Annotated in this window: 447 protein-coding genes, 4 tRNA genes, 1 pseudogene and 4 riboswitches (2 of these 456 running past the window's edge); of the genes and pseudogenes, 219 read left to right on the top strand and 233 right to left on the bottom strand. The window is 62.2% G+C overall.

What is annotated here, in order from left to right:
* The 5 genes from RE4_RS06085 to RE4_RS06065 form a co-directional block, all read right to left on the bottom strand.
* Positions 1-1,120 carry the 5' portion of a sensor histidine kinase gene (locus RE4_RS06085; protein WP_019744838.1) on the bottom strand. The gene continues 98 nt to the left of window position 1, outside the view, so 1,120 of the gene's 1,218 nt are visible here — the first part of the coding sequence; the start codon lies at positions 1,118-1,120; its stop codon lies beyond the left edge, outside the window.
* The gene (locus tag RE4_RS06080; protein ID WP_060938187.1) at positions 1,117-1,503 is read right to left on the bottom strand and encodes an MmcQ/YjbR family DNA-binding protein; all 387 of its coding nucleotides are present in this window, start codon (positions 1,501-1,503) and stop codon (positions 1,117-1,119) included. Before RE4_RS06080 ends, RE4_RS06085 begins: the two co-directional genes overlap by 4 nt.
* Positions 1,504-1,507: 4 nt before the next feature.
* Positions 1,508-2,725: a lipase family protein gene (locus RE4_RS06075; protein ID WP_060938186.1), complete on the bottom strand. Its 1,218-nt coding sequence runs from the start codon at positions 2,723-2,725 to the stop codon at positions 1,508-1,510.
* 15 nt (positions 2,726-2,740) lie between these two features.
* On the bottom strand, positions 2,741-4,384 hold the full coding sequence (locus RE4_RS06070; protein WP_060938185.1) for a Na+/H+ antiporter: 1,644 nt from the start codon (positions 4,382-4,384) through the stop codon (positions 2,741-2,743).
* Between the two features lie 106 nt (positions 4,385-4,490).
* A complete protein-coding gene (locus RE4_RS06065; RefSeq protein ID WP_003940164.1) occupies positions 4,491-4,682 on the bottom strand; it encodes an antitoxin in 192 nt (63 codons plus the stop codon).
* A gap of 180 nt (positions 4,683-4,862) precedes the next feature.
* Here RE4_RS06065 and RE4_RS06060 point away from each other — a divergent pair, with 180 nt between their 5' ends.
* The gene (locus tag RE4_RS06060) at positions 4,863-6,005 is read left to right on the top strand and encodes a GGDEF domain-containing protein (protein ID WP_060938184.1); all 1,143 of its coding nucleotides are present in this window, start codon (positions 4,863-4,865) and stop codon (positions 6,003-6,005) included.
* Between the two features lie 6 nt (positions 6,006-6,011).
* Here the strand turns inward: RE4_RS06060 and RE4_RS06055 are convergent, their stop codons facing one another.
* The 3 genes from RE4_RS06055 to RE4_RS06045 all read right to left on the bottom strand — a co-directional run bounded on the left by RE4_RS06055 (position 6,012) and on the right by RE4_RS06045 (position 10,502).
* Positions 6,012-8,516 (bottom strand): HAD-IC family P-type ATPase, encoded by a 2,505-nt coding sequence (locus tag RE4_RS06055; protein ID WP_019744843.1) that lies wholly within the window; start codon positions 8,514-8,516, stop codon positions 6,012-6,014.
* 76 nt (positions 8,517-8,592) lie between these two features.
* Positions 8,593-9,708 carry an MBL fold metallo-hydrolase gene (locus RE4_RS06050; protein ID WP_019744844.1) on the bottom strand — a complete coding sequence of 372 codons (1,116 nt, stop codon included), beginning with the start codon at positions 9,706-9,708 and terminating at the stop codon, positions 8,593-8,595.
* Between the two features lie 62 nt (positions 9,709-9,770).
* Entirely contained in the window at positions 9,771-10,502 is a 732-nt protein-coding gene (locus tag RE4_RS06045; RefSeq protein ID WP_060938183.1) for an enoyl-CoA hydratase, read from the bottom strand.
* A 112-nt stretch (positions 10,503-10,614) separates the two neighbouring features.
* Between RE4_RS06045 and RE4_RS06040 the strand changes: the two genes are divergently transcribed.
* A complete protein-coding gene (locus tag RE4_RS06040; protein ID WP_029255983.1) occupies positions 10,615-11,718 on the top strand; it encodes an NAD(P)-binding domain-containing protein in 1,104 nt (367 codons plus the stop codon).
* Positions 11,715-13,157, top strand: coding sequence for a phospholipase D-like domain-containing protein (locus RE4_RS06035; RefSeq protein ID WP_060938182.1), 1,443 nt, complete (start codon positions 11,715-11,717; stop codon positions 13,155-13,157). Before RE4_RS06040 ends, RE4_RS06035 begins: the two co-directional genes overlap by 4 nt.
* Before the next feature lie 4 nt (positions 13,158-13,161).
* On the opposite strand, the gene RE4_RS06030 is transcribed toward RE4_RS06035, so the two are convergent.
* On the bottom strand, positions 13,162-13,698 hold the full coding sequence (locus RE4_RS06030) for a DUF6630 family protein (RefSeq protein ID WP_232253318.1): 537 nt from the start codon (positions 13,696-13,698) through the stop codon (positions 13,162-13,164).
* 349 nt (positions 13,699-14,047) lie between these two features.
* On the opposite strand from RE4_RS06030, the gene RE4_RS06025 reads away from it, so the two are divergent.
* The 6 genes from RE4_RS06025 to RE4_RS06000 are packed head-to-tail and all read left to right on the top strand — an operon-like array spanning position 14,048 to position 19,686.
* Complete coding sequence (locus RE4_RS06025) at positions 14,048-16,894, top strand: ATP-binding protein (RefSeq protein WP_238076534.1); 2,847 nt, start codon at positions 14,048-14,050, stop codon at positions 16,892-16,894.
* The gene (locus RE4_RS06020) at positions 16,891-17,307 is read left to right on the top strand and encodes a roadblock/LC7 domain-containing protein (protein ID WP_003940329.1); all 417 of its coding nucleotides are present in this window, start codon (positions 16,891-16,893) and stop codon (positions 17,305-17,307) included. Before RE4_RS06025 ends, RE4_RS06020 begins: the two co-directional genes overlap by 4 nt.
* 5 nt (positions 17,308-17,312) lie before the next feature.
* A complete protein-coding gene (locus RE4_RS06015) occupies positions 17,313-17,687 on the top strand; it encodes a DUF742 domain-containing protein (protein ID WP_019744850.1) in 375 nt (124 codons plus the stop codon).
* On the top strand, positions 17,668-18,255 hold the full coding sequence (locus RE4_RS06010) for a GTP-binding protein (RefSeq protein ID WP_003940118.1): 588 nt from the start codon (positions 17,668-17,670) through the stop codon (positions 18,253-18,255). The genes RE4_RS06015 and RE4_RS06010 overlap by 20 nt, the downstream gene beginning before the upstream one ends.
* Before the next feature lie 40 nt (positions 18,256-18,295).
* Positions 18,296-19,090, top strand: coding sequence for an MHYT domain-containing protein (locus tag RE4_RS06005; RefSeq protein WP_019744851.1), 795 nt, complete (start codon positions 18,296-18,298; stop codon positions 19,088-19,090).
* Positions 19,091-19,143: 53 nt separating this feature from the next.
* Positions 19,144-19,686, top strand: a complete 543-nt coding sequence (locus RE4_RS06000) for a P-loop nucleotide/nucleoside kinase family protein (RefSeq protein WP_029255988.1) — start codon at positions 19,144-19,146, stop codon at positions 19,684-19,686.
* A 7-nt stretch (positions 19,687-19,693) separates the two neighbouring features.
* On the opposite strand, the gene RE4_RS05995 is transcribed toward RE4_RS06000, so the two are convergent.
* Together RE4_RS05995 and RE4_RS05990 are read right to left on the bottom strand one after the other, a co-directional pair.
* Positions 19,694-20,152 (bottom strand): GNAT family N-acetyltransferase, encoded by a 459-nt coding sequence (locus tag RE4_RS05995; protein ID WP_060938180.1) that lies wholly within the window; start codon positions 20,150-20,152, stop codon positions 19,694-19,696.
* Between the two features lie 56 nt (positions 20,153-20,208).
* Positions 20,209-20,835 carry a helix-turn-helix domain-containing protein gene (locus RE4_RS05990; protein ID WP_019744854.1) on the bottom strand — a complete coding sequence of 209 codons (627 nt, stop codon included), beginning with the start codon at positions 20,833-20,835 and terminating at the stop codon, positions 20,209-20,211.
* 33 nt (positions 20,836-20,868) lie between these two features.
* On the opposite strand from RE4_RS05990, the gene RE4_RS05985 reads away from it, so the two are divergent.
* A complete protein-coding gene (locus tag RE4_RS05985) occupies positions 20,869-21,897 on the top strand; it encodes an NAD(P)/FAD-dependent oxidoreductase (RefSeq protein ID WP_081098315.1) in 1,029 nt (342 codons plus the stop codon).
* Between the two features lie 9 nt (positions 21,898-21,906).
* Here the strand turns inward: RE4_RS05985 and RE4_RS05980 are convergent, their stop codons facing one another.
* The 3 genes from RE4_RS05980 to ctaD are packed head-to-tail and all read right to left on the bottom strand — an operon-like array spanning position 21,907 to position 24,652.
* Complete coding sequence (locus RE4_RS05980; protein WP_044479364.1) at positions 21,907-22,326, bottom strand: DUF5313 family protein; 420 nt, start codon at positions 22,324-22,326, stop codon at positions 21,907-21,909.
* A gap of 52 nt (positions 22,327-22,378) precedes the next feature.
* A complete protein-coding gene (locus RE4_RS05975; RefSeq protein ID WP_019744857.1) occupies positions 22,379-22,852 on the bottom strand; it encodes a MarR family winged helix-turn-helix transcriptional regulator in 474 nt (157 codons plus the stop codon).
* Positions 22,853-22,897: 45 nt separating this feature from the next.
* The gene (ctaD, locus tag RE4_RS05970; RefSeq protein ID WP_046379038.1) at positions 22,898-24,652 is read right to left on the bottom strand and encodes an aa3-type cytochrome oxidase subunit I; all 1,755 of its coding nucleotides are present in this window, start codon (positions 24,650-24,652) and stop codon (positions 22,898-22,900) included.
* A gap of 203 nt (positions 24,653-24,855) precedes the next feature.
* On the opposite strand from ctaD, the gene RE4_RS05965 reads away from it, so the two are divergent.
* A complete protein-coding gene (locus RE4_RS05965) occupies positions 24,856-26,007 on the top strand; it encodes an NADH:flavin oxidoreductase (RefSeq protein WP_020908734.1) in 1,152 nt (383 codons plus the stop codon).
* Between the two features lie 64 nt (positions 26,008-26,071).
* On the opposite strand, the gene RE4_RS05960 is transcribed toward RE4_RS05965, so the two are convergent.
* Positions 26,072-26,920, bottom strand: coding sequence for an aldo/keto reductase (locus RE4_RS05960; protein WP_060938178.1), 849 nt, complete (start codon positions 26,918-26,920; stop codon positions 26,072-26,074).
* Between the two features lie 130 nt (positions 26,921-27,050).
* Between RE4_RS05960 and RE4_RS05955 the strand changes: the two genes are divergently transcribed.
* The 3 genes from RE4_RS05955 (at position 27,051) to RE4_RS05945 (ending at position 30,351) form a co-directional block, all read left to right on the top strand.
* The gene (locus RE4_RS05955) at positions 27,051-27,647 is read left to right on the top strand and encodes a class I SAM-dependent methyltransferase (RefSeq protein WP_020908736.1); all 597 of its coding nucleotides are present in this window, start codon (positions 27,051-27,053) and stop codon (positions 27,645-27,647) included.
* An 89-nt stretch (positions 27,648-27,736) separates the two neighbouring features.
* Entirely contained in the window at positions 27,737-29,368 is a 1,632-nt protein-coding gene (locus RE4_RS05950; RefSeq protein ID WP_020908737.1) for an ABC-F family ATP-binding cassette domain-containing protein, read from the top strand.
* 143 nt (positions 29,369-29,511) lie between these two features.
* Positions 29,512-30,351, top strand: a complete 840-nt coding sequence (locus RE4_RS05945; RefSeq protein WP_020908738.1) for an aldo/keto reductase — start codon at positions 29,512-29,514, stop codon at positions 30,349-30,351.
* A 12-nt stretch (positions 30,352-30,363) separates the two neighbouring features.
* Here RE4_RS05945 and RE4_RS05940 read toward each other — a convergent pair whose 3' ends face one another.
* From RE4_RS05940 to RE4_RS05930, 3 genes are all read right to left on the bottom strand, one after another.
* Positions 30,364-30,939 carry a TetR/AcrR family transcriptional regulator gene (locus RE4_RS05940; protein ID WP_007733408.1) on the bottom strand — a complete coding sequence of 192 codons (576 nt, stop codon included), beginning with the start codon at positions 30,937-30,939 and terminating at the stop codon, positions 30,364-30,366.
* Positions 30,940-31,353: a VOC family protein gene (locus RE4_RS05935; RefSeq protein ID WP_029255991.1), complete on the bottom strand. Its 414-nt coding sequence runs from the start codon at positions 31,351-31,353 to the stop codon at positions 30,940-30,942.
* 74 nt (positions 31,354-31,427) lie between these two features.
* Positions 31,428-31,847, bottom strand: coding sequence for a hypothetical protein (locus RE4_RS05930; RefSeq protein WP_021345236.1), 420 nt, complete (start codon positions 31,845-31,847; stop codon positions 31,428-31,430).
* Between the two features lie 106 nt (positions 31,848-31,953).
* Between RE4_RS05930 and RE4_RS05925 the strand changes: the two genes are divergently transcribed.
* The 6 genes from RE4_RS05925 (at position 31,954) to RE4_RS05900 (ending at position 37,590) form a co-directional block, all read left to right on the top strand.
* Complete coding sequence (locus RE4_RS05925; RefSeq protein ID WP_042952669.1) at positions 31,954-32,304, top strand: helix-turn-helix transcriptional regulator; 351 nt, start codon at positions 31,954-31,956, stop codon at positions 32,302-32,304.
* Positions 32,297-32,842 (top strand): hypothetical protein, encoded by a 546-nt coding sequence (locus tag RE4_RS05920; RefSeq protein ID WP_020970450.1) that lies wholly within the window; start codon positions 32,297-32,299, stop codon positions 32,840-32,842. The genes RE4_RS05925 and RE4_RS05920 overlap by 8 nt, the downstream gene beginning before the upstream one ends.
* A 43-nt stretch (positions 32,843-32,885) precedes the next feature.
* Complete coding sequence (locus RE4_RS05915; RefSeq protein WP_019744869.1) at positions 32,886-33,782, top strand: ABC transporter ATP-binding protein; 897 nt, start codon at positions 32,886-32,888, stop codon at positions 33,780-33,782.
* Positions 33,779-34,972, top strand: a complete 1,194-nt coding sequence (locus tag RE4_RS05910; protein ID WP_060938177.1) for an ABC transporter permease — start codon at positions 33,779-33,781, stop codon at positions 34,970-34,972. Before RE4_RS05915 ends, RE4_RS05910 begins: the two co-directional genes overlap by 4 nt.
* Positions 34,973-35,065: 93 nt before the next feature.
* On the top strand, positions 35,066-36,553 hold the full coding sequence (locus RE4_RS05905; protein WP_060938176.1) for an acetyl-coenzyme A carboxylase carboxyl transferase subunits beta/alpha: 1,488 nt from the start codon (positions 35,066-35,068) through the stop codon (positions 36,551-36,553).
* Entirely contained in the window at positions 36,550-37,590 is a 1,041-nt protein-coding gene (locus RE4_RS05900) for a hypothetical protein (protein ID WP_060938175.1), read from the top strand. Before RE4_RS05905 ends, RE4_RS05900 begins: the two co-directional genes overlap by 4 nt.
* Before the next feature lie 20 nt (positions 37,591-37,610).
* Here the strand turns inward: RE4_RS05900 and RE4_RS05895 are convergent, their stop codons facing one another.
* Positions 37,611-38,882, bottom strand: a complete 1,272-nt coding sequence (locus RE4_RS05895) for an MFS transporter (protein ID WP_020908746.1) — start codon at positions 38,880-38,882, stop codon at positions 37,611-37,613.
* Positions 38,883-39,059: 177 nt separating this feature from the next.
* Here RE4_RS05895 and RE4_RS05890 point away from each other — a divergent pair, with 177 nt between their 5' ends.
* From RE4_RS05890 to RE4_RS05880, 3 genes are all read left to right on the top strand, one after another.
* Positions 39,060-40,976 carry a propionyl-CoA synthetase gene (locus tag RE4_RS05890; RefSeq protein ID WP_029255995.1) on the top strand — a complete coding sequence of 639 codons (1,917 nt, stop codon included), beginning with the start codon at positions 39,060-39,062 and terminating at the stop codon, positions 40,974-40,976.
* A gap of 93 nt (positions 40,977-41,069) precedes the next feature.
* On the top strand, positions 41,070-41,915 hold the full coding sequence (locus RE4_RS05885; protein ID WP_060938174.1) for a mycofactocin-coupled SDR family oxidoreductase: 846 nt from the start codon (positions 41,070-41,072) through the stop codon (positions 41,913-41,915).
* A 301-nt stretch (positions 41,916-42,216) separates the two neighbouring features.
* Complete coding sequence (locus tag RE4_RS05880; protein ID WP_238076537.1) at positions 42,217-42,726, top strand: hypothetical protein; 510 nt, start codon at positions 42,217-42,219, stop codon at positions 42,724-42,726.
* A gap of 5 nt (positions 42,727-42,731) precedes the next feature.
* Here RE4_RS05880 and RE4_RS05875 read toward each other — a convergent pair whose 3' ends face one another.
* Positions 42,732-43,118, bottom strand: coding sequence for a DUF1304 domain-containing protein (locus RE4_RS05875; RefSeq protein ID WP_046379045.1), 387 nt, complete (start codon positions 43,116-43,118; stop codon positions 42,732-42,734).
* Positions 43,119-43,205: 87 nt separating this feature from the next.
* Here RE4_RS05875 and RE4_RS05870 point away from each other — a divergent pair, with 87 nt between their 5' ends.
* A complete protein-coding gene (locus RE4_RS05870; RefSeq protein WP_060938173.1) occupies positions 43,206-43,799 on the top strand; it encodes a TetR/AcrR family transcriptional regulator in 594 nt (197 codons plus the stop codon).
* 12 nt (positions 43,800-43,811) lie between these two features.
* A complete protein-coding gene (locus RE4_RS31765; RefSeq protein WP_290283637.1) occupies positions 43,812-44,039 on the top strand; it encodes a GNAT family N-acetyltransferase in 228 nt (75 codons plus the stop codon).
* On the opposite strand, the gene RE4_RS05865 is transcribed toward RE4_RS31765, so the two are convergent.
* A complete protein-coding gene (locus tag RE4_RS05865; RefSeq protein WP_020970457.1) occupies positions 43,997-44,587 on the bottom strand; it encodes a TetR/AcrR family transcriptional regulator in 591 nt (196 codons plus the stop codon). The genes RE4_RS31765 and RE4_RS05865 overlap by 43 nt on opposite strands.
* Positions 44,588-44,699: 112 nt before the next feature.
* Here RE4_RS05865 and RE4_RS05860 point away from each other — a divergent pair, with 112 nt between their 5' ends.
* From RE4_RS05860 to RE4_RS05850, 3 genes are all read left to right on the top strand, one after another.
* Positions 44,700-45,938 carry an MFS transporter gene (locus RE4_RS05860; RefSeq protein WP_020908753.1) on the top strand — a complete coding sequence of 413 codons (1,239 nt, stop codon included), beginning with the start codon at positions 44,700-44,702 and terminating at the stop codon, positions 45,936-45,938.
* A 134-nt stretch (positions 45,939-46,072) separates the two neighbouring features.
* On the top strand, positions 46,073-46,519 hold the full coding sequence (locus tag RE4_RS05855) for a hypothetical protein (protein ID WP_021345247.1): 447 nt from the start codon (positions 46,073-46,075) through the stop codon (positions 46,517-46,519).
* 156 nt (positions 46,520-46,675) lie between these two features.
* Positions 46,676-47,044, top strand: a complete 369-nt coding sequence (locus tag RE4_RS05850; protein ID WP_020908755.1) for a VOC family protein — start codon at positions 46,676-46,678, stop codon at positions 47,042-47,044.
* A 4-nt stretch (positions 47,045-47,048) separates the two neighbouring features.
* On the opposite strand, the gene RE4_RS05845 is transcribed toward RE4_RS05850, so the two are convergent.
* Entirely contained in the window at positions 47,049-48,395 is a 1,347-nt protein-coding gene (locus RE4_RS05845) for a cryptochrome/photolyase family protein (RefSeq protein ID WP_031333757.1), read from the bottom strand.
* 10 nt (positions 48,396-48,405) lie between these two features.
* Entirely contained in the window at positions 48,406-48,993 is a 588-nt protein-coding gene (locus RE4_RS05840; protein ID WP_060938172.1) for a TetR/AcrR family transcriptional regulator, read from the bottom strand.
* Positions 48,994-49,069: 76 nt separating this feature from the next.
* Between RE4_RS05840 and RE4_RS05835 the strand changes: the two genes are divergently transcribed.
* Positions 49,070-49,447 (top strand): DUF952 domain-containing protein, encoded by a 378-nt coding sequence (locus RE4_RS05835; RefSeq protein WP_060938171.1) that lies wholly within the window; start codon positions 49,070-49,072, stop codon positions 49,445-49,447.
* On the opposite strand, the gene RE4_RS05830 is transcribed toward RE4_RS05835, so the two are convergent.
* On the bottom strand, positions 49,444-50,439 hold the full coding sequence (locus tag RE4_RS05830) for a hypothetical protein (protein ID WP_060938170.1): 996 nt from the start codon (positions 50,437-50,439) through the stop codon (positions 49,444-49,446). The genes RE4_RS05835 and RE4_RS05830 overlap by 4 nt on opposite strands.
* 89 nt (positions 50,440-50,528) lie before the next feature.
* Between RE4_RS05830 and RE4_RS05825 the strand changes: the two genes are divergently transcribed.
* From RE4_RS05825 to RE4_RS05815, 3 genes are read left to right on the top strand one after another with little or no spacing between them, the layout of a single operon-like run.
* Positions 50,529-51,104, top strand: coding sequence for a TetR/AcrR family transcriptional regulator (locus RE4_RS05825; protein ID WP_020970464.1), 576 nt, complete (start codon positions 50,529-50,531; stop codon positions 51,102-51,104).
* Positions 51,105-51,144: 40 nt separating this feature from the next.
* Positions 51,145-51,849, top strand: a complete 705-nt coding sequence (locus RE4_RS05820) for a response regulator transcription factor (protein ID WP_003939853.1) — start codon at positions 51,145-51,147, stop codon at positions 51,847-51,849.
* Positions 51,846-53,189 (top strand): sensor histidine kinase, encoded by a 1,344-nt coding sequence (locus tag RE4_RS05815; RefSeq protein WP_020908761.1) that lies wholly within the window; start codon positions 51,846-51,848, stop codon positions 53,187-53,189. Before RE4_RS05820 ends, RE4_RS05815 begins: the two co-directional genes overlap by 4 nt.
* Positions 53,190-53,194: 5 nt before the next feature.
* Here the strand turns inward: RE4_RS05815 and RE4_RS05810 are convergent, their stop codons facing one another.
* Positions 53,195-55,471, bottom strand: coding sequence for a SulP family inorganic anion transporter (locus RE4_RS05810; RefSeq protein WP_060938169.1), 2,277 nt, complete (start codon positions 55,469-55,471; stop codon positions 53,195-53,197).
* 318 nt (positions 55,472-55,789) lie between these two features.
* Here RE4_RS05810 and mgrA point away from each other — a divergent pair, with 318 nt between their 5' ends.
* Positions 55,790-56,821 (top strand): L-glyceraldehyde 3-phosphate reductase, encoded by a 1,032-nt coding sequence (gene mgrA, locus RE4_RS05805; RefSeq protein ID WP_060938275.1) that lies wholly within the window; start codon positions 55,790-55,792, stop codon positions 56,819-56,821.
* 13 nt (positions 56,822-56,834) lie between these two features.
* On the opposite strand, the gene ppk2 is transcribed toward mgrA, so the two are convergent.
* Positions 56,835-57,800 (bottom strand): polyphosphate kinase 2, encoded by a 966-nt coding sequence (gene ppk2, locus RE4_RS05800; protein ID WP_020970466.1) that lies wholly within the window; start codon positions 57,798-57,800, stop codon positions 56,835-56,837.
* A 211-nt stretch (positions 57,801-58,011) separates the two neighbouring features.
* On the opposite strand from ppk2, the gene RE4_RS05795 reads away from it, so the two are divergent.
* Positions 58,012-60,429, top strand: coding sequence for a lysylphosphatidylglycerol synthase transmembrane domain-containing protein (locus RE4_RS05795; protein WP_019744892.1), 2,418 nt, complete (start codon positions 58,012-58,014; stop codon positions 60,427-60,429).
* Positions 60,430-60,433: 4 nt separating this feature from the next.
* Here the strand turns inward: RE4_RS05795 and RE4_RS05790 are convergent, their stop codons facing one another.
* Together RE4_RS05790 and RE4_RS05785 are read right to left on the bottom strand one after the other, a co-directional pair.
* Positions 60,434-60,724, bottom strand: a complete 291-nt coding sequence (locus tag RE4_RS05790; protein WP_020970468.1) for a hypothetical protein — start codon at positions 60,722-60,724, stop codon at positions 60,434-60,436.
* Between the two features lie 21 nt (positions 60,725-60,745).
* Positions 60,746-60,889, bottom strand: coding sequence for a flavin reductase family protein (locus RE4_RS05785; RefSeq protein ID WP_060938168.1), 144 nt, complete (start codon positions 60,887-60,889; stop codon positions 60,746-60,748).
* Between the two features lie 122 nt (positions 60,890-61,011).
* Between RE4_RS05785 and RE4_RS05780 the strand changes: the two genes are divergently transcribed.
* On the top strand, positions 61,012-62,223 hold the full coding sequence (locus tag RE4_RS05780) for a low temperature requirement protein A (RefSeq protein WP_060938167.1): 1,212 nt from the start codon (positions 61,012-61,014) through the stop codon (positions 62,221-62,223).
* Positions 62,224-62,233: 10 nt separating this feature from the next.
* On the opposite strand, the gene RE4_RS05775 is transcribed toward RE4_RS05780, so the two are convergent.
* The 8 genes from RE4_RS05775 to RE4_RS05745 all read right to left on the bottom strand — a co-directional run bounded on the left by RE4_RS05775 (position 62,234) and on the right by RE4_RS05745 (position 69,814).
* A complete protein-coding gene (locus RE4_RS05775; protein WP_238076539.1) occupies positions 62,234-63,226 on the bottom strand; it encodes a helix-turn-helix domain-containing protein in 993 nt (330 codons plus the stop codon).
* Complete coding sequence (locus RE4_RS31535; protein WP_238076541.1) at positions 63,219-63,473, bottom strand: hypothetical protein; 255 nt, start codon at positions 63,471-63,473, stop codon at positions 63,219-63,221. Before RE4_RS31535 ends, RE4_RS05775 begins: the two co-directional genes overlap by 8 nt.
* Positions 63,474-63,578: 105 nt before the next feature.
* A complete protein-coding gene (gene lpdA / locus RE4_RS05770; RefSeq protein ID WP_060938166.1) occupies positions 63,579-64,976 on the bottom strand; it encodes a dihydrolipoyl dehydrogenase in 1,398 nt (465 codons plus the stop codon).
* Positions 64,977-64,982: 6 nt separating this feature from the next.
* Positions 64,983-66,500 carry a dihydrolipoamide acetyltransferase family protein gene (locus RE4_RS05765; RefSeq protein WP_060938165.1) on the bottom strand — a complete coding sequence of 506 codons (1,518 nt, stop codon included), beginning with the start codon at positions 66,498-66,500 and terminating at the stop codon, positions 64,983-64,985.
* 2 nt (positions 66,501-66,502) lie between these two features.
* Positions 66,503-67,552: an alpha-ketoacid dehydrogenase subunit beta gene (locus RE4_RS05760; RefSeq protein WP_060938164.1), complete on the bottom strand. Its 1,050-nt coding sequence runs from the start codon at positions 67,550-67,552 to the stop codon at positions 66,503-66,505.
* 10 nt (positions 67,553-67,562) lie between these two features.
* A complete protein-coding gene (locus RE4_RS05755; RefSeq protein WP_044479496.1) occupies positions 67,563-68,486 on the bottom strand; it encodes a thiamine pyrophosphate-dependent dehydrogenase E1 component subunit alpha in 924 nt (307 codons plus the stop codon).
* A 236-nt stretch (positions 68,487-68,722) separates the two neighbouring features.
* Positions 68,723-69,184 carry a hypothetical protein gene (locus RE4_RS05750; protein WP_060938163.1) on the bottom strand — a complete coding sequence of 154 codons (462 nt, stop codon included), beginning with the start codon at positions 69,182-69,184 and terminating at the stop codon, positions 68,723-68,725.
* Positions 69,185-69,247: 63 nt separating this feature from the next.
* On the bottom strand, positions 69,248-69,814 hold the full coding sequence (locus tag RE4_RS05745; protein WP_019744902.1) for a hypothetical protein: 567 nt from the start codon (positions 69,812-69,814) through the stop codon (positions 69,248-69,250).
* A 256-nt stretch (positions 69,815-70,070) separates the two neighbouring features.
* On the opposite strand from RE4_RS05745, the gene RE4_RS05740 reads away from it, so the two are divergent.
* From RE4_RS05740 to RE4_RS05725, 4 genes are read left to right on the top strand one after another with little or no spacing between them, the layout of a single operon-like run.
* Positions 70,071-70,727, top strand: coding sequence for a hypothetical protein (locus RE4_RS05740; RefSeq protein WP_238076545.1), 657 nt, complete (start codon positions 70,071-70,073; stop codon positions 70,725-70,727).
* Positions 70,720-71,283 carry a hypothetical protein gene (locus RE4_RS05735; RefSeq protein WP_060938161.1) on the top strand — a complete coding sequence of 188 codons (564 nt, stop codon included), beginning with the start codon at positions 70,720-70,722 and terminating at the stop codon, positions 71,281-71,283. The genes RE4_RS05740 and RE4_RS05735 overlap by 8 nt, the downstream gene beginning before the upstream one ends.
* 12 nt (positions 71,284-71,295) lie before the next feature.
* Positions 71,296-71,973 carry a response regulator gene (locus tag RE4_RS05730; protein ID WP_029256009.1) on the top strand — a complete coding sequence of 226 codons (678 nt, stop codon included), beginning with the start codon at positions 71,296-71,298 and terminating at the stop codon, positions 71,971-71,973.
* Positions 71,970-73,247: a sensor histidine kinase gene (locus RE4_RS05725; RefSeq protein ID WP_060938160.1), complete on the top strand. Its 1,278-nt coding sequence runs from the start codon at positions 71,970-71,972 to the stop codon at positions 73,245-73,247. The genes RE4_RS05730 and RE4_RS05725 overlap by 4 nt, the downstream gene beginning before the upstream one ends.
* Positions 73,248-73,311: 64 nt before the next feature.
* On the opposite strand, the gene RE4_RS05720 is transcribed toward RE4_RS05725, so the two are convergent.
* The 3 genes from RE4_RS05720 to RE4_RS05710 form a co-directional block, all read right to left on the bottom strand.
* Positions 73,312-75,027 (bottom strand): glycerol-3-phosphate dehydrogenase/oxidase, encoded by a 1,716-nt coding sequence (locus tag RE4_RS05720; protein ID WP_060938159.1) that lies wholly within the window; start codon positions 75,025-75,027, stop codon positions 73,312-73,314.
* A gap of 48 nt (positions 75,028-75,075) precedes the next feature.
* Positions 75,076-76,584: a glycerol kinase GlpK gene (gene glpK, locus RE4_RS05715; RefSeq protein ID WP_020970480.1), complete on the bottom strand. Its 1,509-nt coding sequence runs from the start codon at positions 76,582-76,584 to the stop codon at positions 75,076-75,078.
* 65 nt (positions 76,585-76,649) lie between these two features.
* A complete protein-coding gene (locus tag RE4_RS05710) occupies positions 76,650-77,480 on the bottom strand; it encodes an MIP/aquaporin family protein (protein ID WP_019744909.1) in 831 nt (276 codons plus the stop codon).
* A 239-nt stretch (positions 77,481-77,719) separates the two neighbouring features.
* On the opposite strand from RE4_RS05710, the gene RE4_RS05705 reads away from it, so the two are divergent.
* Positions 77,720-78,703, top strand: a complete 984-nt coding sequence (locus RE4_RS05705; RefSeq protein WP_007733475.1) for a sugar-binding transcriptional regulator — start codon at positions 77,720-77,722, stop codon at positions 78,701-78,703.
* Here the strand turns inward: RE4_RS05705 and RE4_RS05700 are convergent.
* The gene (locus tag RE4_RS05700; RefSeq protein WP_019744910.1) at positions 78,638-79,441 is read right to left on the bottom strand and encodes a TetR/AcrR family transcriptional regulator; all 804 of its coding nucleotides are present in this window, start codon (positions 79,439-79,441) and stop codon (positions 78,638-78,640) included. The two genes, RE4_RS05705 and RE4_RS05700, sit on opposite strands and share 66 nt — an antisense overlap.
* A 93-nt stretch (positions 79,442-79,534) precedes the next feature.
* Here RE4_RS05700 and RE4_RS05695 point away from each other — a divergent pair, with 93 nt between their 5' ends.
* Together RE4_RS05695 and RE4_RS05690 are read left to right on the top strand one after the other, a co-directional pair.
* Positions 79,535-80,488, top strand: a complete 954-nt coding sequence (locus tag RE4_RS05695; protein WP_060938158.1) for an ATP-binding cassette domain-containing protein — start codon at positions 79,535-79,537, stop codon at positions 80,486-80,488.
* Positions 80,485-81,246 carry an ABC transporter permease gene (locus RE4_RS05690; protein WP_019744912.1) on the top strand — a complete coding sequence of 254 codons (762 nt, stop codon included), beginning with the start codon at positions 80,485-80,487 and terminating at the stop codon, positions 81,244-81,246. The genes RE4_RS05695 and RE4_RS05690 overlap by 4 nt, the downstream gene beginning before the upstream one ends.
* Before the next feature lie 92 nt (positions 81,247-81,338).
* Here RE4_RS05690 and RE4_RS05685 read toward each other — a convergent pair whose 3' ends face one another.
* The 5 genes from RE4_RS05685 to pdxH form a co-directional block, all read right to left on the bottom strand.
* Positions 81,339-81,701, bottom strand: coding sequence for an FKBP-type peptidyl-prolyl cis-trans isomerase (locus tag RE4_RS05685; protein ID WP_019744913.1), 363 nt, complete (start codon positions 81,699-81,701; stop codon positions 81,339-81,341).
* A gap of 101 nt (positions 81,702-81,802) precedes the next feature.
* On the bottom strand, positions 81,803-83,101 hold the full coding sequence (locus RE4_RS05680; RefSeq protein WP_003940509.1) for a citrate synthase: 1,299 nt from the start codon (positions 83,099-83,101) through the stop codon (positions 81,803-81,805).
* Positions 83,102-83,459: 358 nt separating this feature from the next.
* Complete coding sequence (locus RE4_RS05675; RefSeq protein ID WP_020908787.1) at positions 83,460-84,407, bottom strand: aldose 1-epimerase family protein; 948 nt, start codon at positions 84,405-84,407, stop codon at positions 83,460-83,462.
* A gap of 41 nt (positions 84,408-84,448) precedes the next feature.
* A complete protein-coding gene (locus RE4_RS05670) occupies positions 84,449-85,714 on the bottom strand; it encodes an MFS transporter (RefSeq protein ID WP_019744915.1) in 1,266 nt (421 codons plus the stop codon).
* Entirely contained in the window at positions 85,711-86,424 is a 714-nt protein-coding gene (gene pdxH / locus RE4_RS05665; RefSeq protein ID WP_021332218.1) for a pyridoxamine 5'-phosphate oxidase, read from the bottom strand. Before pdxH ends, RE4_RS05670 begins: the two co-directional genes overlap by 4 nt.
* A gap of 245 nt (positions 86,425-86,669) precedes the next feature.
* Between pdxH and RE4_RS05660 the strand changes: the two genes are divergently transcribed.
* The 4 genes from RE4_RS05660 (at position 86,670) to RE4_RS05645 (ending at position 90,961) form a co-directional block, all read left to right on the top strand.
* A complete protein-coding gene (locus RE4_RS05660) occupies positions 86,670-87,797 on the top strand; it encodes a citrate synthase 2 (protein ID WP_003940025.1) in 1,128 nt (375 codons plus the stop codon).
* A 63-nt stretch (positions 87,798-87,860) separates the two neighbouring features.
* Positions 87,861-88,982 carry a phosphoserine transaminase gene (gene serC, locus RE4_RS05655; protein WP_007733484.1) on the top strand — a complete coding sequence of 374 codons (1,122 nt, stop codon included), beginning with the start codon at positions 87,861-87,863 and terminating at the stop codon, positions 88,980-88,982.
* Between the two features lie 199 nt (positions 88,983-89,181).
* Positions 89,182-90,123, top strand: coding sequence for a septation protein SepH (gene sepH, locus RE4_RS05650; protein WP_060938157.1), 942 nt, complete (start codon positions 89,182-89,184; stop codon positions 90,121-90,123).
* Between the two features lie 52 nt (positions 90,124-90,175).
* The gene (locus RE4_RS05645) at positions 90,176-90,961 is read left to right on the top strand and encodes a DUF6928 family protein (protein WP_020908789.1); all 786 of its coding nucleotides are present in this window, start codon (positions 90,176-90,178) and stop codon (positions 90,959-90,961) included.
* A gap of 20 nt (positions 90,962-90,981) precedes the next feature.
* On the opposite strand, the gene RE4_RS05640 is transcribed toward RE4_RS05645, so the two are convergent.
* The 3 genes from RE4_RS05640 to RE4_RS05630 are packed head-to-tail and all read right to left on the bottom strand — an operon-like array spanning position 90,982 to position 92,685.
* Positions 90,982-91,242, bottom strand: coding sequence for a DUF2537 domain-containing protein (locus tag RE4_RS05640; RefSeq protein WP_020908790.1), 261 nt, complete (start codon positions 91,240-91,242; stop codon positions 90,982-90,984).
* Positions 91,239-92,045, bottom strand: coding sequence for a TrmH family RNA methyltransferase (locus RE4_RS05635; protein WP_020970487.1), 807 nt, complete (start codon positions 92,043-92,045; stop codon positions 91,239-91,241). Before RE4_RS05635 ends, RE4_RS05640 begins: the two co-directional genes overlap by 4 nt.
* Before the next feature lie 49 nt (positions 92,046-92,094).
* Positions 92,095-92,685, bottom strand: a complete 591-nt coding sequence (locus tag RE4_RS05630; RefSeq protein WP_020908792.1) for a TetR/AcrR family transcriptional regulator — start codon at positions 92,683-92,685, stop codon at positions 92,095-92,097.
* 70 nt (positions 92,686-92,755) lie between these two features.
* Here RE4_RS05630 and RE4_RS05625 point away from each other — a divergent pair, with 70 nt between their 5' ends.
* Complete coding sequence (locus RE4_RS05625; protein WP_019744924.1) at positions 92,756-93,304, top strand: hypothetical protein; 549 nt, start codon at positions 92,756-92,758, stop codon at positions 93,302-93,304.
* Here the strand turns inward: RE4_RS05625 and RE4_RS05620 are convergent.
* The 3 genes from RE4_RS05620 to RE4_RS05610 form a co-directional block, all read right to left on the bottom strand.
* The gene (locus tag RE4_RS05620) at positions 93,288-94,595 is read right to left on the bottom strand and encodes an MFS transporter (RefSeq protein WP_031330881.1); all 1,308 of its coding nucleotides are present in this window, start codon (positions 94,593-94,595) and stop codon (positions 93,288-93,290) included. The genes RE4_RS05625 and RE4_RS05620 overlap by 17 nt on opposite strands.
* Before the next feature lie 129 nt (positions 94,596-94,724).
* The gene (locus RE4_RS05615; RefSeq protein ID WP_019744926.1) at positions 94,725-95,156 is read right to left on the bottom strand and encodes a MarR family winged helix-turn-helix transcriptional regulator; all 432 of its coding nucleotides are present in this window, start codon (positions 95,154-95,156) and stop codon (positions 94,725-94,727) included.
* Between the two features lie 65 nt (positions 95,157-95,221).
* Positions 95,222-96,676: an NCS2 family permease gene (locus RE4_RS05610; RefSeq protein ID WP_020970489.1), complete on the bottom strand. Its 1,455-nt coding sequence runs from the start codon at positions 96,674-96,676 to the stop codon at positions 95,222-95,224.
* Between the two features lie 102 nt (positions 96,677-96,778).
* Here RE4_RS05610 and RE4_RS05605 point away from each other — a divergent pair, with 102 nt between their 5' ends.
* Together RE4_RS05605 and RE4_RS05600 are read left to right on the top strand one after the other, a co-directional pair.
* Positions 96,779-97,036 carry a DUF2530 domain-containing protein gene (locus RE4_RS05605; RefSeq protein WP_020908795.1) on the top strand — a complete coding sequence of 86 codons (258 nt, stop codon included), beginning with the start codon at positions 96,779-96,781 and terminating at the stop codon, positions 97,034-97,036.
* Positions 97,037-97,171: 135 nt separating this feature from the next.
* On the top strand, positions 97,172-98,167 hold the full coding sequence (locus RE4_RS05600; protein WP_060938156.1) for an iron-siderophore ABC transporter substrate-binding protein: 996 nt from the start codon (positions 97,172-97,174) through the stop codon (positions 98,165-98,167).
* Here the strand turns inward: RE4_RS05600 and RE4_RS05595 are convergent.
* The 3 genes from RE4_RS05595 to RE4_RS05585 all read right to left on the bottom strand — a co-directional run bounded on the left by RE4_RS05595 (position 98,157) and on the right by RE4_RS05585 (position 102,277).
* Positions 98,157-98,708, bottom strand: coding sequence for a phosphatase PAP2 family protein (locus RE4_RS05595; protein ID WP_019744930.1), 552 nt, complete (start codon positions 98,706-98,708; stop codon positions 98,157-98,159). The genes RE4_RS05600 and RE4_RS05595 overlap by 11 nt on opposite strands.
* Positions 98,709-98,714: 6 nt before the next feature.
* The gene (locus tag RE4_RS05590) at positions 98,715-101,387 is read right to left on the bottom strand and encodes a sacsin N-terminal ATP-binding-like domain-containing protein (RefSeq protein ID WP_019744931.1); all 2,673 of its coding nucleotides are present in this window, start codon (positions 101,385-101,387) and stop codon (positions 98,715-98,717) included.
* Positions 101,388-101,455: 68 nt separating this feature from the next.
* Positions 101,456-102,277 carry a DUF3027 domain-containing protein gene (locus tag RE4_RS05585; protein WP_019744932.1) on the bottom strand — a complete coding sequence of 274 codons (822 nt, stop codon included), beginning with the start codon at positions 102,275-102,277 and terminating at the stop codon, positions 101,456-101,458.
* A gap of 38 nt (positions 102,278-102,315) precedes the next feature.
* Here RE4_RS05585 and RE4_RS05580 point away from each other — a divergent pair, with 38 nt between their 5' ends.
* The 3 genes from RE4_RS05580 to RE4_RS05570 all read left to right on the top strand — a co-directional run bounded on the left by RE4_RS05580 (position 102,316) and on the right by RE4_RS05570 (position 105,404).
* Entirely contained in the window at positions 102,316-103,146 is an 831-nt protein-coding gene (locus RE4_RS05580) for a glutaminyl-peptide cyclotransferase (protein WP_238076548.1), read from the top strand.
* Positions 103,147-103,215: 69 nt separating this feature from the next.
* Positions 103,216-104,910 carry an MFS transporter gene (locus RE4_RS05575; protein ID WP_174531757.1) on the top strand — a complete coding sequence of 565 codons (1,695 nt, stop codon included), beginning with the start codon at positions 103,216-103,218 and terminating at the stop codon, positions 104,908-104,910.
* Positions 104,910-105,404, top strand: coding sequence for a DUF2771 domain-containing protein (locus tag RE4_RS05570; RefSeq protein ID WP_019744935.1), 495 nt, complete (start codon positions 104,910-104,912; stop codon positions 105,402-105,404). Before RE4_RS05575 ends, RE4_RS05570 begins: the two co-directional genes overlap by 1 nt.
* An 88-nt stretch (positions 105,405-105,492) precedes the next feature.
* On the opposite strand, the gene RE4_RS05565 is transcribed toward RE4_RS05570, so the two are convergent.
* Positions 105,493-105,906, bottom strand: coding sequence for a cold-shock protein (locus tag RE4_RS05565; protein WP_007733502.1), 414 nt, complete (start codon positions 105,904-105,906; stop codon positions 105,493-105,495).
* A gap of 215 nt (positions 105,907-106,121) precedes the next feature.
* Between RE4_RS05565 and RE4_RS05560 the strand changes: the two genes are divergently transcribed.
* Positions 106,122-106,349 carry a hypothetical protein gene (locus tag RE4_RS05560; protein WP_003940194.1) on the top strand — a complete coding sequence of 76 codons (228 nt, stop codon included), beginning with the start codon at positions 106,122-106,124 and terminating at the stop codon, positions 106,347-106,349.
* 33 nt (positions 106,350-106,382) lie between these two features.
* Entirely contained in the window at positions 106,383-106,772 is a 390-nt protein-coding gene (locus tag RE4_RS05555; RefSeq protein ID WP_003939919.1) for a YccF domain-containing protein, read from the top strand.
* A gap of 121 nt (positions 106,773-106,893) precedes the next feature.
* Here RE4_RS05555 and RE4_RS05550 read toward each other — a convergent pair whose 3' ends face one another.
* Complete coding sequence (locus RE4_RS05550; RefSeq protein WP_060938153.1) at positions 106,894-108,291, bottom strand: YncE family protein; 1,398 nt, start codon at positions 108,289-108,291, stop codon at positions 106,894-106,896.
* 394 nt (positions 108,292-108,685) lie between these two features.
* A riboswitch (cyclic di-AMP (ydaO/yuaA leader) is annotated at positions 108,686-108,895 on the top strand.
* Positions 108,896-108,903: 8 nt separating this feature from the next.
* On the opposite strand from RE4_RS05550, the gene RE4_RS05545 reads away from it, so the two are divergent.
* Positions 108,904-109,467: a transglycosylase family protein gene (locus tag RE4_RS05545; RefSeq protein ID WP_019744938.1), complete on the top strand. Its 564-nt coding sequence runs from the start codon at positions 108,904-108,906 to the stop codon at positions 109,465-109,467.
* Positions 109,468-109,550: 83 nt separating this feature from the next.
* On the opposite strand, the gene RE4_RS31530 is transcribed toward RE4_RS05545, so the two are convergent.
* Positions 109,551-109,739: a hypothetical protein gene (locus RE4_RS31530; protein ID WP_019744939.1), complete on the bottom strand. Its 189-nt coding sequence runs from the start codon at positions 109,737-109,739 to the stop codon at positions 109,551-109,553.
* Between the two features lie 60 nt (positions 109,740-109,799).
* Between RE4_RS31530 and RE4_RS05535 the strand changes: the two genes are divergently transcribed.
* Positions 109,800-112,124: a helicase-associated domain-containing protein gene (locus RE4_RS05535; protein ID WP_020908802.1), complete on the top strand. Its 2,325-nt coding sequence runs from the start codon at positions 109,800-109,802 to the stop codon at positions 112,122-112,124.
* Between the two features lie 87 nt (positions 112,125-112,211).
* Positions 112,212-112,337 (top strand): hypothetical protein, encoded by a 126-nt coding sequence (locus tag RE4_RS31525; protein ID WP_019744941.1) that lies wholly within the window; start codon positions 112,212-112,214, stop codon positions 112,335-112,337.
* Positions 112,338-112,762: 425 nt separating this feature from the next.
* On the opposite strand, the gene RE4_RS05530 is transcribed toward RE4_RS31525, so the two are convergent.
* Both RE4_RS05530 and RE4_RS05525 read right to left on the bottom strand, forming a co-directional pair.
* On the bottom strand, positions 112,763-113,413 hold the full coding sequence (locus tag RE4_RS05530; protein ID WP_060938152.1) for a TetR/AcrR family transcriptional regulator: 651 nt from the start codon (positions 113,411-113,413) through the stop codon (positions 112,763-112,765).
* Positions 113,414-113,467: 54 nt separating this feature from the next.
* The gene (locus tag RE4_RS05525; RefSeq protein WP_060938151.1) at positions 113,468-113,779 is read right to left on the bottom strand and encodes a hypothetical protein; all 312 of its coding nucleotides are present in this window, start codon (positions 113,777-113,779) and stop codon (positions 113,468-113,470) included.
* Between the two features lie 216 nt (positions 113,780-113,995).
* Between RE4_RS05525 and RE4_RS05520 the strand changes: the two genes are divergently transcribed.
* From RE4_RS05520 to RE4_RS05500, 5 genes are all read left to right on the top strand, one after another.
* Positions 113,996-115,189 carry an LLM class flavin-dependent oxidoreductase gene (locus RE4_RS05520; RefSeq protein WP_037120507.1) on the top strand — a complete coding sequence of 398 codons (1,194 nt, stop codon included), beginning with the start codon at positions 113,996-113,998 and terminating at the stop codon, positions 115,187-115,189.
* Positions 115,186-116,265 (top strand): alcohol dehydrogenase catalytic domain-containing protein, encoded by a 1,080-nt coding sequence (locus RE4_RS05515; protein WP_060938150.1) that lies wholly within the window; start codon positions 115,186-115,188, stop codon positions 116,263-116,265. The genes RE4_RS05520 and RE4_RS05515 overlap by 4 nt, the downstream gene beginning before the upstream one ends.
* 180 nt (positions 116,266-116,445) lie before the next feature.
* Positions 116,446-118,104 carry a DNA repair helicase XPB gene (locus RE4_RS05510; protein ID WP_019744947.1) on the top strand — a complete coding sequence of 553 codons (1,659 nt, stop codon included), beginning with the start codon at positions 116,446-116,448 and terminating at the stop codon, positions 118,102-118,104.
* Between the two features lie 102 nt (positions 118,105-118,206).
* Complete coding sequence (locus RE4_RS05505) at positions 118,207-120,285, top strand: amidohydrolase family protein (protein WP_060938149.1); 2,079 nt, start codon at positions 118,207-118,209, stop codon at positions 120,283-120,285.
* A gap of 74 nt (positions 120,286-120,359) precedes the next feature.
* Complete coding sequence (locus RE4_RS05500) at positions 120,360-121,022, top strand: DUF3239 domain-containing protein (RefSeq protein ID WP_060938148.1); 663 nt, start codon at positions 120,360-120,362, stop codon at positions 121,020-121,022.
* A 9-nt stretch (positions 121,023-121,031) separates the two neighbouring features.
* On the opposite strand, the gene RE4_RS05495 is transcribed toward RE4_RS05500, so the two are convergent.
* Genes RE4_RS05495 through RE4_RS05470 form a run of 6 tightly spaced genes read right to left on the bottom strand, consistent with a single transcriptional unit; the run spans position 121,032 to position 127,401 of the window.
* Positions 121,032-122,018 (bottom strand): LLM class F420-dependent oxidoreductase, encoded by a 987-nt coding sequence (locus RE4_RS05495; protein WP_020970501.1) that lies wholly within the window; start codon positions 122,016-122,018, stop codon positions 121,032-121,034.
* Between the two features lie 13 nt (positions 122,019-122,031).
* On the bottom strand, positions 122,032-123,264 hold the full coding sequence (locus RE4_RS05490) for an MFS transporter (protein WP_020908811.1): 1,233 nt from the start codon (positions 123,262-123,264) through the stop codon (positions 122,032-122,034).
* Complete coding sequence (locus RE4_RS05485; protein ID WP_047889904.1) at positions 123,261-124,607, bottom strand: LLM class flavin-dependent oxidoreductase; 1,347 nt, start codon at positions 124,605-124,607, stop codon at positions 123,261-123,263. Before RE4_RS05485 ends, RE4_RS05490 begins: the two co-directional genes overlap by 4 nt.
* A 31-nt stretch (positions 124,608-124,638) precedes the next feature.
* Positions 124,639-125,511 carry an ABC transporter permease gene (locus tag RE4_RS05480; RefSeq protein ID WP_019744953.1) on the bottom strand — a complete coding sequence of 291 codons (873 nt, stop codon included), beginning with the start codon at positions 125,509-125,511 and terminating at the stop codon, positions 124,639-124,641.
* Positions 125,504-126,325, bottom strand: a complete 822-nt coding sequence (locus tag RE4_RS05475; protein ID WP_019744954.1) for an ABC transporter ATP-binding protein — start codon at positions 126,323-126,325, stop codon at positions 125,504-125,506. Before RE4_RS05475 ends, RE4_RS05480 begins: the two co-directional genes overlap by 8 nt.
* Entirely contained in the window at positions 126,322-127,401 is a 1,080-nt protein-coding gene (locus tag RE4_RS05470; RefSeq protein WP_019744955.1) for an ABC transporter substrate-binding protein, read from the bottom strand. Before RE4_RS05470 ends, RE4_RS05475 begins: the two co-directional genes overlap by 4 nt.
* A 277-nt stretch (positions 127,402-127,678) precedes the next feature.
* On the opposite strand from RE4_RS05470, the gene RE4_RS05465 reads away from it, so the two are divergent.
* Positions 127,679-128,641, top strand: a complete 963-nt coding sequence (locus tag RE4_RS05465; RefSeq protein ID WP_060938147.1) for a sigma-70 family RNA polymerase sigma factor — start codon at positions 127,679-127,681, stop codon at positions 128,639-128,641.
* Here the strand turns inward: RE4_RS05465 and RE4_RS05460 are convergent.
* Positions 128,617-130,338: an FUSC family protein gene (locus RE4_RS05460; RefSeq protein WP_047889903.1), complete on the bottom strand. Its 1,722-nt coding sequence runs from the start codon at positions 130,336-130,338 to the stop codon at positions 128,617-128,619. The genes RE4_RS05465 and RE4_RS05460 overlap by 25 nt on opposite strands.
* Positions 130,339-130,525: 187 nt before the next feature.
* Here RE4_RS05460 and RE4_RS05455 point away from each other — a divergent pair, with 187 nt between their 5' ends.
* Positions 130,526-131,704 (top strand): acyl-CoA dehydrogenase family protein, encoded by a 1,179-nt coding sequence (locus RE4_RS05455; protein WP_046380016.1) that lies wholly within the window; start codon positions 130,526-130,528, stop codon positions 131,702-131,704.
* A 4-nt stretch (positions 131,705-131,708) separates the two neighbouring features.
* Here RE4_RS05455 and RE4_RS05450 read toward each other — a convergent pair whose 3' ends face one another.
* Positions 131,709-132,335 (bottom strand): TetR/AcrR family transcriptional regulator, encoded by a 627-nt coding sequence (locus RE4_RS05450; protein ID WP_019744959.1) that lies wholly within the window; start codon positions 132,333-132,335, stop codon positions 131,709-131,711.
* Positions 132,332-132,988 (bottom strand): TetR/AcrR family transcriptional regulator, encoded by a 657-nt coding sequence (locus RE4_RS05445; RefSeq protein WP_020908817.1) that lies wholly within the window; start codon positions 132,986-132,988, stop codon positions 132,332-132,334. Before RE4_RS05445 ends, RE4_RS05450 begins: the two co-directional genes overlap by 4 nt.
* 183 nt (positions 132,989-133,171) lie before the next feature.
* Between RE4_RS05445 and RE4_RS05440 the strand changes: the two genes are divergently transcribed.
* From RE4_RS05440 to fadD11, 7 genes are read left to right on the top strand one after another with little or no spacing between them, the layout of a single operon-like run.
* Positions 133,172-134,728, top strand: a complete 1,557-nt coding sequence (locus tag RE4_RS05440; protein ID WP_047889902.1) for a flavin-containing monooxygenase — start codon at positions 133,172-133,174, stop codon at positions 134,726-134,728.
* Positions 134,728-135,660 (top strand): metal-dependent hydrolase, encoded by a 933-nt coding sequence (locus RE4_RS05435; RefSeq protein WP_029256039.1) that lies wholly within the window; start codon positions 134,728-134,730, stop codon positions 135,658-135,660. Before RE4_RS05440 ends, RE4_RS05435 begins: the two co-directional genes overlap by 1 nt.
* Positions 135,657-136,748 (top strand): PDR/VanB family oxidoreductase, encoded by a 1,092-nt coding sequence (locus tag RE4_RS05430; RefSeq protein WP_060938146.1) that lies wholly within the window; start codon positions 135,657-135,659, stop codon positions 136,746-136,748. The genes RE4_RS05435 and RE4_RS05430 overlap by 4 nt, the downstream gene beginning before the upstream one ends.
* Positions 136,745-137,245, top strand: a complete 501-nt coding sequence (locus tag RE4_RS05425; protein ID WP_060938145.1) for an SRPBCC family protein — start codon at positions 136,745-136,747, stop codon at positions 137,243-137,245. The genes RE4_RS05430 and RE4_RS05425 overlap by 4 nt, the downstream gene beginning before the upstream one ends.
* Positions 137,242-138,675 (top strand): aldehyde dehydrogenase family protein, encoded by a 1,434-nt coding sequence (locus RE4_RS05420; protein ID WP_060938144.1) that lies wholly within the window; start codon positions 137,242-137,244, stop codon positions 138,673-138,675. Before RE4_RS05425 ends, RE4_RS05420 begins: the two co-directional genes overlap by 4 nt.
* Before the next feature lie 4 nt (positions 138,676-138,679).
* Entirely contained in the window at positions 138,680-139,642 is a 963-nt protein-coding gene (locus RE4_RS05415; protein WP_060938143.1) for an SDR family oxidoreductase, read from the top strand.
* The gene (gene fadD11, locus RE4_RS05410) at positions 139,639-141,441 is read left to right on the top strand and encodes a fatty acid--CoA ligase FadD11 (RefSeq protein WP_060938142.1); all 1,803 of its coding nucleotides are present in this window, start codon (positions 139,639-139,641) and stop codon (positions 141,439-141,441) included. The genes RE4_RS05415 and fadD11 overlap by 4 nt, the downstream gene beginning before the upstream one ends.
* Here the strand turns inward: fadD11 and RE4_RS05405 are convergent.
* The 5 genes from RE4_RS05405 to RE4_RS05385 form a co-directional block, all read right to left on the bottom strand.
* Positions 141,417-142,502, bottom strand: coding sequence for a sulfate/molybdate ABC transporter ATP-binding protein (locus tag RE4_RS05405; RefSeq protein ID WP_021332192.1), 1,086 nt, complete (start codon positions 142,500-142,502; stop codon positions 141,417-141,419). The two genes, fadD11 and RE4_RS05405, sit on opposite strands and share 25 nt — an antisense overlap.
* Positions 142,499-143,308, bottom strand: a complete 810-nt coding sequence (locus tag RE4_RS05400; protein WP_020970514.1) for an ABC transporter permease — start codon at positions 143,306-143,308, stop codon at positions 142,499-142,501. Before RE4_RS05400 ends, RE4_RS05405 begins: the two co-directional genes overlap by 4 nt.
* Positions 143,305-144,114: a molybdate ABC transporter substrate-binding protein gene (modA, locus tag RE4_RS05395; protein WP_060938141.1), complete on the bottom strand. Its 810-nt coding sequence runs from the start codon at positions 144,112-144,114 to the stop codon at positions 143,305-143,307. The genes RE4_RS05400 and modA overlap by 4 nt, the downstream gene beginning before the upstream one ends.
* Before the next feature lie 24 nt (positions 144,115-144,138).
* Positions 144,139-144,534, bottom strand: a complete 396-nt coding sequence (locus tag RE4_RS05390; RefSeq protein ID WP_020908827.1) for a TOBE domain-containing protein — start codon at positions 144,532-144,534, stop codon at positions 144,139-144,141.
* 125 nt (positions 144,535-144,659) lie between these two features.
* On the bottom strand, positions 144,660-145,238 hold the full coding sequence (locus tag RE4_RS05385) for a carboxymuconolactone decarboxylase family protein (protein WP_020908828.1): 579 nt from the start codon (positions 145,236-145,238) through the stop codon (positions 144,660-144,662).
* A 135-nt stretch (positions 145,239-145,373) separates the two neighbouring features.
* On the opposite strand from RE4_RS05385, the gene RE4_RS05380 reads away from it, so the two are divergent.
* Positions 145,374-146,564 carry a pyridoxal phosphate-dependent aminotransferase gene (locus tag RE4_RS05380; RefSeq protein WP_046379083.1) on the top strand — a complete coding sequence of 397 codons (1,191 nt, stop codon included), beginning with the start codon at positions 145,374-145,376 and terminating at the stop codon, positions 146,562-146,564.
* The gene (locus RE4_RS05375) at positions 146,561-147,571 is read left to right on the top strand and encodes an AraC family transcriptional regulator (RefSeq protein ID WP_019744973.1); all 1,011 of its coding nucleotides are present in this window, start codon (positions 146,561-146,563) and stop codon (positions 147,569-147,571) included. Before RE4_RS05380 ends, RE4_RS05375 begins: the two co-directional genes overlap by 4 nt.
* Here the strand turns inward: RE4_RS05375 and RE4_RS05370 are convergent.
* Positions 147,568-147,993, bottom strand: a complete 426-nt coding sequence (locus RE4_RS05370) for a VOC family protein (protein WP_003940409.1) — start codon at positions 147,991-147,993, stop codon at positions 147,568-147,570. The genes RE4_RS05375 and RE4_RS05370 overlap by 4 nt on opposite strands.
* A gap of 57 nt (positions 147,994-148,050) precedes the next feature.
* A complete protein-coding gene (locus RE4_RS05365) occupies positions 148,051-148,491 on the bottom strand; it encodes an Lrp/AsnC family transcriptional regulator (RefSeq protein WP_020970517.1) in 441 nt (146 codons plus the stop codon).
* Between the two features lie 79 nt (positions 148,492-148,570).
* Between RE4_RS05365 and RE4_RS05360 the strand changes: the two genes are divergently transcribed.
* From RE4_RS05360 to nicT, 3 genes are all read left to right on the top strand, one after another.
* A complete protein-coding gene (locus RE4_RS05360; protein ID WP_020970518.1) occupies positions 148,571-149,308 on the top strand; it encodes an AzlC family ABC transporter permease in 738 nt (245 codons plus the stop codon).
* The gene (locus tag RE4_RS05355) at positions 149,301-149,630 is read left to right on the top strand and encodes a branched-chain amino acid transporter permease (RefSeq protein ID WP_003940007.1); all 330 of its coding nucleotides are present in this window, start codon (positions 149,301-149,303) and stop codon (positions 149,628-149,630) included. Before RE4_RS05360 ends, RE4_RS05355 begins: the two co-directional genes overlap by 8 nt.
* A gap of 140 nt (positions 149,631-149,770) precedes the next feature.
* Positions 149,771-150,916, top strand: coding sequence for a Nickel transporter NicT (nicT, locus tag RE4_RS05350; RefSeq protein ID WP_078377369.1), 1,146 nt, complete (start codon positions 149,771-149,773; stop codon positions 150,914-150,916).
* 22 nt (positions 150,917-150,938) lie between these two features.
* Here nicT and RE4_RS05345 read toward each other — a convergent pair whose 3' ends face one another.
* The 3 genes from RE4_RS05345 to RE4_RS05335 form a co-directional block, all read right to left on the bottom strand.
* Positions 150,939-151,307: a hypothetical protein gene (locus tag RE4_RS05345; protein ID WP_042952746.1), complete on the bottom strand. Its 369-nt coding sequence runs from the start codon at positions 151,305-151,307 to the stop codon at positions 150,939-150,941.
* A gap of 300 nt (positions 151,308-151,607) precedes the next feature.
* Positions 151,608-152,603: a type I glyceraldehyde-3-phosphate dehydrogenase gene (gene gap / locus RE4_RS05340; protein ID WP_047889893.1), complete on the bottom strand. Its 996-nt coding sequence runs from the start codon at positions 152,601-152,603 to the stop codon at positions 151,608-151,610.
* 22 nt (positions 152,604-152,625) lie between these two features.
* Positions 152,626-153,204, bottom strand: coding sequence for a TetR/AcrR family transcriptional regulator (locus RE4_RS05335; protein ID WP_053062076.1), 579 nt, complete (start codon positions 153,202-153,204; stop codon positions 152,626-152,628).
* A gap of 129 nt (positions 153,205-153,333) precedes the next feature.
* On the opposite strand from RE4_RS05335, the gene RE4_RS05330 reads away from it, so the two are divergent.
* Both RE4_RS05330 and RE4_RS05325 read left to right on the top strand, forming a co-directional pair.
* Positions 153,334-153,918, top strand: coding sequence for a hypothetical protein (locus RE4_RS05330; protein ID WP_053062078.1), 585 nt, complete (start codon positions 153,334-153,336; stop codon positions 153,916-153,918).
* A gap of 191 nt (positions 153,919-154,109) precedes the next feature.
* Positions 154,110-154,337: a hypothetical protein gene (locus RE4_RS05325; protein WP_020970523.1), complete on the top strand. Its 228-nt coding sequence runs from the start codon at positions 154,110-154,112 to the stop codon at positions 154,335-154,337.
* 94 nt (positions 154,338-154,431) lie between these two features.
* Here the strand turns inward: RE4_RS05325 and RE4_RS05320 are convergent, their stop codons facing one another.
* On the bottom strand, positions 154,432-154,848 hold the full coding sequence (locus tag RE4_RS05320) for a DUF7144 family membrane protein (protein WP_003940106.1): 417 nt from the start codon (positions 154,846-154,848) through the stop codon (positions 154,432-154,434).
* Between the two features lie 147 nt (positions 154,849-154,995).
* Here RE4_RS05320 and RE4_RS05315 point away from each other — a divergent pair, with 147 nt between their 5' ends.
* A complete protein-coding gene (locus RE4_RS05315; RefSeq protein WP_060938140.1) occupies positions 154,996-155,628 on the top strand; it encodes an alpha-ketoglutarate-dependent dioxygenase AlkB in 633 nt (210 codons plus the stop codon).
* Here the strand turns inward: RE4_RS05315 and RE4_RS05310 are convergent.
* On the bottom strand, positions 155,621-157,159 hold the full coding sequence (locus RE4_RS05310; protein ID WP_060938139.1) for a class I adenylate-forming enzyme family protein: 1,539 nt from the start codon (positions 157,157-157,159) through the stop codon (positions 155,621-155,623). The two genes, RE4_RS05315 and RE4_RS05310, sit on opposite strands and share 8 nt — an antisense overlap.
* Positions 157,156-157,983 (bottom strand): crotonase/enoyl-CoA hydratase family protein, encoded by an 828-nt coding sequence (locus tag RE4_RS05305; RefSeq protein ID WP_019744984.1) that lies wholly within the window; start codon positions 157,981-157,983, stop codon positions 157,156-157,158. The genes RE4_RS05310 and RE4_RS05305 overlap by 4 nt, the downstream gene beginning before the upstream one ends.
* A gap of 105 nt (positions 157,984-158,088) precedes the next feature.
* On the opposite strand from RE4_RS05305, the gene RE4_RS05300 reads away from it, so the two are divergent.
* Positions 158,089-158,862, top strand: coding sequence for a hypothetical protein (locus tag RE4_RS05300; RefSeq protein WP_019744985.1), 774 nt, complete (start codon positions 158,089-158,091; stop codon positions 158,860-158,862).
* A gap of 22 nt (positions 158,863-158,884) precedes the next feature.
* Here RE4_RS05300 and RE4_RS05295 read toward each other — a convergent pair whose 3' ends face one another.
* Positions 158,885-159,577 carry an SDR family NAD(P)-dependent oxidoreductase gene (locus RE4_RS05295; RefSeq protein ID WP_029256054.1) on the bottom strand — a complete coding sequence of 231 codons (693 nt, stop codon included), beginning with the start codon at positions 159,575-159,577 and terminating at the stop codon, positions 158,885-158,887.
* A 134-nt stretch (positions 159,578-159,711) separates the two neighbouring features.
* On the opposite strand from RE4_RS05295, the gene RE4_RS05290 reads away from it, so the two are divergent.
* The 8 genes from RE4_RS05290 to RE4_RS05255 all read left to right on the top strand — a co-directional run bounded on the left by RE4_RS05290 (position 159,712) and on the right by RE4_RS05255 (position 169,526).
* Complete coding sequence (locus RE4_RS05290) at positions 159,712-160,629, top strand: LysR family transcriptional regulator (RefSeq protein WP_060938273.1); 918 nt, start codon at positions 159,712-159,714, stop codon at positions 160,627-160,629.
* Positions 160,630-160,768: 139 nt separating this feature from the next.
* Positions 160,769-162,145, top strand: coding sequence for an MFS transporter (locus tag RE4_RS05285; protein WP_060938138.1), 1,377 nt, complete (start codon positions 160,769-160,771; stop codon positions 162,143-162,145).
* 63 nt (positions 162,146-162,208) lie between these two features.
* Positions 162,209-163,090 (top strand): shikimate dehydrogenase, encoded by an 882-nt coding sequence (locus RE4_RS05280; protein WP_041816159.1) that lies wholly within the window; start codon positions 162,209-162,211, stop codon positions 163,088-163,090.
* A gap of 44 nt (positions 163,091-163,134) precedes the next feature.
* Positions 163,135-165,087, top strand: a complete 1,953-nt coding sequence (locus RE4_RS05275) for an oxidoreductase (protein ID WP_060938272.1) — start codon at positions 163,135-163,137, stop codon at positions 165,085-165,087.
* A complete protein-coding gene (locus tag RE4_RS05270) occupies positions 165,084-165,908 on the top strand; it encodes an aldo/keto reductase (RefSeq protein ID WP_060938137.1) in 825 nt (274 codons plus the stop codon). Before RE4_RS05275 ends, RE4_RS05270 begins: the two co-directional genes overlap by 4 nt.
* Positions 165,908-167,002, top strand: coding sequence for a Gfo/Idh/MocA family protein (locus tag RE4_RS05265; RefSeq protein WP_060938136.1), 1,095 nt, complete (start codon positions 165,908-165,910; stop codon positions 167,000-167,002). Before RE4_RS05270 ends, RE4_RS05265 begins: the two co-directional genes overlap by 1 nt.
* Positions 166,999-168,726: an FAD-dependent oxidoreductase gene (locus tag RE4_RS05260; RefSeq protein ID WP_060938135.1), complete on the top strand. Its 1,728-nt coding sequence runs from the start codon at positions 166,999-167,001 to the stop codon at positions 168,724-168,726. Before RE4_RS05265 ends, RE4_RS05260 begins: the two co-directional genes overlap by 4 nt.
* Positions 168,723-169,526 (top strand): sugar phosphate isomerase/epimerase family protein, encoded by an 804-nt coding sequence (locus tag RE4_RS05255; RefSeq protein WP_060938134.1) that lies wholly within the window; start codon positions 168,723-168,725, stop codon positions 169,524-169,526. Before RE4_RS05260 ends, RE4_RS05255 begins: the two co-directional genes overlap by 4 nt.
* Before the next feature lie 54 nt (positions 169,527-169,580).
* Here the strand turns inward: RE4_RS05255 and RE4_RS05250 are convergent, their stop codons facing one another.
* A complete protein-coding gene (locus tag RE4_RS05250) occupies positions 169,581-170,669 on the bottom strand; it encodes a 3-deoxy-7-phosphoheptulonate synthase (RefSeq protein ID WP_047889885.1) in 1,089 nt (362 codons plus the stop codon).
* A gap of 373 nt (positions 170,670-171,042) precedes the next feature.
* On the opposite strand from RE4_RS05250, the gene RE4_RS05245 reads away from it, so the two are divergent.
* The gene (locus RE4_RS05245) at positions 171,043-172,092 is read left to right on the top strand and encodes an ABC transporter substrate-binding protein (RefSeq protein WP_060938271.1); all 1,050 of its coding nucleotides are present in this window, start codon (positions 171,043-171,045) and stop codon (positions 172,090-172,092) included.
* A gap of 58 nt (positions 172,093-172,150) precedes the next feature.
* Here the strand turns inward: RE4_RS05245 and RE4_RS05240 are convergent, their stop codons facing one another.
* Genes RE4_RS05240 through RE4_RS05230 form a run of 3 tightly spaced genes read right to left on the bottom strand, consistent with a single transcriptional unit; the run spans position 172,151 to position 175,235 of the window.
* Positions 172,151-173,251: a DNA alkylation repair protein gene (locus tag RE4_RS05240; RefSeq protein ID WP_060938270.1), complete on the bottom strand. Its 1,101-nt coding sequence runs from the start codon at positions 173,249-173,251 to the stop codon at positions 172,151-172,153.
* The gene (locus RE4_RS05235) at positions 173,251-173,568 is read right to left on the bottom strand and encodes a nuclear transport factor 2 family protein (RefSeq protein ID WP_060938133.1); all 318 of its coding nucleotides are present in this window, start codon (positions 173,566-173,568) and stop codon (positions 173,251-173,253) included. The genes RE4_RS05240 and RE4_RS05235 overlap by 1 nt, the downstream gene beginning before the upstream one ends.
* A complete protein-coding gene (locus RE4_RS05230; RefSeq protein WP_060938132.1) occupies positions 173,565-175,235 on the bottom strand; it encodes a PucR family transcriptional regulator in 1,671 nt (556 codons plus the stop codon). Before RE4_RS05230 ends, RE4_RS05235 begins: the two co-directional genes overlap by 4 nt.
* Positions 175,236-175,430: 195 nt before the next feature.
* Between RE4_RS05230 and pruA the strand changes: the two genes are divergently transcribed.
* Both pruA and RE4_RS05220 read left to right on the top strand, forming a co-directional pair.
* Complete coding sequence (gene pruA, locus RE4_RS05225; RefSeq protein WP_060938131.1) at positions 175,431-177,092, top strand: L-glutamate gamma-semialdehyde dehydrogenase; 1,662 nt, start codon at positions 175,431-175,433, stop codon at positions 177,090-177,092.
* Positions 177,092-178,057, top strand: a complete 966-nt coding sequence (locus tag RE4_RS05220) for a proline dehydrogenase family protein (protein WP_060938130.1) — start codon at positions 177,092-177,094, stop codon at positions 178,055-178,057. The genes pruA and RE4_RS05220 overlap by 1 nt, the downstream gene beginning before the upstream one ends.
* On the opposite strand, the gene RE4_RS05215 is transcribed toward RE4_RS05220, so the two are convergent.
* Positions 178,054-179,352, bottom strand: a complete 1,299-nt coding sequence (locus tag RE4_RS05215; RefSeq protein WP_060938129.1) for an NtaA/DmoA family FMN-dependent monooxygenase — start codon at positions 179,350-179,352, stop codon at positions 178,054-178,056. The genes RE4_RS05220 and RE4_RS05215 overlap by 4 nt on opposite strands.
* Positions 179,353-179,465: 113 nt before the next feature.
* Entirely contained in the window at positions 179,466-180,011 is a 546-nt protein-coding gene (locus RE4_RS05210; protein ID WP_060938128.1) for a CGNR zinc finger domain-containing protein, read from the bottom strand.
* 68 nt (positions 180,012-180,079) lie between these two features.
* On the opposite strand from RE4_RS05210, the gene RE4_RS05205 reads away from it, so the two are divergent.
* The 7 genes from RE4_RS05205 to metE all read left to right on the top strand — a co-directional run bounded on the left by RE4_RS05205 (position 180,080) and on the right by metE (position 187,962).
* Complete coding sequence (locus RE4_RS05205) at positions 180,080-181,027, top strand: EamA family transporter (protein WP_060938127.1); 948 nt, start codon at positions 180,080-180,082, stop codon at positions 181,025-181,027.
* A gap of 45 nt (positions 181,028-181,072) precedes the next feature.
* Positions 181,073-182,029, top strand: coding sequence for an ABC transporter ATP-binding protein (locus RE4_RS05200; protein WP_019745004.1), 957 nt, complete (start codon positions 181,073-181,075; stop codon positions 182,027-182,029).
* Complete coding sequence (locus tag RE4_RS05195; RefSeq protein WP_019745005.1) at positions 182,029-182,823, top strand: ABC transporter permease; 795 nt, start codon at positions 182,029-182,031, stop codon at positions 182,821-182,823. Before RE4_RS05200 ends, RE4_RS05195 begins: the two co-directional genes overlap by 1 nt.
* Positions 182,824-183,948: a sensor histidine kinase gene (locus RE4_RS05190; protein ID WP_021332163.1), complete on the top strand. Its 1,125-nt coding sequence runs from the start codon at positions 182,824-182,826 to the stop codon at positions 183,946-183,948.
* The gene (locus RE4_RS05185) at positions 183,945-184,574 is read left to right on the top strand and encodes a response regulator transcription factor (protein WP_019745007.1); all 630 of its coding nucleotides are present in this window, start codon (positions 183,945-183,947) and stop codon (positions 184,572-184,574) included. The genes RE4_RS05190 and RE4_RS05185 overlap by 4 nt, the downstream gene beginning before the upstream one ends.
* Before the next feature lie 220 nt (positions 184,575-184,794).
* Positions 184,795-185,232 (top strand): helix-turn-helix domain-containing protein, encoded by a 438-nt coding sequence (locus RE4_RS05180; RefSeq protein ID WP_019745008.1) that lies wholly within the window; start codon positions 184,795-184,797, stop codon positions 185,230-185,232.
* Positions 185,233-185,329: 97 nt separating this feature from the next.
* A riboswitch (cobalamin riboswitch) is annotated at positions 185,330-185,538 on the top strand.
* Positions 185,539-185,697: 159 nt separating this feature from the next.
* Positions 185,698-187,962 carry a 5-methyltetrahydropteroyltriglutamate--homocysteine S-methyltransferase gene (gene metE / locus RE4_RS05175; RefSeq protein ID WP_060938269.1) on the top strand — a complete coding sequence of 755 codons (2,265 nt, stop codon included), beginning with the start codon at positions 185,698-185,700 and terminating at the stop codon, positions 187,960-187,962.
* A gap of 59 nt (positions 187,963-188,021) precedes the next feature.
* Here the strand turns inward: metE and RE4_RS05170 are convergent, their stop codons facing one another.
* Together RE4_RS05170 and RE4_RS05165 are read right to left on the bottom strand one after the other, a co-directional pair.
* The gene (locus RE4_RS05170) at positions 188,022-189,620 is read right to left on the bottom strand and encodes an ABC transporter substrate-binding protein (protein WP_021345337.1); all 1,599 of its coding nucleotides are present in this window, start codon (positions 189,618-189,620) and stop codon (positions 188,022-188,024) included.
* 174 nt (positions 189,621-189,794) lie between these two features.
* Positions 189,795-190,409, bottom strand: a complete 615-nt coding sequence (locus RE4_RS05165; protein ID WP_021345338.1) for a TetR/AcrR family transcriptional regulator — start codon at positions 190,407-190,409, stop codon at positions 189,795-189,797.
* Positions 190,410-190,513: 104 nt separating this feature from the next.
* Here RE4_RS05165 and RE4_RS05160 point away from each other — a divergent pair, with 104 nt between their 5' ends.
* The 5 genes from RE4_RS05160 (at position 190,514) to RE4_RS05140 (ending at position 196,496) form a co-directional block, all read left to right on the top strand.
* Positions 190,514-191,065, top strand: a complete 552-nt coding sequence (locus RE4_RS05160) for a MarR family winged helix-turn-helix transcriptional regulator (RefSeq protein ID WP_019745012.1) — start codon at positions 190,514-190,516, stop codon at positions 191,063-191,065.
* A 109-nt stretch (positions 191,066-191,174) separates the two neighbouring features.
* Complete coding sequence (locus RE4_RS05155; RefSeq protein ID WP_020908862.1) at positions 191,175-192,374, top strand: homogentisate 1,2-dioxygenase; 1,200 nt, start codon at positions 191,175-191,177, stop codon at positions 192,372-192,374.
* The gene (locus RE4_RS05150; RefSeq protein WP_060938126.1) at positions 192,371-193,240 is read left to right on the top strand and encodes a hypothetical protein; all 870 of its coding nucleotides are present in this window, start codon (positions 192,371-192,373) and stop codon (positions 193,238-193,240) included. The genes RE4_RS05155 and RE4_RS05150 overlap by 4 nt, the downstream gene beginning before the upstream one ends.
* Positions 193,237-194,427 carry a fumarylacetoacetase gene (gene fahA / locus RE4_RS05145; RefSeq protein ID WP_060938125.1) on the top strand — a complete coding sequence of 397 codons (1,191 nt, stop codon included), beginning with the start codon at positions 193,237-193,239 and terminating at the stop codon, positions 194,425-194,427. The genes RE4_RS05150 and fahA overlap by 4 nt, the downstream gene beginning before the upstream one ends.
* Positions 194,428-194,505: 78 nt before the next feature.
* Positions 194,506-194,599: riboswitch (SAM riboswitch) on the top strand.
* 4 nt (positions 194,600-194,603) lie between these two features.
* Entirely contained in the window at positions 194,604-196,496 is a 1,893-nt protein-coding gene (locus RE4_RS05140; protein ID WP_238076553.1) for an FAD/NAD(P)-binding protein, read from the top strand.
* 52 nt (positions 196,497-196,548) lie between these two features.
* Here the strand turns inward: RE4_RS05140 and RE4_RS05135 are convergent, their stop codons facing one another.
* The 4 genes from RE4_RS05135 to RE4_RS05120 form a co-directional block, all read right to left on the bottom strand.
* On the bottom strand, positions 196,549-198,972 hold the full coding sequence (locus tag RE4_RS05135) for an ATP-dependent Clp protease ATP-binding subunit (RefSeq protein ID WP_060938123.1): 2,424 nt from the start codon (positions 198,970-198,972) through the stop codon (positions 196,549-196,551).
* A 114-nt stretch (positions 198,973-199,086) separates the two neighbouring features.
* Positions 199,087-199,602: an Rv2253 family sensor-like surface protein gene (locus RE4_RS05130; RefSeq protein ID WP_060938122.1), complete on the bottom strand. Its 516-nt coding sequence runs from the start codon at positions 199,600-199,602 to the stop codon at positions 199,087-199,089.
* Between the two features lie 12 nt (positions 199,603-199,614).
* Positions 199,615-200,814: an MFS transporter gene (locus tag RE4_RS05125; RefSeq protein ID WP_081098302.1), complete on the bottom strand. Its 1,200-nt coding sequence runs from the start codon at positions 200,812-200,814 to the stop codon at positions 199,615-199,617.
* Positions 200,811-201,713 carry an NAD(P)-dependent oxidoreductase gene (locus RE4_RS05120; protein WP_021345345.1) on the bottom strand — a complete coding sequence of 301 codons (903 nt, stop codon included), beginning with the start codon at positions 201,711-201,713 and terminating at the stop codon, positions 200,811-200,813. Before RE4_RS05120 ends, RE4_RS05125 begins: the two co-directional genes overlap by 4 nt.
* 102 nt (positions 201,714-201,815) lie before the next feature.
* Here RE4_RS05120 and RE4_RS05115 point away from each other — a divergent pair, with 102 nt between their 5' ends.
* Positions 201,816-202,400, top strand: coding sequence for a CGNR zinc finger domain-containing protein (locus RE4_RS05115; RefSeq protein WP_021332152.1), 585 nt, complete (start codon positions 201,816-201,818; stop codon positions 202,398-202,400).
* On the opposite strand, the gene RE4_RS05110 is transcribed toward RE4_RS05115, so the two are convergent.
* Positions 202,397-203,026: a TMEM175 family protein gene (locus RE4_RS05110; RefSeq protein WP_019745022.1), complete on the bottom strand. Its 630-nt coding sequence runs from the start codon at positions 203,024-203,026 to the stop codon at positions 202,397-202,399. The two genes, RE4_RS05115 and RE4_RS05110, sit on opposite strands and share 4 nt — an antisense overlap.
* Positions 203,027-203,242: 216 nt before the next feature.
* Here RE4_RS05110 and RE4_RS05105 point away from each other — a divergent pair, with 216 nt between their 5' ends.
* The 3 genes from RE4_RS05105 (at position 203,243) to RE4_RS05095 (ending at position 206,930) form a co-directional block, all read left to right on the top strand.
* The gene (locus RE4_RS05105; protein WP_019745023.1) at positions 203,243-204,493 is read left to right on the top strand and encodes an MFS transporter; all 1,251 of its coding nucleotides are present in this window, start codon (positions 203,243-203,245) and stop codon (positions 204,491-204,493) included.
* A gap of 16 nt (positions 204,494-204,509) precedes the next feature.
* The gene (locus RE4_RS05100; protein ID WP_060938121.1) at positions 204,510-206,177 is read left to right on the top strand and encodes an amidohydrolase; all 1,668 of its coding nucleotides are present in this window, start codon (positions 204,510-204,512) and stop codon (positions 206,175-206,177) included.
* 93 nt (positions 206,178-206,270) lie between these two features.
* Positions 206,271-206,930, top strand: a complete 660-nt coding sequence (locus RE4_RS05095; protein WP_060938120.1) for an LppP/LprE family lipoprotein — start codon at positions 206,271-206,273, stop codon at positions 206,928-206,930.
* Positions 206,931-207,024: 94 nt separating this feature from the next.
* On the opposite strand, the gene RE4_RS05090 is transcribed toward RE4_RS05095, so the two are convergent.
* Positions 207,025-210,480: an indolepyruvate ferredoxin oxidoreductase family protein gene (locus RE4_RS05090; RefSeq protein ID WP_020970559.1), complete on the bottom strand. Its 3,456-nt coding sequence runs from the start codon at positions 210,478-210,480 to the stop codon at positions 207,025-207,027.
* Positions 210,481-210,801: 321 nt separating this feature from the next.
* Between RE4_RS05090 and RE4_RS05085 the strand changes: the two genes are divergently transcribed.
* Complete coding sequence (locus RE4_RS05085) at positions 210,802-211,557, top strand: MerR family transcriptional regulator (protein WP_019745027.1); 756 nt, start codon at positions 210,802-210,804, stop codon at positions 211,555-211,557.
* Between the two features lie 6 nt (positions 211,558-211,563).
* On the opposite strand, the gene RE4_RS05080 is transcribed toward RE4_RS05085, so the two are convergent.
* Positions 211,564-214,083, bottom strand: a complete 2,520-nt coding sequence (locus RE4_RS05080) for a helix-turn-helix transcriptional regulator (protein WP_060938119.1) — start codon at positions 214,081-214,083, stop codon at positions 211,564-211,566.
* A gap of 364 nt (positions 214,084-214,447) precedes the next feature.
* Between RE4_RS05080 and RE4_RS05075 the strand changes: the two genes are divergently transcribed.
* Positions 214,448-215,449: a helix-turn-helix domain-containing protein gene (locus tag RE4_RS05075; protein ID WP_238076651.1), complete on the top strand. Its 1,002-nt coding sequence runs from the start codon at positions 214,448-214,450 to the stop codon at positions 215,447-215,449.
* Positions 215,450-215,499: 50 nt separating this feature from the next.
* Positions 215,500-215,934: a hypothetical protein gene (locus RE4_RS05070; RefSeq protein ID WP_060938117.1), complete on the top strand. Its 435-nt coding sequence runs from the start codon at positions 215,500-215,502 to the stop codon at positions 215,932-215,934.
* A 581-nt stretch (positions 215,935-216,515) separates the two neighbouring features.
* Here RE4_RS05070 and RE4_RS05065 read toward each other — a convergent pair.
* The 3 genes from RE4_RS05065 to sthA form a co-directional block, all read right to left on the bottom strand.
* Complete coding sequence (locus RE4_RS05065; protein ID WP_060938116.1) at positions 216,516-217,382, bottom strand: class I SAM-dependent methyltransferase; 867 nt, start codon at positions 217,380-217,382, stop codon at positions 216,516-216,518.
* An 88-nt stretch (positions 217,383-217,470) separates the two neighbouring features.
* On the bottom strand, positions 217,471-218,373 hold the full coding sequence (locus tag RE4_RS05060; protein ID WP_060938115.1) for a hypothetical protein: 903 nt from the start codon (positions 218,371-218,373) through the stop codon (positions 217,471-217,473).
* A gap of 151 nt (positions 218,374-218,524) precedes the next feature.
* Positions 218,525-219,937, bottom strand: coding sequence for a Si-specific NAD(P)(+) transhydrogenase (gene sthA, locus RE4_RS05055; protein WP_060938114.1), 1,413 nt, complete (start codon positions 219,935-219,937; stop codon positions 218,525-218,527).
* 471 nt (positions 219,938-220,408) lie between these two features.
* On the opposite strand from sthA, the gene RE4_RS05050 reads away from it, so the two are divergent.
* From RE4_RS05050 to RE4_RS05025, 6 genes are all read left to right on the top strand, one after another.
* The gene (locus tag RE4_RS05050) at positions 220,409-221,941 is read left to right on the top strand and encodes a condensation domain-containing protein (RefSeq protein WP_060938113.1); all 1,533 of its coding nucleotides are present in this window, start codon (positions 220,409-220,411) and stop codon (positions 221,939-221,941) included.
* On the top strand, positions 221,874-223,346 hold the full coding sequence (locus RE4_RS05045) for a condensation domain-containing protein (protein WP_060938112.1): 1,473 nt from the start codon (positions 221,874-221,876) through the stop codon (positions 223,344-223,346). The genes RE4_RS05050 and RE4_RS05045 overlap by 68 nt, the downstream gene beginning before the upstream one ends.
* A complete protein-coding gene (locus RE4_RS05040; RefSeq protein ID WP_060938111.1) occupies positions 223,346-224,728 on the top strand; it encodes a condensation domain-containing protein in 1,383 nt (460 codons plus the stop codon). The genes RE4_RS05045 and RE4_RS05040 overlap by 1 nt, the downstream gene beginning before the upstream one ends.
* 78 nt (positions 224,729-224,806) lie before the next feature.
* The gene (locus tag RE4_RS05035) at positions 224,807-225,268 is read left to right on the top strand and encodes a MarR family winged helix-turn-helix transcriptional regulator (RefSeq protein WP_003940568.1); all 462 of its coding nucleotides are present in this window, start codon (positions 224,807-224,809) and stop codon (positions 225,266-225,268) included.
* A complete protein-coding gene (locus tag RE4_RS05030; RefSeq protein WP_003939720.1) occupies positions 225,265-225,693 on the top strand; it encodes an organic hydroperoxide resistance protein in 429 nt (142 codons plus the stop codon). Before RE4_RS05035 ends, RE4_RS05030 begins: the two co-directional genes overlap by 4 nt.
* Entirely contained in the window at positions 225,690-226,697 is a 1,008-nt protein-coding gene (locus tag RE4_RS05025) for an NADP-dependent oxidoreductase (protein ID WP_060938110.1), read from the top strand. Before RE4_RS05030 ends, RE4_RS05025 begins: the two co-directional genes overlap by 4 nt.
* 78 nt (positions 226,698-226,775) lie before the next feature.
* Here the strand turns inward: RE4_RS05025 and RE4_RS05020 are convergent, their stop codons facing one another.
* From RE4_RS05020 to RE4_RS05005, 4 genes are all read right to left on the bottom strand, one after another.
* Positions 226,776-227,651 carry an oxidoreductase gene (locus RE4_RS05020; RefSeq protein ID WP_020970568.1) on the bottom strand — a complete coding sequence of 292 codons (876 nt, stop codon included), beginning with the start codon at positions 227,649-227,651 and terminating at the stop codon, positions 226,776-226,778.
* A gap of 51 nt (positions 227,652-227,702) precedes the next feature.
* Positions 227,703-228,659, bottom strand: coding sequence for a membrane protein insertase YidC (gene yidC / locus RE4_RS05015; protein ID WP_019745039.1), 957 nt, complete (start codon positions 228,657-228,659; stop codon positions 227,703-227,705).
* A 112-nt stretch (positions 228,660-228,771) separates the two neighbouring features.
* Positions 228,772-229,077, bottom strand: coding sequence for a DUF6412 domain-containing protein (locus tag RE4_RS05010; RefSeq protein WP_029536945.1), 306 nt, complete (start codon positions 229,075-229,077; stop codon positions 228,772-228,774).
* Between the two features lie 34 nt (positions 229,078-229,111).
* Positions 229,112-230,008: a LysR family transcriptional regulator gene (locus tag RE4_RS05005; RefSeq protein WP_060938109.1), complete on the bottom strand. Its 897-nt coding sequence runs from the start codon at positions 230,006-230,008 to the stop codon at positions 229,112-229,114.
* A gap of 203 nt (positions 230,009-230,211) precedes the next feature.
* Here RE4_RS05005 and RE4_RS05000 point away from each other — a divergent pair, with 203 nt between their 5' ends.
* Entirely contained in the window at positions 230,212-231,678 is a 1,467-nt protein-coding gene (locus tag RE4_RS05000; RefSeq protein ID WP_238076561.1) for an MFS transporter, read from the top strand.
* On the opposite strand, the gene RE4_RS04995 is transcribed toward RE4_RS05000, so the two are convergent.
* A complete protein-coding gene (locus tag RE4_RS04995; RefSeq protein ID WP_158630222.1) occupies positions 231,617-232,510 on the bottom strand; it encodes an alpha/beta fold hydrolase in 894 nt (297 codons plus the stop codon). The genes RE4_RS05000 and RE4_RS04995 overlap by 62 nt on opposite strands.
* A 299-nt stretch (positions 232,511-232,809) precedes the next feature.
* Here RE4_RS04995 and RE4_RS04990 point away from each other — a divergent pair, with 299 nt between their 5' ends.
* Together RE4_RS04990 and RE4_RS04985 are read left to right on the top strand one after the other, a co-directional pair.
* Positions 232,810-233,349, top strand: coding sequence for a C40 family peptidase (locus tag RE4_RS04990; protein WP_020970571.1), 540 nt, complete (start codon positions 232,810-232,812; stop codon positions 233,347-233,349).
* Positions 233,350-233,539: 190 nt separating this feature from the next.
* Positions 233,540-233,776 (top strand): PhlB family protein, encoded by a 237-nt coding sequence (locus tag RE4_RS04985; RefSeq protein WP_020970572.1) that lies wholly within the window; start codon positions 233,540-233,542, stop codon positions 233,774-233,776.
* On the opposite strand, the gene RE4_RS04980 is transcribed toward RE4_RS04985, so the two are convergent.
* Both RE4_RS04980 and RE4_RS04975 read right to left on the bottom strand, forming a co-directional pair.
* On the bottom strand, positions 233,751-236,111 hold the full coding sequence (locus RE4_RS04980) for an ATP-binding protein (protein ID WP_060938266.1): 2,361 nt from the start codon (positions 236,109-236,111) through the stop codon (positions 233,751-233,753). The two genes, RE4_RS04985 and RE4_RS04980, sit on opposite strands and share 26 nt — an antisense overlap.
* Positions 236,112-236,199: 88 nt before the next feature.
* Positions 236,200-238,533 (bottom strand): ATP-binding protein, encoded by a 2,334-nt coding sequence (locus tag RE4_RS04975; protein WP_060938107.1) that lies wholly within the window; start codon positions 238,531-238,533, stop codon positions 236,200-236,202.
* Between the two features lie 196 nt (positions 238,534-238,729).
* Between RE4_RS04975 and RE4_RS04970 the strand changes: the two genes are divergently transcribed.
* From RE4_RS04970 to RE4_RS04960, 3 genes are all read left to right on the top strand, one after another.
* Positions 238,730-239,455 (top strand): GntR family transcriptional regulator, encoded by a 726-nt coding sequence (locus RE4_RS04970; protein WP_020908886.1) that lies wholly within the window; start codon positions 238,730-238,732, stop codon positions 239,453-239,455.
* 107 nt (positions 239,456-239,562) lie between these two features.
* Entirely contained in the window at positions 239,563-241,137 is a 1,575-nt protein-coding gene (locus RE4_RS04965; RefSeq protein ID WP_060938106.1) for an NCS1 family nucleobase:cation symporter-1, read from the top strand.
* 5 nt (positions 241,138-241,142) lie between these two features.
* Positions 241,143-241,871 carry an aspartate/glutamate racemase family protein gene (locus tag RE4_RS04960; RefSeq protein WP_060938105.1) on the top strand — a complete coding sequence of 243 codons (729 nt, stop codon included), beginning with the start codon at positions 241,143-241,145 and terminating at the stop codon, positions 241,869-241,871.
* Here the strand turns inward: RE4_RS04960 and RE4_RS04955 are convergent.
* Positions 241,838-243,013: an MFS transporter gene (locus RE4_RS04955; protein WP_060938104.1), complete on the bottom strand. Its 1,176-nt coding sequence runs from the start codon at positions 243,011-243,013 to the stop codon at positions 241,838-241,840. The genes RE4_RS04960 and RE4_RS04955 overlap by 34 nt on opposite strands.
* Positions 243,014-243,112: 99 nt before the next feature.
* Positions 243,113-243,424: an ArsR/SmtB family transcription factor gene (locus tag RE4_RS04950; RefSeq protein WP_060938103.1), complete on the bottom strand. Its 312-nt coding sequence runs from the start codon at positions 243,422-243,424 to the stop codon at positions 243,113-243,115.
* Between the two features lie 339 nt (positions 243,425-243,763).
* On the opposite strand from RE4_RS04950, the gene RE4_RS04945 reads away from it, so the two are divergent.
* Both RE4_RS04945 and RE4_RS04940 read left to right on the top strand, forming a co-directional pair.
* A complete protein-coding gene (locus RE4_RS04945) occupies positions 243,764-245,014 on the top strand; it encodes an MCE family protein (protein ID WP_153211727.1) in 1,251 nt (416 codons plus the stop codon).
* 82 nt (positions 245,015-245,096) lie between these two features.
* A complete protein-coding gene (locus RE4_RS04940; protein ID WP_029256099.1) occupies positions 245,097-245,849 on the top strand; it encodes a class I SAM-dependent methyltransferase in 753 nt (250 codons plus the stop codon).
* Positions 245,850-245,856: 7 nt separating this feature from the next.
* On the opposite strand, the gene puuE is transcribed toward RE4_RS04940, so the two are convergent.
* The 4 genes from puuE to RE4_RS04920 form a co-directional block, all read right to left on the bottom strand.
* Entirely contained in the window at positions 245,857-246,786 is a 930-nt protein-coding gene (gene puuE / locus RE4_RS04935) for an allantoinase PuuE (protein WP_060938102.1), read from the bottom strand.
* A gap of 16 nt (positions 246,787-246,802) precedes the next feature.
* Positions 246,803-247,789, bottom strand: coding sequence for an allantoicase (alc, locus tag RE4_RS04930; protein ID WP_060938101.1), 987 nt, complete (start codon positions 247,787-247,789; stop codon positions 246,803-246,805).
* Positions 247,790-247,792: 3 nt separating this feature from the next.
* Complete coding sequence (locus RE4_RS04925; protein ID WP_060938100.1) at positions 247,793-249,037, bottom strand: DUF6986 family protein; 1,245 nt, start codon at positions 249,035-249,037, stop codon at positions 247,793-247,795.
* Between the two features lie 62 nt (positions 249,038-249,099).
* Positions 249,100-251,127, bottom strand: coding sequence for a CocE/NonD family hydrolase (locus RE4_RS04920; RefSeq protein WP_060938099.1), 2,028 nt, complete (start codon positions 251,125-251,127; stop codon positions 249,100-249,102).
* 140 nt (positions 251,128-251,267) lie between these two features.
* On the opposite strand from RE4_RS04920, the gene RE4_RS04915 reads away from it, so the two are divergent.
* From RE4_RS04915 to RE4_RS04905, 3 genes are all read left to right on the top strand, one after another.
* Positions 251,268-252,191 (top strand): pseudouridine synthase, encoded by a 924-nt coding sequence (locus tag RE4_RS04915; protein ID WP_081098300.1) that lies wholly within the window; start codon positions 251,268-251,270, stop codon positions 252,189-252,191.
* A gap of 75 nt (positions 252,192-252,266) precedes the next feature.
* A complete protein-coding gene (locus tag RE4_RS04910) occupies positions 252,267-253,802 on the top strand; it encodes a CYTH and CHAD domain-containing protein (protein ID WP_019745055.1) in 1,536 nt (511 codons plus the stop codon).
* Positions 253,803-253,850: 48 nt separating this feature from the next.
* Positions 253,851-254,741: a universal stress protein gene (locus tag RE4_RS04905; protein WP_020970585.1), complete on the top strand. Its 891-nt coding sequence runs from the start codon at positions 253,851-253,853 to the stop codon at positions 254,739-254,741.
* A 54-nt stretch (positions 254,742-254,795) separates the two neighbouring features.
* Here RE4_RS04905 and RE4_RS04900 read toward each other — a convergent pair whose 3' ends face one another.
* Entirely contained in the window at positions 254,796-255,536 is a 741-nt protein-coding gene (locus tag RE4_RS04900; RefSeq protein WP_019745057.1) for a VIT1/CCC1 transporter family protein, read from the bottom strand.
* A gap of 104 nt (positions 255,537-255,640) precedes the next feature.
* Here RE4_RS04900 and RE4_RS04895 point away from each other — a divergent pair, with 104 nt between their 5' ends.
* The gene (locus RE4_RS04895) at positions 255,641-256,426 is read left to right on the top strand and encodes an SDR family NAD(P)-dependent oxidoreductase (protein WP_020908898.1); all 786 of its coding nucleotides are present in this window, start codon (positions 255,641-255,643) and stop codon (positions 256,424-256,426) included.
* A gap of 3 nt (positions 256,427-256,429) precedes the next feature.
* Here the strand turns inward: RE4_RS04895 and RE4_RS04890 are convergent, their stop codons facing one another.
* The 10 genes from RE4_RS04890 to RE4_RS04845 all read right to left on the bottom strand — a co-directional run bounded on the left by RE4_RS04890 (position 256,430) and on the right by RE4_RS04845 (position 266,055).
* The gene (locus RE4_RS04890) at positions 256,430-257,062 is read right to left on the bottom strand and encodes a TetR family transcriptional regulator (RefSeq protein ID WP_019745059.1); all 633 of its coding nucleotides are present in this window, start codon (positions 257,060-257,062) and stop codon (positions 256,430-256,432) included.
* Positions 257,063-257,176: 114 nt separating this feature from the next.
* The gene (ftsW, locus tag RE4_RS04885; protein ID WP_020908900.1) at positions 257,177-258,553 is read right to left on the bottom strand and encodes a putative lipid II flippase FtsW; all 1,377 of its coding nucleotides are present in this window, start codon (positions 258,551-258,553) and stop codon (positions 257,177-257,179) included.
* Positions 258,554-258,777: 224 nt separating this feature from the next.
* Positions 258,778-260,139 carry an MFS transporter gene (locus tag RE4_RS04880; protein ID WP_164840885.1) on the bottom strand — a complete coding sequence of 454 codons (1,362 nt, stop codon included), beginning with the start codon at positions 260,137-260,139 and terminating at the stop codon, positions 258,778-258,780.
* A 69-nt stretch (positions 260,140-260,208) separates the two neighbouring features.
* Positions 260,209-261,603: an NtaA/DmoA family FMN-dependent monooxygenase gene (locus RE4_RS04875; protein ID WP_060938097.1), complete on the bottom strand. Its 1,395-nt coding sequence runs from the start codon at positions 261,601-261,603 to the stop codon at positions 260,209-260,211.
* 29 nt (positions 261,604-261,632) lie between these two features.
* Entirely contained in the window at positions 261,633-262,712 is a 1,080-nt protein-coding gene (locus tag RE4_RS04870; RefSeq protein ID WP_060938096.1) for an LLM class flavin-dependent oxidoreductase, read from the bottom strand.
* Positions 262,713-262,716: 4 nt separating this feature from the next.
* Positions 262,717-262,812, bottom strand: a riboswitch (SAM riboswitch).
* A 179-nt stretch (positions 262,813-262,991) separates the two neighbouring features.
* On the bottom strand, positions 262,992-264,620 hold the full coding sequence (locus RE4_RS04865) for an ABC transporter substrate-binding protein (protein ID WP_060938095.1): 1,629 nt from the start codon (positions 264,618-264,620) through the stop codon (positions 262,992-262,994).
* A 241-nt stretch (positions 264,621-264,861) separates the two neighbouring features.
* Positions 264,862-264,938, bottom strand: a tRNA-Phe gene (locus RE4_RS04860).
* Between the two features lie 70 nt (positions 264,939-265,008).
* A tRNA-Asp gene (locus tag RE4_RS04855) sits at positions 265,009-265,082 on the bottom strand.
* Between the two features lie 135 nt (positions 265,083-265,217).
* A tRNA-Glu gene (locus RE4_RS04850) sits at positions 265,218-265,290 on the bottom strand.
* Between the two features lie 111 nt (positions 265,291-265,401).
* A complete protein-coding gene (locus tag RE4_RS04845; RefSeq protein ID WP_060938094.1) occupies positions 265,402-266,055 on the bottom strand; it encodes a TetR family transcriptional regulator in 654 nt (217 codons plus the stop codon).
* Between the two features lie 405 nt (positions 266,056-266,460).
* On the opposite strand from RE4_RS04845, the gene RE4_RS04840 reads away from it, so the two are divergent.
* The 3 genes from RE4_RS04840 to RE4_RS04830 all read left to right on the top strand — a co-directional run bounded on the left by RE4_RS04840 (position 266,461) and on the right by RE4_RS04830 (position 268,425).
* The gene (locus RE4_RS04840; protein ID WP_060938093.1) at positions 266,461-266,952 is read left to right on the top strand and encodes a MarR family winged helix-turn-helix transcriptional regulator; all 492 of its coding nucleotides are present in this window, start codon (positions 266,461-266,463) and stop codon (positions 266,950-266,952) included.
* The gene (locus RE4_RS04835; RefSeq protein ID WP_060938092.1) at positions 266,949-268,340 is read left to right on the top strand and encodes an MFS transporter; all 1,392 of its coding nucleotides are present in this window, start codon (positions 266,949-266,951) and stop codon (positions 268,338-268,340) included. The genes RE4_RS04840 and RE4_RS04835 overlap by 4 nt, the downstream gene beginning before the upstream one ends.
* Before the next feature lie 12 nt (positions 268,341-268,352).
* Positions 268,353-268,425 (top strand) — tRNA-Lys (locus RE4_RS04830).
* Positions 268,426-268,545: 120 nt separating this feature from the next.
* Here the strand turns inward: RE4_RS04830 and RE4_RS04825 are convergent.
* Both RE4_RS04825 and RE4_RS30985 read right to left on the bottom strand, forming a co-directional pair.
* Positions 268,546-269,397: an alpha/beta fold hydrolase gene (locus RE4_RS04825; protein WP_047889850.1), complete on the bottom strand. Its 852-nt coding sequence runs from the start codon at positions 269,395-269,397 to the stop codon at positions 268,546-268,548.
* A 62-nt stretch (positions 269,398-269,459) separates the two neighbouring features.
* Positions 269,460-269,726, bottom strand: coding sequence for a hypothetical protein (locus RE4_RS30985; RefSeq protein WP_127160015.1), 267 nt, complete (start codon positions 269,724-269,726; stop codon positions 269,460-269,462).
* Positions 269,727-270,151: 425 nt separating this feature from the next.
* On the opposite strand from RE4_RS30985, the gene RE4_RS04820 reads away from it, so the two are divergent.
* Both RE4_RS04820 and RE4_RS04815 read left to right on the top strand, forming a co-directional pair.
* Positions 270,152-270,823 carry a hypothetical protein gene (locus RE4_RS04820; protein WP_046379179.1) on the top strand — a complete coding sequence of 224 codons (672 nt, stop codon included), beginning with the start codon at positions 270,152-270,154 and terminating at the stop codon, positions 270,821-270,823.
* The gene (locus RE4_RS04815) at positions 270,823-272,016 is read left to right on the top strand and encodes a PrsW family intramembrane metalloprotease (protein ID WP_060938091.1); all 1,194 of its coding nucleotides are present in this window, start codon (positions 270,823-270,825) and stop codon (positions 272,014-272,016) included. Before RE4_RS04820 ends, RE4_RS04815 begins: the two co-directional genes overlap by 1 nt.
* 94 nt (positions 272,017-272,110) lie before the next feature.
* Here the strand turns inward: RE4_RS04815 and RE4_RS04810 are convergent, their stop codons facing one another.
* Positions 272,111-272,653, bottom strand: coding sequence for a TetR/AcrR family transcriptional regulator (locus RE4_RS04810; protein WP_060938265.1), 543 nt, complete (start codon positions 272,651-272,653; stop codon positions 272,111-272,113).
* A 120-nt stretch (positions 272,654-272,773) separates the two neighbouring features.
* Between RE4_RS04810 and RE4_RS04805 the strand changes: the two genes are divergently transcribed.
* The 3 genes from RE4_RS04805 (at position 272,774) to RE4_RS04795 (ending at position 275,649) form a co-directional block, all read left to right on the top strand.
* Positions 272,774-273,247: a DUF4334 domain-containing protein gene (locus RE4_RS04805; RefSeq protein WP_019745072.1), complete on the top strand. Its 474-nt coding sequence runs from the start codon at positions 272,774-272,776 to the stop codon at positions 273,245-273,247.
* A 29-nt stretch (positions 273,248-273,276) separates the two neighbouring features.
* Positions 273,277-274,365 carry an NAD(P)-dependent alcohol dehydrogenase gene (locus RE4_RS04800; protein ID WP_060938264.1) on the top strand — a complete coding sequence of 363 codons (1,089 nt, stop codon included), beginning with the start codon at positions 273,277-273,279 and terminating at the stop codon, positions 274,363-274,365.
* An 84-nt stretch (positions 274,366-274,449) separates the two neighbouring features.
* Positions 274,450-275,649 (top strand): low temperature requirement protein A, encoded by a 1,200-nt coding sequence (locus tag RE4_RS04795; RefSeq protein ID WP_078377362.1) that lies wholly within the window; start codon positions 274,450-274,452, stop codon positions 275,647-275,649.
* A gap of 1 nt (position 275,650) precedes the next feature.
* Here the strand turns inward: RE4_RS04795 and RE4_RS04790 are convergent, their stop codons facing one another.
* Together RE4_RS04790 and RE4_RS04785 are read right to left on the bottom strand one after the other, a co-directional pair.
* Positions 275,651-276,235: a hypothetical protein gene (locus RE4_RS04790; RefSeq protein WP_019745075.1), complete on the bottom strand. Its 585-nt coding sequence runs from the start codon at positions 276,233-276,235 to the stop codon at positions 275,651-275,653.
* 45 nt (positions 276,236-276,280) lie between these two features.
* Positions 276,281-276,658, bottom strand: a complete 378-nt coding sequence (locus RE4_RS04785) for an MmcQ/YjbR family DNA-binding protein (RefSeq protein WP_007733864.1) — start codon at positions 276,656-276,658, stop codon at positions 276,281-276,283.
* 99 nt (positions 276,659-276,757) lie between these two features.
* Here RE4_RS04785 and RE4_RS04780 point away from each other — a divergent pair, with 99 nt between their 5' ends.
* Entirely contained in the window at positions 276,758-277,204 is a 447-nt protein-coding gene (locus tag RE4_RS04780; protein WP_020970602.1) for a hypothetical protein, read from the top strand.
* Positions 277,205-277,303: 99 nt separating this feature from the next.
* The gene (locus tag RE4_RS04775; protein ID WP_003940105.1) at positions 277,304-277,894 is read left to right on the top strand and encodes a DUF937 domain-containing protein; all 591 of its coding nucleotides are present in this window, start codon (positions 277,304-277,306) and stop codon (positions 277,892-277,894) included.
* A gap of 56 nt (positions 277,895-277,950) precedes the next feature.
* Here RE4_RS04775 and RE4_RS04770 read toward each other — a convergent pair whose 3' ends face one another.
* On the bottom strand, positions 277,951-279,168 hold the full coding sequence (locus tag RE4_RS04770; protein WP_060938089.1) for an MFS transporter: 1,218 nt from the start codon (positions 279,166-279,168) through the stop codon (positions 277,951-277,953).
* A 114-nt stretch (positions 279,169-279,282) separates the two neighbouring features.
* On the opposite strand from RE4_RS04770, the gene RE4_RS04765 reads away from it, so the two are divergent.
* The 5 genes from RE4_RS04765 (at position 279,283) to phoU (ending at position 285,422) form a co-directional block, all read left to right on the top strand.
* Positions 279,283-280,158 (top strand): LysR family transcriptional regulator, encoded by an 876-nt coding sequence (locus tag RE4_RS04765; protein WP_021332119.1) that lies wholly within the window; start codon positions 279,283-279,285, stop codon positions 280,156-280,158.
* Between the two features lie 131 nt (positions 280,159-280,289).
* Entirely contained in the window at positions 280,290-281,249 is a 960-nt protein-coding gene (locus RE4_RS04760) for an acyl-ACP desaturase (RefSeq protein WP_003940492.1), read from the top strand.
* An 81-nt stretch (positions 281,250-281,330) separates the two neighbouring features.
* Entirely contained in the window at positions 281,331-282,473 is a 1,143-nt protein-coding gene (dusB, locus tag RE4_RS04755) for a tRNA dihydrouridine synthase DusB (RefSeq protein ID WP_003939756.1), read from the top strand.
* A gap of 150 nt (positions 282,474-282,623) precedes the next feature.
* Positions 282,624-284,654, top strand: a complete 2,031-nt coding sequence (locus tag RE4_RS04750) for an LCP family protein (protein WP_060938088.1) — start codon at positions 282,624-282,626, stop codon at positions 284,652-284,654.
* Positions 284,655-284,726: 72 nt separating this feature from the next.
* Positions 284,727-285,422 carry a phosphate signaling complex protein PhoU gene (phoU, locus tag RE4_RS04745; RefSeq protein ID WP_003940130.1) on the top strand — a complete coding sequence of 232 codons (696 nt, stop codon included), beginning with the start codon at positions 284,727-284,729 and terminating at the stop codon, positions 285,420-285,422.
* Between the two features lie 58 nt (positions 285,423-285,480).
* Here the strand turns inward: phoU and RE4_RS04740 are convergent, their stop codons facing one another.
* The 13 genes and pseudogenes from RE4_RS04740 to RE4_RS04680 form a co-directional block, all read right to left on the bottom strand.
* The gene (locus RE4_RS04740) at positions 285,481-286,227 is read right to left on the bottom strand and encodes an SDR family oxidoreductase (RefSeq protein ID WP_020970607.1); all 747 of its coding nucleotides are present in this window, start codon (positions 286,225-286,227) and stop codon (positions 285,481-285,483) included.
* A 90-nt stretch (positions 286,228-286,317) separates the two neighbouring features.
* Positions 286,318-287,055 (bottom strand): urease accessory protein UreD, encoded by a 738-nt coding sequence (locus RE4_RS04735; protein WP_020970608.1) that lies wholly within the window; start codon positions 287,053-287,055, stop codon positions 286,318-286,320.
* A complete protein-coding gene (gene ureG, locus RE4_RS04730) occupies positions 287,055-287,798 on the bottom strand; it encodes an urease accessory protein UreG (RefSeq protein ID WP_020908922.1) in 744 nt (247 codons plus the stop codon). Before ureG ends, RE4_RS04735 begins: the two co-directional genes overlap by 1 nt.
* On the bottom strand, positions 287,791-288,480 hold the full coding sequence (locus RE4_RS04725; RefSeq protein WP_047889843.1) for an urease accessory protein UreF: 690 nt from the start codon (positions 288,478-288,480) through the stop codon (positions 287,791-287,793). Before RE4_RS04725 ends, ureG begins: the two co-directional genes overlap by 8 nt.
* Positions 288,481-288,484: 4 nt before the next feature.
* The gene (locus tag RE4_RS04720; protein ID WP_019745084.1) at positions 288,485-290,194 is read right to left on the bottom strand and encodes an urease subunit alpha; all 1,710 of its coding nucleotides are present in this window, start codon (positions 290,192-290,194) and stop codon (positions 288,485-288,487) included.
* Positions 290,195-290,370: 176 nt separating this feature from the next.
* A pseudogene (gene ureB, locus RE4_RS31520) lies at positions 290,371-290,661 on the bottom strand (urease subunit beta); the annotation flags it as partial.
* Positions 290,658-290,960 (bottom strand): urease subunit gamma, encoded by a 303-nt coding sequence (ureA, locus tag RE4_RS04710; RefSeq protein WP_003939800.1) that lies wholly within the window; start codon positions 290,958-290,960, stop codon positions 290,658-290,660. The gene ureA and the pseudogene ureB, both read right to left, overlap by 4 nt.
* Positions 290,961-291,241: 281 nt before the next feature.
* Positions 291,242-292,018: a phosphate ABC transporter ATP-binding protein PstB gene (gene pstB, locus RE4_RS04705; protein WP_019745087.1), complete on the bottom strand. Its 777-nt coding sequence runs from the start codon at positions 292,016-292,018 to the stop codon at positions 291,242-291,244.
* A 58-nt stretch (positions 292,019-292,076) separates the two neighbouring features.
* Positions 292,077-292,985, bottom strand: a complete 909-nt coding sequence (gene pstA / locus RE4_RS04700) for a phosphate ABC transporter permease PstA (protein WP_003940100.1) — start codon at positions 292,983-292,985, stop codon at positions 292,077-292,079.
* Between the two features lie 3 nt (positions 292,986-292,988).
* Complete coding sequence (gene pstC / locus RE4_RS04695) at positions 292,989-294,080, bottom strand: phosphate ABC transporter permease subunit PstC (RefSeq protein WP_007733846.1); 1,092 nt, start codon at positions 294,078-294,080, stop codon at positions 292,989-292,991.
* A gap of 62 nt (positions 294,081-294,142) precedes the next feature.
* Positions 294,143-295,261, bottom strand: a complete 1,119-nt coding sequence (gene pstS / locus RE4_RS04690; RefSeq protein WP_019745088.1) for a phosphate ABC transporter substrate-binding protein PstS — start codon at positions 295,259-295,261, stop codon at positions 294,143-294,145.
* 193 nt (positions 295,262-295,454) lie between these two features.
* Complete coding sequence (gene mshD, locus RE4_RS04685) at positions 295,455-296,354, bottom strand: mycothiol synthase (RefSeq protein WP_060938086.1); 900 nt, start codon at positions 296,352-296,354, stop codon at positions 295,455-295,457.
* 1 nt (position 296,355) lies between these two features.
* The gene (locus RE4_RS04680) at positions 296,356-297,108 is read right to left on the bottom strand and encodes a winged helix-turn-helix transcriptional regulator (RefSeq protein ID WP_003939728.1); all 753 of its coding nucleotides are present in this window, start codon (positions 297,106-297,108) and stop codon (positions 296,356-296,358) included.
* Positions 297,109-297,249: 141 nt separating this feature from the next.
* Between RE4_RS04680 and RE4_RS04675 the strand changes: the two genes are divergently transcribed.
* The 8 genes from RE4_RS04675 (at position 297,250) to RE4_RS04645 (ending at position 302,498) form a co-directional block, all read left to right on the top strand.
* The gene (locus tag RE4_RS04675; protein WP_003939847.1) at positions 297,250-298,029 is read left to right on the top strand and encodes an LmeA family phospholipid-binding protein; all 780 of its coding nucleotides are present in this window, start codon (positions 297,250-297,252) and stop codon (positions 298,027-298,029) included.
* The gene (locus RE4_RS04670) at positions 298,026-298,502 is read left to right on the top strand and encodes a thioredoxin family protein (RefSeq protein ID WP_020970612.1); all 477 of its coding nucleotides are present in this window, start codon (positions 298,026-298,028) and stop codon (positions 298,500-298,502) included. Before RE4_RS04675 ends, RE4_RS04670 begins: the two co-directional genes overlap by 4 nt.
* 10 nt (positions 298,503-298,512) lie before the next feature.
* Positions 298,513-298,599, top strand: coding sequence for a putative leader peptide (locus RE4_RS31830; protein ID WP_350318872.1), 87 nt, complete (start codon positions 298,513-298,515; stop codon positions 298,597-298,599).
* 130 nt (positions 298,600-298,729) lie between these two features.
* Complete coding sequence (locus RE4_RS04665) at positions 298,730-299,200, top strand: DUF4395 domain-containing protein (protein WP_020970613.1); 471 nt, start codon at positions 298,730-298,732, stop codon at positions 299,198-299,200.
* A 74-nt stretch (positions 299,201-299,274) separates the two neighbouring features.
* Positions 299,275-300,108 (top strand): sulfurtransferase, encoded by an 834-nt coding sequence (locus RE4_RS04660; RefSeq protein ID WP_020908929.1) that lies wholly within the window; start codon positions 299,275-299,277, stop codon positions 300,106-300,108.
* A 2-nt stretch (positions 300,109-300,110) separates the two neighbouring features.
* Positions 300,111-300,416, top strand: coding sequence for a DUF1416 domain-containing protein (locus RE4_RS04655; RefSeq protein ID WP_003939797.1), 306 nt, complete (start codon positions 300,111-300,113; stop codon positions 300,414-300,416).
* Between the two features lie 291 nt (positions 300,417-300,707).
* Positions 300,708-301,313: a heme-binding beta-barrel domain-containing protein gene (locus RE4_RS04650; RefSeq protein ID WP_170320401.1), complete on the top strand. Its 606-nt coding sequence runs from the start codon at positions 300,708-300,710 to the stop codon at positions 301,311-301,313.
* Between the two features lie 144 nt (positions 301,314-301,457).
* The gene (locus RE4_RS04645; protein ID WP_029256123.1) at positions 301,458-302,498 is read left to right on the top strand and encodes a type IV toxin-antitoxin system AbiEi family antitoxin domain-containing protein; all 1,041 of its coding nucleotides are present in this window, start codon (positions 301,458-301,460) and stop codon (positions 302,496-302,498) included.
* A gap of 233 nt (positions 302,499-302,731) precedes the next feature.
* On the opposite strand, the gene cydC is transcribed toward RE4_RS04645, so the two are convergent.
* From cydC to RE4_RS04620, 5 genes are all read right to left on the bottom strand, one after another.
* Positions 302,732-304,420: a thiol reductant ABC exporter subunit CydC gene (gene cydC, locus RE4_RS04640; RefSeq protein WP_060938085.1), complete on the bottom strand. Its 1,689-nt coding sequence runs from the start codon at positions 304,418-304,420 to the stop codon at positions 302,732-302,734.
* Entirely contained in the window at positions 304,410-306,098 is a 1,689-nt protein-coding gene (gene cydD, locus RE4_RS04635) for a thiol reductant ABC exporter subunit CydD (protein ID WP_021332108.1), read from the bottom strand. Before cydD ends, cydC begins: the two co-directional genes overlap by 11 nt.
* A gap of 58 nt (positions 306,099-306,156) precedes the next feature.
* Positions 306,157-307,200 (bottom strand): cytochrome d ubiquinol oxidase subunit II, encoded by a 1,044-nt coding sequence (gene cydB, locus RE4_RS04630; RefSeq protein ID WP_003939727.1) that lies wholly within the window; start codon positions 307,198-307,200, stop codon positions 306,157-306,159.
* 9 nt (positions 307,201-307,209) lie between these two features.
* Positions 307,210-308,709 (bottom strand): cytochrome ubiquinol oxidase subunit I, encoded by a 1,500-nt coding sequence (locus RE4_RS04625; RefSeq protein WP_020970618.1) that lies wholly within the window; start codon positions 308,707-308,709, stop codon positions 307,210-307,212.
* Positions 308,710-308,863: 154 nt separating this feature from the next.
* Positions 308,864-309,727: an aminodeoxychorismate lyase gene (locus RE4_RS04620; RefSeq protein ID WP_019745097.1), complete on the bottom strand. Its 864-nt coding sequence runs from the start codon at positions 309,725-309,727 to the stop codon at positions 308,864-308,866.
* A 79-nt stretch (positions 309,728-309,806) separates the two neighbouring features.
* Between RE4_RS04620 and ygfZ the strand changes: the two genes are divergently transcribed.
* From ygfZ to RE4_RS30590, 4 genes are all read left to right on the top strand, one after another.
* Entirely contained in the window at positions 309,807-310,928 is a 1,122-nt protein-coding gene (ygfZ, locus tag RE4_RS04615) for a CAF17-like 4Fe-4S cluster assembly/insertion protein YgfZ (RefSeq protein WP_029256128.1), read from the top strand.
* Positions 310,925-311,593, top strand: coding sequence for an MOSC domain-containing protein (locus tag RE4_RS04610; protein ID WP_060938084.1), 669 nt, complete (start codon positions 310,925-310,927; stop codon positions 311,591-311,593). Before ygfZ ends, RE4_RS04610 begins: the two co-directional genes overlap by 4 nt.
* Entirely contained in the window at positions 311,590-312,543 is a 954-nt protein-coding gene (locus RE4_RS04605) for an asparaginase (protein WP_060938083.1), read from the top strand. Before RE4_RS04610 ends, RE4_RS04605 begins: the two co-directional genes overlap by 4 nt.
* Before the next feature lie 202 nt (positions 312,544-312,745).
* The gene (locus RE4_RS30590) at positions 312,746-312,949 is read left to right on the top strand and encodes a DUF3073 domain-containing protein (RefSeq protein ID WP_003940337.1); all 204 of its coding nucleotides are present in this window, start codon (positions 312,746-312,748) and stop codon (positions 312,947-312,949) included.
* 150 nt (positions 312,950-313,099) lie between these two features.
* Here the strand turns inward: RE4_RS30590 and purM are convergent, their stop codons facing one another.
* From purM to purL, 9 genes are all read right to left on the bottom strand, one after another.
* On the bottom strand, positions 313,100-314,179 hold the full coding sequence (gene purM / locus RE4_RS04600; protein ID WP_003940225.1) for a phosphoribosylformylglycinamidine cyclo-ligase: 1,080 nt from the start codon (positions 314,177-314,179) through the stop codon (positions 313,100-313,102).
* 207 nt (positions 314,180-314,386) lie between these two features.
* On the bottom strand, positions 314,387-315,133 hold the full coding sequence (locus RE4_RS04595; RefSeq protein ID WP_019745100.1) for an AIM24 family protein: 747 nt from the start codon (positions 315,131-315,133) through the stop codon (positions 314,387-314,389).
* 13 nt (positions 315,134-315,146) lie between these two features.
* The gene (locus RE4_RS04590) at positions 315,147-315,824 is read right to left on the bottom strand and encodes an AIM24 family protein (RefSeq protein ID WP_003939918.1); all 678 of its coding nucleotides are present in this window, start codon (positions 315,822-315,824) and stop codon (positions 315,147-315,149) included.
* A gap of 3 nt (positions 315,825-315,827) precedes the next feature.
* Positions 315,828-316,436 (bottom strand): AIM24 family protein, encoded by a 609-nt coding sequence (locus RE4_RS04585; protein ID WP_003940441.1) that lies wholly within the window; start codon positions 316,434-316,436, stop codon positions 315,828-315,830.
* Between the two features lie 153 nt (positions 316,437-316,589).
* Positions 316,590-318,167 (bottom strand): amidophosphoribosyltransferase, encoded by a 1,578-nt coding sequence (gene purF, locus RE4_RS04580; protein ID WP_003940541.1) that lies wholly within the window; start codon positions 318,165-318,167, stop codon positions 316,590-316,592.
* Positions 318,168-318,293: 126 nt separating this feature from the next.
* Positions 318,294-318,683, bottom strand: a complete 390-nt coding sequence (locus tag RE4_RS04575; protein ID WP_003939745.1) for a sterol carrier family protein — start codon at positions 318,681-318,683, stop codon at positions 318,294-318,296.
* Positions 318,683-319,339 carry a CPBP family intramembrane glutamic endopeptidase gene (locus RE4_RS04570; RefSeq protein ID WP_060938082.1) on the bottom strand — a complete coding sequence of 219 codons (657 nt, stop codon included), beginning with the start codon at positions 319,337-319,339 and terminating at the stop codon, positions 318,683-318,685. Before RE4_RS04570 ends, RE4_RS04575 begins: the two co-directional genes overlap by 1 nt.
* Positions 319,336-321,120, bottom strand: a complete 1,785-nt coding sequence (locus RE4_RS04565) for an alpha/beta hydrolase (RefSeq protein WP_060938081.1) — start codon at positions 321,118-321,120, stop codon at positions 319,336-319,338. The genes RE4_RS04570 and RE4_RS04565 overlap by 4 nt, the downstream gene beginning before the upstream one ends.
* Positions 321,121-321,123: 3 nt before the next feature.
* On the bottom strand, positions 321,124-323,412 hold the full coding sequence (purL, locus tag RE4_RS04560) for a phosphoribosylformylglycinamidine synthase subunit PurL (protein WP_019745104.1): 2,289 nt from the start codon (positions 323,410-323,412) through the stop codon (positions 321,124-321,126).
* Between the two features lie 250 nt (positions 323,413-323,662).
* Here purL and RE4_RS04555 point away from each other — a divergent pair, with 250 nt between their 5' ends.
* Positions 323,663-324,640, top strand: a complete 978-nt coding sequence (locus RE4_RS04555) for a Dyp-type peroxidase (protein ID WP_021332102.1) — start codon at positions 323,663-323,665, stop codon at positions 324,638-324,640.
* Positions 324,641-324,651: 11 nt separating this feature from the next.
* On the opposite strand, the gene RE4_RS04550 is transcribed toward RE4_RS04555, so the two are convergent.
* Complete coding sequence (locus RE4_RS04550) at positions 324,652-325,944, bottom strand: M18 family aminopeptidase (RefSeq protein ID WP_060938263.1); 1,293 nt, start codon at positions 325,942-325,944, stop codon at positions 324,652-324,654.
* A gap of 88 nt (positions 325,945-326,032) precedes the next feature.
* Positions 326,033-326,386: a VOC family protein gene (locus RE4_RS04545; protein ID WP_020970627.1), complete on the bottom strand. Its 354-nt coding sequence runs from the start codon at positions 326,384-326,386 to the stop codon at positions 326,033-326,035.
* Between the two features lie 67 nt (positions 326,387-326,453).
* On the opposite strand from RE4_RS04545, the gene RE4_RS30980 reads away from it, so the two are divergent.
* Positions 326,454-326,627, top strand: a complete 174-nt coding sequence (locus tag RE4_RS30980) for a hypothetical protein (protein WP_155716977.1) — start codon at positions 326,454-326,456, stop codon at positions 326,625-326,627.
* A gap of 12 nt (positions 326,628-326,639) precedes the next feature.
* Here the strand turns inward: RE4_RS30980 and RE4_RS04540 are convergent, their stop codons facing one another.
* From RE4_RS04540 to RE4_RS04530, 3 genes are all read right to left on the bottom strand, one after another.
* Positions 326,640-327,236 (bottom strand): CatB-related O-acetyltransferase, encoded by a 597-nt coding sequence (locus RE4_RS04540; protein WP_070796070.1) that lies wholly within the window; start codon positions 327,234-327,236, stop codon positions 326,640-326,642.
* A gap of 126 nt (positions 327,237-327,362) precedes the next feature.
* Positions 327,363-328,592 (bottom strand): acyl-CoA dehydrogenase family protein, encoded by a 1,230-nt coding sequence (locus tag RE4_RS04535; protein ID WP_007733810.1) that lies wholly within the window; start codon positions 328,590-328,592, stop codon positions 327,363-327,365.
* Positions 328,593-328,683: 91 nt separating this feature from the next.
* On the bottom strand, positions 328,684-329,985 hold the full coding sequence (locus RE4_RS04530) for an alpha/beta hydrolase (RefSeq protein ID WP_020908943.1): 1,302 nt from the start codon (positions 329,983-329,985) through the stop codon (positions 328,684-328,686).
* A gap of 86 nt (positions 329,986-330,071) precedes the next feature.
* Between RE4_RS04530 and RE4_RS04525 the strand changes: the two genes are divergently transcribed.
* Positions 330,072-330,683: a phosphoribosylanthranilate isomerase gene (locus tag RE4_RS04525; RefSeq protein WP_042952822.1), complete on the top strand. Its 612-nt coding sequence runs from the start codon at positions 330,072-330,074 to the stop codon at positions 330,681-330,683.
* Here the strand turns inward: RE4_RS04525 and RE4_RS04520 are convergent.
* Positions 330,671-331,597 (bottom strand): hypothetical protein, encoded by a 927-nt coding sequence (locus RE4_RS04520; protein WP_060938080.1) that lies wholly within the window; start codon positions 331,595-331,597, stop codon positions 330,671-330,673. The two genes, RE4_RS04525 and RE4_RS04520, sit on opposite strands and share 13 nt — an antisense overlap.
* A gap of 213 nt (positions 331,598-331,810) precedes the next feature.
* Here RE4_RS04520 and RE4_RS04515 point away from each other — a divergent pair, with 213 nt between their 5' ends.
* Positions 331,811-332,584: an SDR family oxidoreductase gene (locus RE4_RS04515; protein ID WP_021332096.1), complete on the top strand. Its 774-nt coding sequence runs from the start codon at positions 331,811-331,813 to the stop codon at positions 332,582-332,584.
* Positions 332,585-332,616: 32 nt separating this feature from the next.
* Here RE4_RS04515 and RE4_RS04510 read toward each other — a convergent pair whose 3' ends face one another.
* Together RE4_RS04510 and RE4_RS04505 are read right to left on the bottom strand one after the other, a co-directional pair.
* Positions 332,617-333,048 (bottom strand): nuclear transport factor 2 family protein, encoded by a 432-nt coding sequence (locus tag RE4_RS04510; protein WP_046379194.1) that lies wholly within the window; start codon positions 333,046-333,048, stop codon positions 332,617-332,619.
* Positions 333,045-333,968, bottom strand: a complete 924-nt coding sequence (locus RE4_RS04505; protein WP_060938079.1) for an alpha/beta fold hydrolase — start codon at positions 333,966-333,968, stop codon at positions 333,045-333,047. Before RE4_RS04505 ends, RE4_RS04510 begins: the two co-directional genes overlap by 4 nt.
* Before the next feature lie 111 nt (positions 333,969-334,079).
* On the opposite strand from RE4_RS04505, the gene RE4_RS04500 reads away from it, so the two are divergent.
* Positions 334,080-335,081 (top strand): NADP-dependent oxidoreductase, encoded by a 1,002-nt coding sequence (locus RE4_RS04500; protein ID WP_003939765.1) that lies wholly within the window; start codon positions 334,080-334,082, stop codon positions 335,079-335,081.
* A gap of 54 nt (positions 335,082-335,135) precedes the next feature.
* On the opposite strand, the gene RE4_RS04495 is transcribed toward RE4_RS04500, so the two are convergent.
* Both RE4_RS04495 and RE4_RS04490 read right to left on the bottom strand, forming a co-directional pair.
* Positions 335,136-336,284, bottom strand: coding sequence for a CaiB/BaiF CoA transferase family protein (locus RE4_RS04495; protein WP_020908949.1), 1,149 nt, complete (start codon positions 336,282-336,284; stop codon positions 335,136-335,138).
* Complete coding sequence (locus RE4_RS04490) at positions 336,281-337,453, bottom strand: acyl-CoA dehydrogenase family protein (RefSeq protein ID WP_020908950.1); 1,173 nt, start codon at positions 337,451-337,453, stop codon at positions 336,281-336,283. Before RE4_RS04490 ends, RE4_RS04495 begins: the two co-directional genes overlap by 4 nt.
* A gap of 159 nt (positions 337,454-337,612) precedes the next feature.
* On the opposite strand from RE4_RS04490, the gene RE4_RS04485 reads away from it, so the two are divergent.
* Positions 337,613-338,683 (top strand): LacI family DNA-binding transcriptional regulator, encoded by a 1,071-nt coding sequence (locus RE4_RS04485; RefSeq protein ID WP_060938078.1) that lies wholly within the window; start codon positions 337,613-337,615, stop codon positions 338,681-338,683.
* A 4-nt stretch (positions 338,684-338,687) separates the two neighbouring features.
* Here RE4_RS04485 and RE4_RS04480 read toward each other — a convergent pair whose 3' ends face one another.
* From RE4_RS04480 to RE4_RS04470, 3 genes are read right to left on the bottom strand one after another with little or no spacing between them, the layout of a single operon-like run.
* Complete coding sequence (locus RE4_RS04480; protein ID WP_020908952.1) at positions 338,688-339,239, bottom strand: SRPBCC family protein; 552 nt, start codon at positions 339,237-339,239, stop codon at positions 338,688-338,690.
* 50 nt (positions 339,240-339,289) lie between these two features.
* Positions 339,290-339,937 (bottom strand): alpha/beta hydrolase family protein, encoded by a 648-nt coding sequence (locus RE4_RS04475; protein ID WP_060938077.1) that lies wholly within the window; start codon positions 339,935-339,937, stop codon positions 339,290-339,292.
* Positions 339,934-340,698 (bottom strand): MBL fold metallo-hydrolase, encoded by a 765-nt coding sequence (locus tag RE4_RS04470; RefSeq protein ID WP_060938076.1) that lies wholly within the window; start codon positions 340,696-340,698, stop codon positions 339,934-339,936. The genes RE4_RS04475 and RE4_RS04470 overlap by 4 nt, the downstream gene beginning before the upstream one ends.
* Before the next feature lie 19 nt (positions 340,699-340,717).
* Here RE4_RS04470 and RE4_RS04465 point away from each other — a divergent pair, with 19 nt between their 5' ends.
* Positions 340,718-341,842 carry an alpha/beta hydrolase gene (locus tag RE4_RS04465; RefSeq protein ID WP_238076565.1) on the top strand — a complete coding sequence of 375 codons (1,125 nt, stop codon included), beginning with the start codon at positions 340,718-340,720 and terminating at the stop codon, positions 341,840-341,842.
* Here RE4_RS04465 and RE4_RS04460 read toward each other — a convergent pair.
* Positions 341,778-342,368 (bottom strand): TetR/AcrR family transcriptional regulator, encoded by a 591-nt coding sequence (locus RE4_RS04460; RefSeq protein WP_060938075.1) that lies wholly within the window; start codon positions 342,366-342,368, stop codon positions 341,778-341,780. The two genes, RE4_RS04465 and RE4_RS04460, sit on opposite strands and share 65 nt — an antisense overlap.
* A gap of 129 nt (positions 342,369-342,497) precedes the next feature.
* Between RE4_RS04460 and RE4_RS04455 the strand changes: the two genes are divergently transcribed.
* From RE4_RS04455 to RE4_RS04430, 6 genes are all read left to right on the top strand, one after another.
* On the top strand, positions 342,498-343,493 hold the full coding sequence (locus RE4_RS04455) for a patatin-like phospholipase family protein (RefSeq protein ID WP_060938074.1): 996 nt from the start codon (positions 342,498-342,500) through the stop codon (positions 343,491-343,493).
* 13 nt (positions 343,494-343,506) lie between these two features.
* A complete protein-coding gene (locus tag RE4_RS04450) occupies positions 343,507-345,078 on the top strand; it encodes a flavin-containing monooxygenase (RefSeq protein WP_060938073.1) in 1,572 nt (523 codons plus the stop codon).
* The gene (locus RE4_RS04445) at positions 345,075-345,953 is read left to right on the top strand and encodes an SDR family oxidoreductase (protein WP_060938072.1); all 879 of its coding nucleotides are present in this window, start codon (positions 345,075-345,077) and stop codon (positions 345,951-345,953) included. The genes RE4_RS04450 and RE4_RS04445 overlap by 4 nt, the downstream gene beginning before the upstream one ends.
* Positions 345,954-345,972: 19 nt before the next feature.
* Positions 345,973-346,491 (top strand): GNAT family N-acetyltransferase, encoded by a 519-nt coding sequence (locus RE4_RS04440; protein WP_020908958.1) that lies wholly within the window; start codon positions 345,973-345,975, stop codon positions 346,489-346,491.
* Between the two features lie 90 nt (positions 346,492-346,581).
* Positions 346,582-346,992: a hypothetical protein gene (locus tag RE4_RS04435; RefSeq protein ID WP_020970646.1), complete on the top strand. Its 411-nt coding sequence runs from the start codon at positions 346,582-346,584 to the stop codon at positions 346,990-346,992.
* Positions 346,992-347,180, top strand: coding sequence for a helix-turn-helix transcriptional regulator (locus RE4_RS04430; RefSeq protein ID WP_019745129.1), 189 nt, complete (start codon positions 346,992-346,994; stop codon positions 347,178-347,180). Before RE4_RS04435 ends, RE4_RS04430 begins: the two co-directional genes overlap by 1 nt.
* Before the next feature lie 23 nt (positions 347,181-347,203).
* On the opposite strand, the gene RE4_RS04425 is transcribed toward RE4_RS04430, so the two are convergent.
* From RE4_RS04425 to RE4_RS04405, 5 genes are all read right to left on the bottom strand, one after another.
* A complete protein-coding gene (locus RE4_RS04425) occupies positions 347,204-347,431 on the bottom strand; it encodes a hypothetical protein (protein WP_021345436.1) in 228 nt (75 codons plus the stop codon).
* 81 nt (positions 347,432-347,512) lie between these two features.
* Positions 347,513-348,340, bottom strand: a complete 828-nt coding sequence (locus tag RE4_RS04420) for an ABC transporter ATP-binding protein (RefSeq protein ID WP_019745131.1) — start codon at positions 348,338-348,340, stop codon at positions 347,513-347,515.
* Positions 348,324-349,439 carry a taurine ABC transporter substrate-binding protein gene (locus RE4_RS04415; RefSeq protein ID WP_042952828.1) on the bottom strand — a complete coding sequence of 372 codons (1,116 nt, stop codon included), beginning with the start codon at positions 349,437-349,439 and terminating at the stop codon, positions 348,324-348,326. Before RE4_RS04415 ends, RE4_RS04420 begins: the two co-directional genes overlap by 17 nt.
* The gene (locus tag RE4_RS04410; RefSeq protein ID WP_021332086.1) at positions 349,436-350,293 is read right to left on the bottom strand and encodes an ABC transporter permease; all 858 of its coding nucleotides are present in this window, start codon (positions 350,291-350,293) and stop codon (positions 349,436-349,438) included. The genes RE4_RS04415 and RE4_RS04410 overlap by 4 nt, the downstream gene beginning before the upstream one ends.
* Positions 350,294-350,537: 244 nt before the next feature.
* Positions 350,538-351,449 (bottom strand): class I SAM-dependent methyltransferase, encoded by a 912-nt coding sequence (locus RE4_RS04405; RefSeq protein ID WP_060938071.1) that lies wholly within the window; start codon positions 351,447-351,449, stop codon positions 350,538-350,540.
* Positions 351,450-351,537: 88 nt separating this feature from the next.
* Between RE4_RS04405 and RE4_RS04400 the strand changes: the two genes are divergently transcribed.
* The 4 genes from RE4_RS04400 (at position 351,538) to RE4_RS04385 (ending at position 354,942) form a co-directional block, all read left to right on the top strand.
* The gene (locus RE4_RS04400; RefSeq protein ID WP_019745135.1) at positions 351,538-352,383 is read left to right on the top strand and encodes an LLM class F420-dependent oxidoreductase; all 846 of its coding nucleotides are present in this window, start codon (positions 351,538-351,540) and stop codon (positions 352,381-352,383) included.
* 105 nt (positions 352,384-352,488) lie between these two features.
* On the top strand, positions 352,489-353,061 hold the full coding sequence (locus tag RE4_RS04395) for a flavin reductase (protein WP_019745136.1): 573 nt from the start codon (positions 352,489-352,491) through the stop codon (positions 353,059-353,061).
* Complete coding sequence (locus RE4_RS04390; RefSeq protein ID WP_003940303.1) at positions 353,054-353,680, top strand: superoxide dismutase; 627 nt, start codon at positions 353,054-353,056, stop codon at positions 353,678-353,680. Before RE4_RS04395 ends, RE4_RS04390 begins: the two co-directional genes overlap by 8 nt.
* Before the next feature lie 170 nt (positions 353,681-353,850).
* The gene (locus RE4_RS04385; RefSeq protein WP_060938070.1) at positions 353,851-354,942 is read left to right on the top strand and encodes an alpha/beta fold hydrolase; all 1,092 of its coding nucleotides are present in this window, start codon (positions 353,851-353,853) and stop codon (positions 354,940-354,942) included.
* A gap of 1 nt (position 354,943) precedes the next feature.
* On the opposite strand, the gene RE4_RS04380 is transcribed toward RE4_RS04385, so the two are convergent.
* Complete coding sequence (locus RE4_RS04380) at positions 354,944-356,209, bottom strand: vWA domain-containing protein (RefSeq protein WP_060938069.1); 1,266 nt, start codon at positions 356,207-356,209, stop codon at positions 354,944-354,946.
* Between the two features lie 175 nt (positions 356,210-356,384).
* Between RE4_RS04380 and RE4_RS04375 the strand changes: the two genes are divergently transcribed.
* On the top strand, positions 356,385-357,347 hold the full coding sequence (locus tag RE4_RS04375; RefSeq protein WP_060938068.1) for a GGDEF domain-containing protein: 963 nt from the start codon (positions 356,385-356,387) through the stop codon (positions 357,345-357,347).
* 91 nt (positions 357,348-357,438) lie between these two features.
* On the opposite strand, the gene RE4_RS04370 is transcribed toward RE4_RS04375, so the two are convergent.
* Positions 357,439-358,743: an HNH endonuclease signature motif containing protein gene (locus tag RE4_RS04370; protein ID WP_060938067.1), complete on the bottom strand. Its 1,305-nt coding sequence runs from the start codon at positions 358,741-358,743 to the stop codon at positions 357,439-357,441.
* A 159-nt stretch (positions 358,744-358,902) separates the two neighbouring features.
* On the opposite strand from RE4_RS04370, the gene RE4_RS04365 reads away from it, so the two are divergent.
* From RE4_RS04365 to RE4_RS04345, 5 genes are all read left to right on the top strand, one after another.
* Positions 358,903-359,406, top strand: a complete 504-nt coding sequence (locus tag RE4_RS04365; protein WP_060938066.1) for a MarR family winged helix-turn-helix transcriptional regulator — start codon at positions 358,903-358,905, stop codon at positions 359,404-359,406.
* Positions 359,407-359,417: 11 nt separating this feature from the next.
* The gene (locus RE4_RS04360; protein ID WP_060938065.1) at positions 359,418-360,476 is read left to right on the top strand and encodes an LLM class flavin-dependent oxidoreductase; all 1,059 of its coding nucleotides are present in this window, start codon (positions 359,418-359,420) and stop codon (positions 360,474-360,476) included.
* Between the two features lie 8 nt (positions 360,477-360,484).
* Complete coding sequence (gene msuE, locus RE4_RS04355) at positions 360,485-361,051, top strand: FMN reductase (protein WP_019745144.1); 567 nt, start codon at positions 360,485-360,487, stop codon at positions 361,049-361,051.
* On the top strand, positions 361,048-361,575 hold the full coding sequence (locus RE4_RS04350) for a hemerythrin domain-containing protein (RefSeq protein WP_020970656.1): 528 nt from the start codon (positions 361,048-361,050) through the stop codon (positions 361,573-361,575). The genes msuE and RE4_RS04350 overlap by 4 nt, the downstream gene beginning before the upstream one ends.
* 72 nt (positions 361,576-361,647) lie before the next feature.
* Positions 361,648-361,980, top strand: a complete 333-nt coding sequence (locus tag RE4_RS04345; RefSeq protein ID WP_003940071.1) for a CD225/dispanin family protein — start codon at positions 361,648-361,650, stop codon at positions 361,978-361,980.
* A 46-nt stretch (positions 361,981-362,026) separates the two neighbouring features.
* Here the strand turns inward: RE4_RS04345 and RE4_RS04340 are convergent, their stop codons facing one another.
* The gene (locus tag RE4_RS04340; RefSeq protein WP_060938064.1) at positions 362,027-363,181 is read right to left on the bottom strand and encodes an alpha/beta hydrolase; all 1,155 of its coding nucleotides are present in this window, start codon (positions 363,179-363,181) and stop codon (positions 362,027-362,029) included.
* Positions 363,182-363,219: 38 nt separating this feature from the next.
* On the opposite strand from RE4_RS04340, the gene RE4_RS04335 reads away from it, so the two are divergent.
* The 3 genes from RE4_RS04335 to RE4_RS04325 all read left to right on the top strand — a co-directional run bounded on the left by RE4_RS04335 (position 363,220) and on the right by RE4_RS04325 (position 366,268).
* Positions 363,220-363,678: a DUF5990 family protein gene (locus tag RE4_RS04335; protein WP_029256154.1), complete on the top strand. Its 459-nt coding sequence runs from the start codon at positions 363,220-363,222 to the stop codon at positions 363,676-363,678.
* A 75-nt stretch (positions 363,679-363,753) separates the two neighbouring features.
* The gene (locus RE4_RS04330; protein WP_020970659.1) at positions 363,754-365,235 is read left to right on the top strand and encodes a flavin-containing monooxygenase; all 1,482 of its coding nucleotides are present in this window, start codon (positions 363,754-363,756) and stop codon (positions 365,233-365,235) included.
* Positions 365,236-365,554: 319 nt separating this feature from the next.
* A complete protein-coding gene (locus RE4_RS04325; RefSeq protein WP_238076571.1) occupies positions 365,555-366,268 on the top strand; it encodes an NAD(P)H-binding protein in 714 nt (237 codons plus the stop codon).
* Here RE4_RS04325 and RE4_RS04320 read toward each other — a convergent pair.
* Together RE4_RS04320 and RE4_RS04315 are read right to left on the bottom strand one after the other, a co-directional pair.
* Entirely contained in the window at positions 366,246-367,016 is a 771-nt protein-coding gene (locus tag RE4_RS04320) for an ABC transporter permease (RefSeq protein ID WP_020970661.1), read from the bottom strand. The two genes, RE4_RS04325 and RE4_RS04320, sit on opposite strands and share 23 nt — an antisense overlap.
* 50 nt (positions 367,017-367,066) lie before the next feature.
* Positions 367,067-367,504, bottom strand: a complete 438-nt coding sequence (locus tag RE4_RS04315) for a GtrA family protein (protein WP_020908979.1) — start codon at positions 367,502-367,504, stop codon at positions 367,067-367,069.
* Between the two features lie 141 nt (positions 367,505-367,645).
* On the opposite strand from RE4_RS04315, the gene RE4_RS04310 reads away from it, so the two are divergent.
* Entirely contained in the window at positions 367,646-368,353 is a 708-nt protein-coding gene (locus tag RE4_RS04310) for a TetR/AcrR family transcriptional regulator (protein WP_020970663.1), read from the top strand.
* 49 nt (positions 368,354-368,402) lie between these two features.
* On the opposite strand, the gene RE4_RS04305 is transcribed toward RE4_RS04310, so the two are convergent.
* Positions 368,403-369,899 carry an MFS transporter gene (locus RE4_RS04305; protein ID WP_003940566.1) on the bottom strand — a complete coding sequence of 499 codons (1,497 nt, stop codon included), beginning with the start codon at positions 369,897-369,899 and terminating at the stop codon, positions 368,403-368,405.
* A 99-nt stretch (positions 369,900-369,998) separates the two neighbouring features.
* Here RE4_RS04305 and RE4_RS04300 point away from each other — a divergent pair, with 99 nt between their 5' ends.
* On the top strand, positions 369,999-370,658 hold the full coding sequence (locus RE4_RS04300) for a TetR/AcrR family transcriptional regulator (protein ID WP_019745154.1): 660 nt from the start codon (positions 369,999-370,001) through the stop codon (positions 370,656-370,658).
* Positions 370,659-370,667: 9 nt separating this feature from the next.
* Here RE4_RS04300 and RE4_RS04295 read toward each other — a convergent pair whose 3' ends face one another.
* Entirely contained in the window at positions 370,668-370,871 is a 204-nt protein-coding gene (locus tag RE4_RS04295; protein WP_019745155.1) for a PspC domain-containing protein, read from the bottom strand.
* A 177-nt stretch (positions 370,872-371,048) separates the two neighbouring features.
* Positions 371,049-371,897, bottom strand: coding sequence for an alpha/beta fold hydrolase (locus RE4_RS04290; RefSeq protein ID WP_060938063.1), 849 nt, complete (start codon positions 371,895-371,897; stop codon positions 371,049-371,051).
* A 239-nt stretch (positions 371,898-372,136) separates the two neighbouring features.
* Here RE4_RS04290 and RE4_RS04285 point away from each other — a divergent pair, with 239 nt between their 5' ends.
* Entirely contained in the window at positions 372,137-372,553 is a 417-nt protein-coding gene (locus RE4_RS04285; protein WP_046379211.1) for a PPOX class F420-dependent oxidoreductase, read from the top strand.
* Position 372,554: 1 nt separating this feature from the next.
* Here RE4_RS04285 and RE4_RS04280 read toward each other — a convergent pair whose 3' ends face one another.
* The 8 genes from RE4_RS04280 to RE4_RS04245 are packed head-to-tail and all read right to left on the bottom strand — an operon-like array spanning position 372,555 to position 380,982.
* Complete coding sequence (locus RE4_RS04280) at positions 372,555-372,908, bottom strand: winged helix-turn-helix transcriptional regulator (RefSeq protein ID WP_046379212.1); 354 nt, start codon at positions 372,906-372,908, stop codon at positions 372,555-372,557.
* 9 nt (positions 372,909-372,917) lie between these two features.
* Positions 372,918-373,811, bottom strand: a complete 894-nt coding sequence (locus RE4_RS04275; protein ID WP_060938260.1) for an acyl-CoA thioesterase — start codon at positions 373,809-373,811, stop codon at positions 372,918-372,920.
* Positions 373,808-374,902, bottom strand: a complete 1,095-nt coding sequence (locus RE4_RS04270; RefSeq protein ID WP_060938062.1) for a CaiB/BaiF CoA transferase family protein — start codon at positions 374,900-374,902, stop codon at positions 373,808-373,810. The genes RE4_RS04275 and RE4_RS04270 overlap by 4 nt, the downstream gene beginning before the upstream one ends.
* A 51-nt stretch (positions 374,903-374,953) precedes the next feature.
* The gene (locus tag RE4_RS04265; protein ID WP_029256162.1) at positions 374,954-376,099 is read right to left on the bottom strand and encodes an acyl-CoA dehydrogenase family protein; all 1,146 of its coding nucleotides are present in this window, start codon (positions 376,097-376,099) and stop codon (positions 374,954-374,956) included.
* A 38-nt stretch (positions 376,100-376,137) separates the two neighbouring features.
* Positions 376,138-377,670 (bottom strand): acyl-CoA synthetase, encoded by a 1,533-nt coding sequence (locus tag RE4_RS04260; RefSeq protein ID WP_060938061.1) that lies wholly within the window; start codon positions 377,668-377,670, stop codon positions 376,138-376,140.
* Positions 377,671-377,716: 46 nt separating this feature from the next.
* Positions 377,717-378,508, bottom strand: coding sequence for an enoyl-CoA hydratase/isomerase family protein (locus tag RE4_RS04255; RefSeq protein WP_029256164.1), 792 nt, complete (start codon positions 378,506-378,508; stop codon positions 377,717-377,719).
* Positions 378,509-378,525: 17 nt separating this feature from the next.
* Positions 378,526-379,683 (bottom strand): acyl-CoA dehydrogenase family protein, encoded by a 1,158-nt coding sequence (locus tag RE4_RS04250; RefSeq protein ID WP_060938060.1) that lies wholly within the window; start codon positions 379,681-379,683, stop codon positions 378,526-378,528.
* A gap of 39 nt (positions 379,684-379,722) precedes the next feature.
* Positions 379,723-380,982: an MFS transporter gene (locus RE4_RS04245; protein WP_081098313.1), complete on the bottom strand. Its 1,260-nt coding sequence runs from the start codon at positions 380,980-380,982 to the stop codon at positions 379,723-379,725.
* Positions 380,983-381,425: 443 nt separating this feature from the next.
* On the opposite strand from RE4_RS04245, the gene RE4_RS04240 reads away from it, so the two are divergent.
* From RE4_RS04240 to RE4_RS04190, 11 genes are all read left to right on the top strand, one after another.
* Positions 381,426-382,610, top strand: coding sequence for a lipid-transfer protein (locus RE4_RS04240; protein ID WP_060938059.1), 1,185 nt, complete (start codon positions 381,426-381,428; stop codon positions 382,608-382,610).
* A 1-nt stretch (position 382,611) separates the two neighbouring features.
* Positions 382,612-383,067: a MaoC family dehydratase N-terminal domain-containing protein gene (locus tag RE4_RS04235; protein WP_060938058.1), complete on the top strand. Its 456-nt coding sequence runs from the start codon at positions 382,612-382,614 to the stop codon at positions 383,065-383,067.
* Entirely contained in the window at positions 383,064-383,444 is a 381-nt protein-coding gene (locus tag RE4_RS04230) for a MaoC/PaaZ C-terminal domain-containing protein (protein ID WP_060938057.1), read from the top strand. The genes RE4_RS04235 and RE4_RS04230 overlap by 4 nt, the downstream gene beginning before the upstream one ends.
* A gap of 29 nt (positions 383,445-383,473) precedes the next feature.
* Positions 383,474-384,277, top strand: a complete 804-nt coding sequence (locus tag RE4_RS04225; protein ID WP_020908993.1) for an SDR family NAD(P)-dependent oxidoreductase — start codon at positions 383,474-383,476, stop codon at positions 384,275-384,277.
* Positions 384,278-384,306: 29 nt separating this feature from the next.
* Positions 384,307-385,854, top strand: a complete 1,548-nt coding sequence (locus RE4_RS04220) for an acyl-CoA synthetase (protein ID WP_060938056.1) — start codon at positions 384,307-384,309, stop codon at positions 385,852-385,854.
* Between the two features lie 25 nt (positions 385,855-385,879).
* On the top strand, positions 385,880-387,085 hold the full coding sequence (locus RE4_RS04215) for a TetR/AcrR family transcriptional regulator (protein WP_060938055.1): 1,206 nt from the start codon (positions 385,880-385,882) through the stop codon (positions 387,083-387,085).
* Between the two features lie 122 nt (positions 387,086-387,207).
* Positions 387,208-387,828, top strand: coding sequence for a malonic semialdehyde reductase (locus RE4_RS04210; RefSeq protein WP_020908996.1), 621 nt, complete (start codon positions 387,208-387,210; stop codon positions 387,826-387,828).
* Positions 387,829-388,144: 316 nt separating this feature from the next.
* Positions 388,145-388,792 (top strand): ABC transporter permease, encoded by a 648-nt coding sequence (locus RE4_RS04205; protein ID WP_019745160.1) that lies wholly within the window; start codon positions 388,145-388,147, stop codon positions 388,790-388,792.
* On the top strand, positions 388,789-390,000 hold the full coding sequence (locus RE4_RS04200) for an ATP-binding cassette domain-containing protein (RefSeq protein WP_020908997.1): 1,212 nt from the start codon (positions 388,789-388,791) through the stop codon (positions 389,998-390,000). The genes RE4_RS04205 and RE4_RS04200 overlap by 4 nt, the downstream gene beginning before the upstream one ends.
* A gap of 2 nt (positions 390,001-390,002) precedes the next feature.
* Positions 390,003-390,821 carry an ABC transporter permease gene (locus RE4_RS04195; protein WP_003939758.1) on the top strand — a complete coding sequence of 273 codons (819 nt, stop codon included), beginning with the start codon at positions 390,003-390,005 and terminating at the stop codon, positions 390,819-390,821.
* A complete protein-coding gene (locus RE4_RS04190; protein ID WP_019745161.1) occupies positions 390,818-391,813 on the top strand; it encodes a glycine betaine ABC transporter substrate-binding protein in 996 nt (331 codons plus the stop codon). The genes RE4_RS04195 and RE4_RS04190 overlap by 4 nt, the downstream gene beginning before the upstream one ends.
* A 27-nt stretch (positions 391,814-391,840) precedes the next feature.
* On the opposite strand, the gene RE4_RS04185 is transcribed toward RE4_RS04190, so the two are convergent.
* From RE4_RS04185 to RE4_RS04165, 5 genes are all read right to left on the bottom strand, one after another.
* Entirely contained in the window at positions 391,841-392,617 is a 777-nt protein-coding gene (locus RE4_RS04185; RefSeq protein WP_060938259.1) for a trans-aconitate 2-methyltransferase, read from the bottom strand.
* Positions 392,618-392,661: 44 nt separating this feature from the next.
* Positions 392,662-393,708, bottom strand: coding sequence for a phosphatidylinositol-specific phospholipase C domain-containing protein (locus RE4_RS04180; RefSeq protein WP_060938054.1), 1,047 nt, complete (start codon positions 393,706-393,708; stop codon positions 392,662-392,664).
* A gap of 67 nt (positions 393,709-393,775) precedes the next feature.
* Positions 393,776-395,470, bottom strand: a complete 1,695-nt coding sequence (locus RE4_RS04175; RefSeq protein WP_060938053.1) for a class I adenylate-forming enzyme family protein — start codon at positions 395,468-395,470, stop codon at positions 393,776-393,778.
* Between the two features lie 42 nt (positions 395,471-395,512).
* Positions 395,513-396,394 (bottom strand): acyl-CoA thioesterase, encoded by an 882-nt coding sequence (locus tag RE4_RS04170; protein ID WP_060938052.1) that lies wholly within the window; start codon positions 396,392-396,394, stop codon positions 395,513-395,515.
* 10 nt (positions 396,395-396,404) lie between these two features.
* Positions 396,405-397,889: an MFS transporter gene (locus tag RE4_RS04165; protein WP_370671291.1), complete on the bottom strand. Its 1,485-nt coding sequence runs from the start codon at positions 397,887-397,889 to the stop codon at positions 396,405-396,407.
* A gap of 196 nt (positions 397,890-398,085) precedes the next feature.
* On the opposite strand from RE4_RS04165, the gene RE4_RS04160 reads away from it, so the two are divergent.
* The 11 genes from RE4_RS04160 to RE4_RS04110 all read left to right on the top strand — a co-directional run bounded on the left by RE4_RS04160 (position 398,086) and on the right by RE4_RS04110 (position 409,961).
* Positions 398,086-399,252, top strand: coding sequence for a thiolase family protein (locus RE4_RS04160; protein ID WP_060938051.1), 1,167 nt, complete (start codon positions 398,086-398,088; stop codon positions 399,250-399,252).
* A gap of 37 nt (positions 399,253-399,289) precedes the next feature.
* A complete protein-coding gene (locus RE4_RS04155; protein ID WP_020970683.1) occupies positions 399,290-400,822 on the top strand; it encodes an acyl-CoA synthetase in 1,533 nt (510 codons plus the stop codon).
* 164 nt (positions 400,823-400,986) lie between these two features.
* Positions 400,987-401,439, top strand: a complete 453-nt coding sequence (locus RE4_RS04150; RefSeq protein ID WP_020970684.1) for a MaoC family dehydratase N-terminal domain-containing protein — start codon at positions 400,987-400,989, stop codon at positions 401,437-401,439.
* A 37-nt stretch (positions 401,440-401,476) separates the two neighbouring features.
* On the top strand, positions 401,477-402,280 hold the full coding sequence (locus RE4_RS04145; RefSeq protein WP_060938050.1) for an SDR family NAD(P)-dependent oxidoreductase: 804 nt from the start codon (positions 401,477-401,479) through the stop codon (positions 402,278-402,280).
* A 30-nt stretch (positions 402,281-402,310) separates the two neighbouring features.
* Complete coding sequence (locus tag RE4_RS04140) at positions 402,311-403,438, top strand: CaiB/BaiF CoA transferase family protein (RefSeq protein ID WP_020970685.1); 1,128 nt, start codon at positions 402,311-402,313, stop codon at positions 403,436-403,438.
* 19 nt (positions 403,439-403,457) lie between these two features.
* A complete protein-coding gene (locus RE4_RS04135) occupies positions 403,458-404,261 on the top strand; it encodes an SDR family NAD(P)-dependent oxidoreductase (protein WP_060938049.1) in 804 nt (267 codons plus the stop codon).
* A 30-nt stretch (positions 404,262-404,291) separates the two neighbouring features.
* On the top strand, positions 404,292-405,479 hold the full coding sequence (locus RE4_RS04130) for a lipid-transfer protein (protein WP_060938258.1): 1,188 nt from the start codon (positions 404,292-404,294) through the stop codon (positions 405,477-405,479).
* Between the two features lies 1 nt (position 405,480).
* The gene (locus RE4_RS04125; RefSeq protein ID WP_060938048.1) at positions 405,481-405,861 is read left to right on the top strand and encodes a MaoC/PaaZ C-terminal domain-containing protein; all 381 of its coding nucleotides are present in this window, start codon (positions 405,481-405,483) and stop codon (positions 405,859-405,861) included.
* A 24-nt stretch (positions 405,862-405,885) separates the two neighbouring features.
* Positions 405,886-407,043 carry an acyl-CoA dehydrogenase family protein gene (locus RE4_RS04120; RefSeq protein ID WP_060938047.1) on the top strand — a complete coding sequence of 386 codons (1,158 nt, stop codon included), beginning with the start codon at positions 405,886-405,888 and terminating at the stop codon, positions 407,041-407,043.
* 49 nt (positions 407,044-407,092) lie between these two features.
* Positions 407,093-408,259 carry a thiolase family protein gene (locus RE4_RS04115; RefSeq protein WP_060938046.1) on the top strand — a complete coding sequence of 389 codons (1,167 nt, stop codon included), beginning with the start codon at positions 407,093-407,095 and terminating at the stop codon, positions 408,257-408,259.
* A 31-nt stretch (positions 408,260-408,290) separates the two neighbouring features.
* Entirely contained in the window at positions 408,291-409,961 is a 1,671-nt protein-coding gene (locus RE4_RS04110; RefSeq protein ID WP_060938257.1) for a class I adenylate-forming enzyme family protein, read from the top strand.
* A gap of 83 nt (positions 409,962-410,044) precedes the next feature.
* Here the strand turns inward: RE4_RS04110 and RE4_RS04105 are convergent, their stop codons facing one another.
* The 5 genes from RE4_RS04105 to RE4_RS04085 all read right to left on the bottom strand — a co-directional run bounded on the left by RE4_RS04105 (position 410,045) and on the right by RE4_RS04085 (position 414,938).
* Positions 410,045-410,692 carry a GntR family transcriptional regulator gene (locus tag RE4_RS04105; protein WP_019745179.1) on the bottom strand — a complete coding sequence of 216 codons (648 nt, stop codon included), beginning with the start codon at positions 410,690-410,692 and terminating at the stop codon, positions 410,045-410,047.
* A 28-nt stretch (positions 410,693-410,720) separates the two neighbouring features.
* Positions 410,721-411,488, bottom strand: a complete 768-nt coding sequence (locus RE4_RS04100; RefSeq protein ID WP_019745180.1) for an enoyl-CoA hydratase/isomerase family protein — start codon at positions 411,486-411,488, stop codon at positions 410,721-410,723.
* Positions 411,485-412,555: an acyl-CoA dehydrogenase family protein gene (locus RE4_RS04095; RefSeq protein WP_060938045.1), complete on the bottom strand. Its 1,071-nt coding sequence runs from the start codon at positions 412,553-412,555 to the stop codon at positions 411,485-411,487. Before RE4_RS04095 ends, RE4_RS04100 begins: the two co-directional genes overlap by 4 nt.
* Positions 412,552-413,679, bottom strand: a complete 1,128-nt coding sequence (locus RE4_RS04090) for an acyl-CoA dehydrogenase family protein (protein WP_060938044.1) — start codon at positions 413,677-413,679, stop codon at positions 412,552-412,554. The genes RE4_RS04095 and RE4_RS04090 overlap by 4 nt, the downstream gene beginning before the upstream one ends.
* Positions 413,680-413,789: 110 nt before the next feature.
* Complete coding sequence (locus RE4_RS04085; RefSeq protein ID WP_084324861.1) at positions 413,790-414,938, bottom strand: TetR/AcrR family transcriptional regulator; 1,149 nt, start codon at positions 414,936-414,938, stop codon at positions 413,790-413,792.
* Positions 414,939-415,157: 219 nt separating this feature from the next.
* On the opposite strand from RE4_RS04085, the gene RE4_RS04080 reads away from it, so the two are divergent.
* A complete protein-coding gene (locus RE4_RS04080; protein WP_060938042.1) occupies positions 415,158-416,315 on the top strand; it encodes an acyl-CoA dehydrogenase family protein in 1,158 nt (385 codons plus the stop codon).
* 64 nt (positions 416,316-416,379) lie between these two features.
* Here the strand turns inward: RE4_RS04080 and RE4_RS04075 are convergent, their stop codons facing one another.
* Positions 416,380-417,825, bottom strand: a complete 1,446-nt coding sequence (locus RE4_RS04075) for an aldehyde dehydrogenase (RefSeq protein ID WP_060938041.1) — start codon at positions 417,823-417,825, stop codon at positions 416,380-416,382.
* A gap of 184 nt (positions 417,826-418,009) precedes the next feature.
* Between RE4_RS04075 and RE4_RS04070 the strand changes: the two genes are divergently transcribed.
* Positions 418,010-418,963, top strand: coding sequence for a TauD/TfdA dioxygenase family protein (locus RE4_RS04070; RefSeq protein ID WP_081098297.1), 954 nt, complete (start codon positions 418,010-418,012; stop codon positions 418,961-418,963).
* Between the two features lie 10 nt (positions 418,964-418,973).
* Here RE4_RS04070 and RE4_RS04065 read toward each other — a convergent pair whose 3' ends face one another.
* A complete protein-coding gene (locus RE4_RS04065) occupies positions 418,974-419,528 on the bottom strand; it encodes a TetR/AcrR family transcriptional regulator (RefSeq protein WP_060938040.1) in 555 nt (184 codons plus the stop codon).
* Positions 419,529-419,713: 185 nt separating this feature from the next.
* On the opposite strand from RE4_RS04065, the gene RE4_RS04060 reads away from it, so the two are divergent.
* Positions 419,714-420,937 carry a cytochrome P450 gene (locus RE4_RS04060; protein ID WP_060938039.1) on the top strand — a complete coding sequence of 408 codons (1,224 nt, stop codon included), beginning with the start codon at positions 419,714-419,716 and terminating at the stop codon, positions 420,935-420,937.
* A 6-nt stretch (positions 420,938-420,943) separates the two neighbouring features.
* On the opposite strand, the gene RE4_RS04055 is transcribed toward RE4_RS04060, so the two are convergent.
* Entirely contained in the window at positions 420,944-422,329 is a 1,386-nt protein-coding gene (locus tag RE4_RS04055; protein WP_269138337.1) for a lipase family protein, read from the bottom strand.
* Entirely contained in the window at positions 422,329-423,612 is a 1,284-nt protein-coding gene (locus tag RE4_RS04050) for a hypothetical protein (protein ID WP_060938038.1), read from the bottom strand. Before RE4_RS04050 ends, RE4_RS04055 begins: the two co-directional genes overlap by 1 nt.
* A gap of 460 nt (positions 423,613-424,072) precedes the next feature.
* Between RE4_RS04050 and RE4_RS04045 the strand changes: the two genes are divergently transcribed.
* Positions 424,073-424,678: a hypothetical protein gene (locus RE4_RS04045; RefSeq protein ID WP_127160017.1), complete on the top strand. Its 606-nt coding sequence runs from the start codon at positions 424,073-424,075 to the stop codon at positions 424,676-424,678.
* A 98-nt stretch (positions 424,679-424,776) separates the two neighbouring features.
* Here the strand turns inward: RE4_RS04045 and RE4_RS04040 are convergent, their stop codons facing one another.
* The 8 genes from RE4_RS04040 to RE4_RS04005 form a co-directional block, all read right to left on the bottom strand.
* A complete protein-coding gene (locus tag RE4_RS04040; RefSeq protein WP_158630224.1) occupies positions 424,777-425,394 on the bottom strand; it encodes an alternate-type signal peptide domain-containing protein in 618 nt (205 codons plus the stop codon).
* Positions 425,395-425,435: 41 nt separating this feature from the next.
* Positions 425,436-427,127: a signal peptidase I gene (locus tag RE4_RS31445; protein ID WP_201799175.1), complete on the bottom strand. Its 1,692-nt coding sequence runs from the start codon at positions 427,125-427,127 to the stop codon at positions 425,436-425,438.
* A 7-nt stretch (positions 427,128-427,134) separates the two neighbouring features.
* Complete coding sequence (locus tag RE4_RS04030; protein WP_060938034.1) at positions 427,135-427,731, bottom strand: SipW-dependent-type signal peptide-containing protein; 597 nt, start codon at positions 427,729-427,731, stop codon at positions 427,135-427,137.
* Positions 427,724-428,359, bottom strand: a complete 636-nt coding sequence (locus RE4_RS04025; RefSeq protein WP_024488237.1) for a signal peptidase I — start codon at positions 428,357-428,359, stop codon at positions 427,724-427,726. The genes RE4_RS04030 and RE4_RS04025 overlap by 8 nt, the downstream gene beginning before the upstream one ends.
* Complete coding sequence (locus RE4_RS04020; RefSeq protein ID WP_029256184.1) at positions 428,356-428,910, bottom strand: hypothetical protein; 555 nt, start codon at positions 428,908-428,910, stop codon at positions 428,356-428,358. The genes RE4_RS04025 and RE4_RS04020 overlap by 4 nt, the downstream gene beginning before the upstream one ends.
* Before the next feature lie 3 nt (positions 428,911-428,913).
* Complete coding sequence (locus tag RE4_RS04015; protein ID WP_024488239.1) at positions 428,914-429,465, bottom strand: alternate-type signal peptide domain-containing protein; 552 nt, start codon at positions 429,463-429,465, stop codon at positions 428,914-428,916.
* Positions 429,466-429,980: 515 nt separating this feature from the next.
* On the bottom strand, positions 429,981-431,576 hold the full coding sequence (locus RE4_RS04010) for an amidohydrolase (RefSeq protein ID WP_060938033.1): 1,596 nt from the start codon (positions 431,574-431,576) through the stop codon (positions 429,981-429,983).
* Positions 431,573-432,532 (bottom strand): DMT family transporter, encoded by a 960-nt coding sequence (locus tag RE4_RS04005; protein WP_060938032.1) that lies wholly within the window; start codon positions 432,530-432,532, stop codon positions 431,573-431,575. Before RE4_RS04005 ends, RE4_RS04010 begins: the two co-directional genes overlap by 4 nt.
* Before the next feature lie 51 nt (positions 432,533-432,583).
* On the opposite strand from RE4_RS04005, the gene RE4_RS04000 reads away from it, so the two are divergent.
* Both RE4_RS04000 and RE4_RS03995 read left to right on the top strand, forming a co-directional pair.
* Entirely contained in the window at positions 432,584-433,141 is a 558-nt protein-coding gene (locus RE4_RS04000) for a TetR/AcrR family transcriptional regulator (protein ID WP_003940110.1), read from the top strand.
* A gap of 208 nt (positions 433,142-433,349) precedes the next feature.
* The gene (locus RE4_RS03995; RefSeq protein ID WP_060938031.1) at positions 433,350-434,990 is read left to right on the top strand and encodes an ABC-F family ATP-binding cassette domain-containing protein; all 1,641 of its coding nucleotides are present in this window, start codon (positions 433,350-433,352) and stop codon (positions 434,988-434,990) included.
* A gap of 68 nt (positions 434,991-435,058) precedes the next feature.
* Here RE4_RS03995 and RE4_RS03990 read toward each other — a convergent pair whose 3' ends face one another.
* The 6 genes from RE4_RS03990 to RE4_RS03965 all read right to left on the bottom strand — a co-directional run bounded on the left by RE4_RS03990 (position 435,059) and on the right by RE4_RS03965 (position 440,529).
* Positions 435,059-435,547, bottom strand: a complete 489-nt coding sequence (locus RE4_RS03990; RefSeq protein WP_021345464.1) for a nuclear transport factor 2 family protein — start codon at positions 435,545-435,547, stop codon at positions 435,059-435,061.
* Positions 435,548-435,574: 27 nt separating this feature from the next.
* Positions 435,575-436,888: an MFS transporter gene (locus tag RE4_RS03985; RefSeq protein ID WP_051296086.1), complete on the bottom strand. Its 1,314-nt coding sequence runs from the start codon at positions 436,886-436,888 to the stop codon at positions 435,575-435,577.
* Between the two features lie 76 nt (positions 436,889-436,964).
* Complete coding sequence (locus tag RE4_RS03980) at positions 436,965-438,422, bottom strand: FAD-dependent oxidoreductase (protein ID WP_060938030.1); 1,458 nt, start codon at positions 438,420-438,422, stop codon at positions 436,965-436,967.
* Positions 438,419-439,201: an SDR family NAD(P)-dependent oxidoreductase gene (locus tag RE4_RS03975; RefSeq protein ID WP_019745204.1), complete on the bottom strand. Its 783-nt coding sequence runs from the start codon at positions 439,199-439,201 to the stop codon at positions 438,419-438,421. The genes RE4_RS03980 and RE4_RS03975 overlap by 4 nt, the downstream gene beginning before the upstream one ends.
* Positions 439,194-440,030, bottom strand: coding sequence for an SDR family NAD(P)-dependent oxidoreductase (locus RE4_RS03970; RefSeq protein WP_007731420.1), 837 nt, complete (start codon positions 440,028-440,030; stop codon positions 439,194-439,196). The genes RE4_RS03975 and RE4_RS03970 overlap by 8 nt, the downstream gene beginning before the upstream one ends.
* Positions 440,031-440,079: 49 nt before the next feature.
* A complete protein-coding gene (locus RE4_RS03965; RefSeq protein ID WP_060938029.1) occupies positions 440,080-440,529 on the bottom strand; it encodes a nuclear transport factor 2 family protein in 450 nt (149 codons plus the stop codon).
* 138 nt (positions 440,530-440,667) lie between these two features.
* Here RE4_RS03965 and RE4_RS03960 point away from each other — a divergent pair, with 138 nt between their 5' ends.
* From RE4_RS03960 to RE4_RS03935, 6 genes are all read left to right on the top strand, one after another.
* The gene (locus RE4_RS03960) at positions 440,668-441,390 is read left to right on the top strand and encodes an IclR family transcriptional regulator (protein ID WP_060938028.1); all 723 of its coding nucleotides are present in this window, start codon (positions 440,668-440,670) and stop codon (positions 441,388-441,390) included.
* A gap of 131 nt (positions 441,391-441,521) precedes the next feature.
* Positions 441,522-442,487, top strand: coding sequence for a pirin family protein (locus RE4_RS03955; protein WP_020970712.1), 966 nt, complete (start codon positions 441,522-441,524; stop codon positions 442,485-442,487).
* Between the two features lies 1 nt (position 442,488).
* Entirely contained in the window at positions 442,489-443,235 is a 747-nt protein-coding gene (locus RE4_RS03950) for a pirin family protein (protein WP_060938027.1), read from the top strand.
* A gap of 114 nt (positions 443,236-443,349) precedes the next feature.
* Positions 443,350-444,132, top strand: a complete 783-nt coding sequence (locus RE4_RS03945; RefSeq protein WP_020970714.1) for a pirin family protein — start codon at positions 443,350-443,352, stop codon at positions 444,130-444,132.
* 44 nt (positions 444,133-444,176) lie between these two features.
* Positions 444,177-445,103 carry a PaaI family thioesterase gene (locus tag RE4_RS03940; RefSeq protein ID WP_060938026.1) on the top strand — a complete coding sequence of 309 codons (927 nt, stop codon included), beginning with the start codon at positions 444,177-444,179 and terminating at the stop codon, positions 445,101-445,103.
* A gap of 66 nt (positions 445,104-445,169) precedes the next feature.
* Complete coding sequence (locus tag RE4_RS03935) at positions 445,170-446,159, top strand: peptidase associated/transthyretin-like domain-containing protein (protein ID WP_060938025.1); 990 nt, start codon at positions 445,170-445,172, stop codon at positions 446,157-446,159.
* 13 nt (positions 446,160-446,172) lie between these two features.
* On the opposite strand, the gene RE4_RS03930 is transcribed toward RE4_RS03935, so the two are convergent.
* The 3 genes from RE4_RS03930 to RE4_RS03920 form a co-directional block, all read right to left on the bottom strand.
* Positions 446,173-448,533, bottom strand: a complete 2,361-nt coding sequence (locus RE4_RS03930; protein ID WP_060938024.1) for an ATP-binding cassette domain-containing protein — start codon at positions 448,531-448,533, stop codon at positions 446,173-446,175.
* 70 nt (positions 448,534-448,603) lie between these two features.
* A complete protein-coding gene (locus RE4_RS03925) occupies positions 448,604-449,014 on the bottom strand; it encodes a VOC family protein (protein ID WP_020909044.1) in 411 nt (136 codons plus the stop codon).
* A 5-nt stretch (positions 449,015-449,019) separates the two neighbouring features.
* On the bottom strand, positions 449,020-449,469 hold the full coding sequence (locus RE4_RS03920) for a helix-turn-helix transcriptional regulator (protein ID WP_019745214.1): 450 nt from the start codon (positions 449,467-449,469) through the stop codon (positions 449,020-449,022).
* Positions 449,470-449,582: 113 nt separating this feature from the next.
* Here RE4_RS03920 and RE4_RS03915 point away from each other — a divergent pair, with 113 nt between their 5' ends.
* Positions 449,583-451,541 (top strand): M13 family metallopeptidase, encoded by a 1,959-nt coding sequence (locus RE4_RS03915; RefSeq protein ID WP_019745215.1) that lies wholly within the window; start codon positions 449,583-449,585, stop codon positions 451,539-451,541.
* A gap of 68 nt (positions 451,542-451,609) precedes the next feature.
* On the opposite strand, the gene RE4_RS03910 is transcribed toward RE4_RS03915, so the two are convergent.
* The 10 genes from RE4_RS03910 to RE4_RS03865 form a co-directional block, all read right to left on the bottom strand.
* Positions 451,610-451,936 carry a YnfA family protein gene (locus RE4_RS03910; protein ID WP_060938023.1) on the bottom strand — a complete coding sequence of 109 codons (327 nt, stop codon included), beginning with the start codon at positions 451,934-451,936 and terminating at the stop codon, positions 451,610-451,612.
* Between the two features lie 16 nt (positions 451,937-451,952).
* Entirely contained in the window at positions 451,953-453,038 is a 1,086-nt protein-coding gene (locus RE4_RS03905) for an ABC transporter ATP-binding protein (RefSeq protein WP_060938022.1), read from the bottom strand.
* A gap of 15 nt (positions 453,039-453,053) precedes the next feature.
* Complete coding sequence (locus RE4_RS03900; protein ID WP_020909046.1) at positions 453,054-454,385, bottom strand: ABC transporter substrate-binding protein; 1,332 nt, start codon at positions 454,383-454,385, stop codon at positions 453,054-453,056.
* A gap of 38 nt (positions 454,386-454,423) precedes the next feature.
* On the bottom strand, positions 454,424-455,326 hold the full coding sequence (locus tag RE4_RS03895; RefSeq protein WP_003939837.1) for a carbohydrate ABC transporter permease: 903 nt from the start codon (positions 455,324-455,326) through the stop codon (positions 454,424-454,426).
* A complete protein-coding gene (locus tag RE4_RS03890) occupies positions 455,323-456,297 on the bottom strand; it encodes a carbohydrate ABC transporter permease (RefSeq protein WP_019745218.1) in 975 nt (324 codons plus the stop codon). The genes RE4_RS03895 and RE4_RS03890 overlap by 4 nt, the downstream gene beginning before the upstream one ends.
* A 74-nt stretch (positions 456,298-456,371) precedes the next feature.
* On the bottom strand, positions 456,372-457,295 hold the full coding sequence (locus tag RE4_RS03885; protein ID WP_019745219.1) for a L,D-transpeptidase: 924 nt from the start codon (positions 457,293-457,295) through the stop codon (positions 456,372-456,374).
* Between the two features lie 216 nt (positions 457,296-457,511).
* A complete protein-coding gene (locus RE4_RS03880; RefSeq protein WP_060938021.1) occupies positions 457,512-459,194 on the bottom strand; it encodes an FAD-dependent oxidoreductase in 1,683 nt (560 codons plus the stop codon).
* An 81-nt stretch (positions 459,195-459,275) separates the two neighbouring features.
* Positions 459,276-460,157, bottom strand: a complete 882-nt coding sequence (locus RE4_RS03875; RefSeq protein WP_060938020.1) for a hypothetical protein — start codon at positions 460,155-460,157, stop codon at positions 459,276-459,278.
* 10 nt (positions 460,158-460,167) lie between these two features.
* Complete coding sequence (locus tag RE4_RS03870) at positions 460,168-460,386, bottom strand: dodecin (RefSeq protein WP_003939815.1); 219 nt, start codon at positions 460,384-460,386, stop codon at positions 460,168-460,170.
* A 15-nt stretch (positions 460,387-460,401) separates the two neighbouring features.
* Positions 460,402-461,373, bottom strand: the 3' portion of a protein-coding gene (locus tag RE4_RS03865) for a serine hydrolase domain-containing protein (RefSeq protein WP_060938019.1). It continues 240 nt past the right edge of the window; only the last 972 of its 1,212 coding nucleotides appear in the window; its start codon lies off the right edge, out of view; its stop codon occupies positions 460,402-460,404.

The raw sequence follows: 461,373 nt of genomic DNA, 5'->3' as shown, positions 1-461,373 counted from the left end.
ACGCGGCACGAAGTCTGTCGTCGACGTTGGCCAAACCGACGTGAGCAGCTTCGCGTGCGCTGGGTCGTCCCGATCCCGACTCGATGGCGTCAAGTGAGCCGGAACGCAGTAGTTCAGGGTCCATCCCCACACCGTCGTCCTCGACGCTGATGATGCAGTCAGGTCCCTCGTCCGCGGCCACGATGCTCACGGTCCCGCCCTCCGGCTTACTCGAAATACCGTGACGAACCGCGTTCTCGACCAGCGGCTGGAGAGCCAGGAACGGAAGAACCACGTTGAGCACTTCGGGTGCGATCTGAAGGCGGACGTTCAGCGCCTCCCCGAATCGCGCGCGTTCGAGGGTCAGGTAACGATCGATGTTGCGTAGCTCGTCGGCAAGCAGGGTGAACTCACCCGCAGATCGGAACGAATACCGGGTGAAGTCCGCGAACTCGAGGATCAGTTCCCTGGCCCGCGCCGGGTCGGTTCGGACGAACGACGCGACCGTGTTGAGCGCGTTGTAGATGAAATGGGGACTGATCTGCGCGCGGAGGGCACGCACTTCGGCGCGATCCAACAGGGCTCTGGACGCGTCGAGGTCGGCGAGTTCGATCTGGCTGCAGGCGTATCGAGCCACCTCGGTGACCGCTCCGAGCATTCCCGGCCACGGGTCTTCGCTGGTGACGATTCCCAGCACGCCGACCACGCCGATGTCCTCGATCAGCAGGGGCTGAGCGATCAGCGCTCGCACATGGTGATCGCTCGGTCCGCGCACCAGGTCCGAGTGGGTGACGAGCACCCGGCGTTCGCCTTCGATCGCGCGAATGGCGGCGTCGTGGAATTGATCGGACAACGCTTCGTGACGGCCGTCCCACGCCAGCAGATTTCCCGACGCGTCTGCGAGGCCCAGACCGGAACCGCCGGTCAGCTCGCGTAGGTGAGGCGCCGCCTCGGCGGCCGAATTCTTGTCGAGTCCACGCCGAAGTGGCCGCGCGGCAAGTGAAGCCGTATGGAGCGCGGCATGGACGGCACGCTCGGTCGGGGTGGTCACCTCACGTCTGGTGCGCATCCACACCGCTGTCAGTGCCCCGGCCACTGCGAGAATCAGCACGCTGAGAAGCGCGACCACGGCCGGACTCAACGCGAATCCTCGTCCAGTTTCCGGATCAGTGTTTTCGGGGCCACCGTGCGGTACGCATCTTCGACGACGTCGGCTACGTCGTTCCAGAATTTCTCGTCCTCGCTCTCGTCGGCACTCGGAACGTCGAGGTACACACCGATCCATCCCCGGCCACCCACGTACGGGGGGACGAAGAACCTCGTCGGATCGCGACTGACCCAATCTGCCTGCGCCCCAGGTGGGGCCGCGGCCCAGATCGCGAGGCGATCGTCGTGGTGGTGATCTGCCATGGTGACGAACTGCGGCGCTTTGCGCACGAAAAACGACGATTCACCGTGGCTGACCCGCTCGGTTGCCTCTGGCAATGCCAGTGCCAGAGCGCGGATTCGTGCCGACGCCGTCATCGATTCACGACCCGCAGGTATTCGGTGCCGGAACACCTGCAAATCGATCCTTCACCCACGCAACAGCTCCCGGCACAGCGGCGCCGTCCGCGTGACCTTCGCCCGGTCGCGCCTGGAATTCGATGACGTCACCTTCGGCGCAGGCACGTTCGACGGCCGCCTCGGTCCATTCCGGACGGATGAGGTTGTCATTGGTACCGACGACTACGTACATCGGACCGCTCGCGCGTTGACGTGGGAGAGCAACGTCGCTGAGCCACGCGTGAATTCGGTCCGCGTCCTCAGCGGTAGCTGGCCTGGTGTCGGCGGGCGTCACCTTTCCGACAAGACCCAACTTCTCCGTCGCGCGAGAGGTCAGGCACGAGGTGAGCAGGTCGTAGTTCTGCTCGAATGCGCCGCGCACGTAGTCGGTTCGTTCGAGCTCCGGATGGGTGAGGGACAGCCCTTCGAGTACATAGGGCAGCAGCAGTTGCTGAGGCAGTGACAGATTCACCTCGGAATCACTCGAGATGATCGGCGAGATGTCCGCTGCCGGGGACAGGTTTGCTGCACCGACGAATTCGAGTCCGTCGCCATAGGCGTCGGCTTCCTCGGCCGCTGCCCAGGAAGCCTGCCCGCCTTGGGAAAGCCCCAGAGTTGCCCACCGAGTCGAGGTGTCCGGAACGACGTTGCGCGCCGCTCGAACCGCGTCGATGACGTTGAACGCCGCGGTGTCCGGTTGCAGGTAAGGATGCGGGTCCGGAGTGCCGAGGCCCTCGAAGTCGGAGACAGCGACCACGTATCCCGAGTCGAGAAACGGCGCGACCAGGCCGATCGTGCCGAAGAGGGTCGGCGAGGTCGACGGCGCGCAGTCGTCCGAAATACCCGTCGTGCCATGGCCGATGGAGACGATCGGCCAACCGCCCTCCGGCGGCGTTCCAGGCGGTGTGAACACGGTTCCCGATACCTGGGTCTCCCGGCCGTCGATACCGGAGGTGGAGCCGTACAGGATTTTCACCGCGCTCGCTCCGGACGCCGCCACTTCGGCTGTGCTGGTGAAGGGTTCACTGTCGAACACGACGCCGCGTTGCGCGCTGCTCTCGACCGGCGGGGTAGTCGTGGTTGCGTTGTCGGTGACAGAGACATCTGGCGAGGCATCCGATCCGCAGCCGACGCTCACGAGAAGCGCGCTCGCCACCACGACTCCCCAGCCTGCGCGTACCCTCGAACTCCGAACCGTCATACGCAGTGTTCCCCTCTATTTGCCCGCGCTGCCTGCTCGGCGACGCCTGACACGTTCCTCGGCTGCGGCCTCTTCGATGTCGAGTCCTTCCAATACGGTACGCAATACCTCGTCGTCGAGATCTCCGTCGTCGCGCGCGGCGATCAGTGCGACTCGCTGCGAGCGAAGGGATTGATGCCGGAATTTGTCGAAGAGCGCTCCCGCATTCCACAAGGCGGCCTCGCGATCGGCGTCCTCGTCGACCTCCTGGAGTTGAAGCCTCGCCTGCATCGAGCGGCGTACGCGCTCGACAATTGCCTGCAATTCCTTTCCGTCGATCCCCGACGGAGGGTGCGCAGCCGCGTCTGCCAACGCCTTCTCACCGGCTTTGCGAGAAATGTTGCGTGCCAACTCCATCTGTTCCTGAGTACGCAATTGTTCATAGGGATCCGCGACGTCGAGACGACGAATCAGGAACGGCAAGGTCGATCCCTGGATGAGCAGTGTCCCGACCGCGACGATGAACGCGATCGCCTGAATGACGCCGCGTCCGGGGAACGGCTCGCCGGACGAGAGCGCGAACGGGATACCGCCGGCCGCAGCAAGAGTGACGACACCACGCATTCCCGCCCACGAGACCACCAGATTCTGTTTCCACGTCAGTTGATTCTCGCGATCACGGCGCAGGGTTACACCGAATCGCACACGGGAGTAGCTCAGGAACAGCCACACCGGCCGAATCACGATGACCACGGCCAGGACTGCCAGACCGTACGCGAACACGTGAAGCACCGGAAGCCCGTCGGCGACAACATCGTCGATCACGAAGCTCAGTTGCAGCCCCATGTACGCGAAGACGAACATCTCGAGGAGCGTGTCCAGGCTCGACCACACCGAGCGCTCCTGCAGCCTGGTCATGATCGACGCGTCCGTCGAATAGTGTCCGATCACCAGACCAGCAACCACGACGGCCAGAACACCGGACGCGTGTAGTTCTTCAGCGGCCAGGTAGGCAGCGAACGGAAGGACCAGCCCCAAGCCGGTTTCGAGTGGAGAGTCGTACATGCGGGCGCGAACGAACTTGACGACAAACGCGAGCACCAAGCCGACGACAACGCCGCCGATTACTTCGTACGCGAAGAACAACAGGGGCGAATCCGTCGCAATTCGCGTTCCGGTCACGGCAGCGACCGCGACGGTGAAGAGGGTCAGCGCGGTCGCGTCGTTGACGAGCCCTTCGCCCGTGAGGATGGCGATGACTCGTTTCGGGAGCCCGAGTTTCTGACCGACCGCCACCGCGCTGACGGCATCGGTCGGCGCGATCACAGCTCCGAGCACGAGGGCGGCGCCGATAGTGAACTCGGGAACCATCCATTCGGCGAAGAAGGCAACCACGAACGCCGTCACCAGCACCATTCCGACGCCGAGACGCAGAATGGGCGCAAGGTTGCGTTTGAAGGTCGCGACCGAGAACTTGAGAGCGGCCGAGTAGAGAAGCGGCGGCAGGACCACACCGAGAATGACGTGGGGGTCCAGTTCGGGCCGCGGCATACCGGGGACGAAGGAGGCGACCGAGCCCACGGTCACCAGGACCAGCGGGGCCTGCAGGTTTCGTCGATTGGACAGCCCGGTGACTGCGATGGCGGCAATGACAACCAGCAGAATCCAGGTGAAGTTCACGCGTTCATTCTGCCCGCCGACCCTGGGAGTTCACCCAGCGGAGGCACAGAAGCCCGCAACCTTTTCGGTTACGGGCCCCTGAGCAACGGTATGGCCGAATCCGGTTTTACTGCTTTTCGGGAACAGCCTTCTTGGCGGCCTCGGCTGCCTTGTCGATCTGATCGCCGTACTTGTTGCCGGTCTTGTCGTCGGCGATGTCGGCCACCTTGTCGATCGCGTCGTGAACCTTGTCGGAGTTCTCCGCTGCGAGCTCCTGGCCCTTTTCGACCAATCCCTTGACGTTGTCCAAGAAACCCATGTCCGTGTCCTCTCCCGGTGCTGACGCACATCCTTCGGCGGAATCGTTCCTCCGCGCCCTTCGATTCTCACAGGTCGACGGCCTCTACGCCAGAAAGCAGGTCCGTGCGTTCGAGCCGCGCGCAACTCGAGGTAGCGTTAACCCGCCAATAGCTGATTGATCACCCATCGACATCGACAGGTGCCCGGATTGAATGCAGGACTGCGCGGGACGGGGGGCGACCCCCACCCCACGCGTGAACTGCTGTCCCGGTGGTGGTCGGATCGCACCGATTACACCTGGCTCCCCCGATTCCTCGACACTCGCGGGCTGACCGTTCCCGGACGCAAATTAGTCGCGGTGTGGTGTTTTCTCTTCGCGCTGATCGCGGCGACCATGCAGTTGAGCCGCTTCGGTTCCGATTCCGCCCTTGCACGGTCCATCCTCGCAGTCGGGACCATCAGCGGGGTCTATGCCGGTTGCCGTTGGGTGCGAAACGAATCGTGGCCCACCTGGCGCCAATCCGTGGCCTTTGTCGTCTGGGCCGACCTCTGGCTCGCCGTCACGCTCTTCTTCGCGGTTCGCACAGCGTTCGTCGGAACGCTGGGTTGCGTCCTGTTCATCATGATCGGCTTCTACACGGCGATAGTTCACAGTCCGCGTGTTGCCGTGACCCACATCGGCTGGGCTCTTGCTGTCTGCACGACGCTCGCTGCCATGGCGATGTCCGAGCCGGTCAACGACGACTGGGTGGTCGTGAATCTCTATCTGATGGTTGCCGGTGTGGTTTTCTCCACCGCGTGGATTCTGCAGATCGTCTGGCTGCGCCTGACCGACGACGCACGAAACGCTCACCGGGACTACCTCACCGCGACACTCAATCGCCGCGGACTCCAGGACGAGGCACAGCATCTGCTGCGCGGTGATCGAACGCAGGCTCTGATCGCACTGCTCATCGACGTCGACTCGTTCAAAATCCTCAACGACACGCACGGTCACGTAGCAGGTGACGACGGGTTGACCGCTGTCGCTGACCGCCTCATCGCTGCCGCCGGGCCCGAGGCAGTGGTGGCGCGAATCGGCGGCGACGAGTTCGTCGTCCTGCGCGGAGTCGATCGAGGAGATATCGAACAGGTCGCCACCGAGATACATTCGGCGGTCTCGTCCGACTCCGATCCCTATCCCGTATCCGCCAGTACCGGCGTCAGCGTCTACCTCTGTCCCGAGACGGACTTACCGGATCGGGCTGTCAACGAACTGATCGAGCACGCAGACAATGCGATGTACCGGGCCAAGAAGCGCGGCGGCGATCGCATTGCCTGGGTGCAGATGTTCAGGCGCTGAAACTACTTACTCACTGTGGGCGTGGTGATGCTCGCCGGGCAGGTCGTCGGGCGTCGCGAAAATCTTCCGCTTCTCCCCGTGCAGGCGTGCGCTGATCCACCACGAGAGTTCCACGAGCACAACGCCGATAGCGCCGAGGGTGATCGCGAGCGTCGTCGCAGCGACGTTGCTCGGATCAAGCTTGAAGAACTCACGAGTGAACGGCAGCGCGAACAGGATGAGGTACCCGGCAACCGAACCGCCGATCAGAACGAGCTTCCACCACACGTACGGCCGAGCAACGACGGCCAGGACCCACACGGCGATCATGATCAACGTGATGAGTGCACTGGTTCCGGCCTGGATCTTCTGGGTCTCCGTCTGGTCGGGGCCTTGGTAAGCCAACACGTAGGAGATGAACGTGGTGATGCCGATGATCAGGCCCGACGGCAACGCCAGACGCATCACGCGGGAGACGAAACCGGTTCGGGCGCGCTCGTTGTTGGGGGCGAGAGACAAGATGAAGGCCGGGATACCGATCGTGAACCACGCCGCGATCGTGACGTGGCGGGGCAGGAACGGGTACGGCAGCGGTTCGAAGTCGAAGACCTGGGACAGGACGCCGGTGATGCCGATCAGGAACGCAAGCACCACCGAGTAGACGGTCTTGGTCAGGAACAGATTCGACACACGCTCGATGTTGCCGATCACTCGGCGGCCTTCCGCGACGACGTACGGGAGCGTCGCGAACTTGTTGTCCAGCAGCACGATCTGGGCCACGGCTCGGGTCGCCGGACTGCCCGAACCCATCGAGACTCCGATGTCGGCGTCCTTGAGGGCGAGCACGTCGTTGACGCCGTCACCGGTCATCGCGACGGTATGTCCGCGAGACTGCAAGGCAGCGACCATTTCCCGCTTCTGATCCGGTCGTACTCGACCGAACGTCGTTGCTCCGTCGAGAGTGTCCGCCAGCTTTTCCTGATCGCTGGGAAGATCCCGCGCGTCGATGGGACGGTCACCACCCTCGAGCCCGAGGGAACCGGCAACGGCGCCGACGGAAACCGCGTTGTCGCCGGAAATGACCTTGACCGCGACCTTCTGGCTGGCGAAGTACTCCAACGTCTCCTGCGCGTCCGGACGCACCTTCTGCTCGAGTACGACCAGAGCCTCAGGGGTGACGGTGCCCGGCGCGTCGGCGTCGTCGACGGGAAGGTTGCTGCTGCCGAGCATGAGGACACGAAGCCCGCTCGAACCCACTTCTTCTGCCTTGCGGGCCATCTCCGAGTCTGGATCGAGCAGCACGTCCGGGGCACCGAGCACCCAGTTGCCGTGACTGCCGTACGACTGGCCACTCCACTTCTTCGCCGAGGAGAACGGCGCGAGCGCGGTGGCTTCGCCCCAGCCGGAATCGTCGGAGAGAGACTCGCGAATCGCCAGAACGCTCGCGTTGGGGCGAGGGTCGGACGCGGCCATCGCGCTCAACGCGGACTTGACTGCAGACTCCCCTGATCCACCCGGTGCGACGTCGACCTCGGACAGGCGCATGCCGTTCTCGGTCAGCGTTCCGGTCTTGTCCGCGCACACCACGTCGACACGGGCCAAGCCTTCGATCGCCGGCAACTCCTGAACGAGGCACTGGCGCTTGCCCAATCGGATGACCCCGACCGCAAAAGCAATGGACGTCATGAGCACAAGGCCTTCGGGAACCATCGGAACCAGCGCTGCCACCATGCCGTTGAGGGCGGGTCGGATCGGCAAGCCGATCGTGAAGAGCTGATTGAAGATGATCAGCGCTCCCGCCGGAATCATCAGATAGGTGATGAATTTCAGGATCTTGTCGATACCGCTGCGCAGTTCCGAATGCACGAGGGTGAACTTGCTCGCCTCTTCGGCCAGCTTGGCCGCGTATGCATCTCCACCGACCTTGGTGGCGCGGTACGCGCCGCTGCCTGCGGCAACGAAACTGCCCGACAGCACTTGCTGGCCGCTCGCCTTGTGAACCGGATCAGCCTCACCGGTGAGCAGCGATTCGTCGACCTCGAGTGCGGCAGAACTGACCACCTCACCGTCGACGACTATCTGGTCACCGGATCCGAGTTCGATAATGTCATCGAGCACAACATCTTTGGGCGCCATTGCCACGGCGACGCCGTCACGCCTGACCATGGGCTTGGCCTGACTCACGATGGCCAGAGCGTCGAGCGTGCGCTTGGCGCGGATCTCCTGGATGATGCCGATACCGCTGTTCGCGATGATCAACAACCCGAACATGCCGTCGATGATCGAGCCCGTCGCGAGCACGATCACCAACAACACGGTCAGGATCGCGTTGATGCGTGTGAAGACGTTGCCGCGGATGATGTCCTTGACCGAGCGGGACGCCCGGTCCGGTACATCGTTGGTTTGTCCCGACGCGATCCTTGCTGCAACCTGATCGGCGGTCAGACCGCGGGCGACGTCTACGTCGTCCGGCAATCGCTCAGGCGCTACCGCCACTGCTGTCTCTTCTGAACTGGTGTGCTCGTGAGCCATGGTCAAAGATTACGCACCCGGAGCAACTAATCAGGGTTCGACTCGACAGGCAACCACGTCCGCGGCACTTCTCCGCTCAGCCCAGTGGTATCCACCACTTCGACGGCGGTGTCGGTGACAACGCGTCGATCCTGCCGCCAGGCATCGGGACCGACACTGTTGTGCCCGCCTCTGCGGCCGACTCGTTGAGGCGAATGATCGGCTCCGACCACGAGTGAAACGCGAGGTTGAAGGTCGCCCAGTGGATCGGTACGAAGACACCGCGCGATCCGTCGCCCTTGTTGAGGTCGATGTGTGTCTGCACTGCCTCTTCCGGATTCATGTGAATGTCCGGCCAGCGCACGTCGTACGCGCCCACGGGGAGAAGCGTCAGATCGAAAGGCCCATAGGTTTCACCCAACTGTTCGAAACGTGATGTGTATCCGCTGTCTCCGCCGAAGAACACCCGGTGCTTCGGACCGGCGAATACCCACGACGCCCACTGCGTCGTGTTCCGGACGAGGCCACGACCGGAGAAGTGACGAGCCTCGGTGCACGTGAGAACCAGGTCGTCGATTTTTGTCGACTCGTCCCAGTCCAATTCCACGATCCGGTTCTCGGGCACCTTCCAGTGCCGCAGGTGAGCCCCGATACCGATCGGAACGACAAACGGAGCGGTCTGGGTGCGAGTCAGAATCTTGACCGTCGCCATGTCGAGGTGGTCGTAATGATCATGCGAGATGACTATCGCATCTACCGTCGGTAGATCAGCCAAGGCCACGGGAGTGGGATGCATACGTGCGGGACCTACTGTGGCCGAGGGTGATACGCGTTCGCTCCACACCGGATCGGCGAGAACGCGGTAACCGTCGACCTCGACGAGAACACTCGAATGGCCGTACCACGTCACGGCCGCGTCACCCGCTACCGACGGCGCCAGCGGAGTTGCCAACGGAATCGGCTGACGCGGCCGACCCGTCGACCCCCGTGTAGCCATCGACTTGAACATCCCGGCATCGGTGCCCGGAACCAGAGTGCTGCTGGGCTCCGAGTTGTGGAACTGGCGGTCCCGGTATCGCGGGGACATCGCCGCATACGGTTGCACTGTGTTTCGCGACGCCCCGATCTGCGTCGGGATTCCCCATGCGGCTCGCGCCACCCACCCTGTCGCCGCGGCAACAGCCGCAACTCCCAGAACCGTCGTCTTCTTCATTCAGACGAGCGTAGCCACTATCTGTCCCGCGTGCCTGGTGCCTGTTTTCCCTGCAACGAGCTTTACTTTCCCTTGAATACGGGAGGGCGGTTCTCGATGCGGGCGGCGCGGGCTTCCTGGACGTCCTCGCTGAGCCAGGCGGCGTGGAGGGCGTCGAGTTGCTCGGGAGACTGTTCCTCCATGGTGCCGTCGTCGTTGAGAACCATCTTCATGTGCCGCAACGACAGCGGTGCGAGATTGGCGATGCGGTGCGCCCATTCCTGAGCGTCGTCGAGGGTTCCGAGCTTGTTGGCGAGACCGCGCGTGAAAGCTTCCTCGGCGCCGATCTGTTCGATGCCGAGCAGAATGGTACGCGCCGGACCGCCGCCGACCAGCGACGCGAGCCGACGCATGGTCCACTTGTCCACCGAGACTCCGAGGGTGGCCGCGGGGATTCCGAAGCGAGCGGTCGGTGCCACGACGCGCAGATCCGACGCGATGGCCAGCTGGGTACCGGCGCCGACGGCCGGACCGTTGACAGCGGCAATGACGGGGATGGGCGCCGTGTCGATCGACCGGAGCATTTCGAACAAGCGGTCGGTGAAGCCCTCCATGTAGACGTCGCCGGACAGGTCCGCGCCTGCACAGAACGCCGATCCCTCACCGGTGATGACGACAACGTGCGCATGCTCGGCGACTGCCGCGTTCATCGCGTCCCGTATTGCGATGCAGAGTTCGGCGCTGAGCGCATTACGACGCTCGTGACGCTGCAACTCGATGGTCACGACGTTGCCGTCACGGGAGAACCCGATCATGTCCGCTCACTTTCGTTTCTGGAAGGCTCGACACACGGGAGTTCCGAGGCGCCGCTACCGTCCGCATACTTCTCTGCAGCTAAGTTCTGTACATCAGGAGGTTAGATTACCGATGAGTACAGACGACCTTGCCGCACAGCAACCACACCCGGTTGACGTGGTGGTGATCGGCGCGGGACAGGCCGGACTCTCCGCCGCGTATTACCTGCGCAAGTTCGGAATCGAACCCGAATCGGGGTTCGTGGTGCTCGATCATGCGTCCGGTCCGGGTGGAGCGTGGCAGTTCCGCTGGCCGAGCCTGACACTGAGCACCGTCAACGGTGTGCACGACCTCCCGGGGATGTCCTTTGCGGAAACCACCGGTACAGACGCCGAACAAGTGCCTGCATCGGTGGCGGTCCCCCATTACTTCGAACTGTACGAAAAGCAATTCGAACTTCCCGTCCACCGCCCGGTACACACACGGGTGGTGTGTCCGAGGGAAGAGCGACTGCGAATCGAAACCGACCAGGGGGTGTTCGCGGCGCGAGGCTTGATCAACGCGACGGGAACCTGGGAGCGCCCCTTCATCCCCCACTATCGCGGGGCCGAGTCCTTCCGTGGCCGACAGCTCCATACGAAGGACTATCGAACCGCTGCGGAGTTCGAAGGCAAACATGTTGTGGTGGTCGGCGGCGGTATCTCGGCCGTCCAACTGCTCGACGAGATCTCACGCGTCACGACCACTACCTGGGTGACGCGGCGCGAACCCGAGTTCCGCGACGAGCCGTTCACGCCGGACATCGGCCGCGATGCGGTTGCCATGGTCGAAGATCGTGTACGACGCGGCCTGCCACCGGGATCCGTTGTCTCGGTGACCGGCCTCCCCGTGACGCCTGCCATCCGGGCAGCGCGAGAGCGTGGTGTGATGAATCGACTGCCGATGTTCTCCGAAATTCTTCCGAACGGCGTGAAGTGGGCCGACGGTACCGTCGTCGACGCCGATGTCATCTTGTGGTGCACCGGTTTTCGTAGCTCACTCGATCACCTGGCGCCGTTGCACCTGCGCGGACCGGGTGGCGGAATCCCGATGACCGGGCGCCTCGCCACGCAGGTCGAAGCCGACCCTCGCGTGCACCTGGTGGGATACGGACCGTCGTCGTCGACGATCGGAGCCAACCGCGCCGGCCAAGCGGCAGCGCGCGAACTGACCGCGTACCTGGGAATCGGCGAATGAACAGAATACTGATTCCGGGCGAAACCTGCTGGCGCATCGAACCGGCGGACAATCTTGCCTGCATCGTCGACGCCGCTGACTACTTTCATCATGCGAAGTCCGCAATGCTGCAAGCGGAAAAGCGAATCATGTTGATCGGCTGGGACTTCGACACGCGCATCAAACTCGAACCAGGCAAGCAGACGCTCGACGGCCCCAACCGATTGGGAATGTTCCTCCGCTGGCTGGTCCGCGAGAAACCCGACCTCGAAATCCTCGTACTCAAATGGAACATCGGCGCGTTCACCGCAATTGGGCGCGGCATGACTCCCGTCTTCGTGTCCAACTGGCTGACCGACGAGCGCCTGCGGTTCGAGATCGACGGCGCCCATCCCGTGGGTGCGGCGCACCATCAGAAAATCATCGTCATCGACGACGCTCTGGCGTTCTGCGGCGGCATCGACATGACGGTGGACCGCTGGGACACCTCGGATCACGTCGACCGCAACGACTACCGGATCACACCGAGCGGAAGACGTTACGGCCCTTGGCATGACGCAACCACGGCGGTCGACGGCAATGCTGCCGCGGCCATCGGCGAATTAGCGCGGGCACGCTGGAAATCCGCAACCGGAGAGGACCTCCCACCGGTCCAGAGCACGGCGACGCCGTGGCCGGTCAATTTGGCTCCTACCTTGCGCGTCGTCGACGTGGCCATCGCCAGAACGCTGCCGGAACTCGGCGAACGCACAGAGGTACGCGAGATCGAGGCGCTCTATCTCGCGGCCATCGCCGGGGCAGAACACACGCTGTACATCGAAAGCCAGTACCTCGCCTCACGCACGCTGGCCGAGGCGATTGCCGCGCGTCTACGTGAGGCCGACGGGCCGGAGATCGTTCTGGTCATTCCGCGCAATGCCGATGGATGGCTCGAACAAAAGGCGATGGACGGGGCACGCCACGACCTGCTGCATTTGCTGTGGTCGGCCGATATCCACGACCGGTTCGGTGCGTTCTATCCCGTGACCTCTTCCGGTGCACCAATTTACGTGCATGCCAAGGTCCTCGTGATGGACGATCGCCTCCTGCGAATCGGGTCGTCGAACCTCAACAACCGTTCGATGGGCTTCGACACCGAGTGCGACATCGCCGTCGAATCCGACGACGACGCAGATGTCGAGTTGCGCGCCTCGATCATCGGATTGAGGCGCCGGCTACTCAGCGAGCACCTCGACGTCACCGAGGAAGAAGTCGACGACGCGTTGGGTGAGCAGTCACTGTTGTCGACGGTTCGCGCTCTCTCGACCTCCGACGCTCGCAGTCTGCGCGAATTCGACCGGAATACAGTCGACGGCGAAGACCACGTGCTCGCTGAAAATGCACTGATGGATCCCGAGCGCACGCCGCCCAGACTGAGCGATCGAATCGAAGGATTGCGCCGCCTGCTCGGCAAACGCTGAGACTCTAGAACACGCGCACGCAGTGCCCGGCTGCCAGCGCGAGTTCGACGAGTGTTGCACCGTGAACACTCGGGACGAGCGCGATGAGAAACGTATCGCTGTCGCTGTCGAGCCAGGCAAGTGAAACGCCCGTCTCGGTGATGTTGTCGCCGACTCGAGCGAGAAGCGATTCGAGTCCGGCAGCTCGATCGAAGGCCATGGCAAGACTCTGCGCCCACTCCCACGATCCTGCCGGCGCCGACTCGAGCGCTCGTAGCTGACCGAGAACCTCGGCAGCGTCCTCGTTCCAGTCCACCCAGACCAGGAGTTTTCGGTCGTGCAACGCGTCGACGAGAGCAAACCACGCCAATTCCGGGTGCGGCTTCTCGAGCGTCTGTGAGTACAGCTCGTTCTGTACTTCGACATACCGTTCCGGATACTCGATCGCGAGCGTCACCCGGTCGATGACAACAGCGCTGTCAGGGGCGAGCAGTTCGGCGATCGCGCGCAACGCGTCGCGAGCAGGTCCACCCACTATGTCTCCAAGGTTCGATTCGGTCATCGGTGCGGTTTCCACAGTCTGACATGCGAGTGCGCCTCGTTCGGACGTGTCCTCTATGTCAGGTCCTGAGGCAGATCCTCCGGAGATTCCCGCGCGCCGCATATCAACGAGTCGACGAGTTACCGAATCGAACAATCCGGCTATCCCATTCGCCGCACTTGTCCGTTTACCCTTTCACCTGGCCTTACAATCCGGATATAGTCATCGGCGATCCACGAAGCCAACTGGGATGTAGCGAGCCAGCGAACAGTCTGTTACCGTTCAGCTAACTACTCCTTCTGGTCAAACCGGATCGAAGGGGTTCGGGCAATGACCCACGGGGGGTTGACGTGAAGGGGCCATGTTCCGCATGAAACACGATTCACACACGACAACCTCTTGGTGGTCGATCGGCGAATGGCGCCTGGGATGGAAGGTCATCGCCGTTCTCGCATTGCCGATGATCGTCGCCGTCGTCCTCGGCGCACTTCGAGTTCAGACAGAACTCGAAGAAGCCGCACAGCTGAGTTCCTCGTCCGAGCGTGCCCTCGCAGTGCCCGCCGCGATCAACCTCGAATCCGCGCTGTACGAACTCGCCGAAGCCGCATCGGCACGCACTGACACCGGCCCGGCAACACAAGCAGTTTCGGACGCAATGGACCAACTGGTCGACGCCGCGCGCGCGTTCCAGTCCGACGACGACCTCAACGACCAAGTAACTTCGGCGCTCGCCGAGAGCCGTTCCATCACCGAGGAGATCGCCGCCGGCGCGGTGGCTCCCGCACGCTTGGTTTCGCGGGTCGGCGAAGTCTCGCGCGCACTCTCGAGCACCTTCACCAGCGTCGTCGAGCATTCTCAACGCCCTGTCCTGCGCGAACAAGGTGGTCGACTCTCCGCACTCTGGGAAGCGCGACGAGCGCTGGCCGAACAACGAATCCTCTTCGGCTCCGGTGATCCGGACCAGCAAGCTCGTACGTCGATGGTCAGTGCTGCCGGTGCCGAACTGGTCGCTCTGAACAACATTCTGGCCATCGACGGGAGTAACGACACCGTCCAGACCCTCAGCAACTCTGCTCAGAACCGGATCAACGCCCTCGGATCAACGCCGTCGACCTCTCCTCTGGGGAGTCGCGTCGGCGCCGATCTGAAATCCGGCAACGACCAGTACAACAGCCTGACCGACACCACCGTCACCGAGTTCGGCGACACCGTCACCGCCGAATCCAATGCAGCACGAACCGCAGCACTCCGTGACACTGCAATCGTGCTCGGCGCGGTTCTGCTGGCACTGGCCATCGCCCTCGTCATCAGCCGATCGCTCATCGATCCGATCCGCCGGTTGCGATTTGCCGCATTGCAGGCCGCACGACGCGGACTCCCCGACGCGATCGAACGAATTCGCGCAGGTGCCAGTACCGACGAACTCGACTTCGCCCGTGTCCCGATCCGCACCCACGAGGAAATCGGCGAGCTTGCGCGCGCGGTGGACGACATGCACGGTCAGGCCATCACGCTTGCCGGCGAGCAGGCCACCCTGCGGCGCCAGGTCAACGACATGTTCGAAACGCTGTCGAGGCGCAACAAGTCCCTCGTCGACCAGCAACTCGGTTTGATCGAACAGTTGGAGCAGGACGAAGACGACCCGCGTCGCCTCGAGAATCTGTTCCGGCTCGATCACATCGCCGCGAGAATGCGTCGAAACGGCGACAACTTGCTGGTCCTCGCCGGAACCGATGTACGCCGCGCCAGGACCGCCCCCGTCGCTCTCGGCGATACGCTTCGCGCCGCGGTATCAGGCGTCGAGGAGTATCGACGCGTCGAACTCGGGCAGATCCCGCCCGGAGTCGTCACCGGTCATGCTGCCCCGGACGTCGTTCACCTCATCGCTGAGCTGCTCGACAATTCTCTGCGGTACTCCCCACCGGAGACCACCGTCTCCATCAACGCTGCCCGCACTATCGACGGCTCCATGATCGTCGAGATCGCAGATCTCGGTATCGGCATGTCGCCTGCCGATATCCTCGATGCCAACGAGCGCCTCGCCGCCGGCGGCGAGATGAGCGCGGATACAGCGCGTCGCATGGGTTTGTTCGTCGTGAGCCGAATCAGCCGTCGCTACAACATCTCTGTGCGCCTGCGCCCGACGGCAACGTCATCGACGCACAGCGGCATCACCGCCACGGTGCTCCTACCGACGTCGATACTCGATTCGTCTCGGGGACCCGAGATCCGCACGCCGCGAACCGGACCCGTTCCCACGCTCGATCGGACTCCCCCTCCCACACCGCCCGCACCGTCATGGTCACAGCCCGTCCCGACCGACTCCGCACCCCCGCGGCCTGCGACCAGAAGTTTCGCTGATCTCCCGCGTCGAACGCCCGGTAACAGTACCGATCGGACCGAGACGTTCGCCCCGATCACACCACAATCCACTCCTACGGCAACAGCGCCTTCGGGATTGCCACGTCGCACTCCGGGCACAAGTGGAGTACCGGCAGTCAGCACTTCAACTCCGACCACTGCTGCACCCGCCACCTCGGTGTCGTCCTTCGCTCCTCTGCCCGATCCCGAAGGCACAAGCACATCGACGTCCCTTCCCGTTCGTACTCCGTCGCCGGAATTCACCTCGCCGGCACAGGGTCCCGAGATCCCGGTGGGTCCACAACCGTCGACAACCCCGCCGCCGCGGCACCGGCTCTCAGCCCCGACGCCGACAAATACTGCGGCATTCTTCTCCTCACGCACCCGTGACGGGCTCTCTGCTCGCGCATCGGCGAGGGCTGACGGCGCGGGCGACGGCAACTCGAACGGCGTACCCTCTGCTCCGACCACGATGCCGATTTTCGCCCGGATGGTGTCGGAGTGGCTCGTGGATCCGACGGCGGAGACTTCAGCGGCTTCCACCGGCAGTTCGTGGACCACCGACGCGGATCAAGGCTGGCTGGCCGCTCGGACCTCGTTCGAGATGCCGGTCACCAAGATCGCCGATTCCGGTCTGCCCATTCGAGATCGCGGAGCCCGCCTGGTTCCTGGTGCCGTCGGCGGTGGCGGTACGACACAGCGCCATGCATCCAATCCGGCGGACGTCCAACGTGGTTGGAGCAGTTACCAATCCGGAGTACAACGAGGGCGTCGGCGCGCCGCCGACCATCAGCCCGATGGCGGACAGTCTTTCGAATCGTCCACGATGTTGCACAACGATGAAGGAGAACAGTGAACACTGTCGGAGCCCAAGAGACTCCCCGCGCACTCGACTGGCTGGTTTCGGCTTTTGCCCGAGACGTGCCGGGTGTGAGTCACGCGATCATCGTCTCAGCCGACGGGTTGTTGACCGCCTCGAGCACACACCTTCCGCTCGATCGGGCGGATCAATTGGCCGCTGTCACTTCCGGACTCGCCAGCCTGTCCGCGGGGGCGTCACGCCTCTTCGACGGTGGGGCCGTCATGCAGTCCGTCGTCGAGATGGAGAACGGCTACCTGCTTCTCATGGGCGTCGGTAGCGGCGCTTACCTTGCCGCCCTCGCTGTCGCCGGATGCGACATCGGCCAGATCGGTTACGAAATGGCGACTCTCGTCGATCGCGTCGGGACCACGATGGACATTGCCCCGCGAACGTCGCAGGGTATTTGAGTTCGATGCCTCACCATCAATCCGAGTACGACGACGCCGAACCCAGCTTGGTCCGGCCGTACGCGCTCACCGAAGGTCGGACCCTGCCGTCCATCGACCTCCCGCTCGAAGCGATCATCGCGACGATCGAGGACGTGGTCTCGAACAATCTTGCACCGCAAGATATTCGTGCATCGATCGTCGCACTCTGCGAGCAGCGGATCTCGATTGCCGAGATCGCTGCCCACCTCGGTGTTCCGATCGGAGTCGTGCGGGTACTGGTTGCCGACCTCGTAGTAGCCGGATCACTGGAAATACATGCCACTCTGCGAAGCGACGCATCTCGAGTCGAGCGACGCGAACTGATCGAAAGGACCCTCAGTGGACTTCGGGCACTCTGACTCATCGTCTCGCGTGAAATCGACAAAAATCGTGATCGCCGGGGGTTTCGGTGTTGGCAAGACAACGCTTGTGGGGACCGTCTCCGAAATCGTCCCCCTTCGCACGGAGGCAATGGTCACCGACGCCAGCGACGGTATCGACAATCTCGGTTCCACTCCCGACAAGAGCACCACGACGGTCGCGATGGACTTCGGGCGCATCACTCTCGCCGACGACCTGGTCCTCTATCTGTTCGGAACCCCGGGACAGCGCCGCTTCTGGTTCATGTGGGACGACTTGATCACCGGTGCAATCGGTGCGGTCATTCTGGTCGACACGCGCCGCCTGGAAGACAGCTTCGCTGCAGTCGACTTCTTCGAGGCGCGAGGGCTCCCGTTCATTGTGGCGGTCAACCGTTTCGACGGCGCACCAATCCATTCGGCGAGCGATCTCCGGCAGGCATTGGCGCTACCCAACCGCGTTCCCATGATCGAGATCGACGCCCGAAACCGCGAATCGGCCAAACGCGCGCTGATCGCCGTCACCGAGTACTCCCTCGAACGACTTGCAGCTGAAGCAGTCGTCTAGATGAATCACCAGATGCGAATCGTCGCCGAAAGGAACTGGCATGTCGGATGAAATGCACCATTTCTCGATGGGAATCTGGCTGCTCGGGCTCGCCTACGTCGTGTCCGTGGTCGGGTCGGTAGTCGGCCTGGCGTGCACCAGGCATTCAGCGTCGGCGACGACAACCGCCACACGCATGCGATGGCTAGCCATGGCTGCCCTGTCGATCGGTGGTGTCGCCATCTGGCTGATGCACTTCATCGCCATGCTCGGCTTTGCAGTCCCCGGCAGTCCCATTCGATACAACCTCGGATGGACCGTGATCTCCGCGATCATCTCAGTAGGTGCTGTTTTTGTCGGTCTGCTGATCATCGGGACCGAATTCCGCTGGACGCGGCTTCTGATCGGCGGCGTGGTGACCGGTCTCGCCGTGAACATCATGCATTACACCGGCATGCGCGCCTTGCGCTTTCAGGGTGAGATCCACTACGACCTGCTCTTCGTTGCATTGTCGGTTCTCATCGCAGTCGTCGCCGGAACCGCTGCACTGTGGTTCACCATGGTGCTCGAGTCCACGATTCTGCGTTTTGTCGCCGGAATCATCATGGGCATCGCCGTCGTCGGTATGCACTACACCGGAATGGCCGCAGTCGAGGTTGTTCACGACGCGGCAGCCCCGGCGCCGCAGGGACTCGAAGTGTTCTCATTCCTCTTCCCTGTCTTCGTTCTCGGCCTGCTGGCGTTGGCAGTTCCGATTGTCGCCGTGCTGACAGCACCCAACCGTGCGACGGCACGGATGGAATCCGCCGCCGACGACCTGGCGTTCGAAGCACGAGAGTTCGCGACCTCGAACTGAGAGGAGTACGGGGCGAGTCGATGTGAATCGACGACGCCCCGTACATTGCGGGGATGGTGGATGCCGTACACAACCCCCAGCCGTCGGCCGACGCGGCACTGGTCGTGATCGGTGGTTTGCCGGCCACCGGCAAATCGACGATCGCGCGGGTGCTTGCTCAGCATCACAAGATCCCCTACGTGCGGATCGATACCATCGAACAGTCGCTGATCCGCAGCGGTATCGCTGATGTATCCGGGACCGCCGGATACATCACCGGGTACGCGCTCGCCGCCGAACAATTGCGACTGGGACTCTCGGTCGTGGTCGAATGCGTCAACCCAGTCGAGGCGACACGAAACGCCTGGTCCGCTACCGCACAACATAATTCGGCGCGCTTGCTCAGTGTCGAAGTCATCTGTTCGGATCCCGACGAGCATCGCAGACGCGCAGAACGGCGAGTCGTCGACATCCCGGATCTTGTACTACCTACGTGGCAGGAAATCCTGGATCGAGACTACGAGCCGTGGACCACGGAACGGCTCGTGCTCGACACCGCAATCATGAACTCCGAGAGCGCAGTACGACGAATAACTGCCAGAATGTTCACCGAATGAGAGCTGCTCACAGGGTGAGAACGAAGAATGCACTGTTCGGATCTTCGCGGTAGTTTCCGAACGGTGGAGACGGGACGAACCCGAATCTCGCATACAGTCGGCGTGCCGGATCGAAGAAGTCCTGTGTGCCGGTCTCCAATTCGAGTTGCCGGTAACCTCGTTGTCTCGACTCGTCCACGACGTGTTGAAGAAGTCGCGTACCCACGCCACGCCCTCGAGCTACCGATGAGGTTCGCATCGACTTGATCTCGCCACCGGTCGACGACCGTTCCTTGAGTGCAACACAACCGAGTAGCTCGTCACCTTCGCTCCACAGCGTCCACATGGTCACGGAGCTATCCGTCAGCCCGGTGATGTCCAGCGCGTGAACGCTGTCCGCGGGCGAGGTCGCATGCATGTCGGCGAGATGTTCGGTCAGTAGAGCACGGACCACATCCCGACTCAGGTCGTCAATTTCGATTCGCACGGATCCTCACTGTCCTCTTCCCTTCCGGCAGCATCGAATGAAAGTATGACTGGCCATCACTTCGGCGAAGGCTTGGCCCGTACGTGGATGCGTTCTCCTTGGGGGCCGAACAGACTCAGTACCTCGACCGGGCCGCCGCCGTCACTACCGAACCAATGCGGGTTTCGGGTGTCGAATTCAGCAGCTTCACCCGTACCCATCACGATGTCGTGATCGGCCAACACCAACCGCAACCTCCCCGACAAGACGTACAGCCATTCGTAGCCGTCGTGCACTTGCGGGTCGGGGTCCGTCTGGCTTGCCGGGATGGTCATCTTGAATGCCTGCAGCCCACCTGGTTGCCGAGTCAGCGGCAATACCGTTCGCCCACTGACGCTTCGAGGCGCACTCTGGATACGTGGATCGGCGACCTGTGGTGCCGCCACCAGTTGGTCCAACGGCACTTGGTGGGCAAGCGCGATCGGAAGCAGCAACTCCAGACTGGGTCGACGCTCCCCCGCTTCGAGCCTCGACAGGGTGCTCTTCGAAATACCGGTGGACTCGGACAGCGCTGTGAGCGTGACGTTCCTCTGTGTACGAATGCGTTTGAGGCGCGCGCCGATCTGCGAGATGGCGGCATCGATGTGCGGACCGTTGACATTCATGGTGCCGAGTCTGACGACGATTCCCAGAAATGGCAACATTAGTTGCTGACGAACCTCCTCCGCGAGCAATCTGTGCTCATGCGAACACACACTGAAACAGAGATCCTCGACGCCGTGATCGTCGGCGGTGGCGCCGCCGGACTCAGTGCAGCCCTGGTGTTGGGTCGTGCTCGGCGCTCGGTCGCCGTCATCGATTCCGGCAAACCGCGCAACACACCGGCAGCACACATGCACGGCTTCCTCTCACGAGACGGCATGGCGCCAGGTGAGTTGCTCGCCGTCGGACGCAGCGAATTACAGACGTACGGAGTCGAATTCAAACGCGACGACGTAGTCGACATCTCCTGGCGCGGTATCGAACCCGGCTTTGTCGTCGAACTGTCGGGAGGCACGACGCTCGAAACTCGCACTGTGCTGGTTGCCACCGGCCTACGGGATTCACTCCCGGAAATACCAGGAATCGAGGAGCTTTGGGGGCAAAGCGTGCTCCATTGCCCGTACTGCCATGCGTACGAGATCAGCGACCAACCGATCGGCGTTCTCGGCGGCGACGCTCGCGAGATGTCACTTCACCAGGCGTTTCTACTCCGACAGTGGTCGTCGGATGTGACGTTCTTCCCCGACAATATCTCGCTCACCCCCGACGAACGCGCGCGACTGGCTGCCCGAGGAGTGACGGTTGCCGACGGATCGGTATCTGGATTGGTCTGCGAGAAAAGCAAACTGAAAGCCGTCGAACTCGACAACGGCCAACTGGTTGCGCGCTCAGCACTGTTCGTTGCGCCGCGTTTCGTTCCGAACGACGCACATCTGACGCGACTCGGCTGCAAAGCCAGCCCCACGGGATTCGTGGCTGTCGATCATTCCGGCGCCACCAGTGTTCCCGGTATCTGGGGCGCCGGCAACGTCGTCGACCCTCGCGCACAGGTAATCAATGCTGCGGCTGCAGGTTCAACCGCGGCGATCGCAATCAACGGATACCTGGTAGAGCAGGACGTCGAATCGGCTCTTCGCTCGACCGACCCTGAAGGTGGTTTCTCGGCGGCCATGGAGCAGGGCGTCTGCGAGATGAACGGCGGCAGCGCCCTTCACGGCATCTGACCGAAGCGTCTAGGTCGCGGGGCCGCCGTGCAACTTCTCGTAGGCGGCCTTCTCGGCGTCGTGGCGCGAGACCTTCTTCGGGTTCTCGAGGTCGGAAGGCAAACCGTGACGCTCGAGGCGACGCGACCTGTTCTGAGCCATGTAGGAGACCGAATAGAACAGCGCCAGAAGCACTCCGAGCAGCACCATCGACGCCCGCAGGGCCCACGGCCCGGGGAAGAGCATGAAGGCCGCGAAGACGGGAATGAACGGCACCATGCTGCGGATCAGGTGACGTGGCACAGCCCAGTCACCGATCAGGTCGTTTCGCACCCAGTCCTGCATCGAATCGGGTAACTTGCGCCCCACTGAATAACCCAACCACTGAAGGGGATTCGGGCTCGTGCGTTGCTTTTTGGAAGTCACGGAAGTCACCTGTTCGGTACGCATCGGTCTTGACGCAGTCGTCACGTTTCTTTCAGATGTGGTCATCACATTTCTCTCATTGGTCCAAAGCGCCGGCGCGGAGCGCGGCCTCGTTGACCCGCGTCAGAACGTTGTGGAGTTCTTCGAGTTCGGCGAGGCTGACGCCGAGCTTCGCGACAACCGCCGGCGGGATCTTCTCCGCCTCGTCACGCAGTGCCACACCGGCTTCGGTGAGGTCGACGTCGAGTTGACGTTCGTCGGCGCGGCTACGGGTTCGCGTGATCAACCCGGACGCCTCGAGTCGCTTGAGGAGCGGCGAGAGTGTCGGCGAATCGAGCTGCAATGCCTGCCCGATTTCCTTGACCGCCATCGGCGACTTCCCCCACAGGGCAAGCATCACCAGATACTGGGGATGTGTGAGGCCCATCGGCTCGAGCAGTGGCCGGTAGACGGACAGGACTGCCCGGTTCGCGACCGCAAGTGCAAAACACACCTGCCGGTCGAGAGCCAGCGGATCGTCCATCTGCGTCTGCGGAGCCTTCGTCGTCATGAATCCGATGTTACCAGATTGATTAGTGCAGTAACTATTATCGCACTAATCAATCTGGCGACGATCGTCACTCTTCTCCAACGTCGACGTGGGTTGCCCGGTGAGGCCCACGTGCGCTTCCGCCCTCATTCGCTCCACCATGTGCGGGTAGTGCAGCTCGAACGCCGGACGCTCGCTACGGATGCGCGGCAACTCGGTGAAGTTGTGACGCGGCGGCGGGCAGGTTGTCGCCCACTCCAGCGAGTTTCCGTAACCCCACGGATCGTCGACGGTGACCACCTCGCCGTAGCGGTAACTCTTGAAAACGTTCCAGATGAACGGCAGTGTCGACGCGCCGAGCACGAAGGCGAAGATCGTGGACACCGAGTTCAGCACCGTGAATCCGTCCGAGGGCAGGTAGTCGGCGTAACGACGGGGCATACCTTCGCCACCGAGCCAGTGCTGGACGAGGAAAGTGCCGTGGAAGCCGACGAACGTGGTCCAGAAGTGCCACTTGCCGAGGCGCTCGTCCATCATGCGACCGGTCATCTTCGGGAACCAGAAGTAGATACCGGCGTACGTGGCGAACACGACCGTACCGAAGACCACGTAGTGGAAGTGGGCGACAACAAAATACGTGTCGGTGACGTGGAAGTCGATCGGCGGACTCGCGAGAATAACGCCCGACAGACCACCGAAGAGGAAGGTGATCAGGAAGCCGACCGAGAACAGCATCGGCGATTCGAAGGTCAACTGCCCCTTCCACATCGTGCCGATCCAGTTGAAGATCTTCACACCTGTCGGCACGGCGATCAGGAACGTCATGAACGAGAAGTAGGGCAGGAGAACAGCACCCGTCGCATACATGTGGTGAGCCCACACCGCGATGGACAGAGCTGAGATCGCCAGTGTCGCGTAAACCAAACCGGTGTATCCGAAGATCGGCTTACGGCTGAAGACCGGGAAGATCTCCGAAACGATGCCGAAGAACGGCAGCGCGATGATGTACACCTCGGGGTGACCGAAGAACCAGAACAGGTGCTGCCACAACAGAACTCCACCTGACGCTGGGTCGAAGATGTGTCCACCGAGATGGCGGTCGACGAACAGGCCCATGAATGCAGCGGTCAGCAGCGGGAACGCCATCAAGATCAGGATGCTGGTGATGAAGATATTCCAGGTGAAGATCGACATCCGGAACATCGTCATGCCTGGTGCGCGCAAACAGATCACCGTGGTGATCATGTTGACCGCACCGAGAATAGTGCCGAGACCGCCCACTGTCAGTCCGAAGACCCACAGGTCGGCTCCGACGCCGGGGCTGTGCACCGCACCCGACAGCGGGGTGTACGCAGTCCAACCGAAGTCGGCAGCGCCGCCCGGTGTGAGGAATCCGCCAAGTACGATCAAACCACCAAAAGTGAAGAGCCAGAAGCCGAATGCGTTCAAGCGCGGGAAGGCCACGTCCGGGGCACCGATTTGCAGCGGAAGTATGTAGTTCGCGAAGCCGAAAACGACGGGCGTCGCGTACAGCAGCAACATGATCGTGCCGTGCATGGTGAACAACTGGTTGAACTGCTCGTTCGAGAGGAACTGCATCCCGGGGACAGCCAGTTCCGCACGCATGAACAGGGCCATCAGGCCGCCGATCAAGAAGAACACGAAGGCCGTGATCATGTACATGATCCCGATCTTCTTGTGATCGGTGGTCTTGATCATGTCGAACATCCACGACCCCTTGGGATCACGACGCTTCGGGTACGGCCGCTCCGGAATCGGCTCCAGCTCTCCGGTCCGCTCGTCCGGCACCGTTGTTGTCATGCTCGCGCGTCCTCTTTCGTGCTCGATACCGCCCTCAAGAACTTTCCGCACGACCATATCGCATGTTAATAGTTAATGCACAAACTAAGTGTGGTCGACGTGGACATCAATCGAAAACCGAACGTACGCAACCTTTTGCAGATTTCGCTGAGATAAAGTCAGGCGACGGAATAGGTCAAGGGTCCGCCGCGTTGAACAAATCCGTGACTCTTCCCGACACATCGACAGCACCCGAGGCCCCCGCGTTGCGCGGCCTCTTCGAGCCTTTCGAGGTCAAATCACTCTCGTTGCGCAACCGTTTTGCGATGGCCCCGATGACTCGCGCCTTCTCTCCTGACGGGATCCCCGGCGCCGACGTGGCCGAGTACTACCGTCGTCGCGCAGCGGGCGGGGTCGGCCTGATCATCACGGAAGGCACCTATATCCCGGACCCGGCAGCCGGCCCGCACACCCGCGTACCGCGCATCTACGGTGATTCGAGCCTGGGCGGCTGGAAGTCGGTAGTCGACGCCGTGCACGCCGAGGGTGGATCGATCATTCCTCAGCTGTGGCACCTCGGAGTCGAGCGCGGCGAAAACTCGCGTCTGAACCCCGAGGTCGAGACCGTCAGCCCCTCCGGCCTGGCGCTGGACGGCACCCGTCTGGGACGAGAATTCACCACCTCGGATCTCGACACCTTGAAGCAGTCGTGGGTCGACGCCGCACTCAACGCGAAGAACACCGGTTTCGACGGTCTCGAGTTGCACGGAGCGCACGGTTACCTGCTCGACGAATTCCTGTGGGCCGGAACCAATGTCCGCACCGATGAATACGGCGGATCACTGGAAGCCCGCACCCGCTTCCCAGCCGAGGTCGTCGCCGCAATCCGAGAGGCTGTCGGAAACGAGTTCGCGATCGTCTACCGATTCTCACAGTGGAAGTCCGGCCACTACGACGCTCGTATCGCCCAGAGCCCGGCTGAACTCGGCCGCATCCTCACTCCCCTGGTCGACGCCGGCGTCGACGTTCTGCATCCGTCGACGAGGCGCCACTGGGAACCGGCGTTCGCTGAACTCGACGGTGAAGACGGCAAGCTCGGCCTCGCCGGCTGGACGAAGAAGCTGACCGGGTTGCCGACCATCACCGTCGGCTCGGTCGGACTCGACTCCGTGTTCACGACGGCATTCACCGGCGACGCCGCATCGGCTGTCACGGGGCTGGAGCGTCTCGAAGCTCAGTACGATAGGGGTGAATTCGACATGGTTGCCATCGGACGCGCGCTGCTCGCCGATCCCGAGTGGGTCGAGAAGCTCCGCACCGGACGCGCGGACGAGCACATCGCATTCACTGCAGAACATCGCACGCACCTGAACTGACCTCGCACGACAGAACGGCACTCCCGCGATTGCGGGAGTGCCGTTCGTGGGTCTACCGGAAGTTCTAGCTGCCGAGCGTGACCGGGTCGGGGCCGATGCGGCCGGCCGGGTCGTCGAGAGCACCGATCGCGTTGATCTGTTCCGGCGTCAGTTCGAATCCGAAGACATCGATGTTTGCGGCGATACGTTCGGGGGTCACCGACTTCGGAATCACCACGTTTCCGATCTGCAGGTGCCAGCGAATGATCACCTGAGCCGCGGTGACGCCATGAGCGTCGGCGATAGCGGTGATGACGGGGTCACCGAGAACAGTTCCCTGGCCGAGCGGGCTCCACGCTTCCGTCGCGATTCCCTTGCCGGTGTGGAAGGCGCGCAGTTCGGCTTGGTTGAACTTGGGGTGAAGCTCGATCTGGTTGAGGACCGGCACCTCACCGGTTTCACCGATGACACGCTCGAGGTTCTCGATGGTGAAGTTGGAGACGCCGATGGATCGAACCCGTCCGTCCGCCTTGAGCTTCTGGAATGCCTTGAAGGTCTCGACGTACAGGTCCTTGGACGGAACCGGCCAGTGGATCAGGTACAGATCGAGGTAGTCGAGACCCAACTTGTCGAGGCTGGCGTCGAAGGCGGCAAGCGTCGAGTCGTAGCCCTGATCGTCGTTCCACAGTTTTGTCGTGATGTACAGGTCTTCGCGGGCGATGCCGGATTCGGCGATCGCGCGGCCGACGCCCACCTCGTTGCCGTAGATCTTGGCGGTGTCGATACTGCGGTAACCGGCCTTCAGAGCGGTGGAGACGGCTTCCTGCGTCTCGTCGTCCGGAACCTGGAACACACCGAATCCCAGTGCGGGGATCGTCTTACCGTCGTTCAGAACAATGGTCGGTACAGAGGTCACATCGTTGGTCTCGGTCATATGTGGATCCAACGCACGGGCGCCAGGAGGCATTCCCCACCGAACCTCCTCTTCGCACCCTTGTCGCACCCGAAATGCCGGTCTACCTTGGAATACAAGTAATCGAATCGCCTCGAGAAAAGAGAGAGCGATGAATCTCGGATATCGCCTCGCCTACAAGGTCGGCGTCACTCCATGGGAGCACACCGGTCACGGCTTCGACGCTCAACTGTCCGGCCTTCTGGATGCGATTCCCCTCCCGGAAGGTGGCCGTGCACTCGATATCGGTTGCGGCACCGGACGCCATTCCATCGAGCTGGCGCAACGCGGGTGGCACGTCACCGGCGTCGACGCCGAACAGGAACCGCTGGACAAAGCGCGCATTCACGCGCGTGAAGCACACGTCGACGTCCGGTTCCTCCACGAGGACGCGGCAGACCTGCACATTGCTGTCGACGGCGGGCACATGCTGGTGCTCGACATCGGCTGTTTTCACGGGCTCACCGATCATCAACGACGCGACTACGGGAGGTCGGTCAACGCGATCACCGCACCCGGGGCGTCCATGGTGATGTTCGCATTCGGGCCAGGTCACCGTTGGCCGATGCCACATGGCGTCTCCGAGGAGGACGTCATGCGAGTATTCGACGGTTGGTCGATGGCCTCGAGTACGGCCGCCGACGTGAGTGAATCGCCACTTCCGGTCCGTGCGGCACATCCGTGCTGGTACCACCTGGTCCGTGACTGACTGCTGTGCGCCTTTATTAACCGCGGGCGGTTAATAAAGGCGCACAGCACCGATTAACACAGGCGCACAGCTCCGGGGATACTTCTCAGGTGACTGCAACACTGCGCATCAGCGGCCTCTCTGCCTCCCGGGGAGAACGCACTCTGTTCTCCGACCTCGATCTCACCATCGCGCCCGGCGACGTCATCGGCCTCGTCGGCGCGAACGGCGCCGGCAAGTCGACGCTTCTCACTGCACTGGCGGGAATCGGAACTGCCGACGTCGAAGGTTCGATCATCCTCAGCCCGCCAGACGCTGCGGTGGGCTATCTCGCGCAGGAACCCGACCGCATCGAAGGCGAGACCGTCCTCGAGTTCCTCGGCCGACGCACCGGCGTCGCGCACGCCGAGGCGGTCATGAACGCCGCGGCCGAAACCCTGGCTGAAGCGGAGGAGGATCTGTACTCTCCGGCTCTCGAACGCTGGCTCGCTCTCGGCGGCGCCGATCTGTTCGAGCGCGCTGAGAAGGTGGTCGAAGAACTCGGGCTCGGAGTTCCGCTCGAAGCTCACATGACGGCACTGTCCGGCGGTCAGGCCGCACGCGCCGGGCTCGCGTCGCTGTTGCTCTCGCGCTACGACATTCTCCTGTTGGACGAACCCACCAACGATCTCGACCTGCGGGGTCTCGAGCAGTTGGAGCGTTTTGTCGCCGAGACCCGAGCGGCGCTGGTTGTCGTGAGCCACGATCGCGAGTTCCTCTCGCGCACCGTCACGGGGATCGTGGAACTCGATCTGGCACAACAGGACATCGCCGTCTACGACGGCGGCTACGAGTCGTACCTCGCCGAACGAGAGATCGCCCGCCAGCACGCACGCGAGGCGTTCGAGGAATACGCAGGCACCCGCTCCGATCTCGAAGATCGCGCACAGATGCAGCGCAACTGGATGGAACACGGCGTCCGCAATGCGCGTCGTAAGGCCAAAGACAACGACAAGATCGGACGCGGATTGCGGACCGAGTCGACGGAGAAGCAAGCCGCGAAGGCACGCCAGACCCAACGTCGCATCGAGCGACTCGAAGTGGTCGAGGAACCGCGCAAGGAGTGGGAACTTCGCATGGAGATCGCGGCGGCTCCGCGGTCCGGATCCGTTGTCGCAACCACGAATGGTGCCAAGGTAACGCGCGGTCAGTTCACGTTCGGTCCGGTCACGACACAGATCGACTGGGGCGATCGAATCCTCGTCACGGGCGCGAACGGGGCAGGCAAGACCACCCTCCTGAACGTTTTGCTCGGCAAACTCGTCCCGGACGAGGGCATCGCATCCTTGGGTTCCGGTGTCGCGATCGGTGAGATCGATCAGGCGCGTGGATTGTTCGAAGGTGATCAACCAGTCGTCGAGGCCTTCGGCGCTCAGGTTCCGGACTGGCCCGATGCCGATGTCCGTACTTTGCTCGCCAAGTTCGGCCTGCGCGGACACCACGTACTCCGATCTGCCGCTTCCCTGTCCCCCGGCGAAAGAACAAGGGCTGCACTTGCTTTGCTCCAAGCTCGCGGCGTGAACCTACTGGTACTGGACGAGCCGACGAACCATCTCGACCTTCCGGCGATCGAACAGCTCGAGCAGGCGATGGAATCCTTCGAGGGAACCCTCCTCCTGGTCACTCACGATCGACGCATGCTGCAGTCCACCCGAAGTACGCGCCGGTGGCGAATGGAGAACGGACAACTCTTCGAGGAGTAGCCAACCGACTCTGCTTGCGCAGACAACCCGCGTGTGCAACTATTTATCAGGCGCACGCAATAGTTGCATGCGCGGCATAGGTGGTCACGGGCGACACGATCGCCCGTCGAACCGCCACACCCAGTCTTGAAAGGCGCTCTTCAATGTTGTCGATCCCCGACCGCACACTGACTCACGGAACCACCGGCGAACCGATCACCATCCCGCAACTCGGGTACGGCGTTTTCCAGGTACCGGACGCACAGACCGAAGAGGTCACTGCCACCGCTCTCGAGATCGGCTACCGCCACATCGACACGGCCGCAATCTACGGAAACGAAGCCGGTGTCGGCCGCGCCATCGCTAGTTCGGGTGTTCCGAGGTCAGAGCTTTTTGTCACCACCAAGTTGTGGAATGACGATCAGGGCCACGACCGAGCGCTCGCCGCGTTCGACACGAGCCTCGACAAGCTCGGCCTCGACTTCGTCGACCTGTATCTGATCCACTGGCCGGCACCGGCAAAGGGCCTGTTCGTGGAGACGTGGGCCGCTTTCGAGGAGATCCTCGCCTCCGGCCGTGCCCGTGCGATCGGCGTGTCCAACTTCCTGCCCGAGCACCTCGAACTGCTGGCCGAGCACAGCTCGATCACCCCGGCCGTCAACCAGATCGAATTGCACCCCAGACTGCAACAGCACGCGTCACGGGAATACGCGCGAAGTCGCGGCATCGAAATCGAGGCATGGAGCCCACTGGGACAGGGAACTATCCTCGACGACCCGACCATCGGGAAAATCGCTGCAGCACACGGAAAGAGCCCAGCGCAGATCATTCTGCGCTGGCATCTCGAACAGGGACACACCGTTCTGTCGAAGTCGGTGACACCTGCCCGCATGCGCGACAACGCCGCAATCTTCGACTTCGCACTCGATACCGACGAGTCAGCTGCCATCGCAGCGCTGAACACCGACAGCCGTGTCGGACCCGATCCAGTCGAATTGAACTGAATCGAAACGGCTTCAGGAATTTTCGTGGGGAGTCAACGTCAGCAGCACGGAATCGACGGACTGCTCGGCCAGGAGCGCGTCCAACGGTAAGTGACGGAACAACGCTCGGTAATAGATCGGCGACGCCAGGGCATCCAGGACGAAGTCCAGGTCGAAGTCGCTCCGAATGTCGCCGCGTAGCCGCGCCGATTCCAGCACTGCCGCAGTGGAATCGCGTCGTGGCTGAAAGAATGCCGACTGGAAATCCCGCGCCAATTCCGGGTCCGCCGCCAGATCCGCGACCAACGCGGGCAGGATCCGCCCAACTACCGTTTCACTCAGCCCCACAACCAATGTCGTGATGCCGGCGACCAGGTCTGCCCTGAGATCGCCGGTGTCCGGCGTTGGATCAGTGCCGATGTGCGCCACGACGACGTCGACCACCAGATGCCGCTTCGACGGCCATCTCCGGTAGATGGCGGGTCGGTGCACGCCGGCTCTCGTCGCCACCGAACCGATCGACAGCTCCGCATAACCGTTCTCCCCCAACAACTCCAGGGTTGCCGCCAGTACGGCGTCGTCGATCCGCTCGTCGCGGGCGCGCACCATCTACAGCACCGGTCGCGGCATGAGCACCAGACGCCAGCCGTCGGGATCTTCGAAAGTCATCCCCGCATTCTCCTCCCAATACGGATTCTCGGCGCCAACGGGTTCGTGCCCGGCTTCACCCAACCGCTGAACTACCTCGTACATCGCCGACTCGCCGGCGAAGTAGAGCACCAACAGGTTGTCCTGCGTCGGCGCCGGGCACGGGCTTCCGTCTTCGTGGGTCGTGAATTCGAGGTGATAGTTCGAATCCGGCAGCCCCAGCATGATTCCGTCGTACCCGGCATGACCGGAGAACCGGTAGAGCTCGGGCAATCCCAGACAGTCGCGATAGAACGCAATCACGTCGTCGAGCCTGTCAGTGGGTCGCGCTATGCGCACTTGCACTACTGCGAGGTCGTTCGGCCAAGTTGTCATTCCCAAACAGTACAGTACGTACCGTAATGTTTCGAGAAGATGGCCGCCAGCCTCCCGACGGCAGCTCGCTGCAACTACAAGCGATCATTCTCCGGAAACGCCGCTTTGGGCATGAACGTCGGCCTGGCGAACAGAACAGAGAGATTGGTGGGCTGCGACTCCACCGGGCGATCGGACCGATACAGCAAGGCCTGCTGCGGGGTACTCACCCATTCGCTGGCGAAAATCTCACCGATACGGCCCACCGGCACGTGCGATCCATCCTCGAGTCGAACGGTGACGTCTGCCCCGGCGTCCGACTGGCCGTACACGACCCACCACGATTCACCCTCAACGTCCCCTGGAGTGTGCTGACCGATACCGATGACGGCACCTTTTTCCATCGCATCGCGCCAGACCACTTCACGCCCTTGCGGTCCCACGCTGTAGCTACCGTCCTCGCGCACCTGCACGACGAGGCAGGACTTCTCGAGCACCAACTTTTCGACCACCATGCGACGCCCCTTCTGTTGCCTGAACCCTATCCGCCGACACCACCCAGAAACGGCATCTTCGCGGTTCATGTTGACAAACTGTTGGGTTTTTACAACACTTTGATGCATGAGCCCAGTCCGACGGGGAGACGCGCTCCCCATCTTCAATCGCATCGGAGTGCTTCGCGCCGAGCGGAAGATGAGTCGGGCCCAGCTTGCACAACTCGTCGACGTCAACCCGCAGACGGTGGGGGCGCTCGAACGCGGCGATCACTACCCCAGCCTGGATCTCGCGTTCAGGATCTGCTGGGTGTTCGACCTTCCGGTCGAAGCGGTGTTCTCCCGGACGGAGTTCGGGCCGCTGTCGACGGAGGTCTACCGAAATGCACCGTCGACGGAGGTCTACCGGAATGCACCGTCGACAGAGGTCTACCGATCTGACCGCACTACCGAGGGGAGCGAAAAGCCCAGTGCCTGAATCAAATCTGATCGACCGCTACCAGGCCCACCGCACTCGGCGGTTCCTGCAGAACGAGGAGACGTTCCGACATTGGCTCCCGAATTGGCGAACCCGTCGACGTCGGCGGATGCTCGTCATCGCCCTCGGAGTCCTGTTCGCCACGATGGTTGCCATCGGCATAGCGTGCCTGTTCAACCCACTGTTCGCGGTGGCATGGCCGGTCCTCACCCTGTTGTTCCTACCGACGTGGTCTTCACTTCAAATCGTGTCGGGCAGGCAAGGGGATGCGCCGCGGCATGCTCTGGACGAATGGGAGATCCAGCAACGCAACGACGCCCGTTCCGTCGGGTTGAGCGTGACTCAATCGTTGGTCTTCATTGTCGCCATTTTCCTCATTTTCACCTCGTCGGTGCAGTGGAATGTAGAGAGACTGCCTTACTCGGGAGGTTTATTGGCACTGACTGCAATGCTGATCGGCGCGTGCACGCCCGCGATGATTCTCTCGTGGACCAATCCAGACCCGGATCCGATTGATTCCGAAGAGTTCGACCTCTGACCCGTATTTCCGAAGCGCACCACTCGACCGATGGGAAGGACCCATGTCAGCCACCCTCACGATCGACGGCATCTCGAAACGCTACGGCGACGTCGTTGCACTCGACAACCTCAGTTTCGAAGTGCGACCAGGCGAGATCTTCGGATTCGTCGGCAGCAACGGCGCCGGCAAGACGACCACGATGCGCATTGCGCTGGGTGTGCTCGGAGCAGATTCGGGGGAAGTTCGCCTCGGCGGCAAACCCGTCGACCTCGACGTGCGTCGCACTATCGGATACATGCCGGAGGAACGCGGCCTCTACCCCAAGATGAAGGTGGGCGCGCAACTTTCCTATCTGGCCGAGCTACATGGACTCTCGAAAGCCGATGCGCATGCGGCGACAGAGCGCTGGACCGAACGTCTGGGTATCGCCGAACGCGTCAAGGACACCGTCGACTCCCTGTCCCTCGGTAATCAGCAACGTGTGCAGCTCGCGGCCGCGCTGGTTCACGATCCAGCGGTACTCGTTCTGGACGAACCGTTTTCGGGCCTTGACCCCGTAGCGGTCGATGTCATGAGTGACGTGTTGGTCGAGAAGGCTCGCACCGGTGTTCCCGTAATCTTCTCCAGCCATCAGCTGGATCTGGTGGAGCGCTTGTGCGATCGCGTGGGCATCATCAGCCGCGGCAGCATGCGAGAGATCGGAACCGTCGACGAACTACGAGGCAAGGGCGACGGCCGAATCGAAGTCTTCGCCCCTGACGCGCCGGTCGGCTGGGCACACCATCTGATCGGTGTCACCACACTGAGCCACCTCGACGGTCGAACGCTCCTGAGCGTCGACGGAACCGCCGACGATCAGCAGATCCTGCATGCAGCGTTGAAAACCGGACCGGTGCACGAGTTCACGCTACGACGTCCGTCACTGACCGATCTGTTCCGAGAGGTAGTAGCCGCATGAGCAACCAGTTGAGCGGAGGTCGAGCCATCGGGTTGGTCGCCCGACGCGAATTCATGACGCAGATCTCGAAGAAGAGTTTTGTGATCAGCAACGTCATCATCCTGGTCGCGATCGTCGGCGGCATCATCGCCTTCTCACTCTTCTCCGGCGGCGACGAGGACAAGTCGAAGATCGGCTTGGTCGGCAACCAATCACTCAGTGCCACGATGGTGTCCATCGGCGACACCCTCGGAAATCCGGTGACGGTGACGGAGGTTTCCGACGACGGAACCGCGCGTAACCAGGTCAAGGACGGCGACCTCGACGTGGCCGTGATCGCTGGATCGGGCGGCGGCGTCACTGTCGTGACCAAGAAGGAAGTGCCCACGAATCTGCGCGCCATCATCGAGAGTTCCGTTGCACAACAGGCACAATCGAATGCGCTCTCCGCCGCGGGGATCGATCCGGCTCAGCTCGCCGAAGCCACGTCCACCGCAGTGGTCACCATCGATGCCATCGATCCCCCGGATCCCGAACAGGGCCAACGCATAGCGATGTCGATCGCTGCTGTGGTGCTCCTGTACATGCAGATCCTGCTGTTCGGAACGTACGTGGCGATGGGCGTCGTCGAGGAGAAGTCCAGTCGCGTGGTCGAGCTGCTGCTCTCCACTCTTCGTCCGCTGCAGTTGTTATGGGGCAAGGTTCTCGGAATCGGTGCTGTCGGCCTGATGCAGATGGCTGCCTATGCCGTCGCGGGCGTCGCCACCGGACTGGCGACGGGCGTCCTGACCGTGACGGGCACCGCGATCGGCGTTCTGTTCGGCACTCTCGGGTGGTTCATTCTCGGCTTCCTCTTCTTCGCCGTGCTGTACGCCGCCGCCGGGTCCATGGTCTCGCGGCAGGAGGACGTCAACGCCACCGCGATGCCTCTCGCGCTGCTCGTCATGGCGATGGTCAGCGTGGCTTTCGTTTCGGTGAGCAATCCAGAAGGAACCCTGAGCAACGTGTTGAGTTGGATTCCGCCGTTCTCGGCAATCCTCATGCCCCTGCGCATTTCCGCCGGTGTTGCTTCTCCGTTCCAGATCGTGGGAACCATTCTGCTGATGCTGGTCGTGACTGCTGCGCTGTCGATGATCGCGGCAAAGATCTACCAGCGCTCCATCCTTCGTATCGGCAAGGTCGTTTCATGGAAAGAGGCGTTCGGACGCTGATTCTCCGGCGCACAACTGGCGCCACGCGATCCCGACGGCACCCCGTCCAGGTAGGTTCATCCTGGACGGGGTGCTGCTTACTTGGAGGACGTTGTGCGAATCTCGGCCGAAGAACTACTCACTGCGGTACTCGATTCCGAGAGCTTCGTCTCTTGGGACTCCCCGCCCGTCGACGTCGGACCTGGCCCGAAATACGCAGAAGACCTGGCGAAGGCCCGCGAGAAGAGCGGAGTTGACGAGTCCGTCGTCACCGGTGTCGGTACGGTTCGGGGCCGTCGAGTCGCGGTAATTGCCTGTGAATTCAGCTTTCTCGCCGGTTCCATCGGAGTCGCCGCGGCCGAGCGGATCGTGACCGCCGTCGAACGTGCTACGGCAGAACAACTCCCGCTGCTCGCCTCGCCCACCTCTGGCGGAACGCGGATGCAGGAGGGCACCGTCGCCTTCGTTCAGATGGTGAAGATCGCTGCGGCAGTGGCTGTTCACAAAGCGGCACACCTGCCCTACCTGGTATACCTGCGCAATCCCACCACCGGCGGGGTCTTTGCCTCGTGGGGATCCCTCGGCCACATCACCGTCGCGGAACCCGGTGCTCTGGTGGGATTCCTCGGACCCCGTGTCTACGAATCGCTGTACGGCGAAAAGTTTCCCGACGGTATCCAGACGTCCGAAAACTTGTATCGCAACGGCGTTATCGACGGCGTCGTACCCGTCGACCGCCTCCGTCTGCTGGTCAATCGAGCGTTGTGCGTGCTCACCGATCCCCCGGCCCCGGCGGCCACGGACCCGATTCCCTCACCCGAGATTCCCGATGTTCCCGCCTGGCAGTCGGTGATGCTCTCGCGCCGGGCCGATCGACCCGGCATCCGGCAGTTGCTGCGCCATGCCGCAACTGAACAGGTACCGCTCAGCGGCACCGGGCAGGGTGAAACCGACAAGACGATCTTGCTCTCGCTCGCCCGCTTCCGAGGCTTTCCGTGCATCCTGCTCGGCCAGGACCGCAGTGGCCAATCCGCGCTCACCACGATGGGACCGGCCGCGCTCAGGGAAGCGCGACGGGGCATGAAACTTGCCGAAGAACTACAACTCCCGCTTGTCCTCGTGATCGACACTTTGGGCGCGTCGCTGTCCAAAGAAGCTGAAGAACGTGGACTGGCCCCTGAGATCGCCCGTTGCATCGCCGACCTCGTGACGCTGAAGACCCCGACAGTGTCGGTGTTGCTCGGTCAGGGAACAGGCGGCGGGGCGCTCGCGCTGCTGCCCGCCGATCGGGTACTCGCGGCACAGAACGGGTGGCTCGCTCCCCTGCCGCCGGAAGGCGCAAGCGCGATCGTCCATCGCGACATCAGTCACGCACCGGAGATGGCGGCAGCGCAGGGCATTCGTTCGTTGGATCTGCTTCGAGACGGCGTGATCGACGCGATCATTCCCGAAACGCCTGACGCGGCCGACGAACCCGTGGAATTCTCCAAGAGGGTAGGGGCTGCGATAGCGCACGAACTCTTCATGCTTGCCGAAGAGTCGGACACCGATCGCCAGTCCTCCCGTATCGCGCGCTATCGAAACCTGGGAGTTCCGCAATGACGACGAAGGACCGGAATGCGCTGACGCTGCCGCACAGTTACGACCGCGCGGCACTCGCTCGTTTCGAATTGTTCCTGTTCGCGGGCATCGCCACCGTGTTGATCACCCGCGCTTATCTGGCGGCAACGGGCTATCCCCAGATCGGGGGCGGCGCCCTCCACATCGCACACGTTCTCTGGGGCGGATTGCTGATGGCCGTCGCCATCGTCGCGACCGCCATCACCGAAGGCTCTCGCACGCGTGACCTGGCCACGCTCGTCGGCGGAATCGGATTCGGTCTCTTCATCGACGAGGTCGGAAAATTCGTCACCGCCGACGTCGATTACTTCTACCAACCTGCCATCGCGATCATGTACGTCGTCTTCGTTCTCTTCTATCTTGCCGCGCGCGAGGTGGTGATTCGGCGCGGAATGAATGATCGTCATCGGCTCGCCATCGGGGCGCGAGCGCTCTCGGACCTCGCTCTCGGTCAGCTCGACGAGATCCAGTACAACCACGCCCTCCGTGTACTCGACGGCGTCGAAGACCGCAGCCTCACCGACCTCGTCGATTCGATCAAAGCCGGCCTGCATTCACAGACTCCGCCGACCGGCGGTATCGAATCGAAGATCACTCGTGGCCGCAACGCGTTCTTCCACCGCGCCGAGGAACTGCTCCGGCACCGTGTCGTCCGCCGACTGGTACTGACCCTGTTCGTACTGCAGGCTCTTCTGGCGATTGTCCAGGTGATCTACGCGTTGGTTTCCGAGAACGTCGTCGAGGCCGACGACGTCTCCGATTTGGTGGTCCAGATCTCCACCGTCGCAACCGGAGTTCTTGTGGTTCTGGGAGTGTGGTTCCTCTTCCGCGGCCCGTACCTGCGAGCCCTGAGACTCCTGCGGGCATCCCTCATCGTGAGCCTCCTGGTGACGCAGGTCTATCTGTTCACGCAGGACCAGTTCGGCGCGCTTTTCGGTTTCGCAGTGTCACTGTTCATGCTCGCGACACTTCGCATCGCGATTCGAAGCGAAGAGGCCGCCGCGGCTCTACCGCGGTAATTCTCTACCGCAGTAATTCTCTACCGCAGCGAGATCGCCGGCCGACTCGGTAGATCGCGGATCCCGCGGAGCGGGCCTAAGAGCAGGACCAATCCACACGGCGCGATCAGGCAGGCCATGATCCACATCGTCCCGCGCGGTCCCACCGCGTCGCCGAGGTAGCCTGCCGTCAGCGCACCGAGCGGAATGCTGCTGTGCAGCAGGAACATACTCGTTGCCACTACTCGTCCGAGGCGGTCCGGCGGACAGTAACTTTGACGGAAACTGCCGAGCACCACGTTGCACGACACGACACCCGCAACCATCACCATGCCGCCGATGCAGAACCAGAACAGGCCGGCACCGTACGTCGTCAGAGGCGCCAACAGGATGAACGGTCCCGTTACCAACTGACAGATGAGAACGCTTCGGGCAGTGCCGAATCTGCGGCCGAGCGGGCGCGCGATCATCGATCCGACAATTCCGCCCACCCCGGCAATCGCCAAGAGAAGCCCGAGTCCGAACTCCCCCACACCAACCGTCTTTTCCAAGAACACGATCTGAATCGTGGTGTACCCGGTGAGACCGAAATTGAGCAGAGTGCCGTAGACGACGATCGACCGCAGATACGGATCACCGGCGACGAATCGCAGTCCGAGCGCAATCTGCCGTCGCAACGGTTCCCGCTGATTCTGTCCGCGATGGACGGTCTCCTGCACACGAATCAGCCAGATGCATACGAAGCAGAAGGCGAACGTGAACGCGTCGACAACCAGACCGGCCGCAAGCCCGACAGTTGCAACCACCAGCCCACCGACGCTTGGGCCGATCACCCGAGTTGCGGCCTCGGCGCCCTGAATCTTCGAGTTCCCTTCGACAAGATCCGCTTCGGCGAGCACCGTGGGGAGATACGAGTGATAGGCCGCCTGGAAGAAGACCGTGGCTGTACCGGTGAGCAGCGCGACCAGGAGCAGGTGGCCGTATGTCATCGCCTCCAGGAAGCCGGCGATCGCGAGGCTCGCGAAGAGCAGCGCGCACGCAGCGTTCGCGATCATCATGATCGGACGCCGTGGCAGCCGGTCGATCCAGGCACCGGCAGGTAGTCCGACGATCAACCACGGCAACCACACTGCCGATGCCAGCACACCGATCTGGAAGCTACTCGCGTCCAGTTCGCGAAGCGCGACCAGCGGCAGTACGACGGTCGTGACACCGTTTCCGATACCGCTGACTGCGTCGCCGGTCCACAGCAGTCGGAAGTCACGCAGAGCGAGGACTCCCCAGAAGCCTGCGCGTTGCGCTGCACCTGTCACATCGATCCCCCTTTCCGTCCCTGGCTTATCCCACCCCTACGCGCCACTGGCCGACGGGACAGGCCCGCCCGGCGCAAAGGGACGGTACCCGCACCGCTACTGAGGCGCACCGCACTGACGGTGACCTAAGGTGTTTCAGGTCACCGGTAAGCGAAGTTCACGAGAGGACACACGTCGATGAGCTCTTCCGAGCAGGCGTCCCACACCACGTATGCCGACGCATATCGCGAGAGCATGGATCAGCCGGAGAAGTTCTGGCTCGACGCTGCGCGGGCCGTCGACTGGGATGTCGCCCCCACGAAGGCTCTCGACGATTCTGCCGCGCCGATCTATCGCTGGTTCCCGGATGCTTCGCTCAACACCAGCTTCAATGCCCTCGATCGGCACGTCCGCGACGGCCGCGGCGATCAGACCGCGCTGATCTTCGACTCCGCGATGGTCCCAGCCAAGACGACCTACACCTACGCCGAATTGCTCGAGCAGGTCTCACTCTTCGCCGGCGTCTTGAAAGATCAGGGTGTGGTGGCGGGCGACCGCGTGATCATCTACATGCCGATGATCCCCGAGGCCGCGATCGCGATGCTCGCGTGTGCGCGTATCGGCGCGGTGCATTCGGTGGTGTTCGGCGGCTTTGCGGCCAAGGAACTCGCAACCCGTATCGACGACGCCGGTCCAGTGGTGCTCGTGACGGCGTCCGGCGGCCTCGAACCCGGACGAACAATCGAGTACCTGCCGATGGTCGAGAAGGCTCTGCAACTGTCCGCCACGCCCGCGCACACCGTGATCGTGAAGAATCGCGAGCAGATTCCCGGCGCAGCTGCCGACTACAAGTCAAGTGCCGCAGCCTGGTTCGACTGGGACGAGCTGATCGCTGATGCAACTCCTGCCGACCCGGTGTCGGTCGCCGCGACGGATCCGCTCTACATTCTCTACACCTCGGGAACGACCGGTAAGCCCAAGGGCGTCGTCCGGGACAACGGTGGCCATGCCGTTGCCCTGACGTGGACGATGAAGAATCTCTACGACATCAGCCCCGGCCAGGTCTGGTGGACCGCCTCAGACGTCGGTTGGGTGGTCGGCCACTCCTACATCGTCTACGGGCCACTGCTCGCCGGAGCTACGACGGTCATGTACGAAGGCAAGCCCGTCGGGACCCCCGATGCAGGTGCATTCTGGCGCATCATTTCCGAATACAAAGTGTCGGCACTCTTCACCGCTCCGACAGCGATCCGCGCGGTCCGCAAGGCCGACCCGGATGCAAAAGAGCTTGCCAAGTACGACATCTCGTCGCTCGACACACTGTTCGCGGCCGGCGAGCGCTTGGATCCCGACACCTACGAGTGGGCTACTCGGATTCTCGATCGCCCGGTGGTCGATCACTGGTGGCAGACCGAAACCGGTTGGGCCATCTGCGCGAACCTGCGCGGCCTCGAACCGATGGAGATCAAAGCAGGCTCACCCACCGTCGCCTGCCCCGGATACCGCGTCGAAATCGTCGACGGCAAGGGCGAACTCGTGGGTCCGGGCACCGAGGGCAACATCGTGATCGGCCTGCCGCTTCCTCCCGGAACACTCGCCGGACTGTGGCGTGACGAGGACCGGTACGTGAAGTCCTACCTGTCGACTTTCGACGGCTATTACCTCACCGGCGACTCCGGATACATCGACGAGGACAACTACGTCTTCGTGCTCGGACGAAGTGACGACGTGATCAACGTTGCCGGACATCGCCTTTCGACCGGAAGCATGGAGGCCGTCGTCGCCGGCCACCCGGCTGTCGCCGAATGCGCGGTCATCGGCATTCACGACGAACTCAAGGGGCAACGCCCCAGCGGCTACGTCGTGCTCAAGTCCGGCGTCGACATCGATCCCGAAACACTCCGACAGGAACTGGTCGCCCGGGTGCGAGACCAGATCGGTGCCGTCGCCACGTTCCGGGACGTCACCGTCGTCGCTGCACTACCGAAGACTCGTTCCGGCAAGATCCTCCGCAAGACCATGCGGCAGATTGCCGACAACGAGGAGTACACGGTCCCGTCGACCATCGAGGACGCGAGCGTACTGGACGAGTTGTCCAAACTCCTTCGCGGATAAGGATTCAGAGAATTCCCCTGCCTGGCTCGCACCGAACGTAGCAGTATGAACACGTTCCAGTTTTCAACGACTCAGACGGGCAGGGGAAGTTCGATGGGCAATTTGGACGGTCAGGTCGCATTCATCACCGGAGCGGCGCGCGGTCAAGGGCGCGCACATGCCGTCAAGCTCGCGTCCGAGGGCGCGGACATCATCGCGGTGGATCTGTGCGCGCCGGTCGCAACGGCGGGGTACGACATGGCCACCGAAGCCGACCTCGACCAGACCGTCGCCCTGGTCGAAGCTCAGGGCCGGCGCATCGTCGCATCCGTCGCGGACACTCGCGACCTCGATGCCCTGAAATCAGCGGTCGACGCCGGAGTCGAGAAACTCGGCCGACTGGACATCGTGATCGCCAACGCGGGAATCGCGGCGTCGGCGAAATTGTCCTGGGACCTGAGCGCCGAAGAGTTCCGCGAGCTGATGGACATCAACGTCACCGGCGTTTGGTTGACGACCAAGGTGTCGATTCCGCACATCATGAACGGCAATCGAGGTGGATCCATCGTGTTGATCAGCTCGATGGCCGGGCTTCGAGGCGTGCCGGGTATCGCACACTATTCCGCGTCGAAGCACGCCGTTCGGGGGTTGGCGAAGTCTCTGGCCAACGAACTCGGCTGGGCGGACATTCGGGTCAACTCTGTACACCCGGGCAATGTGCGAACGACGATGATCGACCACGAACCGATGGTTCGTGCGTTCCGTCCAGACTTGGAGAATCCTGTCCTCGCCGATACCGCTCCGATCATGTCGAAGCTGAATCTGCTGCCCCACCCGTGGGTCGACCCCGAAGTGATTGCGGATGCGGTGTTCTATCTGGTGGGGCCGGCCGGGCGCGGGATCACCGGCATCGCGTTGCCGATCGATCTCGGCACCTCGGAAAAATTCGCCGGCGGCTGAAGGCCCGAACTGATGCAGAATTGCCTCTGCCGGATGGGTCTCGAGCACCATCCGGCAGAGGCAATTCCGGCTTGATCAAGCCTTCGTAGCAACAGAACAAGTAGTCGACAACCTCATAGGCGCTCCTCGTCTGGCGTGGGAAAAACCGTTGTGGGATGCGCAACAAACCCAAGACCCAGCGTAGAAGCATTTGGCCGCAAACGCGCGTCATTCGGCACTATTTTTTTGGATTCGGGCATACTGGACAACGCTCCCACCACGTATTATGGACCCGAGTTCACACTTACAGGGGGTAGGCACAGTGACGGTCAAATACGCCGCAATGGACCCGATTCACGGAAAAGTCGAGATCTCGTTCGATGTCGACACGGGGGTCGTCGACGTCCGAAACGGCAACTCACACGCTCTGTTGACGCGTCGAGTCGATGCCCCGCGCCGCGAAGGCACACCCATCGGAACGCGCGCCGCCGCCGACTTGTTCTTCACTGTCGGTGGCGACGAAGTCGAACTCACCGTCGGCAAAGGGTTTCTGTCCCGTCGCTCGTACTCTGTCTCGGCACTCGTCGACGGCGTGAGTTTGAACTTCGCCCCAGTCGACGACGCGAACAGTGCATTCACCCGCGACGGATTGCGGATCGGGCACTTCTCCAAGAACGAGGAATCCGATCCCAGACAGACCGACGCAGTCTGGTCGAGCACGCCGAGCACCGACGAACTTGTCATCGGATACGCCCTGGCCGAAGCCTTCGATTGTGGAGCACTCAACGGGGCTTTTGCGTTGATCGAATCACTGGTGCTCGGCGGCGGATAGAGCACTCAGAGCAGGTGGATTACCAGCAGAACAACGGCAATAACTGGGAAAAGCATCTGCACGACGGCTGCGCGGGCTTTGTCGGGAGACGAGAGAATCAGCACCAATCCCGCGGCAACCATCGATCCTGTGCCCGCCAGGACGAGGGCAATTCCGACCGACGCGGAGCCGGTCGCCGCAATCACGATGCCGACCGCCGACACGATCGCCAGGAAAAGGTTGTAAAAGCCCTGGTTGAAGGCGAGCGGCTGCGTGGTGATCGCCTCTTCCTCGGACTTCACGCCGAACGTGGCGCGGGTCTTCGGTGCCGTCCAGAGAATCGATTCGAGGACAAAAATGTATACGTGCACTGCTGCGGCCAGTCCCGCGAAGATGTAGCCGGCGACGTTCATCGGTGAACTCCTGTTGCTTCGAGTGAATTCTGTATCGTTCGGTCCAATATATACTGGACCGAACGATACAGAAAGAGCGAGGCTTTGATGGGCAGATCACAAGAATTCGACACAACAGCCGTGGTCGCTGCCGCTTTGGACGTTTTCTGGGCACGCGGATACGAAGGCGCCTCACTCGGAGACCTCGAATCCGCGACGGGGCTGAGTCGGTCAAGTCTCTACAACTCGTTCACCAACAAGCGCGGATTGTTCGACGCCGCAGTGCAGATGTACCTCGAACATGTCATCCGGCCACGTCTGCGCGGCCTCACGACAAATCCCGGGACAGACGCCGTCGACGACTACCTTTACTCGCTTGAGCACGCGATCGGCACCATGACCGCCGACTCGCCTCGGCGCGGTTGCCTACTTCTCAATACGGCTGCCGGACTCGGCGCGCACGACGATGCGGTGGCAGCCGTGATCCGCGCCTATCGGCAAGAACTTGCCGTTGCAATTCGCAGCGGGCTACAAGCCACATTTCCGACCGAGACAGACGCCACGCTCTCAGACCGCACTCGAATCCTTCTCTCCTGCACAGTAAGTGCACTGGTCCTCGCGCGAGTTGACACCGAAGAGGCGATCGCAACTCTGGAATCTGCGCGCCGCCTGAACACAGAGTGGCAGAGCCGGAACACGTAGGCCGTAACCGCACTGTCCGAGTGGGCATTCCGCGAAGTAGGGTTTCATCGACTGGAACTCGCACACTCGATCCACAACCCACGATCGTGCCGAGTCGCCACCAAAGCAGGGTTCAGCGAAGAAGGTGTTCGACGAGGCTCTGCCAGGCACGCCGACGGCTGGCACGACATGCACGTCCACGCCCGGCTACGCAGCGATCAGCCTTCGGCACCGACCCGCGCCGCGAGCGCAAGCGTCTGATCCACTAATTCCGCAACTCGCTGCGGCGCGACCGGTTCGAGGTCGAACAGAATTCGGTAGATGATCGGTGCCACCACGTGGTCCACTACCGAATCACCATCCACGTCAGCAGCTTCCGGCCAACGAGCTAGGATCACGTCGATCTGTGTCCGACAGAAAAAGGCGCACTTGAACTTCTTCGTGCCGTCCGGTGCGTGCGTCTGGTCGTCGCTCATCAGCACATCTCGCAGCGATGCGCGACCGACGGGTGCAGACATCTCCTCCAGATAGTCCTGCGCCCAGATCGTCAGATCCCCTCGGAGCGAACCCGTTTCACGCGGGTCGGCGTCCGGTCGCAATCTCTCGATCGAGACATCGGCAAAGACTTCGTTGATGTCGCCCCACCGCCGATAGATGGTCGACGGGGTCACACCCGCATCGGTTGCGATCATCGGCACCGTGATCTCTGCCCGATCACGCTGTTCCAACAACTTACGCGCCGACGCATGCACTGCCTGTTGGATGCGCGCACTGCGGCCACCGGGGCGCGGACCTGCGGACGGACTCATAAATCAATACTAACGCAAAGATGTTGCATTAGGCTACGGCCAGGCGTAGCGTCCCAAACGCAAAGTATTTGCGTTTGAAGTCTTCACCACCCGCACGGGAAGCGCTACGACAATGACAACGACCATTTCACCACCGACCGAGAGCACTTCACGCCCACGCTTGGGGCGAGGCGCCGCTTTCACACTCATCGCCGTCATCATCGCTACGTTCCTGGGCGCCTCCGCGACCCCGACACCGTTGTACGAGCACTATCAACAGTTGTGGGGATTCTCCTCGCTCGCGTCGACGCTCGTGTTCGGCATCTACGCTCTCGCATTGCTCGCCACGCTCTTGACCGCCGGATCCCTGTCCGATCACATCGGCAGGCGCCCGGTCCTGCTCGGAGCGCTCGCCTTGGAGGCGGTCTCGCTCGCCCTGTTCGCCTCGGCCGATGGTTTGACCATTCTGTTGATCGCCCGGGTCGTGCAGGGTGTTGCCACCGGCGCTGCAATCAGCGCTTTGGGTTCGGCGTTGATCGACCTCGAACGCACTCCGGGACGCGGATCGATCATCAACAGCGTTGCTCCGACGGTGGGGCTTGCCGTCGGAGCCGTGGGTTCGAGTCTCATCAGCGAGCACCTGCCCAGGCCAACCAGCACTGTCTACCTGGTCCTTCTCGTACTCGTCGTCCTCGAGATCCTCGGGGTTTGGGCCGCTCCCGAGACTTCGGGCGGACGCCCCGGAGCCTGGCAGTCGCTACGCCCCACCCTTGCTGTTCCTCGCGAGGCCCGAACCATGATTGCGCTCACCGCACCGTGCCTGATCGCGGTCTGGGCGCTGGGCGGTTTCTACCTCTCACTCGGACCGGCGCTGGCGCGCAACGCACTTGACGTTCACAGCTCGCTCATCGGTGCCATCATGGTCGCAACACTGACGGGATTCGGAGCCGCAGCGGTGCTCACCTTCCGCAAACTCGGCGGCCGAACCGTGATGCTGATCGGAACGACCGCCTTGGTGCTCGGGGTGGCCGTCACACTCATCGGTGCTGAAACATCCTCTGCAGTATTGATTCTGGTTGGTACGGCTGTTGCCGGGATCGGCTTCGGAGCAGGATTCCAGGGAACCATCCTGACTGTCATGCCGCTGGCCGAGAACCACGAACGCGCGGGGTTGTTGTCCACCGTCTACGTCATCGCATATCTGGCCAACAGCCTTCCGGCATTGCTGGCCGGCTACCTGGTCGGCAAGGTGGGGTTGGTGGATACGACGCGTGGCTACGGCGCACTCGTCATGGTTCTCGCGGCCGCCGCACTGATCGGACTGCTGGTCACCGGCGAGCGAAAGGTCGAAGCTGTTTCCGTGTCGGAGTAGGTGTCCCCCGATCGGTGGACACACCGTTCCTCCTGCACAGGGTCCCGGAAGTGGACATACGACATCGATCCGCTCCGACATAGTTGTCTTCGAGAGAGCCAACCGAACGCTCACCCGGACAAAGGACACCGACGATGACGAACCCACGCTACGTAGTTGCCGCAATCACAGCTCTGGCCGCCGGCGCCCTCACTTTGGGATTGAGCGGAATCGCCAGTGCCGGAACTCTTCCCACGACCGGCAACACCATCACGATGACGATCGGCAACGACACCGAACAGACAATTCATCTCGAAGGCGCCGACAACCCCTACGGACAGTGGATGCAGAGCCCACGCCAGTCGCTCGCGCCCCACGAGACCGAGATCGTCACGGCATACAACCAGGACCCGCGCGGCCTGACGGTCGACGTCGTCTATTCCACTCCCGGCGGCGGACAAGCCGTCTTCATGGCCAACGACTATCCGCAGTTCGACACCGACGGAACTCGCACCACCGACCCTGATCACTACTTCATCTCGAGCTACATCGACGGCTACTACCCGAACCTGAGCGTCGGGTACCACCTCAGTGCGGTGTGACTGCAGCAGTCGTCATAAGTAATCCATCTGCCTCTCAGACGCACTCGTTCTTGGACATTCGTCCGGCGCGAGGGAAGTGTTGAACACGGCCCCGCACGACCAGGCACACGCCCCGCTGCCGGTGGCCCGAACATCAACGGGAGAGGGAAAACCACAGTGCGACTACCCAACCAGTTTCTGATCTACGTCAGCGATGCCGCCTCCGCAGCAGCGTTCTACGGCGAATTGTTCGACGCGAAGCCTGAGGTCCTCAGCCCTCGGTACATGACCTTCGACCTCGGCGGCGGCGTGGTCCTTGCACTGTGGAGCGGCAAGTCCCGCGACCTCGATCCCGCGACTCCGCGCAATTTCGAAGTCGGCATATTGGTCGACGGCGGGAGCAATGAAATTCGGGCGATCTACGACGAGTGGGTGGCCAAGGGAATTGAGGTCGTCGAAGAGCCAAACGAAGATGTCTTCGGTCTGACATTCGTCATTTCAGATCTGGACGGAAACCGCCTCCGCGTAGCGCCCGCAGATCACTGAGCACTCAGCCCTTGATCTCGCCGTACCGGCGCAAGGCTTCCTCACGCTCATGCGCGTGATCGACGATCGGGTCCGGGTAGTCGACCGGGCGCATCGCCTTCAACGAGTGGACGGCCTTCCCGGGAACATCGCGGAGTTCGGGAACCCACCGACGGACGTATGTGCCGTCGGGATCGAACTTCTCTCCCTGCGTGATGGGGTTGAAGACGCGGAAGAAGGGCGAAGCATCTGTGCCCGACCCTGCAGTCCACTGCCACCCGTGCTGATTGGAGGCCAAGTCACCGTCCACCAGATGCGACATGAAGAACCGTGCGCCACGCCACCACGGAATGTGTAGGTCCTTCACCAGAAAAGACGCGACGATCATTCGCACCCGATTATGCATCCAGTTCTCGGCCGCGAGTTGCCGCATGCCGGCATCCACGATCGGGAAGCCGGTCTTGCCCTCACACCAGGCCGTGAAGGCGGCGTCTGCGTCCACTCCACCGTCGTGACGTAAACGGTCGAACTTGTCGTCGTAGTTTTTCCGCGCGCTGTCGGGGCGTTGAAACAGGATGTCTGCGTAGAAGTCTCGCCACGCCAACTGGCGACGGTAAGCCTGAGCGCCGTCGCCCAGTCGCTTGGAGAGATCTGCCAACATCGTTCGCGGATGGATCGTGCCGTACTTGAGCGGAATCGACATCCGGCTCGTGGTGTCGAGGTCAGGCCGATTTCGTTCGTCGTCGTACCGGTCAAGATCGTTCTCACAGTATTCTTTCCACTGTTCGAGGGCGCCGACCTCACCGACGAAATCGCTGACGGAGGCGGATGGCGCGGGGATACTCACCCGCCGCGGGCCACCCTCCTTGTCGCTCGGATCGAACCAACGGACCGTCTGCGCATCGGTCGACGCGGGGCCCCGCCAACCGTGTTCCATCCACTGACGGAAGTACGGCGTGAACACCTTGTACGGATCACCGTCCGCCTTGGTGACGCGTCCGGGCGCCACGGCATACGGAGATCCGGTGGCGATCAACTCCACCTGCTCCGCCACGGCCGCGTCGCGCCGTCGGCCGTAGGGTCCGTAGTCGGCACTGATGTGAACTTCTTCGGCGCCAACGGATTCCGCTACACGGGGCACCACGTCCGCCGGATCACCTCGAACAACCATCAGTTTTCCGTCGAGTTGATGATCGAGCGCCGTCAAGTTGGCGAACAGTTGATCCTGACGGGGTGAGCCTGCCGGTCCGAGCAGGTTCTCGTCGAGAACGAACAAACCCAACGTCTGCCCGCCGGCATCCGACGCTGCACTCAGGGTGGGAAGGTCACCTACCCTCAGATCACGTCGAAACCAGACCACAGAGTTACTCACCCAGTCGAGCCTACCGATCAGATCCCAGAACGCATCCCACCGCACGAGCTGCAAGTTGCGCAGCTCGTTCTGTTGTCGGTTCGGAAGCGAGCCCGAGCAGTCGCTGCCGGTGCTCCTCCCCGAGCAGCAACGTGTACAACTGATCCGCGCACAGCGCAGCCTTCTGGCCGTGCTGATCGATCAATATCTTCTCCAGAAAGGCAATCGACTTGGCCGGGCCGGATTCGTAGAACGCGGCGGCCAGTTCCGGGAACTGCACGGCCTCGCCGATCATCATGCGGTGCAGCGCAATCGAGTTGTCGCTGTGCAGGGCGATGACGATGTCCACTGCAGCGGCGAGCAGGTCCGACTGGTCGCCACCGGCGTTCTCGACATACGCGTGCTGACGCGAAACAGCAGCAGCAAAGACCGCGGATTTGTCGCCGAAATAGCTGTACACGGTGCGCTTGGCGACGCCGGCCGCTGTGGCAATGGCGTCGATGGTCGTTCGAGCGAACCCGACTTCTCGAAACGAGTCGACCGCAACGTCGAGAATCTCGTTGCGTCGATCAGCTCGCTCCGCGTCGCTGGTTCTCCCACGTCTGCGCGGTTGCTCCATCAAGTCCCCTACTACCGTGCCACTCAATTAATGCTACGTTGACGTTTCATTATTTCGAACACTACAGGAGCACTGCATGACCGGACAACGACTCGTCCACGTCGCCATCGCCGACGACTGGGAAGCATGCAAGCGTTTCGGTGAGTACGAGGTCTCGACGCGCGGAATCAGTTACGACGAGGCGGGATTCATTCGCGCAACCACCCCGGACGCGCTCGATTCGGTGCTCGATCTGGTGTTCGGCGACCTCACGTTGCCACTGATCGTCGCCGTCATCGACCAGGACGCTCTGACCTCCGCGGGCATCAACGTCGAATGGGAGGCGGGAAAGCCCCGAATCCTCCGACCTCTACCGATGGACGAGGACACCGTGGTCGTCGAACTGGTCGTGGAACGCGTTGACGGGGCCTGGCCGATTCCCGACCTGACCCCGTACGCAAGCCCCGCCGGCTAGACCAGCGCAGCCTCGGGTTCGACCACGGGGGTCGACGCCTTCTTCCGGCCGGCGGCGACGCACAGCGCGATCCCGACAGCAATCCAGCACACCAGCACCAGAAGTGGCGTGGCGGCGCCATGGCCGTCGAAGAACGCCATCGAACGGACGGATGCTCCTGCGGCGCCGGGTGGGAGCAGCTGCCCCAAAGCGCCCCAACCCGCGGGCAACCACGCGGCAGTTGTCGCCATACCCGAGAGTGGGTTTCCGATGAACATCATCGTGACGGCGCCCAACGCGAATCCCTTCATCCCGAGCAGGGATTCAAGTCCCAGAATGGGCAACGAGATGGCCGACATGCCCATGGTGAGTGCGAGCGCAGTGAGCAGGTAGTTTCCGTCAAGACTATTGGTGCCGAACTGCAGAATGGCAGTCAGTGCAAAACCCGCGACAACCGCGACGCCGGCAGCGCCCAACACTCGCTTGACAATGCTCCGCGGAAACAGTTGCACGAGAACAACAGCAGGCATGATTCCGCCGAACACCAAGGGCAAGGCCAATGCCGTGAGCCCAGCACCGGTCGGGTCGTCCGCAGTCAGCGGCACAACGTCTTCGACGGGCACCTTTGCCCCCGAGGCCTCCGAGAGGCCGTTGGCCACCCCGGTCAGGGTCTGGGCGATCGGGGTTCCGCCTGCAGTCGCGATCAACACGTGAGGACCGTTGGCATCAACGGCGATTCCGCCGACCACGTCGCGATTCCGAATCGCGTCACGCAGGGCGTCGGCGTCAGCGAATTCTCGAGTATCGAAGGCGCCTTGCTTACTCGCCTCGAGCGAGGTGCTGATCTGTTCGGTTGCCGGAGCTGGACCGGTGATGCCCAACTTCAGTTCGTGCGGGCCACTGTTGACCGAGGGCAGTACGAAGGCAAGCAGCATCAGCCCGATCACGGCGGACAAGCCCAACACCACAGCCACCAACTTCTTGCGGTCCCGTGCTTCAACTTCGGCGTTCATAACTACCTTCCCTAAGTGGAAGTTTTTCCTCCACTATTTGTGGAAGATATTCCTCCGGTTATGATGAACTGTCAATACCGGAGGTGAATGTGCGAGCCGATGCACGTGAACGCAGAAACGCAATAGTCGACGCCGCACGAGCGGTGTTCACCGAGCGCGGGCACGACGCGCCCCTCGACGCAGTCGCAGAACTCGCGAAAGTGGGCATCGCCACGCTGTATCGGAACTTTCCGACGCGCGAGGACCTCGTGACCGCCGTCGCCGTCGCAACACTGACCGATGTTCGCGAGGCTGCCGACATCGCACTCACGGCAATGTCCACCGATCCCACAAACGCGTGGCACACGCTGGTGGACCGCCTCGTGGAACTGCGCCTGGGTGCGCTCATTCCTGCACTGGTGGAACGCAGTTTCACCGAGCTGGCGCCCGAAGTTCTGGCGGTGCGTGAGGTGACGAAATCGAAGATGACCGCGACGATCGGCGCCGCTCAGAGCGCCGGACTGGTTCGCGCCGATCTGCAACCGCTCGAATTCGTCATGGCTCTGGCCAAACTGACGCGTCCGCAAATCGAATTGTCCGACGAGGCCATGCCGAACCTGGTCCCGCGGTTGGTCGCGGTGTTCATGGCCGGTCTGCGTCCGGACGGTACCGACTTGCCGGTCTGATCGGCGAAACCCGACGTACCAGGCAAGGCACAATGGGGCTGTGACCGAGATACCGAAAATCCTCGTAGTCGACGACGACGCAGACGTCCTGACCTCACTCGAACGCGGATTGCGGCTCTCGGGATTCACCGTACTGACGGCAGTGGACGGCGCCGACGCGCTCCGAGTGATCTCCGACAAGCGACCGGACGCGGTAGTCCTCGACATCAACATGCCGGTGCTCGACGGCACCGGTGTGGTGACGGCGCTTCGTGCCGCCGGCAACGAAATCCCGATCTGCGTGCTCAGCGCACGCAACTCGGTCGACGATCGCATCGCCGGGCTCGAATCCGGCGCAGACGACTACATGGTCAAACCGTTTGTCCTCGCCGAACTGGTTGCCCGGATCCGCGCAATGCTCCGTCGCAGCAACACTCCGGCCGGCGATCACTCCGAGGGAACGAACACCCTGCGGGTCGGCAACCTCGACATCGACCTCTCCGGCCGCCGGGTTCGCGTCGACGGCAAGGAAGTACCGCTCACCAAACGTGAATTCGAGCTACTCGAAGTGCTCGCTCACAATTCCGGCATCGTGCTTACTCGCGAACGTCTCCTCGAACTCGTGTGGGGCTACGACTTCGTCGCCGACACCAACGTCGTGGACGTCTTCATCGGCTACCTGCGTCGAAAGTTCGAATCCGGCGGTTCACCTCGTCTGCTGCATACCGTTCGCGGCGTCGGGTTCGTGCTTCGGGAGAACCCGTGAAGCGTCGCCGCTTCTCACTACGAACTCGCGTTGCCGCGGCCGCGGCACTGGGGGCGACGTTCATCGTCATCGCACTCGGCGTGGTCGTTGCACTGGCTATCGCACGAAACAATCTGGCGCAGTTGGACCGTCGCTTGGAGACGGCATCGACGGTCATCGTGGCCAATGCGGCAACAGCGGGACCTTTTCTTGGCGCATTCGGAGACGGCGGAGCGTTCTCCGTGACCATCCGCTCCGACACCGACGGAACCGTCAAATCCAGTACCCCGACGCGACTGCCCGAATTACCGGTCGGCTCGGCGACCGTCGACGTGGACGGTACGAAGTACCGGGCTTACACCGCCGAGGCCGACGGAATCAATGCTCTGGTCTCGCTGGCGGTTCCCTATGCCGAGGCGCGGGACATCACGGTCGACCAACAGCGTCAGGTTGCGTTCTTCGGCGTCGGAGCCGTAGCGGCCGCAGCCGCGTTGGGATGGTTGTTCGGTGGCCCGGCGGTGCGCCCACTCGTGGAATTGACCCGCCGGATCGCCAGGCGAGATCCCGATCTCGCCACCGAGGTTTCCGGCATCCGTGAAGCGGACGAGCTTGCCGCAGCAGCAGAATCGATGCTCAGCGACGTCGCCCGGGCACAGGCCGCGACCAACTCGGCCCTTGCTGCCGCTCGGGACTTTGCTTCCGCCTCGGCTCACGAACTCCGAACTCCGTTGACGGCGATGCGAACCGACATCGAAGTGTTGTCCATTCACGATCTCGACCACGAGCAGCGACGTGAGATCCTCACAGATCTGGCCCGCGCACAGGGCCGCGTCGAATCGACTCTCCGGGACCTGGAGCGACTGGCGAAGGGCGAGTTGTCGACGGCTGAGGACTTCAAGGACACCGATTTGACCGAGGTATGCGACATCGCGGCCGACGATGCACGACGCCACCACCCGAGCGTCGATGTCAGTGTCGTCACGGTGGATTCCCCACTCCCCTATTGCATCCGGGCCCTTCCCGGTGGAATCCGGTTGATCCTCGACAACGCGATCACCAATGCAGTCCGCCACGGCGGCGCGAGCACGGTGCGCATCACCCTCGCGCGCCCGGTCGATTCACCGGACACCGTCACGATCACGATCGACGACAACGGTTGCGGAATACCGGCCGAGGAACGCTCGAGCGTCTTCGAACGCTTCACTCGCGGATCGACGGCAGGCAAGACGGGTTCCGGTTTGGGCCTGGCGCTGGTGGCGCAGCAGGCGGCCCTGCACGGCGGACGCACGACATTTCACGACAGTCCGCTCGGCGGGGCTCGCCTGCTGGTCGAACTCAGGGATCAGCCCGGACCCGAATAGCGCCTTCAGGTCTCGATCAACTCGCCGATCCCTGACGCTGTCACTTCGATGACCCGAGCCGAGCCGATGTCGAAGAACAGTCCGGCGATACGCAGGCGACCATCCACACGGGCCTGACCCACCAGAGGATGGCGTTCGAGAGTCTGCAATTGGACTGCAACATTGACCATTCCGAGCTGATCGACCTCCGAGAAACCTGCCTCGGCCGCAGCACGCGCGACCGGATGGCCACTCGTGTACGCCTGCAGACTCGTCTCCGCATGCCGCAGCCATTCCCCGACAACTCCCGATTCCGACGAACTGTTCGTCAGGAGTGCTTGCATCGCTCCGCAGCCCGAATGTCCGCACACGATCACCGAACTGACACCCAACTCGTCGATCCCGAAGGCCAGTGCCGCTTCCACCGACGTATCGCGGCCGCCGGCAGGAACCAAGTTTCCGACGTTGCGCACAGTGAACAGGTCACCTGGGCCACTGCTCGTGATGATGTTCGGCACCACTCGCGAATCTGCGCAGGTAAGGAAAAGAGAGTCGGGATTCTGGCCGTCGCGCAACTGATCCATGTGCGGCCGTATCGCTTCGGCGCGATGGCGATGATAGTTGGACACCCCGTCGAGAATGGGTCGCAAGGCTGGCGGGCTGCTCAGATTCCTTCCCGAAGCCTGTGGTTGCCAACTACCCCACGGAGCGAGCAATCCGCGCAGGTCGGTGACTGCGGCGCCGCGCTTCGGCGGACCGGTGGTCGCGCTCTCCATACTCACCGAGCCAACTTCGTCGATGATCACCGAACCACCTGCCAACTCGTACTGCCTCGCCCACTCTTCGATGACGTCGAAGACGGCATGGTCGAGGAAGTCGACGGACAACTCGACGGTGACGTCCGACCGCGGCGGGATGCCGGCGAGTACCGAGGTGAGCTTGGGCAGCACCAGGAAGGTGCACGACCCTTCGACCAGCACCCGCCACTTCCCGGAATCCTTGTCACCCAACTCTTCTGCCGTGACCGACGCACGGATGACACGCCACACCAGGAGGGCGATCGCCAACGCCAATCCGATCAGCACGCCCTCGAGCAGGTTCAAGAACACGACGCCGACCACCGTGATGCCGTACACCCACAGATCACCGGTGCGTCGCGCCAACCGAATGTGCGCCAGCTTGACCAGTTGAATACCGATGACGATCAACAGTCCGGCAAGCGCAGACTTCGGAATCTGCTGCACCAACCCGGCCAGCGCGGCCGAGAACAGCAGGATCCACAGGCCGTGCATGATCGACGACGCACGGGATTTCGCCCCGGCTTCGACATTGGTGGCGCTGCGTACGATCACACCCGTGACGGGCAGGCCGCCGATCGCCCCGGACACCATGTTCGCAGTACCTTGGCCGAGCATCTCACGATCGAAGTTCGAGCGCGGGCCCGAGTGCATCTTGTCCACAGCCACAGCCGAGAGCAGACTCTCGACGCTGGCGATCAGTGCGATGGTCAGGATGCCGGTTGCGACGCCGAGCCACTGGCCGTCCGGCAGAGCGGGAAGTCCGATCGAGTCCAACAAAGATCCGTCGAGAGCAATACGTTCGACGTCGATCGGCAGCAGGAGCGAAGCGAGAGTTGCCAATACGATGCCGACCAATGCCGCAGGCACCTTCCGGACGCCCGCGGGGAGATAGCGCCACCCGAGAAGAGTGGCGATGACAACGAGTCCGATCATCAAGTCCTCGACGTGCAGGGCACCGATCTGTGCGGGCAACTGCCGTAGATTGTCCAGCGCCGAACTGGCCGAGCTTCCGCCTAGCAACACGTGAACCTGTTGTAGCGCAATGGTGATGCCGATACCGGCGAGCATCGCATGCACCACCACCGGCGCAATAGCCAGTGCCGCACGGGCAATTCGGCTGAGCCCGAACACAATCTGCAAAATTCCGGCGCCGACGGTGATCAGGCAGGTGACTTTCCACCCGAACTTGCCGATCAGTTCGGCGACCACCACGGTCAGACCGGCTGCGGGACCACTGACTTGCAGCGGTGAACCTCCCACCGCTCCGGCCACTACTCCGCCGACGATCGCGGCGATCAGACCTGCCATGATCGGCGCCCCGGAGGCGATCGCAATTCCCAAGGACAAGGGAAGCGCCACCAGGAAGACGACCAGCGACGCCGGCACGTCGTATCTGATCAGTTGCTCGAGATAATGCCGGCTTCCACCACCCGGCGGAGACGAATCCCCCACGACGGCTTCGTCTGCGGATGATTGTGCGTGCACTACGGACTGCGTCGACATAGATCTCCTCGCCGGACCCCGGATCCGGCTGCTGGGCAACATGTTCGAAGCGAATCGGCGATCGGTATCGCCGATCGACTGTGACCATGGTAACCGCGATTCCTTACTGTTCCCTTAGATGCGAACCCAGACGTGGTCGACGTCACCGCCGCCCGGCACTGTGACTCGAACCTGAACGTCGGTCCAGAAGAGCGATCGAATTGCTTTAACCCGCAAGCATTTTCGTACGGGTCGCCCGAGTGTTCAGCACAGCTGAATGCCGTCGGCGATAATGGTCGGGAGTAAATGCTCAACCACAACGATGTGAAGGCAGGCACCATGTCCGATCAGTACGTCGCCGCGCAGGACCGCTACGAAGCCATGCCCTACCGCCGAACCGGTCGGAGCGGTCTCAAACTCCCGGCGATCTCGCTCGGGCTCTGGCACAACTTCGGCGACGACGTACCGATCGAGAACCAGCGCGCAGTCCTGCGGCGGGCATTCGATCTCGGAATCACGCACTTCGATCTGGCCAACAACTACGGGCCGCCGTACGGAAGCGCCGAGACGAACTTCGGCAGGATCCTGCGTGAGGATTTCCCTTCGTACCGCGAGGAGTTGGTCATCTCGTCGAAGGCCGGGTGGGACATGTGGCCCGGTCCTTACGGGTTCGGCGGTTCCCGCAAGTACTTGCTGTCATCCCTCGACCAGTCGCTCGGCCGACTCGGAGTCGATTACGTCGACATCTTCTACAGCCATCGCCCCGACGCCGAGACTCCGATCGACGAGACCGCAGGCGCGCTGATCAGTGCCGTTCAGCAGGGCAAGGCGCTGTACGCGGGTATCAGTTCGTATTCGCCGGAGCGCACCCGTGAAATCGCCGCACTGCTCGCCGCTGCGGGGGTCCCTTTGTTGATCCACCAGCCGAGCTATTCGATGCTGAATCGGTGGATCGAGCAGGACCTGCTTTCGGCTGTCGACGATCTCGGAGTGGGCGTCATCGCGTTCTCGCCGCTCGCGCAAGGCATGCTCACCGACCGGTATCTGAACGGCGTCCCCGAGAATTCTCGCGCCGCCCAAGGTAAGTCACTCGATCCGTCGTGGTTGACCGACGACGCTCTCACCCACATCCGCGCGCTCAACGACATCGCGGCAGACCGCGGCCAGTCGCTGGCTCAGCTGGCACTGAGTTGGGCACTCCGCGATTCGCGGGTCACCTCGGTATTGATCGGTGCATCCAGCGTCGCCCAACTCGAAGCCAACGTCGGCGCGCTCGACAATCTCGAATTCAGCACAGCCGAACTGGCCTCCATAGATCAGCACGCAAAGGACAGCGGCATCAATCTGTGGGCAGAGGCCAGTTCGATCTGAGCGATCACCTGCGCTAGAGCTGAGGCAACTCCACGTTCACGTGCTCGCCCTCTTCGAATACGGCCGAAGCAGGCCCGACGATCAAGGGATCCGGAGTACCGACTGCCCGGTGATCCTTGTTGGGATAGTCGAAGCTGGCGAGCACGTGACGCATCGCTTCGAGGCGGGCGCGCTTCTTGTCGTTGCTCTTGATCACCGTCCAGGGCGCATCCCCGGTATCGGTGTAGAAGAACATCGCTTCCTTGGCCTGCGTGTAGTCGTCCCACTTGTCGAGCGAAGCCAGATCAGTCGGTGAGAGCTTCCACTGACGCACCGGGTCTGTTCGACGGGCTGCGAATCGCGCCAACTGCTCTTCCCGGCTGACCGAGAACCACAGCTTGTGCAGATGGATCCCGGAGTTGACGAGCATCCGCTCGAAGTCCGGGGTCTCTCTCATGAACTCGAGGTACTGAGTCGGCGTGCAGTAACCCATCACTCGTTCGACACCGGCGCGGTTGTACCAGGACCGGTCCATCATCACGATCTCGCCGCCGCTGGGTAGGTGTGCGACATACCTCTGGAAGTACCACTGCGTTCGCTCGATGTCTGTGGGCTTCTCGAGCGCGACGACCCGGGCACCACGAGGATTGAGATGCTCGGTGAACCTCTTGATCGACCCGCCCTTACCGGCAGCATCGCGACCTTCGAAGATAATGAGCACTTTCTGCCCGGTTTCCTTGACCCACAGCTGCAGCTTGAGCAACTCGATCTGCAGACGCCGCTTCTTCCGCTCGTACTCGCGGCGCGACATCTTCTTCTCGTACGGATAGCCCTGCTTCCAGGCATCCGCGAACTCTGAGGGCTCGAGTCCGCCGAGCTTGTGCTTGAGACTCGAGAGCTCGTCGATCTCGGCCGCATAGTCCTCGGTGACGGAAATTCTGGTCGACGGGGTCGGCAGGTCAGGAACCCGACCGTCCACACCGCTGGAGTCGGGGCTCATGAATACGCACTCCCTGTCGTCGAAATGAACGAACGTCCGGAAAGTGAATTTTACGCGCCGAAGCCCTCCGCCGCGGGGCCGAAGCGAATGTTGCTTGGCATCGAGGAGGTAACGACAGGTCCGGCTTCCCAGGCGCCGAACCCCCACGCGGTACCTTGATCGAGGTAACTGAGACGGTCGGTAACCCCCGAGAGAAGAGAGTTCTGGCGAGATGCGAGTAGACGGACGGGAGATCCCGGTAACGGGAAGCCTCCTGCCACCACTGCACCGCCGTACGAGCGACATCATGCGGGTCGCGATCGCTGCCGTGCTGCTCGGCGGCGTCATCGCGGGCTCTCTGATCACCCGAAGTCAGTGGGACGCCCTCGAAACGTCGGTGTCCAACATCGTCGGAGTGCTGTCGCCGAGCCTGTCCGACACTGTGTACCTCCTCTACGGCATCGCAATCCTGGCGCTACCGTTTGCCATTCTGATCGGGCTCATCGTGGGGCGCCGATGGAAGTTGCTGGCCGGATACGCCGCTGCCGGCCTGTGCGCCGGACTCGCGCTGTCGTTCACCGGTACAGGACTCGCCGCACCCAAGTGGCACCTCGACGTCCCCGACCGACTCGACGCCACGTTCCTGTCCCAATTTCTCGACGATCCGCGGTGGATTGCGATGCTCGCGGCGGTGCTCACCGTCTCGGGTCCGTGGCTACCGAAAAAGTGGCGACGAGCCTGGTGGACGCTGCTTCTGCTGTTTGCGCCCATTCACCTGATCGTCAGCTCGATCGTTCCCGCCCGATCGATGCTGGGTCTCGCCGTCGGCTATCTGATCGGCGCGGTGATCGTTCTTGCCGTCGGCACACCTGCCCTCGAAGTGCCGTTGGACTCTGCAGTACGCGTGCTCGCGCGGCGTGGTTACCGCGTCACCGCTTTCCGCGTCGTGAGTCCCTCGGGAATCGGCCCGCTGGTCATGTCCGCCGACATCGACAAGGCTCCGGACGACGAACCGTTCGACGAACTGATTGTCGAGTTGTACGGACAGAACCAGCGAAGCAGCGGAGCAATTCGACAGACGTTCCGCTGGATCTCGTTCCGGAACCGTGAAACTCCTCCCCCTTACGGATCGCTTCGGCGCGCCGTCGAACATCGCGCGCTGATGGGTATCGCGTTCGCCGACATCGGTCTGGCCAGTTCCAAAGCCGTCGCCATCTCGGTGCTCGATCGCGGATGGGAGATGTACGCCCGCCCGAGCCCCCGCGGTATCCCACTTGCCGTCGCCGTCGAAAACCAGGCGGACGAGGAAGAATCCTCCAAACTGATCGACGCGTTGTGGCAAACACTGCACACCATTCACGTACATCAGATGGCGCACGGTGACCTGCGCGCTTCCGAGATTCGCGTCGAGGGCGGAACGATCCTCTTCGGCGGCTACGCGTACTCCGAATTCGGCGCCACCGAAGTTCAGATGCAGTCCGACAACGCCCAACTTCTTTTTGCCACCGCATCACTGTTCGGCGTCGACGCAGCGGTGGACGCCGCGATTCGTGCGCAAGGCGCAGACACGATTCTCGCTGCCTCCGGCCGATTGACCACCTCGGCGTTGCCCAACCGAATTCGGCGGACCGCCGAGGATTCGGCAAAATTGATGACCGAGATCCGAGACGAGGTCGGCGCGAAGAACGGGATCGAAAAGGTCGCTCCCGCACAGGTCACCCGGTTCAGTCGCAATCAACTGATCCAGCTCGTTCTGCTCATCGGATTGGTCTACGTCGCCTATCCGTTCATCAGCCAGGTACCCGCATTCATCACGGAGTTGAAGACAGCCAACTGGTGGTGGGCACTGCTCGGCCTCGGCGTCTCCGCACTGACGTACGTCGGCGCGGCAGCGGCCCTGTGGGCCTGTGCGTCGTCGATGGTCAGTTACCGCAACCTCCTGATCATGCAGGTGGCCAACACCTTTGCCGCGACGACAACTCCGGCCGGAGTCGGCGGGCTCGCCCTGAGTGTGCGGTTCCTGCAGAAGGGCGGACTCGGTACCGTCCGTGCAACGGCCGCAGTCGCGCTTCAACAGACGGTTCAGGTGGTCACCCACGTCGGCTTGCTGATCTTCTTCTCGATCGTCGCCGGACGCGATACAAACCTCTCGCACTTCATCCCGGGATCCACTGTTCTGTATCTGGCGGGTGGCGTCGCGCTCGGAGTTCTCGGTGCATTCATGTTCATTCCGAAACTTCGTGGGTGGCTGCGCGACGATCTGCGTCCTCAGATCACCGAGGTGTTGGGTGAACTGAGCCAACTTGCACGAAACCCGACCCGATTCCTCATCATCGTGGGCGGCAGCGCTGCAACAACTCTCGGTGCCGCCCTGGCTCTGTGGGCAAGCGTCGAGGCATTCGGCGGCGGAACGACGTTCATCACCGTCACCATCGTGACGATGATCGGTGGAACCCTCGCCTCGGCAGCTCCGACACCGGGTGGCGTCGGAGCCGTCGAGGCCGCCCTCATCGGTGGCCTGTCCGCGTTCGGATTGCCGGCAAGCATCGCTGTGCCGTCGGTTCTGCTCTACCGAGTCCTGACCTGCTGGCTCCCGGTGTTCTGCGGCTGGCCGACCCTGCGCTGGCTGCAGAAGAACGACATGGTCTGAGCGTTCACTGCCGGCGAACGATGTGCGCCTGCAACGCTTCACCGTCGTCGTCGACCCAGCCCTTGCCCTGGGCGTAGTCGACCATCGCCGCCACTCCGTCGACGTCAGTGGCGCTCTCGCGAACACGGGCTACCGAGATGAATGCACTTCCACCGCTGACGTATCCGTAATTCCGAAGGCGCAAGAGCTCGTCCAGTTCGGAATCGGCGATGTCGCCGGTCACCTCGACGTGAAAGGCCTTCAGGTTGTCCACATCGCGGACGCTGACGCGGCCGTTGTCCACCAGTACATACATGGCTTTCCTTTCCTGGATCACTCACGACGGTGAGTGCGTACCGAATACACGCCGGTGATAGGTCAGTGGATTCGCCTCGCAGTGCCAGGCGTCGTCCACCGATCCTGTCACGATCTTGTGATCACCACCGTCCACGACGGCGTCCACGGTGCACGCGATCCAGATGGGAGCCTGCCCCTCCCTGACGGCATGCGCGTGAGCGCGGACAGCATAAGCACTACTTCAAAAAAACGGACAACTTCGCTGCCTACCAGCACTGTTGATGCCGATAACCGATACTGAGCTTTATGTCGGAACTCGGAAATGAACCAGACTCGAAGCAGAAGGCGGTGCTCGAGCGACACGCGTCATGGATCGAATTGTTCTTCGACCTGGTCGTGGTAGCCGGTATCGGTCAGCTGGCTCACCTGCTCCACGGTTCGCCGTCGTGGTCGGATGTCGCGCTCTACGCCTTGCTCTATCTCGCGTTCTGGACCGCATGGGCGACGTTCACGATGTACGGCAACGTTGCCGGCGACCGCGTCCGAATCCCGAGCATGCTGATCGCCATGTTCGGACTGGCAGTCATGATGGCGGCCGTGGCCGGCATCCACGACAACCATGCGCTGGCCTTCGCTGTCGCCTACGTGGCCGTACGTCTGCTCGCGAGTCGGGTGTGGCACAACGGCCAGATCGTCGTGGACTGGCCGATCGCCCAGATGTCTCTCGGTGTGATCCCGTGGATCGTCTCGTTCTGGTTCGAGGGTGAAACTCGGTTCTGGCTCTGGACTGCCGGTGTGACCATCGATCTGCTGATCATGTTCCTCGTCTCCGGCAGCGCGATCATGGAAGACGCGCAGGAAAAGCTCGACCGCATCATCAAGGTTCGCGGGTTCAAGGACGACCGGATGCCCGAACTCGAAGCCCTGCACTCCGATCGGGCTCATCTTGCCGAGCGGCTGGGCCTGTACGTCATCATCGTATTGGGCGAGGGTGTGATCCTCGTGATCTCTGCAGCCTCGAAGCTCACCTGGGACTCCACGGTGGTCAGCCTCGCAGTCGGATCGTTTGTCCTGCTCTCGGGTATGTGGGCACTCTCGCTTCTCTACGGCCACGCCGGTGTTCCGCACCTGCAGCCCGAGAAGTTTCCCGCTCGCATCGACATGGCACTGCACTGTTTCACCACCGGCGCTATCGCGGTTCTGGTCGCGGGCCTCGGAGCTGCCACCGAACACGGCGCGGAACACACACCCGCGAACCTACGGTGGTTGTTGTGCGGAAGCATCGCAGTCTATTTCGGAATCAGCACCGTGGCGGGGCTGTTTGCGCGATCGGACCGACGGTGGCTGCTCGGCTGGGCGCTCCCCTGCACCGCCGTCCCCATCGTCATGGGCATTGTCGGCACGCACATGAGCGCCACGTGGATCATCTGGGTGCTGGTGGCCACCGTGACCTGGCAGAACGGCTACGAGTATGCGCAGGTGCGGCGTTCGCGCCGCTCTGCTGTGCGCCTTTATTAACCCCCCGCGGTTAATAAAGGCGCACAGCAGGGACGGTCTTTACCCTCACCGCCGGGTCGAAGCGATAGGGCTGAGCCAGCACGATTCCAGCCAATCGCTTACGCAACCTCGACATCTCGGCCCGGACGGTCACCGTCTTACGCGGATCGCCGAACAACTCTGAGGCGAGCTGCGAGGCCGTGAGACCCTCGGGCGCCTGTGTCAGAGCCAGGAGGATCTGCGAATGACGCGGGCTGAGGTCGATGCTCCAACCTCCCAAGTCCGAGGAGTACCGCAGTTCCATCGCATTCGAATCTCGCAGGTCCAATTCGACTTCGGCACAGACATTTCCAGACGCCGGGTTCGTCTGAGGGCGAATGAGCCAGCCGCCCGGAAGTGGCTCGCACATACACAATCCGAGTGACGGGAGCCAATGCTCGCCGCTGCTCATCACTTTCGGCAGTGCGATGCGGTAGATCGGCGCCATCGAATCCACCGCAGCAACCCAGCCACTACGGTCCACAACCATTGTCGGCTGACTCGCGCGAGCCAGCGTCGACGCCGAGATCATCCGAAGCCGATCCAATCCGATTCGATGCTTCTCCCGCAGTGCGGATTCCGCCAGTCTGGCCACGCTGTCCACCAAAGCGAGAGTCGACGGGTGGACAGTGCCCGCTGCGCCGGCGACGTTGACGACGGCGAGCGCCCGGCGACTACGCGGATCCCGAACCGTCGCCCCGGAGCAAGTCCACGGATGCTGCGAGCGCGAGTAGTGCTCGGCCGAGAACACCTGCACTGCCGAACCTGATGCCAACGAAGTACCGATCCCGTTGGTACCGACAGCTTCCTCGGTCCACGACGCACCCTCGATCATCCCGAGGCGTTCGGCCCGATCCAGCATTCGACCGGGCCCGTGGCGCCAGAGGATGCGACCCTGTCGGTCCGCCACCACTATCAAATTCGCGTCGTCCGGGCCGACGAGCGGCGCCAGACCGCGTACCGCCTCGTCGAAGATCTCAGTCATTCCGGCCGCAACCCCGACTCTCTTCGATCTCCGAGGCACGAGTGGTCTTCGTGATCGAACACCGCTCCGGATCGAGACCGAGGGCGCGCAGACGCGACCACGAATCGGCGATCACGGAGCGCGGGCGCGCGGGCGGTTTGCGCCCGGACATCGTTGCTTCGTACACGGATTCGAGAACACGTGCGTACTGCGCCGGGTCTTCACCACTACCCAGGGCCGGTTCGAGTCGATTCGTTGCGCCGATCACACTCCAGTCCTATGTGATGGGGTCATCGAAAGCGAGCGTTGCACCCGGTTGCAGAGTTGTCCGCGTGCGTGAACGTAGGACGTCGTTCACGCACGCGGACTGTGCTCATGCGTTGAGGGGTCTCCCCAGCGCCGAGAGCACAGACTCGTGCATTGCCTCCGAGAGCGTCGGATGAGCAAACACGACCTCGGCGAGATCATCGCCGGTGGCTTCGAGGGATCGGGCGATACCGAAACCCTGGATCTGCTCGGTCACATCCGGACCGACCATGTGCGCGCCGAGCAGTTCCCCGGTATCGGCGTCGAAGATCGTCTTGACGAAGCCTTCGGCCTCGCCGATCGCCAATGCCTTGCCGTTCGCCTGCAGGTCGAAGTGTCCGACCCGCAGCGTGCGACCAGTACCGGCGCACTGCTTCTCCGTCAGACCCAGACTCGCCACCTGCGGGCGGGCATACGTGCATCCCGGAACGTAGTCGCGATCGAGCGGATGAACATCGGCCACGCCTGCCAGCTTTTCGACGCACAGGACAGCTTCGTGACTTGCCTTGTGCGCCAGACATGGAGCGCCCGCGACGTCACCGATTGCGTAGATCCCGAAGGCACTGGTACGGCACCACTGGTCGGTGACGATCGCACCACGCTCGATCTCGACGCCCAGAGCCTCCAACCCCAGATCCTCGACGTTGCCGGTGATCCCGGCAGCCACCAACACCCGGTCCACGGTCACCGCCTGGACACCGTCGCTCGTCTGCACGTTCACTTCGACGGCGTCGGCGCCGACGGTCACCGCCGACACCGAGGCTCCGGTGTGAATCGTGATGCCACGCTTCTCGAACTGCTTGCGCACGAACGCCGAAATCTCTTCGTCCTCGACCGGCATGATGTGTGGTGCCATCTCGACGATGGTCACCTCGGTGCCGAGATCGCGGTACAGGCTGGCGAATTCGACTCCGATCGCGCCGGACCCGATCACGAGCAGCGACTTCGGTAGTTCCTTCGGGACGAGTGCGTCGAAGTAGGTCCACACCCGATCACCGTCGGGGGCAACCCCGGGAATCGAACGCGGCCGGGCGCCGGTTGCAATGATCACGTGGTCGGCTCGATACGTCTGACCTTCCACGGACACGACGCCCTTGTCCACCAACTTCGCGGTGCCTGAGATGACGTCTACGCCGTTCTTCTTCATCAGGTAGGCAACACCGCCGGACAATTTCTCCGAAACCCCTCGGCTGAACGACACCAACTTCGAGATGTCGAACTGGACAGACGCCGAACTGAATCCGTATTTGTCGAGTTCACTCAAGGTATGCGCGACGTCCGCGCCGTGAAGCATCGCTTTGGTGGGGATACAACCCCAGTTGAGGCAGATTCCGCCGAGGCGATCACGTTCTACCAGCGCAACGTTCAACCCCAACTGGGCGGCCCGGATCGCCGCCACGTAACCACCGGGGCCACCACCGATGACAAGAACGTCGTACTTCTTCGACGTATTGCTTTCCACCACAGCCCCTTACACCAACATCAGCGCGGGAGAAGCGACAAAGCGCTGGAGCTCCCGAAGGAAGGTCGCACCCAAGGCTCCGTCGATCACCCGGTGATCGCACGAGAGGGTCACGGTCATCACGGTCCGGACGGAAACACTGTCGCCGACCACCACGGCCCGCTTCTCCCCCGCACCTACGGCCAGGATCGCTCCCTGGGGCGGGTTGATGATCGCGTCGAATGCCTTGATCCCGAACATGCCGAGGTTGGACACCGTGAACGTTCCGCCTTGGAATTCTTCGGGACGGAGTTTGCCGGTCTTCGCCTTGGTGGCCAACGAGAGCACCTCACCGGAGATGTCCGCCAACGACTTGGTGTTCGCACTACGCACGATGGGCGTAATCAGTCCGGTCGGAAGTGCAACTGCCACCGAGACATCCGCCGACGCGAATCGAAGAACCGATTCGTTCGCGGCATCGAATTGGACGTTCACGTCCGGCACCTTCATCAGCGCAGCCGCGCAGGCCTTCACGATGAAGTCGTTGACCGACAGCTTGACCGCCGGGACAGTCGAATTGATCTCCTTGCGCAGAGCGAGGAGCGCATCGAGCTCGAGATCCGCCGTGAGCCGGAAATGGGGAGCCTGCTGCTTGGACGCCTGCAACCTGCCGGCGATTGCCGATCGCATGGGCGTGAACGGAATTGTGTCGTACTCGGGTTCGACGGCAATGGTTCCCGTCTGAGCCGCCGCTTCTGGCAGGAGCTGCGCGGAACGAGCGGCGTCGTGCACGTCGGCGACGCAGACGCGTCCCCGCGAGCCTGTCGGACGACAATCGTGCAGGTTTACGCCCAGCGATCGGGCAGTTCTGCGTGCGACCGGGGTGGCAGGCACGGCACTGTCGTCGGCGGTTGATCGCAGCGGGAGGCCGGATCTCGTGGCCGGCGCTACTGTCGCAACAGTGCCACCGGCGTCACGAATCGCGTCGTCGATGTCTCGGACACTGATCCGCCCGAGTGGGCCGGTACCAACTACGGCGGCGAGATCGATTCCGAGCGCTTCGGCACGTCGGAGTGCTCGAGGACTCGCAAACACGTCGCTCTGCGTCGTGCCCTGCAGAACACTCGGTACGACGGTGGAACCGGTTGGTGCAGGTTTCGCTGCAACAACCACCTTCGCAGCGGGTGTAGCCGTAGGTGTCGCGGGAGCCTCCGGTTCGGCAACTGGTGAGGGTGCCGGCTCTTCCGCCGGCGCGGTTGCGCCGCGAGCGGCGAGGAACTGCTCGATCTCCGCATCCGTCGTGGACGCATCGGCGGACACACCGATCACGGCACCGACGGGCAGAGTCTGCCCCGGTATGCCGACGATCTTGCGGAGAACACCGTCGAACGGCGCCTCCAGTTCGTTGGTGATCTTGCTGGTCTCGATCTCACAGATCAACTGGCCCTTGGTGAACGAGTCACCTTCCTCGATGAGCCACGCGTTGACCAACCCCTCCTCCATGGAGAGCCCCCATTTGGGGATGTCGATAGCTTTGATGTCAGCCATGATCAGGCTCTCACCAGCTTGCGAACCGACTCTTCGATGCGCGCAACGTCAGGCAGCCAGGCAGTTTCGAGGGTCGGTGAGAACGGAACCGGAGTATGTGGCGGCGTGATCAGTTCGATCGGCGCTTTCAGGTAGTTGAATCCCTTGGTGGCGATCAGCGCGGCCACGTCGTGCCCGAAACCGCAGCGGGCGGCGGATTCGTCGACGATCACGACGCGTCCGGTCGATGCGACGGATTCGAGGATGCCGTCCTCGTCCAATGGTGAGACGGTACGAGGATCGACGACCTCGACCGAAATACCCTCGGCGGCCAGCTTGTCCGCTACGTCATTGGCGCGGTTCACCATTGCGGACAAAGCGATGATCGTGACGTCGTCGCCCTGCCTGGTGTAGTTGGCGACGCCGAACGGAATCGCGTACGGCTCGTCCGGCACCTCGCCCTTGAGGTCGTAGAGCACCTTGTGCTCACAGAACACAACAGGATCGTCGTCCCGGATAGCCTGGATGAGAAGGCCTTTGGCGTCGTAGGCGTTGGACGGCGCGACCACTTTCAGGCCAGGCACCGCGGCAAACACGTTGTACGGAGACTGAGAGTGCTGCGCAGCGGCGGAGAAACCGGCGCCGATCATGCCTCGCACCACCAGCGGAGTTCTGGCTTTGCCACCGAACATGTAGCGGAACTTGGCAGCCTGGTTGTAGAGCGCGTCGTAGGAGACTCCGAAGAAGTCCATGAACATCAGCTCGGCGACCGGCCTCAGCCCGGTCAGTGCGGCTCCGGCAGCCATTCCGATGATCGCGGATTCGGTGATCGGGGTATCGATTACACGCTCCGATCCGAACTCCGTCCACAATCCCTTGGTGACGCCCAGGACACCGCCGAATGCCTCGATCTTCTTCGTCTCCAGATCGGGATTGGTACCGGCATGCCCACCGCGTACGTCCTCACCGATCAGGACGACGCTCGGATCTCGTTGCATTTCTTGAGCGATGGCCTCTTTGACGGCCTCGCGGTAGGTCTTCTTCGACACGTTCTCGGCTTCCACGCTTGTCATCTCGGGCTCCTCAGTACGACACGTAGACATCGGTCAGCAGATTTTCGACTGGTGGGTACGCTGCGGCGCGCGCCTTCGCCACCGCCTCGTCCACCAGCACTCGCGACTGCTCGTCCACCGCGTCCAGATCAGCGGTGCTGACCTTCTTCGCATCCACACTGCTACGGAAATTCTTGAGCGGATCCTTGGTTTCCCGCAGTTGCGCAACCTGTTCCGCCGTGCGGTACAGCTGCGCGTCACCCTCGAAGTGGCCGTGCCAACGGAATGCGGCCGCCTCGATCGTGGTAGGGCCACCGCCGGTCCTGGCTCGCTCGGATGCTTCCGCCATCGCGTCGTAGACCGCGAAGAAGTCGGTGCCGTCCACCTTGACGGCAGGCATTCCGAAGGATGCAGCGCGGGCGGCGATGTCGGGTGCGCCCACCGCGTAGTCGGTTCCTGTTGCTTCACCGAATCCGTTGTTCTCGATCACGAAGACGATCGGAAGATCCAGCACCACAGCCATGTTCATCGCCTCGAAGACGGTTCCCTGGTTGGATCCACCGTCTCCCGTGAACGACGCTGCGATGACGCCGTTTCGAAGTGTCTTGCCACTCAGTGCAGCGCCGATCGCCAACGACGGGGCTCCGCCGACAATCGCATTGGCACCCAGCATTCCCACGGACAGGTCGGCGATGTGCATCGACCCACCCTTACCGCGGCACAAGCCGTCGTCCTTGCCGAAGATCTCGGCCATCATGCCGTTCAGATCGCAGCCCTTGGCGATGCAGTGCCCGTGACCGCGGTGAGTGGATCCGATGTAGTCGGCGTCGCTCAGGTTCTCGCACACTCCCACTGCGATGGCTTCCTGGCCCGAGTAGAGGTGAATGAAGCCGGGGATGTCACCGGTTGCATTCTCTTCGTGCAATCGATCCTCGAACGCGCGGATGCGCGACATCTTCTCGTACGCCTTCAGCAATGCATCCCGGTCCAGCCCTGAATGAGGCTTGGCCCCGGTCTTTTTCGATCCTGACGTTGCCGGCTTCTGCGCCGTCCGTTGAACCACCGTCACACTCCTCGTTCTCGATCACTCGTCGCCATGCAGTGTCGTGTAGGTCACGGGCGAAGAGAAAGAGTTGCGTGAGGTTGCCGGGAGTTGCGAAGGGTTGCAGCTGTTGACTTTCGAGCGTTGGCTCAGGCGCCGCTGAGGCTGCCGCGTCTGATCTTGGACAGCGCGCGGTGTTGGACGAGTTCGACGGCGCTCGTTGTTGTTCTCAGTGACAGCGCCGTCTCGCGCACGTCGAAACCGACAACGATGCGAGCTACCAAGACATTGCGTTCGACGGCCGACAGATCACCGAACGGCAGAGTGAGTCGACTGGATGCGGGTAGCGAATCGATTTCGCGACTGATCGCGTCGTACAGATGCGCGAGGAACGCTTCTCCGGCGCGTCGTCGTCGCTGGATATCGGCCAGGACGGAACGGCAGATTCCGACGGCAATACGGTCAGCGTCGACCGGTCGCAATTCGGCACGACAGCGCCGCGTCACCAAAGGCACGATGCGTTGAAGGAGTTCCGCAATCGCGTCACGATCCCCTCGGGACGCATCGTCGGCAACACCGTCGATCGAACGTCCACCTGCCCTGCTTGTCATTCCGATCTCCCCCTGGTTCCACCCTTGGTCGAATTCCCGACTACTGCTCAGGTTTCGAACTCGCTAGGGGCGTATCGGCTCGGGGCAGATCCCGGTTTGTTCCCCGATGATGTTGATCTCGGCGTTGGAACGAGGGTCAGCGCCGTAGTTGATCTGGTCAGTGCACTTCTCGGGGGGTTCGACGGCACCGGATGGGAGCGGGGCCGGGCATGAACCCATCTGCTCTCCGATGCTGTTGATCTCTGCATTCGAACGAGGATCGCCCGCATAGTTGATCTGATCGGTGCACTTGGTCGACCCGGTAGCCGGACCAGGGGCCGCAGGGGCAACTGCGCTGGCCGAGACCGGCGTCCAGGCCGGTGCTGCTCCACCCGCCGGGACTCCCGGGGTGGATTCGTCCGCGCTGCCGGCCGAATTCGAATTTTCGACTGTCTCCGACGTAGGTGCCACCGTGGTCAGCGGGGGTGTGGTCGCGGACGCCGCGACCACTGACGTAGCCGTCGAACCGTTTTCAGGTGCAGTGGTGTCTTCACTCGAACACGCGGTCATGGCGCACGCGCTTCCGATCGTCAGTACGGCAAGCAACACTCGCAGGCGCCGAGACTTGTTGGTCAGCAAAACATCAGGCATGTGGTCTCACGCTCCTCGATACAGAAATTCGGGTCCGTTCACCTCAAATGGCGAACATCGACGTGACTCACTCTAAAAGCCTGATTCCATCGGTTTCGTAACAGAATTCCGGCGGTCGCGTACCAACTCTCAACGGTCCCGACATTCATACGATTACGTAACGGTGGGTGGCGAAACGCCGATATCGAGATCACGTGTGATCCTATGAAAAGTGCGCATGCCGATGAGACAGTTCGCACCGGCCGGGGAGGGGAAAGTGTTGTATCGGAATGAGATCTGCGAGGGCCGAACAGGCCGCACTCGCAGGCTGTTCGGTACGGCACTCGCGACAGCGGCCGTCGGAGCGTCCGTGATCACCGGATGCGGGTCCACTCAGGGTGTTGTGATCGAAGGCGATGTCGCTTCCACCGGATTGTCCGTCACACAGCCCGCCGACCTGGCCAGACGGGTTGCCGAGAATTCGAGGTTGGGCCGTGCGCTTCTCGACGACCCAGGGGTGTCGGAGGGCGTGAAGACAGAACTCCGATCGTGCCCGGACTGGTATCCGATCTCTGTCGGATCCATCCTTCTCGATCCAGGCGCACCTCGTATCGTGCCGGAGACCGAACTGGTCGTCATGAATGTGTATCCGTGCCAACCGGCCCACCAACCCGGGACCGGAGTATCGATTTCGGTCAACCTCGCCGGCTACGTCTACCGCAGCGGCAAGGCCGGTTCGAGTGAAGACAATTCCGAACTGGGTGAGCGCCTGTTCTCCGTCGAAGAGCGCGGAAAGTTCATCGTCAGCGGTCAACGCGCCGCGAGTTTGTCTGTCCTGGAAACGGATCCGCGGCCACCGGAGTTCGAATGTTGCCCCCGTCCACCGCTTCGGACCGAGTTCCACTGGGATGGAACGGAGTTCATCCGTGATTGATCGCCGTCGCCGCGCGATGCTCGCCGGTGTTTGCCTGCCGGTCGCGTTTGCTCTCGCCTCCTGTTCCACCGAGCCTGAATCAGAACCCACTCCGAATATCGCAGCATCACTCGACCCCTCGGATCTCTCACAGGGCTTGAGCATCGATCCTGTTGCCCTCCTCAGAGCAGACCCGGAAGTGTCCGATGCGGTCAAGGACAGTCTCCGACTGTGCGGTGATGCGAACTTCCCCTTCGAAATCCGGTACTCCCACGTGACGGACGCCGTTTGGCAAGATGCCGTCGTCAATGTCTTCACCTGCGAGTCTGTCGGCATCTGGGGACGACCGGCCCCACCGGTCAGCTTCATGGTCGCCGGATTCGTCTACCAGATCGACGAATCGGGCGCTCACAAAGTCTTCGGAGTGCAAGACCCAGGACGCTACGTCGTCGGCTCAACCGGAGGATTGTCGGTCATGGTCGACCTGTGCAAAGACCCCGGCATTCCGGAGTTCTGTCAATCGTCGACTGCATACAAGTGGACCGGTGAAGGGTTTGAGAGTGTTCCGTTCCCATGAAAGCGAAGGCCGATGACCGATCCGTTGATTTTGCTGGTCGAAGACGACGCTGTCATCCGCGAAGCAACGCAATTGAATCTCGAACGCAACGGGTTTCGGGTGATCACCGCATCGGGTGGGTTGACCGGAATGGATTTGGCGGTCGACGCCAAGCCGGATATCGCCGTCCTCGACGTGATGCTTCCCGACCTGAACGGAATCAGCCTGTGCCGACGCATTCGTGAGGAACTGTCGGTGCCGGTCATCATGCTGTCCGCGCGCGACGACCCGGTCGACATCGTTCTCGGATTGGAAGCCGGTGCCGACGACTACGTCACCAAGCCCTTCGACAGCGGTGTCCTGGTGGCCCGTATCCGAAGTGTGCTCCGGCGGGTCGAATCCCATTCCGGTACGGAGAAAGACATCGTGACTCTCGGCGATCTGGAGATCGATCGCGAGTTGGTGACCGTCACGCGTTCGGGCGCCGAAGTGGCACTCACCCCCACTGAAATGAAGCTGCTCCTGGTCATGGTGAGTGTGCCGCGCAAAGTCTGGTCTCGCTCCGAACTGCTCTCGGACGTCTGGGATTACGACTGGGGCGGCGATACGCGCATCGTCGACGTTCACGTTCAGCGATTGCGCACGAAGATCGGCTCCGAACAGATCCGAACCGTCCGGGGGTTCGGCTACACGATGGACAACCATCGGTGAGATCGCGGGATCTCGCCGCCAAGCTCCCGTCCACCGGGAGGCGGTTGTCGTTTCAGTGGAAGATCGCGGCGGCCATCACGTTCGTGATTGCCGTCGCCTCGATCACGCTCAGTACCGTGATGCATCAAACCTTTTCACACAACCAAGAGGATGCAGCGCGGGCGGCAGCTGATCGCAATCTCCAACTGGTGCTGCAGGACGAAACGGGCAGCATGCGTGCGCTGTTCCGCGCCACCACAGATGGTCTCGACGTTCCGGAAGAGTTGCGTCAGGCCGTGGCGGGCGGCAAACGTGCCACCTACCTTGTCAACAGCGGGGACCAGCCATTTGTCTGGGCTGCTGCCGACGTCAACACTCAGGTGGTGGCGATTCGCGTCCCGTACACCGCGCAGCGGGAATCGATCGCCAGCGTCGATCGGACACTTCGCAATGCCACCATCGCAGTGATCGCAGCGGGTGCCGTCCTGGGTGTGCTGCTTGGACTCGCGATGTCGTATCGATTGCGCTCGGCCGCCCGTGCGGCTCGCAAAGTGTCCACCGGAGCGAACATCCGCGTCCGCTCGGTCACCTGGTCGCTTTTCGACGACGAGATCACCGAGCTGGCGGATGCGGTCGACGCAATGTCGGATGCGCTGCGGGGACAATTGGACGCCGAGAAGCGCGTGACAGCCAACATCGCGCATGACCTCAGAACACCCATCTCCGGACTGGTCGGCGCCGCAGAGCTTCTGCCGCCAGGTAGGCCTACCGAATTGGTGCGCGACGGCGTCCATAAACTCAGGAGGCTTGCCGAGGACGTCATCGAAGTGGCCCGCCTCGACACCACGTCCGAGCAGGCTGACATCCAATCGGTGGAACTGGCACCGGTGGTTCACCACGCGATTTCCACCACCGGGGTGGAGTGCGAAGTGAGAGTTCACGGGACACCTGTGTCGTACACCGACGCACGTCGGCTCGAGCGGATCATCGCCAACCTGATCTTGAATGCTCGAAATCACGGAAAGCCGCCGATCAATGTCGACGTCGACCACTCCCGCATCACGGTGCGGGATCGGGGCAGCGGCTTCACTGAAGAGTGGCTTCGTCAGGGGCCGAAGAGATTTCAGACCGATTGCGTCGAACGCGGCCCGAACTCGGGCCTGGGCCTCGGCTTGACGATCGTAGTCGGGCAAGCGGCGGTCATCGGCGCTCGTATCAACTTCTCGAACCATCCGAACGGCGGCGCTGTGGTGACGATCGACCTCCCCGAATGCCCGCCAGACGAGTTCGCTTGACACCGAGCCAGTTCGGCCGATCGGCCGGGACGCAGTGCCCCGGCCGATTGGTGGTGTCTCAGGTTCAAACCTGTCCGACAGTGACTCCGGTGCGAACGTCCGGTGCACCAAGGCGCGCCGCATCAGCGGTCAGGTCATCGGGCTGCTCCTGCGATTGCCGCTCGGCTGCAACACGCAACCGGTAGTGTTCGATCTCCTCGGCAATGTGCTCGGGAGTCCAACCCAGCACCGGCGCAACCAGTTCGGCTACTTCCGCGGCTGCCGCGTCGCCGCGGTCGGTCACCTCGATGGAGATGCGGGTACGACGGGTGAGGATGTCGTCGAGATGCTGCGCACCCTCGTGACTCGCGGCGTAGTGAATCTCCGCCCTGAGGTACTCAGGGGCGGAGTCCAACGGCTGCCCCAGTTCAGGCCTCGCCTCGATGAGTTCGAACAACTCGTCAGCCAAAGTGCCGTACCGCCCGAGTAGGTGCTCGATGGTCGAAACGTGGAGCCCGGTGCGCTCAGCGGTGAGATGCCGATTGTTGTGTGCGGCAAAATAACCGTCGGCACCCACCAGCTGGATACGCTCGGTGCAGGACTTCGGCACCTTCTGTTCGAGTCCGTGTACCGCGGAATCGACTGCGTCCTTGGCCATCACGCGGTAGGTCGTGTACTTGCCACCGGCGACCACCGTCAACCCTCGAACCGGACTCGACACCGCGTGCTCACGCGAGAGAGTGCTGGTCGAGTCCGATTCGCCGAACAACAACGGACGCAGTCCCGCGTACACACCGACAACGTCCTCGTGCGTCAACTCGTCCTGGAGCAGCTTGTTGACATGTCCGAGGATGTAGTCGATATCGCTTCGGCTCGCTGCCGGATGCGCGAGGTCGAGGTTCCAGTCGGTGTCCGTCGTACCGATGATCCAGTGGCTTCCCCACGGGATCACGAACAGCAGACTCTTCTCGGTCCGCGTGATGATTCCGGTAGAGGAGTTGATGCGGTTTCGCGGGACGACCAGGTGCACACCTTTCGAAGCGCGAACCTGGAATTGCCCTCGCCCACCGACCATTTCCTGGATCTCGTCGGTCCAGACCCCGGCGGCGTTGATGACCTGACGAGCACGGATCTCGAACGCGCGACCCGTTTCCAGATCCACTGCCTTCACTCCGACAACGCGGTCCTCCTCACGGAGAAAACCGATTACGCGGGTGCTGTTGACGCACAGTGCGCCGTATTCGGCTGCTGTGCGCGCCAGCATCATCGTGTGGCGGGCGTCATCTACCTGGCCCTCGTAGAACTTGACCGAACCCCTGATAGCAGAGCGCTTTCCGGAAGGGAACGACTCGAGAGTCTTCTTCTTTCCCACATGCTTGTGGTGTGAGGGAACCCCGCGGCCTGCGCCCATCACGTCGTAGACGCCGATGCCCAGACCGACGTACGGCCGGTCGATCAACTTCTCGAGCGGGTAGATGAACGGCACCGGCTTCGCGAGATGCGGGCACAGCGAGTTCAGAACCAGCGAACGCTCACGCAGTGCCTCGAACACGAGCGCAAAATTGAACTGCTCCAGGTAACGCAGTCCGCCGTGGAACAACTTGCTGGACCTGCTCGAGGTTCCGGACGCGAAGTCACGAGCCTCCACCAAGCCCACCTTCAGACCACGAGTTGCGGCATCGAGCGCGCTACCCGCGCCGACCACGCCACCGCCGATGACCAGGACGTCGAGTTCGGTTTCTTCCAACTTCTTCAGCGACTCCGCCCGCGAGGACGGACTCAATGCTTGTGCTGTGCTCATGAAAAGGGTTCCTTCACTTGAAAATAGGTAGAAATTCGGGCGCCGCTATCAGTCTGCGTCGACCCAGTCGAGTGTCCGAGTGACGGCTTTCTGCCAGCCTGCGTACAGCCGCTCACGCTCGGCCGAATCCATCGACGGCGTCCAGCTCTTGTCCTTCGCCCAGTTGCTGCGAATGTCGTCCTCGCTCTCCCAGTACCCGACCGCGAGACCAGCGGCGTACGCAGCGCCCAATGCCGTGGTCTCCGCAACGACAGGGCGGATCACCTCGACGTCGAGCAGATCGGCCTGGAATTGCATGAGGAGTTCGTTCGCGACCATTCCGCCGTCGACCTTGAGTACCTTCAAGTCGACGCCCGAGTCGAGGTTCATCGCCTCGATCACCTCACGGCTCTGGTACGCAGTCGCTTCGAGTACCGCCCGGGCAAGGTGCCCCTTGTTCACGAACCGGGTCAGACCGACGATGGCACCGCGGGCATCCGCGCGCCAGTGCGGTGCGAACAGACCCGAGAACGCAGGCACGAAGTACGCGCCACCGTTGTCGTCCACAGAGCGCGCATTGACCTCGATGTCGGCCGCGTTGTCGATCATGCCGAGGTTGTCCCGAAGCCACTGGACCAGCGAACCGGTCACGGCGATCGATCCTTCCAGCGCGTAAACCGTTGGCTGCTCACCGATCTTGTAGCAGACCGTAGTCAACAAACCGTTCTTGCTCATCACCTTTTCGGTGCCGGTGTTGAGGAGCACGAAGTTGCCGGTTCCGTAGGTGTTCTTCGCTTCTCCGGGTGAGAGGCAGGCCTGACCGAAAGTCGCTGCTTGCTGATCGCCGAGGATTCCGGCGATCGGCACACCGGACAACGTTCCACGTTCGCGTACGAATCCGAAAGTTTCGGACGAGCTGCGAATCTCGGGGAGCATCGATTCGGGGATGCCCATGTCGGCGCAGATCGCCGAATCCCAAGCGAGAGTGTCGAGATCCATCAACAGGGTGCGCGACGCATTGGTGGGGTCGGTTGCGTGCACTCCGCCGTCGACGCCGCCGGTCATGTTCCACAGCACCCAGGTGTCCATCGTGCCGAAGCACAACTCTCCTGCGTCGGCCTTCTCACGCGCCCCCTCGACGTTGTCGAGAATCCACTTGACCTTGGGACCCGAGAAGTACGTGGCCAAAGGCAATCCGGTGACTTCGGTGTACTTCTTCGGCCCGTCCTCGCCGGCGAGTGCAGTACAGATTCGATCGGTGCGTGTGTCCTGCCAGACAATTGCGTTGTAGACGGGTTTTCCGGTGGCGCGTTCCCACACCACCGCTGTCTCACGCTGATTGGTGATGCCGACGGACGCGATATCGGCCGCGGTCAGGTCTGCGTTTGCCAAAGCGCCCGCGGTGACGTTGCGGACGTTGTCCCAAATTTCGATCGGATCGTGTTCGACCCAGCCTGCCTGCGGAAAGATCTGTGTGTGCTCGTGCTGTTCGACAGCGACTACGTGCCCACTGTGATCGAAGATCATGCAACGTGTGGAGGTGGTTCCCTGGTCTATCGCGGCTACGAACTGCGTCATCGTGCTACCCCTTTGGTATCGAAAGAAAGTACGAGAGATTGACTGTCAGAGATAATGTTTCGCGGTCACGCCGGTATCGACGCCGGCTCTTCGGTCGCTTCCTCCGCCGACTCCTCGTCAGGCAGGAATCTTCCAACCAGCTTGTCGTAGAGGAACACTCCGATCGGAGCGCCGATCAGGGGTCCCACGATGGGCACCCAGAAATACAAGCTCCCGTACTGATCTCGCCAGGCGCTGCCGTAGCCGGTGATGAAGGACGCCAGTCGTGGCCCGAAGTCGCGCGCCGGGTTGATGGCGTACCCCGCGTTGGTCGCCCAGGCGAATCCGATTCCCACCACGATCAATCCGACGACAAACGGCGCGAGATTCGCGAGCGGCGGAGTTCCACGAGAATCGGTGACTGCAACGATGAGGAACAACAGGATGGCGGTGCCGATGATCTGATCGATCAGAGCCGAGCCGAGACTGACCGGAAGCGTTCCGTTTCCGGGCATCGTCGAGAAGATCGTCTGGGTGGCGGTTGTGTGTCCGGGATCGATCGCATTGAGCATGTCGTTGTAATTCCACCGGACTATCAACGCGGCGACAAAGGCTCCAGCGGTCTGCGCCAGGGTGTACGGCAGCACCTTGCGCCAGGAGAATCCCCGGAAGATCGCGAAGGCGAAGGTCACTGCGGGGTTCAGATGAGCACCCGTCACCCGGCCTGCGACATAGATGCCGAACATGACGCCGAGTCCCCAGGCCCACGCAATACTGTCGTGTCCGCCGAGACCCCCACCGCTCCCGCCGGACACAACCTGCGCCACAACTCCGACGCCGAACAAGATCAAGATCATCGTTCCGGCGAACTCGGCTGCCAACTCGCCTGGAAGCCCCAATCGCTTGGCTTTCTCCATCCCCACCCTCACTTCGTTGTGATGCATGTCATAGTTTGGATTGCTGCACCCGTAGCGTAAAGCCCATTGCACATTCACGCATAGCTCGTGCACATATGTGCAAATGCGTCATTTGCGCACCGTAACGCGGGTAACAGACACACTTCTGGGACTTTGCGTGATCGAGCGGCTCAACCTGGTTCTACTCGGATAAGATTCGGTTCAGTGCTCTTGCACGTACGTGCAGACAGGACGAACCCATGGAAACTCCCACTTCCGACTCCGCTACCTCCGATCCGGCGGACCCTCGCATCGCCGACGCCGTTCAGGCCGCACGCCTCTATTACTTCCAGGACCAGACCATGGCTGCCATCGGCCGCGACATGGGGGTGTCCCGATCCACCGTCTCCCGATTGATCACCTACGCGCGCACCTCAGGCCTCGTCGAGATCAAGATCAGCACCCCGCACGGCCAGGCTCCTCGCATCGAACGCGAGTTCTCGGAACGGTACGGAGTGCGTGCCCACGTGGTGACGGTGCCGGAACTGGTGGGCGATCTCGAGCGACTCGAGAAGGTCGCAACCTTTGCCGGACGCCTGCTCGCGTCGTTCTTCGACAGCGACATGGTGATGGGGATCGCCTGGGGAACCACTCTCAGTGAAGTCAGCAAGCACCTTGCCCCCAAACGCACGTACAACTCGTACGTCGTGCAACTCAACGGCGCCGCGAATACTCGCACCACCGGAATCTCGTACGCCAGCGACATCATCAGAACCATCGCCGACGCCTACGGCGCTCTCCCCCAAGGATTTCCGGTCCCCGCATTCTTCGACTACCCGGAGACCCGGGAGCAGTTGTGGCGCGAACGAAGTATCAAACGCGTACTGGACATGCAAAAGCGAATGGACCTGGCAGTCTTCAGCATCGGCGTACCGGGCGGCAACGTCCCGAGTCACGTCTACACCGCCGGATACCTCGAACCCGATGAAGCAGAAGCACTTCGACGCGACGGAGTAGTCGGCGACATCGCAACCGTGTTCTTCCGGTCAGACGGGAGCTACCGCGGAATCGAACTCAACGAGCGCGCGAGCGGCCCACGACTGGACCTTTTCGAGAAGGTCGCCAGGCGCGTGTGCATCGTCGCCGGAACAGCAAAACTGCCCGCGCTGGAGGGCGCACTACGGGGCGGGCTGATCACCGACCTGATCATCGACGACGTCAGTGCCACCGCGCTGGTGTCCTGACCGCTGCACCAGCTTCTCGATTCCGTCGAGCAGTAAGCCAAGCGAGAAACTGAAATCGAAGGCATCGTCGCCGGCGGCCTCACCCTCCGGGCTGCCGTCCTCGAAGCCACCCTCCTCGATTGCGGCACTCAGGTGGGGGAATTCCTCCCGATTGATGACACGAGCAATGAGAGCACCGTATGCGACGTCGTCATCTTCCGACTGCGCTGAACGAGTAGCCAGGTCGGCCGAGAATCGGGCGCGGCCGATGACGAACAACGACACGTTGGTCACCACCTGGAACTTCGACGCGGCACTCAGGGCGACACCGTCGAGGGCGCTCAGACCCGCGTCGAGCCACGCCATGTTGTTGGGCCCGGTCGGTGGAGCCGTGATGGGCAGCTTGAGCCACCACGGTCGACTCAGCATCGTGGCGTACTCCTGATTCGCCCACGCCTCGAGCTTGACGCGCCAGGTCACGCCGTCGGGAATCACCGGCGGTGGCCCGATCACCCGATCCGAAATCAGTTCGATCAGTTCGTCTTTGCTTGCCACGTAGCGGTAGAGCGACATGGTCGTGAACCCGAGCGCTTTGGCCACGCGGCCCATCGACAGAGCCGTGACACCTTCCGCGTCGGCCAACTCGATCGCGGTGTCGAGAATTTGCTCGAGACTGAGCCCCTTCTTGGGACCCCGCGTTCCCGGCTGGTCCAGTCCCCAGGCCAGTTCAACTGCTCTCGGTAGCGCTCCGCGATCCATAAGCTCCCACTCTTCACTCTTGCCATCATCCTAGAACTGTGTACGCTATAAACACGAGTTTATGACATACACAGTTCTTACTTGGAGGTCTCGATGTCAGGAACGATCCCCGCAATCTCGGTCCACGGACTCCGTAAGCGCTACGGCGATCAACAAGTACTGGGTGGACTCGACCTGTCGGTCCCGGCCGGTTCGGTGTATGCCCTCCTCGGCGCGAACGGCGCCGGAAAGACCACGGCCGTAAGAATTCTCACCACCCTCATCCCCTTCGACGGAGGCGAGGTCACGGTCGCGGGGCATTCACTGCCCGGAGATCCACAGAACGTTCGGCGGCGCATCAGCGTGACCGGGCAGTACGCGGCCGTCGACACCTTGCTGACCGGATTCGAGAATCTGACCCTCCTGGGCGAACTGAATCACCTGGGCCGGAAGAACTCCCGTCGCCGTGCCGAGGAATTGCTCGACCAGTTCGATTTGACGGACTTCGGCGACAAACGCGCCGGCGACTACTCGGGCGGCATGCTCAGACGACTCGACATCGCAATGAGCCTCGTCGCCCGACCGGACGTCGTCTTTCTCGACGAACCCACCACCGGCCTGGACCCGCGGAGCCGCCACGAAATGTGGTCGATCGTTCGAGGACTTACAGCGTCAGGCGTCACCATCTTCCTCACCACCCAATACCTCGACGAGGCAGACGAATTGGCCGATACAGTCGGCGTGCTGAGCGGCGGTCGCCTCGTCGCCGAGGGAACACCGGACGAACTCAAACGCCTTGTTGCCGGCGGCCATGTCGCTCTGCAATTCGAGAACCTGGCTCAACTCGAACTCGCCGCGGCATCACTGCCGCAGGCGCATTCGAATGCCGAGACCTTGACCCTGCACATCCCTTCCGACGGGGCGGTTCCGTCGATCAAAGCCATCCTCGACTCGATCGACGATCCGTCGATCACCGTCGAGAAGTTCTCCGTTCACACTCCGGATCTGGACGACGTGTTCTTCGCGCTCACCGGATCCGGCCAACCCGAGATTGCGAGCGTTCGATGACCTCCACCATTGCAATCGATTCCGCGGTGATGCTCCGCCGGAATCTCAAACACGTTCTGCGCAGTCCGGATTCGATGATCACCGCGATAGCCCTTCCGGTCATGCTCATGCTGCTGTTCGTCTACGTCTTCGGCGGCGCCATCAACACCGGTAGCGAGTACATCGACTACGTCGTGCCAGGAATCATCCTTCTGTGCGCCGGATTCGGCGCCTCGACCACCGCGGTCAGCGTCTCGAGCGACATGAAGGACGGGATCATAGACCGTTTCCGGACCTTGGCGATCTCTCCGTCGTCGGTCCTGACCGGTCATGTACTGGCCAGCGTCGTCCGCAACGTCCTGACTACGGCGATCGTGGTCGTCGTTGCGCTGATCATGGGATTTCGCCCGACCAGCGATCCGTTGCGCTGGCTCGGCGTCGCCGCTGTGATCGTCGCCTTCGTCTTTGCCATGTCGTACCTCTCGACAGCTTTGGGGCTCTTGGCCAAGAACCCGGAGGCTGCAAGCGGATTCACCTTCGCCATCATGTTCCTGCCCTACGTCAGCACTGCTTTCGTACCGGCTGAGACAATGCCGTCATGGCTGCAGGGATTTGCCCGGCACCAACCGGTAACCCCGATCATCGAGACGGTGCGCGGACTCCTGATGGGCACGCCGATCGGGAACAGCGCGGCCATCGCCCTCGCGTGGTGCCTGGGCATCGCCGCCGCGGGATTCGTGTGGTCGAACTGGCTCTACCGACGAAAGACCGCGAGCTGACTACGCAAGAAAGCCCCACACCTGACGGTGCGGGGCTGCTTGTGCTGTGCGCCTTTATTAACCGCGGGGGGTTAATAAAGGCGCACAGTGAATTACTTGGCTTCCAGCAGATCGATCACGAAGACCAAGGTCTTGCCGGAAAGCTGGTGCCCTGCACCGGCGGGGCCGTATGCCAGCTCCGGCGGAATGGTGAGCTGGCGACGTCCGCCGACCTTCATGCCCGGGATGCCGTCCTGCCAACCCTTGATCAGGCCACGAAGCGGGAACTGAATGGACTCGCCACGGCTCCAGGAAGAGTCGAACTCTTCACCGGACTCGAACTCGACACCGACGTAGTGAACGTCGACGGTGCCACCGGGAACGGCTTCGGCGCCTTCTCCGACAACCAGATCCTTGATGACCAGATCGGTCGGCGCGGGGCCTTCCTGGAACTCGATTACGGGCTTGCTACTCATGGGTCCTCCTCGTTGAGGCGAAATGTTGGGTACAGAAGACTAGCGGGTGGTGATATCGCTAGGTCACGCGTCAGCGGGACGTGATGTCGCTAGGTCACGCGTCAGCGGGACGTGATGTCTCTGTAGTCACGCTCGGTGTAGCCGGTGTAGATCTGGCGCGGGCGGCCGATCTTCGTAGCCGGATCCTCGTGCATTTCACGCCAGTGCGCAATCCAGCCGGGCAGACGGCCCATGGCGAACAGCACCGTGAACATGCGCGGCGGGAAGCCCATCGCGCGGTAGATGAGGCCGGTGTAGAAGTCGACATTCGGGTAGAGCTTGCGCTCGATGAAGTAGTCGTCCGTGAGGGCGGCCTCTTCGAGTTGCATTGCGATGTTGAGCAGTTCGTCGTCGCCGCCGAGCTTGGCGAGGATGGTGTGCGCGGTTTCGCGGACCAGCGCAGCGCGCGGATCGTAGTTGCGGTAGACGCGGTGCCCGAAGCCCATGAGCTTCACGCCGTCTTCCTTGTTCTTGACCTTGCGGACGAACTCGGCTGCGGTGCTGCCGCTGGCCTTGATCTCGTCGAGCATCTCGAGCACTGCCTGGTTCGCGCCGCCGTGCAGCGGGCCCCACAGTGCGTTGATGCCGGCAGAGACGGAGGTGAACAGGTTGGCGTCCGACGAGCCGACCATGCGCACGGTCGACGTGGAGCAGTTCTGCTCGTGGTCTGCGTGCAGGATCAGCAGCATGTCGAGTGCCTTGGCGACCTCGGGATCACCCTGGTACGGCTCGGCCGGGAAGCCGAACGTCATACGCATGAAGTTCTCGACCAGGTTCAACGAGTTGTCCGGGTACAGGAACGGCTGTCCGACGGACTTCTTGTACGCGTACGCAGCGATGGTCGGCAGCTTCGCAAGAAGACGGATGGTGGACAGTTCCACCTGCTCCGGATCCTCGGGATCGAGCGAATCCTGGTAGTACGCCGACAGTGCGTTCACTGCGGAAGAGAGAACCGGCATCGGGTGAGCGTTGCGCGGGAATCCGTCGAAGAACCGCTTGAGGTCCTCGTGGAGCAGGGTGTGTCGACGAATGCGGTCCGTGAAGGACTCGAGCTGGGCGTCGGTCGGCAGTTCGCCGTAGATCAGCAGGTAGCTGACCTCGATGAACGTCGACTTACCTGCCAACTGCTCGATGGGATATCCGCGGTAACGCAGGATTCCCTTCTCACCGTCGATGTAGGTGATTGCAGAACTGGTGGATGCAGTGTTCACAAAACCGGGGTCAAGGGTGGTGTACCCCGTTGTGGCCAGCAGCTTTCCCAGCTCGATGCCGTCATTGCCCTCTGTTGCCCTGGCAATGGACATCGTGTACTCACCACCGGGGTAAGTAAGCGTGGGCTTTGTGTCATTGTCAGCGGGCACGAAGGATCCCTCTCAAGCTCGAACCAACGAGTAACTACATGCGATCAACTAGAAACTAGTCGCACGGGAGAGATCGTGCCGAAGGAGGGTCGCTCCACGGCTATTTTTCGGGTACTCACGAACCCGACATACCCACCGAAACTGAAACACGTTCCAGGCTGGGTTTTCCCACTCGCGTGACCGGTACTCCAGTCTACGGAATCGCGCATTTACCCACACTGATCTGCAAATCTCGGCAGCAATCCGAGAATGGGACCAATGTCGGACCGTCCGGAGCACTGACACGAGGTACCGAAAACCGATTGTTATCGGCCGATGCCTACTCGGCGTTACACGATCCCACGGTATGAGAGCCGGATCACAGAGCCTTGATGCCCCAGCTACCCGTCCACGTCTGCCCCGGGTGAAGCACCAGGAGGTCGATGCCCGAATTGAAGGCGTCAGGCGGGCAGGTCATCGGTTCCAAAGCCAATGCGCGGCCGCGATCGGGATACCCCTTGTCGTTGGCGGGATCTGCGATGAAGGCCTGAATCCACGGGAACTCGCGGTTGGTCCACAGGGCAGTGCCCGTTCCATCCGGAGCCAGCAGCTCGTGTTGCGTCCGACCACTGCCGTCGACGACGTCCAATGCGCTGTACGGCGTGTCCAACTGAACCCCGTCGAGCAGTCTCGGTGTCCGGAAGTCGTAATCCGTACCGGCGACTGCCTGCGAATACGCGTTCGGCAGCATCCTCGCCGGATCGATCGGCAACCGCGTGCCTGCGGCCAGATGCAGCGCACATTCGTCGAGCGGAAAGTCGCCGGCGCGAATGAAAGTGTGCATTCCGAGCCCGAACGGAGACGAGGTCGCACCCTTGTTCGTGGCCGTATGCGTGACGGTCAACCCGTCGGCACCGACCTCATAGGCGATCGTCAGCTGCAACGGATACGGCCAACCCTTGTGCAGTCCGACGTCCACCGACAGTTCGACGCGCTCGTAGGTGTGGTCCACGAGGCTCCAATTGCGACGACGGACGAACCCGTGGCTCGCGTTCCCCAGCGCAGGTTCGGTGATCTCGAGTTGATGCTCGATGCCGTCGAACATGAAGTGCCCGTCGCGAATTCGGTTGGGCCACGGCGCGAGAACCAATCCGGCCGACAGCGGTGGCTTCGATCCGAGCGCCCAGGTCTCGGTCAGCGCGCGCTGACCGTTCGGACCTTCGTGGTCGAGAAGCCGCAACCCGGCACCGGCCGCGGCGATCTCGGCTCGATAGCCGCCACCACGGATCTCGAACCCTCCCCTACCCGTGCTGTGCGGCGCAGTCATACGTACCAGTTTCCACCACGAGCGACCGGTTAACCAGGACGTCAGACGGCGCGTCCCACCTTGTAGCGAACGAACGCCGGAAATGCGAGGGCAGAAAGGACAACACCGACAATCACCAGGAAGCCGCCGCCCGCTGCCGCGACACCGGTCCCGAACAGGAAGGCCGCACCGCCGTGCAGGACGTCACCGATACGCGGACCACCTGCCACGACCACGATGAACACGCCCTGCAGTCGTCCGCGCATGTCGTCGGTTGCCACTTGCTGAAGCATCGTGCTGCGGAATGCGGCCGAGACCATGTCGACGGCGCCGCCGAATGCCAGGAATGCAACCGCCACCCAGAGCAGAATCACACTGGAACCGGGACTCGCGAAGTACACCGCTACGCCGAAGCCGACCATGGACAGCCCCCACAGCGCGATGCAGACCAGCACGGCCCGCCCCTGGTACTGAACCCGTGGCAACCAACCCGAGAACACTCCGCCCAGAACGGCTCCCACCGACATCGCTGCGAACAGCAGTCCGAGCGCAAAACCGCCGCTGGCGGGGTCACCGAAGGATTCGTGTGCGATTTCCGGGAACAGTGCTCGCGACATCCCGAACACCATCGCGATGATGTCCACCACGAACGACGCGAGCAGAACCTTCTGCGTCGCGAGATACGTGAAACCGCCCAGAACCTCGCTGAGCCCGGCCCGCCGAGACGTGCCGGTCGGCGGAATCGCCGGGAGCTTCCACACTGCCCACAACGTGGCGATCAGAAAGATCGAGTCGAGCAGGTACAGCAGTTGCAGACCGGCCGACGGTATGAGGACACCCGCCAGTAGCGGGCCGGCTATCGCACCGAACTGCACGACAGTCATGTTCAGCGAGTTCGCGGCAGGTAACTGCCTGCCCGGAATCAACCGAGGGATGATCGCCGCTCGCGTCGGTTGGTTCACCGCGAAGAACGCCTGTTGAACCGAGAACAATCCGAGCACCAACCACACGTTGTTCACGTTCAGAGCAGCCTGGATCCAGAACAGCACCGACGTGACACCGAGTCCGATCGAGGTGATCATCAACAGCCGTCGTCGATCCATGACGTCGGCCAGTGCGCCGCCCCACAGACCGAAAACGACCAGCGGGACCAGACCGAAGATTCCCGTCAGACCGACGTAGGCCGAGCTTCGGGTGATCTCGTACACCTGTTGCGGTACGGCGACCACACTGAGCTGAGCGCCGATGACGGTGACGATGCCGGCCGTCCACAGCCGTCGATAGTCGCGATTCTCGAGCGGAGTCGTGTCCGCGAGTAACCGGCTCACGGCTGGAGACGGACGGCGGACCACTGTCCGTCGACCAGGCTCGTGCGAACTCGATTGTGCATACGGTTGGCGCGTCCTTGCCAGAACTCGACGGACTCGGGCCGAATCAGAATCCCGCCCCAGTTCGGTGGCACCGGAATCTCACCGTCCACGCCGAATCGGGCGGCGACCTCACGCAGTTGCTCGTCGAGATCGGCACGCGAGTCGATCGGACGAGACTGCGACGACGCCCACGCGCCGAGCTGCGATCCACGAGGCCTGGTTCGCCAATACTCCTGCGTCAGTTGAGCACTCACGCGCTCGGTGGTGCCGCGGACGATCACCTGCCTGGCAAGGGTCAGCCACGTGAAGTTGGCCGACGCGTACGGGTGGGCGGCGAGGTGACGAGCCTTGTCGGATCCGTAGTTGGTGAAGAAGAGGACACCGTCTTCGCTGAGCCCTTTACAGAGCACGGTGCGCGACGCCGGATGCCCACCGTCGTCCACCGTCGACAGAGTCATGGCGTTGGGCTCCGGCGCGTCAGCTTCGACGGCGTCCACGAGCCATTGACGCATGAGGGGCAGCCAACCGGTCTCGACGACCGAGGTATCCAATTCCGCACTCATGCGGTCCTCGACGGACTCCGATTCGCTGCCTGCTTGCGGATAGCCCACACGCATGGCCGCGAGCTCGTTGTCCACCGCCTGCGGGTCCTGACGTTCATTCGACACAGCCGAGAACGCTACTCCCGGGTACTCACTGGCCGACGGCTACGCGGCACGCGCTAAAGTTTGCCGTGGCTAGACCCGACCCGGACCGCGAGCCGCACCAGCGACAGCAACCGAATCGGGACGAGACGATTGCGCAGTACAAAACACGGTGCGTGCTCATCCCTGCGAGCACCGAGGCGCAGTCACTGAAGCTGAGGCAGTGCGACTGTAGACCTGGCGCACTCGAACGAGGAGAGTCCACGAGAATGGCAGCGAGCGCAGCAATACCGGACGATTTTGTGAGCGGACTCGAAGGCGTCGTCGCCTTCACCAGCGATATCGCAGAACCCGACAAGGACGGCGGCGCACTGCGCTACCGCGGTGTCGACATCGAAGACCTGGTCGGCCAGAGGGTCACCTTCGGCAACGTATGGGCCCTTCTCGTCGACGGCCGCTTCGGCCCCGGCCTCCCGCCGGCCGAGCCCTTCCCCCTCCCCATTCACACCGGCGACGTCCGTGTCGACGTCCAGGCCGGACTGGCGATGCTGGCTCCCATCTGGGGATACCAGCCGCTCCTCGACATCGATGACGAGACCGCCCGCGACCAGCTCGCCCGCGCATCCGTCATGGCACTGTCGTACGTCGCGCAGTCCGCTCGCGGCATCTACCAGCCTGCAGTCCCACAGAGCCGCATCGACGAGGCCAAGACGGTCACCGAGCGCTTCATGGTTCGATGGAAGGGTGAGCCTGATCCGGCACACGTCGAGGCAATCGACGCGTACTGGGTCTCGGCAGCCGAGCACGGCATGAACGCCTCCACCTTCACGGCCCGCGTCATCGCCTCCACCGGCGCCGACGTCGCTGCCTCGCTTTCCGGCGCCATCGGCGCGATGTCCGGCCCGCTGCACGGCGGCGCACCGGCCCGCGTTCTTCCGATGATCGAAGAGACCGAGAAGACCGGCGACGCCCGCGCACTGGTCAAGGGAATCCTCGACCGCAAGGAAAAGCTCATGGGCTTCGGACACCGCGTCTACCGCGCCGAAGATCCCCGTGCTCGCGTGCTTCGCGCTACCGCGAAGCGCCTCAACGCTCCCCGCTACGAAGCTGCCGCAGCTCTCGAGCAGGCTGCACTGGCAGAACTGCGTGAGCGTCGTCCCGATCGCGCGATCGAGACCAACGTCGAGTTCTGGGCCGCCGTCATCCTCGACTTCGCCGAGGTTCCCGCGCACATGATGCCTGCCATGTTCACCTGTGGCCGCACCGCCGGCTGGTGTGCACACATCCTCGAGCAGAAGCGTCTCGGTAAGCTGGTACGCCCGGCCGCCATCTACACCGGCCCGGCGCCCCGTACTCCGGAGTCGGTCGAGGGCTGGGACCAGATCAGCCACGCGTAGTACCCCGCTCGAATTCGCCAATCACGGTAGTACAGAACACAAGTGAAGGAACAGAAAGAAGCGATGACCTCCACACCGATCATCCCCGCCGACCTCAAGCCCGCCGACGGACGCTTCGGCTGCGGTCCTTCCAAGGTTCGCCCCGAGCAGCTGCAGTCCCTGGTCGAGGTGGGCGCTTCGGTGTTCGGCACCAGCCATCGCCAGAAGCCGGTCAAGAACGTTGTGGCCAGCATTCGTTCCGGCCTCGCCGATCTGTTCTCACTGCCCGAGGGCTACGAGGTCGTCCTCGGCAACGGCGGAACCACTGCGTTCTGGGATGCGGCCGCATTCGGCCTCATCCGCGAGAAGTCGCTGCACCTGACCAACGGCGAATTCAGCTCCAAGTTCGCTTCGGTCGCCAAGGCCAACCCGTTCATCGGTGACCCGATCGTCGTTTCCGCCGATCCGGGCAGCGCACCGGTGCCGGTCTCCGACCCGTCCGTCGATCTCATCGGCTGGGCGCACAACGAGACCTCCACCGGTGTGTCGATCCCCGTCTCGCGCCCCGCGGGTTCGGAGAACGCTCTGATCGCCATCGACGCCACCTCGGGCGCCGGTGGACTTCCGGTCAACGTCGCCGATTCCGACGTCTACTACTTCGCTCCGCAGAAGTGCTTCGCTGCAGACGGCGGACTGTGGATCGCGCTCATGAGCCCGGCCGCCCTCGAGCGCGTCGCGGAGATCAAGGATTCGGGACGCTGGACGCCTGACTTCCTCTCGCTGCCCATCGCCGTGGACAACAGCTCAAAGGATCAGACGTACAACACCCCGGCCCTGGCCACCCTGTTGCTCTTCGCCAACCAGATCGAGTGGATGAACAGCAACGGCGGCCTCGACTGGACCACCGCTCGCACCGCGGATTCGTCCTCGCGCCTGTACAACTGGGCCGAGGCCAGCGAGTTCGCAACGCCGTTCGTCGCTGATCCGGCACACCGCTCGCAGGTTGTCGGCACCATCGACTTCAACGACGACGTCGACGCTGCCGAGGTGGCAAAGATCCTGCGCGCCAACGGAATCGTCGATACCGAGCCGTACCGCAAGCTCGGCCGCAACCAGCTGCGCGTCGGCATGTTCCCGGCCATCGACCCCGATGACGTCACCGCTCTCACCAAGAGCATCGACTGGGTCGTTTCTCAGCTCGGCTGATTTTCATACTGCTTCACCGCTCGGCCCCCGACATGATGTCGGGGGCCGAGCGTCGTTTGCGCCAGGCCTTGTGAGCTACCACACCGGTGGTCGGATCCGAGGTCATCTCGCCCTGCGTGTCCTGCCGAGTCCATGGTCACGAATGAATTACAGTTGAGCGCGGCGCAAAGTCGCGAGCCGGCGCGATAAGGAGGTCAATGTGCGAGAGCTTCGAGTGATCGGACTTGAACCCGATGGATCGCATGTGGTGTGCGCAGATGCTGAAACCGGCCAGAAATTCCGGCTTCCCGCCGATGACAAACTTCGTGCAGCTTCCCGCGGAGACGTGGCTCGACTCGGCCAGATTGAGATCGAAATGGAAAGCCAACTCCGTCCCCGCGAAATTCAGGCGCGCATTCGTTCCGGTGCTTCCGTAGAGCAGGTCGCCGAAGAAGCGAAGATCCCCATCAGCAAGGTCGAGCGCTTTGCGTACCCCGTTCTGCTCGAGCGTTCCCGCGCCGCGGAAATGGCGCAGGGCGGACACCCGGTGCGCGACAACGGTCCGACAGTTCCCACCCTCTCCGAAATCGTGACCCACGCATTCCGCGCCCGCGGCCACAGCATCGACGAGGCCACCTGGGATGCCTGGCGCGACGAGGACAATCAGTGGGTCGCGCAGTTGCAGTGGCAGGCCGGCCGCACCACCAACGCCGCACACTGGCGCTACCAGCCCGACGCGCACGGCGGAACGATCGTCGCACTCGACGACGCGGCATTCGACTTGATCGATCCCGACTTCGGTCGCCCGCTCCGCGGCCTGGTACCGGTGGTCTCGAACGAGCCGCAGCAGCTTGAACTGTCCCGATTCGACGCCGAACCGGTGGCGGAGATCGAGCCGGAGCCCGCAGCAGTTTCCGAGCGGACTGCAGTTTCCGAGCGGACAGCAGTTTCCGAGCGGACGGTGGTGGCTGAACGAATCGTGGCGCCCGAGCCGATTGCTGTCGAGCCGGAAACCGTCGTCGACGAAGAGGTTCCCGAGCCTGCACCGGACGTGACCCCGAAAACCGCTCCGCAGCAGACGCAGACCAAGGACAAGCGCGGACGGCCTGCTCTTCCCTCGTGGGACGACGTACTCCTCGGGGTCCGCAGCAGCGGTCGCTGACCCGAAGGGAAGTATTCTTCTTTCGAGCGAGGCTGAGGAGAGAGGGCTGCCGGTGGCTGCACGGGTATCGACGATCTGGTTTCTGGGCGGCGCAGACGCTCGCACCGAATTGAGCAAGTACCCACAGCCGGATCAGACCGAGGCGCTGAAAATCGCCATGTCGCTGTACCCGGACAAGGAGTTCGAGTCTCTCGGTCCTCAGCCGCTGTCGATGGCCGCGACGGTGAGCCCCGGCTACGTCTTCGTCGGCGCGTACGGCCGAGTGAGCGTCGTCTGCAGCTCCGAACTCAGCACATTTGTCCCCTCGAAACTGCCTGATTCCTGGCACCTTTCGGCCGAGGGTGGCTCGACGCTGTTGATCAGCTCCGTCCCCGAAACCGCGCAGGGTTCGTTTGCACTGTGGGAGAACGGCGAGCTACGACGCTCGTTCAGTGCCATCCCGATCGACATCGTCGAAAATCTGGGGATCCCGCAGACGTGGGAACTGGAATTCTGGGCCGGCAACCATCCCCTGCGTTACCCGCCCGGGATCCTGCCCGATCCGCAGTCACTTCCGTTCCACCCGCAGCAGTTCGCGGAGTCCGCCAACCTCGAGTGGCTGGGATTCCGATACACCGGCGCGCCGCGAGAACACGAACTCGACACAACGCAGATTCTCCTGTGGGGCTTCAAGATTCACCGCCCCGGCGAGGCACCCAAACCTGCGCCCCCAGCTCCCGTACCGGTACCCGAGCAGGCGCCGACAGAGATACCCATGCCCGAAAACATGCCGCCGATCCACGACACACCCGTGGCCAAGCCGCGCGGTCGCCTCGCCCGGTACTTCGGGTTCAAGTAGCGCGAACAAGCATCACACAGTCACGCGGCTATCGCTGCGATCCACCCGAGCGGAACGCCGACTACCGCGCCGTAGACCACCCATCGCCACACGGGGACGGCTCGCCAGCGCCACACGGTCGGCGCAAGTCCGCCTACCGCAATGATATTGACGACAACCGCCAGGAGCACGTTCACGTTGCCGAGCGCGATGCAGAACGCCGCGACGGCGCTGGTCGAGAGCATCGCGGCGAATACCGACACCGCGATTCCGGTGAACCAGGGCGTGCGGTCCAGAGTCACCGGCCGGTCCTGACACGTTCGTAGAAGGCCATCGCCGCTGCGGTTGCGACGTTGAGCGAATCGGTACCAGGTGCCATCGGTATCTTGGCACGAATGTCGGTGGCCCGCATCGCATGTTCGGTCAGACCTGGCCCCTCGGCTCCCAGCAGTAGCGCCACCTTCTCCCCGGTCATCGCTTCGGCCAAAGTGACCGCTTCCGGATTCGGAGTCAAGGATATGAGCTGAAAACCGTTGCCACGCAGCTCATCCAAGTCGTGTGGCCACTTTGCCACATGCGCGAAGGGCACTCGCAGCACGTGCCCCATCGACACACGGACCGACCGCCGGTAGAGCGGGTCAGCACAACCCTTCCCGAACAGAACGGCGTCCACGCCGAGCCCTGCAGCGTTGCGGAACATCGAGCCGAGGTTCTCGTGATCGTTGACGCCTTCGAGGACCACGACGGTCTTTGCGTCCTTCAGCACGTCCGAGACCGCGAGTGGCGCCGGGCGGGCCGCTGCAGCGAGGACGCCACGGTTCAGGTGGAATCCGACGACCTCGGCCATCACTTCGGCGCTCGTACGGTAGAACGGCACGTCCACACCGTCGAGATCGTCAGCGAGCTCCAGGAGCCGTCGTTCGACGCCGAGAAGACTGATCGGCTGGAACCGCGACGTCAGCAGCCGCTGAGTGACGAACACTCCTTCGGCGATGACCAATCCCTTGCCCTCCGGCAGGTCGGGGCGCCGATCCGAGGAGTTGAGATCGCGAAAGTCATCCAACCGGGGGTCGGCGGGATCTGAGATGTCGATGACGTGAACCACGGGTCTATCGTGCCGTACGCACCGCGAGCCCCCCACCACTACTCCCGACCTAGCGCAGCAGCGTAGCGAAATGCGCGTCGAGCACCCGGCCGATCACCTGCGGATTGGTTCGCTCGGGATTGTCGACGCCGTGCGACGCGAGCCCGTCGGCGAGCGCATGCAACCTCATCGCCTCGATGTCGACCGAAGCGTCCGGCTGCAGGAATCCTGCATCATGTACGGCCTCGACAAATGTTCGATAGTGCTCGAACAGCGTCCGGTCCGTCTCGTCACGCACTGCGGTCAACGTCGAATCGGTCTGGGCGGCAGCAGCAAACGCCTCCCAGACCTGCATTTCTTCACGCCGATCTTCGTCGAGGGGAACGAACTGATCGGTGAACTGGCGGATCGCGCGGCGGATGTCGGGATCGAAGTCGATGCCGGCGATTCTCTTCTCCACTCGGACGGTCACGAGCGTCATCGCGAACAGCAAGAGTTCGGACTGCGTCGCGAAGAAGTGCCTTAGCGACCCCGTCGACATCTTCGCCTCGTCCGCGACGGCCCGGACGCTCGCGCTCGCCACACCATCGCGACGGATCACACGCCAGACAGCCTCGGCGATCTCTTCCCGTCGCTCATCGGGGCTGCTTCGTTTCACCACTTCACAAAACTAACACAGCTGTGCTAGTTTTCGACCACTAACACAGTCGTACTAGAAATGAGCTGATGTCATGATCGTCCATCTGATCATCGCGTGCGAAATCATGTTCTGGGTGTTCATCGCCGCCGGTCTCGCCGCCCGCTATCTGCTGCGCCGCAAGACGCTGGGTGCCGCACTGCTCATCTGCGCACCCCTGGTCGACGTCGTCCTGCTCGTCGCCACAGCCCTCGATCTTCGGGGCGGCGGCGAGGCGAACTTCACCCACGGGCTTGCTGCGGCCTACATCGGCTTCTCCGTTGCGTTCGGGCACAGTCTCATCTCCTGGGCCGACGCCAGGTTCGCCTACCGATTCGCCGGCGGCCCGGCTCCCGTCGCGCCACCCAAGTACGGGAGTGCGCGAGCACTGCGCGAATGGCGCGAGTTCGGCAAAGCCGCGATCGCCTGGGCCATCGCGTGCGGACTTCTCGGCGCGGCCATCTTCCTCGTCGACGACCCTGCACGTACGGGTGCCCTCGACGGATGGATCAGCAAGCTGACAGTGGTGCTGGGAATCTGGGGAGCAATCGCCCTGAGCTACACGGTGTTTCCCAAGCGCGAGAAGGTCACGGCGCGCGGCTAGCCTCGACTGCCTGTTCGGTCGCGTCGCACACGATCACCGGACGCAGGACGAACACCGGCAACCTGCCACCGTCTTCCGGCCTCGCAAGACGAAGTTTCAGCCCTTCGCTACGTAGCAGGTACACCCCGGCCGCTGTGCCCGAGACGAGCGAGATCACTCCGCCCACGATCAAAGGCGCACGGGGATCCACGGAGTCGGCGAGCCAACCAAGCAGCGGGCTTCCCAGCGGTGTGCCACCGAGGAAGCTGAGCATGTAGATGCCCATCACCCGCCCGCGCATCTCGGAGGGAACCGACATCTGCAGGATGTTCATCGCGGACGTCGTGAACGTCAACGTCAGTGCGCCCGTGGGAATCAACATCAGCGCCACCAACGCGTAGGTAGGCATCAATCCCACCGCGACCTCGAACACGCCGAAAGCCACGGCGGCACCGAGGAACGTCCGCAACCGCGGCGCTTCCTTGCGCCTTGCGGCATACGCAGCGCCTGCAAGGGTTCCCACAGCAAGCGTCGTGGACAGCAGTCCGTAACCGTCGGCTTCGAGACCGAACGTGTTGCGCGCCATCACCGCCAGGCTGATCGCGAAGTTCAGGCCGAACGTCGAGACCATGAAGACGGACACCATGATCACCCGAAGGTCCTTGCGACCCCACACATATCGGAACCCGTCGCGCACCTGCCCCTTGGTACGCGGCGCCGGTTCGGACGGGATCAGCTCCTTCTTGTTCATCAGGTACAGCGCGATGAGGACCCCACCGAACGTCGCGACGTTGAGCAGGAACACCCATCCAGTTCCGATCAGATTGATCAAAACACCCGAGATGGCCGGACCGACGATGCGGGCCGTGTTGAACGTCATCGAGTTGAGCGCGATGGCATTGGACAGGTGTTCCTTGCCCACCATCTCGATAGTGAACGACTGACGCACCGGTGCGTCGAGCGCCGAGACACAGCCGAGGGCAAAGGCGATCAGGAAGACGTGCCACAGCGCAACGAGCCCACCGACGTCCAACAGACCCAACACCAGTGCGCATACCGCACTCGCCCACTGCGTGAAGATCAGGATCCGACGCTTGTCGTACCGATCGGCCAGCACCCCACCCCACACCGACAGAAACAGCGTCGGACCGAACTGCAAGGCCATGACGATGCCCACCGCCAACGCGTTGCCGTCCGAGAGCGTCAGTACCAGCCAGTCCTGGGCAATACGTTGCATCCACGTGCCGACCAGAGAAACAATCTGTCCGGAAGCCCAAAGGCGGTAGTTGCGGTTGTGGAGCGCGGCAAACATGCCGGAATCGGGGTCTCGGGGCACCCCACCATCTTGCCCCTCGAGTAATTCGTTTGGGCAACGACCTCAATGTAGCGGAGCTACGCGACCTCTGCGTAGCGGAGCTACGCGACCGCATAACTCGCGGAACTACTCCGTCTTGTTGACCATCTCCGTGATGATCCCGACGGCACCGCGCAGCGTCGCGAGTTCTTCGCCACCCAGCCCGGCCAGCTGCTCGTTCATCCACGCCTCACGCGCATGGGTCTCGTCCGCGAGCAACGCCTGCCCGGCGTCGGAGAGATTCACGATGATCTGACGACCGTCCGTGGGATGCGGCGAGCGCTCGACCAGACCGAGCTCGGCGAGAGAAGCAACAACGCGCGTCATCGACGGCGGCTGAACTTTCTCACGTGCTGCGAGTACGCCAGGGGTCATCGGGCCGTACTGATCCAGGCTCGCCAAAGCGGACAGTTGCGTCAGCGATACCTGAGCGTCGACTCTGCGGCCGCGCAGATGCCTGGTGAGACGCACTACAGCCAGGGAAAGATCGCTGGCCAGCGCACGAGTTTCGGTGGTCACGCGTCAGACAATACGTCAAGAGCTGGCCGGTAGCTCACGTAATCGAATACCGGTCAACCCTGATTTCACGTAAGGGCGTCGGTAATGGGTCCGACAGTGAAGTAGGCCACAAAAAGTGCCGCCACGATCCAGAGCAACGGGTGGATCTTCTTGATACCACCGCTGGCAGCGTGCAGGACCACCCATGAAATGAAGCCGACGCCGATGCCGTTGGCGATCGAGTAGGTGAACGGCATGACGATCATGGTCAGGAACGCCGGGAGTGCCACCGAGAACTTGGTGAAATCGATGTCTCGGACCTGTCCGATCATCAGCGCACCGACGACGACAAGGGCAGGCGCAGCTGCCTCGATCGGCACGACGGAGTAGAGCGGCGTCAGGAACATCGCGACGAGGAAGAGCAGTCCGGTCACGACATTTGCCAGGCCCGTGCGGGCGCCTTCGGCGATACCCGACGCGGATTCCACGAACACGGTGTTCGACGACGCCGAAGCGCCACCGCCGACGATGGCACCGGCGCCTTCGACGACAAGCGCGCGACCGACGTTGGGGAGGTTTCCATCCTTGTCGGTCAGGCCGGCTTCCTTACCGAGACCCGTCATCGTGCCCATGGCGTCGAAGAAATTCGCGAGCACGAGGGTGAAGACAAGCAGGCTGGCGGCCAGAACACCGATGCGGGTGAACGCGCCGAAGATGCTGACGTCGCCGACCAGGCTCAGATCAGGCATACCACCGAGCATCTCCGGGATCGCGGGGATGCTGAGGTTCCAGCCCTTGGGGTTGGTTCCGAGCGAGGGTCCGACGTCGGCAACTGCCTCGATGATCGCAGCGAGGATCGTCGTGACAACGATGCCGATCAGCAGTCCACCACGAACCTTGCGCACGACCAGAACACCCATGAGCAGGACACCGAAGATGAACACCACGGTCGGCCACGAAGCGATCGAGCCGTTGATTCCGAGTCCGACGGGAACCGTCGTACCGGCGGCATCGGGGATGCGGCGGACGAATCCGGCGTCGACCAGTCCGATGAAGGCGATGAACATGCCGATACCGGCCGCGATCGCGGACTTCAATGCCGAGGGAATCGCATTGAACACCGCAGTTCGGAAACCGGTGAGTGCCAACAGAACGATGATCACACCGTCGATGACCACCAGGCCCATCGCCTCGGGCCAGGTGACCTGAGGTGCGATGGTGACGGCGAGCAGGCTGTTGATGCCGAGACCCGCGGCGATGGCAAACGGATAGTTGGCAACGAGACCGAAGACGATGCTCATCAGGCCGGCAACCAGAGCGGTGACCGCAGCCACCTGGTTGACCGGAAGGATGTTGCCGAGAACGTCGGTCTTCGCTGCAGCGTCGTCAGCCGAGAAACTGCCGAGGATCAGGGGGTTGAGGACCACGATGTAGGCCATCGCCACGAAGGTGACGACACCGCCGCGAACCTCTGTCGAGATCGTCGACCCTCGTTCGCTGATCTTGAAATAGGTGTCGAGGATCTTGCCGGGTGCCGCCATGTTTGTTCTTTCCCCATCGCTGTAGGTCGCCGTGTGCCGGCGCACATGAAGCCGGTCGCACTAGGGAGAGTAGGCCACCGGGGTACGGGTAGCGTTAATTTTGTGACGGAGACTCGCAACACAACAGGCGTGATCGGCAAATTGTCCGCACCCGCGCCGGCACTGATCATCGGCACCGCGTTGTGGGTGGTCGCCACGATCGTGGTCGCGGTGAGCGGCGATCGTTGGTCGGATGCACTCCCGATCTGTTACGCGGGTATCGGAGTCGGCTTCCTCGGCCTCGCTCTGTTCTCCATTCAACGACGCGCAGCTGTGCGCGGTGACAAGGGCGCACAACAGGGCGCCGGTCTGGTCGACTGAGCAGGTCGATTCACCCTGCCAGCATGGTAAGCCTACCCTGCACTCTAGTGTCGGTCTTAGCTTGTCAATGCTGAAAGGAACCACGTAACCGTGAAGATCTCCCACCGAAATCGTTGGAAAAGCCGAGGACGTTGGATGAGACTGACATCCGTTGCTCTGGTCGCCCTGGTCGGCACAGCACTCGTCTCCTGCAGTTCGAACGACGACGCAGCAAGTAGTTCGTCGAGTTCCGGTGGCGGCGCCTTCCCCGTCACGATCGATCACGCTTTCGGCAGCACCACGATCGATTCCGAACCACAACGGATCGTCACCGTCGGTTACAACGACGAGCAGGCTCTGCTGGCCTTGGGCATCAAGCCCGTCGGAATGGTCAATCAGTACCCGGGCGAGCCGGACGTCAACCGCACGTGGCCGTGGGTCACCGGCCCTTGGGGCGGAACCGAACCGACCGTCGTCGGCAGCAATCCCGAAACCACGATCAGCGTCGAAAAGATCGCTGCGCTCGAGCCCGACTTGATCCTCGCGCTCTACTCGAGCATCGACAAAGACCTGTACAGCACACTTTCCGCGATCGCCCCGACCGTCGCGAAGGATCCGGCCTACGGCGACTACGCAACTCCGTGGCAGATCACGACGAAGACCGCAGCGAAGGCAGTGGGTCGCGAAGCCGACGGCGCGAAGTTGGTCGCCGATATCGACAAGCAGTTCGCCGACGCCAGAAGCGCTCACCCGGAATTTGCAGACCAGACCGCGGTGATCATCAGCATCGACACGACCCCGGAGTTCTACGCCTTCTCCTCCGAGGACGCCCGCGGACGGGTCCTCGGCAGTCTCGGATTCAAACCTGCTCCCGCGGTCGAGGCATTGATGAACGGTGAGTTCTACGCGCCCATCTCCACCGAGCGACTAGATCTCCTCGACGTGGACCGTCTCGTTGTCATCGGCAATCCCGATGCCGCCCAGGCGGTCCGAAACAATCCGGGCTTCCAGCAACTCGACGTGGTCAAGAACAATCGCGTCGTCTACGTCAACGACGATCAGGCCCCGCAGGTCGGTGCGGCCCTGACCGCGAGTTCAGCACTGAGCTTGCCGTGGGCGACAAGCCAACTACTCGCCGAACTCACGAAGTAACCAGCGCCCGGCGCTTCCTGATCTGCGCAGTTCCCCAGATCCACACTCCGGCCCACACCATCCCGAACGCCCAACCTGCCAGCACATCGGTCATCCAATGGGCAGCCAGGTAGACGCGGGAGAATCCGACAGCGATCGTGTACAGGCCGAGGCTCGCGAGCATTGCCATCTTCGCGAGCCTCGGCAGAGCAAGCCGAAGAATCACTGCGGCAACCGAAGTCGCGAGTATCGCGCTCATCATCGCGTGGCCCGACGGGAACGAATACGAATCGATTTCGATCAAACGCTCCGGCAGGGGTGGACGGGTTCGCGTGAAGATGCGCTTCAATCCGCTCATCACGAGCAGACCGGTCAACATCGATCCGGCGATCAGCAGAGCGTCCGTTCGGAGCCCCCGAACCAGAAGCACGATCGTGAGCAGCGTCGCGATCAGCCACGACGCGAGGGTTCCGCCGCTGTCGGTGATGACGTCGACCACGTCCACGAGCCACGCCGTCCGCTGGCTCACTGCACTGTCGAGTACCCACTGATCAAAAGACATCTGCCCTCACATCCCTTGCGGCAGAGTCCACGTGCGCATCACGTGATGAACGCCGTCCGAGTCCACCCACCACGGCACGGTCACTGTCGCCTCCACCGCTCCTGTCAGTTCCACCGACAGTTCGTGATGGATCACTACCTCGCCGCCGGGAACCTCACGGCCGAGGGCTGCGAAGCCGAGAACTGCCTGTGGTTCGTTCGCCCACGTCGTCACAACGCCGGTGCTGCTCACTCGTCCGTGAACGGATGTGGACGCCGTAGCGACGTCGAGCAGATCTGCCAGTGCGTCAGCTGTCTCGAAACTGCCGAGCACCACTCGTTGTGCAGGCAGTGCCGCTCCCAGCCACGGTCGGTCGAGAACAAGGGCGTCGCCGGGATCGACCAGATCGCCGGAAAGGCCTCGCACGAACGGCGGCAGGTGCAGTTCCTCCAGGTCGAGAACCCGTCGCTGCGCTGCCTCACCCAGCAGTCGGTGCGTCCGCGCGACGACGGCGGAGGCCGGCATCCGTAGTGGGTCGGCAAGCCGATCGAGCAGCAGCTGAGCCAGTTCCGGATCGTCGACGGTATCGGATGCCAGTAATCCGGCGAAGAATCCGGCGTCGGGGTGTTCGGCAGCATCGAGTAATCCCTCGAAGGTGCGATCGCCTGGAGCGCGCAGCAAGCCAAGCACCTCACCGCCGAGTTCGGCATTCGAACGCAACCACCACGCCGTGTATCCACGACGGTCGGTGAGCAGCGCCCGCGTCGCCGGCGACTCGACCAGCAGCGACAGCGCCTGCGGCCAGCGGTCTTCGTCCACGAGATCGAGATCGCGCACGGCTTCGATGTATTCGGGGTCCTCGTCGAGGGTGTCCCACCATGCGTCTTCGGCGTCGAGATCGTGATCGGGGCCGGACGGCAATTCCTCACGGACCACCGTGAAACCCCACCCGACACCGACTACCCGTAGCGCCTGCTCCCCCACCCGCTGAACAAAATCAGCGTCGACGATGCCGAAGGGAGAATCCTCGACCAGGACGCTTGCAAGGGGAGCGCCCGGAAGCAGAAGTTGGTCGGCGGAACGCAATTCGCCCTCCGAATCAGGAAGCAGCACTTCACCGATCCACGACGGCAGCGCCCCTGGCGCCACGTGGGCCGCCAATCCGAGCACCACTTGCGCCAACTCCGTCGCTACCGAATCATCCTGATCCGCAGCATCTTCGATCAAGGCTCGCAGTGCCGGATCGGACAGCAGGTCGGTGGCACTCGCGGTCTGTGCTCCCAATCGAGACAGCAACGGGTGCGCTGCGACAGGATGAACCAACCTCGTCCACTGCACAGACGGTGCGTCTTCGCCCAATTCGACGCCGACGACGACGGTCCGCGGTCCGGTCACCGTTCGTCCATCGGAGAGCGGAACCGGCAGTGTTCCAAGCTCTTCCACCGCAAGAGTGTCGATCACCAAGGGCTCGAGAGCCGAATAGAGTCGATTCCACCACTTCGGTTCACGTTCCAAGCCGCTGAGCAGTTCCGCGATACGCGCGAGCCCGATGCGGTGCGTCGACACCGCCGCGAGCGCTCGCTCGTGCTTGGGGCCGGAGAGCTCGGGGACGACCAGGCCGCCGATGATGTCGGTGAGCAACTCGGCAAGATCGTCACTGAGCCCGGGCACCACGGATGCTCGCTGCGGCGCGCGGTCGGGTTCACCGACCACCGGAAGCCACTCGTTTTCCTGCAGCTCCTTCAGAAGTGCTTCGCGCAGAAGCGAATCGGTTTCGCTGCGGGCAAAGGCAGGAATCGGGACGAGTGCCGTTCGCTGCCGAGGAGGTAGTGCAGCAAGGAACTTCGCGTACCCCTCGGCAAGCGGAGCGATCGGTGCAGCGGGCATGAGGCGTCGCCGATCGGGTTGCATTGCAATGTCGGCAATGATGATCGCCGGGATCGACAGTTCCTCATCGGATCGGGTCGGCGCCCGCAGCACGTCGTCTGCGACCGGCTCGACGACCCCGTCGCGGACCGGCACCAACCACCGTGCGTTCGGCGCCGAGTACTGCCACCACGTGCGATCTCCGATGACCACCTCGACGAGACCGGAATCCAGCACTCGTTCCGATCGCCGAAAAGTCTTCTCACCCAAACGAATTGATCCGAGAGCCGGGAGTTCGAGCAGCAGATCGACTGCCTCACGTGTCATCTGCGAAAGCAGCGCCGCGGCATCGACGTCCGGCCGAAGCGTCAGCACCACCTCCGAATCGGCACCGTCGCTCGGCAATTCGCCAGACGGCCACACCAAACGAAGTACGGGGACACCGGTTTCCGGCACGGGGAGTTCGCGAGACTCGATCTCGCGCAGAGTTTGCGAGGCAGAGAATCGAATCGATCCCGTCGACGAGCGCAGTTCAACCTCGTCACCGACCGAGAGAACTGCCGAGAATCCGACTCCGAACCGCCCCGTCACGCCTTCGTCGGCGTCGACCTTGTTCGACGCACGCAGCGCCGTGAGTGCGTGAACGCCGGATTCGTCCAGCGGACGGCCGGTGTTCGCGACGGTCAGCGTCCGACCGTCCACGTCCACCCACAAAGAGCCCTCGACGCCCTCGCGTGCAGCTGCATCGGCAGCGTTCTGCGCCAGTTCGGTGAGCAGACGGTCGCGGTACCCGGCCTTCGCGAGGTCGGATTCCGCAGCCGCGTCTTCACGCAATCGCGTCGGAGATTCCGACCACGCGCGCAGCGTCGCCTCGCGGAGTGCGTCCGTGCCGAACGGATCTTCTACTCGGTGGATACCGAATCCTCAACTGCAACAACGCTCGACGGGCGAGCGGGCACCGCAATCAGCTCGACTGCTCCGTCGTCGAATGCGTCGAACTGCGGCGAGCCCGCACCGAGCGGCAAGCTGGTGTCCGAATGCGCGCCACAGCCGTAGGACACGCTGACCACCCGGCCGTCTGCGGAGAGTTCGTTGCCGCACACGCCGAACGCTGCGTGCAGCGAACCTGCGAGTGGAAGGAAGAATCCACACAGCCCACACGTCGACGGGGCAGCCTTGGCCATCTCCGACTCCGGGCCGAAGTCACCGTCGAACCAACGCTGCGCGGCATCGAGTCGGCCCTCGAGGCTCATGACCTGTTTGCGGCCTAGCCCGATTTCGAGAGCTACCTCGTCGACTTCCGGGTCACCGGTGGCGACGTAGCCGGGAACGAGCCGAGGATCCTCGGCCGGCGGGGCGAGTAGGTCACCGACGGAGAGATCGCCGGGACGAATCCGCTGATCCCATGGCAGCCATTCCGGCGCAACCAACGCGTCGGGACCCGGCAGCAGCGCCAACTCACTGACAGTTGCGCGGGTGTCCTCCGGTCCGGCAGCGACGACAACCGCCCACTGCCAACCGCGGTATCCGGGAATGTCTGCTGCAAATCGATGGGTGGCGGCAAATTCGTCCTCCGACGTCACGCCGAGGTATGCCCCCACACCGCCTTCATGCAGGTCGACGACTGCCGTTCGGGCAAGCTCGACCGCATCGGCCAGTACTGGGCGCGGCACTGCACGCTCTGGAGAAGTAGCAACACTCACTCCTCCAGTTTGCCGCACCACCGCAAGTCCGCAACGCACTGGGCTGCCATGCTGGGCAGATGAGTAGGTCACACGCCAATTCCGTGCGCACTTTTGCAGTGGTCGCCGTGATCGCGTCGGCCCTGGCGGGGTGCTCCGATTCCCCCGGTGCTCCCGACAACCTCACGTCCGAAACCGGCTCCGTCGAGATCGTTCGAGTGTCCGCGCACGATCCCGACGCGTTCACGCAGGGCCTCGAGATCGACGGAAACCGGTTGTACGAAAGCACCGGACGCGTCGGGCAGTCCTGGGTGCGCTCGAGCGAGATCTCCGACGAGCAGTCCCCCGCTTCGGGACCGGAAGTTGCGCGTGCAGATCTCGACCCGCCGTTGTTCGGTGAGGGCATCACGGTCGCCGGAGACACACTGTGGCAACTCACCTGGAAAGACGGCGTCGCCATCGCCCGTGACAAGGACACCTTGACCGAACGTGGGCGGTTCCCACTCGACACCGAGGGATGGGGAATCTGTTCGCTCGGGGATCGGCTGGTCTCCAGCGACGGTTCGGCCACGTTGACCTTTCGCGATCCCGAAACCTTTGCGCCGATCTCGACAGTCGACGTCACCAGATCTTCGGAGTCCGTCGGCAAGCTGAACGAATTGGAATGCGCCGAAGACGGCTCCGTCTACGCCAATGTCTGGACCACCGACACCGTCGTCCGAATCGACCCGTCGGACGGCGCCGTCACGAACGTGTACGACGCATCGGCGCTACGCGAAGAACTCGTCACGGATGGATCGACCAGCACCGTCGACGTTCTCAACGGCATCGCGCAGATTCCCGGTACCGATCGATTCCTGCTCACCGGCAAGTATTGGCCGCAGATGTTCGAAGTCCGTTTTGTTAACTGAGTCCGACATGACACAGGACTCGCAGGGGTGTGCGTGGTAGCCGCGCCGACACTAGGACAGAATTGAGTGGTGACCGGACCGCGCGAACCCTACGACCCCGAAACTCGGCGAATCCACGACGAGCCGGAGGGGCAACAGGTGCACCCCGGTTACGACAATTACCCACCCGCGGCCCGCCCGGACAACTACCCGCCTTCGGCTCGCCCCGCTGCGCGTCGCACGCCTTTGCCGCCGCTGCACCCGATCCCCGAATCACGGGGAGACTCGGATTCTGCGTCCGGTTCGAAGGCACCGGGTGCGGACGCCCCCAAGGCTCCCCCGATGCCCCGCAAGCTCACCGTCACCCGCGTCGCAGCGATGCGCAGCCGCGAACTGACGAACAAGGGCATCGCGACCTTCCAGCGCGCAGCGAAGGCCGACGGCGCGGACAAGTCCGGTCTGACCGCTCTCACCTACGCAGTGATGACGAACAACGCCACCGACGCCGCGATCTCCGTCGCCCTTGCGAACACGCTGTTCTTCTCGGCTGCGACGGGTGAGGACAAGACCAAGGTCGCGCTCTATCTCCTGATCACGATCGCACCGTTCGCGGTCATCGCACCGCTCATCGGTCCGATGCTCGACCGGTTGCAGCGCGGCCGCCGCATCGCACTCGCGTCGTCGTTCGGAATCCGGACGCTCCTCGCAGTGATCCTGGTCTTCAACTTCGACAGTTGGATCCTCTATCCGGCCGCGCTCGGCATGATGGTGCTCAGTAAATCGTTCTCGGTACTCAAGAGTGCGGTGACACCACGCGTCCTACCACCGGAAATAGACCTGGTGCGCGTCAATTCGCGTCTGACGGTCTTCGGGTTGATCGGCGGAACGATCGGCGCCGGCGCCGTCGCGGGTGCGCTCGCGCTCGCTTTCGGTTCCACCGGAGCCTTGTGGTTCGCCGTCGCCGTCACCGTCTTCGGCGCATATCTGAGCATGCGAATCCCGTCGTGGGTCGAAGTCACCGAGGGTGAGGTTCCCGCGACCATCACCTACCACCAAGACGAGGCGCACCACGCCGGCAGCGCCCCACCACAGCCGAACGCGAAACCGGCCAAGGTCCGACAGCCTCTCGGACGCGCCGTGATCATCGGACTCTGGGGCAACGGCACCATTCGCGTGCTCACCGGCTTCCTGACGCTCTACATCGCGTTCGTCGCCAAATCACGCACCGATCACGAGCCGCTCCAGCAGGCCATGATGCTCGGCCTGGTCGGCGCAGCGGCCGGTCTGGGAAACTTCGCCGGAAATGCCACGGGTGCGCGCCTCAAGCTCGGCCGGCCCGCACTGATCGTGCTCCGGTGCACTGCGTCGGTCTGGATCATCGCGGTGATCGCAGCGCTGACGGACAACCTGATGACCGCTGCGCTGGCCACACTCGTAGCCTCCGCAGCCAGCGCACTCGCCAAGGTCTCACTCGACGCGTCACTCCAGCACGACCTGCCCGAGGAATCGATCGCGTCCGGATTCGGCAGATCCGAGACGGTTCTGCAGTTGAGCTGGGTACTCGGCGGCGCATTGGGGGTTCTGCTTCCGACCGAATACTGGATCGGGTTCACTGTTGTATCGGTGTTCCTGACGATCGGGCTTCTGCAGACCTTCCTGAGCTACCGAGGAAGCAGCCTCCTGCCCGGCCTCGGCGGGAAGCGACCCGATCTGGCCGAACAAGAAGTGACCGAAGTGATTTACACCGGTAAATCCAACCGAGGACAAGGAAGTACTCCGCAGTGATGATGCGCTCGAGAACAAAGAAGATCGTGGCAGCGATCAGTGTCCTGATGGTGGTGGCACTAGTTGCTTACGTCTCCGTTCTTTTCGTGATCATCAAGAACATCAACGACGACCCCGAAAAGCTGCCGGTCATCACTGCGTACGCACACGGCAAGACGATCGAGACGAACCCTGCCGGGTTCTGCACCATCGATCTGTCCCAGTGCGCCCAGGTGGGCGACATCTATGCCCTCGACGTTCCCGCGGGCTACCCGCTGCAGCTGTCGTTGTCGACGGACGTCTCCGATGCGCAGTGGGCCCTGCTGGCGGTCTACGAGGATGCCGACGGCAACCAGACCGGCGAACCCCGAGTCTTCGAGCCCGGCGAGGCCCTGGCAGTGACGGTCGAATCTTCGAGCGATCCCGTCAAGCAACTCGTCGGCGTCGAAATCCACCTCGCCGTCGGTGAGGGAAGCGAACAGGGACTACTGATCTGGTCGATCAAGACCGCCTGATCCCCGGAAGAACGAAAATGCCCTGCACACCGATTGGTGTGCAGGGCATTTTGTTTCGAAGCCGTGTACGGCAGCTCGAATCGAGCGATCAGGTATCGAGCTCGCGAGCGACGGCTCGGACGACCTCGGAGATCCGCTGAGCGGTCTTGCGGTCCGGGTACTTGCCGTTGCGCAGATCCGGCTGGACCTTCGCCTCGAGCAACGTGATCATGTCCTCGACCATGCCGTGCAGCTGGTCAGGGGTGTGCTTACGCTCGACCGGCTCACGACGCGTCGCCGTAGCGCCCCGCAACGACGGCGCCGGCTCCAGCACCTTCAGGCTCAGCGCCTGCGGACCGCGGCGGCCCGCAGCCATGCCGAACTCGACGCGCTGGCCGGCCTTCAAGCCTTCGACGCCCTCGGGGAGAGCGGAAGCACGGACGTAGACGTCCTCGCCCTCTTCCTGCGACAGAAAGCCGAAACCCTTTTCGACGTCGTACCACTTCACCTTGCCGGTCGGCACCGCGTTCACCTGCTCATCACTCGACTGGGGCATCTGCCCCAATGTGCTCGGGAGGCTCTCGGAAGAGCCTCATGGCCTTGCTCGCATCGCTTCCGGTGGAAGAATGCAAAAGAACGCGCCCCACACTTGCTTCAGCGGGGCGCGCAGTCTGTTAACAGTCTACCTGTGACGAACCCGGGTCGGCACCCAGGTTTACAGGCACTATCCTCGTAGGTGTGGACCCTCAACCGAACCCGCGCACTTCCGGCACCGGAAACGGTCTGTTCCGTACGGCGATGGCACTGTTCATCGTCGGATTCCTGGCGATCGTGGCCATCTTCGCAGTCCACATCTTCAGCGACACCCCGCCCGGCCTGGCGTTGTACCTGGTGGCACTCGCGTGCCCGATCGGCTTCCTTCTGGCCATCGTCTACACGCTCAGATCCGGCCGACGCGTGCGCTGATCACCCCCGCCTTCAACCGAAAGGTCACTGACCATGAGAATCCTCCTGAACGTGATCTGGCTGGTGTTCGGCGGCTTCTGGCTGGCGTTGGGTTACTTCGCCGCAGGCATCATCTGCTGCATCCTCATCATCACGATTCCCTTCGGAATCGCGGCATTCCGCATCGGCATCTACGCACTGTGGCCGTTCGGTAAGACCGTCGTCGACAAGCCGACCGCTGGTGTCGGTTCGATGATCGGCAATGTCATCTGGGTGATCATCGCCGGTATCTGGTTGGCGATCGGACACATCGTCACCGCCGTCGCGATGGCGATCACGATCATCGGAATTCCGCTCGCGGTCGCGAACCTGAAGATGATTCCGATCTCGCTGATGCCGCTCGGCAAGGAGATCGTCGACGTGGACCGCGTCAATTACGCATAGCCGTGGACCGCGTCAATTACGCATAGCCGTGGACCGCGTCAATTACGCGTAAGCGGGCCCGGAGACAGAAGAACCCGACCACAGCAGGTGCTGTGGTCGGGTTCTCTCGTATCAGGTCGGATCAGCGGCCGAGGCTACCGAGTCCGGGGAGGTTACCGAGCGAACCGGTACCCGTTCCCGGGTTGCCCGGATCAACGGGGCCGACCGGACCCTCGGAGACCACGATGGTCACACTCGAAACCCGCGAAAGCACGCTCTTCGCAGTGATCTCGACGGTGACGCTCCCGACGGCCGTGGGGGTTCCCGAGATGGTGCCGTCCTGTGCGAGGGACAGTCCGCCGGGCAGAGTGCCGTTGGTGAGCGCAAAGGCTGCCCGGGTATCAGCGGCAGTGAGCTTCTGCGAATACGCCTTACCGACCTGAGCGGCAGGCAGTTCGACGGTCGCGGGTAGCGGGTACGCAGCAACGACGGTCACCTTGCCCCCGTTGGTCGTCGACGCGATGGCGCCGGTCGAGGTGTCGAGCGCGAGGTTTTTGACCTTCTCCAGTGCCGGAACCTTGGTATCGGTCAGAGCGGTGGTGGCGCGGGTCGTCAGATCGACCGACCACAGGTGTCCGTTCATGACGTCCGCGACATATGCAATGCCTGCAGCAGCGTCGACGACCACGCCGTTGGGAATCGCGGTCGGAGACAGCGTGGTCTTCGACAGAACCGCGCCGGCCGGGGTGATCGCCCACAGGTTGGTTGCCCGGGTGTCGGTCATGTAGATGTTGCCGGTGTTCGTGTCGACATCGACGTCGACCGGGTAGAGGTTGTCGGCACGCACGATCGACTTGAGTGCTCCGCCCTTGCGTACGTCCGCCTGCCACAGCGTGCGGCCGTAATTCTCGTCGAAGAAGTTGGTGTCCGCGATGTAGAGGAAGCCGCGGACAGTGTCGAAGGCGAGCTTGGTCGGCGTTGCCGACTTGTCGACCAGAATGCTCGACACGGCGTCGGCGGCGTTGGGGTCGACGACTCGGATGTTGCCGGACTTGTAGTCCGAGAAGTACGCGCGGTGTGTTGTGGGGTCGACGACGACATCGTTGATCTGCGGCCGCGAGCCGTCGGGGTTCTTCTCGCTCAGCGTGACCGTCTTTTCGACCTTGCCGGTCTTCGTGTCGACAATCGAGATCGCGCCGCCGTAGGAGGAGGACACATATGCGCGTCCGAGGTCCGAGTCCACGGCAAGTGCCGACGGGTAACCGACGACACCGTTGATGGTGCCGACGGACTTGCCGGTGTTCGTGTCGACGACGGATAACGAGCTGGTCGGTCCGCCGTACTGCGTGATGTATCCGCGGTGGGTTGCCGAGTCGACGACGATGTCGCCGGGCTGGGTTGCGGAATAGCTTCCGACAACACCGTGTGTCGGATCCTCGGGTGAGGCGTGTGCAGCGGGAGCAGTGACGGCCAGGCCGACAGCAGCAGCGGCGACGGCGAGTGACGCGGTGACCGCACGCCGACGGTATTGCAGTTTCATGAGGGGTGCCCTACTTCTTTGGAAGACTCTGCGAACCCTGCCCATTCGGGGCAAGTCAGGCAAACCTAACCTAAGTTTCAATCTCGATGTTGAGACACAGAACACATCTTCGGCCTGGATCGGCACACCTCTCACTCGGCCGGAATTCCATTTCCACATAACGTGTGACCTTGCTCACATTACGGATGGATAACGGAACGGACACAACCGGACATTCACTCAGTCACCCCCACCTACCTGGGAAGAGTCTCCTGCGCTTTGTGTGACGCGTTGTACGTCCTTCGCCACGCCGCGTTATCAAATGGTGACACGAGAGACTCGAGCCGTTACCGTCGTTTTCGGCCGGGAAACTCGGCCACCTCCGGCCCGCCGCGCCAAGCCTTGTCCCGCGGGTACCGGACTTCCGACAGAGCATTCCAGGGACGAGGACGGGGGACCCAAAGTCCTCTGTGAGAACAGAAAAGTTCTCCAGTGGACACCGGTTCGATCGCAAGACCGAATCTTGGGGTGAAGCCAGACCCTTTCCAGCCAGGAAAGGCGAGGCCGGGCGACCTCTCAGCCCGAACCCGACAGCTGACCTCGCAGGCGCGTGTGGAGAGGATTTCGACCATCATGAGCGGACGCCATCGCAAGCCCACCACCACCGGTCGCACTGTCGCCAAGGTCGCCGTCACCGGCGCCATCATGGGCGTAGCAGGAATTGCAGCCACCGGAACCGCAAGCGCTGCCCCCGACTCCGACTGGGATCGTCTCGCCCAGTGTGAGGCCGGCGGAAACTGGGCCATCAACACCGGCAACGGTTACCAGGGCGGACTGCAGTTCTCCCCCAGCACGTGGAACGCACACGGCGGCGGACAGTACGCAGCCACCGCAAACCAGGCCACTCGCGAGCAGCAGATCGTCGTTGCCGAGCGTGTTCTCGCAAACCAGGGTTGGGGCGCATGGCCGTCCTGCTCCTCCAGCCTCGGACTGAGCAGCGGCGCCACCGAGCGTTCCGCTCCGGCCACCACGGCTCCTCAGGCAGCTCCGGCTCCGGCACAGCAGGTCGCTCAGACCGTTGCACACCCGGTCGCTGACGCCATCGATCAGGCAATCGCGTTCGCCAAGGCCAACGGCATCCCGGTCGACCCGCAGATCCTCGCAGTCGCCGACACTGCAAAGACGTTCCTCAAGTAACACCGGTAAGACTGTCCGCTCGGACGCTCGAACATCAAGAAGGCCCGCACCGAATCGGTGCGGGCCTTCTTCGTGTCGAGTTGTTATCGGTTGATGACGGTGTGCGGGTGTACGTAAGGAAGTGACTCCACCGGAACCGGAAAGGTGGTGTCCTCGCCGAAGGGTGAAAGTCCACCTGCGCGGGTCGATGACAATTCGGTCACTGCGTGATCTCCGTCTGCAGTTTCCGGCCATCCTGGATCTACATAGTGTTGCTTCGAATTGTTGGCCACGAAGTCATTTTGACAGGACGCCGTTACGCCGTACAGACCAGGTCTCTAATCTGATACCTGATGACCGAAACACGTGGCACCCCGGCGGGCAGTTCCGCAGCCGAAAGTCTGACCGATTGGCTCTCGGCGCGCAGTGACGCCGAGTTGACGGAGCTGCTGCGTCTGCGCCCCGATCTGGCCGTACCGCCGCCGAGCACGATGGTGGTTCTCAGTGGTCGGGCGCAGCAACGCGCGTCGGTCAGCCGAGCGGCGGACGAACTCGACACCCTCGATTTCGGTCTTCTCGAATTGTTGGCACTGGCCGGCGCCGAGGAAACTCCGATGACGCGGGCGGAGCTCAACAGTGCAATCGCCGAACGCGCCCTGACCGGCAAGGGCAAGGTCACCAAGAAGGCCGTCGACAAGTCACTGTCGAAGATGCGTGAGTCCGCCCTCGTCTGGGGTGTCGATCCCATCAGCGTCGTCCCGGCAGTCATCGGGATGATTCCGTGGCGTGTGGGGCGAGCCCTCGAACCTGCCGAGGCGATGACCGAGACCGAGATCTCGGCAGCCCTCGACGCTCTGGACACCCGCGAGCGGGATCTCCTCGAGACTCTCGCCAACTCCAGCCCGATCGGTCGCACCCGCGACGCCGCCCCCGGAACGCCGCCTGAGCGCCCGGTTCAGCGACTGCTGGCGGCCGGCCTGCTGCGGTGGCTCGACGAGCAGACCGTCGAGCTTCCGGCGACGGTTCGTCAGGTCATCCGCGGCGAGCCGGTTTTCGATCCGACGACGCTGACCGCACCCGTCATCGGGGGCGACAAACTCAAACCCGCGGACGTGAACGCCGCAGCGGCCGGCGAGGCGCTCGAGTTGGTACGCCAATGCGAGAGCGTGATCGCTGTTCTGGGCGCAGCACCGGCCCCAGCACTGCGAGCCGGTGGACTCGGTGTTCGAGAACTACGACGCGTGGCCAAGACGGCCGATCTCGACGAAGCGCGAGTGAGCCTGCTCGTCGAATTGCTCTCGGCAGCCGGACTCATCGCCAGTGGAACGCCCGATCCGGCGCCGGTCTCGGACAACGCGGACGAATACTGGACGCCCACACTCGCCGTCGACGGCTGGCTCAACGCGTCCACAGCGCGTCGGTGGGAGGTGCTGGCGTCCGCCTGGGTCGACGTACCGCGAGTTCCGTGGATGATCGGGCTGAGGGATTCCACCGACAAGCCCATCGCGGCGCTGTCCGAGGAAGGCCGGGCCCCGGCGGCTCCGCGCGATCGCCAGGCCATTTTGGGGCTGCTCTCCGAACTCGACAGTGGCCAGACTGCATCGGCCGTCGAGGTAAGTCGACTACTGGCGTGGCGACGCCCGCGATGGAGCGGGCGCCTACGGACGTTCGCAATCGAGCGGACTCTGGACGAGGCCGCCGCCCTCGGGTTGGTGGCCCGCGGCGCGTTGTCGTCACCTGGACGAGCTTTGCTGCACGGCGGGGACGCCGAAGCCGAAATGCAGTCCGCCCTACCCGAGCCCATCGACTACATCCTGGTCCAGGCAGATCTGACTCTGGTTGCGCCCGGCCCGCTCGTACCGGACCTGCTCGAGCAGGTGAGCCTGGTCGCGGACATCGAGTCGGCAGGATCGGCGTCCATGTACCGCATCAGCGAGGACAGCGTGCGTCGTGCGCTCGACGCCGGTCTGACGGCCACCGAACTGCATGCGATGTTCGCCTCGAAATCGAAGACGCCTGTTCCCCAATCACTTTCGTATCTGATCGACGATGTCGCCCGTCGACACGGGCGACTGCGTGCCGGAGTGGCGGCGTCGTTCATTCGATGTGAGGACGCATCACTGCTGGCGGAGGTCCTCGCTTCGGCGGTGGCGGAGCCCCTGGCATTGCGCGCCTTGGCTCCCACAGTCGCGATTTCGCAGGCCCCACTGCGCGAGGTCCTGGCCGAGCTGCGCGCAGCCGGATTCGCGCCGGCAGGTGAGGACTCCTCGGGCACGTTGGTCGATCTCCGCCCACGCGGGGCGCGGGTACCGAACCGTCGCAGCCGACCGGCCTCGCGAATGCCCGCAAGCCCGTCGGCGGATCAATTGGCGTCGTTGGTCCGCACGATGCGAGCAGGCGACCGCGCTTCCGCCCCGGGCCGTGGTGGTGTCCGGACGGACGGTTCGAGGGAGAACAATGCCGCCACCATCGCGTTACTGGCCACAGCGGCCCGGGACAATTCGAGCGTCAACATCGGCTATGTCGACGCTCAGGGGGTAGCGACTCATCGCATCGTCGACCCCGTCAGCGTGGGCGGCGGACAGCTGGACGCCTTCGACCCGGCAAGTGGTGCCGTACGCCGTTTCACGTTGCACCGCATTACTTCCGTCAGCCCCGTCGACTCCGGAAAAAAGTAGCAGAAAAGAAGCAACTGGCTTTTTTCTGTAAATGAAGTATGGTCGAGGTCAGTTTGTGATTGCCACTTCGAAAAATGAGGAGCGACAATGGCTGACAAGGCGCCGGGAAAGAACATGAAGAAACCCGCTCAGTCGATCAAGGAACGCCGCGCAGAAAAGCGGGCGAAAACTACGGAGTCTTCCGAGTTCATTCGTAAGCGGAAGCGGAGCTGACAGCACAGTCCAGAGGAAGACGAGCTGACTGCGAAGCTGACCAATGCCTGCCTCCACCGACACCCTCGTGCACCTGCACGAAACATTCAACCTGTTCAAGTCACGTAGTCGAGGAACTGATGCACGCTCGCGCGGCTACGCAGCGGGCATGACCCTGGCATCACTGTGTGTCCTCGACGAACACGCTCGGCAATCCGGAATACTTCTTTCGGATTTACCGCAGAAAGAGAATCAACCATCGTGAAAAGAACAATCCACACCCTGGACCGTATTCAGACGAGACTCGAATCGGAGCTTGATTCCACTCCGGGTGATTCCGAAAAGAATATCGGTTATAGATCCGGAATTTCCGAAGCTATTACTCATGTAATGGAAATGCGGAAGTCAGTGGTCGCGCAGAAATAGGAGGCGCATCAGTTAGGCGCTCATCCCAATAACTGTCGCACTCCACCCACCAGAAAGACGACCTGGTCCTCGTAGAAGTCGGCAAGTCGCTCCGGCGCGAGCGGCTTGCTGCTTCCGCTCCAATCGTCCGCTCGGCTCAACGCCTGGAGGAAGCCCATCAAGGCAACCGCCCAGCGAGTCTCGAGCCTTTCGGGATCGGTAGCAGGAAAGGTACGACGGACCTGGTCGAGAAGATGATCACGAAGGTGCATCTCGGTCGCCTCGAGGGCTGGATGGCCCGGTCGTGACATCTGCGGCTGCGAAATCTGCGTGACGATTCTGATCCATCGCATTCCCCGCGTGCGATGGCGAAGAAGCAGTGTCTTGTATGGCGCCGTGACGGCCCGCACCAACGCTTCGACCGTCGGCGGCTCCTTGTCGGCGGCTAGGTCGTCCACGTTCGCGCTGATCTGATCTCGCACCGACGTTCCCATGTCCAACAGCACCGCGGCGACCAGATCCTCCTTGGTGCCGAAATGGTAGTGGACGGACGACGGTCCGAGACCGGCCGCCGCGTTGACCGCGCGCAGCGAAACTGCATCCAATCCCTCTGTCGCGAAAAGCCGTTCAGCAGTTTTGAGCAAACGCAGACGTGTCACGTCGCCTTGACGGTTCTGCCGGGAGTCGGTCATACGAACGAGCTTCGCACGGGCTCGCCGAACTTCTCCGAAGCGCTGACCGCGGAGTCAGAGTGATTCACGGTGTGCTCGCACCCTGTTGTCGCGATCGACCCAGCCGTGGGCGCGCGCGTAGTCCACCATCGCGGAGAACTTCTGCTTCCACTGCGCGTTTCCGACCTGGGCCGCGACGGCTTGTTCCAGGTGAGCAATGTCGAGCCAGACATGATCGTCCTCGAGTTCCCCCCACGGTTCCAATGCCCGACTCAGAGTCGCGGATTGATCGTCGCCGCCTACGACGACCGAGAGACTGGTGAAGTCGTCGACCCCGTTCAGTTCGACGGTCGAGGAGGTGGGGGTGATTGTGACGTCCAGTCGCATGACCTCTTCAACGCTCCTTCTCAAAATGCCTGGTTCAGTTGATCGACTTGAAACAACCTTAGACGACATGACTGCGCCAGATAGCATTGAGCTACAAGTGATTACAAACCTCCCACTGTGCGGGAGGCTCAACTTATTGGATCAGTTGATCCATGTTAGACATCTGCATCAGAGCGAGTGATCCAAATCACTCCCCTGTCGACAGGAGATGTCATCGTGTGGTCCGCATCGTCCATCCGCTTCGGAGCCTTCCTCGCCCCGTACCATCCGCTCGACGCCGATCCCGCCCTGCAACTCAGACGCGACATCGACCTCATGACACACCTGGACCACCTCGGATTCGAAGAAGCGTGGATGGGTGAGCATCATTCGACCGGCGCCGAGATCGTGCCGGCCCCGGACATGTTCATCGCGGCCGCCGCAGAGCGAACCGAGCGCATCCAGTTCGGCACAGGCGTGACGTCCCTGCCCTATCACCACCCGCTGATCACGGCCGACCGCATCACTCAGCTCGATCTGCAGACCCGCGGACGGCTCATCTTCGGCACCGGCCCGGGCAAGATCCCCCTCGATGCACACATGATGGGCATCAACCCGTCGGACCAGCGTCGTCGCCAGGGCGAAGCGCTCGAGGCCATTCTCGCGTTGCTCCGCGGCGAGGTCGTCAACATGGAAACCGACTGGTTCACGTTGCGTGACGCACGCGCACAGCTGCCCACATACCGTGCGGACGGCATCGAGACCGTGACAGCGTCGACGATTTCCCCCAACGGTTCGGTGCTCGCCGGCAAGAACGGGCTCTCCCTGCTGTCACTCGCGGCGAGTTCACCCAGCGGATTCGACGCACTGGATCGCAACTGGGATGTGTACGAGAAGGTCTCGGCCGAGCACGGCCACCACGCCGACCGGGCGACGTGGCGTGTGGTCAATCCGATGTTCATCGCCGAGACCCGAGCCGAGGCCGAGCGCGCCGTGAGCCGACGGATCGGATCGATGGCCTCCTACGTGAATCGACAGACCGGCCAGAACCCGGCCTGGGCAGATACACCTGCCGGAATCATCGACCAGTGGCGCAACGACACGCTCGGCGAGTTCGGTCAGGCGATCATCGGTACGCCCGAAGATGCGATTGCTCAGATCGAGCGTCTGATCGAGAAGACAGGAGGGTTCGGCACGTTCCTGATCCTTCACGTGGACATGGCGAGCTGGGAGGACACCAAACGCAGCTACGAATTGTTCGCCTCCGAGGTGGTCCCGCACTTCCGGAAGCGGAATGTCGGACGTCAGGCGAGCATGCAGTTCGCCGAGGACAACCGCGAATACCTGATCGGCGGGCTGGTCGGAGCGATCACCAAAGCCCATACCGACTACTACGGCCAACCGGCCGAGACGGGAGCCTTGCGCGCATGAGGGCTGTCCGATTCCACCAGGGAGAATTCGCCGTCGCCGAGATGGCCGACGCGCCGCCGTTGGCACCCCATCAGATCCGCATCGACGTCGTCGCCTGCGGAATCTGCGGCAGCGACCTGAGTATGTCGAAGGACCCGTGCCGATTCGTCGAGGTCGCACACAACGGTGGCTACCCGCTCGCCACCTTCGATCCAGACGCACCCGTGGTGCTGGGCCACGAGTACGCGGGTATCGTCTCCGAGACCGGTTCTGCAGTAGACGATTTCATGATCGGTGATCGGGTGTCCGGCATCGGCTTGGCCACCGACACGGCTACCGGGATCCCGACGATCATCGGTTACTCGAACGAATACCACGGCGCGTTTGGCGATCACATCGTTGTCGACGCATTCTGGGTCCGCAAGGTTCCCGACCATCTGTCACTCGAGCACGCCACACTGGCCGAACCTCTACACGTCGGCGAGATGCATCTCCAGCAGTCCGGCCTCACCTCGGCCGATTCAGCGCTCGTCGTCGGTTGCGGGACGATCGGACTGGGTGCCATCGTCGCTGCGAAAGCGAGAGGGGCACAGATCGTCATCGCGTCCGAACCCTCCCCCAAACGCCGCGAGCTCGCCAAGAAGATGGGCGCGGACATCGTCGTCGACCCCTTCGAACAGGATCCGATCGAACTGTGGAATCAGATGGTCGCCGAAGGCAACCCGCTCGTGGGCCAGGCCGCGAACGGCATCCTGATCGCCTACGAATGCAGCGGCCGGGCGGGGGTCATCGGCGAACTGATGCGCACCCTGCCGTTCAACTCGCGGATTCAGGTCCTGGCTGCGCCGTTCGGCGACGAGACCATCGTTCCCGTCATCGGGCAGTTCCGAAGGATCTCGATCAACTTCGGTCATGGCCCCTACGAGAACGCGTACGACATCACTCTTGCTCGGTTGGCCGCCGGCGAGATCGACGCCGAAGCGATCATTACCGGCCGTGTCGGGCTCGACGGAGTTTCGGACGCTTTTGCGGCTCTTCGCGCACCCGACGAGCACGTGAAGATCCTCGTCCTGCCCGCCGCAGGTCGTCCGGAATAGCGGTTGGTCCTGCTCTGTTGACGTAGGGGTGCCCGAACTCGGGCACCTCTACTTCTGGCTGTGCGAGCGTCGCCTGTTGGCGTATGCGCTCCGATACCAGGACAATGGCAGGGTTGGCGTCAGCCGACAACGCGGTGCAACGCTCTGTGGCTGCTGCGTTTGTTTCACTAGGAGGCTTCCGTGACCGACGGACCGTTGATCGTCCAATCCGACAAGACGCTGCTGTTGGAGGTCGACCACGAGCGCGCCGGCGATGCCAGGCAGGCAATCGCCCCCTTCGCGGAACTCGAACGCGCCCCCGAGCACGTCCACACGTATCGCATCACTCCCCTGGCCTTGTGGAATGCCCGTGCCGCCGGACACGACGCCGAGCAGGTTGTCGACGCTCTGGTTTCGTTCTCACGATTCGCAGTTCCGCAACCGCTGCTGGTCGACATCGTCGACACGATGGCCAGGTACGGACGCTTGCAGCTGGTCAAGAGCCCGGTGCACGGCCTCATCCTGGTCAGCCTCGACCGGGCAGTCCTCACCGAGGTGATGCGACACAAGAAGATCTCACCGATGCTCGGTGAGAAGGTCGACGACGACACCGTGATTGTCCACCCGAGCGAACGCGGCCGCCTCAAGCAGATGTTGCTCAAGGTGGGCTGGCCGGCCGAGGACCTCGCCGGCTATGTGGACGGCGAAGCGCACCCGATCGATCTCGCTTTCGAAGAGGGCCACTGGGAACTGCGCGACTACCAGCAGATGGCAGCGGATTCGTTCTGGGCCGGCGGCTCGGGCGTCGTCGTGCTGCCATGTGGCGCCGGCAAGACGATGGTGGGCGCAGCAGCCATGGCAAAGGCCAAAGCCACCACACTCATCCTCGTCACAAATACCGTCGCCGGTCGTCAGTGGAAGCGTGAGCTCATCGCCCGCACGTCGTTGACCGAGGAAGAAATCGGCGAATACTCCGGCGAGCGCAAGGAGATTCGGCCGGTCACGATCGCGACCTACCAGGTGATCACGCGTCGTACGAAGGGCGAGTACAAGCACCTCGAACTTTTCGACTCCCGAGACTGGGGACTGGTGATCTACGACGAGGTCCACTTGCTGCCCGCGCCCGTCTTCCGGATGACGGCAGACCTGCAGTCGCGCCGCCGTCTCGGCCTGACCGCAACGCTGGTTCGTGAGGACGGCCGCGAAGGCGACGTCTTCTCGCTCATCGGCCCCAAGCGCTACGACGCTCCGTGGAAGGACATCGAAGCGCAGGGCTGGATCGCGCCGGCTGACTGCGTCGAGGTGCGAGTGACGATGACGGACGCCGAGCGCATGTCCTATGCCGTCGCCGAGCCGGAGGAGCGCTACAAACTGTGCTCGACCGCGCACACCAAAATTGCTGTCGTGAAGTCGATTCTGGCCAAGCACCCGGATTCACCGACCTTGGTTATCGGTGCGTATCTCGATCAGCTCGACGAACTCGGCGAAGCCCTGAACGCCCCGGTGATCAAGGGATCCACCAAGAACAAGGAACGTGAGATCCTGTTCGATCAGTTCCGCAACGGTGAGATCCAGACGCTGGTGGTGAGCAAGGTCGCGAACTTCTCGATCGACCTTCCGGAGGCGTCTGTCGCCGTGCAGGTTTCGGGAACCTTCGGATCGAGGCAGGAAGAAGCTCAGCGGCTCGGACGACTGTTGCGCCCCAAGCACGACGGCGGTCAGGCCCACTTCTATTCGGTGGTTTCCCGCGACACTCTCGATGCGGAATATGCGGCACATCGTCAGCGATTCCTCGCCGAACAGGGCTACGCCTACCGGATCACCGACGCCGATGACCTGCTCGGACCTGCAATCGGCTGAGCATTTCTGCAACACGTTGCAGAATCAAATGGACATACGTCCAGTTATCTGTAGAGTGTCCCCTGTCACAGTCGTGTCCATCGGCCGGGGGTCACCAGCACCATGCGCTCAGTTCCACGTCTACGGGGTCGGCTCGCCGGAACCATCTCGCTGCTGACTGCCGCCGTCGTCGTCGCCACGACAGGCGTCAGCGCCGCGGCACCGAGTCCTGCTCCTACCGCGCAGAACTCGGTGTACGCACTTGCGAACGGTTGCTTCGCGCTGCGCACCGAGTCTGGTGATTTCGTCCGTCGTGACGGGTCGGCGTACCTCACCGACGTAACGAAAGCCGCAGACGCCGAACCGTTCCGGCTACATGCGGCCCAGTTGGGTCGTTTCATGCTGTACGGCCCGGACGGGTCGATGCTCTCGCACGACGGCGCGGACTCGGTACTCGCCACTTCCGAAGCAACTCCCTCCACCGACTGGACCGTGATGTCCACCGGTGAATCGTTCGTTCTGACCGCGACCTCGAACGGCCGTCAACTGATCTCGCGCGATTTGATGCTCACGATGTCCGATCCCGGTGACGTTCCCGAATCTGCGTTCACGCTGATCCCGCGCGACGGCTGCGCCGACTTCCCCGAAGCGGAGGTGGGCGCAAACGGCGTTCCAGGAGAAATCGGACCGAACGGTGAAGTCACCGGATTCATCGACACACACGTGCACATGAACGCTTCCGAGTTCATGGGCGGAAACCTGCACTGCGGCCGACCTTTCGACCCTCAGGGCGTCACCGCAGCGCTCGTCGACTGCCCGGACCATCAACCCGACGGGATACCGGCGCTCCTCGAAAACGTTCTATCGTACGGCAATCCCTTCGAAACTCACGACACCACCGGCTGGCCGAGTTTCGCCGACTGGCCGGCGCACGATTCACTGACGCACGAGCAGACGTACTACAAGTGGGTCGAGCGCGCCTGGCGTGGTGGTCTGCGAATCTTCACCAATCTCTTTGTCGCCAACCGTGTGCTGTGCGAGCTGTATCCGAGTAAACGAAATCCCTGTGACGAGATGGAGACCGTCCGGATCCAGGCGCAGCAGACACGCGAACTCCAGGACTACATCGACGCCCAGTACGGCGGTCCCGGCCGGGGTTGGTTCCGCATCGTGAGCTCCCCTGAACAGGCCAGGCAGGTGGCCGCCGACGGAAAGCTGGCCGTCACCCTCGGGGTGGAGGTGTCCGAACCCTTCGGTTGCTCTGTGCGCAACGGTATTCCGCAGTGCACCGAGGACGACATCGACCGCGGCCTGGACGAGTTGTACGACCTCGGTGTTCGGCAGATGATCGTCACGCACAAGTTCGACAACGCCCTCGGCGGTGCCCGTTTCGACGGCGGCGTCACCGGAGTGGCCGTCAATATCGGCAACTACCTGGGCACCGGGGAGTTCTGGCAGTCGGAACCATGCACCGGCGTTGCCGAGGACAATGTGCTGCCCACCAAGGTCGACGGCGCACAGAATCTTCTCGCGGTACTCCCACCCGGAGTGACGCTTCCGGTGTACCCCTCTGGTCCGCAATGCAATTCGCACGGCCTGACCGACCTCGGCGCATACACGATCCGAGGTTTGATGGACCGAGGGATGATCGTGGACATCGATCACATGAGCGTCAAGACCGCCGAAGCAGCCCTCGACATTCTCGAAGCAGCGAACTATTCCGGTGTTGTTTCCAGTCACAGCTGGAGCGACCCGAGCCTCTACAAGCGGATCTACGCGCTCGGCGGATTTGTCGCCCTGTACGCCGGGCAACTGGACGCATCGGACGACAAGCCCGAGGAGCGTGGGTTCATCGACCAGTGGCGCGACGCACGGGCAATGCGAAGCGAGAACTACTACTTCGGTTTCGGCTACGGCGCAGACACCAACGGCTTCGGGCCGCAAGCCGCACCGCGCGGTGACGCCGCCGAAAATCCGCTCCAATATCCGTACACCGCCTTCGACGGCACCGTCATGGACCAGCAGCGCGCCGGCACCAGGGTTTTCGACGTGAACACCGACGGTGTTGCCCAGTACGGGATGATTCCCGACTGGATCGCGGACATGCGTATTGCTGCGGGCGCCGACGGTGACACGATCATCGAGGACATGAGCCGTGGCGCCGAGGCTTACCTGCAGATGTGGGAGCGCGCGCGAAACTAGCTACGCTGGTGGACGGCTCCCGGGAGATCGGGGGCCGGTCCTAGATCGTCCGGCACCACCCGAAGGATTTTTTCGTGGCTGACTTCCAGTTCACCGTCGACAAGGCCCACGCCAAGTCGGTCAACGACACACTGGCCGACGTACGCCGCCTGCAGATTTCTGCGGTGATCTTCGCGATCGTCCTCGCCGCGGTCGGAGCCTGGCTGATCAGCATGGGTGAGGTGTGGTCCATCATCATCGGCGCGGTCCTCGCCATCGGTGCGGCCAGTTCACTGTGGGTCGCCTTGTGGGCACCTCGCAAGGTGGGAAGCGTCGAATCTCTGTATGCGGACAACCCACTGGTTCCCGCGATCGTCACCGAGGTTCACCCTCGAGCGGCGACCCTGACGGCACTGATCGACATCGCGAAGCCGGCGGCCGGAGCACCGAAGTACGCGCTCGTCAGCCGCAATGTTCGACTCAATCCGAAGTGGCGAGTCGGCGACCGCATTCCGTCGGTAGCACTGCGTTCGGATCGTTCCACCCGCAGCAAGGCTGACACGTGGCAGATGGTCAGCCCCATGCCGATCGAGTGGGGAACCAAGGACTCGGCAGTGCTGGCACGCGCGATCGCAACTGTCAGTGCGAGCGAGTGGAACTTCCTGCAGAGCCGGATCCCCGACTCCGAAGAAGTTCGCACCCACCCCGATCGCCGGGTTCTGATCAACCCGGCCGATCTTCCTGACTCCCTGCGCTAGCCCTAACGGTTACGCAAGCGCGGGCAGCACTTCCTTCTCGAACATCTCGATTCCCGACGTGTCGTACGCGGCCTCGGGGAAGTAGAAGATTCCGTACTCGAGTCCCTGCGCCTTGAGCGCCGACAGGTTCTCGATGATCTGCTCGGGTGTACCTACGGCAGGCATTCCGCGGAACGCATCGAGCGACGCATCGGCGGCAGCTTCGCCGACCAACGGCGTCAGTCTGTCCTTCAGTGTCTCCAACCGCTGAGCCACCTCGGCTTCCGTCGCGCCGATGGCCACGTTGTAGTTGGCCGAACGGACGATGGCGTCGAAATCGGTACCGACGGTGTCGCAGTGCTTCTTCAGGATCTCGGACTTGTGCGCGAAGCCGGCCGGGGTGCCGTCGAAGTTTGTGTACTGCGCGTACTTGGCCGCGATCTTGAGTGTGACCTTCTCGCCGCCACCGGCAACCCAGATGGGAATTCCGCCCTCTTGCAACGGAAGTGGACGGCACAGCGCTCCGTCGACCTGGTAGTACTTGCCGTCGAGCGTCGAGCTGCCGGTCGACCACGCCTGCTGCATGATCTGGATTCCTTCGTCGAGGCGGCCCAGACGCTCACCGGCAGAGGGGAAACCGTAGCCGTACGCGCGCCACTCCTGCTCGTACCAACCGCCGCCGATACCCATCTCGACGCGTCCACCCGTGATCAGGTCGGTGGTCGCGGCGACCTTGGCAAGGTACGCCGGGTTTCGGTAGCTCATGGCGGTACACATCTGGCCGAGTCGGATACGCGAGGTCGACGCACCGAGTGCGGCCATCAACGTCCACGCCTCGTGAGTCGCTTCTTCCGTCGGCTGGGGAACGGTGTGGAAGTGGTCGTAGACCCACACCGACTCCCACGGCCCTGCCTCCGCGCGCAGCGTGAAGTCTCGCATCACCTCCCACTGCTTCGCGGGGTCGATGCCGACCAGGTCCAGACGCCAGCCTTGAGGTACGAACAGTCCGAATCGCATGTAGCGAGCCTACCTACAGTTTCCCGGCGCGCGACCGGGGTGACACCCGCGGAGAATAGACCGGAATGAAGCGGAACATCATCGCCGCGCCGGCGAACGAAGTCGCGCCCAGTGCGGCAAATGCCCACCCGAGCGGGAACACCGCGGCGAGAAGACCGATCGCGAGCGGCCCACCGAACATGCCCGTGTCGTGCGTCAATCGCCATGCAGCGAGGAACTCGGCGCGCTCTTCGGGTGGGGCGATATCAGCACCGAGAGTCATGATCACGCCGTTGCCCAGTCCGTTGCCGATCCCCATCACGACAGCGACCACGGTCAATCCCACTGCACCCGTCGAGAACGGCAACATCAGGTACGACACACCGATCACCGTCAGCGAAGGCACCGCGACCAGCCTGCGGCCGTATCGGTCCATGATGTGTCCGGCCGGATACGAGCACAGCAGGTCCACGGCCGCACCGATACCGAAGATCACACTCACCTGGGCTGCATCCAACCCGAGGTGCAATGCCCACAATGGAAGAACGGCCTCACGCGAAGCGCGGGCGGCGCCCATCAGAAGGGAGCCTGTCCCGAGCGTGGACAGAGCGGCACGATGACGGCGAAGGATCTCCGGGAGGGTGACGTGCCCGTGATCGCTGTTGCCCGCCTGCACCTTTCGTGGCGGGTCGGGAACGCGGGCCATCAGCGCCCCGGCGAGGACGACGCCCACCAACTGGACGAGGAATCCTCCGCGCGCTCCCACCAGGAGAATCACGCCGGCACCGATGAGCGGTCCCAGGAAGAAACCCAACCGCCACATCGCGGCGAACGACGACATTGCTCGGGCCCGAAGACCGAGTGGCACGGTCTCGGCGAGGTAGCTCTGCCGCGCAAGGCCCCACACCGCATTCGCCAGTCCGGTCAACAGTGCGCCGATACCGAGCATCCACGGAGTCTGCGCAAGCAGACAGATCACCACTCCTGTTGCACCCAAAGAACTTCCGCCGATGATCGATCTACGCTCACCGAAACGCGACACTATCCGGCCGGCAGGGAGGTCACCGAGTACGGCACCCAAGCCACCGAGCGCTACGATCAGGCCGGCGACGGCGACCGATGCGCCCAGGTCGCGCGCGGTGACGGCCATGATGGGGGCAGCCGCACCCTGACCGATCCCGAAGATGGCCGCCGGCACGAAAACCGTTGTGACCAGTGGCTTGAGTCCGGCAATCGCCGGCTGTTCCTTGGGCAGTGTTTCCGTCACGCGCTCACTTCTGCCGCGTCAGCGGCCCGCGAGAACCGGTTCGCCGGACGATCGAGGCCGTAGTGGCCCCGCAGGGTCGATTCGGTGTACTCGGTTCGGAAGAGCCCACGCGCCTGCAGAATCGGCACGACCCGGTCGACGAACACCTCGAGCCCTCCGGGCAGATAGGGCGGCATGATGTTGAAGCCGTCCGCGGCGCCCTTGTCGAACCATTCGGTCAACTCGTCCGCGACCTGCTCCGGTGTCCCGGCAAATGTCCGATGCCCACGGCCACCGCCGAGTTTGCCGATCAATTCACGGACGGTGAGGTTTTCGCTCTCTGCAAGATCTTTGACGAGCTGGTATCGACTCTTGTTCCCTTGGATGCGATCGATGTCCGGCAACGGTGGCAGCGGGGCATCCAGAGAATGCTCGGTGAGATCGACACCCACCATGTTCGAGAGCTGGCGCAGCGAATACTCCGGAGAGATCAGGTCCGTGAATGACTGCTCCAGAGCCTTCGCTTCTTCTTCCGTATCCGCGATGAAGGGCACGATGCCCGGCAGCACCTTGATCTCGTCGGGACTACGCCCGTACTTGATCAGCCGCGCTTTGAGATCGTTGTAGAAATCCTGCCCCTGCTCGAGTGTTCGTTGAGCGGTGAACACGGCTTCGGCATACCTCGCCGCGAAATCCTTACCGCTCTCGGAGGAACCGGCCTGTACAAGCAGCGGACGTCCCTGTGGAGACCTCGGCGAATTGAGCGGGCCAGCCACCGTGAATCGTTGACCGTCATGGTCGATGCGATGGACACGATCAGGATCGGCGAAGATTCCGGTCTCTTCGTCCAGGACAACTGCCCCCTCTTCCCAGCTGTCCCAGAGTCCGAGCGTCACGTCGAGAAACTCCTCGGCGCGCTCGTAACGACCGCTGTGCGTCGGTACCGCATCGAGGCCGAAGTTCGCGGCCTCGTCGGCGCCGGCCGACGTCACGATGTTCCACCCGCCTCGTCCGCCACTGATGTGATCGAGGGAAGCGAACTTCCTTGCAAGAGTGTACGGATCGCTGTAACTGGTCGACGCGGTTGCAATCAACCCCACCTTCTCGGTGGCCGCAGCGATCGCCGACAGCAAGGTGACGGGTTCGAAGATCGCCTGAGTGTTGTATTTGACCCGCGGGCCGACTGCTAGACCGTCGGCGAAGAACACCGAGTCCAACCTTCCACGCTCGGCGATTCTCCCCAGTTCCTGGAAGTGCTTGACGTCCAGAAGGTTGGCCGCATTTGTGCGTGGGTGGCGCCACGCCGCCTCATGATGGCCGACGCCCATCAGGAAGGCGTTCAGATGAAATTGTCGTTCGGACATGAGTTCGCAGAATCTTTCCGTGAAAGTGTGGTCAGGTGGTGACGCGCCAGCGCGAGAGCCGACGTTCGATCAGGACCAGAATCGCGTTGATTGTCAGACCCAACAACGAGATCGCGACGATGCCCGCATACATGTTCGGGATCTGGAAGTTGAGTTGGGAAGCGGTGATCAGATACCCGAGACCGGCTTTGGCCCCGACCATTTCGGCGGCGATCAGCACGAGAATCGACGACGCGGCGGCCATGCGGATACCCGTGAAGATCGTGGGAACCGCGGCGGGCAGAACCACCTTCTGGAACAGCCGAATCGAGGAGAACCCCAGCGAGGCAGCGGACTTGATCAGCAGGGGGTCCACTGTCCGCACACCGGAGATCGTGTTGAGCAGAATCGGGAAGGTGCAGGCGTAGATCACCAGGGCGATCTTCGATTCCTCACCGATTCCGAGAATCAGCACGAAGACGGGAAGCAGAGCCAAGGCTGCTGTGTTGCGGAACAATTCGAGAATCGGGTTGAGGAAGTCGGAGACCGGGCGGTACCAGGCGATCGCGATTCCCAACGGAATCGCGATCGCAATGGCCACGAAGAATCCGGTCAGGGCACGCGTCAGACTGGCCGAAACATGCTCTTGCAATTGTCCGTTCTCGGCGAGAGTGAAGAATGCGGACACAACTTCGGTGAAAGGCGGGAGGAAGACCTTGTCCACCAGCCCGAGCCGAGGTGCCGCTTCCCAGATCCCGAGGAAGATCGCGATCGCAATCGACGGCTTGGCAATCCGCCAGGCGGTGGAACCAATGTAGCGCGCCGCCTTGCCGCCGGCCTGGCTCCGCTGCGCAATGTCAGGTGTTTTGTCGGGCAACGGTTTCGGGGTGGCGACCACCTCCGGCGTCGCCAATGCGCTAGACATGTGCAACCTCCTTGGCAGGATCGAGTTCGCCGGCCCGAGCGCGCTCGACTTCACCGTGCAGCAGCGTCCAGATCCGGTGCCGGAACACACGGAACTCCTCACCTGATCGCACGTCGTCGCCGGACCGGTCGATGTTGATGTCGACGATCGTCTTGACGCGCCCCGGCCTCGAAGTCAGTACTGCAACACGTTGCCCGAGGTAGATGGCCTCGTCGATTCCGTGGGTGATGAACAGGATGGTCTTGCCGGTGGCCTTCCAGATGCGCAGAAGCTCGTCCTGCAGCGACTCTCGCGTCTGTGCGTCCAGCGCTGCAAATGGTTCGTCCATCAGCAACACTTCGGGATCGAATGCCAAGCTGCGGGCGATCGCGACTCGCTGCTTCATTCCACCGGACAACTCGTGCGGATAGCGATCCGCGAAACCTTGCAGACCGACCAGTTCGAGGTAATGCTCGGCGAGCTCGCGCCGCTCGCTCTTCTTCACGCCCTTCGCTTCGAGTCCGAACTCGATATTGTGACGTGCAGTTCGCCATGGAAGTAGCGCGTATTGCTGGAAGACGATTCCCCGATCCAAGCCTGGGCCCGTGATCTGCTTGCCGTCCAGAAGGATTCGACCAGAAGTGGGCGAACTGAGTCCTCCGAGGAGGTCCAGCAGAGTCGACTTGCCGCAACCACTCGGCCCGACGAGGACCAGGAACTCCCCCGGCGCCACGTCGATGTTGATGTCCTCGACCGCGGTGAAAACTTCGTCGGTCCCACGAATGTCGAACTGTTTGGTGACGTGCTCGAGCCGTAGTTTCGGTTCTGTGCTCATTTTGCTGCCTCCAGTGCCTGTCCGTCAGCGCCGCTGTCGGGTGAATACGTTCCGTTGGCGTACGGGTTGAATTCGTTGGTGTAGATGTCCGACGGCTTCAACTTTCCTTCTTCGAGTTCACCGTTACGGGTGAGCCAGTCGATCCACGTGCTGATCTCGGTATCGGTGATCGTTCCGCCGGGACCGGCGACTCCTGGGCTCTTCCAGTAGCTGATGAGCTTGGTGTCCTCGTTGCGTCCGCGGCTGTTGATGATCGACGTCAGCTTCGCGATCACTTCTTCTCGTGGGTGCGTCTGGGTCCAGCGAATGGCCCGTGCTGTTCCCTGTACGAAATCGGCGACCGCCTCCTTGTTCTGCGCGATGTAGTCGTCACGGAACACCAACGTGCCGTAGGTGAACGAGCCGAACAGCGATTCGTCGGTGAACAGCTCGCGAAGACCACCGCGTTCGAGCGCTGAGTCACGGAAGACCGAGCCGAGGGTGGCGACATCGATCTGTCCCTGCCGCAGCGCCTGTTCCGTGTTGACCGGCGGAACGACGATCAATTCAACCTGCTTGATCTCGTCAGGCGTAAGTCCCTGCCGCGCAAGCCATTCACGGACGACGAACTCGTGGTGCGCACCGAGGGTGTTCATCCCGACCTTCTTGCCGATCAAGTCCTTCGCCGACTTGATCGGACTGTCGTCGAGTACGTAGTACCCGTTGAAGCTCTCCTTGTCGGAGCCGTAGTACCCGATGACCGAGGTGATCGGTGAACCGGCGGAAGCCAACTTCACCACCGCACCGTTGAACGCTCCACCGAACTCGGTTTGACCGGTCGCTGCGTTCTGAATGCTCTGAGGGCCGCTGGTCGTATCGCCGATCCAGTTGAGCTCCACGTCGTTGAAGTAGCCGAGGTCAGCGGCCAGTTCGGGGTAGATGACCTGTCCGGTGCTGCCCTCGTACCGCAGGACGGTCTTGCCGTCGGCGGTCTTGACGACTTCGTCGGAGGAGCCCGAGCAGGCAACGGCAAGGCTGGACAGAGTGACAAAGGCGACGGCCGCGGCTACCGAGCGCGCGAAACGAGGGCGAATCATGAAGTTGCTTCCTGTAGAAGATGATTGGTTCAGTTCTCGGCTACACCTGTCCGGAGCGCCGTGTGCGGCGCTCGGCACAGGCAGGTGTGGGGAATGTCAGTTCAACGACAACAGTTGAGCGACATGAGCGGGAAAGACCGAAACACGTGAGACTCCAATGAATGTGAAGACAGAATCGAGCCGTTAGCAGTGCCGAAACCATACGTCGGCACCCACTACCTGGGTCAACGGTTACATTCATGCCGGATTTAATGTGTGAGGTCCGTATCATGAGGGCATGCTTTCGCCGACGACTGCGCAGGACTTCGAGCAACACCGTGGCCACCTGACGTCGGTGGCCTACCGTCTCACCGGAAGTTTCAGCGACGCTCAGGATGCGGTGCAGGAGGCATGGATACGCTTGCAAGTCGCACAATCGAGACAAGGAAGCGACCTCGAGATCCGGGAGCTGCGCGGATGGCTCACCACTGTTGTCGGTCGGATCTGCCTCGATCATCTCAAATCGGCCGCAGTCAGAAGAGAAAGCTATGTCGGACAGTGGCTTCCGGAGCCGATCGTCACGCCCGTCGACGCCACCGCGGGCACACCCTCAGCGACACCCGATCCGCTGGAGTACGTCGTGACGCAGGAACAGAATCGTTTTGCGGCCCTCGTCGTCCTGGACACCCTTACTCCCGCTCAGCGCGTTGCCTTCGTCCTGCATGACGGCTTCGACGTGCCCTTCGCCGAGGTTGCGCGCATCCTCGACATCGAAGTAGCCACTGCCCGTCAGTTGGCCTCGCGGGCCCGTAAAGCCGCAGCGTCGGCGCCGGTCCCGGTCAGTAGCGAGGAGCATGCTGCCGCCGTCGAGCGATTGGTGACGGCTATCGCGAGTGGAGATCTGAACGCCGTGATCGATGCACTCGATCCCGATGCCGTCCTGATCGGTGACGCAGGCGGAACGACCCGCACGGCTGTCAACATTGTGCGCGGCAGCGATCGTGTGGCACGGTTCTACCTGGGATTGGCCCGCAAGTACGGACCGGCAGCGGTGTTCTCGATGTCACCGGTTCTCGTCAACGGACGGCTCGGCGGTGTATTCGCCGGCTCACCAGGGGATGACCAGTACCCGAAGTTCGCCGCTCGCGTTGCCGGCTTCACTGTCCGCGACGGAGTTGTGTGCGCAGCCTACGACATTGCGAATCCAGCCAAGTTCAGCGCTGTGCCGATGCTCGATCACACCGAACCCGAACGCAAGTAGCGAGACTCCCATTCCTCGAGGTGTGATCTGGACACCTGCGTTCCGAACCACAGTCGGTGCAGTACATCCGATCCCAGATGATGCAATTCGGTGTGCGTCCTCCACTGCTGCGACGCCCACTCGGGTTCGTTGTGGGCGGCGTCGATCCCGGCCATCGCGCTACCTCGCAGTTCGAAGTCCAGGTCCCGTCGAAGCTCCGAAAGCTCCGACCAATTCGCCTGTGGTGCATAGTGCCTCGCGCGAATTTCGGTCAGTAGCTTGAACAGGACGCTACTCGCCCGTTCGTCGACCCAGATCAGAGTGCGTCGATGCGCACCGCGCCCCACCGTCCACAGGACCACCAACGCCACGACGACGCCGATTGCCGTCTCGAGCATGCGGCTGAGGATCAGATGTTGGACGGTGCCGTGCGCACCACCGGCCGCGCCGAGGAGAATCGCGAGGGCGGTGATGAAGATGACGGCTATCCCGTAATTCCGCACCAGGAACAGCTCGATCCCGGCCATCAGGACGGCAAGTACCGCCACCAACCACAGACCGGTCGGACTCCAGGCGTAGATGGCACCCAACAGAATCAACCCGAGGACGGTTCCGCCGATGCGGTGAATTCCGCGATAGGTGCCCAGTATTCGATCCGGTCCTTGATGAAGGACCATCGCCGCGGCGATCACCGCCCAGTCCGGGCGATCGATGCCGAGCAGGACGGTGAGGGTTCCCGCGGCCATGCAGGCAATGGACAGCCGAAGTGCCGTGACCGACGCTCGGCTGGACGGATTGCAGGCGCGGAGGAACCGATATCGGATCGTCGGATCGGGCAGAGGCGGGTGAGCCCCGACCTCGTCGACGTCGAACGCGGGGTCCGCCATGAGCTCCGGATCGTGGTCGTCGGAGATCGCTCTGGCCATCGAGATCTGCGCTCGTTCGAGTTCACGGGTCAACGGGTGGTCTTTCCCGACGATTGCGCCGCGGTAAAGGCACTGCCACGCGTCGTGCAGCCGAAGTGCTGCAGCGTGGCGTTTGTCTCGCGTGAGTTCGGGTGGGGCGTACGCCGCCTGAGCGTCCGTGTACTCCGCAACGGCCGATACGGCTGCCTGTACAGCGCTGCGTTCGACAGCTCTCGGTGCCCACACGATTCCCGTCATCGAGACGACCACCGCGCTGATCCCACCGATTGCCGTCCACATCGCGACCTCGACCGGCGGCTGGCCGGGAGTGGCGATCACGGAGCTGATCTCGGTGGTGAGCAACAGAAAGAACGCGCCCGGAGGACCCAATCGAAGCGCGTCGACGGTGAAGGCGCAGGTCGACACCACGACGGCCATGATCAGCACGACAAAGACGAGCAGCACCGTCGGCGCTCCCTCGGCGATGGCTCGGTGGACGGGCTCACCCACTGATGCCCCGATGAAGGACAGGATCGTCAGCGCCGTCGCGGCGATACCGACTGCCTTCCACCTGCTCCGGTACGGACGACCCTCACCGTAGATCGATGCAAATGCACCGAGGCCGACCAGGAGCGAAGCAGACCCGAATCCGAGCAGTGTGGCGATGGCCGCCGGAATCGCCAGGGCGAGGGCGACGCGAACCGCTCCGGGGTACCTGTTTCCCACCGGCGGCAATCCGAACAGGACGCTGCGCGCCGGCCGCGGAGCCGGGAGGTTGGACTCGTGACCCGCTGATGTTTCTTCGGGGTCCACTGCCCATCCTTCGCGCCGGCCTGTTCGTGTCTGTGTCCTCCCATTCTTGCGGGCGGCCGACGTGGAATTCGAGGCGGGTCCGGAGGTCGATTCGACCACCCCGTTATTGACACTCTGTCAACAGTGTGGATGATAGGTGGAGTCGGATCCGCTCGCGGGTCGCACTTCATCGATCGGGAGAATCACGATGACGCAAGGATCTACCGCAACCCGAACCACCGAACGCCGGTCCCCGTGGATGGACGACGAATTGGAGGCCGTGGCCGACCTGGCAAGGAACTTCTTCGCCAAACACGTCACACCGCATCAGAAACGCTTCGCGTCCCAGGGTTTTCCCGACAAATCCGCATATCGGGAACTCGGGACGCTCGGGCTCGCCGGCATGTCGATCCCCACCGAGTACGGCGGCGGAGGAGGAACGTTTGCGCACGACGCCGTGCTGTTCCACGAGCAGGTCATGGCGGGTGATCATTCACTCCAACTCGGCGTGCACTCGGGAATCGTGCCGCACTACCTCAATGCCTACGCCGATCACGAGCACAAACTGCGCTGGCTACCGAAGCTGGTGAGTGGCGAGTGGGTGGGCGCAATCGCCATGACCGAGCCCGGCACCGGATCCGACTTGCAGAACATCACCACCCGCGCCGTCCGCGACGGTGACGACTATCTGATCAGCGGCGCAAAGACATTCATCTCGAACGGTCGCAATTGTGATCTGGTGATCATTGCCGCCAAGACCGATCCCAGCCTCGGAGCGCGTGGAGTGTCGCTCATCGTGGCCGAGGTCGATGACAACACACCGGGTTTCGAGCGCGGGCGAATACTCGAGAAGGTCGGACAGAAGGGCCAGGACACCACCGAGCTGTTCTTCGACCGCTTGCGGGTGCCTGCAACAAACCTGCTCGGGGACCGCGAAGGCACGGGGTTTGCCCAGCTGATGCAGCAACTACTGCCCGAACGATTGATCTGTGGGGTTGCAGCCACTGCGGCAATGGAGCGTGCCGTCGCCCTCACCGTCGAGTACACCAAATCCCGAAACATGTTCGGGCAAACGCTCTTCGATCTGCAGAACACCCGCTTCGAACTTGCCGAGTGTGCGTCCATCGCTCGTATCTCACGAACGTTCATCGACGACTGCATCGTCAAATACCTTGCCGGACAGCTCGATGCGACTACCGCCGCGATGGCCAAGTACTGGCTCACCGACCAGCAGTGCGCCGTGATCGACCGCTGCGTGCAACTACACGGCGGGTACGGCTACATACTCGAATATCCCATCGCTCAGATGTACGCCGACGCTCGTATTCAGCGAATCTACGCCGGATCGAACGAAGTCATGAAGGACCTCGTGGCGAGATCACTCTGAGCAATCAGGAATCCGCCTCGCACGCCGGCAGAACGTCACGCACGATGGCGAGCAAACTGTGTACCAGCAGAAGGTGCACCTGTTCGCGGTCGAGCGCTCCCGTCACCAACCACTGCTTACTGGCGGCCTTGGCCAATCCTCCGTACGCCACGATCATCGAATGAACAGCAGCCTCGCTGCCTTCACTCGGTCGAATCTCGAGCGCATCCATCATCCGTCGCGCAGCAACGTCGTCAGCGTCCTGCAGGATCCGGTCCATCTCGGGGTCACGGCGGAGGTCGTCGGACATGACAGTCGAGATCCACATGTCGCGATGACGCCAGGCGACGTCGAGCCACCGATCGATCACGGCGCCGATCCGCTTCTCCTGGCTCGCCGATCGCGGAATGCGGTCCACCGCCACTTCGGGAATGAAGACGAATCGCCGCACGACGTCGAGGTACAACTCCCGCTTGGAGCCGAAGTAATGATTGAGCAGCGGACGACCGACCCCGGCCGCCTTGGCCAACTCGGTCATCGAGACGTCGGCAAAAGACTTCTCCTCGAAAACCTTTGCCGCGCTGACAATGATCTGCTCACGCCGGTCTTCAGGACCGAGACGCTTTCCGCCTGTGGCCGACGCGGACGTCATTCTTTTCTCGCGGGCGTGCTGTTGACCGTCGCCTGCGCTTCGACCATGAGCGAAATGTGTTCCACCAAACGCTTTCGAGAGATCTTGGAGGACGGGGTGTGCGCCTGATAGATGAACGCGAGGGCACCGAACAGCCCCACCGAATTGAGTTCGGAGTTCGCGGAGTCGGTTGCCTCGCCGCCGTACATCAGCTCGAGCGACGCGGAGATCGGATTGGTGAACTCCGCCATCAATTCTCGCCCTCGATCCCACAGCGCAGGTTCCGCCTGGGATTCGACGAACATGATGCGTCCACGGCGCGGATCCTTGAATACGTAGGTGGTGAAGGCCTTCACCACGTGACGGATCAGGGCCGACGGTTCGGAAGGCGCCGCCTCGAGAGCGTCCAGAATAGTGTCGCGTGCCCCGAGAACGACCTCGTCGAGCACGGCGACCAGCAGTTCGTCACGATTGGCGAAGCTCTCGTAGAAGTACCGTTCGGTCAGCGCAGCCTCGCGGCAGGTCGCACGCATGGTCGCGGCGGCCGCACCCTCGGTGCCCATGATCTGCAACCCGGCTTCGATCAGCTGTGCCCGGCGCGCGGCGCGGCGATCTTCTGGTTCCTGCCCACGCCACCTGCGCGGGCCGGTGCGCCGAGCCTCGGTATCCGTCATGTCCCCATGTTCTCACTGACCGGCAGTGCTCTCGACCTCAGGTTATCGCGGCGACCTCGGCAAGCGAACTGACATCGCACGATGTCAATCAATTCAATTCTGACATCAATCGCTGTTGACATCACTTGATGTCAGACTTACTCTTCGTTCAGTTGTTCACGCACCAATCAGGAGGCGTCACACATGGTCGACATCGACCCAACCTCGGGGCCATCGGCCGGTGACGAGGAAACTCGAACTCGCCGAACACGAGTCGTCGTCATCGGAGCCGGTTTCGGCGGCATCGGAACGGCTGTCCGCTTGAAGCAGTCCGGGATCGACGACTTCGTCGTTCTGGAACGTGCCGCGGAGCCCGGGGGGACCTGGCAGGTCAATACCTACCCCGGTGCACAGTGCGACATCCCGTCGATTCTGTATTCGTTCTCGTTTGCGCCCAATCCGAACTGGACGCGGCTGTATCCGCTACAGCCCGAGATCTACGACTATCTCCGGGATTGCGTCCATCGCTTCGGACTGGCCGGTCATTTCCACTGCAACCAGGACGTGACAGAAGCTTCGTGGGACGAGCAAGCCCAGATCTGGCGGGTACACACTGCGGAAACCGTCTGGGAGGCACAGTTCCTGGTCGCGGCCACCGGCCCGTTCAGTGCCCCAGCCACACCCGACCTTCCCGGGCTCGAATCGTTTCGTGGTCAGATGTTCCACACCGCGGACTGGAACCACGACCACGACCTTCGCGGTGAGCGGATAGCCGTGGTCGGCACCGGCGCCTCTGCGGTGCAGATCATCCCCAGACTGCAACCGCTCGCGGACACGTTGACCGTGTTCCAACGGACACCGACGTGGATCCTGCCGCATCCGGATCAGCCGATGACCGGCTGGCCAAGCGCTCTCTTCGAGCGGGTGCCGCTCACCCAACGACTGGCACGCAAGGGACTCGACCTGCTTCAAGAAGCCCTGGTACCCGGATTCGTGTACAAGCCGTCACTTCTCAAAGGGCTGGCCGCACTCGGCCGAGCACACCTTCGCCGGCAGGTGCGGGACCCGGAGCTTCGCGCAAAGCTGCTCCCCCACTACGCATTCGGATGCAAGCGTCCGACGTTCTCGAACACCTACTATCCCGCGCTGGCGTCACCCAATGTGGAGGTGGTGACGGACGGAATCGTCGAGGTGCAGGAGCGCGGAGTTCTCACCGCGGACGGAACCTTCCGGGAAGTCGACACCATAGTCATGGGAACCGGCTTTCGGATGGGAGACAACCCGTCTTTCGACATCATCCGAGGCCAGGACGGCCGCAGCCTCGCGCAGACGTGGAACGGCAGTGCCGAGGCCTTCCTCGGCACCACTATCAGCGGTTTTCCGAACTTCTTCATGATCCTCGGACCCAATTCCGTGGTCTACACCTCGCAAGTCGTCACGATCGAAGCCCAGGTCGAGTACATCGTGAGCTGCATTCTTCAAATGGACGAGCGCGGCATCGGCAGCATCGACGTCCGCGCAGACGTGCAACGCGAGTTCGTACGCGCGACAGACCGCCGACTCGCCACCAGCGTGTGGAACGCCGGCGGGTGCAGTAGTTACTACCTCGTCGACGGCGGCCGCAACTACACATTCTATCCCGGATTCAACCGATCATTCCGCGCCAGGACCAAACGAGCCGACCTCGCTCACTACGCGCAGGTACAACCCGTCTCGTCTGCAGCACTCACCACTGCTCGAGAAACCGTGAGGAGCCGATAATGCTCGGCATCAACGCCTTCCGAGGCACACCCGTCGTCGCACCGTCCGGCGCTCGCCGCTACACCGACGAAGCACATGCGATCGCCGCCCGTGACGTCGATTTCGACTGGGACGGCGTACCACTGCATTACGTGCCGAACGAACCGATGGTCACCCACGTCATCAACTTCATGCATCTCGTGTTACCCGAGGGAGAGCGGGCCATGTCCGCAACGCTCGCCGAAGCACTCCCGCTCATCGAGGACACCCGCCTGCACGAAGAGGTGGTGGGATTCGTCGGCCAGGAAGCAACACACGCGTCGTCGCACAAAGGTGCACGCGAGCATCTTGCGGACCTCGGCATGGACATGAAACCGATGTCACGCCGGATGGACTGGCTCGTGGACAAGATATTGGGCGACAAAGGATTGACCGGAAAAGCCAAGCACGCCTGGCTCTGTGAACGTCTCGGCTTGTTTGCCGCCATGGAGCACTACACGGCAGTGGTCGGGGAATGGCTGCTCACCGATCCCGCCCTCGAAGATGCCGGCATGCACCCGATGATGCTCGACATGGTCAAGTGGCACGGCGCCGAGGAAGTCGAACACCGCAACGTAGCCTTCGACGCCTACATGTACGTGGACGGCAGCTACGCCAGACGCGTTCGCACGGCGCTGCTGGCCAGCTTCACATTGTTCGTGCTGTTCATCGCCTCGATGAACTACCTGTTCCGACAGGACCCGTCCACGACGAAGGGCCGACTGTGGCCTCTCCAACTGATAAGCGCCACCCGTCGTGGCCTGGTACCCAACATGAAATTCCTGATCACCGAGATTCCTCCGTATCTGCGGCCGAGCTTCCATCCTTCCCAGATCGGGGACATGGACGTCGCCATGCGTTACCTCGCTCGCTCGCCTGCTGCCAATCGTTCTTCCGAAGCGAGCGCAGGATGAACAAGACGACTGCCGACAGTCCCCACGACGCACCCGACTTCACACCGACCCGGTCGTTGAGGTTTGCCGCGCAAGCCACCGGCGCATACCGCCGAATCTTTGCAGCAAGTCCAGCAGCGCACATACTTTCGCGCCCCAGCCCGGTCCGCTACAGCGGGTTCGACATGACTCTGGACGTGAAGTCCGTCCGGTCAGAGTGCGACGACGTCCTGAGTGTCACCTTGACCCCGAGGGAAGGAATCACCCTTCCGTCGTGGATTCCCGGCGCCCACCTCGACATCTTTCTCCCCTCGGGAAGGCAACGACAGTATTCGCTGTGCGGCGACCCCGACGACTTGTCCTCGTATCGGATCGCCGTCCGGAGGATCGACGAGGGTGGGGGCGGCTCGCGCGAGATACACGAGTCGCTGAAACCCGGCATGGTTGTGGACGTTCGAGGGCCACGCAATGCATTTCCGTTTGTCGCTGCTCCGTCGTACCTCTTCGTTGCGGGCGGAATCGGGATCACTCCGCTCCTTCCCATGGTGCAACGTTGTCACCGCCGCGGAATCCCGTGGCGTTTGGATTATCTCGGACGAACTCGGACGGCCATGCCATTTCTCGACGAGATCGAGGAATACTCCAGCGGCCGGGTAACCATCCGACCGGACGACGAGTTGGGCCCGACGGATATCGAAACACTGGTCGCTGCTGCGGATCCCGGTGCCGCGGTGTACACGTGCGGACCGGCGCCGCTGATGAACATGGTGCGCGCGGCGACCTTCGCCGGCAATCCGACCGGATCGGTGCACAGCGAGAGGTTCTCCCCACTCCCGGTAGTCGACGGCAAGGAGTTCACGGTGCATCTGGCGCGCACCGGTCTCACCGTCGATGTGGGCGAGTCCGAAAGTGCTTTGGCTGCGATACGACGTGCACTTCCCGGAGTCGCGTATTCCTGCCAACAGGGCTTCTGCGGTACGTGCAAGGTTCGGGTGCTCTCGGGGAGCGTCGATCATCGAGACACCTTGCTCACCGAATCCGAACGTGCCGATTCGATGTTGACCTGTCGATCACGTTCCACCGGTGCATCTTTGGTGGTGGACCTGTGAGGGGAAAATTCTCTCTTGCGGCAGCCGACGCAGACTTCGTCCGATCCGCGCCGCTGGTGATCACTCACCGGATCGAATCCGAAGCGACGTGCGAAAGCTTGTGGCAGACGTTGACCTCGGACGGAGCGCTCACGTCGTGGGCGCGCGGGATCACCGGAGCCGACTGGACCTCGGCCAGACCATTCGGCATCGGGACTACCCGAACCGTGCGCGCCGGCGCTTTTGCTGCACTGAACGAGAGATTCTTCCGCTGGGACGAGGGGCACCGAATGACGTTCTACGTGGAGTCGGCGTCACTGCCGGGGTTCAAACGCTTCGCCGAAGATCTGGTGCTGGAACCGACTTCGACAGGCAGCCGCCTCACCTGGACATTCGCCGTACAAGCGCAGCCGTGGTTCGCCCCGATTCTGGCTCTGTCCCGACCGATCCTCGAACGCGTCACTCGCAGCTGGGCCGACGGCGCCGTCCACCACACACTTCAAGGAACTCCACAATGACGGCGACCGAGATCGACACGACCACACAGGCGTCCGACGACACGGTGACACAGGCAGTGCGCGACGCCCGAACTGCTTCCGAGTGGTGGGCAGAACTGACATTCGAGCAACGCGCTCGTCGACTGGATCGGTGGCGTGGAATCATCGCTCGTCGAGCATCCGAACTCGCCGACGTCGTGCACCGGGACATGGGCAAGCCGCACCCTGACGCGATGCTCGAAATCGCCATGGCACTCGAACATCTCGCGTGGGCGTCGAAGAATGCCCGAAAGGTATTGGGCAGGCGCAGCGTCCGCTCCAGTTTGTTGACGGTCAATCAGGCCGCCTCGGTGGAGTATCGACCTCTCGGGGTGATCGGTGTGATCGGTCCGTGGAACTATCCGGTCTTCACCCCGCTCGGTTCGCTCTCGTTCTCGCTGGCTGCAGGCAATGCCGTGGTCTACAAGCCGAGTGAGTTCGCCCCGGCAGTCGGGCAATGGTTGGTCCGAGCGTTTGCCGAGGTCGTCCCTGAACATCCTGTGCTGCAAGTTGTCACAGGCGACGGTTCGGTCGGCGCGGCACTGTGCCTGGCCGGTGTCGACAAGATCGGGTTCACCGGATCGACCGCGACGGGCAAGAAAGTCATGGCAGCGTGCGCCGAGACCCTCACACCGGTGTTGATGGAATGTGGCGGTAAGGACGCGCTCATCCTTGATGCCGACGGAAATGTTGGTGCCGCCGCGGATGCTGCGGTGTGGGGCGCATTGTCCAACTCCGGTCAAACCTGTCTGGGCGTCGAGCGTGTATACGTGCACGAACAGGTCTACGACGAGTTTATCGACAAGACAATCACTTTGGCTGCCCGAGTTCATGCCGGTCCGGGTGCCGAGGACAAGATCGGTCCGATCACCATGCCCGCGCAAGTGGCTGTAATCCGGCGCCACATCGACGACGCGATGTCGCGGGGTGGACGTGTCGTTCTCGGAGGGCTCGGCTCGATCTCCGGCCAGTACGTGCAACCGACCATCATGGTCGACGTCCCCGAAGACAGCCTCGCCGTCACGGAGGAAACTTTCGGCCCGACGATGACGATCACCAAGGTCGCCTCGATGGACGAGGCGGTGGAGTTGGTCAATGCGTCGCCATATGCATTGGGAGCAAGCGTGTTCGGCAAGCATGGAGTGGCTGTTGCCGATCGGCTCCGATCCGGAGGAGCGTCGGTGAACTCTTACGTGATGTATGCCGCGGTTCCCAACCTGCCACTGGGTGGGGTCGGAGCATCTGGTTTCGGACGCGTTCACGGCCCAGATGGTCTGAAGGAGTTCACCTACGCTCGTTCGACGACCCGGCAACGATTCCGTTCGCCCCTACCACTGACGACGTTTCGACGGACCGCCCGAATCGACTGGCTGGTCAAGGTTCTCATCCGCGCTCTACACGGAAGGCACTGAAGCAATGACGGGACGCATGTCCGCAATTGCGGGAACAGTCCGCGATCTGGGCATTCCACTGCCCGGACGCCGAATCGACTACGACGTCGCCGGAAAGGTCGTGCTGATCACCGGCGGAGGCGACGGTATCGGTTCCGCGCTGGCGCGCACTCTCCACCGGCGTGGGGCCACCGTGGCGCTGGTCGACGTCAACGAAAGTTCATTGGCAACGGCCGAGCGCTCATTCGAGTCACAGCGAGTCGTGACGGTGACGGCCGATGTCCGAGATCGGGACGGCATGACCGCAGCCGTGCAAACGATCATCGAGCGGCTGGGCAGAATCGACGTCGTGGTGGCCAACGCCGGAATCACCCCTCCCCCGGCAACATTGCGCCAGATCGATCCCGACGCATTCGATCGCGTGCTCGACGTCAATCTCACCGGCGTCTTCAACACAGTGCATCCGACCATCGACGAGGTGATCCGCAACAGTGGGCACGTCGTCGTCGTGTCATCGGCAGCGTCGTTCGCCCCCGGTTTGGGCGGCGCTTCGTACATGATCAGCAAGGCTGGGGTCGAAGCGCTCGGCCGGGCGCTGCGTCTCGAGGTTGCCGGCTACGGCGCCACTGCCGGCATCGCGTACTTCGGGATGGTGGATACACAACTTGCACGCGCCACACTCGACGACGACGAGATCGGGCGCAAACTCGACGCTCGACTACCCGGTCCCCTCCGTCATCGAATCTCCCCGGACCGTGCCGCCACGGTGATCGCAGACGCGATCGCGCGCCGCGCCGCCCGGACCCTTGCCCCCGCTGCCTGGGAACCCTGGGCGTGGGGACGCGGATTCATCAATGTCCTGGCCGACGGCTATCTGGCCAGGGACAAACAGGCACACGACCTGATCCGCGAACTCGAAGACAGAACCACCGCTGCGGCCCCGACGAATGCATCAGCCCTGACAAAGGCATCCAGGAGATCATCATGACCACGTTGTGTGCAGCCTTCCAGCGAGTGTCGGCGGTAGCGCCCGACTCGGTGGCCCTGCGAGACATCGGCGATGCGCGAACACTGACGTGGCGCGAGTACGCCGAACAGGTCCGCGAGGTTGCCGCGGGATTGGCCGGAATCGGCGTGGGACACGGCGATACGGTTGCCTTGATGATGAGTAACCGCATCGAGTTCTATCCGATCGACGTCGGTGCCCAACATCTCGGCGCGACGTCCTTCTCCATCTACAACACGTCGGCACCCGAAGCCATCCGTTACATCCTCGCCAATTCCGGTGCACGGGTTCTCGTCTGCGAAGACCGGTACGTGGATACGGTCCGCCGCTCGGGCGCCACACTCGAGACGATCGTCGTCGTCGACGCGCAATCGCATGTCCACCAGCCCGGCACCGTGACCCTGGAGCAGATGAAGAATTCTGCCGCATCGGATTTCGATTTCGAGGGCACCTGGCGTGCGGTGAAACCGAACGACGTCGCCACGTTGATCTACACCTCCGGCACGACCGGCAACCCCAAGGGCGTCGAGACGACTCATGCATGCCTGTTGTTCGAAACCAACGCCGTAAGCGCTGTACTCCCCGTCGAATTCGGTGACCGCATCACCTCGTACATGCCGTCGGCGCACATCGCCGATCGGCTCACCTGCCTGTACATGCAAATGGTGTTCGGCACCCAGATCACTGTCGTGCCGGATCCGAGCCAGGTAGCGGCCGCGCTTCCGGACTGTCGCCCCACGATCTGGGGCAGCGTCCCCCGTGTGTGGGAAAAGCTGAAAGTTGCAGTCGAATCGGCTGTCGCCAACGAACCGGACGACGCGCGGCGAGCGGCGTTGCAGTGGGCACTCGACGTCGGTCGCACTCGTCTCGCACACTTACGAGCCGGTGAAACAGTCCCCGCCGAACTGGAAGCGGACTACGCCCGAGCCGATACGATGGTCCTGTCCGCTCTGCGTGCGAAACTCGGCTTTGCCGAACTGAAGTGGGCCATCTCTGGCGCCGCACCAATTCCGCCGGACACGTTGGCATTCTTTGCGGCCCTGGGAGTTCCGATCTCGGAGATCTGGGGAATGTCCGAGCTGACATGCATCGCGAGCACCGCGCCGGCCGAGCCGACCAAGCTCGGAACGGTCGGAAAGTTACTCCCAGGCATGGAAATGCGCATCGAGGCGGACGGCGAGCTACTGGTTCGAGGCCCGTTGGTCATGAAGGGGTACCGCGGCGAACCGGCAAAAACGGCCGAAGCGATCAGTGCAGACGGGTGGCTCTCGACCGGAGATGTCGTCACCGCCGACGCGGACGGCTACCTCACGGTGATCGATCGCAAGAAGGAGTTGATCATCAACGCGTCGGGAAAGAACATGTCACCGGCCGCCATCGAGACGGCAGTGAAGACGTCGTCGTCGTTGATCGGTGAGGTCGTGACGATCGGAGACGGCCGAAAGTTCAACACAGCGTTGATCACTCTCAGCGCCGACGCCGCGGTCGGAGCGGCACGCTCACTGGGACTTGCGGCCGAGGCCGCGGTACTCGCCAAGGACGCTCGGATCGTCGACGTCGTTGCAACTGCTGTCGCCGAGGGAAACTCGCGTCTGTCGAGGGCCGAGCAGATCAAGCGGTTTCACGTACTCACCATGTTCTGGGAGCCAGGCGGCGACGAGCTGACACCGACGATGAAGCTCAGGCGCAAGCCGATAGCCGAGAAGTACGCGTCCGAAATTGCAGCCCTCTATGCGGATTCGGTCGTTGAGGACGTCTACGAGCCTGCACCCTGCGCATAGATCAGCGTCTCGGTGGCCTTGACCACAAACGTAGCGGCCGATCCCGGAACCAGATCGAGTTCGGCCGCTGCGCTCGCCGTGATGTCGGCAGACAAACCCGGCTGGCCGGCTTCGTCCTCCGCTCGCACTCGGACGACATCGCCTCGGTTTTCGATCTCCGCGATCGTGACCGCAAACGCATTTCGTGGGCTGCCGTGCGGCGGATCCAGGTAGACCGACACTGCTCGCGGCTCGAAGACCGCCACGGCGGCACTGCCGGCCGGTAGGTCGGTCTCCGTCTGGCCCGCGATATCCACCCCGACCGGACTTCTGAGCACTCCGTCTCCGGCCATCGTGCCGCTGCGCAAGTTGATTCCGGCGATGCGTGCTGCGAATGCACTACGCGGGCGGGTCAGAACTGTTCGTACGTCACCACGTTCGACGACCCGGCCACCGTCCATGACGACAACCGTGTCGGCCAGCGCAAGTGCGTCCAGAGCGTCGTGCGTGACGAGTACGGCAGTGCGATCGCCGGTCCTGAGCACTCGGCGCAGTAACGACCGCAGCGCGGGGGCGGAGGCGACATCGAGCGCGGACATCGGTTCGTCGAGTAGAAGCAGTTCGGGTTCAGCAGCCAATGCCCTCGCCACTGCAACCCGTTGCGCTTGGCCACCGGAGAGTTGTGAAGGCTTGCGGTCAGCCAAATCGCCGGCGTCGACTGCGTCCAGCCAATGGCGCGCGGACTCGGCGGAATCGCGACGCGACCGCCCTGCACTGCGCGGCGCGAACGCCACGTTCGCAGCCGCACTGAGATGGGGAAAGAGAAGTGCCTCTTGCGCGAGTAGGGCAGTGCCGCGCCGATGGGGTGCCAACACGACTCCCCTACGGGTATCGGTGAGAACGCGGGAATTGAGTTCGATCAACCCGCGCCGCGGATGATGCAGTCCGGCAACCGCCGCCAGTACCGTCGACTTGCCGGCGCCGTTCGGCCCGAGGATGGCGGTCACCTCGCCCGCCGCTACGTCGAACGTCGCAACGACGTCGCGCTCCGGAATCTCGATGTCGACGTGGAGGCCACTCACAACGAACCCGCCGATCCGCGTCCACGCACCGCAACCACGATGACCACCGCGACTACAACCAGCACCAGCGAAAGCGCCACCGCTGCATCCGGATCGGTCTCACGCTGGAGATAGATTTCCAGCGGCAGGGTACGCGTCACCCCTTGCAGACTTCCCGCGAAGGTCAGCGTCGCACCGAATTCCCCCAGCGCTCGAGCGAAAGCCAGAACTGCCCCTGACACCAGACCGGGAAGCACCAGCGGCAGAGTCACCCGGCGAAGCACGGTGGTCGGGCGGGCTCCGAGCGTCGAGGCAACGGCCTCGTATCTTGTACCCGCAGTGCGTAGTGCACCTTCGAGGCTGACGACGAGGAACGGTAGCGCAACAAACGTCTGCGCCAGGACCACCGCGGTTGTCGAGAATGCTATCTGGATGCCGAGCACTTCCAACTGCTCACCGATCAACCCTTTGCGCCCGAACGTGTACAGCAACGCGATACCGCCCACCACGGGCGGCAGAACCAGCGGGAGCAGAATCAACGATCGAAGAACGGACAGTCCCCGAAAATGACTGCGCGCCAATACCGCGGCCATCGGTACCCCGAACAGGATGCACAGCAGCGTGCTCATTGCCGCTGTCTTCAAACTCAGTTTCAACGCGGCAACCGACGATTCGGAAGTCACGAGTTCCCAGAACTGCGACCACTGCACGGTGGCCAGCATCGCCGCCAAGGGCGCGATGACAAACGCTCCGCCGATCAGCGCCGGAAGGTAAATCCATACCGGCAACCCGAGCGGAGCCCGGACTGCCGGTCTTAGGTGTGTCACGGGGCAGCGAATCCCGCGTCACTCAGAACTGCCAGGCCCTTGGGCCCCTTGACGAGATCGACGAACTTGGTTGCCGTTTCCGAATTCTTCGAATTCTTCAGCACCGCAATCCGGTACAGGTTGACCACCGTGGTGGCTTCCGGGAACGCGACCGTCTGCACCTTGTCACCCGCGGACTTCGCGTCGGTGACGTAAACGATGCCGGCATCGGCCTGCCCGGACGTCACCTTGTTGAGAACGTCGGTCACCGACGATTCCTCACTGACGGGCGAGAGGGTCTCACCTGTGGCCGTCTCGACCTTCTTCGTAGCCGCGCCACACGGGACCTGCGGAGCGCAGATCACCAGTTGTGTCCCCTCCTTTGCCAGATCGGCGAAGGACGCGATGCCCTTCGGATTGCCAGGCGGTACAACGATCGTCAAGGTATTGCTCGCGAAATCCGAGGGCGACCCCGCGACGACACCGGCATCGGTGGCCTTGGTCATGTTGGCGGCGTCAGCCGAGGCGAACACGTCAGCCGGTGCGCCCTGGGTGATCTGGGCGACGAGATCCGAGGACCCGGCAAAGCTGAATGTGACCGATGAACCGGGGTTCTCGGACTCGAACTCCTTGCCGAGTTCGGTGAAGCTGTTCTTGAGTGACGCCGCCGCGAAGACGGTGATGCTTCCCGTGGCACTGTCACTGGAAGTGGTCGTGGTCGGAGCGGCCGACGACGTCTCCGACGACGAATTGTCGGAGGAACTACAACCGGTCACCAGGGCAAGCGAAAAGGCACCTGCTGCAACAAGTCCGACTACACGCTTCACGAATTTCCTCCAGTATGTTCAGAACTACGGCGTTTCCACGATGACCGTGGTGGCCTTCACGATTGCGACTCCGATACTCCCGACCTCGAGTCCGAGCTCCCGAACCGCGTCGGTACTCATCAACGAGACGACAGTGAAGGGCCCACACTGCATTTCGACCTGGGCCATCACCTTGTCGGTGACGACCTTGGTGACGAGGCCGGCGAACCGGTTGCGGGCCGAACTCGCACCCGCGAGCGGATCGGCCGGTGCGGGTCCGGCGTTGGACCGGGCGAAGCCCGCCAACTCGGCACCGTCGATGACCTTGCGGCCGGAGTCGTCCGTCCTCGCGGTGAGAAGCCCACCGTCGACCCACCGTCGAACGGTGTCGTCACTGACACCGAGCAGACCGGCAGCTTCGCGGATTCGAATGTTGGGCACCAGGTGATCGTAGGTCGCAAGTGCGGACCTAACAAGCCGAAATACTCCGCAGATGCGTGAACTAGTCAATCATGATCACGTATCTGCGGAGCATTGTCGATAGTTGCCGTAGACGAGTCAGCGCATCATTCTTCGGCCCAGGGCACGCGGCAGGAGTCGGTGCTGAACCCTTGCTCGGTGATCCCCAACGCCGAATACATCCGGGCGCGCATGTTTTCGAGCCCGATCTGATAGGTCAGTTCCACGACGCCCGCTCGCCCGAACCTGCGCTCGAGATCCGCGACCTGCTCGTCCGTCACCCCGTTCTCCCCGTGCGGGTCACCGGTCATGGCATCGGCGTAGGCGATCGCGGCCCGCTCGTCCTCGCTGTACTTCGGTGAATCCCGGTAATTCGCGATCCCTTTCAGCTTGTCGATGTCCAAACCGTCCAGGCGCGAGAGCATCGTCCCGAAGTCGACACACCACGAGCAGCCGACAGTCCAGGCGACGCGATAGACGGCCAGTTCACGAATGTTCGACGGCAGCACCTTCGACGCCTTCTGCACGGCCATCTCGTGACGGGCAGCCGCGACGAACAATTTCCGATGGTTGGCCAGGACGGCAAAGGGCTCGGGGACTTCGTCGTACTGCCTGGCGGCGAATTTGTATGCCACTTTGATCAACGGACTGGCTTCTGACGGTGTCACTGCGGGAATGCGAGTCATGGCAAGCCTCCGTACGTTCTGGGGCACCGGATTCGATGCTCTCTACAGAGTTGGACGATGGCGGCGATTCAAACGTGACAAGCACCGCGTCCGAGCGGATGTGAGGATGCGGTGTCAGCCGACTAAGCTGCAAAGATGCCTTCGACGCCCCGCAACCGCACTGTCTCGCGTCTGCAGCCGTTCGCATCCACGATCTTCGCCGAGATGACAGCGTTGGCCACACTTCACGACGCGGTCAACCTCGGTCAGGGCTTTCCGGATACCGACGGTCCTGCGGCCATGCTCGAAGTAGCGCGCCGAGCCATCGCCGAGGGCGTCAATCAATACCCGCCCGGTCCGGGCATGCCCGTCTTGCGTCAGGCCATCGCGGAGGATCGGCGCGTCCGTTACGGACTCGACAGTGATCCCGACTCCGAAGTTCTGGTCACCGTCGGCGCCACCGAGGCGATCAGTGCTGCGATTCTCGGACTGGTCGAACCCGGCGAAGAAGTAGTGCTGATCGAGCCGTACTACGACTCCTACGCTGCATCCGTCGCATTGGCAGGCGCTGTGCGTCGCACAGTTCCGCTGGTTGCCGCGGGAGACGGATTCGCGGTCGATCTCGATGCATTGCGCGGCGCGATCACCGCCAAGACGAAGATGCTGATCGTCAACAGTCCTCACAACCCCACCGGCACCGTATTCACCGATCACGAACTTCGAGCGATCGCCGAACTCGCGTGCGAACGCGACCTGATCGTGTTGAGTGACGAGGTCTACGAGCACTTGGTCTTCGACGGCCTCACCCACACACCGATGGCGTCGCTCCCGGGCATGCGTGAGCGCACCGTCACTGTGTCCAGTGCCGCAAAGACTTTCAATGTCACCGGCTGGAAGACCGGCTGGGCGATCGGCCCCCGAGAACTCATCGACGGAGTCCGTGCCGCCAAGCAGTTCATGTCATTTGTTGCCGGTGCACCATTCCAACCGGCCGTTGCCTACGCGCTGACCAACGAACAGCCGTGGGTCGTCGAACTTCGACAGAGCTTGCAGGGCAAACGGGACGTACTCGGAAAAGCTCTGACCGAGGCCGGTTTCACGGTGCATTCCGGCGGCGGCACGTACTTCCTCCTTGCCGACATCAGACCGTTGGGTGAAACCGACGCGGGAGATTTCTGTCGCGCCCTACCCGAGCGTATCGGCGTCGCGGCCGTACCGGTCGACGTGTTCGCGGACAACCGCGACGATTGGAAGCACCTGGTGCGCTTCGCCTTCTGCAAGCAGGACCACATTCTTTCCGAAGCTGCACGCCGTCTCCACCTGCTCCAAGGAGCAGCGCACCCATGACAGCGCGGACCATCCCGACCGCATTCGTCCACCGCTACCTCGCGTTCTCGCCGGACAACGACGTCGATTTGTCTGGTGCACTGCGAGCTGCTGGGATCGACCTGGAGACATTGTCGGACGCTCGCGCGCGGCTGACCCCAACTCAGGTCACCACCTTCATTCAAACCACCTGGCAGATCACCGACGACGAATTGTTCGGCCTCGGATCCGCCCCGGTCCCCCGTGGCACTTTCCGATTGATCTGCCTGACGTTGATCCATTGCCCTGACCTCGGATCAGCGTTCGCTCGAATGTCCGACGTGATCCGTGCACTACCGGCTCTCGCCCCACTGGCGATCGAGAAGGGCGAGGAAAGCACGCGGGTGAGCTTCGCAGTCCGCGCTCGCGAAGGCGTCGCCGAACCTGATGTCGCAGAACGTGTCACAACCGATTTTGTCCTGATCTTGCTGCACCGATTTTCCGCGTGGTTGATCGGAAAGCGCGTCCGACTTCGGGCAGTCGAATTTCCGTACTCGGCACCGGATGCGCGGTTGGCGCAGGACTACGACTACATCTTCGGAGCGCCGGTCACCTTCGGCGCGCAGCGAGCGGCACTGGAGTTCGACAACTCGGCCATGCGCGCACCGATCATCCAAACCGAGGAGACGTTGGAGGAGTACCTCCGAGAATCTCCGATTCAGCTCATGTCCGAACGCGATTACGACAGCACTGCGTCGGCGCAGGTGCGACGGGTCCTGGAACTTGGGGTGAAGGGGCGAACCTCCACGGCCGAGGAGATCGCCGAGATGCTCTCGATCAGCGTTCCCCATCTGCGTCGACTGCTGCGGCGTGACGGAACATCACTGAATCAACTACGCGAGGAAGTGCTCCGCGACGTAGCCATCGCTGGTTTGCGGCGCGGAGAATCCGTCGAAGTACTCTCGGCGCGATTGGGGTTCTCCGAGCCCAGCGCGTTCCGTCGGGCCTTCAAACGATGGACCGGCGACACTCCGAGTTCGTACCGCTAGCTGACGCAGAACTCGTTTCCTTCGGGATCGGTCATCGTGATCCACACGCTCGGCCCCTGCGCTCCCCGGTGCAGGATCGTCGCCCCCACCGTCTCGAGGTGCGCTGCGACATCCTCGCGCTTGTCGCCCACTCGTATGTCGAAATGGAGCCGGTTCTTCACCGTCTTCGATTCCGGAACCAGTTGGAACAGAACGCGGGGACGTTCGGGATGCTCCGGATCGCTGATGGCTGCACCTTCGCGCCAGACGAGAACTCCCTCGAAGGTCGTGGTGTCAGATTCCTTGGCGTGACCAGCAGCGACGAGGCCCCTGATGAAGTCTTCGTCGCTGGGCTCCGCTGCCCACCCGAGTGCTGCGGCCCACCACTTCGCCTGTTCGTGCGGGTGTGCCGAATCTACTGTGACTTGAAATTCGTATCCCATGTTCCGACGTTAACGCCGACCACCGACACCTAGTGAAGGTTCAGCCGAGCCCGGGCATCAGTCGACACTCTTGATGGTCTTCATGGTGATCAGCGATGTCACCCGCGAGACAGCCGGAAGCCCGCTGAGCTTGGTGACCATGAAGTTCTCGTACGTCGCGAGATCTTTCACCGCGACCCGAATGAAGTAGTCGGGAATTCCGAACAACCGCCGACATTCGATCACTTCGTCGAAGGCGGCGACCTGGGATTCGAAGTCCTCGATGGTCGCCTGGTCGTTGACTCCGATCTCGGCGGTGACGATCACTTGAAATCCTCGGCCAAGCGCTTCCTGACTGACGATCGCGCGGTACCCGGTGATGATTCCGTCGGCTTCGAGCTTTTTCACGCGGCGCAGGCAAGGGGACGGTGTCAGACCCACCAGATCCGCCAATTCCGTGTTCGTCAGACTCGAGTCCTGACGGAGGTGAAACAAAATTGCGTCATCCATGGCATCCATCGCACTATTATTGCGCACTGTTCAATATGTGGGCATTCTGAGCAATCGATCACCTCGATCTTTGTTATAGATTTGCGTCGTGATCGAACCAGCATCGTCGACGGCCGCGCCTGCCGTCGAACTCTCGCCGCGAACCCCGGCGTGGCGGCATGCCTTCCAACTGTCGCTGCCGGTCGGATTCGGCCTGCTCCCACTCGGGATAGCCCTGGGCGTTCTTGTGGTCCAACAGGGCCTCAACCCTTGGTGGGCAGTCGCTTTCACCTCGCTGATCTACGCCGGATCGCTGGAGTTTCTCGCCGTCGGAATGGTCGCGGCCATGACACCACTGCCGTACGTCGCTCTGACCGCACTGCTGGTCAACTTTCGACATGTGTTCTACGCCTTGAGTTTTCCGCTGGAAAAGATTCGCAACCCCTTCGCCCGCTTCTACAGCATGTTCGCGCTGACCGACGAGGCCTATGCGATGTCGGTAACTGCCGATCCCAAGGCACTCACCGGACGCGTCATCGTCTACTCCCAGCTGTACCTCCACGGCTACTGGATCGGTGGCGCGATCCTGGGCGCGACGGCAGGACAGTGGATTCCAGATTCGATAGTCGGTCTCGACTTCGCTCTGACCGCACTGTTCGTCGTCCTCTCGATCGAGGCAATTCGCGCACAAAACGGATTCGCGGTGCCGGTCGCTGCGGTCACCTGCGCTCTGGTCGCCCGGCTCGCAGCCCCGGATCACATGCTGCCAATTGCAATGGGCGCCTTCGTGCTCTTCCTGATCGGCCGCTTTGTCTACGACTCACGAAAGGCGAAGATCGATGCCTGACACCTCGTACATCTTTGCGGCGGTCGCAGTCATGGCCGTGGTCACCTTCGCGCTGCGCGCAATCCCCTTCGCCGCGCTCATGCCGCTGCGCTCCTCCGCCCTGGTCGGCTACCTCGGCATCTACATGCCGGCCGGCGTCATGCTGATCCTCGTGATGTATTCACTCAAAGGGGTGTCGATCACCGCCCCGTCTCACGGCCTCCCCGAACTGATTGCAGTGTGTGCCACAATCGCCGCGCACCTGTGGCGAAAGAATGCCGTCCTGAGCATCGTTGTCGGAACGACGATCTACGTCGCGCTGGTCAATACCGTGTTTGCCTGAGCAATTCCCATCCGGGAGCAAAGCATCTTTACTCCCGGATGGGTGATTTGTAACCTCCAGGCGCTTATCTGAACAGTTGAACACTTATACGATTTCAGTAGGGTGGCCGCCGGCCGCGACTGAAAGATCGGTGAGGTTCGATGTCCACGACAATGACCACGACGGGCACCCGAATCGCCGGCGCTTGGCACAGTCTGGATCGAGGCCAGCGTCGAAGCATCATCGGAATGACCGTCACCGTCGTTGCACTCAACGTCGTCGGGTGGGCAGTTCTGCTCGGTCTGGTTGTCCCCGGCCACTACACGATCGAAGGCAGTGTCTTCGGCATCGGACTCGGTGTCACGGCGTACACGCTCGGCATGCGCCATGCTTTCGACGCCGATCACATCGCCGCCATCGACAACACCACTCGGAAGTTGGTGGCGGACGGCAAGAAACCGATGTCCGTCGGTTTCTGGTTTTCACTCGGACACTCCACCATCGTCTTTGTTCTCGTCGCACTTCTGGCGTTGGGTGTGCGGCAACTTGCCACCAGCCTTTCCGACGACAACTCCGATCTGGAAAAGTGGACCGGCTTGTTCGGCACCACCATTTCCGGAACGTTCCTGATCTTGATCGGCCTCCTGAATCTTTTCTCTCTCATCGGGATTCATCGGGTGTACACGAAGTACAAGGCCGGAACCTTCGACGAGGAACAACTCGAGAAGGAACTCGACAGCCGCGGCGCCCTCAACAAGATCCTGGGCCCGGTGATGAAGATGGTTCGCAAGCCCTGGCACATGTACCCGGTCGGCCTACTGTTCGGACTGGGATTCGACACCGTCACCGAAGTGGGACTGTTGGTGATCGCCGGCGGCGCGGCAGCGACAGGGCTCCCGTGGTATTCGATCCTCGTTCTACCGATACTCTTCTGCGCCGGGATGTCTCTGTTCGACTCGATCGACGGATCGTTCATGAACTTCGCTTACGGTTGGGCATTTGCCCAGCCGGTACGAAAGATCTACTACAACATGGTGATCACCGGACTCTCGGTGGCAGTGGCACTGCTGATCGGGACCCAGGAAATCATCTCGATCTTCACCGACAAACTCGACATCCACGACGGGATTCTCGGCGCCATCGGGAACTTGGATCTCGGCGCGATGGGCTTCATCATCGTCGGACTCTTCGTTGCCACCTGGATGATCGCCCTCCTCGTGTGGCGGTACGGCCGCATCGAAGAACGGTGGCAAGCGCAGTCCGGTGCAGCAGTAGCACGACGAGCGACAGCAGACGAAGCGATGTGAGTTCGACTCGGCCTACGCAGAATCATGGGCCACCCGAAAGCGAATAGCTGATGTACGTCTCGCCCCATTTCAGGTACGCGCTCGACGTCGCCTGGCCGCGGATCTGGTCGTTCTGCCACTGGTAGACAGCGCGCCACGGAAATACGGAACTCACTTGTTCCAAGGTGTACTGCTCACGGTGGCCTTGCGCGTATCGCTGTTCGAGGTCTTCACGAGTGCGCGGCGGGAAATTACTGATCAGATAGGTCCGGCCGAGAGACTCGATGCGTCCTGGCGGCGCAAAGACATCAGCGCTGCGATAAGTGAAGGCCGCATACAGGTAGGCCGCCACCACAATCGTTGCCAGCGCTACCGCGCCGATCTTGAATGCACGTCGAAGCAGGGTCGGCATGGCTCACAGTACAACGACTGCGTCCCGATCTGATGCGGGTCGGCGGCAGCTGCACCTCCCGATTTCCTCGAGCCCAGACCACCTTCCGACTAGTACGGTGAGATCACCGGCAACCGATCTACGGCAACGATGGCGGACTCGCTCGACAACCCAGCGCCCTCTGCCACAGGTGAGGGCACATCGCGGCCAATCATTGCGGGCACCACGCACCAGTGCGGTCCATACGAGGGTCCCCCATGGGAAATCAGTTTCCGTCGCACAGCCTCCACGACCGAAGCCTTCCGCCCCTGCGTCTGGTCGCTATGAGCCAACCCGCTGCGAAAGCTCGACGAGCCGGTTCGAGAATCCCCATTCGTTGTCGTACCAGGCGAAAACCTTCACTTGTTCGCCGACGACCTGTGTGAGGGGCGCATCGAAGATTGCCGAGTGGGGATTGCCGACTATGTCGGCAGAGACAAGTGGCGCCTCCGAATAGGCAAGGTAAGACGAGAGTTCGGGAGTCTGCGATGCGACGCGAAACGCTTCGTTGATCTCCACGACAGTCGCCGGTCGTGAGAGATGGGCAGTGAGGTCGGTGATAGAACCGACTGGCACGGGGACGCGCAGCGAGAGTCCGGTCAATTTTCCGTCCAGCTCTGGGATGATCCGCCCGATGGTGGCGGCGGCGCCGGAGGAAGTCGGGATCGTAGACAATGCCGCGGCGCGGGCGCGCCGGAGATCGCTGTGAGGAGCATCGTGGAGGCGCTGGTCGCTGGTGTAGGCGTGGATCGTCGTCATCAGTCCGGACTCGATGCCGAACGCCTCGTGCAGCACCTTAACCATCGGTGCGAGGCAGTTGGTCGTGCAGGATCCGTTCGAGAATACGTCCTCCGACATGTCGAGGACGTCGTCGTTTACTCCGAGTACAACTGCAGGGACATCACTGTCGGCGGGAGCCGAAATGATCACCTTTCGCGCTCCCGCTGTCAGGTGTTGGCGAGCGTTGACCGAGTCCGTGAATCGGCCGGTCGACTCTATGACGACATCGACGCGTTCGGCTCTCCAGGGGATGAGGGACGGCTCGCGCTCAGAGGTGACGCGAATGCGCTTTCCTGCAACGAGAATCGCGTCCCCGTCGACCTCGACGCCGTCCAGATGACCGGACACCGAGTCCCACTCCAGGAGCGAAGCGAGGGTTGCGGCGTCGGCGATGTCGTTGATCGCGACGATCTCGACATCCGCATCGCTGCGTAGCGCAGCCCGCAGGTAGCTGCGACCGATACGGCCGAAGCCGTTGATTCCGATACGAACGGACATTGATTTCTCTTTCTCGAGTTGGTCAGTGATCGGTGCTGAGAGCGGACTGGGCGGCGTCGAGCAGGGAAATGGCTCCACGAACCGCCGCGTCCATCGGGCCCTGTTCACCCTGCGCGCGGGCAAGTACATAGCCGCCCTGCAGGACGGCTGCCAGCGTTCGCGCGAGATCCGCCGGGACGATGCTCGTCGGAAGTTCTCCTGCAGCAATCGCGGCAGTGATCGCCCGCTCCCAATGGTTCAGCATGGTGTCGAAGGCATTCGCAACGACTGCGATCAGTTCTGCATCCGTGACCACTTCCGGGTCCTGGGTCATCCGACCCACCCGGCACCCCCGAGTACCCGGCCGCGGCAACGAAAGGTAGCGCTTCATCTGTTCGAGGGGCGAGCCTTCTCCACCCAACGGAGATGACTCGCCCGTCATTTCTCGGGTAACTGCAGACAGCGCCTCTACCGCGAGTTCGTGCTTTCCACTGAAATGGTGATACATGCTGCCCTGGCCAACCCCGGCACGTGTCATCACGTCGCGTGGGCTCGTCGCTGCATAGCCGCGCTCCCACAACAGCTCTGCCATCGCACCCGTCAGCTGGTCCTTTGAGTTCACCAATCGACTGTAACAACTAGTATGTACAACCTCAACGTAGGTTCGACCAACAGGCCGGCCGGGCGATTGTGCGGTGATCGACCAGAGCATCGTTGCCGTTCTGGACGTGGCATCTGCAAGACTCCTGAAATGAAGCACGTCGGGCGCGAGGCAGCGGCACTGCTCAACGGGGCCGGGATCGAACTCAGCGAGGGCCTGACCGACGCAGAGTTCGATTCCGTCCACGAACGCTTTGGATTTCACTTCAACCCAGACCACCGCAGCCTTCTTGCCACTGCGTTACCACTTGGCGACCGTTGGCCGAACTGGCGTAGCGCCGACGACCTCGAGTTGGGTACTTGGCTAGATACAGTCACCGAAGGTTTCATTTGGGATGCACTGCATCAACAACCACCGTTCTGGCCGGCATCGTGGGGCAGAATGCCCGCCTCACCCGAGGACGTCACCACAATCGTGCGTCAACAGATCGGAGCGTGGCCGCGCCTTGTCCCGATCTTCGGACACCGCTTCACGCCCGCCGCACCCTCCCCCTCGGGATCGCCGGTGATCTCCGTGTGGCAGACCGATATCGTCTACTACGGGGCAAACCTCCTCGAATATCTCGCCAATGAGTTCCCCCTCGGACAGGGCCGAAAGACACTCTCTCCCATTAGCGTCCGCGTACCGTTCTGGTCCCGATTCATCGAGGCGGCCAACCGCGCGGAATCGATCTGACCGGCCAAAGGTCCTGTTCTGCCTGCCAATAGTTTCGCAGACGAATTTCGCGGGTATTGATCACTTGCGGCGGCGATTTCCAGAGCGAGGGGTCAGCCGCGCAAGGTCTGCCCCCGGCTGTCACTCGCCGGGTGGCGGGCCGCCAAAACCAGCGGGCCGCCGAAAACAATCTGTGCCAGGCGATGATTTCGATGCAAACGACACGACTCGACACCATCCTGATTCTGATCGTCGGGACGGCAATCGGACTGAGCGTCTGGCTGGCCACGCAGGAACCATTCGCGTCGATCGGACTCGGAATCGCAACGGTGGTGATCTGCTGGATCTCTTGCTCGATGATCCACGGCTTCCCACACCGATCGACGAAGGACATGCGTCCGCGCGAGAACCAGGATCGCGAGTCACCGAAACGGCGCTGACGCCGCGTAGGGATGAGGCCAACCGTGGAGGCCCGGACACAGCGAAGTGAGTGGTTCACCTGTCGCAGGTGAACCACTCACTTCGGTCAGAGGATCACACCTCGTCAGGTCGCCAGGTCGCGACGGCCCAGATCACGGCGACGTCGAGGGCGATGATCACGATCGACCACAGCGGGTAGTACGGCATCCACAGGAAATTCGCCACGATCGAGAGCGCCGCGATCACGAAGGCCATGCCGCGGGCCCACGTCATGCCGACGAACAATCCCAGCGACACCGCGATGCCGATGATTCCGAGCACGATGTGGATCCAACCCCATGTCGTGACATCGAATTCGAAGGTGTAGTTGACTCCGACGATCAGCAGGTCGTTGTCTGCGAGAGCCGCGATGCCCTGGAGCAACGCGACGATTCCCGCGACGAAGAGCAGGCAGGCTGCCGCCACCGTGGTCCCGATGGCAAAGCCTTGTCGGACAGGATGGTTCGCATGAGATTGGTGCGGAGCAGTCATGACGTCCCCTTCTTCGGCGAAATAGCGTGAGAACAGTATTCAAAGGTTCACGCCGACGGACATCACCCAGCAAGGATGAACAGCCGTCCAGCACTGCAATCAAAATTCATGGGAACATATGTTCGATTTCGGTGTACGATGGAGCCTATGACCGCCACGATGCAACCGTCTCTGTTCGACAACGGTGACCTCGGCGTTTCTTTGGCCGATCTCGACGGCACGGTGCAGCGACGTATTCTCACCGCCGGCGCATGGGTCGACCATCGCCCGGCCTGGCTGACCGGATCGGAGGCCGTGTTCGACAATCTGCAGGGTACGGTGCCGTGGCGTTCCGAACGGCGTCAGATGTACGACCGCGTTGTCGACGTCCCTCGTCTGGTGTGTTTCTACGCAGAGAATCAACCACTGCCGGACGCGCTTCTCACCGAAGCCAAAGACGCGCTGAGCAGTCACTACTTCGACGAACTCGGTGAACCATTCGCCACGTCGGGTCTGTGTTTCTATCGCGACGGTTCCGACAGCGTTGCCTGGCACGGGGACGATACGGGACGAAGTCGCACCGAGGACACGATGGTGGCCATCCTGTCTCTCGGTGCGGCTCGCCCGCTCCTACTGCGCCCTCGTGGGGGCGGCGAATCCATCCGCTTCAATCTCGGACACGGAGATCTACTCGTCATGGGCGGATCCTGCCAACGCACGTGGGAACACTGTGTCCCGAAGAGTGCGCGGGCCCTCGGGCCGAGAATCAGCGTTCAATTCCGTACTCGCGGAGTTAGATAGCGTCGCGGAGTTCGTCTCGCAGCGCCTTCCGATTGAGCTTGCCGACGGCCGTCTTCGGTATGGATTCTGCGAAAACAACCCGACGCGGTTTCTTGTACGACGCCAGTCGTTCGCCGACGTGCGCGACCAATGATGCTTGCAGTGCGTCGTTTTCGACGGTCCCGTCCTCGAGTACCACCACAGCCGTGACCGCCTCCACCCACTTGGCGTCGGCGGTACCCACCACGGCGACCTCACGGACAGACGGATGCGTCAGGAGTGCATCCTCGACTTCACGGGGGTAGACGTTGTATCCGCCGCTGATGATCATGTCCGAAGCTCGGTCCTTCAAGAACAAGAATCCTTCGGCGTCGAACTGACCGATGTCACGGGTGTGAACCCAGCCGTCTTCGGTGAAGGTGTCCGCATTCAGTTCCGGTGCATTGAAGTATCCGGCGATCGCCGATGGCGAGCGGATCACGATTTCACCCGGTTCTCCCTGGGGCACTTCGTTTCCCTCGCCGTCGAGCAGCCTGATCTCGACGTCGATGGCGGGCTGACCACAGGACAGCAGGCGATCTTCCGTGTGATCTTCGGGCCGTAGGACTGCGATACACAGCGGTGCCTCGGTCTGCCCGTAGTACTGGAGAAAACGGTGTTGCCCCCACGCCTGCATTGCACGTTCGATGGTGGCCAGCGGCATCGGCGACGCACCGTAGATCACGGATTTCAGACTCGAGATGTCTGCGCTCGCAAAATCAGGGCGTTCGAGGAGCATCTGAATCATCGTCGGCACCAGATTGATTGCCGTAGCCCGATGCTCGGTTATCGAGTCCAAGAAGGTCGACGGGTCGAATCCGGGAAGGATGACGGTCTTGCCGCCACGCAGCCAGAACGGAAGCACGAAGACACCGCTGGCATGAATCAGTGATGCCGCGTGCAGCATCGTGTCGTCCTGAGTCGCCGGAAGCAGATTGAGCAGAACATTGCGGCAGATGCCGGCGTAGCTGCGCTGAGTGTGCTGCGCGGCCTTCAATGTTCCCGTGGTCCCGGAGGTGAACAGCGTCAGGATCACATCGTCGGGAGCTAACTCGACGTCCGGTGTGTCCGAAGGCATGCTCTGTGCTTGGTCGAGCAGCGAACGCCGCCGCGCCGAACCTGTTTCCAGCCCGATGAACGTACGTTCGGGGAACCTGGCGGACAGTTCAGCGGCGCGGTCGGCGAGGTCACTACCGAAGACGACGTGCGAGGTGTCGGTGTCCTCGAGCATTCTCGCGTGCTCGTCGAGCGAGAGACGCGAGTTGAGCGGAACCCTGTTGATGCCGGCTTTGACACAGGCAAAATCGACGAGGACGCTGGCAAGAGAGTTGTTGACCAGCAATGCAACCCGTGCACCACGCCCGATACCGAGGGCGATGAATGTGTGCGCCAATCGGCTGCTGAGTTCGTCCACTTCCGTGAACGTCATCGATCGATCGCCGAAAACGACGGCTGTTCGCGATCCGTGCTGTCGCGCACCACGGGCGATCAGGTCTCTGGTTATGGGCATCATGGTTCAGTTTCCTCGTTCGAATTCGGGTTGTTCTCGAACCGGCCGTGCCGGCCGGCGCCCGCGGCGAACGCAGCAGCGCCGCGCACACCTTCAGCGATGACAATGGGATTTCCCGCGACGCCCTCGGCCCGCAGTGCTTCGGCAAGTGGTAGATCAAAAGATCGGTAGGCCGACGCGCGATCCGCGAGCATGCAGAGTTGAGGGAAAGCGGACAACTGGTGCGCAAGCTCCTTGGCTGCCTGGAGTGACTGCCCCACTGGAACAACACGATTGGCCAGTCCGAAGGCCAGCGCCTCCGGAGCGTCGACCGGGCGACCGGTCAAGATCATGTCGAGCGCTCGCCCCTGCCCGACGATTCGCGGCAGTCGCACGGTCCCACCATCGATGAGAGGAACTCCCCAGCGCCGGCAGAAGACTCCGAACACGGAATCCTCCTCGCAGATCCTCAGGTCCGCGAGCAATGAAAGCTCGAGCCCTCCTGCAACCGCGTATCCGCTGACGGCGGCGATCAATGGCTTGGACAACACCAACCGACTCGGCCCCATCGGGCCGGTGCCGCCGCCTTCCGGATGCAACTCGTGCACGCGGGCGGGGTCGGAGACTGCGGTCAAATCCGCACCGGCACAAAATGTGCCGCCCGCGCCCCACAGAATCGCCACCTTCTGACTCTCGTCCGATTCGAACTCCAGGAAGGCATCACGCAACTGCGCCGCCATCGGCCCGTCCACCGCATTCTTGCGATCAGGGCGATTCATCACGATGACGGTGACGCCACCGTCACGCTCCACATAGACATCGCCACCTGGTCGATCGGAGTCGGTCACGATATTTCCTCACTGCTCGCGGATAAGGTTTCCCGGTACCCACCATGCCACTTGTAACAGAATTTGTCAGGAGTTGTTCAAAAGTTGTTACAAACTGATCGAGGAATGTCCGCAACCCGAGTTGTGCTGGACCTCGCAACGGCGAGTCCGGACACCGAGTTCAGCACTGCAGTGCTGACCCGGGCCGGCGAGATCGTCGGTGTCAGCGCATCGAGCGTTCGCGTGGCAACGGGCCGCCTGTGCCGCGAGAACAAACTGCGTCGCACCGCTCGTGGAACGTACGTCCTCAACCCGGACGGCATCCCCACCTACAGCGAGGTCGAGGGGTGGCGAACTCGTACCGATCGCATACGCCCCTGGGACGGCACGTGGATAGCCGTCGAGCACTCAGCGCTCAAACGAAGCGACCGCACTGCCGCCCGAAGACACGATCAGGCGCTGCGCCTGGCGGGCTACGAGGAGTGGAAGCCCACACTCGCCGTCCGCCCGAACAATCTGCTCGGCGGCACGGACAGCGCCCGCCGCACTCTCCGCCGACTCGGCGCCGCCCCCGAATCGGCTGTCATGGAAATCGCTCACCTTGCCCCCGAGGATGATTCGACAATCCGCACACTCTGGAACTCGGAAGCACTGTTGGTCGACATCGCCGAGGCCCGTGAAGCACTCACACAGGCGCAAACACGCCTGGCGACAATCAGTCGCGAGGAGGCTGCCCGTGAATCACTTGCCTTGGGCAGCGCGGTGATCGCGGTCATCGTGCGCAATCCGCTCCTTCCGGAAGAACTCGAACCGACGCAGCCACTACGTGAACTGATCTCGCACATGCTCGAGTACCAGGACGCATCTCGCGAACTGTGGCAGTCACTGCTCCAGTTCTGATCGACTTCTTCCAGAAGGTAATTCAGTACGTTGCGCGGCCACCGCTGGCGTCGTACACAGCACCCGTCGAGTAACTCACCGCCGACGACGACAGCCAGGAGATCAATTCGGCGATCTCGTCGGCCCGCCCCATCCGCGCCATCGGCGTCAAAGACTGCGAGCGGGCGAGGATGGCCGGATCGGTGCCGGCATTCATAGGACTTTCCACGGCCGCGGGAGCAATCGCGTTGACCAGCACACCGGCGGTGGCGACCTCTTTGCCGAGCGACTTCGTCAGCGCGACGACTGCCGCTTTGGACGCGGAATATGCACTCTGATTCGGGTTTCCGTCCTTGGCAGCAATACTCGCGAGATTGACGACCCGCCCCCACCCGGACGCAACCATCCCCGGCACGAACGCCCGGCACATCAGAAATGTCCCTTCGACGTTGATGCGGAACGTACGCCGCCAAGCCGCGAGGTCGACGTCGACGAGTGGCGCTGATGGTCCTACGATTCCCGCACTGTTGATCAAGATGTCGACTCTGCCGAGTCTGGTTCGAAGCGCATCGACTGCTGTCGGATCACTCACGTCGAGTTGTTCGTCCGCACCCTCGGCAAGATCTGCCGTTACCACCCGAACTCCCCTCTCCGTCAACAGCTTTGCACTGGCGGCGCCGATTCCGCTCGCACCGCCGGTAACGAGCGCGGTGACACCCTCTGGGTAACCCTGCATCGCATTCACTCCTGAGTTTCTGTGCGCTACGCACTCACTTTATGTTGCAAACAGGCATAATTGCCGTCACACTGTGTAGAAATTCTGAATATATGGCGTTTGTTGTCAACGTCAAATACCTGGAGGCCTTGCCGATGGAAACCCGCTGGTTGCACGCGTTTGTCGCGGTTGCGGAAGAACTTCACTTCGGGCGGGCCGCATCACGGCTCCAGATGGCCCAGTCGCCGCTCAGCCAGATGATCCGAAAGCTCGAAAAGGACATCGGCGTCAAGTTGTTCGAACGAAGCACTCGCAGCGTCGCACTCACGTCCGGCGGACATGCCTTTCTCCCCCACGCCTATCGCGTCATCGAGAACATGGAGACGGCACGACACGCTACGCGTGCGTCGTCGGGAGGCGTCTACGGACGAGTCACGATCGGGTTCACCGGAGTGCTCAACTATCAAGCACTTCCGCCGCTCACCCGCGCGTTGCGTCAGCGCTATCCGGAAGTCGAACTGACACTCCTCGGCCGGATCATGACGCGCGACGCGGTCATTCAACTCGAGAGCGGCGCCCTCGACCTCGCCTTCGTCGGACTACCGGTGGAATCCGCATCACTGTCTACCCGGCTGATCCGACGGGAGGCGTTCGGCGCCGTACTTCCGATCGACCATCCCCTTGCCGAGAGGGACGCGATCGATCTCCGCGAATTGGCCGACGACGGATTCGTGACCACCCCGCTCTCAGCCGGCTCCGCCCTCCAGGAAACCGCGATGCGCGCCTGCATGAACGCAGACTTCAGGCCTCGCGTGGTTCAGGAAATCACCGATCCGTACATGATCCTGATGCTCGTTGCCGCCGGCGTCGGTGTAGCGCTGATGACGTCCGGCATGGCTGCTATCACCCCACCTGGCAGTGTGTTCGTCCCACTCACCGGCGAGCCGACGTTCATGAATCACGGAATTGCCTGGTCACCCCGGCATATGACCGATGCACTCGCCGTCGCACTGGAGACGTCCGAGGAGATTCTGCCGACGCCGGAGATTGAGACCAAAAACATCATTATCTGAGACTCATTTAGTGTTGGACGCGCCATAGTCCTTCGTGGCACTGTCGTCTCAGCCGCCGAAAGGTGAGGGACGTCACCGATGCGTGGTGCATCACCAAACGTGCCGCCACGGCCGGCCCATCGGGACGAAAGGACTTCACATGGCACCACCGATCAACTCCACCGGTTCCACGCACTCCACCGAAGAGCATCCGAATTCGAATGCGCGCCGCGCCGCCGTTTCGGGCTTCCTCGGCAGCACCCTCGAGTACTACGACTTCTTCATCTACGGCTCCGCAGCCGCGCTCGTGTTCCCCAAGATCTTCTTTCCTGGCGGCGGCTCGACGGCAACGCTGCTCTCGATCAGCACCCTGGGCGTGGCCTACGTCGCCCGCCCACTCGGCGCAGTGCTGTGGGGACACCTCGGCGATCGGTACGGACGCAAGAACGCGCTTCTCGCCTGCCTGCTCCTCATGGGTGTTGCGACGGTCATCGTCGGTTGCCTGCCGACCTACGACCAGATCGGCATCGCCGCGCCGATCATTCTCGTCTTGCTTCGCCTTCTTCAAGGGCTCTCTGCCGGCGGTGAATCACCCGGCTCTTCGGCACTGACGCTCGAACACGCGCCGGATCACCGTCGTTCGTTCTTCACCTCGTTCACCATGAGCGGGATCATGTTCGGCATCGTCGTCTCCAGCCTGGTATTCATCCCAGTGGCGAGCCTGCCCGACGAAGACCTCTATTCGTGGGGTTGGCGAGTTCCCTTCTGGCTCAGCATCATCGTGACCGTCGTTGCGCTGTGGCTACGTCGCGCCCTGGATGAGCCCGAGGTATTCGAAGAACTCAAGGAACAGGACGAGACGGCCGGAATTCCCGTCGTCGAGATGTTCCGCTCGCACTGGCGCACCGTGATCCGTATCAGCATGAGCTCGACCTTCGCGATGATCAACACCATCGTCAACGTCTTCGCCCTGGCGTACGCCGTCGAATCCGGCTTCGAACGCTCCACGATGCTGTGGGCCATCGCGACCGCCAATTTTGTTGCCGTACTGACTCAGCCGCTGTTCGGCATTCTCTCGGATCGCCACGGGCGTAAGCCCATCTTCGTCGTCGGCGCCATCGGAGCCGGCTTGATGATCTTCGTGTTCTTCCATTCGATCGGAACCCAAAGCGTCCCCATGGTCTTCGCTTCGGGAATCGTCATGATCGGAATCTTCTACGCGATGCCCAACGGCACGTACCCGGCATACTTCCCGGAGCAGTTCCCCGCGAAGGTCCGATACACCGGAATGGCCGTCAGCCTCATGCTCGGACTCCTTGTCGCCGGCTTCACACCGGCTATCGCCCAGGCGATTTCGGCCGGAGACAAGAGCAACTGGACGCCGGTTGCATGGATGTGCCTGGGCTTCGCCGTCATCTCCGCCATCGCGGCAATGACCGGACCGGAAACGTACCGCACGCCCACAGCAGAACTGGGCCAACCGAAGCCGAGCCTGCCGATCAAGCAGGACTCAGAGCTCACCAGCAACAACGCTTGACCGGACCGGCCCCTCGCGCTGAATTGCCGCGAGGGGCCGTCCCCACTTATGCAGGAGAATGTCATGACTACCGAATACACACGCCACCGTATCGGCCTTGTCGGGTCGGGTATCGCCACCTCACTCTCGCCCGCGTTGCACGCACACGAAGCAGCAGCACTCGGACTCGACGACTACAGCTACGAACTGATCGATCTCGAGAACCTGAACATCTCGGTCGAGAAAACCGGTGAGGTGGTGCGTGGCGCCGTCGCGGGCGATTTCACCGGACTGAACATCACCCACCCGTGCAAGCAGGTTGTCGTGGACGCGCTCGACGAGCTGTCCGGCAACGCGCGGTTGCTCGGTGCCGTCAACACGGTTGTGGTCGACAACGGCCGTTTGATCGGCCACAACACTGACCACAGCGGATTCCTCACAGCACTGCAGCGCGGTTTGCCCGACGCCGCCTTGGACCGAGTGGTGCTTGCCGGGGCAGGAGGGGCGGGTTCCGCTGTGGCATACGCACTCGCCGCCGCCGGCACCACGGATCTTCGCATCGCAGATATTGATCCCGATCGCGCTGCCGATGTGTGTTCTCGCGTCGCCTCGGCCTTCCCTGGCACGCGCACAACGGCTTTGGCGATCGGTGAGATCTCCGTCAACCTGACGACGTGCGACGGCGTCGTCAATGCGTCTCCGATCGGCATGGTGGGTCATCCCGGAACTCCCTTCGACCCCGCTGCGCTCCACTCCGGCTTGTGGGTCGCGGACATCGTTTATCGACCGATGCGCACCGAATTGCTCGACGCTGCAGCTGCTCTCGGATGCGCGGTTCTCGACGGTGGGCAGATGCTGGTGGCTCAAGCCTCTGACACCTTCACACTCCTGACCGGTGTCGAAGCCGATACGGATCGCATGCGCAGCCATCTGAGCGAGCTGCTCTCCGAGACGGCATGCGCATGAGCACAACCGAACACCTACTTTCTCGCGAAGTACCAGGAGCACTGATGAAGGTGACTGCGCCTTTCGCCGAACCTCTCGACATGGGCAGCGTCCGCCTCCGGAACCGGTTCGTGTCCGCCCCGATGGAACGCAACTACTGCGAAGTCGACGGCACCATGACGGACGAGTACATCGCGTACCTCGCCCGCCGCGCCGAAGGTGGTGCTGCACTGATCTTCACCGAAGCGAGCTACGTGCGTGCCGACGGCAAGGGACGCATCCGGCAGATGGGCGTCGACGTCGACGAACGGATTCCCGGCATCAAGAAGATGGCCGACGCGATCCACGCACACGGCGCCCTCGTCGGAGTCGAACTCAACCACGGTGGACGTACGGCGCAAGGTTCTGTCAGCGGGTTTGTTCCCGTTGCCCCGACACCGATTCCGTGTTTGGTTGTCGGCGGCGAGATGCCAGAACAACTCGACGCCGACGACATCGAGCACATCATCGAATGTTTCGGTGAAGCCGCAGCGCGCTGCCAGCAGGCGGGCGTCGACGTCATCTCCCTGCACGGTGGCCACGGGTACTTGATCCACCAGTTCCTCTCCCCTGCTTACAATCACCGCGACGACGAGTGGGCCGACCCCACCTTGTTCGTCAACAAGGTCATCGCCTCCGTCCACGAGCATGCTCCGGGAATCACTCTGGGACTTCGATTCTCAGCCTTCGAAGGCATTGACGGCGGACTCGACGCCGAGACGACCCGCTCTCGCATCGACGCCATCGACACCGACCGACTCGATTTTCTCGACGTCTCGGCCGGCAACTACGAAGCGGGACAGTGGATCATCCAGCCCGGTGAATGGTCCCGCGGACTCCTCGCACCGTACTCCGAGCAGTACCAGCGCGACTTCGACATCCCGGTGGGTGTAGCCGGACGCATCACGTCGCCGGAGATCGCCGCGCAGATCATCGAATCCGGCCAGGCGAACTTCGTCAGCATGGCCCGTACGTTGCACGCCGACCCGGACTTTCCGAATCGCGCTATCGACGGTGGCCGGTACCGCCCCTGCATCGCCTGCAACTACTGCATCGACAGCCTGGCCGCCGGCCCCATTCCCTGTTCCGTCAACCCGTGGGTCGGACGTGAACTGGATCAGCCCACGAAGCCGGCTGATGCCACCGTACGCGTCGCCGTAATCGGTGCCGGTCCGTCCGGAATGGCCGCTGCCCGCGACCTCGCAATTGCCGGTCATCGCGTCGACCTGTACGACGAACGCCCCAGTCTCGGTGGCGACTTCGCTCTGGCATCGAAGCTGCACGAATATCCCGAATACGGGCGGATCGTGGACTGGTACCTCGCGGAACTGGCCGAACTCGGGGTGCAGTGCCACACTTCGACCAGAGCTGACGCAGCATTGCTCGCAAACAGTGACTTCGACGCGATCGTCCTTGCTGCCGGTGGGCACGGTCCCGTGACTGACCTCCCCGGAGCAGCAACCCGTACCGTCCGTGATGTCCGCGAGTTCCTCGCCTCCGGAGATCCTGCCCCCGAAGCAATCACCATTTTCGGCGCCGACCGCGAGGCTGCCGCTGTTGCCGACGATCTGCTCCAGAAGGGCACCCAGGTCGTCATGATCGGGCCGCAGGAAACCATCGCACACGACGTCGGCCGACGCGGCAAGATTGTGCTGCTGCCGCGCCTAGCCGCAAGTGAGAACTTCACGACCTACCTGAGCTCGATCGTCACGAAGGTCGACGCTAAGTCGGTCACGATCTCGACAGGCGGTGTACTGAGCGAAGTCGACGCCCCCGGCGAGCTGCTGATCTCACAGGGCGTCGAGCCGCGCTCGGAGCTTCTGACCGAACTCCGTTCACTGGCACCACGACTCGGGGTCCATACCGTCGGAGACGCGAGCGGTGACGGCGGATCCATCCATGCCGCACTCGTGACCGCAGCCGACGTTGCCGTCGCCATCACCGCCGCCGCTGCGGCCCGTCAGGAGGTTCACGCATGAGCGCACACACAGCCGCACCGGTGGCAACTGCGTTGCCACCCATCGGACTCGGAACCTGGCCACTGGTCGGTGCCGACGCCACGAAGTCGGTACTCTCCGGAATCGAGGCCGGGTACCGCCTCATCGACACCGCCGCGATCTACGGCAACGAGGACGCCGTCGGCGTAGCGTTGGCGGAGTCTGCTCTTCCGCGAGAAGAACTGTTTGTCACCACCAAACTTCGTGGAAACGACCAGGTTTCCGGTGACATCCGCGGAGCGCTCGAGCAGAGCCTGGAACGACTGGGACTGGATCAACTCGATCTGTTCCTGATCCACTGGCCGCTCCCGCGAATCGATCGTTACGTTGCGTCGTTCGAGGCGATGCTGGCCTGCCGCGACGCCGGACTGGTTCGGTACGTGGGTGTGTCGAACTTCCTGGAGCACCACGTGCGCCGCGTCGTCGCCGAAACCGGCGAAGCACCGGCAGTCAACCAGATTCAGATGGACCCGTCGCTCGCGCGAATTCCGGTGCGCCGCGCCAACGGCGAACTTGGCATCTTCACTCAGTCGTGGAGTCCGCTCGGCCGGGGTGACGTGCTCGACAACGACGTTGTGAGCGAGATCGCCGGTCGAATCGGTTGCACACCAGCTCAAGTGGTCCTCGCTTGGCACGTCGCGCAGGGTGTGGTTCCGGTCGCGCGATCAGCGAACCCGACGCGTCAGGCCGAGAACCTGGCAGCACTCGACGTGACCCTCTCCGGCGAAGACATCGAAGCACTGAACAGTCTCGACCGCGGCGAGTCTGCGGCGCGGGACGTCGAAGCAGAGGAACATTTCTGATGACATTGAAAGTCGGAATCGTCGGCTGCGGCAAGATCGCCGGCAACCATGCCCGAGCCCTGCAACAAGTCCCCGGCGTCGAGGTAATCGGCTGCTGCGATCCCGATCTCGGACGCGCCCAGGAGTTCGCGGCAGCGCACGGCATTCCCGCAGCCGTGAGTTCAGTGGAGCAACTTCTCGCCCTCGGACTCGACGCCTGCACCGTTTGCACGCCGCACCCGGTACATGAAGAGGTAGTCGTGGCCGCTGCCGAAGCGGGTGTACATGTGTTGTGCGAGAAGCCCATCGCGGTCGATGTTGCTGCCGCCGACCGCATGATCGAGGCCGCCGACCGCGCCGGTATCACCTTCGGCGTCCTCTTCCAACGCCGCTTCTGGCCGGCCGCGCGTCGTATCCGGGACGCCATCGACGACGGCCGGATCGGACTGCCCACGCTCGGCGAGGCGTCGGTGATCCTCCACCGCCCATCGAGTTACTACTCGGCCGACGCGTGGCGCGGACGCTGGGACACCGACGGCGGTGGCGTGCTCATGACGCAGGCGGTGCACCAGATCGACATGCTGGCCTGGTTCATGGGCGAGGCCGTCTCGGTCAGCGGCTTCATCCGCACCCACACCCACGGTGAGCACATCGAGACCGAAGACAGCGCGTCAGCTGTAATTTCCTTTGCCTCGGGCGGCACCGCCACCGTCACCGCGACTACCGGCGCCAATCACAACCTGGGCAACCGTGTCTCGGTGATCGGGCGCACCGGCGCCATCGCCAGCGTCCTCGAATTTCCTGAAGGGCACGAGGGTGTCAACGAAATCTGGACCGTGCCGGGCGAAGTCGAGTTCCAGTCGCCGTATTCCGCCGACATCGACGCCAATCTCGATGTGGGAGCGGTCAATGCGGCACTGACCGACTTCCACACCCTGCAGGTTCAGGACTTCGCCGACGCGGTCCTGACCGGGCGCGAACCCGCCGTCACCGGACGAGACGCCCGCGCGTCACTTGCCATCATCGCCGCAATCTACGAATCGTCACGAACCGGGAAGGTTGTCGAGTTGACATCGACACCGACCCTCGCAACAACTGCCAAGGAGCAGAAATGAGTAGCAGTACCCCCCTCACCTACGACGTAGTTGTCGTGGGCTCCGGCGCAGGCGGGCTTTCCACAGCAATTGCCGCAGCACATGGCGGCGCGTCGGTACTCGTTGTCGAGAAGGCCGACACCTGCGGCGGCGCAACGGCCTGGTCGGGCGGGTGGATGTGGACCCCACGCAACATGTTTGCCATCGCCGACGGGGTTGTCGAAGATCGTTCGGCGCCGCGGGCATATCTGGAGAACCGACTCGGAGACAACTTCGACGCCGCCAAAGTGGATGCTCTTCTCGACGGCGCACCGGAGATGGTCGAGTTCTTCGAACGCAAGACTGCACTGAAGTTCGTTCCCGGAGCCAAGATCGCCGACATTCACGGCGACACACCGGGAGCCGGCACGGGTCATCGTTCCGTCGGACCGAAACCGGTGAGCTTGCGAAAGCTCGGACCCGACGTCGCGGCGCTGCTCCGTCGACAGTTGTACGAGACGTCGTTCCTCGGCATGGGCATCATGGCCGGCCCCGACCTGCAGGCATTCCTGCACTCGACTCGATCGCCGAAAGCATTTGTGCACTGTGGCGTTCGCGTGACAAAGCACATGTTCGATCTCGCCACCAAGCGTCGTGGCCAGCAACTCGTCAACGGCACTGCGCTTGTCGGCATGATGCTTCGCTCAGCGCTCGATCTCAGCGTCGAGATTCGGGTGAAAACGTCGGCAACATCGCTGCAGACTGACGATGACGGTCGCGTTGTCGGTGTCCGCCTCGAAGGTCCGGATGGTGCGTACTCGGTAACTGCCACGCGCGGCGTCGTACTGGCCACCGGCGGCTTCGCCCAGGACATCGACCGCCGACGTGAACTGTTCCCCCGTACCCCCACCGGAAACGAGCACTGGTCACTCACTCCGAAGACAACCACCGGCGACGGCATCACCCTTGGCGAATCCGTGGGTGGTCGCCTCGACCGCACTCTTGCCTCCCCCGTCGCGTACTGCCCCGTCTCCATCGTTCGCTACCGCAACGGCAAGGAAGGGGTGTTCCCGCACATCCTCGACCGCGGAAAGCCCGGTGTCATCGGAGTTCTCGCGAACGGCAAGCGTTTTGTCAACGAGGCACTCGGCTACCACGACTACACCCTCGCGATGGTCGAGCAGGTTCCTGAGGGCGAAGAAGTGTGCTCGTGGTTGATCGCCGATCAGCAGTATGTGCGCTACCTCCCGCTGGGCATGGCCAAGCCCCTGCCGATCCCGATCCAGCCGTACCTGCGCTCGGGATACCTGACACGGGGTCGCACTGTTCGCGAACTGGCGGAGAAGATCGGCGTTGATCCGACGCAGTTGGAAAAGACAATCGAGGCATTCAATGTCGGGGCCGTGGCCGGTGAAGACCCCGAGTTCGGTCGCGGCACAACACCGTTCAACCGGGGATCCGGCGATACCGCCAACCCCTGGCCGAACCCGTCGCTCGCGCCCTTACAGAAGGGTCCGTACTACGCGGTGAAGGTGGTGCCGGGCAGTTTCGGTACCTTCGCCGGGCTTGTCACCGACTCGTCGTCGCAGGTTCTCGATGACAACGACCGCCCCATCGAGGGATTGCTCGCCGTCGGCGTCGATCAGGCCAGCGTGATGGGCGGGCACTACCCGTCCGGCGGCATCAACCTCGGCCCGGCGATGACGTTCGGTTACCTGGCAGGTCGGGAACTGGCCGGAGCCAAGACAGTTGGAGCGCACGCATGACACTCTCACTCGGGCTTGCAGCCCTCACGGTGCTGGACACTGCTCCGATGCAGCACGTCGACTTGGCCGAAAAGCACGGCTTCGACACCATCGGCATCCGCCTGATGCCCGCGGCACCGGGTACGACGGCCTACCCGCTGCACGAGGACAAGCAGGGGTTGAACGAATTGGTGCGTCGACTGGATGATTCACCCGTTGAGGTATTCGACCTCGAAATCATCCGCCTTGCAGCCGACTTCGACCCCGCCGACTACGTTCCGCTTCTCGAAGCGGGTGCACAGCTCGGAGCCAAAGCCGTTCTGGTGGGCGGCGACGACCGCGACCGCGCTCGGCTCACGAACTCCTATGCCCGCCTCGCTGAACTGTGCGCGAACTACGGCATCGTCGCCTCGCTCGAATTCATGCCGTGGACTGCGGTGCCCGATGCGCGTGCGGCCATCGAGATCGTCTCGGCGGCAGACGGTCCGGCTCGTAGTGTCCTGGTCGACGCACTCCACACCGACCGCTCGGCGACCACGCTGGAGGATCTTGCGTCCATCCCGCGCGAGTGGCTTCACTACGCCCAGATGTGCGACGGTTCGACCCCCGCTCCTACGGAGGACGCAGAACTGATCCGTCACGCCCGCGAAGAGCGTCTGGTGCCCGGCACCGGCGGCATCGCCCTGGCCGACATCTGGTCGACCCTGCCTGCCGGACTGCCGGTCAGCATCGAATTGCCCAACGAGCCGCTGCGTCAGGCAGTCGGCACCGACGCCTGGCTGGAGCGCCTGGTCGAGGCCACGCGAGCAGTGTTGGCCTAGCGGCCCTGTGCGCGTTTAGCGAGTCCAGGCACTCCCTAAACGCGCACGGGGGCGTCAGCCCCTCCGAGCCGCAACGGCCTGCGCCAGACGGTCCAACTGCGCTGCGGTGGTGGACCAGTCGATGCACGCGTCGGTGATCGACTGACCGTAGGTGAGCTCGTCCGCCTTACCCAAGGTCAGGTCCTGACGGCCGGCCTCGATGAAACTCTCCAACATGACGCCGGCGATTCCCTGCTCGCCCTCGGTCAGACGTCGGGCAATGTCGTCCAGCACGACGACCTGACGCTCGTGGTCCTTGCTGCTGTTACCGTGGCTCGCGTCGATGACCACGCGCTCGGGCAGGTTCGACTTACGCAGGCGAGCAAGGGTATCCGAGACGGTCTCGGCATCGTAGTTCGGTCCGTCGCTGCCGCCACGAAGAATCACATGGCAGTCCGGGTTGCCCGCGGTCCGAATCAAGGCAGCCTGGCCGTCGAGATCCGTTCCGGGGAACACATGGCTCGCCGCCGCAGCGCGGGTACCGTCGACGGCTACCTGCACATCACCTTCGGTGGAATTCTTGATGCCGACGGGCATGGACAGCGCGCTGCACAGCTGACGGTGAACCTGACTGGCGGCGGTCCGGGCGCCGATCGCACCGTAGCTGACCAGGTCGGCGATGTACTGCGGCATGATCGGATCAAGGAACTCGCAGCCGACAGGCAGGCCCAGACTCGACACGTCGAGAAGCAACTTGCGGCCGATGCCGAGCCCGGTGTTGATGTCGAACGTGCCGTCGAGGTGGGGGTCGTTGAGCAGGCCCTTCCACCCGAGAGTGGTGCGCGGCTTTTCGAAGTAGACGCGCATCACGATGTGCAGGTCGTCCCGCAGTTCTTCGGCCTTGGCAGCCAACCGACGGGCGTAGTCCATCGCAGCTTCCGGATCGTGTACCGAGCACGGTCCGACAACAACGATCAAACGGTCGTCGTCACCGTTGAGGATGTTGATCGTGTCGGCACGGCCGGTCCGCACGGTTGCGGCCGCGACCTCGTCCGGAGCGTGCTGAGCACGAACAGTCGCCGGTGACACGAGCGGACTGATACTCACAGTGCGCTGATCGTCGAGGCTGTCCGAAGCTGCGGTGGTGTCGATGGTGACAGTCATGGGGTTTTCGGTTTCCTGTTCTCAGGCCGACCCCAGAGATGAAGAGAAACTCCAGCGAGCCGGTCTGTAGTCCGGCTCTTGGGTGGAGGTTGTCAGCGCGTGGTTACGCCGGCAGGCCCACCCGGGGCCGGCCTGCTAAACCAGAAATAGACGCGCTGCATGACGGCCACGATACCTCGAGTTCGGATCAGATGGGCGCGCCCGTCCACAACAAGCCGAATCCGAGGGGCGAGTCCCGTGGCACGAGTCCGTGAAGAATGGCCAAATCCGCTGAGCGGTTGGCGCTTTCGAGTAAGGCTCCGGCTGCGAAGTTCGAATACGTTGGTTAGGCACCTGCCAATGCCCGGAACATCAGATGGAGCTGCGCCTTCTCATGCCTGTGATCGAATCGACCAAAACCTTCCACCCGACGGTGTCCCCTTCTGCGACCGAAACCCCCTTGCAGTCGACAAAAGATGTGGACGACGAATTCACCCGTCTGATCGATTCCTTGACACGACGCGGGTTCCTGACCGGTGCGGCGGCGCTCGGTGCACTGGGCGCACTGTCTGCATGTTCGAGCGAATCCAGCGGCACCGAAGCCTCGGACGAGTGGGTCGACATCGTCGTCGCGGACCAGACCTACCGCCTCCCGCGGGACCCCAAGCGTGTCGTGGTGCTCGAAGCCCGAGGCGCCCTCGATTTTGCACTACTGGCCGAGTACCCGATCGTCGCGACCAATTGGGATCCGAAGTCTCAGCTCATGCAACAGGTACCCGCCGGCGCAGCTCGCCTCGGTGGGACGAACAACGAACCGAATGCCGAATCGATACTGAGCTACGACCCCGATCTGTTGGTTGTCGGGAAAGGCTGGTGGGATTACTACCAGGACAGGGGCCTGCTCGGCACTGACATCGCCCCGGTGCTCGTCGTTGACGAGGGCACGACGGGCTCGTCCTGGAAACAGGCCATGACCGCGCAGCTCACGGCGCTCGATCGCCGCGAAGTCGCCGAACGCGTCATCGCCCGATACAACGGAGAACTTGCTCAAGCGCGGGCCAAGATCGGTGGTCTCCTCGAAGGCAAGTCGATTGCGATCGCCGGTGCAGACAGCGGTCAGATCTGGCTGCAGAACAACACGTTCGCCGTGTCGGTTGCACAGGACCTCGGCCTGAACGTCTTGACTGACGCCGCCCATGCCGCACCCGATCGGAAGGATTCGACTTTCTACAGCCTCGAGGAGCTCGCGATCTTCGACCAGGCCGACTTCGTACTGCTACAGAACCCCGACGCCGTCGAAGCCGAGTCGCCCACGTGGAGACGAGTCCGCGCTGTCCAGGACGGACATGTCGGACAACTGCGATACGACCTCAACAACGGCCTCGCGCTGACTGCGATGGCCCTGGCCGCTGATATCGCCGAACAGGTACAGGTCATGCGCTGACATCCGTGCGGGCATTGGATCGGTACTGGAGTGACCCCACCACACCTGGTGGGGTCACTCACGCCTCCAAGCGGAATTCGCCTCGCACCTGGCGTACACCGTTGATCTGCACTTCGACGGCATGGTCGCCGGCGTAGTACTTCCGGGTACTGATCGGTTTGAAGGAATGCCTCTTCGCGATGCGGGCCGGCACCCCAGGCTCGAGCGTTCGTGTTGTCAGTTTGAAGACCTTCGGCGTCGTGGTCCCGTTGGCCTTCACGTGGTGGACGATGTAATCGATCACGACGGTGACGGACTCGCTGCCGTTGTTCGTGACGGCGAAGTCGAAGGTGAGTTCTCCACCCGCATCGACTATTTCACGGTCGATGACGAACCCTTCGACCACGACGTCGCTGGGCGGCGAGAACCCCAGAAGAGACAGAGCATCTGGGTCGCCGGCCTTGATCAACGTCCGCAATGCATGTTTGACGATTTTCAGTGTGTTGGAATCCGGCGTCTGTAACCAACGCTTCGCAGTCGACACGGCGAGCGCTGCGTCAGCACGACTGAGATCGTTGAGATGGTTTGCGACCGAGCGTCGTACATATTCCGAATCATCCCGATACAGCTCGTCGAGAATGGCGATTGTCGACTCGGGACGCGCCGTCAATTTTTTCACTCGTCTTCCCCAGGGCAAACGAGTACGAGTGCCTTCGGTCGCCAAGCGCCGGACGTGTTCGTCTTCATGGCCGGTCCAGGTGAGTGCGATCGCCAGCGAACGGTCAAGGTTCGTTTCGAGAAATGTGCGAATTGCGAATTCGGCCGTCAGACGCGACGTCAGCTCGGCAAGCAGAGCCATTCCCTCGTCGAAGTCCGACTCGGAGCCACTTCGTGTCGCCGTGACGGCGACGGCTTCGGTCACCGGCCAGATCATCCAACCAGTGAAGGTCTCCTCTGAAAGCGCACGGCGGATGATCTCGGCGAAGGCCGGAAGATCCTGAGGCAGTTCGGCAGTCATCGCGTCCCGCACAACGCGGGTACGTTCGCCGAGACTCATACCGTCGAATTCGGATGTACTACCCCGAACGAGGGCGAGGCGTGTGTGACCGGAGGCTCGCTCGAGACAGCCTGCCAGATCGGCGACGACGGATTTCCCGAGCAGTTCGTCAGCGGTGGGCATCAGGGGCACACCGTGAGAGCGGAAATCCGATCACCGTCGAGAGTGAAATGGTGATGTAACTGGACGGGGCTTCCGGGAAAATCACCCTCGACCTTCACCGACACGACAACGGCCGAGCCTGGGGTGTTGACCGACTCGATCTTCTGGGTGAAGGTGAACGCCGTCGACACGGCGGACTTCCACGCCACGATTTCTTCGATCCCGACATACGTCCGGCCGTCGTCACGCACCACGGCGTCTTCGGTGAACACGTCACGGACGTCTCCGCCGTCGAAATACGCGCTCGCTGCGCCTGGCACCTTCGCTGAGTCGATCATTCGCGAAGAGTACTGCTGGGGTCCGACAGGTTCGGCGAACTCACTGCGCGAGCGGACGCCTCCAACTGAATCTCCATCAACAGCCTCGTCGAGGGCTCGGACAGGTCGGTATCTGTTATCTCCTCGACCCTTTTGATCCGATACCTGAGTGTGTTCGGGTGAATGCGAAGCTGCTCGGACGCGCGTCGGACATCGCCCGAATGCGCGAGGTAAACGGAGACGCTTTCACGCATGTTCGACCCGTTACGCCTGTCGTAGACGTCGAGCGCGTCGATTCTCGGATCGTGCAGTTGCTCGTCGGCCGCAATCGCGTCCATGATTTCGCCCAGCAGCACCGGAGTGCGCGAGTCCGCGAGGGTGGTCACACGAACATCCCCCGACGTTCCGTCCAAGACCCGATCCACTTCGGCGCGAGCCCTAGCCACCTCAGTGAGCGTCGAAACCGGCGACGAGACTGCGGCCCGTAAACCCGAGGGCGACACCTTGTCCAAACGCGCGACAACTTCACGGGTCCACGAGACTGTGGATTTCACGGATTGGGTTCGCGGAAACAGCACATAGATCCGGGCGCCGAATGCACTCACCAGCGATTCACGGTGAAAGGCACTGGCGTGCAGGCGCAACGACGACACGAGCTCACCCGAAGCCGACAACACGCTGCTCCCGACACTCGCCACGCCGATCACCATCGCGGGTCCGGACATCGGGATGGACAACGAGGCCGCCAGAGAAGGAACATCGACGCCGCCGCCGAGAACCCCAAGCAAGCGCTGAACCTGTATCGCCTCGTTACTCGGCGCGTCTCGGATGCGCGAAATCAGCCGAGCTGCAATGGCCGCGGCACCGCGGAGCACTCTCTCGGCATCGCCGGCGATAGGAAGCGGGCCTTCCTGAACCCAGATCGTGCCGAGCAGATCAGAACTGAAACCGCTCTCCCCCTTGATGTTCTCGGAAATTCTGCGAATCGGAACCACCAACCTTCGCCTGATCGCGAGGTCTTCGTGCGCGGGCACCTCGACCACGTCGTCGCTTCGCCGCAAGCTTTCGAAGACGCCCCACTCCTGCAGCTTCCGGAGGTATTCCCGAGGTCCTTCACGGCCGAGGATCGACTGCCGGCGGAGCTCGTCCGCAGCATCTCCTGATGCCGAATAAGCCATGACGTGGGAACGCTCGTCCTCAATGCTGACCATCCCCCGGGTGAGTGACGCGACGTTCTGCGCCAGCTCGAACAAGTCTGTGTCACTGCCGAATACAACGTCCTCCGAATCCTGACGGGATACCGAATGATCGAGCACGCCCCGGATCGTGGTGAACAATCGATCCCAACGAGCGTCCGGATGGACTGCCATCAAGGCGATCCCGGCGCGCTGTGCCGCCGCGCGCACCGACGTGTCCGAGGCCTCCTTCGACATGACGGCCCGAGGCGCTGATCCCTTCTGATCGACGCGGTTCAGCCAGGCTGCCAATTCGGCTGCGCCGATACCGACAGCGAGCCAGAGTTCAGAGGATTCGACGTCCGCGGTTCCGGGGCGTGTGAGGTCCCCGACCTCCGCGAACACCACGGAGTCGACGAAGACGTCATCACCTGACGGCGCGAAGACGAGCTCGACAAAGGCTCCGCCCAGCGCCCGAAGGACCGCGTCGAGCCTGACCTCACGGATAGCCACGTACCACCCACTTTCCGGACCGTTCCAACGCCTCAATTTCGAGAATAGTGCATTTTCCTGCGGAAACGGTTCAGCCGATCGAACAAACAGCGTCCGAGAAGTTTGGCCGATCAGCGGATTACTCGCCGACTCCTTTCGGCTTGACTGATGACGACACGACAACTGCCCCACCCATCAGTCTGCCGAAGGATCGTCATGGACGCCGTCACCAATGTCCCCCACCCCTCCAACGAGCCGGTCAACAATTACGGGCCGGGAAGCCCGGAACGATCACGCCTACGCACCAAACTGACCGAACTGGCCGAGGCACCCACCGACATCCGACAGGTCATCGGGGGCGTCCACCGAACTGCGGAGGGCAAGCGGGAGAACGTAGTTCAACCACACCGTCACAGCTCGGTCATCGGATCGTTTGCGGGCGCAACGCACTCGGATGTTCGTGATGCCATCGACGCCGCTACACTCGCCGCCCCGGCCTGGCGCGACCTCTCGTTCGACGATCGAGCTGCGGTCTTCCTCCGCGCCGCCGATCTACTCTCCGGCCCGTGGCGCGAAACCATCGCCGCCGCAACAATGCTCGGTCAGTCGAAGACCGCATATCAGGCCGAGATCGATGCCCCGTGCGAACTGATCGATTTCTGGCGTTTCAACGTCGCGTTCGCTCGTCAGATACTCGCCGACCAACCCGTTTCCGCTCCGGGAGTGTGGAATCGCGTCGAATATCGACCACTCGAAGGTTTTGTCTACGCGATCACTCCCTTCAATTTCACCGCCATCGCCGGAAATCTCCCTACCGCACCGGCCCTGATGGGCAACACCGTGATCTGGAAGCCGTCACCGACGCAGGCCGTCGCGGCATACCTCACGATGCAACTACTCGAAGCCGCCGGCCTCCCGCCCGGGGTAATCAATCTTGTTCTCGGCGACGGACCCACGGTGTCCGAAGTCGCGCTGGCCGACCCCCGCCTGGCGGGCATCCACTTCACCGGATCGACCGCAACGTTCCAGCGTTTGTGGCGTGAGGTCGGAGCCAACATCTCGAACTACCGGACGTATCCGCGTCTCGTCGGCGAAACCGGCGGCAAAGATTTTGTACTCGCACACAGTTCAGCAGACCCCGACGTACTCACGACGGCATTGATCCGCGGGGCCTTCGACTATCAGGGACAGAAATGCTCGGCCGCGTCACGGGCATTCGTCCCGAAATCGGTGTGGGCCAAGATGGGCGACACGTTCATCGACACAGTGTCGTCACTGAAGTACGGCGACGTCACGGACCTGACGAACTTCGGCGGCGCCGTCATCGACCAGCGTTCCTTCGACCGCAACGCCGCCGCGATCGTCCGAGCCAAGTCGACCGGCAGCCTCACCATCGCAGCAGGCGGCGACTACGACGACCGCGAAGGATTCTTCATCTCGCCGACGGTCCTGCTCGGTGACGACCCCAGTGACGAGGCCTTCAGCACCGAGTACTTCGGCCCCATACTCTCCCTGCACGTCTACGACGACTCCGCACCGAATGCCTACGCCGACATCCTCGCTCGTATCGACAGCGGATCCGCGTACGCCCTGACCGGTGCCGTGATCGCCACCGACCGTGCGGCCGTCGATCAAGCTCACCACGGTCTGCGGTTCGCCGCCGGAAACTTCTACGTCAACGACAAGCCGACGGGCGCGGTAGTCGGACAACAGCCCTTCGGCGGCGCTCGAGCTTCCGGTACCAACGACAAGGCCGGTTCACCGCAGAACCTGCTCCGTTGGGCGTCGACACGCACCGTCAAGGAAACCTTCGTTCCTCCCACCGATCATCGCTACCCCCACCAGGACGTCGATCCAGCCGAGAGCGAGAACCGTTGATGAGTGCCGTCTCGCTGAGCAACCCGCTGCGCCCGGTACTCCTCGCTGCGGCACGCTCGTCGCGGCTGGAGAAGACAGTCTCCGGGATGACCGTGACTCGCAAGCTGGTAGACAGGTTTGTCGCCGGGGACGCGGAACCCGCAGCGGTCTCTGCCGTACGCGACATCCTCACCAGTGGCCGGTTCGTGACGGTCGACTACCTCGGCGAGGACACTACCGATCCAGCTCAGGCAACAGCTACCGTCGACGCCTATCTCTCCCTTCTCCGCTCGTACGCAACGCTTTCCGAAGCGGCTGGGACGCAACACACCCTCGAGGTTTCGCTCAAGCTCTCCGCGTTAGGGCAGTCACTTCCCGGTGACGGCGAGAAGATCGCCCTGGCGAACGCTCACCGAATCGTCACAGCGGCAGACGAAGTGGGCGCGTGGGTCACCGTCGACGCGGAGGATCACACCACCACCGACTCGACACTGTCCATCGTCGAAGAGTTGCGCCGCGACTTCCCGACGCTCGGCACGGTCCTGCAGGCGTATCTGCACCGCACCGAGGCCGACTGCCGGCACTTCTCCGGATCAGGTTCACGAATTCGACTGTGCAAGGGTGCATACAAGGAACCGGCCGACGTTGCGTTCCAAAAGCCCGGCGAAGTCGACGCGTCGTACCTGCGTTGCCTGAAGGTCTTGATGGAAGGTGACGGGTACCCGATGGTCGCCTCCCACGATCCCACCATGATCGACGCCGCCCTCGAACTCGCCACATTGACCGAACGGACAGCCGAGGATTTCGAGTTTCAGATGCTCTACGGCATCCGCGACGGCGAACAACGCAGATTGGTAGCCGAAGGCAATCACCTGCGGGTCTACGTTCCCTACGGCAGCCAGTGGTACGGCTACTTCATGCGTCGCCTGGCGGAACGGCCGGCCAACCTCATGTTCTTCATGCGCTCACTCGCCTCCAACAACTAGGTGCTGGAAACCGGTGGCAGCGGTGGCAACTCGAGGTTCTCACGGAAGGTACCCCCGACGTAATCTGTTCCCACGATTCTGCGCTTGCGTAGTTCCGGCAGCAGTCCGTTCGTGACGAAATCGCGTGTACGCGGATCGGCAAGGTCACCGAGCGTGATGACGTCGAGTACGCCCGCGTCGTATCGTTCCTCGATCGCGTCCGCGAGCTGTTCCGGGGTGCCCGCCGCTGCCCAGTGGCCGGTGTCCTTGGACGCGATGATCAACTCACGCAGAGTCTTTCCTTGTGATGCGAGCTTGCCGAAGATCTCGACCCGGCCCCGTCGTCGATTCACCGACGACGGGTCCGGCAACAACGACTCCGGGATCGGCCGGTCCAGCGGCAATTCCGAGAAATCCACGTCACCGCCGAACATGTCGGCAAGCCTGGTGCGTCCGGCGTCGAAGTCCGTCGATTCCTCGGCTTCTCTGACCAATCGTTCGACTTCGGCTTCGGTAGCGCCGTACGTTGCGTGGAACGAGCTGAAAATCAGTGGCAGTTCGTCCCCACGCCCCAACTCTGCCGCCCTGGCGCGGATCGTCTTCGTGTAGGTGACCGCGTCCTCGAAGGTTGCGAGAGAAGTGAATACGACCTCGGCGAAGCGAGCACCCAGTTCGATACCTCCGGCAGATTGGCCTGCCTGGAATTGGACCGGACGACGCTGCGGCAGGGATGGAATGTTCAACGGCCCCTGCACGGTGAAGTACTTGCCTCGATGCTCGATGGGGACCACCCTCGACGGATCGAGCACCGCAGAGCCCTCTCCCCGGATCAAGGCGCCGGGCTTCCAGCTGTCGAAGAGCGCGTTGACCACCTCGAGCGATTCGGCCGCTCGGGCGTACCTCTCCTCCGGACTCGGCAGGTCCAAGTCGCTGTAGTTCCCTTCTCCGAGTGAGGAAGTGACGGCATTCCATGCGGCTCGACCATTGCTGACATGGTCCAGGGTGCCGAACAACCGTGCCAGGTTGAAAGGGTGATGAAACGTCGTCGTGACGGTGGCGATCAGCCCCACATGGGTGGTGACCGCACTCAGCGCGGCAAGGAAGATCAACGGCTCCTGCGCGCCGATCGCGCCCTGCGCACCGAAACTCAGCAGGTCGGCGGCAAACAGTCCGTCGATCTTGTTCGCCTCGGCCGTCTTTGCGACGTCGATCGCGGACGTTACCGTCGAAGTCGTCGGATCGATCGCGGCGTCGTAGATACTCACCGCCCCGCTGACACCGGTCACCGTCTTGAGTGGACGCCTACGATCGGCCACCGACCATCCTCCTGGCTTCGCGAAATCTGTTCCGAATTCACAACGCTAGACCGATCCTGGCTCCCGACAAGGTATTCACTCAGCCTGGTTCTATCCCTCCGCACACCGCTTGGTCACGCACCGGATTTACGGGCACGATAGGCGGCGACATGCGCCCTGTTCCCACAGTTTCCGGTGTCGCAGTATCGCTTCGAACGATTGCGCGACAAATCCACGAAGACCGCCTCGCAGTCCGGGGCCTCGCACCATCGCAACCTCGAGAATTCGTCGGTACGGATCAGATCGAGCACACCCATCGCCGCTTCTGCGGCCATCCGGTCCACCAGTGGCGAATCGTCAGCGGTGACGTGCAGATGCCAGCCGAGGTCGTCGTGCCTGGTGAGCCGCGGCCTCGCGCCCGATTCGAGTAGCAGTGTGTTCACCACCTCGACGGCGTCGTCCACTCCCGCGGCTTCCCAGAACTTTCGCAGTCGTGGACGCAGCGCACGAACCGCCGTCAATTCCTCCAGCGTGCCGTCCCGCCTGCCGGTCCAATGATCCGCGTCGAGAAACCGTGTCAGCTCCTCTTGATCCGGAAGCAGTTCAGCCCCGCCGCGGGCCGTGTTGACCAACGACGCGGCGAAGACGAGCGCCGATTCCGTGTCACCAGCAAAATGCACTTTGACTCCTGAGCTCTATCAACCTAATGTCAGCATCGTAATCGCTTTTACTCCTGACGGGTGACGACGTGAACTCTCGCAACGGCTTGATCTTCGCTCTGCTGTCCGCGGCAACGTTCGGCGTCTCGGGCCCGTTCGCGAAGTCTCTCATCGAATCGGGGTGGTCCCCCGGCGGCGCAGTGTTCGCGCGCGTTGCCGGCGGCGCACTGGTGATGATGGTGATCGCCGTAGCCACCCAATGGCCTCGCCTACGACAGGTGAGCGCCCACACGCGAACGGTACTGCTGTACGGGGTGTTCGCGATCTCGGGCGTTCAACTGTGCTTCTTCAATGCCGTGCAACATCTTTCGGTCGGCGTCGCATTGCTTCTCGAGTACCTTGCACCGATCATCGTCATCGGATGGGTGTGGATAACCAAGGGCGCGCGTCCGAGCGTGCAGACGCTTCTCGGTGCGGCGGTTGCCATGATCGGCGCCGCCGTGGTGATCGACGTCTTCGGATCGGCAGAGATCAGTGCCGTCGGAGTCGCCTGGGGACTGGCCGCCGCGGCATGCCTTGCAGTCTATTTCGTCATTTCCGAACGTGCGGACGGTGATCTCCATCCTGTTGTGCTCGCGGCATCGGGGCTCACGGTCAGTGCAATGGTCATCGGCGCGCTCGGACTCGTAGGCGTCCTCCCACTCCAGTTCTCGGCCTCGAACGCCGTCGTGGCAGACCATTCGGTGAACGTATGGCTGCCGGTGGTGGTCCTGGTCCTGGTCAGCACTGTCATTGCCTATCTCACCGGCATCGCCGCAATCACGCTGCTGGGGCCGACAATCGGATCTCTCGTAGCGCTGACCGAAGTGCTGTGCGCGGTCCTCGCCGCGTGGATCCTGGTCGGGGAATCCGTCACTGCACTCCAAGCTGTGGGTGGCGCAGCAATCATCGCGGGGTTGGTCCTCGCGCGCCTCGGCCAGGTTGCACCGAATCAGATACCGGCCGACCCGATGACAAATGTCATGGCAGAAGAATGACGGACGGACGAGGGATTACGACCTCGAAGCGAGCAGATTCTATGTATGACCTCAGCACAGGCACGGCATTCACCACAGGCACTGCACACACTCACTGAAGGATCGGCACACGACGCCGTCCGGTTGACCGGACTTCGCAAGAGTTTCGGAACCGTCGACGCCGTCAAGGGTATCGACCTGAGCATCCGCCCCGGCGAGATCGTCGCGTTCCTCGGCCCGAACGGCGCAGGCAAGACGACAACCATCGACATGATCCTCGGCCTGTCCCGGCCGACGTCGGGCGACGTGAGCGTCTTCGGAATGTCACCGCGATCGGCGATCGCCCGCGGACTCGTCTCCGCAGTCATGCAGACCGGCGGACTACTGAAAGAGCTGACGGTTGCCGAGACGGTGCAGCTGACCGCCAGCCTGTACGCCCAATCCCGTCCGGTCGACGAAGTGCTGGGGAGAGCCGGAATCCTCGACATCTCCGATCGCCTGGTCAGCAAATGCTCAGGCGGACAACAACAGCGGTTGCGATTTGCGATGGCGTTGCTGTCGAACCCGCAATTGCTCATTCTCGACGAGCCCACCACCGGAATGGACGTCGAAGGGCGTCGGGACTTTTGGTCCGCCATCCGCGCCGACGCAGATCACGGTCGCACTGTGCTTTTTGCGACGCACTACCTCGAAGAGGCCGATGTCTACGCCGACCGCATCATCCTGGTCAGGCAAGGCACCGTAGTCGCAGACGGGACCACCGCCGAGGTCAAGGCGATGGCGTCCGGACGCACCCTGCGCGCGACTGTTCCAGGCATCACCGACGAACTCCTGCGAGCCATACCGAACTCCGACGCCGTCGAGGTGCGCGGTGAGTCACTGCTCGTGCACTCGGGTGACACCGATGCCGTTGCACGGTTCCTGTTGACCAATACCCAGGCTCGCGATCTCGAAATCGTCTCGCGTGGCCTCGAAGACGCATTCATCGCACTCACGTCGAACAACTCCGAAGGACAGAAGTGATGACCACTGCAACCGAAGCGAACACCTACGGAGCCGAGCGAACCGTCGTACCTCTCGGCGGATTCAACACGACGCTACTGCGACTGGAATTTCGTCGCCTGACTCGCAATCGGCGCACGATGATCTTCACGCTCGTCATGCCGGTTGTCTTCTTCCTCGTCTTCGGTCTCGGTCAAGGCGACGACGACCACGGGATCGGACACGGCAATGTCGCCGCGTACATCATGATCAGCATGGCTCTCTACGGCGCGATGCTGGCCACCACCAGCGGCGGAGCGATGGTCTCGATCGAACGAGCGTCCGGATGGAGCCGACAACTTCGGCTGACTCCCCTGACCCCGGTCGCCTACATCGCCGTCAAACTGATCATGGCGATGCTGCTCGGTCTCGTCTCGATCCTTGTCGTCTACGTCGTCGGCGCGTTCACCTCGGCGCAGATGGACGGATCACTCTGGTTCACAACGGCATTGATCGCCTGGTTGGGATCGTCGATCTTCGCGGCCTTCGGCCTGTTCATGGGGTATCTACTCCCCAGTGAGAACGTCATGCAGCTGCTCGGACCGGGACTGGCTCTGCTCGCCTTCGGCGGCGGACTCTTCGTGCCGCTCACCGACGGTTCCGTTTGGGCGACCATCGCACAGTTCACCCCGATGTTCGGCATCAACGCCCTCGCCCACGCACCGTTGACGGGCAATAGCATTCACTGGACCTGGATCGTCAATATCCTGGTGTGGTTCGCCATCTTCGCCGGCGGAGCGATCTGGCGGTTCCAACGAGATACGGAGCGTGTGTAGTTGTCGCAAACGACTGACCGAGAAGATTCCGTCGCGCTCCCGCGGCGGAATCGTTTCGGCGTTCTCTTCGCGGCGGTCTGGATGGTATTTCTCGGCGGGCCGCTGATCGAGGGATGGAATCTGCGCGACGAACTGCGCGGCTGGACAGGGATTCTCGCGACGGTCGCCTTCGGTGCGCTCTATCTCTACACGTTCGCCACAACGCAGCAGCGGCGTCGAATGACAATGACTCGGCCGACGATTCGCGAAGCTGCACTGGCTTTGGCCGCCTTGACCGCGTTGGCCGCCGTGATGATCGTCAGCGTCGGGCCGACTGGTTTGGCAGCCGCACCGTATCTCGCGGTGACAGCGGTGACGCTGCTGCCGACCGTCGCGGGCGGCATTCTCGCCTTGGTGTTCGCGGCCTCCGTGGAGATAGTCAGCCTCTCGTCCGGGTGGGGGAACTACTCCGGACTCTCGCTCGGAGTCTGCGCGGCCGCATTCGCGACCTGGGGCATCATGTCCCTGATCAGCCGCAACTTCGCCATGCTCCATGAACGCGAAGAGCAGGAGCAGCGGGCAATCATGGAGGAGCGAACGAGGATGGCGCGCGATCTGCACGACATCCTCGGGCACTCGCTGACCGTCATCACGATCAAAGCCGAACTGGCCAATCGCCTACTCGATGTCGATATCGAACGTGCGCGCAACGAACTCGACGACCTCGAAAGACTTTCGCGTGACGCGTTGGCAGACGTGCGTTCAGCCGTCGAAGGATTTCGTGGGATTTCTCTTCCCGTCGAGATAGCCCGAGCACGAGAGGCATTGCGTGCGGCTGGTATCGAGGACGAGGTGCCGAGCAGTACCGACATGGTTCCCACGCGTCTTCGCGAACTCTTTGCATGGACGATCCGTGAGGGCGTCACCAACGTCGTTCGACACAGCGGTGCGACCCACTGCCGGATCACGGTCGACGAAAATAGTGCGTCGGTCGTCGACGACGGGCAAGGGGCCGGGTCGACGTCTTCCGGCAACGGTCTGATCGGATTACGCGAGCGCGCCGGAGCGTCGGGCGCACGAGTGATCATCACTCATCCCCAGCCGCAGGGGTTTGCACTTCAGGTAGTCGAACAGGAGACAGAGTGAACAGCCAGGGCGATCGAGCAACCATACGGCTGCTCTTGGCGGACGACCAGGCGCTCGTGCGAGGAGCGTTGGCCGCACTACTCGATCTGGAATCCGACCTCTCCGTGGTGGCCGAGGTCGGTCGCGGCGACGAGGTTGTGGCCGCTGTTCTCGAACACCGCCCAGATGTCGCGCTTCTGGACGTCGAGATGCCCGGCATGGACGGAATCGCCGCGACGGCGGCCCTTCGCGAGGCAGCACCCGACACCCGAGTCCTGATCGTCACCACGTTCGGACGTCCCGGATTTCTTCGCAAAGCCCTGCACGCCGGGGCCGGCGGGTTCGTCGTCAAGGACACACCCGCCAGGCAGTTGGCCGACGCAGTCAGGCGTGTCCACGCCGGACTGCGCGTCGTCGATCCCACCCTTGCGGCCGACAGCCTCGTCAGCGGCGAGTCGCCCCTGACGGAGCGTGAGACCCAAGTACTGCGCGCCGCTCACGACGGCGCACCCGTGGCAGCCATCGCAGGGGCGCTCTTCTTGTCCGCAGGGACAGTTCGAAATCATCTGTCATCCGCGATGGGCAAGACAGGTGCGTCGACGCGCGCGGAAGCCGTCAGAATCGCCGAGTCGAACGGCTGGCTCTGATCCGCGTGGCCGGAATCCGCTTCCCCGGCAAATAGTTCGCCGTTCGATTCTTGACGGCGATTTGTCCAGATCACTCAAAGTAGGGACCTTCTACCCTAGGGATTTTCCCTGCAAACAACCCCCTCCGCGAGAATCCAAAACAGCTAATCGTTCGATAACTGGCTATGATGCAGTTAATTGAATCGACGGAGCCTGTGCGTAACGGGGGAAGGGACGTCTCATGTCGAACCAGTTCAACGATCGCTTGAACTCGCTGTTCGAGACTGCCGACTTTCACGTCACCAACGCGATGGTCGTTCGCGGCATGACCGAGTTCGGCTGCCGCATCTCGACGCCGTACCTGTCCCAACTGCGCACCGGCGTCCGAACCAACCCGTCACCCGAAGTGGTTGCCGCCCTCGCCCACTTCTTCAACGTCCATCCGGACTACTTCTACGCCCCGTCCGATCAAACTCCGCCCGCGATCTCGGGCGGCGAGGCGGACCTCTCTCTCCTCGAGCAGCTGCACAACGTGCGCCTGCGAAACCTCACCTCTCGCGTCGTCGATCTATCGCCGTCTTCGCAGGATCTGCTTGTCGAAATGGCGGAGAATCTACGTTCCTCCGAGAATCTTCCGCGCGTACCACCGGACTCGAATTCCTACATGTCACGCGCGTAGCGCCCTTCGCCGACTCTCCTTGACTGCTCAGGGAGGGTTGGCCTTATGCTGGTCGATGCAGCTGGTTCGCCCGGCGCGGTCATGAGGAGCCCCGAAGACCGTTCCCGGCGTCGAAGCCCCGTCAGCGCAAGCTGTCGGAGTGAGAGGGAACCCGGTGAAAATCCGGGACTGTCCCGCAGCGGTAAGCAGGAACGACCGCCGTTTATGTGCACTGGGCATCCGCCTGGGAAGCGACGGCCAGTAGGTTCGATCCAACTCGATCGAGTGCCCGCGAGTCCGAAGACCTGCCGACTGTGTCGGGCACGCCGTGCCCGACGGTCCACCGCCTCGTGGAATGGGCGTGTAGATCTCCATCGGACCTCGTGTGCGGTGCGGGCAGTACTGTCCGCCGAAACTCGAGGTCTCGTGAGGTGTACCCGTCTGCCGGCAGTGGCCATCAATGCATTGGCAATCTGGAGAAACTCCGTGACAACAACATTCACTTCGACCGTGCTGGGCTCACCGCGCATCGGTCCTCATCGAGAACTCAAGCGGGCAACCGAAAGCTACTGGGCAGGGCGCATCGACGCCGACGCCCTGCAGGCTGTCGCCCGTGACCTCCGTCGGCAGGGCTTGGCCGACCTCCGTGACCTGGGCCTCGACTCCGTCCCGGTCAATACCTTCTCCTTCTACGACCAGATGCTCGACACCGCAGTTCTTCTCGGCGCGCTGCCCGACCGCGTCGCGTCGGTCGCCGATCCGTTGGACCGCTACTTTGCCGCTGCCCGTGGGACGGACACCATCGCGCCACTCGAAATGACGAAGTGGTTCGACACCAACTACCACTACCTGGTGCCGGAGATTTCACCGTCCACCACGTTCGCACTCGACCCGTCCAAAGTCTTGTCCGAACTGGCAGAAGCACTTTCCGACGGCATTGCAGCCCGCCCGGTCGTCATCGGACCGGTCACCTTCCTGCTGCTCTCGAAGGCTGTCGGCACAGACGAGCCGCTGCTCTCGCGGCTCGACGAACTACTCCCCCTCTACGCGGATCTACTCGGTCGGCTCGCGAAGGCCGGTGCGAGCTGGGTTCAGCTCGACGAACCCGCCCTCGTGGGCGATCGCACCGATGAGGAAATCGAAGCGGCACGCGCTGCGTACGAACAGCTTTCAGCGCTGTCCGAGCGGCCGTCGATCCTGTTGGCGTCGTACTTCGGTTCGCTGCGTGACGCGTTGCCCGCGCTTGCGTCCACCGGCGTCGAAGGATTTGCCGTCGACCTGGTGGCCGGTCAGGATTCGATCGGCTCCGTACCTGAACTCGCCCGCAAACTAATCGTCGCCGGAGTGGTCGACGGACGAAACATCTGGCGGTCCGATCTGGACTCGGCACTGAGCACTTTGGGTGCCTTGCTCGGCAGCGTCGACACGCTTGCCGTCTCCACGTCGTGCTCCCTGCTGCACGTTCCGTACACACTCGACGCTGAGTCCGATGTCGACAAGGCCCTGCGCTCGTGGCTCGCGTTCGGCACCGAGAAGGTCAAGGAAGTAGTAACTCTCGCAACCGCTCTCACACAGGGCCGAGAGTCGGTGGAGGACGAGTTCGCTCTGGCACGAGCGGCCGCGTCGACCCGCAAGGACGATCGCAGACTCAATGATGCGAGTGTTCGAGGCCGTCTGGACGCGGTGCTGAACTCGGCGACCGGTCGCGCGCCCGCCGCCGAACGTCGCGCTGCCCAGGACGAGCTGCTTTCTCTGCCGCCGCTGCCCACGACGACCATCGGTTCATACCCGCAAACCTCGAAGATCCGCATCGCTCGCGCAGCACTGCGCAAAGGTGAGATCGACGAAGCCGAGTACGTCAACCGTATGCGCGCCGAGATCGCCGAAGTTGTTGCGCTCCAGGAAAAGCTGGACCTGGACGTGCTTGTTCACGGTGAGCCGGAACGCAACGACATGGTCCAGTACTTCGCGGAGCAGTTGGACGGATTCTTCGCCACCGCCAACGGTTGGGTCCAGTCGTACGGCACCCGCTGCGTGCGTCCGCCGATTCTGTACGGCGACGTCTCGCGCGCGAAGCAGATGACCGTCGACTGGATCACGTACGCACAGTCCCTGACCGACAAGCCGGTCAAGGGCATGCTCACCGGACCCGTCACCATTCTGGCCTGGTCGTTCGTCCGCGACGACCAACCCCTCGCCGACTCGGCAAATCAAGTCGCACTGGCCATTCGAGACGAGACCGTCGATCTGCAGGCCGCCGGAATCGGCATCATCCAGGTCGACGAACCGGCTCTGCGAGAACTACTCCCACTGCGTGCCGAGGATCAGCGCGCCTACCTGGACTGGTCGGTCGGCGCCTTCCGGTTGGCCACCTCGGGCGTCGCGGATTCCACCGCGATCCACACGCACCTGTGCTACTCCGAGTTCGGAGCGGTGATCGGCGCCATCGCCGGCCTCGACGCGGACGTCACGTCCATCGAGGCGGCACGCTCACACATGGAGGTCCTCGACGATCTCAGTTCGGTCGGGTTCGATCTCGGCGTCGGCCCCGGAGTCTACGACATCCACTCGCCGCGGGTGCCGAGCGTCGACGAAATTGCCGAATCACTGCGTGAGGCACTCAAAGCTGTTCCGGTCGAGCGGTTGTGGGTCAACCCGGACTGCGGTTTGAAGACTCGCGGTTCCGTCGAGGTCGAGGCGTCACTGCGTAACCTCGTCGAAGCCGCGAAGGTGGTACGAGCGGAGCTTTAGGGGCAAAGCCCCGGTGCGCCTTTTTGGTAGTGGGCACTACCAAAAAGGCGCACGGGGGGTCAGCTCAACCACGTGTTGCCGAAGAGCAGAATCCCGTCCGCACTCGGCATCACTCCGTGCACGTTCTCGCGCCACGGGATGAAAACCTTGCCGGAGTTGACCACGGCCATCGGCGCCGTCTCGTTGACCACGGTTTGAATATCGTCGATGACGGCTCGCCGCTCATCCTCGCCCGACGCTGTTTGCAGCTTGCCGAGCAACTCGTCCATCCGAGCGTTCTTGTAGCCGAGAATGTTCGACGGCGATTCGCTGAACAGGTTGCCGTACATACGCACGAACGGTGACTCTTCCAGCACGTTGAACGCGAAGTAGGACACGTCGTAGTCATGCTTCGCGTACAGCATGGAAATCAGATCGTTGATGCTGGTTGCGTAGGTGATTTCGACCGTGAAACCCACTGCCTGCAAGAGCGACTGAAACGTCAGTGCGCTGCGCTGCGTCGCCGGATCGTTCATACCGACGTACGTCAGTTTTCCGTCGTAACCGTCGGCCTTCGCCTCGGCGAGATACTTCTTCGCCGCCTCGGGGTCGAAGCCGTTCCCGGCCACCGATCCGTGCCACTGCGACCACGACGCGAACATGTCGGTGCCGGGTTCGCCGAAGCCGCCCTGAACTCGCTCGTTGAACGTAGTCGGGTCCACCGCAGCGACAATCGCCTTACGCACGCGCTCGTCCTTCGCTGCCCGATCGTCGCGCTGATTGATTGCCAGAACGCCGGCCATGCTGGCCGAGTACACAAATCCTGGATCACCGGCTTCGAAAGCCTCGTGTATGAAATCGGGAGACTTCAGATAGGCGACCTGAATTCCGTCGGTGTGCAATCCCTCGAGTTTGCTCTTCTCGTTGACGATTGCCGGAAAGCGCAACTTCTCGAGGTACGGCGCCCCGTCCCAGTACGTCGGACGGGCAGCGAGCACCAATTCGTCCTGGGAGGCGAACTTCTCGACGGTGAACGGACCTGCCCCGATCGGGGTGAACGTGCCGGTAGCCATCGCCGAGGGCGCGACGATCATGCCGGGACCGGTGGTGAACATGATCGGGAACTCGTCCCACGGCTGCGCCAATGTGAAGACGACCGTACTCGGATCCGGTGAATTCATCTCGCGCACAGCGGTCTTCCACACCAGCGCGTGAGTTCCCTTCTTCTGCAGATAGTGATCGATGCTCCACAGGACTGCCGCACTGTCCATCGGAGTGCCGTCGCTGAAGGTGACGCCGTCGCGCAATTTCAGTGTCCACACCGTGTTGTCGCCGTTGGCCGACAAAGACTGCGCCAAGTGGGGAACGTATTCGCCCGCCGCCGTATCGAAGCGCATCAGAAGGTCGTAGATGGCTGCCATTTCGCTACCACCGGTAGCGCCGCCGTCCTGACGGTCAGCCGGATCGAGACTGCTGATCCCGTTGTAGGTGGCAAACGACACGGTGCCACCCGAGCGCGGCTCTCCCCCGTTGTTCTGGTCACCGACAACTCCGACCGTCACGTCCGATGCATCCGTGGTCGTACCTTGGCTGCTACCGGCGCACCCCGTCACCACCAGTGTCGCCGACGCCAGGACAACCATCCAGATTCGAGAGCGAGCTCGGTACGAGCGCTTCATTGCGACTCACTTTCACAGTTCACGGACACGTCGATCCTTGGATCGGACATCCCGGCAGTTTTGTAAGTGAATTCTAGGTAAGGACGCTTCCTGCGTCTTCGTTTTCACGAAGCTGAAGCGATGATTCGCATTCACAGCGACACAAACAAGAACTTAATTCTAGAGTGACACCGTTCAGCGAAGTACCAGTCCGATGACGTCTTCGACGTTCCGCTGGGCCTCTGCGAATCCGATCCGGCCACTGGTCCACAGTGCAAGGGCCGTCAACATCGTGCCGCCCATTGCCACGGCCGCAACCCGCGCCGTCTCGGCCGGAATACCGTCCATCAATTCGAACAGCATTCTCCGATGTGCAGCCGCGCGCTGATCCAACGACTCGATCACGAACTGATCCGAGGACGAATGGAGTTCGATCTCGAGTCGAGCGAAGTGAGGCCTACGCTCGAATGCCTTCATCTCGCGGCGATGAAGTGCCAGAACCCGTTCGTACGCGTTGCTCTCTTCGCCGCCCGTTTGCGACTCCTCAGGACGACGAGCGGATTCGAGCCCGCTCCACGCCGTCATCGCCGCAGCAAGAAGTTGCTGTTTGGTCGGAAAGTAGCGATAGAGAGTGCCTAGCGCCACGCCTGAACGCTCCGACACTTCTTTCATCTGGATTCGATCCGACGGCATCTCTGCAAGCATCTCGACCACCGCCGTGGTCAATCGTCGTCTCCGCTCGAGTTGCCCCACCGACATGAGGTCGGTATCCAGGGGAAACTCGTCGCTGCGCACAGTCACGCGCGTCACGATAGTTCAGAACCTCGACCGCAGTGCCAGGTTGCGAAGTTTCATCAGAACCCCGAAATCTAGTACATAGATTAATCACCTGCCGATCGCGCTAGGGTTAGTCCATGAATGACCGGACAACCGATGACCAGTCAACCGTCGGCGAACTCAATTTCTGGTCGTTCATCGAACTGGCCAACAAAAAGCTGGCCACCGAACACGGCTTTCGCGATCAGCTCGCCACCGAGGTTCTCCTGACGCTCAACCGAGCCTCCAACGTCGTCACGTACGATCTCGAGTCGTCGATCCACCGCCCTCGAGGCTGGTCATGGTCCTCCTTCCGACTGTTGTTCGTCACCTGGCTGGCCGGTCCGATCGAGCCGAAGGCTGCCGCCGAGCTCACCGGAATGAGTAGGGCAGCGGTCTCCAATCTGTCCAAGTCGCTGCTGGCAGACGGATTGATCGATCGTCGACCCACCGAGAACGACGGCCGTTCGGTCCAGCTGTACCTGACCGACAAAGGCCGAGAAGCCATGGTCGAAGCGTTTCGCGAGCAGAACGAACGCGAACACGCCTGGGTCAGCGTCCTGAGCGAGGCCGAACAGCGAATTCTTGTCATGCTCCTGGACAAACTGATCACCAACCGCAGCCAGTTCGACGTACGCGGACGTAACTGACATAGACCCGAACCCCCTTGGAGGGTTGCGCCCATCACATCATTTTAGTTAATGTATTTACTATCTGGTGGAGGTGAGCCAGGCAGAACAGCACAGAAGGAGCCCCGTCATGGCGTTCTATCGACAACTCGGCAACATCCCACCGAAGCGTCACACCCAACACCGTGACGAGTCCGGCAACCTCTACTACGAAGAGCTGATGGGGGAGGAAGGTTTCTCCTCGGATTCTTCGTTGCTCTACCACCGCGAGATCCCGTCGGCCATCGTCGACGCAACGGTCTGGGAACTGCGCGATCAGAGCACAACCCCCAACCATCCCCTCAAACCGCGCCATCTGAAACTCCACACACTGTTTCCCGAAAGCACCTGGAACGAGACCGACGTGGTAACCGGCCGTCGTCTCATCCTCGGAAATGCCGACGTGCGACTGTCCTACGTCGTTGCGGCGGCGCCATCTCCCCTGTACCGCAATGCAATCGGCGACGAGATGGTCTACATCGAATCTGGCGAGGCGACCGTCGAGACTGTCTTCGGCACACTCGAGGCCTGTGAAGGTGACTACGTCCTGATCCCGATGTCCACAACGCATCGATGGATACCCAAGGGTGACAAACCACTTCGTGCCTACGCCATCGAAGCGAACAGTCACATCGTCCCGCCCAAGCGCTATCTTTCCCGCTTCGGCCAGCTACTCGAGAACGCACCGTTCTGTGAACGAGACCTGCACGGACCGACCGCGCCCATGATCGCCGAAGGCACCGACATCGAGGTACTGGTCAAGCACCGCACGTCGGCGGGCATCGTCGGCACCCGAATGGTTTATCCCACGCACCCTTTCGATGTCGTCGGTTGGGACGGATGCTTGTACCCGTACACCTTTAACATCTCCGACTACGAGCCGATCACGGGCCGTGTTCACCAGCCGCCGCCCGCGCATCAGGCATTCGAGGGGAACAACTTCGTGATCTGCAACTTCGTGCCCCGCAAGGTCGACTACCACCCCCTGTCGATCCCCGTGCCGTACTACCACTCGAACGTCGACTCGGACGAGATCATGTTCTACTGCGGCGGAGACTACGAGGCACGCAAGGGTTCCGGCATCGGGCAGGGTTCGATATCGATTCATCCCGGCGGCCACGCCCACGGCCCACAACCCGGCGCATACGAGCGAAGCATCGGCGCCGAGTTCTTCGACGAGCTGGCCGTGATGGTCGATACGTTCCGGCCCCTCGAATTGGGTGAGGGAGCCTTGGCCTGTGAAGACGAAGCGTACGCCTGGAGTTGGGCAGGGCGGGGGCCTAAGCAATGACGATCATCTCCGCACTCCTGCGCGGCCTGTGCGACGACGCAGCACTCTTCCCACCCGGCAATGCTCCTCTCGCCGAGGCAGTTCCGGCCCACGCGGCCTACCAGCAGGCGGACTATGACGCACTGGTCGGGCCCTTCGTCTTTCCCGCGCCGCGATTGAGCGAACTGGCCGCGTACGTTTCAGCTGACAACCCGGTGACGCTGAGTCTGACTGTGCCGGCCGGTCCAGCCGATACGGCGGCGGCACTGTCGAACGCGCTCGCTATCCCCGGTGTCAGCGTCGCCGCCGTCGAAGTGGGAATTCCTGACGGGTTGGACGCCGAAGCCGCCTTCGAGGAACTCGCTCCCGTCCATGCCGCTCATCCCGACCTGGACATTTTTGTCGAGGTACCCCGCGGTGATCGACGCGTGGACTTTCTGACGGCGCTCGAAACCGCCGGGTATTCCGCGAAGTTTCGCACCGGAGGAATTGTCGCCGAAGCGTACCCGGACGAGGACGAGCTCGCCGACGCCGTGATATCCGTTGTCCGAGCGGGTATCCCGTTCAAGGCGACCGCGGGACTGCATCACGGCGTGCGCAATACCGATCCGGAGACAGGTTTCGAGCAGCACGGCTTCCTCAACATCATGGTGGCCGTCAACGCTGTGAGGCGGGGCGCCGACCGCTCGGAAGTTGTTGCTGCTCTGGCGCAACGCGATGGCGAATCGATCGCGCAAGCCCTGGCCGAACTGACCGCGGACGAGGCCGGCGAGGTGCGTCGCCGCTTCCTCTCGTTCGGGACCTGTAGCATTTCGGACCCTCTCACCGAGCTCGAAGGTCTCGGATTGATCGTCCGCTCCGACAAAACCGAAGGAACACTCGTATGACCGTCACGACCATCGACATTCCCGCCGACTCGTTGTTCGGGATCGACAATCTGCCATACGGCATCTTCTCCCCCGCCGGAGGATCACCGCGTGTTGGTGTTCGGGTCGCCGACTCGGTGGTCGATCTCGCAGCGACACTGGGAGATTCCGTCTTCGCCGAACCGACTCTGAATGCGTTCATGGCGCTGGGCCGGGATCAGTGGGTATCGGTGCGTAATCGGATCACGGATCTAGTGACCGGCGAAATAGACTCGGACGCAGTGTTTCCCGTCGACTCAGTCACAATGCACTTGCCGATCGCGGTGGCCGACTACGTGGATTTCTACGCGTCGGAAAATCATGCGACCAACCTCGGACGCCTGTTCCGCCCCGACGCTGCTCCCTTGATGCCGAACTGGAAGCACCTTCCGGTCGGATACCACGGGCGCTCGAGCACCATCGTCGTCTCCGGCACCGATATCGTTCGCCCCTGCGGACAGCGCAAGTCACCCGATCAGGAGAACCCGGATTTCGGACCGTCCCGCCGCCTCGACATCGAGGCCGAAATGGGCTTCATCGTCGGAACTCCCTCGAAGATGGGCAATTCCATCACCCCGGACGACTTTGCCGAGCACGTCTTCGGCGCCGTCGTCGTGAACGACTGGTCTGCCCGAGACATCCAGGCGTGGGAGTACGTGCCCCTCGGTCCGAACCTGGGGAAGAGTTTCGCGACCTCCATCTCACCGTGGGTCGTACCCTTGCTCGCTCTCGAAGCAGCCCGAATCGATACGCCGGTGCAGGACCCCGAACCGCTCTCTTACCTGCGCGGCGAGGAGAAGTGGGGGTTGGACATCGACCTGGCCGTCGAATGGAACGGTCACGTCGTCTCCCGGCCGCCCTACGCCCAGATGTACTGGTCGCCGGCGCAGATGCTCGCGCACACCACCATCAACGGCGCAGCAGCGAGCACCGGCGATCTCTTCGCGTCCGGAACCATTTCCGGACCGGACAAGGATCAGCGCGGCGCCTTCATCGAACTGACCTGGGGTGGCAAGGAACCCGTGACCGTGGGCTCCGAGACTCGAACCTTTCTCGAAGACGGCGACACCATCGCCATCTCGGCCACCGCTCCCGGCGTCGGGGGATCACGAATCGGCTTCGGGGATGTTCACGCTCGGATCCTGCCGGCAACGCAAACCGAAAGATAACGATTGACAACTGTTTGATTCACGCTGATCTGATGTCCGGAATTCCTTGCCTCACGATTCTCCGAAGATAAGCTGGACTAACCATCCAGAGCGATCGAGAGTCCTGGCTCCGTGACGTCGCAGCAACCCCCTCTGCTGAGGTGCGGGTGCTTTCTGCCAGGTCCGATGGAGGACTCGTGCCAGGCGATCGACCCCGTACCTCAGTGGGGACAGCAGCTGTCGTAGTGATCGTGGGCGGTGGCCCCCGCGGGACCGGCGTACTCGAGCGAATCCTCGCTCACGAATCGGTGAACGCCGATCCCGTACCGATCGACATTCACGTCGTGGACCCGTATCCGGCAGGCGCCGGCCGCATTTGGCGAGGCAGCCAGGCGCCGCTTCTGTGGATGAATTCGACAACCGCGGACGTCACGATGTTCACCGACGAGACCACCGCCGTGACCGGCCCAGTGCTGCCGGGTCCGACCCTCGCGGAATGGGTCGCCGAGCACTCGGCTGAACTTGCCGAATTCCCCGAAATCGCGGCAGAAGTCCCGATGATCACCCCGTCGTCGTTTGCATCGAGGTCACTGCAGAGCCGATACCTGAACTGGGTGTTCCAGACCGCGGTCGACTCCGCACCAGCGCACGTCGACGTTCGGGTTCATCGACGATCAGTGGTCGACATCGTGAACGTCGGCGAGATACAGACGGTTCATCTGGACGACGGAGTTGTCATCGAAGCGACGGCCGTCCTTCTCGCGCAAGGGCACCCCGATGCGTTGGCTGCCCCGCGTGAAACCGCGCTGACCAGCTTCGCGTCCGACCACGGGTTGACCTACGTAGGTCCGGGATACACCGCCGACCTCGACGCCGATGTCATTCCCGAACGCGAACCGGTTCTGATCGCCGGGCTCGGGCTGGCTTTCATCGACTGGATGGTTCTCCTCGCCGAGAGCCGCGGCGGCGTCTTCGAACGCGGTGAGGACGGCACCCTCACTTACACTCCCTCGGGTCGGGAACCTCTGTTGTACGCCGGATCTCGTCGAGGCGTGCCGTACCACTCCAAGATTTCGTACTCGATCGCCGACGCGCGGCCACCGCTACCCCGGTTCTTCACCGCTGATCTTGTGCCCGGCGACGGGCCGTTGGATTTCCGAAACGACATCTGGCCGCTGGCGTCGAAAGAATTGGCAGGCGCCCACTATCACGAACTGTTCGCGTCGCACCCGGATCGGACGGTGGGCACCTGGGAGGAGTTCGACGCCGAATTCGCCTCGCTGGCTTGGGGATCGCCTCGATTGCAGGAACTGGTCGAGAACGCAGTCCCGAAGCCGGAAGACCGTATCGATCTCGAGCGGCTGAACCGCCCACTCGGCGGTGAGCGCTACGACGGGCTTGCCGAGGTCCAGTCCCGGATCACCGAATACATCTCGGCAGATGTCGCGCGGAGGTCGGACCCGTATTTCAGCGCCGACGCGGCTGTCTTCTCAGCGCTGCTGTCGACGTACATGACCGTCGGAGAATTGTTGCGGCGCGGCAGAATCCCGGCCGAATCCGTCGCCAAGGACGTCGAGGGTTGGCTTCATTCGTTCTTCAGCTTCATCGCCAGTGGCCCGCCGCCCGAGCGTTTGGAACAGTTGGTCGCGCTCAACGAGGCCGGCATCGTCCAGTTCCTCGGGCCGGATTCGGTGTTCTCCACCGAAATCGACCCGGTAACGGGGGCTGGGATCTTTGTCGCTCGTAGTGCGTCGCACACCGACATCGTGGCCACGAACACCCTCGTCGAAGCACGCTTGCCGGTTGCGTCCATCAGCGCGAGCGGTGACTTGCTCCTGCGGACGCTTCACGGTCGGGGCGAGGCAGTCGAACTTCGTGCGACCGTGGACAGTTCGGCGAAGCTCGCCGTCGACGGTACTTCACGAATTCTCGACCAGGACAACACAGCTCATCCTCGCCGCTTCGCGGCCGGGCCGTGGGTTGCAGGCCACAACTGGTCGGCGGCTTTCCCTCGTCCCCGTACCAATGCGGGGTTTTTCCGGCACAACGACGCCCTGGCGGCGGAGATTTTGGGCGCTGCGCGCCTGTGAGCGGTTAGGGAGTCCAGGGACTCCCTAACCGCTCACGGGGGCTGTGCCCCTCCTAGCTGAACACCAACTCACCCTCGTCAACCGCGACGGTGATACTGCCGCCCTCTTCGAGGAGATCGTCGAGCAGCATGTCGGCGATCTTGTCGTCGACCACACGCTGAATCGAACGACGCAACGGGCGAGCCCCGAACTCGGGTTGATGCCCGTGCTCGGCAATCCAGTCCACTGCGTCGGCGGTGAACTCGATGTCGATGCCCTTGGACTGCAACCGCTTCCGGCTGTCGTCGAGCAACAGATCAGTGATCCGGTGCAGTTGCTCGGTGTCGAGCTTGCGGAAGATCACTATCTCGTCGATGCGGTTGAGGAACTCCGGCCGCATCGATTCGCGCAACCTGGCCATCACGCGGTCGCGCAGTGGCTTCTCCGCCGACTCTGCATCACCTGTGGTGAAGCCCAGTCCACCGGACTTGCTCGAAATGATGTCCGAGCCGAGATTGCTGGTCATGATCACGACGGTGTTCTTGAAGTCCACCGTTCGACCCTGACCGTCGGTCAGACGCCCATCGTCGAGCACCTGGAGCAAGGTGTTGAACACGTCCGGGTGTGCCTTTTCGATCTCGTCGAGCAGGATCACCGAGTACGGGTTACGACGCACCTGTTCCGTGAGCTGTCCGGCCTCGCCGTAGCCGACATATCCGGGAGGAGCACCGACCAATCGGCTTACCGTATGCCTCTCACCGAACTCACTCATGTCGAAGCGCAGCATCTTGTTCTCGTCACCGAAGAGTGTGGCAGCCAGAGCTTTTGCGAGCTCCGTCTTGCCGACACCGGTAGGTCCGAGGAACAGGAAGCTACCGACGGGACGATCCGGATCGCTCATACCGGTCCGGCTACGACGCACCGCACGCGCGATTGCGCGAACGGCGTCATCTTGCCCGATGACACGACCGTGCAGTTCCTCTTCCAGACGGCGCAGGCGATCTTTCTCTGCTTGAGTCATCTGGCTGGCCGGAATACCCGTGGCACGGGCGACAACCTGGGCGATCTGTTCAGCAGTCACATCCGGAGTTTCCTCGGAAGGAACCGAGGATCCTGCCTTCTCGAGACGCTTTGCGACGCCGTTGATCTCGTCACGCAGGGTCGACGCCTTCTCGTACAATTCATCGGCGACGGCTTTCTCCTTGTCGCTCTCGAGCTGCTCGAGACGTTGCTGCAGTGCAGCGGTGTCCACGGTGGCCGTCTTCAACCGAAGCCTGGCGCCGGCCTGGTCGATCAAGTCGATTGCCTTGTCCGGCAAGAACCTGTCGCCGATGTAACGTGCCGACAGCTCCACCGCAGCGGTGATCGCCTCGTCGGTGTAGTGCACCTTGTGGTGATCCTCGTACCGACTGCGCAGTCCGCTCAAGATCGCGATCGCGTCCTCGATCGACGGCTCCCCGACCTGTACGGGCTGGAAGCGCCGCTCGAGCGCGGGATCCTTCTCGATGTTCTTGCGGTATTCGTCGAGCGTGGTGGCGCCGACGATGTGCAGTTCACCGCGAGCGAGCTTGGGCTTGAGGATGTTTCCGGCATCCATCGCACCTTCGGCGCCGCCTCCGGCACCGGCGATGGTGTGCATCTCGTCGATGAAGACGATCAGCTCGTCCTTGTGTGCGGTGATCTCGTCGATCACCTTGGTCAGCCGTTCCTCGAAGTCTCCGCGGTAGCGAGTACCCGAGACCATGCTCGAGAGTTCGAGCTGGACTATCCTCTTGCCCACCAACGATTCCGGGACATCCCCGTCGACGATGCGCTGGGCGAGACCTTCGACGATGGCAGTCTTGCCGACGCCGGCCTCACCCACCAGGACGGGGTTGTTCTTGGTGCGGCGGGAGAGGATCTCGATGGTCTGTTCGATCTCGTCGGCGCGGCCGATCACCGGATCGATGCCGCCGTTGCGTGCGCGATCGGTGAGATCGACGCCGTACTTGTCGAGCGTCGGTGTGGTGGACTCGTCTTCGACTGGACCGGCTGCAGGATTCTGAACCGCTGCCTGCAGCTTCTCCGGCGTGATGCCGGCCGAAGCGAGCAGACGACCCGGAACATGATCGGGGTCACCAGCCAATGCGATGAAGAGGTGTTCGGGATCGATGTACGTCGATCCCAGGGCTCGGGCCAGTTGATGAGCCTCGAGTAGAGCGGTTTTCACGGCGCTGCTGAGCGCAGGAGCAGAGTAGGCCCCCTGCTCACGGCCTTGTGGCAGCCGCAGGTCGACGGCGTCGACCACGGATTTCGGGTCGGCTCCGGCGCGCTGCATGAGCGTGCGGACCGGATCCTGCTCCGCCATGACGCGGAGAACGTGCAGTGCATCGAGATCCGAATCACCGCGAGCAGCCGCTACACGTGCAGCGTCAGCCATGAGTTGCTGGGTGGCCCTGCTCATGAGCCGGGAAATATCGATGCGACCGGGACCCTCGGGCCCGAAGAATGCTGGCATTCCGAAGCCTCCTTGCAGAAAGTTGAGCGTTACTGACTCAATTAACGTGCATGGGGCTCGATCAATTCCCGCGGGCTCAGATTTGTTTCAACACCTTCGGGCCACAGATCGTTCTCAACTACCGAAGGATCCGGTAGATCGACCGACCGGGTACGCCTCGACTTGCATGATCACCGATCCCTCGCAGGGACCACTCGCGATGTCGGTACGCCACGAACCTTTCAGACTGCCATCGGGCTGAGGTGTGTAATACGCCTCGGAGTGCGCCGGTGCCCACACCTTGGGCACGCCTTCCCCCTGGTAGCAATCCCACTCCCAGTCATAGGGGTGCACCCAACTGGTTCCGTCCCAGGTGTATCGCGCAGGCTGCGGCAACGTCGGATTGGCGGGAGCCGGACCGCCGACCACTGTGGCGATACAGACTCCGCTCGAGCAATCCGTCTCGAACGTGTATGTATCGGAGAAATCCGGCTCCCACTGGCTGGCGGCCAGACTTGTGCCCGTCTTGGTCGCGGCGAAACGCTTGAGCGAGTAATCACCGGACCAGTTCGCATCCGCAGCCCCCGCGGGCATCGCTCCGGCGACAAACCACGTAGCAACGAGAGCAACCACCAACAATGACTTTCGCATGCGTGAAGTGAATCACAAGCTATGTCCGAATTGTCGGATACTGACCACAAGAACACCGACGACGATCAGCACCAGCGAAACCAACGGCAACGCTCCCGCACCCCTGTCCGCCAAGATCAGCCCGCCCACGACGCCGCCCGCTGCGATCGCCGCATTGAAGATCGTCACGAAAACCGATTGCGCAGTGTCCACAGCGTCGCCCGTCGTGTCGGCGAGCGCAGTCTGAAGGAGAGTGGGAGCGCCTCCGAATGCCACGCCCCATACCGCAACGCTGAGTGCGATCACTGCGAAGCTGTCACCGCCGACGCCCAACGCCGTCAAAGCTGCGGCAAAGACCACCAAGCTCAGCACGGTGAGACTTCGAAGGGCCCGGTCGACAAACACCCCGACCACACCGATGCCCACGAAGGCGAAAAGTCCGAACACGAACAAAACGATTCCCAACCGATCGCCGAAACCGATGCGATCCAGAAACGCCGCCAGATACGTGTACACGATGTTGTGCGCGAAGATCCACAAGAACGCGACAAACAGAATCGGTCGTACGCCCGGCAGGACCAGGACTTTCCGCACCGACAGCTGCCGATCCGCTTGTTGCCCGGGAAAGTCCGGCATCACCGTGAGTATCCACACGACCAGAAGTAGCGCAGCAACCGACATCACGGCGAAGACTACGCGCCAATCGGCCAGGGTCCCGAGCCACGCACCCATCGGAACGCCGATTGCCAGCGCGATCGGCTGTCCGACGGAGGCAACCGCAACGGCCCGCCCCTGCAGACGAGGGGGCGCCATCCTGCGTGCGTACCCAGCAAGCAACCCCCACACCACACCTGCTGCCATGCCCGCCAGAAACCGAACACCCAAGGTGAGAACAAGATTCGACGACAGCGCTGTCACCAGATTGAAGACACCGAATCCAACAGTCGCCGACACCAGGACAGCACGTCGTCGCAATCCTCGGGTCAATGCGATCAGTGGTACCGCCCCGACGACAGAGCCCAACGCGTATGCAGTGACCAATTGCCCGGCACCGGAGACAGATACGGACAGTCCTGACCCGATCTGCACCAGTAGTCCGCCCGGCATGGTTTCGGTTGTGATCGCTATGAAGCCTGCCATTGCGAGTGCCGACAACCCGGCCAGCGGTAGCGTCCGGACGGAATCGGTCTCCGCCAGTGCCGAAGTCGCAGTCCCGTCCGAGTTCGCGCTCACCTCGTCGGTGTTTCGGGACTGCCTTCACCCGACTGGCCGGAACGGACCAGTTCTGCAATCGACGCCCAGTCCATCTCGCCCTGACCGTTCGCCAGAGCCTGAGCGAGCACGCTTCGAAGTACGCCGCCGAACGGCAAATCGAGATCGACGCTGTCGGCGGCGTCGAGCGCAAGCCTCAAATCCTTGAGGCCCAGAGCGGTGGTGAATCCTGCAGGCTCGTACTGACGCGTCGCGACGAGGTTTCCGTAGCTGGAGTAGACCGGCCCCGGGAAGATCGTCGAGGTCAGCAGTTCTACGAGTTGGCTTCCGTCCACACCTGACCTCTCCCCCAATGTGATTGCCTCACCCAAGGATTGAATCGCGGCGAGGATGAGGTAGTTACCGATGATCTTGACGATGTTGGCCTGCTCCGGACGCTCACCTTGTGGCCACGTACGAGCCCCGATGACGTCGAGGAAGGGTTGCACTCGCTCGAGGAGGGAACTGTCGCCGCCGGCGATGATGTTCAACTGGCCGGCCTGAGCAACAGAAACGCGTCCGAATACCGGCGCCGCGATGTACCCGATGCCGTACTCGGCGTGCAGTGCGGCGGCGCGCTTGGCAAGGCCGACGCTGACGGTGGCCATGTTGACGTGCACGGTTCCAGTCGGAACGGATGCGAGTACGGCGGGATCCAGAATGGCCGCAAACACGGCCGAATCATCCGCCAACATCGACAGCACAACACCGGACTGGAATGCCTCGGCAACGGTTTTCGCGCCGGTCGCCCCTTCCGCGACCAATTCGGCTACCGCTTCAGGGCTGCGATTCCACACCGTCACGTCGAAGCCTGCACCCATCAGATTTCGAGCGATGGGACGACCCATCGCACCCAAACCGACCACGGAAACAGAAGTCATGGATTTCCCTCTCGAAAATGTTGAACCGTCTAAGACGGTTCAACACTCTCACACAGGTACAGTTGCTGTCGAACCGGTTGAGATGGTTCGCTACAAAGGAGGATGAAAGTGAACGAAGCAGGAGCTGATCAATCCGCTCGGGACGTGTTTCGACTCGACAACGACACGCTCGCCTTCCGCTTCACCGCCACCCTCACCAATCGGAACGGCTCGAGGTTCGAACGACTCACGAGCCCACAGCGACTCGAATTATGGTTACGCGCCAACGATCTGATGGACACCCCAGCAACCGCGACAGAAGACGACCTCCGCGGCGCGCAGGATTTACGTGAGGCCATTCATCGCATCGGAACCGCCGTATGCGAGGACCGCCGCGCCTCACGCGCCGATGTCGGGATCGTCAACACCGCATCCGAACTCGGTGATGCCCACCTCGTCCTCGAGAGTGGCCGGGCCCTCTGGAAATCAGCCGGAGACAATCCGATCCGCGACGCTTTGTCGATAGTGGCTGCCGACGCGATCGCGGTGCTCGGTGGACCCGACCACGACCGCGTCAAAGCCTGCCAGGGCGACGGGTGCACCGGCCTCTACGTCGACACCAGCCGCGGCAACAACCGACGCTGGTGCTCGATGAACATCTGCGGAAACAAAGCCAAGAAATCCGCGATGACCGCTCGCGCCGACTAGCTCATCTCACCTTCACCGCGACTCCATTTCGCCGCCACTCGGTTCCACAGCTTCTCGATCGGCGTCGACAGCAGGAGAAGAAACAGCGGGAAGTACGACGTCACCGGAACGAGCACACTGACGAGCAGCGCCACCACCATGATCAGGAAAGTGACGATTTCAGCGGTGAAATGCGGCTTCGCATTCTCTTCGCTCAACGAAGGGTTGCGAACCAGACCCCACGCGACCACCGCCAGGCACGCAGCACTGGCTGCCATTGTCCCGATGTAGAGAGCCCTGGTTCCGAGATCCTGCGACGGCGCTGCAACGAGCGCAGTCGGGAACGGCAAGAACACGATGGTCATCACCCACAACCCCAGCCCGCGCACAACCACCTTGTCTCCGTCGACCACGAAACGAAGCAGCCGATGCTGCGACCACCAGAGACGGAAGATCACCAGAAAGCTCAGGGCGAACGAATAGAACTGCGCCGCGTGATCGCGCAGGAGTTCCGACGTGGTGCCGTGGTGGTCACTGGTGAGTTCGACCAGCGGCAGGACGAGCAGCGTGATCGCAATGGCGACAATCGCGTCGACGAAAGTGACGTAGCGCTCGAAGTAGCGGGTGCGTTCCGCAATCTCAGCCATTGCGGAAGCATAAGCCTCACAACAAGAAACAGACCGGCGACGCCACTTTGCGGGAGGCGGTATCCCGAAACATACAATTAACGAATCAAATTCGTTATACCCCTTGACCGAGGCAGGGCCCATCCCCATACTTAACGAATCACATTCATTAAGTGACTCGCATCACGCCATCAGGGGTCGGTTCCGCCACCCCCTTCAGGACATGGGGTTGCCCTAGTGCCAATCAACGCTTCTGCGATTACGCAGTCCGACCGGGTTCCACTCACCGCCAACCGCGGTATTGCCGTCTTCAGCATCGGTGTCATGGGATTCATCACCGCGAACCTCATCCCCCTGATGATCGTGGCAATGGTCGAGGACCTCGGTGTCACCGAATCCGCCGCCGGTGCCGTCCTGACCGCATCGCTGCTGGTCTGCGCGTTCACCTGCCTCGCCACCACTCGTATCGCATCGGGTCGGCATCGTCATCTCCTCGGCCGCGTCAGCCTGATGGCAATGGCAGCCGCATTCGGCGTTGCGGCCATCGCACCGTCCACGATGATCGCGTGTACCGCGATCATCGTCGGCGGCATCGGCGCTGGTGGATCTGCATCCGTTGGTGGAGCGGCACTGGCCGCGCTCACGAACCCGGACCGGGCGTCAAGCATCAGCGGCCTCGTGAACCGTGTCGTCGTCACAGCCGTCCTCGCTCTCATACCCATCCTCGGCACACACATGACCAACGCATTCGGCATCGTCGCAGTCCTGGCACTGGCTACCGCAGCAACGGTCACCTGGTTGCCGTCATCCCCGGTGAAAGAGTCGCCGGAGACGGCGAAGTCCGCCAAGACGACCACCACTCTCCCCGCCGGGGTAAGCGCGAAACGACTCACTTTTGCCGGAACCGCATTTCTCGCGATGCTTGCAGTCTGGGCGATCAGCGAAGACTCACTGTGGGCAGTACTCGGCATCATGGGTTCCGAGCACGCCGGACTCTCGGATCAACAAATGAGTCTCGCGCTGAGCGCATCAACGGCGGGTGGCGTGCTCGCGGCTGTTACTTTGACCGCGTTGGGTTCTCGGGTCAGTCGGACAGTATCGATCTCCGTGCTACTGATACTCGGGGCAATCCTGAAGCTGTCTGCCAGCCTCACCACCGATCCCACGATCTACCTGGTACTGGTCATCGCCTGGAACACTGTCTACGCGGCCACGTTCATCGTCTTGGTTGCCATCTCGGCCGCGCTCGACGCCGCCGGCCGATGGTCGGCCCCACTATTGGGCACCTACCTCATCGGCTCCGCGTTCGCGCCGCTGTTCGGCACTTCGGTGACGGCCAGCCTCGGGTATCCGACCTTCGGAGTCATCATCTCCGGGATCAGCTTCGTTCTATTAGTCCCGTTCGCCTTGGTTTCCCGACTCTCCGCACGTACCGAGGGTGCGTATCGTCACCACAGCGCCGCCATCACTACTACCGTCATCGCGTAAGGATCACGTAGAAGTCATGAATGACAGCTTCACTCACTACCGCAACGGAAAGATCTTCACGGCTGCCGACGACGGATGGGCCGAATCGATAGTCGTCGAGAACCACAAGCTCAGATTCGTGGGCGAAACCGTCTATGCCGATATCCTGGCTCCCGACGCCGAGGTGATCGATCTCCAAGGCGCCGTCGTGCTACCCGGTTTCGTCGACGCCCATACACATTTGGTCATGATGGGATTCGCGCTGCAGAAGTTGGATCTGCGTGATGCCACCGATCTCGCCGACATTCAGTCCAGCATCAAGCAATTCGCGGAATCGAACCCGGATGCACCACGCCTGCTGGGTCGCAGTTGGTTGTTCTCCGCGCTGGATGGAGGGCACCCGACGCGAGAGATGATCGACGCCGTCGTGCCCGATCGCCCGGTGTACCTCGACGCCAACGACGTACATTCGGTCTGGGTGAACACTGCAGCACTGCGAGAACTCGGCATCGACGCGGACACGCCCGATCCGATCGGCGGTCGTATCGGCCGGGATCCGGACACCGGAGAAGCCACCGGAATGCTGTACGAGACCGCCATGATGCTCTACGTCTGGCCGAAACTGGCGGAGCTCGCATCCGACGAGGACCGGGACGCCGCCCTCGCGCTCGCGTTCCGCCACTATCTCGAGGACGGCGTGACCGGCGCGGTCGACATGGCTCTCGGCGCGGACGAATTAGCTTCGCTGGAAAGAGCATTGGATGCAGGAGACGGCACATTGCCGCTGCGCGTCGCGGCTCACTGGCTGATGACCCGCGAGGACAACGAGGCTGACAACGTCCGACAAGTTCACGACGTGATCGAACTCCACGAGCGCGTCCAAGGTCCGTGGCTCCGTATCGCCGGAATCAAGATCATCATCGACGGTGTGATCGACAGCTGCACTGCCGCAATGAAAGAGCCGTACTCTGACGGCACCAACGCCGAGCCCATCTGGGATCTCGAGTCCTTGATCCCCGTCGTGACAGCCGCTGACGCCGCAGGCCTGCAGATCGCGATGCACGCGATCGGCGACGAGGCGTCGGAGATCGGATTGACGGCACTCGAGTACGCGATCGCCGCCAACGGAGACATTCCCCGCAGGCACCGAATGGAACACTTGGAGTCCATCACCCGGGACAACATCGAAAGGCTTGCCCGCCTGGGAATCATCGCCTCGATGCAACCGGTTCACGCTGACCCTGCTATCCAAGAGAACTGGCAGGCGATGCTCGGCGACTATCGGGTGAATCGCGCGTACCCCTGGCCCGAATTCACCGAGGCCGGAGCGGTTCTGGCGTTGGGTTCGGACGCTCCGACGGCGCCCCACCCGCCGCTGCCGAACATGTTCATCGCCACCACCCGTCGATCCGCAATCGATCCGTCACTGGCACCCAACCTGCCGGGGTACGCACTCCCCCTCGCGGACGCGCTGGCTCACGCAACCCGCGACGCTGCCTACTCGTGCCGGTGGGAAGATGTGACCGGCCAACTGGTTCGGGGAAAAGCAGCCGATTTTGTCGTACTGAAACAAGATCCGTTCACCGAAGGGGTCGATTCTCTCCTGACCACGGAAATCGCGATGACCGTGGTGGCCGGATCCGTGCGATACGACTCCGCTCGAGCCACAAACACCGAAGCCGTCAACACGAAGCCCGATAGCTGATCGTTATCAGTTGTTCGATAACGCACGCATGCGGCCCGGCGACAGAACGAGGGAGGGACTTGAACACGTGAACCCACACTCTCTGGAGGACGCATGCGCAGGAAAGCTCCGATTTCGGCCGCCGTCGCTGTCTCGGCACTGGTGACGGCCACTGCCCTGATGGTCGCCGGTTGCGGGTCGACCGAAGGAACACCCGAGGCGGCGGCGAGTTCAACAGCGTCAAGCTCAACGGCGTCGGCGACCTCGACGGCAAACGAATCCGGGACGACGGTAACGAGTTCTCCCCCGCCGCAATCGGGCACCCCAGCAAGCGAATCCGTGCCGGCGACGACGCCTGCAGTCCCGGCTTCAGGTCCCTGTGTCGACGTCGACTCCCCGGTTGTCACGGACGCAATCGGTACCTTGGGAACCGACGTCAACGGCGGCAGCTGGATACCGAGATCCGCGAGCGAGGAGCAGATCGGTAATTGTCCTGACCTGCTCTGGGTTTCGGTCGATGGTGACGGCGTGGGCGATGCGACGTATCAGTCACACGTCCTGTTCTTCCACGACGGGACTTACCTGGGCACGGCTACCAGCAAGCCGTACTCGTACACACACGTCATCGACAGCAACAGGAATTCGGTGTCCGTCCAATACCGATGGTTGCTCGACGACGACGCATTCTGCTGCCCTCAAGGCGGACCGAATATCGTGAATTTCACGTGGAACGGCAGCGCTGTGGTCGCCGACGGCCAGTTCCCGCCCTCCTGAACCCGTTTCCGTACGATACAGCTCTGAATACAACTGTGCCCCAGCGACAACGGTCGCTGGGGCACAGTCTTCTTCGATCTACTCGCTGACGCTCCTACTCACCGACACCGAGTTCGCGCAGGCGAGTCTTGTACAGCTCGATGTTGCCGAGCTTGATGTCCTCGTAGCCGCGAACCACGTCCGGCAGCGCCGCGATCTCGACGGCGCGATCGTATCCGTCGGTTGCGAGCGTACGAGAGAGATCAGCGATCATGGCCTCGTACTCGGCGAGCAGTTCACGCTCGACCTTGCGGACGTGCATGTAGCCGAAGGGATCGAGCTTGGTACCGCGCAGCTTCTTGCCCTTGGCCAGAACCTTCAGTGCAACATGCGACTTGGGCCCGAGGCCGATCTTCTTCTTGCGGCCCATCACTCGGAGGATCGGGGGGTGGAGCTTGTAGGTCAGGTTCTCCCCGGCCGGCACCTGCGACTTGACGTCTTCGATGAAGGCAGGATCGACCAGCATGCGAGCAACTTCGTACTCGTCCTTGTACGCGGTGAACTTGAACAGGCCGCGGGCGACCGCTTCACTGAAATCGGTCCGCTCGGTTGCGGCACGTTCAGCAGTCCAGACTGCCTGAACCTGATCGATGTAGCGCTGGGCGATCTTGACGGACTGGAACTCGATGAGCTGTGCCGCACGCAGTTCGACCAGTCGCAGGGTTTCACCGGTGAAGGTGGTTCCGGCGAACATGTGAGCCGGTGCGACAACGGGTTCGCGGACGGACTTGGCCGGCGTGGTGACGGCCGAGAACGCTGCAGTGTCGGCAATTGCTGCACGGCCCCAACGGAATGCCGCGATGTTCGCGTCCACGGCAACGCCGTTGATGCCGATCGCTTCTTCGATGGCCTCGGCCGGCAGACGAAGTCCACCGCTCTGGTAGGCAGCACCGATCAGCAGGAAGTTGGCGGCTGCGGTGTTACCGAACAACTCCTGTGCCGCGGCGAGTGCGTCGAACGAGCGCAGGGTGCGCGACACCTTGTCGAGACGGGCGAGGAGTGACGTCTCCTCGGGGTAGCGAACAGCCTTGTCGTAGACCATGTCTCCGGTCGGCGTCTGCGACGTCGATGCGATGGAGACCGTCTTCTCGGCGTTGCCGTAGTCGAGGTTCTTGTTGTCCGTCGCGGTCAGCAGGTCGAAGGCGACGATGCAATCCGCGCTGCCCGGGGTGAGGCGGTTGGACGGCTCGAGCGCGCTGGAGCTGAAACGCAGGTGCGAGACAACCGGTCCGGCCTTCTGGCTCAGGCCGATCTGGTCAAGGCTCTCCACCTCGAGGCCGGCGCGCAGTGCCGCCGTTGCGAGCACCTGGTTGACGGTCACGATACCGGTGCCGCCGATGCCCGCGAGGAACACGTTCTGCGTGCTGGTGAGCGGTCCGAAATCGGGATCTGCGACAACGGGCGGGACGGGACGTGCGGCCTTGGGAGCCTTCTTGCCCGGCACCAGTTCGACGGTCACGAATGAGGGGCAATCGCCGTCCATGCAGGTGTAGTCCGTGTTGCAGGACGTCTGGTCGATCTTCGTCTTGCGACCGTACTCGGTGTCCACAGGCTGGACCGAGAGGCAGTTCGACTTCACACCACAGTCACCGCAGCCCTCGCACACTGCCTCGTTGATGACGACGCGAGTGTTGCGAGTGGGCAGCGTGCCACGCTTGCGCTGGCGACGAGCGTCGGCCGCACAGTGCTGGTCGTAGATCAGTACGGTGACGCCCTTGATCTCGCGAAGCTCCTTCTGAGCCTCGTCGAGGCGATCGCGGTGCCAGAGCTTGGTGCCCTTGGCCAGGGCGCGCTTGTTGTGGCGCGAAGGCTCGTCGGCGCAGATGATGATCTGCTTGACGCCCTCGGTGGTCAGCTTGTGGCTGAGTTGAGCAACGGAGAGGGCACCTTCTGCGTCCTGTGCACCGGTCATCGCCACTACTTCGTTGTAGAGCAACTTGTAGGTGATGTTCACGCCTGCGGCGATGCATGCCTGGACAGCCAACTGACCGGAGTGGAAGAAGGTGCCGTCGCCGATGTTCTGGAACAGGTGAGGCACGTCGGTGAACGGTGCCTGCCCGATCCACTGGCTGCCCTCGCCGCCCATCTGCGTCAGGCCGGTGACAGCGCTGTCCTCACGGCCGGACATGGTGACGAGTGTGTGGCAACCGATTCCGCCGCCGCCGATTGAACCCTCGGGGATAGCGGTGGAACGGTTGTGGGGGCACCCACTGCAGAAGTACGCGGTTCGCTTGGCGGAGAGCACGTTCAGTGACAGCGGTGCCGGGAGGGTGCGCTTGAGCTCGACGTGCGGCTTCAGTACGCGCCGCAACGGGGCGAGCAGCCGGCCTGCGGTCAGTTCACCACTGGCAGGCATGAGCAGACGGCCCTGGCCGTCACGCTTGCCGATGATGCGAGGAGCATCGTCGGTGCCGTACAGGACTTCCCGGATCTGAGCTTCGATGAACGCGGTCTTGTCCTCGACCACGACGATCTGCTCGAGACCTTCGGCGAACTCCCTGATCTTCTCGCCCACGACGGGGTAGCACATTCCGATGCGAAGGAGACGGATCCCGGCGCGGTGCAGCGCCGCATCATCGACGCCGAGGTCTGCCAGAGCTTGGCGGACGGAGTCGAAAGTTGTACCGGTGGCGGCGATACCGATCTTCGCACCCGAGGGGTTGACCTCGATCACATCGAGATTGTTGGCAGTTCCGTACGCGTGAACAAGATCCCATCGCGGGCCGTACAGATCGGCCTCGGCAATGACACTGTCCGGCGGCGCAGCCATCTGACGCTGCTTGTAGACGAAGGGCTTGCCCTCGAACTGAACTTCCGGAACCACGATGTCGAAGTCCGCGATGCTCCCGTCGATCGTCCAGGCACCGTCGGCGACGTCGGCGACGATCTTCAGCGCTACGACGCAACCGGACACCCGCGAGAGTGCAACGGCGTGCATACCCATCGTGATGATCTCTTCGGCATTGCGCGGAAAGAGAACCGGCACACCCATCGCGGCAAGCGAGCGCTCGCTGACGGCCGGAACCGTGGAGGACTTCGACGCCGGGTCGTCGCCCACCAGCAGGACGACGCCGCCCTTGGGGTTCACGCCGTACATGTTGGCGTGGCGAATGGTGTCGGTAGCGCGGTCGACGCCGGGGCCCTTGCCGTACCAGACGCCGGTCACGCCGTCGTGGGTCGCGGTTCCGGCCGGGAGATCCGTCTGGCTTCCCCATACCGCGGTGGCAGCGAGCTCCTCGTTGAAGCCGGGGATGAAGGTGATGTCGTGTTCCGCGAGAACCTTGGGCATGCCGTGGAGCATCTTGTCGACGCCGCCGAGGGGGCTGCCCTGGTAACCGGAGACAAAAGTGGCAATACGCTTACCCGCCCGGATGTCGCGAACGTGCTGCTCGACGAAACCGCGTGCGATTGCCTGAACACCGGTCAGCAACACCGGTCCCGATCCCGACCGGTACCGATCATCGAGGTCATAGGGCTTGGCCTGGGCTACGCCCGACACCAGTTCAGTCATCGTGGACCACCGTTCCGTCTGCAGTGCATTTCAACTACCGTGCATTTTCAACAACCGCGTAACTCGATCTGTTCAGATGATCGTGGTCGAGGTATGTGAAAGCGTCAACAGAGGCTTGTTCAACTATTCAAATTGGCAATTTGTGAGCCAAATCACGTGACCTAGGTCATCGAATCAATCAGTTGGAGACCCGTTCGTGGCGATACGGCGAAACGGACATAAAACGTTCCCGACAATGCACACCGAGAACTTTCTTGACATTGACGCAACGTCAACTTGCATGCTGAATGAGCACAACCGATCCGAGAGTAGGAACTCCACGTGAGCGAATGGTCCATCCAAGAACTCGCCAAATCCGCCGGTACCACCAGCAGAACGCTGCGCCATTACGGCGATCTCGGACTCCTGGAACCAAGCCGCATCGGCGCCAACGGCTACCGCTTCTACGACGAAGACGCCCTGGTGCGACTGCAACGCATCCTGCTGCTTCGGGAACTCGGACTCGGATTGCCGGCCATCGCCGAAGTCCTCACCGGTGAACGCGACACGGCCGCCGCGCTGCGTACGCACCTCGAACTCCTCGAGCAAGAGCGCACGCGGATCTCGAGACAGATCGAATCGGTCAACAGGACGTTGAACAAGACGAAGAAAGGTGAATCACTCATGCCGGAAGATGTTTTCGACGGGTTCGACCACACCCGATACAAGGACGAGGTCATCGAGCGTTGGGGCAAGGACGCCTATACCAGCGGCGACAACTGGTGGCGGTCGATGTCCGAGCAGGACCGGAAAGCACATCTGCAAGCTCAAGCTGACATCGCAGCGGCATTCGGAAAAGCACTGACAGCGGGCCTACCCGCGGAAAGCGACGACGTCCAGACGATTACCCAGAGACAGTTCGAGTGGATAAAAATCGGTTGGCAGGGAAGGACTCCCAGCGCCGACGCCTTCACCGGACTCGGCCAGATGTACGTCGACGATCCCCGCTTCACTGCAAACTACGACAAGTACGGAGAAGGCACCGCTTCGCTGGTCCGTGACGCGATGAAGATCTACTCCGAGCGCAATTTGCACTGACGTCGATCAGTCCTGCCCACTGCCGAGGAGGTTGTGTCGGTGCGCTGCCGCGACGGCCTCTTCGCGGGAATGCGCACCGAGTTTGCGATACAGGGCTCGCAGGTGACTCTTCAATGTGTTGTTGGATACGAACAACTTTCGCGCTATCTCGCCGATCGGAATGCCGAGACCCAGTTCCACGAGAACGTCCATCTCCCGCTTCGTCAATTGGACTTGAACGATAGCCGCCGGATACATCTGCGGCACTTCGGATTCGAGAAAGGTTGCGACGGCACTGCTCGGGCCCTCGGCCCGCTCTTCCAGTTGCCTGATCAGATCACGCGATATGGTCGCCAGCGCCGACAGGACACCTGAGGTTTCGAGCAGTCCGCGAGCCTCCTCCCACGGACTGGCGGCAGCGGGGATTCTCCCCAGTTCGCACAGCGCAGCGCATTCGATCAGCAGGGACTCGAGCCGAAACCTCGTGAGATACTGCTCGCTCCAGTCGATTTCGCGACACAATTCCAATGCCTGTGACGGAGCCCCCGTCAGGAGATGCGCACGAGCGACAGAAACCGTGACAACAGCAAACGTATGTGACGCAGCGACTGATTCCTCCAGCGCCTTGGTACCCTCCCCGGACGCCAACAGAAGATCGATACGCGCCGCGGCGAGAAGTGCGTCACCGAGTGATCGTTCACACGGATTCACGTGCCCGTGCGTTGCCACTGCGCGCTGGAGCGAAATCAGCCCCGAGAACGGATCCGATTGCAGCAGTGCGAATCTGGTGTAAGTGTAGGCCGCGAACGCCCACAGGTCGCCCGGCGGTGTGATCTCGGCGAGCGCGTCCATCGCGGCAGCGCCGGCATTCAGGTCCACGCGATCGCACGCCACCAGTGCCCGCGCGATCGCTCCCCCCATATGCGAGGGCGGTCCCAACCATCCCGAAACGTCCGGGTGTGTGCTTTCGAGGTGAAGCCAGTCTGTCGCGTGCGCGACGTCCCCGATCAGCGCGGAGTTGAGCGCGGCATTGCCAGCGGCGTGCCGCAGGACGAACTCCGGACCGTGTTCCATCGCACCCTGATAGGCGAGTCGCAATTCCACCGCGGCATCACCGAGGTCACCGGTCAGTTGATGCGAAACACCCCAGATCAGGCGCAGGGCGGGCAGTTGAGACCCCAACGCGCCCAACGACTCGTCACCGAGTCCGTACACGACGTGAGCCAACTTGCGCGTGATCTCGGTAGAGCGTTGGTACTTACCGGATGTTCTCAGCACAACCGATTGGACCGTCCCGACGTTCAACAAGCTGTGCGCATGCGAACTACCACCTATCGCACGCAATTCCGCCGGTTCCGTCGGCAACGAATCGCCGTTGACCAACTGCGGCCGCAGGCGTGATTCGAGCAGGTCACGGCCCACCAGAATCGAAGAGTTCGAACTGAGCACGTCGCCGGGTATGGATTGCAACGCAGTCCGGACCAATCCGGTGTGATCGACCAGAAGATCGGCCCAGTGACGCTCGAGTATGTCGAGCACCCTGGTCCAATGGCGTCCGTCCAAGGCGTAGTGAACGGCACCGGCTATATCCGAAGTCCCGAGAGCGTGATCGACGAGAACCTGGAAGGGATCGTCGAATCCATCCCCTTGTTCGGTCCGTATCTGCATGAATGCCAGTCGAACTGACGGCGCAAAGTACCAGGATGCTTTTCCCTCGAGACCGTCCCGAAAGATCAGACCGAAAGACTCGAGCAAGTCCAGTTTGCCCTCCACGTCAAGATCGTCGGACAAGACACGAGCGATCTCTGGTGTGACGGTGCGGGCGGCGGCGATCGTAGTCGCGAAGTCGAACAACTCGAGCGACTTGCCCGATCGAGGAGCGGTCCGACTGACGTACGCGTGGATCGCTTGGTCCACTCGCTGCTGAACGCGTTCGCGCCCACGACTCGGTTCACTCAGCCCCGCAACCGCACTCAGAGCAACCTTCATCAGCACAGGAACGCCGGCAACACGCTCGCAGATCGAATGGACGATGCCCGAGGGAAGGTGGATCCCTGCCTCCGCGAACAGAACTGTGGACTCGTCGAGCGTGTACCTGAGGTCGTTCGCGCACAGGTACTCGTCCACGCGGACGTCCTCGAGTAAGTCCGTCGCAGACCGATCCTGCAGCGTGACGATTACTTTCAATCCGGGAAGCCGCACGATCAGATCCACGATTCGGCGTCCCACCTCGTCACCCTCAACCAGGTCGATGCGGTTGAACACCAACACGAATGGAGTGGGCGACGAGTCGAGTAGTGATTCGATTGCCCCCACCGGATCCTCGCGCATTCGTGGCGGGGCCTCGAGTGATTCCAGAGAATCTTGAATCACTGCGAGCGCAGTGTTCCAGTACTCGAGGGGGGTCATCCGATTCGATGGCGCCGGCACCCAGACAACTGGTCTGATGGGCATGTGCCCGAGAGTCGTGAGCCACAACGCGGCGAGGTCCGTCTTCCCGAACCCACGCGGCGAATCGATGACCGTCAATCCCGCCGAGCGTTCCATCAACCCGAGCAGACGAGGACGAATCGCCGTGGCTCCACGCCCGGCGAGCCGTCTTTGCAGCGTGCCCCTTCCTCGAGGATTTCGCTTTGCTCGAGATAGCTGCGACCGATTCGAAGTGGATGTCATGATGGCCGACAAACGAGCAGTCGATCCCCGCCGAACTCGAGATTTCGTTCGAGCATCGAACTCCCAACCTGTCCACCCATAACGAACAACATAGACAGAATCACCGCGACACGCGAGCACTGGCCGTCTCACAAATACGCCCGATTTGTCTCATTATGTGGGCTCGGTCACTATTGACGTTTATTTGCGGGAGAGTGGCTGCGACCTGCGGGATCTGACATATCATGCCCGCGTGCCGATGAATTCCGCCCGCATTCGCGTGTCGACTCGATCGGTGGACCCTGCGGACGCCAACGACTTCTGGCGTGTCGTCACGCGTCCGTTCTTCGTCACCGAGCCGATAGGCGCCGACACGCCCCTCCAAGGCTCGATCTCCGCCCTGCCTATCGGGACCTCGCTGATCGGTGAAACGACCTTCAACGCGCAGAAGTACAACCGCAGCAAAGTTGTGATCGCCGAGAGCGGACTCGACGATCAGTACATGATCCAGGTCGTCCTCGGCGGACAGGTCAGTGGTGACGCCGACGGAGTGGATTTTGTCGCCCGCCCTGGGGACATCGCGTTCTTCGACCTCGGGCGAACCTGGACTGCTGACGTCGAAACCGAGGCGACCGGACGCACCATCACACTCCTGGCGCCGCGCTCCCTCGTCGAAGCGGAGTCGAAGGGTCGTTCTCTACACGGGACGGTACTGCGCGGAGTTCCTGCCGTCGTGCTCGCTCAGTGCATGCAATCGGTCGTACTCGCGCTACCGCATCTCGATCCCGATGCTGCGGCCGGCTACGAGGACGTCGTCGCTTCCCTCCTGCGTGTCAGTTTGGGTATCGCCGAACCTGATCTGTCGCCGCGGCCCGATCACTCGCTCCGCGATCGTGCGTACGCCTACATCGCCGAGCACCTCTCGGAGACCTGGCTCGGACCGACGAGCATGTGCGCAGCATTGTCGGTTTCCCGAGCACAGCTCTACCGCGCATTCGCATCCGACGGCGGAATCGCTCTTGTCATACGGCGCAAGCGTCTCGAACTCGTCTACCGCGAGTTGACCAGAGCCGAGATGCCGAACGAAACGATCGACGCGTTGGCCCTGCGATGTGGCTTCACCTCGAAATCCCAATTGGCGCGCGCGTTCAAAAACTTCTACGGGATGACTCCGAGCCAAGCTCGTACCGATGGCAGGCGCACGATCGGGGACCCGTCGATCGCACGGCTGCACAGTCGACTCGAGTTCTTCAGCCCCTGAATCCGAAATACTCCACAGCCTCGGGATCGCGCCTGTGTTCTAGTTGATCCATGAGCTGGGTCGACAAGGAACTGAGTCTGGCTGCGCTCACAGGCGCGGTCACAGGTGTTGCCGTGATGATCCCGATAATCGGCGATGGAGCCTGGTCCTGGGTAGGACTGTTCATACCCGCTTTCATCGGAGCGCTGGTCGGGCTGATTGTTGGCTCGAGCGCTGTTGCAGGCGGGCGCTGCGCCCTGAGAACAAGCCACACATGGCCGGCGCGCACAGTCTGCTGCTGGAAGCATCGGTTCGCTGCGTACTCGGCCTTGGCGGTGACATTGTTGGTAATCGGAGTGTTCATGGCGGCCGTCACCGCTTCAGGTGCCCCGGTGCGAGATGCCGCAGGGTTCCCGACGACCTTGATCGTACTGGCGGTCATCGCCGCAGTTACGTACGTGTTCTCCTACCTGCTCGCCCCCGCCCAGGCCTCCCAGACCCCGTAAGAACCTCTGCTTCATCACGATTCGGCCTCCGAACCGCGGTGGAGATCAATAACTCCTTGCCAGGCAGCGAGCTCAGATCACTTCAGCTGGAAATGAACCGGAGAACAAACTGCTCGATGCCTTCCGAAATGACTTTGGTCAGCGCAGTGAAGTCGTTCGACCAACGTTGAATATCCAAGCTGCTCATTACTTTCCTCCGGTCTACGACCCGGTGCCTGTGACCGCACAACGTATGCGAGGCATCGGTCGTGCATTAGAACTATCTGCGAAAATGCGGTTTCCGTTACCGCTGGACCGACCGAACAGCGACGCAGGTTCACTCGAACCTGATATTGCAAATTCGTCGAACGGTTGCATCAACGCCGAGCAGAGTTCGAGCGAAAAGCACTATCCACCAAAAGTATTAGCTTGAAAGAACTACGATTCACTCGATCCCTGGACACACGACACTCGACGCGCCGACTTGCGATAGGGGCGAGTTGGCAGGCAACAACCGGGACAAAGCCATCCGACGATCATGCACGAAATACGGCCACGCCACTGCAGGAATTATTCGAAGTCTCCCAAGGGATCGGCTCTGCTCACTCACTTCGCTGATTTCGCCTGGCGACGATGGCGAAGTTCAAAGGGATCCGCGGAGAGTGGCTCGGCAGAGTCCATCCGTTGGCGCATGGAACGAGTTCGGGGAAGGCCGGCCAGTCCATGTAGGGAAGTTCCGAAACTGATTCGATATGAAGACCCACATCCAGCAAGGAACCAATGACCTCGCCTAGGTCGTGGCGCCATTCGTGGTTGGCGGTGTGCGCTATCTGTCCGTCGGAGTTCCCGGTATAGGTCGCCGAGTCTTCGTACGATCGCATGCCGCCTCCGGAGAGGTAGTCGTCGGTAATCATCCACGGCTCGAATGCCATTGCGCCGAGGATCGGATGATCGTCCCGGATCTGAAACACCCCACCCGGCTCGAGGAGGTCGTGGATCGACTGGGCCCAGGTGGCGAGTTCCGGCAACCAGACGATTGTCCCGGCGCTGGTGACGATCGTGTCGAAACGTCGGTCGATCAGCGTCGAGGCGAATCGCGCATCACCTTCCACCCACGTGATCTCGCGGTCGTCGGCCTTCGCGATACGCGCTGCGTGGCGCAGAGAGTTGGGCGAAAGATCGAGCCCGTGCACCTCCACCGCACCAAGGCGCGCCCAGGAAATGGTGTCGATACCAATGTGACACTGCAAGTGTAGGAGCGAGCGATCCCGCACTCCCGACGCCGGCAGATGCGTAGACAGACTCGACAGATCGTTCTGCACGACTCTGGAAATGGCCGCTCTGTCGGCGAGAAACCCTCCGACGTCATACATTTCGGAGCGCACATGCACCTCGGCACGATCGTCCCAATTCGACCGGTTGCCGGCGATGGCTTCTGCCTCGTGCTTCGCTTGGCCCTCGTGCACCATTGACCCTCCGCCATCGACTTGAAGTGTCTTTTTAACACGTCTGTGTTCGTGTTCGCGTTCCAGTTTTCGAAGGGCTGTGGTTTTCGAATCAGACGGTCACTTCTTCGGCAGGTTTCCCCTCGTGGCTCGCCGCGCCGAAGACGGCTACGGCGACGGCGCCCGCGATCGCTCCGACGAATCCGACGATGGCGAGCCATTCCAGGCCCGGTCGCGACGCATCGCCGAGCACCACGACGCCGACGATTCCCGGAACGACCGTCTCGCCGACAACCAGTGCCGCTGTCGCTCCGTTGACGGATCCCAGTTGCAACGCCACCGTGTGCAGATAGAAACCGCCCAGGCCCGAGACGAGGATTGCCCAGCCGGCCGGATCGCGGAGCATCGTGCCGATTTCGAACGGATCGATTCCGTAGACCACGCGTACGGCAATGGCCAGACAGCCGAACAGCACACCCGAGATCAACCCGGCGACAACTGCTGCGCGTGAGCCCAACCATCGGATCAAACCGATACCGATCGACAAGATCAACGCCGAGCCCACCAGGACACCCCAGTGGACGACCTCGTTGGAACTCCCGCCGCCCGCGTGACCCGAAGACAAACCGAGCAGCAGGAGCGATCCGATCACCGCGGCGATCGCGAACCAGTCGCGACGATGCAACTGGATGCCCAGGACCACGGTCCCCAGCACTGCCGTGATGACGAGATTGGCACTGACCACTGTCTGCGACAAGAACAGTGGAATGAGCCGCGCGGAGATGGCACTACCGGCGAATCCGACCGCATCGAGCACGGTGCCCAGGATGAACGACGCCGTCAGCGCGGCGGCGAACGTCGAACGCAAGGTCGGGCCACCCGTCGCCGTCACGTGTCCGGCCTCGCCTCGCTGCTCGGCGGCCGCTGCCGACTTGCGCGCGCCGTACGCCTGCAACACCGACGCCACGCCGTATCCGACGCACGCCACGATCGCGGCAATCAGTCCGATCAGCATCGAAATTCCACACGAAGTTCATGGGCAATGGTCATAGAGATAGACCCTGCCCTATTTTCCCAGGCCTGACATCACCCTCAGGTATTCGAACAAGTGCTACCCGAGAAGTACACCGACCGACCCTGACCGGTACCTGGGGACACCCCGACCCCTAGTGGAATTGCTTGAGAGCCCTGATCTTGTTCATGACGTCGAGCGCCGCCACCTTGTACGCCTCGGACAGTGTCGGATAGTTGAAGACGGCGTCGACAAGGTATTCGACGGTCCCGCCGCACCCCATCACCGCTTGGCCGATATGCACGAGATCCGTTGCACCCGAGCCGAAGATATGAACGCCGAGCAGTTTCAGGTCATCCGTCGACACCAGGATCTTGAGCATCCCGTAGGTGTCGCCTGCGATCTGCCCGCGCGCGAGTTCACGGTATCGGGAAACCCCGACCTCGTACGGCACCGATTCCTTGGTCAGATCGACCTCGGTGGCGCCTACGTACGACACCTCGGGAATCGAGTAGATGCCGATCGGCTGCAGATCCATCAGCTTCGCGCCTGGTTCGTCGAAGGCGTGGTAGGCCGCGAGTCGACCTTGATCCATCGACGTCGCCGCCAACGCCGGGAAGCCGATGACGTCACCGACGGCGTAGATGTGTTCGACCTTGGTGCGGAAATTGTCGTCGACGTAGATGCGGCCACGTTCGTCGGCTTCGAGCCCGGCGTTCTCCAGCGCGAGTGGCGCTGTGAGGCCTTGCCGTCCCGCCGAGTACATCACGGTCTCGGCGGGAATCTGCTTGCCGCTGCGCAGCGTCGTAAGTGTTCCGTTCGCTCCGACGTCGACGGCCGTCACTTCTTCACCGAATCGGAAAGTGACCGCCAGATCGCGTAAATGGAACCGAAGCGATTCGATGACCTCGGGGTCACAGAAGTCCAGCATCGACGTTCTCTTCTCGACGACGGTGACCTTGGTGCCGAGTGCCGCGAACATCGACGCGTACTCGATACCGATCACTCCCGCGCCCACCACGACCATGGTGGTCGGGATGGAGGTCAGATCGAGGATTCCGTCGGAGTCGAGCACCCGGTGACTGTCGAAGGACACCCCCGCCGGGCGGGCAGGCAACGTTCCGGTCGCGATCACAACGAATTTTGCCGTGATCGTCATCTTGTCTCCGCGCGAGGCGTCCTCGACGAGGATGGTGTGCTCGTCGACGAACGAGCCGACCCCTACCAGCAATTCGACGCGGTTACGCAGGAGCTGAGATCGCACGACTTCGATTTCTTTGGTGATGACATGCTGGGTTCGCGCCAGCAGGTCGGCCGGAGTGGTGTTCTCCTTGACGCGGTAACTTGCGCCGTACAGTTCGCGTTGGTTCATCCCGGTGAGGTAGAGAACCGCCTCGCGCAACGTCTTCGACGGAATGGTGCCGGTGTTGACGCACACTCCCCCGAGCATGTTGCCCTTCTCGACCATCGCTACCCGTTTACCCAGCTTGGCCGCCGCGATGGCAGCCTTCTGACCACCCGGGCCGGAGCCGATCACAACCAGGTCGTATTCCATCGGATCAGTCATCGCTTACAAATACCGTCTGCATACGACCGGCAGATGCCGAGCATGTCAATACTCGGTGAACAATCCGCGCGCCGAACGGGCACGACGGCTGTACACGAACCCTGTTGCAATTAAAAGAGATACAGTCAAACCCTTACGAAAATTGCTACACACAAACATATTCCGACATTCGCATGCGCACATTCTTCGCCGTCTGACGGAGTTCACAACGGTCTGTTGAAATTTGTTTCACCCCAGAGTGATTGATCGATCAACTGACAGGTGACCAGGGCAGTAAACCGGATGTCCAGTATTCGAATTGTCCGAAATAACGAGCAGAATGTTCCTCGTCACATCCCGGACCGAAGCAGTTGCGCGGAGCCTCAGGTCGCGTTCTACTTGCCTTGACTAATCATCTGTCACTCTCGGTTACAAACATCCGCCCCGTTCACGATCCCCACCTTTCGCCATCTCGAGAGATCAGGTTTCCCAATGGAATTCACGGAACTTGCCGACTATCCCCTACCTCCTGGGACCGTCACCGAGTGGACTCCTGCCGCAGTGAATCCGCCCGAACTGTGGCCTGTCGACCAGCGTCCCGCCAGCTACATACACGAAGCACACTTGAAACATGCCGAGCAGGCGAAACGGCAGGCGCACCATCACAACGACGGATGCACTCCGTCGTGGCTGGGCACCTCGTTTCGCATCCACGACCGACTCGACCGAAGGATCTGGGCGGCCACTCTCGATCACTGGATCGATCGCCACGAAGTGCTCCGAACACGAGTCGCCATGGAGGGCGAAGCGATAGTCCGACGCACCGCGGGTCCCGGGGACGTCCGAATTCTGGGTAACGAAGTCGGACATCTTGCGTCCTCGATGTCCGTCTTCACGCATCTGCAGCAACTGCTCGACCGGTCGACCGATCCACTTGTGTGGCCTGCGTACCAGTTCGCGACGATTGAAGGTCCCAACCATTTCACCGTGGTCTTTGCCGCTGATCATGCTCTGCTGGACGGATATTCGGTGGCGTTGACCGCGCACGAACTGCAGACGATCTACCGTTCGTCGAGCGAGGGAAGCCCTCCCTCGCCGCCGGAGACCGGAAGCTACATCGACTTCGGCACCAGGGAACGAGATCTCGTGGGACACGCGGACTGCTCTCACCCGGCGGTGCAGACGTGGCGCGAGTTCTACGCGCAGGGCGAGGCTCCGCTCTTTCCAGCGCTGCCCGAACCGGTCGCCGGACGCCGAGTCCCTCAGCAGAGCCTGTCCGCCTGGCTTCTGAGCGCCCGGGGAGCCGAACGCCTGGCAGAAGCGAGCAAGCGCAGCAACCAAGGATTCCTGGCCGCGATACTCGCGTGCGCGGCCAAGGTGACCGGTGATCTCACCGGTGCAGACGAATTCCGCGTCGTGGTGCCGCAACACACCCGTTCGGAGCTTCGATGGGCCGCATCGCTGGGATGGTTCATCGGTGTTGTGCCGGTGAGGATTCCGATTGCCCCCGCAGCAAGCGTGAGCGATCTGGCCAAGGTTGCCGGCACGGAGATGCGACGCGTCCGCCCCGCAGCGGCCCTGCCGTATTCGAAAGTGTGCGAGCTGATCGACTCCCCCCAGCACCTGCCGTTCGTGCTCTCGTACATGGACGTTCGTCACGTTCCTGGTGCCGAGCAATGGACGAGCTGGCAGACCAGAGGCCTTCGTAGTCGCGATCATTCGGGAACCGACGTCTACATCTGGCTCACACGGACTCCCGAAGGGCTCAATCTGGCCATACGCCACCCAGGCAACGCGCGCACAAGCCGCCACATCCATCAGTTCGCGGGACTCCTACGCCGCGAAATGGAGGACTTTGCCTTCTCGACCGACACATGCTCACCTCCGACCAACACCGCTGTACCGATCAACACCGCTGTACCGATCAATACCGCTGCACCGATCGAGGAGAACTCTCATGGAAATGACACCCATCGATCTCTGGGCACCGAAAGCCGGGACGCTCACCGAGTTCAGGCCTACTGAGCAGTCCCTGACGGCAGCATCTCGAGCACCACTGAGCGACCAACCTCTCTCGTTCCTCCAAGAGGGACACATTCGTACCGCCGATCACAAGCGCGCACAAGGCGTCGACTGGTCACCGTGGATCGGATTCACGTTCACTCTGCCCGGTGATCTCGATCGGGAGGCACTGCGTCGGGCTGTCCAGGCGTTTGTCTCGCGGCACAACACACTTCACAGTTGGTTCGAGGTGAGACCATCCGAAGATCCTGGCGGCAGCGGGGTCATCGACCGTCACGTGGTGGATGAATCGACGATCGAACTCGCGCCGCACAGCGTCGGTTCCCTGAACACGACCGATGCGGTTCGCGAGCATGTCAGCCGAAGTTTCGCAGGCGACACCAGCCCACTGCAATGGCCTTCGTTCACCAGTGGCGCCGTCGAGCACGGCACCGGCGCCGGTTTCACCATCTACTACGGCGTCGATCACTCGCACACCGACGGCCTGTCGCTGATGTTGGGCGTCGAAGAACTTCGTGCGCTGTACATCGCCGAAAGCGCCGGCATCGACGCTCAACTTCCCTCTCCCGGTAGCTACGTCGAGTACAGCGGCGAAGAACGGGCAGCGGCGAAGAACCTCGACCTAGCCGCAGAACCTGTGCAGCAATGGATTTCGATTCTCGCCGCCAACGCCGGACAACTCCCGACGTTCCCCCTCGACCTCGGCGTCGCGCAGGGCGAACAGACCCGGTCGACCCGCACACATATCGACGTTCTCGACAGCGACGAGTCAGCCGCGTTCGCAGCGCTGTGCAAGTCCAATGGCGTCGGATTCTCCACGGGGATCTTCGCAGCCCTCGCCCTCACCGAGATCGAAGTTGCTGACAGAGCGAACTACTTCGCGCTCAACGCAGTCGGTACTCGTTCCGATCCGAGATACCTGTTTTCTCAAGGCTGGTTCATCAATCTCGTCCCGGTCTCGTTCACGCTGAGTGGTGTCACCACCTTCACCGATGCACTCCCCCTTGCTCACGCTGCTCGCGCAGCCGTGAAGGGACTCGCGGACGTGTCCATTCACTCGGTGATCGCCCAGGTGTCGAAGTTGACCGGATCCGACATCGGCGGAACCTCGGTCCCGCCGATGGTGTCGTACATCGACATGCGCCTGATTCCAGGTGCCGAGCACCACGACGAACTCGAAGCGCGCGCACTCGGTGGGCCAGGAACGACGGGTGATCTGTCGATGTGGATCAACCGGAAGGAAGACCGTACGTACGTGATGGTCAGTTTTCCCGATACCGAGCTAGCGCACATATCGGTGGATCGGTACCTTCGACACCTCCGCAACGTCCTGAGAACGGTCGCCGATACCGGTGACTACCGTGTCGTTCGTCAGGCGGATGCACGTCAGGAAGTGGAGACCGCCTGATGCACATCACCTTTCTCGACAGATTCGAGGCACGGCCGGGCCGCATCCTGCAGTGGACGCCGAGCGAAATCTCCACCGGATCGACGTATCCGGTTCCTCCGACCTCGAATCAGCAGCTGCATCTTGCCGGGACCCGCGGCGATACGACTTGGCTCGCTGCCACTTTCGACGTTCCCGGCCCGATCGACACGGACGCACTCCGGGCCAGCTTCGAGGAATGGACGTCCCGTCACGACGCCCTGTCGTGCTCGTTCTCCCAGGCCGAAGAAGCGGATGAATCCTCGGCGCTGTTCGTCGACGTCGCCGATGTCGCCGATCTGCGCCTCCGTGAGGAAACAGTGGCGGATGCGCGAACGCCGGAACAGGTGCGAGAACTCTTGGGCGAGCGCTTGGATCGATGGTGCAATCCTTTTGCGTTTCCCGCCTACTTTCTCGGGGCCATCACCCGCGAGGACCAGTCGACAGTGATCTGCGGATTCGACCATGCCATCTGCGACGGCTGGTCCATGAGCATCGCAATTACCGAGATCAGCACTCTGTATCGTGAATACACGCGGGCGGACCGTAATCCGATCGCGTCGGATCTCTTGCCCGAGCCCGGGAGTTTCCTCAACTACTGCTTCCGTGAATCGGCAACCGCGGATCCAGAGCCCGGCGACCACCGCATTGCGGGGTGGCGGTCTTTCCTTCGAGCTTGCGGGGGTGACACTCCCCATTTTCCCGTAGATCTGGGACTGCCCGCCGGGACCATGTCGCCCCAGGGCACAGACACCCGAATGCTCCTCGACGCCGACGAAGCAGAGCTGTTCGACCAGAACTGCGCCGATCATCGACACTCGTCGTTCGGTGCGATTCTTGCGTCGATCGGTTTGGCCACAACACAATTGACCGAAAAGCGAGACACACGCCTTCTGTTCCCTGTTCACACGCGTCGGGAACCGCGGCACAACCACACCTTCGGCTGGCTGGTGGCCAATGCACCCATCACCGTGACGAGCATGGATGATCTTCACAGCACTGCTCGGGCAGTCAATCTCGCTTTCCACGAGGCACTTTCACTGTCGTCCGTGTCGTCGAGACAAGTGTTGAGGAGCTTGGGGCCCGAGGTTTCGCCCACTCGCCGAGACATCTTCTCGGTGTCCTACGCCGACTACCGGACCATGCCCGGTGGATCTCGCCCCCGCGAATCACGGCCCGGCGACTCACAACCTGCGCCGATCAATCCGCAGCAACTCAGTCGCGTGTCGAGCGCCGACGACGTTCAGTTCTGGTTTTCGCGCACCAACGACGGGCTGGCAGTGCGCACCCGATTTCCGGCACCCGCGGCCCAGGCAGTGTTCACCTTCCTCGGGTGCGTATCCGAGATTCTGTCGACGCCGTAGCCAGACGGCTGTGCATCCGCGGATCTATTTGACACTTCTTTGTTGTGCACAACTTAACTGTGCGCTACAGTTGTTCTCGTGACCAACCCACTCGCTCTCGAACGCCAGGTCTGCTTCGCCCTCTATTCGGCGTCGCGGGCCACTACGGCCGCGTACCGGGCAATGCTCGACGACCTGGGAATCACGTATCCCCAGTACCTCGTCCTGTTGACACTCTGGGAACGAGACGGCCGGGGCGTGCGTGAGATCTGTGAGGCACTCGATCTCGATACCGGAACCCTGTCGCCGCTGCTCAAGAGGCTGGAGGGTCTGGGATTCATCGAACGCCGACGCCTCACCACGGACGAGCGTCGCGTCGAGATTCACCTGACCGAGGCGGGTTCCACCTTGCGCAGCAAGGCCGAGGACATCCCGGCCAAGCTCGCAGGCGCCACTGGTCTGAGTAACGACGAACTCACAGAACTTCGAGACGTTCTCACTCGTCTCGGTGAGTCACTTCAAGCATCCAATGCCCACTCCGACGGAAAGAAGAAGTCATGAACATCGTCTACACCGCAGAAGCACTTGCCACCGGCGAAGGCCGCAACGGTCACGCTCGCACTTCGGACGGACGCCTCGATCTCGGCCTCGCCATTCCCAAGGAAATGGGTGGCAGTGGCGAAGGCACCAACCCCGAGCAGCTCTTTGCCGCCGGATACGCAGCATGCTTCCACTCCGCTCTGCAGATGGTCGCCCGCGCCGAGAAGGCCAACGTGGCTGATTCCGCAGTCGGCGCGCGGGTCGGCATCGGCCCCAACGGTGCAGGAGGCTTCGGACTCGCTGTGACGCTGGAGGTTTCACTCCCCCATCTGCCCCATGATCAGGCCGTCGAGTTGACGGAGAAGGCGCACCAGGTGTGCCCGTACTCCAATGCAACTCGCGGCAACATCGAGGTCACCCTCGAAGTAAGTAAGGACGACGAATGAGCACCACCACTGTCAGCCGGGAAATCCGTCTCGCTTCACGCCCGAACGGTTGGCCCACCTCGGAGAACTTCGCCACCGCCGAAGTAGAACTCCCCGAACTCGAAGACGGCCAGATCCTGGTCCGCAACATCGCCATCTCCGTCGACCCGTACATGCGCGGCCGAATGAACGACGTGAAGTCCTACCTTCCGCCGTTCCAGGTCGGTGCGCCGCTCGACGGTGGTGCTGTCGGCGAGGTCGTCGAATCCAAGTCGGCTGATCGCGCTGTGGGCGACGTTGTCGTCCACGGCCTCGGCTGGCGTGAATACGCCATCCTCGACGGATCCGCAGTGACTCCGGCCGACACGTCCATCGCGCCGGCGACGGCCTACCTGGGTGCCCTCGGCATGACTGGCCTCACCGCGTATGCCGGCCTCACCGCGGTTGCGGAGTTCAAGGAAGGCGATACCGTGTTCGTCTCCGGCGCAGCCGGTGCCGTCGGATCGCTCGTCGGTCAGATCGCCAAGTTGCTCGGAGCGAAGCGAGTAATCGGTAGCGCCGGTTCACCGGCGAAGGTTGCCCGACTTCTCGAACTCGGATTCGATGCGGCATTCGACTACCACGACGGCCCGATCACCGAACTGCTCGCCGCTGCCGCCCCTGAGGGCATCGACGTGTACTTCGACAACGTCGGTGGCGAGCATCTCGAAGCCGCCATCGATGCCATGAACCAGGGTGGCCGGATTGCCCTGTGCGGAGCCATCGCTCAGTACAACACCACCGAGAAGCCCACCGCTCCCCACAACCTGGCACTAATGATCGGCAAGCAGCTCACACTGCGCGGATTCCTCGTAGGCGGCTACCGTCACCTCGGTGGCGAATTCCGCACCCACATGGCAGGGTGGCTCGCCGACAACAAGATTCAGTGGGACGAGACCATCGTCGAAGGCCTGGAGAATGCACCGCAAGCGTTCATCGACCTGATGCGCGGCGCGAACACCGGCAAGATGGTTGTCACGCTGTAACCCGAACAACATCTGGCTCGAACGAATATGAAGGTGGCCGCGAACTTCTCGAAGTTCGCGGCCACCTTCATATCTGAATCAGATCCCGAACGAGACTCCGGTCAACTTCTCCGACAGTGTCCATAAACCCGAGGCTGTCTTCGAATCGTGTGACTTCTTGTTCGACCCCACGACCTTCGGATAACCTCGCTGCTCGAACGGACCGTCCGGTCCGATGTAACTGCCGCCGAAGGCATCCGGCGCGGTTGCCGCCCACAGTTCGGGAAGGGCACCCATCTCCGCGGACTGCGCGAAGATCGAATTGCCGATTCCCATCAGCTTGTCCTGGATCGACTCGGTGTGACCCTGCAGGTTCGTCGACGCGTATCCCGGATGCGAAGCAAGCGCTTTGAGCGAAGATCCCGAGGCCGCAAGCCTGCGTTGAAGTTCGTACGTGAACAACAAATTGGCAAGCTTGGACTGCCCGTAGGCCAACCAGCGGTTGTACTTCCGACGCTCGAAATTGAGATCGTCCAGATCGACAGTTCCGAGCTGATGCAGGGCACTGGACATCGTCACGACACGGTCGGTGAGCTTGTCCTTCAGCAATCCGGTCAACGCGAAGTGCCCGAGATGGTTTGTGCCGATCTGCATTTCGAATCCATCGACAGTCCGGCGAAACGGAACCGCCATCACGCCGGCGTTGTTCACCAGGACGTCGACCTTCTCCGTTGCGTCGGCAAAGGCTCGTACCGACGACAGATCCGAGAGGTCCAATTTGCGGACAACCGCGTTGGGTCCGATCTCGGCGGCCACGGCATCGGCCTTCGTGGTGTCACGACAGGCGAGGACGACGTCGGCCCCGGCTTTGCCAAGCGCCCGTGCGACTACCTCACCCAGTCCGCTGTTCGCCCCCGTGACGACAAATGTGCGGCCGGTCTGATCGACTACGTCTTCTGCGGTCCATTTGGTCATGCATTCCAGCGTACGTGCCTTACCCGCCGGTAGGGAGGGGTCGCTTTTCTGTCATCGCTTGCGTTTGGCGCGGATCGGCTTTGCACCCGGCAGCGGCGGTGCTGCAGCCACCCTGGGCGACGGGGGCGCAGTCACTCCGGGTGTCGGCGACGATTCAGCTTCCTTCTGCTCCGCCGCGATCCGGCCGTAGACCAAATGCTGTTGTCCCAGCGTCCAGCAGTTGTTACTCACGAAATACAGCAGGATCGCCACGGGCGCGAAAGCACCGAAAGCGATCACACCCACCGGAAACACCCACAATGCGAGCTTGTTCATGATCGCTGTTTGAGGGTTGACGGTTCCGGTGACCACTTGGCGCGCGATGGACGCCCGCGACGTGAAATGTGTAGCGACGGCGGCGAAGATCATCAGCGGTACGGCAACCAGAATGATGGAGATACGGCTGACGTCGCCGAACGCTTCCAGTTGCGCTGCCGGACTCGAAATCATGGCGGACAACGGCGCGCCGAACAGTTTGGCGTCGAGAAACGACTGCACGTCCGAGGCACTGAAGAAGTAGTTGGCCGTATTCGCGTTGTCCGCCACCGACATCGGTTCGGTCGGGCTCAGAAACGGGACGTGCGATGCCGCTCCAGTCCGATTGAACGATCGCAGGACGTGATAAAGGCCGATGAACACCGGTGCCTGAACGAGCATCGGCAGACAGCCGAGCAACGGACTGTAGTTGTGTTCCTTCTGCAGCTTGGCCATCTCGACAGTGAGTTTCTGCCGGTCACCCGAATACTTCTTCTGCAACGCCTTGATCTGAGGTTGCAGCTTCTGCATCACCAGTTGGGTGCGGACCTGCTTGACGAAGGGTTTGAACAGCAAAGCCTTGAGCGTGAAGACCAGAAATACGACCGACAACGCCCATACGACGCCGTTGTCGGGTGATCCGGAGATCAGTGAAAAGACCTTGTGCCAGAACCAGAGGATTCCGGACACGGGGTAGTAGACAAAATCGAGCATGACGAATGAACCTCACCGAGAGGCACGCTCAGAGAGATGAGAGCGCGGGAATGGTCGTGGACGCAAGACGTCTGACCGACCTACGACGAGTTCACTCCCGCCGACGGCCGACCTACAAACCGATTCCCGGAGCTCGAGGCTGTGGACGGCCGGGCGCGTCCGGGCTGCTCTGCCTGCGGAAAGCGCCACGCAGGCAGCGTTCGTCATCAGAGGGGCCAGTGGCCGAAACCGTGCACAGCTGCAGAAGTTCGTACTTCGGCGACGTTGCGAGGGCTGCGACCACGAAGACGGCAATCGCAGTTCCCAGCACCGCGGCGCTACCCGACGATCCAAGCGGAGGCACGGCGAGAAGAGCGATGAACGGCAGCAGAATCAGCAACAGTGACCGTGTCACCGTTCCCGTGCTCCGCTGTTGCATGACTGCGAGAGTACAGAACATCTGCCGATTCCAGCTAGACGCTTGCCTCACGTACTTGTTCGCGCAGCCATTTGTGTGCTGGATCGTGGTCCAGCCGACCGTGCCACTGTTGGTGGATGGTGACGGCCGGTAGTTCGGTCGGCACCGCAAACCAAGCGACATCGAGGCGAGCGGCAAAGTATCGGGCAAGCCTTTCCGGCACCAGTGCAACGAGATCGCTGTCGGCCGCCATGAGCGCCGCCGCAACGGGCGAGGCAACCACCGCGATCACCCGCCGGCGCATTCCGACTGCGGACAACGCGTCGTCGATCGGTCCGTGTGTCCGGCCACGTCTGGATGTCGAGACATGTGGATGCTCACACAACTGCGCGAGTGTCGGCTGAGCCGTGCGGGCCAACGGCGACGACTTCGATACCAAGCCCACATGACCCTCTCGGTAGAGAATCTCACTGCACACATCAGAGGACGGCAACGGATCAGCGCCGATATCGAGATCGATCGAACCGTTCCGCAGCGAGTCGACGTCCTCGTTTCCCTCTCCGACACAACGGATTACAGCGTTCGGCGCTTCCGCCGCGAAACGCCGGACCAGAGCCGGGGTGAGGCTGGCCGCCGTGCCCTCGTTGATTCGGATCACGAAAGTCCGCTCGAGTTCTGCTGGTTCGAAGTTCTTGCGGTCGATCAACAGGCCTTGCGCCCCTTCCAGGAGCGATCGGACCTGAGGTGCTGCACGCAACGCAAACGGCGTCGGTACCAACCCACGCCCGGCACGAACAAAGATCGGGTCATCCATCGCACTCCGGAGACGCCCCAAAGCCCTACTGGTTGCCGGTATCGACAAGTTCAATCGCTCGGCCGCGCCGGTGACACTGCCCTCCGCTACCAGAGCGTCGAACACTCTCAAAAGATTGAGGTCCATATCCATCGCCATAGTTGCACCATACGCAACTATCTACTGCAATCTTTGCAGTAGACGCACGTTACCGAGATCCCTACTGTCGTTTCAGTAGCCGAATTGGCTGTCGATCAACAACTCCCGCAATAGAACAAATTTCCGCAAAGAGGTGCGTCTTGTCCACAAATACTTCGATACCGACGGAGGGTCGGGCGAACTCGGACGCGCGACAAGGATTGGTGCTCGCAACGTTGTGCGCGGTCACCGTCCTCGTTATTGCGTTCGTCGCGGCCATCAACCTGGCAGTTCCGCTCCTGACGTCCGGGTCTCTGCATCCTTCCTCGACGCAGCTTCTATGGATCGTCGATTCCTACGTCACGGTCTTCGCCTGTCTGGTGATCCCCTGCGGGGCACTCGGTGATCGCTTCGGACGCAAAGGGGTGCTGACCATCGGGTTGATCCTCTTCGCAGCAGGCGCCGCCGTGTCCGCGAGTTCCCCCACAGTGGCGGTGATGCTGATCGGCCGCTGCGTCACCGGAGTCGGAGCCGCCTGTGTTCTGTCGAACAGCCTCGCAATCCTCATGCACGCGACTCCCCCACAGAAGCGTCCTCGCGCAATTGCCATTTGGGCATCGTCGACCGGATTCGGCGGCGTGGCAGGGAATGTCGGTGGTGGCGCGCTTCTGCAGACCGGGTCCTGGCGCTGGTTGTTCGTCGCCGTCGTACCCATCGCGGTGGCAGGTGCTGCCGCAGTCGCCAACCTTGCTCCTCGCACCCCTCGAAATCACCGCGGTCTCGACCCCGTCGGAACCGTCTTGCTGACGGCGGCGACGTTCGGGTTGCTGGTCGGCGTCATCGAAGGACCCGAAAGTGGTTGGGGCAGCATCACGGTGATCTCAGCATTCGTCGCGTCGGCGGCGCTTTATGCGGCATGGATCATCGTCGAGCTCCGCGTCGAGCAACCCTTGCTGGATCCGCGGTTGTTCCGCCTTCCTCTGCTGCGCGCGGGATGCCTGGGAATGACCGTCGCGTTCTTCGGTCTGTTCGCACTGTTCTACGTCAACGCATCATTTCTGCAGTACGCCAAGGGATTCAGCGTTCTCACCACCGGCCTGGCGGTGATACCGCTGACCATTCCACTGCTGTTCGGTGCTCGCTTCGTGCCGCTGATCTCGGCTCGTCTGGGTTCCACCATCACCGTGGCGGCAGCGTTCGCGTTCATCGGGGTCGGCATGTTCGGGCTGTCGACCAGCACAGCCCACACTCCCTATTTCGCCTACGCGTTGTGGCTCGTCGTCATCGGCATCGGCGCGGCAGCCGCGCTCCCCGTATTGACTCACGACATCGCGGACTCGCTGCCCCTCGAACAGGCAGGCGTCGGTTCAGGACTGCAGGCGACGGCACGAGAATTCGGCAGCGCCTTGGGCGTCGCCGTCATCGGCACCATCTTGACCAGCCGTTTCATCAGCGCATTGCCCGACGCGATGCGCGACGGAGACGGCGCCGCGCCACGCACGGTCGCAGACGGACTCGAGATGGCCGACACTCCCCTCGCTCACGACGCCGTCCTGAGTGCCTTCACCACCGGCGCGGACAGCGCCGTGCGCGTCATCGCGGTCATCACCCTGATCGCCGGCTGCCTGGTCACTGCGCAATCCGCGTGGTCGAACAGAACGCGAACGAAGGAGACAGAACAGGTGCACTGACAGCTCGTCCGGCCAGTGATTCCGTCAGCACCTGGCCGAACAATTCCGCATCGTCGATAAGCCAATTGTGATTGCCAGGAACCTCGCGAACCTCGGGATCACCCAAGGCGGCGCAGACAGCATGAAAACTCGTTCGCGGAATCACATGATCATCAGCTCCCCACAACACGACAACAGGCATCGCGCGGACTGCGATCTCTTCGAGTGCATCGATGAGATCCGCAGTCCGCGCGAGGTTGCCCGTTTGCCACACTCCACGGGCGTTGCGAAGCGCGTTGAACGCGAACTCGTCGAGTCGAACCTGCGGGATTCTGCGAGCGTGTACCGACTCGACAGCCTCGACCATCGCCGACACACACCAGTTCCACCACGGACGTTCGCGAATCGGGCGCTTCTGACCACCAGCACTCGACCACACGCCACCACCAACCGAGTTCACCAGAACCAAGCGCGAGACTCGCGTGGGGAAGTCCCGCGCCACTGCTGTCGCTACACCGCCGCCGAACGAATGCCCGACGACGGTCACCGGACCGGTAACTCCGGCCGCGTCGAGAAACCGCGTCACCCACGCCGCATAACCTTCGAAGTTGCGATTGGCTCGGTCTAGTTCAGCCGTACCGCCAAGTCTCGGAAGCGCAGGCGCAATCACCCTGGATCCCCGGTGAACGACGGCAGCAAGCGCAGATCCATAGGCGCGAGGGGACAACCCCCAACCGTGCAGAAACAGCACTGTCTCGCCGTGCCCACCGACGCCGAAGTCGACAGGTCGAGAATCGACCACGGCGGTGCGCCACTCGATGAATGCATCGGTTCGACTTGCGGAGACAATCATGATCAAATCCCAGTTCAGGTGAGGTTTTTCTCCGGGTGAAGTATCGAACTCGATGTTGCCGCGCACGCACCGGCGCGGCGACGACCGTAGTACCTGCATCGGTACCTACTTCTTTCTTCTGCCACTTCGCGAGACGTCACGATTGCCGACACGCCACTCGAAAACAGGTATGCATCCCGTCCAACTGACCGGCGCGAACACGTCGAGGCGAAACCAGGCTGTGTGTCACAAGCCGAAGCCCGATCACGCCCAGCCGGATACCTGCTTCGGGACGCACCGACGCGAAGGCAACACGAGAAATGTCGCACCACCGATTCACCAGCCCCAGCACGACGAAGAACGCACTCGGAAGGGCGCTTGTCATCGGCGCTCTTTCACTGACAACCCTTGCCGTCAGTATCGACACCGCGAACGCTCAGGCCCCCTTGCTTCCGGACTGGAACACCGCCGGAGTTTCCGTCGTCACGAATCCGGCGAAAGTGTCAGCTTTCGATTCCTCGGATGGAGGCCGCGCATTGGCAGCCGCAGAGTCCAAGATCGGCGCACCGTACGTCTGGGGCGCGACCGGACCGGACTCGTTCGACTGCTCCGGCCTCGTTCAATGGGCCTATGCACAAGCGGGCGTTTCAATTCCGCGAACTACCTACGACCAGGCGGTCGGCGGAGCTCCGATTTCCCGGGACGATCTCCAGCCAGGTGACGTAGTCCTGTACTACGGCGGGGAACATGTGGGGATCTATGCCGGAGGCGGTGAGGTCCTTCACGCCCCGACGTCCGGGGAGTCGGTCAAACGCGCACCCGTGGACTCGATGCCATACTATCTCGCCCGGCGCTACTGACATGTATCACGTCAACTTGACAAAAAGTCTTGTATCGCAACGATATTCGGGCCGTTCATCACGATCCGAATGCTTGACACTCCCCCAATGCGCGGAATGTGATGCCATCCTCTCCCCCGCGAGCGCGGTCTGCACCAGGTGTCGCGGAGCGCGGTTGGACGTAACGCGGTGTTGCGGAGACGGCACTGTCGTGTCCTGGCGAACGGTTCACGGCGACCCCACGACCGTTCTCGCCATCGTCGAATTGGACGAGGGGCCGTGGCTGTACACGTTGCTCACGGAATCCCCGCGCGCGGATGCGTCCGGACCGCTGCGAGTATTGTTTCAACGGCGAGAACTAGGTAAGCGGTACCCGGTGTTCTGCCTGTGCGGCGACGATCGGGGAGAACTGCAATCGGACTTCAGCTCCGATCTGCTGAACCATTGACCTCGCGCGAGTCACGCTCCTGCGCAGTCGATACCACCCACGCCGCGATCTGCGCTCTGGAGGTGAAACCCAATTTCGTCAGCACGTGCTCCACGTGCCCCTGTGCTGTCCGCGGCGAAATGACGAGATGCTCTGCGACAGCGCGATTGGTCAGGCCCTGCGCAACCAGTTCCGCAACCTGCAGTTCACGACGAGTAAGTCGAATCGCCTCGGTCGACGATGTGTCCGGGACTCTGTGATGCTCGTCGAGCGCGTACGCGACAGCTTCACCCTCGGTCATCACAATTCCCCGGTGAAACTGCTTGTCGAAAGCACCCTTACCCAATGCCTTTTGAGCATCGTTTGCCGCCTTGTCATGGTGGGGTGACAAGATCGGAAGCCCCGCGAGCCGACTCCCGACCTTCTGCCAGTACATCGCCGCAGCGCCGAGTAGAACCGCCGATTGCTTCCAATCACGTTGCGCTGCAGCAATCCACGCCAACTGTTCGATACACCACGCCGAGTTCATTGAAGCGGCCGTGGCCCGCAGACTTCGCGCCAAATGGTCACGTGCGCGCTCGAGGTCACCTCGAAACCAGTCCACAAGCCCTAGATTGCTAAGCGCCGACGCCTGATACATCACTTCGTGCGGCGGTCCGGTGATGGCAAGGGACTCGTCGAAACACTCCACCGATCGCTCCAGCGCGCCGGTAAAGATGCAAGCGAGCCCGAGGGTAATCAAGCCGGCCACTTTGTGCTCCAGATTCTCAGCTGATTGGAAAAGCGATACGGCAGCCTCCAACTTCCTGGCGGCAGTGTCGAATTCGCCGTTGAACGTGTCGACATATCCGTCCGCCCATCCAGCCAAGCCTCGAGAGCGTACATCTCCCACGACCTCGGCAAGGCGCCAACTCTCCTCTACCTGTCCGCGCGCCCGGACGAGGTCACCCTGTATCCCATGCGCTACGGCGTCGATACACAGAATTTCCACGCGATAAGTGTCCGGCTCCCCATCGGAAGCTCTCAGGGTTCGATCCGCCCAGTGCCGCGCCGAAGCGATCCGACCGCCGAGAACCCAGAATCGGTACAGCGCCGCGACCATTCGCGTCGCTGATCGCGTCTGACCCGGCGTCGAGATCGAAAACTCCAGCGCGTCGTAGACGTTGTGCAGTTCACGACCCAGCCTTGCGATCCACGCAGCTTGCTGGTCGCTGATCCACTCGGCTTCCGCACGAACGACCAGCGCTTCGAACCAATCACGGTGGCGCCGTCGAAGTTCCACGTAGTCGTTCGAGAACTCGGCCTTCTCTCGTCCGTACTCCCGGAGTAGATCGAGAAGGTGGTATCTGACTGAGCCGTCGATCTCCTCACGAATGAGGATGGACTTCTCGACCAGCGCAGTGACGAGATCGAGCACTTCCGTCGAACTCGAATCCTGCCCGCAAACACCCTCGGCAGCATCGAGATCGAACCCACCCGAGAACACCGACAGCCTCGCCCACAACCGTTGTTCACGCGGTGAGCACAAGTCGTAACTCCAATCGATCGACAATCGCAGGGTCTGCTGACGACTGGGAACATCACGCCCACCGGAAGTCAAAAGGCTGTAACGATCAGAAAGCCGATACATGATCTGCTCCGCCGACATAGATCGCAGCCGAGCAGCAGCCAACTCGATCGGCAACGGCAATCCGTCCAGATCGTGGCAGATACGGGCAACGGCATTCCGGTTCCCTTCGGTCAACACGAAACCCGGCACCACAGTCGCAGCTCTTTCTGCGAACAACAAAACAGACTCGTACCGAGCCAGCCCATCGAAAGCGCGCGGCCCCCGCAGTTCCGGCGTAGTGAGAGAAGGAACCCGCATCACCACCTCACCGCCCACACCCAGAGACTCTCGCGACGTCGCCAGAATCTTCACACCAGCACACCGACGCAAGATCGCCCCGGCAAGCCTGGCAACCGAATCCACCAGGTGTTCACAGTTGTCGAACACCAACAGCAGACTCCGATCGGCGCAAAATTCGATCAAAGCGCGCAGCGGATCAGACGACGAAACCGGCCGCACCCCCAAAGTCACGGCGACATAATCCGCGAGCAGATCCGGATCCGACAACTCCCCCAACTCCACCAACCAGGTACCGTCGCTGAACACCCGCTGCAGCGCACCCGCAAGCCGAATCGCGAGACGTGTCTTGCCCACGCCCCCGACGCCGGTCAGCGTCAACAAACGGGACGACTCGAACAATCTTCTGGCATCGGCCAACTCACGCCGCCGACCGACAAAACTCGTCAACTCCAACGGCAAGTTACCGACAACCCGATGATCGGCTTCTGCACGCACAGCGGATGCCATCGACCGACTCGCTTTCTGCGATTCCACTCCAAAACCAACGCTACCCCCGCGAACTGCACCCGAGAAGCGCTCACCACTGCCCGCGATCTCAGCCTCGGGAGTCGGTCTCCTGCTCGGTCGACACGAACCACGCCGCGATCTGCGCTCTGGAGGTGAAACCCAATTTGGTCAGCACATGCTCCACATGACCCTGAGCCGTACGAAGCGAGATCACGAGATGTTCCGCGATAGCGCGATTGGTCAGGCCCCGCGCAACGAGTTCCGCAACTTGCTGCTCACGACGAGTCAGGTGAGGTGCCTCAGTTGACGATGAACCCGGAACACTGCGACGCTCGTCGAGCGCATACGCGACAGCTTCACTCTCGGACATCACAAATCCGTTGCGAAACGACTTGTCGAAAGCACTCTTACCCATAGCCCTACGAGCAGTCTCTGCCGCAGTGTCGTGATGCGGCGACAAACCCGGCAGGCCCGCCAGCCGACCCCCGACCTTCTGCCAATACATGGCTGCCGCGCCGAGCAGAACCGCGGAATTCTTCCAATCACGTTGCGCTGCAGCAATCCACGCCAGTGGTTCGATACACCACGCCGAGTTCATCGGGGCATCGAGAATTCTCAGACTTCGCGTCAAATAATCACGTGCGTCATCTAATTCACCTCGGAGCCAGCCCACGAGCCCGAGGGTTCCCAACGCAAAAGCCTGGAACATGACTTCGTTGGCGGGCACGGTGATCGCGAGAGTCTCTTCGTTGCACTCCACCGAGCGATCGAGGGCCCCGGAAAGAAAGTACGCGATCCCCAGGGTGTCCAGGCCGATCACCACATGCAGCAGATTTTCGTCCAATCGAAACAGCGTCAACGCGGATTCCAACTTGGCTGTAGCGGTATCGAAGTTGCCTCTGAACGTATCGACGTATCCGTCACCCCATGCCGCGAGACCGCGTGAGCGTACGTCCGCCAAGGCATTCGCCAGGTGCCAACTCTCGTCGACCAGCGCTTGTGCCCGTTCGAGTTCCCCCTGCATCGCGTGATTCACAGCGTCGATGGCCAAGACATCAACGCGGAACGGGTCGAGCTCCCGATCCTCTGTATTCAGAGCTCGATCCGTCCAATACCGTGCCTGCACAAGCAATCCACCAGAAAGCCAGAATCTGTACAACGCAGCGACCATTCGCGTCGCAGATCGCGCCTCTCCGGTAGTGGAAATCGAAAACTCCAGCGCGTCGTAGACGTTGTGCTGTTCACGACCCAGCCGTGCGATCCACGCCGCTTGCCGGTCACTGATCCACTCGGCTTCCGCACGAACAACCAGCGCTTCGAACCAATCACGGTGGCGCCGTTGAAGTTCCACGTAGTCGTTCGAGATCTCGGCCTTCTCTCGTCCGTACTCCCGCAGGAGGTCGAGCAGGTGATAGCGAACGGTGCCGTCGATCTCCTCACGAATGAGGATGGACTTCTCGACCAACGCAGTGACGAGATCGAGCACTTCCGTCGAACTCGAATCCTGCCCGCACACTCCCTCGGCAGCGTCCAGCTCGAACCCGCCGGAAAATACTGTCAGCCGACCCCACAGCTGCTGCTCCGGAGGCGAGCACAAGTCGTAACTCCAATCGATCGACAAGCGGAGAGTCTGCTGACGACTCGGTACGTCGCGTCCACCGGAAGTCAAAAGGCGGTAACGATCCGAGAGCCGATCCATGATCTGCTCCGCCGACATACCGCGCAGGCGAGCGGCCGCCAACTCGATCGGAAGCGGGAGTCCATCCAGGTCGTGACAGATATGAGCAACGGCGCGCTTGTTCTCCTCAGTGAGGGTGAAACCGGGGACGACTGAAGCCGCACGCTCGGTGAACAACGACACGGATTCGTACTGGGCAAGTCCCTCGAATTCGCGCGGCTGTTGCTGCGGTGTGGTGAGCGAGGGAACGCGCATCGTCACCTCACCGCCCATTCCCAACGATTCTCTGCTCGTCGCCAAGATCTTGACACCGGCACACCGCCGTAGGATCGCACCGGCAAACAGAGCGACGGCATCGACCAGATGTTCGCAGTTGTCGAGTACCAACAGCAGACTGCGATCGGAGCAGTAGTCGATCACAGTGTGCAGCGGGTCCGACGAGGACACCGGCCGCACCCCCAAAATCACGGCGACATAATCCTCGAGGAGTTCTGGATCCGTCTGCTCGCCCAACTCCACCAACCACGCGCCGTCTCGGAACACCCGCTGGAGCGCACTCGCAAGCCGGATCGCGAGCCGCGTCTTGCCGACACCTCCGATACCGGTGAGCGTCAATAAACGGGACGACTCGAACAATCTTCTGGCTTCGGCCAACTCACGCCGTCGGCCGACAAAACTCGTCAACTCCAAGGGCAAGTTGCCGACAACTCGCTGGTCGGCTTCTGATCGCACAACGGATGCCATCGACCGACTCGCTTTCTGCCAACCACTACAAATCAACGCTACCCCCGCGTTCGTCGCCCTGAGCAGCGCTCACATCTGCTTCGTCATCGCAGTCGAAATGTCGGCCCTCACGCATGCGATTCACGACGGCCATGCCGGTGTCACGCGCCCGAAACAACGGATTTCTACCCTGGCAGCGACGAGAAGGGAGACCGACATGCCACCGCGCCGTAGATCGGTACTACTGACGCAACTGGTAATCGACGCTCCCGGCAGTCCACAACAAACGATCCTCGACGAACTGCGCCGAGTGATTCTGTCGGGTTCGGCGCCTCCGGGTACCCCGATCCCTCTCGGCGACGTGGCTGATGTGTTCGGGGTCAGCCGAATACCAGTGCGGGAATCGCTGAAGACCCTGGTCGGAGAGTCGTTGGTCGACCACCGCCACCAATTCGGCTACACCGTTGCTCAGTTGACGCCGGCAGAACTGCGCGAGATGTACATCGTCCGCGAAACTCTCGAATCAGCTGCATTGGCCGTCGCCGTCGAGCAGGCCACCGAAGAGGATCACGAACACGCCGTCGAGGTGAATTCCCGTCTGGAGATCGCGTTGCGCTACGACGACTCTCAGTCCTATCACTGTGAGAGCCGAAACTTTCACCTCGCACTGACCCGACCGTCGCAAATGCTTCGACTTCTGCACATGTTCGAAGCTGCCTGGAACATCACCGAACCGGTACAGCCGATGGTCCATGTTGCCGGCGTCGATCGCCAGGTTCTGCACTCCGATCACACCGCGATGCTGGACGCATTCCTGCGTCGGGACGCAGCCGCTCTTCTGAGTGCTTCCGAAATCCATCATCGCCGACTCAACACCGTGATCGCGACTCTGCCGACAGACACCGGCCTACTGGCCGAGAAAGATATACCGATTGCGCAATAGCTGTGCAACACAGCGTCGATACCTTTCTCTCAACACAGTTTTCATCACTGACGCTGAGAGCTCGTGCACTGTCCGCTGATTTCCTGCACTGATGCACAGGAGCTGTCATGACCGACATTCTTCCGTCCCGAACGACCACTGCCCCAACTCCCCCAAAGGAAACCGGCTCGGCCGACCTCGTCGAAGCCGCGGGCCACCCGGTCGGCGGCGGACTGATCAAACCGGGCTACGACCCTCGCTTGACCAACGAGGATCTGGCGCCGCTTCGCAAGCAGACCTGGTCGTCGTACAACATCTTCGCCTTCTGGATGTCCGACGTACACAGCGTCGGCGGATATGTCACTGCCGGTAGTCTTTTCGCACTGGGATTGGCCAGCTGGCAAGTACTCGTCGCCCTGCTGGTCGGTATCACGATCGTTTACTTCTTCTGCAATCTCGTCGCCAAGCCCAGCCAAGTTACCGGCGTACCGTATCCGGTGATCTGCCGCAGCGTGTTCGGTGTCCTCGGCGCGAACATCCCGGCAATCATTCGTGGCCTGATTGCCGTGGCCTGGTACGGGATTCAAACCTTTCTCGCTTCGGCAGCCCTCGATGTCGTACTGATCAAACTCTTTCCGTCACTCGCACCGTATGCCGTCGTCGAAGATTACGGATTCGCCGGACTCTCCGCACTGGGCTGGGGAAGTTTCATGCTCCTGTGGGTACTTCAGGCCTGTGTCTTCTGGCGAGGCATGGAATCGATCCGCCGCTTCATCGACTTCTGCGGGCCGGCTGTGTATGTCGTGATGTTCATGCTGTGCGGGTACCTCATCTACCAGGCAGGCTGGAGCGCTGTCGATCTCACACTCGGCGACGTCAAGTACTCCGGTTTCGACGCCGTGCCGGTCATGCTCGGTGCGATCGCTCTGGTTGTCTCGTACTTCTCCGGACCGATGCTCAACTTCGGTGACTTCTCCCGCTACGGGAAGTCGTTCACTGCAGTCAAGAAGGGCAACTTCCTCGGTTTGCCGTTGAACTTCCTCGTATTCTCGGTGTTGGTCGTCGTCACGGCGTCGTTGACACTGCCGGTGTACGGCGAACTGATCACCGATCCCGTCGCAACAGTGGCACGAATCGACAGCACCTTCGCCATCGTCCTCGGCGCACTCACCTTCACCATCGCCACGATCGGCATCAACATCGTGGCCAACTTCATTTCCCCCGCCTTCGACTTCTCCAACGTGAGCCCGCAGAAGATCAGCTGGCGCGCCGGCGGGATGATCGCGGCGATCGGCTCGATCCTCATCACCCCGTGGAACCTCTACAACAATCCCGACGTCATCCACTACACGCTCGAAACCCTCGGAGCCTTCATCGGTCCGCTGTTCGGAATCCTGATTGCCGACTACTACCTCGTGCGCAAGCAGAAGGTGATCGTCGACGAACTGTTCAGCATGTCGCCGACCGGAACCTACTGGTACAGCAAGGGATACAATCCTGCTGCAGTGATCGCCACCGTGGTGGGAGCCGTCGTCGCAATGGTCCCGGTCCTGGGCAAGGACCTCACCGGGATGTACACCGCAGCGCAGTACAGCTGGTTCATCGGTTGCGGGCTCGGATTTGCCGTCTACTACCTACTCGCCACGCGCACTTCCCTGGCTGTCCGGAATGCTTCTTCTCCCGACACTGTGACGGTCGACTGATCGTCATGAGAATCAAGGTGATCAACCCCAACACCACGTGGGCGATGACCGCCAAGATCGAGGAATGTGCCCGGGCCGTCGCGGGCTCGGGCACATTCGTCGAGGCCGTCAGCCCTGCGATGGGTCCCGCGTCGATCGAAAGCCACTACGACGAAGCTCTCAGCATCCCCGGAATCCTGGCCGAGATCGCCGCCGGAGAAAAGAACGAAGTCGACGGCTACGTCATTGCTTGCTTCGGTGACCCAGGCCTGGATGCAGCCAGAGAGCTGGCCAAGGGCCCCGTCGTAGCTGTTGCCGAAGCGTCAATGAACTACGCAAGTTTCCTGGGACGCGGATTCAGCATCGTGACCACCCTCGGTCGAACCCGCGGCCGCGCAGCCGATCTGGTGGACCGGTACGGCATGCAGGCTCGGTGCCGGGGTATCCACTCCTGCGAGATTCCGGTTCTGGAACTCGATCGTGATCCCGACGCGCGAAAGGTGATCTTGGAAGCCTGTTTCGACGCATTGGAGCAAGACGACTCGGACGTCCTCGTGCTGGGTTGCGCCGGTATGGCGGACCTGTGCCAGGACTTGTCCGACGAACTCGGTGTCCCGGTAGTCGACGGCGTTGCCGCTGGGGTCACGATGGTTCAATCGTTGGTCACCCTCGGACTGTCGACCAGTGCGCGCGGCGAGTTCTCACGGCCACTGCCCAAAATCTACACCGGCACACTGACACCGTTCTCGCTGTGAACATGCCCGAGCGAGAGTCGAGCACCGATCGTCACCAGCGCAAGGACCGCGAACAATACTCCGGCCCAGACTAATTGGCGGGTTTCGAAATGCGCGAGAAACAGTCCACCGACCGCAGTTCCGAGCGTGATCCCCAAGTTGGAGAACGAGATGAAAAGGCTGTTGCCGAATTCAGGCGCGTCGACTGCGTCTCGCCCCATCCAACTCTGCGAAACCACCAGTCCACCGGAATGCACTACACCCCAAACCAACACGGCTACAACCATCGCACCGAAGTACGGGCCTGCCAGATAGAGCATCACGTAGACGACGATGTACAGCAAGGGAAAAGCCACAACCGTGCGCACCACACTCTTGGCGAGCACCGCCCCGAAGACGAAGTTGCCGAAGATCATCACGACACCGAAAGCCAAGAGCATCGCGCTGATCCACGATCCGCTCATGCCCGTCACTCCGCCGAGGTATTCGGCGAAGTATCCGTACACCGAGAACATGGCTGCGAAGACGAAGGTGACGGAAAGGATGGTCAACCACACGCGCGGCCGGCGAAGGATCCCGACCTGTGCGCCGTACGACAGGCGTTGTGTCACCGGAGCCGAGGGCAGAAGTACGACAATCCCGAGAAACGCGAGAACGTTGACCACGGCACCGAAAACGAAGGCAGTGGACACCGAGAAGTTCTCGGCCAGATACGACGTCAACGGAACACCGAATGCGAATCCTACTGTGACACCTGCAAATACTTTCGTCACAGCTGCAGTTGCTTCCTCCGGTGGCACCAGTCGAACCGCACTCGCGAGTGCGAGCGCGAAGAAGACCGGGTGAACCACGGCGGGAATGATCCGAAATGCAAACATCACCTCGAAACTCGACGTGCTCGCGTACACCATGTTGGAGACCGCAAAGACTGCAATCGCCACCAACAGAACGGTTTTCCTGTTGATTCCCGAGGTGATCAGCGTCGTGAACGGACCGGTCACCGCCACGACGAGCGCAAACACACCGACCAACCATCCGGCAGTGGACGCGGTGATACCGAACTTTTCGCTGACCTGAGGCAGAACCCCGATAATGCCCATCTCCGTAGTGATGATTCCGAATACACCCAACGCCAGAACCGGTATCAACAATTTCGACTTCACGACACACTCCTTACTACTACGCCACACAAGACAGATAGATATCTAGATATATAGATATGTTTGATTGAGCAAAACCGGCCGACGAGGGCAATCCGACCGCTACAGCTTTTCGCGAACGAATTCCCTGAACTCGCCGATCACGGTTTCGTTTCGTCGGTAGTACGTCCACTTCCCGATGCGCTCGGACTCGAGCAGACCCACATCTTTCATGCCCTGCAGGTACCCCGAGATCACCGACTGGGCAAGTCCCGATCGCCCCTGAATGTCACCGACACAGACTCCGATGTGAAACCCGAGATCCTGTTGCGTGTACGAGTCCTCGTCGAAATACTTCGCCGGATGCGCGAGCCACTCCAAGATCTGCAGACGAGTCGCGTTGGACAGCGCCTTGAAGATCGCCAAAGCATCCATGGACCGCACCCCTTCTCCTCGCCAACCGGAACGCATCTACTTTTATGGATATGTTTGGCGAAGTCAAGCCCGATTCGGACGCAAAGCTACGTACGTCACATCGACGCATTTGAAGTGAGCTGTGCCACTTACGTTTCGACGACCTGCGGAAATCTCAGCGCCGACTTTCTATCTGTGACGACTTGTTTATAGTTATCGCCAACAACGAATTGCCGGAAGTTTCCGGTTCGCCCGAGAATGCTCGCGGGTGAACACAATTCGCTCAACACCAGCCGTACCCGGCTAGTCATTCGGGAGTCGAACCATGAACACACCGCATCAGTTCAGGGCCGTCCCCACATGGTGATGTCGAAGCTCGCCAAGTGGCAGCTGGTCGCCCTCGTCGTGGTTGCACTCCTGGGTTTGATCTATGTCGGAGCGAAATACGTACGGCTGGACAATCTTCTGGGATTCGGCCAATACACGGTCAAAACCGAACTGGCGACGTCCGGTGGCATCTTCACCAACGCCGAAGTGACCTATCGCGGTGTACCCGTCGGACGCGTCGGCGACATGTCGCTCACGTCCGACGGAATCGAAGTCGACCTGTTGATCGACAGCAATGCTCCACAGATTCCCGCATCCGCGCGAGCCGTGGTGGCCAATCGCTCAGCCATCGGTGAACAGTACGTCGACCTTCAGCCCGATACCGACCAGGGCCCGTTCCTCGAAGACGGCTCGGTGATCGCCGTGGGCGACACCACCACGCCGATTCCCATCGAGAACGTCTTGACCAGCGCCAACGGTCTGGTGCACTCCGTTCCGGTCGACGCACTCCACACCGTCGCGAAGGAACTCGGCGCGGCATTCAACGGCAAGGGCGAAGATCTGCAAGTCCTTGCCGACTCGCTGTCGGGGATTTCCCAGTCGGGCCTCGACACCCTTCCCCAGACCCTCGGACTGATCCGCGACAGCCAGACGGTACTCACGACCCAGTCCGATCAATCGTCGGCGATCAAGCAGTTCAGCACCGACCTCGACGCACTGACTGCGCAATTGCGCACCAGCGACCCCGACATCCGACGCGTGATCGACAACGGCATACCGGCCAGCGAACAAGTCGGCTCTCTCGTCACCGAAGCCGGCCCCGCGCTCACGACCAACCTCTCCAACCTCTCCGCCGTTGCAGCGGCAGCCGCCCCGACACTGCCCTCGCTGCAGCCCTTCCTGCTCTTCCTGCCTGCCCTCGCCGGGGCGGCGCCCACCGTTGCACCGGGAGACGGCACGGTACATCTGGGCTTGGTACTCGAGACCAACAACCCGCTCTCGTGCACCGTCGGTTACGAAGGGACCATGGCGATCCTCGACGAGATGAAGCGCAAAGACCCGAACTTCGACGACACGACGCAGAACTTCCCGTTGAACACTGCCGCCAACTGCCAGGCACCTCAGGGCAGCGAAACGGGAGTTCGGAGCGCCAACCGCATCGCGTTCGCCGACCCGAACACCTCGCAACCGTGGGACAGCAAGCCCAAGGTGGACCCGGACAAGCTGAACCTGAACCCGATTGCCACTCAACTCGCACCGATGCTCGGTGCGACCCCGAAGTAGCCGTAAACAACTGGCACCGTCGACGCTCCGCGACGATGATGATGTGATGTCGCAAGGAACGCCTGAAGGCGAGTCACAGAGCATGTCACGAAGTTTCGAGGAACTTGTCGCCGAAGCCGAATCCGCCTCCGTCGACGGGTGGGACTTCTCGTGGCTCGACGGGCGCGCCACGGAGCAGCGTCCGTCGTGGGGGTATCAGAGGTTGATGGGTGAACGTCTCGGTGGAGCCGGCGCTGCGCTGGACATCCAGACCGGCGGCGGCGAAGTCCTCGCCGCTGCACCGACACTCCCGCCGGTGATGGCGGCAACCGAATCCTGGCCACCGAACGTAACCAAGGCCACCGCGCTTCTGCGTCCCCGAGGTGTGGTGGTGGTCGCGGATCCGGACGAGCCACCGCTACCGTTTGCCGATTCGGCTTTCGATCTGGTGACCAGTCGACACCCTGCGACGGTGTGGTGGGCCGAGATCGCTCGGGTACTCGAACCGGGAGGAACGTACTTCGCTCAACATGTCGGTCACGCCAGCGTGTTCGAACTCGTCGAGTTCTTCCTCGGTCCTCAGCCGCAGGCTCGTCGCGGACGGCACTACGAGGACGAAAGCGCCGACGCGATTTCGGCCGGGCTCACCGTCGTCGACCTTCGTTTCGAGCGTCTTCGCATGGAATTCTTCGATATCGGCGCCGTTGTCTACTTCTTACGCAAGGTGATCTGGATGGTTCCGGGATTCACCGTCGCGCAGTATCTGGACCGGCTCCGGGAACTCGATCAGCAGATCCGTCGAGACGGATCTTTTGTCGCGTACTCGAGTCGATTTCTGATCGAGGCGCGCAAATAGCCCCGCATTACGCGGGGTGAATGGTCTTCCAGTGCTCGGCGATGTCGATTCGCCGCGTGATCCAGACCTTTTCGTGTGACTGCACATGGTCCAGGAAACGCTCGAGGGCGGCAGCTCGGGCAGGGCGTCCGACTATGCGGCAGTGCAACCCGACGGAGAGCATCTTCGGTGATCCGGCCGTTCCCTCCGCATACAGCACGTCGAAGGCGTCACGTAGGTGCGCAAAGAACTGATCGCCGCTGGGAAATCCTGCTGGAGAGGCGAAACGCATGTCGTTGGTATCGAGCGTGTACGGAACGACGAGATGCTTCACCGACTCTGTGCCACGCGGAACGTCTACCCAGTACGGCAGATCGTCGGCGTACGAATCGGAGTCGTAGACGAAGCCGCCGTGCTCGACCACCAATTCGCGGGTGTTCGGTGAATCGCGTCCGGTATACCAACCGAGAGGCGCCGAACCCGTCAGATCTTGCAGAATCTGGACTGCCTCGGCCATGTCGGCGCGTTCACGCTCGATGTCCACGGATTGGTAAGACTTCCAACGTAATCCGTGACACGCGATCTCGTGACCCAACTCCTGAAAAGCACTGACTGCTTCCGGGTTACGCTGCATTGCCCGCGCCACCGCAAAGACCGTGAGAGGCAGGTTTCGCCGCTCGAAGGTCTGCAGGACACGCCACAACCCGGCCCGGGAGCCGTACTCGTACAGCGATTCCATGCTCATGTGTCGATTCGGAAATGCCTCCGCCGGAGTCATTTCCGACAGAAAAGTCTCCGAAGCCGCGTCCCCGTCGAGGACGTTGTTCTCGGCTCCCTCTTCGTAGTTGAGTACGAACTGAACCGCTATCCGCGCGTCGCCGGGCCAGTGCGGATGCGGCGGATGAGGGCCATACCCCACCATGTCCCGGGGATAGTCGTCGCGCGGATAGTCGCTCATGGCAACAACTTTACCGTCAGCGCCCGGAGATCACAGCGCGAGCAGCGTCGGTGAGTACGCCGAATACTCTCAGCCGCGCCAGGCCACCGTCCGGGAAGATGTCCAGACGAACATCGGTGACCGGAACTTCGGAATCGATCGGAAAGCGATGGCGCGTGTCCGGACGCAGCGTCGTACGCGGCAACAGTTCGAACCACTCCCCTTCCGGAGTTCGGCCGGTCAGAGCGCCCTCACCTGGACTGTTTCCGAGGAAGTACGAGGTGTCGATCTCGACGAAACTCAACACGCCTTCACCCGCGAGTTGTACTTGCACCCAGTCGTTTCCGTCGTCGCGGCGCCTGGCGGTCTCCCACCCGTCCCCCATCGAAGCAGCGCGTCCGGGGAACAGAATGTTCTGCGGTGAGCTGTAGAACATGTTGGAGCAATCGGTCACGCGGCCACCGTTTTCGAGTGCTGCAAGGTCCAACGGCCCGGCATCGAGGAAACGCGGGTCTGGCCGTGCTTCACCGTGAACACGGAATCTCGCAACGCCGCCGTCCGGATAAATGGTCAGCTTGACGTGCGTCCATCGATCCTCCGAAACCACCGAGAACGGATTCTCCGAGTCACCGTGCACGGTCGAGCGTTCGACGATGGTTGTCCACTCGCCGGATCCGGCCAGGTCGACGGGATCCGGATACCCGTCGACGGAGATTGCTTCCACCGAGATCTCGGGCGGGTAATTGCCCTTGAACCACGCGGTGTCGACCACGACGCCCCGCACCACTCCAGGAACACCGAGGCGCACGATCGCCTCGTCATGACCTGCCACACGGCGACGACGCGTCTCCCAACCGTCGTACACCTGCCCCTTGTGTCCGAACGTCGCCGGCTGGTATCCGGCTTTACCTGGTCGGATCAGGGCCTCGCGCTCGGCGAATGCCTCGTCGTTCGCCCAGATGACGGCTCCGCCGAGGGTGCGCAGTGCCAGGTCGGGCAGCAAGGTGAATTCGGTGGTGCTCATCGGTCAGTGTTCTCCTGTGATCGGTGTGGTGCGTCCTACGAGGTGGTGGAGTGCGTTGGTGTCCGCGCTCGGGGCGAGCCGGAGAACTTCGGATTCTGGATAAGCCCCCGCGTCGAGCCCACGCAGTACCACCGCTGCCAGCGCCTGGGCAGTTGCAGGTTCGTCCATCACGTCGCCACCTTGGCGCCCCAGGTACGACTGGATGCGCGGGGCAGCGGCGCCGAGCGCGTTGCGGTAGAAGCCGAACGTGGCGAGCCAGCGGGTGACCAGATGTCCGGGGTGCATGTCCCACCCCTGGTAGTAACCGCGTTCCAGGGACCGCGTGACGAGGCGGTGGTGCCGAGTGATCGCGTCGCGGATCGCCGTGGCGCTCCCGACGGGCGCGACCTGAGTTGACCCGTCGCACACCCAGACGCCGGTCTGCGCGGCAGCAACCAACATGAGAGCCTTTGCGTGGTCTGCCACCGGATGTTCGAGCGACTGATGACGCGATGCAATTCCGCAAGCCGCACTGTAATCGTAAGTGCCGTAATGCAAACCGGTCAGACGGCCGGCACCGCGATGGATGGCCTGAGCAACTGCCACAGTTCCGTCGGCAGCGATGACCGCCTGCGGGCTCTCGATCTGCAGCTCGAACCGAAGCGACCCGGTCTCGAGTCCGTGCGCCTTCTCCAGTTCTTCGCAGAGCACCACCGTCGCCGTGACCTGCTCCACCGCGCGCAGTTTGGGAACGGTGAAGACAAATCCGTCCGGCACTCCGCCGGCCGCGTCGAGCACAAGCTCGAGCGTCCTGATCGAGCGCCGACGCTCACCGGCCGGCAGCCCTTTGAACCTGATGCCACCCCAGTTCGGCCCGGCAGGATCAGCGCTCAACGCCGCAAGCGTCCGCCCGGCCGACGTCGCTGCTGCGTCTTCTTCTTCGTCGCTGCGGCGTCCGTACCCGTCCTCGAAATCGATCCGAAAGTCTTGGACCGGCTTGCGGCCGAGTTGAACTCGCACATCTGCGAGCGCATTCTCCGTGTCGAGATCGGCGAACACATGCGCATGGGAATCGAGAAGCGCGATCGCCTGCTCACCCCAGAGACGAGGGGTGTCGACGGTTGCATCCGCGGCACTGACGTAAATCGTGTGCACGGGCTGGATCTCGTCACGGTTTCCCGGGTACTGCGCCGCGAGCCGCTCGTCCACCGGATCCAGAAGTCCGTCCAGACGATCGTGGACGGCGGCGGAGAGTCGGGATTCTGTCATCGGACGATCTTCGCAGAACGTCCGCGAGCCCGCAGGTTCTCACGCCGCCGATCCAGTCCGGGTCAGCGACCCCCGACGAACGGAACGTTGACGAAGCTCGGCCGATCCGCAGCCAATTCGATGTGCTGCGGCTTCAGTTGGCTGTCGGCAAGCATCGGCCCGAGCGCCAGGTATCGCGGCACGCTGGCAGCGTAGACGTCGACGCGGAGCCGGTGACCGGGTTGTAGCACTGCGTCCGTCGGGAGCATGTTGATGTCGACGGCGGTGACCTCACCGGGAACCACCGGCTGACGCGTGTCGATCGTCAGATAGTGGTGCGGTTCACTGTAGTCACCGTTGGCCGAGCGAGTGCTCTTGGAATCGTCGACCGCCCGGAGCGACGCAGTCAGAGCGCCGTTCGTGATCGGTGTCGATGTTCCGTCCGGCGCTACGTCGTTGACCGTCGCTGCCCAGAATCCGTCCGTCGCGTCCAGGACTGTCTCGAGGTGGACGTTGATCGGGCCCGAGAGTGAGGTCGGCTCCGCGACTGCCTCACCGGTGAACGTCAGACCCTCCGCTTCCTGGAATCGGGAATCCTTGGAACACGACGCACCGAGCACCACGGAGATCCCGGCAGTGCCCTGAGTGCCGTCACCGGAGCAGAAGCCTCGCAGTCCGGGTGCGACTGTCAATCGCGCTGCGGCACTGGGCTGGTCACTGGTCAGTGAACCGTCGTAGGCCGCGTGTGCGGCAGTTCCGCTGGGCGCGGAGTTCAGATACATACGTTCGTACGTCGCGCCCGCTCGCGGGAACTGATCATCCGTGATCCATCCGCCACCTTGCTGGAACATCGTCACCGGACCGTATCGCTCGATTCCGTTGTCGATGCCCTTGAGCCACTTGTCGAACCACGCGCGTTCGAGTACGTCGAGGCGCGGCGGCGCACCGTCCTTGCCGAATCCTCCACCGGGAGTGACGTGATAGCCGTTGCCCATGATCAACTGCTTCTGCCCGGCCGGCAGATCGATTCCGTTGTAGATCCGCGGCTCGCTGTTGGCGAAGATGTCGTGCCAACCGCCGTAGACCATCGTCGGAACAGTGATGTTGCCGACGTCAGCGGATCGGTCCTGATAGAACTGACCGTCCTGTGCGACTTGCAGAGTCGACGGTGACACGTCCTCGATTCTCTGGGCCGTCATCGCTTGTACCAGTTCAGGAATCAGGGTGCCGGGATCCTCGAGGCGGCTCGCCAACCACAGTGGATCGAAGTTGCCTTGCAGGATGTCCTGAACGTTCGGAATGAGTTTGAGCCCGTTGACCGCGGTCAGCCACAACGGCATGAACCCGACTCCGAGTCCGCCACCGGTTCCGACGATGTCGCGTAGCAGATCGTTGCCTGGTTCGACCGGGAAGATTGCCTTCAACGCAGGCGGATTGTTACTCGCGGCCTGTACGGAGTTGATCGCGGAGTACGAGATTCCGGCCATCCCCACCTTGCCGTCGGACCACCCCTGCTTGCTCATCCAATCGATGACTTCGACCGAATCCTGTTGCTCGCGCTTGCCGAGCACGTCCCAATTACCTTGGGAGAAGCCGGTTCCACGAGCGTCGACCACTACCTGCGTGTATCCGTTCTGGACCAGATCACGGTTGACGCCGAGAACCCTGGCGCCTCCGCCGGCTATGACGCCCGTCAACTCCGAGACTCCGTCGAACGGCGCCGCGAGGTCGAGCGAGTTCGCCACGTCCATCAACGTCTCACCCACCTGCGGGATCGACAGAGCTGAATCCACCAACGTGTCCAGCAGTTTCGTGTACGGAGTTATGTTGAGAACCGAAGGCGCCTTCGATTCCACAGCGCGCCCGGACGCATCCGCCGGTCGGTACACATTTGCCTGCAGAACCGTGCCGTCACTCATCGTGATGGGTACGTCCCACTCGACGGAGACGCCCGGATACTGCGGCGCAGTCTCCGTGGCCGCGAGCCAGGTCTGTCCGTCCGACCCTCCCGTCGGATCCGCGGAAGCGACGGCGCTCGGCACCGTCAATCCCACGACGCACAGCCCCACCGCAATCGTTGTCGACCTTCGACGTAGTAGTCGTGTCCTCACGAAAACCCCAATTTTCTGTTGTGATGACCCAGCCCTGCCCCCACGACAGTGACCGGCGTCACGAACTTACCGGATAGTAACTTCCGTCCCATATGTCGTCAATAGGTCTCGATGCCGCCCGGACGGCTAGCTTTGAAGATGTGTCACGATCTCCCCTTCCCGTCCGCGACGGCCTGAACCCGAGTCGCATCCGTCAGCCAGACGACGGCATGTGGGCGACGACGCTCGACTACCTGCTCGAACGGTTTCCCCAGGACGCCGTCCGCCTACGGGAGAAAGTCGCAGCCGGGGAGGTCGTCGACGAGAAGGGCGTCGCGATCACCGAGACGAGCGGTTTCGCCCCCCGGCGTTTCGTCTACCTGTACCGCGACGCTCCGGTCGAAGCGCGGGTGCCGTTCGAGATCGACATCCTCTATCGGGACGAAAACATCCTGGTCGTGGACAAGCCGCACTTTCTCGCGAGCACGCCCCGCGGGCGATACATCGCCGAATCGGCCTTGGTGCGGTTGCGTCGGGATCTCGATCTGCCGGAGTTGAGTCCAGCGCATCGCCTCGACCGCGTCACGGCAGGACTGCTGCTGTTCACCGTGCATCAGGCGGCCCGGCGCGGCTATCAGACCATGTTCGCCGACCGCCGCGTCACCAAGGAATACGAGGCCATCGCGCGTTACGACGCGCAGGTGAGCACTCCCGCGATCGTGCGCAGTCGCATCGTGAAAGAAAGGGGCGTGCTCAAGGCCGCGGAGATCGAGGGCGAACCCAACAGCGAGTCGCGGATCGAACTGATCGAGACGCGAGACGGCTTCGCGCGGTACCGGTTGATTCCCCATACCGGCAAGACCCATCAACTTCGCCTGCACATGACCTCGCTCGGGCTCCCGATCCACGGCGACAACTTCTATCCCGACTTCTACGACGTTGCCGCAGAGGATTATTCGAACCCGCTGCGCCTGCTGTCGAAGGTTCTCGAGTTCGAGGATCCCACGACCGGCCGGCTGCAACGGTTCGAAAGTCGGCGGACCCTGTCCTGGCCGGACGAATCAGGCCGTGGCGACTCGCCGTAGGGACCCCGGACCCTTCCACTGCGCCTCCGATACCGGGAGGATGGAAGCGCAGACCGCACCGCAAGAGGAGACCAGATGAGCAAGACCGCCGTCGTACCCGAAGCCGTACGGGAGATCGAGCGCAAGTACGAGGCGCCGGCCGAGCAGGAAGTTCCCGCGCTGGGTGGACTTCCCGGTGTCGTCGGCGAACCGGTCCACGACTCGATACAGCTCTCTGCCACCTACTTCGACACCGCCGACTACCGGTTACTCGCCGAGAAGATCACGCTGCGCAAGCGTGAGGGCGGCGACGACGCGGGGTGGCACATGAAACTTCCCGCAGGCGAGGACACTAGAACCGAAATCCAGCTTCCCCCGGACGAGAGCACCGATGTGCCCTCGCCGCTGGCGAGTCTGATCCGGGCGGTCATCCGCGGCCACGATCTGGTGCCGGTCGCCCTGATCATCACCGATCGGGAGCGCACCAGACTCAACGGCGAAAACGGTGTTCTGCTTGCCGAAGTGGTCTCCGACACCGTCATCGCCTGCAAGGCAGACGGTTCCGGTGAGTCGACGTGGCAGGAAGTCGAGGTCGAACAAGGCGCAGGCGGGCAAGCCCTGGCCGATGCAATCGAGTCGGTTCTACTGGACGCGGGGCTCGAGCGTTCTGCGAGTCCGTCCAAACTCAAACGAGCACTGGGCACTTCGGTCACTCCATACGTCGGCCACGAGGTCACCACTGGCAAAGCGTCGAATCCGCGAATTCTGTTGCGTAATTACCTCATCGAACAACTGCGCGCACTGGTCGCCGCGGATCTCGGCACGCGCCGCGCCGACGACGAAGCCGTTCACGACTTCCGGGTCGCAGCACGTCGTATCCGCAGCGCTCTACAGTCGTACGCCGGTCACTCCCCCAAGACCGACGATCTCATCACGGATCTTCGGTGGATCGGTGGAAAGTTCGGTGACGCCCGCGACGTCGAGGTCCAGTGGGAGCGTCTCGTGGAACGACTCGGTGAAATCGACGAGATGCCCGAGCGAGAAGCAGTGCGCGCTCGAATCGACGAGTACTTCTCGGCCCGCGGTGAAACCGCACAGGAAACCGCCCTCGAAGCGCTCGATTCCGAGCGCTACACCACACTGCTCGATCGACTCGACGAGTACGTCGGCGACCTCGAATTCGACACTGCCGCCCACCGTGTAGGAAAGAAGGCGTCGGCGCGAGAGTTGGCTCATACCCTGCGCCATCTAGCTCACAAGGTCGGTAAGCGGGTCGATCACGTCTTCGATGCCGATACCCGCACCGAGCGTGACGAGCGAATGCACCGCGCACGCAAGGGCGCCAAGCGGATGAAGTACGCGATCGAGGTCATGGAACCGGTGTCGAAGAGCCGGGCCAAGCGTGCCTTGAAGCATTTCAGCCACTTCCAGGACGTTCTCGGCGAGCATCAGGATTCCGTTGTAGCCCAACATCATCTGCTCGAAATTGCTGCGGAGCAGGAGCACACCTCGCTCACCAGTTTCGGATTGGGCATGGCCTACCGACGAGAACTGGAAATCGCCGACGGGCAATCAACACTGCTCCGCAAGACGTGGAAGGAAGCCGTCAAATCAGCGTCGTCACTCTGGTGACCAGGCTGCAACCAGTCGACCGATCTCGATCATTTCAGAGGAGTAGACATGAACACACTTGCAGGACACCAGGACGTCGTCGCCGGTATCGACGGATCCGAGGCCTCGACGGCGGCGGCCCGGTGGGCAGCCTCGGTCGCGAACGCGGTGAACTCACGACTGATTCTGGTGCATGCCCTGCCGCAGGAGGGTCCGATTTACAGTCCCGCTGCAGTGATGTTGCAGTCGCAGTTCCTCAGCCAGATCCGCGAAGACGGCGAAGCGATCGTCGATGCCGCCGCCGCGGTGATTTCAGCTGAATTCCCGGAACTGACCATCGAATCCGAGATCGCACCGGGCCCGGCGTCGACGCACATCCTCGAATCCTCGGGTACCGCACGCCTGATCGTGATGGGGTCGACCGGATCCGGCGCACTGCGCTCGCGACTGCTCGGATCGACCGCACTGAAGGTGGCAAATCACGCAACCTGTCCGGTCACCGTCTGGCGTGGTTCGGCGGAGAATCCCGGTCCGGATCAACGTCCCGTCATCGTCGGAGTCGACGGAAGTGCGTTGAGCAAGAAGGCCGTCGAGTACGCGTTTCGTTATGCCGATCAGTTCGACGCGCCGCTTATCGCGGTCCACACCTGGCAGGGCTCGTCCACCTTCCGCGAAGGCGGAGCGGGAATCCTCATCGACTGGGAGGCCGTCGAGCAGGAGGAATCGGCACTGCTGGCAGAGAACCTGGCCGGCATGGCCGATCAGTACCCGGACGTGCCGGTCACCCGCATCAGTGAACCCGGCGCCGCCGCCCCCGTCATGCTCAAGTACGCCGACGACGCGCAGTTGATAGTTGTCGGAAGCCATGGCCGCAGTGCGATGGCCGCCGCCGTGATGGGCTCGACCAGCCAGAATCTGCTGCACCATGCGCCAGGGCCGGTCATGATCTGTCGCGCCTGAATTGCTGTGCGCCTTTATTAACCCCCCGCGGTTAATAAAGGCGCACAGCAGGGGTCAGGCGAGGCCCGTCCCCACCAGCTGACCTACTCCGTACGTCACAGCCATCGCGAGCGCGCCGCCGATCACCACTCTCAGCACCGCTCTGGTCTTGCGGGCTCCGCCGAGCGTCGCGCTGATCGTCCCCGTCAGTGCAAGTGCGATCAGCACTGCAAAGAAGGCGATGGGGACGCGGATACCCGTCGGCGGCAACAGAATTGCGACCAACGGGATCGCCGCACCGATCGTGAACGAGATTGCCGACGAAATCGCCGCATGCCATGGATTGGTGAGATCGTCCGGGTCGATACCCAATTCGACTTCGACGTGTGCCGCAAAAGCATCGTGCTCGGTCAATTCTTCGGCGACGCGGCGGGCCGTCTCCGGACTCAATCCCTTGTTCTCGTAGATCTCGGTCAGTTCCTGGAGTTCCGCCTCCGGTGTCTCGAGGAGTTCCTTCTTCTCCTTCTGCAGGAGTGCGCGTTCGGTGTCTCGCTGAGCGCTGACCGAGACGTACTCACCCAACGCCATGGACACAGCACCGGCAACCAGACCAGCGAAACCGGCCGTGAAGATCGCGGAGCGCTCGGTTGTGGCTGCCGCGACACCGACCACGAGGCCTGCGGTCGAGACGATTCCGTCGTTTGCCCCCAGAACACCTGCACGCAGCCAATTCAGGCGATTGTTCAAACTCGGTGCGTGAGGTTCCGATTCCCCACCGGGCGCCCCGTCGGTCAACTGCACACTGTCTCCGGACATGGCAACAGATTAGGACGATCAGTCCGGTTGCGATAGCAATCTGAGCCTGTCCTTCGCGTACTGATATATTCCCAGACAGAACCCAACCAAGCATTTGCTAGGTTATGAAACGGCACACCTCTGGAGGCATTGTGAGCGCAGCACGCACCGCTTTTGTCAGCGGCGGAACCGGTGGAATCGGGTCGGCGATCGCCCTGACTCTCGCCGAACGCGGGCACGACGTCGCCTTCACCTACCGAAACAACAAGGACGCTGCCGAGCAACTGAGCGAGCAGATTCGAGCGCATGGCGTGCTCGCCCACTCGTACTCTCTCGACTTGACCGACGAGTTGTCGATCAGCGTCGCCGTCCGCGATGCGGTCAGCGATCTGGGCGCATTGACGACCCTCGTCCACGCTGCGGGACCGCACGTCCCGATGACGCACCTCTCACGTGTGACTCCGGCGTTCTTCACCGAACAACTGAACCAGGAAGCCGCGGCGTTCTTCACGCTCGTCCACACCGCCCTGCCTGCGCTGCGTGCATCCTCGGGTTCGGTGGTAGCGGTAACAACCGCGGCAACGGATCGTTTTCCCGTGCGTGACGGACTCTCCGCAGGCACCAAAGGGGCTGTCGAACAACTTGTTCGCGGATTCGCCGCAGAGGAAGGACGCTACGGCGTTCGGTTCAACGCGGTAGGACCAGGCATGTTGACGGACGGAATGGCGGAGCGACTGATCAACTCCGCCGAACTCGACCAGAGCGCACTCGACGTGACAATGAGCCGAATTCCGTTGAAGCGCTTCGGATCAGCTGCCGACATCGCCGAAGCAGTATGTTTCCTCGCAAGCGACGCGGCCGGATTCATCAGCGGTCAAAAGCTCAACGTCGACGGCGGCTACACCGTCTGAGCGCTATCCACCCAACTTGCGAAAGACCAGTCGCACGGCAAGTTCGAGGTGCGCCATCACCTCGTCCGTCGTCATCCGGCCGGCAACCCACGAGACCAGACTCGACATCCAGACGTCGTCGATGACCTTCACCGCATCCATCTGCTGTTGCGAGACTTCCTCGACGCCGATCGCCTTCGCGAACATCTCGGTCACGACCCCACCGAGCGCGTTGAGTTCCGGAGTCGCCGACGCGTCCGCGAACATGTACGCCCGAACCAACGCTTCGTAACGGAGGTGATCGGTCTCGAGGACCTCCGTATTCTTGCGCAGCACAAACAGAATCCGGTCCGACGGAGTCTCCCCCGGGATTACAAAGTCTTGGAATCTGTCACGCAAACCCTCGAACATCCACAACAATGCGACGACAAGCATGTGGTTCTTGGACGGGAAATACCGGTAAACAGTGCCGATCGCGACGCCGGCGCGATCGGCCACCGATCGCATCTGCACCGCGTCGTAGCCGCCTTCGGAGGCGGATTCCATTGCGGCGTCGACAATCCGGCGAAAACGCGCTCGTTGCGACGGCGTCGTACGACGTCCGGTCACCGAGCTACGTTCGACCACCGACTGGTCTGCCTTGTCGCCACCTGCCATGTCCACAACCCTAATTAGACGTCGTTTTGCCGACTCCCAATGTAGCCGCCCAACGCAATCGTCGGGTGCATGACTGCCCGCTTCCGAGCTGGCCGCCAGTAGGGCTGGCCGAGATCAGGAAGCGCGCCGCGGCCGATCGGATCGGCCGCGTCTACGTGGATCTTCCGACCAGTCGCGCGACGGTGCGCGTCGGCCCGGCGCTTGAGTCCGGCGCCTGTCGGGTTGCGGCGCCCGTCGCTCCGGTCGGCGTTGACCAGTAGGGGCCGGCTGGGCGCGGCGAGCAGGCGGCCGACGTCGGTCAGTCTGTGGCTTCTTGGCAATGCCGAACCGAGGCTTGCCGAAGACCAGCGGAATCCAACCGCGACCGCTGCTCTCGGCCGAGGCGACAGCCTCGGGCTCACGGAAGGCTGCGTGCGCGATGAGCCCGAACATCAGCAAGGTGGTGATCATCGACGTTCCGCCCGCCGAGATGAGCGGTAGTTGCAGACCGGTCACCGGGATCAGGCCAACGACGTAGGCGATGTTGATGAACGCCTGCACGACGATCAACGTCGTTGCTGTCGCCGTCATGACCTTGAGGAACGGATCGGTCGACCGCTTCGCGATTCGCAGTCCGACGATCAGAACCGCGGCGAAGAGAGCAACGACGATCAGCGCACCGACCAGACCCAACTCTTCACCGATCACGGCAAAAATGAAGTCGTTGTGCGCCTGCGGGAGGTAACTCCATTTGGCGTCGGACTGCCCCAGACCGCGACCGAAGATGCCGCCGTTCGCCAAGGCGTACTTGGCCTGAGTGCTCTGGAAGTTCAAGCCTTGCGGGTCGAGATCAGGATTGAGGAAAGCCTTGATGCGATCCGAGCGGTAACCAGCAGTAAGCCCGAGCACGAGAAATGCGACTGCGGAACCGAGCGTGAGGCTGATGAACGTCTTCATCCGGAACAGCCCGAACCACAGCACCGACATGAAGATGATGCCGATGGTGATCGTGGTTCCGAGGTCCTTCTCCAACACCACCAGAACCAGAACCAGCAGCGTCGTACCGCCGATCACCGGCAGCGCACGGTTGACATCCATCCGCGCGTTCATGAACGACGCAACCGTCGCCGCGGACCAGATCGCCAGAGCAAGTTTGGCCAGCTCCGACGGCTGGAAGGAAATACCCGCGATCACAAACCAGCTGCGAGCACCCATCTGTTCCGAGCCGATACCTGGAATCAGCACCAGGACAAGCAGAACAAGACACAGGATCAGCAGCCATGGTGAGGCTCTACGCATCGTTTCGGTCGGCAACCGCACGACCGCCACGAACATCACCAAACCGATCGCTGCGAACATGCACTGCGGCCAGAAGCGGGCGTAGGACGTCCCGGACAGAACATAGGATTCGACGCCCGAAGACGACAGCACCATCAGCAGTCCGAACGCGACGATCAGCACGACCAGACCGACGATCATATGGAAATCGAACAGTGGCCGATTCGTCCACATCGCCGTTCGAGCGCGGAAGGGTGTCGATGTGCGGTCACGTTTGTCCGACGATCCACGGGGTGAGTTAACTGGCTCTCCACTCCCGCGACCGTTGGGCTTGTCTTCACTGCGACCGGTCACCACACAAGTATCGTCCCACGACTCCTAACCCATGGGTAACACAAGTCCCATGAGTCACACGGGCTCGGCCTCCCGAGGTCCATGGAGACCCACGAAATACCAGGTCACGTCCTTCGCCGGCGTCGGTCTGCCACCGCCCCCGCCAACGAGAGCGTCAACATGACCACGCAGACGGCAAGCGCGATCCCGAACGCACGTCCGTATCCGTCGGGCGACGATCCGAGTACACCGAGATACAACCCCGATACCGCGGCCAGCGAGATGGTCGCTGACAGGCGCTGAGACAGTTGAAGGAAACCCGCCGCAACACCGTTCGCGCCCGGCGGTGCATATTCGAGAGTCAGCACCCGATTGGGCGCGTCGACCAAACCGCTGGCAACTCCCGACAACACCGCCAGGACCACCAGCACCGGGATCAGATGTTCCCGCGGAATCAGATTGACCGCTGCGATGTACCCGAGGATGACAAGGATCTCGCCGACTATGGCAAAAACCACTGCACTTCGGCCGAACCTGGCAACCAGCCGCCATCCGAAAGCCGACGTCAATGCCATCGCGAGTGAGCTACCGGTCATGATCAACGCCGCACTCAGCGGGGCGAAGCCCAAACCTTCGATCAGGTAGAGGCTGAGCACCGCGTTGACGGCGAGGATGGATCCGAACCAGAAGAGTGCAACCGTCGTACCCAACCGGAAGCCCCGTGAGGCGATCAACGACGGAAGCAGTACCGGCGTCCCGCCGCGCTCGGCGTACCGACGTTCCCAGAACCAGAAGGCAACGGCAGCGCCGAACGCACCGATCAGGAAAGCCGCAGCCACAGTGACACTGGTTCGGGTCACGATGGGCCACAACAGGAGCCCGGTCGTAGTCGCCAGCAGACACAGCCCAACCGGATCGATCGATGCGCCTGATCGGGTAGTTCGATCACGGCGCAGAAAGCGAAACGCCAAGATCAGAGTGATCACGGCAAACGGCACGTTGAGAACGAGAAGCAACCGCCATCCGAAGTCGGCGTCGGAATACTTCAGCAGAACGCCACCGAGGATCGGTCCGGAAACGCCGGCCAGACCGCCCGCGGTGCTGTAAGCGCCTAACGCCTTCGCCCGAGCCTTTCCGGACACCCGGTCGGTGATGATGCCGAGCACCTGCGAACTGATGGTGCCTGCGCCGATCCCCTGCCCCAGGCGAGCCAACACGATCATCGACGGATCCGACGCACATGCTCCGAGGATTCCCATCACAGCGAAAATGCTCAGCCCCGCCAAGAACAAGCGTCGACGCCCGACGACGTCACCGAGTCGGCCCGCCGGCACAAGGGCCAAGCCGAAAGTCAGCGAATAGCTCGCAAGGATCCACTGCACCTCGGAGGTCGACGCGCCCAGCGACGCCCGGATCGACGGAACCCCGATTCCGAGCACCGCCGAATCGAGAAGGGTGGTGAAGCCCGCGGCTACGCAGACGATGATCTCCCAGCGGACGGCCGAATCGAGCTTGGTGGATTCGGCCGCCGCTGTGACCGTGTGGGACAGGACCCGTTACCCCGCAGCTTCAGACGCGGCCCGACGCGTGAGCGGCGGTCGCAACCCCAAGTGCTCTCGCAGCGTCGACGTGGAGTACTCGGTGCGGTACGCCCCACGCTCCTGCAGTTCCGGGATCAACCAGTCCACGATCTCGTCGAGGCCGGTCGGCACCAGGTACGGCGAGATGTTGAAGCCGTCCGAAGCTCCGTTGCGCACCCAATGGACCAACTGATCTGCCACCTGCCCCGGAGTGCCCGCAAAACCCGAACGCTGCGAGGTCTCGATGGCGACCTGACGTAGGGAAAGATTCTTTGCCTCGGCGAGAGCCCGCCATTCACGTGCAATCGCAATGGGGTCGTTGCCGTCTCGTGCGGAACCGCGCGTCTCGGACACCGGGCGGGCAACCGGATCTTCCTCCGGTAGTGGACCGTCCGGGTCTCGGTCGGAAAGGTCCTTCCCCCACACCAATCCGACAAGGGACAGTGCGGTTTGGCCGGTGAACTGACCTTCGAGGACCCACCGCGCCTTCTCTTCGACCTCGGACTCGTTCTCCGCCAACACGATCTGCGTGCTGGGCAGGATCTTGACGTCGTCCTCCGGTCGCCCGACGCTACGCAACCGAGCCCGAATGTCGTCGGCGAAGTCGAGCGCGCCGTCGAAATGCGTCCCGTGTCGCGAGAAGATGACGTCGGCGTGCGTCGCCGCGAAATCGCGTCCAGTCGGCGAATCGCCCGCTTGAAAGATGACCGGATGTCCCTGTCTGCTGCGGGGAAGCGTCGGCGTCACGGTGATGTCGAACTGCGAAGTCTGGCGGCGTACGTCGCTCACGGCTCCCGGAGTCGACCAGTTCTCGGACGTAGAAGAGTCCGAGATCGCGTCGTCGGCCCACGAATCCCACAGTGCCCGCGCGGTTTCGATGAACTGCCCGGCACGCTCGTAACGCAGGGCGTGGTCGAGGAAACCACCGCGACGGAAATTCTCTCCCGTCCAAGCGTTGTCGGTGGTCACCGCGTTCCAGCCGGCCCGTCCGTCGGAAAGTAGATCGAGGCCGGAGAGTCGACGGGCGAGGTCGGCCGGTTCGTTGTACGTGGTGTTCTGTGTCGCGACCAGCCCGATCTTGTCGGTGATACCGGCGAGGGCGGCCAACTGCGCAATGGCGTCGGGGCGGCCGGCGATATCCAGATCGAGAATCTTGCCGTTCTGCTCGCGAAGGCGAAGGCCCTCACCGAGGAAGAAGGCGTCGAACAGGCCTCGCTCGGCGGTGAGTACCAACCGCCGAAACGTCTCGAAGTCGATCTGGGATCCGCTCGAGGAATCGGACCAGATGGTGGTGTGGTTGACCCCTTGGAAGAAGACGCCGAAGTGAACGTGAGCGTCGGGTCGAGGTACGGCGGAGCGTGATGCAGTCATAGCCGAAATGTCCTTAGCGCGAAGTCAAGTCAGGAGGAGTGGACGAATCGATTTGCGGGCCGCTGCAGGCCGAGGTTGCCCCTCAGAGTCGATCCCGGAACCGGGCGTCGCGTCAACCCGGCCTTGGACAGCGCCGGAAGCACGAATTTGGCCAGCACCGGAAGGTCCTCGTCGATCACGAGAGGGTGAAAATGAACACCGTCGAGGTGCCGGCCCAGCTCTTCGACAACTGCGGCCGCTTCCCCCGGATCTGCAGCCAGGTGCAGTCGGCCAGTGACGACGGCATTCCCGTACGAGTTCAGCTCGATCAACCGCTGCGCCGCAGACAGATTCGGCGTATCGAATGCCACATCGACCTCGGCGACCACCAATGACGCGCCCTCATCGCGCGCCTTGGCAGCCGACTGTGCAATGACCTCCACCGAATCACCGGAAACGAGAACAACATCGGCCTGGTGTGGTTCGATGGCGCCGTAGCGGCCGAACACCACCAACTGGCCTTGCGGCGGCCGCGGAACGATTGACGGCCCCTTCACCGAGAAGGTGTCGCCCTCGAAATTGACGTAATGCAGACGATCACGCTCGAGGAAACGCCCACTGAGATAGTCACGGACGACGGCGTCGTCCTCCCACGAATCCCAGAGATCTGTCACGACGGTAACCGAATCCCGCTGCTCCTGCTGACGCGCCGACTCCGTCGTTACCGGAGCCCTCCCCCACGCCCTCGCCGCGGCATCGTCTTCGACCGGAACAGCAAGCCAGCCGCCACGCCCACGCGAGGAGTAGTCCAATGTCGCCAATTGCGAAGAGGTGTGGAACGGTTCGGCGTACGTGGTCCCGACGACGGGGACCAGTCCGATCGTGCTGGTCGTCGCCGCCACGTATGACGCCCTGGAGACGGCATCGATGCGGCCGACAATGTCACCACTCGGAGGGAGGATGGAATCGTCGAACGTCGCGAAGGTGAAGCCCGCATTCTCGGCAGCCGCGACGCGATCGCGCACAGCCTTACCCGTGAGCAACTGATCCGGGCGATGTGAGCTTCGGCGCCAGGCAGCGGGGTGAGTGCCCTCGCCGTCCAGTTCGATACCCACGGCAAATACAGTCATGTGTCCTCCATCGGTCCTGGCGGTAGCACCCACACTGCGCAAACGAAGCGGGTTGCTGCGGCATCATCGAGCCAGGTCTCTCAGCCACTCTGGATGGTGGATGCAATCTATGCGGGCGACGCTGAACAAGTCAAATCGCACTTTACGAATCATATTGACCTACAACATATTTCAATACAATCATCCTGATCGAAAGGGTTGCGCAACGCTAGCCGACGTAGACACCAAAGAGCCCCGCCCGACTCGCGTCGGACGGGGCTCTCGGTGTGCGCTGGAACGCTACTTCGCGCCCATCCATGCCTGATCGAACAGCATGATGCCGGTTGCAGTCGGAACCACACCGTGCACGTTCTTCTGCCAAGCCCAGAACGACGTGAGCCCGCCGATCGGCGCCGACGGAACCGTCTCGTTCCACAGCGTCTGAATCTTGCCGATGATCGCCAGGGTCGACGAATTATCCTTGGCTTGTTGTAGATCTGCGATCAGCTGATCCATCGCCGGGTTCGCATATCCAGCAGTATTCGCCATCGAGGTGCTGTTGGTCGTGGAGAACAATCCGAGATCGAGAATCGACTCGTACATTCCGATGCCCGCGTGCGCGAGGTCGAAATCGTGCTTGACGTAGACGTTCTGCACGATGTCGCCGGCGTTGTTGGCCAAGATCAAGTTCACCTCGAACCCGACGGCCTGCAACAGTGACTGCACGGCGAGGCCGATCGCGTGGTCCTTGGGCTCACTGAGCACGACGTAGTCGAGAGTGCCGTCGTATCCGTCTGCCTTCGCCTGATTCAGAAGCTCCTTGGCCTTTTCGGGGTCGTAGGCAATACCCGGTGTGTCCACATGCCATTGCGACGTCGGACCGAACAACTCCGAGCCAGGCAGTCCCTCACCGTTTTCCACGCGCTGATCGATCAATGTCGTGTCGAGCGCGTAGCCGATCGCCTGGCGGACGCGAACATCCGAGCCCGGTCGGCCTTCACGATTGTTGACAATCTCGGCACTACCGGCGTTGAGCACGTCGATGTAGCCGGGGTAACCAGCGGACTTGGCGGAATTGATCGCCGAAGTAAGGCCGCGAATGTAGGCAACATCGAGCTGACCGCTGTTCAATGATTCGAGATTGGCCTGCGGACCGTTGAGTGCAACCATCCGCAGTTTGTCCAGCTTGGGAGCACCGCCGTAGTAGGACGGGTTGGCCTTGAAGATTCGCTCGACGCTCGGTGTGAAGAGATCTTCGGTGAAGGGTCCGGCACCCACCGCGGTGAACTTGTCGCCTTGCTGCGAACTCGGGGCGACGATCATCCCGTGCCCGAGAGCGAGCATCGACGGAAAGCGCATCCACGGCGTCTTCAGCTTGAAGTCGACCGTCGTGGGACCGCTTGCCTGCGCCGATTCCACCGAAGCCAGCCACAACTCGGCGCCATTGCCCTTGCCCGCGTTGTACCGATCGATGCTTGCAATCACGGCGTTGGCGTCGAGCGCGGAACCGTCGCTGAACTTCACACCGTCGCGAAGTTTCAACGTCCACATGCTTCCGTCGTCGCTGGTATCGAGCGATTGAGCCAACTTGGGCTCGAACTCGCCGCTCGCAGTGTCGTAACTCATCAGGACGTCGTACACCGCAGCGAAGGCCTCACCGCCGGAACCGCCGCGCGCTGCCGTCTTGGTCGGGTCGAGTGAGGGAACGAGCACCTGCACGCCGTACGTCATGGTCCCGCCGGCGACCGCGTCGCCCGGGTCCGGTTGCTCGTTGACCATGCCGGTCACGACGTCCCCCGACGTGTTCGTCGTATCGGTCCCGCTGTCGTCACCGTTGCTCGCGCAGCCCACCAACAGAACCCCGGTACCGAGCAACGCGACGGCGACCCGGCTGACTTTCCCGATGCGCCAAGATCTCGAGTGCGACACGGAGATTCCACCTCACTTCCAGTAGACGCAGCCACGGATCGGCCGCAATCGGCTAATAGTGATGTCCTCCGTGGAGTGACGCCCAGCACGTTCCCGGTGACCGGAAACATTCACGGAGACAAAGGATGCGCACAACTGAGATGATCGGGCCGAGTGGTTGACGGCGACTGACATCCGAACACGAAAAAGCTCCAACCTTATGTTCGAAGAACATGAGATTGGAGCTTGTCGATAAGAATTATGGTGGCCAGGGCCGGGATCGAACCGGCGACCTTCCGCTTTTCAGGCGGACGCTCGTACCAACTGAGCTACCTGGCCGGACGGCACCCGAACCGAATGCCTATCGCATTGCTTTGTTCTCAACCAATTGGTTGAGAACAAAGCTTTGCGACCCTGACGGGACTCGAACCCGCGGCCTCCGCCGTGACAGGGCGGCGCGCTAACCAACTGCGCCACAGGGCCTTGCTTTTTCCTTGCTGTGAAACCGTACTACATCTTCGAGCCGCTCCCAAACCACTGTCCTGGCCTGGCATTTGTGCATCTCAAAGCGTGTCGTGCGGGTCAAACCATACTGCATCGTTTCGCTTTCGCAAAACGTACCCCCTACGGGATTCGAACCCGCGCTACCGCCTTGAAAGGGCGGCGTCCTAGGCCGCTAGACGAAGGGGGCCCGCCGGATCTCTCCGAACTAGTACCCCAACGGCGTTCCGTTGGGAGCTTGGATAGCTTATGGCACAGCGTTCGGAAATCACAAATCGCCTGGTCATGGGCGAAAAGTGGACTATTCCGCGTCGGGGAACTCCACTTGTGGCCAGCCGTCGCGATGAAACTTCTCCAACCACTCCGGTGTGGCCATGGCTTCGAGCACCACTTCGAGGGACTCCTCGAACCACACACCCAGATCCCCACTCGAGGCAATCAAGTCCGCCATGTACCGCTGGCCGGCAAGGCTTGCTGCCAGTACGCGCGTGAATTTGTCCGGGTCGGCGTCTTCTCGGAGCAAACCGTCGCCCTTGGCACGCAATGCCAACTCGTAGGCGGTCTTTCCCCAGACCTGCCCGCCACCCGATTGCACATCCTTGTAGAACTCGGGCTCGATGATCAGCCGAAATTCCGCCTGCACGATTACCTCGGCACGGAAGACCTCGGCAATGTCGAGCACGAGCCCGTGCAAAGCGACGAATGGATCGAGGTCTGTTCTCTTGGCCCAACGATCAGTGATTCCAGTGAAGGTTTCGATAGCCGAGGTCAGAACCGCTCGCGCCAACTCTTCCTTGGACTGGAAATGGAAATACATGGCGCCTTTGGTGGCGCGGGAGCCCTCGAGGATCGTGTTCACCGACGCAGCTGCATAGCCGCGCTTGGCGAATTCGACTGCAGCCGCTTCGACCAGGGCGGCGCGGGTACGCCGCGCACGCTCTTGTTGACGTGCCATTTACGGTGTTGTGCCTCTCGCAGAGTTGGTACGCAGAATCGCCGTGATCGGCGCCTGTCATCCCCCGAAACCTCACAATATCCCCTCCAACACACCCTACGTAAGGACTAGAGCGATACCCGCCAAAAGTACTAGAGGCAATCGGCTGTTCGGGGGACAACAACCGACTTTATGCCCAAAAGACACCAAGTGGTATGGTTTTGGCCGCTCGGGTGCGCCGCAGGGGGTGCGCATCCGAGCTTTTTCGTGTCCGAGATTCCGATAATCCGACCTCGCAGACGGAACTGCTTCGCCGACGGATGAACGGCAATCCCAAGGTTTTAAACAACTAATGCGATTGTTTATTCCCCAGTTTTTGTCGAAACCGTGCTGGCAGCATCGAAATAACACAGTTAGGCTGTCTAAATGAACGATGGCGAGGGTCGCAGCAAGGCTCGGGACGAGATCGACGTACTTTGGGACGATCTAGGTGCCTTCGTCCGGCGTCTTCGCACCAAACGCCACGACCACAAACTCACGCCGAGCCAGATCCAAGCTCTCGGCCACCTCGACCGACAAGGTCCGTTGACCGCAAAAGCGTTGGCGAAATTCGAGCGCGTCACACCGCAATCCATCGCCAAGACCGTGGCCGCGCTCGAGGAACAGGGCATGGTCACGCGAAGGGCGGATCCATCGGACGGCCGCGCGGCCCTGGTCACGATGACCGAACTAGGCACATCGACCCTTCACGAAGACCGAACGAAACGCACGCAGTGGCTGGCCGAGGTCATCGACGCCGAGTGCACCGAAGCCGAGCGTGACTTGCTGCTGATCGCCGGCCGCATCCTGCGCAGACTAGGCCAGGGCGCGTCCCCAGCATCGACATCGATATCAGAGGAGTCACTGATGAACCCGTGACCGCAGTCGCCGAAACGTCGACACCCCAAGCCTCCGTTCCCCTGAAACTGAGTCTTGCTCTCGGTTCGGGAACCGTTCTTCAGGCACTGAACTCGTCGATGATTGCGGTGGCAATCGTCCCGATCGCCACATACTTCGGTTCCAGTTCGGGCACAGCGTGGGTCATCTCGGCTCTCTACATCGCGACTGCAGTCACGGCACCGGCGGCGGGGCGACTCGGATCGATCCTCGGCGCCAAACGCGTCTATCTGGCGGGATTGGGTCTGATCGCTGCCGGATCGATCCTCGGCTCGCTCGCCCCGTCACTGGGTTGGCTTATCGCGGCGCGGATTCTGCTCGGAATCGGCACGGCGACACAGTATCCGAATGCGATGACCGTCATCCGCGAATACGCTGACCGTCACCGGGCTCAAACCCGTTCAGCTATAGCAACACTCACCATTTGCGCTCAATCGGTCGTCGCGCTGGGGCCTACTCTCGGCGGGTTGCTGGTCGGCACACTCGGTTGGCAGTCGATCATGTGGGTGAACCTCCCGCTTGTCGTCGTCACTGCCGTATGGGTCTTCTTCGCCGCTCCGAGCGACTCCGCCCTGCCCGACCGGGCCGGCGCCGCTGCGTTGTTCAAGTCTCTCGACCCACTCGGTATCACGCTGTTTCTGGCCCTGACGACGTCGACGATGCTTTTTCTCCTGTCTCTCGCCGAGCACGCGAAGTGGTATCTCGTCCCGTCGACCGCACTCTTCGCGTTCCTGTTCGTCTGGTGGGAACGTCGAACCGCCTCGGCGTTCATCGACGTCCGTGCCATCGCCCGAAACCGCGCACTGAGCATGACTCTCGGCCGGACCCTGCTGACTTACACAGCGTTCTACTGCATCTTCTTCGGACTCCCCCAGTGGCTACAGGTAGCCCGCGGAATGTCACCGATCAGCGCCGGGCTCTTCATGCTGCCCGTCGCTGCGGTCGGGATCTTCGCGACCATGTCCGCGTCCAGGGTGTACGGGAAATTCGGCGCACGAATCACCCTCCTGATCGGCACCGCCGCGTTGGCTGTCGGCGGGATTCTGATCGCCTTTGTCGAATCCAGTTCGACTCCCCTTGTGGCACTCCTGCTCATAGCGGCGATCCTGGGCATCCCCAACGGCTTCAACAACATGGGAAACCAGAACCTGATCAACTCGGTGACCACCTCCGCCGACGTCGGGACCGCGATCGGCCTTTACCGAACAATCCAGTACATCGGCGCCAACCTTGCGGCCGTCGTCATCGAGCTGACCATGCGCGGAACCATCGACGACGCGGGTCTGCATCGCACGGGCGGGACCATCGCCGTCATCGGAATCGCCCTTCTGGTGGGGGTGGTGTTTTCACGGACTCTGCGGTCCCGTTAGACTCTGCGCCGCGCCCCTATAGCTCAGTTGGTAGAGCTACGGACTTTTAATCCGCAGGTCGTAGGTTCGAGTCCTACTGGGGGCACAAACACAGACCCGGCGCCTCATTCAGAGGCGCCGGGTCTTGTGCGTTCATGCCACATCAATTCGTGCCACATCAATGCATCAGCAGGTCATCGCATCAGCAGGTCATCGCATCAGCAGGTCATCGAAGCAGGAACTCGAGGGTCACGCGCTCGAATGCCTCCTTGGCTTCGATCATCACCCAGTGCCCGCAGTTCGGGAATACATGCAGTTCGGCGTTCGGAATCAGTCGCATCGGAATCATCGGCATGTCCGGTGGACACTGCCTGTCGTCGAGCCCCCATGTCAGCAAGGTCGGGCATTGCACCTTGTGCATCATCGACCAGTACGGCGGCACATCCGAGTTGGACATCATCTGCTGCTGAGCGGCAAAGGCTTTGGATCCGTACATCGCGGTCAATGCCTGGTGCGAGGCCGGATCGTTGGCCGTTTCCCATCGTTCCTCGATCCGCGCCTCGGTGACGACAGTCTTGTCGTACACCATGCATTCGAGCCATCGAACCAACTTCTCACGGCTGGGAGCGTCGGCGAAGTCCTGCAGGAGACGGGTACCTTCACTTGGGTTCTGACTGAAGATGTTCGGGCCGACGCCACCGATGGTGACCAGCCTGCAGACACGCTCCGGGAACCTCATCGCGACGTTGACGCCGACTACCCCACCCATCGAATTGCCGATCATCGCAGCCGATTCGATTCCCAGCGCGTCCATGAATCGGATCACCGACGACGCTGCCGTGATCACCGGATGGCCGTCGACGGGATCGCTCACGCCGAAACCCGGGAACTCGAGGATGTAGCAGTGGAAATGCTTCGCGAATACCTCGAGGTTCCCCCGATAGTTCCGCCAACCACTCACACCGATCCCTGAACCGTGCAACAGGATCAACGGCGGACCATCGCCCGCCTCGTGATAACGCAAAGTCCCCTTGTCGGTAGCGACTTCGCGTTTGGTCCCCTCATAGGTCACGTCCATCACGCAAGATTAGAACGTGTTACAGATTCAGGACGGCTGATTGCGGAACTTCGCAACCACCGTCAGAAGCATCCCCCGCTACCTCGACGCCCACTGCGATTCTTGGACTTCTGCTCGCTCGGTTTCGACTTCCCCGGCCCAGCCTTCACACACCGGTTGGGGCGCCGCACTTGCTCGAAGTGTCCAGCGCTCACAACATGACCGGCCACACTCACCCGGACAGACGTGTCTGCGCGGGCGGTTCCGACTTCCGCCGAACCCAACGTCAACGCGAATGCAGCCACCAGCACCAGGGCTACCTTCTTCGAGATCTTCATTGGCACGGCCACTGAGACACGGTTCCACTCCAGATACTGAACAGGTGCGCGCGCCGAAGGAACACGCTGAGTGTCGACGATATTCAGTACGGGTGGCCGGCCGCGATCCTTTAGCTCACCAGTATCTGAACAGTCGACAACAAAAGTTTGGGCGGCACGTCAACATCCCGAGGGCGTCAACGAGCCAACGACCAAGCTACGCACCAATACTGAGAATCACGTAAACATCGTGCAGACGCCGGGGCCGGCGCCTGTCGAAACTCCCCCAAAGCGATGTCCAGGTTCACGTCCTGCCTGAATCGTTCTGTTTGGTACTTTTACCCCCTGAGGCGCACTCCTCAGATTCGCTGTCGACCCAGCACAAACGGCGTGCAGTACAAATTGGATACTGCGGCCCGCGAACGCCTTACCAAGCACTCACGAAAGCCCGGGCAAACATGACCGAAACGGAAACCACAGTGCGGGACGACCCGCCGCGGACGCCATTCGAACCCGAGGATCGCTGGGTTCCCGTCGACCGTAGATGGTTCGGCCTGGACCGAGCGACCATCATCCCGGCAGCGATAGTGCTGGCCGTTGCGATAGTCATGAGCATCCTCATCCCGGCCGTCAACAACTCTGTCGCCTACGACGACGAAGTCGTGGCCGGGGATGTCATGGAACTCAAAGACGGCATCACCTTCGTTCCCGCCGTCGGCTGGGGAATCACAGACGGGGTCCGCGAAACTGATGCTCCCGTCTCCGGTTCGTTCCCGCAGCGCGCAACTCTGGTGAACAGCGGTGCACTGTTCACCGTCTACACGGCACCCTTCGCCGGTGACGCGAACGCCCTACTCGAACAGATCAAGAAGACCTCGGACGCCCTGGCAACAGCAGAGTCTTTGCGCGTCAGCGGCGACTCTTCCTCGATCACCACGGCGAGCGGCATTCGTGGTGTCATCACCAGCTACTCGAACTCGACTGCCGACGGCGTGATCGCAGCATTTGTCGTCGACGGAAAAGGCATCGAAGTTGTCTCCACCGGGCCGAGCGATGTGGCTCCGACCATCACGGACGACATTGCTCACATGATCGTGAGCATCAGCCACCGAGCCGGAGAGGGTTCCTGATGAGCACTCCCACAACACAACCCGCAAACGATCTCCTCACCCGCGCCGGTGCGATCGAGAACTCCGGTTGGGGTAGGTCGTTCACGTTCTACCAGCCGCGCAACGCCGCTTTCTGGGTTTACCTCGCTTTGGTGGTGAGCGGCGCCTTCAAATTCTTCTCGCTGCTGTCGTCGTCCGCCGGCGCTTACGGAGAAGCCATCGCGCTTTCGCTGGTGCTGTTCGGTGTGTACGGCGCCATCTTCTGGTGGTTCACGCAGCACATCGACAGGTACGCGCGCCAACCGGTCAAACTGATCGTCGTTGCGTTCCTGTGGGGCAGCTTCGCCGCTACATGGGTGATGGCCGCAAACGCCAACGACGCCATCTTGTCCTTGTACGCCAAGACATTCGGACAGGCGTGGGCATCGGACTGGGGCCCCGGCCTGACAGCTCCGTTCACCGAAGAAATCGCCAAGGGCATCGGGTTGCTCCTGCTCATCGCACTGGCATCTCGATTGGTGCGCACCGCATTCGACGGATTCATCCTCGGCGCCTTCATCGGACTCGGCTTCCAGATCTTCGAAGACGTTCTGTACGCCTTGAACTCGGCCGCGTCGCAGTTCGGAGCCGATCCGGTCGGCGCTGCGATGCCGACGATCATCCTCCGCATGGTATTCGGAGTGGCCGCACACACTCTGTACAGTGCGATCTTCGGTGCCGGACTCGTCTATCTACTGGGACGACCGGCGGAACCGCGTCGTGTGGGGCGCGGACTCGCGCTGATGGCGACCGCGATGCTGCTCCACGGCCTGTGGGATTCCGCCGGTGCCTTGACACAAGGCAAGAATGCACTTCTCTTTCCGCTCTTCTTTGTCATGGTCGCCGCCGCATTGACCCTCGTGGTCCGCGTGTTTCGAATGACGGTTCCACGTGAACGCCAGTTCCTGAGCGACATCCTGACACCGGAAGTCGACCGTGGTGTCATCACGGACGAAGAATTCGTCGCTCTGTGCGGCGACCACAAGGCACGCAGGGCTTTCCGCAAATCTGCAGGCGGACACGCGGCCCGTAAACGCGCCGAATACGTCCTCGAAGCCGCGGCAGACCTCGCCGACGCTCTGGCAGACTCCCACGGAACCAACACCGGCCGAGTCGAATTCGCTCGATCCGAGGTAAGTCGTATCAGGAGTGGTCAGCCGTCGGTCAAGCTCTGACCCGCTCCGAACTGGAATTCAACGCCGCGTCCCCTCGTGCGAGAGCACAAGGGAACGCGGCGTTGGCCATTGATCACGTTGCACATCGGGTTCGTCACGTCGCGATCAACCGCTGAACCGCCCCGACCGCAGCCTCGCGACGCTGAGCGACGGGACGGGACGACTTGAGCGCGAACATCCGGGCAATGTCGGTGATCAACAGAATCAACTCCGCGGGATTCCACTCGGGGTCGATGTGTCCCTCGAGTTGGCCTTTGCGAATCTCGGCTGCCTTCGGCCGGAGCGTCTTGCTTCGTATGTCGTCCTCGCTCATGACGTCCGGTGCTTCGAGATCCGCCCATTGCTGCAATCGAGCGTTCTCGGGATGCGCTACGTAGTTGTCGAAGAGTCGACCTGCATACCCTGGCAGATCATCACCTCGTAGTGCTGTCTCCGCTGTGGTTTCGGACGTCCATTGCTCAGTGACGGCAGAAAACAACTCTTCCTTGCTCGCGAAGTACGCGTAGAGACGGTCCTTGCTGGCACGCGCTTGCGCGGCGATCCGATTGATCCGCGCGCCGGCCAGGCCGTACGTCGCAAATTCGTCCTTTGCGGCCGCCAGAATGCGGTCTCTCGTGGCTTCCCCTGCTGAGCGCATGTTCACAGCCTAGAACGAATCGACCGTTGCCGAACCATCCGGTTCGGCGTAGCGTGCAGAGTTGACGAACAATTTGGTTCGCGAACTTCGGCCAACTCACCCGCCGACGCAAGGAGAGACATGAATCTCGATGACGCTCGAACCGCATTCACCCGGCTCCGTGGATCGGAAAGTGGTGTTTCACCAGCAGAACTCGACGAAGTGTGGGCCGCGCTGGAAACCGTCGCCGCCGAAGAAATCCTCGGCGAATGGAAGGGTGACGACTTCGCCACCGGTCATCGTCTGCACGAAAAGCTGTTCGCGAGCCGCTGGTACGGCAAGACTTTCAATTCCGTCGAGGATGCAAAGCCATTGATCTGCCGAGACGAAGACGGCAACCTCTACTCCGACGTCAAGAGCGGCAATGGCGAGGCAAGTCTGTGGAACATCGAGTTTCGTGGCGAAGTCACGGCGACGATGGTCTACGACGGCGCGCCGATCTTCGACCATTTCAAGAAAGTCGACGATTCGACGCTCATGGGCATCATGAACGGAAAATCGGCGTTGGTTCTCGACGGCGGACAGCACTACTACTTCCTGCTCGAGCGAGCGTGATTCGCGCCGAACAGAATTCGACGTCCGCCATGCAGATGACAGCGGCGCTCTCACACGGCCCGCACTCCCCCTTCACACTCGACACCGTCGAGATCGACGAACCCCGCGCAGACGAGATCCTGGTTCGCATCGTCGCGACAGGCCTGTGCCACACGGATCTGTTCACGAAGACGGTGCTACCGGAAAAGCTCGGGCCCTGCGTGTTCGGACACGAAGGCGCCGGCGTCGTGCAAGCCGTTGGCTCGTCGATCGACAACATCGCGGCTGGTGATCACGTATTGCTGAGCTACCGCAGTTGCGGTGTATGCAGGCAATGTCTCAGCGGCCATCGGGCGTACTGCGAAAGCTCACACGGGCTCAACAGCTCTGGCGCACGCACCGACGGCTCGACGCCGGTCCGGCGAAACGGAACTCCGATACGGTCCGCATTCTTCGGCCAGTCCAGCTTCGCGGAATACGTCATCGCCTCTGCCGACAACACCGTCGTCGTCGATCCTGCGGTGGACCTGACCGTCGCGGCTCCGCTCGGCTGCGGGTTTCAAACCGGCGCGGGTGCCGTGCTGAATCTACTTCGCCCCGAGCCCGACTCGACGTTTGCCGTTTTCGGGGCAGGCAGCGTCGGACTCGCAGCGCTGCTGGCGGCGAGGGCTGCCGGCGTTTCCACCCTGGTCGCCGTGGACCCCGTTGCGCAGCGGCGCGAACTCGCCGAGGAATTCGGCGCCGTCACTGTCGATCCCTCGAATGAAGATGCGCTCGACGCGGTCCGCGCCGCCACCGACGGAGGTTCGACGCATTCCCTCGACACCACCGGAATCGGCTCCGTGATCAATCAAGCCGTCACATCACTTCGAGCACGGGGAACACTGGCAGTAGTCGGACTCGGAGCATCCACGGTCGAGGTGAACATGGCCGACATCATGCTGAGCGGAAAGACAATTCGAGGATGCATCGAAGGAGAGTCGGAAGTCTCGACGTTCATCCCCGAACTCGTCGAACTCTTCACTGGTGGCCGATTTCCGATCGACCGCTTGGTGACGCGCTACGCATTCGCCGACATCAACAAAGCCGTCGAAGATCAAGCGTCGGGGCGCGTCATCAAACCCGTTCTCGTGTGGTGAGGGGCGAAATGTCTCATTCGTCGACCCGACGGAATTCGACCTAGACTGCGCTCCTGCACTAGACGTCGGAGCAAGGTGGGGACGATGACAGAACACACCAGTACAGGCGCGGGCCACGGCCGGGCCGTTATGCCGATCATCCGGATGCGCGCACGCAGCCGCGACGAGAACCATCGCGCATCGACGCCACTCGAACTGTTCTTCGACCTGTGTTTCGTGGTTGCGGCCGCACAGGCCGGAGTTCAACTGGTGCATGCTGTTGCCGAGGGCCACTACGTCGACGGCATCGCCGGTTATATGTTCGTCTTCTTCGCGCTGTGGTGGGCGTGGGTGAACTTCACCTGGTTCGCGTCTGCCTACGACACGGACGACGTCCCCTACCGGGTCGCGACCTTCGTACAGATTTGTGGCGTGCTCGTCTTCGCCGCCGGAATCCCCGATGCGTTCGACGGAACCGACCGTACGACGGCCATCGTCGGCTACCTCATCATGCGAATTGCGCTCACCTGCCAATGGCTTCGAGCCGCCAGCGGTGAATCCGGTGCAGCGCGAACCACTGCTCTGCAATACGCCGCCGGGCTCGTGATCGTCCAGGCCGGCTGGATCGTGCTGCTCCTGATGCCGGCGTCGGCGTGGATACCCGGCTTCTTCGTTCTCATGATCGCCGAACTCGCGGTGCCGGCAATCGCCGAGCGCAACCACCAGACGCCGTGGCACCCGCAACACATCGCCGAACGCTACGGCCTCTTCACCATCATCATGCTCGGCGAAACCATTGCTGCCGCCACCATCGCGGTCCAATCCGGCATTCGTGATTTCGACGCGGCCGACCTACTGATTCCGATTGCTGTCGGCGGAGTTCTGATCGTGTTCTCCGCGTTGTGGATCTACTTCGCCGTCCCCATCCACGAGTACCTCGCAGACCAAGGCAATCGCGCCGTCTTGTTGTGGGGATACGGGCACTACTTCGTATTCGGATCCGCTGCGGCCATCGGCGCCGGCATCGAAGTAGCCGTCGAGGAAGCAGTTGGCGAGGCGCACATTTCGACGTTCGCAGCATCTGCCGCGGTCACGATCCCCGCCGCGATGTTCCTGATCTTCGTGTGGCTCATGCACTCACGACACTTCAAGCGTGACAGGATCGAGCAGGCTGTTCTACCGGTGAGCGCAATCCTGGTTCTCGCCTGCACATTTGCCGGACACTGGGCGGTCCCGCTCGCCGGACTGGTGGCGGCGGGAACCGTCGGAGTCGGTGTCGGCCTGAGTACTCGGTCGAAGAGCTGACTCAGATTTCCGGGGCTGGAGCCTCGCCCTTGCTCTGCGGCTCGTGTTGCTTGAGCTCACCGCGCATCTTGTCGAGATCCTTGCCACGCTTTTTGTACATATAGCCGAGCGCAACAAGACCCAGGAACAACGCAACGCCCAGGACTGCACCGACAACGGAGGCTCCGCGGAAACCGGGGCCGTCGACGTCGAGGATCCGCTCGCCCGCATGCGCTGCATTGTTGTTGCCGAGAACAACTGTCAGAGAGAGCAGATTCGGCAGCGCGAAGATCACACCCAACGCGAGAGCCGTGATCTGGATGATTCGAGCATGCTTGCGCTTGCGCACCTGCCAGACCGCTCGGAAGAAGATGAGCGGGACCAGGGTGCAGACGAGACCGAACAGCAGTCCCCACGCGATTCCGGCGCTGAAGCTGCCGTTCGCCAACGACGCAATTCGCTGCGCCCACCAACGCGGAAGGAAGGCGGCAAGGATGAAGTAAGCGATGACCAGGACCACCGCCATCACTGCGATCCCGATGGCCTTCTTCGCCCACGGCGGCATGCCCGGTTTTTCGGTGGCCGGTGAAGTTTCCGGTGTCGTCATGACAAATCCTCGTCTAGTCGGCGTCTGTACTGACGAATCTATCCGTTACGGGCGTTCCTCATCCGCATCGAGAACGATCCGGGCAAGCCGCTTCGGAGCAACGAGGGTGAACGAGGTGTAGATCCACTCCTCCAGTTGCGACCATTTCTCCTCGGAAACGTCGGTGCCGATGTCGAGCGCAACCCACCCGTGGCGACCGAGACCGTAGCCGGCAGCGCTTGCACCTGGTTCGGTGGCAACCACCGCTTCGGCTTCCTCCTTGCTCAACTTGACGGTCAAGGAGGTGGCTTCGACGTTGCAGAACACGAAGTTCTTGCCGCGGACCCGGAAGGTCGGGTGACCGTCCCACGCTTCGATGTCGACGCGCTCCGCCTCCGGCAGGGACAACGAGATCTCTTCGAGTCGACGCATGTTGTCGGGCATGGAGACGATTCTGCACGCTCGATACCGAGCTTGACACCCGCGACACCGCTAGGCTCGGCGACGACCGCGTTACCGAACTCCGAACACAGGGAGAGTGGCATGCGCACGTTAGTTCATCTGGTTCTGCTCATTTGTGGAATCGCCGTTGCCGTCGGCTCGTTCATGTACGTACTGGCCGGGGTCAAACCCAACAACGTTCGCCTCGAGGACCTGCGGGACGGTTTTCCGGCCGGGTGGGCAATCGAGCAACTCGGCGATCAGTCCGTGACCTTCTACCGTTCGATGGCGATACTTCTGCTCGCTGCAGCCGTATTGATTCTGATCGCCGCTTTGTTCGGTTCTCGTATTTCAGCGTGGATCGGAATCATCGTGGGATTGGGAACTCTGGGCACGTTCTACTACCGAGTGAACGATCAATTCGACAATGTCATCAGGGAAAACTACTCCACGATCCTGACAAATCAGACAGGATTCATCTTGACGGCCGGCGGACTGATTCTCGCTCTCCTAGCGTGTCTGGTCCCCCGCGAGAAGACCCGAGCCTGACCGCTCGGCAACCGGAGGGTTACCGTCGACGCCGACATTCACTAGTGTCTGCAACAGCCGGGTACTGACGAGTAGTACCCCAGAAGAGGTAGGGCATCAATGGCATCGCTTGACGACCTTCTATCCCAGATCCCCATCGACCAGATCGCGCAGCAACTCGGCGTGGACCAGGCAACTGCCGAATCGGCGGTCAAGACTGCACTTCCGACCCTCGTCGGTGGCCTCGGCGCCAACGCTCAGGATCCCGCAGGCGCAGCCTCACTCGAAAGTGCGCTGCAGTCGCACGCTGACACCAGCCTTCTCGACGACGGCGTCGACATCAGCAAAGTCGACACCGCTGACGGTCAGAAGATCGTCTCGAACATCTTCGGCGGCAACACCGATCAGGTCGCCAGCGCACTGGGCGGTGTCGGTGGCGGCGGTGGAAACGATCTGGTGAAGCAGTTGCTGCCGATCCTCGCTCCCATCGTCCTGGCCTACCTCGCCAAGCAGTTCACCGGTGGCGGTGCCGGCGCGCAGACTCAGGCCTCCGGTGGCGGCGGGCTCGGGGATCTCCTCGGCGGAATTCTCGGCGGCGGCGGCAATTCCGGCGGCGGCATCGGCGGCGCACTCGGCGGCATCCTGGGTGGATCCGGTGGCGGCGGCCTCGGAGACCTGCTCGGCGGCCTCCTCGGCGGCGGCAAGAAGTAAAACGCTAGACAGAACGCACTGCGGCGATCCCGTTCGGGGTCGCCGCAGTGCTCTGTTCAATCAACCGTCGAAGATCGAAACATCTTCAGCGACAATGCAAACGCAACCAACAGCAGCGCGCCCACAAAGGCACTGACCCCACCCCAACCGCCGCCCGCGTACGCGAGACCAGCGAGGGCGCCCGCCACGGACGAACCCGCGTAATAGGCAAACAGATACAACGCCGACGCCTCGGCCCGGTGATCGGTCGCGATCAGCCCCACCCAACCGCTGGCCACCGAATGTGCCGCGAAGAATCCTCCGGTGAAGAGCAGCATCCCCACGAGAGTCAACGCCAGATTGTCCGGAACGGTCAGTGCCAGCCCGATACCGATGACAACAACCGAGCCGAGCAGAACACTGCGCCTACCCAGCCGGTCCGAGGCCCCGCCGGCTACCGCTGAGGTGAAAGTTCCGGCGAGGTAGAAAAGAAAGACCAGGCCGACAAGTGCTTCGGGAAGTACGAAAGGTGCTGCCGTGAGCCGAAACCCGAGGAAGTTGTAGATCGAGACGAATCCGCCCATGAGGATGAACCCCAAGGCGAAAAGCGCGCGCAGCGACGGGTTCGCAAGGTGGCGTCGTAGATTCGACGCGATCGCACGCACCGACACCGGTTGCGGGCGAAAGAACTTCGACGCGGGGAGCTTCCGGATCATGTTGAGCGCGAACAACGCTGACAGCAAGGCCGCAGTCACCAATGCCCAGCGCCACGTACTGAAATCGACGACGGCCGACGGAACCAGCCGTCCGATCAGCCCACCGATCGTCGTGCCGGCGACGTACCTTCCCATCGCTGCACCGAGGTCCTTCCGATCGACCTCCTCGGCCAGATAGGCCATCGCCACCGCCGGGACCCCTGCCAGAGCCAAGCCTTGCGCCGCGCGTCCGATCAGCAGAACCTCGATCGTCGGACTGAGTGGCAGAAGCAAACCGATCACACAGGATGCCGACGCCGACGCGATCATCACCCGTGTGCGACCGAACCGCTCGGAGAGCGCACTGGCCGGAATGATCGCCAACGCCAACATGCCCGTCGTCGCCGAGACCGAAAGTGCAGACACCGCGGGCGAGACGTCGAAGCCTTCGGCGAACGCAGGCAGCAATGCCTGTGCCGCGTACATCGAGATGAATGTCGACAGCCCGGCCGCGAACAACGCAACGGTCACCGTGCGATACCCCGGTGTTCCGCGGCGAAGCGGCACCACTTCGGATTCGATCACATTCTCGACAGTCACCACATACCTCCAGGCATCGCTTACCTCCGGTAAGAATCCTCCCGCCGCGCTTCGACAAAAGAAAATGCATAAACTTGGAGTTCTATATGCGTCATAGGTATATAGATTGGGTTCGTGATGCTGACCGAAGACCTCGAATGGTTTGTCGTTCTCGCCGAAACCCAACAGGTGACCGCTACCGCGGATCTGACTCACCTGTCGCAGCCGACGCTCTCGCGCAAACTCGCACGCCTCGAACGACAGATCGGAGTGACGCTCTTCGACCGTCAGGGACGCCGGCTCGAACTGAACCGGTACGGCGAGATCCTCTACCGACACGCTCGCACCGCTCTTCACTCACTCGACGCGGCGCAGAGCGAAATCCAGTCGCTGGCGAGCCCCGAAAGCGGCACGGTCCGGCTCGACTTCCTCCACTCGTTCGGCACCTGGTTGGTGCCGCACATGCTGCGCGGATACCGCGTCGAGCATCCCGGAGTGCGATTCGAACTGCATCAGGACAGTGCGCAGTTCCTGGTCGACAGAATTGCCGCCGGCACGTCCGACCTGGCCGTCGTCTCGCCGCAGCCGCGTGATCCGCAGGTGGCATGGATGCAGATCGCCCAGCAGTCACTGGCATTGGCTGTTCCGGCTGATCATCGCTTTGCGAAGTTGCATTCGGTCGAGCTTGCGGACGCGGCCGACGAACCGTTCATCGGTATGCATCCGAACTTCGGGATGCGAAGAATTCTCGATGAACTGTGCGCGGCCGCAGGATTCACGCCGAATTTCGTCTTCGAGAGCAGCGAGCTGGCAACGGTCGGCGGACTGGTCTCCGCGTCCTTCGGTGTCTCGGTCATGCCGGTTCAGGATCCACCGATCTGGGCCGAAGGAGTCGTCTACGTACCGATCGAAGGAGCCCAGCGAAAAATAGGGCTGATCTGGTCGAAGAGCCGCGAGCTGTCCGATCCCGCCCGGACGTTCCGCGACTACGTCGAAAGAACGACTTGGTAGTGAAAGTGCCCCCGGATAACTACGGATCGGTAACATCCCTCGAGGGGAGCAATTTTCATGCCATTCTTTTCAAACCTACGGTGCCGTAGGCTGGGGCGAAGTCGCGCATTCACTCAACATGGAGGCAAGAAATGACGAGGATTCTGACGCAGCTGGAGCTGCTACAAGAGCTGCAGCCGGTTGCCGAGGAGAACGTCAACCGCCACATCTCCATGGCCAAGGAATGGCATCCACACGACTACGTTCCGTGGGACGAGGGTCGTAACTTCGCAGCCATGGGCGGCGAAGACTGGAGTCTCGAGCAGTCACAGCTCGGCGAGGTAGCTCGCGCCGCGATGATCACCAACCTGCTCACCGAGGACAACCTGCCCTCGTACCACCGCGAGATCGCCGAGAACTTTTCGCAGGACGGCGCCTGGGGAACGTGGGTCGGCCGGTGGACCGCCGAGGAGAACCGTCACGGCATCGTGATGCGTGACTACCTCGTCGTCACGCGCGCAGTCGACCCCGTCGAGCTCGAGCGCTTCCGCATGGAACACATGACAAACGGTTACAGCGCACCCATCGACGAGGGCGACGCCGGCCTGCTGCACTCGGTCGCCTACGTGACCTTCCAGGAACTCGCGACGCGCGTCAGCCACCGCAACACCGGCAAGGCTTGCGACGAGCCGATTGCCGACAAGATGCTTCAGCGCATCGCCGCTGATGAGAACCTGCACATGATCTTCTACCGCAACATCTGCGCCGCCGCGCTCGATCTTGCTCCCGATCAGGCTCTCAAGGCTGTGGCGAACATCGTCCAGAACTTCCAGATGCCGGGCGCCGGCATGCCTAACTTCCGTCGTAACGGCGCTCTCATGGCCAAGCACGGCATCTACGACCTTCGCCAGCACCTCGACGAGGTCGTCTGGCCCGTCTTGCGCAAGTGGAACATCTTCGAGCGCAACGATTTCAGTGCCGAAGGCGAGAACACGCGCGAAGAGTTGGCGGCCTTCCTCGAGACCCTTGCCGCCAACGCGACGAAGTTCGAGGAACAGCGCGATCGCATGCTCGCACGCGAAGCCGCCAAGCGCGAACAGCAGGCTTCTTAGTTTCACCAGCTATTCTGTGCCCGGTACCGGATTCGGTACCGGGCACTTCCAATTGTCACAAGTATTTGTTCAGAGGTAGACATGTCATCCCTACGTATCGGTTCACTCGAGCTGCACAGCCCCGTGGTCCTCGCCCCCATGGCGGGCGTCACCAACGTCGCCTTCCGCACGCTGTGCCGTGAACTCGAACTCGAACGTGCAGGCAGCACGTCCGGCCTCTACGTCTGCGAGATGGTCACGGCACGTGCGCTCGTCGAGCGCCAGCCGGCCACGATGCACATGACCACGTTCGGCCCGACCGAAACGCCCCGGTCGCTGCAGTTGTACACAGTCGACCCGGATACGACCTACGCCGCGGCCAAGATGATCGTCGACGAGAACATGGCCGATCACATCGACATGAACTTCGGCTGCCCCGTCCCGAAGGTGACCCGCAAGGGCGGTGGCTCCGCGCTGCCGTACAAGCGTCGGCTGTTCGGACAGATCGTCGCGGCTGCTGTGCGCGCCACCGAGGGCACCGATATTCCGGTCACCGTGAAGATGCGCGTCGGCATCGACCCCGAACATCACACGCACCTCGACGCCGGCCGGATCGCCGCAGCTGAAGGCGCTGCTGCCGTCGCACTTCACGCACGTACCGCGTCGCAGCGCTACTCCGGCACTGCTGACTGGAACGAGATCACGCGTCTCAAGGAACACGTCACCGACGTTCCGATCCTCGGCAACGGTGACATCTTCGATGCTTCGGATGCTGCCCGGATGATGAACGAGACCGGCTGCGACGGCGTCGTCGTCGGACGTGGCTGCCTCGGACGGCCATGGCTGTTCGCGGAACTCAGCGCAGCTCTCAACGGACAACAGATCGCCACGCCGCCGACGCTCGGCGAAGTCACCAAGATCATCGCCCGTCACGCCCAGCTGCTCGCCGCACACCACGGTGAGATGAAGGGCTTGCGCGAACTTCGCAAGCACGTCTCCTGGTACATGCGTGGGTTCCCGGTCGGATCGGATCTGCGGGTCTCGATGGCGTTGGTCAGCACGTTGTCCGAACTGGACGACCTGCTCGGACAGCTCGATCACGACGTCCCGTTCCCCAAGGACGCCGAAGGTCCGCGGGGTCGCCAAGGCTCGCCCGGTCAGGTAGCACTTCCGGAAGGTTGGCTCGACGATCCCGAGGACGATCTTGTGCCGGTGGGGGCTGACATGATGCACTCCGGTGGCTAGCGAGAACACGCCGTCGGATTACTCTCATCACTTTCTGAGTGAAGCACTCAGGATTCACCAGTAATATGGCTCCAGCTTCGTCGACAGCCGGTTGACGCCGGCATCTGAATGACGAGTTACTGACAGTCGACGACGGGACAGGTTGCATCGGTGGGTGATGATCACGATTCGGGCCCACCTCCGCCCGAGAGCCGCGCCCCCTGGGAACGTCCGCTCGCAGACAAGCGGTTCCGCAACGCCCGCCCGGACCAACCGGCAGCTCCCCAGCGTCCTGCCACACCCCAGCGACCAGCACCGCAACCACCCAGTCCCCCGGAGCGTCGCAGCAGTGGACGGACCGGCCGCCGGGATTCGCCTCCGACCGACGACTCTGTTTCGGTCGCCGAGTTGGTCCGTCGGGTAGGCGACAAGAAGCCGCCACCTGCCCCGGCTGCACCGCCCAAGGCAGCGCCGACCAAATCCGTGCCACCCAGGACTCCACCTCCATCAGCGTCCGCGCCGCCCCCGGCCCGGCCGATTCCCGCGCGTCCGACCGTCCCGCCTGCCGCTGCGGACTGGATCACCGAAGAACATCCCGTCACCTCCGCAGTGCCGCGGGTAGTCGGTGACACCGGCGCTACCCGTCTGGCGCAAAGCAAGATTCGCCGCCGCCATCGCGCAAAAGTGATCGGCCGATCGGCAGTAGCGTTCCTGGCCGTCATGTCTCTCGCGTTGACCGGCGTCGTCTGGGGTTATCTGCGGTCAGTCGAAGGCGGTTTCGATCAGATTGCGGCACTCGACACCGAGTCCGACGACATCATCGACGCCGGGGGCCAGCTCGGCGACGAGACGTACTTGATCATCGGCACCGATACCCGCGCCGGCGCGAGCGGTGAGATCGGCGCCGGAACCGTCGAAGACGCCGAAGGCGCGCGCGCCGACACGGTCATGCTGGTGAACATTCCCGCCGACCGAAGCCGCGTCGTCGCCGTCTCCTTCCCGCGTGACCTCGACGTCGAACGTCCGATCTGCCAGGGCTGGGACAACGACGCCGGCAAGTACACCAGCGAAACCTTCCCGGCCGCCAGTGGCGACAAGCTCAATGCGACGTACGCACTCGGTGGTCCCAAGTGCCTGGTCAAGGTCATCCAGAAGATGTCCGGCCTGAAAATCGGGCACTTCGTCGGAATGGACTTCGCCGGTTTCGAGCGCATGGTCGACACCGTCGGCGGCGTGAACGTCTGCTCCCCCGGACCGATCGAGGACGGCATCCTCGGAACCGTCCTCGCATCCGGCGGAACGCAGATGCTCGACGGCCGTACCGCCCTCAACTATGTGCGTGCGCGCCACGTCGAAGCCGAGGGTAACGGCGACTACGGACGCATCACCCGTCAGCAGAAGTTCCTGTCGGCGCTGCTCCGCTCGGCCCTGTCCAACCAGGTCCTCCTGAATCCGAGCAAGCTCAACGGATTCATCAACGCCTTCACCAGCGACACGTTCGTCGAGAACATCGACACGAAGTCGCTGGTCACCCTCGGCCGTTCGCTGCAGAACGTCGACGCGGGCGCGGTGACGTTCTTGACGGTCCCCACGGACGGCACCAACGACTGGGGCAACGAGATTCCTCGCACCGACGAGATCAAGTCCCTCTTCCAGGCGATCATCGACGACGAACCGCTTCCGGGTGAAGAGCGCGAGGACACCACACCGTCGTCGACCAGTTCCACGACAACCCCTCCTACGTCCAGCACGCCGCCCGCCGCCACTTCCGTCGAAGCGATGAGTGCGTACAACATCTCGGTCGACGTCTCCAACGCGTCGGGAATCGCCGGGCAGGCCGCGACGATCGCCGACAGCCTCGCTGCCTACGGTTTCCAGATCTCCACGGTCGGCAACTTCAGCGCAGCCACCGGCCTGGCGAATGCTCAAGCCTCGACCACCGTCGTGCGTTACGCAGCAGGTTACGAGGCTGAAGCGGTCACTGTCGCGTCGTCGATTCCCGGTGCGGTTCTCGTTCTCGCTCCGAGCATGGGAGACATGATCGAGGTCGTCGTCGGAAGCAATTTCGCCGGCACCGTCGTCGCCCCCGCGGACCCGGGGACCATCCTGGCGGCAAATCCGACATCGGTCGACACCAGCACCTCGACGGCTCTGCCCGCCGACATCGCCAGCGTCAACGCAGGCGACACCACCTGCGACTGACACGCGTTCATTCACCTTGCGTTCACCTGGTGCTTGTGACTTGGTCTTTCACGGCACGTAGGCTCTGACCTCATGCGCGTGGCTTACAACGAACAGATGACCGAGCTTGCAGACACGCTCGGCGAGATGGCAGGACTGGCAGGTGCCGCTATGGAGCGCGCCACCCAGTCCCTGCTCCAGGCAGACCTGTCCCTGGCAGAACAAGTAATCGGCGAACACGACAAGATCACCGAACTCAGCACCATTTGCGAGGAGCGCGCGTTTGCGCTGCTCGCCCTGCAGGCTCCCGTTGCCGGAGATCTGCGCTCGGTGGTCAGTGGAATCCAGATCGTCGCCGACATCGACCGCATGGGTGCACTCGCCCTGCACGTCGCGAAGATCGCGCGCCGCCGACATCCCAACCACGTGCTTCCCGAAGAGGTCAACGGCTACTTCGCCGAGATGGGACGCATCGCTGTCTCCATCGGTGCGGCCGCCAAGGTCGTCCTCGAGACCCGCGACCCCGAGCGCGCTGCCCGCCTGCGCGAAGAAGACGAAGCGATGGACGACCTCCACCGCCACCTCTTCACCGTCCTCATGGACCGCGAGTGGAAGCACGGCGTTGCCGCCGCAGTCGACGTCACGCTGCTCGGCCGCTTCTACGAGCGGTTCGCCGACCACGCCGTCGAGGTCGGCCGACGCGTCATCTTCCTGGTGACCGGCAAGCTGCCCGAAGAGCCGGAAACCACCGAGAAGGTCGACAACCTCACCTCGTACCCGGATCTCTGAACCCAACAGTCCACGTGAGTAAAAGGCGGCCGCGCACTTGCACGGCCGCCTTTCCTATTCAGTTCTCGTGTAACCAGGTCTTCAACGTGGGTCCTGCAGTTGTGGATCCCGGCCCGGGCAGCAGCGCCCCACCCTTCATCGCCTTACCCGCTCCCGGCATCGAGATCGGGATCAGCCACTTGCGTCGGCCACGGTATTTCAAAATCTCACGCGTCATGGCCGGGATCTCGAGGACCTCAGGCCCGGCGAGATCTGGAGCCCTCCCGGTCGGACCGTTCTGAGCGCACGTCACCAGAGCCTCGGCGACGGTCTTCGCCGCTATCGGTTGGGAGCGCATCCGGGGAACCATCGCGACCGGCCCCAGTCCGAAGAGCGCGATGGTCTTCTCGCCGAACTCGAACCACTGAGTGGATCGCAGGATCGTGAAGGGAATGCCCGACGCTTCCACCGCGCGTTCCTGCGCGGCCTTTCCCTGGTAGTACCCGAAGGACTTCAACTGCGGATCGTCGCAGTTCACGATCGAGAGCAGCACGTGATGCTTCACGCCTGCTCTGGCTTCGGCCGCGGCGATGTTCTTCGCTGCCGTCTCGAAGAACTCGATCGCCTTCTTGGCACTGTTGGTGACGTGATCACTCACGTCGATGACAACGTCGGCACCGACAAATGCTTCGTCCAACCCCGCACCCGTAGAGATGTCGACTCCCGTCGATCGAGCGGCGGCGACGACGTCATGGCCCCCGATTTTCGCCTGCTCGACGACCAGCTTTCCCATCTGGCCGGTTCCGCCCAGAACAACAATCTGCATGATGCCTCCGTCAAACCCGTGCGCCCGGCTCTCTTCGGCCTGGTCACATACTGGACGACGCAGCCTCCCGAAGTGTGACGGTCGGGCGAATCAGTCGCTGTACTTCTGCGAAACCCGCCCACGCCACTGCGACCAGATCGGATCCAACGCTGCGCTCGCCTCGTGTGCGTGATCGGCCACGGCCCGTGCCAGCATCCCTGCTCCCGCCAGCGGCGTCACGTGCCCTTCGACCACGTCGGAAGTCTTGATCCCCAACAGCATGGTCGTACCGAGCACGCGATGGCCACCGAGAATTCCCGGCAGCGAACGGCCCGGCACGCTACGCAGGTCGAGTGTTTCCACGAGCAGCGCGTCACCGTCGACGGTAATGCGCTGATCCGAGCGAAGGGCACCGCCGGTTTCGCCGGTCCGGCCGAACACGATCATCTCGTCGAGCAGCGCAACCGCATCGGATTCCAGTGAAATATCCACGCGCCTGGTCACATCCGCGCCGCCCGCGACGACAAACGGTGCCGCGCGCCAGATCAGCGCCGCACCGGCGCCGACGCTCGCCGAAGCCGACCACGACGCCCGGCCGCCACGCGCGTTGTACGCGACGGTCCCCGACGGCTCGATCACCTCGAGGCACGTACCCGGAGCGACTACGAATTCGATACGCAGGTCGTCGCCTGCCAGCAGCGTTGCACTGTGCCCTACCAAGGCAATTCGCACGGTGAGCCCGCGAGCGTCGACGAACCGCGGGGCCAGGAAGTCGCCCGAGATCAGCTCTCGCGCAACAGCGGTGTCACCCACTCTCTCGACGACGACCCGCGTAGCTCCGGTGCGCATCAGTGAGCGTGAGAGTGGCTGTGCCCGTGACCGTGTCCGTGGTCTTCTTCATCGGCATGGAAGTGCGGCGCCATCGGGCCCGGATCCTGCGGGGTGTGACTACCCGCGCGGTGAGCTGCGATGACCTGGCGAAGCCACGCACTGAGCTGGTCGATCGTCGCGTGATCCTTCTGGCTGAGCGCGAGCACGGGAAGTCCGTCTCGCGCGGCCGTGGCATCGGCAACCATCTGGACCGCGTCGACGTCGACGTACGGGGCCAGGTCGATCTTGTTGACCACCAACAGATCTGCCCGCTCGATTCCGGGACCACCCTTGCGTGCGACGTCTCCGCCGCCCGCGACGTCGATGCAGAAGATCTGGGCGTCGACCAGTGCCGGGCTGAACGTGGCGGTCAGGTTGTCACCGCCGCTTTCCACGATCACCATGTCGAGGGGATGGAACTGACGCTCGAGGTCTTCGACCGCAATGAGGTTCGGCGTCACGTCGTCACGGATGGCCGTGTGCGGGCACGCGCCGGTCTCGACTGCGACGATGCGCTCGATCGGAAGTACGTTGGCCGCGCGCAACAGTCGCGCGTCCTCGTCGGTGTAGATGTCGTTGGTGACCACCGCGATCTCGTACTCCGACGCGAGCTCGCGGCAGATGGTGGCGATGAGGGTACTTTTGCCTGTGCCGACGGGGCCGGCAACGCCGAGCCTCAAACCTCTTGCAGCAGTGGTGGTGTTGTTCAGGTTGTCAAGCACGGAAAATCCTCCTGGATCGAGCGTGGTGTTCGAGTGACCATTGTTCGACCAACGGTCCTGTTGTTGCGGGTATATCTGTGACGCCCTCGACTGCTACGGCAGCCGCGGCGACGGTTTCGATGGTCGGGGCTGCTCGGAGCAACCATTCGACCGGTTCTGCCGGATCCACCGGCAGTAGCTTCAGTGCCGCCGACGCCACCGTTTGAGCGTCGTCGTACAAACAAGATCTGGCTGCCTGTAGGTCGTCCATCCCGGAGATCGCCGTGAAGACTCCCAACGCGAGCGGACGCATCGGATGCCCAGGCAGCGCCATGAGCATCTGGACCGCGGGGTGCTGCGGCCACAATCGCGACGCCAGCCTGGCCAGTCCACGTCCGAGCTGAATAGACGCCTCACGCAGCGGTGCGCTGGGCGTCCGAGCGAGCAGTTCCCTCGAGATGTCCTCGAGTTCGCCTGCACCACCGGCACTTACGGCCCAGCGGCGCGTGACCACCGTTGCAGCGGCCTCGACAAGTCCCACTGTTTCGAGTCGACCGCGAATGAAGTCGGGGACCTGACTCTGTAGGAGTCCGCCCGCCAGAGCCGGTTCCAACCCCGACGAGTGAGCGTGACCGCCGGTAGGCAGACGCCCGTCTGCCAAGAGCATCGATGCTATCTCGGCAGACGCCATCTCGATTGACATGGTTTCAGAACAGCATGTAGCGCTGAGCCATCGGCACTACGTCAACGGGGTTGGGCGCGATCAGGTCGCCGTTGACCTTGATGGCAAACGTCTCCGGATCGACGTCGATGGACGGCAGTGCCGTGTTGTTCGGCATATCCGCCTTGGTGAGGTGCCGCGTCGGACGAACACCGGTAAGGGTGCGCGTGAGACCGAGACGACCGGCCAGACCGTCCTCGATCGCCATCGGCGAGACGAACGTCGTGGACAGGTGCGGGGCTGATCCCGGAGTTGCCGCGATGGCCGGCCGAACGAACACCGGCTGCGGGGTCGGGATAGCAGCGTTCGGATCACCCAGCGGCGCAGCAACTATCGCCCCACCCTTGATCACGGCAGAAGGACGGACACCGAAGAACGCGGGATCCCACAGCACCAGGTCCGCCATCTTCCCGGCCTCGACCGATCCGATCTCGTGATCGATACCGTGAGCCACCGCGGGGCAGATCGTGTACTTGGCGACGTAACGGCGCGCACGCTCGTTGTCGGCCGGCATGCTGGTGCCCAGCTTGCCGTACTGGGCCTTCATGACGTGGGCGACCTGCCACGTCCGCAGGGTCACCTCTCCGATACGGCCCATCGCCTGGGCGTCGGACGAGGTGATGGAGATGGCACCTATGTCGTGCAGAAAGTCTTCCGCTGCAATAGTTGTCGGCCGGATCCGGGACTCGGCAAAGGCAAGATCCTCCGGAACCCGGGGATTGAGCGCATGACACACGATGAGCATGTCGAGGTGCTCGGCAACCGTGTTTACGGTGTGCGGCAACGTCGGATTGGTCGATGCCGGAAGAACGTTCGGCTCACCTGCCGTCACGATGATGTCCGGAGCGTGCCCGCCGCCGGCGCCTTCCGCATGGAACACGTGGATCCCGCGTCCGGCGATCGCGTCCAAAGTGTGCTGTACGTAGCCGGTTTCGTTGAGGCTGTCGGCGTGCAGCGCCACCTGGAGCCCGAACTCGTCGGCTGCTCGCAGAGCTGCGTCGATTGCCGCCGGAGTGGAACCCCAGTCCTCGTGGACCTTGAATCCACCTGCGCCGGCGAGAGCTTCCTGACGCATGGCCTCATGGCTGACGGTGCTGCCCTTGCCGAGGAGAAGAACGTTGAGCGGGATGTGGTCGAGGGCCCGGTGCATCATCGTCAGCGACCAGGCGCCGGGCGTGACGGTGGTTGCCTTGCTTCCCTCGGTTGGGCCCGTTCCGCCGCCCGCCACCGTCGTCGTACCGGTCGCGAGCGCTTCCATCATCTCGATTTCACTGAGGAAGTGCACGTGAGTGTCGATCGCACCCGCGGTGAGGATCTTCCCCTCGCCGGCGATCACGTCGGTGCTCGGCCCGATGAGCAACTTGGGGTGTACGCCATCCATGATGTCGGGGTTACCGGACTTGCCGATCGCAACGATGCGTCCGTCGCGAATTCCGACGTCTGCCCGGACGATTCCCCAGTGATCGAGGATCACCGTGTTGGTGATGACGACGTCGAGAGCGCCCTGATCGCGAGTGGTCAGGCCCTGGCCCATCGACTCGCGGATGCTCTTGCCGCCGCCGAAGACCATCTCGTCGCCGGTCGCGGTGTAGTCGTGCTCGATCTCGATCCACAGATCTGTGTCGGCCAAACGGATCTGGTCGCCAGCGGTCGGGCCGTACAAGGAGGCGTAACCGCGTCGATCGATCCTGCTCATTCGGCTGTCCTCTCAACTGGCGTCGCGGCGTCATCCGGTGAATCCGCTTCGACTGGAACATCACTCACACGAACGTTCACCGAGGACGCTCGCAAAGGTTCTTCGACCTCGACACCGGGCGTGCCGAACGGCATCACGGTCTTGGGCTCACGCGCATGCGTCGGTAGGTCTTCGTCCGGCGCGATCTGCAGGCCCGGAACCCTTTTGAGTCCGCCGAGCGCGATCAGTGTCACCGTCCTGCTTACCCCGGGTTCGAACCGAACCGACGTTCCCGAGGGGATGTCGAGCCGGAAGCCGTCTGCCGCTTCGCGATCGAAGGTCAGCGCCGGGTTGGCCGCTGGAAGGTGGAGATGTGAACCGATCTGAATGGGGCGGTCGCCGTCGTTGACGACGACCATCGTGATCTTTTCCGCGTCAGTACCGAACTCGAGCGGTTCGGTGGACACACGTACCTCACCGGGGATCATCGAATGGGCTCCGTCACGGTGACCAGCTTGCGACCGTCCGGGAAAGTGGCCTCCACCTGGACATTTGCAATCATCTCGGGTACCCCTTCCATCACGTCGTCGCGGGTGAGCACTTGCCGACCGGCGTTCATCAGTTCCGCAACCGTCATTCCGTCACGCGCACGCTCGAGAATCCAACACGAGATCAGGGCCATCGCTTCGGGGTAGTTCAGCAGTACCCCGCGCTCGCGGCGGTCGCGGGCGACCATGCCCGCAACGCTCAGGAGGAGCTTTTCGGTATCTGAAGGGGTGAGGTGCACTGACAAGCCCTTCCGGTTGTGAAACGACATCGATCGACAGCGTGCTGTCGGGCCGAGATTAGCATTGCCCGAAGCGTCGTCAGTATCCACGAGATTCACATCGGCGGCTACTTCAGCGCCCACTCGGCGCACTTGCGCTGCTCATCGAATTATTCGGGCGCCCAACGACGCTCAGCTCTGCGCCCCGGAGTGGGAACTATCACCACAACCAAAAAGTTTCACCCCCGTCTCCTGTTGGAAACGGGGGTGAAACATCATCGTGCAGTGTGCAATCCCAGGGGCTATCCGAAGCGGCCGGAGATATAGTCCTCGGTGGCCTTCTGCGTCGGGTTCGAGAAGATCTTCTCGGTGTCGTCGATCTCGACGAGCTGCCCGGGCTTACCGGTTGCCTCGAGGTTGAAGAATGCCGTCTGGTCACTCACACGCGCAGCCTGCTGCATGTTGTGCGTGACGATGACGATCGTGAAGTCCTTCTTCAGCTCGGTGATCAGGTCCTCGATCGCGAGAGTCGAGATCGGGTCGAGCGCGGAGCACGGCTCGTCCATGAGCAGAACGTCGGGCGAGACCGCGATGGCACGCGCGATGCACAGACGCTGCTGCTGACCGCCTGAGAGGCCGCCACCGGGCTTGTCGAGGCGATCCTTGACCTCGGTCCACAGGTTGGCACCGCGCAGCGAACGCTCGGCCACCTCGTCGAGCTTCTTCTTGCTGCGCTCGCCCTGCAACTTCAAGCCCGCGACGACGTTGTCCTTGATGGACATGGTCGGGAAGGGGTTGGGTCGCTGGAACACCATGCCGATGGTCTTGCGGACGCCGACAGGATCGACGTTCGAGCCGTAGATGTCCTCGCCGTCGAGCAGGACCGAACCCTCGACGCGCGCACCGGGAATCACTTCGTGCATGCGGTTGAGTGAACGGAGAACGGTGGACTTGCCGCAACCGGACGGGCCGATGAAGGCGGTGACGCTCCGGGGCGGGACGGACAGGCCCACATCGGCGACGGCGTGGAACTTGCCGTAGTAGATGTTGACGTCCTTGAGATCCAGACGCTTGGCCATTACCGGCTCCCTACTGAGTTGTTGACGCTGTTGAGTACGAACATGTTCCGAGGCCGCATCACTTGCTTCTGACCTGTGAGAAGTGACCGATCAGCTTCGCGACGATGTTGAGGATCGCGATCAGCAGGATCAGGGTCAGTGCTGCGCCCCAGATGCGGTTGGTGCCGGCGTCGGTGGGGTTGTTCATCTCGGCGACCATGACGGAAGGCAGAGTGCCCATTTCGCCGTTGAACAGGTCGAAGTTGATGAACGGCGCGTAGCCGACGAGGATCAGCAGCGGCGCGGTCTCACCGAGCACGCGGGCCAGAGCCAGCATGACGCCGGTGATGATGCCGGGAAGCGCCGTCGGCAGAACGATTTTCGAGATGGTCTTCCACTTCGGCACACCGAGCGCGTACGACGCCTCGCGCAGATCCATCGGGACGATGCGCAGCATTTCCTCGGTGGAGCGGATGACGACCGGGACCATGAGAAGGACCAGAGCCAGCGACACGGCGAACGCGGACTTGGGGAAGCCGAAGGTCGCGATCCACAGTGCGTAGATGAACAGCGCGGCCACGATCGACGGAACACCGCTGAGGATGTCGACCATGAACGTGGTGAGCTTGCCCAGCTTCGACTTCCGGTCGGCGTACTCCACCAGGTAGATCGCGACGAAGATACCGAGCGGGATGGAGAAGACCGCGCACACGATGCCTTGCAGCAGGGTGCCGATCAATGCGTGATAGATACCGCCGCCGTCGGCCGACGCCGTCAATCCGCTCAGTGAGTTGGTGAACCACGTGGGCGACGTCAGAGCGGGCAGGCCCTTTGCGATGACCGTGAAGAGCACCCAGACCAACGGGATGAGCGCGATGACGACTGCCAGGCTCACCAGGATGGTCGCGATGACGTCCTTGGCACGACGACGGGCGCCGACGCCTTGGAAAGTGGGGGCCTTGACCGGCCGGTCCAGAGTGGAGGTCATGGGTCAGTCCTTCTTTCCGGCGATCACTGCGCGGGCAGCCGCGTTGACGACGAAGGTCAGTACGAACAGCACCAGTCCGGCCGCGATGTACGCGCCTGCCTGGATGTCGTTGTTGAACTCCGCGTAGCCGAGGGCGATCTTGGAGGCGATGGTCGAGCCGCCGTCGAACAGCGACCAGCCGAAGGCCTGAGAGGTGGTGCGCAGGATCAGGTACAGCGCCATCGTCTCGCCGAGTGCGCGTCCGAGACCGAGCATCGAGCCGCTGATGTAGCCGGACTTACCGAACGGGATGACCGTGGTGCGCACAACTTCCCAGCGCGTGGCGCCGAGAGCGAGTGCTGCTTCGATCTGTGAGCGCGGGGTCTGGATGAACACCTCGCGGGTCACTGCGGTGATGACCGGAAGGATCATCACGGCGAGGACGATGCCTGCGGTGAAGATGGTGCCGCCACCGGTGATCGATCCGCTGCCGTCGGCGAAGAGCGGGAACCAGCCGAGTGTGTCGTTGAGCCACACCGCGACCGGGGTGATCGCCGGAGCGAACACGAGAAGTCCCCACAGGCCGTAGACGATGGACGGCACGGCCGCGAGAAGGTCGATCGTGTACGACAGTGGCCGCGTGAGCCACTTGGGTGAGTACGAAGTCAGGAAGATCGCGATACCCAGTGCGATCGGCATCGCGAGCACCAGTGCGAACAGCGAGACCAACACCGTGACCTGGAAAAGATCGAGGACACCGAACGCCATCGCGTTGATGTTCTGCGTGACCCATTCACGGCTGGTCAGGAAGTTGACCTGGTTCCGGCTCAAAGCAGGAACAGCACGCCAGATCAGGAACGCGCCGATCGCTGCGATGACAACCGTGATGAAGATTGCCGAACCGGATGCGAGCGAGCTGAAGATGCGGTCACCCGGACGGGTCACCGTCTTGCTGTTGCCGCTTCCCGGACCGTCACCCTTCGGAGGATGCTCGGTTTCTGGAGCCTTGGTGGAAGTAATCGTGTCCTCCGTGGTGCCGTTCGGACCGCCCACCCCGGCCCCGCTGGTTGCGGGGCCGGGAGAACGAGATGTCGAGGTGATGGGCGCGTCACTCATGTGCGCTCACTTCCTTCACGTCTGAATGTAGATCCATGAGCTTGTCCGCACGAGTCTCTAGGTCAGCTGATTGCCGTGATGGACGCGTTGAGGCGATCCTGGACGTTGGCCGGCAGCGGGACGTAACCCTGCTCGGCCAGGTTGGCCTGACCCTCGTTGGCCGCGCTCGTCAGGAACGACTTCACTGCTGCGGTGGTGTCCGCGTCGTAGCCCTTGGAGCAGACGATCGAGTACGTGGCGAGAACCAGCGGGTATGCGCCGGCTTCGTTGGTCTTGAAGATCGACGCGAGGTCGAGCGTCAGGTCGCCGGTTGCGTCGGACTTGAACTTCGCGCCTGCGATCGACTTTGCGGCCGAGTCGTTGGTCAGTGCGACTGCCTCGGAGCCGGTGTTGATTTCTGCAACCGAGAGCTTGTTCTGATCGGCGAACGACTTCTCGACGTAGGTGATCGAACCCGGTGCCGTGGCAACTGCCTGTGCAACGCCCGCCGAACCCTTGGCGCCCTCACCGACGCCACCGGTGAAGTCGGACCCTGCGCCCGACGTCCAAGCACCGTTCGATGCCGCGTCGAGGTACTTCTGGAAGTTGTCGGTGGTGCCCGAGGAATCGGAGCGGATCACGGTGGTGATCTTCTCGTCGGGAAGCGAAGCACCGGAGTTGAGCGCGGCGATTGCCGGATCGTTCCACTTGGTGATGCCACCGTTGAAGATCTTCGCGAGAACTTCTGCGTTGAGAACGAGCTTGTCGACGCCGTCGAGGTTGTATGCAACTGCGATCGGGCCGAAGACGAGGGGAAGGTTCCAGGCTTCGCCGCCGACGCAACGCTCCTTGGCCTTGTCGGCCTGCTCGTCCTTGATGGCCGAGTCGGAGCCGGCGAAGTCGATCTGGCCGGCGATGAACTGCGTGCGACCGTCGCCCGAACCGCTGGGGTTGTAGGCGACGTTGACGGTCTTGCCCTTTTCCTGGCACACGGAGATGTAGGTGGCGACGAACTGGTCCATGGCATTCTTCTGTGCCGAGGAACCAGCGGCAGAGAGGTTGCTCTTGCCTTCGCACGTTGCGTTCGATGCGGACGCGTCCACACCCGTCGACGACGAGTTGTTGTCGCTGCCACATGCGGCCAAGGTCATGGCGCCCACGGCCACTACACCGAGCAGGGCACCACTGCGCTTGAGATTCACCAAGATCCTCCGGAAATCGCTACCGCCACGCCCACGATCGGGCGGCGACATGAGATGCAAAATGATTGAAATCTGCATCAGGCAACACGGCGCTGCCCACAGAGAAAAGTAGGCGGGCGCGGTGTCCGGTTGGACCACACATGGTTAACAGAGAATGAACAGACTGGACATTTCTGCGTGTTCGACTGTGACGTCAGAGCGCGCGAGCGTAAGCCATGTCCACGTGGAACCGATCGAAGCCGAGTCGCTCGTACGTGTGGAGGGCGGCAGTGTTGTCACCTTCGACGTACAGAAGGACCGTTCCGAGGCCGCGATCTCGCAGGTAATGCATGCCTGCGAGCGTCAGCACTCGGCCGAGACCACGTCCCTGCGCCGCGGGATCGATACCCACGACGTACACCTCCCCCAACTCCGGATCGTCACCTTCGGGTGCGTGCACCTTGGTCCAGTGAAAGCCGAGAAGAGTATCGGGATCGGTGTCCGCGAACGCCATGAACAGACCGGCCGGGTCGAACCAGCCTTCGGCCGTTCTCTCGTCGATCTCCGCCTGGGTCCAGCCACCCTGCTCGGGATGCCAGGAGAAGGCCGCATTGTTGACGCGAAGGATCTCGGAATCGTCTTCGGGCCCACGGTACGTCCGCATCGTTATACCTTCGGGCACAACGATTTCCGGAAGCTGCGGAGCATCGAGCGGTCGACGCAGCTGGAGGAGTTCACGAACGCTGACCAAATCGAGACTCTTGGCGAATTCCACTGCGGCGTCGATGTTTCCGTGCGCCCAGACTCGCGTGCCCGGCCGACCTTCGTCGAATACCGCTGCGGCAAGCCTGGTTCCGATACCGCGGCGCCGCGCCTGCGGGTCGACCACCAACTCGGCCATGTCGGGATGCTCGTCCGAACCGGCTTGCAGCTGTGCATAACCGACGACCGTATCGCCGTCGAGTTCGACAAAGTGTCGTGCTGCGCCGCGCCCGGCAACGGCATGGCGCCCCTGTTCCGACACGGGCGCCTTGCCGTCGAACTCGGTTGCGCGATCGAGAAGCGCGGAAACCTGCTCGGCGGATCCGGCCGGCAGTGAATCTGTCCAACCCACGTCAGACCACCGATCCGTCGGCCGCGTCGTAGTCGACGTCTTCGTCGTCCTCGAACTGAACGGGAGCAGCTGCGCCACCCTTGGCCCTGGTTGGACGCACTGCCTTGTATCCGACATTTCGGACTGTACCGATCAAGGACTCGTATTCGGTGCCGAGTTTCGCCCGCAGACGACGCACGTGGACGTCGACCGTCCTGGTGCCGCCGAAGAAGTCGTAGCCCCACACTTCCTGCAACAGCTGTGCCCGGGTGAATACCCGACCGGCATGCTGCGCGAGGTACTTGAGCAGCTCGAATTCCTTGTAAGTCAAATCAAGGGGCCGTCCACGCAGTCGTGCCGTGTACGTCCCCTCGTCGATAACCAGTTCGCCCAGCGTGATCTTTCCCGACGCTTCCGGACTGGCAACACCGCCGCTGCGGGCGACCAACAACCGCAATCGGGCGTCCACCTCAGCCGGACCGGTACCGGGAAGCAGGATGTCGTCCAACCCCCAGTCGGCGTTGACGGCAACGAGTCCGCCTTCGGTGAGGACGGCGACCACAGGTACTGCGGATCCTGTGCTTCCGAGCAATCGACACAACCCGCGTGCGGCAGCTAGATCAGTGCGCGCATCCACCAATGCCACGTCCGCGGAACTTGCCTCGAGTAGCGAGGAAACCTCTGTGGGGGCAGGCCGAACCGAGTGCGCCAGCAACGCCAACGCCGGTAGTACAGCTTCCGGGTTGGGGTCGGAGGTGAGGAGGAGCAGTTCCACACGGCCTCCTATCTAGTAGCCCGCGCAACCCGTGAGGGCAACGCTCGAGTAGTTCGACGCTTTTGGTCGGTCCCTACATTAGCGTGCCTGGTACCGGGGCCGTCGCATCGAACCCCGACCGGAGTCCGTCACAATGGTGCGGTGCGCAAACTGATCATCGGCATCGTCTTTCTCCTCGGCCTCGGACTGGTGGCCGATTTCGGCGCTGCCGCGTACGCCGAGTACCGGGTTTCCCGCGAGCTCCGAACCGGCGCATCACTCGAGTCGGATCCTGAGGTCACCTTCAACGGGTTCCCCTTCCTCACCCAAGCACTCGGCGGGAAATACAAGGACGTCTACGTCAGAGCTACCGGCGTCCAGAGCGACGTGGTCGGCGAAGTGACCGTCGAAGCCGACCTGCGCGGGGTCACCGTTCCCTTCTCCGACATCGTGAACGGCAATGTCACCCAGCTCCCCGTCGACAAACTCGACGGCCGGATGGGAATCAACGCCACCGACCTCGGAAAGCTGCTCAACATCCCTGACCTGCAGGTATCTTCGCCGCCGGCCAATAAGTCGGATGGCACCGGGGGCAGCGGTGGAACGGGCGCGAGCACCGCGGGGGCCGTCGTGCTGACCGGAACGGTTGCCGTCGGTCCGGTCGAGACTGCAGTGAGCGTCCAGGCCAACCTGGTTCTGGAAGGTGGGCAGGTCAAGATCGTCGCAAGCAACCTGTACTTCGGTCCGGAGGGCAAAGCCGATTTCTCGATCCCCGCAGCACTCGAACCCGTGGTCCTCGGATTGTTCAGCTACACGATCGATCCGCAGGCACTCCCCTACGGAATTCAGCCGAGCCTGGTCTACGCGGAAGGCGGAAGAATCGTGATCGAAGGCAGCGCCGAAAACACGACGATCGATCTCGCAGAGCTGCAGAACCGATGACCGGGATCACAATTCTGCTGGTCGCGCTTGTCGCCGTCGTCGCGGTCGGGCTCTTTCTCAAGTCACGCAACGGGAAGGTCCGAGTCACCACGCCTGCCGCAGCCGGCGCCGCTGACAGTCGCCTCGAACTGCTGAGTTCTGCCGGAGTCTCTTCGCCGAACGGCGGACCCGTCGTACTGCATTTCTCCGCCGACTGGTGCGGACCGTGCGCGGCAGTACGCCGCGTCGTCGGCCAGGTTGTGGTTTCGATGGCGGACGCTCCCCGTCCGCCGGTGGAGATCGAGCTCGACATCGACAAAGAACCGGCTCTGGCACGCGAAATGAGCGTCCTGTCGCTGCCCACCACGTTCATCCTCGACGGTGGCCTGGAGGAACAGTTCCGAGTGTCCGGTGTGCCGTCCGCAGCCGATCTGAAAGCTGCGCTCGTACCACTATCCGGACCCCACGAGCCAAAATCCGAGAATTCGGGGTAAACTCGCCGACGTGCAAACCCGCCACGAGCTGATGCTCACCCGACGCCGCGCAGTAGACCTGTGCCGCCTCGGGGGCTGTTGCTGTACCTGTTGCTGATCACCACATCCGTCAGATCTCTCTGACCTTCGAGCTTTCGCTCACGTGATCAATCCACCGAGTGGGACTTTTGCGTCCCCTTTTCTCGGTCCAGGCAAGCACCATGCAATCCAGCGCAGGAGCACTCCCGATGTCCACAACCACAGCCCAGCTCGAGCAAGTCGACGTCCGCGGACCTCGGTTCGCCGCGTGGGTCACCACCGGCGTTCTCGTTCTCACGCTCATCCTCTCGACCTTCTCTCTGCCCGCCGCCACCGTCGTTCTCGCATTGCAGGCGATCGTCTTCGCAGTCGGAGCGGTACTCGGCCCCAAGCGCAGCCCGTACGGCCAGATCTTCGGCAAGCTCGTCGCCCCGCGACTCTCGCCGGTCAGCGAACGCGAACCCGTGGCGCCGTTGCGCTTCGCTCAGTTCGTCGGCTTCGTCTTCGCGTTGGCAGGCACGGTCGGTTTCCTGGCCGGGTCGACGATCGTCGGCACCGTTGCCACCGGCTTCGCCCTGTTCGCGGCCCTGCTCAACGCCGCGTTCGGCATCTGCCTCGGCTGCCAGATCTACCCACTCGTCGCCAGGCTGCGAAATACCGGCCGCGCGACCACCGCGTGAAAACGCTTGCCACACAACCCCGCTGAACCCCTGCTAGATATCGACCGATGCAAGACCACATCGAAAGGAACACCATGGCTCGCTCCGACGTCCTAGTCTCCGCTGACTGGGCTGAGCAGAACCTCAACACCCCCAAGACCGTTTTTGTCGAGGTGGACGAGGACACCAGCGCATACGACGGCGGCCACATCGAGGGTGCAGTCAAGCTCGACTGGCGCAAGGACCTCCAGGACGGCGTCCGACGCGACTTCCTGAACCAGGAGCAGTTCTCGGACCTGCTCTCCGCCAAGGGTATTGCGAACGACGACACCGTCGTTCTCTACGGTGGCAACAACAACTGGTTCGCCGCTTACGCGTACTGGTACTTCAAGCTGTACGGCCACCAGGACATCAAGCTGATCGACGGCGGCCGCAAGAAGTGGGAACTCGACGGACGCCCGCTCTCCAAGGACGCAGTCAACCGCGAAGCCACGCAGTACAAGGCCGAGACCCCCGACTTCTCGATCCGCGCATTCCGCGACGAGGTCATCGACGCCATCGGCAGCAAGAACCTCGTCGACGTTCGTAGCCCTGACGAGTTCTCCGGCAAGATCCTCGCTCCCGCCCACCTTCCGCAGGAGCAGGCGCAGCAGCGTGGCCACGTCCCCGGAGCCATCAACATTCCGTGGAGCACCACCGCCAACGAGGACGGCACCTTCAAGTCGGACGACGACCTCACCAAGCTGTACGCGGAGAAGGGCTTCGACGACACCAAGGAAACGATCGCCTACTGCCGCATCGGCGAGCGCTCGAGCCACACCTGGTTCGTACTGCAGGAGATCCTCGGCAAGAACAACGTCAAGAACTACGACGGCAGCTGGGTCGAATACGGCTCACTCGTCGGCGCACCGATCGAATTGGGAGCCTGATCATGTGTGGAGCACCTACCCAGGGGCAGACCCTGCCTGCCGGCGTCGACGTCGAGAAGGAAACGGTCATCACCGGCCGCGTTCTCGCCGCTGACGGCCAGCCCATCGGCGGCGCATTCGTGCGCCTGCTCGACGGCTCCGGAGAGTTCACGGCCGAGGTCGTGGCATCGGGAACCGGCGATTTCCGCTTCTTCGCCGCTCCGGGCGAGTGGACCGTGCGTGCACTGTCCAGCTCGGGCAACGGCACATCCACTGTCGCTCCCGAGGGCTCGGGCGTGCACAACGTGGACGTGACCGTCAGCAAGTAATTCCTGCTTTTCCAGGCGGCCCCGCACCCCTTCGGTGCGGGGCCTTCTGCATTCCGGCTCCCGATTTTTCCGGTCGGTCGCCGCGGTCTAAGATGTACCCGTGGTCATTTTCTTCGAGGTACTCCTCGCACTCGCATCCGTCATGATCGCTTGGTTCTCCGTGTACGTCGTGTACCGCTTGGTCACCGACGAGTCGTGAGTCAGGCTCCGGATTCAGGGTCCGACGCGACCGCTGACGATTCCGCCGCTGCAGGTGCCGTAAGGCGCGGCAGCGGGGACGAAGCTGTCGCCATCGCCGTCGAGCGCTCCAAGTCGACGGCGTCGCTCAACATTCCGACCCTGCCGGACCTTCCGTTGCCAGAGGACACCGCAAACCTGCGCCTCGGCCCGGACATCAATCCCGAACTCCTCGCACTGCTCCCCCTCGTCGGTGTCTGGCGCGGCGAAGGCGAAGGGCACGACGAGACCGGCGACTACGCCTTCGGTCAGCAGATCGTCATCTCTCACGACGGCGGCCCCTACCTCAATTGGGAGTCCAGATCTTGGCGTCTCGACGCCGAGGGCAAGTACGTGAGCCCTGATCTGCGCGAGAGCGGGTACTGGCGCATGGGCGGCGACGGCATCCCGGGCAGCGTCAACCAGGAAGTCGTCGAGCTCCTGCTCAGCCACAGCTCCGGTGTCGTCGAAATGTACTACGGCCGTGCGCTTACCCAGGCGTCGTGGGAACTTGCCACCGACGTGGTGATCCGCAGCCAGTCCGGTGCACTGTACGGCGGCGCGAAGCGCCTGTACGGCATCGTCGAAGGCGGCGACCTCGCGTACGTCGAAGAGCGGATCATGTCTGACGGTGGCCTGGAACCGCGCCTCTCGGCGCGGCTGACCCGCTACATCGGCTAGTTCTGCTGTGCGCCTTTATTAACCCCCGGCGGTTAATAAAGGCGCACAGCAGATCCATCCACAGGCACCGACAAATTCCACAGGCGGGCTCTGGAGCGGCAGTTTCGACCGATTCCTGTCGGACCGCGATCTCACGGTATTCGCATGAACTGCGACTACATCGATCCTGATCTCCGAAGACTCTTCGACTTCCAGCACGGGCTCGCGACCAATAAACAGCTGCGCCCTTTCGGCTATTCACCGCGGCGCATCCAACATCTGGTCGAATCGGGTCAATGGACTTCCGTCCTCCACGGCGTTCAATCCAGCACCAACGGCCCACTCAACCGAGCAATGATTCTCGAGGCCGCCCTTCTCTTCGGCGGCGGAGAGACCTACCTGAGTCACCGGACTGCAGCTGAAGAGTGGGGGCTCACGCACATCGAGTCCGAACTGCCGGTCCACATCACGGTCCGATACGGCAGATCCTCACGCTGTCAGAGGCCGACGGTCAGACCCGAACGCTCCCCGGCGCGCCCCGTTCCGTTGGGGTGGTCCACTGCCCATCCCGGAGTGATCGTTCATCGTTCACGCGCTCAGGCCCACATCGGCGTTGCCACTCAGCCTGCTCGTACTTCGCTGGCCGACACCGCAATTGACCTGGCGGTTGCAGAGCCGTCGGCTCGCGACGCCGCTCGTTCTCTGGTCCGCTCCGCCACGGCGTGCAAGGTGTCCCGGATGGAACTACGCACCCGAATGGAGTGCCGCCGGCCGAGGCGATATGTCAAAGCGCTGTCCTCGACATTGGACCTCTTGGATCGCGGCGTCCAGTCGGTACTCGAACATCGCTACGCAATCGAAGTCGAGCGAGCACACGGTTTGCCGGAAGCACGACGGCAATCGCCGGTCATCGTCGATGGGAGAACTCTCTACGAGGACGTCGACTACCGCAATTGCGGTGTCGCACTGATCGTTCGACTCGACGGTTTTGCCTTCCACTCTTCTCGGGCGACTGCACTGCGGGATCGGCGGCGAGGTAACGCATCCGAACTGTCAGGCAACGCCACACTGGTCTTCGGTTGGGAGGAGGTGGAGGGGGCCTCGTGCCGAACTGCAGCCGAGGTCAGAGCGATCCTCGAGCGCGGTGGTTGGTGGGGGCCTAATCCTTGTCCACGCTGTGCGCCTTTATTAACCGCCGGGGGTTAATAAAGGCGCACGGCACGAAGCGACCCCCGAGCCACACCCACGCTTTCGCGCGGATCCCGGTCGGACTGATCGGGGGCTCGGGGGTCGGGTGGCTGCCTGGGATTCGCCGGCCGCTCACGCGGTAAGTGAATTCCATCAGCGATTGCGGCTAGCTGGCAGCCACCTCACGCGTCCGTCTGTACTTCAATTTCAGACCACCTCCTTCCTTGTGTAAAGGAGAAAGTACGCCCACTTCACGACGACGGCAACGTATTTTCCACAGAAACTTTTCCGACGCATATCACCTGGTCAGCTGCTGTGCCGTCCGGAAGTTGGTGGGTGACGACAACAACGGTTCGCGAAGAATCGACCAGCGTTGCGTCGCGAGCGAGCAACTCGAGGAGCAACTGAGCGCCGGCCTCCGCGTCCATGTGCTCGGTCGGCTCGTCGAGCAGCAGCACCTCCGCAGGCGAGACGATCGCGCGTGCCAACAGCAACCGACGACGCTCACCGCCCGAAACCGCTCGCATGCCGCCGACCAGGTAGGTGTCGAGCCCTTCCGGCAGTTCCGACAACCAGTCGCCGAGACCGACTGCGGCAAGTGCCTTCTCCGCGTCCTCGGCGGTGAGGTCACCCCGCGCAACGCGCAGGTTCTCGAGTACCGACGTCTCGAAGAGGTGCGCATCTTCGGCGAAGTACCCCACGTGCCTGCGCAGGTCGGCCGGATCGATATCCGAAATATCCACTTCGCCAACGCGAACTGTTCCCGCGACGGGCGGCAGCAACCCCGCCATCGTCATCAGTGCGGTGGTCTTTCCGGATCCGCTCTCCCCGACGACGGCAACGCGGGCACCGCGAGGAAGATCCACGGAGAGCGGTTCGGTCTCTTTTCCCCCGGGCCAACCCGCCTGCAATGCATGCACGCTGAGAATCCCGTTCTCCGGCCACGCACGATTTCCTTCGACGTGTTCCGCGTCGGCTCGATCGAGTACCGCCATGATGCGAGCCGACGCCAGCCGCGCCTTGGTCAATGCAACTGCCGCGCTGGGCAGTATCGCGGTTCCCTCGAAAGCCGACAGCGGAAGCAGTACAAGGATTCCCATGGACATCGGTGACATGTCGGTGGTTCCGTACAGCGTAATTCCGATCAGCAGGGCACCGAGGACGCTCACGCCGATTGCCAGGGGCGTCGCAGCGGCGGCAAAGGCACTCGGTACCGCCGCGCGATCGGTTGCATCGACCACCTCGTTCTCGGCGGACACAGCCTCGCTCACCGCCTGATCCAAGCGACCTGATACTCGAAGCTCAGCGGAATGGTCGAGCGCGGTCACCGCTGACGCACTGAATCGCGCTGCGGCAGCTGAACTGTCGGCCTCCGCAAGTCGAGCAGCTCGCGCCGACAGCCAGGGCGCCGCAATCCCGGACACCGCCAGCGCAACAGCCAGAATGAGTGCGGCCGGAATCGAGATGAACAACAGGATTCCCACCGCGGCGAAGGCGAGGACAACCGAAACAGCAATCGGGATCAGCGCTTTGACGACGACGTCGCCCAGCGCGTCCACGTCGGAGCCCGTACGGGAGAGCAGGTCACCGCGTCGTAGTCCGGCGGCGGCCGCGGGATCTCCCGCTGCCAACTGCTGGTAGATCCTCGACCGCGCTGCGGTGGTGCCGCGCAATGCGACGTCGTGCGTCGTCAATCGCTCGAGATAGCGGAAGACGCCACGCGAGATTCCCAGTGCACGCACGGCAACCACAGCGACGCTGAGATCGAGAACGGGAGGCATCTCCCATGCGCGCGTGATCAACCATGCGGACAGCGCGGCCAAGGCGAGTGCGCTACCGAGTGTTGCCACACCGGCGGCCACCGCAGTCAGTATGCGTCGTGGTCGAAGTTCCAGTAGCCGAAGAGCACGCAGAAGCGGATCGTGAGCGTCACTTCTCATGAGCGCGCACCTCGACGATCCGGTCAGCTGCGGCGAGCACACTTGGACGGTGGCCGATCACGACAACAGTGTCGCCGAGCTCCGCCCGTGCTCTCAGAGAAGCCAACACTGTCCCTTCAGAATCGGAATCGAGGTGAGCGGTGGGTTCGTCCAGGACAAGAACTGCGCGGTCGGAGGCGAGCACGCGTGTCAGCGCCAGTCGTTGTCGCTGCCCCAGCGACAAACCTGTGCCGCCGACGCCGATAACGGTCTCGACACCCGCAGGCAGCTCGGCCAATACCGCGTCGAATCCCGTCGCAGCAGCGGCGCGAGCCAATGCTTGCGCATCGACGACCCCGGTGAGATCGAGATTTTCACGAACGGTGCCGGGTAGGAGGACCGGATGTTGGGGAAGCCATGCCAACTGACTCCACCACGCGTGCTCGTCCAGGTCTCGGACATCGACGCCGGCGACCGTCACGCGGCCACTGCTCGGTTCGATCAGTCCGAGGAGCGCGTGCACTGCCGTCGACTTGCCGCAGCCGTTGGGACCGGTGAGCACGGTGATCGCCCCTGGTGACGCCACGGCGGAAAGTTGAGACGGTGCGACTCCCCCACGAGAGGTCACGCCGAGTCCGTCGAAGACGATGTCGGCGCCGCAAGCGACCACCGTCGTGCTACCACCCTCCGGTGCCGCAGAATCCGCCTCGATCACCTCGAATGCCTTGTCGGCTGCTGCCATTCCGTCCTCGGCGGCGTGGAACTGGGTTCCCACCATCCGAAGTGGCAGATACACCTCGGGCGCGAGGATCAACGCGACTATCCCCGGCTCGAGTGACATGTCCCCGTACACGAGTCGCAAGCCGATGCTCACGGCCACCAATGCGACGCAGAGTGTTGCGAGCAGTTCAAGCACCATCGAGGACAGGAATGCGACGCGGAGGGCAGACATGGTCGTTCGCCGATGGGCGTCACCAAGTTCACGGACTCGCTCGGCAGGGCCTTGCTGACGACCGAGCGCTCGCAGCGTCGGCAGTCCGGCAAGTAGATCGAGCAGCTGCGAAGACAGCGTGGTCATCGCTGCCAACGTCTTCTCCGATTTTCCCTTTGTCAGCAAGCCGATCAGAATCATGAAGATCGGGATCAGCGGCAGCGTCACGAAAATGATGACCGCAGACGTCATGTCCTGCACCGCAATGACTATCAGGGTGATAGGCGTCAGTGTCACCGACAGGACCAGAGCCGGAAGGTATCCCGTCAGGTACGGGCCGAGGCCGTCGACACCGCGGGTGACCACGGTCGCGATCTCGTCACGCCGAGGATCCAGATCGCGTGGACTCATCGCCGTCGCCGACGTCAGCACGCCGTTCTTGATCTCGGCAACGACGCGAGTCGACGCCCGGTGTGCGTATCTGGTCTGCAGCCAGGTCCCCAGAACCCTGACCGCCACAGCTGCGGCCAGAACAACCAATTCGGTTGTCCACGAAGAAACATCCACAGTTCGAGTGGTGATCACTCCGGCCAGGACTCGGCCGATCATGAGCGCCGCGACGATGACCATCACGACGTTCACCATCGACAGAGCGACCGTCAGGATCAGATAGCCGCGCGCAGAGGCGGAATGGCGCCACAGTCGCGGGTCGATCGGCCCCCGGCGACGCTCCCGAGTGGTGGGAGCGTCGCCTACTTCGATAGTCACGTGAATTCGACCGTCAGTTCTTTCGTCATTCGAATGTTCCGTGATTCAAGGTTGGTGACTACCACGTCTTCTCCTTGAATCGCAGACCGATCGACGCCGGAATCTGCTTCGAGGAGATGCGCTGTCGGAACACCCAGTACGTCCAACCCTGGTAGATGATCACCACCGGCGTCATGAATGCCGCGGCCCACGTCATCACCTTGAGCGTGTACGGACTCGACGACGCGTTCTCGATGGTCAGGCTGTACGCCGGATCGAGCGTCGACGGCATGACGTTCGGGAACAGCGAGGCGAACAGCAGCACGACGGTGGCGATGACGGCCACACAGGTGAGAACGAAGGCCCAGCCTTCGCGCTCGGCCCGCGTCAGGAAGACGACGCCGATCAGTGCAGCAGCAGCAGCGGCTACCAGAATCCACGTCCATCCCTTGCCGTAGGCGAGCTGCGTCCACAGGACGAATCCGCCGGCGACGGGAATAGCCGGAATTGCGAGTCGTGCAGCAATTTTCACTGCGTCTTCACGAACCTCGTCGGCACTCTTGAGCGCCAGGAACACAGCGCCGTGGAGAGCGAACACCAGCGCAGTGGTCAGACCGCCGAGCAGTGCGTACGGGTTGAGCAGATCGAAGAATCCCGACTCGACCTGCTTGTCGGCGTTGATCGCCACGCCCCGAACGATGTTCGCGAAAGCCACGCCCCAGAGAACTGCCGGGACCCAGGAGCCGAAGATGATGCCCCAGTCGCAGCGCTGACGCCATTTGTCGTCGTCGATCTTGCTTCGCCATTCGATGGCACAGATTCGAACGATCAAGGCCACCAGGATGATCAGCAGCGGTAGATAGAACCCGGAGAACAATGTCGCGTACCACTCCGGGAATGCCGCGAACATCGCGCCACCGGCGGTGATCAGCCACACCTCGTTGCCGTCCCACACCGGGCCGATCGTGTTGAGCGCCACCCGTCGACGCGTATCTGCCGGGAGGTCACTGCCTCTGCCGACGATCGGCATAAGCATTCCGACACCGAAGTCGAATCCTTCGAGGACGAAGTAACCGATGAACAGTACTGCGACGAGCACGAACCATACTTCTTGAAGTCCCATGATCGCCTCCTAGTACGCGAACGACAGTTGTTTGGGCTTGTCCGGATCTTCCGGCTCGTCATGATCCGTATCGCCCGGTGGATGCATGTCGTGCTCCAACGGACCTTCCTTCGCGTACCGCACGATCAGCTTGAACCAGACGACACCCAGCGCTCCGTACAGGAGGGTGAAGGTGATCAGCGAAGCCCAGACGGTAGCCGACGCGTGGTCCGAAACACCTTGGTCGACAGTCAGTCTGATCATGTCTACGCCGGTCGGATTGGGATGCACCACCCAGGGCTGACGGCCCATCTCGGTGAAGATCCAGCCCGCGCTGTTCGCCATGAACGGAGTGGGAATCGCGACGAGACTGAGGATTCCGAACCACTTCTGGTCCGGGACCCGCCCCTTACGTGTGACCCACAGTCCCGCGAGAGCCAGTGCTGCCGAACCGGCGGCGAGGCCGATCATGGCGCGGAAAGACCAGTACGTGACAAAGAGATTCGGTCGGTAGTTGCCCGGTCCGAAGTCCTGCTCTGCCTGCTCCTGCAGTTGGTTCACGCCTTGCAGTTCGACGCCGGTGAACTTGCCCTCGGCCAACCACGGTAGAACGAACGGCACCTTCAGAACGTGCGTCACGCTGTCACAGTTGTTGTGTGTACCGATGGTGAGAATCGAGAAATCCGGATCCATCTCGGTGTCGCACAGCGATTCTGCCGACGCCATCTTCATGGGTTGCTGCTGGAACATGAGCTTGCCTTGGACGTCACCGGTGTAGATGATGCCGATCCCGGCCACGATCATGACGAGCAAGGCGAATCGTGTTGCCGGGCGGTACATCGTTCGCGCGTCGGTTTCGAGACGCTCGGCCTCGGCGGCCTCAGCCTGCTTGGCGCGGCGCATGTTCCGCACCATCCACCAACCACTGATGCCGGCAACAAACGTCGCCGCCGTCAGGAAGGCGCCGGCAACCGCGTGCGGGAAGGCAGCAAGAGCGGTGTTGTTGGTCAACAGCTCCCAGATACTGGTGAGCTCGGCACGACCCGTCTCAGGGTTGTACGTCGCACCGACCGGATGCTGCATGAACGAGTTGGCCGCGATGATGAAGAACGCCGACGCGTTGACGCCGATCGCCACGAGCCAAATGCACGCCAGGTGTACAAGTTTGGGAAGCCTGCCCCAACCGAAGATCCACAGTCCGATGAAGACGGACTCCATGAAGAAGGCGACCAGGCCTTCCAACGCGAGTGGAGCTCCGAACACGTCACCGACGAATCGCGAGTACTCGCTCCAGTTCATGCCGAACTGGAACTCCTGCACGATGCCAGTGGCTACACCGAGTGCGAAGTTGATGAGAAAGAGCTTGCCGAAAAACTTGGTGAGCCGATACCAGTGGTCCTTTTTGGTGACCACCCACATCGTCTGCATGATCGCGATCATCGGTGCAAGTCCGATGGTCAGCGGAACAAGGATGAAGTGGTAGACGGTAGTGATACCGAACTGCCACCTGGAGACGTCCAAAGTATCCATTGGCTACTCCGAGAGTAGGGCCCTGGGACAGGCTTCGGGGTTCGAGACGCGGGCAGTCGCTCGGCCCCTGCGGACACGGTACTGCTGTCCGGTTTGGACCGCAGGACTTTGCTACTACCAAATGTAGTAGAGACCTGTCGCGATTCCTATTCGCCTATCGCCCTGCTGAATCCGAATCAATTGCACGTTCAACCAATTCCGCGAATTCCTCGGAGACCTTCGGCTCTGGCAATGCGAGCCCGTCGAGTGTATGGACGCGTGCGGCCAGCGTGACGCTCGAAACCATCCACACTCCGTCGGCCGCAATCAAATCCGCAGGTCGGAGGGTTTCGTATCGGCAATCGAAGCGAGCACTGCCGGCAACGTCGAACAGAGCACGCTGCGTCGTACCCATCAAAATGCCCTGTGCGGGAGGCGGTGTGATCAAAGTCCTGTCCCGAACAATCACCACCGTCGAGCGTGGCCCCTCCAACACATTGCCCTCGGAACTGACGAAGATCACATCGTCGGCACCCAAATTCGCCGCATATCGGAGCGCTGCCATGTTGGTTGCGTAGGACAACGTCTTCGCGCCCAGTAGCTGCCAGGGTGCCCGGGCAGAGAGATCGACCGAGAAACCTCGCTCGAGAGTCATCACCGACAGCCCCGATTCGCGGACCTGTCTGACCCGATCAGCCACCGGACCGACCATCACGAAGGCTGTCGGCTTGTCACCGCTCTCACGGCCGCGGGTCAGAACAAGACGAAGAGCGCCTTCCTTCTCTGTCCCCCACTCCTCGGCAGCCATCTCGATCGCCAGACGCCAGTCATCGAGAACGGGGGCGGGCAGACCCAGTGCCCGCGCGCTCAGAACCAGTCGACTCAGATGTCCCTCGACCACCCGCGCCCTACCGTCGCGCACCAACAGCGTCTCGAAGACTCCGTCGCCGCGCACCACCGCCAGGTCGTCGGCGTGCAGAAACGGTGCGTCAGCATCGAGCACCTCATGGTCGAGAGTCACCAATACGCGATCAGGCATGCCATCAACCCTAACGATCCGCCAAGCCGCCGGGGCCGCCCTGTAACCGCGATCCCGCCCACACTCCTAGACTGGTCTTGTGGTCGACAACGCTCTTGTGCCCAACAGCCCACTTCTGACTTCCCCCGGCGCGGTCACCGCACCGGACGGTTCGGCCGACATCGGTGTCGCATGGCACTACGGCGATCCCCTCGGTGAACAGCGAACCGCGCAGCGCGCAGCAGTGGTGGTCGACCGCAGTCACAGATTCGTGATCGCCATTCCCGGCGACGAACGCCTCACGTGGCTGCACACGATTTCGAGCCAGCACATCGCCGCGCTCCCCGACGGCAAGAGTGCCGAGAACCTGAGCCTGGATGTCAACGGACGCGTCGAGCACCACTTCGTGCAGACGGACCTGGCCGGTGTCACCTGGATCGACACCGAAGCCGACCGCGGACCCGACCTCCTCTCCTTCTTGAAGAAGATGGTGTTCTGGTCCAAGGCCGAGCCTCGGGACGGCAACGAGCTCGCGGTATTGAGCCTGGTCGGTCCCGAATCCCCGGCTGTCCTCTCCGCGATCGGCGTGCAGACACCAGCCGATGCCTACGACGCTCTCGCGCTGGCCGACGGCGGGTTCGTCCGCCGCATGCCGTGGCCCACCGAGGACTCTTTCGATCTGCTCGTCCCACGTGAGCAACTGGCGGCGTGGTGGACCAAGCTGACCGATGCCGGTGCCAAGCCCGCCGGAAGTTGGGCCTTCGAGGCGCTCCGCGTCGAAGCGAGGAGGCCTCGCCTCGGACTGGACACCGACGAGCGGACGATCCCGCACGAGGTCCACTGGATCGGCGGGCCGGCCGAACACGGCGCCGTCCACCTCGACAAGGGCTGCTACCGCGGTCAGGAAACCGTCGCCCGGGTTCACAATCTCGGCAAGCCCCCGCGCCATCTCGTCATGTTGCACCTCGACGGCAGCGCCGAAGCGGTCCCGGAACCGGGTGATCCGATCACGGCGGGCGGACGGGCAGTCGGACGTGTCGGGACCGTCGTCAATCATCACGAACTCGGCCCGATCGCGCTCGCTCTGATCAAGCGCAACATTCCGGTCGACACCGAACTGATGGCCGGCCCCAGCGCTGCGTCCATCGATCCGGATTCGATCGTCGCGGACGACGCACCCCAGGCCGGACGTGAGGCTGTCAACCGATTGCGCGGAAAGTGACGGGCATGGTCGACGCGGTCTGCGTCGTCCACACCGAACGTGACAGTGGCGTCAGGCGAGTCCCCCGGACCGCGATCGACAAGCGTCCCGTCGACGGCCGCGTAGCGGTCGGCCGACTCGGCCTGGGTGGCGACTACGTCTGCGACACCGAGTTCCACGGCGGCGCCTTCCAAGCTGTCTACGCGTATCAGCGCGACGAAGCGCAGCGTTGGTCGGACGAGTTGGGCCGACCGCTCGGCCCCGGATGGTTCGGCGAGAATCTCCACATCAGCGGCATGCTTGTTACTGACGCCGTGATCGGCGAGCGCTGGCACATCACCGGAGCCGAGGCGTCGGACGTTCTCGAACTCGAGGTAACCGCTCCCCGCGTCCCGTGCGGCACGTTCGGCATCTGGGCCGAGGAAAAGGGCTGGGTCAAGAGATTCACCGAACGGACCGACGTGGGCGCTTACCTTCGCGTCAACCGGACCGGCACGATCGCCGCGGGCGACTCGGTGACCCGAGTCCACGTCCCGGAGCACGGGGTGACGGTTCGAGAGGTCTTCGCCGGAACCGACCCCGAGCGACTTCGACGGCTCCTCGCAGAACACACCGATCTTGCACCGAACGTCACCGCGCGCGTCCAGAGGTTCATCGAACAAGCAGAAGCGCAGGTGCACTCGTGAGTATCGAATTGGTGGAAGTGGTCCGCTCCGGATTCCGCGAATGCGTGCATCGCGGATCGGCCGTCATTCTCGGCGCCGACGGCGAGGTCGTCGTCGGACTCGGGGAAATTCACACACCCATCTACCCGCGCTCGGCGAATAAGCCGCTGCAAGCCGTCGCAGCGCTCCGTAACGGCTTTGCACCCACCAGTCCGGAAGAGTTGGCCGTCGCGTCGTCCTCACACGCGGGCGAGGCCGATCACATCGAATTGGTCGCCGCGCTTCTCGCTCGCTACCAACTCGGTGTCGACCAGTTGCAGTGCCCCTCCGATCTGCCGGGCAACGAACTGGCCCGAGCCGAACTGATCGCAGCGGGCGAGCTTCCCAGTCCGATCTACATGACCTGCTCGGGCAAGCACTCCGCGATGCTCGCGACGTGCGTCGTGAACGACTGGCCGCTCGAGACGTACATGGAGCCGACCCATCCCCTCCAACTCGCGATCCAGGAGACGATCTTCGATCTCAGCGGCGAGGAAGAGCAGGAACTCGGCATCGACGGTTGTGGTCTCCCGATCGTCCCGCTTTCGCTCGCGAACCTGGCTCGGGCATTCGGACGCCTGCCCTCGGCTGAGCCGGACTCCCCCGAACGGGCTGTGGCCGACGCGGTCCGCGAAAACCCCTTCCTCGTCTCGGGCACGGGCCGCAACGATCAGCGCCTGATGTCCGCCGTGCCGGGTCTGTTCTCCAAGACCGGATACGACGGCATCTACGCCGGAGCGCTTCCAGACGGTTCCGCTTTCGCCCTCAAGATCGACGACGGCCACGAGCGGGCGCTCCTGCCATTGGCGGCAGCTCTGCTCAAGCGAATGAACACCGAGTGGACCGAGGAATTGGCGGCTCTCGCATCCGCTCCGGTCTTCGGCGGCGACGCCCGAGTAGGGACGATTCGCGCAATTCCCGGAAACTTCTGAGCAGTTCTCACAAAGTTCTGACGAGTTCTTTCAGCATCCTGGCAGCTCGCGGCCATAGTGAGAGCAATCAGACACGGCGGTGAGGCGTTCGTGGAAGCGGAAGCGACTTTTCCACGCTAGAGTGTGTGTCAGGAAACTTACACACTCAAACGGGGCCGCCAAATTCCCCAGGCCGCCCCGCGAAAGCGCGAGGGGGTCAGCCATGGGCCGCGGCCGGGCTAAGGCAAAGCAGACCAAGGTTGCACGCGAATTGAAGTACAGCGTACCGACCACGGATTTCGACAGCCTGCAAAGAGAGCTCGCAGGTGGATCGACCAACTCGCATCGGAGCAGTGTCCGATCGGACCAGACTTCCGATAGGGAAGGGCATGCGCGAGAGGACGACTACGACGACTGGCGGCGTTGACCGCGCACTGCCACCGCGCAGACTGTGAAATGAGGAAGAGCTGATCGCTCTTCCTCATTTTTGCGTTCCATTTTCTGCCCCGCGCCTGCTTGTACGGACACACAAAACTGCCCCACCGGATCTCTCCGATGGGGCAGCTGACGTTGCGGCCTAGAAGCGCGGGTGGTCTCCGGCCAGGAACGCACGCTCTGCAGCGGCGTCCGACGCCTTCTTGACGCTACCGAGCGTCCAGCAGTCGATGTGGCGTGCAGTCAGGACGGCAAGTGCGCGGTCGACGTCCTCGGGCGCCACGACGGCAACCATGCCGACGCCCATGTTGAAGGTCTGCTCCATCTCGGCGCGCTCGACGCGTCCGCGCTGCGCGATCATCGCGAACACCGGAGCGGGGCTCCAGGTTCCGCGATCGAGTTCGGCGACCAAGCCCTTGGGCATGACGCGTGCAAGGTTGTTGGCGAGGCCGCCACCGGTGACGTGGCAGAAGGTGCGCACGTCGGTCTCGGCAGCGAGTGCCAGGCAGTCCTTGGCGTAGATCTTCGTGGGCTCGAGCAGTTCCTCACCGAGCGTGCGGCCGAACTCGTCGACGTGTGCGCTCAGGTTCATGCGGTCGATCTCGAGCAGGACCTTGCGGGCCAGGGAGTAACCGTTGGAGTGAAGTCCCGACGAGCCCATGGCGATGACGACGTCGCCGGGGCGAACGCGGTCCGGTCCGAGCAGCTTCTCGGCCTCCACGACACCGACGCCGGTGGCGGAGAGGTCGTAGTCACCGTCGGCCATGATGCCGGGGTGCTCGGCGGTCTCGCCTCCGAGGAGAGCGCAACCGGCCTGGATGCAGCCCTCGGCGATGCCGCTGACCAATTCCGCGACGCGCTCGGGGATGACCCGGCCGACAGCGATGTAGTCCTGAAGGAACAGCGGCTCGGCGCCACAGACGACGAGGTCGTCGACAACCATGGCGACGAGGTCGAGTCCGACCGTGTCGTGCTTGTCCATCGCCTGCGCGACAGCGAGCTTGGTTCCGACGCCGTCGGTCGATGCGGCGAGCAGCGGCTCCTTGTAGTCACCCTTGAGGGAGAACAAGCCGGCGAAACCACCGAGGCCACCCATGACCTCGGGGCGGCTGGCCTTCTTGGCCAGAGGGGCGAAGAGTTCCACCGCCCGGTCGCCTGCGGCGATATCGACTCCTGCTGCCGCGTAGGAGGCGCCTGCGGTGCGGTGACTGTCCTCGGTCATCGGGTTACTACTCCAGCCTTGTATTTCTCGCGAGCACGTATTGCTCGTGCACAGGTAAGTGGTCTTGCAATGTGAAGTGTTTGCAATCCTCGTGACGCGAGATGGATCGTTCGACTCGAGACCCAGAGCGCGCACACAAATACCGACGATTACGCCCATACGCTACCGGACCGGCCCCCTCGGTGAGACCTCGCGTACCCCGAGACGTCAGTTCTGCAGCCGCGCACCGATCGAGGAGTGCAGCGCTCGCAGACTGTTCTGCCCGAGTGCAACGGTCTCGGATTCGATGTGTTTGAGGAGGTGCCCGTCGTGGACGACCTTCTCGCTCGACTGGATCAGCACCGTGCCGGCTCCGGTGAAATCGAACTGGCGTTCTTCACCGGTATTCGCGCCGAACATGCTTCCCCGAACCGCGCCCAGGAAGCTCTGCATCCAGTCCGCATCGAAGTGATGGGACGGCGACGGGCAGTCGGCCCAACCCACCAACGCCTGCGGGTCGATGCGCAGCGGCGGCTCCGCGAACATGACCGGGCCGTTGGACGACGCCAGGAACTTGCCCGTTCCCAGCAGCGTCAAAAAGCCTGGGACGATGGACTGTTTGAGGTCCAGGCTCGTCTCGAAGGCGAGGAGATTGGCCGCGCGAATCGTGAGGTTGCCGTCGTCGAGGTCGTAGGAATTGATGTTGAATCCGCGGTCGCCGAGGATCAACTTGCCCTGCCCCTGGGCGAGCACCCAGTCGTCCGCGTAGAGCGGCGAAGAGAACCTGGCCGCGACGATCGCCGTCATGCTCGTGCGCCCGAGCGGCTCGAAGTTGATGTTTCCGTAGTACGCGATCATCGCGCCCTTGGACGTGAACCACGGTTGTCCGGCCATCTCGACGCAGAAGGCGTAGTCGTTGCCCGGGACGTTGTCGTTGGCGGGCAGAGTTGCCGGATTGTGAATTTCGATACCCATGCTCTTTGCCCTCTCAGAACTTCTGCTCGGACGCCTGGACCCAGACGGTGCCGGCGCCGGTCATCTTCAGCTGGATGGACTCCCCCGAGCCCTTGCCGACGGCCTCGCGCCAGCCGACGTTCGCGGAGATGTCGACGTTGATCTGACCGATGTGGCACACGTATGCCTGCGGGTCGACGACGACCTGAGGATTGTTCGGACCGACCTGCAACGGAATCGCGCCCCCGTGCGAGAGAACCGCGACGCTTCCCTGTCCGTGCAACTGCGTCGTGAACAGCCCTTGACCGGTCATCGCTCCGCGTACCGCTCCGCGCACACCGCCCTGCGACGTGAGAGCGACTATCGAACTCTGGAGGTAACCGTCGTGTGCGAGGAGTCGGTCGGCTTCGACCGTGAGCATCGACGAACCGTCGAGGTGGATGACCTCGACATACAAACCGGCGTGCCCGTAGAAGACCTCACCGTTTCCCTCGGCCGCCATCATGCGTGCATGCTCGCCGGACATCATGCGGCCGGCCATCCCGGCGATACCGCCCATGTTCGGCATGGCGCCTGGCCCACCGCCCATGCTGTGCGGGATGAAGCGGACGTCACCGGTGTAGTAGAGCATCGACCCGGTGCGGGCGAGCACGTTCTGGCCAGGCGCGAGGGTCGACTTGACGACCTTGCTGTTCACCAATTCCAACGGCATGGTTCAGCGCTCCTCGGGCTGGATGTAGACGACTCCGGATCCGTCGAATCGCAGCGAGAACGCTTCACCGCTGCCACCGCCGATCGCGGAGCGCCAGGTGACGTCGGTGACGAAGCTCTGGTTGAGCTGGCCGCGGTGAGCGACGAATGCGTCGGGATCGGCAACCAGCGGATACTGCGGGCTGACTTCGAGCGCGATGATCGGTCCGCCCTTCGACAGCACGGCCACCAGACCGGTGCCGCTGACGACCGTCGTGAACAAGCCCTGTCCGGAACCTGCGCCGCGGAGGCCGGCAAATTTCACATCGGTTCGCAGCTGTCCGACCAGTGCGAGCAACTGTGACGCTTCCACGTGCAGAGCGTCGTTGTTGAGTTCGATGATCGTGATGTCCTGGGCGTCGACCGCGAAGTAGACGGTGCCTTGTCCGCTGACTTCCATCAGGGACAGTGATTCACCTGCCGCCTTCTGTTTCAGCGCGGCACGTAACCCACCGCCACCGCCCATACCGGCGTTCTTGAAGGTGATCGCACCCTCGTACGCCACCATCGAACCGTTGATCGCTTTGATGGTGTCCCCCACCAGGTCTGCGACCAGTACCCGGTGCCCATCCATTCTCAGTTGCGCCACGGAGGGCACTATGCCAGATGCTCACGACGTATGCCGTGTCGTCGAACGGAAAGTCGTGGAACAGAAAATCTGCCGCCCACATGTTGTGGACGGCAGATTCTCGGCTATCGTTTTTCGGCGCTTTGCAGCTTTCGGTGTTCAGGGGCGGCTGAGCGCGCTCGCGTTGTCGTTGTCGCGAGTGGCCGTCGAACCTGCGGTGCTCTCGAGCATCCCCTCGAGGACGTTCTTGCCGATCGACGTTTCCTTGGGAAGCGCGATCGGGTAGGTCCCGTCGAAGCATGCGGCGCACAGACGGCTGGCCGGCTGCTCGGTCGCGGCGATCATGCCTTCGGTGGAGATGTATCCGAGCGTGTCCGCTCCGATGGAACGACGCACACCGTCGAGCATTTCCTCGAACGTCGCATCCTGTCCGCCTGCTCCGTTGGCGATCAATTCGGCCGGTGAGGCGAAGTCGATGCCGTAGAAGCAGGGCCACTTGACCGGCGGCGAGGCGATACGGACGTGAATTTCGAGGGCGCCGGCTTCGCGGAGCATCCGGATGAGCGCACGCTGAGTGTTACCGCGGACGATCGAATCGTCCACCACCACAAGCCGCTTGCCGCGGATGACTTCCTTGAGCGGGTTGAGCTTGAGCCTGATACCGAGCTGACGGATCGTCTGCGACGGCTGGATGAAGGTACGGCCGACGTAAGCGTTCTTCATCAAACCCTGGCCGTAAGGAATGCCCGAACCCTGGGCGTACCCGACGGCTGCGGGGGTGCCGGACTCGGGAACGGGGATGACCAGATCGCCTTCGGCGGGGTGCTCGCTGGCGAGCAGACGGCCGATCTCGACGCGGGTCGAGTGGACCGAACGGCCACCGATGACGCTGTCGGGACGCGCGAGGTAGACGTACTCGAAGACACAACCCTTGGGAGTCGGGTTCGCGAAACGCGAGGAGCGGACGCCGTCTGCGTCGATCGCGAGTAGCTCACCGGGCTCGATGTCGCGAACGAACGACGCGCCGACGATGTCGAGGGCTGCGGTCTCGCTGGCGACTACCCAACCGCGGTCGAGTCGACCGAGGCAGAGCGGGCGGATGCCGTGCGGATCGCGCGCTGCGTACAGCGTGTGCTCGTCCATGAAGGTGAGGCAGAACGCGCCCTCCAACGTGGGAAGCAATTCCATCGCGGCCTGTTCGATGGTGCTGTCGCCGGCAGCGTGTGCCAGGAGACCACCGATGAGGTCGGAGTCGGAAGTCGCGGCATTGGGGCGCTTGTCGTTGACCAGGCCGGCTGCACGGGTGCGGCTCGCGAGTTCAGCGGTGTTGACCAGGTTGCCGTTGTGGCCGAGCGCGATGCCGGTACCGGCAGTGGTCGTACGGAAGATGGGCTGCGCGTTCTCCCACGTCGTGGAACCGGTGGTGGAGTAACGGCAATGTCCGACGGCGACATGTCCTGGCATCGCTGCGAGAGTCTGCTCGTCGAATACCTGGCTGACCAGGCCGAGATCCTTGAACACCAACACCTGGGAGCCGTCGGCTACCGCAATGCCGGCAGCTTCTTGACCACGGTGCTGAAGTGCGTACAGGCCGTAATAAGTGAGCTTCGCCACATCCTCTCCCGGCGCCCAGACGCCGAATACACCGCATTCTTCGCGGGGCTCGTTCTCGTCCTCGTCGGACGGGTTCGAAGCGAGGAGATTTGGACTGTTGACCGACAGATCGGCACGAGTCACCGGGCGCTCCCTTTGTGGGCAGGGGTTGGGGGGCATCCACAGTCTACGGCCATTTTGGGACACACTTCCCCTGAGGGCAGCCTTGGGCCTCAGATCACGCCGAAGCGAACCGGATGGTCTCTGTCACTACGCCAACCGGAGCAGTGGGAGCCAGTGCGCAATTTCGGGGGCGCGGCTACCTGATGCGTCGACTCGTCCGTCACCTGCGGCCTCGGAGAACTCGAGCAATCCGGTGACCATCTGCAACCACGTGCGAGCGTCCGTCTCGACGACGTTGGGCGGGGTTCCGCGCGTATGACGTGGACCTTCGATGCATTGCACGGCGACAAACGGCGGCACCCGCACCTCGACGCTCGATCCGGGGGCGATCTGTTCGAGTGTGCGCGCACTCATCTTCACTGCGGCGCCGAGTTCGGCGCGAGAAGGCTTCGGAAGTTCCGGATCGCGAAGCCACGGGCCGACAGCCAGGACTGCGGCACGGAATTCGGCGGGGTCGACGGCGCGGCGGGGCGGCATCAGTTCACTCCTTGTCTTCGAGTAGCGATACGAACGGCAAGTGCGCCACCGGCATTGGTCGCGAGGTGCAGCAATGCCGGTGCGAGGACGCTGCCACCCCTGCGATGCAGCCACTCGAACAGCAGTGCCGACGCGCCGGTGAATGCCACTGCAGCGGGAACGTTGTCGCCGGCACCGCGGGCGGGGGCGACGTGCCACAACCCGAAAGTCAGTGCATGAACAGCCTGCGCGGTGGGACGGTTCAGCTCACGATTCCAGACTGCGGACATCGCGCTACGGAACAACAGTTCCTCGGAAAGCACCGTGCCGAAGGGGATGTGCAAGATGATCCATTCGAGGAAGTCCTCACGGCCGTCTGCTCGCTCGTCGGCAGCGAGTGTCGCACGCAAGGACGGGACAACCAGAGCGGCGCTGTAGCCGGTGAGGACCGCCCCGGCCGCGGCTCCGCCGAACTGGGCACCACCACGAATTCCGGTGTGTGCCAATCCGAGTTCCTCGCGGGTGTAACCACGTGCGAGTAAGACTCCGATGGCCGACAGACCGGCCGCGGTGTTGACCACGGCGCGAGCGCGAGGCGAAAGACCGAATGCCGGAAGCACGACGTTGCTCCAGGTGATCGCGGCGGAGGAGAGCGCGATCGAGGCGACTCCCTTCACTTCTCGGGGCCCTCGGATTTCACGGCGACAACCAACGCCGACCGCACCCGCTCGGTTTCTACGGCCGTCCATCCCTCGGGCTGGGCGACGCTGATCCAGGCGTCCAGAACGGAGGTTCCGTAATTGTGACCGTGACCGTCCGGAACTCCCGCGGCGTTACCGAGGTCTGCGGACACCTGCCAGAACGTCACGACCGGGAACCATTTCATCGACGGTGAGCGGTCGAATCCCGGTACTTCCTTGAGCCACTCGGGCCGGTTGAACATGAGGTCGGGTGACCACCACACCACCGGATCGGAAGGATGCTGGACAAACAGAACTCGCGGCTGCGGCCACGTCATACCGTCGGTCGGAATGTCTTCGGGGCGATCCGCGAACCGGACTCCGGCCAGACCGTCCGCGTACACGGGCGCCACTTCGGGAGTGCCGGGATCGCGCCTCTTCTCGATCGAACGCCACAACTGCGTCGCGTTCGGTGGACCTACCCACAGAATTCCGTCGGCGGTATCGCGCGCCGCTTGCAGTGTGTCGAATGCCCCCGCGCCGGCCATGACGCCGAGGCTCTCGCCGTAGACCATGAACTTCGGTCTGGTGGCTTCTGGTTCCTGAAGCCATCTTTCGTGTACCCGCTCGATCAAAAGGCGACCGGCAGCTTGCGCCTTCTCCTGGTCTGCGAGGAACGAGATCCAACTCGGCAGGTACGAGTACTGGCTGGCGACAAGAGCAGTGTCGCCGCCGTGTACAAGCTCGATTGCCTGTGCCGCAGTGGGATTGACCCACCCTGTACCTGTCGTCGGAATGACCACGAGGACCTTGCGTTGGAAGGCGCCGGTTCGCTCCAGTTCCTTGATGACCAGATCCATACGCTCTTCGGGATCTTCGGCGCTTTCGAGTCCGGCATACACGCGAATCGGATCCATCGCTTGGTTACCGGTTGCCGCTTCGAGTTCCTGAGCGTCCAGTCCACGCGAGACGAAGTTGCGCCCCTCGAACCCCAATGTGTCCCAGGGAGCAGCAGATTCGGGGCTGCCCGATTTCATGGGATCCTGCGGTTCGGCGACGCCGTCGCGAGTGGTCGAGTTCTGCAGACTGAAGATCGAGTTGGTCGCGGCATAGATTCCGCGGACGAGGACGCCGTCAACCAACATGAAGAACAGGACGGTGACAACCAGGACGCCGACACCATTGGCCACAGACCGCGACCAGTGGAACCGCCGCATCAGCTGTCGGGCAATCAGTTTCACCAGATCGTGGAGGACCCGCCAGATCGAGATGAGCAGGCCGCCGATGAAGAGGCTCAATCCGAGGGTTCGGATGTAGCCGGAGGTGGTCGTGCCTTCGGCGTCGGTCAGCGCCGCAATTTCGCGTTGCCACCCGGCGGCGTAGACCAGCATGATGATCGCCGCGACGATGGATGCGACCGGTACGAAGACCTTGATCGCGGAAGGCACCGGCTCGGGCAGGGGCCACCACCGTCGACCGCTGAGCAGGTATCGCTCCACAGCCCAACCGATCGCGGTGCCGACGCCGTAGCCGATGGCCGAGTTGATGCCGCCGATCAGACCCTGGAAGAGCCAATCGCGCGGCAGCAACGACGGCGTCAGAGACCAGCAGAAGAAGAACGCGGCAAACGCGATGCCGGTGAAGTCGAGTTTGAGGAGCCCCCACGCCCACTCGGTGAAGCGGTTGTCGAACTTCTCGAGAGATGCGGGAACAGCCAGCCGCAGGTGGTGTTCCTGCGGCTGGCTGTCAGAAGAAGTCAGTTCTCCGGAATCGACCATCTATCACCCGAACAGTGCGGGCAGCGTTCCCTCGAAGGCCTCACGGAGCTTGGCCATCGTGACGGAGAAGTGTCCCTGGACCTCGACGGAGTCGCTGCCCTCGTCGACGACCCCGATACGCGTCCACGGCAAGCCGCGAGCGGTGCACATACCGGTGAAGCGGGTCTCCTCGGTGCGAGGAACCGCAACCAGGACGCGTCCGGACGATTCCGAGAACAGGGTCACGAACGGATCTGCGCCCTCGGGAATCAGGATGCGGCAACCGGTTTCGCCGGCCAGCGCGGCTTCGACGACAGCCTGGGCCAGTCCACCCTCGGAGAGGTCGTGAGCTGCGGTGACCAGTCCGTCACGCGAGGAGGCGAGCAGGATGTCCGCAAGCAGCTGCTCACGGGCGAGGTCGACCTTCGGCGGCACGCCACCGAGGTGACCGTGCTCGACCTGCGACCAGATGGAGCCGTCGAACTCGTCGTGGGTGTCGCCGAGCAGGATCAGCGTCTCGCCAGGCTCGAGTCCGAGGCCCGTCGGGATACGGCGGTGAACGTCGTCGATCACACCGAGGACGGCAACCACCGGCGTCGGCAGGATGGCCGTGGATCCGGTCTGGTTGTAGAAGCTGACGTTGCCGCCGGTGACGGGGATGCCGAGGGTGGCGCAACCGTCGGCGAGGCCGCGAACGGCCTGCTGGAACTGCCACATGACACCCGGGTCCTCGGGAGAACCGAAGTTCAGGCAGTTGGAGACGGCCTTGGGCGTTGCGCCCGTGACTGCCACGTTGCGGAAAGCCTCGGCCAATGCGAGCTGCGCACCGGTGTACGGATCGAGCGCGGTGTAGCGGCCCGAAGCGTCGGTGGACAGAGCGATTCCGCGTCCGGTCTTCTCGTCGATGCGGATGACACCGCCGTCGGCGTTCTCGGCCAGGACGGTGTTACCGCGGACGTAGCGGTCGTACTGCTCGGTGATCCACTTGCGGCTGCACAGGGCAGGCGAGGCGATCATCTTCAGCAGGGTCGCTTCGAGCTCGGCGTCGGTTTCGGGACGCTTCAGTCCGGCGGTCGTGTTCGCGATCAACGCGTCCTGGCTTGCCGGGCGCTCGACGGGACGGTTGTAGACCGGGCCTTCGTGAGCGACGGTGCGCGGGGGAACGTCGACGACGGTCTCGCCGTGCCAGGAGATGGTGAGGTGCTCACCGTCGGTGACCTCGCCGATGTCGGTGGCCAGGACGTCCCACTTCTTGCAGACCTCCATGAACGCATCGACGTTCTCGGGCGTGACCACGGCGCACATGCGCTCCTGCGATTCGCTCGAGAGCACCTCGGCGGGGGTCATGCCGGTGGCGCGCATCGGAACCTTCTCGAGGTTGATGTGCATGCCGCCGTCACCGGCTGCAGCCAGCTCGGAGGTGGCGCAGGACAGCCCGGCGCCGCCGAGGTCCTGGATGCCGACAACGAGGCCGGCCTTGTAGAGGTCGAGACAGCACTCGATGAGCACCTTCTCGGTGAAGGGGTCGCCAACCTGAACCGCAGGGAGCTTCTTACGTCCGCCGGTGTCTCCACCCTCGTCGTCGAACGTCGCCGACGCGAGGACCGAGACGCCGCCGATGCCGTCGAGACCGGTGCGTGCGCCGAACAGGATGATCTTGTTGCCTGCACCCGAAGCGAAGGCCAGATGCAGATCCTCGACGCGCATGACGCCGGCTGCCAGTGCGTTGACCAGCGGGTTGCCTGCGTAGGACTCGTCGAAGACCGTCTCGCCGCCGATGTTGGGGAGGCCGAGGGAGTTTCCGTATCCACCGACACCACGCACGACACCGTCGACGACGCGACGGGTATCGGGGGCGTCGGCAGCACCGAACCGAAGCTGATCCATGACGGCGATCGGACGAGCACCCATGGCCATGATGTCGCGGACGATGCCACCGACACCGGTTGCCGCACCCTGGTAGGGCTCGACGTACGACGGGTGGTTGTGGCTCTCGACCTTGAACGTGACTGCCCAGCCGTCACCGATGTCGACGACGCCGGCGTTCTCGCCGATTCCGGCCAGCATGTTGGCGCGCATCTCGTCGGTGGTGGTCTTGCCGAAGTATCCGAGGTGGACCTTCGAGGACTTGTACGAGCAGTGCTCGCTCCACATCACCGAGTACATCGCCAGTTCGGCGTCCGTGGGACGGCGGCCCAGGATCTCCTTGATGCGTGCGTATTCGTCGTCCTTGAGACCGAGCTCCTTGAACGGCTGAGCGGCATCGGGATCAGCCGATGCGTGCGTGACGGTATCGACCTGGTGAGCAGACACTGGAGAGTGGTCCCTTCCCTACGGGAGTCAAGAGGCAAGCCGGCGCGGAGCGGGACACCACGAATGTGCCCAACGAAAGAACGTGCCGGGGGACAGTCTATCGGTGTGGGCCGACGACTTCCGCAGACGGCAGCACCCGCAACACCTCCGGGCCTGCGAAGTATCGCCCGTCACACCTGCCCCGGTTTGGGTAATCCGGTCGGTTTTCTTAAGGTCAGGCCGGTTCATTCTTTCCCTCGAAAGGTCTCGCATGCCCCAGGATGTTCGTCAAGCCGACCTCACGGCACAGTCCCAGTCGGTGACCACTCCCCTCACTCCGGCTGCAATTTTCCTGGTCGCGACCGTGAATCCGGGTGGCGAGAACACCACACGAGAACTGCTCGCCGATGTCGCCGGTCTGCAGCGGGCTGTGGGGCTGCGCGTCCCTGGATCGGGTTTGGACGTCGTGACGAGCATCGGTTCGCTGGCCTGGGATCGACTGTTCGCCGGTCAGCGCCCTGCGCTGCTGCACCCGTTCACCGCTTTGCAGGGTGACGTTCACTCGGCGCCGTCGACTCCCGGTGATCTGCTCTTCCACATCCGCGCGATGAGTATGGACGCGTGTTTCGAGGTGGCTCGGCAGATCACGAAGCGACTGCACGGCGCGGCCACGGTGGTCGACGAGGTTCACGGCTTCCAGTACTTCGAGAACCGCGACCTCATCGGCTTCGTCGACGGCACCGAGAATCCGGTCGGCCGCGACGCCGTCGCCGCAGTGACGGTCGGCGACGAGGATCCTGCGTTCACCGGCGGCAGCTACGTCCATATCCAGCGCTACATCCACAAGATGCGCGATTGGGAAGCAATCACCGTCGACGAGCAGGAGCGTGTGATCGGGCGCAGCAAGCTCGAGGACATCGAGATGACGTCCGACGTGAAGCCGGCCAACTCGCACGTCGCGCTCAACGCGATCAAGGACGAGAACGGCAAGGCTCTCGAGATCCTGCGTGCCAACATGCCGTACGGGCGCCTCGGTGACGACGAGATCGGCACCTTTTTCATCGGCTACTGCCGCACGCCTGCGATCACCGAACGGATGCTGGAGAACATGTTTCTCGGCGACCCCCGCGGCAACTACGACCGACTACTCGACTTCTCGACGGCTGTGACGGGCTCGATGTTCTTCACACCGAGCGCCGACTTCTTCGAGGGTCTCCCGGCCGCACCCGCCGGGCTCTCAGCACTTTGACTACGCGACCTCTAACTTCGAGGCGTGAGGAAGGCACCGAGCGCGTCGGCATACATGCGGACGTCTGCCGCGCCCATCAACTCGCGGGCCGAGTGCATCGCGAGCTGGGGTGCGCCGACGTCGACGGTGGACAGTCCGGTCCGTGATGCCGTGATGGGTCCGATGGTGGAGCCGCACGGCAGATCGGCGCGGTGGACGTAGCGCTGCATCGGCACTCCCGCCTGATCGCACGCGAGCGCGAATTCGCCTGCACCAGCCGCATCGGTGGCGTATCGCAGGTTCTGGTTCACCTTGAGTACAGGCCCACCGTTGATCTCGATCCGATGAGCGGGCTCGTGGCGGTCCGGGTAGTTGGGGTGCGTCGCGTGAGCCATGTCGCCCGACGCGCACACCGAGCCCGCCATCGCCTGCAGGAATTCTTCGCGGCCACCACCGCGCCCCAACACGATCCGTTCGAGCACGGTGTTCAGCAGATCTGAGAAAGCTCCACGGTCGGACATGCTGCCGACCTCTTCATGATCGAAGAGTGCGAGCACCGGGACCTGCTGACCGGGTGACTCGACTGCGGCCAGAAGTGCTTGTGTCCCTGCATAACACGTGCCCTGATTGTCCAGCCGAGGGGCGCTGACCAATTCCTTGTCCACCCCCACGACTGCGCTGGGCGCAAGATCGTGTGTCATCAATTCCCAGCCGAGAACCGACGACGCGGCTACACCCGCACGCTCGGCGACAAATCCGATGAACGACTTGGGTTTCGAACCCACGCCCCAGATTCCGTTGACGTGCCGCTGCGGATCCAGCGTCACGCCCTTGCGATCTTCGGACAGGTGGATAGCCAGCTGCGGAACACGCAGAATCGGGTCGTCGATGCGAACCAGCTTCTGCTCCACCGTGTTTCCCACCCGGACACTCAATCGTCCGGAGATACCGAGATCGCGGTCGAGCCAGGAGTTCAGCCACGCACCGCCATACGGTTCGAGGCCCACCATCTGCCACCCGGCCGAAGTGAGGTCGGGATGCTGTTTGACCCGCAGGTTCGGGCTGTCGGTATGACCTCCGACAATCCGGAACGGAGCGGTACTTCCCACGCCCTCGGTGCTCCAGGCAATCAGCGAACCACCGCGCACGAGGAAGTACCGTCCGGGCTCGGCGGGCCACGACTGCGTTTCGTGGACTTCGACGAACCCACCGGCCGTCAGCTCGGTCGCCACCGTCGCGCACACATGGAACGGCGACGGTGACGAATCGACGAAGCTGCACAGGCCGACTGCGTCGGCCCCGGTCCGAGAAGTCTGAGAAGTCATGCCCCTCATCATGCCCGAATCGGTGTCCGCGAAATCAGTGGGCACGAAATCAGTGGGCGCGAATCGGGTGAGCTCAGAACCTGTCAGCTCAGGCGTGAGGACCGGACACGCAGAACTGGTTCCCATCAGGATCGAGGAGCGTCACCCAACGGAAACCGTCCATGTTCTCGCGGTGGTGCTCGGTTGCTCCGGCCTCGACGAGCCGCGCCACCTCGGCGTCGAGATCCGGACTCCCCAAATCGAGATGGATGCGATTCTTGCCGGCAGTGGGGTCCGGGACCTTCTGGAATGCGAAGTTGGTGGCGCTGTCAGGGACCGCGACGATGTAGAACCAACCGTCGTTCTCCTCGACGATGTTTCCGCCCAACTGCGCCGCCCACCACGTTGCGAGCGGACCAGGATCGAGACTGTCGAAAGTGATCATGCCGAGTGTGAGAGTCATGCGCACAAGCTAATGCAAGCCACCGACAAAGAGTCTCGATCTCGGGCTGAGATGAGACGATCCTCGAATGGGATTCACAACGCTGCGCGACCGTGTTGCAGAACCACTCTTCGCAGTTTTCATCGCGACCGGATTACTCCTGAGCGTCCTGATCACCTTCACCGCAACAGGTCTTGCCGTCGGCCTTCTCGCGGCCGCCCTGCTTTATGTCCGGAACTACTCGCTCACACGAACGAACTAGCGGGCGCGGAGATCACTCGACCGCTTCGAGTTCCGCGACGCTCCCGTCCGAGATCACTCGGACGTGGCGGGTGATCTTCTCGATCGGCCAGTCCCACCACGCAATTCGCACCAACTTCTCGATGTCTTCAGCGCTGAAGCGGCGCTTGATCTCCATTGCCGGGTTGCCGCCGACAATTGCGTAGTCCGGGACGTCGCGCGTTACGACGGCGCCGGTGGACACGATCGACCCGTGGCCGATCCGGACACCGGGCATGACTGTCACGTTCCCGCCGAACCACACGTCGTTCCCCACGACGGTGTCACCGCGCGACGGCAAATCCTGCACCAAATCCATGTGCCGGGCCCAATCGCCGCCCATGATCGGGAACGGGTAGGTGGAGACACCGTTCATACGATGGTTCGCGCCGTTCATGATGAAGGTGACACCGGTGGCCAGGGCGCAGAACTTTCCGATCACCAGTTTGTCGGGACCGTAGTGATGCAACACGTTTCGAGTCTCGAACTCTTCGGCGAACTCCGGATCGTCGTAGTAGGTGTACTCCCCTACCTCGATCAACGGGTTGTCGATCAACGGCTTCAGCAACACCACTCGTGGTTGCCCGGCCATCGGATGAACATTTGTGGGATCTGGCGCGTTCACTGCTTACTCCGATCCGTCGGCGCGGTGTCGCCGACCGCAGCAAGACTATCCGGTTCCTGCTGCGGTCGACCGACCAGCGAAAACGTTCCGGTGTCAGCCCAGGAGGCCCTTGGCGATATGGGTGACCTGAATTTCGTTGCTGCCCGCATAGATCATGAGCGACTTGGCATCACGCGCCAACTGCTCCACTCGGTACTCGGCCATGTAGCCGTTTCCACCGAACAGCTGCACGGCTTCCATCGCGACCTCGGTCGCTGCGCGCGACGAGTACAGCTTCATCGCCGACGCCTCCGCCAGGCTCACTTTGTCTCCGGCCGCGGTGCGTTCGATCGCGTTGAAGACCATGTTCTGCACGTTGATTCGAGCGACCTCCATCTCGGCGAGCTTGAGCTGGATGAGCTGGAACTGCCCGATCTCACGTCCCCACAGTTTGCGGGACTTCGCGTATTCGATGCTCAGACGGTGACATTCGTTGATGATGCCCAGTGAGAGCGACGCGATGCCGATGCGTTCGGCGGCAAAGCTCTCCTTGGCGCTGGACTTTCCGTCGGACTTTCCGCTGTCCTCGGTTTCGCCGAGCAGACGATCCTTGGTGATGCGGACGTTGTCGAAGAACAGCTCACCCGTCGGCGAGGAGTTCATTCCCATCTTCTTGAACGGCGGGCTCTGCGTGAGCCCCTCCATGCCCTTGTCGAGGATGAAGGCGAGCACCTTGCGGTCACGACGATCAACCGACGCGTCCCCCTCGTCGAGCTTTGCGTAGACGATCATCACGTCGGCGTACGGACCGTTGGTGATGAAGGTCTTGTTGCCGTTGAGGATGTAGTCGTCACCGTCGCGGCGTACGTAGGACTTCATACCGCCGAAGGCATCCGAGCCGGAGTCCGGTTCGGTAATCGCCCATGCACCGACGGTTTCGAATGTCACCAAGCCGGGGAGCCAGCGTTCCTTCTGCGCGAGTGTGCCGCGGCTGCGGATAGTTCCGGCGGCCAATCCGAGGCTGACGCCCAACGACGCGACAAGACCGAGGCTGACGCCGGCCAATTCGCTGTTGAGCACAACGCCCATGCTGCCTGCGCCACTGAAGGCGCTCGACTTCTCACCGTCACCGGACGGAGCATCGCCGCGCTCGCGTGCGAGCGACTTCTCGAGGCCCTCGCGTGCCATGTCGGCCAGACCGAAGGTCGAGTACAGCTTGCGAATGATGTCGAACGGCGGCAGCGCACCACTTTCGAGCTCGTCGACGTGAGGTCGCACCTCTTTGTCGATAAAGCCCCGCAAGGCGTCGCGGAACATCAGGTCGGTGTCGGACCACTCGTACATGTGCCTGAACTCCAGTCGGTGAACGATCGAGAGACTGCCGAACGGCAGCCACACACCGAATATAGAACACGTTCCAAAACCGGAACAGGATTCAGCTGATCAGACCCATTCGCTGCGAGATCCACGTCAGCTCCTGCTCGACGCCGGCCGACCACACCGAAAAGCTGTGACCACCGGGAAGCTCGAGATATCTGGCGTCCATTCCGGCCGCTTTGGCCGCTTCGTACACCTTTTGCTGGCCGGGCTTGAACTCGTTGTCATCTGTTCCGACCACAAACACTCCGCCCGAGTTCGGGAACTTCCGGGTCGCCAGCAGGTCCATCGGATTCACCTTCACGAATGCCGCCTCGTCGCCGCCGAATATCTCGTCGACAGTTCGCTGTCGGTCACCGAGCGAGGGCTCCAACTGACCGGAGAGATCGAGGAACGTCGGATACACGTCGGGGTAGTTGGTAGCCATCTGCAGCGAGCAGGTACCGCCGTAAGAGAGTCCGCCGATGGCCCACGCCCTCGGGTTCGTGTCGATCTGGAACGCATTCGCCACTGCAGCGGGCAAATCCTTTGCCAGGTACGTGCCGACCTTGCCCTGCGACGAGTCGGTGCACAGCGGATTGGCCATCTGCGAGCCTGTTCCATCGGCTATCACGACGACCGGCGCCAACCCCTCGTGATCCCGGGCAAAAGCATCCATTGTCGCGGTGAGCTTTCCGCCCTGGAGCCAGTCCTCGGGCTTGCCAGGCTGACCGGCCATGAGCACCAGGACGGGCAGTAGTGGACGCGGATTGGTGAAGTACGACGGCGGCAGATACACCTGGGCGTCACGTGCGGAGAATCCCGAAATCGTTCCGGGAACAGGCAAAGTCGTGACTCGTCCGCGAATCGGCATGCCTTCCGGCGCTTTCCACACCGTGTCGGTGGGATCGCCGGTGACAACAGGATCCGTCGGACCGGGAACTTCGCTGAGTGAAATGCGGTCGAAATCATCGTGTCCGAAGGCAATTCCCACTGTCGGGTAGGCAGCAAAGACCAGATTGATCTGCGTCGCGGCGGTGACGATGACCAGAACGGTCGCAACGACGGACACCACCGCCTTCGCGATCGTTCCGCCCGCCTTGATTCGCGGCCCGAGAAGTAGCACCGCGTAGATACCGATTCCGATCCACACGTAGATCGACATCTCGATGGGATCCGGGAACGGCACGATCACCTTTTCGACGGTGATCCAGACGGCGATCATGATCACCAGTGCGATCAGCCCCGCGATCGGTACCGCTCTGCGGTAGTACCAGCGAACGCTCGAACCGAGCAGCCACACACCACCCAGGACCCCGAGCACAGTCAGGATCACCGGCAGTGGTCCCGAGATCAAACTGATTCGGTAGAGCCAGTCCACGTCAAGCCTCTCGCACGTAGAAATGTCGCACGCACGAGGCTAGACGACCACGCTGATACGGCGACGACGCTAGTACTGTGTATCAGGTGACATTCATCAAGGTCTGTGGGCTGCGGGACGCTGACACGGTCGACCTCGCGGTGGGCCTGGGCGTCGACGCCATCGGTTTCGTCTTCGCCGAGAGCGTCCGCAAAGTCGACCCCGCACTCGCAGTCGATCTTCTTGCACGAATCCCCGAACACATCCGGGCAATCGGAGTATTTCTCGGGAACCCGATCGATCAGGTCCTCGAGATCGCCGAGATCACCGGTCTTCGTACCGTGCAGATTCACGATCTGGTCGACGCCGAGCAAGTGCAGCGGCTGCACGACGCCGGCCTCACTGTCATCCGCGCTGTTGTCTCCAGCAACGTCCGCGACGGTTACAACCTCGACCTCGGCGAGGACGAACTTCTGATCGACGGCGCCGACGCCGGATCCGGCGTGCCGTGGGACTGGGCACAACAGCAATCGCGCCCCCAAGGCCAGTGGATCCTGGCGGGCGGACTGTCCCCGGAGAACGTCCGTGACGCTCTTGATGCCACCGGTGCCTGGGGCGTCGATGTCTCCAGCGGCGTCGAGTCTTCCCGCGGCGTCAAGGACCACGCTTTGATCGAGAAGTTCGTCAGCGCTGTCCGGCAGACCGATCACTCGAAATAGGACGCATAGTCACTGAAGGCGATTTGACCGGTGGGACTCGCCTTCACGGCGTCGGCAACGGCAGGCGGAATGGGAGCCCAGTGCGCAGGCATGGCCGCCGCCAGTGACGGCTTCAAGATGTAGAGCAGTGCGAAGTTCACTATCCAGAGCGGCGGCGCCATCGACATGCCGACTTCCGAACTCACATCGCCTTTGGTGTTGGTCACCAGCTGTGCTTCTCCCGAAATCTGTTGCGCTGCAAATCCGTAGACTGCCTGCACCGTGTATGCCGACTGATAGAGCGCAATCAGAGTGTGCGTCGCACCGTTGTTGCGCAACCAGGTGCCCACAAAACCGCCAGGGGCGATCAGCGTATTCACCTGTCGCGTCGGCGCATCCGCGTTGGCCGGACTCTCCAGCAATCCGTCGGGATTCACGTACAACCCGTAACTGGCCAGAACCGACGGCGTAGTGCCGGAATAGAGGGGCCGCCCGTTCGTATTGGTGAGAATCCGAGCGCATTCGTCGATCACCTCGGCATCCTCGAGATTGCCACCGATCCCACCGCCGGTCATGAGGTCGCGATACTGCTCCTCGGTCAAAGCGTCGGCTGGCTCGAGTCCGATCTGCGCGGCAATCTCTTCCGCAGTCTGCTGACCGAGTGGCTGGTTGAGTTGATCCGGAGTAGTCATCTGCGTGGGCGCGACGCTCTCGTAGACCGGTGCCCCGGCAAAAGGGATCACGAACCCGGTATCGACATTCTCTGCAACCGGTTGCGCGCCGGCCATCTGAGTGGTGGCAAACGAAAGTACGCACACCCCAACCAAAGCCAGAACCGAGACGGTCCCGCGATGAGACCTTGCTCGTAGAGATTCTTGTCCACGTCTACAGCCCTCGCCTGAGAAAGCCTTGCCTGCAATTCCATTGCCGCGCATAGGTCAACCTCCCGGGACACAGTCCGGCGAATCAACTCGAGCTTGCATCTCAGTCAAACGCTGTGACCAGCGCCGTGTCAAGACACTGGTCAGGTCGAGGCACCTACGGCGACAGCTCGCTCGATACAGTCGACAGCTCGCCCGCTACAGTGATGCTTCCAACTGAAGTGACCTCACCCCATTTGAATTGCAGGACATCTCTGGAGGCGAGCAGTGTCTGACAGGCGCGGGACCGTGTTGATCACCGGCGTCGGCCGGAGCAAGTCGATCGGAGCAGCCCTCGCATTGGGTCTCGCCGAGGATGGTTGGGATCTGACGATCGGCTACTGGGCGCCTTATGACGAACGCGTCGGGTTCGTCCGCGGAGCGCACGATCCGCAGGACGTTGCCGAGAAGTGTCGCGCACTCGGGAGCCGTGTCGACCTGGTTCCCGGAGATCTGGCCTCGCCGGATGCGGCCGCACAGCTCGTTGACGCTGCCGCATCGCGGAATGACCTTCGTGGGCTGGTGCTCTCGCATTGCGAAAGCGTCGACAGCTCGATCCTCGATACCACCGTCGAGAGCTGGGAACGACATTTCGCCGTCAACGCCCGCGCCTCTTGGCTGCTGATCAAAGCGTTCGCTGAACGCCTTCCGGAGCAGCGCGACGTCAGTCAGGTGACTGGGCGGATCATCGCACTCACCAGCGACCATGCGGCCCACAATCTTCCGTACGGGGCCAGCAAGGGCGCTCTCGACCGCATCGTCATCGCCGCCGCACTCGAACTTGGATCACGCGGCGTGAGGGCAAACGTCATCAACCCAGGACCGATCGACACAGGGTGGATGACACCGGAGATCAGACAGGCCGCAACCCTCCAGACCCCTGCCGGCCGGCTGGGTACTCCCGGCGACACTGCAGACCTCGTTCGATTTCTGATGTCCGACGCCGGAGGCTGGATAACAGGACAACTCCTTCACTCCAACGGTGGATTCCGCACCAGCTGAGCAGGCAGACTGGGCCCGCGCCCGGACTCAGGTCAGGCCTTGTAGGTCGGTAGCGTCTGCCCGAGCCTGCGGCCCATCTCGGCAGCCAATGCGGCGAGCCCGCTGGCCGGACGCACCATGACCTCGAAATCGACGATCTTGCCGTCCTCGTCGAATTCGACCATGTCGATTCCCTTGAGGCTCTTGTCTCCGATGTTCGCACTGAATTCGAGAACGACCTGCCGACCGTTGGCTCCGGCGAACTGACGGTGGTACTCGAAATTCTCGAACACCTGGATCACCGTATTGAGAATGAGCACAACGGCATCCGCGGACTGGTACGGCTTGAATCCGGTGGGCGATCGGAACTGCGCGTCGGGCGCGACAATGGTCGGTAGTGCCGACAGGTCACCGGTTTCGATCATGGTGTGCCACAACTGCAGTGCAGCTTCAACTTTCGGTTCGAGCGTCAATTCCGTGCTCATGCTTCTACCCTTTCCTCGATGTTACCTGCCGCTTCATTTACCGGCACTTGACTTGCGACTGCCCACGCACTCAACACAGTTCGCACCCCGGTCACGAGTTGCAACGGCTGATCGATCATGACGTGATGGCCGGCTTCGGGAATCTCCGCCACGATGGCCTCCGGTCCGAACAGTCCGCGCATGTGCTCCATGAGTCGATCGGACACGATACCGTTCTCAGCTCGGAAATAGGCTACGCGGCAACGCGGTTCACTGTCGAGAACATCTTCGGCGCCAACTCGGAGAAAGAAGTTCGGATCGAATTTCCATGACCAACCGCCATCGACTTCCTCCATGGACGTGGCTGCCACATGGTCACGCACCGCAGGCAGTCCCGAATCCTGGGGCGGAACGAAGCGGAACCGACCCATCGCGTCTTCCCTGGTGGGGTAAACCTTCTTGGGGCCGAACGCATTCTGGCGTCGAGCTGCCTCCTCTTCGGGCGTCCGCGCCTTGAGTGGCGAATCGATGATGACAACGCCGTCCAACAGTTCGCCGTGCAGATGCGAGGCCACGAAGGAAACAATCCCACCCATACTGTGCCCCACCAGAATCGGCTTGCCGTCGATTCCCCCGGCCTCGGCCGCCGCCAGCACCTCGCGAGCCCACTGGGATATCGCGTAGGCATCGCGAGTGTCACTGTCGCCGTGGCCCGTCAAGTCGAGAGCGACGACGCGGCGCCCCTCGGCGAACTGCGGCGCGATGTGATCCCACCAGCGACTGTGGGCTGCGCCGCCGTGGATCAGCACAATTCCCGGCCCCGCCGACCCCCAAGCCCGAAAGTGCACCGAAGCGCCCTCGACCTCCACCGACCCCGTCTCGACCGGCGCTTCCAGCGCCCGAGTGAACCAACCAGGCGCGTCTTCGACGACATTGCTCATCGATCGAACATACATAGTCGTCAATCGGTTCATCCAACTCTTCCCAGTTCGTGATCCATCACCTATATTGAATCCGGCCTCAAGTTCAATTCGTTTCGCCGAAGGGGAGAGATGACCAACCGCCAAGTACGCCTCGCCGCCCGCCCGACAGGACTTCCCGACGCTTCCACCTGGGAATATGTCGACGCCGAGATCCCGTCCGCCGGGCCGGGTGAGTTTGTCGTCAAGGTCGAATACCTCTCCCTCGACCCCGCGATGCGCGGTTGGCTCAACGACGTCAAGTCGTACGTTCCGCCGGTCAAGCTCGGTTCCGTCATGCGCGCCCACGGCGTCGGACGCATCACCGAATCCCAACACCCCGATTACCAGGTCGGGGACATCGTGGCGGGATCGTTCGGCGCTTCCGAGTACGGCGTGTCCGACGGAACAGATGTGACCCGGGTCGACGAATCGATCGCTCCCCTACCGACCTGGCTCGGAGCTCTCGGATTCCCCGGCGTCACCGCATATTTCGGACTGCTCGACGTCGGAAAGCTGAAAGACGGTGACACCGTCGTCGTATCCGGTGCCGCGGGCGCGGTCGGCAGCCTGGTCGGTCAGATCGCAAAGCTCCACGGATGCAAGGTCATCGGCATCGCCGGCGGTCCGGAGAAGTGCGCGTGGCTCACCGAGGACCTCGGCTTCGATGTCGCCATCGACTACAAGAACGAATCCGTCTACAAGGCGCTCAAGTCCAACGCTCCCGACGGTATCGACGTGTACTTCGACAACGTCGGCGGAGAAATTCTCGACGCTGCTCTCTCCCGTTTGCGCCTGGGCGCTCGGGTGGTCATCTGCGGCGCCATCGCGGGTTACAACGCCACCGAGCCTCAGCCAGGCCCCGCGCACTACCTGTCCCTTCTCGTCAATCGGGCCACGATGGCCGGCTTCGTGGTCTTCGACTACCTCGATCGCTACGCAGAAGCGCAGGAGCAGATCGGAAAGTGGATCAAGAGTGGCGAATTGACTGCCCGCGAGCACGTCGTCGACGGGGGTATCGACGCGTTCGGCGACAGCCTCAACCTTCTCTTCGCCGGTGCGAACACCGGAAAGCTGGTCCTGAAGGTCAGCTGAGTCACCCACACACGCAGATCGGCCACCGGTATTCCGGTGGCCGATTCGCTTGGGTCAACTGACTCCCGACGGAGTGGGAACGCTGTCCTCCCCCAACCGCGGCGGGGCCGACCGATAGGTTGCCGGCGTGCCGCTCATCCGAATCGGATTGGCTACCTGCCGGGTCGGTGCATCGCGACGCGGGTCGTCGATGGACACCACCGGATCGAGATTCAGTCGCTCCGCCAGCGCTATCGCGTCGGCGATGTCGTTGAGAGGTCCACACGGGACACCTCGCTCGGTCAGCGCCTCGAACCACGAGTCTGCAGTGCCCTTGGCCAACGCAGCAGTGACGGCATCGAACAACTCTTCTCGATGCGCGACCCGATCCCGGTTCGAGATGAACCGCACATCCGCGGCAAGTTCGGGAACTCCGAGAACCTCTGTCAACGAACCGAATTGCCGGTCATTGCCGACAGCGAGGACCAGCGGACGGTCCGCGGTGTCGAATACCTCATATGGTGCGATGCTCGGATGCCGATTGCCCATTGCCTGAGGCACCACGCCCGCGGCAACATAGCCGGACGACTGGTTGGCGAGCGCGGAGAGCAACGAGGACAACAGATTGACCTCGACGTGCTGTCCTTCGCCCGTTCGATCGCGATGGCGCAGCGCTGCAAGGATTCCCACGCTGGCGTGTAGGCCCGTGATGACGTCGACCACCGCGACGCCGACCTTGGTGGGAGTCTTGGAATCGGGGCCGGTGATACTCATCAATCCGCCCACCGCCTGGATCAACAGGTCGTATCCCGGCAAAGAGTTGTTGCCACCGAAGCCGCTGATCGAGCAGTAAACCGCACGCGGATTCATTTCTCGCACAGAGTCGTAACCCAATCCCAGCCGGTCCATCGTTCCCGGCAGGAAGTTCTGAACCACTACATCCGCGCCGCGAACCAACTCACGCGCACTCTCCAGATCCTCCTGCTCGCGCAGATCCAGAGTGACCGACTTCTTGTTGCGGTTCACCGACAGGAAGTAACTCGACTCGTCCCCGACCCATGGCGGACCCCAACTACGAGTGTCGTCGCCGACACCCGGACGTTCGATCTTGACTACCTCCGCGCCGAGGTCGGCGAGAATCATCGTGGCGTACGGGCCGGCGAGGACGCGACCGAAATCAGCGATCACCAGCCCGTCGAGTGCTCCGACAGCGTCGACCGTCACCGGAACGCTTCTTCACCGGTGAGAGCGCGACCGATCACGAGCTGGTGAACCTCGGAGGTGCCCTCGTAGGTGAGAACGGATTCGAGGTTGTTGGCGTGCCGAATCACGGGGTACTCGAGCGTAATGCCGTTGGCGCCCAAAATGGTGCGGCATTCACGGGCGATCTTGATGGCCTCGCGGACATTGTTGAGCTTGCCGGTACTGACCTGCTCGGGGCGAACCGTCCCGGCGTCCTTGAGGCGTCCGAGGTGGATGGCGAGCAACTGCCCCTTGCCCAATTCGACTGCCATGTCGGCGATCTTGGCCTGGGTGATCTGGTACGCGGCGAGCGACTTGTCGAAGACCTTGCGATCACGCGCGTAGGAAATCGCGGTCTCGAGGCAGTCACGTGCGGCGCCCATCGCGCCGAAGATGATGCCGAAGCGTGCCTCGTTGAGGCAGCCGAGCGGGCCGGAAAGTCCGCGTGCCTTGGGCAGCATCGCCGAGGCAGGAAGACGCACGTCCTCGAGCACCAGTTCCGAGGTGACCGACGCACGCAGCGACATCTTGTTCTTGATCTCGGGGGCGGAGAATCCCGGAGTGTCGGCGGGAACGACAAATCCGCGCACGCCGTCGTCCGTTCGCGCCCAGACCACGGCGACGTCCGCGATGGAGCCGTTGGTGATCCACATCTTGGTTCCGTTGAGGACCCAGTCGTCGCCGTCGCGCTTGGCGTTGGTTCGCATACCGCCGGGGTTGGATCCGAAATCGGGTTCCGTGAGGCCGAAACAACCGATGGCTTCACCCGCCGCCATCCGCGGGAGCCATTCTTCCTTCTGCTCTTCACTTCCGTTGTGGTGGATCGCGAACATGGCGAGCGAGCCCTGGACCGAGACGAGGCTGCGAATGCCCGAATCGACAGCTTCGAGTTCCTGGCAGGCCAACCCGTACGCCGTGGCACTCATTCCGGCACAGCCGTAGCCCTCGAGATGCATGCCCAGAACGCCGAGCGCGCCCAGTTCCTTGGCCAGCTCACGCGCCGGCAGTGCTGCCGCTTCGAACCATTCACCTATGTGCGGGCGAATGCGATCGTCGACCATCTTGCGGACCGTGTCGCGGATCGCGATCTCCTCGGCGTCCAGCAGGGTGTCGATGGCAAAAAGCTCGGACAGGGACTGCGGCGTGGTCACGGGGCCTCCAGTGTTCTCGGGCGCAATCCATTGCGAGAACGATTGCGCAATCGTTTGCATCGCCTAGAGTAGAGCCCGGTTGCACACCCGTCAATCCCCGGACGGCCAACCGACTCAGAACCAGCTCAGAACCGACGCACACCAGGAGCCCCGACGCAGATGACGCCCGATCCGTCGAACCGCAGCAACGGCCGTCCGCCAACGCTGCGCGAAATCGCCGACCAGGCCGGGGTCCACATCTCGACGGCGTCGCGGGTCCTCCGTCAGCCCGAGCCCGCCGACGGTTGGTCCGACTCCGCACTCCGAGTTCGTCAGGTTGCCGAGGAACTCGGTTACCAACCGAACCTGTGGGCGGCCAGCCTGCGTACCCGCAAGACCACCACCATCGGCGTCGTGATGCCGAGGCTGACGGACGTCGTGGTGGCCACGATGTTCCAAGGCATCGAGGAAGCCGCCACCGCAGCCGGGTACTCCGTCCTGCTCTCCAGCCCACCCGACGATCTGGACGCGCAGCGCAAAGCGGTCGAGTTCCTGGTCAGCCGACAGGTCGACGGTCTCATGCTGAGCAGCATCCACCTGCCGGGTACCGATTTCGTCGACTTGCTCCCCCTGCGCTCACTCCCGATCCTGCTGCTGAACCGGCACATCGACTCGGCGACGTCGTCTCCGAACCGAGGTCTTCCCTTTGTCAGCGGCGACGACCGACTCGGCGGCTACCTCGCGGGGAAGCATCTACTGGACTGCGGCTATCGCGATCTCGGAGTGATCGCGGGGCCGGATCACGCCAGCACGTCGCGGGAACGCGTCGCGGGTTTCCGCGATGCCCTGACCGAAGCCGGTCTGGAACTGCCGCCGAACCGAATAGTGGCGTCCGAGTTCGAAGTTCAAGGGGGTGTCGATGCGGCGGCGACATTGCTCGGTGGAGATTCACGCCCCGACGCCGTCTTCACGGTGAGCGACACCATCGCGATCGGAGTACTCGGTGTGGCCCGTGATCTCGGGTTGAGCATTCCCGACGATCTTGCGCTGGTCGGCTACAACGACATCCCGGTTGTCTCGCAACTGCCGGTGCCCCTGACAACGGTGAGGTCTCCCGCCCGAAAGATCGGCGCGACCGGGCTCGAGCACCTACTCGCACTGATCTCCGGCAAGAACGTCGAATCCGTGAAACTTCCCGTCGAACTGATCGTGCGAGCCTCCACCAGAAAGCCTGCCAGTCGAAAACTCTGAGCAGCTACCAAACCTGAGATTCGTCGATGCCCAACTGTCGCGCGTAACCGGAGTTGAGTGCGTCCCAACCGTACTCGCGCGCCCGTTCGCCCACGATCGGTCCGAAGGGCTCGCCTGCCAGAAGGGCATCGAGTACGTCGAAGCACAAATGCCACCCGGCAGCGAGTGCCGACGCCATCCCCTCGGCGCGCGACCTCTGCGTAAGTACGACGCGGGTGCCGCCCTCGACCGAGGTCAAGTCCCACACCAATTCGTCCGGGCCCCACTCGTGTTCGAGCCGCCGAGTGGTCTCCACAACGTGAACATTGACCGGCAGCGACATTTCGGGGGCTCCGTCCTCGGTGAGCATGGTGATCACGGCGTCACCGGTACGGCTCAGATTCCGATCGGCGGTGTACGGCGTCCATTGCGCCAACATCTCCGGGTCGGTGATCGCCTCCCACACCTTCTCGACGGGATACGGCAGCACCCGAGGGAAGCTGACGACTGTGTCGTCCCCGTCGACGCTCACCGTGACGTCGGACAGGGCACTGGGCTGATACGGCTGGGCACTCATGATCCGATCTCACCAGGAACCACCGACACGGGCAACTGCCCGCTCGGCGTTCAGAACACGAACAAAGCCGATGCGGCCGCGACTGTCGCCTCCACCACCGGAAACTTCACCACGGACAAGTCGTGTCGCGCTCCTTCGAACTCCACCAGACGTGTCGCGGCGGGAACCAGGTCGAGTGCTGCCTGTATCTCCTCCGTCGTCGCGAACTCGTCCTTCGATCCGTGGACGACAACGGTCGGTGTGTTCAGGTCGGGCAGGTGTTCGGTTCTGAGCTTCTCGGGCTTCTTCGGTGGATGCAGTGGATAGGACAGCAGGACCAGGCCGTCGACAAGTCCCGGGTTCTCCGCTGCCATCATCGACGCCTGCCGACCGCCGTACGAATGTCCGCCGAGCAGAACGGGTCCGGGCACCGAGTAGTCCGAGCGAACAGCGGCAATCACCTCGGCAATGCCCGCACGATCCTCCGCAGCACGCGACGGATGCGGCGGCCCCGAAGCTCGACGCACCCGAAACGCGAGATCGAAGCGCAGAACTTGCACTCCTGCTGCAGCAAAGCCGTCGGCGACAGCACGCAACAGCACAGTGTCGCAATTACTTCCGGCGCCGTGGGTCAATGCCAGGGTTGCGACGGGCACTGACTCGGGGCGGTGCAGGAAACCGTGCACCGCGCCTTCGTCGACCGCTTCGACAGTACTCATGGACGCATCCTTGTCCGGCCCGCTCGGGCCTGTTCGACTGCGGCAGCCAAGCTGCCTTCGTAGACCGGCCCGTGTCCGGGAAACAGCGCGCCGGCGGGCGCAGCGGCGATATTGTCCAACGCCTGGTCCGTCGCTCCACGGTCATGGTTGAAGGGGCACACCAGAAATTGTGGTCCGGCGACACTCGAGGTCGCGTGCCCGGTCACCAGAGCGTCACCCGACGCGATGACTCCTGCGTCGGGAACAAGGTAAGCGCTGTGGCCGTCGGTATGCCCGTGGGTAGGAATCGGCACGATCCGACCGGGAACGTCCAGCGCACCATCTGGCGCAAAGGCCTGTGCTCGAGGCAGTTCCGCGCCTTTCAACGCGCCTGCTCCGATCACGTCGCGTAGCCACTTCGGAGCGCCTCGCCGCCACAACAGCAACGGAACTTTGGCCGGCGACAACTGCTGCAGGTACTCCCGCTTCGCGTGGGGCACTTCCAACGGATCCATCAGGACCGGAACCTCGAGCCGAGTCACGATGTCCGCGATTCCACCGATGTGATCGACATGCGCGTGAGTGACGAGGATTGCCCGAACATCCCCGAGCTGGTGACCGATCTGCTCGATCGAGCGTTCGACGTCGGCGCCGTTGGCCGGGTATCCGCCGTCGATCAACGTCAGATCGGCCCCCTCTTCGACCAGGACCCAATTGGCGTGACCGCACCGAACCAGATGTGTGTTCTCGATCTGCGTGATCGACAGTGCCGCAGTAGTCATGCTTGGTAGTGTGCGCCACGTGTCGGAATCCGTGAAGCAGGCCAGCAGCCGCAGCATTCGAGATCGCGCCGAAGCGTCCTTGGTAGCAGCCGCATTCGCGCTGCCCAGCGCGGTGAAACGTCGAATCACCGGGCCACCCGTCGTCATCGAGGGCAACACGCTCGACGCCGACGCACACCTGCTGCTCACGCTCGCGAAGACGCGGCCACTCCCCTCGCATTCCACCGACCCCCAGTCACTCGCCGCTGCTCGCGCCAATCTCACCCGAACCGCGATCATGATGGGTGGAAGGCCCGCGCAGGTCCGCACCGAAGAGATCTCCGTTTCGGGTGCCGACGGCCCGCTCCGCGCCCGGCTCTACGTTCCGACTGCCGACACCGGCGCTCTGCTCGTCTACTTCCACGGCGGCGGCTGGGTACAGGGCGGCATCGAATCCCACGACGCTCCGTGTCGCCTGTTGGCCGAGACCTCCGGCGCACGGGTCATCTCGGTCGACTACCGGCTTTCACCCGAATTCGCTTTCCCCACACCGGTAGACGACGCCTATGCCGCGTACCAGGATATTGTCGACCGCGCCGAAGAGTTCGGGGCAGACCCGACGCGCATCGCTGTCGGAGGAGACAGTGCGGGCGGGCACCTGTCCGCGACGGTGGCGTTGCGTGCCCGCGACGACGGCAAGACCCCACCGGCAGCACAACTGTTGATCTACCCCGCGACCGACTTTCACGAGAAGGCTCCCTCGAGAACGACGTTCGGTGAAGGCTTCTTCCTGACCGAGGCCAATATGAACTTCTACGAGTCCAGCTTCCTCGGCAAGGATGCCGATCGACTCGACCCGTTGGTGTCGCCGCTACGCGCCCCCGACGTGGCCGGACTGCCACCAGCCATCGTGATCACGGCGGGATTCGATCCACTCCGAGACGAAGGCGAAGCGTACGCAGCACGATTGCGAGACAACGGTGTTCACGTCACGGATAGACGCTATCCCGGCTTCATCCACGGCTTCGTCAACATTCTGGGGCCCAGTGCCGGATCCCGTGCAGCGGTCGCCGAGATCGGCGGCATGCTCCGCGCACTCCTCAGCCGCCCGACAGAATCTCCCGCACCGTATCCACCAGCGGATCGACGGGAAGCTCTGGGCTGATTGCGCGCTGTAGCCCCAAACCGATTCCGACGCTGAGCATTCGCAGCGCGGCTGCGTCCGGATCCAGCGTCGGCGTCACCCCGTTGGATTCCGTGAGGTGTTGGACCAATCCGGCGATCAGTCCCCGCACCTGGTCTGCACCCGCCGCGATCTTCTCCCGAATGTCCTCGCTGTGCCGCGATCTCACCGAGAACTCGACCTCGAGCAGCGTCCACCTCTGGTCCCCGATTGTTCGCTCGGCCCACCGCGCGAATTCAGCCACCGCATCGCCGAGGGTCGATTTCGCCCCGAGTTGCGCAGTGATCTCACCGACCTTGGTCAGCCTGATCCGGCCGAGAACTTCGGCACACAATTCATCCTTGTTCTTGAAATTCGAGTACACCGCCCCCTTGGAGTACCCGGCGTCCTCGGCGATCTGATCGAGAGAGGCCGCGGCGTATCCGCGATCGAGAAAGTGCTCGACGGCCGTCGCCAACAGGGTCTCGCGGGTCAACGCCTGCGCTTCCTGCCTGGTCAATCGCGCCATCGGAACCTCCCAGTGGTCCTCGGTATCGAGATTCCCACGGTAGCCGAATACCGCGAACGGTTGTCGAGTGGAGTACTGAAACCAATTTTGGGGTACCAACGTTATTCGGATACTGATAGTCTCCGAACCATGACTTCAGATGTGACCGGTACCACCGTGCGCCAAAACAGCGCACCGAGACGCGGCTTGGCCATCGGCTGCGGCGGCACTCTCGGTTTTGCCTGGACTGTTGCCGCGCTCGCCTCGGTCCGGGATGCGCTCGACTGGGATCCACGGGAAGCCACAGCCATCATCGGAACCTCCGCCGGCGCCGAGTTCGTGACGATGCTCGGCAGCGGAGTCGGTGTCGACGAGTTGGTTGCCATGCAACTCGGCAACGCCGCCGCACGCCCCGAGCTCCTCACCCACATCGCGTCGGCGCCCGGAAAGATCCCACCACTTCCGAGACTGGGCGTCGGCAATCCACGGCTCCTCACGCGTCGAGACCTTCCGGTTCTGAGCCGGATGAGCGGCATTGCACCGGTTGGTGGCGGCGACCCGTCCTGGCTCACTACGCTCGCCGAATCACTTGCTCCGGGCGATTCGTGGCTCCCACATCCGAACGCGTACATGGTATCCATGGACTACAGAACGGGGCGACGGGTCGCATTCGGGGCACAGGGGGCTCCGAAAGTGACCGTCGGTGAAGCACTCCGAGCGTCATGGGCGATTCCCGGCTGGTTTCCACCCGTGACGATCGACGGCGTCAGGTACATCGACGGCGGCGCCGCATCCACGGCTTCGGTAGATCTTCTGCTCCCCCTCCAATTGGACGAGCTGGTTGTACTGGCGCCCATGGCTTCTCGAACCCTGAGGCCGGCGCGCGGCGCCGCCCGTATCGAACGCGGTGCCCTGCGCAATGCCATGTCCAAGGGGCTCGACCAGGAGATCGAACTGGTCCGCTCCGCGGGTACCAGAGTCATGCGAATCGATGCCACCGACGACGACCTTGCCGTGATGGGCGCCAACTTCATGGACGGCCGCCGACGGCTCGCCACCTTCGAATCATCGCTGCGTACAACACGTGCGAGCGTCAAGCGCGAACTCGATGTGCACCCGTTCCAGCCCACTCGTTCCCACCAGTGAAAGCGCAGACTCAGTGAACAACGAATCTGACCACTTCGAGGTCGTCATCATCGGCGGTGGAATTTCCGGAATCGGCGCGGCTATCCACCTGCAGCGTCTCGGAATCGACAACTTCGCACTCCTCGAGAAGGCCGACTCCCTCGGTGGAACCTGGCGCGCCAACACCTATCCCGGGTGCGCCTGCGACGTTCCATCCGGTCTGTACTCGTACTCCTTTGCCGCCAATCCGGATTGGACGCGCTTGTTCGCGGAGCAACCGGAGATCCGCGAATACATCGAGACCACGGCGGGCACGCACGGAGTCGACAAACACGTTCGCTTCGGGGTCGAAATGCTCTCCGCGCGATGGGATGCGTCGCAATCACTGTGGAAGATAACAACTTCCAGCGGCGAACTGACTGCTCGCTTCGTGATAGCCGCTGCCGGCCCGTGGAACGAACCCCTGACACCGGCGATACCCGGACTGGAAGCGTTCGAGGGAGAGGTGTTTCATTCCTCGCAGTGGAATCACGACTACGACCTGACCGGAAAACGCGTCGCCGTCGTAGGAACCGGAGCGTCGGCAGTCCAGTTCGTTCCGCGCATCGTCTCCCAGGTCTCCGCCCTTCACCTCTACCAGCGAACCGCTCAATGGGTTCTTCCCAAACCCGATCACTACGTACCGCGGATCGAAAGGTCCGTCATGCGATTCGTGCCGGGAGCACAGAAAGCCTTGCGCAGCATCGAATACGGAATCATGGAAGCGCTCGGATTGGGATTCCGTAATCCGTGGATTCTGCGAATCGTGCAGAAACTCGGGTCAGCCCAATTGCGCCTGCAGGTACGCGATCCGAAGCTGCGCAAGGCATTGACTCCCGACTACACCCTCGGTTGCAAGCGACTGCTCATGTCGAACTCGTACTATCCGGCCCTCGGCAAACCCAACGTCAGCGTCCATGCCAACGCCGTCGAGCAGATCCGCGGTAACACCATGATCGGCGCCGACGGAGTGGAGGCGGAGGTGGACGCCATCATCTTCGGAACGGGCTTCCACATCCTCGACATGCCCATCGCATCCAAGGTATTCGACGGAGAAGGTCGATCACTCGACGATCATTGGCAGGGAAGCCCGCAGGCGTACTTCGGCTCCGCCGTCAGTGGATTCCCCAACGCGTTCATTCTGCTGGGCCCGAGCCTCGGCACCGGGCACACGTCGGCATTCATGATCTTGGAAGCCCAACTGAACTATGTGGCGCAGGCAATCGGCCACGCCCGTCGTCACGGCTGGCAGACCATCGACGTGCGAGAGGAAGTTCAGGCAGCCTTCAACTCTCAGGTTCAGGAGGCATTGGGGACCACGGTCTACAACGCCGGTGGTTGCGAAAGCTATTTCTTCGACGTCAACGGCCGCAACAGTTTCAACTGGCCGTGGTCGTCCGGTGCCATGCGTCGACGGCTACGGGACTTCGATCCGTATGCCTACAACCACACATCGAACCCTGAGTCAGACAACACGCCCCCCGAACCCACGCCATCCGAACCCACGCCATCCGAACCCACGCCATCCGAGCCCACCACCAGTCCGGAACCGGAGTACACCGCATGAGCCTCTTCGGCACCACCTACCCGCCGATCGATCTCGACGGAGCGGTCGTCGTCATCTCGGGCGGTGGCCGCGGAATCGGCCGGGCGACAGCCAAGTTGTTCGCTGCTCGCGGTGCACTCGTATGCGTCGGCGATCTCGACGAGGAGACTGCCGTCGACACAGCGGGGTCCATCGGCCCACGTGCCCGCGGTTACCTGCTGGACGTCACGTCGCGCGATTCCTGGGATGTGTTCGCCTCCAAGGTGATCGGCGAATTCGGCCACATCGACATTCTCGTCAACAACGCGGGAGTGATGCCGCTCGGCAGCTTCCTCGACGAGTCCGACGCCACCAGTCGAGTCACCCTCGACGTCAACATCTGGGGGCCTATTCACGGGATGCGCACCGTGTTACCCGGCATGGTGGATCGACGACGCGGACACGTCGTCAACATCGCATCGATGGCAGGCAAACTTCCGGTACCCGGGATGGCTGTGTACAACGCCAGCAAGTTCGGCGCAGTGGGTCTTTCGGCTTCTGCCCGTGTCGAATTCGCAGATTCCGGGGTCAGCGTCAGCGCGATCCTGCCCAGCGCGGTGCGGACCGGCCTCTCGTCAGGCGTGCCTCTCGGAAAGGGAATGCCGACGGTTGAGCCCGAGGTAGTGGCCAAGGCCGTCGTCGACACGGTCGCGCATCGGCGAGCCGAAACTGCAGTTCCCCGTTACCTTGCGGGCTGGGATCTCGTCGACGCACTGGTCCCCGAATGGATCATCAACATCGGCCGCCGGGTGATCGATGATCGCCGCGCACTGACATCGGTAGATCCGAACGGGCGTGCGGACTACGAAAAGCGAGTGGCACGTCAGGCCGAAAACGGAGAGCACAATCCGAAGTGAACCGGGTAGTTTCGTGGCCATGTACATCCGCCGCGAAACTTCTTCCGACCGTGACGCCATCTATTCACTGCTCGGGGCGGCGTTTGCCGACCAGGCACCGCCCGGCGAGACTCCCTACGAGATCGAACTGACACGCCAACTCTTCGCCTCGGACGACTACTTACCGAAGTTGTCGCTGGTCGCCGTAGCCGGCGGTGAGATCGTCGGCTTCGTGATCGGGACACGCGGATGGGTCGGTCCCGTGGAGGCTGTTGGCCTCGGCCCGCTGGCTGTCACCCCGGGTAACCAGCGCAGCGGGGTTGGTTCGGCACTGATGCACGCGGTGGTCGGCGCGTGCGACGCCCTGGACGTGCCGCTGATCGCACTCTTGGGCAGCACCGAGTACTACCCGCGGTTCGGATTCGTCACCAGCACGGACGTCGGAGTGGAGTCTCCGGAAGCTGAGTGGGGCGCTCACTTTCAGATCAGAACGCTCACCACACATCGCGCTGATCAGACGGGGAAGTTTTCATACGCAGCGCCTTTCGGAATCGCGTGACCCGGAGCGCGATGTAAGAGTTCTTTGACATACGGCGTGCGTGAATCTACGCTCAACCCTGTCAAAGAACTCTTACATCCGGGAGGCTTCATGAGCACCACGGCACGGTGGAGCCTGGTTATCGGCATCGGCGTCGCAGTAACGCTGACCCTCGGCTTTTTCGCAGCACTGACCGCCGGCGACCAGAAGACGTTGACCTTCGTCGTCTTCGCAATCGTCATGGCGCCGGCTTGCATCGGATCGGTATGGGCCCTTTTCCCATCGGAAAAGAACAAGGCTCCCGCCTATCCCGAGGACACCGTCGAAACAGAATGGAGTCGCAAGGCCGGATTCGGCGCGTTCACAGACTTGATCACTGCCATGGGAATCGCGCTGATCGCGCACAATGTCTTCGGCGCTCCCGAACTGCCGCTCCTGATCTTCACTGCCCTCGGCCTGGTCGACTTCGGAATTCGGTACTGGGCGGTGTCGAGGGACCGCGCCCCCACGATCGAGATCTGATGCGCAACAACCTTCAAGAACTTCGTACGGCAGCCGGATTGTCACAGCAAGCGTGCGCCGACGCACTCGGAATCACGCGCCAAACCGTCATCTCGATCGAGAAGGGCCACTTCGACCCGCGTCTGTCGCTGGCGTTCCGAATCGCCGAGTACTTCGACAAACGCGTCGACGACGTCTTCTCCAGCTGACGCCGTCTCGGGCTGACAGAAGGTCAGTCGAACAGGGTAGGCGACCCGTTTTCGTCTTTCCCGTCGTCGACCGCCGTCGTCTTCTTGCCCGAGCCCTTGCGGACGACGGTCAACGTCGTCGTTCGACGCGACAACCTGTGCCCGTCACTGTGTTCGAGCAACGCCATGCCCTGGCGAACTTCGACTACCGTCCACGGACCCGCATGGCCGGCTGCCTGCACGAGGTCACCGGACTCCACCTCAGTTGCCATGACCACTCCTTGTTCGTCGTGTCCTGCACGTTCTCCTTCCTATTATCGACGCGGCCACCTGGTAGTCGACGCGCAGGGTACCTACGCTGCAGCAGCAACCTTGACCGCATGGCCGACTTCGGCTCGGAATGCCGCGTATTCGGGTGAGCCTCGGAGATCGTCGGGATCGACGCCGGTTCGTGGCAGATCGATTTTCAGGTCCAGTGCGACCTTGCCGGGCCGGCTTGTCAGAACTACGACGCGGGAGCCGAGAAAGGCCGCCTCGTCGGCACTGTGAGTGACGAAGACACTTGTTCGCCCCGATTCGGCACTGACACTGCGGAGGTCCTCCTGTAGACGCTCGCGAGTGAGGGCGTCCAATGCGGCAAAGGGCTCGTCCAACAACAGCAACGATGTTTCGGCCGCCAGGGCCCGGGCAATTGCTACCCGCTGCTGCTGCCCGCCGGAGATTTCCCAGATACGCCGGTCCGCAGTGCCGCCCAGACCGACGCGGTCGAGAAGCTCGTCGCGCCTTCGCCCGCGTTCGCTCTTCGTCACCCCGGCATATTTGAGTGCCAGATCGATGTTGCCGCCCACCGATTTCCACGGAAACAATCGTGGTTGCTGAAACACCACGCCGGCACTCGACCCGGGAATCGGGTCGGATCCTGATACCTGAACTGTTCCGCTGGAAGGATTTTCGAAACCTGCAATCAGCCGCAGCAATGTGCTCTTGCCGCAACCCGACGCTCCGACGAGGACCAGAAACTCACCAGGGGCGACGTCGATCGATACCGGCCCGAGTGCCGTGACGGACTCTCGACCGTGGCCGTACTTGTGCGAGACGGTGTCGATTCGGATCGCGCCCGGGCGGTCGGCAGCGAATCCTCCCGCGGCCTGCTGTGCGGTCTCGCTACTGGTCAAGGACATCGGGAAGCCCCTTCACATAGAGAGCATTCTGAAAGACCGCCAGATCAGGCACACTGTCGATCTGCTTCTGCTCGGCCAGGAATTGCGCTGCACTCTGCAGGTTCACTGCCAGATTCCCGGGAGCGCCTTCGGCGCCCAGCCATTCCGGCGAGGAGATCTGCTCGGGAGTGAGGAACACTCCCTGCTTCAGCTGCGCTGCCGCGTCGTCCTTCGAGGCGCCCAATTGCGCGGCAACAGCTTCCGCTGCCGCGTCCGGGTCCGTGGCGATCGTCGTGAGCGCGCGGGCCTGAACCTGGCGCCAGGTATCGACGATCTCGGGGTGATCCTTGGCAAACGCGGTCGACACCACACCAAGATCGAGTGTCGGCTTTCCAGCCGTCGCGAGCTCGCGACTGGCGATCAACTGTGTTCCGTCCTTACGGAGCTCGTCGAGCGTGGGCAACCAGGTGTAGACGGCATCGATGTCACCGCGCTGCCAGGCAGCGAGGGATGCTTGCGGCTGGAGATCCACCAACTGGACGTCGTCAGCACTGAGTCCGGCCTGGTTCAGTGCTGCCAGCAGACTGTAGTGCGCGGTCGAGGCGAATGCCGTGGCCACTTTCTTGCCACGCAGATCTGCGACGGTCTTGATTCCGGTTGCGTTGCGCGCCACCAAGGCTTCGTTGTCGCCGGCCACGTCGAGAACAAACGCGACCTGGTACGGAATGTTCAGCGGTGCCGAGAGGCCACGAGCAACCGGACTCGAACCGATTGCGCCGAAATCGATTTCACCGGCAATGAAGGCGGTGTTGATGTCGGCTCCCGAATCGAACTTCGTCCACTTCACGTTGTACTCGGGCAATGCGTCTTCGAGCCAGCGATTGTTCTTGACTATCAAGTCGCCGCTCGGGAACGACTGGTAGGCGATACGGATCGTTTCCTTGGACGAATCCTGGCCCGAATGATCCACCGAGCACGCACCGAGAACAAGGGCAAGAACGCCGATCAGCACCGTGAACGCCGTCCGGGAAGCCCTTCCCTCGTTGCGGTTCGGATTGCTGTTGCGCTTCAGATTGCCGCTGGGCTCGGAAATGCTGCCATATTTCTTATTGTCGGTCATACTTTTCCCCTCCAGGGAACGGCGCGGCGCTCAGCAGCCCGCAACAGTCCGTCGATGATCAAACCGGAGAATCCGATGGCGAAGATCCCCACCAGCACTACCGGAGTGTTGTTGTAATTGCTTGCATCCTTGACCATTCCGCCGATTCCGGGGATGCCGTTGAACAATTCGGCCGCGACAACTGACGAGTACGCCATACCCACCGACAAGCGAATGCCCGTGAAAGTTTCAGGCAGCGCCGACGGGACAACCACGTCTCGGATCACTTGTGCCCGTGAGGCTCCCAGCGCCCTGGCAGCTTCGACCAGCCCGACGGGTGCCGCGACAACAGCAGCTGTGGTGGCCACTGCTGCCGGCGGTAGCGCAGCCAACGCCAGAAGCGTGATCTTCGGCGCCTCGTCGATTCCCAGCCAGATCACCAGCAGGAAGAAGTACGCCAAGGGCGGCAGTGCCCGCAGGAAGGTCAACCACGGTTCGAGCAGGCTCCGCAGCCATGTCACCGATCCCATTGCCAAACCTAGGATCACGCCCAATCCGACGCCGATGATCACACCGACCAGCACCCGTCGCAGCGTCATGTAGAGGTGCTCCCAGAGCAAATACCCCTGGTAGCCACGCACTCCGTCGTGCGTGGTCATCGTGTTGACGAAGGCATGCCAGACCGTGCTCGGAAAGGGCACGAAGGTCTCACTCCAGGTGCCGCTCGCCGCGGCGACCTGCCACAAGGCCAAGAATGCGATCACTGAGAGCACCGGCAGTCCGACAGTGGTCACACTCGAAGTCCACGGCCGACGCGGTTCACGGTTCGGTTCCGCGACTGGTGTTGGTTCTATTGCTTCGACAGGAGTCGACATCGCTGTTCTTCCTCGACGTACGGAAAATTCCGGCACACATGCAGCAACGAGCGCACATGCAGGGGCGAAGGCGCACAGAGCGGCGCCGTTCTCACTCAGGAGAGTCGGAAGGAATCAACAGCAACAGCAGTTGGCACCAAGACGGCACAGGTCGACGGCGATGCGTCGTGTCAGTGGCGTCGTGGGCATGGGGGTAATTACTACCTGTGTCTGCAATTACCCGCAAATGCGGGGGAAATAGGCGTCAGTCGGCCAAGCGAACAGACAGCGAATACATCAGCGGTATCTCTGGTCGTCCGGCCGGGACTCCCCAACGCTTGCCACCGAGTTCTGCCATCTCCTCGAATCCTTGCCAACCGTTGGCGTACGGGTACTCGTCGAAGGACTCGAGCGTCAATCCGGCACGCCGCAGGGCGCCGAGCACCTCGGCGATGGACCAGTTGAATTCACATGAAGGGAAGGGATTTTCGAAGTTCTCGACTCCGTCTCCCCGAGCGCCCGGCAAGACGAGATCGGCTGAATCTGCCACGTAGTCGCCGACGCCACCGGGTTCGGTCACGGGAGTCCCGCCTCCGTACGGGTATGTCAGCGACCACTTCTCGTCGAAACACATGGCAAACGGATGAAACTCCACCAGAACGAATCGACCGTTCGGCGCCAGAACACCGGCAATCCCCTCGGCCCACTCGTCGAGATCGGGTAACCAGATCACCGTTCCGTACGAAGAGAAGACTCGATCGAACTTCCTCCCGGTAGCGCCGGCATCTCGGAGCCACGCAGATACATCCGCTCGCTCGAAATCGGCGGCAATGCCGGATTCCGCAGACAACGTTCGCGCGAAGTCGATCGCAGAATCCGAGATGTCGACGCCGGTCACCGCGGCACCGAGAGCAGCCAAACTCAGCGAATCCTGACCGGAATTGCACTGCAGATGAAGAATCGAGGAGCCGTCGATCTCGCCGAGCAGCGCCACTTCTTCCGGAAACAAGGTCGACCCGCCGTTGCGAAAGAACTGTGCTTGGTCACCTTTGTGACTGTTGTGAGCGACGGTCGCCGCATTCCACGACAACCGATTCATCTCCACTGCGTCCATCTCTACTGCATCCACCTCTCGGCCCACAACAACTCCGCCCGAGTTCACCACGCCCCCGGTCACGTCGGCAATCGATTTACTGGGCTGGAAACCTATCCGAACGAAGATGCAACAGGTTACAGTTTTTCGACGGACCATCGAAGGAGAACCAGTGCGCTACGGACTCAGCCTGTTCACCAGTGATCGCGGCATCCGCCCTGCCGATGCAGCAAAGGCTGCGGAGGCGAATGGATTCGACGCCTTCTACGTTCCGGAGCACACTCACATCCCCGTATCGAGGGATTCCGATCACCCCGGAACCCAGTCGGCAGAATTGCCCGACGACCGTTACATGCGCACACTCGACCCCTGGGTTGCCCTCGGCACCGCCGCGTCGGTCACGAGCACCATCCGATTGGGCACCTCGGTGGCCCTCCCCCTCGAACACGATCCGATCACTCTCGCGAAAACCATCGCATCGCTGGACCATCTTTCCGACGGACGCGTGGTTTTCGGCGTCGGATTCGGCTGGAATGCAGAGGAACTCGCCGACCACGGCGTACCGCCCAACAAACGCCGGACCGCACTCCGGGAGTATCTCGAAGCCATGGGTGAACTGTGGTCGAAGGAAGAAGCTTCGTACGACGGCCAATTCGTGAAGTACGGGCCTAGTTGGGCCTGGCCCAAGCCCGTTCAGAAGCCCCGTCCTCCCATCATGTTGGGCGGCGGCGGCAACGAGAAGACTTTCAAGTGGATCGCAAAGTCTGCCGACGGGTGGATCACCACACCGATCGAGCAGGAGATCGACGGAAACGTGGAACTGCTCCGAAAGATCTGGGCCGAAGCAGGTAGAGTCGGCGAGCCTGAAATAACCGTCCTGGCAGGCAAACCCGATCCGGAGAAGCTCGCCCACTGGGCAGATATCGGTGTCACGGAGGCGATGTTCGGCACTCCGGACAAGAGCCCCGAAGAGGTGGTCGGATACATGGAACGTCTGGCAGCCAAGCTCGGACGGTGAGGTCCGCCACAGCACCTTGACCTCAACTGCACTCGAGGTTTTAACGTCGGTATTGCACAAGACAGTGCAACGACAGCAAAACCCGAGTCAGAAGAGGTGCTAAGTGTGACGACAAAATTAGTTGGCACCCAACCTGTTTCGGATGTCGCTGTTGATTCGGCGCCGTCCATCCGAAGCGCATTCGTCGAGGCATTCCGAAATCATCCCGCCGGCGTCTCGATCATCACCGCCACGGGCAATGACGGCCCGGCCGGCATCACGTCGTCTTCGGTGATCTCGATCAGCGCCGATCCGGCAGTTCTGGCGTTCTCACTGCAGTCGTTGCGTGGTTCTGCGAGCGTCATTGCTTCCGCAAGCAGTTTTGTTGTTCACCTGGCAAATTCGGCGAACGAGCGACTGGCGGCCACGTTCGCGACCCGCGGCGCTGTGCGCTTCGGAGACGACATGCGCTGGTCGTTTCTGTCGACGGGTGAACCATTCCTGCACGGCACGGGCCACGCCTTGCGGGCGGTTCCCTTGAATGCCACGACGTGTGGCTCCGCAGTGATTGTCACCGCGCGCGTCGTCGACGTCATCGATCCGCAGCACGTGTCAGCGCCGCTCGTCTATCACGATCGAACCTATCGAAATCTCTCGTCTCACAACATTTCCTCAAAGGAAGGCATGTCACATGACTGAATACGTTCTCCCCGAGCTGGACTACGACTACGCCGCACTCGAACCGCACATCTCCGGCGAGATCATGGAACTGCACCACAGCAAGCACCACGCCACGTACGTGGCGGGCGCCAACAGCGCAATCGAGCAGTTGGCTGCTGCACGCGAAGACGGCACGATCACTGCGAAGGCGCCGCTGCTCAGTAAGAACCTCGCCTTCCACCTCGGCGGCCACACCAATCACTCGATATTCTGGAAGAACCTCTCCCCCAACGGCGGTGAGCGACCAGAAGGCGAGTTGGCAGCCGCGATCGACGAGCACTTCGGTACCTTCGACGCATTCGTCAACCACTTCTCCGCTGTAGCAACGACTTTGCAGGGGTCCGGCTGGGCGGTACTGGCCTACGACACGGTCGGGCAGCGCCTGGTCATCGAGCAGCTCACCGACCAGCAGGGCAACATCAGCATCGGTATCGTTCCGTTGCTCATGCTCGACATGTGGGAGCACGCCTTCTACCTGCAGTACAAGAACGTCAAGGCGGACTACGTGAAGGCCTACTGGAACGTCATCAACTGGGAAGACGTTGCACAGCGATACGCGACGGCCACAGCCTCGACCGGCTTGATCGTCCCCGCCTGATCGTCCCCACCCGATCACTGCCAGATCACCCCGATCAGCCCAGCTCGGCACGGTGGCTCCGTTGCCGAGCTGGGTTTTTGCACCCCCGAGATCGATGTATGTGAAGGCAGGTAACATACACCGAGCGCGGCTGACTCGGCCGTCCGCCGATTCGACTCCGAGGGGAACCAGTGCTCGATATCAGTGGTTTGATCGCGACGTGGCGTCCGACGCTGGACACCGCAGCGCGCAATGCATGGGGACTCTCGTTCGGCGACGGTGTCGAGAAGGCCGAACGCACGCCGTCGGTACTGATCAGCGAAGGTCCACACCGCGATCTGTATCGCTTCGGCGCATTGTGGACGCCCAGAGGCAATCCGGTCCTCCTCGTACCTCCCCTCGCGGTTTCAGCCGACTGCTACGACCTTCGTGCAGGCCAGAGCCTCGCCGCACACCTACTGGATGGCGCAAACACGCCCTACCTCCTCGACTACGGGACCATGCGGTACTCCGACCGCGGTATGGGTTTCGAGGCCTGGGTCGACGACATCATCCCGGAAGCGATCCGAACGATCTCGGACCTACATGACGGCGCACCTGTTTCGCTGATCGGGTGGAGCCTCGGCGGGACCATGTCTCTGCTCACGGGCTCCGCTCACTCCGACCTTCCGATCGCATCGATCACGGCAATCGGCACGCCAATCGATTACACGAAGATTCCCGCTATCAGCCCGTTGAGGCTGATCGGCAAATACACGGGCGATACCCCGCTCACCTCCGCGACCAATCTGGTCGGCGGACTACCTGCTCCACTCGTTCAGGCGAGTTACAAGGTGACGGCGTTGCAGCGCGAAGTCCTCAAGCCATGGTTCATCGTCCGCAATCTTCACAACACCGAGACCCTGGCTCGTATGGAATCGATAGACAAGTTCATGGCAGCCATGCCTGGATACCCGGGCAAGGCATTTCAGCAGATCTGCGAACAACTCATGCTCGGCAACAATCTCTACAACGACGCTGTCACGCTTGCCGGGCGCGAGATCAAACTGTCAGCTCTGAGCGTTCCCGTTCTCGCGATCGGCGGCACCACCGACGTGATTGCACCCATCGCTTCGGTGGAAGCGATCACGTCGGTCCTCACCGGAGCGCCGTCGGTCCGGTTCGAGAAGGCGCCGGGAAGTCACCTCGGGCTCGTTGCCGGCCCCACCGCGAGAGACTCCACCTGGGCGCACATCGACGAATTCTTGAAAGAGAATGCACCGCAGTTGGTTTCGACCAGCTAAATCACGGCGTCGTGATGCCCGCGGCTACAGCTGCCTTGTGCCAATCCGGGAATTCACTCAGCAAACGGGTGTACAACTGGGCGTCGTCGACGGTGTCGATGTCGTCCAGCGCGAAGAATCCGGCATTGTCGACCACCCTGCCGTCGAGGTCGTCGAGCTTCTCCAGCACTCCGTAGTTGGCCTTGCCGATTCCGACGAACTGCCAAAAGGCCGGGAGCCCAGACGCTTCGCGCATCAATTTCGTGATTTCCTTGCGCTCGCTGAAGCCTCCGTCGGTGAAGAACAGGACGAGCGTCGGCGCCGAACCACGTGTCAGGCCGGAGAGAATCTCAGTCATGATCGGCACTTCACGATTTGCGGCGCCGATCTTGTCATAGTTGAATCCGCCGTGCGAGCCGCGCAAGTGCAGGTAGGTATCCGACCACTCTTCCGCGTCATGAACAGAGATCTCGGGAAGCTTGACGAAGCTGACTGCATACAAGTACGGCTCCAGCTTGCCGTCGTCATCGAGCTGGATCGCAACGGGAACCATGCGTTCGACAACACGATGCACCACTCTGGTGCGGTACTGCTTGGCCATACTTCCGGTTTTGTCGATCACCAGGACCACTCGCGCCCGAATTCCGTTGCCACCCTTGGTCAGCAGGACCTTGGCCACTTCGCGCTTTCGGAGGTCCAGCTTTTCCCGCTTCACCATCGAGAGTTTGGCTTCGTCGGGCACGGTCCGAATGCCATCTGCCGATTCAGCCGAGTCGGGTCGGCTCTGCGGTTCCTCGTCGACCGAGACTCCGAATGCAGTGACCAGATCTGCCAATCCGCTGTCCCAACCCGCCGAAACGTTCCGAACCTTCCAGTCCGTGCCGCGGCGATAGATCTCGACGAGGACCGCTGCCCTCTCACTCGTCAAACCCAAAGCCTGAGCCACGATAGCGGTGGAACCAGCCTGCTCCACCACGACACCAAGGCCCCCGACAGCAGAAAGGGTTCCGTTTGCCGCCGCATCAAGCGCCACGGCAACACTCAGCTGGTGGATGTCGGCGGGCAACCTCGCAATGTCGATTTCGATGACGCCGCCGGACTCCAAGCGCACCGCACCTTCGGGCGACACCGGCTGATTGAAGAAGACAAAATCTGCGTCGTTCCGCACCTGGTTCCGTTCGTCGAGCTGGAACACCATCAGGTCCACCGTGCCCGGGGCGCTACCGTTCACCGCCACCTTCAGCGAAGTTCCGTCAACGACTGTGTTCGCTCCACGCGCCAGCTCCATGCCTGAAGATTAGCGGGCCACCAAAGAATCAACGGCCCCGCGGTCGGAAGAATCACAGCACACTTTCAGCAATCGCCAGGATTCTCGAGGCAGACTGTTCGTGGAAGATTTGTCGCACGCGGGACCAAGAGCCTGAACATCGACAGAATCTTAGGGTCGATCAGGAGGTCACCAAATGCCGCACGGCCAGGCGCGCACCATCCCGATGTTGCCACTCCTGCCACCACTGACGAATTTCGACGACGCCAGTCGCTCGATCGTGTCCTACCTCGACGAATATCTTCCGCTGGCACTGTGGTCGATCACGCGGTTCGACGGGTCGAATCAAATCTTTCTCACCGTCTCACCCAACCCACTTCACATCGAAGTCGGCGAGACCCGGACTTGGCAAAACACCATGTGCAGCGAGGTAGTCCTCGGAAATGCGCCGCCAGCCTCATCGAATCGCGCACTCGTACCTGCACTTTCCCGAGATGACAGGTGGGAAGGCATAGGCGCATACGTCAGCATCCCAATCCTTCACAACGACGGCAGTCTCTTCGGCACTCTGTGTGGCGCCGACCCGATTACGGGCGACTCCGTACTCGAGGACAACCTGGCCCTCCTCACTCTCCTGTGCCGACTCCTCGGAACGATTCTCGATGTCGACTATCAGCGCGCGCAGTCAGTGCGACTGGCCGAAACTGCGCAACTCGATGCCGAGACCGACCCGTTGACAGGTCTTCTCAATCGGCGCGGGTGGAACCGCATCCTCGAGGCCGAGCAAACCCGGTACCGCCAATTCGCCGATCCGGGATCTATCATCATCGTCGATCTGGACGGCATGAAGACCATCAACGACGAACTCGGTCACGCCGCGGGTGACGAATATGTTCAACGGGCCGGCAAGATCTTGGCAGCATGCGCGCACCCTGGTGCGGTGGTTTCACGGTTGGGCGGAGACGAGTTCGGAATCGCTCTGCCCGATACACAGCCGCGCGCCGTCGACTACCTGGTCGAGTGTTTGGAGAAGGCGTTCCGGAATGCCGACGTCCGTTGTTCGATCGGCCGAGCCGACTTTTCCATGTTCCAAAGCCTTTCCGAGACTTGGGATACGGCCGATGCCGAGATGTACCGCCACAAGCGCTCGAAGCACTGATTCGACTCCCCCACGGCCTGCTGGCACCGCATCGGAGGATCCCTTCGATGCGGTGCTGGCCCGTGTTCTGTTGTGCCCGAGGAGTACTACCTCAGGTTTTGAAGGTGGTGTTCGCGGGCCGTGGGTGCTGGCCGGGGTCGATCGAGGGCGGCGGGATGAACCACGGTTTGTTGTCGACGCCGATGCGGATCACCCATTTCCCGACGAACCCGGATTTTCGGTGCATCAGCCGGTGATGTGAACGGCACAGCAGGACAAGGTTGTTCATCACCGTCGGGCCGCCGTTCGCCCAGTGCCGAATATGGTGCGCATCCGTCCAGGCCGGTACACACGTGCAGCCGGGGAAGGAGCAGCCTTTGTCGCGGGCGATCAACGCCACTCGCTGTTCGGCGGACACCAACCGTTTCCCGGGTTTCGCGTCGAGTGGCGCCCCGCGATCGTCGAGCAGAACAGTCGAGAGGAAACAATCGCACCCGAGAAGCCTGGTCTGCGACACCGACAGTGGCCCCAGCCAGGGCATGTGCCCGACATCGAGATCCGACACAGCCACTCCACCACCATCGGGCGAGGGTGCGGCGGCGCAGTCCCGGTGCTCCGCAAGATCACGGGCGTTGATGTGCACGTTCACATGCGGACGCTGCCCACCATCGACACCGGTCTTCGCGCAGTCCAGATACCGGCGGATCAGTTCGGTGAACCCATCCGCCGTGCGTTTCGCCGCCGAGCGAGAATCCGGGGTTCCATCCGCAGCGGGGGTGGGCATCGTCAGATTCGACAACGCCGACAACAACATTTCCCCGGTGAGAGCATCGAAATCGCCGCGCACCACCACCCGACCGTTCAACGTCGACGCGATCCGCAATTCATTCCGATCCACATCTTCGGCGGGCGGAATCTCATCCGATTCGAACACTCGCTCCAAGGTCGCGATCACGTTCCGCACCTTCGTCGTTGTCGCCTCCACGCCCGACGCGGCAGCCAACAACAAATCGATACAGCGAGGGAGCGCTTCGTCCGGCATTCCCTTCGGCGGTGACTCGCAGAACGCCACGATCAACACGGCATGCTCGAACGAGCAGTCCCCGCCATCGAACCGGGCCGCCACCGCCGGAAAAGGCCGCAGCGCCGCACCCAGGTCGGCGATCTTCTTCCCGTCCCGAACCTGCAGCATCGTGTTGGCCGCCAACCAGCAACCCACCCCGCGGCTCGCAATCACCTGATCATCAGGACGCATCGAGAGTTCGTCCCCCACCGCCACACGAACAGCCTCGAGACGAAGAATCTCCGCACTCGCCTCAATAGCAGCAGCACGCAACTCAGAAGCAGACAACTGCCACAGACGTCCGCGCAACCCCACCGCAGAACCAGACACCACATCCGACAACAGCACGCTCATTGAATCCCCCGATCCCCTACACACAAGAATACTCGAACACGTGTTCGAGTCAATGCTTTGCTACCAGCACAAATGAGAGCGGGGAATAGTTCGATCGATCCAGGCGTATTATTTGAGTAAGCAATACTTGCGAGCGCAAATAAATGGAGGCTGTCACCGATGACTACCGATGAACGTCGACGTGGTTCCGTCTGGCGCGACCTAGTGGTCAGCCACAGCGTCATCCTCGGCAAGATGGAGGCGGACCTTCGAACCACCACCGGGCTCACCCTTGGCCAGTACGACGTTCTGCTCCGACTGCACGAAGCGCCGGGAAACACGATCCGAATGGGCGATCTGGCCGAACTGGTCCTGGTCACCACCAGTGGCGTGACGCGCGTCGTCGATCGATTGGTCGAGGCAGGACTGGCAGAGCGCGTTCGCCCGGACAACGATCGACGCGTCGTGACGGTATCGATGACGCCTGCGGGCAAGAAGACGCTTCGAAAAGCGTCCGCCATACACACGCGAGGGATCGCCGAATACTTCTCCGATCTCATTGAAACCGAGGAGCTTCCGGTACTCGAACGCTTCTTCTCCCGACTTGCCGCACATCACACGAATCAAGGCGGCGCATGCGATGCGCACGCAGAACAACTTTCCATCACCCCCACGAACAGATAGCGAGAAACAACATGGCTTTCGAATTGGGCGTCTACCATTTCGGTGAACTCACCCCAGATCCCACTACCGGCGCGATGATGAATCCCGGTGTCCACCTTCGCCATTTGGTCGAGCAGGCAACCGTTGCCGATCAGGTTGGACTCGATGTCTTCGGCGTCGGCGAGCACCATCGCACCGACTTCGCAGTCTCAGCCCCTGCAGTTGTGCTCGCGGCAATGGCTCAGGCTACCGACAAGATCAAGCTGTCCAGCGCCGTATCTGTACTCAGTTCCGACGATCCCGTACGTGTGTTCCAACAGTTCGCGACAGTTGACCTGCTTTCCGAAGGCCGTGCCGAGATCATTGCCGGCCGAGGTTCGTACACGGAGTCATTTCCGCTTTTCGGGTACGACCTGTCTCAGTACAACGAACTCTTCGCCGAAAAGCTCGATCTACTACTGAAACTGCGCGACGAGAACCCGATCAACTGGGAAGGACAACTTCGCCCACCACTGATCGACGGTGACGTGACGCCCCGCCCGGACCGTCAGATTCCGGTGTGGATCGCAGTCGGAGGTACTCCGGCCTCTGTCGTCCGTGCCGCGAAACTGGGCCTGCCCCTCTCACTGGCCATCATCGGTGGAAGTTACCAACAGTTCGAACCGTTCGTCGATCTGTACCGCAGGGCTGCAGCGGAGTTCGGACACGATCCGAAGAAGCTGGCTGTCTCGATTGCTTCGCCAGGATTTGTCGATACCTCGAAGCAAACAGCACTCGACACGTCGTACCCGTACTTCCAGGCCGGGTGGATGCAGAATCATCATCAGCGGGGAAACGGAGTTCCCATGCCGCGCAGGGCATATGAGGCGCAGGCAACCACCGCGGGTGCGTTCTTCCTCGGCGGCCCGCAGGAAATCATCGACAAGACGATGGCGCAGTACGAACTGTTCCATCATGACCGCATCATGATCCAGATGGGGTTCGGCAATGTGCCACAGAAGGACATGCTGCGTGCGATCGAGATCCTCGGCACCGAAGTAGCGCCCGTTGTGCGTAAGGAAATCGAATCACTGAAATCGTCCCAAAAATAGGAGTTTCGATGAGCACACCGCTCAAAATTGTTGCCGTTGTCGGCAACCTCCAAAAACCCTCCAAGACTCGTGCCCTCGTCGACCTGATCGTCGAAACCTTGGGAGACTTCGAGCAGATCGACACACGAGTTTTCGAGATCGTGGATCTGATTCCAGGTCTTGCATCTGCTCTGGATCGCGATCACGTCGACTCAGTGACCGCCGAAGCGCTGGCAGCAGTCGAGTCTGCCGATATCGTCATCGCGGCGTCACCGGTGTTCCGCGGCTCGTACACGGGAATGTTCAAGCATTTCTTCGATCTCGTGGACCAGTACGCGCTTGCCAACACTCCGGTGATTCTTGCTGCGACAGGTGGCAGCGACCGCCACGCTCTCGTGTTGGATCATGCCCTGCGTCCACTGTTCGCATTCTTCCAAGCGCTGACCGCTCCGGTCGGGATCTATCTCAGCTCAGGTGATTTCGACGGAACGACTATCCTCAACCCTGAGGTATTCGAGCGTATCGAGATGGCAGCGAAGGACGTCCTGCCGGTAGCGAGGATGCTCGCGGAGCGGGATCGAGTTGCGCTGACGTGAACGCCCCTCATTCGCACAACACGGCAACAGTTGCCGGTCTGAGGATGATCGAACAGCTACGTCAGGTTCACGAACCTCTGCGAGCCGATATCGAGGTACTCGAGAATGCCCTGCAACTGTTGTCGGACGAAACCGCCGATCTGACTCGGATACCCGAAATGATCGACAATCTGACGATCGCGGATTTCGTCTGGCAACTACGGGTCAACTGCGACTTCTACTGCAACACGCTGACTCTGCACCACACCATCGAAGATCAACGTATGTTCCCCGTAATGACCAGGAACTTTCCCGAGTTGGCCCCTGCGGTCGAACGACTGCAGGCAGAACACAAGCTTGTCGGGGAGATCGTGTCGGAAGCCAAGCGTGCGTCACTCGCGCTGAGCACCGAATCCTCCACGGTCAATCGGGCACACGCCGCAATCTCCGAATTGGCGGATCATATGCAGTCGCACCTCGATTTCGAGGAGGCCACACTCTTTCCGTACTTCCGACGGATGGATCGCGACTGGCATTACGGCTGATCGTGCACACTCAGTGATTCTTCAGCTCCATCGCAGTAGCGTCGAAAGGGCCACCTCATGTCAGGAGCCCCCATGACCAACCCGGATCAACCCACCGTCCAGCAATCCGTTCCTCAGCACCCGATTCGACCGCCCGTCAATGCGGGTTGGGCAGTGGTCTCGCTGCTGTTCTTCTGGCCGCTCTCCTTCTCCGCTTTCACGCACGCCTTCAACGTGTATCCGCTGTGGGCCGACGGCGATGTGGCCGGGTCGCGGTACGCGTCCGATCGAGTGAAACGACTCGGTCAGATCTCGCTGTGGATCGCAGGCGGGCTACTACTCCTGGTCTGCATCCTGTACGCGATTGCGGCAATCGTGTGGTTCGCCAACGGTGGCCACGATTACGGGCCGCGACGTATGCGCTGAACAACCACCCTGAAACAACAAACTGCAACAACAACACCGCCGAACATCACCTCATCAATCGATCGATGAATTCCATGGTCTGGTCCATCGAAGCGACCGTCGTTTGGCCGTGGCTGATTCCGCTGAGTTCTTGATACTCGAACTGCGTTCCTCGCGAACGCATGTCGACCAGTTGCGCCCAGGTAAGGGCGACAGGAACCGTTGTGTCCGACACGCTCTGCACCACACGCAGTGACCGGTCGTAGCCGTCGACCGGCACCTGCATCATCTCGCGAAACAGATCGTGGAAGCGTGGCGTCCACACCGACCGAGAAAACAACGAGCTCAACTGGATTCGTTCGGCGCGAATGTGGCGGCCGAGATCTCCGGCGCACAGTGTCCGAGCCTTTTCCATCCACTCGATCCCCTGCGGCGAGAGAACCTCCCGAATGTTCTCTTCGGGTCGTTGATCGTCGATCCCGGCCAGAACGTACAGCGCGTATCCCACCAACCCCGTGATGCCGATGTCGGGAAACAGCGGTCCGCCCAACGGAAACAAACCTTCCATATGGGTGGGGCCGGCAACAACGACCGAGCCGCGGAAATCCAATTCCGGTGCACGAGTGGTGGCCTCGTGTCCCGCGAAGTACGCCGCATGACCGCCTTCGGACAAACCCGCAACCATCCACCGGGGACTCAGCACACTGCCGTACAACTCGTGCGCTGCCCGCACGATGTCGACCGCATTCGCGCCGGCGGCATGTCCGTCGAGATAGGCCAGCACCCCGTCGGTACCAAGTCCCGAGTAGTCGGTAGCGACTACCGCGTATCCCTGCTCCAACCAGCGTTCGATCGGTTCGATCTCGCCCGGACCGAATCCGGTCGACGAGGGTGCACACTGATCCGCACTGCCCAAAGTTCCGTGGGCATACGAGATGACGGGCCAACCGCCCGCCGGTGGGGCACCTTCCGGCAGAAACACGGACCCTGACGACTCTCCCCATCTGTCAGCGGTACGCAGAGTTCGATACACGACCCTCTGCGTCTCACCGGCGCCGACCGGAAACACTGCGGCCGAGAGTTCGCCATAGGACTCCAGCGCGCCCGCGACTTCCGGTTCGTCCGTCGTCGCCGCGGCAGCACCTGACCCCCAGCCGAGACTCGACAACAGGATGCTCGCCACCACGGCCGCAACAAAGGTTCTACCCGAACGACTCACCACGCCAACCCCTCCCGACCTGTGCGGAGCATGATGTCGATATGCAGATCATCATCACCGGTCACAGCCTGCCCGGACGTGAGTGTTCCGAAACCGCAACCTTCGAAGGGCGCAGCAACATCCACGTCGGCGTTCAGCGCCGAGGCAAGCCACACGAAGTCCTCGACCTCGTACCAGGAGATACCGAGACAGTGCGATGGGAACTGACAGCGAGCCAGGAGCGAAAGTCCGGTGCCTGGGACATTCTCGGTCCACACATCCAGGGTCCACCTCGCGGACGCTTCATCTACCTGTCCTGGGTGACGGTATCCGATGACCAGACGTTCGAGATGTTTCGGCGCGCAAAGCTGATGCTCGACGCGATCCCCGAGCACATCGTCGAGCAGGCCGACGCTTCCGGTGTGCTCCACGGAGACCTCGGGCTCACCGACGCCGCAGGTAAACCACTGTGCGCGGCAATCCGACCACCAACGATCACATGGTCCTCCTCGCCTTACTGAGCATCGTTCAGTAGTGTGGTGATCGAGCACTAACTCTGCCGGTGGCCCCACATAGTCGATACGGAGTCCGAACTGATGAGCACCGAACACCTCGATGTCCTGATCGTCGGCGCCGGCTTGTCCGGCATCGGTGCTGCTTATCGACTCCAGACCGAGCTTCCAGGAAAGTCGTACGCAATCCTCGAGGCCCGAGCGAACAGCGGCGGAACCTGGGACCTCTTCAAGTATCCCGGCATCCGATCGGATTCCGACATGTTCACGCTCGGCTACCCGTTTCGCCCGTGGACAGATGCCAAAGCAATCGCCGACGGTGATTCGATCCTGCGGTACGTGCGCGACACCGCGCGAGAGAACGGGATCGACAAGAAGATTCGGTACAACCGGAAGGTGACGGCCGCATCATGGTCGTCAGCGACCTCGACCTGGACAGTCACGGTCACGACCGGCGACGAAGACGAAACATTGACCTGTAACTTCCTCTATCTCTGCAGCGGGTACTACAGCTACGACGGCGGATACACCCCCGACTTCCCCGGACGTGAATCGTTTGCCGGTGAGGTAGTGCACCCCCAGTTCTGGCCCGAAGAACTCGATTACTCCGACAAGAAGGTCGTTGTGATCGGAAGCGGCGCCACCGCAGTCACTTTGGTCCCCACGATGTCACGGGACGCAAGCCACGTCACGATGCTCCAGCGATCACCGACGTACATTCTGGCGCTGCCGTCCAGCGACAAATTATCGGACACCATTCGCGCGGTACTGCCGAATCAACTCGCGCACAGCATCGCTCGATGGAAGAGCGTCGTAGTGAACCTGAGTTTCTACCAACTGTGCCGACGCAGTCCGGCGCGTGCAAAGAGGATGCTGAACCTCGCGATCAGTCGTCAACTCCCGAAAGACATCCCCCTCGATCCTCACTTCACACCCTCCTACGATCCCTGGGACCAGCGCTTGTGCGTCGTACCCGACGGCGATTTGTTCAAAGCCCTCCGATCCGGCAAGGCCTCGATCGAGACCGATCACATCGACACCTTCACCGAGACCGGGATCCTTCTCGCGTCAGGTCGCGAACTCGAAGCTGACATCATCGTCACTGCAACAGGATTGAAGATGGAGGCGTGCGGCGGGATGTCCATCGAAGTGGACGGCGAACCCGTCACCCTCGGTGATCGTTACGTCTACAAGGGCATGATGATCAGCGACGTACCGAACTTCGCGATGTGCGTCGGCTACACCAACGCCTCGTGGACTCTGCGAGCAGACCTCACGTCGATGTACGTGTGCCGACTGCTGACGGAGATGGACAAGCGCGACTATTCGAAGTGCGTGCCGCACGCGACCGAAGAAATGGACCAGCGGCCGATCCTGGATCTGGCGTCGGGGTACGTCATGCGTGCCGTGGAACAGTTCCCGAAGCAGGGATCGAAGTCACCGTGGAACATGCGTCAGAACTACATCCTTGACCGTCTTCACTCCACGTTCGGGAGCATCAACGACCACATGACGTTCTCGAAGGCACCAGCTCGACATTCGACGCCGGTACCGAGCAAGAGTTGAGCGGACCACGAACAACCAGGTAGAGCAGTCTGGCGAAGCCACCAATCGATCCGACGACAAAGAACACGCCAGAACCTGCGACCACGGCACAGAGCGCACCGAGAACGATGATCGTCGACGCCTCTACCATTCGACCGGCTGACTCCGATCCCAGAACGTGTATTTCATCAACTCCTTCGTTCATAAAACTATTTTCAGCCAACCGTCCAGCCGGTTTGTAGGGACTTTAGTCACGAGTCGGGTCAAAATGGACTCATAATTGCAGGTCAAGCGTTCAGTTGGCCACTCCGGTCGGATGAACTGCAGACCGTTCCGTAGTGTGCGCATCACAGAAAGTGGAACCAACGCCGGGGGGAACATCATGAAGGTCGTCGTTTTCGGGGCAACAGGAATGGTCGGCAACAGCGTCCTGAGGGAATGCCTCGACGATCCACGAATCGACGAAGTCGTGACCGTCGGCCGCAATCCGTCCGGTACAACCGCCCCGAAGATCGTCGACATCGTTCACCGCGACATGCTCGACTTCTCGGCGATCGAAGCCGATCTGACCGGCGCGGATGCCTGCTTCTTCTGCCTCGGTGTCTCCTCTGCCGGCATGAACGAAGCCGACTACACCCGCATCACGCGTGACATCACGCTTGCCGCCGCCACGACACTGTCGGGTGTGAACCCTCAGATGGTGTTCGTCTACGTGTCCGGCGAAAGCGCCGACTCCACCGAAACCAGCAAGACCATGTGGAAGCGAGTACGTGGCGCGACCGAGAATGCGCTACTCGCACTCCCTCTCACGACCTACATCCTCCGGCCGGGATTCATCCGTCCGCGCCCGGGATCGCCGTCGAAGACCTGGTGGTACAAGGCCTTCTATCAAATCTCCGTGCCTCTCTACCCACTCTTGCGCAAGGTTTGGCCCAGCAGCGTGACCACCAGTGAAAACATCGGCAGGGCAATGATCACCCTCGCGGCAAACACACCCGAGCTTCCCGACCGCGTCCTTCGCAGCGACAAGATCAACGAACTCGCGCAGGCCTGACAGTCTTACCTCGAAAGACGAAGCCGCGGGCGACGAGTTCCAACGCCACGGCGACCGAGCAGGTTTGCGCCAACAGCAGCCCTGCCAGCACAAGAATTTGCACGGCACCGGCTTGAACGGCCGACCCCGTCGCGAGCAAAACGCCGACAAAAGCGCCGGGCAATGTCACGAGGCCGACGGTGCGCGTCTGGTCGACTCCCGGTAGCAGGGCGTCGGAGGCAGCGGTGCGGGCTACTTCCCACCGTGCATCGCGCTGGGAAAATCCAAGGCTCAGTGCGGCTTCGACTTCCCCGTACCGGTCGTCGACGGCGTCGAGTCCGCGTTTGGCTGCCATCGATGTTGCAGTCATCGCGCCGCCCAGAACAATTCCGCCGATCGGCACCAGAGCGATGCCTTCCAGCGGAACCACTCCGGACAGCAGCATCAGTGGCAGAACCACACCGATTCCCGACGCCAAGGCGATGGTCAGCCACGCTCCGGACGTTCCTGCGCCGCAGCGTCGTGCCGCGGTGAACGACGCCGCAGCGAACATGCCGACGAGCACGAGGAGCGCTGACCAGATGTGAGCCAAGGCTGCGGCGAGGATCAACGAAATCGCAGCCAACTGAAGAGCGCCACGAGCGAGTGCGCCGGGGACTACCCGAACGCTACCGAGAGAGGTGAATCGGTAGACGAGCGTGGCGACAAGAGCCATGACGATGCAGAGGACAGCCAGACGGATGCCGGAGTCGGCTATCGAAAGGCTCATAGGTCACAGTGTTCCCTACGAGCCGAGTCCGATTCGAATTCGAGAACCGCTCAGAAAACCCAACCGCGAAGAGCGACGAATCGCAGGCCACCGACAATTCCACTCACTGCGATCACAAGCCCGGCTTGAAGAAGTCCGTCGGCTCCGGGGAGAAGGAAGCCGAGCGCACTGATGGCGGCCGAACTGGCGATCAACCCGACCAGAGCGAGTCCACCGCCTTCCCACTGCGCGGTGAACCAGTTGACGCGATCCGCGGCATGGAAGGTGAGCCGGCGATGCAGTTCGTTGGCCAGAATGGTGCTCAAGACTGCACCAACGGCGTTGGCGACCAGCGCTCCGTCACCGCGCAGCGCCAGAAAAGCGGCAAAGTACAAGATGTTGCTGGCTCCGCCGACGAGGGCAAAACGAACGAGCTGAGCAAAGGCGCCGTCGCCGGCAAGAGCACGAAGCCTCGTTGCCGCGAAACCTGCACTCCGCGTACCCACCATCGAGATCGGATTGCTCCCGACCCAGATGTCAGACGTGCTCATATCGGCTTCTCTCATACGGACAATCGGAACCACACGTTCCGCTTAGTAATATAGCACTAACGGAATCGATCATTCCGCTTAGTGCCGTAGACTGTGAGGATGCCGACAACACACCCCGACGCTTCTCATGCGGGGACCTCGGCCGACTGCTCACAGCCGCGCCTTCGGTCCGACGCCAAGGCCAACCTCGAGCGCATCCTCAACTCCGCTCGCGAGGTGTTCGCTGCCCAAGGACTCGACGCCACGCTGGCGGACGTCGCCAAGCACGCCGGCGTCGGCGTCGGCACCGTCTATCGCCGGTTCGCCAGCAAGGACGAGCTGATCCAGGCCCTGTTCGACACACGGTGCTCCGAGATCGAAACGATTGCCGCCACCGCCCGGGAGATGCCAGACGCCTGGGAAGGTCTTGTCTACTTTCTCGACGTGATCTCCCTGCGCATGGCAGACAACCGCGGATTCGGCGATCTCCTGATGGACGGGCGCTTCGCGTCCGACACTTTCGCTCGCGCGCGCGCCGGGATCGCTCAGCACACCGCGGCACTTGTCAATCGTGCCAAAGAACAGGGCACCCTGCGGAGCGACTTCGAAGTCAACGACATTCCGCTTCTCATGCAGGTCGTCAAGATGGCCCAGAAGTTCGGCGGCGACGAGGCCCCACAGGCTTACCGCCGCGCACTCGGGTTCATGATCGACGGACTCTGCGCGTCCCGCACCGGCCATCGCGAGTTGCCCGTCCCGGCGCTTTCCTCCGAACAACTCGATCACGTCCTTCATCGGTTTCAGGCATCGCCCGATAAGAACTGCTGACTCGATTTCGGGGTCGACGCCGCAATGGCGTCGACCCCGAAATTTGCTGTCAGTGAGCGATTACCGGTTCACCTTCCGGCGAATCCGGAAGCAGTCCACTCCGAAGAACCAGTCCGGTCAAGACCGCACCGACCGCGAATATGCCTGCGGCCCAATAGAACGTCGTGGTGTAACTCTCGACGGCAGCCTGTGCCTGGGTCAGCGGATTCATCTCGCGGCCCACCAGGTAGTTGGTGGAAGCCGAGGCTGCAATCGTGCTGAGCAGTGCAGTTCCGATCGAGCCGCCCACCTGCTGCATCGTGTTGACCGTGGCAGATGCAACGCCGGCATCTTCGTGATGCACGCCTGAAGTTGCTCCCTGCATCGACGGGGCGAAAATGCTGCCCATGCCGAGTCCGGTGACAACGAGCCCCGGCAGAATGTGGACTGCATAGGTGCTGTCCACGGAAATCTGGGCCAGCAGCGTCATTCCGATCGCCGCGATGACCATTCCGCTCACGATCAGCACTCGCGGACCGACACGCGGTAGCAAAACCGCTGTCGAAAGCGTTGCCGCTGTCACGATTCCGAACACCATCGGCATGAATGCGAGGCCGGTCATGATCGGGCTGTACCCGAGGATCAGCTGCATGTAGTACGTCAGGAACAGGAAGACTGCGAACATGCCTGCGCCGGAAAGGAAGATCGCCAGGTACGAGCCAGCCCGGATTCGGTCGAGGACCACCCGCAGCGGAAGGAGCGGGTGCTCGGACTTGGTCTGCCAGTAGATGAACGCCGCCATGAACACGACGCCGGCAACGAGCCACGAGATGGTGGGAGTTGCACTCCACCCGTCCGATTCGGCCTTCGAGAATCCGAAGACGATGCTGAACAAGCTGATCGATACCAGGATCGTTCCCGGGATGTCGAGTTTGGGTCGCGAGTCACTGGTGTGCGGCGCGAGCAACAGGACTGCTCCGACCAGGGCGATCGCCGCGAAGAAGAGATTCACGAAGAGGCACCAGCGCCAGTCGACCCACTCGGTGAGTGCGCCGCCGAGCAGCAGTCCGATGGCGCCACCGCCGCCGGCAACGGCACCGAAGATACCGAAAGCCTTGGCACGCTCACCTGGATCCGTGAATGTCACGGACAGCAGCGACAGGGCTGCCGGGGCAAGGAGCGCACCGAATACGCCCTGGCCGGCACGAGCGGCAACAAGCATTTCGAAGTTGACGGCTGCGCCACCGATGGCGGAAGCCACTGCGAAGCCGATCAGGCCGACGATGAAAGTTCGCCTGCGCCCGAACAAGTCGCTCAATCGACCGCCGAGTAGCAGCAAGCTGCCGAACGCCAATGCGTATGCCGTGATGATCCACTGGCGGTCCGAATCACCGAACTCCAGTGAGCGCTGCGCAGCAGGCAGCGCGATGTTGACGATGGTGGCATCCAAGACCACCATCAGCTGCGCAATTCCCAGAACCGCGAGAACCAGCCACCGCTTTGCGTGGTTGTCCCCTGAAGGCGCTGAGGACTGCTCGAATTCAGTCCGTTCAGCAATGTCTGACATAGTCCCTCGCCCAACCTATGCGGAGATGGCTTCTCCGGTTAGCAAAAACGCTACACGAAAACGGAGAGGCTGTCTCCACTTGGCGGGTAGAGTGGGGACATGAGTACCGCAATGGAGCGCCCCCTTCGCGCCGATGCTGCACGTAATCGGCAGTTGATCATCGACGCCGCACGTGAATTGTTCGCCGAAGAAGGGATCGACGTCACACTCGACGACGTCGCCCGGCGCGCGGGTGTCGGCGTCGGAACGGTCTATCGGCGGTTCGCCAGCAAGGAAGAATTGATCGACGGAGTCTTCCAACAGAACTTCGCCGACATGGCGGCGGCCGCGGACGCGTCACTCGCCAATCCGGATCCGTGGGACGGACTTGTCACCTTTGCCGAATTCGCCTGCAGCCGTATGTCGGTCAACCGCGGGCTCAAAGACGTCCTGAACGGAACCGACGAGGGATGCGAGCAAGTCGCATGCCAACGATCCATCATCGAACCGTCGGTCGAGAGGATCTTCTACCGGGCCCAGGAGGCCGGGATGCTGCGCCCCGACGCCGTACCGACGGACCTGTTCGGCCTCATCTTCATGGTGGGCGCAGTCACCGAATTTGCTCAGCCCGTCAACCCGACCGTGTGGCGTCGATACCTCTCGGTGATGCTCGACGGTCTACGCACGGAGGGGTTGCACCGTGACGCACTCCCCCTTCCTCCACTGAGTTCGGAGGAATTGCACGAGGCCAAGCAATGCCTGAAAGACCGCCGCCGTTGAGCGGTTCGGTCAGATCTGCTCACGAGGAATGAAAATCCACATCACGATGTAGATCAGAAACTGCGGGCCGGGCAGCAGGCACGAGAGCACGAACAGCAAGCGGACAGTCGACGACTTCCAACCGAAGTATCGAGCGATTCCGGCGCACACCCCACCGAACATTGCTCCCGAGCGGGCGCGGGTGAGCTTGCGGGTCTTCATCGGGGAGGTCATGTGCTGTTTCCTTTCAACGGAACTCGCGGTTCATCCGCGTCGACCTCCACTATCCGCTGCCGATCCACCTGTGCGCATCAGGCCATGGACCCATCTTTTCCGACGCGGTGTGTCCTCAGGTACGAGTCCGTCCCCGCGTCTGACTCAGGGTTCTCCCCCACACCCCAGCCTCGTACCTCAGCAGGGAAACATGCGTCGAAGCCGTTTCGGAGCCGCAAAAGGTTGCCAGTTGTCGACGTCCTGCGCCAGACGATCGGCAACGGTCCACAACGCCGACGGGTTGTGGGTCAACCCCATGTGACTGCCTTGCACCGCAATGCTTTCCGACAGGCCTGCCGAGGTTTCACAGCACGCTTGCCATGGAACGATACCGTCGTGCCTGGAGTAGACCGACGTGGCAGGAACGGAAATAGGCGATCCCTGTTCGGATTCGATGCCGTCGACCGGAGGCAGTATCGCGTGATTACCGGACAAACGAGCGTAGAGAGATCCGACTCTCGTCTGCTCCAGACTGGTGAGACCGAAAGGACTTCCGAGTGTCACTACCTGACGTACCGAATCCGGCAGATCCCTCGCCAGCTTTCGAGCGTAGATACCGCCCAAACTCCAGCCGATCACCGACACCTTCTGCTCGTATCGATCAGCTACCTCGGCCAATGCGGCAGGCAATCCGTCGACCACCGTCGCCGTCGGACCGGTGTTCAGACCCAGATTCCAACCGTGAACCCGGTATCCGAGAAAGCTCAGGTACATCCTCAAGGCGAGAGTCGACACGTCCGAAGTCAGCAATCCGGGGAGAACGAGGACCGGATGCCCGTCCCCACGCGGCGATCGAAGCAACCAAGGAGCCGCGAGAAGCAGTGAAGCGATGTCGACCAGTCCGCGCGTCGGCTCGCTCAGACACATCGCCAAGGATGGTGGCCCCGGAACGAGTGGGTCGACTTCACGAATCAGCGTCGATCGCTGCGCCCAATCGAATTCGGTCTCCGCGAAATCGATCGCCGAGACTTCCGCAACTACGGACACCTGAACTCCTGTCGGCCGGTGCCCTTGCCGGGGCGCGTGGTGGGGCGGTTCCGCGAGCTGTGTGCTCAACCCGCGGAACCTTGTCCTCATCCACCACCGGTAGCGAACCAGGACCCGTTCTGCCCACAGATTCGTGACCAAAGGCCTCTCGACCACACGAACACTGTGTGATCCAGAACACTAGTTTTGATTACGTTGCATCTACGTTGCGTACGTGTTTCGTCCCCGAAGGAGAACAGATGGCATTCACGGAAGAAGAAATCGCATACATGCAGTCGCAGCCACTGGCGCGCGTAGCGACGCTCTCACCGCACGGGCAACCAGACGTCGTGCCATTGGCCTTCGAATACGACGGGGCCCACTTCTGGATCGGCGGGGGCGGCCAGAGTGTCCTGAAAACCAAGAAGTTCCGCAATATCGGGTCAGGACAACTCGAAGTAGCCCTCGTCATCGACGACATGCCGTCATTCGAGCCGTTTGTCGCGCGCGGGATCAGGATCTACGGAATCGCTGAACAGCCGATCGAAAGGGTAGGAATGGTCGGTCCCGGAATCTATTCACGCATCACGCCGACAGTCTCGTGGAGTTGGAACTTGGCGGGAGAACCGGCAGGTGACACCTGGTACGAATCTCACAAGACTGTTCACACGCAATAGGTCAGTTCGGGCAACTCTCGGGTGGCAGGTTTTCGGCGGCCCACGTTGTCAGTTCGCTGAGAGCGGGGAGCAGCGCCTGCCCCGACGCCGTGAGTTCGTACTCCACAGCGATGGGCGGGCCGGCGTCGACGGTCCGCGTGACCAGGCCCGCACCAGCCAGTTCGGTCAATCGGTCCGAGAGCACGGAGTCGCTGATCTTGCCCACTGCACGCTTGAGTTCCGCAAATCCCGCCGGACCACCGAGGAGCGTCGCCAGGATCACACCGTTCCAGCGTTTGCCGAGAAAGCTGAAAGCGCGAGCCAACGCCGCGTCACAGACGCGTGGTTGGTGCTCGGCTTCACTCTTCCCAGACATTGCTTCATCCTAGGCCCGAGGCCACGGTGGCCCGTCAACTCGCCGCAAGAGCGACTCCTGGGCGACGGTTGCAGCCAAGACGCCGTCGCGTGTCCAGAAGTGGCCCGTCGAGAATCCCCGACCGTCAGTGGCGGAGTTGCTTTCCTGAGCGAAGAGCATCCATTCGTCGGCCCGGAAAGGTCGGTGAAACCAGATCGCGTGATCGAGTGACGCCATCAGCACTCGCGAAGGTCCGACCATCAACGACCGGTGGGGCTGGATGTCGAGTGAGGCCGTCGATGCCAAGGACAAGTCCGAAGCGTAGGTGAGGACCCCGGCATGGAACAGCGGTTCGTCGGGAAAGGCGTGATTCGGTTTGAACCACACCGACTGTGCGACCGACCCCCGCTCGCGCTCACCCTCGTCCGCAACGAATCTCATGTCCATCGCACGATGTGTCTTGTTGTCGCGGAACTCGTCGGCGCGTGCACTCGCCCAGCGCTCGTATGGATCGGGAAGGTCCTCCGGAGCAGGTACGACGGGCATCTCCCCCTGTCGATCGGTGCTGTCCTCCGGAAGTTTGAAGGACACGGAGAGTGTGAAGATCGGCGTGCCCAGTTGCAGGGCAGTGACCTGACGGGACCAGTACGTACGTCCGTCACGAAGACGACCGACTTCGTAGGTGATGGGCTGCCGCGGATCGCCTGAGCTGAGGAAGTATCCGTGAAGGGAATGCACCACCGCAGTCGCAGGCACTGTCCGACCAGCGGCGGTCAAGCCCTGTGCCGCGAGATGCCCGCCGAAGATGCGCCCGGGAGAGCCAGCGTGGCAGTACCCATGGAATCTGTCGGGTCCGACGTCGTCCAGGCTCAGCAACGTGTGTAGATCGAAGGACTCGAGTTCTCGAGATTCGGTGAGCGTCACGTCCACAACGTCCCTGCGTCAACGGCTTCAGCGGCAGGGGCCGACGGCAGACCCGGATCGGAGCGGGAAAATCGCGGCGCCGGACGATGCTGAGTGACCCCGTCCAGTTCCACGAGCGAACCACGCTGGGCAACATGGGGATTGGATGAGGCTTCCGCAAACGTCAGAACCGGTGTCGTGCATGCATCGGTGCCGTCGAAGATCGCCGCCCACTCGTCGCGTGTCTTGGACGCGAACACATCGGCAAACACTTTCTTCGTGTGCGGCCATGCACTCTTGTCGTTCTGGCTCGGCAACGTCGCGGGATCAAGTCCCAAACCGGCCAGAAGTAGTGCATAGAACTGTGGTTCGACGGCACCGACTGCCATGTATCTGCCGTCGGATGTCTCGTAAGTGTCGTAGTACGGGGCGCCGGTGTCGAGCATGTTCACACCGCGTTCGTCAGACCAGCGTCCGAGACCGCGGAAACTCCACATCATGTGTGACAGCGCCAGCGTCCCGTCGACCATGGCGGCATCGACAACCTGACCCTGCCCGGACTTCTGTCGCTCGAAGAGCGCGGCAAGTATTCCGAACAACAGAAACATCGAGCCACCACCGAAGTCTCCCACCATGTTGAGCGGCGGAACCGGACGCTCACCGGCACGACCTATCGCGTGCAGGACGCCGGTCAGCGAGATGTAGTTGATGTCGTGTCCGGCAGCCTGCGAAAGCGGCCCCTCCTGACCCCATCCTGTCATCCGGCCGTACACCAGGGCCGGATTCCGTTCCAGCGCAACATCCGGGCCGAGACCGAGCCGCTCGGTGACCCCGGGACGGAAACCCTCGATGAGCACGTCCGCACGCTCGATCAATCCCAGAACGATGTCGACGCCGGCAGGGTCCTTGAGGTCCACCTCGCAGATACGACGCCCACGCTGGGTCTGATCCCGTGGCTGACCGGGACCGGGGATCCGACCGGCGCGCTGAACACGGACGACGTCAGCGCCGAGATCAGCGAGCAACGTCGCTGCGTGGGGACCTGGACCGATTCCGGCAAGCTCTACGACGCGAAGTCCGGCGAGCGGTCCGCGGCCTGTGGTGGTACCCATGATTGTCCCTCGGTTTTCTCTCGTCTCGAAATATTTGTGTAAGTACGGGTTTCAGCCGAGCAATGACGGCAGCGCCCGGGCGAGGTTGCGTTCGTGAATCTGGGAGGCGCCCTCGTAGATTCGCAAGGCACGCACATCCCGCCACATACGCGGTACCGGGTGATTGCCGACGATGCCGACCCCGCCGAGCACCTGCACCGCCCGGTCCCCGACCACCGACGCCATCTCGGTGCAGTACAGCTTTGCCGCGGCAATCCGATGACGCGGCGGCGTTCCGCGGTCGAACTCACGGGCGCAGTCGAGGATCATCGCTCGTCCGGCCTCGAGTTCCGCATAGCTGCGTCCGAGCATCGCCTGCACGGCACCGAACTCGGCCAAAGGTTGGTCGAACTGCTCACGAGAACCCGCGTATTTCATTGCCTCCGCGAGCATCCGAGTCGCCTGACCGACTGCGGTCGCGGCAACGTGGGTGCGAGCCTGGTTGATTCCGCGCATCGCGTGAATCATCCCCAAACCTGTTGCACCGCCGATCAACCGGTCGGCGCTCACCACAACGTCACGCAAGCTGATCTCGGCGACTGGGCCTTCGGCATGACCGTTCATCAATTCAGGCACCCGGGTCTCTACCCCCGGCGATTCCCGATCTACGAGGAAGGATGAAATCTCGCCGTCCGCGGTGCGGGCGAACACCACCAGAACATCAGCCCACGCTCCGTTGGTGATGAAGCGCTTCTCACCGTTGATGACGTAGCCGTCCGGGGTGTTGGTAGCGGTGGCGCGCACGGCGGAGGCGTCACTACCCGCCTGCTCCTCGGTGAGAGCAAACGCCATGACGCACTCCCCCGCCGCCATCGCCGGTAGATACTGTTCACGCTGAGCGTCGGTGCCGTATTCGAGGAGGATCTGCGAAGCCAGTCCGATACTGGTCGAGAATCGGGAACGGTACACCGCCGATGACCGGGTGAACTCGAAAGTCAGCAGCACCTGCTGTTCGACGGTCCACCCCAATCCGCCGACGCTCCTCGGAAGCGTGATGCCGAATAGTCCGACCTCGGCCATCCTTGTCACGAGGTCAGCGGGAACCTCACCAGCAGAGACCATTTCGTTCTCACGAGGAATGAGCTCATTGTCGGTGAAGTCGCGGATCACCTGCCGGTAGGCGTCGAAATCGAGGTCGCGAATCTGTGGGTCGATCACGGTTCTACTCCTGGAAGCATGTTGGGAAGATGGCTGTGTCACCGGTAGGTCTCACGCAGAGTGCGCTTGAGGATCTTCCCTACCGGCGACAGCGGGAGTGCGTCGACGAAATCGACCGACCGCGGCGCCTTGTACCGAGCTATACGCTCACCGACAAAATCTCGGAGTTCATCACCGCTCGAATTGTTTTCAGGTGTGCGCACCACCACTGCATGGACGCGTTCTCCCCATTTGTCGTCGGGTACTCCGATGACCGCGCAACTGCTCACACCGGGATGCTGGGACAGGGCGGCTTCGACTTCGGCACTGTAGACGTTCTCGCCGCCCGAGATGATCATGTCCTTGAGTCGGTCTACGAGAAACACGTAGCCATGCTCGTCCATGAAGCCGAGGTCACCGGTATGCATCCATCCACTGCGCACCGCGTGCGCCGTCTCCGCCTCGTTGTTCCAGTAACCCATCATGACGTTCGAGCCCCGCACGACGACCTCACCGATATCGCCGCGCGGAAGCTCTGTGCCGGTTGCGTCGACAATCCGCACCTCGGTGTGTGGCGCAGCACGTCCCACTGATCGAAGTCGTTCCGGGTGATCAGGATTGCGGTGGTCGTCGTCGCGGAGAAGTGTTGCTGCCGGGGCCAACTCGGTCATTCCGTAGCCCTGGCGCAGTCGAAGATCAGGTGATCGTTCGATCAAGCGCCGAACCAGTGATTCGGGCATCGGCGATGCGCCGTAGGTGATCGAGGTGAGACTGTCGATCGGCAGACCTGTCCGATCAGCGTATTCGAGCATCGCTTGCACCATTGTCGGCACGAGCAGAGATTGTGTAACTTCCTTCTCTGCAATGGTTTCGACGAGTTTCTCGACGGTGAAGTCCCCCATCAAAACGTGCACGGATCCGGTAACCGAGGCCTGGACCAAACCGGCGAAGGCTGCGAGGTGGAACAGGGGCGCCACGTGCAGGGAGCGACCTGGCAGATTCGGCTCACCACTACCGGCAAGGACTCCGAGCACCGATGTCAGGATCTGGCCTGCGCTCAGCATGACACCTTTGGGGCGGCCTGTAGTTCCGCCGGTGTACATGAGCAGCGCCAATGCATCGGGATCTGCATGAGTATCGGGAATCGGACCGTGCAGCGTCAAAGCAGAGTCGTAGTCGACCGTATCGCCGGGCAGATCCGCCGCACCGAATACGATCACGGTCTCCAGTACAGCGCACCGTTCACGCAGTTCCAGCGCAGCGGCCAGGCGCGGTCCGTCCACGAGAAGCACTGTGATTCCGGCGTCTTCGATGTGAAATGCCATCTCGTCGGGACTCCAGCGGTTGTTCACCGGGGACGCGACCATCGACGCCCAGGCACAGGCGAAGGAGTATTCGACATACTCGAGACAGTTCGTGGCCAGTATCCCTACCCGGTCACCTCGGTCGAGCCCGTACGACGTGAACATACCGGCCAATCGCGCAACGCGACTCTCCAGTTGAGCGAACGTCAACTGGCGCTGCCCGTCAACGACGGCGATCGCGTCGGGTTCACGCTGGACCGACCGATGTAAACCCTGAGTCAAGTACATTCTCGTTCACTCTCCTGATCCCGATAACAATGTGTTCCAGTTCTTTTCAGCGGCCCGTGAAGTGCGGTACTCGTTTCTCGAGGAATGCCGAGCGCGCTTCCTCCACGTCTTCGGAATACGCGCACGTGATCAGCCGGTCGGCTTCGTCCATCAAGAATTCGGACAGCGGCCGCGACATCGCCGAATCGAGGTTCAGCTTTGCACCACGCACTGCCAACGGTGCCGAAACAGAGAGCCGCTGAACAATTTCCGTAGTCCTCGCTTCCAGCGATTCTTCGGCGAAAGCCTCGTGAATCATTCCGAATGAGGCAGCGCGATCAGCTTTGATTCGTTCGGACAGCAGCATCAATTCCCGCGCCTTCGATGTGCCCGCTGCGCGGGTCAGCAACCACGCCATTCCCATGTCACCGGACATTCCAGCCCCCAGGAAGGCCGTGTTGAACATCGCATCGGCTCCGGCATAGCGAAGATCGCACGCCAGAGCGAGACTCAAGCCGGCGCCCGCACAGCCACCGCGAATCACCGCCACCGTAGGCTTGGGATGCTGCACCAAAGTTGGTATCACCCGTGAAACATCAAGCAAGCGAGTGCGATCCTCTTGCTGTGAATCACCCCGCACTACACGGCTCGACCGATCACCGGACTGATCGCGACCGACCGAAAAGTTCCCTCCAGCGCCCGTGAGCACGACGACTCTCACGGCCTCGTCACCGGCGGCCGACGTAAGCGCGTTCTGCAGCTCGGTGAGCAGCGTGTACGTAATCGCGTTGCGTCGATCCGGTCGGTTCAGAGTCATCGTGGCGACACCGTCATCGACGTCGTAGAGAAGCTCTGCCATGGTTTCCCTCGATTCGTTCAGAACCCGGCCGCTTTGGCGATGATCGTCTTCATCACTTCGTTGGTTCCGCCGTAGATGCGCGACACACGGGTGTCCGCGTACAGACGCGCAATGGGGTATTCCAGCATGTAGCCGTAGCCCCCGTGCAGCTGCAAGCACTTGTCGATGACCTCAGCGGCGGTCTCGGTGCAGAACAGTTTCGCCTTGGCTGCGTCGGCAACACTGAGGTCACCCGTCTCGTGCAATTCCAGAGCCCGGTCGACCATGCACTGAGCAGCCTCCACCTTGGCGATGCACTCGGCGATGACGAACTTGGTGTTCTGGAACTCCGCCACCGCCTGGCCGAACACCTTGCGGTCACGCACGTAGGCAGAAGCGAACTCGATGGCTCCGACGGCCGCCGCAGTCTGGGTGACTGCGATCATCAGTCGCTCTTGCGGAAGGTTGTTGGCCAGGTAGCCGAAGGCAGCGCCCTCCTCACCGAGTAGATCCTCGGCCGGCACCCGTACGTCGGTGAAGGAAAGCTCTGCCGTATCCGAAGTGCGCATCCCGATCTTCTCGAGCTTGCGACCGACCTCGTAGCCTTCACTCGACGTGTCCACTGCGAGGATGCTCAACCCGGCGCGACGGTTCTCTGTCGTCGGCGGTGACGTACGGCAGATCACGAGAACCCGATCGGCCTGAACGCCGCCGGTGATGAATGTCTTTGCGCCGTTGAGAACATAGTGAGTGCCGTCCTCGGACCGTTTGGCCGTGGTCTTGATGCCCGCCAGGTCCGAGCCGGTGCCCGGTTCGGTCATCGCGATGGCAGTCATCATGTCGCCACTGATGAAATCGGGCAGCCAACGTTGCTTCTGCTCTTCGGTTCCGTAGGTCAGGATGTATGGCAGGACCAGGCCGGTGTGTACACCGAATGCGCCAAAGCTGACTGCCGCACGAGCCGTCTCTTCGGTCAGGGCAGCCTGGAACTTGAAGCTTGTTTCACCCGCTCCGCCGTACTGCACGGGAACCGTCATTCCGAGAACGCCGAGCTTGCCGAGCTGGCGATAGAAGTCGCGGGGCACCATGCCCTCGCGCTCCCAATCGGAGAAGTTGGGCACTACCTCGGCTTCGATGAAGCTACGGATGACCTTGCGGAAATCCTCGTGCTCTTCGTTGAATACTGTGCGCTGCATTGTTTCTCCTGGATATTGTGAAATGAAAGTGAGTAGTGCTCAGCCGAGGATTCGCACCCGATCGCGGGTGGCGTTGACGGCGCAGAGCGCGATGACGGCACCGATGACAGTCGCGATTCCGAAGATCTGGAATGCGGTGGCGTATCCCTCGGCCGGGGTTGCGGCGCTGTCGACGATGACGCCGGTGAGGTAGGGAGCGATCAGACCGCCGGTGGCCATCAGAGCCATGAAAACACCCAGTACCGAGGCCATCTGCTGCGGCGGGCAGATTTCGGAGATCGCTGCGTTGAACTGCGGAATGATGACCGTCCCGATGCCGTAACCCACTGATACCACGAGCACCGCAACGATCGGAGTCTTGATGAACGGCATGCTGACGAGGGCAAGCCCACAGATCAGCAGGGCAATTCCGGGAACGATACCGCGCAGGATCCGAGAGCTGGCACCCCGCGCCATCAGCCTGTCACTGATCGACGTGCACAGGAACATGAAGAACAGTCCCGCGATGCTGGGAATGCCGAACATGGTTCCCGCCTGAACCCGCGAGTATCCAAGTCCCACTTCGAAGTACGACGGCAGCCACGTGAGCACCACCGTGATGAGAGCGTACATGGTGAACACCGCGGCAAGCGCACCGAGGAATGTCGGCGTGAAGAAGATCTTCGTCAGCGGCACCTTGGCGACAACCACCGAGTCTGTGGCCGTTGTGGTCTCCCGCTCGGACTTCCTGACCGGCCGCTGCATGTACGGCCCCTCTTTCCAGGTGAACAACCACAGGACGCACCAGACCACGCCGACCCCGGCAAGGATGATGAACGTTGCTCGCCACCCCCAACTGGCTACAGCCAAGGCCATCAGCGGCGCGATCGCAATCTTCGCGATAGAGGCACCGGAAGCCAGGAAAGCTCCTGGCAGACCACGCTTTTCCGCAGGATGCCACGAGTAGACACCCGTGTGAACCAGCGCACCCGCTGGTCCCTCGAAGAATCCGAGCATCATGCGCGTGAACAGAAGCATGCCGAAACCGGCAACCACGACGAGCGGAATCATCGACGCTGCCCACCCCAGTGAGAGCAGAACCAGCAACCACCGCAGCGACATCCACTTGTGCAGTACCCCGGCAAAGAAGCCACCGACGGTGAAGGCCAGGAAGAATGCACTGCCGACCAGTCCGATCTGTGCAGAGGTCAGCCCGAATTCCTTGGCCAGCGGCTGTGCAACCAGGCCGAAGACTGCCTTGTCAGCCCAGTTGACGACGACAAGGAGAACGAGAACTCCGGTGAGCCCCCATGCCCGCACTCGGGATTCCCCTACTTCTCGCGGTGGTGCGGCGGTGGGAAGAGCCGGCTTGCTCAACGTCATTCTCATCGATCCTCTCAGGCAAGTGCGACAACTGCGCCACGGAGTGAGCGCAATGCGAAACAGAAGCTGGGTGAACTGATCTCAGCACCGAAGTACTGGATGCGGGACTCGGAGACCGGTCCGGTGCGAACCCGATGTGGTCGATTCGTGGTCGATTCAACCGCCGGGCACCTACTCTGTGACGCACGCCACCTTGCCGCCCAGAAAGTAAATCATCAATCGACACTCCGACGCAATAGCCTCGTGAAATTGTCCACCTTCGTCGACAATCTGCTGGATATCGCGACGAAAGTCCCTCGTAAATACGCATTGTGACCCAGTAGACAAAACTCGAATCGTGGTGTTAAGTAAATCTTCATCCGATCATTTAGGAGACAATCGTGACCAGAAAAGTCCATGTTGCCGGAGTGGGAATGATCCCGTTCACCAAGCCTGGCAAGAGTGAGAACTACAACGTCATGGGAGAGACGGCCGCCCGTGCCGCCCTCGACGACGCCGGTATCGACTACTCGCTGGTCCAGCAGGCCTATGCCGGCTACGTTTACGGCGATTCCACTGCCGGACAGGCCGCCGTCTATGGTCTCGGGCTCACCGGAATCCCGGTCATCAACGTCAACAACAACTGCGCCACAGGCTCGTCGGCCCTTTTCCTCGCACGCCAAGCCGTCGCGAGTGGCGCCGTCGAATGCGCATTGGCTGTCGGCTTCGAGCAGATGAAACCCGGTGCGCTCAAGCGAGTTTGGGACGACCGCCCTGCCCCGATGTACCGTTTCGACGATCTGATGACCGAGATCCAAGGCGTCCACGACGCACCGCGCGCAGCCCAGATGTTCGGTGGCGCAGGACTTTCGCACATGGAGAAGTACGGCACCAAGCCCGAGACCTTCGCAAAGATCTCGGTCAAGGCACGTAAGCACGCGGCCAACAATCCCAACGCGGTCTTCCGTGATCTTCTCACCGAAGAGCAGGTGCTGGAGTCACCGCACATCTTCGGCCCGCTCACTCGTTACCAATGCTGCCCGCCCACCTGTGGCGCCGCTGCCGCTGTCGTCTGCAGCGAAGAGTTCGCCCGCAAGCACGGGCTGGCGGCTGACGTAGTGATCGAGGCACAGGCCCTGACCACCGATACACCAAGCACTTTCGAGGACCGCAACATGATGAAGGTCGTCGGCTACGACATGACGGCTGCCGCAGCTGCGCAGGTTTACGAAGCCGCAGGCATCGGACCTGAGGACGTTCAGGTCGTGGAACTGCACGACTGCTTCTCCGCCAACGAACTCATCACGTACGAAGGTCTTGGCCTCACGCCCGAAGGTACTGCCGAGAAGTTCATCCTGGACGGCGACAACACCTACGGCGGACGAGTAGTCACCAACCCGTCGGGAGGCCTGCTGTCCAAGGGCCACCCCCTCGGCGCCACCGGTCTTGCCCAGTGCGCCGAACTGGTCTGGCAACTGCGCGGTCAGGCCGGCAAGCGGCAGGTCGAAGGAGCACGAATCGGACTGCAGCACAACCTCGGACTCGGCGGTGCGTGTGTGGTCAGCATCTTCAAGAAGGTGGGCTGACATGGCGCTCGATCCGTCCGTCGTCGGAACGATCATCCCGGGCCACGAGGCACTGGTCGAGCGCGGACGCCTGCGCTTCTTCGCCCAGGCCATCGGTGAGACCAACCCGATCTACGGAGACGTCGAGGCCGCCAAGGCTGCGGGGCATCGTGACCTGGTGGTACCGCCGACATTCCTGTTTTGCCTCGACATGGAAAAACCGGACCCGTTTGCCCTGGTCCGATCGCTGAAAATCGACATGAGGTACGTCCTGCACGGCGAGCAGTCCTTCGAATATCACGCACTCGCCTATGCCGGCGACACACTTGCCTACAACGGCAAGGTCACGGACGTGTACTCGAAGAAGAACGGCGCCTTGGACTTCCTTGTCCGGACCGCCGAGGTCACCCGCGACGGCGAGTTGATCGCCCGCCTCACCAACACCCTGGTCGTTCGAACCCCTAAGGCGCAGAAATGAAAACAGGAGACGTTCTTCCCTCCCTGGAATTGCCCGAGATCAGTCGCGCCACTCTCGCGCTCTACGCCGGCGCTTCGGGTGACCACAACCCGATGCACATCGATCTCGACGTCGCTCGCTCCGGCGGAATGGACGACGTGTTCGCACACGGCATGCTCTCGATGGCCTACCTCGGTCGATTGCTGACCAATTACGTTCCGCAGGAACGCATCCGCACCTACAGTGTTCGCTTTGCCTCCATCACACCGCTGCACGCCAAGCCGACGTGCACCGGGACCGTCACCAAGGTCGAGGACGGCCTGGCCCATCTCGATATTGCCGTCACTCTCTCCGACGGCACCGTCACCCTGCGCGGCGACGCCGTCGTAGCCGCTTGAAAACTCTCTCTACCGAAAGGAACCCCGACATGGGCAAGCTCGACAACAGGACAGCACTCGTCACCGGATCCGGCCGTGGTATCGGCCGCGCCATCGCCATGAAGTTCGCCGCGGAAGGCGCGAGCGTCGTAGTCAACGATCTTGATCCGGGCCCGGCCAAGGAGACGGTCGAGGAGATCATCGCGGCCGGTGGCAAGGCAGTGGCGTGCGTCGGTTCGGTCACCGAAGAAGGTTTTGCGGATCGATTCGTCAACACCGCAATCGATACCTTCGGCGGCCTCGACATCATCGTCAACAATGCCGGGTTCACCTGGGACAACGTCATCCAGAAGATGACCGACGAACAGTGGGACACGATTCTCGATCTGCATCTGAAGGCACCGTTCCAGATCCTGCGCGCCGCTCAGCCCTACATCAAGGCCAATCCCACCGACTACCACCGCAAGGTTGTCAACATCTCCTCCAATGCCGGAGTGGTGGGCAATGCCGGACAGTCCAACTACGCAGCCGCCAAGGCCGGCATCATCGGCTTGAGCAAGACCCTTGCGCGTGAGTGGGGTCGTTACAAGGTCAACGTCAATGCCGTTGCATACGGTCTGATCAACACCCGCCTGACGGAAGCGTCGGCGGACGGTAACTCGACCATCGACGTCGAGGGTCGCGAAATCAAAGTCGGCGTCAACCCACAGCTCCTGGCGGCAGCCGAGCGGACCATCCCACTGGGCCGCGCCGGACGTCCGGACGAAGCGGCCGGCGCGGTATTTGCGCTCTGCCTGCCCGAAACCGACTACGTCAGCGGCCAATGCCTGGTGTGCGACGGCGGCAGTCGCTGACCTCACGTTTCCCGAAAGGAGCGGTCCCCATGTACTTGACTCAGTCTCTGCAACGATCAATGCAGCAACGCCCTGACCAACCCATGACCGTGTGTGGGGACCGTATCCGCACCTGCGCCGAGGTCGGCGGGAGAGTAACCCGTCTTGCGGGCGCTTTCCGTGACCTCGGTGTGCAGGTAGGCGATCGCGTCGCGATACTGTCGCTCAACTCCGATCGCTATCACGAGTACTTTTTTGCCACCTGGTGGATGGGAGGCGCTGTCAATCCGCTCAACACCAGATGGAGCGCTGCCGAGATCGCTTTTGCGCTGGACGATTCCGATACACGAGTGCTGGTCGTCGACGACACCTTTCTGCCGCTACTCGACGAGGTACGGGTGTTGTTCCCACAGCTCGCCGTAGTGATACATGCCGGCGAACTGCCGACGCCGGCCGGCGCTCTCGACTACGAGAATCTGATCGCCTCGAGCGAACCCACACCGGACCTGCGACTCGGCGGCGACCACTTGGCCGGAATCTTCTATACCGGCGGAACCAGCGGTCACCCCAAGGGGGTCATGCTCACCCACGCCAACCTCGTGACGTCGAGCCTCGGCGCAGTGGCCAGTAATCGAACGCCTGGTACCGACGGCCTGGCTCTGATCACCGCCCCGATGTTTCACCTTGCATCGCTGGCAAATTGGATCGGTCGTAACACTGTCGGGGCGACGTTGGTGATTCAGCCAAGTTTCGAACCGGCCACCGCACTGCGCTTGATCGAGCAGCACAAAGTTACGTCGATGCTGTTGGTACCCACGATGATTCAAATGCTGATTCGTCATCCGGACCGGACGAACCGGGACCTGTCCAGCATCCTGGCCGTGCAGTACGGTGCTTCCCCGATCTCCGAAACCTTGCTTCGGCAAGCGCAACAGGCTTTTCCGCAGGCAGCCTTCATGCAGGGGTACGGCATGACCGAGGCCGGACCCGGACTCACCAGCCTGAGCGCAGAAGATCACGTCGACGCGATCCGCCTGAAATCTGCCGGTCGGCCGATGGGACACGTCGAGATTCAGGTGGTCGACGAGAACGGAAACGAGCTTCCTCGCGGTGAGGTCGGCGAAATCATCGCCCGCGGCGGCAACATCATGTGCGGCTACTGGAATCGGCCGGAAGAAACACGATCGGCATTGCGCGACGGTTGGCTGTACACCGGCGACGGAGGCTACATGGACGAAGCCGGGTATCTCTTCGTCGTGGATCGGCTCAAGGACATGATCATCTCGGGTGGCGAGAACGTCTATTCGACGGAGGTCGAAAACGCGCTGGCCACACATCCGGACGTGATCAGCTGCGCTGTGATCGGCGTACCAGACGATCAGTACGGCGAGCGAGTCCACGCGGTCCTGGTCGTGCGTCCCGGGGTGTCTCTGACGTGCGAAGAAGTCCGCGCACACTCGAAGACGCTGATTGCCGGCTACAAGTCTCCGCGAAGTATCACCATCGTCGAGCAAATGCCCGTGTCCCCGGCTGGCAAGATACTCAAGAGAGAACTCCGCAGGCAGTTCTCCGACTTTGCAACCAGCACCATCACCTGACCACGCCACCGACCTCGAGGGCCCCATGACGATCGATACATCGGACGGCACACCTGCGGCCTCGCCGGACCGGCCGGCCACGCCGAAAACGACCCCGAAGAAGACGCTGCGCCCACGCAACCGCAAGGCGCAGATCATCACCGTGGCTCGTGAACAGTTCGGCCGCTCGGGGTACCACAACGTCAGCATGGAAGGCATCGCGTCTGCGGTGGGCATCACCGCAGGCGCGCTGTACCGCCACTTCCCGAACAAGCAGGAACTCCTCGCGCAGGCGATGCTCGACGGCTCGTCTTCGATCCTCGCGATCCTCGACGAGGTCGATCGAACCGATTCCAAGGTGGTCTTCACGGCACTGGTTCGTTACGGACTCGACAACAACTTCCGTAGTCTTCTCTTCGATCAGGAGGCCCGTAACCTGACCCCTGAGCGCAGAACGGAGGCGCGTGCCGGAGTTCGGGAAGTCACGAGCCGGGTCGCAGTCGCCCTTCGACACGAGCGTCCCGACCTGTCGGTTCCCGATTCCGTCGTTCTGGGGTGGGCACTCACCAGTATCGCGTTCAGCCCCGCTCGACACCGCACGACGCTTCCTCGAAAGCGCTTCGAGGCTCTGTTAGCCAGGTTGTTCGATGTCGTTCGTACCGCTCCGGTCCTTCCCGAGGAGCCGGCGGCACAGCCGCAGCCGACTTCGAACTTCAGCCACACTTCGCGTCGCGAAAGTTTGATGGGCGCCGCAATCACGCTGTTCGATCAACGCGGCTACCGATCCGTGACAATGGACGACATCGGCAGCGCCGCCGGTGTTCCGAGTTCGAGCATCTACACCCATTTCGGAAGTAAAGCCGAAGTGCTGCAAGCAATTCTGGCCCGCGGGAACGAAACACTCCGGCTCGGCCTGGTCCAGGCTTTGAGGAACGCAGACTCACGGGAAGACGCGATTGCCCGCGTCGTACATTCGTACACCAATTCGGTGATCTCACCTGACAGCGCGATTGCCATTCTCATCGAAGAAACAGCGAACTTGCCCGAAGAAGCGCAGGCCTCGACGCACATTGCACAACGCGAGTACATCGACGAGTGGGTACACCTGCTCGGTAACGAAACCTCGGATGCACGGGCGACGGTGTTGGCAACCATCAGCATGATCAACGACCTCACGCGCGTCCGACTCGAATCACGACAGTGCGCGATCGAGGATCTGGCGGTGAGGATTCTCGCCACCCAGACGGTCTGACTCGTCACTCCCCAGCGCTGAACCCTACGACTGGTGCTACCGTATCCAAGTACTTTCTTTTTACTAGCAACTAGCTTTACCGGGTAACGCTCGGATGAGCTACAACGGAAACGGAACCACCGATGTCACTCGACGCAGCCACCCCATTTACCGCACAGCAGCTCGACGCAGCCGGCCGTGAACTGCTCTTCACAGCAGCCCGCACGGCAAACTCCTTCTCCAACGAACCGGTCACCGACGACGAACTGACTGCGATCTGGGAGCTCGCGAAGTGGGCACCGACCGCGGCCAACACCAATCCACTGCGCGTGCTGTTCGTGCGTACGGAGGAGGGCAAAGCGCGCCTCGTCGAGCACATGTCCGACGGCAACAAGGCCAAGACCGCATCGGCGCCTGCTGTCGCGGTTCTTGCCGTTGACACCAAGTTCTACGAGCATATTCCGGCACTGTTCCCCATCCGTCCGGAGATGAAGGATTACTTCGAGTCCGACGACGCTGCCGCCACATCGAGCAGCAAGTTCAACGCCGCACTGCAGGCTGGTTACGTGATCCTCGCGATTCGGGCGCAGGGCCTGGTCGCCGGCCCGATGGCCGGCTTCGACGCCGACGGCATCGACGGCGAGTTCTTCGCGGACGGACGCTTCAAGACCACCCTGGTGGTCAACATCGGCCATCCCGGCGAGAACCCGTGGTTCGACCGTCTGCCGCGGCTGTCCAATGAGGATGCGCTCAGCTGGGCCTGAGGCCGACTCGTACAGTTCCCACAATGCGGGAGGGTTCTCCGGAGCCCTCCCGCATTGCTGTCTCGAGCGTTTGCTGTCTCCAGCACGTTTCAACTCCGCACGCAGTGGGTACCTACCCGCGTCCCGCAAAATCTCACGTCCAGAACAACATCCGACACGCTGCAATCGGAATTAGTTGCAGTATCTCAGTTTTTGGACGACAGTCGAGGGAAACCCCTCGGCCTACGGAGGCTGCGGGGAAAGCCCTTGTGCGCCGGTCGGTGTCGAGGGAAGACGTTCGAGCGAGCAGAAGTCCGAAGAAAGTGGGTTCGGAAATATGGGCGCCCTATGGGATTTTGTCGTTGCACGACGACAACAATTGATGACCGACTCGTACCTACATGTTTCAGCAGTTATCCAGTCCGTGATCATCGCGACGATTGCCGCCGTGATCATCGGCATACTCGTCTACCGGAGCCCGGCGGGATCCTCCATCGCTACGGCATTGGCCAGCACGATCTTGACGGTTCCTTCATTCGCCCTCCTCGGACTGCTCATTCCGATTCTCGGTCTCGGCGTCGCTCCCACGATCACCGCGTTGATCTTGTATGCCCTGCTCCCGATCATTCGGAACACGATCATCGGTCTGGATGCGGTCAACCCGGCGATCACGGACGCAGCCCGCGGTGTCGGAATGAATCGCATGCATGTTCTGAGTCGAATCGAGCTGCCGATTGCGTGGCCGTCGATCCTCACCGGCATGCGGGTCAGCACACAGATGCTCATGGGCATCCTCGCCATCGCGGCGTACGCCAAGGGTCCTGGTCTGGGAAACCTGATCTTCTCCGGACTCTCGCGTGTCGGTAGCCCGAACGCTGTTCCTCAAGCGCTGGTCGGCACCGTACTGATCGTCATTCTGGCTCTGATTCTCGACGGAATCTACGTCGTCATCGGTCGTCTCACTACTTCGAAGGGGCTGCAATGACTGAAACCATTCCGTCTGACGTATCTGCAGATCAGAAGGTATCCGGGGTCGAGATTGTTCTCGAATCCGTGACGAAGCGTTACCCAGGCCAGAAAGCTGCAGCGGTGGACAATGTTTCACTGACTGTTCCGGCCGGTGAGATCGTGGTCTTCGTCGGACCTTCGGGTTGCGGCAAGACGACGACGATGCGCATGATCAACCGTCTGATCGAACCCACCTCGGGCAAGATCACCATCGACGGCAAGGACGCGCTGTCCATCGACCCGGACAAGCTTCGCCGCGGCATCGGCTACTCGATCCAGCAGGCAGGATTGTTCCCGCACTTCACCATTGCGAAGAACGTCGCGACGGTGCCCGGCCTCATCGGTTGGGACAAGAAACGTATCGCAGCTCGCACCGACGAGATGCTCGACCTCGTCGGCCTCGATCCCGATACCTATCGCGACCGCTACCCTCGCCAGTTGTCCGGTGGCCAGCAACAGCGTGTGGGCGTGGCGCGGGCGCTGGCTGCCGATCCCCCTGTCTTGTTGATGGACGAGCCTTTCGGTGCCGTCGACCCGATCACCCGCGGCCTGCTGCAGGACGAACTGATGCGTCTGCAGTCGGAGTTGGGTAAGACCATCGTCTTCGTCACTCACGATTTCAACGAGGCAGTCAAACTCGGTGACCGTATTGCCGTGCTGGGCAATCAGTCCAGCATCATGCAGTACGACACTCCGGAGGCGATTCTCGCCAATCCCGCAAACGACATGGTCGCGGGATTTGTCGGGGCGGACGCCTCGCTCAAGCAGCTGACCCTGACACGCGTGCGCCAGATCAAACTCAAGCAGTGCCTCACCGCCCGCGAAACCGATTCGGTCGATGATTTGAGAACCGCACTCGCAGCGCGTAAGTGGAAGTGGGCCTTGATTCTCGATCAGCGTGGACGGCCGCTTCGCTGGGTCTCGCCCGGCCACCTCGCCCATGCGTCGACGCTTCGAGGTGTCGGTAACGAGATCGGCGAAGCCGTGTCCATCCAGTCCACCCTGCAGGATGCCTTGGAGGCTCTTCTCGCCGAAAGCAATGCGTCCACCGTCGTCACCGGACGGCGTGGCGAGTATGTCGGTCTCATCACCATCGACACACTGGTCAGCCATCTCTCCGAGATGCGCGAGGAGCATGCGCACGACCACGACGAAGAGCCAGACACCGAGAACGTCGAGGGTTGAACATGACTGCCACGACAGAGGAGCGCGTCTCCGCGCCTGAGATGGAACCGGATGCCCCCGATCTGGGTGCGGCCGAGAACGCCGCCACGCGCCGTGCGGAACGGATGCGACTGTATGTGCAACCGGTCATCGTCCTTATCCTGGTTGCGGGCGTGTTGATCTGGGCATTCAGCCGAGATCTCAACGCGACGCAGAAGGCGAGCATCAATCTCGACAACATCGTCACACTGACCTGGCAGCACGTACTGATCACGGCCGCCGTGGTCATCATCGTCGTCGCCATCGCGGTTCCACTCGGAACCCTGCTGACCAGGCCGAAATTCACCCGATTGGCACCGTTCTTCGTGGGAATAGCCAACATCGGAGCCGCAGCGCCTGCCATCGGCCTGCTCGTGCTGTTCTATCTCGCAACAAGAACGACGGGCTTCTGGATAGGCGTGTTTCCCATCGCGTTCTATTCGCTGCTCCCGGTGCTGCGCAACACCATCCTCGGCTACCAGCAAGTGGACAAGACCTTGATCGATGCCGGGCGCGGGCAGGGAATGTCTTCGCTCACGGTCCTGCGTCAACTCGAATTCCCGATGGCCGTCCCGTACATCCTTGCAGGACTGCGCACTTCGCTCGTTCTGGCAGTCGGCACCGCGACGCTGTGCTTCCTGGTCAGTGCCGGCGGACTCGGCATTCTGATCGACACCGGATACAAGCTCCGCGACAACGTCACCCTCGTGGTCGGTGCCGTACTGGCGGTGTCGTTGGCCTTGCTGATCGACTGGCTCGGCGCGCTCGCCGAAACTTATCTCGGGCCCAAGGGATTACGATGACCAAGACTTCGATCACCAGAACGTGGGGCTGGAAAGTCGCGGTTGCCACGATCGGCCTCACACTTGTCGCTTCGTGTGGCCTCGAGTCCGGTGGCGCACTGCCCCTGGCTGTCGGCCCCGGCAGCATCGAGCCGGTTCCTGAGCTCGAGGGTGTGAAGATGACCGTCGGCTCCAAGGACTTCACCGAGCAGATCGTGCTCGGATACGTCATCGAATTCGCGATGGCCGCTGCGGGCGCAGATGTTCGAGATCTCACGAACATCCAGGGCTCGAACAGCACCCGTGACGCACAGTTGAACGGGCAGATCGACCTTGCGTACGAGTACACCGGGACCGGCTGGATCAACTACCTCGGCAACGAGACTCCGCTTCCCGATTCGCAGGCGCAGTTCGAGGCCGTCCGTGATGCGGACCTTGCTGCGAACGACATGGTGTGGACCGATCCGGCGCCGATGAACAATACGTATGCATTGGCGATGAGCAAGGAGACCGCTGAGAAGACCGGCGTCAAGACGGTTTCCGACTACGCGAAGTTGGTCGAATCCGATCCCGGCGCCGCGGTGACGTGCGTCGAGACCGAGTTCAACGTCCGCCAGGACGGATACCCCGGCCTGGCAGCGAAATACGGTTTCGACGCCTCGCGTGCCCAGCGCCAGATCCTGCAGACCGGCATCATCTACCAGGCGACAGCCGACAGCGATCAGTGCAAGTTCGGCGAGGTGTTCACCACCGACGGTCGCATCATCGCACTCGATCTCGTTCTGCTCGAAGACGATCTGCAGTTCTTCCCGAAATACAATCCGGCGTTGGTCATGAAAAAGGACTTCGCGGAAGCACATCCGGAGGTTGCCGAAGTCATGGCGCCGATCTCGGAGAAACTGACCAACGAGGTGATGACCGAGCTCAACCGGCAGGTCGACGTCGACGGCAAGGAGCCGGCGGACGTGGCTCGCGACTGGCTGGTCTCGGAAGGTTTTGTCACCGCTGAGTGATCGGCGGACCGCAGCACAGCCGAGTAGTTACCGCTTGCGTCCCACGCAGAACACCCGCCGGAACGGAAACAGCGTTCCGGCGGCTGTTGCGGGATACGCCTCCCGCAGCAGATCCGAATACTGGCGCTCGAACTCCGGAGCGTCGGCCTCGCCGAGAACGTCCAGCACCGGCCGAAGTCCAGTCCCCCGAACCCATCCGAGCACCGGATCGGCACCGGCCAGCACGTGTACGTACGTCGTTTCCCAGGCGTCGACGTCGAATCCGTGCTCCTGCAGACGCTGCGCGTACGCAACCGGACTGTCGACGCCTTCCGGGCCGCGTAGGACGCCGCCCAGTCGCTCGCTCCATTCCGCGGACTCCGCGAGGCTTCGCATGAGCGCATGTGACGGTGCATCGAAGTTTCCCGGAACCTGCCACGCCAGCCACGACCCGGATGCCAGGGTGTCCGCCCACTGGTCGATCAGCTCACGGTGGCTCGGAACCCACTGCAATGCAGCGTTACTGACGACCACGTCGTAACCCGTGACATCGAAGGACATGATGTCCCCCAACTCGACGGTGACGTTTCCCGGTAGGTCTGTCGGGGCCTGCGCCACCATTTCGGGAGACGAATCGAAACCGGATACCGAGGCGTCCGGCCATCGTTCCCCCAGCATCGCGGTCAAGCTACCTGATCCGCAACCGAGGTCGGCTACCCGCGTCGGGTCTTCGGTCGCCACCCGTGACACCAGGTCCACGAACGGGCGTGACCGCTCACCCGAATAGCGGCCGTAGACTTCGGGATTCCACGTGACAGTGCGCATGAACCCATCCTGCACCCTGTTCCTGAGAATTGCCGCCCTCTAGATCACCGACGCGGCACCACGGTGGACAATACGTTCGGCAACCTCGACCAGTCCGCGGTGATGTAACTTGCGTGATCACCCGCCAACCGGTCGAGACGCTCGCTCGCCTCGGCTTCGGTGGCATGCGCACCGTCGATCTGTGGAGCGACCTTGTGCGCGTCGGTCATGACGAGCAGGTAGCCACGATCGTGGTACCACTGCGGATCCACAACGCCCGAGGTGTAATCGAGGGCGTCGCCGTCGAAGATCACGAACCACGGGCGGATGCCCGGGTCGGCGTAACGGTCGATTCGTGGGTCTCCCGGTGACGCCCGGTGAACAGCGGGAAAGGCGGCGCCGAGTTGGACGAGTCCGGCAGCGGACAGATCTCGCAAGTGCGTCGCGTACTGCCGGTCGGTCCACTCCGTGTCGAGCGGGTTTCCCTCCTCGATCGTTCCCGGAATCAGCTCGAACAGAAATTTGCCGCTCATCTCGGACATGGTCGGCCATCCACGGTCGGTGACGGCGGCATCCGGGGTCGAGTAGGACTCACCCATCAGATCGGATGGAGTGAAGACCGCGTCGCCGAGAGTCCCGAGGATCAAGGCGTCGAGATCGGCAGGTCCGCGTCCGTAGCCGGTGGTGAAGCCGTCCTTGAGTTCCAACTTGATCATCACCGGAGGATGCTCGGGGTCGGCTTCGTGCCACGCCCGCATATCTGCCAGGCATCCGCGCAGTCCCTGATCTCGCAGACCACTTCGCAACCCGGATGCGTCCTGCGCACCGACGCAGTTGCTGTCACTCGCCACCGGATTCATGTGCGAGACACGCCAGTCCGGACCACCGCCGTTGGTCCACAGATCCAATTCGAGCAGCGAGGCCCCGGAGTCCAAAGCGTCGGCGAAGTACGGAAACGTCGCCTTCTCGTAGGAGTTGTGGACGCCGACGGACGTGGTCTCGGAGAACGAGCGAGCTCGGTCCGCAGTCGCCTCGGCACCGGCAGTGGGAGCCGAGACGACCGAGACGATGGCCGTGAATGCACTCACACCGGCTACCAGAATTCCACGCATGTTCGACACTCTCGCAGAAATCACGCCGTCGCAGGACGGAATCGGAAGAGGCAACTGGACGAACGTCCTAGGCTGTGTCGACGGTAAGACTGTTCCGCAATACGTCCTTCTGTATTTTTCCCGTTGCGGTGACAGGCAGCCGGTCGACGAATCTGATCGAACGAACCTTCTGATACGGAGCCACCTTCGCGGCCACGTAGTCCGTCAATTCCCGTTCCAGCAATTGCAGGTCCGATGCAGATTCGGACGCGAAGTCGCGGTTCAATTGAACGAAGGCCGTCACACGCTCGCCGACCACCGGCACCTTTTCGCCGACGACGGCTGCCTGCGCAACGGCAGCATGCGAACACAGAATCTCTTCGAGCGGCTGCGGATACACGTTGTAGCCCTTGTAGATGATCATGTCCTTCGATCGCCCGACCAGAAACAGGTGCCCCGCATCGTCCAGCCGCCCCATGTCGCCGGTCGCGAGCCAACCATCGCGAAACTGAACCGCGGTCAGCTCCGGCTGGCTCTGGTATCCGTCGGTGATCTGGGGCCCGCGGGCCCAGACCTCACCGACCTCGCCGGGCCCGAGGACTGCCGAATTCTCGTCTCGGATCTCGAGTTCGGTGTCGAAGATTGCGACACCGACACTGTCCGGCGGCGTCGCGACATCACTGTTCAAAGGCGCACCGGTCAGGCCCATCGTCGCTTCGCTCAGGCCGTATCCCTCCGTGACCCAGGCGTTGCCGAAGATCGTTTGAAGGCGCCGCAGCGATGTCGTGTCGAACGGGGCTGCGCCGGAGTTGATCGCACGCACGGAGGACAAGTCGTGCGCTCCGATCCTGCTGCTCGCCAACAATGCGTAGTACATCGCAGGCGAACCGGTGATGTGCGTGACGCCGAGGCGCTCGATGTCTGCCAACATCCGGTCCGGATCGAAGCGGCCGGTGAAGACAACGGTCGAACCGAGCAGCGTACTGACGTTCTGTCCGACCAAGCCCAGACCGTGGAAGAGGGGCGCCACTGCGATGTTGACGCCTTCGCCAGGCACCAGCGCGTGAGGACCGCGATCGACGGTCGACTGCATGCGAAGCCCACCGAATTCGTCGAGTTCGGTGAGAAGTCCCGATCGCCAGGACGCCATCTGGATGACATTCGAAACCAGGTTACGGTTAAGTACGCGAACAGCTTTGGAGCGTCCGGTCGTACCACCGGTCAGCTGCAGATGGGCGACGAGCTCCGGATCGACGCGGTACGACACCAACGGCTGCGCTTGCAGTAGATCGCCGAATGCACGAACGCCCTCTGGCAGAACCGTTTCGGTCGCCGGCGCCGAGGGTGTCGCGGATACGCACACCACTGCGTCGACGCACTGCGCGTCCGCTGCCAGAACGATGCCGACGGTTTCGGGGTGCGAGATGACCACCCGGGCCTTCACATCGTCCAACTGATCGCGGAGACCGGCGGGCGGGAGAGTCGGATTGACCGGCGCCACAGCAGCACCCGCACACAACGCACCGTAGTACGCCACGACATACCACAGGTTGTTCACCATATGGAGCGCCACGACGTGCCCCGGTTGCACTCCGAGTGCACGCAATCCCCCGGCCGCTCGTTGTGCACGATCATGCAACTCGGCGAAGGTGAGTGCAAGGTCGCCGTCTTGCAACGCGATTCGATCAGGGTAGGCGCACGCAGCTCCCGCGAGAACTGCGTCGATTCCCGTCGTCGGATAGTCGAGGCACCGAGGCATATCGGTCGGCCAGGCGAGCGTCATGAGTAGAACCTCCAGCTGTTCGGAATGGATGGAAAGAATCTTCTAGTCGAGTCGGCGAACCAGCGACTCTTGGACAACAGTGGCTACCAAATCTCCTTCCCTACTCCAGAAGTACCCACTCGACAGTCCGCGCCCGTCGCAGGACGATGGGCTGCTCTGCGAGAAGAGCATCCAGTCGTCAGCGCGGAAGGGTCGATGGAACCACACAGCGTGATCGAGGGAAGTCACGATCGCCCTGGATTGGCCCTTGAGCATCGAGCGATGCGGTTGAATGTCCAGTGACGCTGTCGACGCCAATGTCATGTCGGAGCCGTACGTGAGGGCGCAGACGTGAAGCAACGGATTGTCGGGCAAGGCTCGAGCGGGTTTGAGCCACACCGTCTGCTCTGAAAGTCCCGGTACTGCACGGTGGTCCGATACCCGATCCTGCGGAACGAAGCGCAGGGACATCACTCGCACTGTTGTCGCGGCCTGGTACTCCTCAGGCCGCTCTTGCGCCCAGTGCTCGTACGGATCCGGAAGTTCCTCGGGTGGCGGCACTTCGGGCATCGTCAACTGCCGATCCGCGCCGCCTTCGGGCAGTTTGAAGGAGGCCGACAACGTGAAGATCGGTTCGCCATCTTGTCTCGCAGTGACTCGACGGGAGTGATACGACCGCCCGTCTCGGAGTCGTTCCACCTCGTAGACGATCGGTTTGGTGGGATCGCCCGCGCTGAGGAAATAACCGTGCAGCGAATGCGCAAGATTTTCCGGTGGAACGGTACAGCCGGCGGCGGTCAGAGCCTGAGCCGCCACCTGCCCGCCGAACGCCCTCATCGGATGCCCGGCATGGCAGTAGCCGCGAAACTCGTTGCTGCTCAACTCTTCCAAAGTGAGTAGGCTCTCGAAGTCAGGCGAAACATGATGATCGAGTACGAAGGTCATCGAGATCGGCCTATCGGGCAGCAACAACGGGAGCGTTGGGGCGCACCAAGTTCTTGTCACGGGCAGGGTCGATGATGACGATGCCGACAACGGCCACGACGAGTGCAACCCCACCGAGGATCTGGAAGGCGGTCGCGTAGCCGTCACCACCGTCGCCGGCCGCATCGACGATGCGTCCCATCATGTACGGCGCGATGAAACCACCGAACGCCATGAGCGACAGGAACACCCCGAGTACCCCGGAAATTTGCTTCGGCGGGCACAATTCGCTCACACAGGCATTGAGAAGCGGCAGCACCGGAGTGCATATCGCATAGCCCAAGGACACCATGAACACAGCCATGACGGGCGCACTGACGAACGGCAGGAAGACCAACATCGTGCCGCCGATCAGCATGCCGACCGCAGGAAAGACCACCCGAGCAGCCCGCATGCTGACGCCTTTGGTGATGAGCCTGTCACTGAGCCACGTGCTGCTCAACATGATCACAAGGCCGATGAGGCTGGGGATGGAGAACATGGAACCGGCCTGGAGCCGTGAATAACCAAGGCCCAGTTCGAAATACGACGGCAACCAGGTGAGGACCACTGCTGCGAGTGCATAGGCGGCTGCAATGAGCAGAACTCCGCCGATGAAGGTGCGGGTACGGAAGATGCGCAGCCAGGGCACAGCCGGCTCAGCGTCAGTCGCGGGCGCCGTTGCCGATGCCGATGCCGGATCCGAGTCTTCAGGGCCCGATTCTTCAGGGCCCGAGTCGACGCTATCGGCCTTACCCGAGTTGCCACTGCGGCCGTACGGACCTTCCTTCCACATTGCCAGCCACAGCACAGCCCACAACAGACCCGCGATCGCCAATGCGACCAGCGCAGAACGCCAACCCCAGGTGACGGCCACGTACGCGAGGATGGGTGCGATCGCAATCTTCGCGATCGACGCCGAGCAGGTCAGGACGGCTCCCGGCAGTCCGCGTCGCGCCGGCGCATGCCAGGAGTATGCGGCGGAGAACAGCAGGGGCGAGTTGGGTCCTTCGGCGAAGCCGAGAATCATCCGACTCACCAGCAGGGTCACGAAGCTGGCCGAGAGAATGAGCGGCAACATCGCCATGGACCACAGGACGACCAGCAGGACGAGCGCCCAGCGCAGTCCGAGCCACTTGTCGAGAGCGCCCGAGAACAAGCCACCGAGCGAGAGCATCAGAAAAAAGGCACTACCGGTCAGACCGATATCCGAAGCGGAGAGTCCCAACTCCTTGGCCAAGGGCTGAGCGATGATGCCGAGAACTGCTTTGTCGGCGAAGTTGATGACATACATGGCGACCAGCACGCTGGTCATCCCCCAGGCCACTGTCCTGGATTCGCCTGCTTCTCCGAGCTTGGCCCGAGGCCGGTTCACCTGCTGTTCGAGTACCACTAAATCTCCTTGAACTGGTAAGGGAAGATTCGCCACGACTTCGCCGTTGGCGCCCGACTTGCCCGATTCGGTGATGGGCGTCACATTGCCTGCTGGGCAGGATTCAATCACTAAAACAGCTTCCTAGCAAGCAGTTCAATGAATAATGTGAATTTGCCATAACTAGATGCAGGGTCAATGATCGAAATGGATCGCCAACCAAACAAAAGTTATTGGTAATTCACTTATCTGCCCAACCGCAAAGACGCCGACCTCGAAGTCGGCAACGAAGGAGCACGCCATGAACGACGCCGTCATCGTCGACGCAGTTCGCACACCGATCGGAAAGCGGAACGGAGGGCTGTCCGGGATTCACCCCGTCGACCTGTCCGCACATGTCCTTCGCGCCCTCACCGAACGCAACGACCTGGATCCGAGCACAGTCGACGACGTCTTGTGGGGTTGCGTCAGCCAGGTTGGTGAACAAGCCGGCGGCGTCGGCCGATACGCCGTACTCGCCGCGGGTTGGCCCGAATCGGTCACCGGTGTGACCGTGGACCGGGCTTGCGGATCCTCGCAGCAGTCCTTGCATTTCGCCGCGGCCGGAATCATCAGTGGCCACTACGACATCGCCGTCGCCGGAGGCGTCGAGAGCATGAGCCGCGTCCCCATCGGCTCGGCACGCAGCGCCACCCAATTCGGCAAGCCGTTCGGCCCGCTGGTCCGCAAGCGATACAACGGAGTGGAATTCAACCAGGGTGTGGGCGCAGAAATGATCGCCGAGAACTTCGGGCTGCCCCGAACGCAGCTGGATCAGCACGCTCTCGATTCCCACGAGCGAGCTGGCGCGGCAATCGACTCGGGCGCATTCGAGAGTCAGATCAGCCCGGTGAAGACCACGGCCGAAGACGGCACCGTGTCCTTGGTCGACACCGACGAGGGGGTCCGGCGCGGATCGACTCTCGAGCGATTGGCTGCACTCCCTACCCCGTTCAAGGACGACGGACGTATCACCGCTGCCAACTCGTCACAGATCTCCGACGGCGCCGCTGCGCTTCTGGTCACCAGCAGCGAATTGGCGGCTCGCAGAGGGTGGAAGCCCATCGCCCGGGTCCACACCGTGGCATTGGCAGGCGTCGACCCGATCACCATGGCTACCGGTCCCATTCCGGCCACCGCCAAGGTCCTCGAGCGTTCGGGGCTGTCACTGTCCGACATCGGGGCATTCGAGATCAACGAGGCTTTCGCTTCGGTCACTCTGGCTTGGCTGCAGGCGACCGGCGCCGACTATGCCAAGCTCAACCCTCTCGGCGGCGCGATGGCACTCGGTCATCCTCTCGGCGGTTCGGGCGCACGTCTGACGACGACCCTCGTACACCACATGCGCGACAACGGTATTCGGTACGGATTGCAGTCGATGTGCGAGGCTGGCGGTCAGGCCAATGCCATGATCCTGGAACTGATCTGAATCAGGCCACGCGCCCCGGACTCCTTGGAGGAAGCACATGCAACTGACTCAATTCGTTCACCGATCCATGCGAGCAGCCCCGGAAACCCCGATGACAGTGTTCGGAGATCGAGTCCGAAGCTGCCGACAATCGGTCGAACGAATCACGAAGCTGGCGGGCGGGTTGCAGGCGATGGGCCTGCAACCCGGCGATCGCGTCGCGATTCTGGCATTGAATTCGGACTGGTACCACGAGGCGCTCGTCGCCTGTTGGTGGTCGGGAGCGGTGGCGAGTCCCGTCAACACCCGTTGGAGCCCAGCGGAAATCACTTACGCACTCGAGGATTCCGGCTCGACCTTCCTGCTGGTCGACGACAACTTCGCTCCCGCCGCGAGCGCCCTCCGCGAATCGTGCCCAAGTCTGGCGACTGTGATCTACTGCGGCGAAGGACAGGCCCCCGAGGGAATGCTCGACTACGAACGGGTGATCTCGGAATCGGTACCTGTCGCCGATCTACGCGTCGGCGGCGACACCCTGGCACTCCTGCTGTACACAGGTGGTACGACGGGCGTACCGAAAGGTGTGATGGTCAGCCATCGATCGCTGATCACCTCTGCCTTGGGCACACTCGCCGCAGGAAATGTCGCTGTCAGTGGTGGAGTGAACCTAGCGGTCAACCCTCTGTTCCACATCGCTGGGATCGTCGGGTGGCTGGCCCAGTCGCTGATGGGTGGCACTCAGGTCTTCCTGTCGAGATTCAGTCCGGGCATATTCCTCGAAGCAGTTGACCGCCATCGGCCGACGACCGTCGGCCTGGTCCCGACGATGCTTCAGATGTTGATCTCGCACGAGGACACGGCTTCCTACGATCTGACCAGTGTTCGAGTCCTGAGGTACGGCGCCTCCCCCATTTCTCCGACGCTTCTGGGGCAAGTCATGCAGATGTTCCCCAACAGCGCCTTCGCGCAGGGCTACGGGATGACGGAGACCGCCCACATCAGTGTTCTCAGCCCCGCTGATCATCTGGAAGGCGGCGAGTTGCTCCGTAGCGCCGGTCGCATTCTCCCGCACTGCGAGGTCCGGATCGTCGATCCGGCAGGCACGGAACTGCCACCGGGTGAGGTAGGCGAAATCGTCACGTTCGGCAGCCACATCATGCTCGGATACTGGAACAAACCGATCGAGACCGCCGAGGTACTACGCGACGGCTGGATGCACACGGGCGATGCGGGATACCTCGACGAGCGCGGTTACCTGTTCATCGTCGATCGCATCAAGGACATGATCGTCACCGGAGGCGAGAACGTCTACTCCACCGAGGTCGAAAACGCCTTGGCTCGACATGAATCCGTGGCAGCGTGCTCTGTCATCGGCCTACCCGATTCCCAGTGGGGCGAACGCGTACATGCCGTGGTCGTCCTTCGAGCGGATTCGAACGTCGACGTCGACGCATTGCGCGCGCATGTGAAGACACTCATCGCCGGGTACAAGGTTCCTCGCTCCTTCCAGTTCGTCGATGCGTTGCCGGTCAACGGTGCCGGCAAGGTACTCAAACGCGATCTGCGTGCCCTGGCCGCCACGTCGGACTAGTCTGTCCTCTCCACCAGGCTCGGGAATCACCCATCACTCGGATTAGGTTCTCAGACTCCTTGACAACTGCACATATCTGGGTCAAAGTGAATATGCGCTAACCGCGATTCGAAACTCATTCATCAGATGGCGGACACTTTCGCCCAGATTCCGAGGAGTTTGTCATGACCAGCCTCGACGCCGGGGTCATCGGCACCCGAATTCCCGAGCACTCGGTGGAGGTCGAGCGCGGGCGACTCGCCTTCTTTGCCCGCGCCACCGGACAGGACGACCCGATCTACACCGACCGGAGCGCCGCCGAACAGGCCGGACACCGCGACATCCCTGTCCCACCGACGTTCTTGTTCTGCCTCGACATGGAGCGACCGAATCCCTCCACCTTCTACGCGGATCTCGGAATCGACATCCGGACGATCCTGCACGGCGAGCAGGAGTTCACCTACCTGAAGACCGCGTATGCAGGTGACACTCTCCTTTTCTCCACTTCGGTCACGGATTGCTACGCGAAAAAGGCTGGTGCACTGCAGTTTCTGGTCCGCACCACCGAGGTGACACGCGAGGGGCAACCGATTGCGACCCTCCGCTCCACCACGGTCATCCGTGATCCTCGAGCTTGACGACACTCATTCCACCTAGACTGCAAGGACATCGAACATGGGCACTCTCGACGGCAAGGTCGCCATCGTCTCCGGTTCCGGCCGCGGAATCGGTCGCGACATCGCACTTCGCCTCGCTTCCGAAGGCGCATCCGTAGTGGTCAACGACCTCGATCCCGAACCGGCCCACGAAACGGTCGAAGACATCAAGGCTGCAGGCGGACACGCAATCGCCTACGTCGGATCCGTGACGGACGCCGATTTCGCCGAGCGTTTCGTCGGCACCGCAATCGATGCGTTCGACGGACTCGACATCATCGTCAACAACGCGGGATTCACCTGGGACACCGTCATCCAGAAGATGACCGACGAGCAGTGGGACACCATTCTCGACGTCCATCTCAAGGCACCTTTCCGTATTCTTCGGGCCGCCCAGCCGTACATCAAGGCCAACCCCACCGACTACCAACGCAAGGTCGTCAACGTCTCCTCGGTGGCCGGCCTCTACGGAAACCCCGGACAGTCCAACTACGCAGCCGCGAAGGCCGGAATCGTCGGACTGACAAAGACTCTCGCCAAGGAATGGGGACGCTACAAGGTCAACGTCAATGCGGTTGCCTACGGGTTCATCCTCACCCGCATGACCGAAGCAGTTGCCGGCGACGATTCGTTTGTCGAGATCGGCGGCCGCAAGATCAAGGCCGGTGTCAGCGCGGCCGTCATGGAACGAGTCAAGACGTCCAACCCACTCGGTCGCCCGGGTACTCCCGCAGAGGCTGCCGGCGCCGTGTACGTGCTCTGCACGCAGGACACCGACTACGTCAGTGGGCAGTGCCTGACCGTCGATGCCGGCTCGCGTTAGTCTCCCTACCAGCGAAAGATGTCTATTTCCATGACGATTGACGCCAGTCCCAGCGGTCCGCTCGCCGGCCTTCGTGTCGTCGAACTCGGCGGTATCGGGCCAGGCCCGTTCTGCGGCATGCTACTTGCCGATCAAGGCGCTGACGTGATTCGGATCGACCGAAGCACCGAGGCCGGAAAGCAGTCCGGACATCCTGTGCTGCATCGCAACCGGCGTTCGGTAGCTCTTGATCTCAAGGATCCTCACGACGTCGACACCGTCTTGAAGATCATCGACACCGCCGACGCGGTAATCGAGGGCTTCCGGCCGGGAGTCACCGAGCGTTTGGGGCTCGGCCCGGACACCTGCCTCGCCAGGAACCCGAAGCTCGTGTACGGCCGGATGACCGGGTGGGGCCAGAATGGGCCGTTGGCACAGGAACCGGGCCACGATCTCAACTACATTGCCCTGACCGGCGCACTCGGGGCCATGGGAGCCCCCGGGGAGGTCCCTCCGGTTCCGCTGAATCTGGTCGGAGACATGGGCGGTGGCGGAATGCTGCTGGCACTCGGCATCACAACCGCAATGTTGCGCGCACGAATCGACGGCCGCGGACAAGTGGTCGACGCGGCGATGACCGACGGCACCGCCGTGCAGCTGGCATTGATCCACGGACTACTCGCGCGAGATCGCTGGGTGGACGAGCGCGCATCCAACATGTTCGACGGCGGCGCTCCCTTCTACCGGAACTATCGTTGCGCCGACGGTGGATTCATGGCGGTGGGTTGCGTGGAGCCACAGTTCTATGCCGCAACCATGAGAGTGCTCGGACTGACCGAAGATCCACTGTTCGCACAGCAGCACAACAGAGAAGCATGGACGGCAATGGCGGACCGGCTTGCCGATCTCTTCGCGACCCGTACCCGCGACGAATGGGACGCTGCATTCGACATGCAGGGCGCCTGCGTCTCCCCGGTATTGAACTTCGACGAAGCAGCGGTACACCCGCACAATGCCTTCCGAGCGACATTTGGAAAATTCGGCGACGGTCACATCCAACCGAATCCCGCTCCGCGTTACTCCGATACACCGGCCGACGACCCGCGTCCCGCACCCGTCATCGGCCGACACACCGACGAAGTGCTCGCCGAAATCGGCGTAGTCACTGCCGCAAGCTGAAAACGAAAAGGATCGCATCATGGGAACACTCGACGGCAAAGTTGCCATCGTCTCTGGCTCGGGACGCGGGATCGGCCGTGAAATCGCTCTCAAGCTCGCTTCCGAAGGCGCCTCGGTAGTGGTCAACGACCTCGATCCCGAACCTGCCGCTCAGACCGAGCGCGATATCAAAGCCACAGGTGGACAGGCTGTCTCGTGCGTCGGCTCCGTTGCCGAGGACGGGTTCGCCGAACGCTTCGTGAACACTGCCGTCGAATCATTCGGCGGACTCGACGTCATCGTCAACAACGCGGGATACACCTGGGACAGCGTGATCCAGAAAATGACCGACGAGCAGTGGGACACCATCCTCGACGTCAACCTCAAGGCGCCGTTCCGGATCCTGCGTGCCGCCCAGCCGTACATCAAGGCCAATCCCACCGACTACCACCGCAAGGTCGTCAACATCTCCTCCACTTCGGGTGTCTTCGGCAATGCAGGACAATCCAATTACGGCAGCGCGAAAGCCGGCATCGTCGGTCTCACCAAAACGCTGGCCAAGGAGTGGGGCCGCTACAAGGTCAATGTCAACGCGGTTGCATTCGGCTTCGTCGTCACCCGAATGACTGAGGTGACAGCCGATTCCGACACCAAGATCACGATCGACGGTCGCGACATTCGTGTCGGAGTCAATCCCGACCGCATGGCAGCCATGGCAACCACCATCCCCTTCGGTCGAGGTGCGACTCCGGTGGAAGCCGCGGGTGCCGTATACCTGCTCTGCACACCGGAATCCGACTACGTCACCAGCCAGTGCCTGGTTGTCGACGGCGGACGAGTCTGATACCGCTCCCCTCGATCATTCGGAGAAATGATGAGCCGTAAAGCATTTGTAGCCGGGGTCGGCATGATCCCTTTCACCAAGCCAGGTAAGAGCGACGACTACGACGTCATGGGAGCAGGCGCGGCCACCGCGGCACTCGAGGACGCAGGCCTCGAGTACTCGAAGGTTCAGCAGGCCTACGTCGGGTATGTGTACGGCGATTCCACCAGTGGCCAGCGCGCGCTGTACAACCTCGGCGAGACCGGCATCCCGGTGATCAACGTCAACAACAACTGCGCCACCGGTTCGACTGCGCTCTGGCTGGCCCGCCAGGCAGTCGAGAGCGGCGCGGTGGAATGTGCTCTGGCGCTCGGCTTCGAACAGATGCAACCCGGCGCCCTCAAGGGTGCCTGGACGGACCGCCCACGCCCCCTCGGTCGCTTCGACGAGGTACTAGAGGCCGCCGCCGGGATCGACGCATCAGTTCCGCGGGCTGCGCAGTACTTCGGTGTGGCGGGTATGGAATACATGGAGAAGTTCGGTATGAAGGCCGAAACGTTCGCCAAGATTCAGGTGAAGGCACGCAAGCACGCGGCCGACAACCCGTACGCGGTGTTCCGCACACAACTCACCGAAGAAGAAGTGCTGGCAGCGCCGACGCTCTTCGGACCCGTCACGCGGTATCAGGCCTGCCCACCCACGTGTGGCGCCGCGGCAGCGATCATCTGCACCGAAGAATTCGCCCGCGCCAACGGACTTCGTACAGACGTCGCGATCAAGGCGCAGTCGATGACTTCCGATCTACCCAGCACCTTCGACGAAGGAAGCATGATCAAGGCCGTCGGCTACGACGTCACCGCCTCGGCCGCTCGTCACGTTTACGAGGCCTCGGGCGTCGACCCCCGCGATATCAAGGTCGTCGAACTTCACGACTGCTTCACGGTGAACGAGGTGCTCTGCTACGAAGCTCTCGGACTCGTGGAAGAGGGCGGCGCCGAGCAGTTCATCCTCAGCGGCGACAACACCTACGGCGGACGAGTGGTGGTCAACCCGTCCGGCGGCCTTCTGTCCAAGGGCCACCCACTCGGCGCCACCGGCCTCGCCCAATGCGCAGAGTTGGTATGGCAGCTTCGTGGCGACGCTGGTCCACGTCAGGTGGACGGTGCAACCCTCGCGCTGCAGCACAACCTCGGCCTCGGCGGTGCCGGAGTCGTCACCCTCTACGAAAAGGTGAGCTGAGTTGAATACCGGAGACATCCTGGACCTGACGGTCCCGAAGATCACACGCACCACACTTGCTCTGTACGCCGGCGCTTCGGGAGACCACAATCCCGTCCACATCGACATGGATGCCTGTGCAGCAGTTGGTATCCCCGACGTCTTCGCCCACGGCATGTTGTCCATGGCGTACCTCGGACGACTACTCACCGATCACTACGAGCAGGAGCGCATCCGTTCCTTCTCGGTCAGGTTCTCAGCGATCACCCCGGTGAACTCGACGCCACGGTGCACCGGGACGGTCGTCAAGGTCGAAGACGGCCTCGGTCACCTCGACCTCACCATGACGCTGCCCGACGGCACCGTGACACTGCGCGGTTCCGCAGTCGTCGCGGTCCACTAACCCTCCACGAGAAAGCAGGACGAGATGAAGCGCAACCTCTTCACCCAGGAGCACGAGGATTTCCGCGAGACGATCCGCACGTTCATCGCGAAGGAAGTCACTCCGTTCTACGCAGACTGGGAACGCGACAACCGCGTCCCACGCGAGTTGTTCCACAAACTCGGCGATCTCGGTGTCATGGGTTTCGACATCCCCGAGGAATACGGCGGAACCGGCACGATCAGCTACAAGTTCCAGGCCGTGATGGACGAGGAAACCTCGCGCGCTGCAGTCAGCTTCGGCCACTACACGGTCAGTACCGGAATCGTCCTGCCGTACCTCCTGCGTCTGGCGAACGAAGAGCAGAAGCAGCGTTGGTTCCCCTCGATCGCCACGGGTGAGAAGACGCTGTGCATCGCCATGACCGAGCCCGGTACCGGATCCGATCTGGCCGGCATCCGCACCACTGCCAAGCTCTCCGACGACGGCACTCACTACATCCTCAACGGAGCGAAGACCTTCATCACCGGTGCGGTGAATTCCGAACTGTGCGTGGTGGTTGCACGCACGTCCGCGCCCGCAGAGGACGATCGCCGCTTCGGACTGAGCCTGATGGTGGTTCCCACCGACGCACCCGGCTTCGAATACGGTCGCAAACTCGAGAAGCTCGGCCTGCGCGCCAGTGACACCAGCGAACTTTCGTTCACCGACGTCAAGGTTCCGGTTGCCGATCTCCTCGGCGAGCAGGACAAGGGCTTCTCGTACCTGGGGCAGAACCTGCCGCGAGAGCGCCTCTCGATCGGCAGTCGTGGTGTGGCATCTGCCCGGGCTGCAATCGAATTCGCGAAGGCCTACGTCCAGGAACGCCAAGTGTTCGGCAAGCCCGTCGCGGCGTTCCAGAACACCAAGTTCGTTCTCGCGGAGTGCTCTGCCGAGGTCGAGGCCGCGCAGGCACTCGCCGATCGAGGCATCGAACTCGACGACTCAGGCGAACTCACCGCCGCCGACGCAGCGCGCATCAAGCTGTTCGGTACCGAGGTCGCCGCGCGCGTCATCGACAAGTGCCTGCAATTGCACGGCGGATACGGCTACATGCTCGAGTACCCGATCGCACGTTTGTACGCAGACACTCGGGTGAGCCGTATCTACGGCGGTACAAGTGAAGTCATGAAGACGATCATCGCCAAGGACATGGGTCTGTAGAGACCGGATCCAGATCTTCCCAGTCACACGAACGATCGAAGGAGTTCCCATGCGTGACGCAGTCGTCGTCGACGCCGTCCGAACCGCAGTCGGTAAACGAAACGGTGCACTTTCCCGAATGCATGCAGTCTCGCTGTCTGCACATGTTCTCGAGGCCTTGGCCGATCGAGTCGATCTCGATCCGGCGCTCGTGGACGACGTGATCTGGGGTTGCGTCGGCACGCTCGGGATGCAGTCCGGGTGCATCGCCCGGTCTTCGGTCCTGGCGGCCGGTTGGCCCGAACATGTGCCAGGGGTAACCGTCGATCGCCAGTGCGGATCGTCCCAACAGGCAGTTCACCAGGCGGCCGCCGGCGTGATCTCCGGCCAGTACGATGTCGCAATCGCGGGCGGCGTCGAGATGATGAGCGCCGTACCGATGGGCTCCGCACGTGCCGACGCACGTTTCGGTGAGCCGCACGGGCCGCTTGTCTGGGAGCGCTACAACGGTATTCGTTTCAACCAGGGTATGGGCGCCCAGATGATTGCCGAAAAGTACGGCATCTCGCGGGCCGAACTGGATCAGCATGCGATGGATTCGCACGAGCGCGCCGCCGCCGCGATCGACGAAGGTCGTTTCAAGGATCAGATCACTGCTGTGACGGTGACCGACGCCGACGGCCGCAGCAGTGTCTTCGAGAAGGACGAGGGGGTGCGTCGCGGTGGCACTCTCGAGAAGCTCGGATCGCTCAAACCTGCTTTCTCCGAAGACGGCTCGATCACTGCCGGCAATTCGTCGCAGATCTCCGACGGTTCCGCCGCGCTGCTCGTGACCACCAGCGAGTTCGCGAAATCTCGAGGTTGGGCACCCATCGCACGTATTCACACCGCGGTGGTCACCGGTACGGATCCTGTCACCATGCTCGAGGGTCCCATTCCGGCTACGGCGAAAGCTCTTGCGAAGTCCGGTCTCTCGATCGGTGACATCGGTGCGTTCGAGATCAACGAAGCTTTCGCCTCGGTGTCGCTGGCCTGGCTCCGTGAGACCGGCGCCGATTACGAACGCATGAACCCAAACGGTGGCGCGATGGCATTGGGTCATCCGATCGGTGGTTCCGGCGCACGTCTGATGACCACTCTCGTACATCACATGAGAGAGAACGGCATCCGCTACGGATTGCAGTCCATGTGTGAAGGCGGCGGAATGGCCAATGCCACGATTCTCGAGCTGATCTGAGATGACGGCTACAGAAATTCAGAGCCCTGACATGAGTTCGAGTTGGCCGCTCGGACTGCCACGCAGCTTGGAATATCCCGAATGCGGTGCCGACGCGATTCTGGCCGGAGCGGCCCGCTCGTACCCCGAACGTCTCGCCCTCGTCGACGGCGACACGTCACTGACCTACTCGCAATTGCATGATCAAGCGCTGCGCGTAGCGCAGGGTCTGCGGGAGCGTGGTGTCCAGCCGGGTGACGCAGTGGGACTGCACATGCCGAACTCGATCTGGTTCATTGTCGCGTACTACGGCGCACTGTGCGCCGGAGCAGCAGTAGCTCCGATAAATCCGGCGCAGCCTGTGACCGAATTGAAGCGCCAGCTCGACGACGTCGACGCCAAGGTCGTATTCACCCATCCATCCTGTGCTGCAACGGCAATCGAGGCCAACACACTGTCCGCACCGCCTCGCATCCTGGTACTGGTTCCGGGAGTCGGCGCGCAGTCAGGCCATTGCGAAGGCCTCACCTCCATCACGGACCTCGCCTCGTCGAAACCATTGGCCGACTACCGGGTGGATCCCAACCTTGTTGCTCACCTGCAATTGACCGGCGGCACAACCGGAAAGTCCAAGGCCGTACGGGTACTTCACCGGAATCTCGTGGCCAACGTGCTCCAATCCGCCTGTTGGCGCTCCGGGCATCGAGCCGAACTCGTCGACGGGGCACTTCTCGTTCGGCCGATCGAGGGCGCAGTCACGCGTTACTCCATCGTTCCGGGTGAAGGCGCGTCGATTTCGATCGCGCCTCTGTTCCACGGCCTCGGTCTGGTCAGTCACAACTTCACCACCTTGCTCGGTGGCACGGTGATACTAGGGACGCGCTTCGATCCGGACCGATTTCTCGCCGACGTCGACAAGTATCAGGTGACGTACATCGGCGGATCTCCCACGATGTACTACGCGTTGCTACGCGCACGAACTCTGCGTGAGCACGGTCTGGGTTCGGTTCGGATTCTCGGATCCGGAGCAGCCCCACTCGACACGACGGCGATCCGTACACTGCGAGAGGTCTTCCCGAACGCGCTCGTCACCGAAGGCTACGGGCTCAGCGAAGCAACAATGGGTCTGACCATGGGTTCACCGTGCGACGAACGCCCCACTCCGTTGGGAAGCGTCGGGCTCCCCTTCCCCGACACCGAGATCGAGATCCGCGACGAAGTCACCGAAGCCGTCCTGGCTACGGGTGAGACCGGGCAGATCTGGGCCCGCGGGCCACAGATCACCGACGGATACCACAACGAACCCGAACTCAGCGCCGGTCAGTTCATCGGCGGTTGGCTTCATACCGGAGACATGGGTTGGCGTGACGAGCATGGCAATCTGTTCATCGGCGGCCGCTCCAAGGACTTGATCATCTACAAGGGGTACAACGTCTACCCGCAACCGCTCGAAGAGTTGGTGTGCACGCACCCCGACGTACTGCAGGCGGCCGTGGTCGGCGCGCCCGACCAACTGGCCGGGGAGATTCCGGTGGCCTTCGTCGTGGTCAACCCGGAGTCGGTCGATCGCATCGAGCAGATTGCGACCGAGATCATGGATCACGTTGCCACGCAGGTTGCTCCGTACCAAAAGATACGCGAGGTATACGTACTCGACGAGCTACCGTCGACGCAGACCGGGAAGATCCGTAAGAACGAACTTCGCGACACTCTGGCGCCCTGAGCGTTCGGCCGTCCCACGACCACAGGTGCGCGGTATCCGAGAACCGGAAGGATACCGCGCACCTGTTTGCTCTTCGTCCTCGCTCAGCGAGGTCGACTGCGACCCAGCCTTCGTACGACCAGATCTTCTGTAGCAGATCGATGTTCGTCGCTCGCCCGGATCAGTTCGGCCGAATCTTGATCGCGAACGGCCTGGAGAATCCGGCCGTGGTCCTCGGAAACCTTCCGACGCGACGACGGCTCGTGGATGTACAGGGCACGATAGAAGTCCGACATGTACCAGAGCCGATCCACTTCCTGCAGCACACGCTGCAGGGGCGAGTACGAGAACAGACGAAAGTGGAACTCACGGTTGGCTTCCTGAAACTCTGGACCCTGCTCGCTCGGTTCCGCCTGGTCGACCTGCTCCTGGATTCGTTCCAACTCGGCGACGTCGACGCCACCGAGATCGATCGACGCCAGGATCTCCGTTTCGAGCAGGCGTCGCATCAGGTAGAGCTCGGAAAGATCTTCGCTGCTGAATCTGGCGACGGTGTACCCGGTGTTGGACTTGTGTTCGAGGACGCCCTCTGCCTGCAAGGTCGAAAGTGCCTCACGGACCGGAATTCGGCTGACGTTCAACCGCTCGGCGAGCTCGCTTTGGTGGACTTTCTGTCCAGGCAGCAGCTCACCCGAGACGATCATCTGCCGGATCTGTTGCAGGCAGCGTTGCGCACCGGTTGGTTCCTTCACGGTGGATACGATAGTGGTCGCGTCGACTTCACCTCGCGTTGAACTGCGGTTGCACTCGTGCGAGGTTGGCCTCGATGCCGGCGACGCAGTCCTCGGTCCCCCACAGAACAACCTGCTCCGCCAACTCGCGCTCGAGAACAGTGGCGACCTCGTCCCGTAGCCCCGCGCGCAACGTCGCCTTCATGGAGCGGACGGCCAACGGTGCACTCGAGGCAATTTCGTGGGCGTACGCCAGTGCCTCTTGCCGGATGTTCGCATCTTCGGCCAATCGGTCCACCAAACCGAGTTCGTGCGCCTGTACGCCCGTCAGCCGCCGCGCCGTGTACAGCAGATCCGCTGCAGACTGCATCGAGACGATTCGGGGCAAGGTGACGCTGAGGCCGAATCCCTGGTGGAACCCCAACGCAGCGAAGTTCGCGTGCAACCGTGTCGACGGCCCGGCGACGCGGAAGTCCGCGGCGCAGGCGAGGCCGAGACCACCGCCCACCGCGGATCCCTGCACTGCCGCAATCACGGGAACCGGAATCTCGAACAGCCGCAACGCCTCGGTGTAGATCGCGCGCACCGTGTCGGCGCGATCGGGCCCCAGTCCACCCTCACCGAAGTTCGCGCCGGCACAGAAGTGTTTGCCCGCCGAGGCGAGAACAATCGCGCGAATGTCTCCACCGTTGACGAGACCGGCTGCCGCATCGGCGATCTGCTGCAGAATCTCCTGATCGAAGTAGTTGGCGGGCGGGCGTGAGAACTCGATGGTTCCGACGTGTCCGTCGATTTCCACGTGCACGGCATCGGTCATGACTTCAGCTCCAAGGTCGGTTGTGGGTCGGTGATCAAGCGCGGCAGGGAGGGCGTCGTCGCGACAGCACTTCCGAGTTGCGTCGCAAGCGCGATGTCGTCGCCGAACTCCGATCGCCAGGCATGCAGTCGTCGGGTGAGTTGTTGCAAGCGGTATTCGCGGGTCATGCCGATCGCACCGTGTGCCTGGTGGGCGGCACGCACGCTCGCGAGCGCATTCTGCGAAACCACCAATTTGGTTGCACACACTTCGAAGTCGGCGTCGCGACGGGTGAGCGCGTGCGCCGTGCGATCCACGGACAGTGTGGACATCGATGCCATCTGTGCGAGGGTGACGATGTGCTGCTGGACGGCTTGGAACTGCGCAATCGGCCTGCCGAACTGCACCCGCTCCGAAACGTAGCGACGGGTCAACGTCGACACCGACTCCATGGCTCCTGCCATCTGTACCGAGCGCAAGAAGGCACCGAGTCTACTGAGAATCCGGGCATCGACCGGGTTGTCACCGTCGACGGTGCGCGCTTCGGAGAACGTCAGACTCTGACGCGGTTGCCCTGCGAAATCCGTCCCGGACCCGATCTCGGCATCGGAGATGTCCAGAAGTACAACTCGATCACCGAGAACTGCCGCCAGCACTGATGCTGCGCTCCCCCATGGCACATCGTGAAAGGTTCCCGATACGTGGCCGTCGCCGATCCGACGCGCATCGTCGCGCTGCGATCCCGGGGCGACGGTTGCGATTCCGGAGGGCACCGGTAGCCCGGCCGCTGCTGCCAGCCTGCCCGCGAGGTACGTCTCGGCGAGAGGCAACGGCGCAGCGTGCCTCGCAGCAGCGCGCTGCACAGTCACGGCGTCGAGGAGCGAGCCACCGGAACCACCAACAGATTCGGGAAGACCGACCAGCGGCAACCCCAGTTCCACTGCTGCGCTCCAAAGTTCGCTGGGAAGACCGTCGATCTCGGCCTGCGCCGCCACTTCGGTGCCGGACTTCTCGGCGAAGAATTGCTCGACCATCGCTTCGAGGTCGGCGTCGAATGTGTACGCGTTGATCTCTGACCCCGAATTCATCGGTTCAACCCTTTCACGATCACGGTGCGGAGAATTTCGTTTGTGCCACCGCGAATCGACCACGACGGTGCCACCAGCACAGCCCGGGCGAGCAGTGACTCGTACGGGTCGTCGGATGCAAGGTCCGGAGCCCGGCCGAGGTGCCGTGCCACGGTGGCAACACAGTCCTGTTCGAAGCGTGTTGCCATTTCCTTGATCAGCGCGGCCTCCGTGACCGGCGAGCGACCCGCGTCGACCATTCGCGCAATGGACAGCGACATCCCACGAAAAGCCCAGCAGCGCGCGGCAATCGAGCCCAGATCGGCCAGGGCCGCGGGGCCGCCCTGCGCCGCCCGGTTGGCTGCCCAGTTCTCGAGGACCGGCATCAACGACATCCAACGGTCGACGCCACCTCGCTCGAGTGCGAGTTCACCGGTGTTTTGTCCCCAGCCCGCTCCGACGTCGCCGAGGCGGCGCGAGTCCGGCACGAAAACGTCCTGGAACGACACCTCGCAGAAGTCCTCGCTTCCGTCGATGAACGGAATGGGTGAGACGGTCAGGCCATCGCTGTCGCGATCGACGATCAGCTGAGTGAGTCCGTTGTGCTTGTCTGCCGAGGTTCGAAGCAGGGCGAGTATGTGTGTGGCGTGGAAGGCACCGGTGGTCCAGATCTTGGTTCCGTTGACTTTCCATCCGCCCTCGACACATTCGGCGCGAGTTCTTACCGATGCCAGGTCCGAACCCGAGTCGGGTTCACTCATTCCGATCGAGAACGAGAACTCACCGTTCGCGATACCTGGCAGGAAGTGCCGCTTCTGTTCTTCCGTGCCGTTGGCTGCGATGCTCGGACCTGACTGTCTGTCTCCGATCCAGTGATAACCGACGGGTGCCCCGCGCGCGAGAAGTTCTTCCACGACGACCAATCGATCCACTGCCGACCGCCCGCCCCCGCCGTATTCCTTCGGCAGAGACATTCCGAGCCAGCCACGGCTACCGAGATCTCGCGAGAACTCCGGATCCACTGCCCCGGACATCCCGAGTCCGAGCGGGTAGCTACCGGGGGTGAGCCGCTCGTCGAGGTACTCCCGCACTTCTGCCTGAAGTTCGAGTTCCTCGATCGTCAGTTCTGTTGCGTCGAAACGCATGGACGTCTCCGATCAGTTGAATTCATCGACTAGGTTCTCAAGAAACATATACAAAAATGTTACCATCTTGAATGTGACTGTCCGCCAACAGCACCCGGCTACTCTCTCGACTAGCCGCCCAGCAGAACTGCGGAGCCGATCTCGAACAGGCGCTCAGGCAGGTCGTCACGACGACGTAGCCGGCCGATACGCACCGCGTTTTCCACAACGGTCAATGCGGCATTGACGGTTATTCTGGCCGTCGCGGGTTCGAGCCCCGGACGAACGTCGTCGAGCATCTTGACCCACAACGCGACGTACTCACGCTGATTCTGTTCGCACGTGCGGCGGAACTTGTCCGGCAATTGGTCGAGTTCACTGATCAACAGTCCGATCAGATGACGCTCGTTGATCGCGAAATCAATATGTGCCGCAAGCAATCCGGACAACGCATCCTCCGGTCCCGATGCGGCAGCGAGCGCCTGCGCAACACCGATCCGCCGCCGCTCACCACCTCGCGAAACCGCCGCGATCAGAAGGTCGATCTTGGCATCGAAGTGGTTGTACACATTGGGGCCCGTAGTTCCGGCAGCCTCACCGATGTCCTCGGTGTTGACCGCCTGGTACCCACGCTCGTCGAACAGACGAATTGCTTCGGTCAACAAGAGTTCACGCCTGGGCATCGCCAACGGAACGTGACCGGTCGGCGTCTCCACCTTCACCTCGGAGTGGCCGAGTTCCGTATGCACCGCCCGCTCCGCCAACTCCGCCAGCAGCAGTTCCATCTGACGTCTCGGCAGGGACACCCGATGCGAGGACACACTGTTGAAGACAGCGATGAGAGCCCAGGCGAGTAGATAGCTGTCTTCCTCGTCGAGTTCGGGGCGTTCCGTTCGGATCAGCGCAGCATCGCGTGCGGCAGCACTCTTGAGCGTCGCGCGCATTTCTTCCCGTTGCTCGTCGGGTAGGTAGCGGGCTTCGCGTTGCCACAGCAGCGAGAGCCCTCGACGACGAGATACCGACGCCGCAAGCTCGGCGATCATCGATTTCAGATCCTCGGACCCGGCGACCCGGTCGTAGAGCGATTCGATGCCCGCGTTGACCGCGGCGTAGAGAAGATCCGGCTTGTTCTTGAAGTGCCGATACAGGGCAGGCGCCGTGATTCCAACTCCCGCAGCCACCTGCGCAACGGACACGTTGTGATAGCCGTGCTCACGGAAAAGTTCACCAGCAGCAGCAAGTATCTGCTGCTTGCGGTCGTGGGGCCGACGTACGACCATCGTGACTCTCTCCTTCGCGACAACCGGAATTTCCGAACAAACCGGAATTCCGAACAACCAGTGTTGCATCGTCAAACACACGTCTATGAGTTATTATTCACTTATTGCCGGAAAACAACAGCTCATTCCGCAGTTTTCTCTCAACATCTGGTTAGAGAACCTTACCTCACCTCAGAACCGGACACCTGACTTCAGGGTACCGAGCCCAAGGAGAATCACGTGCAACGAACCGTCTACAACAGCGATCACGATACGTTCCGTCACATGATTCGGACGTTCATCGCCCGTGAGGTCGTCCCACACTTCGCAGAATGGGAGGAAGCCGGCATGGTTCCCCGGTCACTGTATCGGCAGTTGGGTGACCTCGGAATATTCGGAATCGAGCTACCCGAGGAATACGGCGGCGGCGGGGAGACGAGCTTCAAGTATCAGGCAGTGATCCGTGAGGAGACCGCACGGGCAGGGGTCACTTTCGGCGCCGACGTCGTCCACACGTGCCTCGTCCTTCCCTATCTGGTCGAGTACGGCAACGACGAACAGAAAGCGCGGTGGCTTCCCGGTTTCCTCTCCGGTGAACTGATGACCGCCATCGCGATGACGGAACCGGGCGCCGGTTCCGACCTTGCCGGGATCAAGACAACTGCGAAACTGTCCGGTGACGGCAGCCACTACGTGCTCAACGGATCCAAGACGTTCATCACCGGCGGAGTGCAGGCCGACTTGATTCTCGTGGTCGCCCGCACCAGTCCTGCAGGCGATGCGGACCGCCGCGCTGGTCTGTCGATTCTCTGCGTCGACACCACGTCGGAAGGCTTCAGCGTCGGTCGCAAGCTCGAGAAGTTGGGGCTGCGAGCGCAGGACACCGCAGAACTGTCGTTCACCGATGTCCGCGTGCCGATCGAGAACCTCCTCGGAGAGGAAGGTGCCGGGTTCGGCTACCTCACCCGAAATCTCGTCCGGGAACGACTCGGCGCCGCCGTGGGGTCTTACGCGAATGCGAGCGCAGCAATCGAGTTCGCGACCGCATACGTCAAGGAGCGCGAGGTCTTCGGCACCCCCGTGGCTCAGTTCCAGAACACGAAATTCGTCTTGGCAGAATGCTCGGCAGAAGTCGCGGCCGCGCAAGCTGCGGTCGACCGAGCACTCGATCTGGACGAGATCCGCGAGTTGACCGTCGCGGACGCCGCGAGGATCAAGCTCTTCTGTACTGAAATGGCCGGCCGCGTCATCGACAAGTGCCTGCAACTACACGGCGGATACGGCTACATGCGTGAATACCCGATCTCACGTCTGTATGCGGACACACGGGTCAACCGAATCTATGCGGGTTCGAGTGAAGTGATGAAGACGATCATCGCCAAGGACATTGGCATCTGACTCAAGCTGATTCGGCCCCACCTCGACAATCGAAGTGGGGCTGAATCTTTGTGATTCCGCCTGATCAAGCAGGGAGGAAGATGCTCTTGGCCTCGAGGTACGCTGCCAGACCTTCCGGGCCGAATTCGCGCCCCACTCCCGAATTCTTGTAACCGCCGAAGGGACCAACGACGTCGAATCGTTGGCAGTTGACCGAGAAGGTGCCGGTGCGAATCTGCCGTGCCACCTCGACGCCGTGCTCAGTGTCCGCGGTCCAGACTGCTCCGGAGAGTCCTAGATCGGAATCGTTGGCAATCGCGATTGCGTGGGCTTCGTCTTCGAAAGGAATCAGGCAGACGACCGGCCCGAAGATTTCCTCGCGAGCAATCCGCATGGAGTTGTCGACGTTGCCGAAGACCGTGGGTTCGACGTACCAGCCCGTCGAAAGCCCCTCCGGAACAGACCCTCCCGTCAAGATCTTCGCACCCTCTGCCTCGCCGATTCCGACATAGTCGAGCACTCGTCGCTGCTGCGCCGCACTTGTCATCGGGCCGATCACAGTCGCCGGATCGGTAGGATCGCCGACCTTCATCGCCGCGACTGCGGCAGCGAACTTCTCCGCGATCTCGTCATACCTGCTGACCGGCAACAAAATACGCGTCAGCGCGACGCAGGCTTGACCGCTGTTGGCGAACGATCCGGCCAAGATATTGGGCAGCGCCTGATCGACATCTGCGTCTTCGAGGACTATCGCAGCCGACTTGCCACCGAGTTCGAGGGTCACCCGCGTGAGATTCGCCGCCGCAGCGGCCATGATCGCCTTACCTGCTGCCACCGAACCGGTGAAGGCCACCTTGTCGATTCCGGGGTGGGCAACCAGATAAGCGCTCACGTCTCGTTCGGCAGGCAAGACGGTCAGCACTCCCTTTGGAAGCCCTGCCTGTGAACAGATCTCGGCCAGCAAGTTCGAATCGAGCGGTGTCTCCGGAGCCGGTTTCAAGATCACCGCGCATCCACTCAAGAGTGCCGGAGCAAGTTTCGCAGCGATCACCAACTGTGGCACGTTCCACGGAACGATTGCGGCCACGACACCCACCGGTTCGTGACGGATCAACATCGGGCCGCCGACGCCCGCACGCGACTCTTCGAACGGGAACTGCGCCGCAACGGCACACGCCGCGCCGTAGGCCGCAACGGCTCCCAACACCTGCGTGCGCATCGCCGAACTGGCCGGAGCACCGTTCTGCCGCGAGATCAGCGCTGCGAATTCCTCACTCCTGGCGAAGATCGCGTCCTTGATGCGAGTGACGACCGCGATGCGATCAGCAAGAGGTGTCTGTGCCCACTCCCCGGAATCGAATGCCGCCCTCGCGATCTCCACTGCGCGGTCGACGTCCGCCGTCGACGCCGCTGGGACCGAACCGATCACGCGCTCCGTGTGCGGCGACATCACCTCGATGACTCCACTACCGGACGGCGTCACCCATTCACCGCCGATGAATAGTTCCGTGTACTCGAGACGTGTTTCCATGCTCGTCCACTCCTAGGATTAGTGTTCAACGGATCAGTGTTTCGAACCATCGAATCTGCCGCAGACCATCAGATTCAGATCATAAAGTTAATTCTCAATAATGCAACCATGCTTTTCGCTCACCCTTGACACATTTAAGGATATTGCCTTACCGTGGCGTAAGACCCCACCCGAACGAGTAAGGATGACGGACATGACGGCATTCGTGAGCGGACAGATCTATCCGATAGCAACCGATCCACTCGCCGCCTACGGGCCGCTCGTGGCCTCTCGCACCGCGGAGGGATTCGAAGTGTTGCCGTACACTCGTTTCACACTCACTCCGACGACGCCTACCATCGGTGCAGAAATCTCGGGAATCCAACTGAGCGGCCAACTCTCGGATGAGACGATGTCGGAACTTCGCCGAGCGCTACTCGAATGGAAAGTACTCTTCTTCCGCGATCAAACTATCGATCGCAGCGAACACCGAGATTTCGCGAGTCGATGGGGCTCACTGGAACAGCATCCGTTTTTCAAGTACACCCAACCCGGTCAAAGCGAAGCCGACATAGTCACACTTGCAAAAGATGCGATGACCGGCGGGGTCGAGAACAACTGGCACAACGACGTCAGTTGGCACGAATTCCCCTCGTTCGCAGCGGTATTGCGCGCAGTCGAGGTACCCCCGGTCGGAGGCGATACCTTGTGGGCCGATACCGGAGCGGCATACGAGCTACTCCCAGAGGGCATCAAAGAACGCATCGACCAGCTTGTTGCCGAGCATGATTGGATCAATTCGTTCGGCAAGCACATGGATCCGTCGACGGTGGCGAAGTTGCGTCCACAGTTCCCGGCGGTTCGACATCCGGTGGTGAGAGTGATTCCCGAGACCGGCCGAAAGGTTCTCTTCGTCAATCTCAGCTTCACCCAGAGGATCGTCGGGGTGTCCGAAGCCGAGTCCGACGAGCTACTCACCCTGCTCTATCGACACGTACATCGTCCCGAGTTCCAAGTACGACTCAAGTGGCGGACGAATACGATTGCATTCTGGGACAACCGAACTTGTCAGCACTACGCGGCCAGCGACTACTTCCCCGCCCGCAGGGTGATGGATCGAATCTCGATAGTCGGCGACAGACCCGTGGGCACTCGCTGACGCGGCAGCCTCAGGAGCTGACGAACGACTCGACCATCCGTCGTTCGGCGGCCCTGTCTGCAAGAGGCCACGCCAACAGCATCAACACGATCCGAACCACCCACTGCGACTGTTGACCTTCGGGATCCAATCCAGCAAGTTCGAGTGCAGTACGCGGCAGCAACGGAGAAGACACGAGATACTCGTCTATACCGTTGGCCCGCGCCGCCGCAAGGCCATGGCTCATGGCGGCGTCGGCTCTGATCGCGTCGACGGCGACGAGGATCGACTCCACGATCCGCTCGTCGCCGCGCAGTGATTCGACGGCAGCCGCAACCTGGCTCGCCACGGACGCCGCACCTCGCGACAACAGCCCCTCACGGATCGCGGACTTGCCACCCACGTAGCGGTAGAGCGTCGCCCGCGAACAGCCTGCGCGGGAAGCGACGTCGTCGGCATTGAACCGATCGAATCCCTGTTCTCGAATCAGCTCTGCTGCAGCCGCGAAGATGCGCTCGGTTGCGAGTTCACGGCGGTTACCGCCGGCCAACCAGTCGGCGGCGCGGCGCTCGTTCACACCGGTCACTCTCCGTCACCTCGTCTCACCTCGAGACAGATTCAATCAGAAATCTCAAGGCTACGGAAGGCCGCGAGCCTCTGACCTGGGAGAAGTACGAGGGGGTCGATGTGCGTGAGATTTTCTCAAAATGCCAGTTCAGAGGCCTTTTCCACCTGTTGACTTCTCCTCGCTGGCCGTGAAATCTTCCATTCGTGACACCACCGACGCTGGACATCAACCCCTTCCTCCCGTCGAATATCGACGACCCTTACCCGCTCTACGACGTACTCCGGCGCGAGCACCCCGTGTATCGAATACCCGATACCGACTTCTATCTGGTGTCGACGTGGGAACTGGTCACCGAAGCCGTTTCCCGTACCGAGGACTTCTCCTCCAACCTCACCGGCGTACTGGTTCGAACACCGGACGGATCTGCCGTGACGTTCGACATGAACGGCGGCGGGCAAGCCGTTCATGTCCTCGCGACCGCCGACGAACCCGACCATCAGCACCATCGCAAACTTGTCCTGCCGACACTGGTCGCCAAACGCATACGAGCACTCGAGCCGACGATGCTCGGGTACACGCAGCAGTTGTGGGACAACGGCTTCGACGGTCGCCACATCGACTGGGTCACGTCGATTGCGGACACCCTCCCACTGCAGATGGTTGCCGCACTGATCGGCTTGCCGACAGCCGACGTCCCCCAATTGCTGGCGTGGTCTTACGACAGCACCGAACTTCTCAGCGGCATCGTGACGGCGGAACGGTTTACGGACGTCGTCAACTCGGCGGCCGAACTCACCGGGTACCTCTACAGCAAGTTTCGTGAGGCGCGGACAAACCCGGTCGACGATCTACTCGGAGACCTCGTCCACTGCTGTGACGCAGGCGAACTCAGCGAAGACGTGGCCGTGCTGATGCTGGTGCAACTCGTCGGTGCGGGTGGCGAATCAACCGCCGGACTGATCGCCAACTCTGCACGGCTACTCGCCGAGCGCCCCGAGATACAGACGCAGCTGCGCGAGGACCCTCTACTCGTGAGCGCATTCCTGGAGGAGACGCTCAGACTCGAGTCGCCTTTTCGCGGACACCACCGACATGTCAATGCGGACACAACCCTCGGCGGAGTGGCGCTACCCGCCGGCAGTCATCTCATACTGCTGTGGGGCTCGGCGAACCGCGACCCGGAGTCGTTCGCCGAGCCACACGCGATGAACCTCGACCGGGCCAATCTCCGAGCGCATTTCGCCTTCGGCAAGGGAGCACATTTCTGTGTCGGGGCCGCGCTGGCCAGGCTGGAAGCAAAGACCGCCATCGCCGTACTTCTCGAAAACAGTTCGCATGTCACAGTCGATTCCGAATTCCCGCCACGTTGGGTCCCCAGCATGTTCGTACGGCGCCATCAGAGTTTGCGTCTCGCTGTCACCGGATAGTTTCACTCAGTTGTCGAAATTGTGGGCTATCCAATCGATTGTCTGCATTCCGAACAGGTCTGTCCCCCAACCGTATGGATCCGCGACTGCGCGATCCATACTGCAGTCCGTGGGCTGATAGCTCACGTCCGTCCCTCGGCTTCTGTACGTGTCCGCCAGTTCTCGCGCATCAGCTGCCGGTACAAGTGACATCGGGGAGTCGTCCTTTGCGCACGAAGTTATCAATACCTTCGACGCCGGAGCACCGTGGCCCAATACGTTGTCGTCGTACGCACGCTGGAAGCTGGGTTCTGTGATCGGATCGATTCCCGGCGCGAAAAGGCTTGCCAACGGTACGAACGGAAGCGTGAAGTACGCCGGCATCTGGCACTCACCCCGGTACACGTCGGCAATCACTCGGCCCACGGGATTGAGCTTGTCGTTCAACTTCATCTCGGGATACCACGGTTCGAGACCGAGGAGCGTCGCAAATCCGAAGCCCGCGCCGACCGAGGAATCTGTTGTCTCCATGAATGTTCGGGGCTTGATCACCATGCCCTCGAGGACTGTCGAGACGATATCGAGTTCCGGCGCGTAGGACTGCGCAGATTCTGCGGCGAATGCCGAACCGACTCCACCACCAGCGATTCCGAACAACGCAATCTCCGCCTCCGGATTCAGCTCGGAATCCTGCAGCTGAAATGCTGCGCGCACTGCATCCAACTGGGCGTGCCCGGCGAACTTACCCGCGAAGACACCGTGGGGATCACGGTCTCCGTTGTTCCCGACGTCGGAAATCACTACGGCATAGCCTTTTCCGAACATCAGCGCCAGTGGACCCAAGGCCGACCAGGAGGCGCCGTCCAGCGGATCGCCGCCGGTCCAGTGTGAACTCGGATGACAGTAGCCGCCGACGCTGTCGTTGGCCTCCTGATAGCTGATGATCTTCTTCTCCGACGCCGGCGTTCCGTCGATCGGGATCATCATGATTCCAGTGCTCACTACCGGCGTCGAACCGTCGATTCCGGTTGTGACATACATGATCTTGTAGGCGTCGAGCTGTCCCGGTCTGTATCCGGTGAACAGTACATCCACCTTCTTCGACTTCAGGAGATCACCGGGACGCTCGGCGCCGGTCAACACCGGCTCGTCGTAAAACGGATCATCGGCGGTGAGAGCAGTGAAGATCTCCTCTTCGGATGCGAACTCCCCTGAACTGAGAGCACCGACGGTGAACCCGTTGAATACCTCTCCCAGAGTTGGGGTGTCGGTCCGAAACTCCTCGGATACAGGAGTTTGCACGTCTTTCGGGACATCATTGTCCGGCACCTCAGCTCCGGCCGTTGCTGGCAGGACCAGCGCAACGGTCAGCGCTACCAGCGGCGCCAACCTTCGGAATGTCGCCGACGACATCACTGAACCGTCACTTTCAAACTGGAGAGGGCCGATTCGAGAGTTTGTGGGAGGGTCATCATCGGGCGGTGGCTCTCCAATTGAATTTCGTAGGGAACACTCAATGTGGCTACGAGCCGTGGCCAATCTTCTTCGACCATCGCTCGGTACTTCGGCAATAGCTGTGAGGTGATGTAGTCCCACCGGTCCTCGTACACCGACCAGTTCCAATCCGGCAGCGGCATCGTCACGTTCGCGGTGCGTCCGTCGGCGAGTGTCGTCGTGAACTCGAGGGGCCGGAACGAGCGAGGCGGGACCACGCCGGCGACCGAGGGCGAGCCGGCAACGGTCGATGCGTAGGTGATCGCTTCTCCCACATCACCTTTGTAGGCGCGCACGGTATCCCACTGGTCGCGGATGATCACCCCTTGCTCACGTTGGAGCAGCGCAACGTTCCCCAGTGCGATCCGATTCGAATCACTGGACGCGACATCACGCCAGGCGTCCATGACATCCTTGCCGAATAGTCCGGCACTCTGCATTTCCTCCAGTGCAGGAAGCCCTTCATCCACGTATGCCTGATGCATCGGCATCAGATCCGAGAAGATGTTCTTCTGCATCACCAGGATCATCCCCAGCACATAATCCAAGTCGTCCGCCGTGACGTTCCTGCCCACCGCCGCGAGTGCGCGCAGCCCTGCCGGCAATTGGTTCAGCGCCTGCACGCCAACCTGATCCGTGACCTGAGAAACTATCGAATTGGCAACCTGCTGGAGATTCGGAAACGAGTACACGTCCGCCATCAGTTCGAAGTCGATCAGTCCCCCGCCGAAGTCTGCGCCTACCTGTCCGCCCATGCCCGCCCACTGCAATTCCGGGTGCCCGAGTTGCAGATCCTCGTAGTAGCGGTACGACTTCACCAGGTTGGTGCGATTAGCCGACACTCCGGCGCGCGGGTTCCACGATGAGAGATCGATTCCGGCGGCTTCCGTGGCAGCGACCAATCGATACTGAAACAGCAAGGCCGCATAGGATTCCGGACTGCGACCACTGGCGCGGGCTTCTTCCACAAGGGCTTGCAAGGTGCCGAGATCAGTCGGCAACGCGGGATGGACACCGCCCGGACCGTGTTCGGCATTCCGATTCACCAAAGGCAAGTTCACATACTCGTCCAGTTCGGACGCCGAGGCTGATGTCTGGACCGACAGCAACGCGGACATCGCCAGCGCACATGCCGCCGTGGCTGCCAATACGTCGCGCGCCCAACGACGTCGCCGAACTACGGCCCCCAGGTTTAACCGCATATCGGTCCTCGTACTCAGGTCGGCAATCGCCCCGATCGATTGCCGAATTCATACTTACTTTGCAGTAAGATAGCTGAATCTGTAAGAAATACCAAATGCCGAATCAACATCTACACAGCGACTGAAGCCATTGCAGATGAGAATCCTTTACCCCGCATGGCCGGCATCGAAACCCACTCGACAAGCGATCAACCAGCTATCCGCGCCCCCAATCTGCGGCTCACATCCGCTCCGATCACAGTTCATTTTCAGCTGCCTCCCAGTAGATTCGTCAGACTTCCGAAAATTGTTGCACAACATACAGTTAGCTCTCACAACTCGTCACGCTCGGACGTTTGTCCGACTAGAATTCGGAGTTATGAAAACTATCAGTTACTCATCTCGAAAGCCTGGTGCGCTATGGAGCACAGTCATTGGGATACTCACGGCCCTCGTACTTGCACTGGTGGGCGGAGCGCTGATGCCGTCGCTCGCTCACGCAGCGGACGGTGAGAGTGGAATCATCGAGTACTCCGCGGACTACTCGACCTGGGGAGATACTTCCAAAATCGTCTGGAGCACAGACATACTCATCCCGGGTGGGACCAACACAACCACATTTTACGTCCGAAACGCATCGGACCGCGCAGGTGAGGCACACTTCTACGTCGGAGATTACGAAATCAGCGACGGCATGGAAGCATTCCTTCGTGTCGACGTAAATGGCGTCGCCGGCAATCCGCTCACCGTCACCGGCAATGCCGCCACACCAAGGACCCAGTTGAACTCGGTCCACCTCGCACCGGGCCAAAGTGCCAAGGTTGCCTTCGTCATCGGAATGCCCTTCGAAGCAGGGAATTCGTCGCAGAACGGCAGTATTACGCCGAACTGGAGTGTAGACCTCACGCTTGATTCCACCGATACACCCGTCACGCCCGGCGGAACCGGATCACTCGATTTCGGTTCCCTGAATTTGGGGTCGGCGAGCTTCGGTTCACTCGACACCGGATCAGTAAAGACCGGATCTGCCAGCTCCGGATCGCTTGATGTCGGATCGCTCGGCAAGTCGGTCACATTCATCGGATAACCGCCCCCTACAACAATTCACAAAGTGAGGCCGGGTAGCAAATCTGCTACCCGGCCTCACTTCTGAACAGCTATTACTCTGGCGTCGACCGCGCCTTATCATGCAGGTATCTGCACCAGATTCACGTCGAATCGCGCCAAGTTCAACGACTGATCCATTGACACCGCTGTCGCGGAATCCTTGTCGAAGGTGAAACGTATTGCCACATCGACGATCTTGCCGTCCTTCGACGTACTGACCACAGTTCCGTCCGCACCGACCGGCACTGGTACACCATCGAGCTTGACTTCCGTGACCGGCTTCAGCTGGGCAACCAGAGCAGCTCCGCCGGAGACACCCAGATCACTGGTCGACAGCTTTGCCTTCATTTCAGTTCCCTTGATCTCCAACGCGAAACTGGCGTGATAGGTCAGAACGTCGCCCGGCACGACAACCATTGTCGAAAGGTCGATCGGACCGTTCTGATCCGTCCATGTTGGTGCAGTGACGGTTTTCAGCGCCAACGAACCGGATTCGACCGGAGTAGTCACGACAGGGGTAGTCGTAGCCGGAACGGAAGTGGTCGTGGTGGGCTTGCCGCCGCCTGAGGAACCCAGCGAGCCGGTATCAGCACAGCCCGTCAGGAATGCCGCTCCGCCGAGTACGACCAGCGATACCCCGATCATTCTGGTACGTCTCGCGTTCCATCGACTTGCGGGAACGATACGATCATTCATCCGAACTCTCCCGTCCCCGAATTCCCTCTGTTCTTTATTCATCACTTCTGCCCGTCGATCCAGGCAGCGATCTCTGCGGGAGCTTCGCCGGAGGGGTTCTTCTCCGAGACACCCGTTGCGGCATTGACTCGATAAACGTTGGCGCCGTCCACGATCCACAGGTCGTCTGCGTCAGACTGCCACATCACGGTCGCCGTGGCGCTCACCGGTGTGCTCGACACCGCCGTACCCGAACTATCGGTGACCACCACTGCGACGCTGGCACCGTCCTGCATCAACGCTGCGCTGTAGCCGGTCAGCGATGTCTGCGCCGCACCCAATGCCACCGGCGCTTCCTTCGTGGTCGTGCTGGTTGTCGTGGTTGCATCCGTTGTCGTCGTTGCATCCGTTGTCGTTGTCGGAGTTGTCGACTGAGTCGTAGTGCTGGTCGAGGTCTCCGTTGTTGTGGTGGGACCGGTCGTGGTTGTCACGTCAGCCGTAGTGGGAGCCGTCGTCGACGTGCCTGTCGTTGTCGGTGTACTGGACGTGGTGGTCTCGGCAGCCGTCGCGGTTGTCGGAGCAACTCCGCGAGCAAGCTGCTCAGTTTCAGCGACAGCCGCGCCGGCGATCGAGCCTGCCTCACCTTGGCAATAGATGCTTGTCTGAGACGCAGGTTGGCGTAGGTTCCACCCTCGCCAGTCCGTTGACGATTCGCCCGTGATTCGGTTGATCGTGTAGATGCGAAGCGTGTACGTGTATGAGTTGAAAACGCTGTAACCAGCATCTGTGTAGTAGATAGTGGATGAGACCTGGGTTCCTACTGCGGCACCGACACCGGGATCGTATCCCCATGTTTTCATCAACGAGTTTCCGTTGTAGTACCGCGCCTCGTAGCGATATTGGGGGCCTATGTGACTCCACTTAACAGTGGACGATTGAGAGCCACCTATGCCGTTTGTCGTGCAACTGACGCTGCTCGTTGCAGGATTGATCTTCCCGCTCACGGTAATGGCACCACTCGTTGCGACGGCAGTGTCTGTGAAAGCCGCTGCGGTACCGCTCACCTGCGTAACACCGATCAGTGCAAAGGCCGAGACACCGAGAACCGCAAGCTTTCGGAGCGAGAACGCCGAGCGATATCCGCCTGTCCCGCTGCTCGAAGAAACCATCGGAAACTCCATCGTTGCAGCGGCTTCCGTGTCCACACTGCCAACTCCTCCACTCGGACCGTCATCCGAATCCTTGCGGCGAGAGTTGGGCCGGAAGGCAATGATCACCAATCCGCCGACCAACGCTCCGCCGAGGAAGATCGCGAGTGGGCTGGAGAGCCAAGCAATTGCGTAGCCCAGGCCCCCGACGCTGAAGAAAATGCGGTCGGCTTCGGTGATGAAGTAGGGCTCCACGTCTGGCTTGGCATTTGCGTCGCCCTTGAGAGTCACCGTGACGGAGTTACCAGCCTGCTGGTCAAGTTCGTACACGCGGTGTGTGATGCGCGTGCCCTGTCCGTTGACGACGCTTACGACGTCGCCCACTGAGAGGTCGGTGGCGGGCACGGTTCGAGCCAATGCCAAGGAGCCAGTGGTGATTTCGGGAGACATCGAACCCGAACGAAAGACGAGCGGCTTGATGCCGAACAGCATCGATGCCGCGGCGGCGAGAACACAGATGAGTCCAGCCACCGCCCCTATTGTCAGCGCGAGTTCGCGACCGGCACGTGCCGATCTCGAACTGCCGAGAGTTGTGTGATCAGACATGGTCACCTCAGGCCGTCGTCGCCGCGAACTGGAATGAAACATTGATCGACTTGTTCTGTTGTGCCGAAAGCACTCCCGTATCGAGCGCAACCTTGAAGCACAGAGTCTCAGAACCTGTATTCGCAGCCAACTGACGTCCTGTTGTGATGATCGGAGTCGCGGCAGTCGTCGACAAGCCGACCGGGCCGGCAATCGGGGTTGTGCAACTCTGATCGAGAACAGTCACCTTCATAAACGGGGCAAGCGCGGCCTCGCCTGTTGCGGTTGCTGCCATGGTGTATTTGAACTGTGCCGCGCCAGTGTTCTGTACAGGCAGAGTTGCCGTGACACTGTCGCCGGGCATCATGCCCGTCTTGGTCAACGCGGTGAAGCCGTAAGCAGTCGGATCTCCCGGGTCACCGTTGAGCTTCATCTCGATCGAACCGGTGCTGAATACGCCGGAAGTCGCTGTAGCGTTGTCAGTCCACGCAGCAAGAGTGCCAACGGCACCGAGGCCCAGGACAATTCCCACCGACATGATCGCGCGTGCGCGGCCGCTGGTTGCGCCCCGGACCAGACGTGTACCGAGCGAGGCGGGCGCCTGCTGCTCCTCGTGCTTAGACATGGCTGTGCCTTTCTTGCTGCTCAACTCGAGGCGCCGGCGCACTCGGTTCGGAAGGTTGGGGGTCTGCAGACGCAGAACGTCGCCGGGTACGGTCACGGACCGATCCGACGAACATGAACACGGCATAGATCGACAGTGCGCCGACGACAACCGTCAGCATCACCGAGCGCATCTGCCCCGTGATGGCGTTGTATACGTACCCGATGTACGGCACGCTGTACCACACCTTGCCGCGAATCTGCTCCGGTACAACGGGATTCTGATCCGCTATCGGATTTGCATCGCCTTGTGTGACGAAGGTGAGATCACCAGCGGAGTTGAGTCGCACCATCGTGATTCGGTGCGTAACCACATCGGGCTTCCCCGACTCGATTTGGTAGGTGATCGCATCACCAGCCTGCAATTGGGCAGCGTCCTGCGGTTTCACCACGATAAGGGTGCCGGGTGGATAGGTGGGCTGCATCGAGCCGGTCAACACAGTGAAGGGCGTCGACCCCGTCAAACGTGGAACAACGACCGTCGACAACAGAATCGCCAGAACACCCAGCAGCAGAGCCCACGAGACGATATTGCGGATCCACCACCAGGCGCCGGTTCTCTGATCAGAACCCTTCACTGCGTGCGTCATACCGACTCCGCTTCGAATGAGAAGTGCACGCTCGTGGAGACACCAGAAGCAACGTCAGGACCGACAGTGCCACGCAGGCACAAGATATCGGTACCGCCGGCAGCGACAGTGCGCCATCCCGGAGCTGTCGGTACCTGAGCACCGACCATGGGCCCGTCGTAGATCGCGGTGCCGGCAGCTGTGCCTTGGGCGGGGCAACCGGCCTCTGAAGTCACTGGCGTCACCGCGAGTGAGAGCGGAACATCAGCGGAAGACTGCGCGACGTTCTGGATCCGGTAATTGAGAGGAACATTTCCGGAGTTGTGAACTGTCAACGGAGCCTGTGCATATGCGTTGGGGAACATACCGGTGGCGCCCAGAGCAGTGAAGTCGTAACTGCTCTGGCCGCTACCGGCACTGCCCACCGTCAGGTCGAGGATCCCGGACTGGATCGTGCCACCGGACAGTGTTTCAGCGGCCGTCCACCGCGCGCTGGTCTGCTGCACCGATACAAAGATCAGTCCGATGACCAGCGCGGCGGCAGTTGCCCACCAACGGTAGTGCTTACGCAAGCCTTAGGCCTGATCGAGAGTGACGTTGAAGTTCGTCAGATCGACCTGGCTGTCCTGCGAACTGTTGGTTGCTGGAGCCTTCGTGAAGTCGAAGACAACATTCACGCTGACGACGTTGTCGTTGTTCGCGGAAGTGATGACAACGCCTGTTCCGTTCGTCGGCAACGGAGTCGCTCCGACCGTCGCCGTCGTGACCGGAGCCATCTCGGCCTTCAGCGTGCCGGTTCCCGTGATCGTCGAAGCATCCGCCTTGAGCGTCGCGCTCAGATTGTTGCCCACAGCACCGATCTTGACGGAGCCGGAGTAGGTGAGGACGTCGCCAGGCGAAACCTTGAATGTGCTGATGGTGACGGGGGCCGCGGTACCACCGTTGACAGCTGCATTCGAAACCGTCCACGACGGGGTTCCTTCGGTCGTCAGCGTCAGCTTGCCCGAAGAAATAGTGCCGCCGTTCAGAGGCGCGTTTGCGTTCCACGCCGCCATGGTTCCCGCGCCACCGGCGAGGAGAAGTGCTGCTGCACCGGCCGCGACTGCGCCCTTGGTTGCCTTGTTCATGGAGAACACTCTTTTCGTCTGGTCCCCGTGGCGGGGAGCTTGCAGGGTGAGAAAGCTGGTCGGATCCAGTCATGTGCGCCCTGGTACGGGCAGAGGGTTTCGTTCATCCGTGGTCAGTGAGGGGTCGTAGCGGTAAGTGCAGAGCGAGAGCGTGTTGCGGAAAGATTGCGAGCCGTTCTCGCGAACGGGCCATTCCTCTCTCGTGCTGTCGACGTCCGCTTGCGTCGTTTAGATTTTTACCACACGTATCAGTAATTTTTGGCGAAAAGCTGGTCGAATGTCCAGAAGATTGTTGAAACCTGAACTTGACTACAGAATCGCCTCTCACCTGGACTATTGGAAAAACCTAGCGCTTTGTTGCAACCCGTTTGCTGAAGTAACCTTCGTCCAGATGGTCCTTGGGGTCCGAAAATGAACTGAAACAGGTTCTACAAACTTTTGGTTTGTTTTGGAAATTGTTCGACTGCCACTACTTCGAAAGCAGCGACAATCGAGCAACAACTAAGGCGGAGGCCCTACGCCTCGAAGACGGTCTCACCGCCGACAACCGTGCGCAGGACCGACAGTTCGTTCAATTCCTGAGAAGCGCTCCGCAACGGATCTCCGTCGAGCACAACAAAATCCGCCAAAAGTCCCACCGCTATCCGACCTTTGTCCGATGACTCACCGGTGAGACGGGCGGCAGCGCTTGTGTAACCGGCCAACGCATCGGACGCGGAAACCCGTTGCTCTGCACCCAGAACATGACCTTCTCGCGTCACACGGTGTACGGCTGTGTTCATCGTGAAGAGCGGGTTCACGGGAGTGACAGGGCAGTCGCAATGCAGCGCGTAGGCAAGCCCGGCCGCCACGACCGACGCCACGGGGCTGATCCGCTCGCCACGACCCGGTCCGAGGAACCGATCACGGTGCCGGTCGCCCCAGTAGTAGACGTGGTTCACGAAGATCGACGCCACCACCCCGAGGTCGACCATCCGCGCGATCTGATCCTCCCGCAATGTCTGAACGTGCTCGAGTCGATGTGAGACCTCGACGCCCGGGTGCGCTGCCCGCGCCGCGGCAATTGCGTCCAGTGCGAAATCGATGGCTTGATCACCGTTGGTATGAATCGCAACCTGTCGCCCGGCAGCGTGATGTTCCTCGACGAGCGCCCCGAGTGCACCTGCCGGGATTGCCATTCCGCCGCAGTGGCATCCACCCAGATCGTGGTACGGCTCGGTCAGAGCAGCGGTGTGCAACTGAATCGACCCGTCCGAAATGAGTTTGACGCCGCCCACACGAACTCGGTCTGTCGAATCGGCGAGTTCGCCCAATTGATCGTGAACCCCGTGGCCGAGGTAGAGGCGCGCACGCAGCCTCAAGTCACCATCAGCGTCGAGTTGCCGGTAGGCCTCGTACATCTCGGCTGTGACGTACATGTCGTGAAAACTTGTCACGCCCACCGAAGCCATGACTTCCTGCGCCCGCAGCATCGCGATCTTGGACGCATCCGGGTTCATATCCGGAACAAGTCCGTGCACCAGAGACATTGCCGGAACCTCGCACAGTTCACCGGTGGGTACACCGTCACTGTCCCGAACGATGACACCACCCTCCGGATCGACCGTGGTGGCATCGATCCCGGCCTTCTCCAGTGCGACCGAGTTGACATAGATCCCGTGAGCAGACAAGTGCCGCACCAGAATCGGATGCTCGGTGGATGCCTTGTCCAGATCAACTGCGGTCAGACCTCGATCTTCCGCCACGAGGCTGTCGTCGAAGCCCCACGCTTCTATGGGCTCGCCAACTGGTGTGATCGCAGCCCGCGCGGCCAACGCCGTGATCAACTGCTCGATGGTCGGGCACGCACTCGTCGTTGCGTCGACCCCACTGAGCATCAAACCCCACATCATCGGATGAAGGTGCGTCTCGATGAACCCCGGAACAACCACCGCTCCGGCGAGATCGACAACGGAGGTTTCGGAATCGGTCAGCGCCGAGATCTCGGCATCAGTTCCGAGGGCGACAAATCTGCCGTCCTTGACTGCCACAGCGGTCGCGTTATCGCTGACAGCACCGTCCATGGTCCTGATCTCGCCGTTGATGTAGATGTGGTCAGCCACCGGTGTCATACGCTTGTCTCCATTCGTTTTCCGACTACAGTCGTCGAGGACTTCTTCGCAGGTATCCGCGTCGCCACAACCACTCCGGCCAAAATCATTCCGGCACCTGCAAGTTGGACGAGAGTTGGGGTCTGCGCAAGCATCACCGCGCCGAACAGCAGTGCCGACGCCGATTGCAACACCAGGCTGGCGGCGACTGCACTGGCAGGCAGACGCTGACTGGCGCTGGCCACCAGGAGCCACCCGATCACCTGAGATACCAACGCGAGCAGGACAAGCCAGCCTTGAGCTACGAGCGAAGGCGTCAGATCCAAAGTTCCACTCACGAGGCCGTATGCACCTGCAGTGAGGGCAGTGGCTCCCGTCGAGACGAACATCGGCAGAGCCGTTCTACCCGCCGCCCGAGTAGCCAGACCCATCAGGAAGATGTAGACCGCGTAGGCGCCTGCGGCGATCACGGCAAACGACACTCCGACAGCAGGATTCGCCCCGGTGAGCGTTGTGCTCGTCCCGGCTACCAGAGCAACTCCGACGAAGAGCAACGGAAGGCTGGCGACCAGTTCCCGGCCGATCCGTTGGCGCAGAACAACGTAGCCGAGGATTGCGACGAACAGCACTTGCAAATTCAGGATCACAGTCGAAAGACCTGCCCCGATCGAATGAATCGACTCGTGCCAGAGCACCAGATCGATTCCGAGGAACGCGCCGGCAAGCAATGACTTCACGATCCAGGGCGCCGAGATCGAAGGCCGGGATGACCGACGACGCTGAACGAGCACGAGTATGCCGAGAGGGATGAGCGCATAGAGACACCGAAAGAAGGCACCCGTCGACGGAGACACTCCTGAGAGTTCATAGAGCACCGAGGTCAACCCGAGGATGCATGCACCGGTGACGACTACGCGCAGGTCACGACGGCGTAGTTGATCGCCGGACGGCACGCGTGGCGATACTTCATCACTCATGGTGATAATGTATCACCGACGCAAAGCCTGTCATACAGGGAAGATGCGTGCATGAGAACTCCGGTTACCCGTGAACGCGTGATCGCTGCCGCAGCCGACCTGGTCGACAGCAAAGGCGCCGACGCTCTGGTACTGAGTCAACTCGCCGAGACCCTCGACGTCCGGCAGTCAGCCCTGTACAAACACGTCGACGGGGTCGACGACGTCCACCATCAACTCAGCCTCCTCGCACGCAACCTTCTCGCCGAACAACTGCGTGCCGCGGCGGTTGGTCTCTCGCGCGACGACGCCGTCATGGCGCTCGCAGACGCATGGCGTGCCTTCGTCCGGGTGCACCCCGGGCTCTACGCCATCACCGACCGCTACCCCACTGCTCCGCATCCCGATCTGGTCTCCGCCGTCGGCGAGGTGGTAGACGTCATCAACAAGGTGATCGCGGGATACGGTCTGAGCCCGGATGATTCGGAGCAGGCGGCGTGGTCTCTTCGTAGCGCGCTGCACGGTTTCTGCATCCTCGAATCGGTAGAGGGTCAACCGGCCGGCACCGACCCGGATCGGGTGTACCGAAGACTGGTCGAACTTCTCTGCGCCGGTATTGCTCGTATGTAAATACCGGCTCCTGTTATCGTCGGATGAAACGACACAGACCAAAAAGGATCAGACATGGTTGGTGAACTCGACATCTCCGGATAAAACCGGGCATGACGGCCACCGGCAGACGCCTCGGAGCGCTGCCGTAGTGGCCATGTTGTCGTTCACTTACCCGACTTTTTGCGGAGCAGCGTTGCCGCGCCCGCACGACACCTGAGGTCTATTCATGTCCGATACCTACATCGTTTGCTCGAATCTGTCTTTTGCCTGGCCGGACGACACTCCGGTCTTCGACGAATTGTCCTTCACCGTGCCCGGTGGCCGAACCGGGCTGGTTGCCCAGAACGGCGTCGGGAAAAGCACTCTGCTCAGATTGATCGCCGGTCAACTCCGCCCACGCGCCGGCAGTGTGTCCGTCGACGGCGTTCTCGGATACCTTCCGCAAGACCTTCCACTGACGGGCGATCTGACCGTTGCCGAGGTCTTGGGCATCGCCCCGACGCTCGCTGCGCTGGACGCTGTCGAATCCGGAGACACACGAGAAGAACACTTCACCACAATCGGGTCCGACTGGGACGTCGAAGAGCGGACCCGAGCCCAACTCGGTCGACTCGGGTTGGCCGACATGACGTTCGATCGTCGTCTCGACACTCTGAGCGGCGGGCAGGTCGTCTCGCTCGGACTGGTAGCTCAACTCCTGCGACGCCCCGATGTCCTTCTCCTCGACGAACCCACCAACAATCTCGACCTTGACGCGCGCCGCAGACTTTACGACGTTCTCGACGACTGGAGTGGCTGTCTGTTGGTAGTCAGCCACGATCGGGGACTACTCGACCGTATGGACCGCATCGCCGAACTTCACAGCGGCGAGATCGGCTTCTACGGTGGCAATTTCACCGACTACGAAGCTGCGGCACGCTCGGCTCGCGAGGTGGCGGAGAAGAACATCCGCAACGCCGAGCAGGACGTCAAACGCGAGAAACGCGAACTGCAGCAGGCCCGAGAACGCGCTTCACGACGCGCAAGTAACGCTGCCCGCAATCTCGGGAACGCGGGCTTGCCCAAGATCTTTGCGGGGACCATGAAGCGCAATGCTCAGGAGTCGGCCGGCAAGGCGAACGAGACACACCTCGCCCGGGTCGACGCGGCAAAGGACCGACTCGACAGAGCGGGCCGCGCTCTTCGAGACGACCAGACGATTTCGCTCGAACTGCCAGGCACTGACGTACCCGCCGGACGCATGGTGTTCCTTGGTGAGCGAATGCAATTCGCGTTCGGCGATCGTGAGATCTTCGCCGACCCCGGCATTGACCTGGCCATTCGAGGACCGGAGCGTATCGCGTTGACCGGGCCGAACGGCGTCGGAAAGTCGACGCTACTTCGCATCGTCAACGGGGATGTTGCGCCGACTTCCGGTGAGGTCAAGCGAGCCGACGGCCGGGTGGCATATCTGTCGCAGAGGCTCGACCTACTCGACCCCGCACGCACCGTCGCCGAGAACTTTGCATTGTCTGCTCCAGGCCTTCCGGCACCGGAACGCATGAACATCCTGGCGCGCTTTCTCTTTCGGGGTGCGGGTGCTCACCTACCCGTCGCTGCACTCTCCGGCGGTGAACGGCTGCGGGCTACGTTGGCATGCGTTCTCTTCGCCGATCCGGCCCCGCAATTGCTTCTTCTCGACGAGCCGACCAACAACCTCGACTTGGTGAGCGTTGCTCAACTCGAAAGTGCCCTGAATGCATATCAGGGGGCGTTCGTGGTGGTCAGCCACGACGAGAGATTCCTGGCCGAGGTCAAGGTCGAACGCTGGCTCAGGCTCTCGGACGGCCGTTTGACCGAGGTCGCCGCACCGGACGCAGTGGGCTGACACGACCAGTGAACAGGCGAAAGGCCTTCACACACATCGTGTGTGAAGGCCTTCGTCTGCACTACTGGTCAAGGCGTCCTGGTGTACACCGGATCGTCGAAGGATCGACGTTGCGTCACCCAGTCCGTGGGCAGGATGTTCTCGATCATGTCTTCACGGGATTCGTCGAACACGACGATCCGATCGGCGATTCGCCACTCACCACGGCGCCTTTCGAACCTGTCGACGTAACGGCACTTGATCGTGGCAAGCGTCTGCACCGAATCCGTACCGGAACGCTCCTGCCGCAGAAAACACAAACAGTACGACTCACACTGAGCGACATCGCCGTTGACGTCGATCAGTATGTTGGAAATGCAGTGAATCGACGAGTCGATCGTCTTGTGCCTGAACTTCATGTCTTCGATGAGCCCGTCGACGGTTCCGATGTAACCACCGTGGTTGTCTATCGCGTCGTCGAAGTAGCAGAAGGCTACGCTGTCGAAATCTTTCCGATCGACGGCCCGAGCGTAGCGATACAGAACTTCGGTGATTTCTTGCTTGTCAGCGAGGGACACAGCCCGTCTCCTGTTCTCCCGAGGTGATCAATCAACCTGCAGTTCAACGCCCTTGGTCTCCTTGATGAAGAAGACCGTGACGAGGGTGATCACGGCACAGAACACGAAGTATCCGGCCGGGGCGAGAGAGTTACCGGTCAAGCTGATGAGATAGGTGGCGATGAAGGGCGCGGTGCCACCGAGGAACATGTTGGTGACGTTGTTACCCAAGGCCAGACCGCTGTACCGCACAGATGCTTTCAGCATTTCGACATAGGTCACGTACGAAGCACCGTTGACAACGGAAACGCAGATGAAGAGCACCGACTGACCGACAACCGCCTGCCAGATACCAGAACCGGCCATCATCATGAACATCGGGATTCCGAGAACCACTGCGGCGGCACTACCGGCGAACAGCACCGGCCGACGCCCGTACTTGTCTGCCATGTATCCCGAGATCGGCAACGTGATGACGCCGAGAACCAGTGCAAGAGAAGTGGAAAGGAAGGCGACGCGCGACGAGTGACCGCCGGTGGTCTGCAGGTACGTCGCGGCATACACCGAGGCGATGTAGTAACCGCCGGTGATGAGTGCGCCCAGCAGGATGATCTTGACGACGCTGCCGCCGGAGGTACTGAGCAGCTCACGGATGGGAAGCTTCTTGGTCTCACCCTTGTCCTGCAGTTCCTCGAACTGAGGAGTGTCTTCCATCTGGCTACGGATCCAGATACCGATGCCACCGATCAGCAGGCTGAGCAGGAACGGGATACGCCAAGCCCATTCGAGGATCTGCTCTTGCGAGAATACCGACGTCAGGCCGAGGGCCATGAGCGAAGCAGCCAGCGAACCCAGGTAGGTGCCGGTATTGACCATCGAGGTCTGCGTCGCACGCCACCGCTTGGGAGCGGACTCGGAGACAAACGCGTTGGCGCCGCCGAGTTCACCGCCGGCCGCGAAGCCCTGCAGGCAACGAGCCAGAACGAGGATGGACGTGGCCCACACACCCAACGTGGCGTAGGTCGGCAGCAGGCCCATTCCGGCTGTCGCCAGAACCATCAGAAGGATGGTCCAGGAGAGAGCATTCTTGCGGCCGTACTTGTCGCCGATGTGGCCGAAGAAGATTCCGCCGGGCACGCGTAGAAAGAAGGCCACGGCAAATGCTGCAAAGGTACCGAGCAGTGCTGCGTTCGGGTCGTGGGAAACGAAGAACAGCGCTGCGATTGTCGTGGCCATGTATCCGTAGATACCGAAGTCGTAGTACTCGACGACGGTACCGACGATGGCCGCGCGAATTACCTTCGTCGTCGACTGTCGTTCGGTTGCCACGTTGCTGCCCTCGGTGGATTCGGCTCTCGCCATGGTCTCATTCTCTGACATGTTGTTCCCTGCCTGGATTGGATACTGACTGGATTCGGTGCCGCGCAGACGTCGGACGTCAGGAGTGCGCGATGGAATGGACCGGTGCGCTCTCAGCGCTGGTCCTGGTGTAATTCGCCGCATTACGTCCCGCTACGCGGCCCATGGTCAAAGCGTTGGCAACTGCATTGCCGCCGCCCACGTATCTCAGTCCGAGGATTCCGGCGCCGGCCTCACCGGCCGCGTACAGACCCTCGATAGGTACTCCGGTGCTGCCGAGCACGGCCGCATCGGTGTTGATTTCCATTCCCGCATGCGTGCATACGAGCTCTGCCGGAAGGATTTTCGCGGCATAGAACGGAGCTGTCGCAATAGGATCCGGATTGCCGACGGCACCCTTGTTCCGCAACGTGCGATGACGGAGGAAGTCGTCGTCGTGACCGCTGGGCAGTTGGTCGTTCCATCGACGCAGGGTTTGCGCCAACGTCGCAACCGGAACACCCGTCGCCACTGCGAGGTCTTCGATCGTATCCGCGCGAATCGTGCCACCGGCGGCAACTTCTTCCTCGACGCGTTCGGGATTCCAATCCGCATATCCCGGAGCCAGATTCACGCGAGCGTTTTCGTCGAAGATCATCCAACCGTATCCACCCTGATGGTCGATGATGCCGGTCGAGACGGCGTACGAGCTGTCCTCGTCCATGAATCGACGGCCGTCCTGGTTGACGTAGATCCGCGACTTCGGCGGAAAACCGGCCTGCCAGTGATGGAATCGCTGGAAGTAGACCGTGGGCAGCATCAGGCCCCAGCCGTCGCCCGCCACGGAAGCACCGAGGTCTTCGGCAAAACGAAGATGGTCTCCGCGACTCCCCTCGGCTGCGACGACGAACAAGGCGTCTCCGGCCTTGTTCGCGTCCGGGAAGTGGCGCGCCACCAAGCCCGGATCTTGCGCGAATCCACCGGAAGCAACAACGACGGCGCCCGCATGTACCTCGATGTCGTCGGCGACAACACCGACAACCCGACCGTCTTCCTCGATCAGCTTCTGCACCCGTGTTCCGAAGATGACCTCGATCCCGTGCTTACGACGAGCCTTGTCCAGCACCTGAATCAGTCCGTATCCCTGATCCTTCGGCACATGGCCGCGCCAGACGTCCTCGACGCCGGCCTGGGCGAGTCCCGGTTGGTGGGCGTTACCCGAGATCGCCGCTGGAATCTCGACGCCGAGTCCGATGAGCCATTCCAGTGTCGGACCGGCATTTTCGCAGAACGCACGAATCAATCCGGGTGAGAGCATCCACTGGTTGAGGTCCATGTAGTGTTGGAAGAACTTCTCTGCCGAGTCGTCGACTCCGAGGCCTGCCTGCACGCTTGTTCCGGCGGCCGTGAAGATTCCGGCCGAAAGCGCAGTGGATCCACCGAGTTCGGTTTCGGACTCGAACAGCAGAACGGATGCGCCTTCTTCAGCTGCCGACACCGCAGCGGCGAGACCGGCTCCGCCGCCACCGATGACAACGACGTCCCAGTGCTCGGTCATGAAAGTTCTCCAGTCTCCGCGATGATGCGGTGGTAAAGACCGTTCGACACCAACCCGCCGTCGACGGTGAGCTCCGTACCGGTGGTGTAGGTCGAACTGTTCGAGAGCAGGAACAGCACCGCTTCGGTGATCTCGTCGAGAGTTCCCATGCGTCCGAAGGGAACCGACTTCAGTGACGCGGCGACGAAGTCGTTTGCGCCGCCGAGCAGCGCCGTACCGACCAGTCCCGGGTGCACAGAGTTGACGCGAATCCCCCACTGCGCGAAGTTGCCCGCGGCCGACTTCGACAGACCGGTCAAACCCCACTTGCTCGACGAGTAAGCCGGAGAGAAGTACCCGATCTGACCGGCGATGGACGAGATGTTGACGATCGATCCGCCACCACTCTCGCGCATCAGCGGCGCCACCGCCTTCATACCGTAGAACGGACCGAAGAGGTTGATCTTCATGGTCAGTTCCCAGATGTCGTTCGGGGTGTCCATGAATTCGAGCCGACGCGAGATGCCGGCGTTGTTGACCAGTCCGCCGAGTTCCCCACGGGTGGTGCGAATTTCGTCGACAACCCGGTCCCAGGCATCGGCATCGGTGACGTCCAGAAGATGAGCGGACGCCGATCCGCCGGCGGAGACAATGTCGTCGACCACGCCGGATGAATCCGAAACATCGGCAATGCAGACATGCGAACCGCGCGCGGCGAGAGTGCGCGCGTGATGCGCTCCCATCCCGGCAGCACCGCCGGTAACGAGAACGACGCCGGGATATTTCGTGGACTCAGACATGCCGCGAACCACCGTCCACCGCAATGCTGTGCCCGGTGACGTAGCGCGCGCTGTCCGAGAGCAGGAACAGCAGCGGCCCGAAGACCTCTTCGGGCGAGCCCAGACGGTGCAGCGGTACCGCGTCGAGTGCGTTCGCGAGCGCGATCGGATCTTCTTGGACCCACTTCGTCATCGCCGTGTCGATGTAGCCGGGCGCTATGGAGTTGACCCGAATACCCTTGTCTCCGAACTCCACTGCGAGAGACTCAGTGAGGTGCGCGACGGCAGCTTTCGACGTGCAGTAAGCGCCTCTCCCCTTCCGCACACGCAGCGCAGATACCGAGGACATGTTGACGATGGCGCCGCCGGGACCGAGGTGGCGTGCCGCTGCCTGAGCACCGTAGAGCACTCCTTCGACATTGACACTCAGCGTTGCGCCGATCTGCTCCGGGGTGATCTCCTCGGCCAGCGCGAACGGGAAGATACCCGCATTGTTGATCCAGAAATCGACCCGGCCGAACTCCTTCAACGCCAACTGCGCAAGCAGTTCGTGCTCGTCCGGCTTGGTGACGTCGACCCGAGCTCCAACGACGCGACCCGGCTTGTCCGCCAGCGCATTCGATTCCAGGTCCGTATTGATTCGTGCGGCCGTGGCGAGCATCTGCTCTTCGTTGATGTCGGCACCGACGACATGTACGCCGCGTGTTGCCAGCCCTTCGGCGAACGTCGCACCCATACCCTGAGCCGCGCCGGTCACCACTGCGACCTTGCCTGCCAACTCCGGGTACACCGCCGACATCTGCGTCACAACGGTGCGGCCCGGGTTCGTCTGGTCAGAGCTTTCGGTCATGATGTACTTCTCCTACTGAATATTGTTGTGCAAGACACTTTTCGGTACTTCAGCCTTGTTCGGACACTCGAGGTGCGTCGTCTCGGGAGACGGTGCGGCGGGCGATCTTCCATTCCTCACCGACCCGAACCACGCGGTCATCGACAGTCGTCATCCGCACCAGTCGCGATTCACCGCCGCGAGCGGTGGCAACTATCTGCAGGTACCCGCGCACTGCGAGAGCACTCTCGTCCACCGCCTCGACTACGAGATTGGTCAGAACGTGCCGATGCACCTCGTCGACGGCTTCCGCAGCAGCGTAAAAGCGAGCAGCAAACGCTGCAAGGTCGTCGAAACCGACCACGGGTTCCGGATAACTGGGTGAATGAAATTCACCGTTGTCCGTGAATGTCTGCGCCCAATCCTGCTGGCGCCCAGAGTCTATGCAATGACTCTGGTGGCCGTACAGCTGTTGGATTGCGACAACATCCTCCGTTGCCACGACGCGATAGTTGCTCATGAAGGTTCTCTCCGAACACGCTGCGCTGCATCCACCCGAAGGTTGTGCAGCTCCGTAAAGTGTGCGATAATCGCACACACTGTGCGATATGTTCAAAGCGTAGGTGGCATACCTCACAAACGTCAAGAAAGGGATTTGATGTCAGAGCTGAGCGAGGAACACCGACCGCGCAAAAGCGCAGTTCAAGTGGACTCGAGCATGTCGAAAACGCTGCACCACGGACTCGAGATCTTGGAACTCCTGACGTCCTATCCGCACGGTTTGTCAGTCACGGACATTGCCGACGGAGTGGGAGTCCACCGGACTGTCGCACATCGGTTGATCCGCACGCTCGAGGCTCATCACCTGTGCCGCAAGGACTCCTTCAAGCGCGTCACTCTCGGCGCCGGACTGGTCACCCTCGCCGAACCGGTGGAACAAGATTTGCGAACCCTGGCCCGCCCGATACTTCAAGAACTTGCCGAGGCCACCGAGGCGACAGCACACCTGGTGGTCCGCGAGAGCGACACCGAAGTGCGCGCACTGATGGTGGTCGAACCGCGCAGCGCCAAGGTTCACGTCGCGTTTCATCCGGGGCAGGTTGATCCGATCGACCGCGGCTCCGCCGGGCTTTCCATTCTTGCCTCACTCCCACCGGTGAGCGGGGAACGAGAGGAAGTGACGGCGGCCCGCGCACGGGGTTACGCAGTGACCGTCGGGGAGGTCATCCCGTCCGTCCTGGGAATCTCGGCAGTCATCCCCGGCAGACGCCGCGACGCCATTTCCAGCCTCGGAATTTCCGTATTCGACTCCGAGGATCAAGCAACCCTGGGTGCCGAGGTCATGGCAGCGGCAAAAACCCTCGGCAGCATGTTGCGCTGATCCAGACAACAGGCTGATCCGAACACCAGCCGAGCCCCGGGAATACCCGGGGCTCGACTTTGTTGACTCCGAATGAGATAGTTGAACAATCAACTACCTGACATCAGCTTCACGGATACAAGGAGTACGACATGCCTGCTGTGACAGTCGAGAACATCTTGGCCCTGCCCCGCCTCGACGAGCCGGCAGAGTCAGCAGTCGACCGCCCCGTCAAGAGCATCACCACCGCGCCGGTCGGATACGAAGGTGAAGGCTTTCCCGTTCACCGCGCGTTCGCCGGCATCGACCTCTCCGCCCTCGACCCGTTCATCCACATGGACCAGATGGGCGAAGTCAACTACGCACCCGGAGAGCCCAAGGGCACTCCGTGGCACCCGCACCGCGGCTTCGAAACCGTCACCTACATGATCGACGGCATCATGGAGCACCAGGACTCCAACGGTGGCGGCGGTGTAATCGGCGGCGGCGACACTCAGTGGATGACCGCGGGTGGCGGCATCCTTCACATCGAAACTCCGCCGGAGCACCTCGTCCTCAGCGGCGGCCTGTTCCACGGCGTCCAACTGTGGGTCAACCTGCCTCGCGACAACAAGATGGCATCTCCGCGGTACCAGGACATCACGGGCAACAAGGTGGCCCTGCTTTCCTCGCCGGACGGCGGAGCCTTGGTGCGCGTCATCGCCGGAGACATCGCCGGCCACGCCGGACCCGGATCGACGTACACACCCATCGCGCTCTCCCACACCACTATTGCCCCGGGTGCGAGCCTGACTCTGCCCTGGAACCCCGAGTTCAACGCCATCGTCTACGTGCTCGCCGGCGAAGGAACGGTCGGAGCCGAGCGTCGACCCATTCGAGTAGGGCAGACGGCTGTCTTCGGACGCGGTGACTCCATCACCGTCGCGGCTTCCGATCGCCAGGATTCGCGGACCGAATCCCTCGAGGTATTCATCCTCGGTGGCAAACCGATTCGTGAGCCCATCGCGATGGCCGGGCCGTTCGTCATGAACACCAAGTCCGAGGTCATGCAGGCCTTCGAGGACTTCCAGGCCGGACGCCTCGGATCCATCCCGGCAGCACACGAAAAGCTGAGCTGACATGTCGTCGGTGGTCGTCCAACGAGCAGCCGAACGTGCGCACCTCAACTACGGCTGGCTCACCGCGCGTCACAGTTTCCCCTTCGCCGGAAACTTCGATCACGCCGCGTACGCGCACGGACTTCTGTTGGTGAACAACGACGACATCATCGAAGCCGGCTCCGGTTTCGACACTCATCAGCACCGCGATACCGAGATCGTGACGTGGGTGCTCAGCGGATCTCTGGTTCACCAGGATTCCGCTGGGCACTCCGGCGTCATCCATCGCGGACTCGCGCAGAGAATGAGCGCCGGTACCGGAATCCTGCACTCCGAGCGCAACGATCGCTTCCGGGCCGACGGCTCACGCGTCACCGAACCCGTTCACGTCGTTCAGATGTGGATACCGCCGGACGAATCCGGAGTGACCCCGAGCTATCAGGAACTCGACATCAACTCCGAACTCGACAGCGGTGGCCTGATCACCCTGGCATCGGGGATGCCTGCGCATCGCGGTCACAGCGCCATCGGCCTGCACAACAAACATGCGGCACTACATGTTGCTCGCCTCGAGACCGGCGGGTCGGTATCTCTTCCGGATGCGCCGTACGTGCACGGGTTCATCGCCAGCGGCACTGTCGACGTCGAGGGAGTCGGATTGCTGGGACCAGGAGATTCGTTGCGACTCAAGGACACTGGCGGTCAACGAGTCAAGGGAATCGACGATGCGGAGATACTCGTGTGGGAGATGCACGCGTCGACGAACTGACGACACCACCGAGTACGCCCAATGTTCGGACTACACAGCAGGTTCGTCGTAGGGTGGATGCCGGTAGTGGTGGATCCGGTAGTGATGGATCCCGGTGGCACAGAAGGAGGAGCCATGGCATCTGGTCGAGCACAGGCCCCACGGACGACACCGCACATCGATGTGCACCGCTCCGGTGATCGCTTGAAATCCCGCGTCTCCTGGCTGGATTCGAAACATTCGTTCTCGTTCGGACAGCATTACGATCCGGACAACACTCATCACGGATTGCTGCTCGTCAACAACGACGACACCGTACTGGCGGGAACCGGTTTCGATACCCATCCGCACAAGGACATGGAAATCGTGACGTGGGTACTTCGCGGTTCGCTCGTGCACCAGGATTCCATCGGCCACACCGGCGTCATCTATCCAGGCCTCGCCCAGCGCATGAGCGCCGGTACCGGAATCATGCACAGCGAGAAGAACGATTCGTGGCGTATTGGCGGCGAACAGCATTCCGACCCCGTGCATTTCATCCAGATGTGGGTGGTACCGGACGAAGGTGGACTGACTCCCGGCTACGAACAACTCGAGATCGACGACGAACTGCTGCGCGGCGGACTGATCCCGGTGGCCTCCGGAATGGAGCGCTACAAGGATCACTCGGCGATTCGCATCAACAACAAGAACGCCGCCATGCACGTCGCGCGGATTCTGCCCGGCACCTCCGTGAATCTTCCCAGCGCACCGTTCCTGCACGTCTTCGTTGCGCAGGGCACTGCCGAGATGGAGGGCGTCGGCACACTGTACGAGGGTGATGCCGTCCGGTTGAGCGATTCGGGTGGGCAGCAACTGACCTCCGATGCCGGGGCGGAAGTCCTCGTCTGGGAGATGCATTCACGTATCGGTGGTTGAGACCCGGTCTCGGCAGGACTGGGCGCGCTGGAGATACTCGACGGATGAGCATCGACAACTCCGCCGCACCCGTCACACAACTTGACCCCCTCAACACCTTGATGGGTGTGCGCGCCGTATCGGTCGTGCCTGGCGACTTGGCCTTCGCGCAGGCAGTCGGCCCGCGCTTCCACGATCACCGTGGCAAGACGGTGCTCGGTTCCATCGGCGTCATGATCGACGGTGCCATGGGCGGCGCGGTGTACTCGGGACTGACCTCGGGCCATCAATCCGTGCTCGCGCAGGTCACGGTCAGCGCGGGCGCCGACATTCCCGCTCTCGCAGACGTCGGCGCCTCCGGCACGCTCGTGCATCTCGACGACGGCGTCGGGCTCGCGTCCGGTCAACTTCGCGACGAGAACGGCACCCTCCTGGCCGTGATGGCCGGCCGCGCAATGGTGGTCTCGCGTCCACCCGTCGTCGGAATCGACGACTACGTGGACGGTGCGCCGCTACCGGTCCCGACGCCGGAGAAAACGAGCAACCTGAGTGGGTTGTCGGGGTCCGACGTCGTCGAAGGTATCCGAGGCGGCAAACTCGAACGCGGACCGCTCGCCGGGCTACTCGATCTTGCTGTCGTCGACGTGACGCCAGGTTCCGTCGTCGGTGAGTTCTCACCCGTGGCCTGGATGGCCAACCCGCTGGGCGCCGTGCAGGGTGGTGTCCTCATCTCGGCAGTCGACGCCGTTACGGGACTGGCAGCACAGACCCTGACCAGCGCCGATCAGGACTATCGCGTCCTCGACCACAAGATCGACTTCCTGCGATCACCCGACATCGGTGGGCCGGTCTTGCGCGCCGAAGCCTCCGTGATTCGCGCCGGGCGCAGGCTCGCGCTGATCGAAACTCGCATCGTCGACGCCGGCGGGCAGGTCTACGTACGGGCCACCTCGAGCATCCAGATGCTCTCCCAGCAAGTTCACAGCGGATAACCAGTTCCGCACCAGGTCGCCCGTCCACCATTGAGACAACAGCCCACACAATGGAGGTACAGCGGCGTGAACAAAGACATCGAAGCGAGCAGGCTACGCGTGAGCCGTCGACGGGCCCTCGCTCTCGGCGGAACCATCAGTCTCGGCGGGCTCATCGCAGCCTGTTCCGGTAACAGTGGCACCGCCACGACGACTTCGGCCGCGGCTGCATCGGCGACAACCACTTCCGGCGCTTCCGCAGCGGCCACGTCCGGCGATGCCGTCACCGCACTTCTGGCCAAAGCACCGCAGTGCGTCATGAGCAAGGAAGAGACACAGGGCCCCTACTGGTTCGACGTCGACTCCATTCGCGGCGACATCCGCGAGGACCGTCCGGGCACCACACTGCAGGTGGCAATGCGCGTGCAGGACAACAGCCAGTGCAACGTCGACGGCAGCATCGGCGCGGTCTCCAACGCCGTCGTCGAGATCTGGCACTGCGACGCCGGCGGCGTGTACTCCGGCTTCGAATCCGGGTCGCTGAGCGCCAACGGCGGCGGCGGTGGCGGCGGCGGAACTCCCCCGGCCGGCGGGATGGGTGAACCTCCGTCAGGTGCACCCGGAGGTGGAATGGGCGAACCTCCGTCAGGCGCCCCCGGAGGAATGGGCGGCGGCATGGGTGGTTCCGGCGAGACCTCCGACGGTTCGTACAGCGTCGGCGACACCGAAGCCACCACCACCGACGACGGCACCTACCTGCGCGGCGCCCAGACCACCGATGCAAACGGCATCGCCCAGTTCACCACGATCTTTCCCGGCTGGTACATGGGCCGCACCACCCACATTCACGTCAAGGTGCACATCGACAAGAAGACGGTCCTCACGTCGCAGACCTTCTTCGACGAGACCCTTCTCGACGAGGTGTACTCGCAGTCCCCGTACAGCGAGCACACCGGTCGTGAGAACAACACGAACAACGCCAGTGACGGCATCTACGACGACACCGGCCTCATGACCGTCGAGAAGCAGTCGGACGGTTCCTACCTCGCCGTCATCAACCTGGGTATCGACGCCTGAGGTAGGAGCCAGGTCAGCCGCCGACGTATGCCGCGAGGTGCTTTCCGGTGAGGGTGGAGCCGTCGGCGACGAGCTCCTCGGGAGTGCCTTCGAAGACGATCCGACCGCCGTCGTGACCGGCACCAGGGCCGAGGTCGATGATCCAGTCGGCGTGCGCCATCACGGCCTGGTGGTGCTCGATGACGATGACGGACTTACCGGAATCGACGAGTCGATCGAGCAGGCCGAGCAACTGCTCGACGTCGGCCAGGTGCAGTCCGGTGGTCGGCTCGTCGAGGACGTACACGCCACCCTTCTCGCCGAGGTGCGTCGCCAGCTTGATGCGCTGACGCTCACCGCCCGACAGCGTCGTCAACGGCTGGCCGATCGTGAGGTACCCGAGCCCCACGTCGACCAGTCGGACGAGGATCTTGTGCGCAGCGAGCGTCTTGGCCTCACCGTCGCCGAAGAACTCCTCGGCCTCGGCCACCGACATCGTGAGAACCTCGTTGATGTCCTTGCCACCGAATTTGTATTCGAGAACTTCCGCCTGGAAGCGCTTGCCTTCGCACTCCTCGCAGAGAGTGGCAACGCCGGCCATCATCGCCAGGTCGCTGTAGATGACGCCGTTGCCGTTGCACGTCGGGCAGGCGCCTTCGGAGTTGGCACTGAAGAGCGCCGGCTTCACGCCGTTGGCCTTCGCGAATGCCTTGCGGATCGGGTCGAGCAGCCCGGTATACGTTGCCGGGTTGCTCCGACGCGAGCCGCGGATCGCGCTCTGATCGACCGACACCACGTCTTCGCGTTTCGCGAGTGAGCCGTGGATCAGCGAACTCTTGCCCGATCCGGCCACACCAGTCACCACGACCAGTACGCCGAGCGGTACGTCGACGTCTACATCTTGGAGGTTGTGTGAGTTCGCTCCACGAATCTCGATTGCTCCGGTGGACTCCCGCACGGTCTCCTTGAGGGCGGCCCGGTCGTCGAAGTGACGCCCGGTGACCGTATCGCTGGCACGAAGGCCCTCGACTGTGCCCTCGAAGCAGACGTTTCCTCCGGCGCTACCCGCGCCTGGCCCGAGGTCGACGATGTGATCGGCGATCACGATCGTCTCCGGCTTGTGCTCGACAACGAGCACGGTGTTGCCCTTGTCCCGCAGGCGCAGCAGAAGATCGTTCATCCTCGCGATGTCGTGCGGATGAAGGCCGGTAGTGGGCTCGTCGAATACATACGTGATGTCGGTGAGCGAGGAACCCAGGTGACGAATCATCTTGGTGCGTTGAGCTTCACCACCGGACAGCGTTCCCGACGGACGGTCGAGACTGAGGTAGCCGAGTCCGATCTCCACGAAGGAGTCGAGCGTTTCGCCGAGCGTCGTGAGCAAAGGCGCGACCGATGGTTCCTTCAGACCGCTGACCCATTCCGCGAGATCGCTGATCTGCATCGAGCAGGCGTCGGCGATGTTGACGCCCTTGATCTTCGACGACCGCGCACCCTCGCTCAGTCGCGTCCCGTCACATTCAGGGCAGGTGGTGAACGTGATCGCCCGCTCGACGAACGCCCGGATGTGGGGCTGCATCGCGTCGACGTCCTTGGCGAGGAACGACTTCTGAATCTGCGGAATCAGACCCGTGTACGTCAGGTTGATGCCTTCGACCTTGATCTTGGTCGGCTCTTTGTAGAGCAGATCGTTCAGTTCCTTCTTGGTGTACTTCTTGATCGGCTTGTCGGGATCGAAGAAACCGCAGCCGCGGTAGATCCGGCCGTACCAACCCTCCATGCTGTAGCCGGGGACCGTGATCGCACTCTCGTTGAGCGACTTGGTGTCGTCGTACAACGCGGTCAGATCGAAATCGTTGACCGCCCCTCGTCCCTCACATCGCGGACACATGCCGCCGGTGATCTTGAAGCTACGACGCTCTTTCGTCTGACGTCCGCCGCGTTCCATCGTGACCGCGCCTGCTCCGGAGATCGAGGCCACGTTGAACGAAAACGCCTGAGGCGAACCGATGTGAGGCTTTCCGAGACGGCTGAACAAGATGCGGAGCATCGCGTTGGCGTCGGTGGCGGTTCCGACTGTCGAGCGCGGGTCGACGCCCATCCGCTGTTGATCGACGATGATCGCGGTGGTCAGGCCGTCGAGAACATCGACGTCCGGCCGCGCGAGCGTCGGCATGAATCCTTGAACGAAAGCGCTGTAGGTCTCGTTGATCATCCGCTGCGATTCCGCGGCGATCGTACTGAACACCAGCGAGCTCTTTCCCGAACCGGAGACGCCGGTGAATACCGTCAGCCTCCGCTTCGGGATCTCGACGCTGATGTCTTCGAGATTGTTCACCCGCGCGCCTTGCACGCGGATCAAATCGTGGCTGTCTGCAGTGTGCAGGGCAGTCATCGTGTCTCCATCTGTCAGTCGATCGCCGACGGTCTCAGCGCAGTTGACGGTCTCAGCGCAGTTGACGGGCTCAGCGCAGTTCTTGAATACGGATCAGGTTTCCCGCTGGGTCGCGGACGGCGCAATCGCGAACGCCGTACGGCTGCTCGGTCGGTTCCTGGACGACGTCGATGTCGCCGGCCTGAAGCCGCTCGAACGTATCGTCCAGATCTTTGGTGGCCAGAAGAAGTCCGCCGTACGTGCCCTTGGCCATCATCTCGATGATGGTGCGGCGCTCGTCGTCGGTGATTCCGGGATCGACGGCCGGCGGATGCAACACGATGGAGGTGCCGGGCTGGCCGGGCGGCCCCACCGTGATCCAACGCATCCCGTCGTAGCCGACGTCGTTGCGCACCTCGAAGCCGAGGGTGTCGCGGTAGAAGTTCAGGGCGGCGTCAGGGTCGTCCTGCGGAAGGAAACTCGAGTGAATGGTGATGTCCATGGCGATCACGTTAATTGCGGTTGTGGGTTCTGCGCTTCTCGATTCCTGATCGGTCTGGTGACTTGTTTGGACACACAGGACGGCATTCCGGCCGTCGACTGTTCGGCCTCGCGCCGATAGACGCTGGGCGGGACCCCTACCAATTCGGTGAACTTACTGCTGAAAGTGCCGAGAGAGCTGCAGCCGACTTCGAAGCAGACGTCCGTGACACTGAGGTCTCCGCGGCGCAGTAACGCCATTGCGCGCTCGATTCGCCTGGTCATCAGGTATGCGTACGGCGGTTCGCCGTACGCCTGACGGAATTGGCGACTGAGATGCCCCGCAGACATGTTCACTCCCCGCGCGAGCGCCTCCACGTCCAGAGGCCGCGCGTACTCCCGGTCGATACGGTCACGCACGCGTCGTAGTCGCGCGAGGTCCTGCAGGTGCGGATCTGCGGCAGGTCTGCTGGTCACGTATTCGATCGTGCCATGCGGTACCGACGTTGCCCAGCACAAGAGATGAACTGGGGCCTGGAGCGATCACGCACACACCGAGCAGTTCGTCATGATCGTGTAAGGATGGAGAAATGACCACGGCTCATCGCTCAGGCATCGACCTCACCCACCTCGACGGCGACACACGGGCGCAGGACGATCTGTTCGTCCACGTCAACGGAAAATGGCTCGCCGAATACGAGATTCCGGCAGACCGCGCAGTCGACGGGGCCTTCCGGACGCTCTACGACAAGGCCGAAGAAGACGTACAGACCATCATCACCGAAGCCGCGGAGTCCAACTCTGCCGCCGGTACCGATGCACAGCGCATCGGCGACCTGTACTCGAGCTTCATGGACGCCGACGCCGTGGAGGCCGCGGGCCTCAGCCCCATCGACGACGAGCTGGACGCCGTCGCCGATGCGCCGGACCGGTCGTCGTTGGCCACCGTGATCGGACGCCACCAGCGCGTCGGCGTCGGCGGTGCCATCTCGCATTACGTCGACACCGATGCCAAGAATTCCGAGCGGTACCTGATCCACTTCAGCCAGTCGGGAATCAGCCTGCCCGACGAGTCGTACTACCGCGAGGACAACTACGCGGAGATCCGCGAGAAGTACGTCGCGCACATCGACAAGATGTTCACCCTCGCCGGCGTCGGCTACGACGCACAGCGTGTGTTCGAACTCGAGAAGAAGATCGCGGCCGGGCATTGGGACGTCGTCAAGCGTCGTGACGCAGATCTGAGTTACAACCTCGTGGGCTTCGAGGAACTGACCGAGCAGAACCCCGGTTTGGACTGGGCGGCATGGTTGTCCGGTCTCGGCGCCGATTCGGAGAAGTTCGCCGAGATCGTGGTCCGTCAGCCCGATTTCCTGCACACCTTCACCGCACTCTGGGCGTCGGAGTCACTCGACGACTGGAAGGCATGGGCAGCGTGGAAGGTGCTGCACGCTCGCTCCCCCTACCTGCATTCGGCGCTGGTCGACGAGACCTTCGCTTTCTACGGAACCACGCTCTCGGGTACCGAAGAGAACCGTGAGCGCTGGAAGCGCGGAGTCAGCCTGGTGCAAGATCTGCTCGGCGAGGCCGTCGGCAAGCTCTACGTCGACCGTCACTTCCCCGCTGAGGCGAAGACCCGCATGCTGGAACTGGTCGCCAACCTGCAGGAGGCGTACCGCCGCAACATCTCCGACCTCGAGTGGATGAGCCCGCAGACTCGTGAGGCCGCGTTGGCCAAGCTCGAGAAGTTCACCCCGAAGATCGGTTACCCCGACAAGTGGCGTGACTACGCCGGTCTCGATATCTCGGCTACCGACCTGGTGGGCAACTACCGTCGTGGATACGCCGCCGAGTACGACCGTGACCTGGCCAAGCTGGGTGGCCCCGTGGACCGTGACGAGTGGTTCATGACGCCGCAGACCGTCAACGCCTACTACAACCCGGGCATGAACGAAATCGTGTTCCCCGCAGCCATTCTCCAGCCGCCGTTCTTCGACGCCGCAGCCGACGACGCCGCCAACTACGGCGGCATCGGTGCCGTCATCGGCCACGAGATCGGGCACGGCTTCGACGATCAGGGCGCCAAGTACGACGGCGACGGCAACATGGTCGACTGGTGGACCGACGAGGATCGTAGCGAATTCGGCAAGCGCACAAAGGCTCTCATCGAGCAGTACAACGAGTTCGAGCCCAAGGAACTGCCGGGCCACCACGTCAACGGTGAATTCACGATCGGCGAGAACATCGGCGATCTCGGCGGGCTGTCGATCGCGATCGCGGCGTACAAGATCGCGACCGAAGGTACCGAACCTCCGGTCATCGACGGACTCACCGGTCTGCAGCGCGTGTTCTTCGGGTGGGCGCAGGTATGGCGCACGAAGGCCCGTGAGGCCGAAGCGCTTCGCCGTCTGGCCGTCGACCCGCACTCGCCGCCGGAGTTCCGGTGCAACGGCGTCGTCCGCAACCTCGACACGTTCCACGAGGAGTTCGACGTCAAGCCAGGTGACGCACTGTATTTGGAGCCGGAGAAGCGTGTGAAGATCTGGTAGCAAGGGCAAGCCCCTGTGCGCGCTTAAGGACCCCCTGGACTCCCTGAGCGCGCACGGGGCCGAAGGCCCTACCGGGCGTACATGATCACCCCGACGCCGACCAGACAGATCAGCGCACCGGCGATGTCGAAACGATCCGGGCGGAATCCGTCCATCACCACCGCCCACAGCAGTGAACCCGCTACGAAGATCCCGCCGTACGCGGCGAGGATGCGCCCGAAGTTCGCATCGGCTTGCATGGTCGCGACCAGACCGTAGAGACCGAGCGAGATGACGCCGAGCCCTACCCAGATCCAGCCCTTGTGCTCGCGAATTCCCTGCCACACCAACCACGCGCCCCCGATCTCGAGCAGCGCGGCGAGTACGAACAGCAATAGCGAACGTGCGACGGTCATGCCGCACACAGTATCGCTACAGACGTACCCCGGTCTCCGCGGAAAAGAAGTACACCTCGCCGGCCTTGGGCAGCAGATGAAGCGACTCCCCCGGTGCCACCGACATCTTCCGATCGACGCGAATGACGATTCGGCCGGATCGGCTCTGCCACTGCGAATCCGGGGCACCCTTTGCATAGACGAACGATTCGGCGCCCAGCTCTTCAAGCAGGTCGCCATCCACGGCCAGCGAGCCCTTTCGCCACGCTCCCACCAGATCCCACGACTCGGGACGCACTCCCACGACGACCCGCTCCCGCTCGGACGCCCCGGTGGGCAGCGGAATCCGCAGGTCACCGAGCACTGCGACGGTACCCTCGACCGGCGCTTCGATCAGGTTCATGCCGGGCGATCCGATGAAGGCGGCCACAAAGGTGTTGACGGGGTTGTCATAAAGTTCCCGCGGCTTCGCCACCTGCTGCAAACGACCGTCCAGCATCACCGCCACCCGGTCCCCCATCGTCATCGCCTCGACCTGATCGTGGGTGACGTAGACCGTCGTGGTGCCGAGTCGACGCTGTAAGGCAGCGATCTGCGACCGCGTGCTCACGCGTAGTTTGGCGTCCAGATTGCTGAGCGGCTCATCCATGCAGAACACCTTGGGATGGCGAACGATGGCCCTACCCATGGCAACTCGCTGACGTTGCCCACCGGACAGCTTGGCCGGTTTACGTCCGAGCAGCGGTTCGAGTTCAAGCATCCGTGCTGCCTCGAGTACCCGCTCGCGCCGTTCGGACTTTCCCACTCCCGCGTTCTGGAGCGCAAAACCCATGTTCTGCTCGACGGTCATGTTCGGGTACAGCGCGTAACTCTGAAACACCATGGCGACGTCACGTGCTCGCGGAGCGAGATGCGTGACGTCCGTGCCGCCGATCTCGATCCGGCCGTCCGACGCGGATTCGAGACCGGCGAGCATTCGCAGGCTGGTGGACTTACCGCAACCGGAAGGTCCTACGAGTACCAGGAACTCACCGTCGGCGATGTCGAGGTCGAGACGGTCGACTGCCGGTCGATCGGTTCCTTCGTAGCGGTGCGTGACTCCCGCGAATTGCACGTTGGCCATGAGTGTTCTCTCCTACTACTTCGGCAGCTTTGGGGTGATCTGCCGGTCGATGATCTGCTGCAACTGGGTGGCAACGCCGGCGAATGTCGATGCGACGTCGGCTTTCTGGAGAGCAATCTGCTCGAGTCCGGTGCCGATGATCTGATCGCCACCCGGGACGAACACGCGTGCGTAGTCCTGCGAGCGCGTACGCGAAAGCTGATCCACAGCGGTACGGGAGTTCGGATTCGCGTCGAGGAATGCCTTCATGCTCGGCTCCGACGTTGCCGACTTGCGGACCGGCATGTAGCCGACGTTCTGCGAGAAGTACGCCGTGTTCTCACCATTGGTGATGAAGTCGATGAACTTGAGCGCGTTCTTCTTACGCTGATCGGAGATCTTGGACGGGATGGCAAGTCCGGCGCCGCCGGTGGGGCAACCGGGAGTTCCGTCCACTGCCGGGAGGAAAGCGGTGCCGAAGTCGAAGTTGGCAGTCTTCTTGATGCCGGACAGGTCACCCGTCGACGCGATGGTCGACGCCAGGATGCCCGTACCGAATTCGTTTGCGATGTCGGTGGAAACCGCGGCGTACTTCTTGTCGTGAATCATGCTGGAGAGGAACTGCCCTGCGGCAATGGTCTTCTCGTTGTCGAACTGCAGATTCCACTGGTCGGAGTACGATCCGCCGAAGGTCCAGATGGGGCCTTCGTAGGTCCAGCCGAGGTAATCCTTCGCGTTGCCCCACCCGTGTGCCAACTTGCCGTTGCCCACGACCTTCTGCAGCTCAGGTCCCCACTCGTCGAACTCCTGCCACGTTGCAGGCCCACGGTCGGGAAGTCCGGCCTGCGACCAGACCGCCTTGTTGTAGTAGAACAACGGCGTCGACCGCGCATAGGGAAGTGCGTAGTGCTTGCCCTGGAACAGGTAGTCGGCGAGCAACGAGTCGACGTAGTCGGCCGAGTCGACGCCCACCTCGGAGAAGAGTCCGTCGAGCGGCTCGATTGCCCCGGCAAGTGCGTAGTTGAACCACCAGACATCCGACAGCACAACCACATCGGGAACATCTCCGCCGGAGAGGGCAGCGTTGAACTTCTGCGCCACCTCTTCGTAGTTCTTGCCGCCGTCCACCAAGTTGACCTTCAAGTCCGGGTACTTGGTCTGGAAGCGGTTGATCAATTCCTTCTCCACGTCGGTGGACTTACCCGGGTGGTTCGACCAGAAGGTGATGGTGTTGGACTCACCCGACGCACCGGATGTTCCCGCAGCATCAGCGCTGGAACCACCGGATCCCGCGCACGCGGTCAGTGCTGCGCCGGCGGCGATTGCACCGCCGAGGCTCAGAAATCCGCGCCTGTTCATGTTTGCCATTACTGCTCCTCGAGAAAGAAATGTGACGGGAAAAGCTGTCAGCCCTTGACCGCACCGGAGGTGAGGCCTTTGATCATGTGTCGTTGCAGCAGAAGGAAAATCACCAGGATCGGTAGCATCGTCAGTACCGTTCCTGCCATGACGGGACCCCAGTTGGTGAGTCCGTCGTTGTTCTGCAGTTGGGTCAATCCGATCGGCAGCGGCGCCACCGAGGAATCGTCGGACATGAGGAACGGCCACAGGTACTCGTTCCATTCGTTGACCACCGTGATGATGCCGAACGCCACCATCGTGGGCCCGGAAACGGGGAGCACCACGCGCCAGAGAAGCCGCCAGTGGCCGGCGCCGTCCATCCGCGCTGCCTCGACGATCTCCGAAGGGATCGAGAGAAAATGGTTGCGCATGAGGAACGTGCCGAAGGCTACACCCGCGAGCGGAACTATGATGCCCTGGAACGTGTTACGCCAGCCCCACTCTGCCACGAGCGCGTAGTTCGAGATCACGGTGATCTGGTTCGGAACCATCAATGCGGCGATGATTCCGAGAAAGACGAAGTTCTTCCCCGGGAAGCGCAGGAACACCAGCCCATAGGCGCTGAGAGTCCCCAGAACGAACTTCGCCGCGGACAGTATCGTCGTGATCACTATCGAGTTCCGCAGAAACATCCAGAACGGAACCGATGTCGTTGCTTCGGAATAGTTTTCGGGATGCAGCGACGACGGCCACCACGTTGCAGGCTGCGTGTAGATCTCCGGACGCTCCTTGAACGAGGTCATCACGATCCAGTAGAGCGGCAGGACGATGATGACCAAGGCGATCACCATTGCCGCGTAGCCGAGGATCTTCACACCGACCTCACGCCGGTCCACGTTCTTGCGATCCGGCCCGGGTCGGACGACGGAAGTCGGAGCAGCGCTTTTCTTTTCCTCTACCGCTGTCATTTCTCTTCTCCCCGATCCATGGCACGAACCTGGTAGACGGTGATGATCAGCAGGATCAAGAACATGATGGTGGCAACCGTCGCGCCGTAGCCCGCCCGGAAGTTTCGGAATGTCTCGTTGTACACCTGGTAGACCATCGTCGTCGTCCCTGTACCCAGCGGGCCACCACGGGTCATGACGTTGATGATGTCGAAGACCTGGAGCGAGTTGAGCATGACGGTGATGGAGAGGAAGAACGTCGTCGGGCGCAACTGAGGTAGGAGAACCCGGCGGAACTTGGTCCACGGCTTGGCGCCGTCGATTTCGGCTGCTTCGTTCAATTCTTGCCGAACTCCTTGCAACGCAGCGAGGTAGATGACAAACGTGTAGCCGAGGTTCTTCCACATGTATGTCACCGTCACCATGAACAGCGCCCAGTGGGGGTCCTGATAGAAGTCGGGCGATTGGAGTCCGACGCGGTGCAGGAGATCCTGGATCAGACCGAAGTTGGGGTCGAAGACGAACTGAAACGCGACACCGATCGCTGCACCGGAGATCACGAACGGCGCGAAGATCGCCGACCGGACCAGGTTTCGCCCGACGAGCTTGCGATCGAGCAGCATGGCCAACGCCAGACCGATGACCATCGAACCCACCACTGTGACCAATGTGAATACCACTGTGTTGGTGACAATCTGCCAGGTGTCGCTTCGTCCGAACCACTCGCGGTAGTTGCTCAGCCCGATGAACGTCGCCTTCGGGTCCGCAATGTTCCAGTCGAAGAACGAAAGTCGGATGTTGTCCACCAGCGGGCGATAGGTGAACAAGATCAGCAACGCGAGATTGGGACCTACCAAGAGCGCAAAGAGCGCGTAATCACGCCATGGTCTGCCCCACAGACCTGGCTTGCCTGATGTGGGCAGCGTTCTTTCCGGACTCGATCTCACTGAGGCAGTCTGACCGCTCGCAACGAATGAATGGTGAACGTACAAGACACTCGAGCTGAACGCGACACGAAAAAGGCCCTGCGCGAATACTTCTCGCGCAGGGCCTTCCTCGTCGATGTCTAGCGGTTCCAGTCACCCAATCCGTCGGCGCCGCTGAGGACTCCACCTGCGGTGTTCTGCACGATCACCGGGTCACCCTTGCCTGCGTTCTCGAAGAACCACTTGGCGTCCTCGGTGCTGACATTGAGGCAGCCGTGGCTGACGTTGGTGAAACCTTGTTGCGCTACCGACCACGGAGCGGCATGGACGAAGATGCCACTGTAGGAAATTCGTGTCGCGTACTCGACGTAGGTGCGGTAACCCTCGGGAGAATCGATCGGAACGCCGTACGTGGACGAATCCATGTACATGTCGCGCAGCTGCTCGCCGACGATGTACGTGCCGTTCGGTGTTTCGTGACCCGGCTTGCCGAACGACGTCGGCATGGTGCGCACGACCTCACCGTTGCGGGTGACGGTGACCTGCTTGGTGTTGTCGTCCGCGACGGTGACGAGTGCGTCACCGATGTTGAACGTGGAGTGCGAATCACCGGCGTCGACGGTCACGGAGATGTTCGCCGGCCAGAACTGTGCCGGCTTCCAACGGACCTGGCTGTCGTTGATCCAGTAGAAGCTGCCATCGACCGGAGGATCGGTGGTCACGCGAATCGCGCGCTCGGCCGTGGCACGGTCGCCGACTGCCTCGTTGAAACGAATGATGATCGGCTGCGCGATGCCGACTGTCTCACCCGCGGACGGGTTGAGCGACGGCGCGGAGAAGTTGGGAGCGCCGATGGGAGCCTGAATCGGTGTACCCGGGATGCCCGGAACCGGAATCGCCGGATCGAGGTACGGAACGCCGGGAATGACGGGCAATGGAATGTCCGGTCCACCGGGGAAGAGAGGAACGGCCGCGGAAGGTCCGGCGAGAGCCAGGCCGGCAGCCACCGCTCCGACGATTGCCACGGCAACCCGTGACGTCCGACGACCCTGTTTGCTGCCCATGTCACTACCTTCGCTCGAATGACCACGTACTCACGTGGAGTTTGCGCGGCCGGCATCGATACCCGCCTGGTACCGATGCCGATGCACCATCCGGACGCGCCCGCCGGGCGCACACCTACACGCCCGAGCACGCCAAAGAGAGCAAACCGCACATTTCCATAGTCATTAACACACAAATGCGGCAATCGAGCAATTCGGATGTTCGCCCAATCGTTGCTATCCCTCGCTGCGAGCAGCCGCCAACATCGATTCGATGGAGATGAGTTTGGTTCGCGGTCTACCGGCGGCGGCACCGGATGCTCGTTCTGCCTTGTCGATCCGCTGCCAACCTTGGTAGTCCACCTGATCCGGCGACCGATCTGCCAGCAGAACCTGCAACTTGTCAGCGTCCTCGGTCGGCGTGGCGAGGCGCCCACCAGCGAAGTCGTCGAAGATCATCGACACAGTCTCGGCGGAGCAGTACTTGTTGGTGCCGATTACGCCGGTCGGTCCGCGCTTGATCCAACCCGCGACGTAGACACCCGGGATCGGCGTGCCGGTGTCGGTGTCGATCACGCGGCCGTTCTCGTTGGGGATCACGCCGCGAGCGTCGTCGAAGGGCAAGTCGGCCATCGGTGTGCCGCGGTATCCGACCGACCGAAGCACCAGGGAGGTGTCGATCGTCTCCTCGGTTTCGGTAGGCCGGGCGGAGAGCTGACCGGTCGGCGTTGCCACCAATTCGTTTTTCACGATCCTCACCTGTGAGACTGCACCGTCGCCGAGGACCTCGACGGGAGAAGTGAGGAACCGGAGAACGATCCGCTTGCGAGAAGGATCTGCGGTACGGGAAGCAAATTCCTGCGCCTGCTTGACCTTGAGCAGCACGGACGGCTCCGCGGCATCGCTGTCCACGAACGCCTGACTGGCCTCGTCGAGTTCGGCTTCGATCGGGTCGACGACTACGTCCACGTTCGCCATCTGTCCGAGGGCCAACAGTTCGGGATTGGTGTACGCGGCCTGCGCCGGCCCGCGCCGCCCGAGAATGACGACCTCGCGAATCTTGCTGTTACGCAGCGCTTCCAATGCATGCTCGGCGAGGTCCGTCTTCGCGAGCTGGTCCGGGTCGGTCACCAGGATGCGAGCGACGTCGAGTGCGACGTTGCCGTTTCCGACGATCACCGCTCGCTCGCCGGACAGATCGAAAGTCCGATCGGCATATCCCGGGTGGCCGTTGTACCAGGCGACGAACTCGGTGGCAGCGTGACTTCCCGGCAGTTCCTCGCCCGGGATCTCGAGCTTGCGATCCCCGGCAGCGCCGACCGCGTAGATCACTGCGTGGTGATGGTCCAAGAGTTCCGAATGCGAGATATGGGTACCCACCTCGACGTTGAAGTGGCAGCGCACGGTCTTTTTCGCGACCACGGCGCGGAACTGGTCGGTGACGCCTTTGGTTCCGGGATGATCCGGAGCCACGCCGGCGCGCACCAATCCGTAGGGAGTGGGAAGCCGATCGAACATGTCGACCTCGACGCGAGGCTTGCCGGTCAGTTCCATCGCCGCATAGCAGGCTGCGGGGCCGGAGCCGACGATCGCCACTTTCAGCGTTCCCAGTTCGGGATCGATCTTGGCCATCGTGATCGGCTCGGGCCAATCCGGGCCCATCGGATGCTTCTCGAAGTACGACGCATTCATCTGAAGGTACGGCGCGTCGTCCTCGTCGAGTTCGTTGTCCGGGAAGATCGCCTCGACCGGGCACTCGTCCACACACGCACCACAATCGATGCAGGTATCGGGATCGATGTAGAGCATTTCGGTGGTCGCGAACGGAGCTTCGTCCGGTGTCGGGTGAATGCAATTGACCGGACACACGTCAACACACGAGGCGTCGTTGCAGCACGGCTGCGTGATCACATACGCCATGACATTCCCCTATCCCTGAAACACGAAGCACGAACTGATTCCCAGACTATAACGTGTTCCAATTTGGCGCGAGAATCGTTTTCAGATCACCCCATTGCGCTTCAGCAGCCATACCGCCTGCACGGTGGCGTGACCTCGCCATTCCAACGCCGCGGCGGGCGAATAGCTGTCGAAATCCACCGCCCAGCCGCCGTCGTCGTGTTGCCGTGCAGCGAGTGCTGACAGTTCGGACTCGATCACGGCCGCGTCGAACAACGCGCGGGTCGGACCACCGGGAAGCGGTGAGAAATCGAGGGGCCGCATGAATTCGCCGTCGGCTCCCCCGTCCACGTGAACCAAGCCGTCAGCCGGGATACGCGAACCAAGAGTGCTCACCAACGACGACGCTTCGGGACTGTTCCGGTGAACCGCGTCGAGAAACTGCAAGGCAAAGGCGAGCTCGAGGGCATGCAGAGAATCCGCCCCGTCGATCGCGTCGAGGCAATATCGAACGGCAGAGGCGAACCACGGATGTTCGGCGACGGCCTCGTCGAATTCGGCAACGCGAGCCGCTGCAGCACACACGATGCTGGTGATCTGCAACGACGGCGCCGACGGGTCCGCGCTCACCCAGAAGGGCGCACACCCGGCTGGGTCGGCAATCGGGAAGGCGAAGGGCAAACCGCCGCCTGCCAGCGAATTGGTCTGCAACCAGTCGCACAGTTCGACCGCTCTGGGCGTCGGCGTTCCGATGTCGGCAAAGGCTTCGAAGGCATGCAGCGCTCCGCCAGGTTGGCTGGTTGCCGAGCGAAGATCCGGTTCGAGTCCCCAGCCGTACCCACCGTCCGGGTTGCGATAACCGTCCACGGCCGCACAAGCCGCGGCCCGGTCACCCTGTCCGAGAATCAAATTCAGCCGATGCCGATCGAGAGTCCTGGCATGTCCCGCCATGAACCCGACGGCCGCCGTGAGATCAACACTCATGAAGAACGGTTCAGGATTCGTCGCCGTCGAGCCGGAAGCCGACCTTCAACGTGACCTGGAAATGCGCCACGGCGCCGTTCTCGATGTGGCCGCGAGTTTCCACCACCTCGAACCATTCGAGGTTGCGCACCGTCTCGTTCGCCCGGGCGATGGCGGTGCGAATTGCCGCGTCACTGCTCTCGGTGGACGAGCCGACGATCTCGGTCACCCGGTACACGTTGCTGCTCATGGCATTCCCTTCGTGTCAGATTCGACGAACCAACTCCTGCGCCTCGGCGCCGAGCCTCGCAAGGCGAAGATCACCGAGAGCTGTCACAGCACTACCCAACCTGTTGGTGGTGAAACCGAGCGAGAGTCCGCTGGACAGGTCCGCATACGCGCCTGAACCGCCGACTCCGTAGTGGCCTATCGCATTCCGCGGCTGCCGCCGCGCGGCAATGATCGGCGGGTGGTAACCGAGAGTCCAGTTGGGCCGCACCGCCAGCACGTAATCCCGATCGCGAGTCTGGATGGTCGACATCTGGTCGATGGTCGATTCCTTCAGGAACCGCTTCCCGTCGATCACGCCGCCGTTCGCGATGGCGCCGTACATCTTCGCGAGAGCACGCGCGCTGAACACTCCGTTCCAGCCCGGCATGACGGCGTCGTGGACAGCCGGGTTGCGCACCATGACGTCGAAACCGTCCGGCATCGCGGCCTCCGCGAGTCCGCGAGTCGGACCGACGTGTGAGAGCACGGTCGACGCGAAGGCCCAGTTCAAGCCGGCAGGGTTGATATGTGGGAACAGCTTCGCGATCCGTGGACGCTCGGTTTCGGGTACGCGGTACCAGAATTCGTCGACGCCGAGGGGCTTCGCTATCTCCGCTTGTACGACGTCGATGAACGGCTGACCGGACACCCTGGCCACAAGTTCGGCTACCAACCAGCCGTAGGTCACAGCGTGATAGCCGGGGCCTCGAAGCCGACGCGGATCCGGCTTCTCGGCAGCCAGGGCGGCAACGACCGCGTCGTAGTCCATCAGGTCGAGGGGATGCGGCATGAGCCCGCGAACGCGGTGAAGGCCCGAGCGATGTGACATCAGTTCCCGGACGGTGATCTTGTCCTTGCCGGCCGCTGCGAATTCGGGCCAGTACTGAGCAACCGGAGAGTCGTAGTCGATCAGCCCGCGTTCGGCCAGTCGGTGAACGACGGTGCTGGCCACGCCCTTGCCGGTCGA

This window comes from Rhodococcus erythropolis NBRC 15567 (assembly GCF_001552595.1).
GTDB lineage: Bacteria > Actinomycetota > Actinomycetes > Mycobacteriales > Mycobacteriaceae > Rhodococcus_F > Rhodococcus_F erythropolis.
This window is presented reverse-complemented; position numbering and strand designations above follow the sequence as displayed.

Coding starts and splice junctions, on each gene's coding strand:
- RE4_RS06080 (WP_060938187.1), bottom strand. CDS start 1,503: ATGACGGCGTCGGCACGAATCCGCGCTCTGGCACTGGCATTGCCAGAG.
- RE4_RS06075 (WP_060938186.1), bottom strand. CDS start 2,725: ATGACGGTTCGGAGTTCGAGGGTACGCGCAGGCTGGGGAGTCGTGGTG.
- RE4_RS06065 (WP_003940164.1), bottom strand. CDS start 4,682: ATGGGTTTCTTGGACAACGTCAAGGGATTGGTCGAAAAGGGCCAGGAG.
- RE4_RS06055 (WP_019744843.1), bottom strand. CDS start 8,516: ATGGCTCACGAGCACACCAGTTCAGAAGAGACAGCAGTGGCGGTAGCG.
- RE4_RS06050 (WP_019744844.1), bottom strand. CDS start 9,708: ATGAAGAAGACGACGGTTCTGGGAGTTGCGGCTGTTGCCGCGGCGACA.
- RE4_RS06045 (WP_060938183.1), bottom strand. CDS start 10,502: ATGATCGGGTTCTCCCGTGACGGCAACGTCGTGACCATCGAGTTGCAG.
- RE4_RS06040 (WP_029255983.1), top strand. CDS start 10,615: ATGAGTACAGACGACCTTGCCGCACAGCAACCACACCCGGTTGACGTG.
- RE4_RS06035 (WP_060938182.1), top strand. CDS start 11,715: ATGAACAGAATACTGATTCCGGGCGAAACCTGCTGGCGCATCGAACCG.
- RE4_RS06030 (WP_232253318.1), bottom strand. CDS start 13,698: ATGACCGAATCGAACCTTGGAGACATAGTGGGTGGACCTGCTCGCGAC.
- RE4_RS06025 (WP_238076534.1), top strand. CDS start 14,048: ATGAAACACGATTCACACACGACAACCTCTTGGTGGTCGATCGGCGAA.
- RE4_RS06015 (WP_019744850.1), top strand. CDS start 17,313: ATGCCTCACCATCAATCCGAGTACGACGACGCCGAACCCAGCTTGGTC.
- RE4_RS06005 (WP_019744851.1), top strand. CDS start 18,296: ATGTCGGATGAAATGCACCATTTCTCGATGGGAATCTGGCTGCTCGGG.
- RE4_RS06000 (WP_029255988.1), top strand. CDS start 19,144: ATGGTGGATGCCGTACACAACCCCCAGCCGTCGGCCGACGCGGCACTG.
- RE4_RS05990 (WP_019744854.1), bottom strand. CDS start 20,835: ATGTTGCCATTTCTGGGAATCGTCGTCAGACTCGGCACCATGAATGTC.
- RE4_RS05980 (WP_044479364.1), bottom strand. CDS start 22,326: ATGCGTACCGAACAGGTGACTTCCGTGACTTCCAAAAAGCAACGCACG.
- RE4_RS05975 (WP_019744857.1), bottom strand. CDS start 22,852: ATGACGACGAAGGCTCCGCAGACGCAGATGGACGATCCGCTGGCTCTC.
- ctaD (WP_046379038.1), bottom strand. CDS start 24,652: ATGACAACAACGGTGCCGGACGAGCGGACCGGAGAGCTGGAGCCGATT.
- RE4_RS05960 (WP_060938178.1), bottom strand. CDS start 26,920: ATGACCGAGACCAACGATGTGACCTCTGTACCGACCATTGTTCTGAAC.
- RE4_RS05955 (WP_020908736.1), top strand. CDS start 27,051: ATGAATCTCGGATATCGCCTCGCCTACAAGGTCGGCGTCACTCCATGG.
- RE4_RS05945 (WP_020908738.1), top strand. CDS start 29,512: ATGTTGTCGATCCCCGACCGCACACTGACTCACGGAACCACCGGCGAA.
- RE4_RS05940 (WP_007733408.1), bottom strand. CDS start 30,939: ATGGTGCGCGCCCGCGACGAGCGGATCGACGACGCCGTACTGGCGGCA.
- RE4_RS05935 (WP_029255991.1), bottom strand. CDS start 31,353: ATGACAACTTGGCCGAACGACCTCGCAGTAGTGCAAGTGCGCATAGCG.
- RE4_RS05930 (WP_021345236.1), bottom strand. CDS start 31,847: ATGGTGGTCGAAAAGTTGGTGCTCGAGAAGTCCTGCCTCGTCGTGCAG.
- RE4_RS05925 (WP_042952669.1), top strand. CDS start 31,954: ATGAGCCCAGTCCGACGGGGAGACGCGCTCCCCATCTTCAATCGCATC.
- RE4_RS05915 (WP_019744869.1), top strand. CDS start 32,886: ATGTCAGCCACCCTCACGATCGACGGCATCTCGAAACGCTACGGCGAC.
- RE4_RS05910 (WP_060938177.1), top strand. CDS start 33,779: ATGAGCAACCAGTTGAGCGGAGGTCGAGCCATCGGGTTGGTCGCCCGA.
- RE4_RS05900 (WP_060938175.1), top strand. CDS start 36,550: ATGACGACGAAGGACCGGAATGCGCTGACGCTGCCGCACAGTTACGAC.
- RE4_RS05890 (WP_029255995.1), top strand. CDS start 39,060: ATGAGCTCTTCCGAGCAGGCGTCCCACACCACGTATGCCGACGCATAT.
- RE4_RS05885 (WP_060938174.1), top strand. CDS start 41,070: ATGGGCAATTTGGACGGTCAGGTCGCATTCATCACCGGAGCGGCGCGC.
- RE4_RS05875 (WP_046379045.1), bottom strand. CDS start 43,118: ATGAACGTCGCCGGCTACATCTTCGCGGGACTGGCCGCAGCAGTGCAC.
- RE4_RS05870 (WP_060938173.1), top strand. CDS start 43,206: ATGGGCAGATCACAAGAATTCGACACAACAGCCGTGGTCGCTGCCGCT.
- RE4_RS05865 (WP_020970457.1), bottom strand. CDS start 44,587: ATGAGTCCGTCCGCAGGTCCGCGCCCCGGTGGCCGCAGTGCGCGCATC.
- RE4_RS05860 (WP_020908753.1), top strand. CDS start 44,700: ATGACAACGACCATTTCACCACCGACCGAGAGCACTTCACGCCCACGC.
- RE4_RS05855 (WP_021345247.1), top strand. CDS start 46,073: ATGACGAACCCACGCTACGTAGTTGCCGCAATCACAGCTCTGGCCGCC.
- RE4_RS05840 (WP_060938172.1), bottom strand. CDS start 48,993: ATGGAGCAACCGCGCAGACGTGGGAGAACCAGCGACGCGGAGCGAGCT.
- RE4_RS05835 (WP_060938171.1), top strand. CDS start 49,070: ATGACCGGACAACGACTCGTCCACGTCGCCATCGCCGACGACTGGGAA.
- RE4_RS05830 (WP_060938170.1), bottom strand. CDS start 50,439: ATGAACGCCGAAGTTGAAGCACGGGACCGCAAGAAGTTGGTGGCTGTG.
- RE4_RS05810 (WP_060938169.1), bottom strand. CDS start 55,471: ATGTCGACGCAGTCCGTAGTGCACGCACAATCATCCGCAGACGAAGCC.
- mgrA (WP_060938275.1), top strand. CDS start 55,790: ATGTCCGATCAGTACGTCGCCGCGCAGGACCGCTACGAAGCCATGCCC.
- ppk2 (WP_020970466.1), bottom strand. CDS start 57,800: ATGAGCCCCGACTCCAGCGGTGTGGACGGTCGGGTTCCTGACCTGCCG.
- RE4_RS05795 (WP_019744892.1), top strand. CDS start 58,012: ATGCGAGTAGACGGACGGGAGATCCCGGTAACGGGAAGCCTCCTGCCA.
- RE4_RS05790 (WP_020970468.1), bottom strand. CDS start 60,724: ATGTATGTACTGGTGGACAACGGCCGCGTCAGCGTCCGCGATGTGGAC.
- RE4_RS05780 (WP_060938167.1), top strand. CDS start 61,012: ATGTCGGAACTCGGAAATGAACCAGACTCGAAGCAGAAGGCGGTGCTC.
- RE4_RS05775 (WP_238076539.1), bottom strand. CDS start 63,226: ATGACTGAGATCTTCGACGAGGCGGTACGCGGTCTGGCGCCGCTCGTC.
- RE4_RS05765 (WP_060938165.1), bottom strand. CDS start 66,500: ATGGCTGACATCAAAGCTATCGACATCCCCAAATGGGGGCTCTCCATG.
- RE4_RS05760 (WP_060938164.1), bottom strand. CDS start 67,552: ATGACAAGCGTGGAAGCCGAGAACGTGTCGAAGAAGACCTACCGCGAG.
- RE4_RS05755 (WP_044479496.1), bottom strand. CDS start 68,486: ATGTCGCGCATCCGCGCGTTCGAGGATCGATTGCACGAAGAGAATGCA.
- RE4_RS05750 (WP_060938163.1), bottom strand. CDS start 69,184: ATGACAAGCAGGGCAGGTGGACGTTCGATCGACGGTGTTGCCGACGAT.
- RE4_RS05745 (WP_019744902.1), bottom strand. CDS start 69,814: ATGCCTGATGTTTTGCTGACCAACAAGTCTCGGCGCCTGCGAGTGTTG.
- RE4_RS05730 (WP_029256009.1), top strand. CDS start 71,296: ATGACCGATCCGTTGATTTTGCTGGTCGAAGACGACGCTGTCATCCGC.
- RE4_RS05720 (WP_060938159.1), bottom strand. CDS start 75,027: ATGAGCACAGCACAAGCATTGAGTCCGTCCTCGCGGGCGGAGTCGCTG.
- glpK (WP_020970480.1), bottom strand. CDS start 76,584: ATGACGCAGTTCGTAGCCGCGATAGACCAGGGAACCACCTCCACACGT.
- RE4_RS05710 (WP_019744909.1), bottom strand. CDS start 77,480: ATGGAGAAAGCCAAGCGATTGGGGCTTCCAGGCGAGTTGGCAGCCGAG.
- RE4_RS05705 (WP_007733475.1), top strand. CDS start 77,720: ATGGAAACTCCCACTTCCGACTCCGCTACCTCCGATCCGGCGGACCCT.
- RE4_RS05700 (WP_019744910.1), bottom strand. CDS start 79,441: ATGGATCGCGGAGCGCTACCGAGAGCAGTTGAACTGGCCTGGGGACTG.
- RE4_RS05695 (WP_060938158.1), top strand. CDS start 79,535: ATGTCAGGAACGATCCCCGCAATCTCGGTCCACGGACTCCGTAAGCGC.
- RE4_RS05690 (WP_019744912.1), top strand. CDS start 80,485: ATGACCTCCACCATTGCAATCGATTCCGCGGTGATGCTCCGCCGGAAT.
- RE4_RS05685 (WP_019744913.1), bottom strand. CDS start 81,701: ATGAGTAGCAAGCCCGTAATCGAGTTCCAGGAAGGCCCCGCGCCGACC.
- RE4_RS05675 (WP_020908787.1), bottom strand. CDS start 84,407: ATGACTGCGCCGCACAGCACGGGTAGGGGAGGGTTCGAGATCCGTGGT.
- RE4_RS05660 (WP_003940025.1), top strand. CDS start 86,670: ATGGCAGCGAGCGCAGCAATACCGGACGATTTTGTGAGCGGACTCGAA.
- serC (WP_007733484.1), top strand. CDS start 87,861: ATGACCTCCACACCGATCATCCCCGCCGACCTCAAGCCCGCCGACGGA.
- RE4_RS05625 (WP_019744924.1), top strand. CDS start 92,756: ATGATCGTCCATCTGATCATCGCGTGCGAAATCATGTTCTGGGTGTTC.
- RE4_RS05620 (WP_031330881.1), bottom strand. CDS start 94,595: ATGTTTGCCGCGCTCCACAACCGCAACTACCGCCTTTGGGCTTCCGGA.
- RE4_RS05610 (WP_020970489.1), bottom strand. CDS start 96,676: ATGGCGGCACCCGGCAAGATCCTCGACACCTATTTCAAGATCAGCGAA.
- RE4_RS05600 (WP_060938156.1), top strand. CDS start 97,172: ATGAGACTGACATCCGTTGCTCTGGTCGCCCTGGTCGGCACAGCACTC.
- RE4_RS05595 (WP_019744930.1), bottom strand. CDS start 98,708: ATGTCTTTTGATCAGTGGGTACTCGACAGTGCAGTGAGCCAGCGGACG.
- RE4_RS05580 (WP_238076548.1), top strand. CDS start 102,316: ATGAGTAGGTCACACGCCAATTCCGTGCGCACTTTTGCAGTGGTCGCC.
- RE4_RS05570 (WP_019744935.1), top strand. CDS start 104,910: ATGATGCGCTCGAGAACAAAGAAGATCGTGGCAGCGATCAGTGTCCTG.
- RE4_RS05555 (WP_003939919.1), top strand. CDS start 106,383: ATGAGAATCCTCCTGAACGTGATCTGGCTGGTGTTCGGCGGCTTCTGG.
- RE4_RS05550 (WP_060938153.1), bottom strand. CDS start 108,291: ATGAAACTGCAATACCGTCGGCGTGCGGTCACCGCGTCACTCGCCGTC.
- RE4_RS05545 (WP_019744938.1), top strand. CDS start 108,904: ATGAGCGGACGCCATCGCAAGCCCACCACCACCGGTCGCACTGTCGCC.
- RE4_RS05535 (WP_020908802.1), top strand. CDS start 109,800: ATGACCGAAACACGTGGCACCCCGGCGGGCAGTTCCGCAGCCGAAAGT.
- RE4_RS31525 (WP_019744941.1), top strand. CDS start 112,212: ATGGCTGACAAGGCGCCGGGAAAGAACATGAAGAAACCCGCTCAGTCG.
- RE4_RS05530 (WP_060938152.1), bottom strand. CDS start 113,413: ATGACCGACTCCCGGCAGAACCGTCAAGGCGACGTGACACGTCTGCGT.
- RE4_RS05525 (WP_060938151.1), bottom strand. CDS start 113,779: ATGCGACTGGACGTCACAATCACCCCCACCTCCTCGACCGTCGAACTG.
- RE4_RS05515 (WP_060938150.1), top strand. CDS start 115,186: ATGAGGGCTGTCCGATTCCACCAGGGAGAATTCGCCGTCGCCGAGATG.
- RE4_RS05505 (WP_060938149.1), top strand. CDS start 118,207: ATGCGCTCAGTTCCACGTCTACGGGGTCGGCTCGCCGGAACCATCTCG.
- RE4_RS05495 (WP_020970501.1), bottom strand. CDS start 122,018: ATGCGATTCGGACTGTTCGTACCTCAAGGCTGGCGTCTGGACCTGGTC.
- RE4_RS05485 (WP_047889904.1), bottom strand. CDS start 124,607: ATGTCCGAACGACAATTTCATCTGAACGCCTTCCTGATGGGCGTCGGC.
- RE4_RS05480 (WP_019744953.1), bottom strand. CDS start 125,511: ATGTCTAGCGCATTGGCGACGCCGGAGGTGGTCGCCACCCCGAAACCG.
- RE4_RS05475 (WP_019744954.1), bottom strand. CDS start 126,325: ATGAGCACAGAACCGAAACTACGGCTCGAGCACGTCACCAAACAGTTC.
- RE4_RS05470 (WP_019744955.1), bottom strand. CDS start 127,401: ATGATTCGCCCTCGTTTCGCGCGCTCGGTAGCCGCGGCCGTCGCCTTT.
- RE4_RS05465 (WP_060938147.1), top strand. CDS start 127,679: ATGCTTTCGCCGACGACTGCGCAGGACTTCGAGCAACACCGTGGCCAC.
- RE4_RS05455 (WP_046380016.1), top strand. CDS start 130,526: ATGACGCAAGGATCTACCGCAACCCGAACCACCGAACGCCGGTCCCCG.
- RE4_RS05450 (WP_019744959.1), bottom strand. CDS start 132,335: ATGACGTCCGCGTCGGCCACAGGCGGAAAGCGTCTCGGTCCTGAAGAC.
- RE4_RS05445 (WP_020908817.1), bottom strand. CDS start 132,988: ATGACGGATACCGAGGCTCGGCGCACCGGCCCGCGCAGGTGGCGTGGG.
- RE4_RS05440 (WP_047889902.1), top strand. CDS start 133,172: ATGGTCGACATCGACCCAACCTCGGGGCCATCGGCCGGTGACGAGGAA.
- RE4_RS05435 (WP_029256039.1), top strand. CDS start 134,728: ATGCTCGGCATCAACGCCTTCCGAGGCACACCCGTCGTCGCACCGTCC.
- RE4_RS05430 (WP_060938146.1), top strand. CDS start 135,657: ATGAACAAGACGACTGCCGACAGTCCCCACGACGCACCCGACTTCACA.
- RE4_RS05420 (WP_060938144.1), top strand. CDS start 137,242: ATGACGGCGACCGAGATCGACACGACCACACAGGCGTCCGACGACACG.
- RE4_RS05415 (WP_060938143.1), top strand. CDS start 138,680: ATGACGGGACGCATGTCCGCAATTGCGGGAACAGTCCGCGATCTGGGC.
- fadD11 (WP_060938142.1), top strand. CDS start 139,639: ATGACCACGTTGTGTGCAGCCTTCCAGCGAGTGTCGGCGGTAGCGCCC.
- RE4_RS05385 (WP_020908828.1), bottom strand. CDS start 145,238: ATGACTCGCATTCCCGCAGTGACACCGTCAGAAGCCAGTCCGTTGATC.
- RE4_RS05380 (WP_046379083.1), top strand. CDS start 145,374: ATGCCTTCGACGCCCCGCAACCGCACTGTCTCGCGTCTGCAGCCGTTC.
- RE4_RS05375 (WP_019744973.1), top strand. CDS start 146,561: ATGACAGCGCGGACCATCCCGACCGCATTCGTCCACCGCTACCTCGCG.
- RE4_RS05370 (WP_003940409.1), bottom strand. CDS start 147,993: ATGGGATACGAATTTCAAGTCACAGTAGATTCGGCACACCCGCACGAA.
- RE4_RS05365 (WP_020970517.1), bottom strand. CDS start 148,491: ATGGATGCCATGGATGACGCAATTTTGTTTCACCTCCGTCAGGACTCG.
- RE4_RS05355 (WP_003940007.1), top strand. CDS start 149,301: ATGCCTGACACCTCGTACATCTTTGCGGCGGTCGCAGTCATGGCCGTG.
- nicT (WP_078377369.1), top strand. CDS start 149,771: ATGTCCACGACAATGACCACGACGGGCACCCGAATCGCCGGCGCTTGG.
- RE4_RS05345 (WP_042952746.1), bottom strand. CDS start 151,307: ATGCCGACCCTGCTTCGACGTGCATTCAAGATCGGCGCGGTAGCGCTG.
- gap (WP_047889893.1), bottom strand. CDS start 152,603: ATGTCCGTTCGTATCGGAATCAACGGCTTCGGCCGTATCGGTCGCAGC.
- RE4_RS05330 (WP_053062078.1), top strand. CDS start 153,334: ATGAAGCACGTCGGGCGCGAGGCAGCGGCACTGCTCAACGGGGCCGGG.
- RE4_RS05325 (WP_020970523.1), top strand. CDS start 154,110: ATGCAAACGACACGACTCGACACCATCCTGATTCTGATCGTCGGGACG.
- RE4_RS05320 (WP_003940106.1), bottom strand. CDS start 154,848: ATGACTGCTCCGCACCAATCTCATGCGAACCATCCTGTCCGACAAGGC.
- RE4_RS05315 (WP_060938140.1), top strand. CDS start 154,996: ATGACCGCCACGATGCAACCGTCTCTGTTCGACAACGGTGACCTCGGC.
- RE4_RS05310 (WP_060938139.1), bottom strand. CDS start 157,159: ATGATGCCCATAACCAGAGACCTGATCGCCCGTGGTGCGCGACAGCAC.
- RE4_RS05300 (WP_019744985.1), top strand. CDS start 158,089: ATGTCCGCAACCCGAGTTGTGCTGGACCTCGCAACGGCGAGTCCGGAC.
- RE4_RS05295 (WP_029256054.1), bottom strand. CDS start 159,577: ATGCAGGGTTACCCAGAGGGTGTCACCGCGCTCGTTACCGGCGGTGCG.
- RE4_RS05290 (WP_060938273.1), top strand. CDS start 159,712: ATGGAAACCCGCTGGTTGCACGCGTTTGTCGCGGTTGCGGAAGAACTT.
- RE4_RS05285 (WP_060938138.1), top strand. CDS start 160,769: ATGGCACCACCGATCAACTCCACCGGTTCCACGCACTCCACCGAAGAG.
- RE4_RS05280 (WP_041816159.1), top strand. CDS start 162,209: ATGACTACCGAATACACACGCCACCGTATCGGCCTTGTCGGGTCGGGT.
- RE4_RS05275 (WP_060938272.1), top strand. CDS start 163,135: ATGAAGGTGACTGCGCCTTTCGCCGAACCTCTCGACATGGGCAGCGTC.
- RE4_RS05270 (WP_060938137.1), top strand. CDS start 165,084: ATGAGCGCACACACAGCCGCACCGGTGGCAACTGCGTTGCCACCCATC.
- RE4_RS05265 (WP_060938136.1), top strand. CDS start 165,908: ATGACATTGAAAGTCGGAATCGTCGGCTGCGGCAAGATCGCCGGCAAC.
- RE4_RS05260 (WP_060938135.1), top strand. CDS start 166,999: ATGAGTAGCAGTACCCCCCTCACCTACGACGTAGTTGTCGTGGGCTCC.
- RE4_RS05255 (WP_060938134.1), top strand. CDS start 168,723: ATGACACTCTCACTCGGGCTTGCAGCCCTCACGGTGCTGGACACTGCT.
- RE4_RS05250 (WP_047889885.1), bottom strand. CDS start 170,669: ATGACTGTCACCATCGACACCACCGCAGCTTCGGACAGCCTCGACGAT.
- RE4_RS05245 (WP_060938271.1), top strand. CDS start 171,043: ATGCCTGTGATCGAATCGACCAAAACCTTCCACCCGACGGTGTCCCCT.
- RE4_RS05240 (WP_060938270.1), bottom strand. CDS start 173,251: ATGCCCACCGCTGACGAACTGCTCGGGAAATCCGTCGTCGCCGATCTG.
- RE4_RS05235 (WP_060938133.1), bottom strand. CDS start 173,568: ATGATCGACTCAGCGAAGGTGCCAGGCGCAGCGAGCGCGTATTTCGAC.
- pruA (WP_060938131.1), top strand. CDS start 175,431: ATGGACGCCGTCACCAATGTCCCCCACCCCTCCAACGAGCCGGTCAAC.
- RE4_RS05220 (WP_060938130.1), top strand. CDS start 177,092: ATGAGTGCCGTCTCGCTGAGCAACCCGCTGCGCCCGGTACTCCTCGCT.
- RE4_RS05200 (WP_019745004.1), top strand. CDS start 181,073: ATGACCTCAGCACAGGCACGGCATTCACCACAGGCACTGCACACACTC.
- RE4_RS05195 (WP_019745005.1), top strand. CDS start 182,029: ATGACCACTGCAACCGAAGCGAACACCTACGGAGCCGAGCGAACCGTC.
- RE4_RS05180 (WP_019745008.1), top strand. CDS start 184,795: ATGTCGAACCAGTTCAACGATCGCTTGAACTCGCTGTTCGAGACTGCC.
- RE4_RS05170 (WP_021345337.1), bottom strand. CDS start 189,620: ATGAAGCGCTCGTACCGAGCTCGCTCTCGAATCTGGATGGTTGTCCTG.
- RE4_RS05160 (WP_019745012.1), top strand. CDS start 190,514: ATGAATGACCGGACAACCGATGACCAGTCAACCGTCGGCGAACTCAAT.
- RE4_RS05155 (WP_020908862.1), top strand. CDS start 191,175: ATGGCGTTCTATCGACAACTCGGCAACATCCCACCGAAGCGTCACACC.
- RE4_RS05150 (WP_060938126.1), top strand. CDS start 192,371: ATGACGATCATCTCCGCACTCCTGCGCGGCCTGTGCGACGACGCAGCA.
- fahA (WP_060938125.1), top strand. CDS start 193,237: ATGACCGTCACGACCATCGACATTCCCGCCGACTCGTTGTTCGGGATC.
- RE4_RS05135 (WP_060938123.1), bottom strand. CDS start 198,972: ATGCCAGCATTCTTCGGGCCCGAGGGTCCCGGTCGCATCGATATTTCC.
- RE4_RS05130 (WP_060938122.1), bottom strand. CDS start 199,602: ATGCGAAAGTCATTGTTGGTGGTTGCTCTCGTTGCTACGTGGTTTGTC.
- RE4_RS05120 (WP_021345345.1), bottom strand. CDS start 201,713: ATGACTTCTGTTTCCGTGGTCGGTTTGGGTGCGATGGGTCGTCCCATC.
- RE4_RS05115 (WP_021332152.1), top strand. CDS start 201,816: ATGAAAGTGAACGAAGCAGGAGCTGATCAATCCGCTCGGGACGTGTTT.
- RE4_RS05110 (WP_019745022.1), bottom strand. CDS start 203,026: ATGGCTGAGATTGCGGAACGCACCCGCTACTTCGAGCGCTACGTCACT.
- RE4_RS05100 (WP_060938121.1), top strand. CDS start 204,510: ATGAATGACAGCTTCACTCACTACCGCAACGGAAAGATCTTCACGGCT.
- RE4_RS05095 (WP_060938120.1), top strand. CDS start 206,271: ATGCGCAGGAAAGCTCCGATTTCGGCCGCCGTCGCTGTCTCGGCACTG.
- RE4_RS05090 (WP_020970559.1), bottom strand. CDS start 210,480: ATGACTGAACTGGTGTCGGGCGTAGCCCAGGCCAAGCCCTATGACCTC.
- RE4_RS05080 (WP_060938119.1), bottom strand. CDS start 214,083: ATGGAACGCTCGGCGGGATTGACGGTCATCGATTCGCCGCGTGGGTTC.
- RE4_RS05075 (WP_238076651.1), top strand. CDS start 214,448: ATGAATTCCGCCCGCATTCGCGTGTCGACTCGATCGGTGGACCCTGCG.
- RE4_RS05070 (WP_060938117.1), top strand. CDS start 215,500: ATGAGCTGGGTCGACAAGGAACTGAGTCTGGCTGCGCTCACAGGCGCG.
- RE4_RS05065 (WP_060938116.1), bottom strand. CDS start 217,382: ATGGTGCACGAGGGCCAAGCGAAGCACGAGGCAGAAGCCATCGCCGGC.
- RE4_RS05060 (WP_060938115.1), bottom strand. CDS start 218,373: ATGCTGATCGGACTGATTGCCGCGATCGTGGCGTGCGTCGGATACGGC.
- sthA (WP_060938114.1), bottom strand. CDS start 219,937: ATGACTGATCCGATGGAATACGACCTGGTTGTGATCGGCTCCGGCCCG.
- RE4_RS05050 (WP_060938113.1), top strand. CDS start 220,409: ATGGAATTCACGGAACTTGCCGACTATCCCCTACCTCCTGGGACCGTC.
- RE4_RS05045 (WP_060938112.1), top strand. CDS start 221,874: ATGGAAATGACACCCATCGATCTCTGGGCACCGAAAGCCGGGACGCTC.
- RE4_RS05040 (WP_060938111.1), top strand. CDS start 223,346: ATGCACATCACCTTTCTCGACAGATTCGAGGCACGGCCGGGCCGCATC.
- RE4_RS05030 (WP_003939720.1), top strand. CDS start 225,265: ATGAACATCGTCTACACCGCAGAAGCACTTGCCACCGGCGAAGGCCGC.
- RE4_RS05025 (WP_060938110.1), top strand. CDS start 225,690: ATGAGCACCACCACTGTCAGCCGGGAAATCCGTCTCGCTTCACGCCCG.
- RE4_RS05020 (WP_020970568.1), bottom strand. CDS start 227,651: ATGACCAAATGGACCGCAGAAGACGTAGTCGATCAGACCGGCCGCACA.
- yidC (WP_019745039.1), bottom strand. CDS start 228,659: ATGCTCGATTTTGTCTACTACCCCGTGTCCGGAATCCTCTGGTTCTGG.
- RE4_RS05010 (WP_029536945.1), bottom strand. CDS start 229,077: ATGCAACAGCGGAGCACGGGAACGGTGACACGGTCACTGTTGCTGATT.
- RE4_RS05005 (WP_060938109.1), bottom strand. CDS start 230,008: ATGGCGATGGATATGGACCTCAATCTTTTGAGAGTGTTCGACGCTCTG.
- RE4_RS04995 (WP_158630222.1), bottom strand. CDS start 232,510: ATGATTGTCTCCGCAAGTCGAACCGATGCATTCATCGAGTGGCGCACC.
- RE4_RS04990 (WP_020970571.1), top strand. CDS start 232,810: ATGTCGCACCACCGATTCACCAGCCCCAGCACGACGAAGAACGCACTC.
- RE4_RS04980 (WP_060938266.1), bottom strand. CDS start 236,111: ATGGCATCCGCTGTGCGTGCAGAAGCCGATCATCGGGTTGTCGGTAAC.
- RE4_RS04975 (WP_060938107.1), bottom strand. CDS start 238,533: ATGGCATCCGTTGTGCGATCAGAAGCCGACCAGCGAGTTGTCGGCAAC.
- RE4_RS04970 (WP_020908886.1), top strand. CDS start 238,730: ATGCCACCGCGCCGTAGATCGGTACTACTGACGCAACTGGTAATCGAC.
- RE4_RS04965 (WP_060938106.1), top strand. CDS start 239,563: ATGACCGACATTCTTCCGTCCCGAACGACCACTGCCCCAACTCCCCCA.
- RE4_RS04960 (WP_060938105.1), top strand. CDS start 241,143: ATGAGAATCAAGGTGATCAACCCCAACACCACGTGGGCGATGACCGCC.
- RE4_RS04950 (WP_060938103.1), bottom strand. CDS start 243,424: ATGGATGCTTTGGCGATCTTCAAGGCGCTGTCCAACGCGACTCGTCTG.
- RE4_RS04945 (WP_153211727.1), top strand. CDS start 243,764: ATGGTGATGTCGAAGCTCGCCAAGTGGCAGCTGGTCGCCCTCGTCGTG.
- RE4_RS04940 (WP_029256099.1), top strand. CDS start 245,097: ATGTCACGAAGTTTCGAGGAACTTGTCGCCGAAGCCGAATCCGCCTCC.
- puuE (WP_060938102.1), bottom strand. CDS start 246,786: ATGAGCGACTATCCGCGCGACGACTATCCCCGGGACATGGTGGGGTAT.
- alc (WP_060938101.1), bottom strand. CDS start 247,789: ATGAGCACCACCGAATTCACCTTGCTGCCCGACCTGGCACTGCGCACC.
- RE4_RS04925 (WP_060938100.1), bottom strand. CDS start 249,037: ATGACAGAATCCCGACTCTCCGCCGCCGTCCACGATCGTCTGGACGGA.
- RE4_RS04910 (WP_019745055.1), top strand. CDS start 252,267: ATGAGCAAGACCGCCGTCGTACCCGAAGCCGTACGGGAGATCGAGCGC.
- RE4_RS04905 (WP_020970585.1), top strand. CDS start 253,851: ATGAACACACTTGCAGGACACCAGGACGTCGTCGCCGGTATCGACGGA.
- RE4_RS04900 (WP_019745057.1), bottom strand. CDS start 255,536: ATGTCCGGAGACAGTGTGCAGTTGACCGACGGGGCGCCCGGTGGGGAA.
- RE4_RS04895 (WP_020908898.1), top strand. CDS start 255,641: ATGAAACGGCACACCTCTGGAGGCATTGTGAGCGCAGCACGCACCGCT.
- RE4_RS04890 (WP_019745059.1), bottom strand. CDS start 257,062: ATGGCAGGTGGCGACAAGGCAGACCAGTCGGTGGTCGAACGTAGCTCG.
- ftsW (WP_020908900.1), bottom strand. CDS start 258,553: ATGTGGACGAATCGGCCACTGTTCGATTTCCATATGATCGTCGGTCTG.
- RE4_RS04875 (WP_060938097.1), bottom strand. CDS start 261,603: ATGACTGCATCACGCTCCGCCGTACCTCGACCCGACGCTCACGTTCAC.
- RE4_RS04870 (WP_060938096.1), bottom strand. CDS start 262,712: ATGACTGTATTTGCCGTGGGTATCGAACTGGACGGCGAGGGCACTCAC.
- RE4_RS04845 (WP_060938094.1), bottom strand. CDS start 266,055: ATGGCACGTCAACAAGAGCGTGCGCGGCGTACCCGCGCCGCCCTGGTC.
- RE4_RS04840 (WP_060938093.1), top strand. CDS start 266,461: ATGAACGATGGCGAGGGTCGCAGCAAGGCTCGGGACGAGATCGACGTA.
- RE4_RS04825 (WP_047889850.1), bottom strand. CDS start 269,397: ATGGACGTGACCTATGAGGGGACCAAACGCGAAGTCGCTACCGACAAG.
- RE4_RS04820 (WP_046379179.1), top strand. CDS start 270,152: ATGACCGAAACGGAAACCACAGTGCGGGACGACCCGCCGCGGACGCCA.
- RE4_RS04815 (WP_060938091.1), top strand. CDS start 270,823: ATGAGCACTCCCACAACACAACCCGCAAACGATCTCCTCACCCGCGCC.
- RE4_RS04810 (WP_060938265.1), bottom strand. CDS start 272,653: ATGCGCTCAGCAGGGGAAGCCACGAGAGACCGCATTCTGGCGGCCGCA.
- RE4_RS04805 (WP_019745072.1), top strand. CDS start 272,774: ATGAATCTCGATGACGCTCGAACCGCATTCACCCGGCTCCGTGGATCG.
- RE4_RS04800 (WP_060938264.1), top strand. CDS start 273,277: ATGCAGATGACAGCGGCGCTCTCACACGGCCCGCACTCCCCCTTCACA.
- RE4_RS04795 (WP_078377362.1), top strand. CDS start 274,450: ATGACAGAACACACCAGTACAGGCGCGGGCCACGGCCGGGCCGTTATG.
- RE4_RS04790 (WP_019745075.1), bottom strand. CDS start 276,235: ATGACGACACCGGAAACTTCACCGGCCACCGAAAAACCGGGCATGCCG.
- RE4_RS04785 (WP_007733864.1), bottom strand. CDS start 276,658: ATGCCCGACAACATGCGTCGACTCGAAGAGATCTCGTTGTCCCTGCCG.
- RE4_RS04780 (WP_020970602.1), top strand. CDS start 276,758: ATGCGCACGTTAGTTCATCTGGTTCTGCTCATTTGTGGAATCGCCGTT.
- RE4_RS04775 (WP_003940105.1), top strand. CDS start 277,304: ATGGCATCGCTTGACGACCTTCTATCCCAGATCCCCATCGACCAGATC.
- RE4_RS04760 (WP_003940492.1), top strand. CDS start 280,290: ATGACGAGGATTCTGACGCAGCTGGAGCTGCTACAAGAGCTGCAGCCG.
- dusB (WP_003939756.1), top strand. CDS start 281,331: ATGTCATCCCTACGTATCGGTTCACTCGAGCTGCACAGCCCCGTGGTC.
- phoU (WP_003940130.1), top strand. CDS start 284,727: ATGCGCGTGGCTTACAACGAACAGATGACCGAGCTTGCAGACACGCTC.
- RE4_RS04740 (WP_020970607.1), bottom strand. CDS start 286,227: ATGCAGATTGTTGTTCTGGGCGGAACCGGCCAGATGGGAAAGCTGGTC.
- RE4_RS04735 (WP_020970608.1), bottom strand. CDS start 287,055: ATGCGCACCGGAGCTACGCGGGTCGTCGTCGAGAGAGTGGGTGACACC.
- RE4_RS04725 (WP_047889843.1), bottom strand. CDS start 288,480: ATGTCAATCGAGATGGCGTCTGCCGAGATAGCATCGATGCTCTTGGCA.
- RE4_RS04720 (WP_019745084.1), bottom strand. CDS start 290,194: ATGAGCAGGATCGATCGACGCGGTTACGCCTCCTTGTACGGCCCGACC.
- pstB (WP_019745087.1), bottom strand. CDS start 292,018: ATGGCCAAGCGTCTGGATCTCAAGGACGTCAACATCTACTACGGCAAG.
- pstA (WP_003940100.1), bottom strand. CDS start 292,985: ATGACCTCCACTCTGGACCGGCCGGTCAAGGCCCCCACTTTCCAAGGC.
- pstC (WP_007733846.1), bottom strand. CDS start 294,080: ATGAGTGACGCGCCCATCACCTCGACATCTCGTTCTCCCGGCCCCGCA.
- RE4_RS04670 (WP_020970612.1), top strand. CDS start 298,026: ATGACCGGGATCACAATTCTGCTGGTCGCGCTTGTCGCCGTCGTCGCG.
- RE4_RS04665 (WP_020970613.1), top strand. CDS start 298,730: ATGTCCACAACCACAGCCCAGCTCGAGCAAGTCGACGTCCGCGGACCT.
- RE4_RS04660 (WP_020908929.1), top strand. CDS start 299,275: ATGGCTCGCTCCGACGTCCTAGTCTCCGCTGACTGGGCTGAGCAGAAC.
- RE4_RS04655 (WP_003939797.1), top strand. CDS start 300,111: ATGTGTGGAGCACCTACCCAGGGGCAGACCCTGCCTGCCGGCGTCGAC.
- RE4_RS04645 (WP_029256123.1), top strand. CDS start 301,458: ATGAACTGCGACTACATCGATCCTGATCTCCGAAGACTCTTCGACTTC.
- cydC (WP_060938085.1), bottom strand. CDS start 304,420: ATGAGAAGTGACGCTCACGATCCGCTTCTGCGTGCTCTTCGGCTACTG.
- cydB (WP_003939727.1), bottom strand. CDS start 307,200: ATGGGACTTCAAGAAGTATGGTTCGTGCTCGTCGCAGTACTGTTCATC.
- RE4_RS04625 (WP_020970618.1), bottom strand. CDS start 308,709: ATGGATACTTTGGACGTCTCCAGGTGGCAGTTCGGTATCACTACCGTC.
- RE4_RS04620 (WP_019745097.1), bottom strand. CDS start 309,727: ATGCCTGATCGCGTATTGGTGACTCTCGACCATGAGGTGCTCGATGCT.
- RE4_RS30590 (WP_003940337.1), top strand. CDS start 312,746: ATGGGCCGCGGCCGGGCTAAGGCAAAGCAGACCAAGGTTGCACGCGAA.
- purM (WP_003940225.1), bottom strand. CDS start 314,179: ATGACCGAGGACAGTCACCGCACCGCAGGCGCCTCCTACGCGGCAGCA.
- RE4_RS04595 (WP_019745100.1), bottom strand. CDS start 315,133: ATGGGTATCGAAATTCACAATCCGGCAACTCTGCCCGCCAACGACAAC.
- RE4_RS04590 (WP_003939918.1), bottom strand. CDS start 315,824: ATGCCGTTGGAATTGGTGAACAGCAAGGTCGTCAAGTCGACCCTCGCG.
- RE4_RS04585 (WP_003940441.1), bottom strand. CDS start 316,436: ATGGATGGGCACCGGGTACTGGTCGCAGACCTGGTGGGGGACACCATC.
- RE4_RS04575 (WP_003939745.1), bottom strand. CDS start 318,683: ATGCCGCCCCGCCGCGCCGTCGACCCCGCCGAATTCCGTGCCGCAGTC.
- RE4_RS04565 (WP_060938081.1), bottom strand. CDS start 321,120: ATGGTCGATTCCGGAGAACTGACTTCTTCTGACAGCCAGCCGCAGGAA.
- RE4_RS04555 (WP_021332102.1), top strand. CDS start 323,663: ATGCCCCAGGATGTTCGTCAAGCCGACCTCACGGCACAGTCCCAGTCG.
- RE4_RS04550 (WP_060938263.1), bottom strand. CDS start 325,944: ATGACTTCTCAGACTTCTCGGACCGGGGCCGACGCAGTCGGCCTGTGC.
- RE4_RS04545 (WP_020970627.1), bottom strand. CDS start 326,386: ATGACTCTCACACTCGGCATGATCACTTTCGACAGTCTCGATCCTGGT.
- RE4_RS30980 (WP_155716977.1), top strand. CDS start 326,454: ATGGGATTCACAACGCTGCGCGACCGTGTTGCAGAACCACTCTTCGCA.
- RE4_RS04540 (WP_070796070.1), bottom strand. CDS start 327,236: ATGGCCGGGCAACCACGAGTGGTGTTGCTGAAGCCGTTGATCGACAAC.
- RE4_RS04535 (WP_007733810.1), bottom strand. CDS start 328,592: ATGTACGAGTGGTCCGACACCGACCTGATGTTCCGCGACGCCTTGCGG.
- RE4_RS04520 (WP_060938080.1), bottom strand. CDS start 331,597: ATGCGCGGCAATGGAATTGCAGGCAAGGCTTTCTCAGGCGAGGGCTGT.
- RE4_RS04510 (WP_046379194.1), bottom strand. CDS start 333,048: ATGAGCACGGAATTGACGCTCGAACCGAAAGTTGAAGCTGCACTGCAG.
- RE4_RS04505 (WP_060938079.1), bottom strand. CDS start 333,968: ATGAGCAATGTCGTCGAAGACGCGCCTGGTTGGTTCACTCGGGCGCTG.
- RE4_RS04500 (WP_003939765.1), top strand. CDS start 334,080: ATGACCAACCGCCAAGTACGCCTCGCCGCCCGCCCGACAGGACTTCCC.
- RE4_RS04485 (WP_060938078.1), top strand. CDS start 337,613: ATGACGCCCGATCCGTCGAACCGCAGCAACGGCCGTCCGCCAACGCTG.
- RE4_RS04480 (WP_020908952.1), bottom strand. CDS start 339,239: ATGAGTGCCCAGCCGTATCAGCCCAGTGCCCTGTCCGACGTCACGGTG.
- RE4_RS04475 (WP_060938077.1), bottom strand. CDS start 339,937: ATGAGTACTGTCGAAGCGGTCGACGAAGGCGCGGTGCACGGTTTCCTG.
- RE4_RS04470 (WP_060938076.1), bottom strand. CDS start 340,698: ATGACTACTGCGGCACTGTCGATCACGCAGATCGAGAACACACATCTG.
- RE4_RS04460 (WP_060938075.1), bottom strand. CDS start 342,368: ATGGCGCGATTGACCAGGCAGGAAGCGCAGGCGTTGACCCGCGAGACC.
- RE4_RS04455 (WP_060938074.1), top strand. CDS start 342,498: ATGACTTCAGATGTGACCGGTACCACCGTGCGCCAAAACAGCGCACCG.
- RE4_RS04445 (WP_060938072.1), top strand. CDS start 345,075: ATGAGCCTCTTCGGCACCACCTACCCGCCGATCGATCTCGACGGAGCG.
- RE4_RS04440 (WP_020908958.1), top strand. CDS start 345,973: ATGTACATCCGCCGCGAAACTTCTTCCGACCGTGACGCCATCTATTCA.
- RE4_RS04435 (WP_020970646.1), top strand. CDS start 346,582: ATGAGCACCACGGCACGGTGGAGCCTGGTTATCGGCATCGGCGTCGCA.
- RE4_RS04430 (WP_019745129.1), top strand. CDS start 346,992: ATGCGCAACAACCTTCAAGAACTTCGTACGGCAGCCGGATTGTCACAG.
- RE4_RS04425 (WP_021345436.1), bottom strand. CDS start 347,431: ATGGCAACTGAGGTGGAGTCCGGTGACCTCGTGCAGGCAGCCGGCCAT.
- RE4_RS04420 (WP_019745131.1), bottom strand. CDS start 348,340: ATGTCCTTGACCAGTAGCGAGACCGCACAGCAGGCCGCGGGAGGATTC.
- RE4_RS04415 (WP_042952828.1), bottom strand. CDS start 349,439: ATGACCGACAATAAGAAATATGGCAGCATTTCCGAGCCCAGCGGCAAT.
- RE4_RS04410 (WP_021332086.1), bottom strand. CDS start 350,293: ATGTCGACTCCTGTCGAAGCAATAGAACCAACACCAGTCGCGGAACCG.
- RE4_RS04390 (WP_003940303.1), top strand. CDS start 353,054: ATGACTGAATACGTTCTCCCCGAGCTGGACTACGACTACGCCGCACTC.
- RE4_RS04380 (WP_060938069.1), bottom strand. CDS start 356,209: ATGGAGCTGGCGCGTGGAGCGAACACAGTCGTTGACGGAACTTCGCTG.
- RE4_RS04375 (WP_060938068.1), top strand. CDS start 356,385: ATGCCGCACGGCCAGGCGCGCACCATCCCGATGTTGCCACTCCTGCCA.
- RE4_RS04370 (WP_060938067.1), bottom strand. CDS start 358,743: ATGAGCGTGCTGTTGTCGGATGTGGTGTCTGGTTCTGCGGTGGGGTTG.
- RE4_RS04365 (WP_060938066.1), top strand. CDS start 358,903: ATGACTACCGATGAACGTCGACGTGGTTCCGTCTGGCGCGACCTAGTG.
- RE4_RS04360 (WP_060938065.1), top strand. CDS start 359,418: ATGGCTTTCGAATTGGGCGTCTACCATTTCGGTGAACTCACCCCAGAT.
- msuE (WP_019745144.1), top strand. CDS start 360,485: ATGAGCACACCGCTCAAAATTGTTGCCGTTGTCGGCAACCTCCAAAAA.
- RE4_RS04345 (WP_003940071.1), top strand. CDS start 361,648: ATGACCAACCCGGATCAACCCACCGTCCAGCAATCCGTTCCTCAGCAC.
- RE4_RS04335 (WP_029256154.1), top strand. CDS start 363,220: ATGCAGATCATCATCACCGGTCACAGCCTGCCCGGACGTGAGTGTTCC.
- RE4_RS04330 (WP_020970659.1), top strand. CDS start 363,754: ATGAGCACCGAACACCTCGATGTCCTGATCGTCGGCGCCGGCTTGTCC.
- RE4_RS04320 (WP_020970661.1), bottom strand. CDS start 367,016: ATGAGCCTTTCGATAGCCGACTCCGGCATCCGTCTGGCTGTCCTCTGC.
- RE4_RS04315 (WP_020908979.1), bottom strand. CDS start 367,504: ATGGTGGGTACGCGGAGTGCAGGTTTCGCGGCAACGAGGCTTCGTGCT.
- RE4_RS04310 (WP_020970663.1), top strand. CDS start 367,646: ATGCCGACAACACACCCCGACGCTTCTCATGCGGGGACCTCGGCCGAC.
- RE4_RS04305 (WP_003940566.1), bottom strand. CDS start 369,899: ATGTCAGACATTGCTGAACGGACTGAATTCGAGCAGTCCTCAGCGCCT.
- RE4_RS04300 (WP_019745154.1), top strand. CDS start 369,999: ATGAGTACCGCAATGGAGCGCCCCCTTCGCGCCGATGCTGCACGTAAT.
- RE4_RS04295 (WP_019745155.1), bottom strand. CDS start 370,871: ATGACCTCCCCGATGAAGACCCGCAAGCTCACCCGCGCCCGCTCGGGA.
- RE4_RS04285 (WP_046379211.1), top strand. CDS start 372,137: ATGGCATTCACGGAAGAAGAAATCGCATACATGCAGTCGCAGCCACTG.
- RE4_RS04280 (WP_046379212.1), bottom strand. CDS start 372,908: ATGTCTGGGAAGAGTGAAGCCGAGCACCAACCACGCGTCTGTGACGCG.
- RE4_RS04270 (WP_060938062.1), bottom strand. CDS start 374,902: ATGGGTACCACCACAGGCCGCGGACCGCTCGCCGGACTTCGCGTCGTA.
- RE4_RS04260 (WP_060938061.1), bottom strand. CDS start 377,670: ATGTACTTGACTCAGGGTTTACATCGGTCGGTCCAGCGTGAACCCGAC.
- RE4_RS04255 (WP_029256164.1), bottom strand. CDS start 378,508: ATGGCAGAGCTTCTCTACGACGTCGATGACGGTGTCGCCACGATGACT.
- RE4_RS04250 (WP_060938060.1), bottom strand. CDS start 379,683: ATGCAGCGCACAGTATTCAACGAAGAGCACGAGGATTTCCGCAAGGTC.
- RE4_RS04235 (WP_060938058.1), top strand. CDS start 382,612: ATGGCGCTCGATCCGTCCGTCGTCGGAACGATCATCCCGGGCCACGAG.
- RE4_RS04230 (WP_060938057.1), top strand. CDS start 383,064: ATGAAAACAGGAGACGTTCTTCCCTCCCTGGAATTGCCCGAGATCAGT.
- RE4_RS04225 (WP_020908993.1), top strand. CDS start 383,474: ATGGGCAAGCTCGACAACAGGACAGCACTCGTCACCGGATCCGGCCGT.
- RE4_RS04220 (WP_060938056.1), top strand. CDS start 384,307: ATGTACTTGACTCAGTCTCTGCAACGATCAATGCAGCAACGCCCTGAC.
- RE4_RS04215 (WP_060938055.1), top strand. CDS start 385,880: ATGACGATCGATACATCGGACGGCACACCTGCGGCCTCGCCGGACCGG.
- RE4_RS04210 (WP_020908996.1), top strand. CDS start 387,208: ATGTCACTCGACGCAGCCACCCCATTTACCGCACAGCAGCTCGACGCA.
- RE4_RS04205 (WP_019745160.1), top strand. CDS start 388,145: ATGGGCGCCCTATGGGATTTTGTCGTTGCACGACGACAACAATTGATG.
- RE4_RS04200 (WP_020908997.1), top strand. CDS start 388,789: ATGACTGAAACCATTCCGTCTGACGTATCTGCAGATCAGAAGGTATCC.
- RE4_RS04195 (WP_003939758.1), top strand. CDS start 390,003: ATGACTGCCACGACAGAGGAGCGCGTCTCCGCGCCTGAGATGGAACCG.
- RE4_RS04190 (WP_019745161.1), top strand. CDS start 390,818: ATGACCAAGACTTCGATCACCAGAACGTGGGGCTGGAAAGTCGCGGTT.
- RE4_RS04185 (WP_060938259.1), bottom strand. CDS start 392,617: ATGCGCACTGTCACGTGGAATCCCGAAGTCTACGGCCGCTATTCGGGT.
- RE4_RS04180 (WP_060938054.1), bottom strand. CDS start 393,708: ATGCGTGGAATTCTGGTAGCCGGTGTGAGTGCATTCACGGCCATCGTC.
- RE4_RS04175 (WP_060938053.1), bottom strand. CDS start 395,470: ATGACGCTCGCCTGGCCGACCGATATGCCTCGGTGCCTCGACTATCCG.
- RE4_RS04170 (WP_060938052.1), bottom strand. CDS start 396,394: ATGACCTTCGTACTCGATCATCATGTTTCGCCTGACTTCGAGAGCCTA.
- RE4_RS04160 (WP_060938051.1), top strand. CDS start 398,086: ATGAACGACGCCGTCATCGTCGACGCAGTTCGCACACCGATCGGAAAG.
- RE4_RS04155 (WP_020970683.1), top strand. CDS start 399,290: ATGCAACTGACTCAATTCGTTCACCGATCCATGCGAGCAGCCCCGGAA.
- RE4_RS04150 (WP_020970684.1), top strand. CDS start 400,987: ATGACCAGCCTCGACGCCGGGGTCATCGGCACCCGAATTCCCGAGCAC.
- RE4_RS04145 (WP_060938050.1), top strand. CDS start 401,477: ATGGGCACTCTCGACGGCAAGGTCGCCATCGTCTCCGGTTCCGGCCGC.
- RE4_RS04140 (WP_020970685.1), top strand. CDS start 402,311: ATGACGATTGACGCCAGTCCCAGCGGTCCGCTCGCCGGCCTTCGTGTC.
- RE4_RS04135 (WP_060938049.1), top strand. CDS start 403,458: ATGGGAACACTCGACGGCAAAGTTGCCATCGTCTCTGGCTCGGGACGC.
- RE4_RS04130 (WP_060938258.1), top strand. CDS start 404,292: ATGAGCCGTAAAGCATTTGTAGCCGGGGTCGGCATGATCCCTTTCACC.
- RE4_RS04120 (WP_060938047.1), top strand. CDS start 405,886: ATGAAGCGCAACCTCTTCACCCAGGAGCACGAGGATTTCCGCGAGACG.
- RE4_RS04115 (WP_060938046.1), top strand. CDS start 407,093: ATGCGTGACGCAGTCGTCGTCGACGCCGTCCGAACCGCAGTCGGTAAA.
- RE4_RS04110 (WP_060938257.1), top strand. CDS start 408,291: ATGAGTTCGAGTTGGCCGCTCGGACTGCCACGCAGCTTGGAATATCCC.
- RE4_RS04100 (WP_019745180.1), bottom strand. CDS start 411,488: ATGACCGATGCCGTGCACGTGGAAATCGACGGACACGTCGGAACCATC.
- RE4_RS04095 (WP_060938045.1), bottom strand. CDS start 412,555: ATGAATTCGGGGTCAGAGATCAACGCGTACACATTCGACGCCGACCTC.
- RE4_RS04090 (WP_060938044.1), bottom strand. CDS start 413,679: ATGCGTTTCGACGCAACAGAACTGACGATCGAGGAACTCGAACTTCAG.
- RE4_RS04085 (WP_084324861.1), bottom strand. CDS start 414,938: ATGGTCGTACGTCGGCCCCACGACCGCAAGCAGCAGATACTTGCTGCT.
- RE4_RS04075 (WP_060938041.1), bottom strand. CDS start 417,825: ATGGAAACACGTCTCGAGTACACGGAACTATTCATCGGCGGTGAATGG.
- RE4_RS04070 (WP_081098297.1), top strand. CDS start 418,010: ATGACGGACATGACGGCATTCGTGAGCGGACAGATCTATCCGATAGCA.
- RE4_RS04055 (WP_269138337.1), bottom strand. CDS start 422,329: ATGTCGTCGGCGACATTCCGAAGGTTGGCGCCGCTGGTAGCGCTGACC.
- RE4_RS04050 (WP_060938038.1), bottom strand. CDS start 423,612: ATGCGGTTAAACCTGGGGGCCGTAGTTCGGCGACGTCGTTGGGCGCGC.
- RE4_RS04045 (WP_127160017.1), top strand. CDS start 424,073: ATGCCGTCGCTCGCTCACGCAGCGGACGGTGAGAGTGGAATCATCGAG.
- RE4_RS04040 (WP_158630224.1), bottom strand. CDS start 425,394: ATGAATGATCGTATCGTTCCCGCAAGTCGATGGAACGCGAGACGTACC.
- RE4_RS31445 (WP_201799175.1), bottom strand. CDS start 427,127: ATGTCTGATCACACAACTCTCGGCAGTTCGAGATCGGCACGTGCCGGT.
- RE4_RS04030 (WP_060938034.1), bottom strand. CDS start 427,731: ATGTCTAAGCACGAGGAGCAGCAGGCGCCCGCCTCGCTCGGTACACGT.
- RE4_RS04025 (WP_024488237.1), bottom strand. CDS start 428,359: ATGACGCACGCAGTGAAGGGTTCTGATCAGAGAACCGGCGCCTGGTGG.
- RE4_RS04015 (WP_024488239.1), bottom strand. CDS start 429,465: ATGAACAAGGCAACCAAGGGCGCAGTCGCGGCCGGTGCAGCAGCACTT.
- RE4_RS04010 (WP_060938033.1), bottom strand. CDS start 431,576: ATGACACCGGTGGCTGACCACATCTACATCAACGGCGAGATCAGGACC.
- RE4_RS04005 (WP_060938032.1), bottom strand. CDS start 432,532: ATGAGTGATGAAGTATCGCCACGCGTGCCGTCCGGCGATCAACTACGC.
- RE4_RS04000 (WP_003940110.1), top strand. CDS start 432,584: ATGAGAACTCCGGTTACCCGTGAACGCGTGATCGCTGCCGCAGCCGAC.
- RE4_RS03995 (WP_060938031.1), top strand. CDS start 433,350: ATGTCCGATACCTACATCGTTTGCTCGAATCTGTCTTTTGCCTGGCCG.
- RE4_RS03985 (WP_051296086.1), bottom strand. CDS start 436,888: ATGGCGAGAGCCGAATCCACCGAGGGCAGCAACGTGGCAACCGAACGA.
- RE4_RS03980 (WP_060938030.1), bottom strand. CDS start 438,422: ATGACCGAGCACTGGGACGTCGTTGTCATCGGTGGCGGCGGAGCCGGT.
- RE4_RS03975 (WP_019745204.1), bottom strand. CDS start 439,201: ATGTCTGAGTCCACGAAATATCCCGGCGTCGTTCTCGTTACCGGCGGT.
- RE4_RS03970 (WP_007731420.1), bottom strand. CDS start 440,030: ATGACCGAAAGCTCTGACCAGACGAACCCGGGCCGCACCGTTGTGACG.
- RE4_RS03965 (WP_060938029.1), bottom strand. CDS start 440,529: ATGAGCAACTATCGCGTCGTGGCAACGGAGGATGTTGTCGCAATCCAA.
- RE4_RS03960 (WP_060938028.1), top strand. CDS start 440,668: ATGTCAGAGCTGAGCGAGGAACACCGACCGCGCAAAAGCGCAGTTCAA.
- RE4_RS03955 (WP_020970712.1), top strand. CDS start 441,522: ATGCCTGCTGTGACAGTCGAGAACATCTTGGCCCTGCCCCGCCTCGAC.
- RE4_RS03950 (WP_060938027.1), top strand. CDS start 442,489: ATGTCGTCGGTGGTCGTCCAACGAGCAGCCGAACGTGCGCACCTCAAC.
- RE4_RS03945 (WP_020970714.1), top strand. CDS start 443,350: ATGGCATCTGGTCGAGCACAGGCCCCACGGACGACACCGCACATCGAT.
- RE4_RS03940 (WP_060938026.1), top strand. CDS start 444,177: ATGAGCATCGACAACTCCGCCGCACCCGTCACACAACTTGACCCCCTC.
- RE4_RS03930 (WP_060938024.1), bottom strand. CDS start 448,533: ATGACTGCCCTGCACACTGCAGACAGCCACGATTTGATCCGCGTGCAA.
- RE4_RS03925 (WP_020909044.1), bottom strand. CDS start 449,014: ATGGACATCACCATTCACTCGAGTTTCCTTCCGCAGGACGACCCTGAC.
- RE4_RS03915 (WP_019745215.1), top strand. CDS start 449,583: ATGACCACGGCTCATCGCTCAGGCATCGACCTCACCCACCTCGACGGC.
- RE4_RS03910 (WP_060938023.1), bottom strand. CDS start 451,936: ATGACCGTCGCACGTTCGCTATTGCTGTTCGTACTCGCCGCGCTGCTC.
- RE4_RS03905 (WP_060938022.1), bottom strand. CDS start 453,038: ATGGCCAACGTGCAATTCGCGGGAGTCACGCACCGCTACGAAGGAACC.
- RE4_RS03900 (WP_020909046.1), bottom strand. CDS start 454,385: ATGGCAAACATGAACAGGCGCGGATTTCTGAGCCTCGGCGGTGCAATC.
- RE4_RS03895 (WP_003939837.1), bottom strand. CDS start 455,326: ATGACAGCGGTAGAGGAAAAGAAAAGCGCTGCTCCGACTTCCGTCGTC.
- RE4_RS03885 (WP_019745219.1), bottom strand. CDS start 457,295: ATGGGCAGCAAACAGGGTCGTCGGACGTCACGGGTTGCCGTGGCAATC.
- RE4_RS03880 (WP_060938021.1), bottom strand. CDS start 459,194: ATGGCGTATGTGATCACGCAGCCGTGCTGCAACGACGCCTCGTGTGTT.
- RE4_RS03875 (WP_060938020.1), bottom strand. CDS start 460,157: ATGAGTGTTGATCTCACGGCGGCCGTCGGGTTCATGGCGGGACATGCC.
- RE4_RS03870 (WP_003939815.1), bottom strand. CDS start 460,386: ATGAGCAGCAACGTGTACCGGGTGACCGAGATCGTCGGCTCGTCCACC.